The organism is Candidatus Pseudomonas auctus (genome assembly GCF_048654275.1).
Lineage (GTDB): Bacteria > Pseudomonadota > Gammaproteobacteria > Pseudomonadales > Pseudomonadaceae > Aquipseudomonas > Aquipseudomonas pharyngis.
Window position 1 is genome coordinate 55,819 of the sequence record NZ_JBJYZK010000004.1, and the last position, 461,373, is coordinate 517,191.

A 461,373-nucleotide genomic window follows, 5' to 3' on the forward strand; every position below is an offset into this window, starting at 1 on the left:
CATCCAGCTGCGCACACGCTTCAGGATGCAAATGCACCACGCCAATGGACAGTGACAGCAACGGAAACTCCTGTCGTATACCCTGGCGGTTAGGCGCAACAAAACACCCAGCCTCAAGGTGTTCGGGACGATAAAACCGTCGGCATTGGCTCTGGAAATCATCCAGCAACTGGTTAAGTCGTTTGCGCCAATCCTCCGGGCCGAGCACCAACAGAAAATCGTCCCCTCCAATTTGCCCGACAAAGTCGCGAGACGGGTCGACGCGTTCGTTGAGGCATTGCGCCAGACACAGCAGCACCTCATCCCCACGTCCATACCCGTAGATATCGTTAAAGGGTTTGAAACTGTCGATGTCGACATAGCAAATGACCGACTCGCGCCCCTGCTGCAGCAACCTCGTCAAACATTGCTGAATCGGCACATTCCCCGGCAGCAAGGTCAGCGGATTGGCATAGCGGGCCTGCTGGATTTTCAGTTCGGTGATCAGTTTGAGCACGTCAATCACCCGGCCCAGGCCCAGGTAGCTGCCGTTGAGGGTGATGATGAAATCCTCTTCGATGCGTTGGCGGGCGCGGCTGGTGATCAGGCGGCTGACCTGTTGCAGCGACTGGCTCATTTCCACGGCGAGGAAGTCGTCGTTCATCAGGCGGCTGATCGGTTTGCGGGCGAACAGGTCGGTGGCAAAGGGTTTGAGCAGCGCATCGGACAACGAGTGACGATGAACGATGCCGCACGGTTGGCCCTGTTCATCGAGCACCGCCAGCGAGTTGAGGTTGGCCTGGCGGCGGAAAGCCTCCAGTACGGTGGCGGTCGGTGTGTCGCGATTCACGGCGGGTTGATCGTTGAGCAGGGCTCTGAGATCGCTGCCTTCATCGTTCAGCGCCACGGCGCTGCTGTCGTGCTTGGGCATCAAGGCCCGGGCATCGCGCGACGGGTGTTCCTGAGGACGGCCGAGCAGGTAGCCCTGTACCAGATCCACACCCATTTCGGTCAGTACCGCCAGTTCCTCTGGCAACTCGATACCTTCGGCAATCACCTGCGCCCGGGAAGCCTTGGCGATTTGCAGGATTGATCCGACGAACTCGCGTTTCAACGCATCCTGATGAATGCCGTCGATGAAGTGCCGGTCGATCTTCACGTAATCCGGCCGCAGCTCCGACCACAGACGCAGGCTTGAATAACCGGCCCCAAGATCGTCGAGGGCAATCGAAAACCCCATCGCCCGATAGTGATGCAGTGCTGTTTGCAGCAACTGGAAATCATCGATCGGCGTCTGTTCGGTGAGTTCGATCACCACCTGGCTCGGCGGAATACCGAAATCCTGCAGCAGCTGCAGCGTGCGCCCCGGCTGGTGCGCGGCTTCGAGCAGGGATTCGGGAGAGACGTTGAGAAACAGCTTGCCCGGCAACTGCTGTTCGTTGAAGCGACGACAGGCACTCTGACGGCAGGCGATTTCCAGTTCGCTCAAGCGCCCGGCCTGACGGGCCACGGCGAACAGGGCGATGGGCGAGTGCAGCGGGCTGTTGGACGGGCCGCGGGTCAGGGCTTCGTAGCCGAGAATGCGCCGTTCGGAGAGGCAAATGATCGGCTGGAACAGGCTGTGTAATCCGCTTTGAGTCAGGATCGAGCTCAAGGCACTCAGCTGTTCGGTCGTGGTCATGGCAATCTCTGGCGATAAAAAAAGGACTGGGAGCGTTCTCGATGAAGAGAACAGCTCCCAGTCCTTTATTGCACGACAGAATGATGACTGTTTGATGACGATCCGGGGATCGTCAGCATTAAATTGCCATCACCTTACTTCTTTGCGACCTGGTTGCTCAGCTTCAGGTAATCCAGCAGCACTCGCCCGGTCTCGCTCAGGTAGGCGTCGTCTTCCGGTTTGACCTTGTCCGGCTCGGCGGCGGCCAGGGCGTCGTCGTCTTCTTTCTTCAGCTCTTTGAGCGGTTCTTCGCCTTTGGCCTTGCGACGGATGTTTTCCATCGCCAGTTGCTTGGCGTCGATGTCGGCGTGCTGGGCACGGCGTTCGGCTTCATTGAGGCTGACGGTTTTTTCTTCCAGCAGCTTCTGCGCCAGGGCCAGCTTGTCGCGGATGAACACGAACTCCGCATCCTTGGCAGAACGGCTGTCATGCTCGGATTTCAGCTGGGCCAGGTACGGCTTGAACGGATCGCTCGCCGGTTTGATCGCTGCGCGGATGGTGTCCCACGGCATGGCTTCCGGCAGGGCGCTTTCGCCGATTTCCTTGGTGTCGATGATCGACGGGTAATCGATGTCCGGCAGTACGCCCTGATGCTGGGTGCTCTGGCCGGAAACCCGGTAGAACTTGGCCAGGGTCAGTTTCAGTTCGCCGTGGTTCAGCGGCTGGATGGTCTGCACGGTGCCTTTGCCGAAGGTCTGGCCACCGATGATCAGCGCACGGTGATAGTCCTGCATGGCGCCGGCGAAGATCTCCGAAGCCGAGGCGGACAGGCGGTTGACCAGCAGCGCCATCGGGCCTTTGTAGAAGGCGCCCGGGTTTTCATCTTCAAGTACATCGACCCGGCCATCGGCGTTACGCACGAGCACGGTAGGGCCCTTGTCGATGAACAGGCTGGTCAGCTCGGTGGCTTCCTGCAGGGAACCGCCGCCGTTGTTGCGCAGGTCGATGACCACGCCGTCGACTTTCTCTTTCTGCAGTTCGGTCAGCAGCTTCTTGACGTCGCGAGTGGTGCTCTTGTAGTCCGGATCGCCGGCACGGAAGGCCTTGAAGTCGAGGTAGAACGCCGGAATCTCGATCACGCCGAGCTTGTAGTCCTTGCCGTCCTGTTTCAGGTTCAGCACGGACTTCTTCACGGCCTGGTCTTCGAGCTTCACCGCTTCGCGGGTGATCGGCACGATCTTGCTGGTCTGATCGTTCGGCGCATTGCTGGCCGGGATGACTTCCAGACGCACCACGGTGCCTTTCGGGCCACGGATCAGCTTGACCACTTCGTCCAGACGCCAGCCGACCACGTCAACCATCTCTTTGTTGCCCTGGGCAACGCCGATGATCTTGTCGGCCGGAGCAACCTGCTTGGTCTTGTCGGCCGGGCCTGCCGGCACCAGACGCACGACTTTCACCTGGTCGTTGTCGCTCTGCAACACGGCGCCGATGCCCTCGAGGGACAGGCTCATGTTGATGTCGAAGTTCTCCGCGTTATCCGGCGACAGATAGTTGGTGTGCGGATCGTAAGACATGGCGAAGGTGTTGATGTACGCCTGGAAGATGTCTTCGGCGCGGGTCTGGTCCAGACGCGCCAGTTGATTCTTGTAGCGCTTGGTCAGGGTTTCCTGGATCTGCTTCGGCTCTTTGCCGGCGATCTTCTGCCGCAGCACTTCGTCCTTGACGCGTTTGCGCCACAGGTCATCGAGTTCGGCGGTGGACTTGAGCCACGGAGCATCCTTGCGATCGATCAGCAAGGTTTCCCTGGTGGTGAAGTCCATCTTGTCGACGCCTTTGTTCAGCTCGGCAAGGGCGAAGTCCAGACGCGCCTTCACGCGGTCCAGGTAGCGCTTGTAGATGGTGAACCCGGCGTTGAGGTCGCCGCTCTTGAGGAAGTCGTCGAATTGGGTCTTCCACTTGTCGAATTCGGCGATGTCGCTGGCCATGAAATAGCTGCGCGACGGGTCGAGCAGCTTGATGTAGCTGTCGTAGATGATCACCGAGCGCGCATCGTCGAGCGGCGGCTTGCTGTAGTGATGACGCTTGAGCAACTCGACGACGTTCAGACTGGCGATCACTTCGTCGCGATCAGGCTGTAACTTGTCCCAGCTGTTGGCTGCGAATGTGGTGCCCGACACCGGCAACAGACCGATACCGATGAAAAGAGCGAGGGCGGTGCTGGGGAGCAGATGCTTCATGCTGATTCGACGCGGGGACAATTGATAACGCATATTAGGCCGTCTTTGAAGTCGCCGGTACCGCTACGCTCTGTACGATAACTGCTGTTCAGCGTTCGTTCAGACCCCAGGGCCGGTCGCATAATGCAAAAAGCCCGGCGCTACAGCTTCGGGCTCAGTCCAGACTCACTATGGAGGCACTGTGAAGGCATTGCAAGGCGTTGAAGGTCAAGTGGCATGGGTTGATGAACCAAGTCCTACATGCGATGTAGGACAAGTTCGCATCCGGGTGGCGGCAGCGGGCCTCAATCGCGCGGATTTATTACAGAAAGCAGGACTTTATCCACCCCCTCCGGGTGCCAGCCAGGTGCTGGGTCTTGAGTGTTCCGGGGTGATCAGCGAGGTCGGTGCAGGATCGTCCTGGCAGGTCGGTGACCGGGTCTGCGCCTTGCTGGCCGGGGGCGGGATGGCCGAAGAAGTGGTCGTCGACGGACGGCATGTGCTGCCGGTTCCGGAAGGCGTATCGCTGATCGAAGCCGCGGCGTTGCCCGAGGTGTACGCGACCGTCTGGCTGAATGTGTTTCAAATTGCGGCGCTCAAACCGGGTGAGAAAGTTCTTCTGCACGCCGGAGCCAGTGGTATCGGCTCAGCCGCGATTCAACTGTGCAAGGCTTTCGGCAATCCGTGCTGGGTCAGCGTCGGTTCGGCTGAGCGGCTGGTCTATTGCGAGTCGTTGGGTGCCCAGGGCGGGGTGGTGCGCACCGACGACCTGGAAAGCCTGCGGGATTTCGGGCCGTTCGATGTGATCCTGGATCCGGTGGGCGGCAACTATTCGGCTTTGAACCTCAAGCTGATGGCGCAGGACGGACGCTGGGTGCTGATCGGTCTGATGGGCGGCCGCGAGGCAAAACTGGATCTGGCTCAGGTGCTGGCCAAGCGCGTGCAACTGCTGGGTTCGACCCTGCGCAGCCGTGACGATCAGTTCAAGGCCGATCTGTTCAGCGATCTGAGCCAGCACGTGTGGCCGCTGTTTTCCGAAGGACGCCTGAAGCCGCAACTGGCCAAGGCGTTCCCGATCAAGGATGCCGAGGCTGCGTTTGCGGAGCTTGCGAGCAACACCGTAGCAGGGAAGCTGGTGCTGGTGATCGACGAAAGCCTGAGCTGATCATCGATGCTTGTGGGAGCAGGTCTGCTCCCACAAGCCAATCGCCTATTTCCAGAGGTGGATCGGCCAGCCGGACTTCTCGGCCTCTGCAAGCAATACCGGATCCGGATTGACCACATGCGGGTAATCCACTTTCAACAGCAGCGGCAGATCATTGCGTGAGTCGGAATAGAAACTCGCGCCCTCAAGGTTTTCCTCTTCGGCGTCCAGCCATTCCAGCAAACGGGTGATCTTGCCTTCGCGATAGGTCAGGGTGCCCACGGTGTGGCCGCTGTAGACGCCGTGCGCCACTTCCAGCTCGATTGCCAGGACCTCGTCGATGCCCAGCCGCTCGGCGATGGGTTTGACCAGGTGCGTGCCCGAGGCCGAGATCACCAGGATCCGGTCGCCGGCCTTGCGGTGAGCGGCGATGGTCTTGGTGGCGTCGCTGAAGATGATCGGCTCGATGAAGTCTTCAACCCACGGCCCGACCAGATGCTCGACTTCCTCAGGGGTACGTCCGATCATCGGTTCAAGGCTGAAGTCCATGTAGTCTTCCATGCGCAACTTGCCATGGCTGTAGGCGTCCATCAGCTCGTTGTTCCTGCGCATGAACGACTCGGGATCGACCCAGCCCAGGCGCCCCATCTGCTCGCACCAGAGGGTGGCGCAGTCGCCGTGGATCAGGGTGTCGTCCAGATCAAAAATTGCCAGGGCCATCAGTTCAGTTCCCTCTTGGGTGTCAGCAAAGTCATCAGGCTACCTTACACAGGGCGGTGGGATCGATGGAAAGTGACAGGCGCTGACCGTCGGGATGCAGATCCGCCGCCGAGCGGTTGAGCACATCCACCACCAGTTCCACGCCCCGAGCTTCGACGCGATAGCGAATCACGTTGCCCAGCAGGCTGTGGCTGCGGATTTGCGCATCGGGTTCGCCGTTGAGGCTCAGCTCGATGGCCTCCGGGCGAATCGCGATGCGGTGGCTGATCGGCCGCTGCAACAGCTTCGACGCACTCTCGGCATCCAGCAGGTTGTAGTTGCCGATGAAGCCGGCGGCGAACACGTCGACCGGCGCGGTGTAGAGGGTTTCGGCATCGCCGCTTTGTACGATCTTTCCCTGATTCATCAGGAAAATCCGGTCAGACATGGTCAGGGCCTCTTCCTGATCGTGTGTGACGAAAATCGTGGTCAGGCCGAGTTCGCGCTGGATCTGACGGATCTGTTCGCGCAGGTGTTTGCGAATCCGCGCATCGAGGGCCGACAGCGGTTCATCCAGCAGCAACAGGCGCGGACGGGTCACCAGTGAGCGGGCGAGGGCGACCCGCTGGCATTGACCGCCGGACAGCTGATGCGGATAGCGACTGGCGAAATCATTGAGTTCAACCAGCTTCAACACTTCGGCAACCCGTTTTTGGCTGTCGTCGGCATTGACCTTTTGCATGCGCAGGCCGAAGGCGACGTTCTGCTCCACGGTCATGTTGGGGAACAGCGCGTAGCTCTGGAACACCATGCCGATCCCGCGTTTCTGCGGGGTGAGCGGCACGATGTCGACGCCATCGAGCAGAATCTGGCCGCCATCCACCGGCGTCAGCCCGGCGATGCAACGCAGCAGGGTGGATTTGCCGCAGCCGGACGGGCCGAGCAGGGTGACAAATTCGCCCTTCTGGATTTCGCAGTTGATGTCGCTGAACACCGTGGTGCCCGCGTAGTTTTTTTGCAGGTGTTGGACGCTGACATAGCTCATTCGCTTTTGTCCTTGTTCAAGATGTTGGCGACCCAGGTCAGGACCAGCACGAAAAAGAAGTAGGAGATCACCAGCGCACTGGTGAAGTGGCCGCTGCTGTTGCGCATGTTGTTCAGATAAACCTGCAGGGTTTCGTAGCGAGTGCCGACCAGGATGTTGGCGAACACGAACTCACCGAACAGGAACGAGAACGACAGCAGCAACGCGACCATCAGGCCTTTGCGCAGGTTCGGCAGCACTACCAGGAAGGCTGCCTGAAAAGTGCTGGCGCCGAGCAGTTGGGCGGCGTCCATAAGGTCGCGCAGGTTGATCGCTTGCAGGTTGTTGGTGATCGCCCGGTACATGAACGGCAGCGCCACGGTGAAGTAGCAACCGATCAGGATCCACGGCGTGCCGACCATCGCGAACGGCCCGGAACCGTAGAGCTGCAACAGCCCCACCGACGACACCACCGGCGGCACCGCAAAGGGCAGCAGGATCAGGATGTTCATCAGCGCATCGAGTTTCGGGAAGTGGTAATGCACCACGAACAGCAGCGGCAGGATCAGCACCACCGACAGGAACAGCGCGCCGACGCACACCAGCAACGACTGGCCGAAGGCGTGCAGAAAACGCGGATCGCTCCACAGCTGGAGGTACCACTTGAAGGTGAAACCGCTGGGCAGGATGGTGGCCGACCAACTGCTGGCGATCGAATAGATCAGCGTGCCCACCAGCGGCAGCAGCAGGATGGCGAACAACAGATAGACCACGACGCGGTGGTAGACGCCGGCCGGTCCGGATTCAGCGCGAGACATGGTAGCTCCTCTTCAGCAGCAGTTGATGCACGACGGTCACCAGGGTCATCAGCGCCACCAGCACCACGGCCAGGGCACTGGCCAGGTTCGGATCGAGGGAAATGTCGCCGGAGACCATCGCCGCGATCCGGATCGGCAGCACGTTGAAATTGCCGGTGGTCAGCGCGTAAACCGTGGCGTAGGCGCCGAGGGCGTTGGCCAACAGAATCACGAAGGTGCCGAGCAGGGCCGGGGTCAGTACCGGCAGGCCGATGTGGCGCCAGAACTGCCAGCTGTCGGCGCCGAGCAGTGCGGCGGATTCGCGCCAGTCTTCACGCAGTGCGTCGAATGCCGGGTACAGCAGCAAGACGCCGAGGGGAATCTGGAAGTAGGTGTAGAGGATTATCAGCCCGGTTTTCGAATACAGGTTGAAGTCCTCGATGATCCCGGCCTGCTTCAACATGATGGTGATGCTGCCGTTGAAGCCGAGCAGGATGATGAACGCGAAGGCCAGGGGCACGCCGGCAAAGTTGCTGGTCATGTTGGCGAAGGCGTTGACGAAGTTGCGCAGTTTCGAGTCGACCCGGCGCAGAGAATACGCACCCAGCACCGCGATGATGATCCCGAACACACTCGACCAGAAACTGATTTCGAGGCTGTACCGGATCGCCTGCAAATAGAACTTCGAATTGAAGATCTTGCTGAAGTTGGCGAAGCCCCAGCCGAACTCTTCCGATTGCAGGCTGTTGATCATCACCCAGATCAGCGGGGCGATTTCGAACACGATAAAGAACAGCGCGAAAGGCACCAGGCACAGGGCGGCCAACCATTTGCCGCGAGTCATTGAGTTCACTTGAGCAACTCCCGGCACACAGGTTTGTCGTGGGGCACGCCGAGCAGTTCGCAGACGGTGCCGCAGATGTCGGTCTGCTTCGGTGCAGCGTCACTGTTCAGGCTGAACGCATCACCGATCACGAACAGCGGTACCTGGCGCTCTTCCGGCAGCAGGCCGTTGTGCGAGCGGTCGTTGTTCATGCCGTGGTCGGCGGTCACCAGCACCTGGCAACCGGCGTCGAGCCAGCCTTGCAGGTAGTCGGCGAGGATGATGTCGGCGCTGCGTGCGCTGTTGCGGTATTGCGGGGTGTCGAGGCCGTGCTTGTGGCCGGCGTCGTCGATGTTCATCGGGTGGATCAGCAGAAAGTCCGGTGCATGGCGCAGGCGCAGGTTTTCCGCGTCGGCGAACAGGTGCGAATCCGGGTAGTGATCGTTCCAGTAGAAGTGGCCGTGCTGGATCGGTAGCGTCGGGTCATCGGTATGCCGATCCCGTGCCGCCACGAACGGCGAGCGGTTGTAGAGCTCGCTGACCCAGTGGTACGCCGCGGCAGCGGTTTTCAGGCCGGCATCGCGGGCGTAGTGATAGATGCTGCGCTGGTTGGACAGGCGCGAGACGTTGTTGTGGACGATGCCGCTGTCGATCGGCGGCACACCGGTGAGGATGCATTCGTAAAGTGGTCGGGACAAGGCCGGCAGCTCGCACTCCAACTGGTAGAGCGCCGCGCGTCCTGCGCCAACGTAAGCCTGCAGATGCCCCATGGCGTGACGCGCGACCTCGTAGTTGAGGCCGTCGAGCACGACAAGGATGACGGTGTGCTTCATAGGGGCAAAAACTCCGCGAAACAGAAAATTTCAGGTTCAACCCGGATCCCCCTGTGGGAGCGGGCTTGCTCGCGAAAGCGGAGTGTCAGTCGATAATTTTTTGACTGATCCACCGCATTCGCGAGCAAGCCCGCTCCCACATTTGGATCTTCAGCAGATCACAAAAGGGTGATCAGCCGCTTTATTTCATCTCGACGATGACTTCTTCATTCCACTTCTGCGGCAGGGCCTTGGAGGTTTTTTCCCAGGCATCGGCGTCCTTGATCGGCGTGACCTTTTTGTACTGCTCGTTCGGCAGCAGCTTGGCCTTCACGTCTTCCGGCAGTTGCAGGTGCTCGGCGCGGATCGGGCGAGCGTTGCCGCGGGCGAGGTTGGTCTGGCCGGCGTCGCTGAAGATGTATTCGCGGGTCAGCTTGGCGGCGTTCGGGTTCTTCGCGTATTTGTTGATGATGGTGGTGTAGCCGGAAATCACCGAACCATCGGACGGGATCAGCACCACGTAGTCATCCGGGTTGGCCATCTTGGCCTTGTAGCTCAAGCCGTTGAAGTCCCAGACCACGCCGACTTCGATCTCGCCTTTTTCCATGGTGGCGATGGTCGGGTTGGCCATCGACAGGCGCCCCTGCTTGGCGATGTCCGCGAACAGCAGCAGGGCAGGCTGGATGTTTTTCTCGTCGCCGCCGTTGGCCAGTGCGGCGGCGAGTACGCCGTTGGCAGCTTGTGCGGCGGTGCTCACGTCACCGATGGAAACCTTGTATTTGCCGCCCTTGAGGTCAGCCCATTTGGTCGGTACTTCGGAGCCGTGCAGCAGCTTCTTGTTGACGATGAAGGCGATGGTGCCGGTGTAGGCCAGCGCCCAGTTGCCGTCCTTGTCCTTGGCCCAGTCCGGCACCTGGTCCCAAGTGCTCGGCTTGTACGGTTGCACTACGCCCTGCTTGACCGCAATCGGACCGAACGCGGCGCCGACGTCGCCGATGTCGGCGGTGGCGTTGTCTTTTTCGGCGGCGAACTTGGCGATTTCCTGGGCCGAGCTCATGTCGGTGTCAATGTGTTTCAGGCCGTATTTCCTTGCCAGGTCTTCCCAGGTGCCTTTCCAGTTGGCCCAGTCATCGGGCATGCCGACACTGTTGACGGCGCCTTCCGCTTTCGCAGCGGCCTCGAGGGTTTTCAGATCGTCAGCCGCCATGGCGGCGGTGCACATGGCAATGGTCGAGCCTAACAGTGATGCCAGGAAAAACTGTTTCATTCCAAAGCTCCTTGGTCGTGTTCAACGCTGCAATTGCGGTTTGTGTTGGTCTAGGTCAGCAATACCTGAGCCAATTTAAGGGGGCTCGATGACACTTTGATGTCGGCGATGGCGCGCCCAGCCTTTTCTATCTCCGGTATCAGCGAGTGCCCGGTAAGCGTAGACCACCCGCCAAGTCCCGGTGGGCAAGGGACTTGGCCGATGTATTGCAAGTTGTCAGGGCGACCGTTCGGTAGTTTTGTCATCTCTCGGTCATCTGCACTGCCTAGGCTTGCAACACAACCGGACGGCACGATTGCTGTGCGGTTTTGCCCCGAAACAGTGCTGGTCTAGTCCAGATAGGTAACGTTGATGCGCGATGAGGCAACAAAAGCGGTGACAGCGATTGGCCAGATCCTTCAGGAGCAACTCGACCATGGGTTGCTGGCGGCGGGGAGCAAGTTGCCGGCCGAGCGCAAGCTCAGTGAGCTGTTCGGCACGACGCGAATTACGGTACGCGAAGCCTTGTTGCAGCTGGAGGCGCAAGGGCAGATTTATCGCGAGGAGCGGCGTGGCTGGTTCGTGTCGCCACCGCGTCTGGCTTACAACCTGATGCAGCGCAGTCACTTTCACGCGATGGTCAGTGCGCAGGGGCGGGTGCCGTCGACCGAGGTGATTTCGGCGCGGTTGCAGCCGGCTTCAGCGGCGGTCTGTGCGTGGTTGCAGTTGCCGGCGCTGTCGAGCGTGATTCAGATCTGCCGGTCGCGGCGGATCGATGGGCGGCTGGTGTTGTATGTGGAGCATTATCTGAATCCGCAGTTTTTTCCGGGGATTCTGGAGTTTGATCTGAATCAGTCGATTACCGAGCTGTATGCGCGGCATTACGATTTGCACTATGGGCGGGTGCGGTTCGAGATTGTGCCTACGTCTTTATCGGTCGATGCAGCGGCGGCGTTGCGGGTTTCGGTGGGGAGTCCGGGGTTGAGGATTGCTCGGGTTAATTATGATCAGGCCGGGCGGTTGATTGATTGTGATCTGGAGTTTTGGCGGCATGATGCGATTCACGTTGGGGTTGATGTTGTTTGACCTTGGCGGCCGCTGGGCCGACCAGGTTTTGGATTGACTGTGTACATATCCGTTTCTTCGGGTGCTGCCGCTGACGGTTTCGCCCTTACGGCGAGTCACTTTGGCAAACGCCCCAAAGTAACCAAAACGCTGGGCCCCGGCGTTCGGCCCCTCGCTTTGGCTCGGTGTTCCTTCGTTCCGGGATTCATCCGGGGGCATCGCCTACGGTTTGCTTCGCTGCACCTCCTCTCGATGCATGCGGCTTCGCCGCACGGTCGCTGCGCTCCCACCCCCGGATAAATCCCTCCACTCAGCCTTCCGATGGGGCCGGCACGTCAAAAGCGGTACTCGAGCTAACGCTCATTGTGTTGAGTGGTGGAAGGGCATATGTGTTGCTTTTGCTCTCTGTGGGAGCTGGCTTGCCAGCGATGAGGGCTTTGAAGTCGGCCCGATTCTCCGGATCTATTCTTGAGTTTGGCCGCCACCGCCTGCGGTGATCACTTGCACATTCATCCTTGGCGTCGCCAAGTCCAGTCCGGCCTCGTCCAGATGCCGTTTCAGCGACAGGTTGAATGCTCGTGAAACTTCCCATTGTTTGATCGGTGCGGTCTTGAATCTTGCACGCAATATCGCGTTGCCGGATTCAAAGCTTTCCACGCCCTGAAATTCCAGCGGCGACCAGATGTTGCGGCGTTGCAGTGGGTCTGTGCGCATTTTCTGGCCGACGTCGCGCATCAGTTTGATGGCTTCGTCGATGCTCATGTTGAACGGCACGGCCACGCGGAAGATGGCGTAGCCGAATTCGCGGGAGTAGTTTTTGATGCTTTTGATTTCGCTGAACGGGATGGTGTGGACGATGCCGTCGATGTCCCGCAGGCGTACGGTGCGGATGGTCAGGCCTTCGACGGTGCCGAGGTGGCCGCCGACGTCGACGTAGTCGTCGATGGCCAGGGAGTCTTCGATGATGATGAACAGGCCAGTGATCAGGTCGGCCACCAGTGACTGGGCGCCGAAGCCGATCGCCAGACCGATCACGCCGGCACCGGCCAGCAACGGCGTGACGTTCATGCCCATGTTCGCCAGGGCAACGATCAGGGCGATGATGAAGATCGCCACGAACAGCACGTTGCGGATCAGCGGCATCATGGTTTGTGCACGGGCGTTGGCCAGGCCTTTGCGTGAGCGGGTGAGGGCGTGGTGCACGGCGGTGTCGCTGAGGATCCAGATCAGCCAGGCGAAGATCAGCGTGCCGATCAGGCTGAACAGTTTGACGCTGACGTCGTGGCCTTCGCCTTCGGTGAAGCCGATCAGCGACATGCCCCAGACCCGCAGGCCCAGTTCGATGAAGGCCAGCCACACCAGCAAATGGGCGAGGGTGTAGAAGAAGCTTTTCAGGCGCTCGGAATACAGCGCGTGGCGCTTCGGCCCACGTTGAGGCTTGAGGGCATGGCGGCGGACGAGGCCGTTGATCACCATGCACAACACCAGCAGCACGGTGCAGATCAGCGACTGGCGCAGGGCGGTGCTGGTGTCGCCGGCGGAGACGAAGGTGGCGAACAGCGAAATGCCCACCAGCACCAGCGCCGGGACGTACCAGAAGGTGCCGAGGATTTCGATGGTGTCGCTGAGGGCGCGGCGGGTCAGGCGGCGGGACAGTGGCTGGTTGCGGATCAGGTGGGCGATCGGCCGGCGGAAACGCAGGATGAACAGACCGGTCGACAGTGCCGCGAGGACGTTGGCGACGGTGGCGGCGGTGTGGGCCAGGTGCACGCCGAGGCCGGCTATCAGTCGCGGATCGCTCAGGGCTTCCCCGAATGCGGCGAAGCTGCCGATCAGCCACAGCGGGCGGAAGGCCTGGTGGCGCAGGATGTACAGCGCCCGGTGGCGGTGCGGGCCGTCGAGTACGGAAAAGGCAATCACGCAGATGGCCGAGAAGCAGGTGCCGACCACCAGCGCATAGGCCAACACCATCGCCAGGCTTTTGCCCAGCGACGATGGCAGCGCGTAACTCATGTACACGGTGATGACCAGGGCGATCATCCACGGCCCGAGCTTGCGCAGGGCGAAGCGCAGCATGTCGAGGGCTCGGGGATGTTGCGGCAGTTCTTCGGTCAGACCGAAGCGCATGCGTACCCGATGACCAAGCCAGATCAGCGCGGCGGCGAGCAGGCTCCAGACCGCGAGGATCACGGCGAAGGCGAAGATGATCGGCAGCCATTCGCTGGCCGGCAGCATCAGGCCTTTGAGCTCGTCCTTGGCCATGTCGAATTCGGCGGACCAGCGATTGAGCGGGCTGTCGGCACCGGAGAACTGTTTTTCGAAAGTGGCGAGGGTGCCACCGATCAGTCCCAGCACCCCTTCTTCCGGGGTGGCCTGGGCTTTTTTCGTAACGTCGCGCAGTTTTTTCAAGTCAGTCAGCAACTGGGCGCGTTGCTTGTCGTTTTCCAGCGACTTGATGACTTCGTCCAGAGACTGGCCGAGCGGTTCCTGAGCTTCGGGCTGAGCCTTGCCGGAGCCCGTGAGCAATCCCGGCAGACCGGCGGCGTCGGCAGGCGCCGGCGACACCAGGGTCATCAGGCAAACGAGAAAGAGGCAGGGCAGGGCAAAAAGACGAGCAAACACTAGGCGGTCAACCTCGCAAGGGGCGGATCGGGCGAGTGTACGAGCCCGCCAGATTCAATGCGAGCCGGGCGCGGATTTATTCGTTGAGTTTGGCAAGGATCTTGTAGACCACGGTGGCCAGGATCATCAGCATGCCGATCCACATGGCGAACACACCGGCGTTCTTGTCACGGAAGTTGAAACCGATGGCCAGCAGAATCATTCCGCCGAGGATGGGAATGAGCATGGAGTGAAACGCGGACATCGAGATCATGGCGACAGCCTTGTCGAAGGGGATTATTCAAGTCTAGGTGGGTTTTCGATGGACGGTGCTGATGTGTATCAGAATTGAGCCGGTTCTGATCCAGACGTGATGTCGATTGTTCGATTGCCATCGCCAGCAGGCTGGCTCCCACATTTGAAATGCATTCCATTGTGGGAGCCAGCCTGCTGGCGATGCTTTTTCAAGGATTATGGCAACTCGCGACTGGCGTAGAACGCGCTCAGCACTTTGACCAGGTGAGCCAGGTCGTGGCTGCCGCACAGTTCGCGGATCGAGTGCATGGCGAACGTTGGCAGGCCGATGTCGACGGTGCGCACGCCGAGGTGGCTGGCGGTGATCGGGCCGATGGTCGAGCCGCAGCCCATGTCGCTACGCACCACGAAGCTTTGCACCGGCACTTCTTCGGCCATGCACAGATGGCGGAAGAAGCCGGCGGTTTCGCTGTTGGTGGCGTAGCGCTGGTTGCTGTTGACCTTGATCACCGGGCCGGCGTTGAGTTTCGGGCCGTGGTTGGCGTCGTGCTTCTCGGCGTAGTTCGGGTGTACGCCGTGGGCGTTGTCGGCCGAGACCAGCAGGGATTTCTGAATGGTGCGTACGAACTCTTCACCTTCCGGCAGCAGGCGGCGCAGGGTCTGTTCCAGCATCGGGCCGTCGGCGCCGCAGGCCGAGCAGGAACCGACTTCTTCGTGGTCGTTGCACACCAGCACGCAGGTTTCTTCAGTGTCGGCGGTCAGCAGGGCTTGCAGGCCGGCGTAACACGACAGCAGGTTGTCCAGGCGCGCGCCGGCGATGAAGTCGCCATGCAGGCCGATGACCGCAGCACTCTGGGTGTCGTAGAAACTCAGCTCGTAATCCAGCACCACGTCGGCGTTGAGGCCGTGTTCGCGAGCCAGTTGATCGGTGAGCACCGCGCGAAAGTCCACGCGCTCGTCACCGGCGAACTGCGCGAGAATCGGCGGCAGTTCGGTCTGGGCGTTGATCGCCCAGCCCTGATTGGCTTCACGATTGAGGTGGATCGCGAGGTTGGGAATGATCGCGATCGGGGCCTTGAAGTCGATCAGCTGGCTTTCAACCTTGCCGTCGCGGCGGAAGGTGACGCGGCCGGCCAGCGACAGGTCGCGGTCGAACCATGGCGCCAGCAGCGCGCCGCCGTAGACTTCGACGCCGAGCTGCCAGAAGCCCTGGCGCTGCAATTCAGGTTGTGGCTTGACCCGCAGGCACGGGCTGTCGGTGTGGGCGCCGACCAGACGGATGCCGTCGTGCAGCGGCGAATTGCGGCCCATCTTGATCGCGACAATCGAGGAATCGTTACGGGTGACGTAGTAACGACCATTGGCTTCGGTGTGCCAGGTTTCGCGCTCGTCGAGGCGCACATAACCGGCGGCCTCCAGGCGTTGAACAAGGCTGGCGGTGGCGTGGAACGGGGTAGGGGAGGCCTTGAGGAAGTCGATCAGGCCTTGGTTCAACTCTTCGCGCATAAGAAGCTCCAGACAGCAATGGGCGGGAGTTTAACGCATCGGCCTGATGCTTGGGACATGACATGTGCCGCTTGCGTCAACGAGCGGCGGCCACGCGTTTTTTCAGGTAGTTCATGATCACTTTTTCGTCTTCAGGCTTGTCCGGACGGGGTAGCTGTTTTGGCCAGCGACTCTGTTCCAGAAGCTTTTTCTGACGGCTCTCGTCCCAGCGCAGAATCTCCCGCGAGGCGCATTCCCACCACTCATGACGACAGGCGCTGTAGTACGGGTGATCCGGCGCGGCGCTGCCATACAACAGATCCCGACCCACCTTGCGCATGGCGCCGCTCTGGTTGCGCAGTTTCCACTTGATCTTCAGGCGCTGCCAGGCGGACGGAAAGGGTTTGACCCGAGGCACGTCAGCGCACAGGTCCACCAGTCGCTGGCTGAATTTTTCGCCGTGCTGAGCGAAGAAGAATGCCTGCATCGCATGGAAGAAGCGTTTTTCCGCAAAGTAGTGGTAGACGTGTTTGCGCGCTTCCACCACCGACCGTTCACGCATCGCGTAGGACAGGGCGATCTGCTCGATGGTGTGAATCTCGAATCCGTCGGCCGTCCATTCATCGATCAGGCGGATCGATTCCTCGAACAGCGCCGAATCGCGGTCGGTGACACCACACAGGCCGCTGTTGTAGAGCTTGAAACCGTTCTGCGGGCAAACGCTATGGGCTCTGAGGTCGCGAGCGAGCTTCAGGTAATCCGGTCGCTCGAAGACGTCTTTCCAGTCGTATTCGAAGCGATCCATCACCGACTGATTCGCCTCGATATATTGGAACAGGCTGCTCGGGTGGCTGGTGAACAGCGTGTCGGTGTCGACGAACAGGGTTTTCTCGGCCAGTTGCAGACCGGCGGCAATCGCGCAGGCCTTGCGCCGATGGTGATAGCCGTTCTGCCCTTGCCAGCGGGTCAGGGTCGCTTCGTCGAGCAGCACGGTGTCGACCGGCCAGCCTTCGTAATCCTGCGGCCGGTCAGTGAGGATTCTGATCGCCGGGCGCTTGCCGTTTTTGGCCTGGGACAGGGCGGTCAGGATGCTGAACTTGGCTTCGCGCCGGTAGACATCCTGATTGCCGTAAATCAGGTAGAGCAGTTGATGACGGGTCTTCTTGACGGGTGTTGCCAGGGAATCAGTACAACTCATCCGGAACAAAATCCTATAAATCGGGCAGCTGTCGGTCCGACAGTGCTTAAAACGGTGCCGGGCATTCGAAACGCAAGCGTTCGCCGGACTGAGGATGGGTGAAGCTGAGCATGCTCGCGTGCAGGCACAGACGCGGCCAGGCGGCCAGGGCTTGTTCGTGGGCGTAAAGGCCATCACCGAGCAACGGATGACCGATGGACAACATGTGCACCCGCAACTGGTGCGAACGGCCGGTGATCGGTGTCAGTTCGACGCGGCACCAGTCGCCGCAGCGTTCCAGCACACGCCAGAAGGTCAGGGCGTGCTTGCCGTGTTCGTGATCGACCACGTGGCGCGGTTTGGTCGGCGGGTCGTAGCGCAACGGCAGATCGATGCTGCCGCTGTCCAGTTCAGGCTGACCCCAGCAGAGCGCAGTGTAGGCTTTCTCTGTTTCACGATCGTGAAACTGGCGCGACAGTTCGCGGTGGGTGTCGGCGTCGCGGGCCAGCAGAATGATCCCCGAGGTTTCCCAGTCCAGGCGATGGACGATGCGTGCTTCCGGGTAGCCGTTTTCCTGCAGACGGGTGATCAGGCAGTCCTTGTTGTCATCGGCCCGGCCGGGGACGGAGAGCAACAGGGTCGGTTTGTTCACCACCAGAACGGCGGCGTCCTGATGAATGATTTGGACGTTGGACAACGGCATTAAAACAGCCTCGTAACAAATGCCAACGGCGGCTCAGGGCCCCTCCGGTGTCGGAAGGGCCCTGAGCCGCCGTCGTTCCTGCCGGATCGACTCAGCGGTCTGGCAGGGTGATGTTGAGTTCCAGAATCGAGCAGCTGCCCTGGCTCTCCAGTGCCACGTGCACGTCGTCGTTGCCGATGTTGACGTACTTGCGGATCACTTCCACCAGTTCCTTCTGCAAGGATGGCAGGTAGTCAGGGGTGCTGCGCTGGCCGCGTTCATGCGCCACGATGATCTGTAGACGCTCTTTCGCGACCGAGGCGGTACTTGGCTTTTTGTTGGCACGAAAGAAGTCAAAAAGGTTCATTACCTACCTCCAAACAGACGCTCGAAGAATCCCTTCTTCTCGACATTCAGGAACCGGTGTTCTTTTTCCTTGCCCAGCAGGCGATCAACGGTATCGCTGTAGGCCTGGCCGGCGTCGCTTTGATCATCGAGGATCACAGGTACGCCCTGGTTGGAGGCCTTGAGCACGGCCTGGGATTCCGGGATGACGCCCAGCAGGCGTACGGCGAGGATTTCCTTGACGTCTTCGACGCCGAGCATTTCGCCTTTTTCGACGCGCTCCGGGTGGTAGCGGGTGATCAGCAGGTGTTCCTGGATCGGCTCTTCGCCGCGTTCGGCGCGACGGGACTTGCTGGCCAGCAGGCCGAGCATGCGGTCGGAGTCACGTACCGAGGAGACTTCCGGGTTGGTCACGACGATCGCTTCGTCAGCGAAGTACATGGCCAGGTGCGCGCCTTTCTCGATACCCGCCGGGGAGTCGCAGACGACGAAGTCGAATTGTTCCTTGAGCTCCATCAGGACTTTTTCCACGCCTTCGACGGTCAGCGCGTCTTTGTCGCGGGTCTGGCTGGCGGCCAGTACATAGAGGTTTTCCAGGCGCTTGTCTTTGATCAGGGCCTGTTGCAGGTTGGCTTCGCCGTTGACGACGTTGACGAAGTCATACACCACGCGGCGTTCGCAACCCATGATCAGGTCGAGGTTACGCAAGCCCACGTCGAAGTCGACGATCACTGTTTTGTGGCCGCGCAGAGCGAGGCCGGTACCGATAGCGGCGCTGGTGGTGGTCTTACCCACACCACCCTTGCCGGATGTAACCACGAGAATCTTGGCCAAGGTGTTTCACCCCTAAGGAAGAAGGACTGTTCAGCCCCTGAAAAACATCTCTAGAAAACTACTGCAGTCGGACAGCCTTGGCTGGAATTCGGCTTTTGGCCTTTTTCCTACTTCGTTTGAGCCGTTTTCGCTACGTTTTAGAGATGCTTGGAAAATGCGGCAGTATCCGTTAAAGCCGAATGATGTTCAACACGTCGCCCGACAGGCTGACCTGTACGCCCGAACCCCACATCGGATCGCGACGCAGGTCCTCGGAAACCTTGTAATGGCCTGCGATGGAGATCAGTTCAGCGCTCAATTGCTGACAGAAAATCCGCGCCTTGGTGTCGCCCTTGACCCCGGCCAGCGCACGACCGCGCATCGGGCCGTATACATGGATGTTGCCATCGGCGAGAAGTTCCGCCCCCGGGCTGACCGAGGAAACCACCACCAGATCGCCACCTTGCGCATATATCTGTTGGCCACCACGTACTGGCGTGGTGATGACGCGGGTCGGTTTGACGGCCGGCTCCGACGGCTTTTCCGGCTTCTTCGGGGCGACGGGTTCGGCTGCTTCCAGCGGTCGTTCGCGGGCGCCGGACGGCGGCAGCACCGGGATGTCGATGGCGATGGCGGCGGCGATGTCTTCGATGCGGCTGGCGCGGATCGCCAGGGTACGCAGGCCGTGCTGACGGCACACGCGCATCAGGCCCGGCAGGTCGACGGCGCCTTCGCTTGGCGGCAGTTTGTCCAGCGCCAGAACCAGCGGCGCGTTGCTGAAGAAATTCGGTGCCTGGGCGACTTTGGCGGCCAATTGCCGATCGAGGCTGTCCAGGTCGTTGCGGGACAGCTCCAGCACCGTAATGGCGAGCATGCTGCCCTTCAGCTGGAACACGGGATCTTGGTCTTTCGGTTCGGTTTGGCTCATGTGGGCATACAACGGCTTGTCACTAAAAGTGCCGAGACTTATAACGAGAACGCCCGCAGGCCGCAAGCCGGGTCGAACGATGTAGAATGCGCGGCCACTGTATTTACGGAAGCTTTAATGGATCGCCCGCGTTTTCGAAAAGCATTTCTTGCCCCACGCTTCTGGCCGCTCTGGTGCGGCCTCGGGCTGTTGTGGCTGACCGTGCAACTGCCGTATCCGGCGTTGCTGGCCATCGGTCGTTTTCTCGGTGCCCTGATGTATCGCTTCGCCGGCGACCGGCGGCGCATCGCCAAGCGCAATCTGGAACTGTGTTTCCCGGAAAAATCCGCCGCCGAGCGCAAGCGACTGCTCAAGGAAAACTTCGCCTCCACCGGCATCGCCTTCTTTGAAATGGCGATGAGCTGGTGGTGGTCGCGTCAGCGCCTGGCGAAACTGGCCCACGTCGAAGGTCTTGAGCATTTGCAGAAGGCCCAGCGCGAAGGCAAGGGCGTGATTCTGATGGCGGTGCATTTCACCACCCTGGAAATCGGCGCGGCGCTGCTCGGCCAGCAGCACACCATCGACGGCATGTACCGCGAACACAAGAACCCGCTGTTCGACTTCGTCCAGCGTCAGGGCCGCGAGCGGCACAATCTTGATTCGCTGGCGGTGGAACGTGACGACGTGCGCGGCATGCTCAAACTGCTGCGCGCGGGCCGGGCGATCTGGTACGCGCCGGATCAGGATTACGGCGCCAAGCAGAGCATCTTTGTGCCGCTGTTCGGTATTCAGGCCGCAACGGTCACCGCCACCAGCAAGTTCGCCCGGTTGGGCAAGGCACTGGTGGTGCCGTTCACCCAGGAACGTCTGGCGGACGGCAGCGGTTATCGTCTGGTGATCCATCCGCCGCTGGAAGGTTTCCCGGGCGAGACCGAAGAAGAAGATTGCATCCGCATCAATCAGTGGGTCGAAGGCGTGTTGCGTGAGTGCCCCGAGCAATACCTGTGGGCACACCGGCGTTTCAAGAGCCGGCCTCCGGGCGAGCCGAAGCTGTACGCCAAACGCGGTTGATTCGACCCATCCCCACAAGCACCACGGAGCGTTGCGATGAGCCCAGCTGAACCGGTCACAGGTTTGATTCTTTCCGGCGGCGGGGCTCGGGCGGCGTATCAGGTGGGGGTGCTGGCGGCGATTGCCGAATTGTTGCCGCTGGGGGCGGACAATCCGTTTCCGGTGATTGTCGGCACGTCGGCCGGGGCGATCAACGCGGTCAGCCTGGCCAGTGGCGCTACGGATTTTCGCGCCGCCATCGAACGCCTGACGCTGTTCTGGCAAGGCTTTCGCAGCCATCGGGTGTTGCGCAGCGACTGGCCGGGAGTGATCCGTCAGGCCAGTCGTTTCGTCAGTCACAGCCTGCTGGGCATGGGCCGGCAAATGCCGGTGGCGCTGCTCGACAGCTCGCCGCTGCGTCATCTTCTCAACGAAAAACTGCACCTGCCCGGCATCGCCGAGTCCATCGCGCGCAAGCAACTGCACGCGGTGGCGGTGACGGCGTTCGGCTACGAGTCCGGGCAGGCAGTGACCTTCTATCAGGGTGGCGGCACCATCGATTCCTGGCTGCGTCATCGGCGCATCGGTGTGCCGACGCAGTTGTCGGTGGAACACTTGCTGGCCAGTTCGGCGATCCCGTTGCTGTTCGCACCAGTGAAAATCGGCGATGAGTATTTCGGTGATGGCGCGGTGCGGCAATCGGCACCGATCAGTCCGGCGCTGCACCTGGGGGCGAGCCGGGTGCTGGTGGTGGGTGTCAGCGGCAACCCGCGTGGTTTCGATCCGGCGCAACCGCTGGAGCGCGCCTATACCGGGCAGCAGCCGACGCTGGCGCAGATCGGCGGGCACATGCTCAACAGCACCTTCATTGATAGCCTGGAAAGCGATATCGAGCTGCTTCAGCGTCTGAACCAGTTCAGTCATCTGATGCCCGAAGGCACGCCGACCCGCGCTCTGGGTGTGGCGCCGGTGGAAGTGTTGGTGATTTCACCAAGTCAGCCGATCGATGAAATCGCGGCGCGGCATCGTCAGGAATTGCCGGCGGCGTTGCGTCTGTTTCTGCGTGGGCCGGGGGCGACCAAAACGAGCGGGGCAGGGGTGTTGAGTTACTTGCTGTTCGAGGCGGGGTATTGCAGCGAATTGATCGACCTGGGGCGGCGCGATGCCCTGGCCAAGCGCGATGAGCTGTGCCGGTTTCTCGGGATAACCGCGGCGTTCGCTCCCGCTTGAGATTTGTGGTGCCGCCATTCGCGAGCAAGCCCGCTCCCACACTGGTTTTGTGAACGACACAAAACCAGTGTGGGAGCGGGCTTGCTCGCGAAGGCGTCCTTTCAGACGCCACTGACACCAGGATCAGAAGTGGAACTTCACCAGGAAGCTCGTGGTGCTCTGATCGGTCTTGAAGTACTGGCTGTCCTTGATCCCGTACTTGTCCGACCAGTAGTCGTACTCGACACCCACATACAGCTGCTTCTGGCCAATGCTCAGCGCCTTGCCCAGGTCGTATTTGACCTGTGGGTTGAAGTGCAGGTTGGCGTGGTAATCGCCTTTGGAGTTGGAGTCGTTGTCGACCACCCAGTCCATGAAGCCGTCGATCAGGATGTTCGAGTCGCCGACCGGAATCGTGTAGGACCAGACCGGGGTGATCTGCCAGACGTTGTCACCGGCGCGGGAGCCTTCGGTGTGGCGCTGGTAGAAGTTCAGCTGGAAGTAGTCGAAGCCCGGGATCGCCAGGTCAAAGCCTGGACCGATCAGGTACGACTCGGTATCGCCTTCACCGAATTCGTAGGTCATGGCCAGCAGTACGTCGGTGACCGGACCGAAAGCCAGTTTCTGATCGAAGATCTTGCCGAACGACAGACGCGGGCTGATTTCGCCGTAGTAAGTGTTCGAGCCGACACCGCCGTCATCCTTGCCGTTGTAGAAGATCTTGTCGACGAACACGAAGTTGTCGCCGTACTTCCAGGCATCGGCGTGCTCGAAGGTGACGGTCTGCTGAATGCGCGGGTTGACCTGGAAGTCCTTGCCATAGAGGTAGGTCAGGCTGTTGTTCTGCCATTGCAGCAGGCCGTCGGCCATGGCCTGACCCCCTGCCAGCAGCGATCCCGCAAGCATCAGGCTGGTGCACATACGTTTCATTCGGTTGCTCCCAAAGTAGGTGTTCCACGTTTATTTTTTTGAGTCGGCGCTCTGGTGTGGCGCCTTTTTTCGTTGCAGCAAAAAATCATCCATCCGGTCAGCTTTCATGCTGTTAGCAAGAGCTGAGCCAAGGCTTTTCGAAAAGCAAAAAAACGCCCGTCGGCTGCTGAAAAACAGTCGATTGAGCGTGTTTTCGGGATGCCTCGGTACTGACCGAAGCCTGGATAAGTTGGCTTTTCGGTCAGAAATTAAATTCGGGCTTTTTTTTAGACCGAATTCAGGAGGCCGCGGAGAATACTGACTCAACGGCCAGGCCTCAAGTGCCCCGCAACAGAGCACCGACGACAGGTACGGGGCACGGTTGCGGGTCATCTTAGAAGTGCACCTTGACCAGCAGGCTGGCGGTGTTCTGGTTGGTGTCGAAACTGTGGGTGTTTTCGACCCCGTATTTGTTTTTCCAGTAGCTGTATTCGGTGCCGACGTACACCTGCTTTTCACCCCAGCCGAGGGCTTTGCCCAGGTCGTATTTGATCTGCGGGTTGATGTGCAGGTTGGCGTGATAGGTGCCGCGCGAGTTCTGATCGTTGTCGACCACCCAGTCCAGATAGCCGTCGATCAACAGGTCGGAATTGCCCACGGGAATGCTGTAGGACCAGCCGGGGGTGATCTGCCAGACGCCGTCGCCGGGGCGCGGGCCTTCGGTCTGGCGGCGGTAGAAGTTCAGGGTGAAATAGTTGAAGCCCGGCACCTTGAGGTCGAAGCCGGGGCCGATCAGGTAGGCCTCGCTGTCGCCTTCGCCGTACTCGTAGGTCATGGCCAGCAGTACGTCCTTGATCGGGCCGAACTCCAGCTTCCTGTCGAAGATCTTGCCGAACGACAGGCGCGGGCTGAATTCGCCATAGAACGCGTGGGGCCCTTTGTTGCGGTCTTCCTGGCCGTTGTAGAAGATCTTGTCGACGAACAGGAAGTTGTCGCCGTACTTCCACTTGTCGGCGTGCTCGAACGTCACCGTCTGCTGGATCGACGGGTTGATCGCGAAGTTCTTGCCGTACAGGTAGCTCAGGCTGTTGGTCTGCCATAGCAGTAAATCGCCGGCCATGGCTTGCGAGGCGGCCAGCAGGCCGCCGCCCAACAACACGCTGGTTTGAGTCCGGATCATCTGTTGCTCCCTCTTGTTTTTATTGTTTGAGGCAAAGCTGTCGCGAGGGGGCAGGCTTGGGCGAGCCCCCTTTTTTTACTCTTCGGATCAGTGCGGGTGTGCGTGGCAGTCGTTGATCGCGGCGCGTTCGGCGCCGCCGAGGATGTTGAACAGCAGGTTCAGCGTCAGCGCGCTGAGGGTGGCCATGGCGATCCCGCTGTGGGTGATCGGGCTCATCCACAATGGCAGGTGGGCGAAGAATTCCGGACGCACCACCGGGATCAGGCCCATGCCGATGCTCACGGCTACCAGCAATTGGTTGCGCCGGTCGCCGATGTCGGCTTCCTGCAGAATCTTGATGCCGGTGGCCGCGACCATGCCGAACATCGCAATCGCCGCGCCTCCCAGTACCGCTGGTGGAATCGACGCCACCAGGAACGCGGCTTTGGGCAGCAGGCTCAGGACGATCAGCAGACCGCCGGCGACGATGGTCACCGAGCGGCAGCGCACGCCGGTCATCTGCACCAGGCCGATGTTCTGCGCGAAGGAGGAGTGGGTGAAGGTGTTGAAGAATCCGGCGAAGAACGACGCGCCGGCATCACACAGCAGGCCGCGACGCAGCATGCGCGGGCAGACTTCCTGGCCGGTGATCTTGCCCAGCGCCAGAAACATCCCGGTGGACTCGACGAAGATGATCACCACCACCAGACACATCGACAGGATCGGTGCCAGTTCGAATTTCGGCATGCCAAAATGCAGCGGGGTGACGAACTGAACCCACGGCGCGTTGGCCATGCCGCTCAGGTCGACCATGCCGATGGCGCCGCAGAGCACGTAGCCCAGGCACATGCCGATCAGCACGGAAATATTGACCCAGAAACCGCGCATGAAGCGGTGGATCAACAGAATGGTGGCCAGCACCAGTGCGGCGATGGCCAGGTAAATCGGTGAACCGAATTGCGCAGCGGCGGCGCCGCCACCGGCCCAGTTCACGGCCACGGGAAACAGCGACAAACCGATCGAGGTGATGACCGTGCCAGTCACCAGAGGAGGGAAGAAGCGCACGACCCTGGACATGAACGGCGCGATGAGCATGCCGAAGAACCCGGCGGCGATGGTTGCGCCGAAGATTCCCTGCAGACCGATGCCCGGCATGCCGGCCATGGCGACCATGCTGCCGACGGCGGCGAAGCTGGCGCCCATCATCACCGGCATGCGGATGCCCATCGGGCCGATGCCCAAGGACTGCACGATGGTGGCAATGCCGGCGACCAGCAGGTCGGCGTTGATCAGGAAGGCGATTTCTTCACGACTCAGGCCAGCGGCCTGTCCGATGATCAGCGGTACCGCGATGGCGCCGCCGTACATCAGCAGTACATGTTGCAAACCGACCAGGATCAGTTGCAAAAGGGGCAAACGCTGAATGGCGGGTGCGTCGGGGATGCGCGCTTTGGACAGCTCGGACATGCAACACCTCGGATCTTTTTTATTCTTGTGATTGAACAGCTGCCGGGTTGCTCACAGCTGTTTCTTTGCATCAGGTAAACCGCGTTGCGGCTAATCGTTGGCAAGCCAGCTCCCACACAGGCAGTGCAAACCCTGTGGGAGCTGGCTTGCCAGCGATGCTTTTACTGCTTAGTTGGTCTGGGCTCCCTGGGCGATCCATGCACCGATCAGGTCACGTTCCTGCTGGGTCATCTGCGTGATGTTGCCCAGTGGCATGATCTGCGTGGTGATGGCTTGCGCCTGGATCCGTGCCGCGTTCTGGCGGATCTGCTCGGGGGTGTCGAACATCACACCGGCCGGGGCAGCGCTGAACAGCGGGCTGGTCGGTTTGGCCGAGTGGCAGACCGCGCAGCGTTCCTGGATCACCGAGTGCACCTTGTCGAAACCCGGGCCGGCATTGGACGCCTGGGCCGGAGCGGCAGCAGGAGCGGCAGGGGCTGCCGGTTGTGCCGCTTCAGCCGGTTTCGCGCCACCACCCAGCGCCGTTTCCGGCAGTGGCTGGTACTCGATTTTCGCAGGGGCCTTGGCCACGTCCGGCGCGGTCGACATCGGCGCCGGGCCGGTGACGTACGCCAGGCTGATCATGCCCACCGCTGCAACCGGCAGGGTCCAGGCAAACTTGTGGCTGTCGTGACGGGTGTTGAAGTAGTGACGCACCAACACCGCCAGCACGGCGATCCCGGCCAGGATCAGCCAGTTGTACTGGCTGCCGTAGGTGCTCGGGAAGTGGTTGCTGATCATGATGAACAGCACCGGCAGGGTGAAGTAGTTGTTGTGACGCGAACGCAGCAGGCCTTTGGCCGGCAGGGCCGGATCCGGCGTGCGGTTCTCGGCGATCGCGGCCACCAGTGCGCGCTGGGCCGGCATGATGATGCGGAACACGTTGCCGACCATGATGGTGCCGATGATCGCGCCGACGTGCAGGTAGGCACCGCGACCGCTGAATACCTTGCTGAAGCCATACGCCGCGCCGATGATCAGCACGAACAGGATGAAGCCGAGCAGGGCCGGTTTCTTGCCCAGAGGCGAGTCGCAGAGGAAGTCGTAGATGAACCAGCCGGCGATCAGCGAACCGATGCCGATGGCCACGCCTTCAGGGCCGGTCAGGCCGCTGCCGGGTGCCACGAGGTAGAGCACGGGGTTGGAGTAGAACACCACGCACAGCAGCGCGATCCCCGACATCCAGGTGAAGTAGGCTTCCCATTTGAACCAGTGCAGGTTCTCCGGCATCGACGGAGGGGCCAGTTTGTATTTTTCCAGGTGATAGATTCCGCCGCCGTGGATCGCCCACAGATCACCGGCAAGACCGGTTTTCGGGTTGACGCGGTTGAGGTTGTTCTCCAGCCAGACGAAGTAGAACGACGCGCCGATCCAGGCCACGCCAGTGATCATGTGAACCCAGCGCACGCTCAGGTTCAGCCATTCCAACAGATGTGCTTCCACAGTCTTTACCTCTCGCCTGTCACTCTTGTTGTCGAGTGATCAGACCTTCTCTTATTGGTGGGGGGCGAGGATCAAACGCTCATCCTCTTTGAAAAAATGCTCATCGCAGTTATTGCCTGTGCCACTGCGATCAACCACCAGGAAGTCATCCCGCTTTTCGATCGTCAGCACCGGGTGGTGCCAGACGCCGCGATGGTAATTGATGCCCTGCCTGCCGTTGGTGACGAAGGCGCGGACCAAGCCTGATACAGGTACATCGCCAAGTGGCGCGACCACGATCAGAAAGGGGTTGCCGAGCAGCGGGATGAAAGCCTGGCTGCCCAGCGGATGGCGTTCCAGCATGCTGACGGTCAGCGGCATGTCCTGCGCGTCGGCGCGGAAGATGCTGATGATCGCGTTGTCCTCAGGCGTCGCGGTTTCGACCGTCGCCAGTTTGTGGAAGCGCATGGTCGAACCGTTGTTGATCATGAAGTGATCGCTGCCGTCGGTTTCGATCACGTCACCGAAAGGGGCGAAGGCTTCTTTGGTCAGCGGTTCAATCGTCAGTGTGCGCATGCTGTTCTTCTTATCCGAATTCTGTGTTGTTGGTTCTGTTGCTATCGCTGGCAGGCCAGCTCCCACATCTGGAATACATTCCCTTGTGGGAGCCAGCCTGCTGGCGATCGGGTTCAGCGCTTATTTAGCGACCTTGCCCAGTACGCGCAGGCGGCTCACACCACCATCCGGGAACACGTTCAGACGGATGTGGGTGATCGGGCCCAGTGCCTTGATCTGCTCGACGAAGGTGTGTTCGGCGTGCATTTCCAGCTTCTGGCTTGGCAGCAGTTCACGCCAGAACAGCGACTGGGTTTCGATCTGGCTGTCGGTGCCGCCCTTGACGAACGCGCCCTGGATCGAGCAGGTGTCCGGGTAGTTGCCCTTGAAGTGCAGGGTGTCGACGATGATTTTTTCGATCTCGCCCGGGTGGCCCAGCGCGACGATCACCCAGTCATTGCCCGGGGTACGACGACGTGCGGTTTCCCAGCCGTCGCCCATGTTGATGCCACGGCCCGGGTTGAGAATGTTGCTCATGCGGCCGAAGTGTTCGTCGGAGCAGGCGAGGGCGCGGCCACCGTTGAGGGCTGCGGCCAGGTCGACTTGCTCGTTGTCGCCAACAGCGGACCAGTCGCGGAACGGAATGCCGTATACGCGCAGACGGGCCACGCCGCCATCCGGGTAGATGTTGAAGCGCAGGTGGCTGAATGCCTTGTCGTTGCTGATTTCGTGGTAGTGGTGGCTGTTGCCCTGCAACTCGACGGCCGACAGTACTTCAGTCCACTGGGTGTTTTCGTCCGGCTCGCCCGACGCCAGGAAGCAGGCTTCCAGCGAGGCCGATGGCGGGAAGTTGCCGGTGAAGAATGAAGTGTCGATGTCCACGCCTTTGATCGAACCCGGTACGCCCAGGCGGATCACCGCGCTGTCGTAGCCTTCGAAGCGCTTGCGGCGGGACTCCCAGCCGTCCATCCACTTGCCGTTGTCATCGAACACGCCCTCCTTCCACACGGCCGGGGTCGGCTGAAACAGACGATTGGCGTCTGCGAACCAGTCATCGGTGACCGAGATGATTTTGGTGCCCAGACGGGCATCGGCCAGGTTGACGAACTTCTCGAAAGGTACGGCGTAAGCTTTCATTCTTCTTGTCTGCCTTTAAATAAGTGGCTGGGGATGCTTGCAAGGCCCTGGGAAACGCAAGCGTTCTAGAGGTTTCTCGGGCCAGGCTTGCTAGAGAGTCAGTAATCGGAACAGGGCGATCTTGTTGATCTCCGCCAGCGCGCATTTGAACTCGGTGTCGACCGGGTTGTGAATGCGCGTTTCGAACGCCGCGAGGATCTGATGCCGGTTGCTGCCTTTTACCGCCATGATGAAGGGAAACTTGAACTTGGCTTTGTAGGCGTCGTTCAGCTCGGTGAAGCGCTGGAACTCTTCGGCCGTGCATTGGTGAATACCGGCGCCAGCCTGTTCATGGGTGCTGGCTTCGGTCAACTCGCCCTGGACGGCAGCTTTGCCGGCCAGGTCCGGGTGAGCGTTGATCAGTGCCAGCTGACTGGCGTGATCGGCGCTCAACAGGATGTCGCTCATGCGCTGGTGCAGGGTTTCGATCTGGTCGATCGACGCATCCTGGCCCAGGTCAAAGGCCTTCTCGGCCACCCATGGCGAATGTTCGTAGATGTCGGCGAAGGCTTTGACGAAGGCGTCGCGGCTCAGGGTCGACGGCTGCAGGGTTTGAAAGGTGCTCATTTGGCAGCCCCTTGGTACGGGTGGGTTTCGTGCCAGTGACGTGCGATGTCGACGCGGCGGCTGAACCACACCTGTTCATGACTTTTAGCGTATTCGATAAAGCGCTTGAGCGAAGCCAGACGCGCCGGACGGCCGATCAGACGGCAGTGCAGACCGATCGACAGCATCTTCGGCGCTTCGGCGCCTTCGGCATAAAGCACGTCGAACGCATCTTTGAGGTATTCGAAGAAATCGTCGCCCTTGTTGAAACCCTGGACCTGGGTGAAGCGCATGTCGTTGGTGTCCAGGGTGTACGGGATCACCAGGTGCGGCTTGCCGGTCGGGTTGTTCGGTTCCCAGTAGGGCAGGTCGTCGTCGTAGGTGTCGCAGTCGTAGAGGAAACCGCCTTCTTCCATCACCAGACGGCGGGTGTTGGGGCCGGTGCGACCGGTGTACCAGCCCAGCGGGCGCTCGCCGGTGAGTTCGGTGAGGATGCGGATCGCTTCGAGCATGTGCTCGCGTTCCTGCGCCTCGTCCATGTACTGGTAGTCGATCCAGCGGTAGCCGTGGCTGCAGATCTCGTGACCGGCCGCGACCATCGCGCGGATCACATCCGGGTGACGCTGGGCGGCCATGGCCACGGCGAAGATGGTCAGCGGAATGTCGAATTCCTTGAACAGTTTCAGGATCCGCCAGACGCCGGCACGGCTGCCATACTCGTAAAGCGATTCCATGCTCATGTTGCGCGCGCCTTGCAGAGGCTGGGCCGCGACCATTTCCGAGAGGAAGGCTTCCGATTCTTTGTCGCCATGCAGGATGTTGCGCTCGCCACCTTCTTCGTAATTGAGTACGAAGGACAGGGCGATCCGGGCATTGCCCGGCCAGTGTGGGTGAGGAGGGTTACTGCCGTAACCGATCAGGTCGCGTGGGTAGTCAGCGCTCACTGCAGTCTTCCTTCTTATTCGTTGACAGATTGTGTGGCGCCTTGAAGATGGGATGGCAGCTGGCGTCACAGCGATGGGCTGATTGTATACAACTTTATTCTCAATTTGTAAGCCTGAATTTTCGCATTTTTCACCGGCCGTCCTCTTTTGCTGATAACGGTGAGAGCCTGCAAGAAATCTGCCTGATCAGTCAGCTAATGGATCAGAGGTTCAATGAATGCATGGTTCGAGGCCTGAGCAGCGGAAAATCGGCGGAGGCTGGGGGTGGGAGGAAAAATGTCGTTTTTATTGTGTACAATTTTTTTGAAAAGTGTCTTAATCAGTCGCTCGCCGCAGCTTTTCGTGCTCCGAAACGGTGCGGTCTCCTTTCAACTGACTTCGGGAGGCGCGAGGTCTGACTGCTCCACGCAGGCAGGCGCGCAGAATCAATGGGACGTTTGACAACACACGTTTTGGACGCTGCACACGGTTGCCCGGGCAGCTCGATCAAGGTCGAGCTGTACCGCGTTGAAGGTTCGCACCTGGAATTGGTCGCCAGCGCGCTTACCAACAGCGATGGCCGGGTCGATGCGCCGCTGCTGCAAGGCGATGACTACCGTACCGGTGTCTATCAGGTTCAGTTCCACGCCGGCGATTACTACCGCGCCCGTGGCGTCCAGTTGCCGGAGCCGGCATTTCTGGACGTGGTGGTGCTGCGGTTCGGCATCTCTGCCGAACAGGATCACTACCACGTGCCGTTGCTGATCTCGCCTTACAGCTATTCCACCTATCGGGGCAGTTGACCCCCAAGCAGCTGCCCCTGCCGGGAAGCGACTGCGCATATAGCTTCTTTGGTCTTTCGCCCGCTCACACTGCGGGCTTTTTTTTGCGTTTCGAACCACCCCCGGCAGGCAGAGTCACGGCTTCAAAGCCTCGCGTCATTGTCCCTGACGATGAAAACGGTATCCGCGTGGGAGGCGAGTATTTGAGATCCACCCTTGAGCCAGATCAACCGGTTTTGTGCATGTGCCTCTCTGACCACCTGTGCTGCCGGCGGGTCGACCAGATGCTCCAGTCGTGCGTCGAAGTTGTTCGGCTCGAGATTCGTCAGCCGATGAATTTTCCGGCCCCTGACGCGATATAGGCTCAGGCAATACACAAAGTCGTGCATCTTCTGGCGAAGAACCAACGTTGGATATACGGTTGCCCTGCTGGGATCGAAAACTTCGTAGCCATTGTGTCGCAGCACGTACGCCATGAAGCGCTTCAGGTCGACCGCTGACTGCGTCAACATGTAATTTCGCCATTGCGGCCGAAACCTCTCCGGATCGAAGTCCAGTCGTTGCAGGGAGCCGTCCGTATTGGGAGTCGGAAGCTCCAGCGTCAGATCGTTGCTGTGGGCGTTGCTGGACGTATGCAGTATCGGCAGCATCAGCAGTGGATCGGCCAGCTCCGGGCGCAGTGCATCGTTGCCCATGCGCCAGTCATTGAAGGTTTGCCTGAGCCGGGTAAGTCCGCTGCCCGTGGCAATGTCGCCGCCATTGGCGAGGACGAACTGGTGTCTGGCCACGTTGCGGACCGTGGTTTGGGACAGTTGTGGAAACCGATTGGCGACATAGTCCGTCAACGGTTGCTGGAAGGGCGGATTCGGGTCGATTTCCCAGTGAAACGCAGGAGGTACGCGGATCGCGCCACGGGGTTGTTGCATGAAATCTCTTCGCAGAACCCGCTCCAGCAGCGCGAAGTCGTAAATCATGTGCTCCGGGTTCTTGATATATACGATCGGATCTCCGGCATCGGTGCCACGCGGCAGCAATTTGTAATGGATTCCGTCGACGATGATGTCGTCTGGCGATCGGTGATGGAGAGGAGGTTCCCATTGTCGCCACGGGTCAGCCCATTGTCCGGATGTGGCAGCGTCCTGCGGCACTGGCACGCGACTGATGAACAGCGTGGAAGGCGCGTCGTCGGTTTCAGCCCTCGAGCGTACGCGCCATTGAAGTGAGCCTTCTATCTGTTCGAGCCGAGGGCCGGAAGGGTTGATTTCACTCGCAAGCCTGGCCCTGAAACCGTTTTCCGCATCGTTGCCGACCAGCACTGTTCCACCTTCCTGGAGATCGACATAGTGCCTCAGCGCCCCGGCTGATCGAATGCCTGATCGTGGATCGGGATCGGGCAGGCGGGTGAGCAGTCTCGGTGGGAGAAAATACTGGTCGATCGGCATGTGGGGAGCGACAGGGGTGATCAACGTGTCAGCGGGGAGGTCGACGATCTCAAGGACACTGTGTTCGGGATATGTATGAACAAACTCGCGCGGGGCGATGGTGGGTGTTGCGTCGATACCGTGATGAGGGGCTGTCGGGGGTGGACGTGAAATGATCGGAATCGTTGAATCGCGGATCCCGACGTTCGATTCCTGTGATGAGGTTGCAGGTTTGGGGCGTGTTGGACGTTTGGGGCTCATGGGATAGGTACTCGCAGAGTCGATTCATGTCTCTCCGGACGGGAGAGGCTGGATGTTCAATGAATCGACTCGGCGAAATGCGGTAGATATGTCTACGCACCGAATCAGATGTTTCCAGGTGTCAGCCGGTGTGCCGGGGTCAGTGGCTGCTCAGCAACGATGCCGCCCCTGCGCCACCAAACAATCCGGCGCTGATGCGGTTGAACCAGCTCTGGCCCTTGCCGCTGCGCAGGTAACGCGCCGCGCCGTGGGCGCCGAGGCCGTAGGTCAGCTTGCACAACAGATCAAGCACCGTCCAGGTCGCGATCATCACCAGCAGTTGTTGCAGAAATGGCTGCTCGGCATTAAGGAACTGCGGCAGGAAGGCGGCAAAGAACAGGATGTCTTTTGGATTGCTTGCACCCAGTACAAAGGCTCGACCGAACAGCGCGCGAAAGCGTGGAGCCGGCGCTGCATTCGGGACTTCGGCCCCGACCGATGGCTGACGCGATTGCTGCCAGCTCTGCCAGGCGAGGTAGAACAGGTACAGGGCGCCGACGATCTTCAATGCGCTGAACAGCTTTTCCGATGCCAGCAGCAGGGCACCCAGGCCCAGAGCCGAAGCGCTGAGCAGGCAGATCGATGCACTCACGCCACCCAGAAAGGCCGGGTAGGAACGGCGTAGACCGTAATTCAGACTGTTGCTGATCATCAGCAACGACAGTGGCCCCGGAATCAGGATCACCACCAGCGCAGCGCCGCTGAACAGCAGCCAGGTTTCCAGACTCATCATGTGCTCCTTTTTATCGTTATCAAGAATGTGCAAAAGCCCCACCCGGTGAGGTGAGGCTGTTTTTAAGCATGAACCGCGTAGTGCTTACAGGAAGATGAACTTGGCGATGAAGATCGCGCAGAGCACCCACAGGCTGACGGAGATTTCCTTGTATTTACCGGTGCCGGCCTTCAGCGCGACATAGGTAATGAAGCCCAGCGCGATACCGTCGGCGACCGAGAAGGTCAGCGGCATCATGATCGCGGTGACGATCGCCGGAATGCTGTCGGTCGCTTCGTCCCATTCGATGTGCGCCATGCCGCCCATCATCAGCATCGCCACATAAATCAGCGCGCCAGCGGTGGCATAGGCGGGAATCATGCCGGCCAGCGGTGCAAAGAACATCGCGGCTATAAATAGCACACCCACGGTGACGGCGGTAAGACCAGTCCGACCACCAGCGGCCACACCGGCTGCACTTTCCACGTAGCTGGTGACGGGAGGGACACCAACTACCGCGCCGAATACGCTGGAGGCGGAGTCGGCTTTCATGGCGCGGGACAGATTTTCGATGCGCCCGTCAGGGTTCACCAGGTTAGCGCGCTGGGCGACGCCCATCAGGGTGCCGGCGGTGTCGAACATGTGCACGAACAGGAAGGCCAGCACCACGCTGATCATGCTGACGTTGAATACGCCGGCGACATTCATGGCCATGAAGGTTGGCGCCAGGCTTGGCGGCGCGGACATGATGCCCTCGTAGTGCACCAGACCAATTCCCCAACCGGCCAGTGTCACGGTGATGATGCTGATGAGGATTGCGCCGAACACTTTGTGATAGCTGAGGATCGCGATCATCAGGAAGCAGATGGCGGCAAGCAGCGGACCGGGTTCACGCAGCGAGCCGAGCTTGATCAGGGTGGCCGGGCTATCGACGACGATGCCGGCGGTTTTCAGGCCGATCAGCCCGAGGAACAGACCCACGCCGGCGCCCATCGCATAGCGCAGGCTGACCGGAATGCTGTTGAGCAGCCATTCGCGAATCCGCGAAAAGGTCAGAATCATGAACAGCACGCCCGAGACGAACACCGCACCGAGGGCGGTTTCCCAGTTGTAGCCCATGGTGCCGACCACGGTGTAGGTGAAAAACGCGTTGAGACCCATGCCCGGCGCCAGGCCCACCGGCCAGTTGGCGTAGAGGCCCATCAGCAGGCAGCCCAGCGCGGCGGCGATACAGGTGGCGACGAAGGCGGCACCGTGATCGATCCCGGCATCGGCCATGATGTTCGGATTGACGAAGATGATGTAGGCCATGGTGATAAAGGTTGTCAGACCGGCAATCAGCTCGGTCTTCACCGTGGTGCCATGCAAGCTGAGTTTGAAGATGCGCTCAAGCAGGCCAGTGCGTAACGGCGGCGAGAGTTCCAGCGTCGATGCTTCGGATTTGCGGCTTTCCACAGCGAGTACTCCTCAAGAGTTTTATTGTTATTTCCAGGACCGGACCCATGAGGGGTGGCAGCGGTCCTTTGAGGCATACGCGAATTTGTTGACCGTGTAGTCAGGAACTCGCACGCTGTGGATTATGCTTTTGTGTACAAATAAAGCAAATATTGTTTTTGGTTTTGTAGACGAAAAGACTGGTGATCGAGCTATATCACTCGGAGGGGCGATTGGTTCCCAGCGCCAGATTCACCGTCAGCCAGCCGTTGACCGCCGTTTCGCCGGCTTCGGCAAAGACGCGTTCAAGCAATTTCACCTGTTCACGACGCAGCGCCTGCTCAAATTTCGCACCTTCGGCGGTCAGCTCCAGCAGGCGTTTACGTTTATCGGTCTCGGACGCCACGCTGTTCACCAGGTGCATTTCCTGCAATTGCCGCAACGGCATGTTCAGCGCCTGCTTGCTGACGCCGAGCAGCGCGAGCAACTCCTTGACGCTCAGGTTCGGATAGCGAGCTATGAAAAACACAATGCGTTGATGCACTCGGGACAGGCCGCGACGCTCGAGCATTTCGTCGGCCTTGGCGGTGAACGCCTGATAGCCGAAGAAGAAGGCTTCCATGGCCTGTTGTTGGCTGGCGCAGTTTTTAAGGTCAAGCATGTTGACGTTTCCGGGTGAGGTGTCGTAATTTCAGTCAACAAGTTTGACTCATTTTTCCCATGCCTCGCTAGCGGTGACTTCCATGGCTTTTTCCGAACGTGTCTCGCGCCTCAAAAGTTCTCTGATCCGTGAAATCCTCGCTGCGGCTCAGCGCCCGGAGGTCATGTCATTCGCAGGTGGTTTACCGGCCGAAGCCATGTTGCCGAAGGTCGAGTGGGCTGAGATGCCAGTTTCTCTCGGCCAGTACGGCATGAGTGAAGGTGAGCCGGCACTGCGCGAAGCGCTGGCGGCAGAGGCGAGGGCGTTGGGTTTACCGTGTGAGGCGAGTCAGGTGCTGGTAGTCAGTGGTTCCCAGCAGACTCTGGACCTGGCGGCCAAGCTGTACATCGACAAGGGCACCGAAATCCTGCTCGAAGCACCGACCTATCTGGCGGCCTTGCAGATTTTTCAGCTGTTCGGCGCCGATTGCCTGACCGTGCCGCTGGAGGCTGATGGCCCGAACCTCGCACAGTTGCGCCAGCGTCTGGAGCAGCACCGCCCGGCGTTCATCTATTTAATTCCGACCTTTCAGAACCCATCGGCCGTGCGCTACAGCGAAGCCAAGCGCGAAGCCGTTGCGACATTGCTCGACGAATTCGGCGTGACCCTGATCGAAGACGAGCCCTACCGCGAGCTGACCTTCGACGGCGGCAGCGCCCAGCCGATTGCCGGACGCCTGAAAAAGTCCAGCTGGATCTACACCGGCACCGTGTCGAAAACCCTGCTGCCAGGCTTGCGCGTCGGCTACCTGATTGCCAGCCCGGACCTGTTCCCGCACCTGCTCAAACTCAAGCAATCGGCGGATCTGCACACCAATCGCATCGGTCAATGGCAGGCGTTGCAGTGGATCGGCAGTGAGCAGTATCAGCAGCACTTGAGTGAATTGCGCAGCTTCTATCGTCAGCGCCGCGACGCCTTTCAAGCGGCGCTGGAAACCCATTTCGCCGATCTGGCGGACTGGAACACGCCGCAGGGCGGGCTGTTTTTCTGGCTGACCCTGAAGCAACCGCTGGACACCCGCACGTTGCTGAACACCGCGCTGGCCAACGATGTGGCGTTCATGCCCGGCGAACCGTTCTTCCCCGATCCGGATCGCAACCCCGGGCATCTGCGGCTGAACTTCAGTCACATCGATCCGGCTCGACTGGACGAAGGGCTCAAACGCCTGGCAGCGGTGGTGCGCCAGGCACAGGCCGCACAGGCGGCATAAAAAAACCGGCCATCAGGCCGGTTTTTTTTGATTCAGACTGCGGCGAACCGCTGGTTCAGATACTCGATGATGGTGTTGGACTCATACATCCAGGTGGTCTGGCCGTTATCTTCGATGCGCAGGCACGGCACTTTGATCTTGCCGCCCTGTTCCAACAGGGTCTGGCGATCCTGCTCGTTGTTCTTCGCATCCTTCAGGGCCACCGGAACGTTCAGGCGACGCAGGCTGCGGCGGGTTTTCACGCAGAACGGGCAGGCGTGGAACTGATACAGGGTCAGGTTCCTGGCGGCGGCATCAACCTGAGCCTGGGCAGCGGCGGGGCGCTGCTTCTTGCCCGGGCGGGTCAGAAAGTCCACGAAAATGATCAGTTGGCCGAGGCCGACACGAAGCGCTTTGACGAACACGTTACAAGCCTCACAGGGAGATTGAAGAAGGCGCGCAGCTTACCCGATTTTTCACGGACGAAAAAAAACCGGCGATCAACGCCGGTTTTTTCTGTCACGCATTACTTGATCAGGCTGAGAAACTCGCTGCGGGTCGCCGCGTTTTCACGGAACTCACCGAGCATCACCGAAGTGATCATCGACGAATTCTGTTTCTCCACACCGCGCATCATCATGCACATGTGCTTGGCCTCGATCACTACGGCCACGCCCAGCGCGCCGGTGACTTGCTGGACCGCATCGGCGATCTGGCGGCTGAGGTTTTCCTGAATCTGCAGGCGGCGGGCGTACATGTCGACGATCCGCGCGACCTTCGACAGGCCCAGCACTTTGCCGCTCGGGATGTACGCGACGTGGGCCTTGCCGATGAACGGCAGCAGGTGGTGTTCGCACAACGAGTACAGCTCGATGTCCTTGACCAGCACCATTTCGCTGTTGTCGGAGCTGAACAGGGCACCGTTGGTGACCTCTTCGAGCGTCTGTTCATAACCGCGGCAGAGGTACTGCATGGCTTTGGCGGCACGCTTTGGCGTGTCGAGCAGGCCCTCGCGGGAGACGTCCTCGCCCAGTTGGCCGAGAATCGCGGTGTAATTCTGTTCCAGGGACATGAAACTACCTGTGGGGATTTTCGCAAAGGGCAAGGGTACGGTGGCGGACACGACCCTGCAAGTTCGGTGTGACGGGATTATTCGTCGCGGCCTTCCATCATGGTGCGTTTGAGCATCACATACACGGCGCCGGCGCCGCCATGTTTCGCCTGGCACGAGCAGAAACCCAGCACTTGCGCATGCTGGCGCAGCCAGGTGTTGACGTGGCTTTTGATCATCGGACGCTTGCCATCCAGACGCACAGCCTTGCCGTGAGTAACGCGCACGCAGCGGATTTCGAATTTGGTCGCTTCGGCGAGAAACGCCCAGAGGGTTTCGCGGGCTTTTTCTACGCTCATGCCGTGCAGGTCGAGGCTGCCTTCGAACGGGATCTGTCCGATCTTGAGCTTGCGCATCTGGCTTTCCTGCACGCCGTCGCGGGCCCACATCAGCTCGTCTTCGGGACCTACGTCAATCACGAACTGATCGGACAGGCCGTCAACGGTGGTGGTGTCGGTGCGCACGGTGGCGGACTGGCGCAGCTTGGCGATCCGGTCTCGGTCAGCCTTGGGTTTGCCGGTGTCGGCGCGGTCGTGCTTGATCGGCTTGACGCCTTGGATCGCACTTTTGAACAGGGAAAAATCGTCGTCTTGCATGTCAGCCTCCGCGAAGGGCGGCCAGTTTACCCAAACAGACACAAAACGGCCCGGCAAAAAGCCAGGCCGTCGATCAATCGTGTTTTTTCATCAGGTGCGGGGACATGTTCAATTCCCGCGATTGCCGTGCGCGACGCCGGCAACGACGCCACAGGGCCACGCCGAAATACAGGAACAGCAGGCCGACTGCGAGAATGATCGCCGAGCCGAGCGGTGTTGCGTTCAGGTCGCCGAGCGCCGGTGGGCGCCCCAGCAGGCTGGCGGCCCCGGCCATCGCCAGCAGCACGCCGAACGTCGCCAGTATGGCCGCGATCGCCGCGCCGAATCGAAATCGCCAGTTGCTTTGGCCTTTGGGCCGCAAGCGGCGTGCGTCAAATCCATCGGATAACTTCATTCCGACCTTCCTCAATGGGTATCGGCCCTTCGACCGGGAGTTGACCGGGTTGTTCCTGAGGCTAGGGTAATTGAAGCAAATGCGAGGTTTTTGCAGATGAGCGGCGGGCTGAGCCGCTCATTTACGGAAGATCAGATCAGATCCTGGGTCAGGGCGAGAGTAGCGAAGTTGTCAGCCATGATCGCCATTTCCGCTTCCTGCACCTGTTCGGCGCTGAGCACGCGGCCCTTGAATGGCAGATCGCGGGTGGCACAGGCATCTTCGACCAGGGTGCAGCGGAAACCCAGGTTCTTCGCCGCGCGCACGGTGGTGCTGACGCTGGAGTGACTCATGAAACCGCAGACGATCAGGTCCAGCGAGCCGATGGTTTGCAGACGATCGTAGAGTTCGGTGCCGTGAAAGGCGCTCGGCAGCAACTTGCCGATGATGGTTTCATCGCCCTGGGGTTCCAGGCCGGGGATGAACTCGCCGCGCTCGCCCTGCGGGTCGAACAGACCGCCGACGGTGCCGAGGTGGCGCACATGCACGATCGGCCGGCCGGCCGCGCGGGCGGCGGCAACCAGTTGTTTGATGTTCGCGACAGCCGCGTCCATGCCGCTCAGGGCCAGCGGGCCGCTGAGGTACTCTTTCTGGGCATCGATGATGACCACGGTGGCATGGCTCAACGTGGCCGCTGCGTAACCGCGACCGCTGAGTTGAAACATCGTTTTTGGAACGGACATTCTGGGGCTCCTTCGGGTGGGGCTTTTGCGACATTGTCCTCTGGCTGAGCGGTTCTGTGAATCGCTACCATCGTAGACACCGTCGTTGCTGGCCTACAGCCTTGTCAAGTTACACGATCTGTTCAATAGCCGAGGGGAAAATCGGAAGCGTCCTACCGTCGCCCCGGAATCTTTCCTGCGTCGTCGCGGCGCGTTTTGGCTGCTAGAATCGCCAGTCGTTTTTTCTGGAGTTCTGCCCCGTGATCACTTCCCGACTTCGTACCCTGCGCGACCACATTCGTTGGGCCGTCAGCCGCTTTCATGGGGAGGATCTGTTTTTCGGCCATGGCACCGACAATGCCTGGGACGAAGCCCGGCAGCTAGTGCTCGGTGCCTTGCACCTGCCATGGGAAATCGCCGACAGCTATCTGGATTGCGCGCTGGAAGACGACGAGCTGGTCAATCTTCAGCGCCTGCTCAAGCGTCGCATCGAAGAACGCATTCCGACCGCTTACCTGCTGGGCGAAGCCTGGTTCTGCGGCATGTCGTTCATCGTCGATGAGCGCGTGCTGATCCCGCGTTCGCCGATTGGCGAGCTGATCGAAAACCGTTTTGCCCCATGGATCGGTGACGAGCCGGCGCGGATTCTCGACCTGTGCACCGGCTCCGGCTGCATCGGCATCGCCTGCGCCTACGAGTTCCAGAACGCTGAAGTGGTGCTGGCGGACCTGTCGTTCGAAGCGCTGGAAGTGGCGAACCAGAACATCGAGCGTCATGGCGTCGATGAGCGTGTGTTCACCGTGCAGGGCGATGGTTTCGATGGCCTGCCGGGTCAACGTTTCGACCTGATCGTGTCGAACCCGCCCTACGTCGATGCGGAAGATTTCGCCGACATGCCGGACGAATACCAGCACGAGCCGGAACTGGGCCTGGCCTGCGGCGACGACGGTTTGAACCTGGTGCGCCGGATGCTCGCCGAAGCGGCGGATCACCTGACCGAGAAGGGTTTGCTGATTGTCGAGGTGGGCAACAGCCAGGTCCACGTCGAGGCGCTGTACCCGGAAGTCGATTTCGCCTGGCTGGAGTTCCAGCGCGGCGGGCATGGCGTGTTCATGCTGACCGCCGAACAGTGCCGCGCCCATCAGGCACTGTTCGCTTCCCGCGTCTGACCTGAACCGATCGTTCCCACCTCGGTGGGAACGATCATGGTCTTAGCGGTGCGTTGCAATCCAGATCAACAACCCAGCCTGAAACACCGCAAACGCCACCAGACAGGTAATGGTGAAGCGCAACCCGGCATCTTCGCGCTTGAACTTGCTGACCTTGTCTTCCTGCTTCTTCAGCTTCACTTCCTGCTCGGCCAGATTCTGCTCGGCCTGCTGCAACATCTGCGCAGCTTCAAGAATTTCGACGATCTGCAGCTTTTCGCTGTTCCAGTCACCCAGCAGGTCGCCGACCTTCACTTCCTTGACGCTGCCCTTCAAATGCTGGGCATCGGCGTAAACCACATCAAAGCCGTGCACCCGCAAAAAGTGATCGCGGCGCAGGCGAGTGTCCTCGTTCAGCGCGTCCTTGTTGTTCAAGTCCATGCCGTCGACGGTGTAGGTGGGCCAGCGTTTTTTTGCCCAGTTGATGCCCTGGGCAGCCATGAAACGGCCGATGCCACGGTTCATCGGTTCGATCTGCAGACCGCTGTCCGGGCCGAAATGCACGCGTTTGGTCGTGTGATCGACCCACACGTCCAGATGATTCTGTTCTTTGCGCACACGCTGAGCAGGCAACTTGATCGCCATGCGCATCAGGCTGTGTTCTTTGCCGTTGCGCTCGGCGTATCCGAATTCAACGAAGCGCAGCGGCCGTCCGCCGGTATTGCGGTCAGTCTGCAACGGCGCCAGGCGGAGCATCTTGTGGTGCTCGACGTGGACATCCGCCCATGGCAGCTCGACCGCTGGCGGTGCGTCTTTTTCAGCGGTGGTGTCGGGTGAAGTCTGGGTATCAGTCATAACGGCGAGATCCTGTCCAAGCTGCTTGCCGCCAGCCAGTACGCTGGCGACAAAGGCTTATCGGCCGTTTTCTACAGGACTAGAGGGTAAAAAGAGCTCAACGGGTGCGAAGTCCGTCAATAAATTCAAGAACGCGTGTCCCCAGTTCCGCCGCCAGGGGCAAATTCGGATCCTTGTAGGAGGCCAATTGCCGCTTCACGTCATTGGGCACGATGCGCAACACGTGGTTCATGCCTTCGATCAGCGCCAGTTGCGCATCCGGTTTGGCGGCCTTGAGCAATTTCGCATCATCGACCTGGACCTGAATGTCGTTGCTGCCTTGCACGATCAGCGCCGGCATTTGCAGTTGAGTGAAGGCCGCCGCCGGATCCTGACGGAACAGCGAAATCAGATACGGTTGCACACTCGGACGGAAAATCACCTGTAAGGGCGCCGGCACATTGTCGTCGGTGCGCCCGGCCTTGAGGCTGTCGAGCAATTCGTTGCTGCGCAGCATCAAAGGAGGAGGGAGGCTGCGGGCCAGTTGGCGGCGCAGTACCTGATCAATGGGCCGGGCTGTGCCAGAGAGGGAGATCACCGCGGCGGCGTCCACCTTCGGCGCCGCCAGGCTGGCGATCAATGCACCTTCGCTGTGGCCCAGCAAAATCAACGGACCGAAGCGCGGATCGGCTTTCAGTTTCTGCCCCCAGGCTACAGCGTCCGCCACGTAGGCTTCCACCGACAGGTTTCGCTCGTCCGGGGTTGCCGCCAGGCTGGCGGCCACGCCGCGCTTGTCGAAACGCACACTGGCGATGTTGTGTTTGGCCAGCACCCAGGCCAGTCGCTTGAGGCTGTCATTGCGTCCACCGTCGGGGTTGTTTCCGTCACGATCGGTAGGACCCGAGCCAGAAAGGATCAGGACAACCGGCACGGGGTTGTCGGATTTGGGCAGCAACAGCGAGCCGAAAAGTTCGCCGTTGTCAGTCGTCAACGTGACCGGACGTTGCAGGACAGTCGCCTGGACGAAGCCGGTAAACAGGGAAAGGCTCAAGATCAAAACTCGCAGCATCATCACGCCATCATTTGCCAAGGTGCCGGTTGGACTCACCCACACCGCTAAGGTTCGAGGATGAACTACTCGGTTAGCCTGCGTATACTGGCGCGCATCACGAATCTGGGTTCGATTTAACGGAGCGTCCTGCATGTCCGGCAATACCTACGGCAAGCTGTTCACTGTCACCACCGCGGGCGAAAGCCATGGTCCGGCGTTGGTCGCCATTGTCGACGGCTGCCCGCCGGGCCTGGAGATTTCCCTTGAAGACCTGCAACGCGACCTTGACCGTCGCAAGCCGGGCACCAGCCGCCACACCACCCAGCGCCAGGAAGCCGACGAAGTCGAGATCCTCTCCGGGGTGTTCGAGGGCCGCACCACCGGTTGCTCCATCGGTCTGCTGATCCGCAACACCGACCAGAAGTCCAAGGACTACTCGGCGATCAAGGACCTGTTCCGCCCGGCCCACGCCGACTACACCTACCACCACAAATACGGCGAGCGCGATTATCGCGGCGGCGGTCGCAGCTCCGCGCGGGAAACCGCCATGCGCGTCGCGGCCGGCGCCATCGCCAAGAAATACCTGGCCAGCCAGGGCATCGTCATTCGCGGCTACATGAGCCAGCTCGGCCCGATCGAAATTCCGTTCAAGACCTGGGAATCGGTCGAGCAGAACGCCTTCTTCAGCCCGGATCCGGACAAAGTGCCGGAGCTGGAAGCCTACATGGACCAGCTGCGTCGCGATCAGGACTCCGTCGGCGCCAGGATCACCGTGGTTGCCGAAGGCGTGATGCCGGGCCTGGGCGAGCCGATCTTCGACCGTCTCGACGCCGAACTGGCCCATGCGCTGATGAGCATCAACGCGGTCAAAGGCGTGGAAATCGGCGCCGGTTTTGCCTGCGTCGCCCAGCGTGGCACCGAGCACCGCGATGAAATGACTCCGGAAGGTTTCCTCAGCAACAACGCTGGCGGCATCCTTGGCGGGATCTCCTCGGGGCAGCCGATCGTCGCGCATCTGGCGTTGAAGCCCACTTCGAGCATCACCACCCCGGGCCGTTCGATCGACATCGAAGGCAACCCGGTCGATGTCATTACCAAGGGCCGTCACGACCCATGTGTCGGTATCCGCGCCACGCCGATTGCCGAGGCGATGATGGCCATCGTGTTGATGGATCACCTGCTGCGCCACCGTGGCCAGAACGCCGATGTGCGCGTGAGCACCCCGGTGCTGGGTCAGCTTTGATGGGTGATCTCAAAGCCGCCGCGGTCTGACCGTGGCGGCGCTCCCGTACTGGCGGCTGTCCAGTTTCTATCTGTTCTATTTCGCCTTGCTCGGTTCGACGGCGCCGTTTCTGGCGCTGTACTTCGATCATCTCGGATTCAGCGCCGCGCGCATCGGCGAGCTGGTGGCGATCCCGATGCTGATGCGCTGCGTGGCGCCGAACATCTGGGGCTGGCTCGGCGATTACACCGGCAGGCGCCTGGCCATCGTGCGCTTCGGCGCGGTGTGCACGCTGCTGACGTTCTCATTGATTTTCGTCAGCAAGACCTACGCCTGGCTGGCGATGGTCATGGCCTTGCACGCGTTCTTCTGGCACGCGGTGCTGCCGCAGTTCGAAGTCATCACCCTGGCGCATTTGCAGGGCCAGACCTCCCGCTACAGTCAGATTCGCCTCTGGGGCTCGATCGGTTTCATCATCACCGTGGTCGCCCTCGGTCGCCTGTTCGAGTGGCTCAGCCTCGATATCTACCCGGCGGCGCTGGTGTTGATCATGGCCGGCATCGTGCTCAGTAGTTTGTGGGTGCCGAACGCACAACCGCCTCAGGGCAACCGGCCGACGGGCGAAGGCTTTCTCAAGCAACTGCGCAATCCCGGGGTGCTGGCGTTTTACGGTTGCGTGGCGCTTATGCAACTGAGCCACGGGCCGTATTACACGTTTTTGACCCTTCACCTCGAACGTCTGGGCTACAGCCGTGGCGTGATCGGGGTGCTCTGGGCGGTCGGCGTGGTGGCGGAAGTGCTGATGTTCATGGCCATGAGCCGGATCCTCGCGCGTTTTTCCCTGCGGCGGGTGCTGATGGCGAGTTTTCTGCTGGCGGCATTGCGCTGGTTGCTGCTAGGTTCGTTCGCCGAATTCCTGTGGGTCCTGTTGTTTGCCCAGGTGCTGCATGCGGCGACGTTCGGCAGCTTTCATGCCGCTGCCATCGCGTTCGTGCAACGTAGCTTTGGTGCGCGTCAGCAAGGGCAGGGCCAGGCGCTGTATGCAGCGCTGGCCGGCACCGGTGGCGCGCTCGGCGCGTTGTATTCCGGCTACAGCTGGAATGCCCTCGGCGCGACATTGACCTTTAGTATTGCCAGTCTCGCAGCGCTCGCCGCTGCCGTTATCATTGCCATTCGAATGCAAGAGGACAGGCCATGAGCCTTACCCGTGAACAGCTTGCCCAGCAAATTGTCGACGCCGGGCGTTTTCTTTATGGTCGCGGCTGGTCGCCGGCCACCAGCAGCAATTACTCGACGCGCCTGTCACCGAGCGAAGCGCTGCTGACCGTTTCCGGCAAGCACAAGGGCCAGTTGGGCCTGGACGATGTGCTCGCCACCGACCTGTCCGGCAACAGCCTGGAACCCGGCAAAAAACCGTCCGCCGAAACCCTCCTGCACACCCAGCTCTACAACTGGCGCCCGGAGATCGGCGCGGTGCTGCACACCCACTCGGTGAACGCCACGGTGCTGTCGCGCCTGACGCCGCAAGACTTCATCGAGTTCGAAGACTACGAATTGCAAAAAGCCTTCAGCGGCATCTCAACCCACGAATCCCGGGTGCGCGTGCCGATCTTCGACAACGATCAGGACATTGCGCGCCTCGCCGCCAAGGTGCAGCCTTGGCTCGACGCCCATCCCGATTGCGTGGGTTATCTGATTCGCGGCCACGGCCTCTACACCTGGGGCGCGCAGATGAGTGACGCGCTGCGTCAGATCGAGGCCTTTGAATTCCTGTTTGAATGCGAGTTGAAGACCCGCAGCGTCATGAACCGCCAAGGCTGACTTCACCAGAACCAGCCCCTTTGCCTGATGAATGCAGTGCCCGACCGGTCTGAAAGAACCGGACGGCAAGGCCGATACCGAGGAATGCCCCATGAGCAGCCTGTCCGTCTATCACGTTTCCAGCCCCGAAATTCCGAACAAGGTGCTGACCCATTTCGAAGACATCGCCTCGACCCTGGCCGAGCAGGGCGTGCGCTTCGACCGCTGGCAAGCCGCCGCGAAGATCCAGCCGGGCGCCAGCCAGGAAGAAGTGATCGGTGCCTATAAAGAGCAGATCGACAAACTGATGACCGAGCGCGGCTACATCACGGTCGATGTGATCAGCCTCAACAGCGACCACCCGCAAAAAGCCGAATTGCGCGCCAAGTTCCTCGAAGAGCATCGGCATGGCGAAGACGAAGTACGCTTCTTCGTCGCCGGTCGTGGCCTGTTTACCCTGCACATCGATGATTACGTCTACGCCGTGCTGTGCGAGAAGAACGATCTGATTTCGGTGCCGGCCGGCACCAAACACTGGTTTGACATGGGCGAGAACCCGCACTTCGTGGCGATCCGCCTGTTCAACAACCCTGAAGGCTGGGTCGCCAATTTCACCGGCGAAGACATCGCCGGCCGCTTCCCGCGTCTGGAGGACTGAGCCGATGTCGATCAAGGTCATTCTCACCGACATCGAAGGCACCACCAGCGCGGTGAGTTTTGTGTTCGACGTGCTGTTCCCGTATGCGGCGAAACATCTGCCGGACTTCGTTCGCCAGAATGCCCAGCGTGCAGACGTTGCCGAGCAACTGGACGCCGTGCGCCGCGACAGCAACGAACCGCAGGCTGACGTCGAGAGGGTCGTGGACGTTCTGCTGGCGTGGATCGCCGAAGACCGCAAGGCCACGCCGCTGAAAGCGTTGCAGGGCATGGTCTGGGAACAGGGCTATCAGGCCGGGCAGTTGAAAGGCCATGTTTACCCGGACGCCGTTGAAGCGCTCCAGCGCTGGCATCAGGCCGGGTATCAACTGTTTGTTTATTCGTCCGGTTCGATCCAGGCGCAGAAGCTGATTTTCGGCTGCTCGGAAGCAGGGGATCTGACGCCGCTGTTCAGTGGCTACTTCGATACCACGTCGGGCCCCAAGCGCGAAGCGCAGTCGTACAGCAACATCCAGCAGGCCATCGGGGTCGAGCCGCAGGAGATCCTGTTCCTGTCCGACATCGTCCAGGAACTCGACGCCGCCCAGGCCGCCGGCCTGCAAACCTGCGGCCTGGCCCGTGAGGGCGGGGAGTTGGCAGGGCATGTGACCGTCGACAGCTTTACCGGGATTGAGCCGGAAGCGTTCTGAGTTCACCCAATCGACGCGCAAAAAAAACAGGCCGTGAAGCGAAAGCTCCACGGCCTGTCTGTTTATACGGTGTTCGAATTACATCGAGTGATAAGTCGGCAGGGCGAAACGCTGCTGGCTTTGCAACATGCCGATCTGCGGCAGCTCGCTGGCTTGTTCTGCCAGATCACGACGGATCGCGCTGATCGCCCACGACAGTTGGTCACCGGTATGCAACTGCTGATAGGTGAGTGCACGCTTGAACACTTTGCCGTCGGCACTCTTCAGCGTCAGCAGAATCCCGCCATCGGGACGGGGCTGGGTGGTGACGGCGAAGTTGGAGAACAGGGAGGTAAATTTTTCTTGGATCAGGTTCATGTCTTTCAGCTCCGTATGCACTTGAATGGCAAGCATGTATAGGGAGTTGCAGCGATTGTGCCAGTATTTCTGTTTATAAAAATCGTTGTAAATCAGTAAGTTATAAAATCAGTTCGTTTCGTCTGTCGTGCAATCTGCATGAATGGCCATCGTGCATCCTGCATTTTGCGGGATCACTGTCGATCCGATGGAACCAATATCTCCGGCCGGAATCCCGCTGTGCGTTGCAGCGCCGGGCGGATACAAAACATTGCAAAAACCGCGTGTACAGCCCGCGAAGCCCTGACGTATTTTCGGCCTCGACCCTCGCTCGAGAAGCGCCGGTTGCGTCACCCGATTGCCCGACAATAAAAATCCGGCCTGCACGTCAAGGTCGAACGGGAGCTGCCATGCGCCACGCGCCGAGCGACACGATTACCTGGGGCATGATGCTCCGCAAGCTGCCGATGATTGCCAAAGCCATCCCTCGGGTGGTGAAAGGCATGAAGGTGGCCAACGTCACGGATCCGACCCAAACCTGTGGCCTGGGCTGGACATTCGAGCAGGCGACCCTGCGCAATCCCGAGGGCCCCGCGCTGCTGTCGGGCGAGGTAGTGCTGAGTTATTCACAAGTCAACCAGTGGGCCAACCGCATCGCCCACTATCTGAACGGGCAGGGCATCGGTAAAGGCGATGTGGTGGCGGTGTTCATCGAGAACCGCCCGGAACTGCTGGTGACGATTCTGGCCCTGGCCAAGGTCGGCGCCGTCAGTGCGCTGCTCAATACCTCGCAGACCCGCGATACGCTGATCCACAGCATCAATCTGGTGACGCCGGCGGCGATTGTCGTCGGTGAAGAGTTGTTGCCGGCGTTTGCGGCGGTACGCGATCAAGTGTCGATCCCGGCAGCGCGCGCCTGGTTCGTTGCCGATCAGGATACCTTCAGCCATCCGGGCATCGCGCCCGAGGGCTATATCAACCTGATCAGCGCCAGTGCCGACGCCTCGGGCGACAACCCGGCCAGCAGTCGGCAGATTTTTTTCGATGACCCCTGTTTCTATATCTACACCTCCGGCACCACTGGTTTGCCCAAGGCCGGCGTGTTCAAGCACGGACGCTGGATGCGCAGCTCGGCGAGCTTCGGCATGATCGCTCTCGATATGCGCCCGGACGATATCGTCTATTGCACCTTGCCGCTGTACCACGCCACCGGGCTTTGCGTGTGCTGGGGGTCGGCGGTCAATGGCGCCTCGGGTTTCGCCATTCGCCGCAAGTTCAGCGCCCGGCAGTTCTGGAGCGATGTGCGTCGTTACCGCGCAACCACCATCGGTTACGTCGGCGAGTTGTGCCGGTATCTGGTGGACCAGCCGCTCAGCGCCGACGACAGCCGTCACGACGTGCGCAAGATGATCGGCAACGGTCTGCGGCCCGGTGCCTGGGCCGAGTTCAAGACCCGTTTCGGCGTGGATCACATTTGCGAGCTGTACGCGGCCAGCGACGGCAATATTGGCTTCACCAACATCCTCAATTTCGACAACACCATCGGCTTCTCGCTGATGGCCTGGGAGTTGGTGGCCTACGACCAGGACAGCGGCGAGCCGATTCGCGGCGATGACGGATTCATGCGCAAGGTCGGCCGGGGCGAGCGGGGCCTGCTGCTGGCGCGGATCGACGACAAGGCACCGCTGGACGGCTACACCGATCCACAGAAAACCGCCAAGGTCGTGCTGCAGGACGTGTTCGCCAAGGGCGACCGCTTCTTCAACACCGGCGATCTGCTGCGCAACATCGGTTTCGGCCACGCACAGTTTGTCGACCGTCTCGGCGACACCTATCGCTGGAAGGGCGAGAACGTCTCGACCACCGAGGTCGAAAATCTGCTGCTCCAGCATCCGCACATTTCCGAAGCGGTGGCCTATGGCGTGGAAATCCCCAACACCAACGGTCGCGCCGGGATGGCGGCGATTACCCCGGCCGAGTCGCTGGCGACCCTGGATTTCGCCGAATTGCTGGCCTTCGCCCGCCGACGCATGCCGGCCTACGCGGTGCCGCTGTTCCTGCGGGTCAAGGTCAAGATGGAAACCACCGGCACCTTCAAATACCAGAAAACCCGCCTGAAAAACGAAGGTTTCGACCCCGGCCAGACGGGGGATGACCCGATTTATGCCTGGCTGCCGGGGACCGAAACCTACGTGCAGGTGACGGATGAAATTCTTGCCGACATTCGGGCAGGCAAATACCGCTATTGATATTGGCTATCGGCGGACTTGGAAAAAAGGGGATGACAGCTATCGCCGTGCTCGGGAAACTATCGGCTTTCCGATTGACCGAAAGTGGAGTGAACCATGTCTGACCAAAGCCGCCAGATGACCCCCGAGGAAGCCGCCGAATTCACTGAACAGGTGTTCAACAAGGCGCGCGAGGGCGATGCGGTGATGCTCGATCGCCTGATCACTGCCGGTCTGCCGGTGAACCTGACGAACAGCAAAGGCGACACCCTGCTGATGCTCGCCAGTTACTACGGCCACGTGGACGCGGTGCAGGTGCTGCTCAAGCACAAGGCCGATCCGGAACAACGCAATGGCAACGGCCAGAGCCCGATTGCCGGCGCGGCGTTCAAGGGTGATCTGGCCGTGGTCAAGGCCCTGGTCGAGGGCGGGGCGCAGATTGAAGGCGCCTCCTTCGATGGCCGCACGGCGCTGATGATGGCGGCGATGTTCAACCGTGTTGAAATCGTCGACTACTTGATCGACCAGGGCGCCGACCCGAAAGCCAAAGATGCCAATGGCGTCACCGCGTTGGACGCGGCCCGCACCATGGGCGCTGTGGACACCACCGCGCAGCTGGAAAAACTGCTGGGCTGAGGCCGCTGGCCGCAACCCGCTCTGTGGCGAAGGCGAGAATGCGCTATCCTTCGCGCCCTCAAAATTCCCTTCGCCACAGGATCCGCCCCCATGAAAGCCGCACTCGCCGAACTCATCAGCAAAATCAGCTCCGGCTGCATGGGCGAAGACGAGATCCTGAAGGTCGCTGACGAAGCGGCACAGGCCTACGCCGATGCCGACGCTTTTCTGACCGCCAACCCGGACATCAACTACGACGACACTTTCCCGATTCCGCTGGGCGAGTGGGTGGTGGTCGGCAGCCTGCCGGAGACCGTGTTGTTCCAGGCCGACACCTACGCCGAACTGTTCGCGCAGATCGTTGCCTCGTTCGGCCCGGGCGTCGAATTCAACCTCAAGCCCAAGCAACTGGCCAAAACCGAGGCGCTGACCGCGCTCAACCGCATCCAGGTACAGATGAGCAGCCTGAACAAGGAAAACGGCGGTTACACGTTGATGAACTTCAGCCAGTTGCTCGACGACGAGCTGCAAGTGGTGCTGGTCTACGGCAACGATGTGCCGCGCGTACTGGAACTGTGCGCCGAAGTCGGTATCGCCGCCGCGTCGTCGCTGGAAGCCTTGAAGGTCGCCGTTCACGTCTGAGCGCAATAAAAGGGAACCCTGAGCGCGACCGTCTATCCTAAAAGTGCATGCCACTATTCTGGAGCGACACCATGGGTTCCACGTTCAACGGCCTGGTTGGCCTGATCATTCTTGCGCTCGACATCTGGGCGATCATCAATGTGCTGAAAAGCGGCGCCGAGACCGGGATGAAAATCCTCTGGGTACTGCTGATCATCCTCCTGCCGGTGCTGGGCCTGATCATCTGGGCGATTGCCGGGCCGCGGGGCAATGTGCGGATCTGACCGTTCGCACCCTGATCGGGTCGGGCCGATGAACTGAGGTTCGACCTGTCATCTTCGGCAACGTAGAATGCGCGCCTTTCCCGGGCAATCGAACCTGACGATTGGCGCCCGCGCATTCATCGGAGCACTTCACCATGACCGTCACCAAGACCAGCGAATACCTGGAAACCCTCTACGAAGGCTACGGCCAGCGTTTTCGCATGGAAAAACTGCTGCACGAAGTGCGCACCGAACACCAGCACCTGGTGATCTTCCAGAACCCGCGCATGGGCCGGGTGATGGCGCTGGACGGCGTGATCCAGACCACCGAAGCCGATGAATTCATCTACCACGAAATGCTCACCCACGTGCCGATCCTCGCCCACGGCACCGCCAAGCGTGTGCTGATCATCGGCGGCGGCGACGGCGGCATGCTGCGCGAAGTGACCAAACACGCCAGCGTCGAGCACATCACCATGGTCGAGATCGACGGCACCGTGGTCGACATGTGCAAAGAGTTTTTGCCGAACCACTCCAAGGGCGCCTACGACGATCCACGCCTGAATCTGGTGATCGACGACGGCATGCGCTTCGTCGCGACCACCACCGAAAAGTTCGACGTGATCATTTCCGACTCCACCGACCCGATCGGTCCGGGCGAAGTGCTGTTCTCGGAAAACTTCTACCAGGCCTGCCACCGCTGCCTGAACGAGGGCGGTATCCTCGTGACCCAGAACGGCACGCCGTTCATGCAGATCGAAGAAGTGAAAACCACTGCCGGGCGCCTGCGCAGCCTGTTCCCGGACTGGCACTTCTATCAGGCGGCCGTGCCGACCTACATCGGCGGTTCGATGACCTTCGCCTGGGGCTCGACCAACCCGGCCTACCGCAAGCTGAGCCGCGAAGTTCTGCAACAGCGCTTCATCGGCAGCGGCATCGTCACCCGCTACTACAACCCGGAAATCCACATCGGTGCTTTCGCCTTGCCGCAATACGTGCTGCAGGCGGTGAACAAGCCAAGCAACGACTAAAAGCACTGTAAAACCCCTGTGGGAGCGGGCTTGCTCGCGAAGGCGTCTTATCATTCAACGTAGAGTTGACTGGTCGTTCGCTTTCGCGAGCAAGCCCGCTTCTATATGGGATAACTTTTTTTCATGTTCGGCGGATGTAAACCTTTTGAACGATCAATCCTGACAAAAGTCGAGATAGAGGTAAGCCCATTTGCGGGTTTGTTCGAGGAGGCTCCAATGCAAAAGTGGAAAGTCACTTTCGTGGATGATCACGGTGAAATTGTCGATGAAGTCTTCGAGCGTGCGGAATGCCCCAGCGATGATGAGGCCGCACGACTGATCAAGGAACGACTGCTTCCCGTCGCCGCCGAGCTTGACCTGAACGATCTGGAAGGGCGCACCGCCGATGCCGGCGTAAAAAGCCTGAAAACCCAGAACAGCATCGAAATCCGCAGCATCACCCGAATCTGAATCTTCATTTTCTTCATGTACCAGGCCTTGGCAGCGGCTCTATCTTGGGGCTACTCTGCAAGCGAGATCAGCGAACGGATCGCTAAGGTCTGGTCTTGTCAGCTACATGCTTGTTTCCCGCCGGCAACGCGGTTGCCGTAAGCACCCGGGCCCTTTGGGCCAGTGCAGGGAATACGGAAAGTCTATCCATCTATGCGAGGGGGACGATTCATGAGCACAGCCTATCAAGAAGACATCAGCAGCAGCGTGCTGCGCCGCATGAAAGAAGGCGGTTTCGATTTTTCCCGATTCCATCCCATCGAGTTCTACGCCATTTTCCCGGACGAGGAGCGGGCACGCAGGGCGGCAGGCAAATTTCGCGGTGAATCCATCAATGCCCAGGTCAGTGCGCGCGACGACGGCGCCTGGTCTCTGGAATTGAGCAAGGTGATGTACGCAACCTACGACGACATTGGCGATTTCGAGCAGGGCTTCTCGGCGGTGGTCGAGCCCTTGGGCGGCATCATCGAGGGCTGGGGCGTGAAACAGGAGATCCGCAACCGGCATCGTTTGAACTGATCACTCTCGCAACACGTCGAGCTACGGCTGACCTTCGGGTCGGCCGTTGTCGTTTCTACGGCCCGAAAGCGCATGGCAAAACCCTGAAACAAGAAACCGGCGCAAAAAAAAGCCACCTGAAAAGGTGGCTGAAAGGGAAGACCGGAAGGAGAGGAAACCGGTCAGGGTTACGGCCGGGAGGGCTGCCGAGGCAAGCCGGATCAGTGAGGCTGCGTACTTCGTCAGCGACGTTTTTGCAGCGGATGCGCGGATTATCCGCGGTGGCCTGCGGGCAGTGAAATCAACTCTGACTATGCTGGTGATAGGCGACGGGACTGCGTCGCAATGAAGCGGGGGCGATCAGGTTGGAGCATTTGCCGCACAGGAATGGTGCGGTGCATGTGACGTGAATATCCAACCGATTGAAATCAAAGCGTTTATGCCGATGGCACGGGCCTTGCGAAGGCCTGTATGTCCGGAGTGACAAGGAGTACGGCATGATCCGCACCTATTTTGATGAGATGTATGATGCCGGCGGCCAGATCCGCCCGCATTACCGGGAGTTTGCCCGGTGGCTGGCCGAGACACCTGACGAGCTGCTGGCCCAGCGGCGACGCGAGGCCGATCTGCTGTTCCATCGCGCCGGGATCACCTTCACGCTCTACGGGGACGAGCAGGGGACAGAGCGTCTGATTCCCTTCGACACCATTCCGCGCAGCATTCCCGCCAGCGAATGGCGGATTGTCGAGCGCGGCTGCATTCAGCGAGTCAAGGCGTTGAACATGTTCCTCGCCGACCTTTACCACGAGCAGCGCATCATCAAGGCCGGGATCATTCCCGCCGAACAAGTGCTGGCCAACGAGCAATACCAGTTGGCGATGCAGGGGCTGGATCTGCACCGCGATATCTATTCGCACATCTCCGGCGTCGATCTGGTGCGCGACGGCGACGGCACGTATTACGTGCTCGAGGACAACCTGCGCACGCCGAGCGGCGTGAGCTACATGCTCGAAGACCGCAAGATGATGATGCGTCTGTTTCCCGAGCTGTTCGCGGCCCAGCGCATCGCGCCCATCGATCATTACCCGAACCTGCTGCTCGACACCCTGAAAAGCTCGAGCCCGATCGACGACCCGAGCGTCGTGGTGCTGACACCGGGACGCTTCAACAGCGCGTTTTTCGAGCATGCGTTCCTCGCCCGGGAAATGGGCGTGGAGCTGGTAGAAGGCGCGGACCTGTTCGTGCGCGACGACAAGGTCTTCATGCGCACCACCGACGGCCCGAAAGCGGTGGACGTGATCTACCGCCGGCTCGACGACGCGTTCCTCGATCCGCTGGCCTTCCGCCCGGACTCGATGCTCGGCGTGCCGGGACTGCTGTCGTCCTATCGCTCCGGCAACGTGGTGCTGGCCAATGCCATCGGCACCGGCGTGGCGGATGACAAATCGGTGTATCCGTTTGTCACCGAGATGATCCGTTTCTACCTCGACGAAGAACCGATCCTGAAGAACGTGCCGACCTGGCAATGCCGTAACCCGTCCGAGCTTTCCCATGTCCTCGCCAATCTTCCAGATCTGGTGGTCAAGGAAACCCAGGGCTCCGGCGGTTACGGAATGCTCGTGGGGCCGGCGGCGACGACCGCGGAAATCGATGCGTTCCGCGAGCGGATCAAGGCCAAGCCTCACGCCTATATCGCACAACCGACGCTGTCACTGTCGACCTGTCCGACCTTTGTCGAAAACGGCATTGCGCCGCGCCACATCGACCTGCGCCCGTTCGTATTGTCCGGCCGCGAAACCCGGGTCGTGCCCGGCGGTTTGACCCGTGTCGCCCTGCGTGAAGGCTCTCTGGTGGTGAATTCATCCCAGGGCGGCGGAACCAAGGACACCTGGGTGGTCGAGGATTGAAGGAAGCCTGCCATGTTAAGTAGAACTGCCTCGGATCTGTACTGGATGTCGCGTTACCTGGAGCGGGCGGAAAACCTCGCACGGATGCTCGATGTCAGCTATTCGCTGTCGCTGATGCCGCAGGACGGCCGTGGCGACGGTCTGCACGAACTGGCGATGCCGCTGCTGATCACCGGCACGCTGGACGATTACCTGGAACGTCACGGCGAGCTGCACGCCGAGCGCTTGCTGCATTTCTTCGCCCTCGACGCGGCCAATCCCGCGAGCATCTACAGCTGCCTCGGCGCGGCGCGAGCCAGCGCCCACGCGGTGCGCGGGCGAATCACGGCCGACATGTGGGAGAACATCAACGCCACCTGGCTGGAGATTCGCGGGATCGCCAATCAGGGCCTCAGCCGCTACGGCATGAGTCGCTTCTGCGAGTGGATCAAGGAGCGTTCGCACCTGTTCCGTGGTGCGTCCTACGGCACCATCATGCGCAACGACGCGTTTCGTTTCATTCGCCTGGGTACGTTTATCGAACGCGCTGACAACACGTTGCGCCTGCTCGATGCGCGTTACGAAATGGCTGGCGATCAGGCGGAAGCAGTCAGCGACGGCACCGCTCACGCCTATTACCAGTGGAGTGCGCTGTTGCGGGCCTTGTCATCGTTCGAGGCCTATACCGAGATCTATCGCGATGCGCCCGGCGCCCGGCATGTGGCCGAGCTTCTTTTGTTGCGTGCGGATGTGCCGCGCTCGCTGCGGGCCTGCACGGAAGAGATCGACCAGATTCTGGCGCAGTTACCGGGAGCCAACGGCCGTCCCGCCCAACGCCTGGCAGCGGAAATGGACGCGCGTCTGCGCTACACCGGCATTCAAGAAATTCTCGAGGAAGGGCTGCACGCCTGGCTCACCGAATTCATCCCGCTGGTGCGCCAGTTGGGCAACGCCATTCACAGTTCCTACCTGGAGGCCGCATGAGACTTTCCATCAGCCACGAGACCACCTATCACTACGAAGATCAGGTGCGCGCGAGCATCCAGTACCTGCGCCTGACACCCCACGACAGCGAGCGTCAGCACGTGCTGAGCTGGCAGCTTGACCTGCCGCGCCCGGTGCGCGCCCAGCTCGATCCGTTCGGCAACATCCTGCACGTCCTGACCATGGACGAGCCCCACGAAGCGATCATCATCGGCGCCCGGGGGCAGGTTGATATCGACGAATTGCGCGAGGCGGAGCACGAGAGTCAGTCGGCGCTGCCGTTCCTGCGGTTCACCCGGCTGACCGAGGCTGACGAGGCGTTGCGGGCGTTTGCCGAACAATCCTGCAAGCAGCGACGCGACCGCAATGCACTGATCGACCTGATGCACGGTTTGAACCAGCACATGACTTACAAGCCGGGTTCCACTGAAGTCGACACCAGCGCCGCCGAGGCATTCGCCGGGCGGGCGGGTGTTTGCCAGGATCACGCCCACGCGTTTCTGGCCTGCGCGCGCAGTCTCGGGGTGCCGTCACGTTATGTGTCGGGTTATCTGTACAGCGAGGATTGTGAGCATCTCGCCAGTCACGCCTGGGCCGAAGCCTGGATCGATGACGCCTGGTACAGCTTTGACGTGACGAATGAACTGGCGCGGCCGGAGCGGCACCTGAAACTGGCGGTGGGTCTGGATTATCTGGATGCCTGCCCGGTGCGCGGCATGCGCCGGGGCGGCGGGTCAGAGCAGATGCATGCGAAAGTGCTGGTGTCGCCGACACCTGTGATCTCGGTTCAGCAGCAATAACCGCACTACTCCTGTGGGAGCGAGCATGCTCGCGATGGCAATCTTTCAGCCGGCACGTGCATGACTGAGACACCGCATCGCGAGCAGGCTCGCTCCCACAAGGAAGGCATCAAGGCTTAACCTTGCGCCCGGCCATATGCTGCAAATACCCGATCAGCTTCTGCAGATCCGCATCCGGCAACACCTCGGCAGAAAACCCCGGCATCTTCGCCTGCGGCCACTGACGCAGACTCTGAGGATCGCGGATGTAGCGCTTGAGGAAGTCCGCGCCGAAGTACTCGGTCGGGTTGTAGGGAATATTGAGATCCGGCCCGAACTGCGCATCCCCTGCGCCATTCAGGCGATGGCAGGCCAGGCAGTTCTTCTGGAACAGCGCAAACCCCTGATTCACCGGGTCATCGGCCTTCAACGCAGGATCCGGCAACAGGGCAGGGAAGCGCTCGGCCACCGGTGCCATGCGCTTGATGCTCGCCACTTCGAATGGCCATTGTTCCGGGCTGATATTGTCGGCCTGCGGATCGGTCCACACCAGATAAAACGGCCCGGCGCTGTGCTTGCCTTCCGACAGCGGCGGCCAGGGCTGCGCCGGATCCTCGATGGCCAGCCAGGCGCGCGAGCCTTTATTGTTCAGTAGCGGCGCGGCGGACAGCTCGGCGGCGAAACCGTCCAGCGCTACGGCTTGCAGGTGATCGTCCGGTTTGATGCCGGTCAGCAGCGCGGCCATCGGCACGGCGCGATAAGTCATGTCCTTCTTGTAGGACACATCATTCTTGACCGTGAGGGTTTGTACCTGAGGATGCTTGAGCAATTCCTCGGTCTGCCAGGTGCGGCTGTTCGCGCCCAGCTCCAGGTTCAGCTGCGCGGCAGACAGGGGCATGCTCAGCAGCATGGCCCCGAACAGAATGAGCGTTTTCAAGTGATCGCCGTCCGTGTCGTGGAAGTGCGCAAAGGTTGGCACAGCCACGCTGGCCCGGATAGCGGGCCAGTCACATTTTCAGTGGCGATGAACAATACCTGCCGCTTGAATCAGCCGATGACCTTGGTGAGGTTCGGCAGAATCAACAACAGCGTCGTGGCGAAAAGAATGAGCCCTGCTTGCCGTACTTTTGGTTGTTTGAACATGGCTTGACCGCCTTTTTTGTTATTTCCTGATGCCTGCCTGCATATCCATGATGGCAAGCGCTGCACTTCCTGTTGAAGAACGTCTGCCTCGGCAAAACCCGACGACAACAACGTACATCTTCACCTTAGGGCCCGCGTCACGCTTTGCTTAGATCCATTTCGTATGTACTTGCTGCCGGTCGCGATTAAAAAGGCATGAGGCCCATTGCCAGCTTCTTTGCCGCCCGTTTGCTAGACAGCTCGCTCACCTGAACCGGTTAACCAAGCCATGGATGACCGTCCGTCTGAGCGTGCGCGTCAACGTCATTGAGCGCTGTGGTCATTGAATCCGTCGCCTGCGAAGACAACAGTGACAGCACGAATTTCACTCACCGCACAGGTTCGAGGACGTCATGACCCAAGCTTTGATTTTCGACGCGTTACGCACGCCCCGTGGCAAGGGCAAGGCCGACGGTTCGCTGCACAGCGTCAAGCCGGTGAACCTGGTGGCCGGGCTGCTGACCGCTTTGCAGGCACGCACGGCGTTGGACACCAGCCAGGTCGATGACGTGGTGCTTGGCTGTGTTACGCCGATTGGCGATCAGGGCTCGGACATCGCCAAGACCGCCGTGCAGGTGGCCGATTGGGACGTCAGCGTCGCCGGCGTGCAGATCAACCGCTTCTGCGCTTCCGGGCTGGAGGCGGTGAACCTGGGAGCGATGAAAGTGCGCTCCGGGTTCGAAGAGCTGGTGGTGGTCGGCGGCGTCGAATCCATGTCCCGCGTGCCGATGGGCAGCGACGGCGGCGCCTGGGCGCTGGACCCGCAGACCAATCTGCACAGCCACTTCACGCCACAAGGCGTCGGCGCCGACCTGATCGCCACCCTTGAAGGCTTCAGCCGGCAGGACGTCGATACCTACGCGCTGCACTCGCAGCAGAAAGCTGCACGTGCCCGGGCCGACGGTTCGTTCAACAAGTCGTTGGTGCCGGTGCAGGACCAGAACGGCATCATCCTGCTCGATCACGATGAGTTCATTCGCGCCGAGTCGACCCTTGAAGGTCTGGGCAAACTCAAGCCGAGTTTCGAAATGATTGGCCAGATGGGCTTCGACGCCACGGCACTGCGGGTCTACAGCCACGTCGAACGGATCAATCATGTGCACACGCCGGGCAACAGCTCGGGGATCGTCGACGGCGCGGCGCTGATGTTGATCGGTTCCGAGGCCAAGGGACGCGCGTTGGGCCTGCAACCCCGGGCGCGGATTGTCGCCACGGCGGTCACCAGCACCGATCCGACCATCATGCTCACCGGCCCGGCGCCGGCCACTCGCAAGGCACTGGCCAAGGCCGGGCTGCGTGTGGAAGACATCGACCTGTTTGAAGTCAACGAGGCGTTCGCCTCGGTGGTGCTGAAATTCATCAAGGACATGGCCGTCGACCCGGACAAGGTCAACGTCAATGGCGGCTCGATCGCCATGGGCCACCCGCTGGGCGCCACCGGTTGCGCGATCCTCGGCACCTTGCTCGATGAACTGGAAGCCCGACGCCTGCGCTACGGCCTCGCGACGCTGTGCGTCGGCGGCGGCATGGGCATCGCCACCATCATCGAACGCCTCTGACCTCAAGGAAACCTGTCATGACCCAAGCCATTCGTTACGAAAAAGGCCAGGACGGCATCGTTCTCCTGACCATCGACATGCCGGGCCAGAGCGCCAACACCATGAACGCGTTGTACCGCGAGGCCATGGCTGAAAGCGTCGCCCGACTGCTGGCGGAAAAAGATGAGATCGCCGGGGTGATCATCACCTCGGCCAAGAAAACCTTCTTCGCCGGCGGCGACCTGAATGAACTGATCAAGGTCGGCAAGCCCGAAGCCAAGGCCTTCTATGACATGGTGCTGACCCTCAAGGGCCAGTTGCGCACCCTGGAAACCCTCGGCAAACCGGTGGTCGCGGCGATCAACGGCGCGGCGCTCGGCGGCGGCTGGGAAATCTGCCTGGCCTGCCACCACCGGGTGGCACTGGACGATGCGTCGGTGCAGCTCGGTTTGCCGGAAGTGACCCTCGGCCTGTTGCCGGGCGGCGGTGGCGTGGTGCGGATGGTGCGCATGCTGGGCATCGAAAAGGCTTTGCCGTATCTGCTCGAAGGCAAGAAAGTCCGTCCGCAGCAGGCGTTGCAGGCGGGGCTGATTGATGAACTGGCAGCGGATCGCGATGAGCTGCTGGCCAAGGCCCGGGCCTGGATTCTGGCCAATCCTGCGGCGGTGCAGCGTTGGGATGTGAAGGGCTATCAGATTCCCGGCGGCACGCCCTCCAATCCGAAAGTCGCGCAGATGCTGGCGATTGCGCCGTCGATCCTGCGCACCAAAACCCAGGGCACGTTGCCGGCGCCGGAGAAGATTCTGTGCGCGGCGGTGGAAGGTGCGCAGGTGGATTTCGACACGGCGCACCTGATCGAAACCCGCTACTTCACCGAACTGACCACCGGGCAGATCTCGAAAAACCTGATTGGCACCTTCTGGTTCCAGCTCAATGAAATCAATGCTGGCGGTTCGCGTCCGCAGGGTTTTGCGCCTTATGTGACGAAGCGCGTGGGCGTCCTCGGCGCCGGAATGATGGGGGCGGGAATCGCCTACGTCAGCGCTGTGGCCGGGATCGACGTGGTGCTTAAGGACGTCAACCTCGCGGCTGCGGAAAAGGGCAAGGCGCATTCGGCGGCATTGCTGGACAAGAAAGTCGCTCGCGGGCAGATGACTGCGCTGCAGCGTGAAGCGGTGCTGGAGCGCATCCATCCGACTGAAAGCGATGCCGATCTGGCAGGCTGCGATCTGATCATTGAGGCGGTATTCGAGGATCGTGATCTCAAGGCCAACGTCTCGGCAGCAGCACAGCAGGTGGTCGGCGCCGACGCGGTGATTGCTTCCAACACGTCGACCTTGCCAATCACTGGCCTGGCGACCGCAGTGCCGGATCAAGGCAAGTTCATCGGCCTGCACTTCTTCAGCCCGGTGGAAAAGATGCCGCTGGTGGAAATCATCAAAGGCGCGCAAACCAGCGACGAAACCCTCGCACGCGGGTTCGATTTCGTACTGCAAATCAAGAAAACCCCGATTGTCGTCAACGACAGTCGCGGTTTCTTTACTTCTCGAGTATTCGGCACCTTTACCAATGAAGGTATTGCGATGCTGGGTGAGGGCGTCAGTGCGCCGATGATCGAGACCGAAGCCCGCAAGGCCGGGATGCCTGTCGGGCCTCTTGCGATCTCCGACGAAGTTTCCCTCAGCCTGATGAGCCATATCCGTCAGCAAACGGCCAAAGACCTGCAGGCAGAAGGGAAACTGCTGATTGAGCACCCGGCGTTCGCCGTGATTGACTTGCTGCTCAACGAATACAAGCGGCCGGGCAAGGCAGCGGGAGGCGGTTTTTACGAGTACCCCGCAGGTGGGCAAAAACATTTGTGGCCCGAACTGAAGACCCGTTTCGAGAAAGCCGATGGGCAGATTTCGCCGAAGGATGTACGTGATCGGTTGCTGTTCGTGCAGGCCATCGAAACCGTGCGCTGTGTGGAGGAGGGCGTGCTGACTTCGACGGCGGACGCCAATGTCGGCTCGATCTTCGGCATCGGTTTTGCGGCATGGACGGGCGGCGCGTTGCAGTTCATCAATCAATATGGCGTGAAGGACTTCGTCGCGCGGGCGCAGTACCTGGCGGAACAGTACGGCGAGCGTTTCGCACCGCCTGCGCTGCTGCTGGAAAAAGCTGCCAAGGGCGAGTTGTTCTAACGGGGTGGGGACGCATTTCGGGGCTTGCCTTGCCGGGTGGTTTCAAGGCAGGCTCTGGGGTGTGCATTATTCCCATCACGTGTCAGGTATTTTTTATGTCGCTACGCATCTGCATTCTGGAAACCGACATCCTGCGTCCGGAACTGGTCGATGAATATCAGGGTTACGGGCAGATGTTCCAGCGCCTGTTCTCGCAACAGCCGATCGCCGCCGAGTTCACGGTGTACAACGTGATGCAAGGCGATTATCCGAGTGATGACCTGACCTTCGATGCGTATCTGGTTACCGGCAGCAAGGCCGACTCGTTCGGCACCGACCCGTGGATCCAGACCCTCAAGCAATACCTGCTGACCCGCTACGAGCGGGGCGACAAACTGCTCGGCGTGTGCTTCGGCCATCAGCTGCTGGCGCTGTTGCTGGGCGGCAAGAGCGAGCGTGCTACTCAAGGCTGGGGTGTCGGCATTCACAACTACAAACTGGCGGCCAAGGCGCCGTGGATGAGCCCGGTGCGCGAAGAGCTGACGCTGTTGATCAGCCACCAGGATCAGGTCACGGCGTTGCCGGAGAACGCGACGGTGATTGCTTCCAGCGATTTCTGCCCGTTCGCCGCGTACCACATCAACGATCAGGTGCTGTGCTTCCAGGGGCATCCGGAATTCATTCACGACTATTCGCGGGCGCTGCTGGATCTGCGTCAGGAAGCGCTGGGCGAGCAGGTGTACAGCAAGGGTGTGGCCAGCCTTGAGCATCAGCACCACGGCACCACCGTGGCGGAATGGATGATGCGCTTCGTGGCGCACAAGCCGACCGCTGCTTGAACCCAGGCGCCCCCGTGTTTTGCACGGGGGCGTTTTTTCTTATAGCCAGCCGGATTTCTTGAAACTCGCCCACAGGCTCACGCAGCCGACCGTGATAAAGCCCAGCACGCCGAAATAGCCGTAGTGCCAGCTCAGCTCCGGCATGTTCTGGAAGTTCATCCCGTAGATCCCCGCCACTGCCGTGGGGAACGCCAGAATCGCCGCCCACGCGGCGAATTTGCGCTGCACCACGCTCTGGCGTGACGCCTCCAGCAGCACGCCGATTTCGATGGTCTGGCTGGCGATGTCGGCCAGGGTGGTCAGGTCTTCCATCTGCCGCGTGACATGGATCTGCACATCACGGAAGTACGGGCGCATGTTCTTGTCGATGAAGGGGAAGCTCAGCTTCTGCAGCTCCTCGCCGATTTCCACCATCGGCGCCGCGTAACGGCGCAAACGCAAGACGTCTCGGCGCAGGCCATGGAGTTTCTGGATGTCGTGTTCATTGAGCGCACTGCACAGCACGTTGCGTTCCAGCTCATCGATCTCGGCGTGGATCGCTTCGCCCACCGGCTGATAGTTCTCGATCACGAAATCCAGCAGCGCATACAGTACGAAATCTTCCCCGTGTTCCAGCAGCAGCGGCCGTGCCTCACAGCGCTGGCGCACTTGGGCGTAGGACGCCGAATGACCGTTACGCGCGGTGATGATGTAGCCGTTACCAGCGAAGATATGGGTTTCGATGAACTGCAGAATCCCGTGCTCGCGCACCGGCGAGTAGGTGACGATGAACAGCGCGTCGCCAAAGGTTTCCAGCTTCGGCCGGCTGTGTTTTTCCAGAGCGTCTTCGATGGCCAGTTCGTGCAGGTTGAACTGGCGTTGCAGGTTGGACAGTTCCTGGGCACTCGGCTCTTCGAGGCCGATCCAGACGAAGTGGCCGGTCTTGGCGGCCCAGGCCGCGCCTTCGTCGAGGGAAATATTGGTGACTTTCTTACCAGCGCTGTAAACCGCAGCAGCAACAACTCGACCCATGGTGGTGATTCACTTCTTCTTGGCAGATGGCAGGGGAGACATGGCTTCAGCTTAGCCGTGTCGCTGCTTGAGAGTCAGTGAAATCTGCACAGTTCACCGGGCAAAAGAAAACCCGCACAGGGCGGGCTTCTTTTTCATGCGGCTTGCAGCTGCCGGTCCATCGCATCGATGCATTCGCGCATCTGTTCGCGGCACTGGTTGATGAGCATGGGCATGTCATCCATGGTCAGGCCGACGGTAGGAATCGCCGGCAGCGAGCGTATGAGAACTTTCCCGCTGTGCCAGCGGTTCAGACGCATGTGCTTGATGTAGCTACTGACACACACCGGAACGATCGGCACCCCGGCGGCGATGGCCATCTGGAACGCGCCTTTCTTGAATGGCAGCAGTTCTTCACCCAGGTTGCGGGTGCCTTCCGGGAAGACCCAGATCGAGGTGTCTTTGTGCTGCAAGGTGTCGGTGGTGGTCAGCATCGACTGACGCGCCTTGTGCGCGTTCCCACGATCGATCAAGACGTTGCCCGCCAGCCAGAACAGTTGCCCGAACAGTGGCACCCACTTCAGGCTCTTTTTGCCGATGCACACGGTACGGCGCGGCACCACGTTGCCGAACACGAACAGGTCATAGTTGGACTGATGGTTGGCGATGATCACGCAGCTGTCGGGTTTGTTCATCAACGGCCCGACATCGGCTTTCACTCGCAAACGCAAAATGCACATGGCCGGCAGTGCATAGAGACGGGCGCACAGGCGACTGTTGTCCGGATTGAATGGGCGGCACAGCCCGAGGATCACACCGAGGATTCCCGCCAGAATAAAGTGCAGGCCCATCAACAACATACGAAACACGAACAGCATTTTCAGGCCCATCGGGACAAAAGGTGGCGCAGTGTACGGATGTGCACTGTTTTCGGCAATTGCCGCTATAGAGTCCGGAGATGGGCGATGTTTAAGCGCATGTTTCCGACTTGTTGGTCAGAGGCGTCCTAGAGCTGCTGCAGAGTTTTTAACTGGGCGTGTAAGAAAAAGCCCGACACGACGGTCGGGCTTTTCTGAATCGGAATGAGCCGGGTATCAGCCCAGATGCTCCTGATCCTGAATGATCGCGTTGTCCAGGGCTTCCAGTAGCGCCTTGCGTACTTTCAGCTTGGTGTTCTTGTGTGCGGTCATGTTGATTTTCTTCAACTGACGCGCGGCGGCGAGGGCAGCGCCTTGCAGCTCTTCGGCCGCTACAACCTTGTCGAGGAAACCGGCATCCACTGCGCTTTGCGGATCAAACATCTCACCATTGATCACCGAGCGATGGAAGGCCGAGCGACGCAGGCGGTCACGGGCCAGCTCGATACCGGCGTGATGCATGGTCATGCCGATCTGCACCTCGTTCAGACCAATGCTGAACGGACCGTCGACACCGATCCGATAGTCGGCGGACAACAGAATGAACGCGCCCTTGGCCACGGCATGGCCCGGGCAAGCAACAATCACCGGGAACGGGTGCGACAGCAGACGACGGGCCAGGGTCGAACCCGCAGTCACCAGGGACACCGCTTCTTTAGGGCCGGCGGTCATTACTTTCAGGTCATAGCCGCCAGAGAGAATGCCCGGCTGACCGGTGATGATCACAATGGCACGATCCGCCACCGCCTGATCCAGCGCCGCGTTGAAGGCCGCGATCACGTCCGGGGAAATGGCGTTGACCTTGCCGTTGCTCAGGGTCAGGGTCGCGATACCGTCTTCGAGGTGGTAGGCAATCAGGTCGCTCATGGCGCAATTCCTTATAAGAAAGATGGGCAGACGTTACCCACCGTCGCCGGTCAGGTAAAGCACTGTGACTGACCCGCCAGTCACTGTTTACTGGCCGATGCGCTGCAACGCGCCCGGTGCCTGACGCCTGCGCGTCTATATAGAAGGGCCGCGTTTACCCGAGATTGGCCGGATCGCCATGGACTCTCGATGGCGGTCGCGGCTTTTTCGCTTAACCGCATGAAAATTCTGAAAAAAAGTTTGCCATCAGAAAAGCTTTCGACTACATTAGCGCGCCTCGACAGACAGAACATGTTTGAAGAGATACGGTGAAGTGTCCGAGTGGCTTAAGGAGCACGCCTGGAAAGTGTGTATACAGGAAACTGTATCGAGAGTTCGAATCTCTCCTTCACCGCCAAATTCGATGTAAACAAAACCCCTGGTTTCGAAAGAAGCCAGGGGTTTTGTGCATTCTGGTGCCCGGTTTTTCGTCACAGAGATTGCTTCGGCTTCCCTTTGCCAGGGCATTACAATCGCGGTTTTATCCGGTATGTAAAAGGACGACCTCCATGATCATTTCCACCACCCACTCCATCGAAGGCCGGCAGATTACGGCGTATCTGGACATCGTCAGTGCCGAGTCGGTGCAGGGCGTGAATGTGATTCGCGATATGTTCGCGGGCATGCGCGACTTTTTCGGTGGGCGTTCGCAGACGCTGGAGCGGGCATTGAAGGAGGCACGTATCCAGGCGACTGACGAGATCAAGGAACGTGCGCGGGCTTTGCAGGCGGATGCGGTGGTCGGGGTGGATTTCGAGATCAGCATGCCGGCAGGGAAGGGTGGCATGGTGGTGGTGTTTGCGACCGGTACGGCGGTCAAGTTGCGCTGAGGCTAGTGAGCCCATTCAACGGAATGGGCTCTGTGCTGATAATCAGCCCTGCGGTTTGAGCAGGATGGTGCCTTTCGAATCGTAGGTCAGCGGCGTGTCGATCGCGACGAGAGGCGGCGTATCGCCGGGTTGAACTGGCTGAACCGGGTCCGGGTGGTAGATCACGCCAGGCTGCAACGGACTCGGTCCGGTCGGCTGCTTGATGACGATTTCACCCGAAGCGATCTTTTCCTTGAGTTTCTCCGCCCCGGCCTTGCCGGCGGCGATCTGTTCGTCCGTGAGCTTTACAACAGGCAGTGTCGGGAATCCTTTGATTTCCATGTTCTCTCCTTGAGATTCATTGCGTAGGAAAAAGGGCAGCGGCCGGTCGCCGGGAATCTTTAGCCGCGTGAGACCAACGGTTCGTCATTGTGTTTAATTTCCGTGGGCCATTCGTCGGGCTCCGGGTGATCTGAACCACAAGTCCAGGAATGACCGGCTAGTCTCAAAAGCCTTGGAGGTCGATATTTTTTCAGGCAAAAGGGTTTGCCAGTGTCGGCCCGCATTTGAGAAGGGGAGCAAAGATGACTGATCCGTACATCGAAGACGACGGGGCTGAATTTTCATTCAACAATTGCGTGCGCTGCGGCCAGACGGAGTATCAGGCCGGGTTTGGCGAGGATCCGGTGCAGACCGGCAAGATCAAGTCCACGGCACCCAAGGGCCCGAAGGCGAAGTTTCTGCCCAAGGTCACCACCCGCTCCAGGAAGTGAGTCCTGTCCCGCAGAGCCCCGTCATTGAACGGGGTTTTTTATGGCCTGCCTGTTGAGGAAGCGTCCTACTTGGATTGAGGCTTTTGTCCGGTTTTTTCACAAACTTTTCACACCCGCCTGAGTAGGGTGAAGCCATCCGTTAGAAAGCAAGTCTCCAGCCCGTCTCCCCAGCGGGCTTTTTTTTGCCCGTCATTAAACCTTTTCCGTATTCGCTGTCCAATCGGCGCCAAGTGCGCTGCAACGCTGGACATCGCCGCGGCAACAGCATTCAATCTGCGACCTTTTTTATTTCTTTTGTTGAGGTTTTCGTCATGCGTTTAACTCTGCCTGCTTTGGTTCTGGGGCTTCTGGTTGCTCAAGGTGCAATGGCTGGCGATGGTACTGCCGCACTGGGTGGTGGTCTGGGCGGCGCATTGGGTAACGTGGTTGGTCAGAAAATGGGCGGCAGCACCGGTGCAGCGATTGGCGCTGGTGTAGCGGGTGCGGCCGGCAGTGCACTGGCTGCCAAAAAAGGTGCTCGTACCAAAGCAGCCATCGGCGGCGGCGTCGGTGCGGCGGGCGGTTCGGTCATCGGCAACAGCCTGGGTGGCAGAACGGGCGCCACCATCGGTGCTGGCTTGGGCGGCGCAGCCGGTGGTGCGGTGGGCAGCAACCTGTCCAAGGGTCACAAACGTCACTGATTGCCAACGCATGTCTGAAAAGGCCCGGTTTGATGCCGGGCCTTTTCGTTGCTGAACGTTTTTCCCGAATTCGCCTCCAATGCCACATAGCCCCCTCCGCGGGCGAACCGTCCCGATCCGGGACCTGTGAGGTCTGTATGCGATTGACATTATCCGCATTGGTTTTGGGATTACTGGTGGCCCAAGGCGCCATGGCCGCTGGTGATGGCACAGCCGCCGTGGGTGGCGGATTGGGTGGCGCGCTGGGCAACGTGGTTGGCGGCCAACTCGGCGGCAGCACCGGTGCTGCGGTGGGTGCTGGCGTTGGTGGCGCGGCCGGTAGTGCCGTTGGCGCGAACAAACGCAATCGCACGGAAGCCGCCATTGGCGGTGGCCTCGGTGCCGCTGGCGGTTCAGTGATCGGCAACAGCCTCGGCGGCTCCACCGGTTCGACCATCGGCGCAGGCTTGGGCGGCGCGGCGGGTGGCGCGGTCGGCAACAACCTGGGTGACGACGGCGGCAAGTCGCACTCCGGCGGTGGTCATAAGCACAAGTACAAACACAAGAATCGTCATCGTTGAGTGACCGGTTCTACGGAAACCCGGCTTTATGCCGGGTTTTTTGCGCCTGCGCGTCATGCGCTGGAACGATTAGCGGCCATACTTTTCGAACGTTTACACATTTGAGATTAATGAGGTGCGCCATGACCCCCGAAACCGAAGGCAAGGAAGAAAAAGGCCCCAGCGGATTGCCGTTTATCAATGATCCGGGGAATGAAGATCCGGGGTCGTTGATGGATGATGCGACGGTTCCGCTTATGGAGGGTGAGGAAGAGCTTGAGTATGAGGATTTTGATGATGATGAGTGAACGGGCACTCCCTTCATTGAGCTTGGTGCACACCTAAATGAGACTTCAATATTTTCTCCACCAATATTCGCGTCCTGTCCGTTTAGATAGCATCTTGAATGGGTGTGAGGGAGGCGAGTTTGGATTGGTTTTAAGGGCCTGAGTCAACAGGCCCTTTTTTGTGGTGTCGCCTAATCTGCATCTCTCGAGTCAGCCAATATATAAAGATTACTTATGGCTGACATTTTTTTGATTTTTTTCAGCTTTACATATTCTATGAATTCTTTTTCAACAATTTCTTCATCGCAATATTTTTTATGCTTGGATGGTCTATCGCAAGCGAAGTTGTATAGGCGCCAAATATCAAATCCATTGATTTCACCGTTAGGGCCATAGTCAAAGTCTACGGTTTCTTTCGGTAAGTGGATAAAGCATCCTATTCCATGTAATTCATACTTAACGCCTCCAGTGACTGTTCCGCATCGCTCTATTGCCTTTGTATGCCATAGCCTTCGAATATCTCGGGTGCCAAATTCACGCTCAAATACCAAGGTGCCAGACTCCACTGTGGAGATGAAGTCATTTATCAGGATTTCCAAAGCTTCATTTTGATCACTCATCTCCTCCTCCGGTGCTCCAATCTGTCTAAACCTACATTATTTGCTGAGTCTAATACGTCCTCAATGCTTTTTAGAGAGCCGTTGTATGTGTTGAGATCGGTTATGAGTCTAATTGTCACGTTGGTCGCAGTTTGCCGTGCAGCCGCTGCACGATGGTGTCCGTCCAGTATGTATAGGCTGCCGTCATGTTCTATAACGTCAATGGGATATGCTGAGTTGTAACCGTCACGCATTTTATTTTTAAAGTTGTCAACTTTCTTGGTTGAGGTTTTTCCCTCTATTGTATGTACTCGCTTCAAAATTTTTGGATCTATATTTTGAGCAATCTCCGGTAGATTCGGTTCCCCCTGATCAACCTTAACCCCATTACTTTCATCTGGAACCGGACACCCCGGCTTGTTCGGCGGCGGGCAATTGGAGGTCAACCCCAACGGATCCACCCACCCCGTCGGATTCGGCACGTACCGGTACTGATTCAGCCCACCCGCCAGCTTCACCGGATCCGGCGTCAGGTACCGGCCCACTTCCGGGTCGTAATACCGGTGCCGGTTGTAATGCAGCCCGCTTTCGTCATCGAAGTACTGCCCCTGAAAGCGCAGCGGCTGATTCAGGTAATCCTCGGTCGCGAGTTCCAGCGAGGTGACCTTGCCGTAGGCGCTGTATTTGGCGAACCAGACGATCTCGCCGCTGTAATCCGTCAGTTCCTGCGGGGTGCCGAGGTGGTCGAGTTGGTAGTAGAACGGGCAGGCGCGTTTCGGGCCTTTGCCGTCGAGCATCGCCAGCGGGCGGAAGGTGCCGGGTTCGTAGATGAAGCTGCGGTGTTGTTCTTTACTGCTTTCGGCGATCAGGTGGTCGCCTTGCCAGAAAAACTCGGTGGTCTGGCCATTGACGGTCTTGCGGATGCGCCGGCCGAAGGCGTCGTATTGGTAGGTCGCAGTTTTGCCATCCGGGCGGGTCAGGCCGATCAGGCGGTGCTGGCTGTCGTAGCGGTATTCGGTGATCAGTATCTGCGCGCGGCCGCGGCGTTCGCGGATCAGGTTGCCGAAGGCGTCGTAGTCGTAATGGCGGTCGCCCTGGATCAACAGGCGATTGCCTTTGATCTGTGTCGGGCCCGGGCGGTCCTGCAGCAGCAGGTTGCCGGCCGGGTCGTGGGCGAAGGTTTCCGGCAGGTCGTCGCGGGTGTGGCGTACGCTGGCCAGACGGTCGAGGGCGTCGTAGTAATAGCTACGTTGACCGTGACGACTGTCGGCGATAGACGCCAGGTTGCCATTGACCGCGTAACTGTAGTGGCGCAGGTACAGCGCGCGGTCATGTTGATGAACAGAATGAACCCGCAACCGGCCCTGTTCGTCGTAGGCATATTCGCTGAGCAGCAGGCCTTGCTGGCGTTGCTGTTCGCGGCCGTTCTGGTAGATGTGGCGAGTGAGCAAGGCGCCATTGAGGTCGATCGCGGTCAGCGCGCCGCCCTTGGCGTAGTGGTAGTCGAGCTTGCTGTTGTCCGGCAGACGCATGCGAGTGAGCTGGCCGCAGGCGTCGTAGGTGTAACGCAAGGTGCCCCAGCCCTGATGCTCGCGCACCAGCCGGTCCTGCAGGTCGTATTCGAAGGCCAGCGGGTGATCCTGGCCGTCATCCACGCCGACCAGCCGACCGAGGCGGTCATAGCGGTAGCTGACCTCGACCCCGTCCGGCAAGGTCTTGAGCAGCAATCGCCCGGCGCTGTCGCGCTGGTAAGTGGTGACCAGCGTCGAGCCGTCGTCGCCGAACTCGGTCTTTTCCAGCAGGTGGCCGTTGCGGTCGTAGGCATACGCCGTACGCCGGCCATCGAAGCCGGTTTCCTGTCGGATCAGTCCGGTAGGCGTGTAGTCCAGCCGGTACTTTTCGCCCGACTCGTTCTCGATTTCCGTCAGCAGCAGCTGCGCATGGTCGTAGCGGTACTGCAGCCGGGTGCCGTCGGGGTTGATCCGCCGGCTGACCAAATGCAGGTCATCGTCATATTCGTAGCGGGTGATGCGCCCCAGTTCATCGCGTTCGGCGGTGACCTGGCCGTAGGCGCTGTAGGACCAGGCGCGGGTGGCGCCATTCGGCGAGGTGGTCTGGATCAGCCGGCCAACGGCGTCCCAGGCGTGACGGGTGACCCCGCCATGTTCGTCTTGAACCGTCGTCCGCCGCCCCAAGGCATCGTAGGAAAACTTGCGAACCCCGCCGTCCGGCAGACTCTCCTCGACCAACTGGCCCAGGCCGTTCCACACGAACACATGGCGACCACTGTCCGGATAACGGACCGACAGCAACCGCCCCTGCGGGTCGTAGTGGTAATGGGTGACGTGGCCATCCGGGTCGACCGCTTCGGTGATATCACCCTGGGCATTGCGCCGGTACGTCCACACCGCATCGCCACGCGAACGGCTGTGCAGGAAACCGTTGCGGTATTCGTAGGACGTCGGCGCATCGTCCGGCGGAATCAGCGCGATCAGCCGTCCGGCATCGTCGTAGCGGTACTCGGTGACCGCCCCCAGCGCATCCTGCTCGGCGACCAATCGGCCCTGCGCGTCGTAGGCCTTGAGCTGTTCGCCACCATCGGCGGCGACCTGACGCACCAGCCGCGCCGTATCGTCGTGGACGTAGGTTTCTTCAGTGCCGTCGACGTACTGCACCGTGACACTGCCGGCGTCATCCCAGACGTAACGCGTATCCATCTGCGAAAACGACGCCCAGTGCCGCACGCAACGCGCTGCCTTGCCGGCACGCTCCCACTCCCAGAAGAAGCTCGCGCCGCCGGCCAGCTGCCGTTGCAGGATGACGTGCTGGTCGTCGTAGTCGTAACGCTCGCACTCGCCGACCGCGTTGGACGCCTCGATCAATCGATGGCGGGCATCAAAGCGGTAGCTGGCCAGCGTCTGCTCGGTGCGCCAGACCGCATCGCGCCAAACCTGATAATCGACCGCAACCATATGCGCTCGCTCATAGCGCAGCAACAAGGAACGGCCAGCGCCGTTGTCGAGGCGCTCAACGCGATCCAGACGATCCCGCGTAATACGCAACCGGTTACCGTAGGCATCGCTGACAGCCGTCAGACGCCCAACCCGAAAGTGATAAAACCGCGCAGCGTCCCCCGCCAGCGCAACGATCAACTCCTCCGGCTCATCCCCCAAAAAGATCGCCGCCCGCGACAAGCTGTTGTGAATGGCCGGCCGCTCGACATTCGGCAGCGGAAACCGCGTGCGCCGGTTCTCATGGTCGACCCAGACCACCGAAGCGCCATCGACCTCCAGCCGATGCGCCAGCGAATGACTCCAGCCAAACCCCAACCCAACATCGATCTCGGCCGCACTGCTGCGGTACAACCGGCTGAACTCGAATGGCAGCAGCCCATCGAGCACACCATCGGTCAGCGTTAGCAGCTCTTCGCCGGTGACCATCGACACCGGACAGCCATTGGTGCAGGTCAGCGGTGCACAATCGGCGCTGTCACCGTTGGGATTTTTCGCCTGATCCGAAGCGTCATCCCGAGGCTCATGCCGTTCCATTCGTGTCATGCCGTGGGACTTGTCGCGGGCAATGGCCGCCGGATTGGGCACCGTCAGTACCAGCGAATCGGCCGTACGAATTTCCAGCGGAATGGCCGGTGTCGGCCGCAATGGCGCCTGCCGCGCATTGACCATCAAAGGTTTCAAAGCGCTCGCATGGCGGGTCAGGTCAGGCGCCGAGGTCAGCTCTGCCAGCCGCAACGCCGATGCCGCCAGCCATTCCCGCGCACGGGGTGACTTGATCTTGCCCAGTACCTGGGTGCTCAACCGCAGCGGCACACCCATGCCACCCGACACACACATCAACAGAAAACTGACCAGCAGTTCGGCCCGAACCTCAGCCACCACCTCGGCCAGAAATTGCGGCGGCAACATCTTCAGCCAGCTGGTAAAGGCCGCCAGATAAATGAACAGCAACGGCTCATCGCCGAGCATCAGCAGGCCATTGGCGATGGCCTCGCTGGACGCCTCGAGCAAGGCATCCAGTTCAGCGCTGGACAGGTACTGCAGAAGCTTTTCGCTGTTGGCCTGCAAGTCTGCAAGCAGGGCAAACAGCTGCTTCACGTCGTCCCAGACGCCATTCAGGGCGGATTCGAAACCGTGCCAATCAGCCTGTTGCAACTGCCCGTAACGCTCGGTGAAACCGGCGCTGGAAAACGCCGTCCACTGCGGTTGAAACCCTTTCCATTCCTCACGTAACCAGCCTTCCAGACCATCGATGAGGCCTTGATACGAGGCGTATAACGTCCGGATATGCGCAGTGGAAACATCGGGAAAGAAGGTGATGCGATAACGCTGGCCCCGGTCGCAGTCGCTGACCTCGAGAATGCCGCTGGGGCCGATGGTGTAATGCAGCGGTTCGCCGAAAACCGGAACACCGTCGACATCGGAAATGACCGGTTCAAGGATCACCGGCGTGTCGCCGATCGGCACAAACCGTGCGGCTTCGAACATGTGCACCAGCGTCAGGGGGCCGGTGGCGGGGCACATGACCACGGAGGAACTGATGGGTCTGCGGCTGCCAACCGGTGCACTGAGCCGGACATCGTTGCCGACCTTAAACACCTGCTCGACACCCAGCGCGGCGCCCATCCAGAACTGCTCGGCCCAGGCGTCATAGTTGTTGAGACAGAGGCGAAACTCCTGAAACAGCTTTTCGACGTCGGGCTGATCAGGGTTCAGCGCAGCGACCACCAGCAAACCGATGCTGTTGTTCAATTTCAGGAGTGGATCAGGTGGAAGCATTGGCAGTCACTCGCGCGCATCGGGGGAATGGCGCGAAACTTTGCGGGGGATCGAACAGGAAAGAAGTCAGCCGAGTAGGCGATGTCTGTAGGGCGATTCTCTAAATGTACGGGAGGGCGTTCGGCGGACAACCGACATTGCCCGTTGCTCAACCTCGGCTGCGCTCGTTATGCTGCTGAACCCTTTAATCAGATCCGAGCAGCGGCGCTATCCACGCCGCTCGGGATGTCTTTGATAACGGATCCGATGATGAATGCACCGCTGAAGGCGTTTGGCCCGATCAAGGCCGTGATTTTCGACATGGACGGTTTGCTGCTGGACACCGAGGGCATCTACACCGAGGTCACCTCACTGATTGCCGCGCGTTACGGGCGTACCTTCGACTGGAGCATCAAGCAGAACATCATTGGTCGCGGCGCTGGCGATCTGGCGCGCTACGTGGTTGAGGCGCTGGACCTGCCGATCACCGCCGAAGAGTTTCTGGTGATCCGCGAGCCGCTGATGCGCGAGCGCTTTCCCACCGCGCAGGCGATGCCGGGTGCCGAGGAACTGATCCGTCACCTCAAGGCGCACAACATTCCGATTGCGGTCGGTACCAGCTCATCGCGTCAGTCGTTCGGTCAGAAAACCACCTTGCACCGCGACTGGTTCGCGCTGTTCGACTTCATCGTCACCGCTGACGACCCGGAAGTCGGCGCAGCCAAACCGGCACCGGACATCTTCCTTACCGCAGCGCGTCGCCTGGGTGTTGCGCCGGAAGATTGCCTGGTGTTCGAAGATTCGCCATTCGGCGTGACAGCCGCGAAAGCGGCCGGCATGACCGCCATCGCCATTCCGGATGCCGCCATGGCCGATGAAAAATACGCACACGCCGACGGGATTCTTCGTACGTTGAAAGCGTTCACGCCGAGTGCATGCGGATTGCCGGCGCTCGACTGGGCCTGATCAAACCGCCGACATAAAAACGCCGCCCCTCTGTCAAAGGAGGGGCGGCGTTTTTCGTTATCGACTATCTGATCAATCAGGCGCCGAAACCACCGTCGATGGTCAGGCTGGCACCGGTGATGTAACCGGCCTCCGGGCTGGCGAGGTAGGCCACGAAGCTGGCGATTTCCTCGGCTTTACCGTAGCGACCCACCGCCATCAGCGGGATCAGGCTGTCGGCGAACTCGCCATGAGCCGGGTTCATGTCGGTATCGACCGGGCCGGGTTGCACGTTGTTGATGGTGATGCCCCGTGGGCCGAGGTCGCGGGCCAGGCCTTTGGTCAGGCCGACCAGTGCGGATTTGCTCATCGCATACACGCCGCCACCGGCGAAGGGCATGCGGTCGGCGTTGGTGCTGCCGATGTTGATGATGCGCGAGCCTTCGCCCATGTGTTTGGCGGCTTCCTGGCTGGCGATGAACACGCTGCGCACGTTGATTGCCAGGGTCTGGTCGAAGTCTTCCAGTTTGAAGTCTTCCAGCGGCGCGACGGCCAGCACACCGGCGTTGTTGACCAGGATGTCGAGGCGGCCAAAGGTTTCGACAGTGGCGTTCACCGCGTTGCGGATGGCACCTGCGTCGGCGCTGTCAGCCTTGATCGCCAGGGCTTTGCCGCCGGTGGCGGTGATGCTGTTTTGCAGTTCTTCAGCCTTGGCGGCCGAGCTGACGTAGGTAAAGGCAACCGCGGCGCCTTCAGCGGCCAGGCGTTTGACGATGGCGGCACCGATGCCGCGAGAGCCGCCTTGAATCAGAGCGACTTTACCGCTGAGGTGTTGAGTGGTCATGTTCGATCTCCAGAAGTTTCAAGGCAGGCTGCCTTGGTGTGGTGTCGAGTATCTGCCCCTCGCCAATAGGCGGGTAGAGCGTGGTTGCTATAGTCTGTGTAAACCAAAAGTTTAGAGTGGCGGCCATGGAAACCTTCAGCAGTATCGAATGCTTCGTGCGCAGCGCCGAAGTCGGCAGCTTTGCCGAGGCTGCGCGACGCCTTAGCCTGACACCGGCCGCCGTGGGCAAAAGCGTGGCGAAACTGGAAGCGCGCCTCGGCGTGAGGCTGTTCCAGCGTAGCACCCGTCGGTTGACCCTGACGGAAGCGGGGCAATTGTTTCTGAGTGAGGTCAGCGGCAGTCTCACCACCATCCAGAACGCCGTGAACAATCTCGCCAGCGCCGGCGGTCAACCAGCGGGCACGCTGAAAGTCAGCATGGGCACGGTGTTCGGCCGCTTGTACATCGTGCCGTTGCTGGGGGAGTTCCTGAAAAGGTTTCCGGCGATCAACCCGGACTGGCACTTCGATAACCGCCAGGTCGATCTGATCGGCCAAGGATTCGACGCAGCGATTGGCGGTGGTTTCGAGCTGCCCCAAGGCGTGGTCGCCCGCAGGCTGACGCCGGCGCATCGGGTGTTGGTGGCCTCGAAGGATTATCTGGATCGATACGCGCCGATCAGCGAGCCGGACGAGCTCAAGCTGCACGACGGCATCCTGATCCGCTCACCGCAAACCGGTCGCGTGCGCTCCTGGCAGTTGACTCACCGCACGCAACAACACAGCCCACTGACGCTCAAGGCACGAATGACGATGAGTGATTCCGAAGCCGCCTGCGCCACGGCGGCGCAGGGGTTGGGGATTGCGCTGGTGAGCATGCCGTTTGCCGTCGGCTACCTTGAAGCGGGGACTTTGCAGCGGGTCCTGCCGGACTGGTACGTCGACGACGGCAACATCTCCATCTATTACGCCGAACACAAATTGCTGCCGGGCAAGACCCGAGCGTTCGTCGATTTTGTCATCGAGCAGTTTTCAACCCTGGGCCTCGCCGAACGGTTCAACGCGCAAAACGTGCTGGCCAGCCGATGATGGTTTTCGGACGTGGCGTTGCGTAAGTCCGCACCTTGGACGTCGACAGGCCCAGTCGCACCAGCGATTCGGCGATGGTCACGGCTGCCGTGACGCCATCCACCACCGGCACGCCGGTGCGCTGGCGGATCTTCTCGTCGAGCCCGGCCATGCCGCCGCAACCCAGGCAGATCACTTCGGCTTTATCCTGAGTCACCGCCAGTTCCGCCTGATGCACGATCGCTTCCAGCGCCCGTTGCGGCTCGTGTTCCAGCTCCAGCACCGCCAGGCCACTGGCGCGCACCGAGGCGCAGCGATCCCACAGGCCAGACAGTTTCAGCCGATCCTCAATCAACGGCACGGTGCGATCCAGCGTGGTCACCACCGAGTAGGCGTGGCCGAGGTACATCGCGGTGCTGGCCGCCGCGTCGGTGATGTCTACCACCGGCACGTTGAGCAACTCCTGCAAACCTTCGCGACCGTGCTCGCCGTAGCCGGCCTGGATCACCGCGTCGAACGGCTGGTCGTAGGACATCACCCGATCCATCACGGCGATGGCCGCCAGATAACTTTCGAAATTGCCCTCGACTGAATCGGCGCCGAAGTATGGCGTCAGGCCGACAATCTCGGTGCCGGGGGAAGCGACAGCCTGCGCCGAACGAGCGATGGCCTGAGTGATGGATTCGGTGGTGTTGACGTTGACCACGAGAATGCGCATGGGAGGTCCTTATTGCGGTTGGTTCTGCGGCCCCGCGAAGGGCCGCCAAAAGATTCAGTGGCTGACGTTGTCGACGGCGATGGCTTCACCGTCCACGTCGGCGTAGTGCGGCTGGCGTTTGGCGATGATCAGGTAGAGCATTCCGGCAATCCCGGCACCGATCAGCCAAGAGAAGGGCGAGACGCTGTGGAAGCCCGGCACCAATGCCAGAACGATGGCGATCAACGCCGCCGGAATAAACGCCGCAACGGCCCGCAGATTGACCCCGCGGCTGTAGTAATACGCGCCGTTCGGGTGTTCGCTGTACAGCTGCGGCACGTGGATCCGGCCTTTGCGGATCAACCAGTAGTCGACCATGATCACGCCGTACAGCGGGCCGAGCAGGGCGCCGAGGCCGGACAGGAAATACACGATCACCAGCGGGCTGTTGTAGAGGTTCCACGGCAGGATCAGCACGGCAATCGTTGCGCTGATCAGCCCGGCGCGGCGGAAGGTCAGGTATTTCGGCGCCAGGTTGCTGAGCACGAAGGCCGGGGCGACGAAATTGGCCATGATGTTCACCGCCACGGTGACGATCAGGAACGCCAGGCAGCCGAGCACCAGAAAGAACGTGTTGGGAATCGACGCAATGATTTCGGTCGGGCTTTCGATGATCCGCCCGTTGATCTGAAATTGCGCACCGCACAGCAGGACGGTGATCCCGGCGAACACCAGAATATTGACCGGCAGGCCCCAGAAATTTCCGACCTTGATGGTTTTGCGGCACGGTGAAGAGCGAGCGAAATCGCAGAAGTTGAGGATCAGCGTGCCGTAGATCGCCAGCCACAAGGCGCCGCCAGCAAAGATGTTGCGCCACATCTCGCCACCGGTCAGGGGTTCGCGGATCGACCAGGCAATGGTCGCGTTGGCCTGGGTGTACATCCACGCGGCGAGGCAGGCGACGGTCAGCAGAATCACCGGCCCGGCGAAGGCTTCGTAGCGGCGCACCATTTCCATGCCGTAGGCCAGAATCGCCAGTTGCACGAACCAGATCGCCACGAAACACACCCAGCCCAGGCTCGACAGGCCGAGGATCGAGTTGTGATCGTAGTCGGCGAAACCGGGATGGATCGCCGTGAGCAGCACGCGAAACACCACCGACGCCAGGTACGTCTGAATCCCGAACCAGGCGATGGCGATCACCGCCCGGATCAATGCAGGAATCTGCGCCCCATGAATGCCGAAACTGATCCGGCTGATCACCGGAAACGGCACCCCGGTTTTCTGCCCCATATAGCCGGACAGGTTCATGAAGAAATACACTAGTGCTGCACCGATCCCCAGCGACAGCAGAATCTGCCAGCCGCCCAGGCCCAGGGCGTACAGACCGATCGCAAACGAGTAATTGGCGATGTTGTGCACATCGTTGGTCCACAGGGCAAAGATGCTGTATTTACCCCAGCGCCGTCCTTCGACCTTGGTCGGTGCGAGGTCACTATTGTGCAGGCGTGGACTCAATTGCAGCGGTTCGGCGATCCCGTCACCGGGCACGCTGTGGTCGAGGGTTGAAGAGGCGGGCAGATTCAGCGCGATGTTGTTATTGGAGAGACTCGTACGCATTCCGGCAGGCTCCTGATGTCCGGGTCGCGATGACTGTGCATGAGCGCTCGGGCTCGGCAGATCTTCGTCGCGGCGGTGAAACATCACTGGTTTCGGGGCATCTGCAGCCTGTACGGGATAGGGCGCTTCAGGCTTGCGGATCGAAAGTATGGGTTCATGTTCTGCAGTTTTGTATACAAAACATGTATGCACTCAAGCGAGATCTGTGCCAGCCAGCGATCTATGAAAACGGCCGTTGATTTCGAAAAGTTATTGAGGTGCGCTAAGTTGCTGAAATACAGGCGATATAAATTGACCGTTTGAACAGGTATTTATTTTTCAGAAGGGATTTTGGCGGGCGCCGGGAGAAAGTGTTTCTGGAGCTTGATGTAACTTTTCAGGGCGCAGAAACGAAAAGTGCACACATAAATGGCACCGATGGTGACAATCGTGTGTACACATTTTTCAAGACGGGTAGAGAACACTGTCGGAGCTGATTAGCTCCCACAGTGCATCAGGGACCTTATGCCTTGCTGATGATATTCCCGGCATGCAACCCGCATTCTTTCTGGGTCGCTTCTTCCCACCACCAACGGCCTTCGCGCTCGTGCTGGTTCGGCAGGACAGGGCGGGTGCACGGTTCGCAACCGATGCTGATGAAACCGCGTTCATGCAGGCTGTTGTACGGCAGCTCCAGCATGCGGATGTAGCCCCAGATTTCCTCGCTGGTCATCTGCGCCAGCGGGTTGAACTTGTACAGGGTGCGCTCCGGGGTGGAGAACGCTGTATCGATTTCCATCACCGCCACGGCACTGCGGGTGCCTGGGCTCTGGTCGCGGCGCTGGCCGGTGGCCCAGGCTTTGACGCCGGACAACTTGCGGCGCAGCGGCTCGATCTTGCGGATCCCGCAGCATTCGCCGTGACCGTCCTTGTAGAAGCTGAACAGGCCTTTTTCCTTCACGAACGGTTCAAGTTTCGTGTAGTCCGGTGAGACCAGTTCGATGTCGATCTTGTAGTGCTCGCGCACCTGATCGATGAAACGGTAGGTTTCCGGATGCAGGCGGCCGGTGTCGAGACTGAACACCTTGACGTTCTTGTTGAGCTTCCAGGCCATGTCCACCAGCACCACATCCTCGGCGCCGCTGAAAGATATCCACAGGTCATCGCCGAACTCGGCGAACGCGAGTTTGAGGATGTCCTGCGCGGATTTGTTGGCATAGGTCGTGGCGAGTTCCACGACGTCGAACGTTGGGCTCATCAGGGCGGCTTCCTACAGGTCGGTGGCGCTGGGCGCTCTATATGGCGGCGATGGTAACAAAAAGCAACGCGCGCCGGGGCGGCCTCTGCGTTGCGCGCTCCAGGTCGAGCCGCTAGAGTTCGGGCTCGCTCGGCTCAATAAACATTACAAATGGAGTGTCCTGTGGAAATTGCCTGTCTTGATCTTGAAGGGGTGCTGGTACCGGAAATCTGGATCGCCTTCGCCGAAAAAACCGGAATCGAATCGCTCAAGGCCACAACCCGGGACATTCCCGACTACGACGTGCTGATGAAGCAGCGCCTGCGTATCCTCGACGAGCATGGCCTGAAACTTTCGGACATTCAGGAAGTGATCGCCACGCTCAAGCCGCTGGACGGCGCGGTGGAGTTCGTTGACTGGCTGCGCGAGCGTTTCCAGGTGGTGATTCTGTCGGACACCTTCTACGAGTTTTCCCAGCCGCTGATGCGTCAGCTGGGCTTTCCGACCTTGCTCTGCCACCGACTGATTACCGATGGCAGCGGTCGGGTGACGAGCTACCAGTTGCGTCAGAAAGATCCGAAACGTCAGTCGGTCCTGGCCTTCAAGAGCCTGTATTACCGGGTGATTGCGGCGGGGGATTCCTACAACGACACCAGCATGCTCGGCGAAGCGGATGCGGGAATTCTGTTCCACGCGCCGGACAACGTTATTCGGGAGTTTCCGCAGTTTCCGGCGGTGCATACGTTTGCCGAGTTGAAGCAGGAATTCCTCAAAGCCTCGAACCGCGACTTATCCCTTTAGCCACCTGATGATCGTTCCCACGCGGACGGTTCGACGTGGGAACGATCAACGGTTAAAGGTTTTGCAGGGTTTCGAGCAGGACTCTGACCTTGGTGATCGATTCCTGATACTCCGCCTGCCAGTCCGAATCGGCGACGATCCCGCCACCGCCCCAGCAGCACACCTGCCCATCCTTCACCAGCAGACTGCGGATCGCGATAGAGCTGTCCATTTCGCCGCGCACGTCCAGGTACAGCAACGAACCGCAATACAAGCCGCGTCGGGTCGGCTCCAGTTCGTCGATGATCTGCATCGCACGAATCTTCGGTGCGCCGGTGATCGAGCCGCCGGGGAAACTGCCGGCAATCAGGTCCAGGGCGTCGCGATCCGCCGCCAGTTCACCGGTTACGCTGCTGACCAGATGATGCACGTTCGGATAGCTTTCCAGGCTGAACAACTCCGGCACCCGCACGGAGCCGATGCGGCAGGTGCGGCCCAGGTCGTTGCGCAGCAGGTCGACAATCATCAGGTTTTCCGCACGATCCTTGGGGCTGGCCAGCAGTTCGGCGGCGTTCGCCGCGTCCTCGGTCGGGTTCGCGCCACGGGGACGGGTGCCCTTGATCGGGCGGGTTTCCACCTGACGCTGGCTGACTTTGACGAAACGCTCGGGCGACAGGCTCAGCACTGCATTGCCGTCGGGCAGGCTCTGGAACCCGGAAAACGGCGTCGGGCAGGCCTCGCGCAATTTGCAGTAGGCCAGCCATGGATCGCCCTGGCACGGCGCGCGGAAACGCTGGGCGAAATTGACCTGATAGCAGTCGCCGGCCTGGATGTAATGCTGGATGCGTTCGAACGCCTGACGGTATTCATCTGCCGAGAGATCGGCTGCCATTGGGCCGTTCAGCTTGAACGGCGTCAGTTCCGTGCCCACCGGTTGGCTGAATACATCGATCAACCGTTGTTTTTCGCTGGCGCTGACCGAGGGGTGAAACACCAGTTGGCTGGTGGCCGATTGGTGGTCGCTGATCAGTGCCCAGTCGTACAGACCAAAACGCGCATCGGGCAATTGCAGATCATCCCGGGCCTGACTCGGCAGGTTTTCCAGATGCCGGCCGAAGTCGTAGCTCAGGTAACCGATCAGGCCGCCGGCGAAGGGCAATTCGTACCCATCGGGCAATTGCGCGTCGCCCAACCGGGTCAGATTATGCCGCAGACGTTGCAGGAAATCGTCGCCGCGCTCGTCCGGCAAAACCGCCAGCTGTTCCAGCGGCCAGGCGCTGAGCAGGTCATAACGGCCACGGTCGGCACTCGGGCGGCCGCTGTCGAGCAGGACGGCGCCGGGCGCATGGCGGATGGCCGCGAAATAGTCGGCGGGGTTGGCGCGGTAGGGCAGCGGGTGTACGGAACAGGTCAACATGGGCGGGGCAGATCGGCCATCTAGGCGGGGTGGGGATTGTAGTCCTCTCCGATGCCAGATCAAAGTCAAAAGCCTACCCCCTCACCCCAGCCCTCTCCCCCAGGGGGGCGAGGGGGAAAGGGAGCAGATCTCTATGCTTTTCAAAACTTAAGTTCGACTCGGTAATTCAGGTCGATGTAACTCGAATAATCCACACGGTCGGCTCCCTCTCCCTCCGGGCGGTCCGACGTTTCGGGAGGGCTGGGGTGAGGGTGCTTTTTGCTTCTGAGCTTCAGCCCTCGACCGCCGGAATATGCCCAAATAACTCCTGAGCAAACGCCACCCGCTCTTCAACCGATTCAGTCACGCCACGCGCCTTGAGTTCTTCCAGATGCGCTTCCACCGCATGGGTGCGCAACGTCAGCCCGCAATCATTGGCAATCTGGATATTCAGCCCCGGCCGCGCATTCAGCTCCAGAATCAGCGGGCCTTTCTCCTGGTCCAGCACCATGTCCACGCCGATGTACCCCAGGCCACACAGCTCATAGCAACCGGCGGCGAGCTTCATGAAACCGTCCCAGTAGGGCAGTTGCACGCCATCCACCGCGTTGGTGGTGTCCGGGTGTTTGGTGATGATGTTGTTCAGCCAGGTGCCGCGCAAAGTCAGGCCGGTGGCCAGGTCGACACCGACGCCGATGGCGCCCTGGTGCAGGTTGGCCTTGCCGCCGGACTGGCGGGTCGGCAAACGCAGCATCGCCATCACCGGGTAACCCATCAGCACGATGATGCGGATGTCCGGCACGCCTTCGTAGCTGATGCTCTTGAAGATCTGGTCCGGGGTCACCCGATATTCGATCAGCGCCCGGTCGCGGTGCCCGCCCAGCGAATACAGGCCGGTGAGGATGCTGGAGATATGATGCTCCAGCTCTTCGTGGGCAAGGATCTTGCCCGACACCGTGCGATAGCGGCCCTCGAAACGGTCGGCGATGACGATGATGCCGTCACCGCCGGCGCCCTGGGCCGGCTTGATCACGAAGTCGTTGCGCCCGCCGATGATCTCGCCGAGCTTGTCGATTTCCTTTTCCGTGGAAATCACGCCATACAGTTCCGGCACATGAATGCCGGCCTCGATCGCGCGTTCCTTGGTGATGATCTTGTCATCGACGATCGGGTACAGGCTGCGCTTGTTGTACTTGAGCACGTAGTCCGCGTTACGCCGATTGATGCCCATGATGCCCCGGGCTTCCAGGGCCTTCCAGGTCTTCCAGAAACCGAACATCAGGCGTCAGCCTTCTTCAGGAAAGCCTTGAAACGCACCAGTTCAGTCAGGCGATAACCGCGATAGCGACCCATGGCCAGCATGAAGCCCACCAGAATCAGCAGAATCGCCGGGAAGGTGAACACGAAGTACACCAGCTCCGGAACGGTCATGATCAGGTGCGCCAGGGACGCCGCGAACAGCGTGCCGATCGCCACTTTCATGGCATGGCTGGCGCCGCGTTCTTCCCAGGTGATCGACAGGCGTTCGATGGTCATGGTCAGAATCACCATCGGGAACAGCGCCACCGACAGACCGCGCTCCAGACCGAGTTTGTGACTGAACAGGCTGATCGCCGCGATCAGCACCACCACGAACGTCAGCACGACCGACAGGCGCGGCAGCATTTGCAGCTTCAGGTGTTCCAGATACGAGCGCAGTGATAACCCGAGCGCGGTGATCACGGTAAACAGCAGGATGCCGAAGCCCAGTTGCGTCTCGCGGAAGGCCAGGGCGATCAGCACCGGCGTGAACGTGCCGAGGGTCTGCAGGCCGATCAGGTTGCGCAGGATCAGGATCACCAGCACGCCGATCGGAATCATCACCATGATCATGAAGGTTTGCTGGGTTTGCAGCGGCAGGCCGTACAGCGAGTATTCGAGGAAGTTGGCGTCGGTGTTTTCGTCGGTCAGCTTGGCCAGACGAATCGCGTTCATCTCGCTGTTGTTCAGGCTGAAGGTTACGTTGGCTTTCTTGCCGCCGTCGACGGTGATCAGGTTTTCATCACCGCTCCACCACAGCAGGCGGTCAGTCGGCAGGCCTTGCTCGCCGGTTTCCGGGTTGAAGTACAGCCAGTCGGTGCCGTTGAAGCTGCGCAGCCACAGTTCCGGGGTTTGCGGTTGATCGGCGACGAGGCGGATGGTGTGGACTTTCTCCACCGGTACGTGGGCGATGGACAGCAGTAGTTCGACGATCTTGGCTTTGTGCGGTGTCGACGGATCGCCGGCCAGCAGCAGTTTCACGTTGTCGTCGTTGACGTTGTTGACGCGTTTGATCGCCTCGCCAATGAAGGTCTCGACGTCGGCCGAGTGCTGGCGGATCGGCGCGAGCAGTGCTTCGGCGGCGATCTTTTCCGGGCCTTCGATGGCCATGCTGTCGCGGAAGGTCGGGCCTTTGATCTTGGTTTTCTCGGCGGTGTAACGCTTGGTCAGCACAAGACGGTAATAAAGGGTCTGGTTACCCTTGGCCCGGCGTGCCGACCAGGTGACCTTGCGATTGCCGTCGACGCGGTTGACTGCCACCCCGTAGTTGTTGGAGATAAAGCTTTCATTGAGGCTGACGTAATCGCGGCTCAGGGGCGGCACGAACATCTGGATCTTCACCGGATCCTTGGTGCTGGCGACGAACTCGACCTTGGCGTCGATGTTCCACAGGTCGTCGGTGGCGTCTTCGGTCACCGGGATGCCGAGCACGAAAATCTGATAGGCCGTAACCGAAACGCCCAGCAACACCAGGATGGTGATCAGGACTTTCAGGTGGAAGGTTAGAGAACGCATGGAAATTACTCGGCGGTATGAGCGGCGATGGCGCAGGCGGGTTTGCCGGCAGCGTATTTAAGACTGGGATCGACCAGCGCATCGAAGCGTTTCAGCGCCTCGGAGCCGATCAAAAGCGGGTATTGGAACGCACTACGGTCGGTCAGGTTCACTTCGATGCTGCGCATTGCCGAACCCATGCAGATGTCCAGCTCGATCACCGGGCGGGCGGTGTACTTTTTGCCTTCTTCCGGATCGTAGTCGCCGGCGCGGCGCTTGATCTTGCTGACCCGGGCCAGCGGCCGTTCGATCGGGTGGGAATGCGCGGCGTCGATGGCCAGGTAGAAACGTACCCAGGACTCGCCATTGCGTTTGAAGCGTTTGATGTCGCGGGCACTCAGGGAGGCGGTTTTCGCCCCGGTGTCGAGTTTCGCCGCCACTTCCAGGTTGATCCCGTCGAGGGCAGCGTATTCGTTGAGGCCGTACACGGTCTTTTCCCCCGCCGCAGCAAGGCCGGGCAGGCAAAACAGTGCAAAGAATGTGGGGAAGGGCTTGAGTCTCATAAATCCTGGCGAGCAGCGTTCCGTTCTCGGTTCAGGGCCATGGCATCAGGAAATCCCGTCTGCCCATGCGCCTTCGTGTGCCTATCAGCTTTTTATGACAAGCCGTGCAAATGACTCGCAAATGCGGGCGGCATTCTAGCACGGTGGTTTTATGGCGCCAGCGCCGGGGCCGGTCTATAACCCTTGGGGCTGACACGCAGGCTTATTAGACGATTGTCGACAATCTCTATTTATCCTTTGACTGATGCGGGTTGATTCGCTAGTTTTTGCCGCATTGGATTTTAAGGTGTCGACAATATGCTGGATCAACTCGATCCCCCGGTGATCAGCGGCGACGATTCCGAGACGCTCTCGGAAAACGTCTTCCGACGCATCCAGGCGGCCATCGTCAAAGGCGAGATCGCCCCGGGCAGCAAGATCTCCGAGCCGGAACTGGCGCGCACCTACGGCATCAGCCGCGGGCCGCTGCGCGAGGCGATCCATCGTCTGGAAGGCCAGCGCCTGTTGGTGCGCGTACCGCACGTCGGTGCGCGGGTGGTGTCGCTGAGCCACGCCGAATTGCTCGAACTCTACGAAATCCGCGAATCCCTCGAAGGCATGGCCTGCCGTCTGGCGGCCGAACGCATGAGCGTCGAAGAAATCGACGAACTGCGCCGGGTGCTGGAAACCCACGAACGCGATGCAGCGTTCCAGGCCGGCGTCGGCTACTACCAGCAGGAAGGCGATTTCGACTTTCACTACCGGATCATCCAGGGCAGCGGCAACCGCACCCTTACGCAAATGCTCTGCGGCGAGCTCTATCAACTGGTGCGCATGTACCGCATCCAGTTTTCCACCACGCCCAATCGCCCGCGCCAGGCCTTTGCCGAACACCACCGGATTCTCGATGCCATCGCCGACCGTGACGGCGAGCTCGCGGAATTGTTGATGCGCCGTCACATCGGCGCCTCGAAACGCAACATCGCCCGTCATTACCAGGACGGCGCCGACAATAAGACAGCCACTGAACGAGGTGAGTCATGAGTTCCAACAAGAGCACTCCAGGCCAGCGTTTCCGCGATGCGGTCGCCAGCGAACATCCGCTGCAAGTGGTCGGGGCGATCAATGCCAACCACGCGCTGCTGGCCAAGCGCGCCGGTTTCAAGGCGATCTACCTGTCGGGTGGCGGGGTGGCTGCCGGCTCCCTCGGCGTGCCGGATCTGGGCATCACCGGCCTGGATGACGTGCTGACCGACGTGCGCCGCATCACCGACGTCTGCGACCTGCCGCTGCTGGTGGACGTGGACACCGGTTTCGGCGCCTCGGCGTTCAACGTGGCGCGCACCGTCAAGTCGATGATCAAGTTCGGCGCGGCGGCGATTCACATCGAAGACCAGGTCGGCGCCAAGCGCTGCGGTCACCGTCCGAACAAAGAGATCGTGACCCAGCAGGAAATGGTCGACCGCATCAAGGCTGCCGTCGATGCCCGCACCGACGACAGCTTCGTGATCATGGCGCGCACCGACGCGCTGGCCGTTGAAGGCCTGGAATCGGCACTGGATCGCGCCGCCGCGTGCATCGAGGCCGGCGCCGACATGATTTTCCCGGAAGCCATCACGGAACTGGAGATGTACAAACTGTTCGCCAGCCGCGTGAAAGCGCCGATCCTGGCCAACATCACCGAATTCGGCTCGACGCCGCTGTACACCACCGAGCAACTGGCCGGCGCCGACGTGTCGCTGGTGCTGTACCCGCTGTCGGCGTTCCGCGCGATGAACAAGGCCGCGGAAAACGTCTACACCGCGATCCGCCGCGACGGCACTCAGCAGAATGTCATCGACACCATGCAGACTCGCATGGAGCTTTACGATCGTATCGATTACCACACCTTCGAGCAGAAGCTCGACGCGTTGTTTGCGGCGAAGAAGTAAGCCGCAACCGTACTCCCTAATAAATTCAAGATTGGAGACAACAATGGCCGAAGCAAAAGTACTCAGTGGCGCCGGGCTCCGGGGCCAGGTCGCCGGGCAAACCGCACTGTCCACCGTGGGCCAGGCCGGTGCCGGGCTGACCTATCGCGGCTACGACGTGCGCGAACTGGCAGCCGACGCACAATTTGAAGAAGTGGCGTACCTGCTGCTCTACGGAGAACTGCCGACCAAGGCGCAACTCGCCGACTATCAAGGCAAGCTGAGCAAGCTGCGCGACCTGCCGCAAGCACTCAAGGAAGTGCTGGAACGCATCCCCGCCGACGCCCACCCGATGGACGTGATGCGCACCGGCTGCTCGTTCCTGGGCAATATCGAGCCGGAAAAAGACTTCTCCGAGCAACGCGACAAGACCGACCGTCTGCTGGCCGCCTTTCCGGCGATCATGTGCTACTGGTATCGCTTCAGCCACGACGGCAAACGCATCAATTGCGTGACGGACGAGCAGTCCATCGGCGGCCACTTCCTGCACCTGCTGCACGACAAGAAGCCGAGCGAACTGCACGTCAAGGTCATGAACGTTTCGCTGATCCTCTACGCCGAGCACGAATTCAACGCCTCGACCTTCACCGCTCGGGTGTGCGCTTCGACCCTGTCCGATCTGTATTCCTGCATCACGGCGGCCATCGGTTCGCTGCGCGGCCCGCTGCATGGCGGCGCCAACGAAGCGGCGATGGAAATGATCGAGCGCTTCTCGTCGCCGGAAGAGGCGATCAAGGGCACCCTCGGCATGCTGGAGCGTAAGGACAAGATCATGGGCTTCGGCCACGCCATCTATAAGGACAGCGATCCGCGCAACGAGGTGATCAAGGGCTGGTCGAAAAAACTCGCCGACGAAGTGGGCGACAAGGTGTTGTTCGCGGTTTCCGAAGCCATCGACAAGACCATGTGGGAACAGAAAAAACTGTTCCCCAACGCCGACTTCTACCATGCCTCGGCGTACCACTTCATGGGCATACCGACCAAGCTGTTCACCCCGATCTTCGTCTGCTCGCGCCTGACCGGCTGGGCGGCGCACGTATTCGAACAGCGCGCCAACAACCGCATCATCCGTCCAAGCGCCGAGTACACCGGCGTCGAACAGCGCAAGTTCGTGCCAATCGAACAGCGCTGACCGGGGAGGGCGCCGGCACAGGCGCCCCCTCTTTGAAACTACCGTGACCGAGTCCTGACCGATGAACACAGAATTTCGCAAGAACCTGCCCGGCACGCCGCTGGACTTTTTCGACGTCCGCGCGGCTGTCGATGCGATCCAGCCGGGCAGCTACGACACCCTGCCGTACACCTCTCGCGTGCTGGCGGAAAACCTCGTGCGTCGCTGCGACCCGGCCACGCTCACCGATTCCCTGAAACAACTGATCGAGCGCAAACGCGACCTCGACTTCCCGTGGTTTCCGGCCCGCGTGGTGTGCCACGACATTCTCGGCCAGACCGCGCTGGTGGATCTGGCCGGCCTGCGCGACGCGATTGCCCAGCAGGGCGGCGACCCGGCGCAGGTCAACCCGGTGGTGCCGACGCAACTGATCGTCGACCACTCGCTTGCGGTGGAAGCGGGCGGCTTTGACAAGAAGGCCTTCGAGAAGAACCGCGCCATCGAAGACCGGCGCAACGAAGACCGCTTCCACTTCATCAACTGGACCAAGAAGGCCTTCAAGAACGTCGACGTGATCCCGCCGGGCAACGGCATCATGCACCAGATCAACCTGGAGAAAATGTCGCCGGTGATTCAGGTGCGCGACGGCGTGGCATTCCCGGATACCTGCGTCGGCACCGACAGCCACACCCCGCACGTCGATGCGCTGGGCGTGATTGCCATCGGCGTCGGTGGTCTCGAAGCTGAAAGCGTGATGCTCGGCCGCGCATCGTGGATGCGCCTGCCGGAAAGCGTCGGCGTCGAACTGACCGGCAAGCTGCAACCGGGCATCACCGCCACCGACATGGTGCTGGCCCTGACCGAATACCTGCGCAAACAGAAAGTGGTCGGCGCATGGCTGGAGTTCTTCGGCGAAGGTGCTTCGGCACTGACCCTCGGCGACCGCGCGACCATCTCCAACATGGCCCCGGAATACGGCGCCACGGCGGCGATGTTCTACATCGACCAGCAGACCATCGATTACCTGAAACTCACCGGTCGCGAAGACCAGCAAGTGCAGCTGGTCGAGCAATACGCCAAGCAGATCGGCCTGTGGGCCGACAGCCTGAAAGGCGCGCAATACGAGCGCGGCCTGACCTTCGATCTGTCTTCGGTGGTGCGCAACATGGCCGGCCCGAGCAACCCGCACGCTCGCGTGGCGGTGTCGGATCTGGCGGCCAAAGGCATCGCCGGCCAGTGGGAGGACGTGCCGGGGCAAATGCCCGACGGCGCGGTGATCATCGCCGCCATCACCAGTTGCACCAACACCAGCAACCCGCGCAACGTGATCGCCGCCGGCCTGCTGGCGCGCAATGCCAACAAGCTTGGGCTGACCCGCAAGCCGTGGGTCAAGTCGTCGCTGGCACCGGGTTCGAAAACCGTGGCGCTGTACCTCGATGAAGCGGGACTGACCACAGAGCTGGAGCAACTCGGTTTCGGCGTCGTCGCCTTCGCCTGCACCACCTGCAACGGCATGTCCGGCGCGCTGGATCCGGTGATCCAGCAGGAAATCATCGACCGCGATCTGTACGCCACCGCTGTGCTGTCCGGTAACCGTAACTTCGACGGGCGGATTCACCCGTACGCCAAGCAGGCGTTCCTCGCTTCACCGCCGCTGGTGGTGGCCTACGCGATTGCCGGCACCATCCGTTTCGACATCGAAAAAGACGTGCTGGGCGTGGTCGACGGCAAGGAAATCCGCCTGAAAGACATCTGGCCGAGCGACGAAGAAATCGACGCGGTGGTGAAATCCTCGGTCAAGCCCGAGCAGTTTCGTCAGGTCTACATCCCGATGTTCGCCATCCATGAAGACACCGGCCCGAAAGTAACGCCGCTGTACGACTGGCGCGAAATGAGCACCTACATCCGCCGTCCGCCGTACTGGGAAGGCGCGCTGGCCGGGGCGCGGCCGCTCAAGGGCATGCGCCCGCTGGCGGTGCTGCCGGACAACATCACCACCGATCACCTGTCGCCGTCGAACGCGATCATGCTCGACAGCGCCGCCGGCGAATACCTGGCGAAAATGGGGCTGCCGGAAGAGGACTTCAACTCTTACGCGACCCACCGGGGCGACCACTTGACCGCACAGCGCGCGACCTTCGCCAACCCGAAACTGTTCAACGAAATGGTCGTGGAAAACGGCAAGGTCAAGCAGGGTTCGCTGGCTCGTGTCGAGCCGGAGGGCCAAGTGATGCGCATGTGGGAAGCGATCGAAACCTACATGGAACGCAAGCAGCCGCTGATCATCATCGCCGGCGCCGACTACGGCCAGGGTTCGTCCCGCGACTGGGCGGCCAAAGGCGTGCGGCTGGCGGGTGTGGAAGCGATTGCCGCCGAAGGTTTCGAGCGCATTCACCGCACCAACCTGGTGGGCATGGGCGTGTTGCCGCTGGAGTTCAAACCGGGCACCGACCGCAAGACCCTGGGTATCGACGGCAGCGAAACCTACGACGTGATCGGCGAGCGCACGCCGCGTGCCGACCTGACGCTGGTGATCCATCGCAAGAACGGCGAACGCGTTGATGTGCCGGTGACCTGCCGTCTGGATACCGCTGAAGAAGTGTCGATCTACGAGGCCGGCGGCGTGTTGCAGCGCTTTGCCCAGGACTTCCTCGAAGAGTCGGCGGTTGCCGTTTAAACCAAGTAGTGCGAACGCGGGTCGGTTGATCCGCGTTTGCTGATAAGGAGCACCATGGCTCACGCACCGCAAATAAGAATCCCCGCCACCTACATGCGTGGCGGCACCAGCAAAGGCGTGTTTTTCAGCCTCAAGGATCTGCCCGAAGCCGCGCAGATTCCCGGCCCGGCCCGCGATGCGCTGCTGCTGCGGGTCATCGGCAGCCCCGACCCGTACGACAAGCAGATCGACGGCATGGGCGGCGCAACGTCCAGCACCAGCAAAACCGTGATTCTGTCGAAAAGCATCAAGGCCGATCACGACGTCGATTACCTGTTCGGTCAGGTGTCCATCGACAAGCCGTTCGTGGATTGGAGCGGCAACTGCGGCAACCTGTCGGCGGCGGTCGGTTCGTTCGCCATCAGCAATGGTCTGGTGGACGCCAGCCGCATTCCGCACAACGGCGTGGCGGTGGTTCGCGTGTGGCAGGCCAACATCGGTAAAACGATCATTGCCCACGTGCCGATCACCAATGGCGAAGTTCAGGAAACCGGTGATTTCGAACTCGACGGCGTGACCTTTCCGGCCGCCGAAGTTCAGGTCGAATTCATGGATCCGGCGGCGGAAGAAGAGGGCGGCGGTGGCTCGATGTTCCCCACCGGCAACCTGATCGACGAGCTGGAAGTGCCGGGCGTCGGTACGTTCAAGGCGACCATGATCAACGCGGGTATCCCGACGATCTTCGTCAACGCCGAAGACATCGGCTACACCGGCACCGAACTGCAAAGCGCGATCAACAGCGATCCGAAAGCGTTGCAGATGTTCGAGACCATTCGTGCTTATGGCGCGCTGCGCATGGGGCTGATTTCGAATCTGGATGAGGCGGCCAAGCGACAACACACGCCGAAGGTTGCGTTTGTCGCCAAGCCTGCGGATTACGTGGCATCGAGTGGCAAAGCCATTGGCGCCGGGGATGTGGATCTGCTGGTGCGGGCGTTGTCGATGGGCAAGCTGCACCACGCGATGATGGGGACGGCGGCGGTGGCGATTGGCACCGCAGCAGCCATCTCGGGCACTTTGGTGAATCTGGCGGCGGGTGGCGTTGAACGCAATGCGGTGCGGTTCGGGCATCCGTCCGGGACGTTGCGTGTTGGCGCAGAAGCTAGCCTGGAAAATGGTGAGTGGGTCGTGAAGAAGGCGATCATGAGCCGCAGTGCGCGGGTCCTGATGGAAGGTTACGTCCGCGTTCCTGGCGACTCTTTTTAAGATCAAGAGCTCCCTCATCAGAACGCCGCCCAGCCCTCTCCCGGAGGGAGAGGGAGCCGACCGAGGTGTCTTGCGGGATACATCGACCTGAAAAATCGTGGCGATTATGGATTCGGCAAAGCACTTTCAGGTCGGCGTAGCTTTTGAACATCCCCCATTCGGTCCCCTCTCCCCCCGGGAGAGGGCTAGGGTGAGGGCAACAATCCAACTGAAGAAACACCCCAAAGCAGACACCCACGATCTGCTCTAAACAAAAAAACCAACCAGCCCCTGAGGAAGACCCCACCACTCATCATTCCCCACCAGGAGAACCGCAATGAGCGCCAACGTCGACCTGAACAACCGCCCCGACTACGACCGTATCCTGCAGGACATCGCCGATTACGTCCTCACCTGCAAAATCGAATCCACCGAAGCCCTCGACACCGCCCGCAACTGCCTGATGGACACGCTGGGCTGCGGTCTGCTGGCCCTGCGTTTCCCCGAATGCACCAAGCACCTTGGCCCAATCGTCGAAGGCACCGTCGTCCCATTCGGCGCCCGAGTCCCTGGCACCTCCTATCGCCTCGACCCGGTAAAAGCGGCGTGGGACATCGGCTGCATCGTGCGCTGGCTCGATTACAACGACACTTGGCTCGCCGCTGAATGGGGCCATCCGTCGGATAACCTCGGCGGGATTCTCGCGGTGGCCGATCACCTGTCGCAAAAACGTCTGGCCAGCGGTGAAGCGCCGCTCACCGTGCGCGATGTACTCGAAGCCATGATCATGGCCCACGAGATTCAAGGCGTGATCGCCCTGGAAAACTCCTTCAATCGTGTAGGCCTCGATCACGTCATTCTGGTGAAAGTCGCCTCGACTGCCGTGACCGCCAAACTGATGGGCGCCAACCGCGAGCAGCTGTTATCGGCGCTGTCCCACGCGTTTGCCGACGGTCAGGCGTTGCGCACTTACCGCCATGCGCCGAACGCCGGTTCGCGAAAATCCTGGGCGGCGGGGGATGCGTCGAGCCGGGGCGTGCGGCTGGCGGATATCGCGATGCGCGGCGAAATGGGCATTCCCGGCGTCTTGAGTGCCAAGCAGTGGGGCTTTTACGACGTTCTGTTCAGCCACACCAACAACGATCTGGCGCTCAAGCCTGAAGACAAACGCGCCTTCAGCTTCTCCCGGCCGTTCGGCAGTTACGTGATGGAAAACGTGCTGTTCAAGATCAGCTTCCCCGCCGAATTCCACGCGCAAACCGCCTGCGAAGCCGCCGTGACCCTGCATCCGCAGGTGCGCAATCGTCTGCATGAGATCGACCGGATTGTCATCACCACGCATGAGTCGGCGATCCGCATCATTTCCAAGGTCGGGCCGCTGGCCAACGCCGCCGATCGCGATCACTGCCTCCAGTACATGACCGCCGTGCCGCTGGCGTTCGGCAATCTGGTGGCTGAGCAGTACGAGGATGATTTCCACAAGGCCCATCCGATCATCGATGTGCTGCGCGAGAAAATGGTCATCGTCGAGGATCCGCGCTTCACCCGCGAATACCTGGAGGCCGACAAGCGCTCGATCGCCAATGCGGTGCAGGTGTTTTTCAAGGACGGTTCGAGCACGGAAAACGTGGTGGTGGAGTACCCGATCGGCCATCGCCGGCGTCGCGCCGAGGGCATTCCGTTGCTGGAGGACAAATTCAGGGCGAACCTGCTGACACGATTCACCGGGCAGCGAAGCGAGGAGATATTGGCGTTGTGCAAGGACCAGGAGCGGCTTGAGTCGACGCCTGCTAATCGGTTTGTGGATTTGTTTGTTATCTGAGGGACCGCGTTATCGTTCTTCGCGAGCAAGCCCGCTCCCACATTTGACCGTATTCCAATGTGAGAGCGGGCTTGCTCGCGAAGACGGCAGATCAGACACAGAAAATTTATTTGAACCGCCGCTCGACACCTTTCTCCACCAGAATCTTCGCGGAAATTTCTTCCACCGAAAAATGCGTGGAGTTGATGTTCGGGATGTTCTCGCGGCGGAACAGGTTTTCCACCTCGCGCACTTCGAACTCGCACTGGGCGTAACTCGAATAACGGCTGTTGGGCTTGCGTTCGTTGCGGATCGCGGTGAGGCGGTCCGGGTCGATGGTCAGGCCGAACAGCTTGTGCTGGTGGGCGCGCAGGGCGGCCGGCAGTTGCAGGCGTTCCATGTCGTCTTCGGTCAGCGGGTAATTGGCCGCGCGGATGCCGAACTGCATCGCCATGTACAGGCACGTCGGCGTCTTACCACAACGCGACACGCCCACTAGTATCAGGTCGGCCTTGTCGTAATAGTGGGTGCGGGCGCCGTCGTCGTTGTCCAGAGCGAAGTTCACCGCTTCGATGCGCTCCATGTAATTGGAGTTGTGACCGATGGAGTGGGACTTGCCGACGGTGTAGGAAGAATGCTCGGTCAGTTCCTGCTCGAGCGGGGCGAGGAACGTCGAGAAAATGTCGATCATGAAACCATTGGAGGTTGCGAGAATCTCACGGATGTCCTGATTGACGATGGTGTCGAAGATGATCGGCCGGAAACCGTCGGTTTCAGCGGCTTTGTTGATTTGTTGTACCATGGCCCGCGCTTTTTCAACGCTGTCGATGTAGGGGCGCGTGAATTTGCTGAAGGTAATGTTTTCGAACTGCGCCAGAAGGCTTTGACCCAGGGTTTCGGCGGTGATGCCGGTGCCATCGGAGATAAAGAAAGCAGATCGTTTCATTTGCACCTTGGGCCTTAAGCTAATGAGCATTTCTGGATATGATAGGCGCGATTTGCCGGCCGCCATTGGCCCGCATTCTCACTTATTTTCCAGGTCCAGGCCATACAGCCGGCCAACGCTCCCCCGAGCCGCCGGTTTCTGAGCTTTTCCAACACAGTTAGTGGAGAGATCACCTTGGTAGAGTACGTAGTTTCCCTCGATAAGCTCGGCAAACACGATGTTGAGCATGTGGGGGGCAAGAACGCATCCCTGGGCGAGATGATCAGTAACCTGGCCGGTGCCGGTGTTTCGGTCCCCGGCGGCTTCGCCACCACGGCGCAAGCCTATCGCGACTTCCTGGAACTGAGCGGTCTGAACGATCAGATCCACAAGGCCCTCGATGCGCTGGACGTCGATGACGTCAATGCCCTGGCCAAGACCGGCGCCCAGATCCGCCAATGGATCATGGAAGCCGAATTCCCTGAAAAACTGAACACCGAGATCCGCACCGCGTTCGCCGCGTTGTCGGCCGGTAATCCTGACGTGGCCGTGGCCGTGCGTTCCTCCGCCACCGCCGAAGACCTGCCGGACGCTTCGTTCGCCGGTCAGCAGGAAACCTTCCTGAACATCCGGGGCGTGGAAAACGTCATTCGCGCGGCCAAGGAAGTGTTCGCTTCCCTGTTCAACGACCGTGCCATTTCCTACCGCGTGCACCAGGGCTTCGACCACAAGCTGGTCGCCCTGTCGGCTGGCGTGCAGCGCATGGTGCGTTCGGAAACCGGCACCGCCGGCGTGATGTTCACCCTCGATACCGAATCCGGCTTCCGTGACGTGGTGTTCATCACCGGCGCCTACGGTTTGGGCGAAACCGTTGTACAAGGCGCGGTGAACCCGGACGAATTCTATGTCCACAAGGGCACCCTGGAAGCCGGTCGCCCGGCGATCCTGCGGCGCAACCTGGGCAGCAAGGCCATCAAGATGATCTACGGCGACGAGGCCAAGGCCGGTCGTTCCGTGAAAACCGTTGATGTCGACAAGGCCGACCGCGCGCGTTTCTGCCTGACCGACGCTGAAGTCAGCGAGCTGGCCAAGCAGGCGATGATCATCGAGAAGCACTATGGCTGCCCCATGGACATCGAGTGGGCCAAGGACGGTGACGACGGCAAGCTGTACATCGTGCAGGCCCGTCCCGAAACCGTGAAGAGCCGCACCCAGGCCAACGTCATGGAACGTTACCTGCTGAAGGAAACCGGCACCGTGCTGGTGGAAGGTCGTGCCATCGGCCAGCGCATCGGCGCCGGCAAGGTGCGGATCATCAAGGACGTGTCCGAGATGGACAAGGTCCAGCCAGGCGACGTGCTGGTCTCCGACATGACCGACCCGGACTGGGAACCGGTCATGAAGCGCGCCAGCGCCATCGTCACCAACCGTGGCGGCCGTACCTGCCACGCGGCGATCATCGCCCGTGAGCTGGGTATCCCTGCGGTCGTCGGTTGCGGCAACGCCACCCAACTGCTGAAGGACGGCCAGGGCGTGACCGTGTCCTGCGCCGAAGGCGACACCGGTTACATCTTCGAAGGCGAACTGGGTTTCGACATCAAGAAGAACTCCGTCGACGCCATGCCGGAGCTGCCGTTCAAGATCATGATGAACGTCGGCAACCCGGACCGCGCCTTCGACTTCGCGCAGCTGCCGAACGCCGGTGTGGGCCTGGCCCGTCTGGAATTCATCATCAACCGCATGATCGGCGTGCACCCGAAAGCGCTGTTGAACTACGACGGCCTGCCGCAGGACATCAAGGAAAGCGTCGACAAGCGCATCGCCGGTTACGACGATCCGGTCGGCTTCTATGTCGAGAAACTGGTTGAGGGCATCAGCACCCTGGCCGCTGCGTTCGCTCCGAAGAAAGTCATCGTGCGTCTGTCGGACTTCAAGTCCAACGAATACGCCAACCTGATCGGCGGCAAACTCTACGAGCCGGAAGAAGAAAACCCGATGCTGGGCTTCCGTGGCGCTTCGCGTTACATCAGCGAATCGTTCCGTGACTGCTTCGAACTCGAGTGCCGTGCGCTGAAGCGTGTGCGCAACGAGATGGGCCTGACCAACGTCGAAATCATGGTGCCGTTCGTCCGTACCCTCGGCGAAGCCAGCCAGGTGGTGGATCTGCTTGCCGAAAACGGCCTGGCCCGTGGCGACAACGGCCTGCGCGTGATCATGATGTGCGAACTGCCATCCAACGCGATCCTGGCTGAAGAATTCCTCGAATTCTTCGACGGTTTCTCGATCGGCTCCAACGACCTGACCCAGCTGACGCTGGGCCTGGACCGTGACTCCGGGATCATTGCGCACCTGTTCGACGAGCGTAATCCGGCGGTCAAGAAGCTGTTGGCCAACGCGATCGCCGCGTGCAACAAGGCCGGCAAGTACATCGGCATCTGCGGTCAGGGTCCTTCGGACCACCCGGACCTGGCCAAGTGGCTGATGGAGCAGGGCATCGAAAGCGTGTCGCTGAACCCGGACACCGTGCTGGAAACCTGGTTCTTCCTTGCCGAAGGCCAGGCGGCGGAATAAGCCGTGAATGAAGCCCCGGCCCGTTGAACCGGGTCGGGGCTTTAAGATTGAAGTAGGGCGAGCTCTCCGGATGCCGCCCTTTTTTGTGCAAGAGCATTATGCAAAGCAGCAGCAACCTATTTCCTGTCGCCCTGATCAGCGCCGAGCGACGCGGTGATCTGAGCGAAGACGTTTATCGTTTGAAACCGGGCAACAGCCCTGACTGGTCCGTGGAAATCGCGGTGACCCGCCTCGGCTTGGCCGATGAGCCGGCGTCGCGCGGCGTGCCAGTGATCTTGCTGCACGGCAGTTTTTCCAATCGGCGCTTCTGGTTCTCGCCGAAGGGCCTGGGCCTGGGCGCGTATCTGACGCGTCTGGGTTTCGATGTGTGGATCCCGGAAATGCGCGGTCACGGTCTGTCCCAGCGCAACGAGGACTACCGCCGCAACCGCGTCGCCGACTATGCCCGTTACGATCTGCCGGCGATTGCCGCGTTCGTCCGTGAGCAGAGCGGGCAGATTCCGCACTGGATCGGCCACTCGCTGGGTGGCATCACGTTGGCGGCCGCGCTGGGCGGCGAATACCTCGGTGAACCGGCGGTGGCGTCGGCGGCGTTTTTCGGCACGCAGGTCAGCCGCACGTACTGGCCGCTGAAGATTCCGCCGGTGGAGTGGAGTGGGCGCTTCATTCTCAAGCGTTTTGCCCAGTTGTCCGGCTCGCGACTCAAGCGCGGCCCCGAGGACGAGCCGATCGGCCTGGCGCTGGAAAGCATGCGCTGGTACGGACTGTTCGGGCGTTTCGGCGACAAGGACAAGGATTGGTGGGCAGGTCTTGCCGACGTGCAGGTCCCAGTGCTGGCGGTAAGCGCGGCGGGGGATCATCAGGATCCTGCTTGGGCCTGCAGGAAACTGTTCGAACAGATTGGCTCCGAGCACAAGCAGTTCATCAACCTGGGCCGTGAGCAGGGTTTCAACGATCAGTTCGGGCATGTCGAGATGCTGGTCAGCAAAGCGGCACAGGCCGAGGTCTGGCCGCTGGTGGCGCGCTGGCTGGCAGATCAGCACACGCCATTGCTTGGCGAGAAGCCGGATCTGGCGGCAGCGGTCTGAACGCGGCGCCCTGAAAAGGGCATTTCGTTCGCGTCGGCTTGCGGCTAAGATATGACGCATTGGACGGTTCTGGTCATATTTAGTGACTGTTTCGCTATTACGTTTCAGCCTGTGTTCAGGTTCGTTCAGCGACCATGACATGGTCTAAGGTAAACAGCGACCGCCGGAACTCGTTTCAAAAGAGTGCGACATCCTTGATCGTCTTCCTTTTTACAGGAGTTTTTCGATGAACCATTACCTTACGCCTGACCTGTGCGACGCCTATCCGGAGCTGGTTCAGGTGCTGGAACCGATGTTCAGCAATTTCGGCGGCCGTGATTCGTTCGGCGGCGAAATCGTGACCATCAAATGCTTCGAAGACAACTCGCTGGTCAAGGAGCAAGCCGAGCTCAAGGGCAACGGCAAGGTGCTGGTGGTCGATGGTGGTGGTTCCCTGCGCTGCGCACTGCTGGGCGACATGATCGCCGAGAAAGCCGCGAAAAACGGTTGGGAAGGGCTGGTGATCTACGGTTGCATCCGTGATGTGGACGTCATCGCCCAGACCGATCTCGGCGTTCAGGCCCTGGCCAGCCATCCGAAAAAGACTGAAAAACGCGGTCTCGGCGACCTCAACGTGCCGGTGACCTTTGCCGGTGTCACTTTCCATCCCGGCCAGTACATCTATGCGGACAACAATGGCGTGATCATCTCGCCAAGCCCGCTGAAAATGCCTGAATAAATCGCGGTAACCACAGGGGTGAGGATGTTCGAGGAAGAAAACGCGCAATGGGGGCTGGTGCATGCCCTGGTGCTGGACGGTAAAGGCGGTGCGCGTTCGATAGCCCGGACTGATCTCGACGATCTGCAGCTGCAGGCTCATGAAAGCTTGTGGCTGCATTGGGATCGCAGTCACCCGCAGACCCAGACCTGGCTGCGTAAATCCAGTGGGCTCAACGAGTTCACCTGCGATTTGCTGCTGGAAGAAAACACTCGCCCACGCCTGTTGCCGCTGCCGGACTCCGAGCTGCTGCTGTTTTTGCGCGGGGTCAATCTGAACCCGGGTGCCGAGCCGGAGGACATGGTGTCGGTGCGGATCTTTGCCTCGGCCCAGCGGGTGATTTCCCTGCGCTTGCGTCCGTTGCGCGCCACCGATGAGTTGCTGGTGATGCTGGGCGAGGGGAAGGGGCCGAAAACCTCGTCCGAACTGATGCTGTATCTGGCGCAGTTCCTCACCAACAAGGTGCAGGATCTGGTGACTTGCCTCTCCGAAGTGGTCGATGAAGAGGAAGAAAAACTGGATGCCGACGAACGGTATACCCCTGAGCATGGCGCCATTTTGCACATCCGTCGCCGGGCCGCCGGACTGAAGCGTTTTCTGGCACCGCAGCGGGATATTTTCGGACAGCTGACGCGGATAAAACTGCCGTGGTTCGTCGATGACGATGCCGACTACTGGAACGAATTGAACAACAGCCTGACCCGTTATCTCGAAGAGCTCGAATTGACCCGAGAGCGCGTGGGGCTGGTGCTGGAGGCCGAAGACCGGCGCTTGAGCGTGCACATGAATCGCACGATGTATCGCTTCGGGATCATCACCTGCATCTTCTTGCCGATGAGTTTTATTACCGGTCTGTTGGGCATAAACGTCGGCGGAATACCGTTCGCCAGCAGCCCTTATGGCTTCCTGATCGCTTGCCTGACGGTGCTCGCCCTGGCGTTCGGCCAGTGGTGGTTGTTCCGCCGTTTGCGCTGGGTATGAAGATGCACCATGTGACCCGACCAAATTTGCCCGCGTCTTTCACAGACATCACGAGAGGTGCGTATGCACGATCCGTTTGAACAGTCTTTGCGCGACATGCTCAACGCTTCGCCGTCCAGCCGTGACGACGATGCCTGCCTGGGCCGCGTGCTCAAAACCGCCAACCGCCAGGTTGGCGCCGGCGATCTGTTCAGCCTGCTGGGCCGCTGGCTGCCCGCGCTGATGATCGCCCTGAATAACGGCTCGGCCCATGTCGCGCCGGTCTCCCGTCTCCGTAAACCTACCGCTCGCACTGCTGATAAGGCTGATTGAATATGGAACTTGATCTCTGGACTCAGAGCCTCGTCACTGCAATGACTGCGTTGTGGACCAAAGTCGCTAACTTCATTCCTAACCTGTTCGGCGCACTGGTTGTGCTGCTCTTGGGTTTCGTTGTGGCCAAGCTGCTCGATACCTTGCTGTCCAAGTTGCTGGCCAAACTGGGGCTTGATCGCCTGATGGGCGGCACCGGCCTGACCAAATTGATGTCCCGCGCGGGGCTGCAAGTGCCGATCTCCACGTTGATCGGCAAAATCGTTTACTGGTTCGTTCTGCTGATTTTTCTGGTTTCGGCAGCAGAATCCCTTGGACTTGAGCGAGTTTCAGCTACGCTTGACATGCTGGCGCTCTATTTGCCGAAAGTATTCGGTGCCGCGCTGGTGTTGCTGGTGGGTGTCCTGCTTGCACAATTGGCCAATGGCCTGGTTCGCGGGGCGGCAGAAGGCGTAGGCCTGGACTACGCTTCAGGACTTGGGCGAATTGCCCAAGGCCTGGTGATCATCATCAGCATTTCGGTCGCAATCAGTCAGTTGGAGGTCAAGACCGACCTGCTGAACCATGTGATCGTCATCGTATTGATTACCGTTGGTCTGGCGGTTGCGCTGGCCATGGGTTTGGGAAGCCGGGAAATTGCCGGTCAGATTCTTGCGGGAATCTATGTGCGTGAGTTGTATCAGGTTGGGCAACAAGTGCGTATTGGCGAGGTCGAAGGCCAGATCGAAGAGATCGGCACGGTTAAGACCACATTGCTGACCGATGAGGGTGAGCTAGTCTCTCTCTCCAATCGGATCCTGCTGGAACAGCATGTGAGTAGCCGCTAACCCGGCAAACCCTGCTAATGTATGCCGCCGCAAAATGCCAGCTGTCGCTGGCTGCGGTGGACATTGACCTGACTGTCGGCACGACTTGTTTTGAATAAAGCCCAAACGCTATCCACGCGCTACGATCCCCGCGAGCTCTCTGATGAGGAGTTGGTCGCGCGCTCGCATACCGAGCTTTTTCACGTGACGCGCGCCTACGAAGAACTGATGCGGCGTTACCAGCGGACATTATTTAACGTGTGCGCACGATATCTTGGGAACGATCGCGATGCAGACGATGTCTGTCAGGAAGTGATGTTGAAGGTGTTGTATGGCCTGAAGAACTTCGAGGGGAAATCGAAGTTCAAGACATGGCTATACAGCATCACCTACAACGAATGCATCACACAGTATCGGAAGGAACGGCGAAAGCGTCGCTTGATGGACGCACTGAGTCTTGACCCCCTCGAGGAAGCGTCCGAAGAAAAGGCGCCGAAACCCGAGGAGAAGGGCGGACTGGATCGCTGGCTGGTGTATGTGAACCCGATCGACCGGGAAATTCTGGTGCTACGATTTGTCGCAGAGCTGGAGTTTCAGGAGATCGCAGACATCATGCACATGGGTTTGAGTGCGACAAAAATGCGTTACAAACGCGCTCTTGATAAATTGCGTGAGAAATTTGCAGGCATTGCTGAAACTTAGTTCGGCGCAAATATCTCTTACGTGTAGGCAAGTTCTGATAGACTTGCCGCCGAGTTGTCCCCCGGTTTGCGGGACTGCTTCACAATCACCAGATGGGGATTTAACGGATGAAACTGAAAAACACCTTGGGCTTGGCCATTGGTTCTTTGATTGCCGCCACTTCTTTCGGCGCTCTGGCACAAGGCCAAGGCGCAGTTGAAATCGAAGGCTTCGCAAAGAAAGAACAATTCGACAGCGCTCGTAACTTCAAGAACAACGGCAACCTGTTCGGCGGTTCGATCGGTTACTTCCTGACCGACGACGTTGAACTGCGTCTGGGCTACGACGAAGTGCACAACGTGCGTGCCGACGATGGCAAGAACGTCAAGGGCGCCAACACCGCTCTGGACGCTCTGTACCACTTCAACAACCCAGGCGACATGCTGCGTCCATACGTTTCGGCCGGTTTCTCTGACCAGAGCATCGACCAGAACGGTTCGAACGGTCGTAACCGTTCCACCTTCGCCAACCTGGGCGCTGGTGCCAAGCTGTACTTCACCGACAACTTCTACGCCCGTGCTGGCGTTGAAGCTCAGTACAACATCGACCAGGGCGACACCGAGTGGGCTCCTAGCGTCGGTATCGGTGTGAACTTCGGTGGCGGCTCCAAGCCAGCTGCTGCTCCAGTTCCAGCACCAGCTGAAGTCTGCTCCGACAGCGACAACGACGGCGTTTGCGACAACGTTGACAAGTGCCCGGACACCCCAGCCAACGTAACTGTTGACGCTGATGGCTGCCCTGCAGTTGCTGAAGTTGTTCGTGTTGAGCTGGACGTGAAGTTCGACTTCGACAAGTCGGTTGTTAAGCCAAACAGCTACGGCGACATCAAAAACCTGGCTGACTTCATGAAGCAGTACCCATCCACCACCACTACTGTTGAAGGTCACACTGACTCCGTCGGTCCTGACGCTTACAACCAGAAACTGTCCGAGCGTCGTGCAAACGCCGTTAAGCAAGTTCTGACCAACCAGTACGGTGTTGAATCGTCCCGCGTTCAGTCGATCGGCTACGGCGAATCCCGCCCAGTTGCTGACAACAAAACTGAAGCTGGCCGCGCTGTTAACCGTCGCGTAGAAGCGCAGGTTGAAGCTCAAGCTAAGTAATTAGCTGCCGCTACGAGAAAAGCCCGGCTTAGGCCGGGCTTTTCTTTGCCTGCGATTTGGTGAAACCGGGGATTGTCAGGCCAATCGGTCGGCTGCCCAGCCAATCGAATCCATCTGGGTCGCAGCCGCTGCGACGGCGCCTATGACCAGAATCGCAGGACTCCTGAGCTGGAAACCAAGTGCATCGTCCTCCATCCCTGTTAGATCACTGCGGCATTCGCGTTGTTCTGGCAACGAGGCATTCTCGATCATCGCCACTGGTGTATCCGCCGCCATACCGCCCGCCAGCAGTTGCTCGCGAATCTCGCCGAGCTTCGCCACCCCCATGTAAATCACCAGCGTCGTGCCGCCCTGCGCCAAGGCCCGCCAGTTCAACTGGCTGTCGTCCTGAGTGTGGGCCGTGACCAGCGTCACACCCCGGGCCACGCCGCGCAACGTCAGCGGGATATCACACTGGGTCGCGCCGGCCAGTCCGGCGGTGATGCCATTGACCAGTCCCACCTCGACCCCGCGCTCACGCAACCACTGCGCTTCCTCACCCCCGCGCCCGAAAATGCACGGATCGCCGCCCTTGAGCCGCACCACGCATTTGCCCTGACGGGCGTAACGCAACATCAGCCGATGGATGAACGCCTGAGGCGTCGAACGACAGCCGCCGCGTTTACCGACGGCAATGATCCGCGCAGCAGGGCAGTGTTCAAGTACCGCCTCATTGACCAGATCGTCGATCAGCACCACCTCGGCTTCGCGCAAGGCCCGCACCGCTTTGAGCGTCAGCAATTCAGGATCACCGGGACCCGCGCCCACCAGCCAGACTTTCGCGTTCATGGTGTTTTCCTCTTCAGATAACGGCGACCGGACGCACTTCGGCGGCCAGCAAGCGCTTGATTTCCGGGACGCAGGAACCGCATTGCGTGCCGCACCCCAATGTATTTTTCAAACCCTGCAGATCCAGACCTTCACGGATACCGGCGCAGACCGCGCTGTGGCTGACGTTCTTGCAGTTGCACAGGGTCTTGTCAGCCACAACCTGCGCGCCGGCATTGCCCGGCGGCGCACTCATCGGTGCCAGCAGCCAGCGCCGCAGTTGTTCGTCGGCGCGGCCCTCGAGCCACAGACCTTGCAACCAGTGCTGGGCGAGGGTTTCACCGGCAAGGCGGATCGCGGTGATTCGCCCGTTTTCGATGCGTACCCGTTTGCCAATGGCGCGGCGAGGATCGTCATAAGCCAGTACCGGCCCCTCGATCAGAGCCAGGCACTGGTCGATTTCACGCAGCAATTGCGGTTCTGGCGCCACGACGCTGGCTGCGCGTATCAGCAGCGCAGGCCGTTCACGTCCGACAAGGCTGAGACTTGCGTAGGAAAACGCCTCGCAGAGCGGTCGAAGCGCCTCGAAATGCCGTTGAACATCGCCCTCGATCAGTGCGAACAGTTGCCATGGCAAGTCCACCGTTTCCAGCCGCACACTGCTGTGCTTGAGTTCCGGTTGTTTCGACAAAGGATCGAAGGCGGGTAGGGTCAGGCTGTTCACACCGCCCTTGAGGAAACGATCGCCCCAGTGCATCGGCAGGAACGCCTGGCCCGGACGCACGCTGTCATCGCTGGCGACCGCCACGATCACTGAGCCCCGACGACTTTTCAGATTCACCAGATCCCCAGGCTGCAAGCGGTGACGGCGCAATTCGTCCGGATGCAGACTCAACACTGCTTCGCTGACATGACCGAATAACTGCGCCGCCGTGCCGGTGCGGCTCATACCGTGCCATTGATCACGCAGGCGGCCAGTGATCAGGGTCAGTGGAAAGCGCGCGTCGCGTTGTTCTTTGGCGGCGCGATAGGGATCGGCAACGAACTGTGCGCGCCCGTTCGGCGTAGGAAAGATACCGTCGCCATACAGCCGGGCTGTACCTTGGCGGGCGCCAGCGGGGAAGGGCCATTGCTGTGGCCCCAGCTCATCAATCAACCGATGGCTGATCCCGGACAAATCCAGATCGCGGCCACGGGTCAGTTGTTTGTACTCGTCAAACAGCTGCGCCGGTTGTTCGAACGCAAACAGCCCCGGCTGCTGCGGGCGCAGACGCTTCTCCAGGCGTTGTGCGAAATCTACGGTGATCGCCCAGTCCGGTCGTGCTTCACCCGGTGCGGCAATGGCCTGGCGGACGTGGGAAATCCGCCGTTCGGAGTTGGTCACCGAACCTTCCTTCTCGCCCCAACTGGCCGCCGGCAGCAGTAGATCGGCAAACGCTGCGGTTTCGGTGGTGCGAAACGCCTCCTGCAACACCACGAACGGACAGGCTTCCAGCGCGGCGCGGACGGCGTTCTGGTCCGGCATCGATTGCGCGGGGTTGGTGCAGGCAATCCACAACGCCTTGATCTTGCCGCTGCGCACTTGTTCAAACAGTTCGATGGCGCTGAGACCGGTATTTTCCGGCAGCTTATCCACACCCCAATACGCCGCGACTTCTGCGCGGTGCTCTGGATTGGCGACTTCACGATGGCCTGGCAACAGGTTGGAAAGGCTGCCGGTTTCGCGCCCGCCCATGGCATTCGGCTGACCGGTCAGGGAGAAAGGTCCTGCACCCGGCCGGCCGATTTGCCCGGTGGCCAGGTGCAGATTGATCAGCGCGCTGTTTTTCGCGCTACCGGCGGTAGACTGGTTCAGGCCCATGCACCACAGCGACAGAAAGCTTGGTGATGTGCCGATCCATTCGGCGCATTGCTGCAACTGCTCGACACTGATCCCGCACAGTTGCGACACCATCGCCGGGGTGTAATCGCGTACCAGACTTTTCAGCTCGGCGAGGCCCTCGGTGTGAGACTGGATGAAGTCGCGGTCGATCCAGTCTTCCCACAACAGCAGATGCAAAATCCCATGGAACAACGCGACATCGGTGCCCGGCAGAATCGCCAGGTGCAGGTCCGCCAGATCACAGGTGTCGGTGCGCCGTGGATCAATAACGACGACTTTCATTTGCGGACGGCGGGATTTTGCCTCTTCGAGACGGCGAAAAAGTACCGGATGGGCGTAGGCCATGTTACTGCCGACGATCACCACGCAATCGCTCAACTCCAGGTCTTCATAGCTGCACGGCGGTGCGTCGGCGCCGAGGCTGCGCTTGTAGCCGACCACCGCCGAAGACATGCACAGCCGTGAGTTGCTGTCGATGTTGTTGGTGCCGACCAGCGCCCGCGCCAGTTTGTTGAAGGCGTAGTAGTCCTCGGTCAGCAACTGCCCGGAGATATAGAACGCCACGCTGTCCGGGCCGTGTTCGGCGATGGTTTCGGCGAAGACCTGGGTGGCGTGATCCAGTGCGGTGTCCCAGTCGCAACGGCTGCGCGCCAGGCCTTTGCCCAAGCGCAGTTCCGGGTACAACGCCCGTGCCGCCAAGTCGCCGGTCAGGTGCAGGGTCGAGCCTTTGCTGCACAGTTTGCCGAAGTTGGCCGGATGCGCCGGATCACCGCTGACGCCGAGGATGCGCTCGCCGTCATGCTCGATCAGCACGCCGCAGCCGACCCCGCAATAACAGCAGGTCGAGGCGGTCGTCTGGCGGTTCATCAGACGGCGTCCCGCAGGGCCAGTTGCACGCGGCCGTTTTCCACTCGGGCCGGGTGATGGTGCGCGCAGCCGACGTCCGGGGCCTGGGCTTCGCCGGATTGCAGGTCGATCTGCCAGTTGTGCAGCGGGCAGGCGACACGTTTGCCGTAGATCAGTCCTTGGGACAACGGGCCGCCCTTGTGCGGACAGCGGTCATCGAGTGCGAAAACTTCGTCGTCGCTTGTACGAAAGATCGCAATGTCACCTTTGGGCCCGGCGATGATCCGCGAACCGAGGGCGTTGATCTCTTCCAGGGCACAGATATCGAGCCAGTTCATGCCGGCACCTCCAGGTTTTTCACAGGGATCACGTCGAATTCTTTCTTCAGTTGCGGCTGGGCGAGGCGCTCTTTCCACGGATCCTGTTCGAACGACAGGGAGAATTGCAGGCGTTCGTTCAGGGCCTTGCGGCGTTCGGGATCTTCCAGCACGGCCTTCTTGATGTGCTCCATGCCGACCCGTTGCAGGTAGTGCACGGTGCGTTCGAGGTAGAAGGCTTCTTCGCGGTACAGCTGCAGGAACGCGCCGTTGTACTCGCGCACTTCCTCGGCGGTCTTGAGCTTGACGAAGAACTCGGCGACTTCGGTCTTGATCCCGCCGTTGCCGCCGATGTACATCTCCCAGCCGGAATCGACGCCGATGATGCCTACGTCCTTGATCCCCGCTTCCGAACAGTTGCGTGGGCATCCGGAGACCGCCAGCTTCACTTTGTGCGGCGACCACATGTTGAACAGGTCATGTTCGAGGTCGATGCCCAACTGGGTCGAATTCTGCGTGCCGAAGCGGCAGAACTCGCTGCCGACGCAGGTTTTCACGGTGCGGATCGATTTGCCGTAGGCGTGGCCGGACGGCATGTCGAGGTCTTTCCACACACCGGGCAGATCCTGCTTTTTGATCCCCAGCAGGTCGATGCGCTGGCCGCCGGTGACCTTGACCATTGGCACCTGGTATTTGTCCGCCACGTCGGCGATCCGCCGCAGTTCCGACGGGTTGGTCACGCCGCCCCACATTCGTGGCACCACCGAATAAGTGCCGTCCTTCTGGATGTTGGCGTGGGCCCGCTCGTTGATCAGGCGCGACTGCGGATCGTCCTTGGCTTCGCCGGGCCAGGTGGAAATCAGGTAGTAGTTGAGGGCCGGGCGGCAGGTGGCGCAGCCGTTCGGGGTGCGCCAGTTGAGGTAGCTCATGGTGCCGGCGATGGTCAGCAGGTGCTGCTCGCGAATGGCCTGGCGGATCTGGCCGTGGTTGAGGTCGCTGCAACCGCAGATGGCTTTTTCGCTTTTCGGTTTGACGTCCGCCGCGCCGCCGACGGTGTTGATCAGGATCTGCTCGACCAGCCCGGCGCAGGAGCCACAAGAGCTGGCAGCCTTGGTGTGTTTCTTCACTTCGTCGACGCTGAACAGCCCGTGTTCCTGAATCGCCTTGACGATGGTGCCCTTGCACACGCCGTTGCAGCCGCAGACTTCGGCGTTGTCGGCCATGCTCATGGCTTTGTCCTGGCCCTGATGTCCTACGTCACCGAGGGCGTTTTCACCAAACATCAAGTGATCGCGGATCTCGCCGATGGCGTGATTCTCACGAATCTGCCGGAAATACCAACCGCCATCTGCCGTATCGCCGTACAGACAGGCGCCGACCAGCACGTCATCCTTGATCACCAGTTTTTTGTACACGCCGCCGATCGGGTCGGAGAGGGTGATGGTTTCGGTGCCTTCGCCGCCCATGAAGTCGCCGGCGGAAAACAGGTCGATGCCGGTGACTTTCAATTTGGTCGACGTCACCGAGCCCTGATAACGGGCGAAACCCAATTGGGCCAGGTGGTTGGCGCAGACCTTGGCCTGCTCGAACAACGGCGCCACCAGGCCGTAGGCGATGCCACGATGGTTGGCGCACTCACCGATGGCATAGATGCGCGGGTCGTAGGTTTGCAGGGTGTCGTTGACCAAAATCCCGCGATTGCACGGGATGCCGGCCTTTTCCGCGAGTTCGGTGTTGGGGCGAATGCCGGCGGCCATGACCACCAGATCGGCAGGAATGATGTCGCCGTTCTTGAATTGCACCGAGCCGACGCGACCGTTGCCGGCGTCGTGCAGGGCCTGGGTCTGTTCGCACAGGCGAAAGTGCAGGCCACGGGCCTCGAGGGCGGTTTGCAGGAGCTGGCCGCTGGTCTTGTCCAGTTGCCGCTCCAGCAGCCATTCACCGAGGTGCACCACGGTGACGTGCATGCCGCGCAGCATCAGGCCGTTGGCGGCTTCGAGGCCGAGCAGGCCGCCGCCGATCACCACGGCGTGCTTGTGGGTTTTTGCGGTGTCGATCATCGCCTGGGTGTCGGCGATGTCGCGGTAACCGATCACGCCCTGCAAGGTGTTGCCGGGGATCGGCAGGATGAACGGGGTCGAGCCGGTGGCGATCAGCAGGCGATCGTATTCGGCCTCGGTGCCGTCCTCGGCGATCACCCGGCGTTTGACTCGGTCGATCTCCACCACTTTGCGGTTAAGCAGCAGTTTGATGCCGTTTTCCAGGTACCAGTCGAGGTCGTTGAGCACGATCTCTTCGAAGGTCTGTTCGCCGGCCAGCACCGGCGACAACAGGATGCGGTTGTAGTTGGTGTGCGGTTCGGCGCCGAAGACCGTGATGTCGTACAGCTCGTTGCTCAGCTTGAGCAGTTCTTCCAGGGTGCGGACCCCGGCCATGCCATTGCCGATCATCACCAGTTTGAGTTTTTTCATCAGGTTCTCCGGGAGCATCGGGCTTGCCTCTTGTGGGCAGTCAGGCCTTGCTCGACAAAAATGGCGCAAACAAAAAAGGCGTCCCGCCAGTTACCTAGCGAGGACGCCTTTGTCCTTGTCCCGTTCTCTCGGGAAGCCTGGCCTTCGTCGTTGAAGGTCGGGCTTTATGTCAGTTGAAAACGTTAATGCAGTGGTTGTGCCAAGTCGCGCTGAGCCGCGAATTCACTGGGGTAATGCTGGAATTGGCCAGGTGTTCATTGTGTTTTTTGCACTGAATGGAAGCGGCACGCCCGTTAATGGAGCGCCGCATCAGCCATGAAACAACAGAAACAGCAGCACCAGATTGCCCAGCAGTGCCAGCAACGCCAATGTTCGCCAGACCTTCAGCGGCTCCCGTTCCAGCAAGGGGCGAGGGCGTACATTCAGGCTGCGGCGCTCACCTTGTTCCAGCGTCAGCAGCCATTCCTCGGCGGTTTCATACCGTTGCAGCGGGTCGGCCGAGACCCCGCGCTCCAGACACTGCGCCAGCCACTCCGGCAGATCCGGGCGATAGCGACCGGCACTCACCGGCACCCCGAAACGCGGGCGCTGGAACGCTTCGATCTCACCGTAGGGAAAATGCCCGGTGAGCAAGAAATACAGAGTCACGCCCACCGCATACAGATCCTGTTGTGCGCCGGGTGCGGCGCCCTGAAAGGCTTCCGGTGCGATGTAGCTCGGGGTTCCGGGCAAGGTCGACGGTGCGTCCTGCGACAGACCGGGGCAATACGCCAGACCGAAATCCAGCAGCCGCAACTCGCCGTCATCCCCCAGATGCAGGTTTTCCGGTTTGATGTCGCGGTGCAGGATCTGCCGTCGATGCAGCAGGCCGACGGCCCGCAGCAGGCTCTCGGCCAAATCCTGCCACTGGGCCAGTGGCAGCGGGCCGCTTTGTTCGAACAACTGCGCCAGGGTGGTTCCCGAATATTCACGCATCACGTAGTACAAATGCTGACGCTGACCGGCGCTATGGACTTCAGGGAAATGCCGCCCGGCGACGCGTTTGAGAAACCATTCCTCCGCCAGCAAGGCCTGGCCGGCCTGGGCATCGTCTGCCAGTGGTGCAGGCAAGGTCTTCAACAGCCACGCCTGACCCTGACCATCGAGCACGCGATACAGCAGCGATTGCTGGCTCTGACTTATAACCTCTTGAACCCGCCAGCCTTCAAAGGCCTGAGCCGGTTTCAGCGGTGGGGGCAGGGGCCATTGCTGCAAATGAATCAACGCATCGCCAAGGCTGGCCTCGCCGACCGCATCCACCCGCACCAACAGCGCACTGGCATTGTCCTGACTGCCGGCCAGATGTGCAGCGTTGACCAGCGTTTGCGCGGCACTGTGCAGGTCCGGTTGATCGCGCAGAATCCCGGCGATGGCGGTATCGCCAAGCGCGGCCCACACGCCGTCACTGAGCAGCACGAAACATTCGCCGTCACGCAGTTCGCCGTCGAGAAAGTCCAGCACCAGATGCTGATCCAGCCCCAGTGCGCGCTTGAGCACATGCTGCATGCCCGGTTGATCCCAGACGTGATCCTCGCTGATTCGCTGCAAGGTTTCGGCGTGCCAGCGATAAACCCGGCAATCGCCGACGTGCGCCAGGGTAAAGCGCCGGCCGCGCATGACCAGCACACTGACCGTGGTGAGCAGCGGCTGACCGCCACCATTGGCCTGCAACCAGCGGTTTTGTGCGAGCAGCAGACGATCGAGGGCCTGGGCCACGCTCCAGGTTTCCGGGGTGGCGTAGTAGTCCAGCGCCAGCGCCTGCAAGGTCGAACGCGCGGCAAGACCACCATCGGCGCACTGGCTGACGCCGTCGGCGATGGCGAACAGGAAACCCTTGCTGGCGGCCAGCGCCGGGGCCGGGGTCACCAGGCGCAAGGCGTCCTGGTTTTCCGCGCGGGGACCGGTGGCGCTGGCTTCGGCAAAGCTCAGTTGCAGAGCCATTCGGGCCTCAGACCCGGGCAGCGGTCACGGCCGCCGAACCCCAGGTGGTTCTCCAGCGACGTTTGACCCCATGCAGGCCGAACCACGCCAGCACGCCAAGGCTGGCGAACAACCACAGCGCCAGTTGATAGCTGCCGGTGCTCTGTTTGATCGCGCCCATGCCTGCCGCCAGGGCAAAGCCGCCGATGCCGCCGGCCATGCCGATCAGCCCGGTCATCACGCCGATTTCACGCCGAAAGCGCTGTGGCACCAGTTGGAACACCGCGCCATTACCCGCGCCGAGACCGAGCATGGTGCAGACGAACAGGGCCAGCGCCGCGTAGGAACTCGGCAGGTTGAAGCCGACCGCCGCGATGCAGACTACGGCCACTGTGTACATCGCCAGCAGGGTGCGAATTCCGCCGAACCGGTCCGCCAGCGCGCCACCCAGCGGTCGCATCAGGCTGCCGCCGAACACGCAGGCGGCGGTGTAGTAACCGGCGGTCACCGGGCTGAGGCCGTATTGATCGTTGAAGTAGCCGGGCAGGGCGCTGGCCAGGCCGATGAAGCCGCCGAAGGTGACGCTGTAGAAAAACATGAACCACCAGCTGTCGCGGTCGCCCAGGGCCTTGAAGTAGTCGGCCATGGATTTGGCTTTTGGCCGCTCCGGGGCGTTTTTTGCCAGCCAGGCGAACAGCACCAGGGTCAGGAGCAGCGGAATCAGGGCGAACCCGAACACATTGCTCCAGCCAAACGCCGCCGCCAGCACCGGGGCGATCAGCGCCGCGAACACGGTCCCGGAATTGCCGGCCCCGGCGATGCCCATCGCCTTGCCCTGATGCTCCGGCGGATACCACTGCGAGGCCAGCGGCAGGGCCACGGCGAACGAAGCGCCGGCCATGCCGAGGAACAGGCCGAGCAGCAGAGCCTGTTCGTAACTGTGGATGCCGAGTTTCCAGGCACCGAACAATGCGCAGATCACGATCACCTGGCCGATCAGCCCGGCAGTCTTGGGTGACAGGCGATCGGCAAGCATGCCCATCGCAAAGCGCAGCACCGCGCCGGCCAGAATCGGCGTGGCCACCACGAGGCCGCGCTGTTGAGTGGTCAGGTGCAGGTCGCCAGCAATCTGCACCGCCAGCGGGCCGAGCAGGTACCAGACCATGAAGCTCAGGTCGAAATACAGGAAGGCCGCGAACAGGGTCGGGGTGTGGCCGGATTTCCAGAAGCTTTTATTCATCGCGCACCTCAGCTGTTAAGAATCTCGAGAAGGAGTCACAAGCCAGCAAGTGGAGCGCCGCCACGGCCGCACCACCGGCCCCGGGCTGTTGGGCCAAAACGCAAAAACGCCGCTACCCGGATCGCCGAAAGGGGCGAAGAAGGTGAGCGACGTCTTTGTCGTAGGTGGGGCAACCGCCGTTGGTTACCTGTAGGGATTACTTAGCGAGATTTGTGCCAAGTCAAAATCAAAAGCCCCTCACCCTAACCCTCTCCCGGAGGGAGAGGGAACTGATCGGGGGATATTCGAGAGATACGCCGACGTGAGCGATCGGCTTTGAATCCATAATCGACTGGGTTTTTCAGGTCGATGTATGACGCAAGACACTGCGGTCGGTTCCCTCTCCCTCCGGGAGAGGGCTAGGGTGAGGGCGCTTTTGATTTTTCGCTGCAAAAGTAGCGCAGAATTTCAGCCAAGCAGCTCGCTCATCGCAATGATCTGCTCCGCCACCTGAATCAGTTTCTGCTGGCGGCTCATGGCCTGGCGGCGCATCAGGGTGTAGGCCTCTTCTTCGTTGCAGTCCTTCATTTTCATCAACAGGCCCTTGGCCAGTTCGATGCGTTTGCGCTCGGCCAGTTGCTGGTCGCGGGCCTGTAGCTGGGCGCGCAAGGCCTGGTCGCTCTCGAAGCGGGCCATGGCCACGTCGAGAATCGGCTGCAGGCGTTGTGCGTGAATGCCCTCGACGATGTAGGCACTGACCCCGGACTTGATCGCCTGACGCATCACGCCGGGATCATGCTCGTCGGTGAACATCACGATCGGCCGGGGCTGGTCGCGGCTGACCAGCACCACTTGCTCCATCACATCGCGGCTCGGTGACTCGGTATCGATCAGGATCACGTCCGGACGCACCGTTTCGACGCGCGCCGGCAGGTCGATGGTCAGGCCCGACTCGTCGATCACTTCGAAACCGGCCTCGGTCAACGCGGCTTTCAGGCGCCCGACTTTTTTCGCGGTGTCGTTGATCAGCAGAATGCGCAGCATGTTCGCGGTCTCCTGTCAGCGCTGGGCGAGAAGGGGGGCGCTGTCGCTCAGCGCGTGGAGCTTGAAGCTTCGGGCGTAGGCTGCCGGTTCGCTACCGTCCCAGATTTTGCCGTCGATCAACTGGCTGCTGCGCATGTCCTTGCCCCAGGCCGCAACGCCCACAGCAGTCGCTGCGTCGCGATAGATCTCCAGTTGCTGCACCTGACGGGCGACGGCGAGGTAGTCGGGGTCATCGCGCAGCAAGCCCCAACGGCGAAACTGGGTCATGAACCACATGCCGTCCGACAGGTACGGCAGGTTCACCGCGCCGTCGCCGTGAAAGCGCAGGGCGTGCGGGTCTTGCCAGCGATTGCCGAGGCCATCGTCGTAGTCGCCGAGAAAGCGCGGTTCGATGCAGGAGACCGGGGCGTCGAGGTACTCGGCGGCGCTGAGAAGTTGCGCGGTGCTGCGGCGGTTTTCCGGGCTCTCTTCTATGAAACGGCTGGCTTCCAGGATCGCCATCACCAAGGCCCGCGCGGTGTTGGGGTATTGCTCGACGAAGGCGCGGGTGCAGCCGAGGACTTTTTCCGGGTGATCGGGCCAGATGGTCTGGCTGGTGGCCAGCGTGAAGCCGAGATTCTGCTGCACGGCGCTGGCCGCCCAGGGCTCGCCGACGCATAAACCATCGATGCGACCGGCCTGAAGGTGCGCGACCATTTGCGGCGGCGGCACCACCACGCTGTCGACATCCTGCAACGGATGAATGCCCTGGCTCGCCAGCCAGTAATACAGCCACATGGCATGGGTGCCGGTCGGGAAGGTCTGGGCGAAGGTCAGTTTTGCGCGGGTTTGGTGCACATGATGGTGCAGCGCTTCAGGACCGGTCACGCCCAGGCCCTGCAAACCGTGGGACAGGTTGAGGCTCTGGCCGTTCTGGTTCAGACCCATCAACACCGCCATGTCGGTTGACGCGACGCCGCCGATGCCCAGATGCACCGCGTAAATCAGGCCGTAAAGGCTGTGGGCGGCATCGAGTTCGCCGCTGACCAGATTGTCCCGCAGGTTGGCCCAGGAACTCTGGCGCTTGAGATTCAGGGTCAGGCCGTAAGGCTGGGCAAAGCCCTGAGTGGCGGCGACCACCAGCGAGGCGCAGTCGCTCAGGGCCATGAAGCCCAGGTTGATCGCGCTTTTTTCCGGGGCATCGCTGCCGTTGACCCAGGCCAGCGGCCCGGCGGAGGTTTGAGTCATGAAAGCCACCCTCAAAAAAAACGTCGTCCCAGGCTTTGCCCGCGCAAAACCGAGAGACGACGCCATTGTCCTTGCCTGCACGCCACCATTGGCCTGCCGGCTGATGCCGTGGAAGGTGCAAGGCATATGCCATGCGCACGGATTTACGCGTGCGCCTCGCGCGGCGGGGGGATGCCCGGCTATAATCGCCGCCTCTTTTCGCCGCCCGAGTCATAGCCGCCCATGTACACCCTGGCCCGTCAGCTGTTGTTCAAACTTTCCCCGGAAACCTCCCACGATCTGTCGCTGGATCTGATCGGCGCGGGCGGGCGTTTGGGCCTCAACAGCTTGCTGTGCAAGGCGCCGGCGTCGCTGCCGGTGAATGTCATGGGCCTGACGTTCCCGAACCCTGTGGGTCTGGCGGCCGGTCTGGACAAGAACGGCGCGGCCATCGACGGCTTCGCCCAGCTGGGTTTCGGGTTTGTCGAAATCGGCACCGTGACCCCGCGTCCGCAGCCGGGCAACCCGAAACCACGGATTTTCCGTCTGCCGGAAGCCGAGGCGATCATCAACCGCATGGGATTCAACAACCTCGGTGTGGATAACCTGCTGGCGCGGGTGGCGGCGGCCAAATACAAGGGCGTGCTGGGGATCAACATCGGCAAGAACTTCGACACCCCGGTCGAGCGCGCAGTAGACGACTACCTGATCTGCCTGGACAAGGTCTACGCTCACGCCAGTTACGTCACGGTCAACGTCAGCTCGCCGAACACCCCGGGCCTGCGCAGCCTGCAATTCGGTGATTCGCTCAAGCAATTGCTGGCGGACCTGGCCACGCGTCGCGCCGAACTGGCCCTGCGCCACGGCAAGCATGTACCGCTGGCGATCAAGATCGCGCCGGACATGACCGACGAAGAAACCGCGCAAGTCGCCCAGGCACTGATCGAAACCGGGATGGACGCGGTGATCGCCACCAACACCACCCTCAGCCGCGTGGGCGTCGAAGGCATGGAACACGGGGACGAGGCGGGCGGTCTGTCCGGCGCGCCGGTTCGCGAGAAGAGCACCCATACCGTGAAAGTGCTGGCGTCCGAGCTGGGCGGCAAGCTTCCGATCATCGCGGCGGGCGGCATCACCGAAGGCAAGCATGCGGCCGAGAAGATCGCGGCCGGCGCGAGCCTGGTGCAGATCTACTCCGGCTTCATCTATAAGGGCCCGGCGCTGATCCGCGAGTCCGTGGATGCGATCGCCGCCAAGCGCTGATCCTTTGTGAGAGCGCGCCATCGCGAGCAAGCTCGCTGCCATAAATAATGCGGCGGGCATAAAAAAGGGCTCCTCGAAGGAGCCCCTGGGCCGTAGCCCGCCGTCCGGGAAGGACGTGCATGGTGATCAGGTTGTTACGAAATCAGATTGTCGTGTCGGAATAAGTGCCCTGTGTCAGCCGACGGCGTGAAGTTCGTTGAGTCTGTGGATTCCCGCAGTGCCGGTCATACCGTCCCAGTTGTCGCCGCGTCCTTCTCGCCAGCCGTTGATCCAGGCTTGACGTACCGACGGTAGAGTAAATGGGCAAAGCTCACGGGATTTACCACCAACGCCATATTGATATCCGCGCAAAAATGCTCTTTCCAACGGATCACGCTTAAGTCTTCTCATAGGGTGTTTCCCTCACTTGTTGACTGTTTTTGTCGCGTCGACCTCAATTGAGGTCTGGCAGAAAAACTCTGCCGTTGGCGGCTCGCTGCCGGCGTGGCGAGCCAAGGTGTTGACGCCGTTGCGACGTCAACCTGTGTTCAGTTCTAACCAATGAGTCACATCGATGGAATGACCGTTTTGTCATAAGGACGTAACGAAAAAGATGCTATGGCCATAAGTAACCGCGTATTTATCCAGCGTCCATTGGCCAAACCCCGGTATGATCGGCCCCGCGCTGGATGATAAGGTTAATCCTTTAGTGAGAATGACCCACGTTTACGCTGGGCTACTATTCGACGAAGGGTTGCTTTGAGTCATTTTGTTGCTTCAACTTTTTTATCTGTCCCGGCATCTAAGCTCCTTTAACCCGAGCAGCGGGGATGGAACGGCACACCTTCGTGCCACGCGGGCGCTCTTGTAGAAAAGCGCCTGATTGAAAACCGGATCGGCAATGCGTTGCCGGTTCATCAGCCAAAGGCTCTGGAAAAACCATGTCCGACCGTTTCGAACTCTTCCTCACTTGCCCCAAAGGCCTTGAAGGCCTGCTCATCGAGGAAGCCGTCGGGCTTGGCCTTGAAGAGGCCCGCGAACACACCTCCGCCGTGCGTGGCATGGCGACCATGGAAGCCGCTTATCGCCTGTGCCTCTGGTCGCGTCTGGCCAACCGGGTGCTACTTGTCCTTAAGCGCTTCCCGATGAAAAACGCCGAAGACCTGTACCACGGCGTACTCGACGTCGACTGGCAGGATCACATGCTGGCCGACGGCACACTGGCCGTGGAATTCAGCGGCCACGGGTCGGGCATCGACAACACCCACTTTGGCGCCCTGAAGGTCAAGGACGCCATCGTCGACAAACTGCGCACCCCGCAGGGCGACCGCCCAAGCATCGACAAGCTCAACCCGGACCTGCGCATTCACCTGCGCCTGGATCGCGGCGAAGCGATTCTGTCCCTCGACCTTTCCGGCCACAGCCTGCACCAGCGCGGCTATCGCTTGCAGCAGGGCGCCGCGCCGCTGAAGGAAAACCTCGCAGCCGCCATCCTGATCCGTTCCGGCTGGCCGCGCATTGCCGCCGAAGGTGGCGCGCTGGCTGACCCGATGTGCGGTGTCGGTACGTTCCTGGTCGAAGCCGGCATGATCGCCGCCGATATGGCGCCGAACCTGCGTCGCGAACAGTGGGGCTTTACCGCCTGGCTCGGTCACGTGCCGGCGCTGTGGAAAAAACTGCATGAAGAAGCGGTCGAGCGCGCCGCTGCCGGTCTGGCCAAGCCGCCGCTGTGGATTCGTGGTTATGAAGCCGACCCCCGGCTGATTCAGCCGGGCCGCAACAACGTCGAACGCGCCGGCCTGAGCGAGTGGATCAAGATCTATCAGGGCGAAGTCGCGACGTTCGAACCGCGTCCGGACCAGAACCAGAAAGGTCTGGTCATCTGCAACCCGCCGTACGGCGAGCGTCTGGGTGATGAAGCCAGCCTGTTGTACCTCTACCAGAACCTCGGCGAGCGTCTGCGTCAGGCCTGCCTGAACTGGGAAGCGGCGGTGTTCACCGGCGCGCCGGACCTGGGCAAGCGCATGGGCATCCGCAGCCACAAACAGTATTCGTTCTGGAACGGCGCGCTGCCGTGCAAGCTGCTGTTGATCAAAGTCCTGCCGGATCAGTTCGTCACCGGCGAGCGCCGCACCCCGGAACAGCGTCAGGCCGAGCGTGAGCAAGCCGCTTACGACCAGACGCCGAACGAGCCGCAAGAGCGCAAGTTCAACAAGAACGGCAACCCGATCAAACCGACGCCCGCCCCGGCGCCAGTGATCGAGCAACCGCGCCTGAGCGAAGGCGGGCAGATGTTTGCCAACCGCCTGCAGAAGAACCTCAAGGCCATGGGCAAGTGGGTCAAGCGGGAAGGCATCGACTGCTACCGCGTCTACGATGCGGACATGCCGGAATACGCCATGGCCATCGACCTGTACCACGACTGGGTGCACGTTCAGGAATATGCCGCGCCGAAGTCGATCGACCCGGAAAAGGCCTCGATCCGCATGTTCGATGCGCTGGCGGCCATCCCGCAGGCGCTGAACATCGACAAGAGCCGCGTGGTGGTCAAGCGCCGCGAGCGTCAGAGCGGCACCAAGCAGTACGAGCGTCAGGCGGCTCAGGGCAAGTTCAATGAAGTGACCGAAGGCGGCGTCAAGTTGCTGGTCAACCTCACCGACTACCTCGACACCGGGCTGTTCCTCGATCACCGCCCAATGCGCATGCGGATCCAGAAAGAGGCGGCCGGCAAGCGCTTCCTCAACCTGTTCTGCTACACCGCGACCGCCAGCGTGCACGCAGCCAAGGGCGGCGCGCGCAGCACCACCAGTGTCGACCTGTCGAAAACCTACCTCGACTGGGCGCGCCGCAACCTGTCGCTCAACGGTTTCTCCGACAAGAACCGTCTGGAGCAGGGCGATGTGATGGCGTGGCTTGAGAACTGCCGTGAAGAGTACGACCTGATCTTCATCGATCCGCCGACCTTCTCCAACTCCAAGCGCATGGAAGGCATCTTCGACGTGCAGCGTGATCAGGTGCAGTTGATCGACCTGGCCATGGCGCGTCTGGCAGCGGGCGGGGTGTTGTATTTCTCCAACAACTTCCGCAAGTTCCAGCTCGAAGACAACCTGGCCGAGCGTTACGCGGTCGAGGAAATCACCGCCAGCACCATCGACCCGGATTTCGCCCGCAACGGCAAGATCCACCGCGCCTGGAAAATCACGGCTCGTTGACGCTCTGCAACATTGGATCCACAGAGCCTTGATTTTTAAAGGCTCTTGGATCCGTTCAGAACTAGCCAAATTAGTGGCTAATAGCTATAATTCACACACGGCCGATGGGGTTTTTCCCGCAGATGCTGACGTAGTGAGTGGCTTTTATGTCGTTGCACCCCGTGCGCCCGAAGATATTGGGTTTTATCAGCGAAGAAGTCTCGGCCTGGCTGGTCGCGGTGCTGGTATTGCTCGCCGGCGGGATTCTCACGGGGCTGCTCGCCTGGGGCACCCTCAATCAATTTCATAGCCAGCTGCGCCAGCGCTTTCAACTGCTGGCCAACGAGCGCTACAGCCGCATCGAAGAACGTTTTCAGGATCAGGAGCAACGCCTCGACGGGCTGCGCCGGTTCTTCGCCAACTCCGAATCGGTGTCCCGCGCCGAATTCGACGGCTACACCCACCCTTTATTACTGCGTACCCAGGCCTACTCGTTTGCCCTGCGGGTGAGGGGTGCCGAGCGTGCAGCTTTCGAACAGCGGACGCGAGATGAAGGCCTGAGCACCTTCAGCGTGCGCGAACTCAATGCGCGTGGCGAACTGCAACTGGCCTCGGCCCGCGATGAATACGTAGTGGTGTTGTTCAGCCAGACCCAGAGCCGGCTTGGCGCGCCGCTGGGTTACGACTTGCTGGCCCAGCCATTGCGCCGCTCGACCCTTGAACGTGCCGACCAGCTACGCGGTTTGGCGGTGTCGCAGCCGATGCATCTGGTCGGTATCGAGCCGGCTTACGCACGCGGCGTCTTGTTGGTGGCACCGCTGCTGCGCAAAGGGGAGTCCAGATCATATGGCTATGTGATGGCTGTCATCAGCATGCGTCAGCTGCTGGCAGACGGCTTGCCGGATGCACTTCATGACTATCTGTCGGTGCGCATCCTCGATCTGTCCACCAACGATCAGCATGAAGTGTTGTTCGAGTCGACCAATGAACCGGTGCCGAGCGATCTGTCGGCTACGCGGTTGGTGCGCATGGCCGATCACGACTATCAGGTGGATATTCTGCCCAGCGAAGCGTTCATGCAGGCCAACCATTCGGCGGTGGGCAGCGTGGTGGTGCTGGGCGGATTGCTCAGCCTGCTGTTGAGCGCGCTGCTTTATGTACTGGTCAGTCAGCGCCAGCGCGCGTTGCGCATGGTCGAGTTGCGTACTCAAGAACTGCATGAACGCGAACAGGAACTGCGCGGCACCCACGGCCAGTTGCGCGGGGTACTCAACGCGGCGACCCAAGTGGCAATCATCGCCACCGACCTGCGCGGCGTGATCAACACGTTCAACCCCGGTGCCGAGCAGATGCTCGGTTATCACAGCAACGAAGTGGTCGGCCACATGACCCTGGAAAACCTGCACTTTCCCCGGGAGCTGGTGGCTCGCGCGGCGGAGCTCAGCGCCCGCTATGGCAAAACCATTCCGACCTGCCAGGCGATGCTGGTGGAGGGTGGCGAAGTCGGCGGGCACGAGGCGCGCGAGTGGACGCTGGTGCGCAAGGACGGCAGCCACATTCCAGTGAACATGCTGGCCACACCGGTGCTGGACGAGCAGGGGCTGTGGGTCGGGCACTTGGCGATCTGCATCGACATCACCGAGCGCAAGCGCGTGCACGAAGCGCTGGCCGCACGGGACGTGCTGTTGAAAAAGCTCAGCGCCCACGTGCCCGGCGGGATCTATCAATTCAAGATGGAGTTCGACGGGCGCTTCAGCGTGATTTACGCCAGCGACGGCATCCGCGAAATCTACGAGCTGGAGCCGGATGTGCTGCTGCTCAACGCCGAAGCGATCTTCACCCGCATCCACCCGCAGGATGTCAGCCGCGTGCGCAAGTCGATCCGCGCTTCGGCGGACAATCTCAGCCCGTGGCGCGAGGAATACCGCGTGCAATTACCCGGGCGCGGCCTGCGCTGGGTTCGCGGCGAGGCGACGCCGGAGGAATTGCCGGGCGGCGGCGTGCTCTGGCACGGCTATATTTCGGATATTTCCGACCTGAAACGGGTGGAAGAAGAATTGCGCGCGCTGTCGGTGACCGATTCCCTGACCGGCATTCACAACCGGCGCTATTTCCAGGAGCGCCTGACCACCGAGATGGCGCGGGTCGAGCGTGGCGGTGGCGAGTTGTCAGTGATCATGCTCGACATCGACCACTTCAAACGGATCAACGATCAGTACGGTCACGCGGTGGGCGACCGCGTGTTGCAAGCGGTCTGCGAGCGCATCGGTCACCGGCTGCGGCGTACCGACGTGTTCTGCCGGTTGGGCGGCGAAGAGTTCATGGTGCTGTGCCCGGACATCGATGGTGATCACGCCCACATGCTGGCCGAGGAGTTATGGCACAGCCTGCGCAGTGCGCCGATCGACGTGGTGGGGGTGGTGACGGCCAGTTTCGGGATTGCCAGCTGGCGACCGGGGGAGGGCGCGGATGCGCTGTTGCTGCGGGCGGATTCGGGGGTGTATGCGGCGAAGCAGGGTGGGCGGGATCGGGTTGAGCGGCAGATGAACTGAGCCATTCGAATGATCGTTCCCACGCTCTGCGTGGGAACGCCTCTAGGGACGCAGAGCGTCACGGGCTGTATTCCCACGCGGACGGTTCGACGCCTCGACGTGGGAACAATCATTTACAGGGTTATAGAACCGAAGCGGTCTGCGGCGTCCGCGGCTGTTTATAGAGATCCAGCAGCACCTGATCCAGCACCGACGACGCGCCGAACGGGGCCTTGTCGTTGAGGATCGCCACCACCGCCCAAGTGTTGCCGTTGACGTCGCGGCTGAAGCCGGCGATTGCCCGTACGGTGTTCAGGGTGCCGGTCTTGACGTGGGCTTCGCCGCGCATCGCGGTGGTCTTCAGGCGTTTGCGCATGGTGCCGTCGGTGCCGGCAATCGGCAGCGAGCTGATGTACTCGGCGGCGTAAGGGCTGTGCCAGGCCGCTTGCAGCATGTTGGCCATTTCCCGAGCGCTGACCCGCTCGGAGCGCGACAGACCTGAACCGTTTTCCATCACCAGATGCGGCGCGGTGATGCCTTTCTTCGCCAGCCACTGACGGACCACACGTTGCGCGGCTTTGGCGTCATCGCCGTCGGCGTCGTTGCGGAATTTCTGGCCCAGGCTCAGGAACAGTTGCTGAGCCATGGTGTTGTTACTGTATTTGTTGATGTCACGGATGATTTCCGCCAGATCCGGCGAGAACGCACGGGCCAGTACTTTGGCGCTGCTCGGGGTCGGGGCCAGACGATCCTGGCCCTGGATGCTGCCACCCAGTTCCTTCCAGATCGCCCGCACGGCGCCGGCGGTATAGGTCGCGTGGTCGAGCAGCGACAGATAAGTCTGCGAGCTGCAGCCTTCGCCCAACTGGCCGGCCACGGTTACGGTCACGCTGCCATCGGCCTGCGGCACCGGGTTGTAGCGCACGCCGCCGGTGCATTGTTTGGAGTTGAGCGCTTTGACGGTGTTTTCGATGTTGATGCTGGCAATCGGCGGCTCGACCGAGATCAATACCCGGCCGTTGTCATTGCGAGCCACGAAACGCAGGGCCTTGAGGTTGACCAGCAGCGAATCCGGCTTGACCAGGAACGGCTTGTTCTCGTCGTTGCCGTCATCGTTGAATTCCGGCAGTTGCGGCTGCACGAAGAAGCTGCGATCGAGCACCAGATCACCGGTGACCTGGGTCACGCCGTTGGCACGCAGGTCGCGCATCAGCAGCCAGAGTTTTTCCATGTTCAGCTTCGGATCGCCACCACCTTTGAGGTAGAGGTTGCCGTTGAGGATCCCGCCGTTCAGGTCGCCGTCGGTGTAGAACTCGGTTTTCCACTGATGGTTGGGGCCGAGCATTTCCAGTGCCGCGTAAGTGGTGACCAGCTTCATGGTCGAAGCCGGGTTGACCGACACGTCGGCGTTGTACACGGTCGGCGTGCCCGGACCGTCCAGCGGCACCATCACCAGCGACAGGGCGGTGGGCTGCAGCTTGCTGGCCTTGAGGGCTTTTTCGACGTTGGGGGTCAGGGCGGTGTTGATGGTGGCAGCGGAGACGGGCAAGGCCAGCGGCAGAAGAAGACCGGCCAGGAGCAGAGGACGCAACGATTTGATCATATGAAATAAAACCCTACAGCCGAGGGGAAAAAAGACGAGGACATGGATGAAAAGGTCCTCAGTGGTCATGAAAGTGTCGGCATTATGCCCCAAGCTGTTACAGCTTGTGCCTTTCGCAAGGGCGCCAATTCGTTATTTTTTTACAGGCGGTCGCACGCACGTCCCAGAGAGTCGGGCAATCGCCGGCTTAAACTGGTAAAGTGCCGGCCGTTATTACTTAAGAGGATTGTTCCAATGGCGACTAACCGTTCCCAGCGTCTGCGCAAAAAACTGTGCGTCGATGAATTTCAAGAGCTGGGTTTCGAACTGAACCTGGGCTTCAAAGAAGACCTGTCCGAAGAAGCCATTGACGCTTTCCTCGAAGCATTCATCAAAGAAGCCATGGAAGCCAACGGTCTGGGCTATGTCGGCGGCGACGACTTCGGTCTGGTTTGCCTGCAGAAGCGTGGTTCGGTCACCGAAGAGCAGCGCGCTGCTGTTGAAGCTTGGCTGAAAACCCGCTCCGAGCTGACTTCTACTGAAATCAGCCCGCTGCTGGACGTCTGGTATCCGGAAAAGCCGATCAACGCGGCCAAGTGATACTGAAAAAAACGGCGACCTGAGGGTCGCCGTTTTTTTATGCCTGCTTTTTATTCAGGCCTTGCGCCAGTTGAGGATCAGCAAGGTCAGCACCCCCGCGACAATCCCCCAGAACGCCGAACCGATGGAAAACAGCGTCAGCCCCGACGCCGTGACCATGAACGTGATCAGCGCCGCTTCCCGTTCCTTCACCTCGGTCATGGCGATGCTCAAGCCGTTGATGATCGAACCGAACAGCGCCAGTGCGGCAATCGACAGCACCAGTTCCTTCGGCAGCGCGGCAAACAGCGCTGCCAGCGTGGCGCCGAACACTCCGGCAATCCCGTAGAAAATCCCGCACCACACCGCAGCGGTGTAGCGTTTGTTGCGATCTTCATGGGCATGCGGCCCGGTGCAGATCGCCGCGCTGATGGCCGCCAGATTGATGCCGTGGGAACCAAACGGAGCCAGTAGCAACGACGCGATGCCGGTGGCGGTGATCAGCGGCGAGGCCGGGACGTTGTAACCATCGGCCCGCAGCACGGCGATGCCGGGCATGTTTTGCGAGGTCATCGCTACGACAAACAGCGGAATGCCGATGCTGATGGTCGCCGCGAGGGAAAAGTGCGGCGTGGTCCAGACCGGTGTCGCCACTTCCAGATGAAAGCCGCTGAAGTCCAGTAACCCCATGAAGCCCGACAGCGCGGTGCCGATCAGCAGCGCGGCGAGCACCGCATAACGCGGCGACAGGCGTTTGACGATGAGATACGTGAAGAACATCCCCAGCACCAGGCCGGTGCGGTGCTGTGCGGCGACGAAGATTTCACTGCCGATCTTGAACAGGATCCCCGCCAGCAGCGCGGCGGCGAGGGAGGCCGGGATCTTTTTCACCAGCCGTTCGAAGCTGCCGGTCAGGCCGCAGATCGTCACCAGTACCGCGCAGGTGATGTAGGCGCCGATGGCTTCGCCGTAGGTGACGCCGCCGAGGCTGGTGATCAACAGCGCCGCGCCGGGCGTTGACCAGGCGATGGTGATCGGCGTGCGATAGCGCAGGGACAGACCGATCGAACACACCGCCATGCCGATGGAGATCGCCCAGATCCACGAGGAAATCTGCCCGCTGGTCAGGCCCGCCGCCTGCCCGGCCTGGAACATCAGCACCAGCGAACTGGTGTAGCCGGTCATCATCGCGATGAACCCGGCGACGATGGCGGAGGGCGATGTGTCCGCCAGCGGGCGCAGTCGGGTGTGGGTAATTTCGTTCATGACAGCGGCATTCCTTGTTCAAGCCACGGATTTCGGGTTTAAGCCTAAACTCAAACGTAACGGAGCGTTGCAATACAGCCGAAGTCGCAAACAGCCGTACAGTCGTGTTGCCACCTTCCATTGTGTACAATCGCGCTGTTTTTTACGCGATACTTGCCAGCGACCCACTGTGCCGTATTACAGTCACGGTCAATTCGCCGCCGTTCTTCCCGACTCGAGTGCCCATGAACGAACAGTTGCAACCCCTCAAGAAACAACCGCGAGCAGGCAAAGCCGGCCGCAGCGGAACCCAGGACGATATTGTCTATGCGCATATCTTCGAGGCCATCCTCGAACAGCGCCTGGCGCCCGGCACAAAGTTGAGCGAAGAAGCGCTGGGGGAAATTTTCGGGGTCAGCCGCACCATCATTCGCCGCGCGCTCTCGCGTCTGGCCCATGAAGGCGTGGTGCTGTTGCGGCCGAACCGTGGCGCAGTCGTCGCCAGCCCGAGCGTTGAAGAAGCGCGTCAGGTGTTCCTCGCCCGACGTCTGGTGGAGCGCGCGATCACCGAGCTGGCGGTTCAGCACGCCACCGCCGAGCAGATCGCCGAACTGCGCCAGATGGTCAACGACGAACGCGACAGCTTCTCCCGTGGCGATCGCGGCGCCGGCATCCGTCTCTCCGGCGAATTCCACCTGAAACTGGCGGAAGCGGCGAAGAACGCGCCATTGATCAGCTTCCAGCGCAGCCTGGTTTCGCAAACGTCGCTGATCATTGCCCAGTATGAAAGCGGCAACCGCTCGCACTGCTCCTACGACGAGCACACCCAGTTGATCGACGCCATCGAAGCGCGCAATGGCGAGCTGGCGGTGGATCTGATGATGCATCACATGGATCACATCGACAGCAAGCTCAACCTCGACGAGGAAAGCGCGTCCGACGATCTGCATGCAGTGTTCTCGCACCTGTTGCAGACCAAGAAGCCGGGGCGGCCGGCGGTCAAGCTCTGACCGGCACCCTGTCGCGGCATTCGCGAGCAAGCCCGCTCCCACATTTGAAATGTATTCCTCCTGTGGGAGCGGGCTTGCTCGCGAAGATGTCCTGACAGGCAATAAAAATCCCCCGGAGCTGAACGCTCTCGGGGGATTTTTTTGCCTTGGGGAAAACTCAGCGCTGGTGTACCAGCGCACCCGCCGCATAGGTCTGGGCCACGGTGCGGTCATCGCCCAGGGTCATCAGTACGAACAGCGTCTCGGCAATATTGTTGGCCTGCTTCAGGCGGTAGCTCAGCAGCGGCGTAGCGTTGTAGTCCAGCACCAGGAAGTCGGCGTCGGAGCCCGGTTGCAGGTTGCCGATCCTGTCTTCCAGACGCAGCGCCCGCGCTCCGCCGAGGGTGGCGAGGTACAGCGACTTGAACGGGCTCAGGCGCGCACCTTGCAGCTGCATCACCTTGTAGGCTTCGTTCAGGGTTTGCAGCAGCGAGAAACTGGTGCCGCCGCCGACGTCAGTACCGAGGCCGACGTTCAGCTTGTGCTTCTCGGCCATCGGCAGGTTGAACAGGCCGCTGCCGAGGAAGAAGTTCGAGGTCGGGCAGAACGCGACCGCCGAACCGGTCTGCGCCAGGCGCGCGCATTCGTCATCGCACAGGTGCACGCCATGGGCGAACACCGAACGCTCGCCGAGCAATTGATAGTGGTCGTAGACGTCCAGATAGCCCTTGCGCTCCGGGAACAGCTCCTTGACCCACTCGACTTCCTTGAGGTTTTCGCTGATGTGGGTCTGCATGTACAGATCCGGGTATTCACTGAGCAGCTGCCCAGCGAGGGTCAGCTGTTCCGGGGTGCTGGTCGGGGCGAAGCGCGGGGTTACGGCGTAATGCAGACGACCCTTGCCGTGCCAGCGCTCGATCAGCGCCTTGCTGTCGACGTAGCTCGATTCCGGGGTGTCGGTCAGGTAGTCCGGCGCGTTGCGGTCCATCATCACCTTGCCGGCGATCATCCGCAGGTCCAGCTTCTCGGCCGCTTCGAAGAACGAGTTCACCGATTGCGGGTGCACGCTGCCGAACACCAGCGCGGTGGTGGTGCCGTTGCGCAACAGTTCCTTGATGAAAATATCCGCCACTTCATCGGCGTGGGCCTTGTCGGCGAACTGGCTTTCGCACGGGAAGGTGTAGGTGTTCAGCCAGTCCAGCAGTTGCTCGCCATAGGCGCCGACCATGCCGGTCTGCGGCAGGTGGATGTGGGTGTCGATGAAGCCCGGGGTGATCAGCGCATCCTTGTGATGGGTGATCTCGATGTCCGCCGGCAGCGTCGGCAGCAGTTCACTGGCGTGGCCGAGGGCGCTGATCTTGCCGTCATCGACCACCAGCAGGCCGTCCTCGAAATACTCGTAGGAGGCTTCGATGCCGACCTCGGCGGGGTCGGCGATGCTGTGCAGGATGGCGGCGCGGTAGGCTTTGCGAGTCAGAGGCATGAGGGTTCTCTAATCAGTTTGAGGCTTTGAGTGTGGCGGCCTGACTGCGGCGCGAAACCGGCAGCAGTTTGGCAATCGGTTCGGCACTGGCGGTGTGCTGGCCGAAATTGGCGTTATAGGTGGCGATGATTTCGCCGGCGATGGAGATGGCGATTTCCACAGGCAACTTGCCTTTGACTTCGCCGATGCCCATCGGGCAGCGCATGCGTTGCACGACGCTGGCGTCGAAGCCACGGTCACGCAGGCGGTGTTCGAACTTGGCGCGTTTGGTCTTCGAGCCGATCAGGCCGAACCAGGTGAAGTCGTTGCGCTTGAGGATCGCGGCGGTGAGCTCCAGATCCAGCTGATGATTGTGGGTCATGACGATGCAGTAGCTGCCGGCTGGCAGGTCGTCGATTTCATCCACCGGTTCCTCGGCGACGATTTTGCGCACGCCGTGGGGAATCTGTTCGGGAAATTCCTCTTCCCGGGAATCGATCCAGCGCACCCGGCAGGGCAGGCTGGCGAGCAGCGGCACCAGCGCGCGACCGACATGGCCGGCGCCGAACACGGCGATCTGCGCCTGCACCTGGCCCATTGGCTCGAACAACAGCACTGTCGCGCCGCCGCAGCACTGGCCGAGGCTGGCACCGAGACTGAAGCGCTCCAGATGGGTGTCCTGCCTGCCGCTGGCGAGCATCTCGCGGGCGATCTGCATGGCTTTGTATTCCAGGTGCCCGCCACCAATGGTGTCGAAGGTCTGGCGGGCGCTGACGACCATCTTCGAGCCGGCATTGCGCGGCGTCGAGCCGAGTTCTTCGATGATCGTCACCAGAACGCAGGGTTCGCCCTGGTTCTGCAGGTCGGCGAGGGCGTCGATCCAGTTGTACATGTTCACCTCGACATCTGTCGTTGTCTGTTCGGGCCTCTTCGCGAGCAAGCTCGCTCCCACAAGGGAATGCATTCCAAATGTGGGAGCGAGCCTGCTCGCGAAGGCCGCACCTCGGTCCTAGAGCGGAGCCAGCTCGGTTTCAGCTTCGACGGCTTTCACCGCCTTGAGCTGGCGCATCTGCTCGCAGCCCCACAACACCCGCTCCGGGGTCGCCGGTGCGTCGATCTTCGGTTGATGCTTGTAGTCGCCGAGGCTGGCCACCGCGTCCTTGATCGCGCACCACGCGGCGATGCCGAGCATGAACGGCGGTTCACCCACAGCCTTGGAGTGGAACACCGTGTCTTCCGGGTTCTTGCGGTTTTCCACCAGCTTCACCCGCAGGTCCAGCGGCATGTCCGCCACGGCCGGGATCTTGTAACTGGCCGGGCCGTTGGTCATCAGCTTGCCCTTGTTGTTCCACACCAGTTCTTCCATGGTCAGCCAGCCCATGCCCTGGACGAAGCCGCCCTCGACCTGGCCGATGTCGATGGCCGGGTTCAGCGAGGCGCCGACGTCGTGGAGGATGTCGGTGCGCAGCATCTTGTACTCACCGGTCAGGGTGTCGACGATCACTTCGCAGCACGCCGCGCCGAAGGCGAAGTAGTAGAACGGCCGGCCACGGGCCTGGCTGCGGTCGTAGTAGATTTTCGGGGTCTTGTAGAACCCGGTGCTCGACAGCGACACCTGATTGAAATACGCCAGCTGGATCAGCGCTTCGAAGGTCAGGATGTGGTCACGCACCCGTACGTGGCCGTTATGGAATTCCACGTCTTCTTCGCTGACCTTGTAGTGCCGCGCGGCGAATTCGACCAGACGCCGCTTGATTGTCTCGGCAGCGTTCTGCGCCGCTTTGCCGTTCAGGTCGGCGCCACTGGATGCCGCGGTCGGCGAGGTGTTCGGCACTTTGTCGGTGTTGGTCGCGGTGATCTGCACGCGGTCCATTTCCACCTGGAACACTTCGGCCACGACCTGCGCGACTTTGGTGTTCAGGCCCTGGCCCATTTCCGTGCCGCCGTGGTTCAGGTGGATGCTGCCGTCGGTGTAGACGTGTACCAAGGCGCCTGCCTGGTTGAGGAAGCTGGCAGTGAAGGAAATGCCGAATTTCACCGGGGTCAGCGCCAGGCCTTTTTTCAGGATCGGGCTGTTGGCGTTGTAGCGACGGATCGCTTCGCGGCGCTCGGCGTACTGGCTGCTTTCTTCCAGCTCGGCGGTCATCTCTTCGAGCATGTTGTGCTCGACGGTCTGGTAGTAATGGGTGACGTTGCGCTCGGTCTTGCCGTAGTAGTTGGCCTTGCGCACGGCCAGCGGATCGAGGTTCAAATGACGGGCGATGGCGTCCATCACTTCTTCGATCGCGACCATCCCTTGCGGGCCGCCGAAACCACGGTACGCGGTGTTCGACGCGGTGTTGGTCTTGCAGCGGTGACCGTTGATGGTCGCATCGCCCAGGTAATACGAGTTGTCCGAATGGAACATCGCCCGGTCGACAATCGAGGCCGACAGGTCAGGCGAGCAGCCGCAGTTACCGGCCAGATCCATCGCGATGCCGTGCAGGCGCCCGGTGCTGTCGAAGCCGACGTCGTACTCGACGTAGAACGGGTGACGCTTGCCGGTCATCAGCATGTCTTCGACACGCGGCAGGCGCATCTTGGTCGGCTGACCGGTGAGGTGCGCGATCACTGCGCACAGGCAGGCCGGGCTCGCGGCCTGGGTTTCCTTGCCGCCGAAACCACCGCCCATGCGGCGCATGTCGACCACGATCTTGTTCATCGAAACGTCGAGAACTTCGGCCACCAGTTTCTGCACTTCGGTGGGGTTCTGCGTCGAGCAGTAAACGATCATGCCGCCGTCTTCAGTCGGCATCACCGAGGAGATCTGGGTCTCCAGATAGAAGTGTTCCTGGCCGCCGATGTGCAGTGTGCCTTGAATGCGATGTTCGGCCGTGGCCAGCGCCGTGGTCGAATCGCCGCGCTGATGGGTGTGGCTGTCGAGCACGAAGTGGCGTTTGCGCAGGGCTTCGACCACGTCCAGCACCGGCTCCAGATCTTCGTATTCGATGATTGCGGCCATGGCGGCCTTGCGTGCGGTTTCCAGATCCTTGGCGGCCACGGCCAGCACTGGTTGACCGACGAACTGCACGTCATCGATGGCCAGCAGCGGATCACCCGGCAGCAGCGGGCCGATGTCTTTCAGGCCCGGCACGTCTTCGTGGGTAATGGCGATGCGCACGCCTTCGAAGGCGTAGCAGGGCTGGGTGTCGATGCTGATGATTTTCGCGTGGGCGCGATCCGACAGCCGTGCGTAAACGTGCAACTGGTTGGGGAATTCCAGACGGTCATCGATGTATTGCGCTTCACCGGACACATGCTTGGCGGCGCTGTCGTGCTTGACGCTGCGGCCGACGCCGGTGGTCAGGTCCTTGGCGAACAATTCAGCCAGTTCAGCTTGAGTTTTCTCTACGCCGTGATGGTTAGACATAAGCGGTCACCCGAGTCTCGATGTGCGGTGTTTGCAGTTCGATGAAGTATTTGCGCAGCAGGTTCTGCGCGCTGAGCAGGCGGTATTCCTTGCTGGCGCGGAAGTCCGAGAGCGGGGTGAAATCCTCGCCCAGCGCGGTGCAGGCACGTTCGACGACGGCATTGTTGAACGGCTGACCGAGCAGCACGGCTTCGCAATGAGCGGCGCGTTTCGGGATCGCGGCCATGCCACCGAAGGCGACGCGGGCGTCGGTGATCACGCCGTTCTCGACCCGCAGATTGAAGGCGGCGCAGACGGCAGAAATGTCATCGTCCAGACGCTTGGAGACTTTGTAGGCGCGGAAACGCTGCTCGGCCGTGGCGCGTGGGACGATGATCTTTTCGATGAACTCGCTTTCCTGGCGCGCGGTAACCCGGTAATCGATGAAGTAATCTTCAAGTGCCAGCGTGCGGCGGGTCTCACCCTTGCACAGCACGATCTGCGCGCCGAGGGCGATCAGCAGAGGCGGTGAGTCACCAATCGGCGAGGCGTTGCCGATGTTGCCGCCCAAAGTGCCCTGGTTGCGGATCTGCAGGGAGGCGAAGCGGTGCAGCAGTTCGCCGAAGTCGGGGTACTCGGCGTTCAACGCTTCGTAGCAGTCGGAGAGGGCGGTGGCGGCGCCGATTTCGATGCGATCCTCGAAGTGCTCGATGCGCTTCATTTCGGCGACGTTGCCGACGTAGATCATCACCGGCAGCGTGCGGTGGAACTGAGTGACTTCCAGCGCCAGATCGGTGCCGCCGGCCAGCAGGCGGGCCTGTGGATAAGCGTCGTAGAGATCGGCCAGATCGGCCACGGTCAGCGGCACCAGGCAGCGTTTGTCGCCGCTGTTGAGTTCGCCGATCGACGTCGGGGCAATGGCTTTGAGGCGGGAGATGGTTTCCGCTTCGCGGGCGTCGAACTGGTCCGGTTGCTTGCCGCAGCAGGATTGTTCGGCGGCGGCCAGGATCGGCCGGTAGCCGGTGCAGCGGCAGAGGTTGCCGGCCAGCGCTTCGTGGGCCTTGGCCTGATCCGGTGCATCGCTGTTCTTTTGCAGGGCGAACAGCGACATCACGAAACCGGGGGTGCAGAAACCGCACTGCGAACCGTGGCACTCGACCATGGCTTTCTGCACGCTGTGCAGTTCGCCCTTGTGCTTGAGGTCTTCGACGCTGATCAATTGCTTGCCGTGCAGCGACGAAACGAACGTCAGGCACGAGTTGAGGCTGCGATAGCGAATGTGCTCGCGGCCATCGTCATCCGTCTGCAACTCGCCGACCACCACCGTACAGGCGCCGCAGTCACCGCTGGCGCAGCCTTCTTTGGTGCCGGATTTGCCCACGTGTTCGCGCAGGTAGTTGAGCACAGTCAGGTTCGGGTCCAGGGCGTGCTCGCTACGGAGTTCCTGGTTAAGTAAAAACTGGATCACGGAAGGCCTCGCAGACTCATTATTGTTGTTGAGCGACTTGAGCCGAATTTAGCAGGTCTGACTTTTCGGTCAATGGTTTTCTGACTTAAAGGTCAGGAAAAACCGTTTTGTCGCTCAACCTCGTGTCTCTTCAGTATTGACCCTCATTGGATCAAGCGCTTTTTTGCGGGATTCGTGCCAAAAACCGCTGTGCGGGCACTCCGCCATGACCGCGCATTGCGCTACACTGCGCCGCTTGTGCAGATCGAAGAGTTTGAAGGACAACCATGACGTTCAAGGCGCCGGACAGCCTCGCCGAGCAAATCGCTCACCACCTCGCCGAACGGATCATTCGCGGCGAAATGAAGCCGGGAGAGCGCATCCAGGAACAGAAGGTCACGCTGGCGCTGAACGTCAGCCGCGGTTCGGTCCGCGAAGCCTTGCTGATCCTCGAGCGCCGTCACCTGATCGCGATCCTGCCGCGCCGCGGTGCCCACGTCACCGAACTGACGGCGCACAAGGTGCAGAGCCTGTGCACGCTGATGAGCGAGCTGTACATCCTGCTCGGCAACGCAGTGGCCTATGGCTGGCAGACCCAGGCCGACATGGCGCCGTTCGTGCAGATCCAGCAGCGCCTGACCGCCAGCTACGAGCGTCAGGACATCCGCACCTTCGTCGACGACAGCTTCAACGTCATGCGCGCCGCGTATCCCTTCGCCAACAACCCGTACCTGCAAGAAACGGTCGAGAACCTGCAACCGGCCATGAGCCGTGCGTACTTCCTCGCGCTGGAGCAGCGCAAGGCCGAGATGAGCGAGTTCCTCGACCTGTTCGAACGCCTGCTCGCCGCCGTCCTCGCCCGTGACCTGCCGCAGATCCGCATCGTGCTGACGGCTTACGCCCAGCGCAGCTGCGATCTGGTGGTGTCCGCCCTGACGGTTGCCTGACCTTGCGGCTCAAGTGCATCAAGCTGGCGGGGTTCAAATCCTTCGTCGACCCGACCACGGTGAACTTCCCCAGCAACATGGCGGCGGTCGTCGGGCCGAACGGTTGCGGCAAGTCGAACATCATCGACGCCGTGCGCTGGGTGATGGGCGAGAGCTCGGCCAAGAACCTGCGCGGCGAGTCGATGACCGACGTCATCTTCAATGGCTCGACCAGCCGCAAACCGGTGAGCCAGGCGAGCATCGAGCTGGTGTTCGACAACTCCGACGGCACGCTGCTGGGCGAGTGGGCGGCCTACGCGGAAATTTCGATCCGCCGCAAAGTGACCCGCGACAGCCAGACGACTTATTACCTCAACGGCGCCAAATGCCGTCGTCGCGACATCACCGACATTTTCCTCGGCACCGGCCTCGGCCCGCGCAGTTACTCGATCATCGAGCAGGGGATGATCTCCAAGCTGATCGAGTCCAAACCGGAAGACCTGCGTAACTTCATCGAAGAAGCCGCCGGCATCTCCAAGTACAAGGAGCGCCGACGCGAGACCGAAAACCGCATCCGTCGCACCCACGAAAACCTGGCCCGTCTGACCGACCTGCGCGAAGAGCTCGAGCGCCAGCTCGAACGCCTGCACCGTCAGGCCGAGGCCGCCAAGAAGTATCAGGAATACAAGGCTGAAGAGCGCCAGCTCAAGGCCCAACTGTCGGCCCTGCGCTGGCAGGATCTGAACGATCAGGTCAGCCAGCGTGAATCGATCATCGGCAGCCAGGAAATCAGCTTCGAAGCGCTGGTTGCCGAGCAGCGCAACGCCGACGCCGCCATTGAACGCCTGCGCGACGGTCACCATGACCTGTCCGAGCGCTTCAATCTGGTGCAGGGGCGCTTCTATTCGGTCGGCGGCGACATCGCCCGGGTCGAGCAGAGCATCCAGCACGGTCAGCAACGCTTGCGCCAATTGCAGGACGATCTGAAAGAAGCCGAGCGCGCACGCCTCGAAACCGAATCGCACCTGGGCCACGACCGCACCTTGCTGCTGACCCTTGGCGAAGAGCTCGATCAACTGACCCCCGAGCAGGAAATCACCAACGCTGCCGCTGAAGAAGCCGCCGCTGCGCTGGAAGATTCCGAAACCGTGATGCACGGCTGGCAGGAGCAGTGGGACGCCTTCAACCTGACTGCCGCCGAACCCCGTCGTCAGGCCGAAGTGCAGCAGTCGCGCATCCAGCAGCTGGAAACCAGCATGGAGCGTCTGGCCGATCGGCAAAAGCGTCTGGGCGAAGAGCGCGCGCTGCTGTCGGCCGATCCGGAAGACGCGGCGATCATGGAGCTCAGCGAACAGCTCGCCGAGTCCGAAGCCACCCTTGAAGATTTGCAGACCAGCGAAGAAGCCCAGGTCGAAAAACTTGAGCAACTGCGGCAGGAACTGCAGCAGGCGCTGACCGCGCAGCAACAGGCGCAGGGCGATTTGCAGCGCCTCAATGGTCGCCTTGCGTCACTCGAAGCCTTGCAGCAGGCCGCGCTCGATCCGGGCACCGGCACCGCCGAATGGCTGAAAGAACACAACCTCGCCGAACGCCCGCGTCTGGCCGAAGGCCTGAAGGTCGAGGCCGGTTGGGAGCTGGCGGTGGAAACCGTGCTCGGCGCCGACCTGCAAGCGGTGCTGGTGGATGATTTCGACGGCTTCGATCTGTCCGGTTTTGCCCAAGGCGATTTGCGTTTGCTCAGCCCCGGCAATGACGGCGTGCGCGTGGCCGGCAGCCTGCTGGACAAGGTCGAGGCGCAGGTTGATCTGTCGCCGTGGCTCGCTCAGGTCAAGCCGGTCGACAGCCTTGAACAGGCGCTGGCTCTGCGTGGCCAACTGACTGCCGGGCAGAGCCTGATCAGCCGCGACGGTTACTGGGTCGGCCGGCATTTCCTGCGGGTGCGCCGCGCCAGCGAAGCCGAAAGCGGCATGCTTGCGCGCGGTCAGGAAATCGAATCGCTGCATGCGGAACGCGAAGAGCGTGAAGCCACGGTCGAGGCCATGGAAACCCGTCTGCAAACCCTGCGCGCGCAACAGCGTCAGCAGGAAAACGGTCGCGAACATCTGCGTCGTTTGCTGCAAGACGAAGCCCGTCAGCAAGGCGAGTTGAAAGCCCAGTTGTCCGCCGGCAAAGCCAAGGCCGAGCAGTTGAACCTGCGTCGCACCCGCCTCGATGAAGAACTGGTAGAGCTCGCTGAACAGCGCGAACTGGAACACGAAAACATCGGCGAAGCGCGGATCCAGTTGCAGGACGCCCTCGACGCCATGGCCCTCGACACCGAGCAGCGCGAATTGCTGCTGGCCCAGCGCGACAGTCTGCGCGAACGTCTGGATCGGGTGCGTCAGGAAGCCCGTCAGCACAAGGACCACGCGCATCAATTGGCCGTGCGCCTCGGCTCGTTGCGGGCCCAGCATGATTCGACTCGCCAGGCCCTTGAGCGTCTGGAAATGCAGGCCGAGCGTCTCACCGAAAAACGTGAACAGCTCAGCCTGAATCTGGAGGAGGGCGAGGCGCCGCTGGAAGAGTTGCGCCTCAAACTCGAAGAATTGCTCGACAAGCGCATGAGCGTCGACGACGAACTCAAGACCGCCCAGATCGCTCTGGAAGACGCTGACCGCGAACTGCGCGACGCGGAAAAACGCCGGACCCAGGCCGAGCAGCAATCGCAATTGATCCGTGGCCAGCTCGAACAGCAACGCATGGAATGGCAGGCCCTGACCGTGCGCCGCAAGGCTCTGCAGGATCAACTGCTGGAAGACGGCTACGATCTGCACGGCGTGCTCAATACTCTGACTGCCGAGGCCAGCGAGAAGGCTGCCGAAGAAGAACTTGAACGCATCGCCGCGCGCATTCAGCGCCTGGGCGCGATCAACCTCGCGGCGATCGACGAATACCAGCAACAATCCGAGCGTAAACGTTATCTGGACGCCCAGGACGCCGATCTGGTCGAAGCACTGGAGACCCTGGAAAACGTCATCCGCAAGATCGACAAGGAAACCCGTAACCGTTTCAAAGATACCTTTGATCAGATCAATGGCGGTTTACAGGCACTTTTTCCAAAAGTTTTCGGTGGCGGGCGGGCGTATTTGGAACTGACGGGCGAAGATCTACTCGATACAGGGGTGACGATCATGGCGCAGCCGCCCGGGAAGAAGAACAGCACCATCCATTTGCTCTCCGGCGGCGAGAAAGCCCTGACGGCACTGGCACTGGTTTTTGCGATCTTCAAATTGAATCCGGCGCCGTTCTGCATGCTCGATGAAGTTGACGCACCACTGGATGACGCTAACGTTGGACGCTACGCACGATTGGTCAAAGAGATGTCGCAGACCGTGCAGTTCATCTATATCACCCACAACAAGATCGCCATGGAAATGGCTGACCAGTTGATGGGGGTGACGATGCACGAGCCGGGTTGTTCGCGACTGGTAGCCGTGGATGTCGAGGAGGCGATGGCGATGGTGGATGCCTGAGCCGGCGCTGTCGGAAAGGGTATCTGTAGTCTGTAGGACATATTTACCGGCTTCGACTTGCTGGCCAATCGACATAATCGCGCAAGCCAATGAGACAGACGGTGTAAAGTTGTCTTTGGTCGTGCTAGTTTAATGTCAATTTTTCGTATACGTGGGCAAAACGCCTGTCAGAACATAGAGTTGGCGCCACGTTTTAAAGCGGTTTGCACAGTGTAAACCCCTTATTTTTCAGCATTTTTTATAGAGGCACGGGATTACATGGAAATCGGTCTGCGCGAGTGGCTGATCGTCATCGGCATCATTGTGATAGCCGGTATTCTTTTCGATGGCTGGCGCCGTATGCGCGGCGGCAAGGGAAAACTGAAATTCCGTCTTGACCGAAGTCTGTCCAACCTGCCGGACGAGGACACCAGCGCCGAACTGCTGGGCCCGGCCCGCGTGCTGGATACCCATAAAGAGCCACAACTGGACGAACACGATCTGCCATCGGTGAGCATGCCGGCCCGCGAAGCACGCGAGCCTCGCGAATCCGGTTCCAAGCGCGGCAAGCGTGGCAGCAACGGTCCGGCCCAGGGGGACCTGAACCTCGATCTGGATCTGGACGGCGGCCCGAGCTTCAGCAGCCGCGATGATGATTTTGTCGAATCTGCCGCCAAGTCGTCGCCTGCCGTTGCCGATAAAGATCAGCCGCAAGCCGAAGAAGTGCTGGTGATCAGCGTGATCTGCCGCGACCCGGCCGGCTTCAAGGGCCCGGCACTGCTGCAGAACATTCTGGAAAGCGGTCTGCGTTTCGGCGAGATGGATATCTTCCACCGTCACGAAAGCATGGCCGGCAACGGTGAAGTGCTGTTCTCCATGGCCAACGCGGTCAAGCCGGGCATCTTCGATCTGGACGACATCGACCATTTCAGCACCCCGGCGGTGAGCTTCTTCCTCGGCCTGCCAGGCCCGCGTCATCCGAAGCAGGCCTTCGACGTGATGGTCGCGGCAGCCCGCAAGCTGTCCCAGGAACTGAACGGCGAATTGAAAGATGACCAGCGCAGCGTCCTGACCGCGCAGACCATCGAGCACTACCGTCAGCGCATCGTTGAATTCGAACGTCGCGCCCTGACCCAGAAGCGTTGATTGAAAAGGTTGCCTCGTCATAAAGAGGCAATCGGCAAAATAGATTGAGCAGCCTCGGCTGCTCTTTTGCTTTATGAGAGAACACCCATGACTGCCGCCAAAGACCGCATTCTAAAGCTGCGCGCTGAACTCGATCAGCACAACTACCGTTACCACGTCCTCGATGAGCCGAGCATTCCGGATGCCGAGTACGACCGGTTGTTCCACGAGCTCAAGGCGCTGGAAGCGGCCAACCCGGAACTGATCACCAGCGATTCGCCGACCCAGCGCGTCGGCAGCGTGGCGCTGACCGCGTTCACCCAGGTGCGTCACGAAGTGCCGATGCTCAGCCTCGGCAACGCCTTCGAAGAAACCGACATGCGCGAGTTCGACCGTCGGGTGACCGAGGGTCTGGACCTGCCGGCCGGCGATCTATTTGGCGGTGGCGCGGCGGTGGAATACAGCTGCGAACCGAAACTCGATGGCTTGGCGGTCAGTCTGCTGTATCAGGACGGCGTGCTGGTGCGCGGTGCCACGCGCGGCGACGGCACCACCGGCGAAGACATCAGCGTCAACGTGCGCACGGTGCGCAACATCCCCCTGAAACTGCACGGCACGGGCTGGCCGGCGACCCTTGAAGTGCGCGGCGAAGTGTTCATGTCCAAGGCCGGTTTCGAACGCCTCAACGCTTCGCAACTGGAAGTCGGCGGCAAAACCTTCGCCAACCCGCGCAACGCCGCCGCCGGCAGCCTGCGTCAGCTGGATTCGAAGATCACCGCCAACCGCCCGCTGGAATTCTGCTGCTACGGCATCGGTCAGGTCTCTCACGATATTTCCGACACCCACATCGGCAACCTCAAGCAACTGCAAGCCTGGGGCATGCCGATCAGCCACGAATTGAAACTGGCCAAGGGCATTGGCGAATGCCTGGATTACTACCGCGATATAGGCGAACGCCGCAACTCGCTGGCCTATGAAATCGATGGCGTGGTGTTCAAGGTCAACAGCATTGCCGATCAGCGCGAACTGGGCTTCCGCGCCCGCGAACCTCGTTGGGCCATCGCCCACAAATTTCCGGCCATGGAAGAACTCACCGAACTGCTCGACGTGGAATTCCAGGTCGGCCGCACCGGTGCCGTCACACCCGTGGCGCGGTTAAAACCGGTCAAGGTTGCCGGCGTCACCGTGGCCAATGCCACGCTGCACAACATGGATGAAGTGGCCCGGCTGGGCTTGATGATCGGCGACACGGTGATCATTCGCCGCGCCGGTGACGTGATCCCGCAAGTGGTGCAGGTCGTCACCGAGCGTCGTCCCGAAGATGCGCGGCCGGTGCAGATTCCCGAGAGCTGCCCGGTCTGCGGCTCCCACGTCGAGCGCACGCAACTGGTCAAGCGCAGCAAGGGTAAGGAAACCATCAGCGAAGGCGCGGTGTATCGCTGCGTCGGCCGACTGGCGTGCGGTGCGCAACTCAAGCAGGCGATCATTCACTTCGTCTCCCGTCGCGCGATGGACATCGAAGGTCTTGGCGACAAGAGCGTCGAGCAGTTGGTGGACGAAGGTCTGGTCAGTTCGCCGGCCGATCTTTACGCCCTGAAGTTCGATGACATCGTCGACCTGGAAGGCTTCGCCGAGGTGTCGAGCAACAAGTTGCTGGCTGCGATTGAAGACAGCAAGAAGCCGGGGCTGGCGCGGTTCATCTATGCGCTGGGCATCCCGGATGTCGGCGAAGAGACGGCCAAGGTGCTGGCGCGTTCGCTGGGGTCGCTGGAGCGTGTTCAGCAAGCCTTGCCGCAAGTGCTGACTTACCTGCCGGACATCGGTCTGGAAGTGGCGCACGAGATTCACAGCTTCTTCGAAGATGCGCACAACCGGCAGGTGATCACCGAGCTGCTGGGCCACGGTTTGCAGATTCAGGATCAGGGCGAGCTGGGTGCCGAGTTTGCTGCGAGCACCACGCTGGGCGGCTTCCTCGACAAGCTGCACATTCCTTCGGTGGGGCCGGGCGGGGCGCAGAAGCTGGCTGACAAGTTCGAAACGCTGGAAGGGGTGATGACCGCTGACTGGTTGGACATGCGCCAGGCATTGCCGGAGAAGCAGGCCAATTCGGTACGCGAGTTTTTTGCCTTGCCCGAGCATCGTCAACTGGCTGAAGACGCCGAAAAGCAACTGCGCGATTTCGGCATGCACTGGCAAAGCGAAAAGAAAGTCGTCGAAGGCCTGCCGCTGGCCGGCGAAACCTGGGTGCTGACCGGCAAGGTCGAGTTGATGAGCCGCGACATCGCCAAGGAACACCTGGAAAGCCTCGGCGCCAAGGTTGCCGGCTCCGTGTCGGCCAAGACCCATTGCGTGGTCGCCGGACCGGGTGCGGGGTCGAAACTGACCAAGGCCAACGAACTGGGAGTGAGGGTCATGGATGAGGAGGCGTTTATTGCGTTCCTGAAAGGACACGGTATTTCCGCCTGACGCAACGCGCGGGAACGATCAGCTCGCGGGAATGATCTAGTCTTGGCAAGCCCAAGGGAGAGATCGCCATGTACCGCTTTTTCGAGCAGCTCAGTTCTCGCATCGTCGCGCCGTTCATGGGCGAATCCTCGCGCAACAGCAAAGTCTGGCCGTGTCGCTGCGGCCAGTCGCTGTTCTTTCGCAACAGCCAGTGCCTGGCCTGTAACGCGGCGCTGGGTTATCAACCGGAACACAGTCGACTGACCTCGTTGCAGCCGGGGCCGCAAAAGGGCACCTGGACGCTGGACGTCGATCCCGACGCCGGGCTGTTCCGGCGCTGCGCCAATCTCGACACCCCGGCGGCCTGTAACTGGCTGCTGCCCGCCAATGATCACGACACCCTCTGCGCGGCCTGCGCTCTGAATCGCACCATCCCCGACCTGTCCGTCCCGGAAAACCCCGAACGCTGGCGCAAGGTGGAAATCGCCAAGCGGCGACTGGTCGCGCAACTGATCAGCCTTGGACTGCCGGTCGTCCCGAAAACCGTCGACGAAGCCACCGGCCTGGCCTTCGATTTCATCGGCGTCGATCTGCAAGGCAATGCACCCATGACCGGCCACGCCAACGGCCTGATCACCCTCGACATCGAAGAAGCCGACGACGCCCACCGCGAACGGGTCCGGGCGCAGATGCACGAACCCTATCGCACGTTGCTCGGGCACTTTCGCCACGAGGTCGGGCATTACTATTGGGATCGCCTGATCGACAACGGCCCGTGGCTCGGTTCATTCCGCAACCTGTTCGGCGACGAGCGCGCCAGTTATGCCGAGGCGCTTGAACGGCATTATCAACAGGGCGCGCCGGCGGACTGGTCGCAGCACTACGTCAGTGCCTACGCCACCATGCATCCGTGGGAAGACTGGGCGGAAACCTGGGCGCATTACCTGCATATGATGGACGCGGTGGACACGGCGCTGGGTTTCGGCATGAGTGCCCGGGAGATGGATCTGGATTACCAGCCGTTTCCGTCGAGCACGCTGTACGACCCCGAGCATCCCGGCGGCGCGGCATTCCTGTCGTTCGTCAACGCGTGGATCGAACTGGCCGGCATGCTCAACGAACTGTCGCGCAGCATGGGCCAGCCGGATTTCTATCCGTTCGTGCTGCCGCCAGCGGCGATTGCCAAGCTGCACTTCATTCATCTGGTGATCCAGCAAGAGGGCGGCCGCGCGGACGAGGTGCTTCAGGCGCAATAGCAAGTGCTTGAAGCCCTTCATATTTTTAATCTGCAACCAGCGGTTGTAACTTCGTCTCAGATAGGTACAATGGCGCGGCTCGCCGACAGGCGAGTGTCGTTATGGTGACCCTATCGGTCCCCCCGCAACGATTACCCGTGAACCTGGTCAGAGCCGGAAGGCAGCAGCCACAGCGGGAACATTGTGTGCCGGGGTGTGGCTGGTAGGGTTACCACCTTAACGAACATCGAACGAATCAACACCGAACTGCATGGGTTTCGCCCACTGCGGTTTTTTTATGCCTGCGATTTGGCGTTTCGTACCCGAACCTCTTGCTCGCGAGGGCGCCGACACGGGGTAATCATTTGCTCTTCAATCCCGCATACTCGCAGCCACCGAAATAAATGAAGAGTCTGGCCAGGATCGACCCAGCAAGGTCTGCGCCCTGGCCGCGAGGTTTTATGCTCCCGGAACATTCCGATCTATCCAGCCCCGTGTTCTTGCCCGTCACGGATGAAACCTGCGCGAACCTGTTGCAGGCGAGTGGCGCCAAAGCCCTCGAAAGCCTGACCGATCCCGAATTGGCGGCAGTGCTGGTCATCCAGAATCTGGTGCAGACGAAAGAGCAGGATCTCGGCGCCGTGGCGGCAGAGAAAATTCTGGCAAAGCTCTTGTCCTGGGCTGCTGAAACTCGGCAATCAACCACGGCGAGCCTGCTGTCGGAAGCGCAGCGACTGTTCGACCCGCGCAAACTGTATTTCGGCCTGAAGGTCCTGAATCCTCTGAACCTGCGTTTTCTGTCGGCCGAAGAAGTATCCGCACGCGACTACTTGTTGCCCGACGGCCAGTGGGACTTCGAATACAAGGTGCGGCGCCATCGCAGCCATGACCCGTTCAGCCAGCCGATCGTGACGCCCCGACAGCGCGAGCGCTGGTTGAGCCCGGCACAGGACAAACTGGTCAGAACCTTCCGCGCCAATCTGGACGAAGACCTGCACGTTCAAGGCTACGCAGGAATCGGCAAAAGCCATCTGCTGGTGGCGTTGCTGGAGCACCTGCGCCCGGAAAAGACTCTGTTGCTGGCGCGCACCCCGGCCAAGCTCGAAGTTCTTCGTCAGCGCATGGTGGGGCCGAGCGAGAAGAAGGCTGGCAAGACCTTCCTGGCGTTTGCCCAGTCGCTGATGCTCGGGCGCAGGCCTCAGGCTGAAGGGGCGACTCGGATCCTCAGTCGCCAGGCGCTGGCGCAGGAACTGAATATCTTCGGCTTTCGCCACCACGACGGACCGGCAACCCTTGAACTCTGCCTCAAGGTGATCGAGCGCTACTGCCGCTTCCGCGATCACACCTTTTCGGCGAAGCATCTGCCGCATTTCAACCAGCCGCTCTCCAGCGTCGACGCTCAGGTGTTGCTGGAGTATTCGAGCCGGGTGTGGGGCTATCTCGAACTCAACCCGGCGTGGGGCAGCCAGACTGGCTTCGAAGCGCTGCTGATGATCAAGCGGGCCTGCATTGCTGGTTGCGTGGTGCCGGCGCGCTACACGCATGTGCTGATCGACGAGAGCCAGGATATTCCCGGCTCGCTGTTGCAGATCATCGAACGTGGCCGCCAAGTGCTGATCACCCTCGGCGACGAGTACCAGCAGGCCAGCGGCGTGCCGGTCAAACGGCACCGTGAGGTTCGCCAGAGCGATATCAGCTATTCCGTGCGTTCGGGTCGCAACGTCGAGCGGCTGGTCAATCCGCTGATCGCCCGGCACTCGCAGAAGGGCAAGATACCGTTCGAAGGCGCCAGTGATGCTGATGTCCTGATCAAGGAATATCCGGAAGGTTTTGTGCCGCCCGAAGGCTGCGTGGTGCTGACGGCATCGCCGTGGGACACGATGATCTGGGCCATCCACCTGCACGACGCCAACTGCAAGTTCAGATTCCCGGACAAGCGCACCCAGGATGAACTCAAGCATTTCATGGCCACCGCCATCGAACTGTTCAAACCTGATTTCTACCGCTCCGAATTCAGCGAAAACGGCGTGCATCCGTATTTCAGCGACCTGCCCGACTGGCAGGCCGTGTGCGACGCCAACCGGTTCGACGAGTCGTTTCTGCGGGTCAAGGCCAAGCTGGAAAACGGTTTCATGATTGCCGACCTGACACGCCTGAACCGAATGATCGACAACGCCGGCAACGGCTGCCTGCTGATGCTGGCGGAAGAGGCGGGTGGCATGGAGTTCGACAAGGTGCTACTGACACCGGGGCTGCTGACCAATGAGAAATTCAAGGACGCCTACGCGTTCGATCAGCGGATCTGCGCCGTGTACATCGCCATCTCCCGGGCCAGGCTGAAGCTTTACGTGCCGTACGATGTGGTTGCGTGGGTCGAGTATCACGAGTACCAGCGGTTTCGTGATACGGCGGGGCATTGAGGGTCTGGCTTACGGTTCGCCGCCCGCGCTGCCGGTATACAACCGAATGATGTCATCAATCTCCCCCGACATTTTCATCCGCAGCAACGTCCTCAATATCTGCTGCACCGGCACGTTCGGATCGTTGCGTACATAGCAACCGACCTTCTGTTCCTGCAACACCGCCACCGCTTGCAGTTGTTGCCCTGGCAGCAGGCGCTGGTTGAACCAGTCCAGGGTCCACTGATTGCTCACGGCGTAGCGGTAGCGGCCGGCCAGCAGTTTGTCGAGCACCTGCTCCTGATTGCGCGCGTCTTCGCGCCAGAGTCGATCGGCGTCGAATATCGGTTGTAGCGTGGGGTAGCTGTAGCCGAGGACGGTGCCGATCGACTGGCGGGGCAGGTGGGCCGGATCGGCGTTGGGCGGCTGGTCCTGACGGCTGATCAGCAGGTCGCGCTGGAAGAACAGCGGCAGACTCCAGATGTAGTCCCCGGACAGGTTCGGCAGCCAGGATTGTGCGGCATAGCAGCGCACGTCGACTTCGCCGTGTTCCATGGCGTTCTGCACCCGGGCGCGGGGCAGGACGTGAAATTGCGCCGGCACGCCGACCTGGGTCGCCAGGCTGAGCATCATGTCGTAGAGGATGCCCTGGGTCGGGCGGCCGCGTTCGATCTGCACCATCGGCATCGCCCAGCTGTCGGCAACGGCGAAGCGTAGCGGCGGTTGCGACGCCATCGCGCTCAGGCTGATTCCCAGTATTGCCCCCACGGCCCACCGCATAAACGCTCCGGTAATTCCCGATCCCGAACCGATAAAAGCCCCTGCCCATGCAGCTTAGCCAGAATAGACGAGCACACCGGATGCAATTTTGCCCTTGCTCCGCTAGCATTAGCCGCTTCTGCTTCCTTTGCCGCGACGGTTTTCGATGAGTTATCAGGTTCTTGCACGTAAATGGCGTCCGCGCTCGTTCCGCGAAATGGTCGGCCAGACCCATGTGCTCAAGGCTCTGATCAATGCCTTGGACAGCCAGCGCCTGCACCACGCCTACCTCTTCACGGGTACGCGGGGCGTCGGCAAGACCACGATTGCGCGGATCATCGCCAAATGCCTGAACTGTGAAACAGGTATCACTTCAAGCCCGTGTGGCGAGTGTTCGGTGTGCCGTGAGATCGATGAAGGCCGTTTCGTCGACCTGATCGAGATCGACGCCGCGAGCCGGACCAAGGTCGAGGACACCCGCGAGCTGCTCGACAACGTGCAGTACGCCCCGAGCCGCGGGCGCTTCAAGGTCTACCTGATCGACGAAGTGCACATGCTCTCCAGCCATTCCTTCAATGCGCTGCTGAAAACCCTCGAAGAGCCGCCGCCCTACGTCAAGTTCATCCTGGCGACCACTGACCCGCAGAAACTTCCGGCAACGATTTTGTCGCGATGCCTGCAGTTCTCCCTGAAGAACATGACGCCTGAGCGGGTGGTCGAGCATCTCACCCACGTTCTGGGCGCCGAAAACGTCCCGTTCGAAGATGACGCCCTGTGGCTGCTCGGCCGCGCGGCGGACGGTTCGATGCGTGACGCCATGAGCCTGACCGACCAGGCCATCGCCTTCGGTGAAGGCAAAGTGTTGGCCGCCGATGTGCGGGCGATGCTCGGTACGCTGGATCACGGTCAGGTCTACGACGTGTTGCACGCGCTGATTGAAGGCGACGCCAAGGCGTTGCTCGAAGCCGTGCGCCATCTGGCCGAACAGGGGCCGGACTGGAACGGCGTGCTCTCGGAAATTCTCAATGTGCTGCACCGTGTCGCCATCGCCCAGGCCTTGCCGGAAGGTGTCGACAACGGTCATGGCGACCGTGACCGGGTGCTGGCACTGGCCCAGGCGTTGCCGGCTGAAGACGTGCAGTTCTATTACCAGATGGGCCTGATCGGCCGCCGCGACTTGCCGCTGGCGCCGGACCCGCGAGGCGGCTTCGAAATGGTCCTGCTGCGGATGCTGGCCTTCCGGCCGGCGGACACGGCAGACGCCCCGAGGCAACCGCTAAAGCCAGTGGGGATCAGCCAGGCCACAGTTGATTCCGCAAACTCAGTGGCTGCCGCGCCGAAACCTGCGCCGGTAGTTGCTGCGGCTGTTGCACCCACACCCGCGCCAGCACCGGTGGTTACGCCTGCTCCCGAGCCTGCACCGGTTGCCCAGGTGATTGCGCCGGAACCCGTTCCTGAGCCAGAGCCAGAGCCAGAGCCAGAGCCGGTTGCCGTTGAGGAAGTTGTCGATCTGCCGTGGAATGACCCGGTAGAACCGGCGCCTGTGCAGCAGCCAGCGGTGGAGCCCGTTCTGGAAACCACCGCCGAACAACCCGATTTGCCGCCAATGCCACTGCCGACCCCGGACAGCGTCGTGCCGGACGCCCCGGAGTGGGCCGCCGCGCCGATCCCCGAGCCGTCAGTAGCCGACGTCGATGCCGCCACACCGGGCATGGACATGGACGACGAGCCGCCGCTGGACGAGGACTACATCGAGCCGGACATGGATTCGGCCTACAGTTACCTCGACGATCTGGCCAGCGAACACGCCGCAGAACCGACTCCCGAACCCGAGCCGGAACCTGCCGCCGCGCCGGCCACCGGTCTGGCCCTGCAATGGCTGGAGCTGTTCCCGCAACTGCCGATTTCCGGCATGACCGGCAGCATCGCCGCCAACTGCACGCTGATCGCGGTCGATGGCGACAACTGGCTGATGCACCTGGACCCGGCCCACAGCGCCTTGTTCAACGCCACCCAGCAGCGTCGCCTGAACGATGCGCTGAACCAGTTCCACGGACGCACGCTGACCCTGACCATCGAGCTGATCAAGCCCGAACAGGAAACCCCGGCCCAGGCCGCGTCCCGGCGCCGTGCCAACCGTCAGCGCGAGGCTGAAGAATCGATCCACGGCGATCCGTTCATCCAGCAGATGGTCCAGCAGTTCGGCGCGGTCGTGCGACACGATACTATTGAACCTGTCGACGCCCTGATCAGTCAGGGCTAATAACTGAGGGCGTCCGGCCTGTATGGCCGGGCGCTGTTTTGATACAAGTACTTTTGAGGTGATTCCCATGATGAAAGGTGGCATGGCCGGCCTGATGAAGCAGGCGCAGCAGATGCAGGAAAAAATGGCCAAGATGCAGGAAGAACTGGCCAACGCCGAAGTCACCGGCAAAGCCGGTGGCGATCTGGTCACCGTGGTGATGACCGGTCGTCATGACGTGAAAAAAGTCAGCATCGACCCGAGCGTACTGCCGGGCCTGGACGAAGACGACCGTGAAGTGGTCGAGGATCTGGTGGCCGCAGCCGTCAACGCCGCTGTGCGTCAGATCGAAGCCAACAGCCAGGCGAAAATGGGCAGCATGACCGCTGGCATGAACCTGCCGGCCGGTATGAAACTGCCGTTCTGATTCGCCATCCGGCGACAGATGAGCTACACAAAATGCCAGGCAGTGCGCCTGGCATTTTTGTTTCTGGCCGGTAGAGATGTGTTGGCTGTAATGACGCCTTCGCGAGCAAGCCCGCTCTCACATGGGATTGCATTTCAAATGTGGGAGCGGGCTTGCTCGCGAAAGCGTCAACACGATTTGCCGGAATAAACATCGAACACCCCACCGCCCCAAGGGTCTGCTTCCTATACCCCCGAATTCATCATTCAAAGGAGACGCTGACATGTCCGACCCTCTGACCCTCAATCAACGCTTCGTGCTGGCCTCGCGTCCGGTGGGCGCGCCGACGCCCGAGAATTTCCGTCTGGAGCGCGAGGCGCTGCCGGACCTTGAGGACGGCCAGGTGTTGCTCAAGACCCTGTACCTGTCGCTCGATCCCTACATGCGCGGACGCATGAGTGACGCGCCGTCCTACGCGGCGCCGGTACAAATCGGCGAAGTGATGACCGGTGGCGCTGTCAGCCGGGTCGAGCAGTCGCGTCATCCGAAATTCCACCCTGGCGATCTGGTCGTCGGTGCCACCGGTTGGCAAAGCCACAGCATCAGCGATGGCCGCAACATCATCCCGATTCCGTCGGGCCTGCCGAGCCCGTCGATGGCGCTTGGCGTGCTGGGCATGCCGGGCATGACCGCCTACATGGGATTGATGGACATCGGGCAGCCTAAAGAAGGGGAGACCCTGGTGGTCGCCGCCGCTTCCGGCGCAGTGGGCTCGGTGGTCGGCCAGGTTGCGAAGATCAAAGGTCTGCGCGCCGTCGGCGTGGCTGGTGGTGCCGAGAAGTGCAAATACGTGGTCGAGGAACTGGGCTTCGACGCCTGTATCGATCACAAGGCGCCGGATTTCGCCGAACAACTGGCCAAGGCCTGCCCCAATGGCATCGACATCTATTATGAAAACGTCGGCGGTCACGTCTTCGATGCCGTCGTGCCGCTCCTCAATCCCAAGGCGCGGGTCCCGTTGTGTGGCCTGATTGCTGGCTACAACGCTTCGGAAGCGCCGAAAGGCCCGGATCGCCTGCCCATGTTGCAACGCACCTTGCTGACCAAACGCGTACGGATTCAGGGTTTCATCGTGTTCGACGACTACGGTGACCGTCAGCCGGAATTTATCAGCGCGATGGTGCCGTGGGTGCGCGAGGGCAAGGTGAAATTCCGCGAGGACGTGGTCGAGGGCCTGGAGCAGGCGCCTGAGGCGTTTATCGGGCTGCTGGAGGGGCGCAACTTCGGCAAACTGGTGGTGAAGGTCGCCCAGGACTGAGGATTTGACGCTGGCCGGAGGCGCGGGTATAAACCGCGTCTCGTTGTTTTGTCGGACTTTTTCCCCATGAGCTTCAGCCCTTTGATTCGCCAACTGATCGACGCCCTGCGAACCTTGCCGGGCGTGGGTCAGAAAACTGCCCAGCGTATGGCGTTGCAGTTGCTCGAACGTGACCGCAGCGGCGGTACGCGCCTGGCCCAGGCCTTGAGCCAGGCCATGGAAGGGGTCGGACACTGCCGCCAGTGCCGCACGCTGACCGAAGACGATCTGTGCCCGCAATGCGCCGACACCCGCCGCGACGACACGCTGCTGTGCGTGGTGGAAGGGCCGATGGATGTCTACGCGGTCGAGCAGACCGGATTTCGCGGGCGCTATTTCGTGCTCAAGGGGCACCTGTCGCCGCTGGACGGCCTGGGCCCGGAAGCCATCGGCATTCCGCAATTGATGGCGCGGATCGAAGAGGCGGGCACCTTCACCGAAGTCATCCTCGCCACCAACCCGACCGTGGAAGGCGAAGCGACGGCACACTACATCGCCCAGTTGCTGCAGAACAAAGGCTTGATCGCCTCGCGCATCGCTCACGGCGTGCCGCTGGGCGGCGAACTGGAGCTGGTGGACGGCGGCACGCTGGCTCACTCGTTTGCCGGGCGCAAGCCGATTTCCCTCTGAGCCACACAATCCTGTTGAAAACCAAGCAAGCGCTCGGTTAAGTTCGGCGAACCCTTCCATGGAGTTCGCCGATGCCCGCCTTCCAGGAATACTTCGACCCCAACCACCAAATGGTCCGCGACAGCGTCAGACGTTTCGTCAAGCGCGAGATCCTGCCGGACATCGATGCGTGGGAAGAAGCCGAAAGCTTTCCCCGTGAGCTGTACCTGAAGGCCGGTGCGGCCGGCATTCTCGGCATCGGTTACCCCGAAGCGCTGGGCGGCAGTCACGAAGGTGATCTGTTCGCCAAGATCGCCGCCAGCGAAGAACTGATGCGTTGCGGTTCCGGCGGGCTGGTGGCGGGGCTCGGCTCGCTCGACATCGGATTGCCGCCGATCGTCAAATGGGCCCGGCCCGAAGTGCGTAACCGCGTCGTCCCCCAAGTACTCAGCGGCGAGAAAATCAGCGCCTTGGCTGTCACCGAGCCGGGTGGCGGTTCCGATGTCGCCAACCTGCAGACCCGCGCCGTACGCGATGGTGATCATTACCGGGTCAGCGGCAGCAAAACCTTTATCACCAGTGGCGTACGCGCTGACTACTACACCGTCGCGGTGCGCACCGGTGCGCCCGGTTTCGGCGGCATCAGCCTGCTGCTGATCGAGAAGGGTACGCCGGGTTTCACCGTCGGCCGGCCGCTGAAGAAAATGGGCTGGTGGGCGTCGGACACGGCTGAATTGTTCTTCGATGATTGCCGGGTGCCCGTAGGAAACCTGATTGGCGCGGAGAACATGGGCTTTGCCTGCATCATGGGCAACTTCCAGAGCGAACGTCTGGCGCTGGCGCTGATGGCCAACATGACCGCGCAATTGGCGCTGGAAGAAAGCCTGAAGTGGGCGAAGGAACGTGAAGCGTTCGGCAAACCCATCGGCAAGTTCCAGGTGATCAAGCACCGCCTCGCGGAAATGGCCACAGCGCTGGAAGTCTCGCGGGAGTTCACCTACCGGCAGGCGGCGAAGATGGCGGCAGGGCAGAGCGTGATCAAGGAGATTTCCATGGCCAAGAACTTTGCCACGGACACTTCGGACCGGATTACCAATGAGGCGGTGCAGATTCTTGGCGGGCTGGGTTATATGCGCGAAAGTCTGGTGGAGCGGCTGTATCGGGATAACCGGATTCTGTCGATTGGCGGCGGGACGCGGGAAGTGATGAACGAGATCATCAGCAAACAGATGGGACTTTAGATTTTGCAGTGAGGCTGCCGGCCCATTCGCGAGCAAGCCCGCTCCCACATTCGACCATGTTCCATCCGGGGAATGCGGTCGAATGTGGGAGCGGGCTTGCTCGCGAAGGCGTAATGGCAGGCGCCGCTTATTTATCAGTCAACGCAAACTGCGTCAGGCAGAACGTCGGAATCCCCATGTCCTCCAGACGCTGCGAACCACCCAGTTCCGGCAGATCGATGATCGCCGCCGCTTCATGAACGCGGGCGCCCATGCGGCGGATCAGGTTGGCCGCTGCGATCAGCGTGCCGCCGGTGGCGATCAGGTCATCGAACATCACCACCGAGTCGCCTTCGCACAGGCTGTCGGCGTGCACTTCCAGAAACGCTTCGCCGTATTCGGTCGCGTAACCTTCGGCCAGCACGTCCGCCGGCAGCTTGCCCTGCTTGCGGAACAACACCAGCGGCTTGTTCAACTGATAGGCCAGTACCGAACCGATCAGGAAACCACGCGCATCCATCGCACCGATGTGGGTGAAGTCGGCTTCGACATAGCGGTGGGCGAAGCTGTCCATCACCAGGCGCAGGGCCTTGGGCGACTGGAACAGCGGGGTGATGTCGCGAAAGATCACACCCGGTTTCGGGAAGTCGATCACGGGGCGGATCAGGGATTTGATGTCGAAGGAGTCGAAGACCATCGTCGAGGTGTCCTGGCAGGGCTGCAAACGGCGCAGTATACCCGCGGCTGAAACGATTCGCTCGGCCGCGGGTCGAGATCAGACTTCGAGCGAGCCGCCGGCCAGGGCGCAGAGCTGGATCGGGTCGAGGATGTGGATTTCCTTGCCCTCGGCGGCGATCAGTTCGTTCTGCTGGAAGCGGGTGAAGACCCGGGACACGGTTTCCACCGCCAGCCCCAGATAGTTGCCGATTTCATTGCGCGACATGCTCAGGCGGAACTGGTTGGCCGAGAAGCCGCGAGCGCGGAAACGCGCCGACAGGTTGACCAGGAACGTGGCGATGCGCTCGTCGGCAGTTTTCTTCGACAGCAGCAACATCATCTGTTGGTCGTCGCGGATTTCCCGGCTCATCACGCGCATCAGCTGACGGCGTAGCTGCGGCAGTTGCAGGGCCAGTTCATCGAGGCGTTCGAAGGGGATCTCGCAGACCGAAGTGGTTTCCAGTGCCTGAGCGGACACCGGGTGTTTCTCGGTGTCCATGCCGGACAGGCCGACCAGCTCGCTCGGCAGGTGGAAACCGGTCAGTTGCTCTTCGCCGGTATCGCTCAGGCTAAAGGTCTTCAGAGCGCCGGAGCGTACTGCATAAACGGAATCGAAGGTGTCGCCCTGGCGGAACAGGAACTCACCCTTTTTCAACGGGCGACCCCGTTTAACGATTTCGTCCAGCGCTTCCATGTCTTCCAGATTCAGCGAAAGTGGCAGGCAGAGAGGGGCCAGGCTGCAATCCTTGCAATTAGCCTGGTTGTGAGCGCGCAGTTTAACTGGCTCGGACATTTCTTAAATCCTTGTGGGAAAACACACATAAGGCGTAAGGGTAACCCACTGGAAGACATTCAGGCCAGCCTGTGGCGAGATTGCCCCACCGGCAAAACGCCGCAGGGATGACGGCCGATAAACGTGTCTCGGACGGCGTGCAAGGCACCGTTTCGATGACCGCTATGGATACGCAGCCCCCTGCGTTGTTGACGAAAAGTCAGATCACCCGGGAAAAGCGCTGGCGATTCTGCTGTTCCAGATACGCATCGAACACCATGCACACCGAACGCACCAGCAGTCGTCCGGCCGGCAGCACGGTGATGCGTTCGCGATCCAGTTCGATCAACCCGTCCTGCGCCATGCCCTGCAATTGTGGCCAGAGCGCGCCGAAGTAACCCTGAAAATCGATGTTGAAACTGCGCTCGATCTCGGCGAAGTCCAGGCTGAAATTGCAGATCAGTTGCTGAATCACCGCGCGGCGCAGGCGGTCGTCAGCGTTGCACACCAGGCCTCTGCTGGTGGCGAGTTGCGCGCCGGCGAGGGTGTTCTGGTAGTGATTGAGGTCGCTGCTGTTCTGGCAGTACAGGTCGCCGATCTGGCTGATGGCCGACACGCCTAGCCCGATCAGGTCGCAGTGACCGTGGGTGGTGTAGCCCTGGAAATTGCGTTGCAGGGTCGATTCTTCCTGAGCAATCGCCAGTTCATCGTCGGGCAGGGCGAAGTGGTCCATGCCGATGTAGCGATAGCCGGCGGCGGTCAGTTGTTCGATGGTGCGTTGCAGCATTTCCAGTTTCTGCGCCGGGCTCGGCAGTTCGTTGCCGTTGATCCGCCGCTGCGGCATGAAGCGTTCCGGCAGGTGCGCGTAGTTGAACACCGAGAGCCGGTCCGGTTGCAGGCTGATGACTTCCTCGACGGTGCGGGCGAAGTTGTCCGGGGTCTGCTTGGGCAGGCCGTAGATCAAATCGATGTTGATCGAGCGAAATTGCAAGGTGCGCGCCGCGTCGATCACCGCGCGGGTTTCCTCCAGGCTTTGCAGGCGATTGACCGCCCGTTGTACCGCCGGGTCGAGATCCTGCAGGCCGATACTGACCCGGTTGAAGCCCAGTTCCCGCAGCAGGCCCATGGTCGACCAGTCGGCTTCGCGCGGGTCGATTTCGATGCCGTAGTCGCCGGAATCATCGTCCAGCAGATTGAAATGCTTGCGCAGGTGCGCCATCAACTGGCGCAGTTCGTCGTGGCTGAGAAAGGTCGGCGTGCCGCCGCCAAAGTGCAGTTGCTCGACTTTCTGCGCCGGGTCGAGGTGGCAGGCGATCAGCTGGATTTCCTGCTCGAGCCGTTGCAGATACGGCAGCGCGCGGCCGCGATCTTTGGTGATGACCTTGTTGCAGGCGCAGTAGTAGCAAATGTTCGCGCAGAACGGCACGTGTACGTACAGCGACAGCGGGCGCAGGGCCTTGCGGCTGTCGCGCAGGGCGTGGAACAGGTCGAAGGTGCCGACCTGACTGTGAAATTGCACGGCCGTCGGGTACGAGGTGTAGCGCGGCCCCGCCAGGTCGTAGCGGCGGATCAAATCGGTGTCCCAACGAATGGCGTCGAGCATGCGGGCATTCCCCCGGATAGGCTGGCAGTGTGCCGAGTCTAGGGGAGGGCGCGAAAAGGCATCTTGATTTGCATCAACGGCATCAACGGCATCAGTGGCCCATCAGCCAGTGCTGGTGCGGCCCTGGCAGGGTCCAGATACCGAACAGGATCACCAGCAGACCGCCGGCCATGCGCACGCTGCGTTTGCGCAACAGCGCCGTGACCCGCTCGGCCGCGAGGCCGGTGGCCAGCAATACCGGCCAGGTGCCGAGCCCGAAGGCGAGCATCAGCAACGCGCTGTAGAGTGCATTGCCCTGACTGGCCGACCACAGCAACGTGCTGTAAACCAGCCCGCACGGCAGCCAGCCCCACAGCGCGCCTAGCAGCAAGGCCCGCGGCAGGCTCGACACCGGCAGCAGACGATTGGCGACGGGTTGAATGTAACGCCACAGTCCGCGCCCAAGGCTTTCGATACGGGTCAGGCCGCTCCACCAACCGGCCAGGTACAAGCCCATGGCGATCAGCAGCAAACCGGCGAGCACGCGCATGAACAGCGCGGCAGGACTGTTGGCCACGGCCCATCCGGCCAGTCCGATCAGTAATCCCGCCGTGGCATAACTGAAAATCCGCCCGAGGTTATAGGCCAGCAGCAATCGAAAACGTCGGCTGCGTTGTTCCTTGGGAATCGCCAGGGTCAGTGCGCCCATCAAGCCTCCGCACATGCCCAGGCAATGGCCGCCGCCGAGCAGGCCGAGGATCAACGCAGACACCAGCAGCGGCGCCAGTTCAAGCATGGGGTGGCGCCTTGTCGTCCGCTTTTGTAGGGTTGGCTTCGTCCACCGCAGCGGTGTGGTTCGGGTCCTGATCGTCGAACAGGATGCTGTGGGCCGGGCCATCGAGGTCGTCGTATTGGCCGCTGTCCACCGCCCAGAAGAAGATGTAGACGGCGATGGCCACGATCAGCAGCGCGGCCGGAATCATCACGTAAAGAGCTGGCATCTGTACTCCATGCCCGCGCGGCTCAGGCCGGCAGCGGGCGGGTTTCTGACGTGGCGCTGACGGCCGGCGCACTCGGCAGGCGAGTCAGGCGCAGGGCGTTGAGCACCACGGTCAGCGAACTGATCGACATGCCGACGGCGGCCCACACCGGAGTGATCCAGCCGAGGGCGGCGAACGGCAACATAAGGCCATTGTACAGCGCGGCCCACAACAGGTTCTCGATGATCACCCGGCGTGTGCGGCGCGCCAGCGTGAAGGCTTGTACCAAGGCGTCGAGGCGATTGGACAGCAGCACCGCGTCGGCACTGGTTTTCGCCAGATCGGTGGCCGAGCCCATGGCCACGCTGATGTCCGCAGCGGCCAGCACCGGCACGTCGTTGACCCCATCGCCGAGCATCAATACCTTGCGGCCGTCCTTGTGCAGTTGTTGCAGCACTTGCAGCTTGTCGTCCGGACGCAGACCGCCCCGGGCCTCGTCGATGCCCAGTTCGGCGGCAACACTGGCGACCATCGGCGAACTGTCGCCCGACAGCAGCAGCGTGCGCCAGCCGCGTGCCTTGCACGCCGCGAGCAGGGCGGGGGCGTCGTCGCGCAGGCGGTCGTCGAGGGCGAACCAGGCCAGCGGCCCCTGATGGTCACCGAGCAGCAGCCATTGCCCCGGCTCTTTCGGCATCGACGGCACCGGCGCGCCGCTGAGATCACAGACAAAATCCGCCTGACCGATGCGCAAACGCTGTTCGCCAACCAGCCCTTCAAGCCCCAGGCCCGGCGTGCTGTGGACATCTTCGGCGGCCAGTGGCGCGCGACCGAAGGCGCGGGCGATCGGGTGTTCGGAACGGTTTTCCAGAGCGGCGGCCAGACTCAGGCATTGATCGCTGTCGAGGGCGCCGAGCGGTCGAATCGAGCGCAGTACCAGTCGGCCTTCTGTGAGGGTGCCGGTCTTGTCGAAGATCACCGTGTCGATCTGGTTCAGACCTTCCAGCACATGACCGCGCGTCAGCAGCAGGCCGAGTTTGTGCAGGGTGCCGGTGGCGGCGGTCAGCGCGGTCGGCGTTGCCAGAGACAGGGCGCACGGGCAAGTGGCGACCAGCATCGCGAGGACGATCCAGAAGGCGCGCGAAGAATCCAGTTCCCACCACAACAGGCCGATGGCGGCCGCCGCGATCAGCGACAGCAACAGGAACCATTGCGCGGCGCGGTCGGCGATTTCCGCCAGCCGTGGTTTTTCCGCCTGGGCGCGATCCAGCAGGCGGACGATCGCCGACAGCCGCGTGTCCTGACCCAACGCCTGCACCTCGACGGTCAGCACACCTTCCACGTTCAGCGTGCCGGCGGTGACGGCATCGCCCTTGGTGCGCGGTTGTGGCAGGTATTCGCCGGTCAGCACCGACTCGTCGATGCTCGACTGGCCATCGAGGATCTTGCCGTCCGCCGGCAGCACCGAACCGGGCTGCACCAGCACCCGGTCACCGAGGCACAGTTCGCTGAGCAGGATCCGCTCGCTCTGGCCGGCATCGTCGAGGCGCAGGCACGAGGCCGGCAGCAAATTGACCAGTTGCGCGGTGGCAGCGGCGGTGCGCTCGCGGGCGCGACGTTCAAGGTAGCGCCCGGCGAGCAGGAACAGCGCGAACATGCCCACCGCGTCGAAATACAGCTCGCCGACCCCGGTGATCGAAGTCCAGATCCCGGCAACATACGCCGCGCCGATCGCCAGTGAGACCGAAACGTCCATGGTCAGATGACGGGTGCGCAGATCGCGCATGGCGCCTTTGAAAAACGGCGCGCAGCTGTAGAACACGATCGGCGTGGTGAGGAACAGAGCGACCCAGCGCAGGATGGTGTGCAACTCCGGGCTGAGGTCAATGTTGAATTCCGGCCAGGTCGCCATGGTTGCCATCATTGCCTGAAACCACAGCAGCCCGGCGACCCCGAGTTGACGCAGGGCGAGGCGGTTTTCACTGGCCAGTTGTTCGCTGGCGCGGTCGGCCTGATACGGGTGCGCGGCATAGCCGATGTGGCGCAGTTCGCCGAGGATCTGGCTCAGCGGCAATTGTCCGTCGGCCCAACGTACGTGGAGGCGATGGTTGGACAGGTTCAGCCGCGCCTCGGCCACAGCGGGCAGGGTGCGCAGGTGTTTCTCGATCAGCCAGCCGCACGCGGCGCAGCTGATGCCTTCCATCAGCAGCGTGGTTTCGGCCAGTTCGCCTTCGTGGCGCACGAAGGGTTGCTGCACGTCGGCGCGGTCGTACAGCTCAAGCTCATCGACCAGTTGCACCGGCAGCGCTTCGGGGTTGGCCGAAGCTTCGCTGCGATGCTGGTAATAGCTTTCCAGCCCGCCGGCGACGATGGCTTCGGCCACGGCCTGGCAGCCGGGGCAGCAGAACTCGCGGGACTCCCCGAGCACGACGGCGGTGAAGCGGCTGCCGGACGGGACGGGCAGGGCGCAGTGGTAGCAGGGGAGTGGAGTGGTCATGGCATTGTCGAGGGAATAAACCCCTGGAATCGAGTGGTCCGCTTGCCCTCACCCCAGCCCTCTCCCGGAGGGAGAGGGGGCCGATCGGTGGTGGCCGGATTAATGGGTTCAGTCAGCGACATCGTCACTGGCATACATGGCGCGTGCAAGCGTCCGAGATCAGTTCCCTCTCCAGGGGGAGAGGGCCAGGGTGAGGGGGCACTTGCAGTGCTGCTTAATTCTTCAGGTCTTCTGCACCCTGCAACGGCTCATCACCCAGCAACAGATCCTTGTCATGGTTGACCAGCTCTTCCTCGAACATCCGCCACACGTGATCGTCCTGAGTACCCAGCAACTCCACAAAACGCCGGCCTTCGATCTTGTCGCTCAACTGGCCGATGTAGCGGCCCTGTTCAGTCTCGCTGCGGGCGAGGACGATCTTGCGATCCTTCTCCGGCTGGGTCGGCGAGATCAGGTTCAGTTCCAGGGTTTTCGGCTGGCTGTCGCCGCTCAGGCGCAGGTCGACTTCGCCGGTGACGTCATCCAGGTGCACGGCGGCGCGCATCTTCAGGGTCTGCGCCAGCAATTCACGGTCCAGCGAACGGTTGATGCCTTTGCCGGCCTCGTAGTAGTTGTCGTTGACCAGGTTATCCGGGTTGTTCACCGCGATGGTCACCATGGACAGCGTCAGGGTCACCGAACAGGCCAGAATCCCGATGATGATCCATGGCCAAAGGTGCTTGTACCAGGGACTTGCGGCGTTTGCTGCGGGCATGTTCAGTTCTCTCAACGATTTTGTGGGCCGATGAATCGGCTCTTGGCTTCTACGTGGACGCTGTCGTCATCGGCGTCCTTGAGGATAAATTTCACCTCGTTGGTGCTCGATGGCAATTGTTCAGGCGCGCTCGACAGCTCGACCGGCATGCTGAAGATTTCCCCGGCCGGCACCTTGATCTCGCGTTTGCCTTGCAGGCGCAGATCCGGCAAACCGGCGGCTTCCAGCACGTAAGTGTGGTCGCGCTGATCCTTGTTCATGATCTTCAGGCTGTAGACGTTTTCGATCCGGCCTTCGGCGTTTTCGCGGTACAGCACGCGGTCCTTGCTGACGTCGAAACCCACCAGCGAACGCATGAAGAAGGCCGTCACCAACAGGCTGATCATCGCCAGCAGCACCACGGCATAACCGATCAGGCGTGGCCGCAGTTTATGGGTTTTCTGCCCGGACAAGTTGTGTTCGGTGGTGTAGCTGATCAGCCCGCGCGGGTAATCCATCTTGTCCATGATGCTGTCGCAGGCGTCGATGCACGCGGCGCAACCGATGCATTCGATCTGCAGGCCGTCGCGGATGTCGATGCCGGTCGGGCAGACCTGGACGCACATGGTGCAGTCGATGCAGTCGCCCAGGCCCTGAGCCTTGTAGTCGATGCCTTTCTTGCGCGGACCACGGCTTTCACCGCGACGCGGGTCGTAGGAAACGATCAGCGTGTCCTTGTCGAACATCACGCTCTGGAAGCGTGCATACGGACACATGTAGATGCACACCTGCTCACGCAGCCAGCCGGCATTGCCGTAGGTGGCGAGGGTGAAGAAACCGACCCAGAAATACGACCAGCCATCGGCTTGCCCTGTGAAGAATTCGATTACCAGTTCGCGGATCGGCGAGAAGTAACCGACGAAGGTCATGCCGGTGACGAAACCGATCAGCAGCCACAGCGCGTGCTTGGCGAATTTACGCAGGAACTTGTTGGCGCTCATTGGCGCCTTGTCGAGCTTGATGCGCTGGTTGCGGTCGCCTTCGGTGACCTTCTCGCACCACATGAAAATCCATGTCCAGACGCTTTGCGGACAGGTGTAACCACACCAGACCCGGCCGGCATACACGGTGATGAAAAACAGACCGAAGGCGGCAATGATCAACAGCCCGGAAAGCAGAATGAAATCCTGCGGCCAGAAGGTGGCACCGAAAATGAAGAACTTGCGCTCCGGCAGGTTCCACCACACGGCCTGGTGGCCGCCCCAGTTCAACCACACCGTACCGAAATACAGCAGGAACAGCGCCGCGCCGCCCATCATCCGCAGATTGCGGAACAGGCCGGTGAAAGCACGGGTGTAGATTTTTTCTCGAGAGGCGTAAAGGTCGACGCTGTTGTTTGCGTTCTTGCTGGGTGGCGTGACGTCGTGTACCGGAATCTGGTTGCTCATCATTGCATCCCACGGCAGTGGAAAAATGCCTCGGTCGATGCGTGCCGGCCGGGGTCAAAAAGGGGTGTTGCGGTGGCGCAATGATACGCCTGTACTACCGACGAACGGGTGCGACCTTTGGTCGCGTTGGGGAAAAATCATGAATGGTGTAGCGAATGTAACAAAGCATGATGCAGATCAATTGACTATAGACGATCCTTGGTCCCGTTCTCCCGAACGAGCCCCCGGAATGCGCTGACATGCCTGTCTGGAGCGGCATCAAACCAGTTTTCCACCTCCGAGACTGTCCAGCCCGTTGCCTTTACTCTTCTCGGCGCGTTCGACTGTTTTTGTTTTGTCGCTGGCAGGGGCTTCGGTAGGTGTGGTTTGAATTTCCGAATAGGCGTAAAGGAAATCGTCACGGGGTTGAACGCAGTCGTGATCAGATTCTCGCATTGGTTTTCTTCCTTGAGGTCAATGTGTCGAACGACAAGCTACAGGGCACCTCATTAAGCGTCCATCGAGCATTCGTCTCAAATCATGAAGGTGCCGGAATGCAAAACGGCCCCGCCAATTCTCATTGGCGGGGCCGCTTTGTTTGCTTCAGGCGTTGGCCTTACTGGGCCTCGGCTTCCGCTGGTTTTTCACCGTGGGACAGGCTGTAAACGTAAGCCGCCAGCAGGTGAACCTTGTCGTTGCCTTGCAGTTGTTCCTGGGCAGGCATCTGGCCCTGACGGCCGTAACGGATGGTCTGCTGCAGTTGGGCGAAGCTCGAACCGTAGATGAACGCGGCCGGGTGGGTCAGATCGGGTGCGCCCATGGCTGGCGTACCTTTACCCGCCGGGCCGTGGCAGGCCACGCAGTTGGCGGCGAACAGTTTCTGGCCATTGGCCGGATCTGCCTTGGTGCCTTCCGGCAGCTTGCGGCCATCCAGATTGGTCAGCACGAACGCAGCCACGTCGGCCACGCCTTGCTCACCGATCACTTCAGCCCAGGCCGGCATCACCGCGTGACGACCGCCCATGATGGTGGTCTTGATGGTTTCCGGCTCGCCGCCCCAGCGCCAGTCGGCGTCGGTCAGGTTGGGGAAACCATAAGCGCCCTTGGCGTCGGAGCCGTGGCAGACCGAGCAGTTGGAGGCGAACAGACGGCCACCCATCTTCAGGGCTTGCGGATCCTTCGCTACTTCTTCGATCGGCATGGCGGCGAACTTGGCGAAGATCGGACCGAACTTGGCGTCCGAACGGGCCATTTCCTTTTCCCACTCGTGAACGCCGGTCCAGCCGGTCTGGCCGTTGGCGAACGCGGTCTGCTTCTCGGTATCGAGGTAGTTGTAACCCGGCAGCAGACCTTTCCAGTTGCCCAGGCCCGGGTACAGCACCAGATAACCCAACGCAAACACGATGGTGCCCACGAACAGCATGAACCACCATTTCGGCAGCGGGTTGTCGTACTCCTCGATCCCGTCGAAGGAGTGGCCGACCGTCTCGTCGGTCTGTTCGGTGCGCTGGCCCTTGCGGGTCGACAACAACAGCCAGGTCAGGGAAAAGATCGTACCGAGACTGAGGACTGTGACGTACAGACTCCAGAATGTAGTCATTCTTTGTTACTCCTAGAAGCTTGCTCGACGTGCTTGATGGCTTCGGGATCATCCGCGAAGGGCAGCAAGGTCGCGTCTTCAAACTCCGACTTGCGCTTGGGGCTGAACACCCACAACGCCAGGCCGATGAAGGCAACCATCACGACAACGGTGCCCAGGCCTCGAATCATCCCGATATCCATCAGAATCACCGTTTGCTTTTGATGATGGTGCCCAGGCCTTGCAGATAGGCCACCAGCGCGTCCATTTCGGTTTTGCCCTTCACGGCATCTCTTGCACCGGCGATGTCTTCGTCGGTGTAAGGGACGCCGAGCGTGCGCAACACTTCCATTTTCTTGGCCGTGTCTTTGCCATCGAGCTTGTTTTCTACGAGGAACGGGTAGGCCGGCATTTTCGACTCGGGGACGACGTTGCGCGGGTTGTACAAGTGCGCACGCTGCCAGTCATCGGAGTAACGACCGCCGACGCGGGCCAGGTCCGGGCCGGTACGTTTGGAACCCCACAGGAACGGGTGATCCCAGACGCTTTCACCGGCGACCGAGTAGTGGCCATAGCGTTCGGTTTCGGCACGGAACGGACGGATCATCTGCGAGTGGCAGCCGACACAGCCGTTGGCGATGTAAACGTCGCGGCCTTCCAGTTCAAGGGCGGTGCGCGGCTTCATGCCTTCGACCGGCTTGTTGGTGACGTCCTGGAAAAACAGCGGAACGATTTGGGTCAGGCCACCGACGCTGACGGCGATGACCATGAAGAAGGCCAGCAGACCAATATTCTTCTCGACAGCTTCATGCTTCATCAGTGAGCTCCAACTACGGCGATCTTGGCGGCGGCTTCGGCTTCAGCCGGGTTCGAGGCGCGAACGGTGCGCCATACGTTGTACGCCATCAGCAGCATGCCGCTGGCGAAGAACGCACCGCCCAGGGCACGGACGATGAAGCCGGGGTGGCTGGCCTGCAGCGCTTCGACGAACGAGTAGGTGAGGGTGCCGTCGTCGTTGATTGCACGCCACATCAGGCCTTGAGTGATGCCGTTGACCCACATCGAAGCGATGTACAGCACGGTACCGATGGTCGCGAGCCAGAAGTGCGCGTTGATCAGGCCGGTGCTGTGCATCTGCGCGCGGCCGAACAGTTTCGGGATCATGTGGTAGATCGCGCCGATCGAGATCATCGCTACCCAGCCGAGAGCGCCGGCGTGTACGTGGCCGATGGTCCAGTCGGTGTAGTGCGAGAGCGAGTTGACGGTCTTGATCGCCATCATCGGACCTTCGAAGGTCGACATGCCGTAGAACGCCAGCGATACCACCAGGAAACGCAGGATCGGGTCGGTACGCAGCTTATGCCAGGCGCCCGACAGGGTCATCATGCCGTTGATCATGCCGCCCCAGCTTGGCGCGAGCAGGATGATCGACATCGCCATGCCCAGCGATTGTGCCCAGTCCGGCAGAGCGGTGTAGTGCAGGTGGTGCGGACCGGCCCAGATGTACAGAGTGATCAGCGCCCAGAAGTGCACGATCGACAGACGATAGGAATAGATCGGACGTTCGGCCTGTTTCGGCACGAAGTAGTACATCATCCCCAGGAAACCGGTGGTCAGGAAGAAGCCCACGGCGTTGTGGCCGTACCACCACTGGATCATCGCGTCGGTGGCGCCCGAGTAGGCCGAGTAGGACTTGAACAGGCTGACCGGCAGCGACATGTGGTTGACGATGTGCAGCATCGCGGTCACCACGATGAACGCACCGTAGAACCAGTTACCGACATAGATGTGCTTGGTCTTGCGCTTGGTGATGGTGCCGAAGAACACCAGTCCGTAGGAAATCCAGACAATGGCCAGCAAAATGGCGATCGGCCATTCCAGTTCCGCGTATTCCTTGGTGGTGGTGTAACCCAGCGGCAAGGTAATGATCGCGCCGACGATCACCGCTTGCCATCCCCAGAAGGTGAAGGCCGCGAGGCTGTCGGAAATCAGTCGCGTCTGGCAGGTTCGCTGCACGACATAGTAGGAAGTGGCAAACAGTGCACAACCACCGAAGGCGAAAATCACCAGGTTTGTGTGCAACGGGCGCAGGCGTCCAAAGCTCGTCCACGGCAGACCGAAGTTCAACTCCGGCCAGACCAGTTGCGAGGCGATGAAGACACCGAGCCCCATGCCAAGGATCCCCCAGACCACCGTCATGATGGCGAACTGGCGGACTACCTTATAGTTATAAGCAGTCGGACTGATTGCTGTGCTCATTCTAAGGTTCCACGGTTTGGGTGTTTTATTAGGATTAAAATCGGCCGCAAGTATGTAGAAAGCAGGGGGTCAATGCAACGCGCCATGACCTGGGTCAATGCTTTCCAACGCTGATTCTGCGGCCTTTCCATGCGCCGCGTAAGGACAAAATTGCCCTCGGGCAAAATGTCGCAGCGGACGAAAAAAGCGAGGGGTCCCGGTCGGATGTAACGGGGTGTGTTCGAACGCTCGGTTCGGGTGACGGACGGTAATGGGCACGACAGCCGGTATCTACCGGCCTTTGCGGCCATATCAGTCAGCCGATTCGTTCAACGCCTCGCTCGGGGTCGACCTGGAACCGGCACGGGCCAGTCCACATCGAGCAAGCGTAGACCCGAATCCGGGTAACCGAAAGGAGAGGGGGTGAAGGGGTGCGACAATGCGTCGCAAAGGGGCTGGAAACTGCCGCACTGGAAACGTGCGGCAGTCTTGTGCGCAATGATTACTTTTTATTGTCCTCGGTAATCAGTTTTTCTGTATTCAATCCATTGCTCAGGCTGTACACATAAGCGGCCAGTAATTGCACTTTATCGTTGCCCAGCAGCTCGTTCTGAGCTGGCATGTGGCCTTGACGGCCATGGCGGATGGTTTGCTCGAGTTGGGTCAGGCTGGTGCCATAGATGAAACCGGCCGGATGCGTCAGGTTCGGCGCGCCCATGGCTTCGGTGCCCTGGCCGTTTGCCCCGTGACAGGCGGTGCAGGTTGTGCTGAACGCCTGCTGACCCGCTTGGAGATCAGCCTTGTTATCCGCCGGCAGTGGCAGCCCCGCCAGTTCATGACGCACATAGGCAGCGACGTTTTTCACCCCTGCCTCGCCCAGCACTTCACCCCACGCCGGCATCGCCGCCATCCGGCCACCCATGATGGTCGTCTTGATGGTGTCGGCGCTGCCGCCCCAACGCCAGTCCTTGTCGGCGAGGTTAGGGAAACCGAACGCGCCTTTGGCGTCCGAGCCGTGGCACACCGAGCAGTTGGAGGCGAACAGACGGCCACCCATTTTCAGCGCCTGCGGATCCTTCGCCACTTCTTCCACAGGCATCGCGGCGAATTTGGCGAAGATCGGCCCGAACCTGGCGTCAGCCTTGCTCATTTCCTTTTCCCACTCGTGAACGCCGGTCCAGCCGTCCTCGTAGCCAGGCAGGATGCCTTTCCAGTTGCCCAGGCCCGGATAAAGAATCAGATAGCCCACGGAAAACACCAGCGTGCCGGAGAACAGCATGAACCACCACTGCGGCAGCGGGTTGTCGTACTCCTCGATGCCGTCGAAGCTGTGGCCCATGGTCTGGTCGACGCTGCCCTTGGTTTCGCCCCGACGGGTGCCGACCAGCAGCCAGGTCAGGCCGATCAGGCTGCCGATGGTCAGTACGCAGATCCACGTACTCCAGAAGGTGGTCATGGCCGGGTACTCCTTGTTTCATTAGCTTGGGTAGTGTCGGGTTGCGGCTCGTCGGCAAACGGCAGCAGGCGCGCTTCGGCGAATTCCGGCGTGCGCTTGCGGTTGAACACCCAGAGGGTCAGGCCGACGAAGGCCACGAACACCACGACCGTGCCGAGGCCGCGAATCAGCCCCGCGCTCATTTCAATGACCATGGCTCACCTCTTGCTCTTGATCGCAGTGCCGAGCACTTGCAGGTAGGAGACGAGGGCGTCCATTTCGGTCTTGCCCTTGAGGCTGGCCACCGCGCCGCTGATGTCGTCGTCGGTGTACGGCACGCCGAGGGTGCGCATGGTCTTGAGCTTGGTTTCGGTGTGACTGCTGTCGACCGCTTGTGTGACCAGCCACGGATAGGCCGGCATTTTCGATTCCGGTACGACGTTGCGCGGGTTGTACAAATGCGCGCGGTGCCAGTCATCCGAGTAGCGCGCGCCGACCCGGGCGAGGTCCGGACCGGTACGTTTCGAGCCCCACAGAAATGGGTGATCCCACACGCTTTCTCCGGCCACCGAGTAGTGCCCGTAGCGTTCGGTTTCGGCGCGGAACGGCCGGATCATCTGCGAGTGGCAACCGACGCAGCCTTCGCGGATGTAGATGTCGCGACCTTCCAGCTGCAGCGCGGTGTAGGGCTTCATGCCTTCCACCGGTTTGTTGGTCACGTCCTGGAAGAACAGCGGGACGATCTGGGTCAGGCCGCCGATGCTCACGGCGAACACCATCAGCAACATCAGCAGGCCGACGTTCTTTTCAATCGTTTCGTGTTTCATGGCGGACTCCTCAGGCCATCTGCGCGGCAGCAACGACGTCAGCAGGCTGCGAGGCCCGCACGGTGCGCCAGGTGTTGTAAGCCATCAGGAACATGCCGCTGAGGAAGATCGCCCCGCCAATCAGCCGCACGACGAAGCCTGGGTGGCTGGCCACCAGGGTTTCGACGAAGGAGTAGGTCAGCGTGCCGTCCTCGTTCACCGCACGCCACATCAGGCCTTGTGCAATGCCGTTGACCCACATCGAAGCGATGTAGAGCACGGTGCCGATGGTTGCGAGCCAGAAGTGCGCGTTGATCAGGCCGATGCTGTGCATCTGCTCTTTGCCGAAGACTTTCGGGATCATGTGGTACAGCGCGCCGATGGAAATCATCGCCACCCAGCCGAGTGCGCCGGCGTGTACGTGGCCGATGGTCCAGTCGGTGTAGTGGGAGAGGGCGTTGACGGTTTTGATCGCCATCATCGGACCTTCGAAGGTCGACATGCCGTAGAACGCCAGCGACACCACCAGGAAGCGCAGGATCGGGTCGCTGCGCAACTTATGCCAGGCGCCCGAGAGGGTCATCATGCCGTTGATCATGCCGCCCCAGCTCGGCGCCAGCAGTACCAGCGACATCACCATGCCCAGCGACTGCGCCCAGTCCGGCAGCGCGGTGTAGTGCAAGTGGTGCGGACCGGCCCAGATGTACAGGGTGATCAGCGCCCAGAAGTGCACGATCGACAGGCGATACGAATACACCGGACGTTCGGCCTGTTTCGGCACGAAGTAGTACATCATCCCGAGGAAACCGGCGGTGAGGAAAAAGCCTACGGCGTTGTGGCCGTACCACCATTGCACCATCGCGTCAGTCGCACCGGCATACACCGAGTAGGATTTGGTGAAACTCACCGGCAACTCAAGATTGTTGACGATGTGCAGAATCGCCACAGTGATGATGAACGCGCCGAAGAACCAGTTGCCCACATAAATGTGCTTGGTCTTGCGCTGCATGATCGTGCCGAAGAACACGATGGCGTAGGCGACCCAGACGATGGTGATCAGAATGTCGATCGGCCATTCCAGCTCGGCGTATTCCTTGGAACTGGTGTAACCCAGTGGCAGGCTGATAGCCGCCAATAGAATCACAAGCTGCCAGCCCCAGAAGCAGAAGGCGGCGATTTTCGGCGCAAACAATTGCGTCTGGCAGGTGCGCTGTACCGAGTAGAACGAACTGGCGAACAAGGCACAGCCGCCGAACGCGAAGATCACCGCGTTGGTGTGCAGCGGGCGCAGGCGTCCGAAGCTGGTCCACGGCAGGTTGAAGTTGAGTTCGGGCCAGACCAATTGAGCCGCGAGAAAAACCCCGAGCCCCATGCCGACGATGCCCCACACCACCGTCATAATGGCGAATTGGCGGACCACCTTGTAGTTGTAGGCGGTACTGATAGAAGTGTTCATGGTTCCCCATCCACGGTTCAGCCGAAGTGAGCGCCAACAGCGCGTCCTTCGTCTGGAGTTATAGGCAGACTAAAAGCGAGGCAAGCATGGACAAACAGCACAAGGCCAGTATTGACGGGGATCAATGGGCGCAGTGCCTGCGGGATCGTGGGTGGCTTTGGGATGCGGCCAGTGGTGAGGCTTCGGCGACGCTCATTCTCGCCCATGGTGCGGGGGCGCCGATGGACAGTGAGTGGATGACGGATGTGGCTGGGCGCCTTGCTGGGCTGGGTGTGAACGTGTTGCGGTTTGAGTTTCCTTATATGGCGCAGCGGCGGGTTGATGGCGGCAAACGTCCGCCGAATCCGGCGCCGAAGTTGCTGGAGTGCTGGCGTGAGGTGTATGGCCTGGTGCGACTTCATGTCGCTGGTCCGCTCGCGATTGGCGGGAAGTCCATGGGTGGGCGGATGGCGAGTTTGCTGGCTGATGAGCTTGGCGCTGATGCTTTGGTTTGTCTGGGTTATCCGTTTTATGCGGTTGGGAAGCCGGAGAAGCCACGGGTCGAACATCTGGCTTCTTTGCAGACTCGGACGTTGATTGTTCAGGGGGAGCGGGATGCGCTTGGCAATCGGGACGCTGTTGAAGGGTATTCCTTATCGCCGAGTATTGAAGTGTTTTGGCTGGCTGCGGGGGATCATGATTTGAAGCCGCTCAAGGTTTCCGGGTTTACGCATGAGCAGCATTTGGCTGCCGCCGCGCAGAAGGTGGCCGGGTTTCTTCGTTGAGGCTATTTTTGGGGGCATATCCGTTGCTGCGGTTATGGCTGCTTAGGGTTCCGCCCTTACGGCGGGTCACTTTTGGCAAACGCCCCAAAAGTAACCAAAAGGTCTTGCTCCTACGTTCGGCCCGCTCGCTGGGGCTCGGGGTTCCTTCGCTCCGGGATTCATCCGGGGGGCATCGCCTACGGTTTGCTTCGCTGCACCTCCTCTCGATGTGTTTGGCTTCGCCAAACGGTCGCTGCGCTCCCACCCCCGGATAAATCCCTCCACTCAGCCTTCCGACGTCGCCCGAAGATCAAAAGCGGTACTCGAGCTAACGCTCATCGTTTTGAGTGGTTAGAAGCGGAGGTGAGCTGCTTTCGTTTTCTGTGTGCCAGCCTGCTGGCGATGGCGGCCTACGAGCCGACCAATCTCTTGCAGACTGCATGTAATACCTGTGGGAGCTGGCTTGCCAGCGATGGCGGCCTGACAGCCGACCAGTTTTTGAAGGGTGCATCCGATCCGATGTGGGAGCGGGCTTGGTCCGGGCGGCGATCCGACGAAAGCGGTCTGCCAGAGCACAGCAAAGGAACAGTCAAACATCCGGCTTTTTGGCGCATAAACGTAATTTTGCAAGCACGTTTAAAGTACACGAACCGTTACGCCATAAGGGCTACAACACCTTGCGTCGTTGCCTACGCCTACGCCAGAATCCGCCGGCTTACGCGGTTCGGAAAGGGCTATATCGTTTCCCTGTCACTGAAAAAACAGTGATCGGGTTTGGTAGCCCGCTTCGAAACCGTCGTATGGCGTCACCATATGCAGTCCCATATTTGGGGCTCAGATTTTATGGTGGGCATGCGCGGGGCTCCTTTGTGAGCGCCGGGTTTCCCGTTTCGACCGGTCTACCAACCCGCGTATGGCCACCACCCTTCGTTTGGTAGCGAGGGTGATGGCTCCTAAACATTCGAAACTGGAGTTACGTCTATGTTCAAAGCCACACCCAACCCGCCAGAAACCGATTCAATCCCCTATGACGCCGCACTGGAAGCCGAAAACATAAAATCGGCAACCGAGCGGGCGATCAATCATTACCTCGATCCTGGCGCACAGAAGACCTCCAAGCCATCGCGCAAGCCCGGCAAGATCTATCTGGTCAATCCCACAATGGATGACGAAACGCTGCTGGTCGAAGCGTGCGAAACCCTGTCGTCGGCCAGTGACATGGCCCGGGATCTTGGCAACACCGTCGATCCGTCGCAGCGCAAGGCGATGCAGATTCTGCAGCAGGTCATCATGCTGAGTGAGCTGCTGGTCAATCGTGTGCTGGATAACCATCACGTCTCGCGGTAGTTGCCGCCTCGGTGAGGGGCTTGTCCCCTCGCTGCCTGGCAGCCGTCTATAAAAATCCTCAAGCGACTCTTTCCGGAGTTTCAGCTGATGTCCAAGACCGTCATTCCCCCGTTAGAAGATCCGGTGTCCCCGTACGAATTTCCCGATTCAAGAAAACTCCACGACGCGGCCGAACGCGCCCTCGACTATTACCTGACCCCAGCAGCCCGGATCATGGCCACGCCCTACACCCCAAACGACATGTTCATGGTCAACCCGCAAACCGACACGGAGTCCTTGCTGGCCAACGCCTGCGAATCCCTCGCGTCAGCCACGGTCATGCTCGGTGACTTTGCCGGCCTGCTGGAAGGGCCGAACCGCAAGACCCTGTTGGGCATTGCGCAAGTGGTGATGTTGGGCGAGTTGGCGGTGAATCAGGCGTTGGATAACCTCGTGCCGAAGGAGTAAACGGCACAAAAAACCGGAAGCGTTTGGCTTCCGGTTTTTTTATCGATATCGAAAGGTCACAGCCTGCCAGTGATCACAAATTTATCGAATGCTTTTTGCCCATCACGCGCCGCTCGCTGCACATCAAGGAATGTCAGTTCTTCTCGGACTTCCTTTCTCACAGGTTTGTCGGTCCTGATCATCGGATTCTGCGTAGGTGATGTATTCATGCTGGCTAGCCCGTGTGAATAGGTTTGAACGACAAAGTAGAGCCGGGCTTCATTGCGTGCCAGTCAGTTGGGTCTGATTCAGTTGTAGGCACTGTACGCGCTTTTTGAATGAGATTTTCGCCGGCCGGCGGGGCCTCTTCGCGGGCAAGCCCGCTCCCACAATGGATGGTGGTGTTACGAGGTTTTGTGGCCAATGCGAAACCCTGTGGGAGTGGGCTTGCCCACGAATAGGGCGGTTCTGGCCACATCCATTTCAGACAGATAATAAAAACCCCGGAAGCTTTCGCTGTCCGGGGTTTCTTTATTGCCAGAACAATCAGCGGTTAAACCGCTCCACCAACGAGTACTGCGTATTGGCCGTCTTGGTCAGCTCTTCACTCAGCAACGCTGAGTTATGCGCCTGTTCCGACGTCTGGTCCGCCAACTCCGAAATATTGCTGATGTTGCGGCTGATTTCTTCAGCCACGGCACTTTGCTCTTCGGTCGCGGCGGCGATCTGGGTGGTCATGTCGGTGATGTTGGCCACGGCTTCGCTGATGCCGACCAGGGCCTGGTCTGCTTCCAGTACCCGCGCCACACCTTCTTCCGCCTGGCGATGGCCGGCTTCCATGGTTTGTACGGCGCTGGACGCAGTCTGTTGCAACTTGGCGATCAGGGCGTGGATCTGGCCGGTGGATTCGCTGGTGCGTTGTGCCAGTTGGCGGACTTCGTCGGCAACCACGGCAAAACCACGGCCCATCTCGCCGGCACGCGCGGCTTCGATCGCGGCGTTGAGTGCGAGCAGGTTGGTCTGGTCGGCGATGCCTTTGATCACGTCGACCACGCCGCCGATTTCGTCGCTGTCCTTGGCCAGTTGGGTGACGGTCAGGCCGGTTTCACCCACGACTAAGGACAGGCGCTGGATGGCTTCGCGGGTTTCGCCGGCGATGTCGCGGCCGCGGCCGGTCAGGCGATTGGCTTCCTGGGTGGCGTCGGCGGTGCGCTGGACGTGGCTCGCCACTTCCTGGGTGGTGGCGGCCATCTGGTTGACGGCGGTGGCGACCTGTTCGGTTTCCACGCGCTGACGTTCCAGACCGCTGGAGCTGTTGTGCGCCAGGGCGTCGGATTGCTTGGCCTGATCGGTCAGGTGCTCGGCGGTGTCCTGTAGACGAGTCAGGCAGGTTTTCAGGCGCGCTTCCTGGCTGAGGATCGACATTTCCAGACGCGCCTGGGCGCCACGGCTGTCGGTGTACATCTGCGCGATCAACGGGTCGGAGGTGGTCTGCTCGGCCAGACGCAGCAGGCGCTTGAGCCCGCGTTGTTGCCATTGCAGGCCCAGCAGGCCCAGCGGCACCGACAGACCGGCGGCGAGGGCGAAGCCCCACTGCGAGTTGAGGGTGGCGCCGATCATGAAGCTCAACTGGCTGACCAGAATGAATGGCAGCCAGTCCTGCACAATCGGCAGCCATTTGTCGCTCGAAGGAATCGCCGACTTGCCCTGGTTGATGCGTTGGTAGAGCGCTTCGGCACGGCGGATCTGTTCGGCGGTGGGTTTGACCCGCACCGACTCGTAACCGACCACCTGACTGCCATCGAACACCGGCGTTACATAGGCGTTCACCCAGTAATGATCACCGGTCTTGCAGCGATTCTTGACAATGCCCATCCATGGCAAGCCTTGTTTCAGTGTGCCCCACATGTGCGAAAACACCGCCGCCGGGACGTCGGGGTGACGAACCAGGTTGTGCGGCGCACGGATCAGTTCCTCACGCGAAAACCCGCTGATTTCGACGAAAGCGTCGTTGCAGTAGGTGATCACGCCCTTGGCGTCGGTTGTGGAAATCAACCGTTGCTGAGCCGGGAAAGTCCGTTCGCGTTGTGTAATGGGCTGGTTGTTACGCATGGTTTTTCAATCCGCAAGGCTTTGAAAGGTTGTCGGCGGTATCGGTCATTTATTGAAATTTTTTTTCATTTATAAGTACGGCGTCGCAAAACGGCCCTTGCTTCAACCCGCGAGCATCGGATAGGTGAACAGGCCGAAATGCAGCAGGTTCAGGCCAAAGTGCGTGGCAATCGCCGCACCGAGCCCGCCAAAACGGTAGGCCAGACCATAGCCGACACCTGCCAGGCTCGCCAGCAACACCCATTGCCAACCGGCGCCCACATGCACCAGACCGAACAGCAGGGACGCCAGCAGCAGCGCGAGGTTTTCGCCGTAGGGCAGGTGTTTGAAACGCCGGCTGAGGCCGCCCTGTATATAGCCGCGAAACAGCGCTTCTTCGACCAGCGTCACCAGCAGCAGATTGTTCAGCACCCACAGCCAGGCCTGATCCGGCCATTTCGGCGCCCAGGTGATCATGCCCAGCAACACCGCGCCGCCCAATGCGAGGATTACGCTCAGCGTCAGTGCCAGCGCTGTGGCGTAGACGGTCAGGCGCAACGAACGTCGCGCGACGATCCACGGGCAGACCAATAGCAGCCAGAAGCCAATCAGCGGTTTGTCGAGATTCAGGTACATCGAGAACGGCACGGCGTTGTCGGTGAAGCGCTGCGGCTCGATGGCCCGGCCGTTGTAGAAACCCGGCAGCCAGTGCAGGGCCAGCGCCAGAGCCAGCACGATAAACAGGCCATGGCCGAGATAACGCCCGACCGGCACGGTTTGCTGGCGCACGGCGTAACCGGCGAAAACCAGCAGTGCAATGGAGATAAGCGCCAGCCAGCCGAGCTGGCCGAAACTCAGCGCCAATCCGTAACCAAGGCTGAGAAGCCCGAGATAGAGCCATGGCAGAGCTGTCATGGAAAGTCCTTGTGCACGATTTGTGGACAGGCTTTCTACACGGGTGGGGACGAGGGGACAAGTGAAGGTGTGGGGGAAATCAGGGACAGCGCCAATCCGTGGTGAAGGAGGGCAAGTAACCCATGTGGGAGCGAGCCTGCTCGCGATGGCGGTGGGTCAGTTGCACAAAAATTAACTGACATGCCTTCATCGCGAGCAGGCTCGCTCCCACATGGCTTTGTGTTTGGCTGAGGGATCAGCGCAGGTTCAATTTTGCCGCCGCGCGCTCGGTGATTTCAGTGCGCAGTTTCAGCGAAGGCGCTGCACGCTTGCGGGCTTCTTCAACAACAGCACTCGGTGCGGTTTCTGGGCTGCCCGAATCAAACGGCGGCGCCGGCGCATATTCCAGCTGCAACTGCACCAGTTGCGCCGTATCGACACCGACCAGCTCTTGCGCCAAGGTCAGGGCAAAATCGATCCCCGCCGTAATGCCACCCCCGGTAAACAGATTGCCGTCACGCACCACCCGATCCTTCACCGGGATCGCGCCCAGCGTCGGCAGCAGATCGTGATAAGCCCAGTGCGTGGTCGCCCGTTTACCCTGCAACAGACCCGCCGCCCCAAGTACCAGCGAACCCGTACACACCGACGTCACGTAACGCGCCTGCGCCGCTTGCGCCCTGATGAACGCCAGCGTCTGCTCATCCTCCATCAACGGCCCGACACCGGCGCCGCCAGGCACGCAGATCACATCCAGAGCCGGGCAATCCTCGAAGGTGGTGGTCGGTTTCAGCACCAGCCCGGTGCTGGCGGTGACCGGCACCAGATCTTTCCAGACCAGATGCACCTGGACGTCCGGCAATGAGGCCAGCACGTCGTACGGGCCGGTCAGGTCGAGTTGCTGCACCTGGGGAAACAACAGAAAACCGATCTGCAACGCCATGATTCTTCTCCGTGAAAAGGGGTGGACGGCTTCACTGTAGGCGCGTAGGTTTTGGCGCATACGCCAATCAGCCCACGAATTACGCCAAATGCCGAAAACCATCCACGTCCTCGCGTTCGCCAATGTGCAATTGCTCGATGTCACCGGGCCGTTGCAGGTCTTCGCCTCGGCCAACGATATCGCCCGCCAGCAGGGTTTGCCTGCGCCGTACGCGCCAACGGTGATTGCCAGCGGTGGCGGGGCGGTGAACTCGTCTGCCGGGTTGGCGATGCTGGCCGAGCCGCTGCCGAAGCAGCCCAGCGATACGCTGATTATCGCCGGCGGCTGGGGCGTTTATGCCGCTGCCGAAGACACTGAGTTAGTGAGTTGGGTGCGTGAACACGCCAATGGATGCCGGCGCGTGGCTTCGGTTTGTACGGGAGCATTCCTGCTGGCGGCCAGCGGCTGGCTCGACGGTCGTCGGGTCGTCACCCACTGGACTCGCTGCGAACAACTGGCGCAACAGCACCCGCGTTTGCAGGTCGAGCCAAATCCAATCTTCATCAATGACGGCCCGGTCTGGACCTCGGCGGGCGTCACCGCCGGCATCGACCTGGCGCTGGCCATGGTCGAAGACGACCTCGGCCGCGACATGGCTCTGGACGTTGCCCGGCAACTGGTGGTGTTCCTCAAGCGCCCGGGCGGGCAGTCGCAATTCAGCGTGACGCTGTCGCTGCAAAAACAGGGCAACCGCTTCGATGATCTGCACGCGTGGATCGCCGAACACCTGACCTGCGACTTGGGCATCCCGACCCTCGCGGAACAGGCCGGCATGAGCGAACGCAGCTTCGTGCGCCACTACCGCGCCGACACCGGCCAGACCCCGGCCCGGGCCATCGAACTGATCCGCGTCGAAACCGCCCGTCGTTTGTTGAGCGATACCGGGTTGCCGATCAAACGGGTCGCGGCGAATTGTGGATTTGGCAGTGAAGAGACATTGCGTCGCAGTTTTCTGCGGGCCATGGGTGTGACGCCGCAGGCGTATCGGGAGCGGTTTTCGGTCAGTGCTGCAGCAGATCCAGTAATGCCTTGAGCGTCTCGCCCGGCGCTTCCTCGGGAATGTTATGCCCGACACCCGCCAGCACCCGCCGTTCATAAGGCCCGGTGAAGTGATGGACGTCTTCATCCTCCGTCGGCGCCGGGCCAACGCCATCATCGGCACCGCACAGCGAAATCGTCGGAACGCCGATCGCCGGTTGTTTCTCCAGCGCCTGCTCCATCCCTTCCAGCGCCGGATCGCCCGGCGCATACATGAAGCGATGGCGATAAGAGTGAATCACCACCTCGACGAAGTCCGGGTTATCGAACGCCGACGCACTCAGCGGATAACGCTCGGCGTTCCGCGTCCAAGTCGGTGACCACAACTGCCAGAGCAGCCCGCACAGTTCCCGACGATTCTGCGTCAGCCCTACAACGCCACGGGGCGTGTGGAAGTAATACTGATACCAGAGGCGATGCTCGCTCTGCGGATCCAGCGGCTGGACCGAATTCGGAATGTCTTGCAGGTTGTAGCCGTCGCCCGTCACCAAACCGCGCACACGCTCGGGAAACAGCGCCGCCACAATGCACGCCGCCCGACCGCCCCAGTCGTAACCACACAATGTCGCTTGCTCGATTCCCAGCGCATCCATCAACTCCAGCAGATCCTGCGCCAGCGCCGCTTGCTGGCCGGAACGCAGCGTGTCCGGGTTGTTGAAACGGGTCGGGCCGTAACCGCGCAGGTAGGGCACGATCACCCGATAACCCTGGGCGGCGAGCGGCGGGGCGATTTCGTCGTAGGCGCGGGGGGAGTAGGGAAAACCGTGGAGGAGGATGACCGGCGTGCCGTTTTCCGGGCCGTGATGTTCATAGCCGATGGTCAGGCTTGGGGTTTGGCTGAATCGGATTTCGGCACGGGTCATGGAACGTCTCCTTACACCTCGGCTTCCGCCACCTGATTGAAATACTTGCTCCGATCCGGCGTAAACGTCACCACCATTTTCGTCCGCGAGCAGGTCATGACCCGTTCGGCAGCCAGATCAATATCCAGATCTTCCCCACGCAAACCCTGCCACTGGGCGAGGTATTTCAGCGATCCGTACTTTTCGTTTTTCTTCAGGCTGCGGCTCACGCCGCCTTTCCAGCCGAGTACCGGTAATTCGTCGGCACGACAGCGTTGGGCGAGGTCGGGGAAGCGGGTGGCGCGCTGGCGACCGATTTCCCAGCATTTGATCAGGCCCTTGTCGGTGGCTTCCCACAGTTCGTCGCGCTTCAGGCCGGTGCGCAGAGGGGTATCGATCTGGCGATGGATGCGTTGGCTCATTCTGGTTCCTTGAATCGGGTTTTTATTGGACAGCTCCGCTGTGCCCGTTGCAGTGGATGGTAGGGGGGGATGTAACAGCTGGCAACAAGGTATTTCGGGGTGTAAGTGCGAGTTGCGGGCCAAGCGTTACACGGGGTTGGCAGGTTGTTGTAGGCCGTGCCATCAACAAGTTGTATCGAAAGGAATCGATTGTGTGGGCCAGCCCTTCAACTACAAGGCTCGGGGGTGTTTGCCGCTCGTAGGTAGCCTTCCTACAAGCGGCGATTGGAGTTGAGATCTTTCTTACAGGCTCTGGCGAAGATGGATGACTACGGCTGCCAGTAATTCTTCTCCCCACTCAACTTGCGATCGAGAAAACTCGCCGCGCTGATCAGCGCCAGATGGGTCAACGCCTGGGGCGTGTTGCCCAGATGCCGGCCGCGGTTGTCGAATTCCTCGGCGTACAACCCCAGCGGATTGGCGTAGCGCAGCAGTTGCTCGAATTCCAGGTGGGCCTTTTCCACTTGCCCGGCGCGGGCCAGGCATTCGACGTACCAGAACGAGCACGCGGCGAAGGCGCCTTCAGTGCCGGACAAGCCATCAATGCCCGCATCCTCGTTGCGATAGCGATAAACCATGCCGTCGCGCACCAGATGTTTCTCGATGGCTTCCAGCGTCGCCAGCCATTTCGGATCCTTGGCGCTGACGAAGCGCACCAACGGCATCAGCAACATCGAGCCATCCAGCGCTGTACCGCCCTGGTATTGCACGAAATGCCCGCGCTCTTCGTTCCAGAAGTTGTCCCAGATGTCGGCATGGATCGCCTGACGGGTCTGGTCCCAGCGGGCGAAGGGTGCCGGCAGCGAGCGTTTCGAGGCCAGGCGGATCGCCCGGTCCAGCGCCACCCAGCACATCAGTCGCGAGTGCAGGAAGTGATGTTGCTCACCGCGCATTTCCCAGATGCCCACATCCTTGGTCTGCCAGGTCTCACAGACCTGATCGACCACTTCCGTCACGTGTTGCCAGCCTTCGTGGGAAATCGCGTCGCCGTACTTGTTGACCAGATAAACGGCGTCCATCAGTTCGCCAAAGATATCCAGTTGAATCTGGTCGTACGCGCCATTGCCGATGCGCACCGGTTTCGCGCCGCCGTGTCCGGCCAAATGCGTGAGTTCGGTTTCCGGCAGTTCCTGGCGGCCGTCGATGGCGTAGAGGATGTTCAGCTTCATCGATGACTGGCCGCAGCAGTCGCTGACCCGCCCGCGAAGCCAGCGCATGTAGGCGTTGGCTTCATCGACAAACCCCAGGCGCATGAAGGCGTAAACAGTGAACGAGGCGTCGCGGATCCAGGTGTAGCGATAGTCCCAGTTGCGTTCGCCGCCGGGTGTTTCCGGCAGGCCGAAAGTGGCGGCAGCGAGGATTGCGCCGTGCTGGCGTGAGGTCAGCAGCTTCAGGGCCAGGGCCGAGCGGTTGACCATTTCCCGCCAGCGACCGCGATAGTTGGACTGGCCGATCCAGTCGCGCCAGAACTTCAGCGTGCGTTCGATGCACAGTTGGGCGGCGCCTTCGGCGAAGCGCGGATCGTCGCTGGCGCCGAGCATGAACGCCGCCGTCTGATCCTGCTTGAGGGTGAATTGCCCGACCGCTGCTTCCTGATCGACGCTCAAGGCTTGATCCGAGGCCAGCCGTAGTGTCGGCTGCCCGCTGGCGCTGAACAGCACATCCTGTTTATCGATGACGGCGCGGGTCTCAGCGCGGGCGTAGTCATGCCGTACCGCGCAGCGCAGGTGAAACGTCGCCTGCCCGCTGACCACCCGCACCCGGCGCATCAATAGCGGCAAGGCATCGTCGTTGTCGCCAATCGGCAGCAGATCGGTGATTTCCACCACGGCGTGATCGCTGAGCCAGCGGGTTTGCAGGACGTTGGTGTCCGGCAGGTAGATCTGCTCGCGCCGGGCATCGGGCAGGTCCGGCGCAAGCTGGAAAATCCCCGCGTCGGGGGTATCGAGCAGCGAACAGAAGATCGACGGGCTGTCGAACGCCGGCCAGCAGAAAAAATCCACGCTGCCCTTGTCATTGACCAGCGCGGCGCTGCGCAGGTCGCCAATGATGCCGTGGGCGTCGATGGGGCTTTGTCGTTCGGATTGATGCTCAGCCATTGCCACGGAACTCCGGATAGAGGCTCATGCCGCCGTCGATGAACAGGATGGTGCCGACGATGTAGTCGGAGGCATCGGAGGCGAGAAACACCACCGCGTTGGCCACGTCCTCGACATCGCCGATGCGACCGTAGGGGATGAGTTTGAGCAGGTCCTGCACGGCGTCGCCCTCGGTGGCGTCTTTATTGATGGCCGTGCGAATCGCCCCCGGCGCGATGCCGTTGATGCGGATGCGCTGGTGGCTGACTTCCTGGGCCAGGGTCTGCATCAACTGATCGACGCCGCCCTTGGATGCCGCGTAATTGACGTGCCCGGCCCAAGGGATGCGCTGGTGCACCGAACTCATGTGGATGATCTTGCCGGCAGCCCGGGAGACGCCTTCGCGCACGCCCTGGCGGTTGAAGATCCGCAGCGCGGCACGGGCGCAGAGGAACTGGCCGGTGAGGTTGACGCCGATCACCGCGTTCCAGTCGGCCAGCGACATATCCACAGCCGCCGCGTCTTTTTGCAGGCCGGAGTTGGCCACCAGAATGTCCAGCGTTCCAAAGGCGTCGAGGGTCTGCTGGAACAGCCGCTCAACGTCTTCCTCCTTCGAAACGTCGGCGCCGATGGCGATGGCCTGGCCACCGTCGGCAATGATTTGCCGGGCCAGCGCTTCGGCGGGCTCGGCCTGACGGTTGTAGTTGATGACCACGGCAGCGCCGGCGGCGGCCAGGGCTTTGGCGGTACCGTGGCCGATGCCGGAACTGGCGCCGGTGACCAGTGCCACCTGACGGGCGAGGGAAATCTGCATGCAGGGTCGCGCCTTGGGTTGAGGGCTTACTTAGCTGACTGATGGGCGGCGGCGAGAGTTCATCCGCGTACATGAAATCATCGACAGCTTTATGCTGCAGCGATTGGCCCTGCACGCCACAGGGACTTCACACTCCACCAACAATTCCTCGCTTCCCCGCCCGTCAGGCTTTGTGGCAACTTGGCCGCCCCTGATGAGGCTGCATCCGATGGCAAACCCTTACCGCGAGTTGTTCAACGCCCCCGGCGCCCGGGCCTTTGTGATGGCCGCGATGATCGCGCGCATGCCGATTTCCATGACCGGTATCGGTGTGATCACCATGCTCTCGCAATTGACCGGCGGCTACGCATTGGCGGGTGGGGTGGCGGCGACGTTTGCGCTGGCCACGGCGTTTTGCGCGCCGCAGGTGTCACGGTTGGTGGACCGTTTCGGCCAGGGGCGGGTGCTGCCGGTGGCGGCGCTGATCGGCGGGGGCGCGCTGTTGATGTTGCTATTGTGTACCCGTTTGCAGGCGCCGACCTGGACGCTGTTTGTCTGCGCAGCATTGGCCGGTTGCATGCCGAGCATGTCGGCGATGGCGCGGGCGCGCTGGACCGAAATCTATCGCGGCCAGCCGCAATTGCAGACCGCGTATGCGCTGGAGTCGGTGCTCGACGAAGTCTGCTTCATCGTCGGCCCGCCGTTGTCGGTGGGCTTGTGCGTCGGCGTGTTCCCTGAGGCCGGGCCGCTGGCGGCGTTGTTGATGCTGGCGATTGGCGTGACGGCGTTTGTGGCCCAGCGCAGCACCGAGCCGCCGGTGCATCCGCACGAATCCCAGCATCAAGGTTCGATCATTCGTTCGACCGACGTGCAATGGCTGCTGGCGTTGATGCTGGCCATGGGCGTGATTGTCGGCGTCGTGGATGTGGTCAGCGTCGCGTTCGCCCAGCAGCAGGGGCAGCCGGCGGCGGCCAGCATCGTGCTCTCGGTGTATGCCATCGGTTCCTGTCTGGCCGGTATCGCCTTCGGTGCGATGCGCTCGAAACTGCCGTTGCCCAGGTTGTTTCTGTATGGCGGGATCGCGACGGCGGTGACCACTTTGCCGTTGTTGCTGGCGAACAACATTTTCGGGTTGGCTGTCGCGGTGTTCATCGCCGGGCTGTTCTTCTCGCCGACCCTGATCGTGGCGATGGCTTTGATCGAGCGCATCGTGCCGCCGGCCAAACTCACCGAAGGCCTGACCTGGCTGGTGACCGGTTTGAGCATCGGCGTGGCCATCGGCGCCGCCGGTTCCGGCGCACTGGTGGATGCGTTCGGTGCGCGCAGCGGCTTCTGGCTGGCGATTGCCGCCGGGGCGGTGGTGCTGGGCTCGGCGGTGCAGAGTTTCCGCCACTTGAAATGACTGGATAGACGCGCGCGGGCTAATTTCTGCAGGGCCGCCTTCGTTCTTTTATACAGACAACTTTTCGAGGTAAGCCGGGTGACTCAGCTGACATTGCTGTGCCTTCCTTATTCGGGCGCCAGTGCCATGGTCTACAGCCGCTGGCGCCGCAAATTGCCGCAGTGGCTGACGCTGCAGCCGGTAGAGCTACCGGGTCGCGGCGCACGTTTTGGCGAAGCGCTGCAAACCGACATGCGGGCGCTGGCCCGTCAGTTGGCCAGCGAACTGCAAACGACCCTGCGTGCGCCTTATGCCATTTTCGGCCACAGCCTCGGCGCGCTGCTGGCCTGCGAACTGGCCCATGCCTTGCGCGCTCTGGGGTTGCCGGAGCCGGTTGCGCTGTTCGCCTCCGGCACGGCGGCGCCGACGCTGCGCAGTGAATATGACCGCGGCTTTGCCGAACCGAAGAGCGATGCCGAACTGATCGAGCAGTTACGCACCTTGAATGGCACCAGCGAGGAAATTCTCGCCAATGCCGAATTGATGAGCCTGACCCTGCCGGTGCTGCGTGCCGACTTTCTGTTGTGCGGACGTTTTCAGCCGATCCAGCGTCCGCTGCTCAAATGCCCGGTGCATGTGCTGGGTGGTACGACCGACCGCGCGACCACCGAGCAATTGATCGGCTGGAGCAAGGAAACCCTCGGCAGTTTCTCCGTGGACATGCTTGCTGGCGGTCATTTCTTCATCCATGAACACGAGGCCAAGGTGCTGAAGGTCATCAAGGATCAGCTCGACGTACACCATCGCCGGCACTCAATACCCGCCATTGCCTGAGCAACGGTAAACCCTGTGTGAGCGAGCTGATCGCGCCCACAGGGTTTCCTGCCCGTCTGAAAATTCCCGCCTGCTTCCCTCCTGATAGTTCTTCTCATTCGCTAATTTTTCCGATGTGCATTCGTTTTATAGGGACGACGTGCCTTTGTGCTTCCTGCCTACTGATCCGGATGCTAAGAAATGAATGCTGAAGACTCCTTGAAACTTGCTCGCCGGTTTATCGGGTTGCCCCTGGAAAAGCGCCAGATGTTCCTCGCGGCCCTGCAAAAGGAGGGCGTGGATTTCGCCCGTTTCCCGATTCCCGCCGGGATCGAGGCCGACGATCGCCAGGCGTTGTCTTACGCGCAGCAACGGATGTGGTTTCTCTGGCAACTGGATCCGCACAGCGGCGCCTACAACTTGCCGGGCGCGGTACGCCTGACCGGGCGGCTGAATCTGTCAGCGCTGGAGCAGGCCTTTGCTGCGCTGGTGGCGCGACATGAAACCTTGCGCACGGTGTTCCAGCGCCAGGCGGATGACAGCCTGCTGCAAGTGCCGGCCCCGGCGACCTTGAACATCCATCATGAAGATTTCACTGCGCTGCCGGCCACCGAACGCGAGGAAGCGGTAGTTCGTGCCGCCGAGCAGCAATCGGTGTTGCCGTTCGATCTGGCGGTCGGGCCGTTGCTGCGAGTCACCTTGCTCAAGCTCGCCGAGCAGGAGCACGTCTTGCTGCTGACCCTGCACCACATCGTTTCCGATGGCTGGTCGATGAACGTGCTGATCGACGAATTCATCCGTTGCTACGACGCCTTTGACGCCGGCCAGTCGCCGGCGCTGGCGGCCCTGCCGGTTCAGTACAGCGATTACGCCCTGTGGCAGCGTCGCTGGCTGGAGGCCGGCGAGCAGGCACGGCAACTGGAGTACTGGCAGGCGCAGTTGGGTGACGAGCATCCCGTGCTGGAACTGCCGCTGGACCATTCGCGTCCGGCCATGCCGAGCTATCGCGGCACACGCTATGAGTTTGCCGTCGACGGCCAGTTGGCCGACCAGTTGCGCGCCACCGCGCAACAGCATCAGGTCACGTTGTTCATGTTGTTGCTTGGCGCGTTCAATGCGCTGCTGCACCGTTACACCGGGCAGACCGATATCCGTGTCGGCGTGCCGATTGCCAACCGCAATCGCGCCGAGATCGAAGGTCTGATCGGTTTCTTCGTCAACACCCAGGTGCTGCGCACAAAAGTCGATGGCCAGACGCGCGTCGATGCGTTGCTGCAGGCGGTCAAAGAGACGGCGCTCGGCGCCCAGGCGCATCAGGATCTGCCGTTCGAGCAACTGGTCGAAGCACTGAAACTGGAGCGCAGCCTCAGTCACACGCCGCTGTTCCAGGTGATGTACAACCACCAGCCGCAGGTGGCCGATATCGCCGCCCTGGGCACAGCCTCGGGCCTGGTGCTCGAAAGCCTCGACTGGCAAAGCCGCACCACTCAGTTTGACTTGACACTCGACACCTACGAGAAGGGCGGCAAGCTGCACGCCGCACTGACTTACGCCAGCGACCTGTTCGACGCGCCGACCATCGAACGCATGGCGCGCCACTGGTTGCGTCTGCTCAAGGCCATGGTCGCTGATCCTGCGCAACGCATTGGCGAGCTGCCGTTGCTGGACGCGGATGAGCAGCACACGCTGGTGCATGCGTGGAACGGTGCAACAGCGGTTTATCCCACCGAGCAACCCATTCATCAATTGATCGAAGCCCAGGTGACCCGCACCCCGGATGCACCGGCGCTGGTGTTCGGCGAACAAACCCTGAGCTACGCGCAACTCGACGCGCGGGCCAACCAACTGGCCCATCTGCTGCGTGAGCAAGGCGTGCGGGCCGACAGCCTGGTGGGGATCTGTGTCGAGCGTTCGCTGGAAATGGTCATTGGCCTTTTGGCGATTCTCAAGGCCGGCGGCGCCTATGTGCCGCTGGATCCGGAGTACCCGCAAGAGCGCCTGGCCTACATGATCGAGGACAGCGGCATTACCTTGCTGCTGACCCAGAGCGCATTGCTGGCGTCGCTGCCAACGGCCGGAGTAAACGTCATTACGCTCGATCAGGAAGCCGACTGGCTGGATCGCTACAGCGAAGGCCGTGTCGAGGCGGTCATCGATCCGCAGAACCTTGCGTACGTGATTTACACCTCCGGCTCCACCGGTAAACCGAAAGGCGCCGGCAACAGTCATGCGGCGCTGGTCAACCGTTTGTGCTGGATGCAGGAGGCTTACCGGCTCGATGCCAGCGATTCGGTGCTGCAGAAGACACCGTTCAGTTTTGACGTGTCGGTCTGGGAGTTTTTCTGGCCGCTGCTGACCGGCGCCCGACTGGTCGTGGCAGCGCCGGGCGCGCACCGCGATCCATCGCTGTTGATCGAGACCATCAACCACTACGGCATCAGCACGCTGCACTTTGTGCCCTCGATGTTGCAGGCGTTCATTCATGAGCCGGGCGTCGAGGCCTGTGTCGGTCTTAAGCGCATTGTCTGCAGCGGCGAGGCGCTGCCGCTGGACGCGCAACTGCAGGTGTTTGCCAAGCTGCCGAACGCCGGGCTCTATAACCTGTATGGCCCGACCGAAGCGGCCATCGACGTCACCCACTGGACCTGTGTCGACGAAGGTGCCGACAGCGTGCCGATCGGACGGCCGATCGCCAACCTGCGCACCCATGTGCTCGACGCCGAACTGATGCCGGTGCCGAGCGGCGTGGCGGGTGAGCTGTATCTGGGCGGAGCAGGGTTGGCGCGCAGTTATCACCAGCGCCCGGCGCTGACCGCCGAGCGTTTTGTCCCGTGCCCGTTCCACGAAGGTGCGCGTCTGTACCGCACCGGTGACCGGGTACGCCAACGTGCCGACGGCGTCATCGAATACCTCGGGCGTCTCGATCATCAGGTCAAGCTGCGTGGCTTGCGTATCGAGCTGGGTGAAATCGAAACCCGCCTGATGCAGCATCCGCTGGTGCGTGAAGCCGTGGTGCTGGTGCAGGGCGGTAAACATCTGGTCGGCTATCTGGTGCTGGAAACTGCTCAGGCAGACGAACAATGGCAACAGGACGTCAAGGCGTGGCTGCTCGGCAGCCTGCCGGAATTCATGGTGCCGACCTATCTGATGACGCTGGCCAAATTGCCGGTCACCGCCAACGGCAAGCTCGATCGCAAAGCCTTGCCGCAGCCGGATGCCGCGCCGCAGCAAGCTTTTGTCGCGCCGCAGGATGCCATGCAAAAAGCCCTTGCGGCGATCTGGGAAGACGTCCTCGGTTTGCAACGCGTGGGTCTGGAGGACAACTTTTTCGAGCTGGGCGGCGATTCGATCATTTCGATTCAAGTGGTCAGCCGCGCGCGGCAGGCCGGGGTCCGTATCAGCCCGCGCGATCTGTTCCAGTATCAGACTGTGCGCAGTCTGGCGCTGGTCGCGATCTTCGACAGCCACAGTTCGGTGGATCAGGCACCGGCCACGGGCGAGGCCTTGTTGGGGCCGATCCAGCAGCAGTTCTTCAGCCGGGTGATGCCTCGGCGTGAACATTGGAACCAGTCCCTGTTGCTGACCCCGCGCGAGGCGCTGAATGCGCAGTGGCTCGATGCCGCATTGACCCATGTGATCAATCATCACGATGCCTTGCGCCTGCGTTTTGTCGAGGGCGCCGAAGGCTGGCAGCAAGCGTACGCCGCACAGGTCGAACGCGCTGATCTGTGGCTGCGCACGGCCGAGACGACCGAGCAACTGACCGCCCATTGCGACGATGCCCAGCGCAGTCTTGATCTGGCCAACGGGCCGTTGTTGCGCGCCGTGTTGGTGACCATGGCCGATGGCAGTCAGCGCCTGTCGCTGATCCTCCATCACCTGGTGGTGGACGGCGTGTCGTGGCGCGTGTTGCTGGAAGATCTGCAACAAGCCTACGAACAGCTGGCGGCGGGCGGTGGCGTGCAATTGCCGGCCAAAACCAGCGCGTTCCAGAGCTGGACGGCGCGCCTGAGCACCGAGGCTTCGCGCTTCGACGATCAACTGGCTTACTGGAAAGCCCAGCACCACGACGCACGGGATCTGCCGTGCGAGCGCCCTGAAGGCAGCCTGCAAAACCGCTTCGGGGAAAAGATCGAATGGCGTCTGGACGCCGAGCGCACGCGCCAATTGCTGCAACAGGCGCCGGCGGCGTATCGCACGCAGGTCAACGATCTGCTGCTGACGGCACTGGCGCGCACCATCAGTGGCTGGAGCGGTCAGCCGGGCACCTTGATTCAACTCGAAGGCCATGGCCGTGAAGACCTGTTCGACGACATCGACCTGACGCGCAGCATCGGCTGGTTCACCAGCCTGTTCGCCGTCAATCTGGTGGCGAGCGAGGATCTCGACGGTTCGATCAAGGCGATCAAAGAACAACTGCGTGCGGTGCCGGACAAAGGTCTGGGTTACGGCGTGCTGCGTTATCTGGCAGCGCCGTCGGTGCGTGAAGAGCTGGCGTTGCTGCCGCCGCCGCGCATCACCTTCAACTATCTGGGGCAATTCGACCGGCAGTTCGATGAGCAGGCGTTGCTGGTGCCATCCACCGAGTCCGGCGGTGTCGCCCAGGATTCACAGGCGCCGCTGGATAACTGGTTGACGATCGAAGGCCAGGTCTATGGCGGCGAATTGAGTCTGAGTTGGGGCTTCAGTTCGCAGATGTTCGACAGTGCCACCGTGCAAAGGCTGGCTGATCGCTACGCCGCCGAACTGACGGCACTGATCGAGCACTGCTGCACCCTCGACACCGCGCAAGCGACGCCATCGGACTTCCCGTTGGCACGCCTCAGCCAGGCGCAACTGGATGCGTTGCCGGTCGCCGCCGCTGTCATCGAAGATGTCTATCCGCTGTCGCCGATGCAGCAGGGCATGTTGTTCCACACCTTGTACGAACCGCAGGCCGAGGCCTATATCAGCCAGATGCGTCTGGACATCCAGGGCCTTGATCCGCAGCGTTTTGCCAGTGCCTGGCAAGCGGCGCTGGCGCGTCATGATGTGCTGCGCAGCAGCTTCCACTGGCAAGGCCTGGACAGCGCCCATCAGGTGATCAGCCGCGAGGTGCAACTGCCGCTGCAGATACTGGACAACACTGACACCGATGCGCTGGCCGAGACCGAGCGGGCGCAGGGTTTCGAACTCGACTGCGCGCCGTTGCTGCGCCTGAAACTGGTGCGCGCCGGCGCCGATCATTGGCACTTGATCTACACCAGCCATCACATCCTGATGGACGGCTGGAGTAATGCGCAGTTGCTCGGCGAGGTGATTTCCCACTACGCCGCCGGGCGCCCACTGCCGGCGCCGGTCGGGCATTACCGCGATTACATGGGTTGGTTGCAGCAGCAATCGGCAGGCGCCGGCAAGGCGTTCTGGAATGCTGCGCTGGCCCCGTTGCAGGCGCCGACGCTGCTTGCCGACACTCTGCGTCCACCCGTGGGCGGCCACGGCACAGACGAACATCGCGAGGTGCTCGACGAAGCCGCAACACGGCGTCTGGGCGAGTTCGCCCGTCAGCAGAAAGTCACCCTCAACACGTTGTTGCAAGCGGCCTGGAGCCTGCTGCTGCAACGCTACACCGGTCAGGACTGCGTAGCGTTCGGCGCCACAGTGGCCGGTCGTTCGGCTCCGCTGCCGGGCATCGAGCAGCAACTGGGGCTGTTCATCAACACCCTGCCGCTGGTGTGCAATCCGCGCCCGGATCATCGCGTCGGCCAGTGGCTGGCTGATCTGCAGGCGCAGAACCTGGCCCTGCGTGAGTTCGAGCATGTGCCGCTGTACGACATTCAGGGTTGGGCAGGGCATCAGGGCTCGGCGCTGTTCGACAGCCTGCTGGTGTTCGAAAACTTCCCGGTCGCCGAGGCGCTGAAACAAGGTGCTCCGGCCGGGTTGACCTTCGGCAACCTGCACAACCACGAACGCACCCACTATCCGCTGACGCTGGGTATCGAACTCGGTGCCACGCTGAGTCTGGAGATGAGCTACGACGCTGCACGATTCAGCGCCGCCCAGGTGCACAGGCTCTGCGCCAACCTGCGCCACTTGCTTGAGCAACTGATCAGCAATGCCACAGGCTGCCTGGGCAACCTGACGCTGCTCGATGACGCCACCACGCGCGCCATGCTCGCCCACTGTCAGCCGCCAGCGTTGCAGTTGCAGCATGCAGGTCTGGTGCACGAACGCATTGCCGCGCAGGCCAAAGCCACACCGCAGGCGCTGGCCGTGCAGTGCGGTGAACAGCGCCTGAGCTATGACGAACTGAACCGCCAGGCGAATCGCCTCGCCCACCGTTTGCTGGCCAGCGGTGCGGCGCCGGGCAAGCGTGTCGGCCTGGCGCTGCGTCGTGGCCCGCAAATGATCGTCAGCCTGCTGGCAGTGCTGAAGACGGGCGCCGCGTACGTGCCGCTTGATGCCAACTACCCGGCCCAGCGTCTGGCCTACATGATCGAAGACAGCCGTGTCGATCTGCTGCTCGATGAATCCGCTCTCCTGCAAGACGTGCCGCTTGCGGCTGACCTGGAGTATTTGCACCTGGGCGACATCATCCAGACGCTGGGCGCTTATCCGGACAGCGATCCGCTGAATCACGCCACGGCCGATGACCTGGCCTACGTGATCTACACCTCGGGCTCCACCGGTCAGCCAAAAGGCGTGGCGATTGCTCACGCGGCGCTGCGCGAGTTCTGCCAGACCGGTGCCGAGTATTCGGCGCTCACGGCCGATGATCGCGTGCTGCAGTTTGCGACCTTCAGCTTCGACGGTTTTGTCGAGCAGTGTTACCCGCCGCTGTGTGTCGGCGCGGCGCTGATCATGCGCGGCGACGAACTCTGGGACGTCGTGCAACTGGCGGACGAGATCGTCGACCATGGCGTGACTCTGGCGGACTTGCCGGCGGCCTACTGGTTCTTGCTGGCGCGTGAATGCGCGGGCGGCAACATCACCGGTCTGGGCGCGTTGCGTCAGGTGCATGTCGGCGGCGAAGCCATGTCGGTCGAAGGGCTGCGTCTGTGGCACGAAGCAGGACTGAGCCACGTGCGCTTGCTCAACACCTACGGGCCGACCGAGGCGACGGTGGTGTCGAGCGTTCACGACTGCCGCTTGAGTGATGCCAGCGACAGCTTCGGCATTCCGATTGGCCGGGCCATTGCTGGCCGCGCGTTGTACGTGCTCGACAGCGCCGGGCAATTGCTGCCTGCCGGTGGCGTCGGCGAGTTGTGCATTGGCGCGAGTGCCTGTCTGGCGCAGCAGTATTTCGATCGTCCGGCCCTCACCGCCGAACGTTTCCTGCCAGACCCGTTTGCCACCGAGCCGGGGGCGCGGCTGTATCGCAGTGGCGACCTGGCGCGTTACAACGAAAACGCTGATCTGGAGTACGCCGGGCGTATCGACCACCAGGTGAAGATCCGTGGCTTGCGCATTGAAATGGGTGAAATCGAAGCCTGCCTGCAAGCACAGGAGGGCGTGCGCGCCGCTGCGGTGATCGCTCAGGATTTCCCGGGTGGCGCGCAACTGGTGGCTTATGTGGTGCCCGAGACAGGAACCGAACCTGCGACCGCGCAGGCGCAGTGGCTGGACTCGCTCAAGGCTTCGCTGCAACAGCTGCTGCCTGATTACATGGTGCCGGCGCACCTGCTGTCGCTGGACGCGTTGCCGTTGAACAACAATGGCAAACTTGATCGTACCGCGCTGCCGAAAGTCGAACTGAGCCAGGACCTGAGCGTTTATGCGGCGCCGCAGACCTTGCTGCAAGTGCAATTGGCGCAGATCTGGGAAGCCGTGCTGGAGTCCGGCACCGTGGGGCTCAACGATCACTTCTTCGAGCGAGGCGGTCACTCGCTGCTGGCCACCCAGGTGATTTCCCGGGTCCGCCAGACGCTCAAACTCGATGTGCCGATGCGCACCCTGTTCGAGCAGCCGACGCTGCAAGCCTTTGCCGCCGCCTGCGCCACCCTGCAACACAGCGAAAGCGTGCCGATGATGGCGCTGCAGCGCGGTGCTGCACTGGCGTTGTCTTATGCCCAGGAACGGCAGTGGTTCCTCTGGCAGCTGGAGCCGGACAGTGCCGCTTACCACGTGCCCAGTGCGCTGCGCTTGCGCGGTGCTCTGGACATCACCGCGTTGCAGAACAGCTTCAATCAATTGGTGGCGCGTCACGAGCCGTTGCGCACCACGTTCCGTCAGGACGACGAGCGCACTGTGCAGGTGATTCATGCGCAAGGCCAATTGACGATTGAACAGCACAGTCTCGACGCCGAGGACAATCTTTCGAGCTGGGTACAGGCGCAGATTCGTCAGCCGTTCGATCTGCTGAACGGGCCGCTGCTGCGCGTCAGCCTGTTGCGCTTGGCGGCGGATGATCACGTGCTGGTGATCACTCAGCACCACATTGTTTCTGACGGCTGGTCGATGCAAGTGATGGTGCGCGAACTGATGGCGATGTATGCCGCAGAACGCGCCGGAAAACCGCTCGAACTCGCCGCGCTGCCGCTGCAATACGCCGATTTCGCGCAGTGGCAACGGCAGTGGATGGAGGCGGGCGAGCGGCAGCGTCAACTCGATTATTGGGTGGGCCAGCTTGGCGGCGAACAACCGGTGCTGGAGTTGCCGCTGGACCATTCGCGTCCGGCAGTGCAGAGCTACCGTGGCGCGCGGCTGGAGGCGCCATTGGAATCTGCATTGAGCGCGCAGTTGCAGGCGCTTGCCGGACGTGAGGGGGTGACGATGTTCATGCTCTTGCTGGCCTCGTTTCAGACCCTGCTGCACCGCTACAGCGGTCAGGACGATATCCGCGTCGGCGTGCCGATTGCCAACCGCAACCGCGCCGAAACCGAGGGCCTGATCGGCTTCTTCGTCAACACCCAGGTGATGCGCGCACAGTTTGCCGGCGACCTGAGTTTCCGTGATCTGCTGGCGCAGACCCGGCAGGCTGCAATGGGCGCCCAGGCGCATCAGGATCTGCCGTTCGAGCAATTGGTGGAAGCACTGGCGCCGGAGCGCAGCCTCAGCCACAGCCCGTTGTTCCAGGTGCTGTTCAACCATCAGCGTGACGCCGCGCCGGTCACCGATGTGGCGGATCTGCGCATCGAAGGCCTGCCGTGGGACAGCGCCACCGCACAGTTCGACTTGACCCTGGACACCACGGAAACCGCCGCCGGGCTGATGGTCAGCCTGACCTACGCCAGCGACTTGTTTGAAGCGGCAACCATCGCGCGCCTGTTCGAACACTGGCAGGCATTGTTGCGGGCGATTGTCGCAGCGCCGCAGCAATCGGTCGCTGCGTTGCCGATGCTCGCCGCGCAAGAACGCCAACGGATTCTCGAAGACTGGAACGCTACCGCCACCGAGTACCCGTTACACCTGAGCGTGCAGCAGCTGATCGAGGCACAGGTCCTGCGCACCCCGGACGCCGCAGCGCTGAAGTTCGCCGATGAATGCCTGAGCTACGCGCAGCTCAATGCCCGCGCCAACCGGTTGGCACACAAGCTGATGGCGCTGGGTGTCGGACCTGAAAGCCTGGTCGGCATCGCTGCCGAACGGTCGATGGAAATGGTCGTCGGTCTGTTGGCCGTGCTCAAGGCCGGAGGCGCCTACGTGCCGCTCGACCCGGAATACCCGCAGGATCGCCTGGCCTACATGATCGAAGACAGCGGCGTGCAGCTGTTGCTGACCCAGGCGCATCTGCTCGATGCCTTGCCATTGAACGGGCAGGTGCAAACCCTGTTGCTTGAAGCATCGCTGGAGGGCTTCGCCAGCCACAATCCGGACGTGGCGGTCACCGGTGAAAACCTCGCCTATGTGATTTACACCTCAGGCTCCACCGGCAAACCGAAAGGTGCCGGCAACCGTCATGTCGCCCTGACCAACCGTCTGTGCTGGATGCAACAGGCCTATGAGATCGGCGCGGGCGACAGCGTGCTGCAGAAGACGCCGTTCAGCTTTGACGTTTCGGTGTGGGAGTTCTTCTGGCCACTGATGACCGGCGCACGGCTGGTCGTCGCAGCGCCGGGCGATCACCGCGATCCAGCCAAACTGGTGGCGTTGATCAAGCGCGAACACATCACCACGCTGCACTTTGTGCCGTCGATGTTGCAGGCCTTCCTGCAGGACGCCGACGTTGCCACGTGCACCAGCCTGCAACGCATCGTGTGCAGCGGCGAAGCGCTGCCGGCGGACGCGCAACAGCAAGTCTTCGCCAAACTGCCAACGGCCGGGCTTTATAACCTTTACGGCCCGACGGAAGCCGCCATCGACGTCACGCACTGGACGTGTGTAGAGGAGGGCCGCGACAGCGTGCCGATCGGACAGCCGATTGCCAACCTCGGCTGCTACATCCTTGACGATAACCTCGAACCGGTGCCGACCGGTGTGCTCGGCGAGTTGTACCTGGCGGGTGTCGGTCTGGCGCGGGGCTACCATCAGCGTCCGGCGCTGACCGCCGAACGTTTTGCCGTCAGCCCCTATGGCGATGGCGAGCGGATCTACCGCACCGGTGACCTGGCGCGTTACCGCGCCGACGGCGTGATCGAATACGCCGGCCGGATCGACCATCAGGTCAAGCTGCGCGGCTTGCGTATCGAGCTCGGTGAAATCGAAGCGCGTCTGCTGGAGCATGGCAACGTCCGTGAAGCGGCGGTGCTGGTGATCGACGGCAAGCTGCTGACCGCTTACGTGGTGTTGAACGAAGAAAGCGCGGATTGGCGCGACACTCTGAGGCGGCATCTGCAAGCCGGACTGCCGGAGTACATGGTGCCCAATCAGTGGCTGAATCTTGCGCAGATGCCGTTGAGCCCCAACGGCAAGCTGGATCGCAAGGCGCTGCCGAAGCCTGAATCGGGGGCGGGCAAGGCCGAATACATCGCGCCGCGCAATGCGCTGGAGCAACGCATCGCTGCGGTGTGGGCCGATGTACTGAAGCTGCCGCGAGTCGGGCTGGGCGATAACTTCTTTGAACTGGGTGGCGATTCGATCATTTCGATTCAGGTGGTGGCCCGTGCCCGTCAGGCCGGCATCCGCTTTACCCCCAAAGACTTGTTCCAGTACCAGACCGTCCAGGCACTGGCGGGTGTGGCGACGCTGGGCGATGGCGCGGGGCAGATCGATCAGGGCCCGGTCGGCGGCGCTACGCCGCTTTTGCCGTTCCAGCAGTGGTTCTTCGCGACGGACATTGCCGAGCGTCACCACTGGAACCAGTCGGTGATGCTCAAGCCGGCCATCAGCATCGAGGCCGATGCACTTGAGCAAGCCTTGCAAGTGTTGGTCGAGCATCACGATGCCTTGCGCCTGTCGTTCACTGAAACGAGCGACGGCTGGACCGCGAATCACCATGCAACAACCGTCAGACACGAGCTGTTGATGCAGGCTTCGGTCAGCGATGAACAACAATTGCAGGACGCCTGCCTGGCAGCGCAGCGCAGCTTCGACCTGGCGCAAGGCCCGCTGTTGCGTGGCTTGCTGGTGACTGTGGGCGATGGTTCGCAACGCTTGCTGCTGGCGGTGCACCACCTGGTGGTGGACGGTGTGTCCTGGCGCATTCTGCTGGAAGATCTACAAAGCGCTTATCAGCAGCGCATCGACGGCAAGCCCCTGGTTCTGCCGGCCAAGACCAGCGCCTTCAAGCATTGGGCAGAACGTTTGCAACAGCACGCGCCACGACTCGCGGGTGAACTCGAGCTGTGGCGTACGCAACTGGCCGATGCGCCGGTCGACCTGCCGTGCATCAATCCGCAGGCCAGTCTGCAAAACCGCGATGCGCACACCGTACAGACGCGCCTCGATCAAGCGTTGACCCGACAACTGCTGCAACAGGCGCCGGCGGCGTATCGCACTCAGGTCAATGACTTGCTGATGACCGCGCTGGCCCGAGTCATCTGCCGCTGGACGGGGCAGGCCTCGACCTTGATTCAGCTGGAAGGACACGGTCGTGAAGACCTGTTCGACGACCTTGACCTGAGTCGCAGCGTCGGCTGGTTCACCAGCCTGTTCCCGGTGCGCCTGACCCCGACTGCGTCGGTCGACGGTTCGATCAAGCAGATCAAGGAACAGTTGCGGGCGATTCCCGGCAAGGGCCTGGGCTTCGGTGTGCTGCGTTACTTCGGTGATGAAGCGACCCGCCGTGAGCTGGCGGCGCTGCCGACACCGCGCATCACGTTCAACTACCTCGGACAATTCGACCGCCAGTTCGATGACGGCGCGCTGTTCGCCCCGGCCCGCGAAAAGGCCGGGGACGAACAGAGCCCGTTGGCGCCACTGGGCAACTGGCTGGAACTCAATGGTCAGGTTTACGCGGGCGAGTTGAGTCTGGGCTGGACGTTCAGCCGCGAGATGTTCGATGAAGCCACCATTCAGCGTCTGGCCGATGAGTACGCGATCGAACTGGCGGCGCTGATCGAGCATTGCTGCGCTGCACAGAACGCCGGCGTCACGCCGTCGGACTTCCCGTTGGCGCCGCTCGACCAGCAACAGCTCGATGCCTTGCCGGACGCCGGTGCCGAGGTCGAAGACATCTACCCGCTGTCGCCGATGCAACAGGGCATGTTGTTCCACAGCCTGTACGAACAGGGTTCGGGGGATTACATCAACCAGATGCGCGTCAGCGTCGAAGGCCTCGATCCCGAGCGTCTGCGTCAGGCCTGGCAGGGCGCGGTCGATCGCCATGCGATTCTGCGTACGCGTTTCGTGTGGATCTCCGAGCAGGAGCAGCCGCTGCAAATCGTCCAGCGTCAGGCCGAATTGCCGTTCAGCCTGCATGACTGGCGAGGTCGCGCTGACCTGACGGGGGCGCTCGACGTGCTGGCACAGGAGCAACTGCAACAAGGCTTCGACCTGTTGCAGGCACCCCTGCTGCGTCTGGTGCTGGTCCGCACTGACGATGACCGCTTTGAGATGATCTACACCAGCCATCACATTCTCATGGACGGCTGGAGCAACTCGCAGTTGCTCGGCGAAGTGATGCAGCGCTACGCCGGTGAAACCCCGGCCGCGCCGGTGGGCCGTTATGGCGATTACATTGGCTGGCTGCAGCGTCAGGACGGTCAGGCCAGCGAGCGATTCTGGACTGAGCGTCTGGCCGACCTGGATGAGCCGACCCACCTGGCCCGCAGCTGCCTCGATACGCTGGCGACCGCCGGGCAGAGCGGTTACGACCAGCAGACCCGTTGGCTGGACCGTGAGCGGACTCAACGTCTGGGGGCGTTCGCCCGTCAGCACAAGGTCACCCTCAATACCGTGGTGCAGGCCGCCTGGTTGTTGCTGTTGCAGCGTTACACCGGGCAACCGACCGTGGCGTTCGGCGCTACGGTCGCCGGGCGTCCGGCCGAGCTGCCAGGTGTCGAGCAACAGATCGGTTTGTTCATCAACACCTTGCCGGTGATCGCCACCCCGCGTGTCGAGCAATCCCTCGGTGAGTGGCTGCAAACGGTGCAGGCGCTGAACCTGGCCATGCGCGAATTCGAATACACGCCACTGGCGGACATTCAGCGCTGGTCCGGGCAACGCGGCGAAGGCTTGTTCGACAGCCTGCTGGTGTTCGAGAACTACCCGGTGTCGGAGGCGTTGAACAACGGTGCGCCGCAAGGCTTGCGTTTCGACCAGGCACGCAGCCAGGAACAGACCAACCTGCCGTTGACGGTGCTGGTGGACCTGAGCGACAGCCTGTCGTTGCAATTGGCCTATGCCCGGCAGCATTTCAGCGCTGCGCAGATCGAGCAGATCGCCAGCCACTTGCAGCACCTGTTGCAGCAAATGGCCGACTCGCCCGCGCAACGTCTGCTGGCCGATCTGAGCCTGTTCGATGCCGCACAACAACAGGCGACGCTGCACGACTGGAACCGTGCGCCAGCCACCTTTGCCCAAACCCGCACCCTGTCACAGCTGATCGAAGCACAGGTGCGTCGCGCACCGCAGGCGATTGCCGTGAGTCTGGGCGAGGAGCAATTGAGCTACGGCGAACTCAACGCCCGTGCCAACCGTCTGGCTCATGCCCTGATCGCGCGGGGTGTCGGTGCCGATGTGCTGGTGGGTCTGGCTGCCGAGCGATCCATCGAAATGATCGTCGGCCTGGTCGCCATCCTCAAGGCTGGCGGGGCTTACCTGCCGCTGGATCCGCAGTACCCGGCCGAACGTCTGCAGTACATGATCGAGGACAGCGGCATTGCCCTGCTGCTGATGCAGCCGGGTGTGCTCGATCACCTGGAGGTTGCCGAGAGCGTTGAAACCCTGCTGTTGGGTGATGACAGCCGCTGGCAGGATCAGTTGGCAACCGACCCGCAGGTCTGGGCCGACAGCGCCAGCCTCGCTTACGTGATCTACACCTCGGGCTCCACCGGCAAACCGAAAGGTACGCTGCTGGCTCACGACAACGTGCTGCGCCTGTTCGAGGCAACAGAGCCTTGGTTCAGCTTCGGTGCCGAGGATCGCTGGACGCTGTTCCACTCCTACGCATTTGACTTCTCGGTCTGGGAAATCTTCGGCGCACTGCTGCATGGCGGGCGCCTGGTGATCGTGCCGCACAGCGTCAGCCGCTCGCCGCAGGAGTTCCATGCGCTGCTGTGCCGTGAGCGCATCACCGTGCTCAACCAGACGCCTTCGGCATTCAAGCAACTGATGCAGGTCGCTTGCGACGCGCCCCAGGATCCGCAACTGTCGTTGCGTTACGTGGTGTTTGGCGGTGAAGCGCTGGAAGTACGCAGCCTGCGCCCATGGTTCGAACGCTTCGGCGATACCGCGCCACAGCTGATCAACATGTACGGCATCACCGAAACCACGGTTCATGTGACTTACCGTCCGTTGACCCTGGCCGATCTCGAACAGGACGCCGGCAGCCCGCTGGGCGAGCCGATCCCGGACCTGGGCTGGTACGTGCTCGACGCCGACCTGAAACCGGTGGCCAAGGGCTGCATCGGCGAGTTGCACGTCAGCGGCGCCGGGCTGGCACGCGGTTATCTCAAGCGTGCCGACCTCAGCGCCTTGCGTTTCGTGCCCAACCCGTTCGGGGGCGACGGTGCGCGGCTGTATCGCACCGGTGACCTGGCGCGCTATCGCGCCGATGGCCGGATCGAGTACGCCGGGCGCATCGACCATCAGGTGAAGATCCGTGGTTTCCGGATCGAGCTGGGTGAAATCGAGGCGCAACTGTTGGCACTGCCGCAAATCCGTCAGGCCGTGGTGCTGGATCAGCCAGGCGCCGGCGGCGTGCAGCTGGTGGCGTATCTGGTGGCCGATCAGTCGGTCGAACTCGACCAACAGGGCCAGTGGCGTGAGCTCCTGCGCCAGGCGCTCAAGCACAATCTGCCGGATTACATGGTGCCGGCGCACCTGTTGCTGCTCGACAGCCTGCCGCTGACCGCCAACGGCAAGCTTGACCGCAAGGCCCTGCCACAACCGGACGCCAGCCTGCTGCAAAACAGCTATGTGGCGCCCGAAAGTGAACTGCAACAGCAGATCGCCGGGGTCTGGGCCGACGTCTTGAAACTGGAGCGGGTCGGCCTGACAGACAACTTCTTCGAACTCGGTGGCCATTCCTTGCTGGCCACCCAGGTGGCCCTGCGTCTGCGCGAGTTGCTGGGCTTCGACGTGCCGTTGGCCAGCCTGTTCGCCAGTGCCGATCTGGCGGCTTTCAGCGACGCCGTACAAGCTCTGCAACCCGATTTGCAGCCCGTTCATGATGTTTTGGCTAAATCCTTGGAGGCTCTCAATCGTTTATCAGCAGATGAACTTGAAAAACTGATTTCCTGAGAGGACCACGGCATGCAGCAGTTGATTGAATCGGTAGGCGCGCTTTCTCCCGAGAAACGCAAGGCGCTGGCGATTCTACTGGGCAAACAGGGCATTAACCTTTATGGCATCGCGCCGATTTTTCGGCGCACCGAAGGTGAACCGCTGCTTTTGTCTTATGCCCAGGAGCGGCAGTGGTTTCTCTGGCAGATGGAGCCGGACAGCGCGGCGTACCACATTCCCACGGCGTTGCGCTTGCACGGTGCCCTGGACATGGCGGTACTGCAGCGCAGTTTCGATACGCTGATCGAGCGTCACGAAAGTCTGCGCACCGGGTTTGCCCGAGGTGATCAGGACAAGGCCATTCAGCTGATCAAGGCGCCGTTTGCCTTGCAGATCGAGGTTCGCGAGCTGGAGGGCGAAGTCGATGAGCCGCGTTTGCGCGCGGCCATCGAGGCCGAAATTGCCCGCCCGTTCGATCTCGAACAGGACACCTTGCTGCGCGTCTGCCTGCTGCGGCTGGCACCGGACGATCACGTTCTGGTGATGGTGCAACATCACATCATTTCCGATGGCTGGTCGATGCAAGTGATGGTCGGCGAACTGATCGAGCTCTATGCCGGGTTCAGTCAGGGCGCACCGGCCACGCTGGCACCGTTGCCGATCCAGTACGCCGATTTCGCCCAGTGGCAACGCAGCTGGATGGACGCCGGTGAGCGCGAACGGCAATTGAGCTATTGGGTCGAGCATCTGGGTTCGGATCCGGGCGTGCTGGAACTGCCGGCCGATCACCCACGCCCGCTGGTGCAAAGCTATCGCGGTGCACGTCTGGATATGCAGCTGGACGCCGCGTTGAGCAAAGGCCTGCAAGATCTTGCGCGTCGTGAAGGCGTGACGATGTTCATGCTGTTGCTGGCAGCGTTCCAGACCTTGCTGCATCGCTACAGCGGTCAGGACGACATTCGCATCGGCGTGCCGATTGCCAACCGCAACCGTGCGGAAACCGAAGGGCTGATCGGCTTTTTCGTCAACACCCAGGTCTTGCGTGCCACCCTCGACAGCAGCATGACGTTCAGCGCCTTGCTGGCCCAGGCCAGGCAATCGGCGCTGGGCGCCCAGGCGCATCAGGATCTGCCGTTCGAGCAATTGGTCGAAGCCCTGGCGCCGGAGCGCAGCCTGAGCCGCAGCCCGTTGTTCCAGGTGATGTTCAACCACCAGAGTGGCGCGCGGCAGGCCAGGCAGGCCATGCAACTGCCGGGGCTTGCCGTTGAAAGTGTGAACTGGGACAGCCTCACGGCGCAGTTCGACCTGACCCTGGAAACCCATGAATCGCCGGAAGGCGTGTGGGCCTCGCTGATCTATGCCACGGACCTGTTTGAAGCGGCGTCCATCGAGCGTATGGGCAGGCATTTGCAGACGTTGCTCAAGGCTATCGTCAGCGATGCGCAACAACGTGTCGGCGAGTTGCCATTGCTCGATGCCCGTGAGCGGCAGGTATTGCTGCACGACTGGAACCCCGTGGACGCACCGTTTGCCAGCGATCTGTGCATTCATCAGTTGATCGCTCGTCAGGCGATTCGGACCCCGGATGCGCGGGCGGTGACCTTTGCCGAGCGGCATCTGACCTATGCTCAGCTTGAAGCACGGGCCAACCCGTTGGCGCATGCCTTGATCGAGCGAGGCGTCGGCCCGGAGGTGCGCGTCGGTGTGGCGATGCAGCGCTCGGAGCATCTGCTGGTCGCGCTGCTGGCCGTGCTCAAGGCCGGGGGCGTGTACGTGCCGCTCGACCCGGATTACCCGGCCGATCGCGTCGCCTACATGCTCGAAGACAGCCGTGCGCTGTGCCTGCTGACCGAACGGGAGGTCGCCGCCAGTCTGGCGATTGCGGCGGACACCGACGTGCTGCTGATGGACAACGCCGCCGATGATTTCGCCGCGTACCCGGCGCATGCACCGCAAACGCGGGTGTCGGCCGACAACCTTGCGTATGTGATTTACACCTCCGGTTCGACCGGCAAACCGAAAGGCGTGGCGATTGCCCATCGCAACGTACTGGCGCTGATCGACTGGTCGCAATCGGTGTACAGCCGCGATGATATTCAAGGCGTGCTGGCCTCGACGTCGGTGTGTTTCGACCTGTCGGTGTGGGAGCTGTTTGTCACACTGGCCAACGGCGGTTCGTTGATCATCGCCCGTAATGCCCTGGAGTTGCCGCAGTTGCCGGCCCGCGATCAGGTGCGTCTGATCAACACCGTACCGTCGGCGATTGCCGCCCTGCAACGCAGCGGCGAGATCCCGCCGAGCGTGCGCATCATCAATCTGGCCGGCGAGCCGCTCAAGCAGTCGCTGGTCGACACCTTGTATGCGCAACCGACGGTCGAACACGTTTTCGACCTGTACGGCCCGTCGGAAGACACCACCTATTCGACCTGGACACGGCGCACGGCCGGTGGCCAGCCAAGCATCGGCCGGCCGCTGAAACACACCGCCAGCTATGTCCTTGATGGCGAGCTGCAACCGGTGCCGCAAGGCGTCGCCGCCGAACTTTATCTGGCCGGTGCCGGCATCACCCGCGGTTATCTGGCACGGCCGGCGTTGACCGCAGAAAAGTATCTGCCGAACCCGTTCGGCGCTCCGGGCGAGCGTTTCTACCGCACCGGTGACCTGACGCGTTATCAGGCTGACGGCAACCTGCAATACGTCGGGCGTATCGACCATCAGGTCAAGGTGCGTGGTTTTCGCATCGAGCTGGGCGAGATCGAAGCGCGTCTGCTGCAACAAGACACGGTGCGCGAACTGGCGGTGCTGGCGCAGGAAGGCGCGAGCGGTCAGCAATTGGTCGCCTACATCGTGCCGAGCGCTGCGCTGGGTAACGCCGAAGAACGAGCGCGGCTGCGTGAAGTGCTCAAGGCCGGCCTGCGCGAGCACCTGCCGGAATACATGGTGCCGGCGCACCTGCTGTTCCTTGAACAACTGCCGCTGACGCCCAACGGCAAGCTCGATCGCAAGGCTTTGCCCAAACCTGACGCAGCGCTCGAGCAGTACACCTATCTGGCGCCGGGCAACGACAACGAACGGCAGTTGTGCGAGATCTGGCAAGCCGTGCTCGGGCTGGAGCAGGTAGGCGTCACGGATAACTTCTTTACCCTTGGCGGCGACTCGATCATCTCCATCCAGGTGGTCAGCCGTGCACGTCAGGCCGGCCTGCGCATCACCCCCAAGGATCTGTTCCAGTACCAGACTGTGCAAGGTCTGGCCCGGGTCGCTCAGCGGGGTGAAGCGGCGTTCAGCATCGAGCAGGGCGCTGTCACCGGCAGCACGCCGTTGCTGCCGTTCCAGCAACGATTCTTCGAACTGGCGATTCCCGAGCGGCAGCGCTGGAACCAGTCGTTGCTGCTGAAACCTTCCCAGGCCATTGACGCCAGTGTCCTCGAGCAGGCCTTGCAGGCGCTGGTTGCGCATCACGATGCCTTGCGCCTGAGCTTCAGCGAAGGCGCTGAAGGCTGGACGGCCATGCACCGCGCGCCGGATAACCGGCCGTTGCTGCAACAGGCGAGCGTGCAGCACACCGACGAAATCGAAGCGGTGTGCGACGCCGCGCAAGGCAGCCTCGATCTGCAAGACGGCCCGTTGTTGCGCGCCGTGCTGTTGAATGTGGCTGACGGCAGCCAGCGCTTGTTGCTGGCGATCCACCACCTGGTGGTCGACGGTGTGTCCTGGCGCGTGTTGCTGGAAGATTTGCAGAATGCCTGCGAGCAGGCGCAAAGCGGCCAGGGGATCAAGCTCGCGGCCAAGACCAGCCCGTTCAAGGACTGGGCGCAACGTCTGCAAACATTCGCCACCGGCGAGCTGCACAACGAACTGACGTGGTGGGCCGGACAGTTGGGCGAGGCGCCCGCCGATCTTCCCTGCGACAACCCCGCGGCGAGCCTGCAAAACCGTCACGCGGTGAGCGTGGAAACCCGCCTGAATGCGGATCAGACCCGCCAACTGTTGCAGCAGGCGCCCGCCGCCTATCGCACGCAGATCAACGATGTGCTGCTGACAGCACTGGCGCGGGTGATCAGCCGCTGGACCGGTCAGGCCTCGACCCTGATCCAACTCGAAGGTCATGGCCGTGAAGAACTGTTCGACGACATCGACCTGAGCCGCACCGTTGGCTGGTTCACCAGCCTGTTCCCGGTGCGTCTGACCCCGGCCGTGGGCCTGGCCGACTCGCTCAAGTCAGTCAAGGAACAGCTGCGTGGCGTACCGAACAAGGGCCTGGGTTTTGGTGCCCTGCGTTACCTGGGCGATGAACACGCGCGGCAGACGCTCGCCGCGCAGCCGGTCCCGCGCATTACCTTCAACTACCTGGGCCAGTTCGACAGCCAGTTCGACGAGGCCGCGCTGTTTGTGCCTGCCAGTGAAAGCACCGGCCGCGAACAGAGTTCGCTGGCACCGCTGGCGAACTGGCTGGACATCAACGGCAAGGTCTATGGTGGTGAGCTCAACCTCAGCTGGTCGTTCAGCCACGAAATGTTCAATCAGGCGACGATCCAGCGTCTGGCTGACGACTATGCGCAAGAACTCAATGCGCTGATCGCCCATTGCTGTGAAGCGCACAACCGCGGTGTGACGCCGTCGGACTTCCCGCTGGCTGAGCTGACTCAGGCGCAGCTCGATGCGCTGATCACGGATCCGCAAGCGGTGGACAACGTTTATCCGCTGTCGCCGATGCAGCAGGGCATGCTCTTCCACACCCTGTACGAACAAGGTTCGGGGGATTACATCAACCAGATGCGGGTGTCGGTGGAAGGGCTTGATGTCGAGCGTTTCCGTCAGGCCTGGCAAGCGGCGCTGGAGTCCCATGACATTCTGCGCACGCGGTTTGTCTGGGGAGGGGAGCAGGCCCAGCCGCTTCAGATCGTCGAACGCTCGGCGACGCTGCCGTTTACCGTTCACGACTGGCGCGGCCAGCCGGGCGAAGCGCTGGATGCGCTGGCCGAGGCCGAGCGCAACCGTCCGTTCGATCTAAACGAGGTGCCGTTGTTGCGCCTGGTGGTGGTGCGTACCGCGCAAGACCGTCACGAACTGCTCTACACCAGTCACCACATTTTGCTGGACGGCTGGAGCAACTCGCAGTTGCTCGGTGAAGTGCTGCAGCGCTATGCCGGGCAAGTGCCTGCAGCGCCCATTGGCCGCTACAGCGATTACATCGCCTGGCTGCAGCGTCAGGACAGTCGCCTCAGCGAGCAATTCTGGCTTGAGCGTCTGGCTCAATTCGATGAGCCAACCCGTCTGGCCCAGGGTTTGGCGGATCGTTCGGCGAACGCCGATGGCGGTACCGGACACTATCAGCAGTGGATCGACGCCACTGGCACGTTGCGCTTGAGTGAGTTTGCCCGTCAGCAAAAAGTCACCCTTAACACCCTGGTGCAGGCGGCGTGGCTGTTGCTGTTGCAACGTTACACCGGGCAACCGACCGTGGCCTTCGGCGCCACTGTGTCGGGACGTCCGGCCAACCTGCCGGGGGTCGAGCAGCAGGTCGGCCTGTTCATCAACACCTTGCCGGTGATTGCCCGTCCGGAACCGCAACTGACGGTCAGCCAGTGGCTGCAAACCGTGCAGGAACTCAACATCGCCCTGCGTGATTTCGAACACACGCCACTGGCAGATATCCAGCGCTGGTCGGGGCAGGGCAGCGACGGCCTGTTCGATAACCTGTTGGTGTTCGAGAACTACCCGATCTCCGAAGCGCTGGAGCAAGGCTCGTCGCTGGGCCTGAAGTTCGGCGCGGTCGACACCCGTGAACAAACCAATTTCCCGCTGACGGTCGGGGTCAACCTCGGCGAAACCCTCTCGGTGCATTACAGCTTTGCCGCCGCCCGTTTCAGCCCGGACTCCATTGTGCGTTTGCACGCGCAACTGGCCTCGCTGCTGGAGCAGTTCGTACAGTCGGCGAATGCGCGTCTCGGCGCGTTGACCCTGCTCAGCGGTGAAGAGCAGCGTCGATTGCAGGAAAACAATCGTGCGCAACCGTGCACGGATCCGTTGCTGGTGCATCAGCGCATCGCGGTGATTGCGGCGCAGCAGGCGCAACAGGAAGCCGTGCGTTGTGGCGATCAGGCGTTGACCTTCGCCGAGCTTGAAAGCCACGCCAATCGCCTCGCGCATGTGCTGATCAATGAAGGCGTCGGGCCGGAAGTGCGCGTCGGCGTAGCCCTGCCGCGCAGCCCATCGATGCTGGTGGCCTTGCTCGCGGTGCTCAAGGCCGGCGGCGCCTATGTGCCGCTGGATGCCAGTTATCCGCGCGAGCGCCTGGCCTATCTGATCGAAGACTCGGGCATCGCGCTGTTGCTCAGCGATTCGCAACTGCGTCCTCGGTTGCCACTGAGCGCCGGAGTGCGTGCCCTGGATCTGGACACGTTGTCGACTGCCGAATGGCCAGACGTTGCGCCGCAGGTCGAGGTACACGCGCAAAACCTGGCTTACGTGATTTACACCTCGGGTTCCACCGGCCAGCCCAAGGGTGTGTGCGTGGAGCACGGACCGCTGGCGATGCATTGCCAGGCCATCGGCCAGCGCTATGAAATGACCCCGGACGATTGCGAGCTGCACTTCATGTCGTTCGCGTTCGACGGCGCTCATGAACGCTGGTTGACCCCGCTGACCCATGGCTCGCGGCTGTTGCTGCGCGATGACAGTCTGTGGAGCCCGGAGCAGACCTACACCGCCATGCAACAACACGGCGTGACGGTGGCGGCGTTCCCGCCGGTGTACTTGCAGCAATTGGCCGGGCACGCCGAACAGGTCGGCCAGCCGCCCGCTGTGCGGATCTACTGTTTCGGCGGCGATGCCGTGCCCAACGACAGTTTCGAGCGGGCGCGTGCGGCGCTGGCGCCGCAGTACATCATCAACGGTTACGGGCCGACCGAAACCGTGGTCACCCCATTGATCTGGAAGGCCGGGCGGCATGACGCATGCGGCGCAGCCTATGCACCGATCGGCACGCGGATCGGCGACCGCAGCACCTGTGTGCTCAGCGCTGACCTCAATGCGTTGCCCCAGGGCGTGATGGGCGAGCTGTATCTGGGCGGCACCGGGCTGGCCCGGGGTTATCTGGATCGTCCGGCGCTGACCGCTGAGCGCTTTGTACCCGATCCATTCGGGGCGCCGGGCAGTCGTCTGTACCGCAGCGGTGACCTGGTGCGTGAGCGCGCCGATGGCGTGTTCGACTATCAGGGCCGCGTCGATAACCAGGTGAAAATCCGTGGTTTCCGCATCGAACTGGGCGAAATCGAAGCGCGTCTGCTGGAACTGAGCAGCGTGCGCGAAGCCGTGGTGCTGGCGCATGCCGGGCCAAGCGGCAAGCAACTGGTGGCCTATCTGGTCCCGACACAATCGGTGGCAGACGCACATCTGGCTGAATGGCGCGACAGCGTGCGCAACGCTCTCAAGGAGAGTCTGCCAACGCACATGGTGCCGGCGCACTTGATGGTGCTGGCGCACCTGCCGCTGACCCCGAACGGCAAACTGGACCGCAAGGCGCTGCCTGCACCGGACGCCAGTCTGCTGCAGAACAGCTACGTGGCGCCGCGCAATGAAATGGAGCAACGTATCGCCACGATCTGGGCCGATGCGCTGCGCCTTGAGCAGGTCAGCGCCACGGACAATTTCTTCGAGCTGGGCGGCGATTCGATCATCTCGATTCAAGTAGTCGGCCGTGCGCGGCAGGCCGGTATCCAGTTCACGCCCAAGGATCTGTTCCAGCACCAGACCGTGCAGGCACTGGCGGCGGTAGCACAGTCGGGCGGCACGGTGTTGAGCATCGACCAGGGGCCGGTCAGCGGTGCGACGCCGTTGTTGCCGTCCCAGCAATGGTTCTTCGCCAGCGAGATCCCCGAGCGGCATCACTGGAACCAGTCGTTGCTGCTCAAACCGGCGATGACGCTGCACGCCGAGACCGTTGCGCAGGTGCTCCAGGCACTGGTTGCGCATCACGATGCCTTGCGCCTGTCGTTCATTGAAACGACTGACGGCTGTACAGCCACTCACCGCCCGATCGAGCCTGTGCAAGCACTGCTCTGGCAGCGCACGCTGACGGAATCGGCTGCAATCGAAGTGCTCTGTCAGCAGGCCCAGGGCAGTCTCGATCTGCACGACGGTCCGCTGCTGCGCGGCGTGCTGTTCGATCTGCCGGATCAGACTCAGCGCTTGTTGCTGGTGGTGCATCACCTGGTGGTCGACGGTGTTTCCTGGCGGATCCTGCTGGAAGATCTGCAAACCGCATTCAGCCAGATCCAGGCCGGACGCGAGGTCGCGTTGCCGGCCAAGACCAGCGCCTTCAAAGCCTGGGCCGAGCGCCTGCAGGCGCACACCGTCAGTCTCGATGACCAACAGGCCTTCTGGCGTGGGCATTTGCAGGGGGCGACCGCCACGTTACCCTGCGAGCGCCCGGACGGCAGCCTGGAAAACCGCTACGCGCAAAGTGTGCAGACGCGCCTTGCCCCTGAACTGACCAGACAACTGTTGCAACAGGCCCCGGCGGCTTATCGCACGCAGGTCAACGACTTGCTGCTGACCGCACTGGCCCGGGTCATCAGTCGCTGGAACGGACAGGCCTCAGCCCTTATTCAACTGGAAGGACATGGTCGTGAAGACCTGTTCGACGACATCGATCTAAGCCGCACCGTTGGCTGGTTCACCAGCGTGTTCCCGGTGCACCTGACCCCGGCCAGCGGTTTCGCTGATTCGATCAAGCAGATCAAGGAGCAGCTGCGTGCGATTCCCGACAAGGGCATCGGTTTTGGCGCCTTGCGTTATCTGGGCGATGCCTCGGCGCGTGAGGCTCTGGCAGAACTGCCCACGCCGAAAATCACCTTCAATTACCTCGGCCAGTTCGATAGCCAGTTCGACGAAGCCGCGCTGTTCCTGCCGGCCGGCGAAAGTGCCGGCAGTGACCTCAGCGATCGCGCCCCACTGGGTAACTGGCTGTCGGTCAATGGTCAGGTGTATGGCGGTGAACTGAGCCTGTCGTGGAGCTTCAGCGAGCAGATGTTCGACACCGCGACCGTGCAGGCAGTGGCCGATGAATACGGGCGTGAACTGACCGCGCTGATCGAACACTGCGTGACCCCGGGCAACCACGGCCTGACGCCGTCGGACTTCCCGCTGGCAGCGCTGGACCAGACGCGTCTGGACGGTTTGCCGGTGCCGGTCGCGGACATCGAAGACATCTATCCGTTGTCGCCGATGCAGCAGGGCATGTTGTTCCATACCTTGTCCGATGACGGCGACGATCTCTACGTCAACCAGCTCAACCTGACGGTGGAAGGCCTCGATATCGAGCGCTTCCGTGCCGCGTGGGAATGCGTGGTGGAGCGCCACGAAATTCTGCGCACGTCGTTCCATTGGCAAGACAGCCAGGCGTCACCGGTGCAGGTCGTCCACCGTCAGGGCATTGTTGACCTGCAAGCACTGGACACGCCGATGGATGAGGCGCAACTCGCCGAGTTTGCCCGTCAGCAGCGGGTTCAGGGCTTTGCGCTGGACCGCATGCCGTTGCAACGCACGCGCCTGATTCGGCTGGATGCCGACAAGTACCAGTTGATCTGGACCAGCCATCACATCCTGATGGACGGCTGGAGCAGTTCGCAGTTGTTCGGCGAGGTACTGCAGCACTACGCCACCGGCCAGGTCGAAGGCGAAAGCGGTCGGTATCGCGACTTTATCGCGTGGTTGCAGCAACAGGATTCGGCGCAGCTCGAGCAATTCTGGCGCGGCCACTTGCAGACGCTGGTCGAACCCACCGCGTTGAGCCAGGCGATGCACCCGCGTCACGAATCCGCCGAGCACGGCCACCAGGCGTTGTACACCCGTTGGGATGCGCAGCAGACCGCCTTGTTGCAGCAGCATTGCCGGGCTCAGGGCATCACCGCCAACACGTTGATTCAAGGCGCATGGTTGCTGCTGTTGCAGCGCTACACCGGTCAGCACAGCGTGGCGTTTGGTGCCACCGTGGCCGGGCGCCCGGAGGGATTGCCGAATGCCGGCAGCATGCTGGGGCTGTTCATCAACACCTTGCCGGTGATCCAGACCCTCGATCCGGCGCAACCGCTGAATGCCTGGCTGAGCAATCTGCAGGCCTATAACCTCGATCTGCGTGAACATGCTCACGCACCACTGGCGGACATTCAGCGCTGGTCGGGGCAGGGCGGGCAAGCCTTGTTCGACAGCATCATCGTGTTCGAGAACTACCCGATCGACCAGCGTCTGGAACAGGCACCGGGCGGCCTGCGTTTCGGCACCTCGGCCAGCCATGACGTGACCAACTTCCCGATGGACCTGGCCGTGCATCTTGGCGAAGAGTTCTCCATCGAGTACCTGTTCCTGCGTGATCGGTTCAGTGTCGAAGCGGTCGAGCGGATCCGCCAGACCATGGAAGTGCTGCTGCACAGCATGATGCAGCAGCCGACGGAGCGACTGGGCAACCTGCAGCGTCTGGCCGCGCCACAATGGCAGGCCTTGCAGCAGTGGGGCGCAGAACCGGCGGCGGTACACAACCGTGAGCTGTTGCCGGCGATGATTGCTGCGCAACGACCTGAGGCCATTGCCGCCGAATGTGGTGACGAGCAGTTGAGCTATGCGCAACTCGAGCACCGGTCCAACCAGCTGGCGCATCATTTGATCGCGGCGGGTGCCGGTCCGGAAGTCCTGATCGGTGTCGCTCTGGAACGTTCGCTCGACATGCTGGTGGCCTTGCTCGCCGTGTTCAAAAGCGGCGCTGCCTACGTGCCGCTGGACATCGACTATCCAGCCGATCGCCTGGCCTTCATGATTGAAGACTCCGGCATGCGTCAGATGATCAGCCGTGGCGCCGCCAGCCAGCGTTTGCCGCTGCCGGCGAATTTGCCATTGCTTGATCTGGATCTTTTCGATGGCAGTCAGTACCCGAACACGGCGCCGCGGGTGCAGACCTGTGATGACAGCCTCGCCTATCTGATCTACACCTCGGGTTCCACCGGTTTGCCCAAAGGTGTGGCGGTAACCCACGGACCGCTGAGCATGCATTGCCAGGCAATCCGCGAGTTGTACGAAATGGACGCCAGCACGCGCGAATTGCACTTCATGTCGTTCGCTTTCGACGGCGCCCATGAACGCTGGCTGACCACCCTGGCCTTTGGCGGCACGCTGGTGCTGCGCGATCATGAACTGTGGACACCGGAGCAGACCAGTCACGCCTTGCTCAACCTTTCGATCGATATCGCCTGCTTCCCGCCGGCCTACCTCAAACAGGTGGCCGAGTACGTCGAGGCCAGCGGCATGGCCGTGCCGAAGGTGCGCATTTATTGCCTGGGGGGTGACGCGGTGCCGGAGCAGACCCTGGCGCAGGTGCGCCGCGTGTTGCAGCCGCAGTTCATCACCAACGGTTACGGCCCGACCGAAACCGTGGTCACGCCGATGCTCTGGAAAGCGCCGAATGATGAGGCCTGTGCGGCTGCCTATGCGCCGATCGGGCGAGTGGTCGGTCAACGCTCGCTGTGGGTTCTGGACGACGATCTCAATCCGCTGCCACAAGACTTGTCCGGCCAGTTGTATATCGGAGGCTACGGGGTTGCCCGTGGTTACCATGGCCGTGCGGCGATCACCGCCGAGCGCTTCGTGCCGGATCCATTCGGCGCGCCGGGCAGTCGTCTGTACCGCAGCGGTGACCTGGTGCGCCTGCGCCATGACGGCATCCTCGATTACGTCGGCCGCGCCGACCATCAAGTGAAGATTCGTGGTTTCCGCATCGAGCTGGGTGAAATCGAAGCCTGCCTGCGCGCTCAGGAAGGTGTCACCGACGCTGTGGTCATCGCCCGTGACGGCGTCTCCGGCAAGCAGTTGATCGGCTATGTGGTCAGCAGCGACGACAACGTCGGGGATCGTCTGAAGACCCTGTTGCGCGCACAGTTGCCCGAATACATGGTGCCGCTGCAGATCATGGCTCTGGCGCGCCTGCCGATTTCGCCGAATGGCAAACTGGATCGCAAGGCGCTGCCGCAGCCCGAGTTTTGCGCCGATCAATATCAGGCGCCGCGCAACGCGCAGGAAACCTGGCTGGCCGATATCTGGGCCGACGTGCTGCAAGTGGAGCAGGTTGGCATCAGCGACAACTTCTTCGAGTTGGGCGGTGATTCGATTCTCAGCCTGCAGGTGATTTCCCGGGCGCGGAACCATCCGCAACTGAAACTGGACATCAAGCTGCGTGACCTCATGCGCTTCCAGACCATTGGCAACCTGTTCGACCAGCAAGCAGTCACCCGCTCGAGCCAGGCTGGCGACAGTAGCCACGTAGCACAGGCGGGGGCGTTTGGATTGTTGCCGATCCAGGAGTGGTTCTTCGCCGAGGGCATGAGCGAACCGCATCATTTCAACCAGGCAATGATGCTGCGTTCGCGCCAGGCGCTGGATGCCCCGGCGCTGGAGCAGACGCTGCGGTTGATGCTGGCCCAGCATGATTCATTGCGGCTGCGTTTCTATCAGGATCAGGGCCGCTGGTTGCAGCACTATCAAACGTTGCAGGACAGCCTGCGCAGCGCCGAGCACAAGCCGTTGCTGTGGCAGCGTGAGATCAGCGACATCGAGCAACTCGACGCACTGGTCAACGAAGCCCAGCGCAGCCTCAACCTGCTCGACGGGCCACTGATGCGCGGTCTGCTGGTGAATCTGCCGGACGGCGAGGTGCGCCTGCTGCTGGTGGTGCATCACCTGGTGATCGATGCGGTGTCGTGGCGGGTGTTCCTGCAAGACTTGCAACTGGCCTACGAGGCGTTCAGTCAGGGTCGCGAGCCGCAACTGGCGCAGCGCACCAGCAGCTATCGCGCCTGGGCCGATGGCCTGGCGGCGCAGGTGCCGGCACTGGTCGAGCAAGAGCTGGATTACTGGCTCGGACAGCTGGATCAGCCGGGCCAGGATCTGCCGTGTGACAACCCGCGCGGCAAGAACCTGGTGCGTTTTCGCGAAGAAACGTTCATGGGCCTCGACGCCACCCGCACCGGGCAACTGCTCAAACAGGCGCCAGCGGTATACGGCACGCAGATCAACGACCTGCTGCTGACCGCGCTCGGTCGTGTGCTGTGTCGCTGGAGCGAGGCCGAGTCGGTGCTGGTGCAACTGGAAGGGCACGGTCGTGAGGATCTGGTCGACGGGCTGGACCTGAGCCGCACCCTCGGCTGGTTCACCACCATGTTCCCGGTGCGGCTGGCGCCGTTGGCGGAGCAGGATTTCGGCGCATCGATCCTGGCGGTACGCGAGCAGTTGGCGGCGGTGCCGCAGAAAGGCGTCGGCTACGGCGCGCTGCGTTACATGGCCGATGCGTCGGTGCAACAGCGTCTGGCGGCGTTGCCACAGGCGCGGCTGACCTTCAACTACCTGGGGCAGTTCGACCAGACCTTTGACGAGCAGGCGATGCTGATGCCGGCGGACGAGCACATCGGCGACGTCTATAGCCTGGATGCCAACCTCGGCAACTGGCTGGAAATCGTCGGTCAGGTGTTCGACGGCAAACTGTCGATGCGTTGCATGTACAGCACCCGTCGCTTCCGCCCTGGCACCATCGAGACCTTGATGCAGCAGTATCAGGCCGAGCTGGAAGCGTTGGTCGACCATTGCCTGCAACAGTCGGCGCGTTGAGCCGGTCTTTAACTTTTTGAGAGGGCCGGTGCGCATTGTGTGCATCGGCCCGGGATGTGGTGCATGTCATTGAATTCGGAAGTAGCGGCGTTTCTTGATCTGGTCGAAGACAGTCAGAACGGCGCGTTTCACCAAGGGACACCTGAGCAGGCCCGTGAGGCGTTCGAGCGGTCCTCACAACAGATGCGCTGGGACGTGCCGGATGTCGAAGTGAGTGAGGTGCGACATCTTGCCCGCGACGGCGCTGAGCTGACCCTGCGGCTGTACCGTCCGTTGCACAGGGGTGTTGTCCTGCCGGTGCTGCTGTTTTTGCACGGCGGTGGTTTTGTGGTCGGCAGCCTCGATTCCCACGACGGTATTTGCCGTGAATTCTGCGCGCGCACGCCGTGTGCAGTGCTGTCGGTCGGCTACCGCCGCGCGCCGGAACACAAATTCCCGGTGGCGTTGCACGATTGTGCCGATGCACTGGATTGGCTGCGCGAACAGGCCGGCGAATTCGATCTCGACCTGTCGCGCCTGGTGTTTGGCGGCGACAGCGTCGGCGCCACGCTGGCGACCGTGCTGGCGCTTGAGGCGCGCGCGCCCGGCGCGCTGAAACCGTGCCTGCAATTGCTGTGCTACCCGGTAACCGACGCCTCGCAGCGCCGTGAATCGATGGACCTGCTCGGCGAAGGTTATCTGCTGGAAAGCGATACCCTGGAATGGTTCTACCAACACTACGCCCGCCGCCTCGAGGATCGCCGCGACTGGCGTTTCTCGCCACTGCTGAGCACCGACCTTGCCGGCGCCGCACCGGCCTACGTCGCCCTGGCAGGCTTCGACCCGCTGGTGGACGAAGGCCGCGCCTACGCCGAACGTCTGGCCAGCGCCGGAGGATTGCTTGAATGCCGAGAGTTCAGTGGCCACGTGCATGACTTCCTGCGCATGCGCATGGTCACGCAAGAGGTGGAGGCGATCTATCAGGAACTGGTGAGCGTGCTGCGCACCGTGATGTATTCGGAAACGGTCTGATCCGACTTGGCCTGATGTGCGCGTCCACACACCAGGCCATCAACACCCGACTCTGTGGGAACGAGCTTGCTCGCGAAGAGGGCGCGTTTCAGGAACTGACTATTCCGGTTTGAAACCTGGTTTTCCGTTGGCGGCCCGCCATTCCTTGATGGCTTTTAATGCACCAGCGGGGCTGTCTTCGACCCCCTCGGCAGGGTAGTACAAAATATCCGAGCCGCTCGGGTGTTCCGAAATTTTCACTATGTTGTCCACTATCGCGTCGTGCTCTCTCTCGGATGAGTAGTCTCCTTCAACCAAGCGGTTTATGAGGGCGATAAACTCTGACTCTGTATATTCTTCAAACCTGGATTTAAATTTCATTGTTTGGTCCTCCTCTGCTTGGCGTGGATTTTTATGTGTTGGCGCGGTGTCAACAGTCGGAGATTGTCTGCATCGTAAACCATGCCACCTTCACCGATAGGCACAACATGATGTATCTCTATTTTTACCCTTCTCCCTACATGTTCTGCTTGGGGGGCACGTGGTGAAAGCCCCTTTTTGATATCGAGTTGATTAAAGTATGGAAACTCATGCATTAATTGTTCATTACTTTCCACTGCCTTCCAAAACGCCCGCCTAAACGCTTTAAAACTGGAAAATTCCTGTCCCCTCAGCGTATCCGCAATCTGCGCGGGTATCGGCGCACCTTCCGGGGTTGACGCGGCCCCCAGCCAATTCCCCGATATCACTTGCCCATTCCCCGAAGCGACTCCCGGATCCTGACGACGATCCCTGAACATCGTGAAGGTCGGCGGGATGCCGGACTCGATCGGGAATACGGTGATGAAGCCACCGAAGTCGTACTGGTCCAGTTCGGGAAAGGGGTCGATTCGCCCGCCTTGCGGGGTGACCGTTGCACCTTCGTAGATCGGCAGATCGGTGTCGGCGAACGGCAAATCCGTCGAAGGATTCAGCGGTTGTACCAAAGGTGTCCAGGTCAGGGTGGGACCCTTGGCCTCGGCGTCGCTGGAGATGTACGCATTTTTTCCTGCATCAAAACGGGCCAGTCTTACCGGCACGTTGGCCGGTACTGTGACGCCGTCCGTACCGACGACAACAATCTCCGCGCGGTTGCCGATCGTCCTGGAACCGAGCCTCACCGGCAGGTCGACGTCTTTGCCGCTGGCCGCCCGTTCGTACAGGTCGACAGCGTTCAGATCGGGAGCGAGTTCCGAGAGCGGAACACTGGCCGAATAAAGATCGCCATTGCCCAGCCTGGATGGCATCAGCAGTGCTGCGAAACCGACCAGAACGGGCGCCGCTGCGGCGCTCACGACAGAAACGGCGGTGCGCAAAGCGGTTCTGAGCGCCAGTGAGGTGGCCTGGCTGGTGGCGATGTGGCCGAGCGTGGCGCTAAACGTTGAGTCAAACGCAGCCAGTGAACCAACGTTGGCAAATGTCGGGTTTTGCCAGCGGGCGTCGCTCTCGGCTTGCCATTGTTCATGCAGGCGTTTTTGTTGCGCGGCCAATCTGGCCCTGGCCCGGCGCGCTTGCTGCTGCTTTTTCCTTTTGGCCTTCCTCTGCGCCTGACGCTGCTCCTTCAAGCGCTGTGCTTCCTGTTCTCTTTGAACCCGCGCCTGTTCAGCCTCTGCCAGTTCACGTTGGCGACGAGCCTCTTCGGCCAATGCATGTTGACGCTGCTGCTCGGCGGCGATAAGGGCCCGTTCGGCAGCCACGCGCTGAGCCTCTGCCTGTTCACGCTGGCGACGTGCTGCATCTGCCAACGCCTGCTGACGCTGCTGTTCAGCGGCGATTCTGGCGCGCTCGGCGGCCTGACGCGCCGCTTCGGCGGCAGCGGCTTGTGCCTGTTCGTTGGCCTGCACGGTGGCCAGCCAGTTGTGCACATTGGCTTGTTGTTGATGAAGAACGTTGAGGGTCTGAGCCAGCAATCTGGCTTCGAGCGCTGCTCGATAGGACAGTTTCCACAGGTTCATTCCCGGGCCGTTGGGGCTGAGAATCGGGTCGATGATCTGTGCGCGGGAGAGGAACTGGGAAACCGTTTTGTCGGTAGGATCGCTGCCGTAGAAACCGTGGGACAAATGGGTCTGGTGTTGCAGTTGTTGGTTTTTTCGCTGAATCACGGTGTTGCGTACACCCAGCTCGCGGACCAACGATGCAGCCGGTGGTAGCGGGTGGGTCGAGATTTCCTGTCGTGCGGCTGCCAGATCCGTTTCGATGGTCTGCGGAATCTGTGCTGTCTTGCCTTGATATTCCGCCTCCAGCGGGCCGGTAAAGTTTTGCAGTACTTGCTGATATTGGCCGGTGCTTCGCGGAGGGCCGAATCGGCCGCTGTTGGGAATCGTGGTGCCGGTCGAGGGGTTTATTCGCATGCCTGGAGGTGCTTTCCCGATTGTGTGGACGGCCTCGGTCAATTCGAACGACGATGGTTTTTGCATATTCATATCCTTTTGAATGTGCATTGTTTTTCGATAAGTAACGGGTGAGCAGTCAATTGCTTCCTGCCGATCAAAGTTACAACGAAGTGCTCAGGGAAATATCCGAGTCTTCTGTAGGCGCTGACAGGAGATAAGGCGGAAGTTTTCGCCGAAAAGAGGGTTTTGGTGGATGCTTCTTTTATGTAATCGGACGTTTCCTATGCAACGAAAGGAAATACCTTTCAAGCCGCATGTTTTGTAGTGCCGTTAAACCTTCATCCATAAAAAAAGCGCCCCGGTCTGGCCGGGGCGCTTTTTGTGTGGCAGCGGTTAAATCAGAACGTGTACTTGAAGCCGGTCATGATGTTGCGCGGTGCGCCGTACATGCCGTGGTCGCCGGCGTAGCTGAGGTATTCGCGGTCGAATACGTTGTTCAGGTTGACCGAGGCGCTGAGGTTTTTGCTGATGTCGTAGCGCGCCAGCAGGTTGGTGACGGCGTAGCTGCCTTGCTGGAAGGTATGCAGGTCGGCACCGGTCTTGCTCTGCCAGTTCACACCGCCGCCAACGGTGACTTTGTCCAGGATGCCCGGCAGGCGATAGCTGGTGAAGGTCTTGAGGCTGTGACGGGGCAGGGTGGTGACGATGCGCTGGTCATCGGCATCGGTGCTGACTGCGTAGGCGTAACCGGCAGACGCTTGCCAGCCTTCGGCCAGTTCGCCATCAAGGGTGAACTCAGCACCTTTGGTGGTGGTGCCTTGTTCGGATTTGTAGGTGTTGCCGCCCGGGGTGTCGATCCAGATCGCCAGGTTGTCCTGCTCGATCTTGAACAGCGCGAAGCTGGAGTTCAGCTTGCCATCGAAGTGGCTGCCCTTGACGCCGACTTCGTAGCCGGTGCCTTCCATCGGGTCCAGAGGCTTGTTGTTGATGTCGCGTACCCAGGACGATTGCGGGTTGAAGATCTTGGTGTAGCTGGCATACAGCGACCAGGTGTCGTTGACGTCGTAGACCACACCCGCGTAAGGAATGTAGACACCGGTTTCCGATTCCTTGGTCTTGGTTTCTGCACCGCCGTACGGCTTGTCTTCGATGTCGCGATGCCAGTCGACCACGCGGCTGCCGAGCAGGATGCTCAGGTCATCGGTGGCACGCAGGCGGGTGGCCAGGTACGCGGCGTATTGAGTTTCATCGACGGTGGATTTGCCGGTGACGTTGAATTCGGGTTTGACCGAGTCGCCGTTCCAGTTCAGCAGGTTGTCGATGGCGCCGGCAGGGGAGCCGGAGTAGTCGTATTTCCAGCTGCCGTAGTTCGGCACGTTTTCGTTGTATTGCGACAGGGTCACACCGGCGATCAACTCATGCTCGCGACCCAGCAGGCCGAACGGGCCGGTCAGGTAGGCGTCGATGTTGTTCTGGCGCGGGGTACCGGAGAAGCGCACCGGCAGTTGGGTCGTGCCGCTGCCGTCCGGGTTCAGGCCACCGTTGACGTAGTTGAAGACCTCGTCGAATTTGTTCTCGGAGTGAGTGAATTCAACCTTGCCGCTCCAGCCATTGCCGAACTGCTGTTCGATCGAGGTGAAGAAGCTGGTTTGTTCGTGATCGTTATACGACCAGGTCTGCGCCGAGTTCAGCGAACGGCTGAGGTTGGTGCGCGAACCGTCGGTGAAGCGGGTCGGCAGGCCCGAACGCATTGGCGAATCGACGTCGGTGCGCTGGTAGCTGAAACCCATGGTCAGCAGCGTGTCTTCGCTCAGGTCGAATTCAGTGATGCCGTACATCAGCTGCGAATCTTGCTTGTAGCGGTCGATCCAGGACTGTTCGGTCTTGAAGTCGCCGACCAGTCGGCCACGGATGTTGCCGGTTTCGGTCAGCGGCCCGGAGACATCGAAACCGGTGCCGTAGCGATCCCAGTTGCCGGCTTCAGCGGTGACGCTGGCCTGAGCTTCGGCAGTCGGACGCTTGCGGATCAGGTTGATGGTGGCCGAAGGGCTGCCCAGGCCGCTGATCAAACCGGTGGCGCCACGCACCACTTCCACACGGTCGTACATCGCCATGCTCTGGGTGTAGTTGTCCATGCGCTTGACGGTCGGCACGCCGTCGATTTCGAAGTTCTGGATCTCGAAACCACGGGAGAAGTAACCGTCGGACTCTGCGCCCTGGCCGTCACGCAGCACAATGATGCCCGGTGTGGCGTCGAGGGTGTCGCTGAGGTTGGTCAGACGCTGGTCGTCGAGGCGCTGACGGGTCATGACGGTCAGTGACTGTGGGGTTTCCTTGGGTGTCAGGTTCAGGCGCGTCGAGCTGCTGGACGAGTACGTGGTGTACAGCCCGGAGCCTTCAGTGGTCGACCCCGGCGCCTTGCCGGAAATCGATACCGCGCCCAGCTCCAGTGCGTTTCCCGCGCCTGCACCGGTGGCCGGCACCAGCGAAACGGAGTTGCCGGTCAGTTGATAGGTCATGCCGCTCCCCAGCAGCAAGTTGTCCAGTGCCTGTTTCGGCTCCAGGTGCCCGGATACCGCGTTCGAGTTCAGGCCAGCCAGGGATTCCGGGCTGTAGAGAATCTGCAGATTGGCTTGTTGCCCCAGCTGTTGCAGTGCTCGGGACAGCGGTTGCGCAGGGATGTTGACGTCGACCGGCGTCGCTTGAACCTGGGTGCTGCCCAACAGCATCAGCGTCAGCAGAGCACCTGACAGCATTGCGCCACGCGGATTGCGGCGGGAGATGGCCTCGGCCAGAGGGGTGCGGGACAACTTTAAGGCTTGCATTTGCTCGGGATGCTCCTGAAGTGCGAGTGCAGTTTTATTAGTTAATGATAATTAGACGCAACACTGCGTAAAAACCGGAAAAATCCCGCGAACCGCGAAAGTCTCTGCTATCGCGCGAAGGCGGGATCAGCTCATCCCTGAGCGGTTGGCGTATCAGGCCGGGTTGAGCGCGGTTTTGACTTTGCCGGCATCCATGCGCACCAACTGGTCGGCGACATCGAAATAACGGTCATCGTGGGAGATCACGATGATGGTCTTGCCCAGGCGTTTGAGATCGGGCAGCAGCTCGGTGTAGAAGATCCGGCGGAAGGTCGGGTCCTGATCCGCGGCCCATTCGTCGAACACCAGCACCGGGCGCTCCTCCAGCCACGCATTGACCAGCGCCAGACGCTTGCGCTGGCCGGTGGACAGGTCGGTGGTGGTGAAGCTGCCGTCCTGCACGCTGACCTTGTGGGCGATTTCCAGGCGTTGCAGGTATTTGTTGGCGTCGTCGGGAATGTGCGTATCGCCTTGCACCACGTCATCGAACAGGTAGTAGTCGGCAAACACCGTGGTGAACAACTGGCGGTAATCGTCGCGGGTGAGGGCAGTCACGCATTCGCCGTTGAGACGGATTTCTCCTTGTTGTGGCGGATACAGGCCCAGTAGCAGTTTGATCAGGGTGGTCTTGCCGCAGCCGTTTTCGCCGACGATGAATACGATGTCGCCTTGTTCGATCTTCAGGTTCACCGGCCCCAGCGTGAACGGCTTGGCCTCGCCCACGGCCGGGAAGGCGTAGCGCACGTCCTTGAGTTCCAGGCTCTGCACCGGCTCGGCTTTCTTGCCCTGATCGCTGAGCAACAGATGCGGCTCGGGCGAGGAGAACTGCGCCGACAGTTCAGCGATGCGGCGGAAGGCAATCTGCGCGCGGCTGACCACCGGCAACGTGCCGACCAGGTGTTCCAGCGGACCTTTCATGTACAGCAGCACCAGGACGAAACCGCTCATCACGGTTTTATCAGCGCTGGGCCAGAACGATTGCAGGGCCAGCGCCAGACCGATGACCACAAAGAACAGCATCGAGCCGAAACTCTTGGCAATCACGAACGTGTTGATCGATTTGATCTGGGTCTTGCAGATGAAATCGGCCGTGCCCTTGATGCCACTATTGAACATACGCTGGCGGCGCGGGCGGTGTATGCGCAGTTCCTTGGCGCCTTCGGCAATCGCGTTGTAGTGCTTTTGCAGTTCGTCTTCAGCGTCACGGGCGGCGAAGAAACCCTTGATCCCGCGACCTTGGGCGAAGTACTGGATGCCAGTGCCGATCAGGATCGCCACGACCATGATCAGGAACATTGGCCACGACAGCATCGCCAGGTACCCCATGCAACCGAGGGTCACGGTCAGCGAGATGGCCAGTGGCGCGAAGGCGAAGGCGAAGTCGCTGATGGTGTCGACGTCGTGGGTCAGCACCGGAATCAGGCGATGGCTGCGATAGCGTTCAATCTGTTCGATCGGTGCCGACAGCACTTTCTCGCCCAGCTGTTTGCGCAGGGTGGCGATGATGTGCTGGCCGACATAGTTGGTGCCGATGTCCGAGCAGATCGAGCTGAGCAGCGCCAGCACGCACAGGCCACCGAACAGCGCGACCACGCCTTGGGTCAGGCCGGATTCGGAGTGCAGCGCGTTATTGATGGTGGCCAGCAGGACCGTAACACTCAGGCCACCGACCATCCCCAGAATGACCGACAGTGCGACGACGAGCCGAAAAGGTTTGAGTAGGGTGAACAATTCATGAATTGCACCGCGCGTAGGCTGGGTCATGACAGGACAGTTCCTTGGGTCGTAAGGCAGATACCCTGTAGAACGTCTGATCCGGAGCTTAATTTAGACGGTCGCCGACTGGCGGCGACCGTGGGGAGAGCAGAAGCGTTACTGCGGATTACAACTCACGCACGACACGGAAACCGATCCAGTCGCCGCGGGTCTTCGGATCGATGTCGTTGCGGTTGCCTGAACGAGAGAATACCGGCGCTTCCCCCCAGTCATTGCCACGAATGCGCAGGGTGTCGCAGTTGGGTTCAAGCCACGCGCTGCCATCGGTTGGCGCACCCTTATAGTCCGGGTGATAGCAGTCTTCGACCCATTCATAGACATTGCCGTGCATGTCGTACAGGCCAAAGGCGTTGGCCGGGTAGCTGCCCACCGGCGAGCTGAAGCTGTAACCGTCCGCCGGGCCGTAGGTGTTGGCGTGTTTGGCGATGCTATAGCCTTTGCCCTCGTCGAACGGGAAGGGAAAAGGGCCTTTGGATCCTGCCCGGGCACCGTATTCGCGCTGGGCTTCACTGAGCATGCTGTACTTCTGCCCGGTTTTTTTCGACAGCCAGGCGACGTAGTTCTTGATGTCCTGGAAATCCATGCACACCGCCGGCTGACGCGGGGTTTGCGGATAGCGCGGTTTGCTGGCGATGCACTCGCGACCGGGGCGCGTGTCGCCGTTGGCGATCACTGCACCGCTCTGGCGAATGTAGCTGTCCCATTCACCGGCGGTGATCTGGAAGCGGCTCATGGCGAAGGGTTTGGCGAAGGTTACTTCATGCATCGGGCCTTCGTCAGGTTCGCGGCCCACTTCATCCTCAGGCGTGCCCATGGTAAAGGTGCCGGCCGGGAGTACGACCATTTCCGGGCAGTCTTTGCAGTCCTTGAATACCTTACCCGCGGCGGGCGGTGTCGCGGCCTGTGCGGCAGTCGGCAGCAGACCGGTCATGAGGGCGGCGAGGGCCAGTGCCTTGAGCGCGTTGGCGCCGTGGGCAGGGGGCAACAGATCACGTTTCATGAGTCATCTCGTTTAAAGGAAAGCGGGGTGTCAGAGCTGTTTGTCGAGTACGGCCATGAAACGCTCGATGTCGTTTTCGCTGTTCAGCAGGCCGGGGGCGATGCGGATCACCGGGCCGACGTCGCGCTCCACCGCGTCACACACCACGCGGTTTTGCATGAGCTGGGCGGCGACTTGTTCGCAGTCGCGATCCTTGATCCGGAAGAAGGTAAAACCGGCAGACAAATCGGCGCTGCGGGGTGTTACCAGTTCAATCGAGCGGTGTTCCAGCAAGCGGTTCTTGGCGTAGGTGTTGAGTTCGTGAATGCGCGTTTGCACCTCGCGTTTGCCCAGCGCCAAATGCAGCTTGAACGCTTCGTCCAGTGCCCAGCGGTGTTCGAAACTGTGATACCCGCCGGGGGTCATGATGGTCGAGAACGTGGTGGCCTCGGAAAAGGTCGGGATGGTCGGGGTGACGTCCTTGAGTTCACTGGAACGTGCGCAAATGATCCCGGTACCGCGGGGGCCGAACATCCACTTGTGGGTGCCGGCGATAAAGAAGTCGCAATGCATGTCGGGGAAGTCGAGGTCATCGACACCGAAACCATGCACGCCGTCGACGACGTACAGGATGCGATCCTTTTCCTCGCGCTGGCGATTGTGCTGATCCACCAGTTTGCCGATCTCGCCGATCGGCAGTTTCACGCCGCTGCCCGATTGCACCCAGGTCATGCCCAATACGCGTGTTTCGCGGCGAATGCCTTTGTCGATGTTGCTCAGCACTTCGTCGACGGACACTTTGGCGCTGCTGTCGAACAACTTCAGTTTGCGCACCTTTACGCCATCTTTCTGTTGGCGATAACCCAAGGTGTAATTTGTCGAGTAATGTTCGTGTTCGGTGGTGAGGATTTCCTGATCGGCGCGTACATGAATGCCGCCATAGATCAGCGCCAGACCTTCGGTGGTGCTGCCGGTGAGAGCAATCTGCTCGGGCTTGGCCTTGAGGTAGCGACCGGCCCATTCGCGCACGGCTTGCTCGCGCTTTTCGCTTTCACCCAGATCCCAATCCATCGCACGTCCGGGGTTGCGGTCGAGGGTTGCGCGGTAACGCTCGATGGCTTCGCGCACCGGGCGCGGATGGGAGGTCACGAGGAAGTTGGCGAAATGCAGGTAATCCGGGTCCTGATCGAACAGCTGGCGCAATTGCGCCCATTTGTTTCCGGCGGGCGGTTGTGGATTGGCGGCGCCGGCCGGCAGGTTGACGGCAGCGCCCAAGGGCAGGCCGGCGGCAAGGATGCCGGCCTGTTTGAGGAAAGAACGACGGTTGGTCATGAGATCAGATCGCTTGTTCGAAGAGGTGTCAGCGGTTGACCACAGGCCTGGAGGATTTTTGTACCTGTTCCCAGACCCGCAAGAAGTTGCCGCCCCACAATTTGGCGATGTCGGCCTCGCTGTAGCCACGCGAGATCAGCTCGGCGGTTACGTTGCGCGCTTCGCTGACGTCCTTCCAGCCATCCAGGCCGCCGCCATCGTTGAAGTCGGAACTGATGCCGACATGGTCGATGCCGATTTTCTTCACGGCGTAATCAATGGCGTCACCGAAGTCCTTGAGGTTGGCCTTGGGTTCTTCGTCGACGATTGAATAGAGCTGGCCGGCGTACTCGCCAAAGCGTTGTTCCGGCCACACAGTGATGATCGGGTCGCCAGGCATCAAGGCCATTTCCAGGCCCTGCAGCGGCTGCAGATCAAACTTCGCACGCAACGCGTTGAGCTTGTCCTGGGTGGCCTGGCTCAACGGGCGCAGGTAAGTCGGGAAACCGACAATCTGCACGACGCCGCCGCTGTTCTTGATCAGTTGCATTTCCTGGTCGCTGATATTGCGCGGGATATCCACCAGCGCCCGGGGAGCCGAATGGGAGGCCACGATCGGTGCGCGGCTCAGCTGTGCGACTTGTTCCAGGGCCTTGGTCGACATCTGCGAGACGTCGATGATCACGCCCAGATCGTTGAGCCGATGCACGGCCTGTTTGCCAATGTCCGACAGACCGCCAAGCGCATCGCGGGTGTCATTGAAAAACGGCAGGGGGCGCGAAGAGTCGGCCCAGTCGTTGTTGCCCACGTAACTGAAGCCGAACATTCGCATGCCCCGTGCGGCCCACTTGTCCAGGGCGTTGAGATCGTTGCCCAGTGGATAGGCGTTGAGCATGCTGATGAAAATCGCAAACTTGCCTTCGCCATGCAGGCGGCGGAAATCGTCCGGGGTGTAGGCGATGGCGACCTGATTGGGGAAATCGCGGACCAGGGTGCTGATGATCTTGTAGCGGGTTTCCTGTTCGAAGCGGGCCTCTTCTACAAAACCGGCGGTGGGACGGTGTGGCGCGTTGGCGCCGTTCCAGATTTCCGGCCAGCCGAAGATCGTCAGGGCGGCACCGGACAGGCGCCCGCGGGCGGTTTTCACCAGATCGAACTGGCCGCTGCCATCCTTGTCGGCTTCGTTGCCGGCTGTGCCGAAATCCAGCGGCACGGTGATGTGGCTATCGAACGAAATGATCCGATCCTGCAACTCATCGGCTTGCTGCATGACTTTGACCGGGTAGCCGGGATTGTCCTTGAACCAGTGTTCCCAGACCGCAAAGCCTGCGGCAGCGCTGATCGCCAGGGCCAGCGGCAGGCCAATGTAAAGAGCCTTTTTCGAACGTGGTGTTGTCATTGCCATCTCAGTCAGGTTCGCCGTCGAGTTGCGGGCGCAGGGGCCTTCGCTATTTGGGTGGAACGACTGGGCAGCCGGGTAATTTAGGCCTGGCTGAAAAGAACGCAGCCCGATTCAGGCACTGCCGAAGGCTGCGAACTTTTCGGGGCGCCATAAATTTACCTCTGCAACAAACGTTCTAGCTTGGATAAAGCCTGCTTCATGGCTGACACAGGTAGGGCAATGAAGATTTCTCGACGATGGTTCATGGCGGGCCTGGCACTGACCGGCGCCGCTGTGCCAGCAGCGTATTTTGGGCATCGTGAATGGACGAAGCCGGATCCGACGATCACCCCGGGTGAGGCGTCGTTCGACATCGCGGATGTTGCCGGGCAACGCCTGGCGGATGCGCTGCGCGGTATCTGGCAGATTCGTTTCGAGGGCCATGACGCCGGTATCGCGGGTTTGCCCAGGGACGGTCTGGAAGTGTTTCTCGATGTGGCCCACAAAGGGCGCGGCGTTATCGGCTTTCTCGACACGGCCGAGCGTTTGCGCTCGCCTCAGGCGCCGCGCTACCGCATTCTCGCGGACCTCGCCGATGTCAAAGCCTCGCAGTTGAGCTGGCGTCTGGTCAGCGCATCGGCGGCCGACGGTGCACCGGACTACGAATTCAACATGGCGCTGGATGAAGTCTGGGGCGGCTTCGGCAACGCCGGCAGCGGCAGCCTCAGCGGGCGCGTCCTCAGACTGGATCGGCCGTTGATGCTGCCGGCGCAGGACAATCGTTTTATTGCCGTAAAACGCATGTTCCCCGAGGCACGCGAGCGGGCCGGGTTGAACCCGACGCTGCTGGCCTGGCTGATCTCCCCCGAGCACCGCCTGTTCCACCAACTCTGGCACGCCAGCCGCGACAAGTGGCACACCTTGAGCGAGGAAAAACGCGGCGCCCTGCGCGGTATCGGCTGGCAGCCTGGCCCGCGTGGCAAGGAGCGCGACGCCCGTGGCCCGCGCAAGGATCGCAATGGCTCGGGTATCGATTTCTTCTTCATGCACCGGCACATGCTGGGCACGGCGCGATCAATGCAGGATCTGCCGTCGTGGCAGCATTTTCCCCTGCCGCAGCCGGAATTGATCCGCGATCGCCAGGGTTTTGCCGATTATTTCGACAATCACGACGGCACTTCGCTGCCGCCGACCTGGCTGGCCGAGGACGATGACGAATACTCGCAATGGGTCAGCGACATCAAGACGGCCGAGACTTATCACAGTAATTTCCTGGTGTGGGAATCGCGCTACCGTGACCCGCGCTACCTGGCCAAACTGACCTTGGGGCAGTTCGGCTCGGAGGTTGAGCTGGGGCTGCACGACTGGCTGCACATGCGCTGGGCGTCTGTGCCGCGCGATCCCTCCAACGGTCACCCGGTGCCGTTTGCGCGTGATCCGGCCGATTTTTCCGCGCGTTGGTACGCCGCTGAAAACGATTTCCTGGGCGATCCGTTCTCCTCTCATGTGAGCCCGGTGTTCTGGGCGTTCCATGGCTGGATCGATGATCGTCTGGAAGACTGGTTCCGCGCGCACGAGCGCTTTCATCCGGGCGAAGTCAGTCGCTTGCAGGTCAATGGCGTGCCGTGGTTTGCACCGGGACGCTGGGTGGAAGTCGCCGACCCATGGCTTGGGCCGAGCACCCACGGCTGCAGCACGGTACCGGGCCTGCAGCCAGGCAAGTCAGTGGAGATGGATCCGGAAACCATGAAGCTGGCCCTGCGCATCACCTTCAGCGATGACGAGAAAGTGTTGTCGTCGTTGTTGCGCAAGGTGCCGCAGCGTCCGTGGTATGCGCGTCATCTGAAGCCCAGACAGACTCCGGTCTGAGACGGTATTCACTGCCATCGCCAGCAGGCTTGCCCCCCCCCCCCACCCATTCAGCTGCACCGATGAATGTGGTGGGGCCCGGCCTGCTGGCGATTGCACTTGCAGGTCAGCGCGATGCCAGTACCTGCCAGCCGCCGCCTAATGCCTTGTACAAGGCAATGCTTGCCTGCATTCGTGACAATCTCAACTGCACATTCAAATCCTGCGCGGCATAGAGCGTGCGTTGGGTTTCCAGTACCGTCAGCAAATCCTCTGCGCCGGCCTGGTAGCGACTCTGGGCGATGTCGAACGCCGTTTGCGCTTGCCGCAGCTCCTCGCTTTGCCATTGCCGTTGCTCGTCGAGGCGGCGAATGCTGTTCAAGGCTTTTTCGACATCGGCGAAGCCATTGATGATCGCGCCGCGATAGTTCTGCAGCAGTTCTTCCTGGCGCGCAGTGGCTTTGTCGCGCTCTGCGCCGAGACGACCGTTATTGAAGATCGGCCCGATCAATCCGGCGGTCAGGTTGTAGAAGGGGTTGCGCAGAACGTCGCGGAACTGGTCGGCCCCGGAGCCGATATCGGCACTGAGGCTGACAGTCGGCAGCATGGCAGCGCGGGCAACCTTGACGTCGGCCTCGGCGGCGGCCAGTTGCGCTTCGGCGCGCGCGATGTCCGGGCGGCGATTGAGCAGATCGCTTGGCACGCCAGTGGCGATTTCCGGCCAATGCAGTTGATCGAACGATTCCCGGTTCAGCACGAGAGCCTGAACCGGGCGACCCAGAAGGGCTGCGAGGCTGATCGAAGCGTCCCGGGCCTGTTGTTGCACCAGCGGCAATTGCCGTTGCTGGGCCGCTACCAGGCTTTTCTGCTGAGCCAGTTCCAGGGCGGTGGCTGAGCCTGAGTCAAAACGTGTCTGCACCAGTTTCAAAACGCTTTGCGCGTTGGCCAGATTGAGCTCGGCAATGCGGCTCTGCTCGCGCAGCGACAAGGTTTGCGCATAGGTGTCGGCGACACTGCCGAACAAGGTCAGCTCCACCGTGGCACGATCGAACTCGCTGGCCTGCAAGGCGAATTGCGCACTGTCGCGAGAGGCTTGTTTGCCACCCCAAAAGTCGATTTCGTAACTGGCATTCAGATTGGCGTCGAAGTAATCCACGGCCTTGTTACTGCTGTCGGCATCCAGTTGGCTGTAGCCCTTGCCGCGTAACAGTTTCTGCCGATTGGCATTGAGCGTGGCCTGCACTTCAGGCAATTGTGAGCCGCCGGCGATCACGGTGCCGGCCTGGGCCTGGCGTACCCGAGCCATGGCGGCGGCGAGGTCGAAACTGCCAGTGCGAGCCTGTTCGATCAGGCGATCGAGCTCTTGGCTGCCGAACTGCGTCCACCATTGCGGGTTGTTGCGGGCAGTGCTGTCAGCCTGCGCTGACTGCCATGCGGCGGGAGGCTGCAAGCCGCTGTCCGGACGCTGAAGGGGATTGGCGCAGGCGCTGAGAATCAGGCACACGGTCAACAAACTGAAGCGCGGTTTCATAGATCGATCATTCACTGGTAAGGGCCGTGACCGGGTCGAGCCGGGCAGCTTTGCGGGCCGGCATGAAGCCGAAGACAACACCGGTGATCAGGGCGCAGCCAAAAGCGCCGAGCACTGCCAGCAGCGAGAAGGCGACGGCGATGTCACTGAGGATCAGCACGCCACCGACGATCAACGCCAGGGCAATACCGGCGATCCCGCCGACCACCGAGAGCATCACCGCTTCGGTGAGGAACTGACGCAGGATGTCGCGCTGGCGAGCGCCGGTGGCCATGCGAATACCGATCTCGCGGGTACGTTCGCGCACCGTCATGAGCATGATGTTCATCACGCCGATACCGCCGACCAGCAGCGAAATCGCCGCAATCGATCCGAGCATCAGCGACAGGGTATTTTGCGTGCGCGCTTCGGCCTGGATCATGGCGGCGTTGTTGGTCAGTTCGAAATCCTTTTTGCCGTTATGCAGGCGCAGCATCATGCGCTCGATTGCCTGTTCGGTTTCCTTGACCTTGCGTGCATCGGCGGCAGCGATGGCGACGTACTCCGGGTTATACGTGCCAAACAGGCGCGTGCTGGCGGCGGAGTAGGGAATGGCGATGCGGTCGTCACTGTCTGAATCGCCGGAACTGGAGCCTTTTTCGGCGAGAACCCCGACCACTTGAAAGGGCACGTTTTCAATCAGGATGTACTGCCCGATGGGATTGGCGACGTCCTTGAGCAACTTGCTTCGGACTTTGTGGCCGATGACGGCAACCGCAGCGCCACTGGCTTCGTCGGCGGCGGTGAAGTAAGCCCCTTCAACCACCGGCCAATTGAAAATCTTCGGGAAATTGGTGTCGTTGCCGCCCACGTAACTGTTGTGATCGAGATTGCCGTAACGCACCACGGCTTCGGCGCCGTTGACGGGCATGATCTGCTTGATCAGCGGCAGGGTGGCGAGCACTGCGAGGTCGTCGAGGGTGATGATGCCCTGCGGTGCACGTGGGTGCGGAGGGACGCCACCCAGGTAAATGATGTTCGAACCGAAAGCGCCCATCTGCGCCATGACCTGACGTTTGCTGCCTTCGCCCACTGCGAGCATGACCACCACCGAGGCTACGCCGATGATGATCCCGAGCAGGGTCAGCGCCGTGCGAAAGCGGTTGATCCACATCACTCGCCAGGCGGCATGCAGAGCGTCCACCAGCTCGCCTTTCCAGGCACCGGAGGCTTGCGCACCTTCGCTCAGGCGCTTGCGCAGATCGACGGCTTGCAGGGCGCCGGGGTTGGCCGTGGCCTGGGCTTCGGGGTCGTCCCGGGCGCTGTCGCTGATGATCAGGCCGTCGCGGATCTCGATGATGCGCTTGGCCCGCGCTGCGACTTCGCGGTCGTGGGTGATCAGGATGACCACGTGGCCCTGGCTCGCCAGCTCGTCGAGCAACGCCATGACTTCCTTGCCGCTGTGGCTGTCGAGGGCGCCGGTGGGTTCGTCGGCCAGGATGATGTGGCCGCCGTTCATCAATGCCCGGGCGATCGACACCCGCTGCTGCTGGCCTCCCGACAACTGATGTGGACGGTTGCCGGTGCGCGAGGCCAGGCCGAGGCGATCGAGCAGGGCGGCCGCGCGGGCGTGGCGTTCGGCGGCGGGTGTGCCGGCGTAGATTGCCGGCATCTCGACATTCTCCTGGGCCGAGCCGGACGGAATCAGGTGATACCCCTGAAACACGAAACCGAAGGCTTCACGCCGTAGCCAGGCCAGTTCGTCGGTGTCGAGGCCGGCGACGTTTTCCCCGGCAAAACGGTATTCGCCAGAGGTGGGTCGGTCGAGGCAGCCGAGAATGTTCATCAGCGTCGATTTGCCGGAGCCGGAAGCGCCGACAATCGCCACGAACTCACCGGCGTGGATCGACAGGTCGATCCCGCGCAGCACATGCACTTCGGGGGCGTCGCCACCGCCGTAGGATTTGCGGATGTTCTGCAGGTCGATCAGGGGCGTCTGCATTCAGCCTCCGCTGCCGTCGGCCGGGCCGATCAACAGGTGATCGCCCTCGTTCAAACCTTCCAGCACCTGGACTTTCAAGCGATCGCTGATGCCGGTGTGTACTTCGCGGGACTGGATGTCGCCATTGGCGGCGATCACCTGCGCGGTCTGCCGGTTTGTCGTGGCAGTGCCTTGCAGGGCGGCAACCGGTGCGGTGAGAACGTCTTTTGCCTGACTGGCGACGAAGAATACCTGGGTGGTCATTTCCGCCATCAGTGCGTTGTCGGCGTTGTCGACATCCAGCAGCACGGTGTAGAGCACCACGCGGGCGCTGCCGCTTTTGCTGGAACTGACAGGGCTGCCGCCGCCCTGGCTGGTCTGGTCCAGCGGCTTGGGCGGCACCGGCAGGATTTGCCGCACGGTGCTGCTCCAGCGCCGCTGGCCGCCGCTGAGGGTGGTGAAGTAGGCGGTCATGCCCGGTTTGACGTGGCCGATGTCGGCTTCGGAAACCTCCGCCCACACGGTCATTGGCGACAGCTTGGCGATGCGCAGGATCAGCGGTGTCTGTTGTTGTGCGTTAAGGGTCTGGCCTTCGCGGGCATCGAGGGCCACCACGGTGCCGGCCATCGGCGCATAAATGCGGGTGTAGCCGAGTTCCGCCTGATCGCTGCGCAGGCTGGCTTCGGCCTGACGGATCTGGGCCTGGAACATGTCGATGCGTGCCTGGGTGGCTTTCAGTTCGGCGCGGGCGGTCTGCACGTCTTCTTCGCGTGTGGCGCCGCCAGCGGCGAGATGCTGCTGGCGCTGGTATTTCTGCTGCGCGAGTTCGTGCTGGGCTTTCTGTTCCTGTAATTGGGCCTTGAGGTTTTCGATGGAAAAACGCCCGGCGTCGAGTTTGGCTTTCTGGGTCGACGGATCGATTTCCACCAGCAGCTGACCTTCCTTGACCACGTCGCCGACCTCTACATGGATCTTGCGGATCTGCCCCGACGCCTGGGCGCCGACGTCCACATAACGCCGTGGTTGCAGGGTGCCCAGTGCGGTAACGCTGCTTTCAATATCGCCGCGGGTCACTTGTACGGTGGCGAACCTGTCCCGCCCGGGAGGCAGGATCTGCCAGGCGGCGTAGGCGATAACGGGGATCAAGCAAAGGACTACGAGCAGGGCGCGTCGGGCGGGGCGGGGACGTTTCATGCAGGGTTCCGGCCAGTGGAAATCGGCCCGTCGTTCAGAGGAGTGCGCGGGGTCAGGCACCGTTGAACGCTGCCGCAGGGCGCGACAGACACGGGGAGCTGTCCTGTAAACGAAGAAAGCGGAACGGAATTTAAGTGGCGACACAGGTTGTTACAGCAATCTGAAGGTATAGCCGGCCACTATTTGTCGGGCAACGACAAACACTACTTTAAATCTATATGAGAATTACTATAAATTACGCACCTCAAGTTGCCACTATCTTGCTACTGCCTCGGGCGGCTCGGCAGAACAGTGTGCTCAAGGACAAAACCCGCACTCGAGCGGCCGGGAGTCATGTTGGAAAACTACTATCGTGAGCTGGTGTGTTTCCTGAACGCCAGGCTCGGCAACCGACAGGTGGCCGAAGATGTGGTGCATGACGCTTATGTACGGGTCCTGGAGCGTTCCAGCGATACGCCGATCGAACAGCCCCGGGCCTTCCTTTATCGCACCGCGCTGAACCTGGTGATCGACGACCATCGGCGCAATGCCCTGCGTCAGGTCGAATCGCTGGAAGTGCTCGACAGCGAAGAGCGCTATTTCACCCCGTCCCCCCACAGCACCCTCGATCATTGCCAGCGTCTGGACATGTTGCAGCGTGCGCTGGCCGAGCTTTCGCCGCTGTGCCGCGAGAGTTTTTTATTGCGCAAGATCGAAGGCCTGTCGCACCCCGAGATCGCCGAGCACCTTGGTATTTCCAAGGCCCTGGTGGAAAAGCACATCGTCAACGCCATGAAACATTGCCGCCTGCGAATCAAACAATGGGATGCCCATTGAGCCGTCGCCGTTAAATTTTATTTCACTGTCCTCGTTCCTACTCAACAGACGATCTGCTGTCCTGCTCCGGGCCGGCCGGTCACCCAAGCTCTTCCTCCGCGCTGTTCGGGGGTTCATCCAGAGGACACTGGAAATGACACAGGCAATTGCATCGCCCATCGTTCACGACCTGATCGGCGTCGGTTTCGGCCCTTCGAACCTGGCGCTGGCCATCGCTCTGCAAGAGCGCGGCGCGACCCAGGGCGAGCTGGATGTGCTGTTCCTCGATAAACAACCCAACTACAGCTGGCACGGCAACACCCTGTCGACCCAGAGCGAGTTGCAGATTTCCTTCCTCAAGGATCTGGTGACCCTGCGCAATCCGACCAGCCCGTACTCGTTCGTCAACTACCTCAAGCACCACGGCCGTCTGGTGGACTTCATCAACCTCGGCACCTTCTATCCGTGCCGCATGGAGTACAACGACTATCTGCGCTGGGTGGCCGCGCAGTTCACTGAGCAGAGCCGCTACGGCGAAGAAGTGCTGACCATCGAGCCGGTGCTGCACAACCATCAGGTCGAAGCGCTGCGGGTCATTTCCCGTGGTACGGACGGCCAGCAGTTGGTGCGCACCGCACGTTCGGTGGTGGTCAGCGCCGGTGGCACTCCACGCATTCCCGAGGCGTTCAAGGCGCTGAAGGGTGACGCTCGGGTTTTCCATCACTCGCAATACCTGGCCGAGATGGCCAAGCAGCCGTGCATCAACAACCAGCCGATGAGCATCGCAATCATCGGTGGCGGCCAGAGTGCGGCGGAAGCCTTCATCGACCTGAACGATTCGTTCCCGTCGGTGCAGGTGGACATGATCCTGCGTGGCTCGGCCCTGAAGCCGGCGGACGACAGCCCGTTCGTCAACGAAGTGTTCTCGCCGGAGTTCACTGACCTGATCTTCCAGCAGAACAGCAGCGAGCGTGAGCGTCTGGTCAACGAGTACCACAACACCAACTACTCGGTGGTCGACATCGACCTGATCGAGCGTATCTACGGCATCTTCTATCGCCAGAAAGTCTCCGGCGTCGCACGTCATGCGTTCCGCACCCTGACCACGGTCGAGAAAGCCACCGCCACCGAACGCGGTATCGAACTGACCGTGCGCAACAACGCCACCGGCGAAGTCACCGTGCGTGCCTACGACGCGGTTGTGCTGGCCACCGGTTACGAGCGTCAGATGCATCGCAAACTGCTGGCGCCGCTGGAGGAGTACCTGGGCGACTTCGAGGTCGATCGCAATTACAAGCTGATCACCGACGAGCGCTGCAAGGCCGGTCTGTACATGCAGGGCTTCTGCCAGGCCAGCCACGGTCTGAGCGATACGCTGTTGTCGATCCTGCCGATCCGCGCGGACGAGATTGCCGGCTCGCTGTATGAGCATGGCAAGAACCGCGGGCACAGCCGTTCGGTGATGGATCTGTTGTTGGCGACTGCCAGCTAAACCTGCGGCGTTTGCCAAATCGTCTTCGCGGGCAAGCCCGCTCCCACAGTGGATCTCTGCTGACCACAAAATCTGTGTTCAATGAAGATCCCCTGTGGGAGCGGGCTTGCTCGCGAAGAGGCCTTCAAGTAAACCGCAAAAACTCAATCCTGAACCCTTCCTGAACACCCGCCACATTCCCCGACACACTTCCTTTTGCGGGTTTACTCTCCTGAAATCGGGGCGTAAGCTTCGCGCGTTTTCATCAATAGCGGAGACCCACAGTGGGTACTTGTTCGAGTGACAGTTGTCGGCCGGTCCTTGTAACCGGCGGATTCTCGGCAAGATAACGCGCATTCCTTTGTGCCGTTGTCTCGCCGAACAGCGAGCAGCGGCATCCCGATCATGACCGGTCCCGGTCATGTCCCGACGTCCTTCTCATCGACACTGAAAAGCCTGTGAAGTCGACTTCATCGTCGTCATTACAGACCTATCGACACGCCTGTCTTTTCTGACCGGCGCGCCACGCCTTGCCGTGCCGGTTTTCCGGTGCCCAGGACGAGGACGTACCTGCTCGACGGTTTCCCGGCTGACCATAGGGGCAACAGCCATGAAACTTACGCTCAAGGAATTTTTCGCAGGCTTCCTGCGGACCCGTCACATCGCCCGGCACTTCCGTCGCCTGGCCTTGCTGGAAACCCTCAGCGACACCACGGTCAGCCGTGAAGTGCCGCCCACCCTGGCCAATACACTGGTGGACGCCGCCCATTGCGACAGCGGCGTGCTGTTGTCGAACCTCGGCACCCACACCGATGGCCTCACTGATTTCGAAGTCGATGTACTGCGTGCGCAGCACGGCCTCAACGAAGTCGAACACGAGCAACCGCTGCCGTGGTGGACCCATCTGTGGCATTGCTACAAAAACCCGTTCAACCTGCTGCTGACCCTGTTGGCGGTGATCTCGTGGCTGACCGAAGACCTCAAGGCCGCCATCGTGATTTTCTCGATGGTGGTGCTGTCGACGCTGCTGCGCTTCTGGCAGGAAAGCAAATCCAACCAGGCCGCCGACGCGCTCAAGGCGATGGTCAGCAACACCGCCACCGTGCTGCGCCGGGATGCGCCGCGCGCTGAACTGCCGATTAAGCAACTGGTGCCCGGCGATCTGATCGTGCTCTCGGCCGGTGACATGATTCCTGCCGATTGCCGGGTGCTCAGCGCCAAGGACCTGTTCGTCAGTCAGGCGGCGATGACCGGTGAATCGATGCCGGTGGAAAAATTCCCGCGTCAGGCCGATCGCGACACGCGCAATCCGCTGGAGCTCGACAACATCCTGTTCATGGGTACCAACGTGGTGTCCGGGACGGCGGTGGCGGTGATTCTCACCACCGGCAACAGCACCTATTTCGGTGCGCTGGCGCAGCGGGTCGGGGCGACGGATCGTGCGGTGACTTCGTTCCAGCAAGGGGTGAACAAAGTCAGTTGGCTGTTGATCCGCTTCATGTTCGTCATGGCGCCGCTGGTGTTGTTCATCAACGGTTTCACCAAGGGCGACTGGACCGAAGCGCTGCTGTTCGCGCTGTCGATCGCCGTGGGCCTGACCCCGGAAATGCTGCCGATGATCGTCACCTCGACCCTGGCCAAGGGCGCGGTGTTCCTGTCGCGCAAGAAAGTCATCGTCAAACGCCTGGATGCGATCCAGAACTTCGGCGCCATGGACGTGCTGTGCACCGACAAGACCGGCACCCTGACCCAGGACAGGATCTTCCTGGCGCGCAATGTCGACGTCTGGGGCGAAGACTCCGACGACGTGCTGGAAATGGCTTACCTCAACAGCTACTACCAGACCGGGCTGAAAAACCTGCTGGATGTGGCGGTGCTGGAGCACGTGGAAATCCACCGTGAGCTGAAGGTCGGTACGGCCTTTCGCAAGGTCGATGAAATCCCGTTCGACTTCAACCGCCGGCGCATGTCGGTGGTGGTCGAAGGGCGCGGCCAGCCGCATCAACTGATCTGTAAAGGCGCAGTGGAAGAAGTATTGGCGGTGTGCAGCCGGGTGCGTCACGGTGAAGTCGACGAAGCCTTGAGCGATGAATTGCTGGCGAAAATTCGTCAGGTCACCGCAGCATTCAACGCTGAAGGCTTGCGTGTGGTCGCGGTGGCGGCACGGTCGATGCCGCAGGGGCGCGACACCTACAGCCTGAGCGACGAGCAGGAACTGACGCTGATCGGTTACGTGGCGTTTCTCGATCCGCCGAAGGAAAGCACCGCCCCGGCACTCAAGGCCCTGGCCGAGCACGGCGTGGCCGTGAAAGTGCTGACCGGCGACAACGAACTGGTGACCGCCAAGATCTGCCGCGAAGTGGGCCTGGCCCAGCAAGGCCTGTTGATGGGCAACGACATCGAACGCATGAGCGACGCCGATCTGGCCGTGGCGGTAGAAACCACCAACGTGTTCGCCAAACTGACGCCGTCGCACAAGGAACGCATCGTGCGCATCCTCAAGGGCAACGGCCACGTGGTCGGGTTCATGGGTGACGGCATCAACGACGCACCGGCGCTGCGCACCGCAGACATCGGGATTTCCGTGGACAGCGCGGTGGACATCGCCAAGGAAGCGGCCGACATCATCCTGCTGGAAAAGAGCCTGATGGTGCTGGAGGAGGGCGTGCTGGAAGGGCGTCGGACCTTCGCCAACATGCTCAAGTACATCAAGATGACCGCCAGCTCGAACTTCGGCAACGTGTTCTCGGTGCTGGTCGCCAGTGCGTTCATTCCGTTCCTGCCGATGCTGCCGATGCACCTGCTGGTGCAGAACCTGCTGTATGACATTTCGCAGATCGCGATCCCGTTCGACAACGTCGACGACGAGATGCTGAAGCAGCCACAACGCTGGCAGCCAGGGGACGTCGGGCGCTTCATGCTGTTCTTCGGCCCGATCAGTTCGATCTTCGACATCACAACGTTCGCCTTGATGTGGTACGTGTTCGATGCCAACACCCCGGATCACCAGACCCTGTTCCAGTCCGGCTGGTTCGTGGTGGGGCTGCTGACCCAGACGCTGATCGTGCACATGATCCGCACGCCGAAGATTCCGTTCCTGCAAAGCCGCGCGGCGATGCCGCTGCTGGTGATGACCGCAATCATCATGGCCGTGGGCATCTTCCTGCCGATGGGGCCGCTGGCGCACTACTTCAAATTGCAGGCGCTGCCGTCGATGTACTTCGTGTTTCTGCCGGTGATCCTGCTGGCGTACATGGCGCTGACCCAGGCCGTCAAAGGCTTCTACATCCGCCGGTTCGGCTGGCAGTAACAGGCAAGATTCCCCCCTTGTGGGAGCAAGGGGGGCGGTTTCAAGGAGTTCGACATGCAAGCGATCAACAATCTCAACCTCACCTCATTGCTCGACACTTTGGTCAGCCTCAGCGCGGCGTTCATTCTCGGCGGCCTGATCGGCTTCGAACGCCAGTACCGGCAGCGCACGGCGGGCTTGCGCACCAACGTGCTGGTGGCGGTCGGCGCGGCAATTTTCGTCGACATGGCCAACCGTCTCGCCGGGGCCGAAGGCGCGGTGCGAGTGGTTGCCTACGTGGTTTCCGGCATCGGTTTTCTCGGTGCCGGGGTGATCATGCGCGAAGAGGGCAACGTGCGTGGGCTCAACACCGCCGCCACGCTCTGGACCTCGGCGGCGGTTGGTGCCTGCGCCGGTGCCGACCTGCTGGCCGAAGCGGTGCTGGGCACCTTGTTTGTGCTGGCCGCCAATACCTTGTTGCGGCCGATCGTCAACAACATCAACCGTCAGCCGCTGGACGTGGTCTCGGCGGAAGTCACCAACATTGTTTATGTCATCGCTCGGCGTTCGCAGCAGAAAGCCGTTTTCGCCTTGCTCGAGGCCGAGCTGGAACGCAGCAATTACCCGGCCAGCGATGTCGATGTACATGCCTTCGGTGCCGATGAAATCGAGATCGAAGCGACGCTGGCCACCACCTCGGTGGACGGTGATGAACTGGATGCGCTGGTGGCGCGAATCTCGACGTCGACGCTGGTGGTGCAGGCGTTCTGGAGTCCGAGCACCACGGAGTAACTTTTTCAATCCCGATGAGTGACCGTGTTTTTCGGAAAAGTCCTACAGAGTGTATCCCGATGCTTGGGTAGTCTTGCCGCCACTTGAAGCGACTACCCGGACTTCCACATTGACCGACAAAACCCTGCGCATCCTGATCGCCGACTTGCAGCATTTTCATCGGATGAAGATCGAGCGCCTGTTCAATGGCCTTGATTATTACCGCATTGCACCGGTGCAAAGTCTTGCCGAACTGTTGACCCTGGTCGATTACGGCTGTCAGCCGTTCGATGTCCTGGTGGTTAATGCCGAACTGGCGAGCGGGATCGCGGATCTGCCCGGTGTTCTGTTCGATCACCCACAAGTCCGACGGGCCCTGGTCTATGGTGAGCCGGCGGATTCCACAGGTGTTCCCGGGCATTTTGGGGCAAAGGTCATCACCAGCCCTGCAGCGCTGCCTTCATTCGACGAAATCGAACAGCTGATGACCTCGGTCGAGGCATCGCTTGGGCGGTCATCGCGTGCGCTATCACAGATCGGTCTGGCGCGCACCTGTCAGATCTGACAGGTGCTTCATCGTAAAGTCTGTGCAACAGTTGTAGCGCAGCTACCAATAGTCCCGTTCATGCAAGATCGGTGGCTTCATCACTATGTAATCGCACCGGGAGTGGTCATGGGTCGAGTATTGCTTGCCGAAGATCACCCGGTGGTCGTCTCTGCCATCCGTATGCTGTTGCATGGGTTGGGCTATAAGCAGATTCACGTGGTGTCGAGCGGCGTCGACGTCGTGCCGATGATTCGTGAACATGCGCCGGATCTGATGATTCTCGACCTGAACCTTGCAGGTATGGGCGGGCTGGATGTATTGGAGCGTATCAGGACTATCGGGCTGGTTTGCAAAGTCGTGATTTTTACCTCGGCTCCCCAGGACAGTTTCCTGATGCGCTGCCGGCGTGCCGGAGCGATGGCCTTCGTGGAAAAGTCTGCCGACCTGAAACAGCTCGAGAATGCGATCAAGGCTGTGCGTTCGGGCTACACTTTTTTTCCTGAAATGCACGGTGTCAGTTCAGGACAACTCGATGCACTGAGTGATGAGCGGCAGTTGATTGATCGGCTGTCCGACCGCGAACTGCATATTCTGGTGCAACTGGCTCACGGCAAGTCCAACAAGCTCATCGCCTTGGAAATGAACCTGAGTCACAAAACCGTCAGCACCTACAAGACCCGATTGATGCTCAAACTGGGAATAACGTCCTCAGTGACGTTGCGAGAGCTGGTCGTGCGCAACGATCTGTTCTGAGAGGCTTTCCATGATGAGACCGTTGCGGTTGGTGTTTCTGTTGGCACTTTTGTTTGCAGGCACAGTTCAGGCGGCGACGAGTGCGCAAAGACTGGAAATCGTTTCCCGCACCCGCCTGGAAGGCGTGCAGGTTCGCCTTGATGATCAGGATAAACAGTGGCTGAGCGCGCATCCGGTATTGCGCATCGGTGCCTCCTGGCCGGATTACCCGCCCTTTGAACTGACCCGCAAGCGCCATGAGCTGGAAGGCCTCACCGCCGATTACGCCGATGCGATTGCACAGGTACTCAATCTCGCCGTTGAAGTCTGGTGCTATCCCGACCGCGCAAGTGCGATGGCCGCGCTCAAGGCCGGTGATCTGGATTTGCTGGGCACGTCGAACAACTTCGAGATCGCCGACCCCGAACTGATGCTGTCCCGTGCCTACGCCGAAGATCAGCCGATGTGGGTGACCCGGCTCGACGAACCGTTGCCCGACGATCTGGCCGGCAAGCGAATCGCCATGGTGGACGACTACCTGCCAGCCTCGACCATCGAGCAGGCTTACCCGCAAGCCTCCCTGCAGCGTTATCGCTCGATTCTCGATGCCCTCGGCGCGGTGGCGTTCGGTCGGGATGCGCTCTACCTTGGCGACTTCATCAGCGCCAGCTATCTGATCAACACTCATTTTTATAACGACCTGCAACTGGCGGGCCCCTCGGGCCTTGACGCCAACCCGTTCGGCTTCGCCCTGACCCGCAGCAACACGCGGTTGAAACGTCTGGTCGACAAGGCCCTGCTGGCGATTCCCATGGAACAGCGCCTCGCGATGGAGCTGCGCTGGAGTGCCGGGCGCGCCGACAGGGCAGCACAGTCGCGGGTAAGTCTGAGCGACAGCGAGCAACAATGGCTGGATCAGCATCCGGTGGTGCGAGTCGGTGCTATCGACGATTTTGCGCCGCTGGCATTCTTTGATGCCGATGGCCGGTTCAGCGGCCTGACTGCACAACTGCTCAACCTGATCAGTCAGCGCAGTGGCCTGACATTCGAGGTGGTGCGCGGTCAGTCTCTGGATCGTCAGGTCGAGCAGCTCAGGAGCGGGGAGCTGGATCTGTTGCCGGTGCTGACACCGAGCCGCGAGCGTGAACTTGAAATGCGGTTCACCCGGTCGTACGCCAACAGCCCCTTCGTCTTGATCACCGATTCGAAGGCACAGGCGCCGCGCAGTCTCGAGGAGATGGCGGGTAAACGACTGGCGCTCTATCGCGGTAATCCGCTGCGCGAATATCTGTTGGAGCACGTGCCGCAGATCAACCTGATCGAGTTGCCGAGTCCGGCGGACGGTACGCGGGCGCTGCTTGATGGTCGGGCTGATGCGACATTGAGCTCGTTGCTGGTGGCGCGTTATCAGATCGATCACCAGTACCGTGAGCGCTTGCGGATTGTCTCCACGCTGGGTGATCAACCGGCCCGGATTGCCATGGCCACGGCGCCCGATGCCCCGCAACTGCAATCGATTCTGAACAAGGCGCTGCTGGCCATTGCCCCCCAGGAAATTGATGGTCTGGTCGCGCGCTGGAGTCGTAACGTGGTGCTGCAGGACAGCTATTGGCAGCGTCATAGAGAGCAAATCCTGCGCGGCTTTGCCATTGCTGCCGGGTTGCTGTTGCTGGCGTTGGGCTGGATCGCCTTTCAGCGTCGGCAGATCCGTCAGCGTCAACGATGGTTAAGACAGTTGCAGGAGGCCAAGGAGGCGGCCGATGAAGCCAATCGTGCCAAGAGCACGTTTCTGGCGACCATGAGTCATGAAATCCGCACACCGATGAATGCCCTGATCGGCATGCTTGAACTGGCCCTCAAGCGTGCCGATGAAGGCGTGACCGATCGCCAGGCGATCGAGGTGGCGTCCAGTGCCGGGCAGCAATTGCTGGCATTGATCGGCGATATTCTCGACATCGCGCGCATTGAGGCTGGGCATTTGTCGCTGGTTCCCGAACGGGTCAATCTGCGCGAGGTGGTGCAGTCGGTGTGTCGGATTTTCGAAGGCCTGGCCCGGCAGAAGCAATTGTTGTGGCATGTGGAGCTGGATGAACGCAGCAACGTCGAGGTGATGATCGATGCCCTGCGTTTCAAACAAGTGCTGTCGAATCTGTTGAGCAATGCCATCAAGTTCACCGATGACGGCGAGGTGAGCCTGCGCTTGCGCGTATTCGGCGAACAGGACGGGCTGATTGAAGTGGGTGTAGCCATTGAAGACAGTGGCCGGGGAATCAGCGCCGAGGATCAGCAACGCTTGTTCAGCCCGTTTGTGCAGGTCGGCGATCATCAGACTGCGGCGCAGGGCGGTTCTGGCCTGGGGTTGGTGATCAGCCGCAACCTGTGCCGGATGATGGGTGGTGATTTGTGGATGACCAGCGAGCCGGGCAGGGGCACTCAGGTCATGCTTCGACTGGAACTGCCAGTGCTGCAGCCGCTGGTGCAGGAGGCTGCACCGGCACCCGTGGCGACGGCGGTCAAGTCGCTGAACGTGCTGGTGGTGGATGACCATCCCGTGAATCGCCTGTTGTTGTGCCGACAGTTGAGTGAACTCGGCCATCGCCCCGTTGAAACCGATGGTGGTGGGAGCGGGCTGGCGCTGTGGCGCGGGCACTCCTTCGATGCATTGATCACTGACTGCAACATGCCGGGGCTCAACGGTTACGAGCTGGCGCGCGCGGTGCGTCAGGAAGAGGCCGCGACGGGCAGGGCGCCCTGTCTGATCCTTGGATTTACCGCCAATGCGCAAATGGAAGAAAAGCAGCGATGCCGGGCAGCCGGGATGGACGACTGTCTGTTCAAACCGGTTCTGCTGCGCGAATTGAGCCAGGCCCTGATGGCCGCAACATCCGAAGGCGCGCAGATCGAAAGCGTGGACGATCCGGTAGAGGCCGAGTTCGATCTGAGCGCGCTGTTGCAACTGGCAGGCGCGGACAACTCGCTGATCGGGCAATTGCGTGAGGAGGTGCTGAGCAGTCTGCGCATTGACCTGAAGCGTCTGGATGAGTCAGGCCGCAAAAATGACCGCGCCGATTTGCGTGATCTGGCGCATCACGTCACGGGCGGGGCGCACATGATCGGTGCCGAGCGTGTGGTCTCGGCGTGTCGGGTGCTCGAACAAGCCTGCCGGGCCGATCAGCCCGAAGCGGCATTGATGGCCGCCATCGATTCGCTGCGCGAGGCCATGCACGACCTCGCGCAGCAGCTTCAAGCCTGATCGATCAGTCCCACTGCGGCGCGATGCCTTTGGGGCTGGTCAGGCGATGGCCGCGCTCCAGTGTGGCGATCAGCGCCATGTCGGCGTCGCTCAGGGTCAGCGCCGTGGCACCGAGGTTGCCTTGCAGGTTGGCGCGTTTGGTCGACGACGGAATCACCGCGTAACCCGATTGCATCGCCCACGCCAGCGTAACCTGCGCCGGGGTGGCATGCAGGCGCTCGGCGATCTGCACGATCAGCGGATCCTTCAGCACTTCGCCGTAGGCGAGGGTCATGTACGACGTGATCTGGATGCCCTGACTCTGCGCGAACTCGACGACCTTGCGGTTTTGCAGGTATGGGTGCAGTTCAATCTGGTTGGTGGCGATATTTTCCGCACCGACCGCAGCAATCGCCTGTTTCATCAGGTCGATGGTGAAGTTGGACACGCCGATCTGCCGGGTCAGGCCCAGGCGTTTGGCTTCCAGCAGCGCGCGCATGAATTCCTCCACCGGCACCTGATCTTCCGGCGACGGCCAGTGGATCAGCGTCAGGTCAAGGTAGTCGGTCTGCAGCTTTTGCAGGCTTTCCTTGAGGCTTTCGATCAGACGATCCCCGGCGAAGTTGGCGATCCAGATCTTGCTGGTGATGAACAGCTCTTCACGGGCAATGCCGCTGGCAGCGATGGCTGCGCCAACGTCGGCCTCGTTTTCGTAGATCTGTGCGGTGTCGATGACTCGGTAACCAAGTTCAAGGGCAGTGCTCACCGAATCGATGACCACCTGGCCTTGCAGGCGAAACGTACCAAGACCGAAAGCGGGAACAGACATGCAGGACTCCAGGATTGCAATGGGAATGGGCAAGAGTATCCGCGTCTGATTCCCCGGGAAAAACCGCTGTCGGGACAAAGTACTGTTGACTGAAAGTCACGAATCACCGCAATCGGTATCGTTCCACCGGTAGAACGATGAGGACGGTTTTGGCTGACTAGTACTAAATACGTGGCGAATTTATGATCGGCCCATGATCAACCCAATTGCGGAGTCCACCATGAAAAATCTTATCGGTCTCTACACCAGCCCTCGCGGCCACTGGGTCGGCGATGGGTTTCCGGTGCGCACCCTGTTTTCCTACGACAACCTGGGCCAGCACATCAGCCCGTTCCTGCTGTTGGATCACGCCGGGCCTGCGCATTTCACCCCGACTACTGAACGCCGCGGCGTGGGGCAGCATCCGCACCGTGGCTTCGAAACCGTGACCATCGTTTACGAAGGCGAAGTGCAGCACCGCGACTCAACCGGCAGTGGCGGCACCATCGGCCCGGGCGATGTGCAGTGGATGACGGCGGCTTCCGGCATCCTGCATGAGGAATTCCACTCGGAAAACTTCGCCAAAACCGGCGGCAATCTGGAAATGGTGCAGCTGTGGGTGAATCTGCCGGCGAAGGACAAAATGGCCGCGCCGGGTTACCAGACCATTCTGGACAGTGATATTCCGCAAATCGCGCTCAAGGACGGTGCCGGCAGCCTGCGGCTGATCGCCGGTGAATTCGACGGCCACAAAGGTCCATCCCGCACGTTCACGCCTATCGACGTGTGGGATCTGCGACTGAACACTGGCAAGTTGCTCTCGCTGGATCTGCACGAAGGCCGCAACACGGCGCTGGTGGTGTTGAAGGGTTCGGTTCAGATCAACGGTGGGGAGTCGATGCGCGAAGGCCAGTTGGCGCTGTTCGAGCGTGATGGCGATCGCATCACCCTTGAAGCCAGCGCGGACTCGGTGGTGCTGCTGCTCAGCGGCGAGCCGATCGACGAGCCGATTGTCGGCCACGGCCCGTTCGTGATGAACACCGAGCAGCAAATCCACCAGGCTTTCGCCGACTTCCAGTCCGGCCGCTTCGGCCAGATGCACGGCTGAAAATCCTGGCAGGCGCCACGTGCGCCTGCCGGTTTTTTTTGAGCGCGTGCAGTGGCGCTCATCCCGCCAAATCAATTCCTCCTACACTGAGCCCAATCTGTGCGATCTTCTCGCGACTGGCCCCTGTCGGAGTTGTTTGATGCTGTCTCTGCTCACCGATCATCCGTTGTTTTGTGCCCTGATCCTGATCCTGGTCGATCTCGGTCTGTGGCGCCTGATCAGCGCCCACGGCAGCGCGTGGAAACTGTTGGTGCGGGTGCTGATTTTTGCCCTGTTCAGCATCCTGCTGTTCAACGAAGGGCTCAACCCGATGGAGCCTGCGCCGTGGGCCGACAATGTACCGTTGCACCTGGCGGCGACCGGGTTGCAGATCGGCTGGTGGCTGTTCGGCGCGCGCACCCTGACGGTGCTGATTGGCGCGGTGATGATGCAGCGGGTCGGGCACACCGGGCGGCTGTTGCAGGATCTGCTCGGTGCGGTGATTTTCCTGATCGCCATTATCGCGGCACTGGCCTATGTGCTGGATCTGCCGGTCAAGGGCGTGCTGGCAACCTCCGGGGCGCTGGCGATCATCGTCGGTCTGGCGTTGCAGAGCACCTTGAGCGACGTGTTTTCCGGGATCGTGCTCAACACCACGAAGCCTTATCAACTGGATGACTGGATTTCCATCGACGGCACCGAAGGTCGGGTCACCGACATCGACTGGCGCGCCACGCGCCTGCAAACCAGTCAGGGCAGCATGGCGGTGATTCCCAACTCGCTGGCGGCCAAGGCCAAGATCATCAACTTCAGCCGGCCGAGCAATATGTTCGGGGTGGCCGTCAGCGTGCAGGTCAGCCCCCATGCGCGGCCCAGTTCGGTGATCGAGGCCCTGGAGCGGGCGATGCAGGGCTGTCGCCAATTGCTGGAGAGTCCCGCGCCGAGCGTCGCACTGAAGAACTCCAACAGCGCCGGCGCCGAATATGAAATCAGCGGGTTCGTCGCCTCGATGAGCGAAAAGCGCGTGGTGCGCAATCAACTGTTCGACCTGGCGTTCCGGCACTTGCAAGCGTCCGGGGTCAATCTGCTATCGAGCGATGAGCCCGGCGTGGCGAGCAATCTTTCGCGGCCACGGGCGTTGCTCGACAGCTCGCCGATTTTCTCCACCCTGCGTCAGGAAGAGAAAGAAACCTTCAGCCAGAACATGACCCTGCAAACTTTCCGGGCCGGCGAGATGATCCTCGCGGGCGGCGAGGTCAGCGATCACCTGTTCATCATCGAATCCGGCGTGGTCTCGGTGACGCTCAAGCGCCATGGCACGCCGTTCGAGTCTGGACGGATGGGGCCGGGTGAGGTGATCGGCGAGGCGGGGATTCTGTCCGATACGTCGTTGCCGGCCGACTTCTCCGCCAAGACCTTCTGCGCGCTGTACCGCATCGAGAAGTCTTATCTCAAGCCGTGCCTGGACGCTCGTCACGACATCAACGACGCGATGCAGGCGCTGCTCGATTTCCGCCTGCACAAGGCGCAATCCCTGACGGAAGAAACGCCGGTGCTGGCGCCGAAAAAAGGGTTCCTGCAATGGCTGCGCAATCGCGTCTGAGCCTTCAGCGCAGGCCGTAATCCGCCAGTTTGCGTTCCAGTTTCAGGCGCACCTGCGGCCATTCGTCATCGATGATGCTGAAGCGCACCGAGTTGCGCTTGCGGCCGTCCGGCATGATGCGTTCGTGGCGGACGATGCCTTCCTGTTGCGCGCCGAGCCGCAGGATCGCGTTGCGCGACTTCTGGTTGTTCTCGTCGGTGGTGAACTGCACCCGCACGCAGTCGAGCACCTCGAACGCGTGGCGCAGCATCAGGTACTTGGCCTCGGTGTTGACGAAGGTCTTCTGAAAACGTGCCGAAATCCAGCTGCTGCCGATCTCCAGCTTGCGGTTGAGCGGGTCGATTTTCCAGAACCGGGTCGAGCCGATCACCTCGCCGGTTTCCTTCAACACGATGACAAACGGCATGACCGTGCCTGCCTCACGGCCGTCGAGGGCCTTCTTCAGGTAAGCGTCGACGGTGGTGGCCGACGGCACCACGGTGACCGTGAGGTTCCACAGTTCACCGTCGGCGGCAGCGCGGAGCAGGGCATCGGCGTCGGTGTATTGGAGCGGGCGCAGGATGATGCCCTGGCCTTGCAGCGTGGTTTGCATGTGGGGATTCTCGGCGATCGGGCAAGGGCTTATTACGCCGTACGGGAAGGATCCGACGCAACCGTCGCGGTGGGCGGATGTCACAGTTTTTATCGGTCAATGGCGGGAGTCCGGACGATGAAAAAAATGCGCATTGCCACGTTCAACGTCAACGGCCTGCGGGCCCGACTGCCGAACCTGCTGGAATGGCTCAAGCGCGAGCAGCCGGACATCGCCTGTTTGCAGGAGCTGAAACTGGTGGACAGCGCGTTTCCCGCCGCCGATCTGGAGGCTGCGGGTTATGGCGCCATCTGGCACGGCCAGGCGTCATGGAACGGCGTGGCGATTCTTGCCCGCGATGCGCAACCGCTGGAGAGCCGGCGCGGTTTGCCCGGCGATCCCGACGATAAACACAGCCGCTACCTCGAAGCGGCGGTGCACGGGGTGTTGGTGGGATGCCTGTACCTGCCCAATGGCAATCCGCAACCGGGGCCGAAGTTCGACTACAAACTGGCCTGGTTCGAGCGCCTGATCAAATACGCCAAGGATCTGCAAAGCAGCGATCACCCGGTGGTGCTGGCCGGCGATTACAACGTGGTGCCCACCGATCTGGATATCTACAACACCCGTTCGTGGCTCAAGGATGCGTTGTTGCAACCGGAGAGCCGCGAGTGCTATCAGCGTCTGCTGGATCAGGGCTGGACCGATTCGTTGCGGCATCTGTATCCCGAGGATCGGCTCTATACGTTCTGGGATTACTTCCGCCAGCACTGGCAGAAGAACTCCGGGCTGCGGATCGACCATCTGCTGCTCAATCCGACGCTGAGCCCTTATCTGCACGAGGCCGGTGTGGATGCCTGGGTGCGTAATGAACCGCATGCCAGTGATCACGCACCAACGTGGATTCGTATCGATTCGCGTAAAAGACGCTAGCCGGTGATTGGTTAATTCAATTGTCGATTCGAGGCCCGGATCCCGTATACATGGCGACCATCGGCGGAACGATCCGCGCCCCCATGCAAAAGGACCCAGCCATGAGCGAGCCACGCCTGACGAATCTGAAACAGTATCTGCAACGCCTGGGATTCGATGTGCCCCCGACACCGACCCTTGAAACCCTGCGCCTGTTGCAACTACGCCATACCGGCGCCTTTGCTTTCGAAAACCTGTCGACGCTCAGTGGCGAGCCCGTCCTGATCGATCTGCCGTCCATCGAACGCAAAGTCTTTAATGACGCCCGTGGCGGTTACTGCTACGAGCTGAACAACCTGTTTCTGGCCTTGCTGCTGGAGCTCGGGTTCGATGCGCGGGGGATCAGCGGGCGCGTGGTCATGAATCAGCCCGAGGGCAGCTGGGCGGCGCGCACTCATCGCTTGAGCCTGGTGACCATTGACGACGTGCGCTACATCACCGACGTCGGCTTCGGCGGCATGGTGCCGACCGCGCCGCTGGTGCTGGATACCGAAGCCGAGCAATCCACCCCGCACGAACCGTATCGCATCGAAGTGCAGGCCGATGGCTACATGCTGCGGGCCAAGGTTGCTGGCGAATGGCGGCCGATGTACCTGTTCGACCTGCAGCGCCAGGAAGACATCGATTACACCCTCGGCAACTGGTACGTCTCGACCCACCCGGACTCACCATTCGCCCAGCGCCTGATGGTGGCGCGTACCGGCGACGGCTGGCGGCGTACGCTGAACAACGGCAGTTTCGCCATTCACCGCATCGGCGCCGAGAGCGAGCGGCGCGAAGTGACAGATGTTGATGAACTGATCGAATTGCTGGAACGGGAATTTGGCCTGAACTTGCCGCACCAGCCCGGTGCACGAGAGGCTCTGGCGCGCTTGATTCAGCCAGTTTGAACGCTACGGTTTGACGTCCGGTTCCAGCACCCGCCGGATCTCGTTCACGGCCGCCGACAGTTTTTTCTCAAGGCTCTTGAGGTCGGTGGCGGTGATGCCTTGCTTGAATTGCCCGCTTGAATGTTCGAGTTCATCGGTTGCGCCACGGCTGTTAAGCAATGCGTGGCGCAGGGTGTTGTTGATCACCGTCTGATACCCAAACCCTTCATCTTCGGCGACCGTACGTGCCGCTTCGATGACCGCATCATCAAGCATGATGGTGATGCGCGTTTTGCCCTTGGTGGGCGCCAATGCGCCGCGTTTGCCCTGAGAGAAGTCGTACTCGTCTTTCATCGGTCAGCCTCCAGAAAATATTCGCGACGTTCACTCGGTGTAGCGAAACGTGCGGAAATGATTCGAACGAAATTCGGTTCGCGGTAACTGTACGCAACAACCAACAAACGTCCTTTGCCGTCGTTGCCGAGTGTGATCCAGCGTTGCTCGTCATGGTCGTTGTCTTCAATGGTCAGTGCTCGGTCGTCGTAGAAGACCGGTTCGGCCTCGGCGAGGCTGATCCCTCTGTGCTTGAGTTTGTTGGCAGCATTCTTGCTTTTGTCGAACTGAATCTTGAATGACTTAATTATGCATACTTTATATGTATAAAAAAGAGTGCGGCCGCGCCGTCGGTCGCCGTGAATACTTCAGCCTAGGCGGATAAAACGTGGACTCGATTAGGGATGGGTTGCCGGATTTGTGGGGGGATGAAAGCAGCGGGATAGAAGGTTGGGTGGCTAGCTAACCATTATGTGACTGACAAGTTGTATACAAGTCTATGGACATTTGTCCTGACTCTTGCATACAGTGTGTGCATAACAAAAACCAGGGAACTCCCCCACCATGAAAACGCCCCATGTTTCACACCAACGGCCCGAGGACGAGAATCTCGGGGTCGGCGCGAATATGGCTTACGGCCTGCAACACGTTCTGACCATGTATGGCGGTATCGTCGCGGTGCCACTGATCATCGGTCAGGCCGCCGGGCTTTCGCCGGCGGACATCGGTCTGTTGATTGCTGCTTCATTGTTTGCGGGGGGGCTGGCCACGTTGCTGCAAACCCTGGGTTTACCGTTTTTCGGCTGTCAGTTGCCGCTGGTGCAGGGCGTGTCGTTCTCTGGCGTTGCCACCATGGTGGCGATTGTCAGCAGTGGCGGGGAGGGCGGCTTCCAGTCGGTGCTCGGCGCGGTTATAGCCGCGTCGTTGATTGGTTTGCTGATCACCCCGGTGTTCTCGCGAATCACCAAGTTCTTCCCGCCGCTGGTAACCGGCATTGTGATCACCACCATCGGCCTGACGCTGATGCCGGTGGCCGCACGCTGGGCCATGGGCGGCAACAGCCACGCGCCTGACTTCGGCAGCATGCAGAACATCGGTCTGGCGGCGGTCACGCTGGTGTTGGTGTTGCTGCTGAGCAAGGTCGGCAGCTCCACCATCTCGCGTCTGTCGATCCTGTTGGCCATGGTGATCGGCACGGTGCTGGCGGTGTTCCTCGGCATGGCGGACTTCTCCAGCGTCACCCAGGGCCCGATGTTCGGCTTCCCGACGCCGTTCCATTTCGGCATGCCGACCTTCCACTTCGCTGCGATCCTGTCGATGTGCATCGTGGTCATGGTGACCCTGGTGGAAACCTCGGCGGACATTCTGGCGGTCGGTGAAATCATCGGCACCAAGGTCGACTCCAAGCGTCTGGGCAACGGCCTGCGGGCGGACATGCTATCGAGCATGTTTGCGCCGATCTTCGGCTCGTTCACCCAAAGTGCCTTCGCCCAGAACGTCGGGCTGGTGGCGGTGACCGGGATCAAGAGCCGCTATGTGGTGGCGACCGGCGGTATCTTCCTGGTGATCCTCGGTCTGCTGCCGTTCATGGGCCGGGTCATCGCAGCCGTGCCGACGTCGGTACTCGGCGGCGCCGGTATCGTGCTGTTCGGCACCGTGGCGGCAAGCGGTATCCGCACGCTGTCCAAGGTCGATTACCGCAACAACGTCAACCTGATCATCGTCGCCACCTCGATCGGCTTCGGCATGATCCCGATTGCCGCGCCGAACTTCTACGATCACTTCCCGAGCTGGTTCGCGACCATTTTCCATTCGGGCATCAGCTCGTCGGCAATCATGGCGATCCTGCTGAACCTGGCATTCAACCACTTCACGGCGGGTAACTCGGATCAGCAGTCGGTGTTCGCGGCAGCAGAAGAGCGGACCCTGCGTTATCGCGATCTGGCAGCGCTGCGTGAAGGCGACTACTTCAGCGACGGCAAGCTGCATGACTGCGACGGCAACGAAGTACCGGTGATCGATCCGGATTCGGATCACGGTCATGGCGTACCGAAGGCACATGCCAAGAGCAGCGAGCACGTCTGACCGTTGTGGTTGAATGAAAAGGGCCGATCAGCTGGAAAAATGATCGGCCCTTTTTCTATGTCGCCGTTTTTTTCAGCGCCCACTAAAAAGCCCCTGAATCTTTCGATTCAGGGGCTCTGTATTTGGCTCCACAACCTGGACTCGAACCAGGGACCCAGTGATTAACAGTCACTTGCTCTACCAACTGAGCTATTGCGGAATTGGTGCGTATGTTACTGATTTAAAAAGACTAGTCAAGCGCGAGATATAAATTTGTTGGAAAGGTCAGGACGGGTGGCGGTTTATCGGCGATTGGCGGTTACCAGAACTCCACCAGAGGTCTACCATGGCCGCCCGGAAGTGGTCACACGCGCTGCCGGCCATTCGCCGAAAAGGTACGCGTCATGAATAGTCCCATCCTTACCCATCATCCTGTCGAGGTGTTCGCATGAGCACCGCGCAAATCAGCCTGCCCAAAGGCGTTGGCCCACATGCCGAAAAGCTTTTCGACGCGATCACTCAGGCCGGTACGGCTGAAGAGCTGAACCGCGCAGGCGGCAAGGCCGAAGGTTTTGTCCTCGGCCTGGAAAGCACCAAGGCCATCAAGAGCCAGATCGCCGAATCGCTCTACGTCGTTTATGACGATGCGGCGACTCAGCGTGCAGCGGAACTGGCTTAACCGCCGAACGTGAAGGTGCCGAGCATCAGTTTGGCGTACAGCATCGTCGCACCCAGTTGCACCAGCCACAGCGCCAGCCCGCCGAGAAACACCCCGGCCGCGACTTGCAGCACCAGGTTGTTGCCGCGTTTGGCCGGGGCGCGGGGGATGAAGTCATCCAGATCGTCGCGGTCGGCGCGCAGGTCATCGTTTTTCATGTCGTCTCTCTGAAATATCGTTTGGGTGCAGTCTAGAGGGTGTAGCGGTTTTTCTTCAGACAAATAAAAAACGGGAAGCCCGAAGGCTTCCCGTTTTCAGTGCGGCGCCGGATCAGATGACCTGAACGATGGCGTCCGTCACGGCTTCGATGTTGCTCTGGTTCAGCGCAGCGACGCAGATGCGGCCGGTGTCCAGGGCGTAGATGCCGAACTCGTTGCGCAGGCGATGAACCTGTTCGGTGGTCAGGCCGGAGTAGGAGAACATGCCGCGCTGACGACCGACGAAGCTGAAGTCACGCTGCGGGGCTTTCTTGGCCAGCAGAGCAACCATCTGCTCGCGCATGCCGCGAATGCGCAGGCGCATTTCAGCCAGTTCGGCTTCCCACTGGGCGCGCAGTTCCGGGCTGTTCAATACCGCAGCAACGATGCTTGCACCGTGGGTCGGCGGGTTGGAGTAGTTGGTGCGGATCACGCGTTTGACTTGCGACAGTACGCGCGCGCTTTCTTCTTTCGATTCGCTGATGATCGACAGCGCACCGACGCGCTCGCCGTACAGCGAGAACGACTTGGAGAACGAGCTCGATACGAAGAAGGTCAGGCCGGATTCGGCAAACAGACGCACGGCAGCGGCGTCTTCGGCGATGCCGTCACCGAAACCCTGGTAAGCCATGTCGAGGAACGGCACGTGACCTTTGGCCTTGACCGTTTCCAGCACGTTGTTCCAGTCCGCCGGGCTCAGGTCGACGCCGGTCGGGTTGTGGCAGCAGGCGTGCAGCACGACGATCGAGCCATTCGGCAGGGCGTTGAGGTCTTCGAGCAGGCCGGCACGGTTCACGTCGTGGGTGGCGGCGTCGTAGTAGCGGTAGTTCTGCACCGGGAAACCGGCGGTTTCGAACAGCGCGCGGTGGTTTTCCCAGCTCGGGTCGCTGATCGCCACAACGGCATTTGGCAGCAGTTGCTTGAGGAAGTCGGCGCCGATTTTCAGTGCGCCGGTCCCGCCGACGGCCTGGGTGGTGACAACGCGGCCAGCCGCCAGCAGTGGCGAATCATTGCCGAACAGCAGCTTTTGCACGGCCTGGTCGTAGGCCGCGATGCCGTCGATCGGCAGGTAGCCACGGGAGGCATGCTGAGCGGCGCGAATGGTTTCGGCTTCGATAACGGCGCGCAGGAGTGGAATTCGCCCCTCTTCGTTGCAGTACACACCCACCCCGAGGTTGACCTTATTGGTCCGGGTATCGGCGTTGAATGCTTCGTTGAGGCCCAGGATTGGATCGCGGGGTGCCATTTCGACAGCGGAGAACAGGCTCATTTTTACGGCAGCTCTATTGGAGAGTGGAGGGACGTGTGGCGCTCCAGCCGAATGCACTAGAGCGGTGCACAAACGGGGAGCTAGTATAGAGGCCATCATCGATCAATGGCGACAGGCGAATCGGCTTTTAAGGTAAGTTTTTCCGATTATTTCTCGACCGTTAGTCGAATGCATCTGTCGGAGACTTTACCGGATGTAGGACGTTTGCCTTGAAAGGCGAGGCAATCGGCTCCACATTCAGCACAATCTTCGTTTTTTCTTGCGCGACATCGGTCGTTTGCGGTCATTCTCGTGGTGCTGCGGTTTGCCAGCAGCGTCGCGATTCCAGAGGTGTTTATGTCTGAATTCCAGCTCGTCACCCGTTTCGACCCCGCCGGCGATCAACCCGAAGCCATTCGCCTGATGGTCGAAGGCATCGAAGCCGGGCTGTCGCACCAGACGCTGCTCGGGGTGACCGGGTCGGGCAAGACCTTCAGCATCGCCAACGTCATCGCCCAGGTGCAGCGCCCGACCCTGGTGTTGGCGCCGAACAAGACGCTGGCCGCGCAGTTGTACGGCGAGTTCAAGTCGTTCTTTCCGAACAACGCCGTCGAGTACTTCGTTTCCTACTACGACTACTACCAGCCCGAAGCCTATGTGCCGTCGTCCGACACCTTTATCGAGAAGGATGCGTCGATCAACGACCACATCGAGCAGATGCGCCTGTCAGCGACCAAGGCGTTGCTGGAGCGCAAGGACGCGATCATCGTCACCACGGTCTCGTGCATCTACGGTCTGGGCAGTCCGGAAACCTATTTGAAAATGGTCTTGCACGTCGATCGCGGCGACAAGCTCGACCAGCGTGCGCTGGTGCGGCGGCTGGCCGACCTGCAATACACCCGCAACGACATGGATTTCGCCCGTGCGACCTTCCGGGTGCGTGGCGATGTGATCGACATCTACCCGGCGGAATCCGACCTCGAAGCGATCCGCATCGAGTTGTTCGATGATGAGGTGGAAAGCATTTCCGCGTTCGATCCGCTGACTGGCGAAGTCATTCGCAAGCTGCCGCGCTTCACCTTCTATCCGAAAAGCCACTACGTGACGCCTCGGGAAACCCTGCTCGACGCCATCGAAGGGATCAAGGTCGAGTTGCAGGAGCGCCTGGAATACCTGCGCAACAACAACAAACTGGTGGAAGCCCAGCGCCTGGAGCAGCGCACCCGATTCGACCTGGAGATGATCCTCGAACTCGGTTATTGCAACGGCATCGAAAACTACTCGCGCTATCTGTCGGGTCGTCCGGCCGGTGCGGCGCCGCCGACGCTCTACGATTACCTGCCGGCCGACGCCTTGCTGGTGATCGACGAATCCCACGTCAGCGTGCCGCAGGTCGGCGCGATGTATAAGGGCGACCGCTCGCGTAAAGAGACCCTGGTGGAATACGGCTTCCGCCTGCCATCGGCGCTGGACAACCGGCCGATGCGCTTCGACGAGTGGGAAGGGGTCAGCCCGCAGACGATTTTCGTCTCGGCCACGCCCGGCAACTACGAAGCCGAACACGCCGGCCGGGTGATCGAACAGGTTGTGCGCCCGACCGGTCTGGTCGACCCGCAGGTTGAAGTGCGCCCGGCGCTGACCCAGGTCGACGATCTGCTCTCGGAAATCACCAAGCGCGTCGCGGTAGAGGAGCGAGTGCTGGTCACCACGCTGACCAAGCGCATGGCCGAAGATCTGACCGATTACCTGGCCGATCACGGCGTGCGCGTGCGTTATCTGCACTCGGACATCGACACCGTCGAGCGGGTGGAAATCATCCGCGACCTGCGTCTGGGTACTTTTGATGTGCTGGTGGGGATCAACCTGCTGCGTGAAGGTCTGGACATGCCGGAAGTGTCGCTGGTGGCGATTCTCGACGCGGACAAGGAAGGTTTCCTGCGTTCCGAGCGGTCGCTGATCCAGACCATCGGCCGGGCGGCGCGTAACCTCAATGGCCGGGCGATTCTCTACGCGGATCGCATCACCGGTTCGATGGAGCGGGCCATCGGCGAAACCGAGCGTCGTCGCGAAAAGCAGATCGCCTTCAACCTGGCCAACGGCATCACGCCGAAGGGCGTGTTCAAGGACGTCGCCGACATCATGGAAGGCGCCACCGTGCCCGGTTCGCGCAGCAAGAAGCGCAAAGGCATGGCCAAGGCCGCCGAAGAAAACGCCAAGTACGAAGCCGAACTGCGCTCACCGAGCGAGATCACCAAGCGCATCCGTCAACTGGAAGAGAAGATGTACCAGTTGGCCCGCGACCTGGAATTCGAAGCAGCGGCGCAGATGCGCGACGAAATCGCCAAGCTGCGTGAGCGGCTGTTGGCCGTTTAACGGATCGTTCCCACGCTCTGCGTGGGAATGCAGCCCTGGACGCTCTGCGTCCGCTCAAGGTTAATGTGCCTCGCCGGCCTTCAGTCCGGCGGGCAATTTCTTGGTCAGCAAAATCGCCAACATGCTGATCCCCAGCGCAATCCCGACAAAATGAAACGCATCGTTGTAGGCCATGATCAGCGCCTGCTGATGCACGATCTCGCTCAACTTGCCCAGCGCCGCCGTGTCACTGCCGAACCGATCAGTCATCGACGCCAGGCGTTCGGCCACCTGCGGATTGGTCGGCACCACCGCTTCACGCAGGTAATCGAAGTAGGTCTTGGTGCGCGCATCCAGCAGGGTGGCGAGCAGAGCGATGCCGATGGCGCCGCCGAGGTTGCGCAAAATGTTGAACAGGCTCGATGCCGAGCCCGCGTCCTGCGGCAGGATGTACGCCGTGGCGATCAGCGAAATGGTCACCATGATCAGCGGCTGGCCCAGTGCGCGGATGATCTGGATCTGGTTGAACTGCGGCCCGGCGAAATCCGGGTTGAGCACGCCGGAGGAAAAACTCGCCAGCCCGAACAGGCCGAAACCGATCGTGCACAGCCATTTCGGCGAGACGAATTTCATCAGTTTCGGCACCAGCGGAATCAGAAACAGCTGCGGCACGCCCATCCACATGATCACTTCGCCGATCTGCAGGGCGTTGTAGTTCTGGATCTGCGCCAGATACAGCGGCAGCAGATAGATCGAACCGTACAGCCCAACGCCCATGCCGAGGCTGGAAATACTCGACAGCCCGAAATTGCGGTTGCGCAGGATGCCCAGGTTGATCAGCGGATTGGGCTTGGAAATCTGCACGATCACAAAGGTGATCAGGCTCAGCAGGGCGATGCTGCCCAGCGTCACGATCAGGCTCGATTCCAGCCAGTCCTTGCGATGGCCTTCCTCAAGGAAAACCTGCAGGCAACCAAGCCCGATACCCAGGGTGAGAATGCCGGTGTAATCGGTGCTTTTCAGCAGCTCCCAATGCGCTTCTTTTTTCTCCAGGCCGTACATCAGCCCGGCGATCATGATCAGGCCCGGCGGGATGTTGATATAGAAGATGTATTCCCAGCCCCAGTTCTCCGTGAGCCAGCCGCCGAGGGTCGGTCCGATGGATGGGGCGAAGGTAGCGGTCATGGCGAACATCGCCATGCCTTTGGCCCGGTGGTGTTCGGGGAGTTTGATCAGGGTCAGGGTGAAGGCCAGCGGGATCAGCGCGCCACCGGTGAAGCCCTGCATGGCGCGAAACACGATCATGCTCTCCAGGCTCCAGGCCATTGAGCACAGCAGCGACGAAATCAGAAACCCCAGCGACACCCACACCGCCAGCCGCCGTGCCGACAGCAACTGCACCAGCCAGGCGGTCAGCGGGATCATGATGATTTCCGCCACCAGATAAGACGTCGAAATCCACGAGCCTTCTTCAAGCGTCGCCGACAGGGCGCCCTGAATATCCTTGAGCGAGGAGTTGGTGATCTGGATGTCGAGCACCGCCATGAAGGCGCCGAGCATCACGCTCATCACCGCAATCCAGTCCCGCCGGGTCGGTTCGCCGACCGGGCGGATCAGCGAATCACCGGCCATTGTCGGCGGTGTCTTTGATATTCACGGTGGCGGTGACGGACATGCCCGGACGGATCTTGCCGTGCAGCGGGTTATCGGCCTTGAAGGTCAGCTTGACCGGAATCCGCTGCACGACCTTGGTGAAGTTGCCGGTGGCGTTGTCCGGCGGCAACAGGCTGAACTGCGCGCCGGAGGCGGCGAACAGGCTTTCGACTCGGGCTTCGATCGGAGTGTCGCTGTAGGCGTCGAAGGTCAGTTCGGCTTTTTGTCCGGGTTGCATGTGGCCGATCTGGGTTTCCTTGAAATTGGCCTGCACCCAAATGTCTTCGTCCGGAACGATTGAAAGCAGATAGGCGCCGGCCTGCACCACCTGACCATTGCGCGCGGCACGCTGGCCGATCAGGCCGCTGATCGGTGCGTGGATTTCGCTGCGGGTCAGGTTCAGTTCGGCTTGGGCGAGGTCGGCGCGGGCGTTGGCGATCTGCGCATCGAGGCGTTTGATCTCGGCGGTCAGCGCGTTGACCTGCTGGCGCTGGCTCTGGGCATCGGCCTGGGCCTTGGCCACTTGCGAGCGGGCGATATGAGCGTCGGCGGAGAGGGTGGTGACCCGCTCCTCGGAGACGTAGCCGGGTTTACGCAGGGTTTCTGCCCGCGACAAATCCATCTGCGAGCGCCCGAGGGTGGCTTGCGTGGTTGCCACTTGCGCATCGCTGGCGGCGATCAGGCTCGATTGCTGAGTCAATTTGCTCTGGGCCTGCAGGCGTTCGGCTTCGCGGGTGGCGAGGGCGGCATTGGCGCGATCGACGGCGAGACGGAAATCATTCGGTTCGAGACGAATCAGCAACTGGCCTTTTTCCACATGCTGGTTGTCCTGCACCAGCACTTCCTCAATGCGTGCGCTCAACTGGCTCGACACGCGGGTGATTTCACCCTGGACATAGGCGTTGTCGGTGCTTTCATAAAAGCGTCCCTTGAAAAACCAATGGGCGAAAAAGCCCCCGGCAATCAGCAGGACCAGCAACAGGAAAATGAACAGGCGACGCTTGAGTTGGGCAGGCATGGGCAAACTGTAGTCGAGGAATTGTAAGGAAAGTTATCAGCAGGCGAATCTGGCACACAGCCGATGAGCGGTAAATGCCGTCTGTTGATATTCGGCCATTCACCACGGCCAACGGGCGTTCCAGACGCAACCTTGGCTTAAATGCCCTGCCCGCTGGAGCGGGGCGGGTGTCGCCTGTTACCATTCGCCGCTTGATCGTTCTTTGCTTTTCATTCTTTTCGAGACATGCCATGACCACCGTCCGCACTCGCATCGCGCCATCGCCTACCGGGGATCCCCACGTAGGTACCGCTTACATCGCACTGTTCAACTACTGCTTTGCCAAGCAGCACGGCGGTGAGTTCATCCTGCGGATCGAAGACACCGATCAGTTGCGTTCGACCCGCGAGTCCGAACAGCAGATCTTCGACGCCCTGCGCTGGCTGGGTATCGACTGGAGCGAAGGCCCGGACGTCGGCGGCCCGCACGGTCCTTACCGTCAGAGCGAGCGCGGCGATATCTACCAGAAGTACTGCCAGCAGCTGGTCGACATGGGCCACGCCTTCCCGTGCTTCTGCACCGCTGAAGAGCTGGACCAGATGCGCGCCGAGCAAATGGCTCGCGGCGAAACCCCGCGTTACGACGGCCGCGCGCTGCTGCTGTCCAAGGAAGAAGTCGCCCGTCGCCTGGCTGCCGGCGAGCCGCACGTGATCCGCATGAAGGTGCCGAGCGAAGGCGTCTGCGTGGTGCCGGACATGCTGCGTGGGGATGTCGAGATCCCGTGGGATCGCATGGACATGCAAGTGCTGATGAAGACCGACGGCCTGCCGACGTACTTCCTGGCCAACGTGGTCGACGATCACCTGATGGGTATCACCCATGTGCTGCGTGGCGAAGAATGGCTGCCGTCGGCGCCGAAACTGATCCTGCTTTACGAGTATTTCGGCTGGGAACAACCGGAACTGTGCTACATGCCGCTGCTGCGTAACCCGGACAAGAGCAAGCTGTCCAAGCGCAAGAACCCGACTTCGGTGACGTTCTACGAGCGCATGGGCTTCATGCCTGAGGCGATGCTCAACTACCTGGGCCGCATGGGCTGGTCGATGCCGGACGAGCGCGAGAAGTTCTCGCTGCAGGAAATGGTCGACAACTTCGACCTCAAGCGCGTGTCGCTGGGCGGGCCGATTTTCGACATCGAGAAACTGTCGTGGCTCAACGGCCAGTGGCTGCGTGATCTGCCGGTGGAAGAGTTCGCCGCTCGCGTACAGAAGTGGGCGTTCAATTCCGAATACATGATGAAGATCGCGCCGCACGTTCAGGGCCGCGTCGAAACCTTCAGCCAGGTTGCACCGCTGGCCGGATTCTTCTTCGCCGGTGGCGTGAACCCGGATGCCAAGCTGTTCGAATCGAAAAAGCTGTCGGGCGATCAGGTTCGTCAACTGATGCAGTTGATCCTGTGGAAGCTTGAGAGCCTGCGTCAGTGGGAGAAGGACAGCATCACCGCGACGATTCAGGCGGTGGTTGAATCCCTCGAGCTGAAGCTGCGTGACGCGATGCCGCTGATGTTTGCCGCGATCACCGGGCAGGCGAGTTCGGTGTCGGTGCTCGATGCGATGGAAATCCTTGGGCCGGACCTGACCCGTTTCCGTCTGCGCCAGGCGATTGACCTGCTGGGCGGCGTGTCGAAGAAAGAAAACAAAGAGTGGGAAAAACTGTTGGGCGCCATCGCCTGATTGCGTTTGACTCTGCAGGACGCGCCGCAGGCCGGGATCTTTTGATCCCGGCCTGCGGCGTTTTCTCCTGAATTCACGGGGGGAGGGTGGTAAGTGATTGTTATGCCGACAAAAAATTTTGAAATTTTTCAAAAATAAGTTTGACAGCCTTTCGATACGCCCTTAAGATTCGCCCCGTCCTCAGCGATGACATCAACGATGAGGGGCTATAGCTCAGCTGGGAGAGCGCTTGCATGGCATGCAAGAGGTCGACGGTTCGATCCCGTCTAGCTCCACCAATTTACACTTCGAAGCCTGGCCACACCGGCTTCGAAGCGATCAACACTCAGCGTTGATCAGTTGTATAGAAGGGTTTGCGTCCCCTTCGTCTAGTGGCCTAGGACACCGCCCTTTCACGGCGGTAACAGGGGTTCGAGTCCCCTAGGGGACGCCAGTTTTACAGAAGCGATTTTGCAAGATGTCGCTCCGCCGAGAGGCGAAAAATCCGGGGCTATAGCTCAGCTGGGAGAGCGCCTGCATGGCATGCAGGAGGTCAGCGGTTCGATCCCGCTTAGCTCCACCAATTTACAGTTCAAGGTCTGGCCACACCGGCCTTGAATCGATCAGTACTCAGCGCTGATCAGTTGTACAGAAGGTTTGTGTCCCCTTCGTCTAGTGGCCTAGGACACCGCCCTTTCACGGCGGTAACAGGGGTTCGAGTCCCCTAGGGGACGCCACGATTACCCGCTCTGCGGGATTTTATAAGGGTCATTCAATTATTGAATGGCCCTTTTGTTTGTCTGGCGTTTGGCCAAATCCTCTTTTTCCTTAACACTGTGCTTCAGACCAGCGGTCACGCGTGTGACTTGCGGAATATTATTATGAGAATAATATTGCTATCGTAATATTCGGAGGCGACGATGAACGACAAGAAAGCTCAAACCCGCGAACGCATTCTCAAGGCCGCCAGTGCTGCACTGATCCAGCGCGGTCCGGCTGAACCGAGCGTGGGCGAAGTGATGGGTGCGGCCGGCCTGACCGTCGGCGGCTTCTATGCCCACTTCGAAAGCAAGGACGCCATGATGCTTGAGGCGTTCAAGCAATTGCTCGGTCGCCGTCGCGACCTGATTGCCGACATGGATAGCGAGCTGACCGGTGAAGAGCGCCGCGCCCTGGTAGCCGCGTTCTATCTGTCGCGCAAGCATCGCGATTCCAGCGATTCGGCCTGCCCGATTCCGGCCTCCATTGGTGAGCTGGGCCGTCTGCCGGAGGCCTTTCGGATCGCGTTGAACGAACACTTGGAATTGATGATTGCGCAGTTGGCCGCAGCGCCGGAAGACACCGACAAAGCGTTGGCCGACGTGGCCTTGATGGTGGGTGGCCTGGCGCTCGCGAGGGCGTTGGGGCCTGGGGATTTATCCGATCGATTGCTGCGCGCCGCCAAGTCGGCGGTGCGTTGACCTGAAGGCTACAAGCCCGGGGAGAGAGCGATGAGCACGTTGAAGTGGGTTCGCGGCGTTAATGGCACCTTGGGCTGGTTCGCACCGAAACTGGTGGCGAGCAAAATGCGGTTGGCGTTCATGACGCCGCGCGTGAATAAACCGAGGGACTGGGAATTGCCGCTGCTGGCGAAATCCGAACGCATCACCTTGCGCTTCGGTCTTTCGGCCCTGCGCTGGGGGCAAGGCCCGACTGTTTTGCTGATGCACGGCTGGGAAGGGCGGCCCACCCAGTTTGCCGCGTTGATCACTGCGCTGGTTGAAGCGGGTTACACCGTTGTCGCGCTTGATGGCCCGGCCCACGGTCGCTCGCCGGGGCGTGAAGCCAACGTGGTGCTGTTCGCTCGGGCGATGCTTGAAGCCGCTGCCGAATTGCCCCCGTTGCAGGCTGTCATCGGTCACTCCATGGGCGGCGCCAGCGCCATGCTGGCGGTGCAATTAGGATTACGCACCGAAACCCTCGTGAGCATAGCCGCTCCGGCGCGAATTCTTGGTGTTTTGCGCGGATTTGCCCGTTACGTCGGTATGCCACCCAGAGCTCGTTCCGCGTTCATTCGTGAGGTTGAACAGGATGTCGGTATGCGCGCCGCCACCCTCGATGTCGCCCACTATCAACTGGATATGCCAGGCCTGATCGTGCATGCCGAGGACGACACGTTCGTTTCTGTCAAGGAATCCCAATTGATCCACGAATCCTGGTTCGACAGTCGCCTGCTGCGCCTGGAAGCCGGCGGCCATCAGCGCGTGCTGGCCGACCCCCGAGTGATTGATGGCGTGTTATCACTGCTGGCCGGGCGCAGCCTTCAGGCGCGGCAATCGGCGTAGTCATCCGTTACACTGCCCCGGTTGAATCATCTGACCGGGAGTAGGGCATGGGCTGGGATCGGGCAACGCCATTTACCATTGATCTGCAAGTGGGCGCCGAGGACATCGACGGGCTGGGCCACGCCAACAACGCGGTCTACGTGACCTGGCTCGAGCGTTGTGCCTGGCGCCACTCGCAGCGCCTGGGCCTGGATCTGGTCGAGTACCGGCGTCTGGATCGGGCGATGGCCGTGGTGCGACACGAAATCGATTACCTGGCCGCCGCCTACGAAGGCGATGAGCTGCAACTGGCGACCTGGATCGTCGATTGGGATCAGCGCCTGAAAATGACCCGTCACTTCCAGCTGATCCGCCCCAGCGACAACGCCACGCTGCTGCGCGCCCAGACCACCTTCGTCTGCATCGAGCTGTCCACCGGCAGGCCCAAGCGCATGCCCGCCGAGTTCATCGAAGGCTACGGCCCGGCCATACAGACGGCAGACATGGGTTTAACCCGCGAAACCCAGTAAACTGCCGCACGTTTTTCCTTGAGTGTGTGTTTCCCATGCAAATTGCTCTGGCGCCGATGGAAGGGTTGGTCGATGACATCCTGCGCGATGTCCTGACCCGTGTCGGCGGTATTGACTGGTGCGTGACCGAGTTCATTCGGGTCAACGACCAGTTGCTGACCCCGGCCTATTTCCACAAGTTCGGCCCTGAACTGCTCAACGGTGCCCGCACCGCTTCCGGCGTGCCACTGCGCGTGCAGTTGCTGGGTTCCGATCCGGTGTGCCTGGCGGAAAACGCGGCACTGGCCTGCGAGCTGGGCTCCGAAGTGATAGACCTGAACTTCGGTTGCCCGGCCAAGACCGTCAACAAATCCCGCGGCGGTGCGGTACTGCTCAAGGAGCCGGAGTTGCTCAACCGGATCGTCGAGCACGTGCGTCGCGCCGTGCCCGCACACATTCCCGTCACCGCCAAGATGCGCCTGGGGTTCGACAGCCCGGACGGCGCGCTGGTGTGCGCCACGGCGCTGGCCGAGGGCGGCGCCGAGCACATCGTGGTTCACGCCCGCACCAAGGTCGACGGCTATAAGCCGCCGGCGCATTGGGAGTGGATCCCGCGCGTGCAGGACGTGGTCAAGGTGCCGGTGTTTGCCAACGGCGATATCTGGAGCGTCGAAGACTGGCGCCGCTGCCGGGAAATCAGCGGCGTCGAAGACATCATGCTCGGTCGTGGTCTGGTGTCGCGCCCGGATCTGGCCCGTCAGATCGCCGCCGCCCGTGCTGGCGAGGAAGTCGTCGAGATGACCTGGACCGAACTGATGCCACTGATCCAGGACTTCTGGCTGCAAGCCAAAGCGCAAATGACCGCGCGCCAGTCGCCGGGCCGTTTGAAGCAGTGGCTGGCCATGCTGACCCGCAATTACCCTGAGGCCGTTGAGCTGTTTACCGTGCTTCGGCGTGAAACTGAGCCGGATCAGGTCTCGCGTTTACTGGGTTTGCCGGTCGCCGAAGCGGCCTGAAAAAAATCTGTAAATACGCTCTTGAAAACAAAACGCAGGTCCCTATCTAAGGGTTACGCGATGCCGAATTCGGGTCGCGGAGACAAAAAAACTTGCTGATTGTTTTCAGGAGATTTGAATCATGAGTACTGCATTTTCCCTCGCTCCACTGTTCCGTTCCTCGGTGGGTTTCGACCGTTTCAACGACCTGTTCGAAACCGCCCTGCGCAACGAGCCAGGCAGCACCTATCCGCCTTACAACGTGGAAAAACACGGTGACGATCAATACCGCATCGTCGTGGCGGCGGCCGGTTTCCAGGAAGAGGACCTGGAACTGCAAGTCGAAAAGGGCGTGCTGACCATCAGTGGCGGCAAGCGTGATGCCAACGAAGGCGTCACGTTCCTGCACCAGGGCATTGCCCAGCGTGCATTCAAGCTGTCCTTCCGCCTGGCCGATCACATCGAGATCAAGGCTGCCGGTCTGAGCAACGGTCTGTTGAGCATCGACCTGTTGCGCGTGATTCCGGAAGAGGCGAAAGCCAAGCGCATCCCGATCAACGGAGCGCAGCCGGCACTGCAACACTGAGTCACTTGCAGAAACAAATCGTCTGAACGGGCGATAAGCCGCTGAATGAAGGCCCCGATACGTCGGGGCCTTTTTTATGTGCGCAAGAAACGGCTGTTCGACTTTGCCCCCAGCGACGGTTTCTCTACAATCCGCCGCAGTTTGCCGACCTCATCCTAATCGGTCGGCCTGGAGCCTTTTTTCATGGACGATATTCAACAGCGCTGGCTGTGCGCCCTTTCTGCGCCAATGGCAGCGCTCAACACCGGCGCCGGGTACGACGACCCCGCTTTCTGCGACGACCGCTACATCGATCTGAAAGACAGCTGGGGTATCGATGACCGGCGGCAATTGTTCGACATGCTCCAATGGATGACGGACGACGGACATGCCAAGCACCTGAGTGGAGCCTACTCGGCATGGCAACGTTGTCTGCCGAGTGAATGGCAACGCCTGCTCGAAGGGCTGAGCCCTCGCGAGCGTGTTCTGCATGAGTTTGCCAGTCGCACTTTCGGCGGTTGTGGTCCCGGGGGAATTTTGTCCTGGGACTACGGGCGGATGGGATTTCTCCTGCGTTGCGCGGTGCGCAATCAGTGGATTGATCTGGCCGAAAGCAACTGGCTGCACAGTCGTTTGGCCGTCAGGGCGCAGTTTCACTACGGTAACTGGATGTCCTACTTCAATGGCTTTGTTGTGGGTCGCAGCTTTTGGTGCTGCCTGAACACAAGCGATGACGAGTTGGCCTGGGAGCTGGAACGGCAGGGTGACAGTGCTCATAACCTGCGGATCACCCGCGGCCTCGCCCGGAACATCCCGCATTTTCTGGCCGACCTGCCCTGGCACATGGAGATTGATCTGCTGCCCCGCCCTGCATCGCTCAAGGAGTTCGACTGGTCATGAGTTGCTGGATTCGACTGGGCATCGAGCCCACCTCCGACGAAACCCGGATTCGTGATGCCTACCGCGCACGTTTGCCGTCGCATCATCCGGAAACCGATCCGGAAGGTTTTCAGGCGCTGCGCATGGCCTACGAAAATGCCTTGCGCCTGGCGCGTGAAGACGAGCAAGAAGTGCTCGAGGAAGAAACTGAAGAGTCAGAGCAGGAGGTTGTCGAGATCCCGCAGGCGTTCGCGGATTTCTGCGAATTGCTTGACGATCCCGCGCGGCGGTTCAATGTCGCGGCATGGCAGGAATTTGTCGGGGCGCTTGATGAGCTGTCGCTGGAGCAGCTTGATGAACTCAGTTGGGGGCTCTACCACCGGATGGCCGACGCCGGTCCGCTGTCCTACCGCTGCGCGAATCTGTTGGCCAAGCGTATGGCGTGGCATCAGCAGTTACTGGATCTGGAGTTCAACGACGCGCATCGGGTGGAAGCCTTTTTGCAGCGAATCGAAACGCCTGACCCGTTCGATACCGATCTGATGAGCGCCTGGTCAGTGGCTGCGCAGACCGAATCACTTTGGTACGCCCGCAGCCTCGACTTTATTTTCACCCAGCGTCCCCTCCATGAGTTTGCCGACTTCGCCAGCCAGCACACGTGTCTGCCGTTGCCGGATGATGCTGCGTTCATGAAGCGTTTGCTGGTGCAGTTCACCCAGGCGGGCATCGGTGCGCCGATATTTTTGCAGTGCTGTATCGAAAAACAGCTGGAAGCACCGGATGACGTGGACTGGCTCTACCTGTTGGCGTGTCAGAGCAGTCTGCTGGGGCGGGACGATCAGGCATTGCCTTGCTGGATCCGACTGTGGAACGAGTTCCGCCATCCGATGGCCGAAAGTCGTCTGCTGGAATTGTGCGCCAAGCGGCAACCGACTTTTCTGCCCCTGCTGATTCAGGCGTTCGATTGTCTGGACGAGTTTTCTGACTGGCCTGCGGATCTCGGGGATGACGCGCAGGTATACGGCAGTCCGTCACAACGCCCCGAGACGCTGAACCGTTGGTTGGGTGTCGGGCGGTTGAAGCTTGATAGCCTGGCGCAGAGCTTTGTCGATTGGCGCATGACAGGCGATGAGCTCCCGTTGCTTGCCCAACTGCTGGGTGAGAATGCCGACAGCCGGCTGCTGCAACTGTACCGGCATGCCTGGGCGCTGCATCGCGGTGATGCGGTCTTGCTGCAGCGGATTCTGGATCAGCCGCTCCCGGTCGATGCGCTCGAATGCCTGGTGTTGAGCGGGTTCAAAGTTCAGGCCGGACAACATCTGCGCTGGTTGGAGAATGCGCCGATTGCGCAGGCTATGAGCGTATTCAGCGAAGCGGATTCAATATCGCAGCAATTGCCGCAGGCACTGACAACAGGCGAGCTGCACAAGGTCTGTCGCCTGTGGCTGCGTCGATTGCGGCCCTACAGTGACACCGCCCTGGAGCGCATCGCTGAAGCGTTCAAATTGGGCGCCGTCAAAGACGACTGTGACTTATCCGAACTCGATCTGCTTCTTCAATTGAGCCGTCGCGGGATAGGGTTGCCGCCGGCCGGGCTGGGCGAGGCTGCCTGGGAGTGGCACGCTCAAACCGTGTTTTTGCTGGCGTTGCTGGACCAGCCGGAGCGCTGGCTGCCAATGATCGATGGGCAGTGCCTGGAGCGTCTGCCGTTCAGTCCGGCTCATCCTTTGAGCCGACTGCAGCCACTGTTGCGGCGGTTGCAACGCGAGCAAGGCAATTGCGACGGTTTACTGGGCTGGCTGCAAGGCAACGATCCGGTGCACGGCTTGTTGGTGCAGCAATTGTTCAGCGTGCAGCAGGCGCTCGACAGCGCCCGATTGCCTGCCAACACCCTGCTTTACACCTGCATCGAAAGCGACCGCGCTGCGTGTGGCGATGATCTGTTGGGTTTGTTGATGTTCTGGAGCGTGCTCTATCACGACCCGAGCCTGAGCGCCGAGCAGCATCGTGCCTTGCTGCAATCCATCGCAGCAGTCAGTTGCGAGGACGACTGGTTCGAAGGGTTTCGTGACGGCTTGATCAAGGGCGAGCCGATGTGGCCGCCGCGCAAGGTGTTGACGGATTTTGGGGTCGACAAACTGTTGGCGTACGAGGCCCTCGATTCGCTCAAGGCCATGGTTCGCTATGGCGCTGCCGGAGTGCCGAAAACGCGAGTGCTGCGCCAATTGCAGCAGGGCAAGGATGACGTGCAGAACAGTATCGGCTTGCGCCTGGCGCTGTGTGCCTTGCTGTCCTGGTCGGAGCGTTTGATGCTGGCCAAAAGTGATATTCAGCCGGTGCCGGCATTGGCGATCTGGCGCCTGGGGTCGCGGCTGGGGCGCGAGGCTTTTATCGCTCAGGTCCTGGGGTGCGTGGTGATTACGCCGGTGGCAGGATTGATCAGCGGCACCACATTCTTTGGCATTCTGATCCTGTTACTGGGTGTTCTGCTGTTATTCGGCGCCACTCTGCGTCGTTTGCATGATATGGGACGAGGCCTGCCCACATTGCTGATATTCATGGCCTTGTCGCCGATCTTGCCGTTCCTGCCGCTGCTGCTGTTCGGCTTTCCCGGTGACAAGTTGCCCAACCGATATGGCGTGCCACCGGACAGCGGCGCTGGCGAGATGCTGTCCGGTGGTTTGCAGGCTGCTCTGCGGCGGCTCAACGGTTAGAGGCGCAGTTGGTCCAGCGCCTTGTTGAGCTCTGAGCGGTGGCTGGCGATTTCTGCCGGCTGCTGTCCGCCGAGTACCGTGGTGAAGTTGTGCAGCCACTCTGCAATGTGTTCGCGCTGCGTGCCCAGACTCTGCATCCATGCCCGCTCCAGGCGGGCCAGTAGTGTGCGGTTGGGTAATGCGTCGCGCGGATGGACCTTCAGCGTTGACAGTCGGTTATGGCTGTCTCTGCGCGCTTGTTCATCCAGCCCGGTGGGGCTGCGATCGATGCTGTGGCTGTGGCGTTCGCCGGTCTCTAGCAGCGTGACATCGACTTCGAGCAGACCGTTGATGTCGTAACTGAAGCGTACGTCCAGCTCCTGAATGTTATCGGTGGGCGTCAAGGTGACATCGAAAGCGTCAATGAGGATGTTGTCACGTACCCACGGCCGCTCACCCTGATAAACGGCAATGCGCAGCAGCTCCTGTCGGGGATGGGTTGTGTGGTAGCGCTCTACCCGTGACGTCGGGATGATGGTGTTGCGTTCGATGATCGGCGAAAAGGCGCCGTCGATGCCTTTGCCACGCATGGTTGCGATGCCCAGTGTATACGGGCAGACATCGGTCAGAATCAGTTCTTCGATCGCGCCATCGCGCGCCTTGCAGGCCGCTTGCGTGGCCGCACCCAGTGCAACGAGGGTGTCGGGATCAAGATGCCGGTATGGCAGGCGTCCGAACAGTGTGGCGACCAACTGTTGTACCGCAGGCATCCGCGTCGCCCCACCGACCAGCACCAGACTGTCGAGATCCCGTGGTTTCAGGCGCGCATCGCGCAGGGCCTGTTCGATCGGCGCGCGCAATCGTGCCAGCAGCGGTTCCCAGATCTTCACGGCAGCGGCTTCGTCCAGCGACCATTCGTGCAGTTTGTCGGCATGGTGCCAGCTCAAAGATTGAGGGCCTTCGCCGAGTTTGCATTTGAGTTGTTCCAGGGCATCGCCCAGGCTGGCCATGCCTTGCGGATCAATCATCGACGGAGTCAGTCGCCAGTTTTTCAGACAGGCATTCAGCAGTGCAGCGGTAAAGTCCTCCCCACCCAAAAAGTTGTCACCGGTGGACGCATGCACTTCAATCAGCGGCAACGCATATTCCAGCACAGTGACATCGAACGTCCCGCCGCCCAGATCGAAGATCAGCGTGCGTTCGAATTTCTGCTCGTGCAGCCCATACGCCATCGCGGCGGCGGTCGGCTCGTTGATCAGTCGGGAAACCTTCAGGCCTGCCAGTTCGGCGGCAAACAGGGTGCGTTTGCGTTGTTCGTCACTGAAATACGCCGGCACGGAAATCACCGCTTCAGCCACCGGGTGGCCGAGAAAGGCTTCGGCGTCCTGCTTGAGTGAGCCCAGCACCAGTGCCGATAACTCTTCGGGGCTGAAGGTTTTGGTGCCGAGTTCGATCTGCCGGTCGCTGCCCATGAATCGCTTGAACGCGGCGGCTGTTCGTTCCGGGTGGGTCGTCAGGCGTGCGCGTGCGGCTTTGCCGACCAAAATGGTCTCATCTTCATCGAGGCTGACCACCGACGGGGTCAGTACCTCGCCGAGGGCGTTGGGGATCAATCGGGCCTGACCGTACTGCCAGACGGCGATCAAACTGTTGGTGGTGCCAAGGTCAATGCCCAGCAGGGCCGGGCGGGGGAGGGATGCATCCTGCATGATCGATCTCGAAACAGCGCGAAAAAAACGCGACCCTACAGGTTGCCGCCAACCCTGGCAATTACCGGCCAGGGGTCAATGCTCGGGGTAGTAACCGCAGATGTCCGTCATTCCAGCAATCCCTTCAACCCCTCCAGCGGCAATGGTCGGCTGTGCAGATAGCCCTGATACAAATGGCAGCCCAACCCTTGCAGGAAGGCCAGCTGTTCCGGGGTTTCCACGCCTTCGGCGATCACTTCCAGTTCCAGGCTGCGGGCCATGGCGACGATGGCGCGGATGATTTCGGCGTCGTTGGGGTCGGTGGTGGCGTCGCGGATGAACGACTGGTCGATCTTCAGCGTGTCCACCGGCAATCGTTTCAGGTATGTCAGCGATGAATAGCCGGTGCCGAAATCGTCCATGGCAAAACTCACGCCGAGTTTTTTCAGGCGGCGCATTTTGCTGATGGTGTCTTCCAGGTTCTGAATGACGATGCCTTCGGTGATTTCCAGTTTCAACAGCGAGCAGGGCAGGCCGTGGCTGCTCATGCTGTGCTCGATGCGCTCGACGAAGTCGTTCTGGCGGAACTGCCGGGGGCTGATGTTCACACACAGGCTGAAGGCCAGAGGATCGATCAGCTTTTCGGCGATCAATTGTTTGAAGGCTTCGCACGCCTCGTCGAGGATCCAGGTGCCGACCTCCAGAATCAACCCGCTGTCCTCCAGCACCTTGATGAATTCGGTAGGCGATTGCGCGCCGAGTTCCGGGTGATTCCAGCGCACCAGGGCTTCGGCGCCGATGATGCGGTTGTCCTGGGCGTCGATCTGCGGTTGGTAATGCACGTCGAATTCCCCCCGGGCCAGCGCCAGACGCAGGTCGGTCTCCATGCGCAGCCGTTCGCTGGCCGCTTTCTGCATGGTGTTGTGATACATCTGCGTGGTGTTGCGCCCGGAATCCTTGGCGCGGTATAGCGCGATATCGGCGCGTTTGAGCAGATCGGTCGGGGTCGAGCCGTGATCGGGAATCAGCGCCACGCCGATGCTCGGCGTCACTTGCAGACGCTGGCCGTCGAGGAACATCGGCTCCGACAGCAACTCGCGAATGGTGTCGGCCAACTCGCGCACCTGAGCGCTGACTTCGTTGCGCGTGCCCTCCAGGCCACTGAGCAGCACCACGAATTCATCGCCACCGAGCCGCGCCACGGTGTCTTCCATGCGCACGCTGGCTTCAAGCCGTGCGGTGATGATTTTCAGCACCGTGTCGCCGACCGGGTGACCCAGCGAGTCGTTGATGTGCTTGAAGTGATCCAGATCGAGAAACAGCAGCGCACCGCGCAGGTTGTGACGCTTGAGCAGGGCGATCTGCTGGCTCAGGCGATCCATCAGCAGCGCGCGGTTGGGCAGGTTGGTCAGCGGGTCGTGATAGGCCAGATGGCGGATCTGCGCTTCGGCGTTCTTCAGCAGGCTGACGTCCCGGGCGGTGAGCAGCAGGCAGGCGGTTTCGTTGAGAGTGATCGGCTCGACCGAGACTTCCACCGTCAGGATCTCGCCGCGCTTGTTGCGCCCGAGCATTTCCTGATGGTGCACGCGGCCCTTGATCTGTAGCTCGGCCAGCAGTGCCGAACGCTGTTTTTCCTCGGCCCAGATACCGACCTGATACACGGTTTTGCCCACCACTTCGTCGGCGCGATAGCCGGTGAGGCGGCAGAAGCCGTCGTTGACCTCCAGATAGCGCCCGGTGTCGCGCTCGGTGATGGTGATCGCGTCGGGACTGGAGTGAAACGCCTTGGCGAATTTCTCTTCGCTGGCTTTGAGCGCCGCTTCCGAGCGCTGTTGCTGGGTGATGTCGCGCAGCGTGGTGACGATGCACGGCTGGTTACCGACGCTGATCTGGCGGCTGGAAATTACGCAGGTCAGCGACTGGCCGTCCTTGTGCTGGACGATGATCGCGACGTTGCTCAGGCCCTGTTCGCGGATCACCCGTTCGATGCGTTGCAGGCTTTTCGCCGAGGCGTCCCACAGGCCGATTTCTTCGGCGGTGTGGCCAATCACATCGCTGGCACTCCAGCCGAAGGTCTGGGAAAAGCTGGAGTTGATCTCGATGAATTCCCCGGTTTCCTGGCGCGTGACGCAGATCGGGTCGGGGCTGACCTGGAACAGCGTGGCGAATTTCTCTTCCGAAGCCACCAACCGTTGTTCGCGCTCGACCTGATCGGTGATGTCCAGCAGGGTGCCGGCCATCCGCAGCGGTACGCCGTTGTCGTCGCGATAGAGGCGGGCGCGGCTTTCCAGATAACGCGAGCTGCCGTCCGGCAGTTGCACGCGGTAAGTCAGCTGATAATTGCCCGCCGGGCCTTCGCGCAGGCTGCGATAGGCATCGCGCATGCTGTCGCGCTCTTCGCCGGGGACGCCTTCGAAGAATTCTTCGAACGATTCATGGAACGGTTTCGGCTCCAGGCCGTGCAATTGCGCCGCCCGGGCCGAGCCGTAGAGCATGCCGCTGGGAATGTGCCAGTCCCAAGTGCCGAGTTGCGCCGAATCCAGCGCCAGGTCGAGGCGTTCCTGGCTGTCTTTCAGGGCATGTTCGGCGGCTTTGCGCTCGGTGGTGTCGAGAAAGGTGCTGAGCAGGTAAGGCTGGCCTTCAAGTTCAACCTTTTGCGCGCTGAGGATGCCGTCGTGGATCTGGCCGTTGCTGGCGCGGAACTGCACCTCCATGCTGACCAACTCGCCCTTGGCCTTGGTCTTCTTGACCAGTTCCGCCCGTTGTTCGGGATGCACCCACAGCCCCAGCTCCAGGGTGGTGCGACCGATGGCGCTTTGTACCGGCCAGCCGAACAGGCTTTCGAAATACTGGTTGGCCTCGCTGATCAGGCCGTCTTCCTGGCGGGTCAGCAGCACCATGTTCGGGCACAGATGAAACAGTGTGGCAAAACGTTTCTCCGAACTGCTGAGCGCCTGTTCCCGTTGCCGCTGGTGGGTGATTTCGCGGATCACCCCGATCATTCGGGGTCGACCGTGTTTGTCGGGGAGCAGGCTGCCGTTGATCTCCAGCCAGTGCAGGCTGCCGTCGGGCCAGCGGATGCGGTGGTGCATTGCCTGCTCCAGCGGTGCGCCGGCAATCACCGCGTGGAAGGCGCGGATGGTTTTCGCCCGGTCTTCCGGCGGCAGCAGATCGAGGTATTCCAGGTCTTCGGGCAGCGGTTGCCGAGGATCAAAGCCGAACAAGGCCTGAGTGCCCCGCGACCAGCTGATCTGCCCGCGCTCGATGTCCCAGTACCAGGCGCCGAGCCGGGCACCGTTGAGTGCCGCGAGCAATTGCGGCGCGCTCTCCCAGCTCTGCTCGGATCGCCGTGGATCAATGGCCTGAATACGCGGCATCGGCGGAATACGGTTAACAGATTTCGGCATTGTTAAGGGGCCTTGAGCTGATTTGGGCGTTTGGCACAGGGGCGGCAGCTCTATAGGAGTAGCACAAGTTAGCCGAGAGTCCCTGGCAGATCGATTTGAGCGTCCAGCAGGGCCATAAACGCCCGTGCAGCATTCGACAGCGTCCTTTCAGTGTGCAGGATATAGCCTAGCTGGCGACTGAGCTGTATGCCCGGTAAAGGTATGCGCGCCACCTGTTCATCGAGCATGGTGCGCGGCAAAACGCTCCAGGCCAGGCCGATCGACACCATCATCTTGATGGTTTCCAGGTAGTTGGTGCTCATGGCGATGTTCGGCGTCAGGCCCTGAGCCTCGAACAGCCGCTGCACAATATGGTGGGTAAAAGTGTTGCCGCCGGGGAAAACCGCCGGATGACCGGCAATGTCCGCCAATGTGACGGCGCCGTTGCTGATCAATGAATGTTCCGGGGCCACCACGAAATCCAGCGGGTCATCCCAGACTGGCGTGGCCTTGACCAGCGTATGCGGCTCAGGCGCCAGGGTGATGACTGCCAGTTCTGCCCGGCCGTGGAGAATTTCCTCGTAGGCCACTTCCGAATCGAGGAACTGAATATCCAGCGCCACCTGTGGGTAGCGGCGAGTGTATTCCCTCAATAAGGGCGGCAGACGGTGCAGGCCGATGTGGTGACTGGTGGCCAGGGTCAGGCGGCCGGTGACTTCGCCGGTCAGGTTGGTCAGGGCGCGGCGCGTGTCGTCCAGCACGTTGAGAATCTGATAAGCCCTTGGCAGCAGGGCCCGGCCGGCCTCGGTCAGGCCCACTTCACGACCGAGGCGGTCGAACAGCCGCACATTCAATTGCTGCTCCAATCCGGCGATGCGTTTGCTGATGGCCGGTTGTGTCAGGTGCAGCCGTTCGCCGGCACCGGAGAAGCTTCCAGTCTCGGCAATCGCGATAAAAGCATTGAGGTTGGCCAGGTCCATGTTCGTATTCCAGTTGGTTATCCAAAGCATAAAAAATATGAATTTGAGTTATTTAATCTAACCCCATAGGATCGGCCTCACAAGCCAAAGGGTTATTGATAAGCCCAGGGCATAGAAACAAGCTGATGAGGAACCGTCTGATGGCCGGCAAAACGCTCTACGACAAGCTCTGGGATTCGCATTTGGTCAAGCAGCGCGACGATGGCTCGGCGCTGATCTATATCGATCGTCACATCATCCACGAAGTGACCTCGCCGCAAGCCTTCGAAGGCCTGCGTCTGGCCGGGCGCAAGCCGTGGCGCATCGATGCCAACATCGCCACCCCGGACCACAACGTACCGACCACCCCGGAGCGCAAGGGCGGCATCGAAGCCATTGCCGACCAGGTCTCGCGTTTGCAGGTTCAGACCCTCGACGACAACTGCGATGAATACGGCATCGTCGAATTCAAGATGAACGACGTGCGCCAGGGCATCGTTCACGTGATCAGCCCGGAGCAGGGCGCGACCTTGCCGGGCATGACCGTGGTCTGCGGCGACTCGCACACCTCGACCCACGGCGCGTTCGGCGCCCTGGCTCACGGGATCGGCACTTCCGAAGTCGAGCACGTGCTCGCCACCCAGTGCCTGGTCGCCAAGAAAATGAAGAACATGCTGGTGCGCGTCGAAGGCCAGTTGCCGTTCGGCGTGACCGCCAAGGACATCGTCCTCGCGGTAATCGGCAAGATCGGCACCGCCGGCGGTAACGGCCATGCCATCGAATTCGCCGGTAGCGCGATCCGCGATCTGTCCATCGAAGGCCGCATGACCATCTGCAACATGTCCATCGAAGCCGGCGCCCGCGTGGGTCTGGTGGCGGCGGACCAGAAGACTGTGGATTACGTCAAGGGTCGTCCGTTCGCACCGAAAGGCGCCGAGTGGGATTTGGCTGTCGAGTCCTGGAAAGACCTGGTGTCCGACGCCGACGCGCATTTCGACACCGTGGTCGAGCTCGACGCCACGCAGATCAAGCCGCAAGTCAGCTGGGGCACATCGCCGGAAATGGTGCTGGCCGTTGATCAGAAAGTGCCGGACCCGGCTAAAGAGATGGATCTGGTCAAACGCGACTCTATCGTCCGTGCATTGAAATACATGGGTTTGACCGCCAATCAGGCAATCACTGACATCCAGCTCGACCGCGTATTCATCGGTTCCTGCACCAACTCGCGGATCGAAGACTTGCGCGCTGCAGCGGTCATCGCCAAGGGCCGCAAGGTCGCCTCGACCATCAAGCAGGCCATCGTGGTGCCGGGCTCGGGTCTGGTGAAGGCCCAGGCCGAGGCCGAAGGTCTGGACAAGATCTTCCTTGAAGCCGGTTTCGAATGGCGCGAGCCGGGTTGCTCGATGTGCCTGGCGATGAACCCGGACCGTCTGGAGTCCGGCGAGCATTGCGCCTCGACCTCCAACCGTAACTTCGAAGGCCGTCAGGGCGCCGGTGGCCGTACCCACCTCGTCAGCCCGGCCATGGCCGCTGCGGCGGCGGTGAACGGTCGTTTCATCGACGTTCGTGAATTGATCTAAAGGAGCGCAGCATGAAAGCTTTTACCCAGCACACTGGTCTCGTCGCGCCTCTGGATCGTGCCAACGTAGACACCGATCAGATCATTCCGAAGCAGTTTCTGAAGTCGATCAAGCGCACCGGTTTCGGCCCGAACCTGTTCGACGAATGGCGTTACCTCGATGTGGGTCAGCCGTATCAGGACAACTCCAAACGTCCGTTGAACAAAGAATTCGTGCTCAACGCCGAGCGCTATCAAGGCGCTAGTGTGTTGCTGGCCCGCGAAAACTTCGGTTGCGGTTCCAGCCGTGAGCACGCGCCGTGGGCGCTGGAAGAATACGGTTTCCGCAGCATCATCGCGCCGAGCTATGCCGACATCTTCTTCAACAACAGCTTCAAGAACGGTTTGCTGCCGATCATCCTGAGCGACGCCGAAGTCGACGAGCTGTTCAAGCAGGTCGAAGCCGCGCCGGGCTATCAGTTGCAGATCGATCTGCACGAGCAGACCGTCACCAGCCCGAACGGTAAGGTCTACCGCTTCGAGATCGACGCTTTCCGCAAACACTGCCTGCTCAACGGCCTGGACGACATCGGCCTGACCCTGCAGGACGGCGATGCGATTGCCGCGTTTGAAGCCAAGCATCGCGCGAGCCAGCCGTGGTTGTTCCGCGACGCGTGAGATTGATGTAGTCAGGGCTGACCCCATCGCGGGCAAGCCCGCTCCCACAGGTTTTGTGAACGCTGCATTTACTGTGGGAGCTGGCTTGCCAGCGATGAGGCCGGCATAGGCAGCGCAAGACTTGACCCAGAAAAGGACGTACCCATGACCAGCACCGCCCACAGTCAGGTTGTACAAAAGCAATTCGGTGAACAGGCCGCCGCCTACCTGAGCAGCGCCGTTCACGCTCAAGGCACTGAATTTGCGCTGCTGCAGGCTGAGTTGGCGGGGCAGGGCGAGGCGCGGGTGCTGGACCTGGGTTGCGGCGCCGGGCACGTGAGTTTTCACGTCGCCCCGTTGGTGAAGGAAGTGGTGGCCTACGACCTGTCGCAACAGATGCTCGACGTGGTTGCCGCCGCGGCCGTTGATCGCGGCTTGAGCAATGTGTCCACGGTCAACGGCGCCGCCGAGCACCTGCCGTTCGCCGATGGCGAATTCGACTTCGTGTTCAGCCGCTATTCGGCGCACCATTGGAGCGATCTCGGTGTGGCCTTGCGCGAAGTGCGCCGGGTGCTGAAACCGGGTGGCGTGGCGGCGTTCATCGATGTGCTGTCGCCGGGCAGTCCGCTGTTCGACACCTATTTGCAGAGCGTCGAAGTGCTGCGCGACACCAGCCATGTGCGCGATTATTCGGCCGGTGAGTGGTTGCGCCAGGTCAGCGAGGCCGGTTTGCACACCCGCAGCACTACGCGTCAGCGCCTGCGTCTGGAGTACAACAGCTGGGTCGAGCGCATGCGCACACCCGAAGTGATGCGCGCCGCGATCCGCCAGTTGCAGCAGTCGATGGGCAACGAAGTGCGCGAATATTTTGAGATTGAGGCCGATGGTTCGTTCAGTACAGATGTACTGGTGCTCTGGGCCGAAAAGTAAGTTTCGAACGACAAGCATTTTTCCCGGCGCGCCCGTCGACGGCGCACCGACTGAAGACACGAGGAAAGCATGAGCAAGCAGATTCTGATTCTCCCAGGCGACGGTATTGGTCCGGAAATCATGGCCGAAGCGGTCAAGGTGCTGGAGTTGGCCAACGACAAGTACAGCCTGGGCTTCGAGCTGAGCCATGACGTGATCGGTGGCGCCGCCATCGACAAGCACGGCGTGCCGCTGGCCGACGAAACCCTCGATCGCGCCCGTGCCGCCGACGCGGTGCTGCTGGGCGCCGTCGGCGGCCCGAAATGGGACACCATCGAGCGTGATATCCGCCCTGAGCGCGGTCTGCTGAAAATCCGTGCGCAACTGGGCCTGTTCGGCAACCTGCGCCCGGCGATCCTGTACCCGCAACTGGCCGAGGCTTCGAGCTTGAAGCCGGAAATCGTTGCCGGCCTGGATATCCTGATCGTCCGTGAGCTGACCGGCGGCATCTACTTCGGCGCACCGCGCGGCACCCGCACCCTGGAAAACGGCGAGCGCCAGTCCTACGACACCCTGCCGTACAGCGAGAGCGAAATCCGCCGCATCGCCCGCGTCGGTTTCGACATGGCCCGCGTGCGTGGCAAGAAGCTGTGCTCGGTGGACAAGGCCAACGTGCTGGCGTCCAGCCAACTGTGGCGTGAAGTGGTCGAGCAGGTGGCCAAGGATTACCCGGACGTTGAACTGAGCCACATGTACGTCGACAACGCCGCCATGCAACTGGTGCGTGCACCGAAGCAGTTCGACGTGATCGTCACCGACAACATGTTCGGCGACATCCTGTCCGATGAAGCGTCGATGCTCACCGGCTCCATCGGCATGCTGCCGTCGGCCTCGCTGGACGCCAACAACAAGGGCATGTACGAGCCTTGCCACGGCTCGGCACCGGACATCGCCGGCAAAGGCATTGCCAACCCGCTGGCGACCATCCTGTCGGTGTCGATGATGCTGCGTTACAGCTTCAACCTGCACGAAGCCGCCGACGCCATCGAGAAAGCGGTCAGCGTGGTGCTGGATCAGGGTCTGCGCACCGGCGACATCTTTTCGACCGGTTGCACTAAAGTCGGTACGCAGGAAATGGGTGACGCAGTAGTCGCCGCGCTGCGGAATCTGTAATCTCTCGGGCCCGCTGCGAAATTCAATACAAAGCAGCGGCCCACTTTTCAAGAAGGTGTAGTTGCGATGAAACGTGTAGGTCTGATCGGTTGGCGCGGCATGGTCGGTTCCGTGCTCATGCAGCGGATGCTGGAAGAGCAGGATTTCGATCTTATCGAGCCGGTGTTTTTCACCACTTCCAATGTCGGTGGCCAAGGCCCGTCCGTGGGCAAGGACATTGCTCCGCTCAAGGACGCTTACAGCATTGAAGAGCTGAAAACCCTCGACGTGATCCTGACCTGCCAGGGCGGCGACTACACCAGCGAAGTATTCCCGAAGCTGCGCGAAGCCGGCTGGCAGGGTTACTGGATCGACGCGGCCTCGAGCCTGCGGATGAACGACGACGCCGTTATCATCCTCGATCCGGTCAACCGCAAGGTCATCGACCAGCAGCTCGACGCAGGCACCAAGAACTACATCGGCGGCAACTGCACCGTCAGCCTGATGCTGATGGGCCTGGGTGGTCTGTTCGAGGCCGGTCTGGTCGAGTGGATGAGCGCCATGACCTATCAGGCGGCGTCTGGTGCCGGTGCACAGAACATGCGTGAACTGATCAAGCAGATGGGCGCGACCCACGCCGCTGTCGCCGATCAACTGGCCGATCCTGCCAGCGCGATCCTCGACATCGACCGCCGTGTGGCCGAAGCCATGCGCAGCGACGCATACCCGACCGAAAACTTCGGCGTACCGCTGGCCGGCAGCCTGATCCCGTGGATCGACAAGGAACTGCCGAACGGCCAGAGCCGCGAAGAGTGGAAGGCCCAGGCCGAGACCAACAAGATCCTCGGTCGCTTCAAGAGCCCGATCCCGGTCGACGGCATCTGCGTGCGCATCGGCGCCATGCGTTGCCACAGCCAGGCGCTGACCATCAAGCTGAACAAGGACGTGCCGATCGCCGACATCGAAGGGCTGATCAGCCAGCACAACCCTTGGGTCAAGCTGGTGCCGAACAACCGTGAAATCAGCATGCAGGAGCTGAGCCCGACGAAAGTCACCGGCACCCTGAACGTACCGGTCGGTCGTCTGCGCAAGCTGAACATGGGTTCGCAGTTCGTCGGTGCCTTCACCGTCGGCGACCAACTGCTGTGGGGCGCGGCCGAACCGCTGCGTCGCATGCTGCGGATCCTGCTTGAGCGTTGATCGCTTGATGCAATGAAAGAACCCGCGCCTTGCAAGAGGCGCGGGTTTTTTTGTACCTGTTGATCGTTCCCATGCTCTGCGTGGGAATGCAGCCATGGACGCTCCGCGTCCGCTATTCGCGGCGGGCGCGAATTGCCTGCGTGCGACTCACCCGGTAAAGTGCCGCTCCCCCCGTTTCGCCAGAGGTAGCAACATGACCCAGACCCTTGATATTGCCGTGATCGGCGCCACCGGTACTGTCGGCGAAACCCTTGTGCAGATTCTCGAAGAACGCGACTTCCCGGTCGGCACGCTGCACCTGTTGGCCAGCAGCGAATCCGCCGGCAGCTCAGTGCTGTTTCGCAACAAGAACGTGCGCGTGCGTGAAGTCGACGAGTTCGATTTCAGCAAGGTCAAACTGGCGTTCTTCGCCGCCGGCCCGGCCATCACCCTGAGTTACGCCGCCCGCGCTCACGCGGCGGGTTGCTCGCTGGTCGATCTGTCCGGCGCCTTGCCGGCGGATCAGGCGCCGCAAGTGGTGCCGGAAGCCAATGCCGATGTGCTGGCCGGTTTGAAAGTACCGTTCCAGGTCAGCAGTCCAAGCCCGTCGGCCACTACTTTGGCCGTGGTGTTGGCGCCGCTGCTCGATCTGATCGAACTGCAATACGTGCATGTCACCGCCAATCTGGCGGTTTCCGCCCAGGGCCGCGAAGCCGTGACCGAGCTGGCGCGCCAGACCGCCGAGCTGCTGAACATGCGTCCGCTGGAGCCGACATTCTTCGACCGGCAGATGGCTTTCAACCTGCTGGCCCAGGTCGGCACACCGGATGCGCAAGGTCATACGCTGCTGGAAAAACGCCTGGTGCGCGAGCTGCGTCAGGTGCTGACCAAGCCTTTATTAAAGATTTCCGCAACTTGTGTTCAAGCCCCGGTGTTTTTTGGCGATAGCTTTAGCGTGACCTTGCAGTCAGCGAGCGCGGTCGACCTGGAAAAGGTTAACGCCGCGCTTGAAGAGGCCGAGGGCATCGAGCTGGTCGAAGCCGGTGATTATCCGACCGCCGTCGGTGACGCGGTGGGGCAGGACGTGGTCTGCGTCGGGCGGGTACGTGCCGGTGTCGACGAACCGTCGGAACTTAATCTGTGGCTGACGTCAGATAACGTACGCAAAGGTGCGGCCCTCAACGCCGTGCAGGTCGCCGAGTTGTTGATAAAAGACCTGCTGTAAAAGATACTTGGCAACAATTTGTCGACTGATTCTAGCCGGGCGCTATGCTTGGCCGGAGCAGTTGGCAACGTGTCACCCTCCGGGACTTTCCGGGGCATCAAAGAAATGATCGCGCGCGGCATGCTGTCGTCGTCGCGCGCAATGCCTTACGGCAGCGACTATCAACATCTTCTCGCTGGCCGAGGAACGTTCAAACAAAGGAAGAGGCTATGGTTCAAGTTCGCAAACTGGTGTTAGCAATAGCGGCCGCCTCGGCGCTGTCCTCCGGTATGGCGCATGCCCTCGGGCTCGGGGAGCTGACCCTGAAGTCGACCCTGAACCAGCCGCTGGTAGCGGAAATCGAGCTGCTCGATGTCAAGGATCTGACCGCTGCCGAAGTGGTGCCGAGCCTGGCCTCGCCGGAAGATTTCGCCAAGGCCGGCGTCGATCGCCAGGCCTTCCTCAATGATCTGACGTTCACCCCGGTGCTCAACGCCAGCGGCAAAAGTGTGCTGCGCGTTACCTCGAGCAAACCGCTGTCGGAACCGATGGTGAAATTCCTCGTGCAGGTAATGTGGCCGAACGGTCGCCTGCTGCGTGACTACAGCGTGCTGCTGGATCCGTCGAAGTTTTCGCCGCAGACCGCCGATGCCGCCGCTCAACCCGCGCCAGCGCAAACCATTACCGCACCGACCACCGGCGCCACCCATTCGACCCACACCACCACGCCGCGCGACACCCTGTGGGAAATCGCCGCGAAGGCGCGCACCGGCGGTTCGGTGCAGCAGACCATGCTGGCGATCCAGGCCTTGAACCCGGACGCGTTCATCGGCGGCAACATCAACCGCCTGAAAACCGGTCAGGTGCTGCGTCTGCCGGACCAAGTGCAAAGCACCGCACTGCCGCAGTCCAAAGCGATTGCCGAAGTGGCCGCGCAGAACGAAGCCTGGCGTCAGGGCCGTCGTTATGTGGCCAAGCCGGGCACCGGTCAGCAGCAACTCGATGCGACCAATCGTGGCCGCGCCAATACCGGCGCTGCGCAAAACGCCAAGGACAACCTGAGCCTGGTGTCCGCCGAAAGCGCCAAGGCGCGTGGCAAGGGTCCGGCCGGCGACGCCAAGGCCCTGAGCAACAAACTGGCGGTGACCCAGGAGAGTCTCGACACCACCCGCCGTGACAACGAAGAGCTGAAAAGCCGCATGGCCGATCTGCAAAGCCAGCTGGACAAGCTGCAACGCCTGATCGAGCTGAAGAACAATCAACTGGCGAAGATGCAGGCCGAAGGTTCGGGTGCTGCTCCCGCGACCGCCGCCACTGCGCCAGTGGTGCCGGCGATCACCGCGGAACTGGCGGCCACGCCGCCGGCCACTCCGGCAGAGGCTGCTCCGGGCGCACCTGCGCCTGAAGCCGCCGCTCCGGCACCAGTCGAGCCGGTTGTCGAGCCTGTGGTTGAAACCACGCCGGCCGCCGATGACGAGAAAACCTTCAACGAACTGCTGACCAATCCGATCCTGCTGGGTCTGGTCGGTGGCGGTGCGGTGGTTCTGCTGCTCCTGCTGTTGCTGCTGGCCCGCCGCCGCAAGGCGCAGCAGGAAGCCGAAAAACACCTGCGCATGGCCCGTGCCCTGGAGGAGCAATCCTTCTCCCAGGATCTCGATCTGCCTGAAAGCAGCTTCGAAGGTCTGGAAGTGCCAGCCGCCAGCGTCAAGCTGAACCCAGCCCCAGCCCCAGCCCCAGCCGCTGCTGCTGTAGTGGCGCCAGTCGTGATGGCCGAGCCGATCGCCGCGCCGCTGGTGGCGCCGGCCGCCGAGCGTTCCGACGACGTGCTGGACAAGGCGCAGTCGCACATCGACGGCGGTCGTCTGAATCAAGCCGCCGCGTTGCTGGAGGAGGGCGTGAGCCTGGAGCCGCAGCGCAGCGATCTGCGTCTGAAACTGATGGAAGTCTACGGTCGTCAGGGTGATCGCGATGCGTTCGTCGGTCAGGAGCGCCAACTGGTCGCCAATGGCGACAACTTCGCCAAGGTCGAAGAGCTGAAAAGCCGCTTCCCGGCCATGGCGGTCGTCGCGGCCAGCGGTCTGGCGGCTGCGGCCATGGCTGCCGAGCTGGACGCGGAATACGTCAAGGAGCTGTTGCTCGACGAGCCTGAAGCGCCTGCCGCGGCAGATGCTGAACTGGACAGCGCTTTCGACCTGAGCCTCGACGATCTCGACAACATCACGCCGGTTGAGCCTGTGGCTGCTGTCGAGCCGGAAGCGCCGGTCGAACTCGACGAATTTCCATCGGACGACGATCTGAGCTTCGAGTCGGTGCTGCAACAGCAGACCGACATCAAGGAAAACCTCGACGACCTGTCGGATTTCGACCTGGATATGGATCTCGGTGCCGACCCTGCGCCTACGCCGGTCGAGCTGGCAGACGATGATTTCCTGCTGGATCTGGACGAAGGAGTGAAGGATCTGCCGCTGGTCGAAACTCCAACCGTGGCCGACGTGCCGCAGGACGATCTGGAGCTGCCAGCCGATTTCGACCTGTCCCTGGCTGACGAAATGGACGCGGCGCCAGCCGAGCCGGATGCGTTCGCCGCCGAACTGGACGACGTCAACGCCGAGCTGGATCGCTTGTCGGGCAGCATCAACGAGCCAAGCTTCACCGAAGCCGATGCGGCGCTGGGTGATGATCTGGGGGAGGATGACTTCGACTTCCTGTCCGGTACTGACGAAGCCGCGACCAAGCTCGATCTGGCTCAGGCCTATATCGACATGGGCGACAACGACGGTGCGCGCGACATCCTCAATGAGGTCATCAGTGAGGGCAACGACAAGCAGAAAAGCGAAGCGAGCGAAATGCTGTCGCATCTGGCCTAAGTCGGCATTCAGCGGTAAACAAAACGGCAGCCCATGAGGCTGCCGTTTTTGTTTGGGTCTGGTTTCCCCGTCCCGCCGCCTTATAATGCCCGCCTTTGTAGATCAGCAGGCTGTACCGACTTGGCAAACATAGATAACCCGGCCGCCGAAATGGCACCCGAAGGCTTTTTCCGCGTCGCGCTGGGCGTTGAATACAAGGGCTCGCGCTACAGCGGCTGGCAGCGCCAGTCCACCGGTGTGCTCACCGTGCAGGAAACCCTGGAAAAAGCCCTGTCGAAGGTCGCCGACTCGCCGATTTCACTGCAATGTGCCGGGCGCACCGACGCCGGTGTGCATGCCTGCGGGCAGGTGGTGCATTTCGACACCCAGGTCGACCGTTCGCTGAAAGCCTGGGTCATGGGCGCCAACATCAATCTGCCCCACGACATCAGCGTCAGTTGGGCGAAGGTCATGCCGGCGCATTTCCATGCGCGATTCAAGGCGATTGCCCGGCGCTATCGCTACGTGATCTACAACGATCAGATCCGCCCGGCGCATCTCAACGAAGAAATCACCTGGAATCACCGTCCGCTGGACGTCGAGCGCATGGCCGAGGCCGCGCAGTACCTGATCGGTACTCATGATTTCAGTGCCTTCCGTGCCGGCCAGTGCCAGGCCAAGTCGCCGATCAAGAAGATGCATCACCTGCGCGTGACCCGTCACGGCAAAATGATCGTTCTGGACATCCGCGCCAACGCGTTCCTGCATCACATGGTGCGCAACATCGCCGGTGTGCTGATGACTATCGGTGCCGGCGAGCGGCCGGTGGAGTGGATGAAAGAAGTGCTGGAGAGCCGCGAGCGGCGTTCCGGCGGAGTCACGGCGCATCCGTTCGGCCTGTATCTGGTGCAGGTCGAGTACCACGACGAGTTCCCGTTGCCCGAGCGTTTCATCGGGCCACATTTCCTTACGGGTTTCGCGGAACTTGACGGCTGACGCCCTCGAACGCATTTGTTACCATCCGGGACTTTCTCGGATTTGCCTTGGGGTTTTTATCGACATGTCAGCCGTTCGCAGCAAGATTTGCGGGATTACCCGCATAGAAGATGCGTTGGCAGCCGTCGAGGCCGGGGCCGATGCCATCGGTTTTGTGTTCTACGCTAAAAGTCCCCGGGCCGTGACCGTGCAGCAGGCGCGGGCGATCATCGCTGCATTGCCGCCGTTCGTGACCACGGTCGGGCTGTTCGTCAATGCCAGCCGTTGCGAGCTCGGGGAAATCCTCGATGCCGTGCCGCTGGATCTGTTGCAGTTCCACGGCGACGAAACCGCCGCCGAGTGTGAAGGCTGGCACCGGCCTTACATCAAGGCCTTGCGGGTCAAGGCGGGCGATGATATTGCCGCCGCCTGCGATGCCTACCCGAGCGCCAGTGGCGTGCTGCTCGACACTTATGTCGAAGGCGTGCCCGGCGGAACCGGCGAGGCGTTCGACTGGTCACTGATTCCGCAGGGTTTGAGCAAGCCGTTGATTCTGGCCGGCGGCCTGACGCCGGAGAACGTCGCCGATGCGGTCGCCCGGGTGCGGCCGTATGCCGTGGATGTCAGCGGCGGGGTAGAGGCGAGCAAGGGCATCAAGGATCACGCAAAGATTCGTGCATTCATCAACGCCGTACGCTGATGTGACGGCTGGCAGACTGCCGCCGTCCACAGCTCTGTAGAAAAGAGGCTGAGGGTCTTTTCGGGGTGTACGCAGGTCAGTTCCGCTGACCCGGCAGCCCGGCCGATCATCGCCACACATGAATTTAGCTGAAGGGCATACGCGGGGCCGCGAACCAGAGCGTTCGGGCCGCCGGTACTGGAGAAAGAAAGCATGAGCAACTGGTTGGTAGACAAGCTGATCCCTTCGATCATGCGTTCCGAGGTCAAGAAGAGCTCGGTCCCTGAAGGTCTGTGGCACAAATGCCCGTCCTGCGAGGCTGTGCTGTATCGTCCGGAGCTGGAAAAGACCCTGGACGTTTGCCCTAAATGCAACCACCACATGCGCATCGGCGCACGGGCGCGCATCGACATCTTCCTGGACGCCGAAGGCCGTGCCGAACTGGGTGCTGACCTGGAGCCGGTTGACCGTCTGAAATTCCGTGACGGCAAGAAGTACAAGGACCGTCTGGTCGCTGCCCAGAAGCAGACCGGCGAGAAAGACGCACTGGTTTCCATGAGCGGCACCCTGCTGGGCATGCCGGTCGTGGTTTCGGCGTTCGAATTCAGCTTCATGGGCGGTTCCATGGGCGCCATCGTCGGTGAGCGCTTCGTGCGCGCCGCCAACTACGCGCTGGAAAACCGTTGCCCGATGGTTTGTTTCTCCGCTTCCGGTGGCGCGCGCATGCAGGAGGCCCTGATCTCTCTGATGCAGATGGCCAAGACTTCGGCCGTGCTGGCGCGCCTGCGCGAAGAAGGCATTCCGTTCATCTCTGTGCTGACCGATCCGGTCTACGGCGGCGTTTCCGCCAGTCTGGCGATGCTGGGCGACGTGATCGTCGGCGAGCCAAAAGCCCTGATCGGCTTCGCCGGCCCGCGCGTGATCGAGCAGACCGTGCGTGAAAAACTGCCGGAAGGCTTCCAGCGCAGCGAGTTCCTGCTGGAGCACGGCGCCATCGATTTGATCATCGACCGTCGCGAACTGCGCCCGCGTCTGGGTAACCTGCTGGCGCAACTGACCGGCAAGCCGACGCCTAAATTCGTTGCTGCGCCGATCGAGCCGATCGTCGTTCCGCCGGTGCCTGCCAACGTATGACCGAGCGCACCCTTGGCGAGTGGCTCGCCTACCTTGAACAGTTGCATCCATCGGCCATCGACATGGGGCTGGAGCGTTCGCAACAGGTAGCGTCCCGCATGGGACTGGGCCAGCCGGCGCCACGGGTGATTACGGTCACCGGCACCAACGGCAAGGGTTCGACCTGCGCTTTCGTGGCTTCCTTGCTGCGGGCGCAGGGCCTGAACGTCGGTGTCTACAATTCTCCGCACCTGCTGCGTTACAACGAGCGGGTGCAGCTCAATGGCGTCGAAGCCACTGATGCGCAGCTGTGCGAAGCCTTCGCGGCGGTCGAAGCGGGGCGCGGCGACACTTCCCTGACTTACTTCGAAATGGGCACCCTGGCGGCGTTCTGGCTGTTTCAACGGGCCGGGCTCGATGCGGTGGTGCTGGAAGTCGGGCTGGGCGGGCGTCTTGACACGGTCAACGTGGTCGATGCCGATATCGCGCTGGTCACCAGCATTGGTGTCGATCATGCCGACTATCTGGGCAATACCCGTGAATCCGTGGCCTTCGAGAAGGCCGGGATTTTCCGCCAGGGCAAACCTGCGCTGTGCGGCGATCTGAATCCTCCACAACCCTTGCTGGACAAGGCGCGCGAGCTTGCTTGCCCGTTCTTCCTGCGCGGGCGGGATTTCGACCTGGGTATCACGGATCAGTTCTGGCAGTGGCGTGGCACCGATGCTGACGGTCAGGTCGTCGAGCTGCGTGATTTGCCGCTGCTTGATCTGCCGATGGAGAACGCCGCGTTGGCGTTGCAGGCTTATCTGCTGCTCGGTTTGCCGTGGGATGCCGGGCAGATTGTTGCGGCGCTGCAGGCAACTCGCGTGGTCGGTCGCCTCGATCGTCGCTCCTTCGAATGGAACGGCAAACGTCTGAACCTGTTGCTGGACGTTGGCCACAACCCGCATGCGGCGGAGTATCTGGCCCGGCGTCTGGCTGCGCGTCCACCGGTCGGCAAGCGTCTGGCGGTGTTCGGCCTGCTGGCGGACAAGGATCTGGACGGTGTTATCGGTGAGTTGAATGCCAGCGTCCAGCACTGGGCGGTGGCGCCACTGGATTCGCCACGTGCGCGTCCGGTGGATGAATTGAATCAGGCATTGCAGAACCTTGGCGCCTCGGTCACGTCTTATGACAGCGTGGCGGCCGCTCTGGAAGGGCAGTGTGCAGTGGCCACCAGCGACGACGAGATCTTGCTGTTCGGATCATTTTATTGTGTCGCCGAGGCCCTCGAATGGCTGTCTCGGCGCTCCACGGAGGAAGCGGCAAATGGCTTTGCTGGATAAAGCGTACAAGCAGCGCATGGTCGGTGCCCTGGTGCTGGTGGCGCTGGCGGTGATTTTCCTGCCGATGCTGTTTTCCCGTCAGGATGAACAGCGTCAGGTGACCGTCGAGGCGCCGGCTGCGCCGCAAGCGCCCGCCGTGGCGCAGATCCAGATGGAAACCGTGGCGGTGCCTGAGCCTCAGGTTCTGCCGCAAGAGCCAGTGCCAAGCGATGACGAAGTCGCCGAGCAGGCTGTGCCAACGGCGCCGATTGCTTCCGCCGCACCAGCTCCGGCTCCGGCGCCGGTAGCCAAACCGGTTGCGCCGGCTCCCGCTCCCGTGGCCAAGCCAACCACGGCTCCGGCGCAGCCGATCGCTGCGCTGTCTGCCAAACCGGATACCACTCAAAGCCGCGTCGATGCCAATGGCCTGTCGGTGAGCTGGTCAGTGCAACTGGCCAGCCTGTCGAGCCGTGCCAGCGCCGAAAGCCTGCAGAAAGCCCTGCGCAGCCAGGGTTACAACGCTTACATCCGTTCGGCCGATGGCAAGAACCGGGTGTTCGTCGGCCCGCTGATCGAGCGCGCCGAAGCCGATCGTCTGCGCGATCTGTTGAGCCGCCAGCAGAACCTCAAGGGGTTTGTGGTGCGCTTCCAGCCTGAACGCGGCTGATATCTATCACTTCGATAGAAATGCACTGAAAATCGCAGCTTACCGACAGCCATGCGCTCTGCTAAAATGCGCCGCCTTATCCGTCTGTAGGCTGCACTGTGCCATTTACCTGGGTTGACTGGGCGATCGTTGCAATCATCGCCATCTCCGCTTTGATCAGTTTGAGCCGCGGCTTCGTCAAAGAAGCATTGTCGCTGGTGACCTGGATCATCGCAGGAGCTGTTGCCTGGATGTTCGGTGGCTCACTGTCCGAGTACCTCGCCGGATACATCGAAACACCGTCGGCTCGCGTGATCGCGGGCTGTGCCATCATGTTTGTCGCCACACTGATCGTGGGCGCAATGATCAATTATCTTATCGGCGAGTTGGTTCGCGTCACCGGGTTGTCCGGAACCGATCGATTCCTCGGCATGGCCTTCGGCGCTGCGCGTGGCGTGTTGCTGGTGGTCGTGGCGGTCGGGCTGTTGAGCCTGGGGCCGGTACAGCAGGACGGGTGGTGGAAAGAATCACAGCTCGTGCCAAAGTTTCTATTGGTCGCAGACTGGTCCAAGAACCTGATTCTCGGGTGGAGCAGTCAGTGGCTTGCCAGCGGAATCAGCGTACCCGCTGATATTCCGTTCAAGGAGCAGCTCTTGCCGTCGGCCAAAACGCCTCAGTGAGTGTTGTTCAGTTCAGATCCATTAAGTAGGGGTTGCGTCGCATGTGTGGCATCGTCGGTATCGTCGGTAAGTCGAACGTCAATCAGGCGCTGTATGACGCGCTAACCGTGCTCCAGCACCGCGGCCAGGACGCTGCCGGTATCGTGACCAGCCATGATGGCCGGTTGTTCTTGCGCAAGGACAATGGCCTGGTGCGTGACGTGTTTCAACAGCGTCACATGCAGCGCCTGGTCGGCCACATGGGTATCGGCCACGTCCGTTACCCGACTGCCGGCAGCTCGACGTCGGCCGAGGCTCAGCCGTTCTACGTCAACTCGCCGTACGGCATCACCCTGGCGCACAACGGTAACCTGACCAACGTTGAACAGTTGGCCAAAGAGATCTACGAATCCGATCTGCGTCACGTCAACACCAGCTCCGACTCGGAAGTGCTGCTCAACGTGTTCGCTCACGAGCTGGCCCAGCGCGGCAAGCTGCAACCGACCGAAGAAGATGTGTTTGCCGCCGTGACCGACGTGCATAACCGTTGCGTCGGTGGTTACGCCGTTGTGGCGATGGTGACCGGTTACGGCATCGTTGGTTTCCGCGACCCGCACGGCATCCGCCCGATCGTGTTCGGCCAGCGTCACACCGACGAAGGCGTCGAGTACATGATCGCTTCCGAAAGCGTTTCGCTGGACGTGCTCGGTTTCACCCTGATTCGCGACCTGGCGCCGGGCGAAGCGGTCTACATCACTGAAGACGGCAAGCTGCACACCCGTCAGTGTGCGACCAACCCATCCCTGACCCCGTGCATCTTCGAACACGTCTATCTGGCGCGTCCGGATTCGATCATCGACGGCGTGTCGGTCTACAAGGCCCGTCTGCGCATGGGTGAGAAGCTGGCCGAGAAGATCCTGCGCGAGCGTCCAGAGCACGACATCGACGTGGTCATCCCGATTCCGGACACCAGCCGCACTGCCGCGCTGGAGCTGGCCAACCATCTGGGCGTGAAGTTCCGCGAAGGCTTCGTCAAGAACCGTTACATCGGTCGCACCTTCATCATGCCCGGCCAGGCCGCGCGCAAGAAATCGGTACGTCAGAAGCTCAACGCCATCGAGCTGGAATTCCGCGGCAAGAACGTGATGCTGGTCGACGACTCGATCGTACGTGGCACTACCTGCAAGCAGATCATCCAGATGGCCCGCGAAGCCGGCGCGAAAAACGTCTACTTCTGCTCGGCGGCTCCGGCTGTTCGCTTCCCGAACGTGTACGGCATCGACATGCCAAGCGCTCACGAGCTGATCGCGCACAACCGTTCGACCCAGGACGTGGCTGATCTCATCGGTGCTGACTGGCTGATCTATCAGGACCTGCCTGACTTGATCGAAGCGGTCGGCGGCGGCAAGATCAAGATCGAAAACTTCGATTGCGCAGTGTTTGACGGCAAGTACGTCACCGGCGACGTCGACGAGGCTTACCTGAACAAGATCGAACAGGCACGCAACGATGCCTCGAAGGTCAAGACCCAGGCGGTCAGTGCGATCATCGATCTGTACAACAACTGAGTTTCAACCGGCCCTTAGGGGCCGGTTTTGTATCTGGCAAAAGACTTTTATTTATCGAGAACAGGGCAAGGAGTGACAGCATGAGTCAGGAATGGGATGCCGGTCGGCTGGACAGCGACCTCGAAGGCGTAGCGTTCGATACCCTGGCCGTACGTGCCGGTCAGCACCGTACGCCGGAAGGCGAGCACGGTGATCCGATGTTCTTCACTTCCAGCTACGTGTTCCGTACCGCCGCCGATGCGGCTGCGCGGTTTGCCGGGGAAGTGCCGGGCAACGTCTACTCGCGTTACACCAACCCGACCGTTCGCGCCTTCGAAGAGCGCATCGCCGCGCTGGAAAGCGCCGAGCAGGCGGTGGCTACGGCGACGGGCATGGCCGCGATCATGGCAGTGGTGATGAGCCTGTGCAGTGCCGGCGATCATGTGCTGGTGTCGCGCAGCGTGTTCGGTTCGACCATCAGTCTGTTCGAGAAGTACTTCAAGCGTTTTGGCGTGGAAGTCGATTACGTGCCGCTGGCCGATCTGTCGGCCTGGGACGCAGCGATCAAGTCCAACACCAAATTGCTGTTCGTCGAGTCGCCGTCCAATCCGTTGGCTGAGCTGGTGGATATCACCGCGCTGTCGGAAATCGCGCACGCCAAGGGCGCGATGCTGGTAGTCGACAACTGCTTCTGCACGCCTGCCTTGCAGCAGCCGCTGAAGCTGGGCGCAGACATCGTTGTGCATTCGGCCACCAAGTTCATCGATGGCCAGGGCCGTTGCATGGGCGGTGTGGTTGCCGGTCGCAGCGAACAGATGAAAGAAATCGTCGGTTTCCTGCGTACCGCCGGGCCGACCCTGAGCCCGTTCAACGCCTGGATCTTCCTCAAGGGTCTGGAAACCCTGAACCTGCGGATGAAGGCGCACTGCGCCAACGCCCAGCAACTGGCCGAATGGCTGGAGCAGCAGGACGGCATCGAGAAGGTGCATTACGCCGGTCTCAAGAGCCATCCGCAGCACGAGCTGGCTCAGCGTCAGCAGAAAGGCTTCGGCGCGGTGGTGAGCTTTGAGGTAAAGGGCGGAAAAGAGGGCGCCTGGCGCTTCATCGATGCGACCCGTTTGATCTCGATCACCGCCAATCTGGGTGACAGCAAAACCACCATCACCCACCCGAGCACTACGTCCCACGGCCGTCTGGCGCCGCAGGAGCGCGAGGCTGCCGGCATTCGTGACAGCCTGATCCGCATCGCGGTCGGTCTGGAAGACGTGGCTGACTTGCAAGCCGATCTGTCGCGCGGTCTGGCGGCGTTGTGATCGAGTTGTCTACGCCGAAGATCGGCACCCATGGCCGCGTTGCATTGGTCACGGGTGCCGCGCGGGGGATCGGTCTGGGCATCGCAGCGTGGCTGATCAGCGAAGGCTGGCAGGTGGTATTGACCGACCTTGATCGTGTCCGTGGTTCGAAAGTGGCGAAGGTGCTGGGCGAGAACGCCTGGTTCATCGCCATGGACGTCGCGGACGAAAGTCAGGTGGCGTTGGGTGTCGCTGAGGTGTTGGGGCAGTTTGGTCGTCTGGATGCGCTGGTGTGCAACGCTGCCGTGGCCGATCCGCACAACATCACGCTGGAAAGTCTCGATCTGGCTTACTGGAATCGGGTGTTGGCGGTGAACCTCGGTGGGCCGATGTTGCTGGCCAAGCACTGCGCGCCGTATCTGCGTGCGCACAACGGGGCGATCGTCAATCTGGCCTCGACCCGTGCGGCGCAGTCGGAACCTGATACGGAAGCCTATGCGGCGAGCAAGGGCGGTTTGCTGGCGTTGACTCACGCACTGGCGATCAGCCTTGGGCCGGAGATTCGCGTCAATGCGGTCAGTCCGGGCTGGATCGATGCGCGGGATCCATCCGCCCGGCGCGCGGAACCGCTGACCGATACCGATCATGCCCAGCATCCTGCGGGCAGGGTAGGGACGGTCGAGGATGTGGCAGCGATGGTGGCGTGGTTGCTGTCGAAGAATGCAGGGTTTGTGACGGGGCAGGAATTCGTGGTCGATGGCGGCATGACCAAGAAGATGATTTATACGGAATGAAGCAATTTCGTCTTTTTTAGAAAAACTTCAATCCTGCTATTGACTTAGGTTCGCTACCTGCGTAAATTTCGCGGCCTCGGAGATGCAAACGGGTGATTAGCTCAGCTGGGAGAGCGTCTGCCTTACAAGCAGAATGTCGGCGGTTCGATCCCGTCATCACCCACCACTCCCGAGATACTTGCGTAAGCAAGAGCGTAGGCTGAAAGTGCCTGCACCGACGCGCAGCGGTAGTTCAGTCGGTTAGAATACCGGCCTGTCACGCCGGGGGTCGCGGGTTCGAGTCCCGTCCGCTGCGCCATATTTAACGATTCAGACACTGTCTGGTTCGCGATTGAAAAGCACCGAAGCTTTCAGTCAAACGAGTTACTTGAGCGTCAGCTCAAAGCGATACGCAGCGGTAGTTCAGTCGGTTAGAATACCGGCCTGTCACGCCGGGGGTCGCGGGTTCGAGTCCCGTCCGCTGCGCCATATCTGTTTCAAGGACCACTGAACGCCTTGAAACACCGAACGCAACCTCTGGTTGATTCGGAATCGATAGCAAAGACCCTGGTCGAAAGACCGGGGTTTTTTGTGTCTGAAATTTGACCTCTCCCAAATTCCTCCGTTGTAGCCGGCGACGAACCCTGGCCGTGGCTCGTTCGATGCTGCCGGGCAATCTACCTGCGTCTCCAAGTCGCTGCGATGCAATGCCGCATTGATTTTTTGATTCTTTAGTCAATTTTTTGTAACTGGTTGTTTGCTGCGAGCTCAGAAACCTATAAAGTTAACCTTTCGGTCAGCTTTGCACTGTCATCACGCCCTTTGCTTCGTCAAAAAGGGCTTCTGCAAGACTCGAGATTCCCAGTAGATAACCAGAAGGGCGGATCCATAACCGCCCAGAGGATGATCCATGTCCAACCGTGAAATATCCCGGCGCTCGTTCCTTCAGGGCGGGCTGGTGGCGGGTGTGAGCGTTACGCTCACGCCGCTCAGCAGTCAGGCGCTCGGTGCCTTGATGGAAAACAGCGTCACCGTGCCGTCCGAGCAGTGGCTCGGCAACAACGGCAAGGCGCGCCAGCGTAACGATGCCTTGTCCAAGGTCTGCGGCAGCAAAGTGTTTGCCCGCGACATCCGTTCCAAGGACATGCCGGGCTGGCCCCAGCAGCAAGGCCACGCCATGTTGCTGAAAACCATCAAGGCTGACCGTATCTACGAAGGCTATGACCTGTCGTGGCTCGGCGCCGATCTGCAGCCTGATCGTATCGTTACCGCCGCCGACCTGGACAAGGACGGCATCGTGTTCCCGGAAGAGCACGCGCCGGATCCGCTGCTGCCGGAAGGCAAGGTGCCGATGTTCATCGGCCACCCGGTTGCGATCCTGATCTGGAACGACTTCGAGCGTTTCCGCCAGGCCAAGAACAAACTCAAATTCAATGACAAAGCGATTCGTTACGGCGCAAAAGTGCCGTTCTACGAAGGCGATCCCTATGGCAGTTTCCGCTATGTGCGCGTCGGTGGCCCGACGTCGGCAGACGAAGACGAATTCGCTAGCCTCAAGGACTCGATCCTGTTCCCGATGCTGAAGAACCGTCGTCCGGTGTGGAATTCCCAACCGAACCTGCACGGCAACCTGACCGAACGCGGCCTGTTCTATGCCGATCGCATGAAGAAAGAGATCGACACCCCGCCGGACAACTGGCTGGTGTTTGACGAACGTTACAAGACCCCGTCGATCGAACCGGCCGCGATGGAACCGGACAACGGCAACGGCTGGTACGACCCGGCGACCAAGACCCTGCATTTCGTCGTCGCTACCCAATGCCCGCTGGAAACCGCCACCGAGACCGCGAAGATGATCGGGCCGTCGCGTTTCGGCCTGGCCAACCTGAACATGCACCCGGGTTACACCGTCGGTTACGGCTCCAAGGACCACAATATTTTCGTCTACTACGCAGCTTTGGCGGCGTTGTACGGCGCAGGTGTGCCGATTCGCCTGGCCAACGACCGCTACGAGCAGTTCCAGAGCGGCATCAAGCGCCACCCGTTCGACATCCGCTACCAGTTGGCAGTGGACAAGACCGATCACAGCTTCAAGATTTTCCGTGCCGAGATGAGCGTCGACGGTGGCGGCCGGATCAACTACAGCCCGTCGGTAGCGGCCGTTGGCGCTACGGCGGCGCAGTCGATCTACTATATGCCGCAGAACGACCTTCAGGTCACCGCTTACCATTCCCGCGCCGTTGAAGCAGGTTCGATGCGCGGCTACGGCACGCTGCAGAGCATGGCCTCCACCGAGATGATGGTCGACGAAATCGCCGATCGCCTTGGTGTCGATGCCATCGATCTGCGCCGCAAAAATGCGCTGCGCTCGGGGATGAAAAACACCCAGGGCGCGATCCCGGCCGGTGCGTTGCGCCTGCACGAGATTCTCGACAAGGCTTCGCTGCACGAAGTCTGGAAAAACCGCGACGCGATCAAGAAGCAGCGCGAAGCGGCGGATCCGGACAACTGGTATGGCGTGGGTTTCGCCATTTGCCAGAAAGACTTCGGCACCGGTTCCGAAGCACCGATGGCCAGCATCGAGTTCACCGCTGACGGCCGCATTTCCCTGCGTCACATCGGCATCGAGATCGGTACCGGCATGTCCACCTCGCAAGCCTTGGTAGTGGCTGATTTCCTCGGCAGCGCGGCTCACGACGTGAAGACCGGCGAAACCGAGTGGGATGAAATGCAGCTGGTCACCGCCGGCAACCCTTACATCATGAGCCAGGCCGAACAGGACAACTTCCTGCGCAACCCGCGCTGGGTCGGCAAGCTGGCATCGGCCTCGTCCGCGACCAACTCCGCCTACTACTTCAGTCACGCCACCCGTGAAGCGGCGCGCGTGCTGTTTAACCACGGTCTTTGGCCGGCGGCGCTGGAGATCTGGCGTCAGGGTCCGTACGGCGGCCAGGCCAACCCTTACGTGGTGCGTCGCGAAGATGCGCATTGGGTCGACGGCAAACTCACCGCCAACGGCATGCAGCCACTGACCTTCGAAGAGCTGGCCAAGCGTGCGCACGAGCGCGGTCTGGTCACTGGCGCCACGGTTCACGGTTTCAACCGCTGGAGCTGGGCCGAGGCCGAATACAGCATCGATGGCGTGCGCGAGCGTCTGCCGCTCGACGGTCTGGCGGTGAAGTACGGCGACGGCGCCCCGAAAGCGAAAAAGGCGCAGATGACCAGCGCCGGCTTCCATCTGCTGGATCGGCAGAACATCGCCTATCCGGTGGTTCAACTGAACAACGCCGCCGTGACCTACTACAGTCCGGTCGCAACGCTGGTCGAGTTGAAGGTCAACAAAGGTTCGGCGGAAGTCGAAGTGCTCAACCATCACTCGTGGCTGGAGTGCGGCCGGGTGCTGGTCGAAGAACTGGTTCGTGGTCAGCTCGAAGGCGGGATCGCCATGGGCATCGGTCACGCCTTGATGGAAGAGATGCCGCTGTACGAAGGCGGGCCGGGGGAGGGGGACTGGAACTTCAACCGTTATCGCCTGCCGATGGCGCGCCATGTGGCGGTGTGGAAGCAGACGTCGGAAATCCTGCCGCCGCTGTCCCCAAGCGACCCGTCCAAAGGCATCGCCGAAGTGGTGATGATTCCGGTGGTCGGTGCCATCGGTAACGCCGTGGCCCACGCCATCGGTAAACGTGTTCGCGATCTGCCAATCACTGCTGCGCGCATCAAGGAGGCCCTCAATGGCTAACCGTCCGCTTCAACTGACCCTCAACGGTCAATCCGTCGGCCCGGTGGACATCCCTGATGACCTGCCGATGATCGACTACCTGCACGAATACAAGAACCTCACCGGTTCGCGCCTGGGCTGCGGCCAGGGCATCTGCCACGCCTGCGTGGTGATCGTCGACAACCCGGATGGCACCAGCGAAGAAGTGCGCACCTGCATCACCGGCGCGCATTATTTCGAGGGCAAGAAAGTCCGCACCATCGAAGGCCACGCCAAGCGTGACGAGCAAGGCCAGGTCACCGAGCTGAACCCGATCCAGCAGCGGTTCGTCGACGAATTCGCTTTCCAGTGCAGCTACTGCGCACCGGGCTTCGTCAACGCCGCGACCGTGCTGGTGGAGAAGCTGCAGCGCCAGCCAATCGTCAAAAGCAAACTGGAGCAAGTCATCGAGGACAGCCTCGGCCATCACGTCTGCCGTTGCACCGGGTACGTGCGTTACTACAACGCCACCCGCAACGTGCTGACCGATCTCGGCCTGGTCAAGGAGGGTTAAGCATGAAGCAATTACTGACCCGCCTGACCCTGGCGGTCGGGCTGGCTGCGCCTGTGTTGGCGGCGCATGCGGATGAACAGGTCAAGCGCGGTGAATACCTTGCCCGCGCCGCTGACTGCATGGCGTGCCACACGGCGCCCGGCGGCGCGCCGTTTGCCGGCGGCCTGCCGATCGTGTCGCCGTTCGGCACGATCTACGGTACCAACATCACGCCGAGCAAGGAGCACGGCATCGGTCTCTACACCGATGAAGAGTTCTTCGCCGCGCTCACCGAAGGCAAGCGGCGTGACGGCGCCAACCTGTACCCGGCGATGCCGTACACCTCGTATCACTTGATGCCGCGTGCGGATTCGGATGCGATTCACGCGTATCTGAAAACCGTCGAGCCGATCGAGCGCGCCGCGCCGGTGACCAGTCTGAGCTTCCCGTTCAACGTGCGTCCGGGCTTGATTGGCTGGAACATGATGTACGGCAAAGCCTTGAAGCTGGAGCCTGCCGAAGGCAAAAGCGACGCCTGGAAACGCGGCCAGTATATGGTCGAAGTGCTCGGCCATTGCGGCGAATGCCATACGCCACGCGGCCTGCCGGGCGCGATGCAGTTGGATAAGCGCCTGACCGGCGGCATCCTTAACGGCTATCTGGCGCCGAGCCTGCTGGCAACCGACTTGGCGGCACGCGGCTGGAACCATCAGGACCTGAGCACGTTCCTCAAGCACGGCATGAGCGCCCAGGGCACGATGTTCAACGAGATGTTCCCGGTGTTCCACAACAGCACTCAGGGCCTGAATGATCCGGATCTGGCGGCGATGGCGACTTTCCTGCTGGGCGACAAGCCTCCGGCGGCGAAAGAGCTGACCGAAGTGCCGGTGGAAAAACTCAGTGCCAGCGCTCAGCGCGGCCGTCAGGAATACTTGAACGTCTGCGCCGGTTGTCACGCGGCCGGTGGCGAGGGCAAGCCGCACATCGCGGTGGCCATGCGCGGCAACACCACGCTGCGTCTGGACGACCCGCGCAACCTGTTGCGCGTGATCGAGGATGGCATCGGCGAACAGAAATTCGCCGGGTTCGAACACATGCAGCCGATGCCGGGTTTTGCCGACAAGCTCAGTGCCGAACAACTGACCGATCTGCTGAACTACCTGCGTCAGGGTTGGGGTGGTCAGTCGGCCGAGCTGGCGGTTGGTGATGTGCAGAAGCTGCAGGCTGATGCGCCTTCCGTTGAGCACAAGGCGCACTGATCATGCAGCATCTCGATCTGCAAGTGGTTCGACGGGCGTTGGAGTGGTCGACGGCGGGGCAACGCATCTGGCTCTGCACCGTGCTGACCACCTACGGCTCGGCACCTCGCGCGCCAGGTTCGCTGCTGGCGGTGAACGACGGCGGGCAGTGGATCGGGTCGCTGTCCGGTGGTTGCGTCGAGGAAGACTTTCTCGAGCGCGTCGCCGAAGGTGCGTTTCTCGATGCGATCAACGTCGTGCGTTATGGCGAAGGTGACGATCCGCGTTCGCGGGTCAGCCTGCCATGCGGCGGCATTCTCGATGTGCTGGTAGAGAAATTTGACGCCGGCTGCGAGGTGCGGGCGCACCTGCGTGAGCTCGAATCGGCGTTGCTCGGGCAGCGCCGGGTGATTCGCGAAGTCGATCTGACTACTGGTGCGCGTAGCCTGTTTACCGATCACGAGCAGGGCGCGCGAATCGAGCGTGAAATCGACCGGGTACGGATCCGCATCGGGGCTGCTCAGCGCTTGCTGCTGGCGGGGTATTCCAGCGTGGCGCAGGCCTGTGCGGAGTTCGCGGTTGGTCTCGGCTTCGAAGTGATTCTCTGCGATCCGCGCGATGAAGTGCTGGAAGGCGTGGTGCTCAATGGCGTGGAGATCCGCCGGCAATTGCCGTCGGTGTTCATCGCCGATGGCGGTTGTCACCGTGATACGGCGGTGGTGGCGTTGACCCACGATCCGCGCATCGACGATCTGGCGATGATGGAAGCTGTGCGCACCGAGGCGTTTTACATCGGCGTGATGGGTTCGTTGCAGACTTCACAAAAGCGCTTCGAGCGTTTGCGCCGGATTGGCGGGCTGGGGGAGAGCGAGCTGGCGCGAATTCATGCGCCGATCGGCCTCAACCTGGGCAGCAAGACGCCGGCGGAAATTGCTCTGGCGGTGCTCGCGGATATCCTGCGGATTCGCAGCGGGATTGCGCGGGATCAGTTGTGATTGGAGCTGGATGTAAAAGGGGCCGCTTTTCAGCGGCCCCTTTTTTTGCGCATCAGAAACCGAGCTTGTCGCGCAGTCCGTAGTACCACGCGCCCAATGCGGCAAGCGGTGTGCGCAGCAGTTGCCCGCCGGGGAAAGGGTAGTGCGGCAGATCAGCAAAGGCATCGAAACGCTCGGCTTGTCCGCGCAGTGCCTCGGCCAATACCTTGCCGGCCAGGTGCGTGTAGGTCACGCCGTGGCCACTACAGCCCTGGGAGTAATAGATGTTGTCGCCCAGGCGTCCGACCTGAGGCAGGCGCGACAGGGTCAGCAGGAAATTGCCGGTCCAGGCGTAGTCGATCTTCACGTCCTTGAGCTGCGGGAAGGCCTTGAGCATTTTCGGGCGGATGATCGCTTCGATGTTTGCCGGATCCCGCGCGCCATACACCACACCGCCGCCGAAGATCAGGCGCTTGTCGCCGGTAAGGCGGTAGTAGTCGAGCAGGTAATTGCAGTCTTCGACGCAGTAGTCCTGCGGCAGCAGGGATTTCGCCAGATCATCGCCCAGTGGTGCGGTGGTGATGACCTGAGTGCCGCACGGCATCGATTTGGCCGCCAGCTCCGGCACCAGATTGCCGAGGTAGGCGTTGCCGGCGACGATGATGAATTTGGCTCTGACCTTGCCTTGCGGTGTATGTACGACCGGGTTGGCACCGCGTTCGATGCGCACGGCCGGCGACTGTTCGTAAATGGTGCCGCCCAGGGATTCAACGGCAGCGGCTTCACCAAGGGCCAGGTTGAGCGGGTGGATGTGGCCGCCGCTCATGTCGAGCATGCCGCCGACGTATTGATCGCAAGCCACCACTTCGCGAATGCGGCGTTGATCGAGCAGTTCCAATTGGGTATGACCGAAGCGTTCCCACAAGCGTTTCTGCGATTCCAGGTGGCCCATCTGCTTGGCGGTGAGGGCGGCGAATACGCCGCCGTCCTTGAGGTCGCACTGGATGTTGTATTTGCTGACACGCTCACGAATGATCCGGCCGCCTTCGAAGGCCATCTGCCCGAGCAGTTGCGCCTGTTTCGGGCCGACGCTGCGTTCGATCACGTCAATGTCACGGCTGTAGCTGTTGACGATTTGCCCGCCATTGCGCCCCGAGGCGCCGAAGCCGATCTTGGCGGCTTCCAGCACGGTCACGCGAAAACCGTTCTCCAGCAGGAATAGCGCCGAGGAAAGTCCCGTATAACCAGCGCCGATCACACAGACATCCGTCTCCACGTCATCCTGCAGGGCAGGACGTGGTGGTGCGGCGTTGGCCGATGCCGCGTAGTAAGACTCTGGGTAAGGGGTGTTCGCCATCCTGCAGCCTCTGTTTAATATATTTTACGAGTGCAGCGATCCTACCCCAGTTGAAAAACCTCCGCCAGCCACCGGGAAATCTTCTTGCGGCGGGTCGAAATTAAATATTTTGCATATTCATAGGGTTAGGTGAAAAAAAGGTGTTGACACCCCTCCGGAATTCCGTAGAATGCCGCCTCACAGCAGGCACGTAGCTCAGTTGGTTAGAGCACCACCTTGACATGGTGGGGGTCGTTGGTTCGAGTCCAATCGCGCCTACCAAACAAAATCCGCTCTGCTGGGCGGTCTGGAAGGGCTCACCGAAAGGTGGGCCCTTTTTTGTTGTCTGCGATTTTCAGAACCTTTGCAAATTTCCGTTTGGTCGACCGCAGCTACACTTCGGCACATTTGCAGGGGTGTATTCATGAGTCGCCAATTCAGGCGCGCCAGTTCAGGCGATATCGAAAGCCTGTTGAAGATTGATCCTGTCGCTGAAACAGATAGCCGCCGTCGAGCGTGCATCGCGAGGGCTGTTGGGGCGCAGGAGTGCTGGGTTGCCTGCGAGACTGACAATCCTGGCGTTCTTCTCGGCTACGGCTGTTTGGATCGAAGTTTTTTCGGTGAGTGGTTCATATCCCTCGTGGTCGTCTCCAGTGCGAGCAGGCGTTCCGGCGTGGGTCGGCAAATCGTGAGTGGTCTGGAGCATCACGCTGTTGCAGGCAAGATCTTCACGTCGACCAATACGTCCAACTTGCCGATGCGGCAGCTGCTGACAAATCTTGGATATCAGCATAGCGGAACGGTGCAGAACCTTGACCCGGGGGATCCCGAACTCATTTTTGTAAAATTCTTGAGCCATGCGCGTATTGACTGCGATGGATTTTGATCCATTCGTCGCCGACTTTCGTGAGCGACCTTTTAAATAGTGTGGATATTTAATGGGTTACGGATTTTATTAACCATTTGGTTATCAAAAATACGTTGTTACAAGACGAATAAATCAGTAATATCCGCCCCGCGTTCACCACCACGGTTTATGCATTTTTAAATCCCAAGCTTCCATCAGCTGCTTGGGATTTTTTTTGCCCGCGATTTGCCTTTCCCGCGCCTCTGCCAGTCTCTCGTCTCGCCCGCTTCCGTTTTTCCGGGAGGGGTGACAGGCAAGTCCTCATTTTTTCGACTACTACTGTCAGGCTGATTTCGCCTCTGCCGGACAGGAGTTCATCAATGCTGGTTCACTGGTTTCTTGCAGCGATTCATCTATTGGCATTTGCCATGGGCTTCTGGGCGGTGTTGACGCGTGGGACGGCCTTCAGTCGCCTGGCGTCCGGCTCGGGTGAGGTCGGGCGCGTATTGCTTGCCGACAATGTCTGGGGGCTCTCGGCGCTGGTGCTGCTCATCTCCGGCGGCATGCGCGCCTTTGCCGGTTATGAGAAGGGAACCGACTACTACCTGCATCAGCCGCTGTTCCATCTGAAGATGACGTTGTTTGTGCTGATTCTGCTTCTGGAACTGGTGCCGATGATCACCCTGATCAAGTGGCGCATGGCCAAGGCACGCGGTGCTGTCCCTGACACAGGACGTGCGAAGGTATTCGCGCGGATCAGTCATGCTGAAGCGCTTCTATTGATATTGATGGTCGTGGCGGCCACGGGAATGGCGCGTGGCGTTACATTCGGCTAGGCCGGCGCGATTCCCATTCGCTATTCGGAAATATCCGACAGCCAACCCTTTGAATGACAGTTAGTATCGGTCGCGAGAAGGGTGAGGCGGGAAGGGGCGTGGCACGCGCCGTCACCAGGGAGGTGGGGGAATGGCAATACGGCGCTTGAATCTTTAGCCAGTCATTGCGCGCAGGCAAACGAACTGGCTACTGACTGCGGTAGGGCTCAGGGCGTTTGTGGCTTGTCCGGAGCGGTCAGGCCAGCCTGGATCCGCTGATAGATTTCTTCCCGGTGCACTGCAACGTTCTTCGGAGCATTGATGCCGATTCGAACTTGCTGGCCGCTGACGCCGAGAATGGTAATCGTGATGTCATCACCAATGTTTATGCTTTCACCGACTTTGCGGGTGAGTATCAGCATGGTCTTCTCCTTGATTGCTTTGTAGGGCACCTGATTCAGACAGTGCAGAGGTCGGTGGTACGTATAGATTAGTGCGAAGTCTTAAAGTCTGGGTGCCTCTTTCTGACGCGCAGCAGCGGCATTAATTCCCAGCGCGTAACTATACAGGGGCTGTCAGCATCAATCTCGTCCTTTTGTGCCCATTTTGCGGGGCTCCGAAAGTATTCTCGAATGTTAAGATCGCCGCTTTGAAAAATCAGAGGGAAGCGTTGTGCGCAAATTGGTCTGGGTAGTCGCGGCACTGGCATTGGCAGGATGTGGCGAAGGCAAGAGTGTGGATGCGCAAAAAGCGAAACCGGCGGTGGTAGCGGCGCCTGTTGCGGTGGGGCCGCAGTGGGATCTGGAAGTGCGCGGTGAAACTCCCCAAGCCGTAAGCGACCTCAGCGGCTGGCTGATCGAGCATGCCTTTGTGGCCAGCGTCATCAAGGACGCCAGCGGCAAGACCCGGATCCTGCTTGGCCCTTTCAATTCGAAGGCTGACGCCGAGGCACGGCAGGCGGATGTGAACGCCGCGCTGATCAAGGCGAAGAAGCAGAACATCGAAACACTGGTGATCGAGCGCACGGTCGCTCAATAAGCGATCCATTCGGCGGAGCTGACTAAAGGGTGTCCCCCGTGATTCGTTTTTAAAGCAATCACTGAAGATACCCAGAAGGAGCTCCGCATGGCCTCCGCCAATCCTTACAAGTTGTTCGACGTTGTTTTGCGTCACAAGCATCAACTGAGCCCGCATTTGATGCGGATCACCCTCGCAAGCTCGGCGGTCACCGAGATGGCTGCGTGGGCGCCGGATCAGCGAGTGAAGCTGTTTTTCCCTGCAGCAGATGGCTCACCCGCCAGGCTTTCTCAGGGGGAGGGGTGGTACGCCCGTTTCCGCTCGATGCTGGTTGATCGTCGCCCGGCGATGCGCACCTACACCATCCGCCACTTGCGTGCCGAAGCAGGCGAAGTGGATATCGATTTCGTACTGCACGGCGAGACCGGTCCTGCCTCCCGTTGGGCCTTGCGAGCACAGCCTGGCGAGTCGATGCAGATTCTCGCCCCCGACAGCCGATTCACGGCACAAGAGGCGGGGGGATTTGAATGGAAACCTCCGCAAACGCTCAAGCAACTTCTGCTGGTCGCCGATTCCACAGCGTTGCCGGCCGCCATGGGGATTCTGGAAGAACTGGCGACACTGGCTGAACCGCCGCAGACCCAGGCGTTTTTTGAGGTCGACAGTCGTGAAGACATGTTGGCGGTTCCTGACTGGCCCGGGCTTTCGGTGCAATGGCTGATCCGCGATCAGGCAGCTGCCGGTACGTTGATGGTGGAAGCCGTGCGGCAGGCGACGTTGCCTGTTGATGCATCGGCGGTTGGGCAGGCGGTCGAGCTGGCGGATGTCGACATCGAAGAAGAGATTCTTTGGGAGATCGCCGAAACGGCCAGCGAGGGATTCTATGGCTGGATCGCTGGAGAATCCGCCGCTGTCATGAGTCTGCGCAAATACCTGATCAAGGAGCGTGGCATACCTCGCGAATCACTCAATCTGATGGGCTACTGGCGCTACAACAAGTCCGGCGGTTGAGCACAAAAAAGGCCTTGAGTTTGTCGCTCAAGGCCTTTTCTTTTGATCAGGATATCAACCGCAGGCTTTCAGGTTCACCGGGCCGACAAATTCATTGCCGCGTCCCATCACGCACGCCACGCTCTGATTACGCTGGCGCTCCCAGTCTTGCACCGGGTAAGTCTTGTCCCAGGCTTCGTACAGTTGCCGATCCTGCTTCGACAAGCGCAAGCCGTATTGTTTGCTCATGTAAAAGTAGGTGCGGGCGATCATGCCGCGAATCGAAGGGCGGGGCATGACCTTCTTCGCCTTGAAGTCGACCTGAGTCAGGCATGAGCCGTACTGACCCTTTTCGACCGGCAACCAACCGTAACTGAAATTGCTGCGGTCGCCATTCACCTCGCCGATGCTCGGCACCAGGTTGTGCAGGTCGGCTTCGGCTTTCTGATAGCTCGGGTCATAGCGGGTGCAATTCTTGCGACCGCCTTCCTGCCAGCATTGACGTTGATGGCCGAACTGCCACGCGGGAACGATGTGCTCCCATTCGATGCGGGATGCACGTTTGGCGTTCTTGCGTGGGACATAGCCGCAGGCGGCCAGATCGACCTTGTTGCCAGTGTATTTGCACCCGCAATAAAACTCGGTGGATTGTGGGGCGTACAGTTTCCAGGCGACCTTCTTGGCCTCGGTGAACGTACGCGGCGCACCGGCTTGCGCGCCAATGGATATGAACAGCAGCAGCACAGCAGCAAAACGCAGAATCATTGAATCAATCTTCCTTCGGCACAACCCAGAAAATCTGTACGCCACCATCGTCGCGGTAGGCGAGGGTGACGTTGTCGTTCTCGTCGATCTCTTCCAGCAAGCGCTCCCATTCATCCGCCGGCTCGTCTGGAAGTCGGAAGATCAGCGCGGCTTTGGCTTTTTGTGCGGTGGGGGAGTTGATGATTTTTTGAACGCGCATGCCCATGCGTTCGTAAGCGTCAGGAGCATCAGGGGAAGTGGCCACGAGGTTATCCTTATTAAGCTGTACGTGCATACAGTATTTAACTGTAGGCATTTTCGCAACTGCTTAAAATTCAAGAAAATCCTCTGACAGCGGTTTTCCGGTTTTGGTGTCGCGCAGGTGTAATTTTTCTTTGGCGGAGGCGGGAGCTTCACCCTCCGTCAGGTTGACGAAGGGTGAAACCAGTGCCCGATCAGGAATGGATCGGTCGAAGGCAGATCAGTATTCCCAGAACATCCGTTGCAGCTCTTTGCTGTCGTTAGTCTTGGTCAAGGCAACCATGGCCAGGATGCGGGCTTTCTGTGGGTTCAGGTCGTGAGCAACCACCCAGTCGTATTTGTCGTCAGGTTGCTCGGCGTTGCGCAGAACGAAACCACCGGCATTGACGTGAGACGAGCGAATGATCTGCACACCGTCCTTGCGCAGTGCTTGCAAGGTCGGAACCACGCGGGAGGAAACCGAGCCGTTGCCGGTACCGGCATGGATGATCGCCTTGGCGCCGGACTGGGCGAGGGCCTTGTAGGCTGTGTCGCTGACATTGCCGTAGGAATAGGCGATTTCTACGTCAGGAAGGCTCTTGATGTTTTTGATATCGAATTCCGAATCCATGGTGTGGCGCTTGGCTGGCAGGCGGAACCAGTAGGATTTGCCTTCAACTACCATGCCGAGCGGACCCCAGGCGCTTTTGAACGCTTCGGTCTTGATGTTAATCATCTTGCTGACATCGCGACCCGACTGGATTTCATCGTTCAGGGTCACCAATACGCCTTTGCCGCGAGCTTCTTTGCTACTGGCGACGGCCACGGCGTTGTACAGGTTCAGCATGCCGTCCGCCGACATGGCGGTGCCCGGGCGCATGGAGCCGACGACGATGATCGGCTTGTCGGTTTTTTCCACCAGGTTCAGGAAGTAAGCGGTCTCTTCCAGGGTGTCGGTGCCGTGGGTGATGACGATGCCATCGACGTCTTTGCTGTCGGCCAGTTCGGAAACGCGACGACCCAGTTGCAGGAGGTTTTCGTTGGTGATGCTTTCCGACGCGATTTGCATGACCTGTTCGCCACGCACATTGGCCAGCTTGCTCAGTTCGGGAATGCCGGCGATCAATTGTTCGACGCCTACCTTCGCGGCTTGATAGGTCGCGCTGTTGGCCGCGCTGGCGCCCGCGCCGGCAATGGTGCCGCCGGTGGCCAGTACCACTACATTGGCCAGCTTGGCCTGAGTTTCGGCTTCTTTTGCCTGGAGGGCGGTTGGCAGGAGCAGGAGGAGGGCCAAAGCGCCCGGAACGAAATTCTTCAAAGCAGATGTCATTATTTTTCTCTCTAGTAGTGAGACGGTGCTGATGCAGGTTCATCTAGATGCGCCCCGGGCCGATCTGAATGCCAGGGGTGCAGGGAGGGAGCAGGATCTGTACCAGTCGTACTGTGCTTGAGAGAAATGTTTAACCTCATGATTTAAATCAAGATTTATTCGATGATTGGTTTTGATCCTCCCTCGCTCATCCGGGTTTCCGAACGCGGGCTGTTTTCTCGTTCGGCTCACCGAAAAGGACTACGAGCTCCGTCCGCAGGGTGAGCTGGCCGGTTTTCGGATCTGTGCTAAAGAAAACGGCGCACTGGCCGATGCGCCTTGATAGGGATCCAATTTTTCAGGAGTTCAAATGTCATTGACTATCGGTTTGCCAAACCCCGGCGCGGTTACCATCGGCGGAAAAACAGCCGCTACGATCAATGCCCTGAGCGAGGCCAACGAGCAAGCGGCGGCCGAAGCGCTGGGCAAAGACGCTGGCGATACGAAGCAAGTCAGAACCGGTGGCGGCCCAGTGCAGGAGGAGGCGCCGGCCGAAAGCGGTGGCAATCAAAGCATCACGATCAAGATACTGCTCAAGCGCATGAAGGAGTTGCAGCAGCAATTGCAGGAGCAGCAACAGCAATTGGCCGCGGCGCAGGCGGCCAGCTATCCGACCGAAGAAGCTAAGACGACAGTCGTCATGTCGATCCAGGGGCAGATTGCAGACACCAACGCTGCACTCATGGAAGTGGCCGGCAATCTGGTTCGTGAGATGGCCAAGGGGTCTGGCAGCGGCGGTGTGATCAACACGACCGCCTAGGAGAAGGGGGTGGTGACGGTGATTCGCCCTACAAAAAATGCAGATTTTCAGTCGTTGACAAATGTCGGCAGGATTCGCATAGTTCGGTCTACGCAAACGTTTGCGCGGTCTTCGCGGTGAATTGATTTCGTCGTGGGGTGCAGCGAGCTTACGCCAGCGCAAGCGTTGCTCACAATAATCATAAGATCGGAGTGAACCCATGAAGCTGCCATTCGCTGGACGTCTTCTTGCTGTCGCCATGCTGGCTGCCGCATCCGCCGCACTGCCTGTCTCTTCGGCTTTCGCCGAGTCCCCTGAAAAACCCAAAGTCGCCCTGGTCATGAAATCTCTGGCCAACGAATTCTTCCTGACCATGGAAGACGGCGCCAAGGCCTACCAGAAAGAACATTCCGCCGATTTCGACCTGATCTCCAACGGCATCAAGGACGAAACCGATACGGCGGGGCAGACGCGCATCGTCGAGCAGATGATTCTGGCGAAGGTCAACGCGCTGGTTATCGCACCGTCTGATTCCAAAGCGATGGTGCCGGTGATCAAGAAGGCCGTCGATGCCGGTATCACCGTGATCAACATCGATAACCAGCTCGATCCGGCTGTGATCAAAAGCAAGAACATCAGCGTTCCGTTCGTAGGCCCGGACAACCGCAAAGGTGCGCGTCTGGTGGGTGAGTACCTGGCCAAGCAACTGAAGGCCGGTGACGAAGTCGGCATCATTGAAGGTGTCTCCACGACGACCAACGCCCAGCAGCGTACTGCAGGCTTCAAGGATGCGATGGAGGCTGCGCAGATCAAGGTTGTTTCCCTGCAGTCCGGCGATTGGGAAATCGACAAGGGCAACAAGGTGGCCGCTTCGATTCTCAGCGAGTACCCGGACGTCAAGGCGCTGCTGGCCGGCAACGACAGCATGGCTGTAGGCGCCGTTTCCGCCGTGCGCGCTGCCGGCAAGGCCGGTCAGGTGCAGGTTGTCGGTTACGACAATATCAATGCCATCAAGCCCATGCTGAAGGACGGTCGCGTTCTGGCGACTGCCGACCAGTACGCCGCGAAGCAAGCGGTGTTCGGCATCGAGACCGCGCTGAAAATCATCAAGGGCGAGAAAGTCGACAGTGGTGCAAATGGCGTGATCGAAACGCCTGTCGAGCTGGTCACCAAGTAAGTCCTTTGGCGACACAATGGCGCTCGCTCGTCCGTCCGGGCGAGCGCATGGAGATTTTTATGTCAGTTTCCGCTCCGATCGCTGTCCTCTCGGTCAGCGGTATCGGCAAGACCTATGCGCAACCGGTACTGACCGGCATCGATCTGACGTTGATGCGCGGTGAAGTGCTGGCACTGACCGGTGAGAACGGTGCAGGTAAAAGCACCCTGTCGAAGATCATCGGTGGCCTGGTCACCCCTACCACCGGCCAGATGCAGTTCCAGGGCAAGGATTATCGCCCTGGCAGTCGCACGCAGGCTGAAGAACTGGGCGTGCGCATGGTCATGCAAGAGCTCAATCTGCTGCCGACGCTTTCGGTGGCGGAGAACCTTTTTCTCGACAACCTGCCGAGCAATGGTGGCTGGATCAGTCGCAAGCAACTGCGTAAAGCCGCTATCGAAGCCATGGCTCAAGTCGGCCTCGACGCCATCGACCCGGACACACTGGTCGGCGAGCTTGGGATCGGTCACCAGCAAATGGTCGAAATCGCCCGTAACCTGATCGGCGATTGCCACGTGCTGATCCTTGATGAACCGACCGCGATGCTGACCGCGCGCGAAGTCGAGATGCTGTTCGAGCAGATCACCCGGTTGCAGGCGCGTGGCGTCTCGATCATCTACATCTCCCACCGCCTCGAAGAACTGGCCAGGGTCGCTCAGCGCATTGCTGTGTTGCGTGACGGCAACCTGGTTTGCGTCGAGCCGATGGCCAATTACAACAGTGAGCAACTGGTTACCCTGATGGTTGGTCGCGAGCTGGGCGAGCATATCGATCTTGGGGCTCGCAATATCGGCCCGCCGGCCCTGACGGTCAAAGGCCTGACCCGCTCCGACAAGGTTCGCGACGTTTCCTTTGAGGTTCGCGCCGGCGAGATTTTTGGCATTTCGGGGCTGATCGGGGCTGGGCGCACCGAACTTTTGCGGTTGATCTTCGGCGCCGACGTCGCGGACAGCGGCACGGTGGCACTGGGTTCGCCAGCGAAAACGGTGAGCATTCGCTCGCCTGTCGATGCGGTGCGCAATGGCATCGCCTTGATCACCGAGGATCGCAAGGGCGAAGGTCTGCTGCTGAGCCAATCGATCAGCGCCAACATTGCCCTGGGCAACATGCCGGAGATTTCCAGCGGCGGGTTCGTCAACAACGGCGATGAAACGAAGCTCGCGCAGCGGCAGATCGACGCCATGCGCATCCGCAGTTCCAGCCCGACGCAACTGGTGTCCGAGCTGTCCGGCGGTAACCAGCAAAAGGTGGTGATCGGTCGCTGGCTCGAGCGCGACTGTTCGGTGCTGCTGTTCGACGAGCCGACTCGCGGTATCGATGTCGGCGCCAAGTTCGATATCTATGCCTTGCTCGGCGAACTGACCCGTCAGGGCAAAGCGCTGGTCGTGGTGTCCAGCGACTTGCGTGAGCTGATGCTGATCTGCGACCGCATCGGTGTGTTGTCGGCAGGGCGTCTGATCGACACCTTCGAGCGCGACAGCTGGACCCAGGATGACTTGCTTGCCGCCGCATTCGCCGGCTACCAGAAACGTGATGCGTTGCTCAACGAAGCAGCGCCTAGGGATCTCCCATGAAAACTGCATCTTCCGCCGGCAAATCCAGTGGCAATTTCTACGGCCTCGGCACTTACCTGGGCCTGGCCGGCGCGTTGTTGGCAATGATTGCGCTGTTCTCGGTCATGAGCAGCCATTTCCTTTCGTACAACACCTTCAGCACCCTGGCCAACCAGATTCCCGACCTGATGGTTCTGGCGGTGGGCATGACGTTCGTGCTGATCATCGGCGGGATCGACCTGTCGGTAGGCTCGGTACTGGCACTCGCGGCCTCCACTGTCAGCGTGGCGATTCTTGGCTGGGGCTGGAGCGTGTTGCCGGCTGCCTTGTTGGGTATGGCTGTCGCGGCGTTGGCCGGCACGGTTACCGGCTCGATTACCGTGGCGTGGCGAATTCCGTCATTTATCGTGTCGCTCGGTGTGCTCGAGATGGCCCGCGGCCTGGCCTATCAGATGACCGGTTCGCGCACGGCTTACATCGGTGACTCCTTTGCGTGGCTGTCGAACCCGATCGCCTTTGGCATTTCACCCTCGTTCATCATTGCCTTGCTGGTCATTTTCGTTGCCCAGGCCGTTCTGACCCGTACCGTGTTCGGTCGCTATCTGATCGGCATTGGCACCAACGAGGAAGCGGTGCGTCTGGCGGGGATCAATCCAAAACCCTACAAGATCCTGGTGTTCAGTCTGATGGGCCTGCTCGCCGGTATTGCGGCGCTGTTCCAGATTTCCCGGCTGGAAGCGGCCGACCCGAACGCCGGTTCTGGCCTTGAGCTGCAAGTCATCGCTGCGGTGGTGATCGGCGGTACCAGCCTGATGGGTGGGCGTGGTTCGGTGATCAGTACCTTTTTCGGCGTGTTGATCATCTCCGTGCTGGCGGCCGGCCTGGCGCAGATTGGCGCGACCGAACCGACCAAGCGCATCATCACCGGTGCGGTGATCGTGATCGCCGTGGTGCTTGACACCTATCGCAGTCAACGCGCAAGTCGACGGGGCTGATAAATGGCAACGATCAAGGATGTGGCGGCACTTGCAGGAATTTCCTACACGACCGTGTCCCACGTAGTAAACAAGACCCGACCGGTGAGCGAAGAGGTGCGACTCAAGGTCGAGGCGGCGATCAAGAGTCTCGACTATGTGCCGAGCGCCGTGGCCCGATCACTGAAAGCGAAAACCACCGCCACCATCGGTTTGCTGGTGCCCAATAGCCTCAACCCGTACTTCGCCGAACTGGCGCGAGGGATCGAGGATTACTGCGAGCGTAACGGTTACTGCGTAATTCTCTGCAACTCCGACGACAACCCGGACAAGCAGCGCAGCTACCTGCGAGTGCTGCTCGAAAAGCGCATCGACGGCTTGATCGTCGCGTCTGCGGGTGGCGACAGCGGTCTGGCACAAGGACTGGCTGGCGTGAAGACGCCGATGGTGATCGTCGACCGTGGACTCGAAGGCGTGGACGCCGACCTGGTGCGCATCGATCACGAATATGGCGCGTACCTTGCGACGCGGCATCTGCTTGAGCTCGGTCATCGCGATATCGCCACGATCGGTGGTCCGGCCAGTACCAGTGTTGCGCAAATGCGTCAGGCCGGTTTTTGTCGCGCGCTGAAAGAGGCCGGTGTTGAGGTGTCCCCGTCGCGCATGCTGGAAAGCGACTTCACCAGCACTGGCGGTTACAACGCGGCTTCAGTCCTCCTTGAGCGCAAGCCGCCGAGCGCGATCTTTGCCGGTAACGACATGATCGGCATTGGTGTGCTGCGAGCCGCGGCCGAGCGCAACGTGCGCGTGCCTGCCGAACTGTCGGTGATCGGTTTCGACGATATCCAGATGAGCCGTTACGTGTATCCCGCGCTGACGACTGTGGGCCAGTCGATCCTGCAACTGGGCGAGATGGCTGCGGAAGTTTTGTTGCGAAGAATTGCCACCCCGGGTCTGGCGACGGATCAGCGGATCGTGACCCCGAGTATTGTCCTGCGCGAATCGACTGCACCGCTGTCCGGCGTGTTCACCGAATACCGCTGAAACGAATTGAAGAGTAGTGATGTATGTCCGCAAATGTAGTGGTAATAGGCAGCCTGAACATGGACCTGGTCACCCGGGCGCCGCGCTTGCCCCGGGGCGGTGAGACGCTGATCGGTCATTCCTTCGCTACCGTGTCCGGTGGCAAGGGCGCCAATCAGGCCGTAGCTGCCGCGCGACTGGGTGCACAGGTGTCGATGGTCGGCTGTGTCGGCAACGATGACTATGGTGTGCAATTGCGCGACGCGTTGCTGGCCGAGCAGATCGATTGTCAGGCGGTCAGCGTGGTCGAGGATTCCAGTGGTGTGGCGCTGATCGTGGTCGATGACAACAGTCAAAACGCGATTGTCATCGTGGCCGGTGCCAATGGCTCGATGACCCCGGCGGTTATCGACCGGTTTGACAGCGTGCTGCAGGCTGCCGACGTGATCATTTGCCAGCTGGAAATCCCCGATGCCACGGTAGGCCACGCGCTGAAGCGCGGACGTGAACTGGGCAAGACGGTCATCCTTAACCCGGCGCCGGCCAGTCGCCCGCTGCCAACGGACTGGTTTGCTGCAATCGATTACCTTATTCCCAACGAGAGCGAGGCCGCCGCCCTCAGCGGTTTGCCGGTGGACTCATTGGAGACCGCTGAAAAAGCAGCGGCGCACCTGATGTCACTGGGCGCCGGCAAGGTCATCATCACGCTTGGTGCTCAAGGCTCATTGTTCGCCAACAGCACGGGTTACCAGTATTTTTCTGCCCCCAAAGTGAAGGCTGTCGATACCACCGCCGCCGGGGACACCTTTGTCGGCGGATTTGCGGCTGCGCTGGCGGCCGGCAAAACCGAGGACGAGGCCATTCGTTTCGGGCAAGTCGCTGCAGCCCTGTCGGTCACCCGGGCAGGTGCCCAGCCCTCCATTCCTACCACCTCCGACGTACAGGCATTCAAACCCGTATGAAAAAGACTCCTCTGCTGAATGTCGCCCTGTCGCGGCTGATTGCTTCCCTTGGGCACGGCGACATGGTCGTGATCGGCGATGCCGGCCTGCCGGTACCGCCGGGTGTCGAGTTGATCGACCTGGCGTTGACGCACGGCGTGCCGGATTTCGTCAGCACCCTGAAAGTCGTGCTCAGCGAGATGCAGGTGGAAAGCCACGCACTGGCCAAGGAGATTTTCGACAAGCAACCGACTGCGCTGCCCACGCTGGACGAGCTGAATGACGAAGGCTCGCTGGGGCGGCGTGACCTGCTCAGTCACGAGCAGTTCAAGGTACTCAGCCGACAGGCACGAGCGATTGTTCGCACGGGCGAATGCCAGCCGTACTGCAACATCGTGCTGGTAGCCGGGGTTACGTTCTAACAGGGTTCGACCCTATTGATTTCATCTGCACAAGGAATGCGCCATGCACCGCTATGCTCAAAAAATGCACCAATTGATTCGGAGTCTGCTGCTTTTGTCCGTGATAACCGCGACCGGCGCCCAGGCGGCGGAAAAGATCGACCTGATCATCGACACCGACCCCGGCGCCGACGACGTGGTCGCCCTGTTGTTTGCTCTGGCCTCCCCGGAGGAGCTGAACATTCACGCGTTGACCACCGTGGCGGGAAACGTGCGTCTGGACAAGACTTCGCGCAATGCGCGATTGGCCCGTGAGTGGGCAGGGCGGGAAGAGATTCCGGTGTACGCCGGCGCGCCAAAACCGTTGATGCGCACGCCGATCTACGCCGAAAACATCCATGGCAAGGAAGGCCTGTCGGGTGTCACCGTGCACGAACCGAAAAAAGGCCTGGCCGAGGGCAATGCGGTCAACTACCTGATCGACACCCTGAAAAAAGCCAAGCCGCACAGCATCACTATTGCGATGCTCGGCCCGCAGACCAACCTGGCCCTGGCGCTGATCCAGGAGCCGGAGATTGTTCAGGGAATCAAGGAAGTAGTGATCATGGGGGGCGCCCACTTCAATGGCGGCAATATCACGCCAGTGGCCGAGTTCAATCTGTACGCCGACCCGCAAGCCGCGGAGGTGGTGCTCAAAAGCGGCGTGAAACTGACTTACCTGCCGCTGGACGTGACCCACAAGATCCTGACCAGCGATGCGCGCCTGAAGCAGATTGCGGCGCTGAACAACAATGCGAGCAAGATTGTTGGCGACATCCTCAACGAGTACATCAAAGGGGATATGGAGCACTACGGCATTCCGGGTGGCCCGGTGCATGACGCCACTGTCGTGGCTTACCTGCTCAAGCCTGAGCTGTTCACGGGGCGTTCGGTGAATGTGGTGGTCGACAGCCGTGAAGGCCCGACCTTCGGCCAGACCATTGTCGACTGGTATGACGGCCTCAAGGCGCCGAAGAACGCCTTCTGGGTGGAGAACGGCGATGCTCAGGGTTTCTTCGATCTGCTGACCGAGCGGCTGAAACGTCTGAAGTAAGGCATGCGCCCGCAGGTGCCAGCTTGCGGGCTTTTACTCCCTCTCGGTGTCCGATGTCCCTTTGAAGTCATCGGGATACTTCTCGAACAGTTGGGCGATGAAGCTTTGTGCGCCTTGCGTCCCCAGTGTCTTCACCAGCAGGTCGATGCTGATCAATGCCAATTCCTCCGGACTACCCGGGCTGTAGGAACTATGCCCTTGTCGCCAAGTGGCCTTAATGTCGGCGGTAATGCTTACGGTGGTCATGGCAAGGCTCGGTCGCGGGATCGGAGTTCTGAGTTAACCACTAAGTCGAGCGTTTGGCACTGCGACTTAGGCATGAGCGCGGGGCTGTGCGACACTTGGTCGTTCCGCAAAAAACAAGGATTGAGCTGTGCAGATCGATTTGAATAGCCTCGACGGCCTGACCCTTGATGCTGTCCGCCGGTTGCTGGCGTCGGCCAGTGATGACGAACATACCCAACTGCGCGTGACCAAGGGCGGTATTGCCTATATCTCTTCGGGTGTCACTGGCGGTCAAGACATCGATGGCCTGCTGTTTCGCTTGGAGACTTGGGCAAAAGGCTCGGGGTATGTGGGAAATGTCGCGGCCAGCGACGAAGTCTGGGTCATGCAGATTTTCAATGCGCTCAAAGACAATTGGCCGAATCCGCCTTACGACTACATTGATGTCTATTGAGCGTTATTAATATTCAGTGACGTTTTACGGGGTGAGATTTCAGGCGTTGCTCAGGCACACTCGGCGTTTTTCCGACCGTGGGGCAGGGGGATGGCTCTCACCGTGAAACCAAACGCCTTATTGGCGGTCGCACGATCTCTGCTCAAATTGAAATAAGGAGGCTTCATGCCTTGGAAGTTCGCGTCACTGGGTGCACTGATGGCCGTTGCTGTGTTGGCGGGTTGCAGCACAACCTCCAGTGAGTCGCAGAAGGATCCCGTGACGACTGAGGCCGGCCTTGGTCGTTGTGAGGCGTCAGCAGCGGAGTTCGCTCTCGGCAAGAAAGCTTCGCCGGAGCTGTTGGAGCAGGCACGCAAAAAAGCCGGTGCGCAGAATGCCCGGTTCCTCAAGCCCAATGACATGATTACTTTGGAGTACCGCTCTGATCGCCTCAACCTGAATACCGATCAGAACCTGGTGGTCACCCGCGTCAACTGCGGCTGAGCCTTCGGGCTTTCGTATCGCCCATAAAAAACCCCGTCACATGGACGGGGTTTTTTTAGTGCGCCGGGAAATTACTCTGGGCGAACTTGTGCAGCTTGCATACCCTTTTGGCCTTTCTCAGCCACGAAGGAGACGGTCTGGCCTTCTTTCAGGCTTTTGAAACCGTCAGTTTCGATAGCTTTGAAGTGTACGAACAGGTCGTCACCGCCACCTTGAGGAGTGATGAAGCCGAAGCCTTTTTCATCGTTGAACCATTTAACGGTGCCGGTTTGGCGATTAGACATGGTGTATCTCCAAGAAACATATATTTTCAGTAGTACTGTGCTGCTCAGGCCAACTGGGCACACCGGGGTATCATAGTCGAAATGTTCGCTTTGGTAGCCCCCCGGACGTGCTGTTTGCCAATCAGTCGTGTTTTCTTTACTGCCTGTTTCGGCTGGAGGCCCCGGTTTAAAAGGCTTTTCGCGAAAAGTAAAGACAATAAAAAAACCTGTAAAACCTGCATAAATCGTACGAAAAGGCCTGAATCAGATGCCTTTCAGCTGGGCTGGGGGCAGTGAAAAGGCCTGTTTCATCATTTTTTCGCCGGGACGTTGGCCTTGCATTTGGCAATTTGCCCCAGAGCTTTTTGTTGCAGCTCAGGCGTGGCCTTGTTGTCCATCAATGCCTGAATGTCGCTGGCCGGATAAGACTTGATGGCATCGGCACCGCACGCGCAGTGGGATTTTGCGGCAGCGGCACCGATTTGCGGAGTGGCCGCCTGGGTGCACTGAGCCATGTATTTCTCACGCTCGCCCTTTGGCCAGTCGGCGTGGGCGCTCAGCGGCAGCAGCAAAACGAGGGGGGCGACTGCAGCAAGCAGGGTATTAAGACGCATGCGAGGATGCTCCTTGTGGGTCAATGTCTTGTTATCTGAGGGCTCAAAGGCCGATCAAGTTCAGCACTCTGGCATAAAACAGACGATTTGCCTCTCGGTAAAAACCAGAGTGCATCGGCGACCGTTCATCTGTGCTAGCATGCCTGGCTCGGGCGTTCGCAGGCTCCGGATGACCTTCAGTCCCGGTTGCGGCCGTGCACGAATTTTCTGATTTGAATCCCAGTCACTCTGGTTCGGTTTTCCGGTTGGCCGCAAGGCTCCTGCCGCTGTAAGGCAGGCGTTCGTCATTGAATGGCCTGGATCGGATCTTGTACTGGCTCATCCCAACCCACGTGACCTTTGGTAGGGGTCACCACTAGGAGAGGAGGCGCCATGCCAACTATTACTCTTCCCGACGGCAGTCAACGTTCATTCGATCACCCGGTTTCCGTAGCCGAGGTCGCCGCATCCATCGGTGCAGGTCTGGCCAAGGCCACCCTGGCCGGCAAGGTGAACGGCAAGCTGGTTGACGCTAGCGACATCATCGACAGCGACGCAACGCTGCAAATCATCACGCCAAAGGATGAAGAGGGGCTGGAGATCATTCGCCACTCTTGCGCCCACCTGGTCGGCCATGCGGTCAAGCAGTTGTACCCGACTGCAAAAATGGTCATCGGGCCGGTCATTGATGAAGGTTTCTATTACGACATCGCCTTCGAGCGTCCTTTTACTCCGGACGACATGGCGGCCATCGAACAGCGCATGCAGCAGCTGATCGATACCGAATATGACGTCATCAAGAAAGTCACTCCACGTGCCGAAGTGATCGAAGTGTTCAAGGCCCGTGGCGAAGACTACAAGCTGCGCCTGGTCGAAGACATGCCGAACGAGCAGGCAATGGGCCTGTACTATCACGAAGAATACGTCGACATGTGCCGCGGTCCGCACGTGCCGAACACTCGCTTCCTGAAATCCTTCAAGCTGACCAAGCTGTCCGGCGCCTACTGGCGCGGTGATGCCAAGAACGAGCAATTGCAGCGCGTGTACGGCACCGCATGGGCTGACAAGAAGCAGTTGGCGGCTTACATCCAGCGTATCGAAGAAGCTGAAAAGCGCGATCACCGCAAGATCGGCAAGCGCCTGGGCCTGTTCCACACTCAGGAAGAAGCGCCGGGCATGGTGTTCTGGCACCCGAATGGCTGGACGTTGTACCAGGTACTCGAGCAGTACATGCGCAAGGTGCAGCGCGACAACGGCTATCTTGAAATCAAGACGCCGCAAGTCGTTGATCGTAGCCTGTGGGAAAAGTCCGGGCACTGGGCCAACTACGCCGACAACATGTTCACTACCGAGTCGGAAAGCCGCGACTACGCCATCAAACCGATGAACTGTCCGTGCCACGTGCAGGTGTTCAATCAGGGCCTGAAGAGCTACCGCGAGTTGCCGATGCGCTTGGCCGAATTCGGTGCCTGCCACCGTAACGAGCCATCGGGTGCGCTGCACGGCATCATGCGTGTGCGTGCGTTCACTCAGGACGACGCCCACATTTTCTGCACCGAAGAGCAGATGCAGGCTGAGTCCGCTGCGTTCATCAAGCTGACCATGGATGTTTACCGCGACTTCGGCTTTACCGACGTCGAGATGAAGCTGTCCACTCGTCCGGAAAAGCGCGTTGGTTCCGACGAGCTGTGGGATCGCGCCGAAGCGGCCCTGGCCGCAGCCCTTGATAGCGCTGGTCTGCCGTACGATCTGCAGCCGGGTGAGGGCGCATTCTATGGTCCGAAAATCGAATTCTCGCTGAAAGATTGCCTCGGCCGCGTGTGGCAGTGTGGTACCTTGCAGCTCGATTTCAACCTGCCTGTGCGTCTGGGAGCCGAATACGTCTCCGAAGACAACAGCCGCAAGCATCCGGTGATGTTGCACCGTGCGATCCTCGGTTCGTTCGAGCGTTTCGTCGGGATTCTGATCGAGCACTACGAAGGTGCATTCCCTGCGTGGCTGGCGCCAACCCAGGCAGTGATCATGAATATCACTGATAAACAGGCAGATTTCGTCGCTCAGGTCGAAAAAACTCTCAACGAAAGCGGGTTTCGTGCCAAGTCCGACTTGAGAAATGAAAAGATCGGCTTTAAAATCCGCGAGCATACTTTGCTCAAGGTTCCATATCTCTTGGTTATTGGGGATAAGGAAGTCGAGATGCAGACTGTCGCTGTGCGTACTCGTGAAGGTGCTGACCTGGGCTCGATGCCCGTCGCCCAGTTCGCTGAGTTTCTCGCGCAAGCGGTTTCCCGGCGTGGTCGCCCAGATTCGGAGTAATTATTATTAAGCGTGAAATGAGACAAGATAAACGAGCTGCACCGAAAGCCCCGATCAACGAGAATATCTCGGCACGCGAGGTTCGGTTAATTGGCGCTGATGGCGAGCAGATTGGCATCGTCTCGATTGATGAAGCGCTTCGTATTGCTGAAGAAGCCAAGCTTGATCTGGTAGAAATCTCTGCCGACGCAGTCCCACCGGTTTGCCGGGTGATGGACTACGGCAAATCGATCTTCGAAAAGAAGAAGCAGATTGCTGCGGCGAAGAAGAACCAGAAGCAGATTCAGGTAAAAGAAATCAAGTTTCGTCCAGGGACGGAGGAAGGGGATTACCAGGTAAAACTGCGCAACCTGGTACGTTTCCTGAGTGACGGGGACAGGGCCAAGGTATCCTTGCGATTCCGCGGCCGTGAGATGGCCCACCAGGAGCTGGGGATGGAACTCCTCAAGCGGGTTGAACAAGACCTGCTCGAGTACGGTTCGGTCGAACAGCATCCTAAGATGGAAGGACGCCAGCTGATCATGGTCATCGCCCCGAAAAAGAAGAAGTAATCAACAGGGCACGGCAGGCCTTCTGATTATGTTTATCAACTGAATGCGGAGTATCCGAACATGCCAAAGATGAAAACCAAAAGTGGTGCTGCTAAGCGGTTTCTGAAAACTGCTAACGGTATCAAGCACAAGCACGCTTTCAAGAGCCACATCCTGACCAAAATGTCGACCAAGCGTAAGCGTCAACTGCGCGGTAGCAGCTTGCTGCATCCGTCTGACGTGGCAAAAGTCGAGCGCATGCTGCGCCTTCGTTAATTTTTGGATCAAGAATAGAGGAAGTAACTCATGGCTCGTGTAAAGCGTGGCGTCATTGCCCGTAAACGTCACAAAAAAATTCTGAAACTTGCTAAAGGCTACTACGGCGCACGCTCCCGCGTATTCCGTGTTGCCAAGCAAGCGGTAATCAAGGCAGGCCAATACGCCTACCGTGACCGTCGTCAGAAAAAACGTCAGTTCCGCGCTCTGTGGATCGCTCGTATCAACGCTGGTGCTCGTGTTAACGGTCTGTCTTACAGCCGTTTCATCGCTGGCCTGAAAAAAGCGTCCATCGAGATCGACCGTAAGGTTCTGGCTGATCTGGCAGTGAACGAAAAAGCGGCGTTTGCTGCGATTGTCGAGAAAGCTAAAGCCACCTTGGCTTAAGTACCCCCGACAGTCACCCGGCCTCACCTCTGTGGGGCCAGGTGTTAAACGTCATAAATAGGGGAAGAGCCTTCAAGCTCTTCCCCTATTTTGTATCTGGAGTCTGTACATGGAAAACCTGGATGCGCTGGTCTCTCAAGCACTAGAGGCTGTGCAAAGCGCTGAAGATATCAATGCCCTGGAGCAAATCCGGGTTCAATACCTTGGCAAAAAAGGTGAATTGACTCAGGTGATGAAGACCCTGGGGAATTTGCCGGCAGAAGAGCGTCCGCAGGTCGGCGCCCTGATCAACGTTGCCAAGGAACGTGTCACAGGCGTTCTCAATGCGCGCATGGCTTTGTTTGAGGAAGCCGAACTGGCTGCCAAACTGTCTGCCGAATCCATTGACGTGACCCTGCCGGGCCGCGGTCAGACCTCCGGTGGTCTGCATCCGGTAACCCGGACTCTGGAACGTATCGAACAGTTCTTCACCCATATCGGCTACGGCATCGCCGAAGGCCCTGAGGTCGAAGACGACTATCACAACTTCGAGGCGCTCAACATCCCAGGCCACCACCCGGCCCGGTCGATGCATGACACCTTCTATTTCAACGCCAACATGTTGCTGCGCACCCATACCTCGCCGGTACAGGTCCGCACCATGGAATCGAAAAAACCGCCGATCCGCATCGTCTGTCCAGGTCGTGTGTACCGCAGCGACTCCGATATCACCCACTCGCCGATGTTCCACCAGGTCGAAGGCCTGCTGGTCGATCGCGATATCAACTTCGCCGATCTCAAAGGCACGATTGAAGAGTTCCTGCGGGTGTTCTTCGAGAAAGAACTGGCCGTGCGTTTCCGTCCTTCGTATTTCCCGTTCACCGAGCCTTCCGCCGAAGTCGACATGGAGTGCGTGATGTGCAGCGGTAAAGGCTGCCGCGTCTGCAAGCAGACTGGCTGGCTGGAGGTGATGGGCTGCGGCATGGTTCACCCGAACGTGTTGCGCATGTCCGGGATCGATCCGGAAGAGTTCTCGGGCTTTGCCTTCGGCATGGGCGTTGAGCGTCTGGCCATGCTGCGTTACGGCGTGAACGACTTGCGTCTGTTCTTCGACAACGACTTGCGGTTCCTCGCGCAATTTCGCTAGTCGTAACGAATTCTTAGGAGAGCAGGATGAAATTCAGTGAACAATGGCTGCGTGGCTGGGTCAGCCCGCAGGTAGATCGCGACGCGCTGGTTGCCCGTCTGTCGATGGCCGGTCTTGAGGTCGATAGCGTTACGCCGGCCGCCGGTGTTTTCAGTGGCGTGGTGGTGGGCGAGGTGCTGAGCACCGAGCAGCATCCCGATGCCGACAAATTGCGCGTATGCCAGGTCAGCAATGGCGCGGAAACTTTCCAGGTCGTGTGCGGTGCGCCAAACGTGCGTCCGGGCCTGAAGATTCCGTTCGCGATGATCGGTGCTGAGCTGCCGGGCGACTTCAAGATCAAGAAGGCCAAGCTTCGCGGCGTCGAGTCCAACGGCATGCTGTGTTCGCAAGCCGAACTTCAGATCGGCGAAGGCAATGACGGTCTGATGGAGCTGCCGGCTGATGCGCCGGTGGGCGAAGATTTCCGTGTTTTTCTGGACCTGGAAGACGCCAGCATCGAAGTCGATCTGACTCCGAACCGTGGCGACTGCCTGTCTCTGGCCGGTCTGGCTCGTGAAGTCGGCGCGCTGTACGACGCTCCGGTCACTCGCCCGGTGGTGATGACCGTTCCGGCGGTGCACGACGAAGTGCGCTCGGTAGAGGTCCTGGCACCTGCCGCGTGCCCGCGTTATCTGGGTCGTGTCATTCGCAACGTTGACCTGTCCAAGCCGACGCCGCTGTGGATGGTTGAGCGTCTGCGTCGCGCTGAAGTGCGCAGCATCGATGCCGCAGTCGACATCACCAACTACGTAATGCTCGAGCTGGGTCAGCCGCTGCACGCCTTCGATCTCGCCGAAATCAATGGCGGCATCCGGGTGCGCATGGCGGAAGAGGGTGAGAAGCTCGTGCTGCTCGACGGTCAGGAAGTCAGCCTGCGCAGCGATACGCTGGTGATCGCCGACCACACTCGCGCTCTGGCGATTGCCGGCGTGATGGGTGGCGAGCACAGCGGCGTATCCGCGACCACTCGCGACGTGTTCCTTGAGAGTGCGTTCTTCGACCAGATCGCGGTGGCGGGCAAGGCTCGTTCCTACGGTCTGCACACCGACGCTTCGCATCGCTACGAGCGTGGTGTTGACTGGCAACTGGCCCGTGAAGCCATGGAGCGCGCCACTGGCCTGCTGCTGGACATCACCGGTGGCGAAGCCGGCCCGATCATCGAGACCGTCAGCGAGCAGCACTTGCCGTCGATCGCGCCGATCACCCTGCGTGCTCAGCGCATCACCCAGATGCTGGGCATGGAAATGGATTCGGCCGAAGTCGAGCGTCTGCTCAACGCTTTGGGTCTGAAAGTTTCCGCCGACGGAGCAGGTCAATGGCGCATAGAAGTGCCAAGCCATCGCTTCGATATCAGTCTGGAAGTCGATCTGATCGAAGAGCTGGCACGTCTGTACGGTTACAACCGCCTGCCGGTTCGTTACCCGCAAGCTCGTCTGGCGCCACTGGCCAAGGCCGAAGCGCGCAGCGATCTGCCGGAACTGCGTCGTCTGCTGGTCGCTCGTGGTTACCAGGAAGCGATCACTTACAGTTTCATCGATCCGAAGCAGTTCGAGTTGTTCAACCCAGGCGTCGAGCCGTTGCTGTTGGCGAACCCGATCTCCAATGACATGGCTGCCATGCGTTCGTCGCTGTGGCCGGGTCTGGTCAAGGCGCTGCAGCACAACCTCAATCGTCAGCAGGATCGTGTCCGTCTGTTCGAGAGCGGTCTGCGCTTTGTCGGTCAGCTGGAAGGTCTGAAGCAAGAGCCGATGATCGCCGGTGTGGTATGCGGCAGCCGTCTGCCGGAAGGCTGGGCGCAAGGTCGCGATACCGTCGACTTCTTCGACGTCAAGGCTGACGTAGAAGCGGTGCTGGGTTTTGCCGGTGCGCTGGATCAGTTCACTTTTGCACCGGGCAAGCACCCTGCGCTGCATCCGGGCCAGACTGCACGCATCGAGCGGGAAGGGCGTGAAGTCGGCTTTATCGGCGCGATTCACCCTGAGTTGTCGAAATCCCTGGGTCTCGACCGTCCGGTCTTCGTCTTCGAGCTGGTTCTGGCTGACGTCGCTACGGGTAAAATGCCGAAATTCCACGAGTTGTCGCGCTTTCCTGAAGTTCGTCGTGACCTGGCACTGATTGCGCACAAAGACGTTGCAGCCTCGGCTGTACTGGACGTAATCCGTGAAAATGCAGGTGAATGGCTGACAGACCTCAGGCTATTTGACGTGTATCAGGGTAAAGGCATTGATCCTGATAGAAAAAGCCTTGCAGTCGGCTTGACCTGGCAGCATCCATCGCGCACTCTTAATGACGATGAGGTGAATTCGACGACGCAAAATATCCTCACCTCGCTCGAACAAAGGTTGAACGCCACGTTAAGGAAGTGACGTATGGGGGCTTTGACGAAAGCTGAGATGGCGGAACGTCTGTATGAAGAGCTGGGCCTGAACAAGCGGGAAGCCAAGGAATTGGTTGAACTGTTTTTCGAGGAAATCAGGCACGCTCTTGAAGACAACGAGCAGGTCAAATTGTCGGGTTTCGGCAATTTCGACCTTCGGGACAAACGCCAGCGGCCTGGCCGCAACCCGAAAACGGGGGAAGAAATCCCGATCACGGCTCGCCGTGTGGTCACCTTTCGTCCAGGGCAGAAGTTGAAGGCCCGAGTTGAGGCTTATGCTGGAACCAAGTCATAACGACGAACTACCCGTCATCCCGGGCAAACGCTACTTCACCATCGGTGAAGTCAGCGAGCTGTGTGCGGTAAAGCCACACGTGCTGCGCTATTGGGAGCAGGAGTTTCCTCAGCTCAACCCCGTCAAACGCCGCGGAAACCGCCGGTATTATCAGCGCCAGGACGTGCTGATGATCCGGCAGATCCGCGCGCTCCTTTACGATCAGGGGTTCACCATCGGCGGCGCACGTCTGCGTCTGTCCGGCGATGAAGCCAAAGACGACACCACCCAATACAAGCAAATGATCCGCCAGATGATCGCCGAGCTCGAAGACGTTCTGGTGGTTCTCAAGAAATAATTTCCTGCTTTTAAATACTTCCAGTTTTCAAAAGCTTGCGATATATTCTTGAGCGTTCTTCGAGATGGAGAACGAGTTTCACGCCTAGTCGGGGCGTAGCGCAGTCCGGTAGCGCACTAGCATGGGGTGCTAGGGGTCGAGTGTTCGAATCACTCCGTCCCGACCATATAATTCAATGACTTAGCCCAACTTTAACGAGTTGGGCTTTTTCATGCGTAGGGACTTTTGCGGGGGGGGGGGCATCCCGTTTTTCTCCTCAACATATAATTCAAAGGGTTGCGAGACTTTAACTCGCGACCCTTTTTTATGTTTGGTCGTTTTTACCCTTAAAAAACGACTGGCTTTGGGTGGAATCTTCAGCGGGCACTAAGGTCAGAGTTCGTCCATGTTCCAAGCCGGTAAGGCGTCCGTTTTGTCATGCATGGCTGTCGGCGGTCATCTGGGAATGAGCGGGTAGCAGCTCAATAACGTCGCAGAAGAGTTTCCGCTGCTTCCAGTCATTGCGATCGCCAATCACATACAAACGGCGCTTGGCCCGGGTGGCGGCGACGTTGAGCAGGTTAGGCTTGGAAACTGCCCATTCGCGAGCGCCGCCGTTTTCACTGCTCCCACCCAGGACTAGGATGATCACTGCAGCCTCCTTACCTTGCATGGTGTGAATCGTACCGCGCACGATCTTGGCATCTAATCGATCCTTGAGCTGGTTGCGCACGTCCTGAAAGGGCGTGATTACTGCGATGCTATCAAGCGGAACACCGTAGCTATCAAGCAAGGCCAGCAGGCGTTCGAGCGCCTTGCCTTCATTGTCGACCCAATTGCCAGAGGAGCGGCCACTCGCGTGTACCCAGCCGGTGAGTAGGCGGGCAGGAGTTTCTTTGGCGGGTGAGGGCGCGATGGTGCCATAGACCATGGCTCCGTCATAGGCAATGCGATTAGCCAGGTCGAACATCGGTTTGTCACAGCGACGATGCACCACCAGCGGCAGGCCGACCCAGTGTTTCTTGTCCTTGGGACCCGCCATGCGACCCCAAGTGGTGGCCTGGTCGGCCAAGGTTTGGGCTGATTGGCGATTGGGTAGCCAGTGTGTGTCGACTTGATAGCGGGTACGCATGTGTTCGAGCACGGCATCAGATACGGTGACGATCGGCTCCAATTGCAGCGGATCACCGACCAGTACAGCCCGGCGTGCACGCCATAGGGCACCCACTGCAGCCTGGGGTGTAGCCTGACCGGCTTCGTCCACCAGTAGCCAGCCAATCTCTCCGCAGCCAAGGCTACCGAAGGAGCGGGCGAACGAGGCGAAGGTACTGCTGAGCACCGGCACTACCATGAATAGCGAGGCCCATGCTGAACGTGTCACGGCCTTGGATACCCCCCGATAACGACTGCCGGTGAGCGTGCTGGTGATGAAGTCCAGGTTGGCGCGTAAGCGCGAGGCTTCGATCTGGAAGAAGACGCGGTGTAACTTGAGCGCTTCGATGAATACCTTCGCCCGTGCCTGACGCCAGCCTTCGACTAACCATGGTTCGAGCAGCTCGATCTCGCTGCCTCTGCCGATCTGACCTTGTTCGAGCCAGACCTGCAGGTGCTTGGCCTTGCCAGCCTGGGCAATGCTGCGAGCCTTGTCGATCTGCAGGGCGGCGTGGAGCACGGCTTCATTGATCTCCTGTTCGTCCTTGGCCAATTGTTGATTGAGTTCAGTGAGCCGGCCAACTAGTCGCTGCACTTGGCGTTGGGCACTGTCGAAGGCGTCCTTGGCCAAGGTGCGAGTGCTATCAAGCACTCGTTGCCGAGTTGCCCACGTGCGATGAGTACCCCAGAGGCTCAATAGGTTGGCGAGAAAACCCGGCTTTTTTGCAAGGTGTGCTTCAAAAGCCTGGAGTTCGCGTTGCAGTTGCTCGCGAGCGGGCGTGAGCAGCAGCATTTCCAGCGTAGCTTGTTCGTCATCGAGACTGCTGCGCTGGGTCAGGCGGACTTGGCGCTCCTTTTCCTTTTGATGTACTCGGGCTTTGGCGCTGATCACCGCCTGAATCCGTTCCAGAATGTCGCTGACTTGAGCGTGTATCGCTTGTTCGGCGTTCTTGGCGTCCTGATATTGCTTTACGGCGGCGCGCCAGAAATTGGTTTTTTCGGCGGACGAGAGCAACTTCATTTGTGGGACTTGCTCGGACAACCATTCGCGCATGCCCTTGGGAGCTGGCTTGTCTTCCGCGTTGTCCGCTACGGACGCGTCGGGCGTTGGATTGCCGTTGGGGAGATCCTCGTCCAAGGTGTCGTAGTCGAGGGCATCTGGTTGGGAGAGTGTGGATTCGTCCTCGGTCTTCTTCGGTTTGGGTGGACGCTTGCCATAGAAGAAGCGATCGACGAACTGGGTGCGTTTGGCTTTGCTGCCCAATGCCGCGGAGATCATTGCCCAAGCTGGTTTGCCGCTGGTGAGTTCGCCCAGTTCGCTGAAGTATTCGGCATCGGGCAGCCAGGATGGGTCAACCTTATCCTGCTGGGGCAGCTCGAGAGTTACGTTCTCCACGGCACCATTGTTGGAGGAGGCTACCACCATCTCGAAGCCGAACAGGCGAGGGTTGAGTTGATAGGCAAAGCGCTCGCGTCCGCCATCGTTGGCGGATTCGCGACCATCCTGGATGAAGGCGTCCGAGGCCCTGCTCAACGAGGCCAATACGTCGGCTCGTTGTGTCACCACCGCCGCGATTAGGTCGCGGAGTAGGGTGGTCTTCCCGGTACCTGGCGGACCGTTGACGCCCATTATGCCGGTATTGTTGCTGAGGTTTTGGAGCAGACTGTTGACTGCCAATTGTTGGGAGTGCACCAACCCCAGATGCCTTTCGGCAGGCCAGCAGCCGGTCGCATAACGCGAGGGGGCGAGGCGATCAATCAGAGCCATATCTGCTTCGGGCTTGTCGAGGTGCAGGCGCTGGGTGGTGTCGTGATGACTCAGGTAGCGGGCCAACGGCTCGCTGGTTTCACCACGGGTCAGGGCATCAGCCGTGTCGGCCAAATCGCTTAGCAGGAAGCTGTTGAGTGGATCGTCTTCTTGTTCGGGTTTGTTCGGGTCGATCGGTGCTGAGCGGAAGCGATGTTTGCGCGGCTCGTCTGCGAAAAACTCGTCGAGTCCCAAAGTCTGACGAATATGGTTTGTCAGGTGCGACAGGTCTGCGGCGTTGACCACGCCACTGAGCAGGCTTTTAGCCTCTTCGCGGAGGGAGTCCTGGGTCTCTTCGAAGCCGCGTGTCCAGTCTTTCTTGTTGATGGCACAGCCGACGAACCATGCCTCGCTGGATAGCACCAAGCTATCGACCAGCATTATGCCTTGATCGTTGAACTTGAGCGCATACAAGGCGGCGAGCCTTTGTTGTGGCTCCTTGTAGCCTTGGTCGGCGCCGTAAAGAGTCTCTAGCTGACGAGAAACATTCAGGTTGTTGTAGAGGTGTGCGTAGAGCGTGTGACTCCATAAGCGTTTGTTCGGCAGGCGCTGCTGGCTCAGAGGATTGGCTGGCATCCACGGCAGGATTTGGGCCGAGGTGGGTATGTCTTGGAAAAACGGCTGGTAGTCGCTGTCGCGCTTCTTCAGCTTTGGGACTGCCTGAGGTTGCAGCAGTTCGACGGCATGCCAGTAACGCACGATATTTTGCGAATTCATTTACTACGTCCTTGAAAAGCGCGGGGGCTTGGATTCCTGACAGGGAAGGATATCAGGCATGTTGCTTCGCTTCCTGGCGCCGGGCGCGGTTGTCTTGACTCGGTTTGGCATCGTTCAAGTGCAGGCCAGCCGCATTAGTTTAATATTGATCCTCCCAATGCGGTCATCGCTTGACTTGGCCAGCAAAAGCATGACTTTCTCCACAGGCCTTTATCGGAAGCGCCGATACCTGCTTGCTTGGCTTTTACTGGCGAAAAAGGCGGGAGAAGCGTCATACGAAAAAGCCGATCGAAGAGATCGGCTTTTTTACGCCTGCGAAAACCGCTGAGTCGGCTAAATCGTTCAGGGCTTCTTTTCTTCCATCCTATCCTTTGAGCCGCTGGATGTTTGCGCATCCTTATCTGTCTCATGGGACTCTGCACCGGAGTTCGACCCCGAGGCTTCTTCACCCTTTTTGTCGGCCTTGTCTTCCTTGGATTCGGTGCCTCCCTGATTGACCCCGGGAATACCCGTAGGCGGAACGGTGCTTCCCGCCATCGACAGCGGTGTGGTGGCAGATAAAAGACTTCCAAGCATGAGGGCTGCAATGGTTCTGTTCATCGTCGGGCTTCCGCGTCAGGTGGATAGACGTTGGAAGTTCTGACGCGGGGTAAAGTGCCGGTCAACTGACGGGCGGGTACCGTATCGCGATGCGGCGCAGTTTATCTCAACGGTACAGATAATTACGGCCATGCTTCACTGCTCTCGCAACTGGCTCCACTCAATACCGAACCGTCCGAGGTACTTCCTCAATCGGTCCGCATCGTTGGGCTGCGCCTTGGCCTGTCGCGACACACCGAACAGTCGCCTGCCGGCATCCGACAAGCTGTCTGCCTGTCTGCAAACCTCGAGCACCGCCTTCAATTGCAGCCGATCGAACAGGTCCAGCGTCTGCGCATCGCCCGGCAGATCATTCGTCATACCGGCCGGTTGCGCCAGGCCCCACGCATACCGCAGCCGATCAATTTCCTCCTCGACCTGCGCTTCATCGATTCGCCCGCTGTCGGCCAGCGTCGCCATGCGCGTGATCGAGGCCGAAAGCTCGCGGAAATTGCCCAGCCACGCAGCTTCCCGTGAGCTGGCGAAACTCAAGTAGCGCCGTCGAGCTTCAAGGTTGAAGCGCGCCAGTTGGCCGTGTTCGCGCGCGTGGCGTTCAAGCTCGAAATCGATGTTGGGTTCGATGTCTTCGCGGCGACCCGCCAGGCCCGGCAGGTCGAACGTCCAGAGGTTGATCCGTGCGTAGAGATCTTCCCTGAACAGACCTTCGGCGACGCGACTGCGTAGGTCGCGGTGGGTGCCGGCGATGATCAGGAAGTCGCTGTCGACCTCCTTGTCCGAGCCCAGCGGGAAGAAGCGCTTCTCTTCGATGGCCTTGAGCAGCATCGCTTGTTCATCTGCCCCCAGTTCGCCGATCTCGTCGAGAAACAACATGCCGCCGTCAGCCGCTCGCAGCAGACCATCGCGGGCGTTTTGCGCGCCGGTAAAGGCGCCTTTGACGTGGCCGAACAGCGCGGACATTGCCCCATCGCCACGCAGGGTAGCGCAGTTCACTTCAACGAAACGCCCCTGCATTTGATGGCGACTGCGTTTGAGCTCGTAGATACGTCGGGCGAGAAAGGACTTGCCGGCGCCGGTCGGGCCGATCAGCAGCATCGGCGCTTTCGAGCGCACGGCCACGCGTTCGATCTGCTCGATGGAACGGTTGAACGCGGTGTTGCGGGTGGCGATGCCGGACTTGAGAAATTCCAGGCCTTCCAGACGTTTGTGAGTGAAGCGTGAGGCGATTCGGTCGTAGCGCGACAGATCCAGGTCGATCAGGGCGTGGGTGCCGGTGGCTGGTTCTTCTTCGCTCTGGCGGCGGGCGGGGGAGGTCTGGATCAGGCGCGCGGGCAGGTAGCGCGCCTCGGTCAGCAAGAACCAGCAGATCTGCGCGACGTGGGTCCCCGTGGTGATGTGCACCAGATAGTCCTCACGCTCGGTATCGAAGGTGTACTCGGAGGTGAAGTCGTGAAGTGCGCCGTAGACCTCCTCGAAATCCCAGGGGTTGCGCAACGCCATCGGGTGCAGGCGCACTTCCGTGCCCGGCGACACCTGACGGATGTCCTCGCGAATGCGTTCGGCCAGGCTCGCGTCCCGGGCGTCCGTGCCGTGTATCAGTTCCAGGCGATGGATCAATACGTCCGGTTGCTGACACAGGCTCACGCTAGGTCGCCAATGGTTCCAGCGATTGGCGCCTTTGCCTACGCGATCGAGGGTGGCGCCGATGAAACCGATGGCGACGGTGCGCTTGCTGGACATTGATTATCCTGAAAGATAAATGACGATAGCCAATGATAGTCTTCGAGGGCGTTATCTGTCGTGACGAAAATTCAGGAATGCTCGTTCTTAAAATAAAACTCTTTAAAATCAAATAGATAAAAATAATTCACGAACGTTTTCAAAAACTGGCACAGCGGCTGCAATACCTCTCGCAACGAACAGGACAACACAGCGAGACGCCACGATGGCCAACTTCAACCTCTTCAATACGCAATCGAAAACCCTGCCGGCGTGCGACACCTTGAATGCTTCCGGAGCTGCGGCTTATGCCTATACGCCCAAGCATCAACTGGCACAGTTGGCAGTCACCGGTTGCCTGAATTCCACCTTTTACGCATCCGCACAAAGTCAGTTGGATCAGGTGTTGAAGCTGGTGGCGGAACTGGACAGCCGCTTCGTGGCGAATGCCGCTCTCTACGCCCGTCAAAAGGGTCATATGAAAGACATGCCGGCGTTGTTGCTGGCGGCGCTGACGGCTCAGCGTTCGGCTTTGGTGCCAGAGGTGTTCGGGCAGGTCGTGGACAGCGGCAAGATGCTGCGCAACTTCGTGCAGATCCTGCGCAGTGGCGCCACCGGTCGCCGCTCCCTCGGCTCCCAACCCAAGCGTCTGGTGCAGAACTGGCTGAACAGTGCAACCGAGCGACAGTTGTTGCAGGCATCGATCGGCAATCAGCCTTCGCTGGCGGATGTGGTGAAGATGGTTCACCCAAAACCGTCCGAGGCCTGGCGCGAAGCGTTTTTTGCCTGGGTGATCGGTAAACCGGTGGATGCACAGGCGTTGCCCGCACTGACTCGCGATTTGCTGGCCTTTCGCAGCGGTGCGAGTGATCAAGTGCCTGAAGTGCCGTTTCAATTGCTCGGTAACGAAACCTTGAGTAAGGAACAATGGGCAGCTCAGGCGCGGAACATGGGCTGGCAGGGCCTGCGCATCAACCTCAATACGCTGGCGCGCCACGGCGCTTTTGAAGTACCGGGTTGCACCGAATACGTGGCCGCGCGGTTGGCGGATCTTGAAGCGGTCGCTAAAGCGCGGGTGTATCCGTACCAGTTGCTGGCGGCGTACCGGATGGTTGGCGATGAAGTGCCGGCGCTGATTCGTGAGGCTTTGCAGGATGCGCTGGAGCTGTCGTTGACCAATGTGCCGAAGCTTCAGGGTGCGGTGGTAATTTGCCCGGATGTTTCCGGCTCGATGGGGAGTCCGCTGACCGGTTACCGTCAGGGTGCGACCACGGCGGTGCGCTGCATCGATGTGGCGGCGTTGATCGCGGCGGCGGTGTTGCGCAAACAACCGACGGCGCGGGTGATGCCGTTCGAATGGAAGGTGTTGGATATCACCCTCAACCCGCGCGACAGTGTGATCAGCAATGCTGAAAAGCTTGCGGGCATTTTCGGCGGCGGAACCTGCTGCTCGGCGCCGTTGAAGAAACTGGCGGACAGCAAGGCCAGGGTCGATACGCTGATCATGGTGTCGGACAACGAATCCTGGATCGATGCGCGACGCCAGGGCGCCAGCGAGACGATGCTGCAATGGGAACGGATAAAGCGGATCAACCCTCAGGCACGCCTGATTTGCATTGACCTGCAACCGGGTTGGGCGACACCGGCAGCGGATCGTGAAGATATCTTGAATGTCGGCGGTTTCAGTGACGCGGTGTTTGATGTGATCGAGCAGTTCACTGCCGGCCGGTACGGACCGCAGCACTGGGTCGAAGCGATTGAAAGCATGGGATGAGGCGATGAGCCGCCCAATGAATTGATTTGTCACGGGCACTGAATGCCGGTGGGACTACATCCAAGACGTCTCACCAAACCCTTGTCAGTGCTCGTGACGGCACGAATGCCGATGGCTGTACATCTGAGGCCGGCTAACCCCGGTGCGCGGCAACGCGCAACAGTCATCAACCTTTGTCGTGCCACCTTTTTTGAATCTGCCGGCGAACGCCGGTGGAACTACCTGAAGAATCGAGATGATGAAAGAACACACTTACCAACTGCTGGAAGTCGCCAACGGCAAGCCGATCAAGCTCTGGACCGAAGGCGTCCCGGTGGAAAGCGAAGCGCGCGAGCAGTTGATGAACACGGCGAAGATGCCCTTCATCTTCAAACATCTGGCGGTCATGCCGGACGTCCATCTGGGCAAGGGCTCGACCATCGGCAGCGTGATTCCCACGGTCGGCGCGATCATCCCGGCAGCGGTCGGGGTGGACATCGGTTGCGGCATGATTGCCGCGCGAACTTCGCTGACGGCGGCCGATCTGCCGGACAACCTGCACGGGCTGCGCAGTGCCATCGAACAAGCGGTGCCCCATGGCCGCAGTTCGACCCGGTCGCGCCGTGACAAAGGCGCCTGGGACGAGATTCCGCAACAGGCCGATCAGGCCTGGGCGTCGCTGAATCCACGGTTCAAGGCGATCACCGACAAGTACCCGAAACTGGCCAACACCAACAACCGCGGGCACCTCGGAACATTGGGCAGCGGTAACCACTTCATCGAAGTGTGCCTGGATGAGGCCAACCGGGTCTGGTTCATGTTGCACAGCGGCTCGCGCGGTGTCGGCAACGCCATCGGCAACCTGTTCATCCAGATGGCCCAGGCGGATATGCGTCAGCACATCGCCAACCTGCCGGATCGTGACCTGGCGTACTTCGAAGAAGGCAGCCGGCATTTTGATGACTACGTGGAAGCCGTGGGCTGGGCCCAGGATTTCGCCAAGCAGAACCGTGCGCTGATGATGCAAGCGGTGATTCAGGCCACGCGGCAGATCATCCGCAAGCCATTCGACGTCGCGCTGGAAGCGGTGAACTGCCACCACAACTACGTGCAGAAAGAGCGGCATTTCGGCGAGGACATTCTGGTCACCCGCAAAGGCGCGGTGTCGGCGAAAAAGGGCGAGTTGGGGATCATTCCCGGTTCGATGGGCGCCAAGAGTTTCATCGTGCGCGGGCTGGGTAACGAGGAATCGTTTTGCTCCTGCAGCCACGGTGCCGGTCGGACCATGAGCCGTACCAAGGCCAAAAACACCTTTACCGTCGAAGATCAGATCCGTGCCACCGCGCACGTTGAATGCCGCAAGGACGCTGCGGTGATCGATGAAATTCCGATGGCCTACAAGGACATCGACAAAGTCATGCACGCCCAGCGTGAGCTGGTTGAGGTGTTGCATACCCTGCGTCAGGTGGTGTGCGTCAAGGGATAACGCGTGCCGCAAGGCACGCCGGAACAAGGATTAAAGGACATGAAATTCGAAGAACGTCACCCGCTGTGCAGCGCCATGCGCGCCCGGGTGCTGGAAGAACTGGCGCGCATAGAACGCGAACGCAATGTCACGGTGCTGTATGCCTGCGAATCGGGCAGCCGGGCCTGGGGTTTTGCCTCGCCGGACAGTGATTACGATGTGCGCTTCGTTTATGTGGAGAAACCAGAGTGGTTCGTCCAGGTCGATACGCCAAGTGATGTGATCGAGCGGCCGCTGGATGACGAGCTGGATGTCAGTGGCTGGGAGCTGCGCAAAACCCTCGGGCTGTTGCGCAAATCCAACCCGACCTTGCTCGAATGGCTCGACTCACCGCTGGTTTATCGCAGCGAGACTGCAGCGGTTTCTCAGCTGCGGGCACTGGCCGAGGCGTTCTACAGCCCGCCAGCCGCGCGCAATCATTACCTGTCGATGGCGAAGAAGACCTTCCGTGGTTATCTGCAGGGCGAAAGCGTGCGGTTTAAGAAGTATTTCTACGTCCTGCGGCCGTTGTTGGCGGTGCGCTGGATCGATCAGGGGTGGGGTCGGCCGCCGATGACGTTCAGCGATCTGCTGAGCACCGTCGATGACCGGGCATTGCTCGATGAGGTCGATGAGCTGCTCGCGCTCAAGCGCAATGCCGACGAGAGCGCTTACGGTCCTCGTCGTCCGGCGCTGCATGCGTTCATCGAGGCGGAGCTCGAGCGCGCGGTGCCGGCATTGCCCAGAACCCGGGAGGATTCGCGGCAGCTCGATCGATACCTGCGGGAAACCGTTGGTTTGTACGCATAAGGAAAAAAATGAAACAGGACGTTATTGAACTGGACGGCGCCATCGGCGGTGGGCAGGTGTTGCGCAGTGCGTTGAGTCTGTCGATGGTGACGGGCCAGGCGTTTCGAATAGAGCGGATACGGGCCCGGCGCAGTCGTCCCGGCCTGTTACGCCAGCACCTGACCGCCGTGATGGCGGCGGCGCAGGTCTGCGGTGCGAAGGTCCAGGGGGCTGAACTGGGCTCGCAGACATTGAGCTTCGAGCCAGGGCCGATCCGTGGCGGCGATTATCGCCTTGCCATTGGCACCGCCGGCAGTTGCACCCTGGTGTTGCAAACCTTGCTGCCCGCCTTGTTACTGGCGCCGCAAGCCAGCCGCGTGCGGATCAGCGGCGGCACGCATAATCCGCTGGCACCACCGACCGATTTTCTCAGCCGCAGCTGGCTACCGTTGCTGCGACGCATGGGCGCGGAGGTTGAACTGACGTTGCTGCGGCACGGGTTTGTACCGGCGGGTGGCGGTGAAATCGACGTCAGGGTGCAACCATCGAAACTGTCAGCACTGCACTTGTGTGAGCGCGGCTTGCCGCTCTCGCGACAGGCGTTCGCGCTGACGGCCGGGCTGGCGCCAAGTGTCGGTGTACGCGAGCTCGACCGGGTGGCGCGTCGACTGAACATGGCTTCAACAGAATTGAACGCCGTCATCCTTGATCCGGCCTGTGGACCGGGCAACGTGTTGCTGCTGGAGTATGCGTTTGAACACGTCACCGAGGTTTTCAGCGCTTTCGGTCAAGCCTCACTGCGTTCAGAGAAGGTGGCGGACGCCGCGATCGATCAAGCGACCGATTGGTTGCACAGCGGTGCGGCGGTAGCGGAGCATCTGGCTGATCAACTGCTGTTGCCGATGGTGCTGGCCGGAGGTGGATCGTTTACCACGCCCAGGATGACCGAGCATTTGCACAGCAACATCTCGGTGATCGAGCGGTTTGTACCGATCCACATCCAGTGCCAGGAAGAAGGCGCAGACCGGTTGAAGGTTGAAGTTCGCGCTCGGGAGCAATAGGCGGCAAATTGCTGGCCCCCGAAAGCATTCAGTCCCGGCAAACTCGCCTTTTTTCAAAAGGTTAGGTGGGCTATATGCGGACGATTGTCATCACCGTAGCAACGCTTTCCCTCGCTCTGTTCGCGTTGGAGGCCCAGGCCAGGGAACTGAGCAAGAGCCATCGTTTTGCGTGTGCCTGGGGCTCGGACATCGCGGCCGGCGCGCAACAATCGAAGTTGTCAGGGATTTCCCTGTATGGCGCGCGCAAGCGCTTGCAGGCACGCAAGTTTCAGCAACCGTGGATGCGCATGACCGCCATGGGCATCACCGAGCAGACCTACGACAGCGCGTCGCGGCTCAAGCCGGCGGCCGTCAAGCAGACCTACTACGAACAGTGCGTTCGGCACGAGCTGGCCCAGCGTTGAATGAAAAAGCCCGACCTGAAGAGGTCGGGCTTTTTCATGTCCGCTGCAATGACAGCGTCACTTGTCACTTTCGCAATTGACCATCCACGACACGCCAAAACGATCCACCAACATGCCAAAACGTGCGGCCCAAAAGGTGGCTTCCAATGGCATGTCGACGCGACCGTCCCTGGCCAAGGCGTTAAACACCCGTTCGGCCTCGGCGATGCTGTCGACATTCAGGGAAATCGAGCAACCGCTCATGCCTTGGGTCGGGCGATCGGGGGTGGTGTCCGAAGCCATGAGCATCTGATCGCCGACTTTCAGGCAGGTGTGGATGATCAGGTTGTGGTGCTCTTTCGGTACATGTTCGGCGGCTGGGGTTTCGCCGAAGGTCATCATCGCTTCGAGCTTGCCTTGCAGGCATTGCTCGTAAAACGTGAAGGCTGCGCGGCAGTCGCCGTTGAAGATCAGGTACGGGTTGATTTTCATGGTGGAGCTCCCGAATAGGCAGTGGAACGCCGCGCGGCCGGGTGTGCCGAAGCAGCGTCATGGATTGACTCCATCCAGCAAAGCGTTAGATCGCCGGATTTCCAGCCGATGCTGCAAGAATTTCCTTTCGGGGTGACCGATGGTCTGCGGGGGAGGGACGTCAGGAATCGCGCGGATTCTTTTGCACCGCAGCGCCTGCCACCCGAGCGGCAGGTCGGGTTTGCATCAGCGCATCGATCGCCTTGCGATAGTTCTGTCCGCCGAGCGCCATGCTGTTGTTGTGGGTTGCGCCGGGCACCAGCAGCAGGCGTTTCGGCTGCCGGGCGGCGGCGAACAGCTGTTCGCTGAAGCGTGACGGCACGAAGGCGTCGGCCAGACCGTGCACCACCAGCAAGGGCATGTGGATCTCGGCGATCTTGTCGATGGAGTCGAATTTCTGCGACAACAGCCAGCGTACCGGAAGGGAGGTGTTGGCCACGGCTGCCGCAACATCCGCCAGGGAGGTAAACGTGGATTCGATGACCAGCCCGCGCACCGGCAGTGGGGTGTGATTTCTGGCGGCATCGCGACCGAGTTCGGCAGCCAGGTCGATGGCGACCGCGCCCCCCAGCGAATGCCCGTAGATCAGGCGTTTGTTCGGATCGGGCTGCAGCAGTTGGAAGCGTTCCCAGGCCACCCGCGCATCTTCGTAAACCGTGCTTTCCGACGGCAGGTCGCCGTGGCTCTGGCCGAAGCCGCGATAGTCGATGGCCAGTACCGAATAACCTGCCGCGCGCAATTGCTCGATACGAAACAGTTGCCCGGTGAGGTTCCAGCGCACGCCGTGCAGATAGAGGATGGCCGGTGCATCGGCACGCTCCGCCGGCCACCACCAGGCGTGAATGTTCTGCCCGGCCTTGAAGCTTTTCGGTTGCAGGTCGAGTTCCTGCACGCTGCCGGGCAATCCGTGATACCAGCCGGCGGTGCCCGGTTCGATGCGAAACAGCAGCTTGCGCTCGGTGTGTTCCAGCACGGCACAACTCGCCGGCACGCCGATGATCAGGGCGGCCATGCAGGCGAACGCCAGACGGCGGCGTCGAAGTCGGGTCATGAAGGCAAGGAACATTAAACGTTTCACCAAGGCGCGGACAAAGAACGCTTTTTACCAGATGCCTTGACCCGCGCGTGACATTTTCGACCACCGCACGCCTGCAACGATTACAAAATGCTGCAACGGCTCAGTCGATCTTCAGCACGATCTTGCCGATGTGGTCGCCCGCTTCCATGTGCGCATGGGCCAGGGCTGCGTCGGCGAGCGGGTAGACCTTGTCGATGATCGGCAGGCAACGCCCGGCAGCCAGCGCCGGCCAGACGTGTTCGCGCAATTGATCGGTGATGGCGGCTTTTTCCGCCGAGGTACGGGCACGCAGGAGGGAACCGGTGACCACCGCACGCTTGCCGAGGATGGCCAGCAGATCGATGTCGTTGGCCCGCGCGCCACCGAGAAAGCCGATCATTACCAACCGCCCATCCATTCCCAAGGCGCTGATGTTCCCGTTGAGGTACGAGCCGCCCATGATGTCGAGGATCACATTGACGCCTTGGCCGGCGGTTTTTTCGGCGATGACCGCGGCGAACTCCTGTTCCCGGTAGTTGATCGCGTCGCCGCCCAGATTGCGGATTGCTGCACATTTGTCGGCGCTGCCAGCGGTGGCAAAGGCTTCGATGCCAAACTCGCGACACAGCATCAATGCGGTGGTGCCGATGCCGCTGGTGCCGCCGTGGATCAAGGCGCGCTGACCTCGGCTGGCGCCGCCGAGGCCGAACAAGTTGGCCCATACGGTGAAAAAGGTTTCCGGAATGGCCGCTGCCTGGATCCAGTCCAGCCCATCGGGGATCGGCAAGACCTGGCCCGCCGGAACCGCGCAGTATTCGGCGTAACCGCCGCCATTGGTCAGCGCACACACCCGGTCACCGACCGCGAATGTGCTGACACCGCCGCCGATCGCCACGACCTCGCCGGCCACTTCAAGGCCCGGAATCGGGTTCATGCCGGGCTTCATCGGGTATTTGCCGGCGCGTTGCAGGGCGTCCGGGCGATTGACGCCGGCGGCGTGCACGCGGATCAGCACTTCGCCTTCTGCGACGACCGGCAGCGGCACGCGTCGGGATTGCAGAACCTCGGGCCCACCCGGTTCGGTGATTTCGATTCGGGTCATTTCAGTGGGCAACGTCATTTTCGATTCCTCTTGAAAAAGTGATCAGTAGATGGGAACGCAGTCAGGGCGCAATGATTCCCGTCATTCGGCGCAGCAGCGTTGTTCGACGGAGGAGGGCAGCAATTTCATGGCGTGCTCAAGTATCAGCGCGATCACGATGGCAGCGCCGGCAATCACGAAGAGCAGCGCATGTTGTCCGCCCGTGGCGTTGAACAGCGCCGAATAGGCGAAGCCCGCCAGTGCCTGAAACGTGGCGAACGACACCGTGGCCCGGCTCCACGCCACCTGTTGGCGATGGTGATCCGGCACCAGCTCATGCACCCGGGCCAGTGCCAGCGGCACAATGCCCGGCGGAAATGAACCAAGGATCACCGCCAGCAGCGCCAACGCCAGGAACGAATGCGAAACCGCCAGCAAACCCAGGGTGATCGCCTGCACCACCAGCACCAGACGAATGCCGGTCCGCGCGCCGAGATGATCAGTGAGAAAGCCATAACTCACCGGGCCGACGATGGCACCCAGACCGTACATGACCCAGATCAGCGCGCCGACGTGCGCCCCGGCACCCAGACCCCGGGCGACGTAATCCACCAGGAAGACCATGGCCGGTACCAGCCCGGCGGCCATGAATGCGTATTGGGCAAACAGCAGATAAACAGCAGGCGGTGTCGGCTCGACCGGTTCCACCTGAGCCGTTGCGGTGGTTGCGTGGGTCAGCTCCGAAGGCCAGCCGAACCAGCTCAATGCCGTCAGTGCCAGCGACAAAGCGCCCAATCCCAGCCAGGTCGCCTGCAGGCCCAGCCCCAACAGCAACGGAACAATCGTCCCCGAGCCGGCGATGCCCAGACCGATGCCGAGGAAAATCGCCCCACTGGCCAGGCCCTTGCGTGCGGCGGGTACATGGGGCAGTACGGTCGCGGCTACCAGCACCATGATCGCGCCGCCGGCAATTCCCGACAGCAGGCGCCAGCCGAAATACCAGCTCACCGACACGGGGTACGCACAGGCAAAAAACGCCACGGTCACCGCCAGCATCATCAGGCGCAGAGCGTTTCTCTGGGTGAGCCGGCGTGCCAGCGGTCGGCCGAGGAGGGCGCCGATCAGGTAACCGACCAGGTTGGCCGCACCCAGATAGACCACATCATGGGCGGAAAACCATTGGGCCTGAATCAGCGAAGGGATCAGCGGCGTGTAGGCGAAACGCGCCAGACCGATGCTGACCAGGCTGGCGCAGAGGCCGGCGAAGATCGCCAGCCAGACACTTGTGTCCGGACGTTCGGGCGAAGCAGTTGAAGTGTGCATGACGGCAATCCTTTGAAAGGTTTATGGCGCCCAGCATATCGGCTATCGTTGCTGCGTTAATGCAGCGAGTTTGCGTGATAGTGATGCGTTTATGCATCAATGGGGAACGCTATGAACTGGGATGATGCAAGGGTGTTTCTAGCGGTCTGCCGCGAGTCGACATTGCGCGGCGCCGCGCGTGTACTGGGCGTGGATCAGGCGACGGTCGGGCGCCGCATCACGGCACTGGAAAAGTCGCTGGGCGCGACCTTGTTCCTGCGCACCTCCGAGGGCTATGCACTGACGGCCGTCGGCGAAGCCGCGCTCAAGTCGGTGGAAAAAATGGAGTATTCGGCGCTGGAGCTGGAGCGGCGTATCCAGGGCCTGGACGATCGTCTGACCGGTAGCGTGCGGGTCAGCACCACCGATTCGCTGGCCATCGATTTTCTGATCCCGGCCATCGCGCAGTTGCACGAGCAGCATCCGGACGTGCGCGTGCAACTGGACGCCTCCACGCAAATCCTCAGCCTGGCTAAACGTGAGGCGGACATCGCTGTGCGCAACACCCGTCCGGACAATCCGGACCTGATCGCCCGGCGCATCGCGCGTTGGCCGGTGGGATTGTTTGCCTCGCAGGCCTATGTCGACAGCCATGGCGTGCCGGCGCCGGGCAGTGCGTTCGAGGGCCATGATCTGGTGGTGTACCAGCCGTATCTGCAGGGCAACAAGGATCTGACCCTCGTGTCGGAGCCCATGACTCGCGGGCGGATCGTCGCCGGTCTTAGCTCCAGCCTGTTGGTACGCCGCTCGATTGCCGCCGGGTTGGGGGTAGGAGAAATCCCGGTCTACATGGGCGAGCGTGATGGTCTGGTCAGGTTGTGGCCGGAGCGCACGCGTCCGTTGCCTTATGAAGTGTGGCTGGTGACCCATGCGGATTTACGCCACACCGCGCGGGTCAGAGCGGTGATCGAACATATTGTCGAAGCGTTTGTGCTGGAAAACGAATAGTTGTTCTGCGAAAAAAAACGGCCTTCATTGAAGGCCGTTTTCTGTGAGCGTTGAAACCGCTGCCTCATGGCATTTCCGGCAGTTCCTGCGGGCGCAGGTCAAACACCAGGACCTCGGCATCCTGGCCATTGCTCAGGGTCAGCGCCTGTTCTTCACGAACCCGCACGCCGTCGCCTTCCTTCAACGGCACGCCGTTCAGTTCAACGCTGCCGCGAGCAACGTGCACATAGGCGTAGCGGTTGGCGGGCAGTGCGAGTGTCGCACTCTCCTGGCCATCGAACAGTCCGGCATACACCCGCGCATCCTGGCGCACTTTCAGCGAGCCGTGGCTGCCTTCGGGCGAAATGATCAGTTGCAGGCGACCGCGTTTTTTCTGTTCGCTGAAGTGTTCTTGCTGGTAGCGCGGTTTGGCGCCGCTGACATCCGGCACGATCCAGATCTGCAGGAAGTGCACAGGCTTGCTCGCCGAGTGGTTGAACTCGCTGTGAGCCACGCCGCTGCCGGCGCTCATCAGTTGCACATCGCCGGGGCGGATCACCGAACCGGTGCCGAGGGTGTCCTTGTGTTCCAGAGCGCCTTCGAGCACATAGGAGAAAATCTCCATGTCACGGTGCGGGTGCTGGCCGAAGCCCTTGCCGGCGGCGACGCGGTCATCGTTGATCACCAGCAGGTCGGAGAAACCCTGTTCACGCGGGTCACGGTAGCTGGCGAAGGAAAAGGTGTGGAACGACTTCAACCAGCCATGATTGGCCAGACCACGGTCGGAAGCTTTACGAAGGGTCAGCATGATGAAATCTCCTTTCAGGACGTTGATTCGTCCGAGTGAGGAGAAGGTTACTGGTTACCCTGCGATGCAATAAGTAGATGAAAACTGAAATACTGTCCTGTTCTGGTTGACAGTTGTGTGCACTGGATCACGCATTCTTTTCCAACGTTTTCACCGTATCTGGCCATAATGCGCAGACTTATGACTTTGCTTGGATTTTGGTGATGCCCACATGAAGACCGTGGCAATGGTGCTGTTTCCGGATTTTCTGCTGCTCGACATGGCTGGGCCGCTGGAAGTCTTTTCGGTTGCCAACCGCTACCTGAAACCGCAAGACCACTATCACCTGACCACCCTGGGCACCGAGCGCGCGCCGTTGCGTGCGTCCAACGGTGTTCTCGTGCACACCGATCGGCATATCGACGACGCCGATGAGCGCTATGACTTGCTGCTGGTGCCGGGCGGCCCCGGCGCCTACAACGAAAAACACCCACCGTTGCTCGCCTGGCTGCAAGGCGCGGTCACGCGCGCCGGGCAATATGGCTCGATCTGTACCGGCGCCTTCGTGCTGGGCCATGCCGGACTGCTCGACGGCTATCGTGTGACTACCCACTGGAATTACACCGAACGCTTGATCAAGGGCTTTCCGAAGGCAAACGTCGCGACCGACCAGATTTTTATTGAGGATCGCAACCTGATCACCTCCGGGGGCGTCACGGCCGGGATCGATATGGCGTTGGCGGTGGTCGCCCGCGATCATGGCAAAAAGATTGCCCAGGACGTGGCCAAAGTGCTGCTAGTGGTGATGAAACGTCAGGGCGGGCAAGCGCAGTTCAGCCCGTTGATGGCAGCGGTGGCGCCCCAGGAAACGCCGATTACCCGGGTGCAGAATCATGTGCTGGAACACCTGGAGGAAGCTTTCACCGTCGAGCGCATGGCAGGGCTTGCGAACATGAGTGCACGGCATTTTGCCCGGGTGTTCGCTCGCGAGGTCAACATGACGCCCATGGAATTCCTGCAAAGCGCGCGCATCGATTGCGCGCGAAATCTGCTGGAAACCAGCGATCTGCCGCTGAAAACCGTGGCCTACAAAAGCGGTTTCGGCAGCGTGCGGCACATGCGGTTTCTGTTCGGCGAAAAGCTCGGGCTGACCCCCACGCAGTATCGCGAACAGTTCAGCTAGAGCGGTTCTGTCCGTTCCGGGCATCCGGATGTCCGTGCTGGACCCCGCGTGGTGGTTGTACCGTCATCGAGGCCTGCGAAGATAACGGACATGAACAGCCTCGACGAATTGAACTCGGCGTCGGTCCTGCGTTTCGGGCCGTACGCGTTCCATTTGCGCCAACGGCTGATCCTCGAAGGGGATCGGCAATTGCGCATGGGCGGGCGTGCGCTGGACATTCTGCAAGTGCTGGTCGAGCGCGCCGGCCAGGTGGTCAGCAAAGAGCAATTGATCGCGCTGGTGTGGCCGACCTCGGTGGTCGAGGAGATCAACCTGCGGGTGCACATCGCCGCGCTGCGCCGGGCCCTTGGCGACGGCGAAAAAGGCCAGCGCTACATCGTCAATGTGCCGCAACGCGGGTACAGCTTCGTGGCACCGGTGCAGGGCGACAGCGCCGCCCACGTGGTGTTCGAAAACCTGCAAGCGCCCCAACACAATTTGCCCGCACGACTGACGCCGGTCACCGGGCGCGATTCACTGGTCGGCGGTCTGGTGCGGCAACTGCCGCTGTCCCGGCTCATGACGGTGACGGGGCCTGCCGGTGTCGGCAAAAGCAGCGTGGCACTGCGCGCAGCGGAGCTGTTGCTGCAACATTTTCGCGACGGTGTGTGGCAGGTGGATCTGTCGCTGGTCGGCGATGACATCCCGCTCCTCGATCACCTGCTCAAAACCCTCGACACTGATTTCCCCACATTGGCGGCGCGCCACGCCTTGCTGGTGCTGGACAATTGCGAACACCTGCACGCAGCCTGCCGGAACCTGTTGCAAATATTGCTCGACGCTGCGCCCCGTCTGTCGATTCTTGCCACCAGCCGAGAACCGTTGAACCTGGGTCTGGAAGTCCTCCAGCCACTGTCGCCCCTGACCCTTCCCAAAGCCTCGGCGCTCAACAGTGTCGATGAAGTCATGGGTTATTCGGCGGTGCAGCTGTTTGTCAGTCGCGCCCGCGCGCGTCAACACGGCTTCAGTCTGCGTGGACAGGATCTGGAAACGGTGCGCGATATCTGTCGGCGGCTCGATGGTCTGCCGCTGGCGATCGAACTGGCAGCGGCACAGATCGATGCCTTGGCGCTGGTCGGCCTTCAGACGCAACTGGATCAAGGCCTGCAAGTCCTGAGTCACGGTCGCCGCACCGCCGTGCCACGCCATCAGTCGATGAAAGCCGCGCTGGACTGGAGCTATCAGCGCTTGAGCGAGCAGGAACAACGCGTGCTGCAACGCTTGTCGGTGTTCAAGATGGCCTTCACTCTCGACGCCGCCATCGGCGTGATCAGTTGCGCGCAACTGCCACCCTCGACGCTGGTGGCCGTGGTTGAGCAGTTGGCGGTCAAATCGTTACTGACATCGGACCGATCCAGCGGAACGCTGCGCTATCGAATGCTCAACACCACGCGCCGCTATGCCCGCGAACAGCTGGAGCAGGGCGGCGAACTGAGTGATGTCGAGCGTCGGCACGCGCGCTACCTGGGCCGCACCCGGCCGGCCTCAAGCGGCCGACTGAGCGCGCAGTTCGTCGAGCAGTAGACGTACCTTGCGCAAGTCCGGGGTGGCATAACCTTCGGTAAAGCGCTGATAGATCGGTGTCAGCAATTGGAGCGCCTCGCGATAGCGCGACTGGTGCTGCCACAACCGAGCCAGCGACGTTGCGCTGCGCAATTCCCAGGCCAGCGCGCCTTGTGTCCGCGCAATCTCGAGCGATTGCTGCAAGGCGCTTTCGACCGTGTGATGACAGGGCGATTCAGCCGCCAGCAATCGCTCGGCCCGGGCCCGCAAGATCTCCGCAGTACTCCAGCCAGCCGCACCACTTTGTGCTCGTTCGAGCAACGCATCATCAACGAAACCCGGATCCAGCGTGACCATGATTTCCCTGACCAGACCGCTGTCGGCCGGCGGGATGGCGGCGGCTTTGTCAGCATCGATCACCTGCGCGTAGTGCCGCGCCCAGGTGTAGAACAGCAGCACCGAATGCTTCTGCGCCTGTTCGAGCAGCAGTTGCAGCAACGCGCGGGCGTTCTGAACGTCGCCGTTGTAATGGGCGATCAGGCACGAGGCGAGTGCCAGGGTGTAGCAGATCGAGGTGCCGTGGTTGATCTGCACCGCGATGTCCAGTGCCTGCTGCGCCGTGCGCCAGGCCTGCTCGGGAAAACCTTGCAACCACAACACCCGGGCGAGGACGGTCAGCGAGGCGACGCTCTGGTCGTATTGCACGCCGAAACCGTGAGTGAAACGGTTGAGATGGCCACTGTGGGCCATGCGTTGAATGACCTGTTCGGCATGGATTCGCGCCTGATGCTGATCGCCGGCGTAATGCAGCGCGAGCACCCGCAAGCGGTGGGTACTCAGGGACAGCTGCGCATCGCCGTGCACCCCGAGACTTTCAAACTGCTCGCTCTGCTCCAGCGCCATCTGGTAATGCCCGCAACTGAGATTGACCGCCATGTGCCCCGACACCGCGCGCAACTGGCCGGCCATGTCGTCGTGCCGTTGCGCCAATTGGCGAGCGCTGACGAAGGCTTCGATGGTTTCCGGGGTGCCGCCCCAGGTGTGATAGCAGGCGCTGCCGAGGGCCAGTTTCAAGGCGATTTCGAGTCGCGGGCAGGGCTCGTCGGATGACGCCAGCAACGCCAGTGCCCGGCGCACATGAACGCCGTACTCCTTGAGCAGGGACAGTTCCTGCCACAACGGTGCCGAGGTCGCCGTCAGGCTTACGCCGAGCGCGCGCGAGCCTTGGTCATTCAGCGTCCACTCAAGCGCCGCGCGCAGGTCTTCAAGGCCTCGGGCGTAACGCTCGATCCAGACGTCGGTCGCCGTGTTCTCCCAATCGGCCTGAGCCTGATGCATCAGCGCCAGGCTGCGTTCGGCATGGCGCTCGCGGGTTTCGCCGAGTTCGGCGGCCTGGTCGAGTTTTTCCAGCGCATAGCGGCGAGTCGTGTCGAGCAGGCGATAGAACACCTCTTCATCGCCGACTTCGACGTTGAGCAGCGACTTGGCGACCAGTTGCGTGATCGAGGCAAACACTTCGTTCGATTCGATGTGCTGACCGACGATAACCGCCGCCGCAGACTCCAGCGTGAATGCGCCACGGAACACGCCGAGTCGGCGCAGACCGGTCTGTTCGCAGGCATTGAGCAGATTGAAGCTCCAGTCCAGCGTAGCGCGCAGGGTTTCATGCCGACCGAGGCGAGTCTGGTTGCCAGCCGGCAAACGCCCCTGGAGCTGACTCAGCAAACCCTCCAGCCCAAGGCCTGCGACTTGTGCGGCTGCCAGTTCCAGTGCCAGCGGGATGCCGTCCAGCCGCCGACAGATTTCGATGATCAAGGGCAGGTCGGCTTTGCCCGGCTCAAAGTGTTCATGAGCCGCCATTGCCCGTTCGACGAACAGTTGCAGCGCAGAAAACCCCATCGCCTGATCGCGGTCGAGCACCGCAATCGGTGGCGGACAATCGAGGGATTCCAGACGTTGCACATACTCGCCTTCGGCACGCAGACTTTCGCGGCTGGTGGACAGAATATGTACCTGCGGCGCGCCACGCAGAATGCTTTCACTGAGCAGCGCGACGGCGTCGATCAAGTGCTCGCAGTTATCGATCACCAGCAGCATCTGCCGCTCGCGCAGGCTGTTGATCAGGCACGCCATCGGCTCGCTGTCATGCAGCGAAAAGTCCAGCAGGGCGGCGAGGTGCGAGCAGATCGAGCGGGGATCGTTGAGCGGTGCCAGATCCAGCAGCCGAATACCGTCGCGATAACGGCCGATCAACTGTTCGGCGACACGCAGGGCCACGGTGGTCTTGCCGATGCCGCCGGGGCCGACCAGGGTGATGCAGCGCTGGCGCGGCAGTTGCGTCATCAGGCTGTCGACCACCGACTGGCGCCCGATCATCCGCGTGCGCCGCAATGGCAGGTTATGTCGACCGAGGTGGGCGGCGGGGCGTTGTTCGATGGATTGCAGCACGACCGGCGCGACGAAACTGTAGCCACGCTGCGCCACGGTGACGATGTAGCGCTGCCCGGCCTGACCGTCACCGAGCGCCTTGCGCAGTGCGGCCATGTGCACCCGCAGGTTGATGTCTTCCACCACGCTGTCCGGCCAGACCCCGGCGATCAACTGCTGCTTGCTCACCACCTCGCCGGCGTTGGCCAGCAGGATCAGCAGAATGTCCATGGCGCGGCGGCCCAGGCGCAAAGGCTGGTCGCCTTCAAGCACCAGCCGCTGGCCGGGGTGGATCCGATAGGGGCCGAAACCGATGGCCTGATTCGGGGAAAGACTCAACCGCTCACTCCTTCGACGTTTTTTATGATCCTGGTCCGCCTCGGTGAAGAGTCCGTGACGGGCAGGGCGGATGGCGACTTGAGGGGCACGCAAGCCGTCTGATCCGCAGTATCCGGGCATATTCCTCAGGATTTGGCGCCAGCGCAACTTACGCGCAAGGCTTGGGCCTTCGCATCGCTCGGCATTCAGTACCGTCACCACTGTATTCAAGGGCCGGAACCCGTGGCGGTTTGCCCGACAGCCGGGAAAAATTAACAACGATTAACTCGTCCGCGCCCGCTTCAGAGCCAAAACTCCGGGGCAAAGGAATGCATACGTCCGGAGGACGCTGCGATGAGCAAGGTAGTGGTGGTCTATCACAGTGGCTACGGGCACACCCGCGTCATTGCGCAGGCAGTGGCCCAAGGTGTGGAACGCCATTTGGGCAGCACCTGCCTGTTGCTGGCCGTGGAAGACGTGGAAGCCCACTGGGATGACCTGCACCGCGCCGACGCCATCATTTTCGGCGCGCCGACCTACATGGGCAGCGCGTCGGCGGCGTTCAAGCAATTCATGGAGGCCACGGCCTCGTTCTATCTCGCCCGGCCATGGCGCGACAAACTCGCGGCAGGCTTCACCAATTCCGGCAGCCTGTGCGGCGACAAGCTCAATACCCTGCTGCAAATGGCAGTGTTTGCGGCCCAGCACTCGATGATCTGGGTCGGGCTCGATCTGCTGCCGGCCCGTGCGTGCGATGGTGTGTTCGACGGCCAGTTGAATCGCCTCGGCAGCTCCCTCGGTGCGATGTCCCAATCCAGTGTCGAACAACCGCCCGAGCAGGCCCCCCCGCTGGAAGATCAACAAACCGCCGCGCACCTGGGCGAGCGGGTGGCGCGACTGGCGCAGCGGATGGCTCGCGGATGAAACCGCTTCAGCGGTTTTTCATGACCTGACAACGCCACGCAAACGGATTGATCCCCTCGCTGCGGGTGAAGATATGGCAGAAGTGCGCCTGATCGCAGAAGCCGCATTCCAGGCTGATCTGCGTGAGGCTGTGGTTGGTCTGCTGGATCAACAGCTTGGCACGGGCAATGCGCTGGGTACGGATCCAGTCTTGCGGCGAGTACCCGGTGCTGCACTTGAACGCCCGGGAAAAATGACTGCGTGACAGTGAGCAGGCGCTGGCCAGCTCGGTGACTTCAAGGCTGTCGCCGAGGCGTTCGAGGATCAGTTGTTTCACCAGCCGCTCGCGCTGCGGGCTGAGGCCGCCGGTGCTGGTCTTGCGGGGTTCGCTGGCAGGGGCGCGGGCGACGGTTTGCTGTAAGTGAGCCATGGCCTAGGTCCGTGTCGGGGGGGAACGCACGGTCAGCGCTTTCCCTCAGGTCAAAAAAACAACGCTGCGCAGAGGGATTCATTGTTTGGTGAAGGGCGAGTGCTGACGAGTTAAACGTTGTTAATTCCGCTGTCGGCTGCAACTCAGCACACCGTTGCAAGTCGCCATGACGGGAACCGGGCAGGATGGCGAAGATTGGGGGCGGGCCATAAGGGGCCGCAGAATCGGGCTCGGGCGAGAGGATGCATATGAAAGGTTTGTTCAACGGCGTAATCGGCATGGCGGTGGTCGGTGTGATGTCCAGCGCCATGGCGCAGGCACCGCAGGTCGGCACGCAGGCGCCGGGTTATTTCCGGCTGGCGCTGGGCGATTACGAGGTGACGGCGCTGTTCGACGGCTACAACGATTTGTCGCCGAAGCTGTTGCAGGGCATGAGTCAGAGCCAGATTCGCGCGCTGCTGGCCCGTCGCTCGATTGAAACGCCGGGCGTGCAGACTGCGTTCAATGCGTTCCTGGTCAATACCGGCAAACAACTGATTCTGGTGGATACCGGCGCGGGCCAGTGCATCGGCGCCACTGCCGGCCAGCTCTCGGCGAACATGCAGGCAGCGGGTTACAAGCCTGAGCAGGTCGACGCGATTCTGCTGACGCACCTGCACCTGGATCACGTCTGTGGGCTGGTCGACGGCCAGCAACAACCGATTTTCGCCAATGCCACGGTCTACGCCGCCAAGGCCGAAGCCGATTACTGGCTCGATCCGCAGGCCGAGGCCAAGGCGCCGGCCGGTGCCCGGGAGTTCTTCAAGATCGCCCAGGACTCCACTGCGCCTTACGTGGCGGCCGGGCGCTTCAAGACGTTCGCAGAGGGCCAGTCGCCTTTGCCGGGTGTGGTCGAAGCGACACTGGAAGCCGGGCACACGCCGGGTAGTACCACCTACCGTTTCACTTCGCAGAACCAGAGCATCGTGTTCATGGGCGACCTGGTGCACAACCTGGCGGTGCAGTTTGATCATCCTGACGTGTCGATCCGCTTCGACGTCAACGGTCAGCAAGCGATCAAGAGTCGTAACGCCGTGTTCAGTGCAGCGGCGGCCAGCAAGACCTGGGTCACGGCTGCGCACTTGCCGTTCCCGGGCATCGGCCACATCACGGCAGTCGACAAGCACTTCCAGTGGGTACCGGTTGAATACGGCCCCTACAAACGCGCGGCCAAAGTGCCGCTGATCGAGTAAAGTGCGCAGCTCCCACGTCAGGCTCAAACAAGGAAAACGTGCCCCATGAACCGTAACGATCTGCGTCGCGTCGACATGAACCTGCTGGTGATTTTCGAAGCGCTGATGTTCGAAAAGAACCTGACCCGCGTCGCCGAAAAACTGTTCATGGGCCAACCTGCGGTGAGCGCGGCGCTGGGCCGCTTGCGCGATCTGTTCGATGATCCGCTGTTGCTGCGCAATGGTCGGGGCATGGAGCCGACGGCGCGGGCGCTGGCGATTCTCCAGGAACTGCAACCGGCGATGGACGTGATTTCCGGCGCGGTCAGCCGGGCCAAGGAATTCGATCCGGCGACCAGTTGTGACGTGTTTCGCATCGGCTTGTCGGACGATGCCGAATTCGGTCTGTTCCCGCCGCTGCTGCGCCAGTTGCAGGAAGAAGCGCCGGGGATTGTCGTGGTGGTTCGTCGCGCCAATTACCTGCTGATGCCGGGGTTGCTGGCATCGGGAGAAATTTCTGTCGGCGTGAGTTACACCACCGATCTGCCGGCCAACGCCAAGCGCAAGAAACTGCGCGACATTCCCTGCAAGGTCCTGCGTGGCGACAATCGTCCGGGCCCGCTGACTCTCGACGAATACTGCGAGCGGCCTCATGCGATGGTGTCGTTCTCCGGAGACCTGAGCGGCAACATCGACATGGACCTGGCCAAGGTCGGTCGCAGCCGCCGGGTGGTGCTCGGTGTGCCGCAGTTCAGCGGCTTGCGCGCGCTGCTGGCCGGCACCGAGATGATCGCCACCGTGCCGGATTACGCGGCGTGTGCATTGGTCGAAGGGTGTGCGTTGCGGGCTGAAGATCCGCCGTTTCCGATTGATGCGGCGCAACTGTCGATGGCGTGGAGCGGGGTGCATGACAACGATCCGGCGGAGAAATGGCTGCGTTCGCGGATCAGTCAGTTCATGTCGGTGACGCTGGATATTCCGGCGGTTTAGCGCGGTGTTGAAAGGTGTTTAGCGTTACTTCCGGTAAGCCACAACGCCTTGCGCCTTTGCCTACGTGTACGCCAGAATCCGCCGGCTTGTGCGCCTTGGGGGCGGATTCTATTGTTTGGCGGTCGCTGAAAAACAGCGATCGGGTTTAGCAGCCCGGATCTACTCTAGACGCACAATGCCGTTCGTTCGTGATCAGGCTCACGCCTGTCCGTTCACGTTATGGCGGCTTTGCGTGGGGCACTTCGGTGCGCCGGGTTCTAGAGTCCTGGTCTGCTAACCCGCGTACGGCCGCCACCTCTTTCGTTTAGCAGCGAAGCGTAGCGCCTCCACTACTCTAGAGGCTTTATCCATGATCAAACCCACGCCAAACCCGCCTGAAACCGACCCCACCTCGTCCTACGAAACACTCGACTCCAAGAAATTCCACGAAGCCGCCGAGCGCGCCCTCGATCACTATCTCAATCCGCTGCTCCCCCGCGAACCGCTGCTCAAACCCAACACCCGCTACCTCATCGCCCCCGGTATCGACAGCGAAGAACTGCTGGCCGACGCCTGCGAAACCCTGACCTCGGCCAAGGTCATGGCCAATGACTTCGCCGGGTTGGTGGACGGCCCGCAGCGGCATGTGCTGTTGGGGATTGCGCAGTTGATCATGCTGGGTGAACTGGCGGTGAATCGGGTGCTGGATAATCTGGAAGTGAAGGCTGAGACGTCCGCTGCGGCCTGATCGCCTGCTCACCTGATCGTTCCCATGCGCTGCGTGGGAATGCAGCCTGTGCCAACTTGCGGAGGGAGGGGCGGTCTGCCAACATCTATCGATTCCCTGTTTACCGCTCGTCTAAATCCCTCCTGTACCTGTCAGATCTGACAGTAGCCAAATTACCCGTTTGATCGCTCAATCACTCCACCGTCCATATCTTTCGGCAGGAGTTCCCGTCATGCTCGTCCAACCCAAAAAAGACACCGGCACCCTCGCCTTGCTCGACCCAGACATCCCCGGCGCCAAGCAGCTGCCGAGCGGAGAATGGGCCATCAACCGCGCCGCCGCACTGCTCAACTCTCCCACTCTGGGTCTCAAGGTGCAGATCCCGGTCTGGTCGAACAAAGATCTGGCCGACAAGGTCGAGCTGCTGCTCAACAACCTCCCGGTCGACCATCAAACCGTTACTCAGGATGCCGAAAAGACCCAGCGCACCACCCTGTTCGTCGCACCGGGTCGTTTTCAGAGCGGCACGTGGGATCTGGCCTATCGGGTGACGCGCTTCAGCCAGGCGCCAGAACTTTTTACGCCACCGCTCAAACTCTTGGTCAAACTGGAAATCCCCGCCGGCCAGGACACCGATCCCGGGCAGGGTCACTCCAACCTGCACATGGAGTTCAGGCCGTCGGAAATTGTCCAGGACGGTGTCGACAAGGACACCGCCGAAAAAGGCGTGGACGTTCTGGTCGTGGCCAAACCCGGCAGCGGCTCGAACCTGCCTTACCCCGACATCGCCGTGGGCGACGTGAGCTGGGTAAGCTGGGGCGGCAAAAAGGTGCCGTCGGATCCGGTCACCCAGGAGCAGATCGACGACCCGCTGAACAACCCTATCGAGGTCCACATCAGCAAGGACGTCATCCTTGCAGCCAGCGACTCAGGGAGCGAAGGGCTGGCGGTGTCGTTCTTCGTCAGAGACTTTGCAGACAACGACTCCGAGGACTGGTGCAAGGAAACGCGCATCGTCGTCGACACCGGCAACTCGCGGCTGGATGCGCCGATTCTTGAGCAGGCCGACGGGAACGAACTCGACGTCGATCAGTTGGATAAAGAGCCATTGTTGCTCCAGGTCTATGCAGCATCGTCCGTTGACTACAACCAGGGCGACACCATCATCATGCACATGCAGGGCACCACCCTCGACGGCGAAAGCATCCAGGTCGATGCCCGCCAGACCATCAACAAAACACCACCGCTGGTGGTCGAGGTGCTGATGGACAACGACGGTGCCCGGGCATTGGCAAAAACCCAGGGGGTGTTTTTCTTCGACCTGGAACGGGACGGCAGCATTATTCAGCGCTCCAGAGGCCGCTTCATCAATATCATCGGCGAGCCCAAACGCCTGGCAGCGCCCAAAGTCGAAAGTGAGGTGGGAGGAGCGCTGAATCCAGACTTGCCGAACGTGATCGTCCGCATCCCCTACGATCCGCTGATCACCCCGGACAACGCCATTGAAATTCACTGGAGCATTGCCCTTGCGGATGGCACCGTTTTCGAGCCCGAGCTGGACTGGATCTCTCCGACCCAACAGGAGGCCGATGACCCCGAGGGCTTCATCGTCCCCATTTCAGGCCCCAAGTACCTGAAACCCGGCGAAGGCGGCACCCTGGTGGTGTCGTACGACGTGCTCAGCGAAGGCGAGAACGACGAGATCGTGCGCAGGCCTTCTCCGCCAGCCTCGCCGTTGAACATCGGCGAGCCGTGGCTTGAGCTGGTTCCGGCCATCCTGCTCGGTGAAAAGGACGGTACGTTTGAACCCGAGGATTTGCCCAACGGCATCAGCAAAGTCACCTGCCCCAACCCCGTGAACAATCCGACCCTGCCCAAGGATGTGGTGCACTGGCAATTGTATGATGCCCAGGACAAGTTGCTGTTCAAGGACGACAAGACCCTCAACTCAATGAGTGCCGGCAAAGACGTGACATTCCTGCTCGATGCGGCGTTTGTACAGCAGCATTTTGAAGCCCATCGCGGTGAACAGTTGAGGGTCCGCTATCACATCGTTCGGAATGCGACGGGCAAGCCCAGTTATTCGAATCCGTTGGAGTTCAGTGTTGGCGTGAAACTCGACCTGAAGCCCCCGAAGATCAAGGAGGCCCCCGATGACACTCGCCTGGACCCGATCGCTGCCAAGGACGAGTTGACCGCCGTCGTGGACTACGTCGTCATGGCGCTCGATGATGAAATCATTGTCACCTGGAGCGGAGCTGCGGAGACGCCGCCAGGCGGTTCACACACCGCGCCCAAAAAAACCGTCACCGTGCTCGGTCCGCAGGAGATTCCACTGGCCAACAGTGTGGTGGCCTTCAACCTGAACAAGTCGGTGAGCGTGAGCTACACGGTCAAGCGCGGCAGGCAGGACCCGCAACCGTCAGAGATTCGTTCGCTGACGGTGCTGGCGATCAACCACCAGGATGACCGTCTGCCGATGCCGACCATCGACGGCGCCCCGGATGACATCCTGGATGTGCATGCGCTGCCGAACGGCGCGCGCACCCGCATCCCGCGCTGGCCGCTGATCGCTCTGGGCCAGAAGCTTTGGCTGGTTTACGAGGGCATCAACGCGGTCGACGGCAGCCGTTACACGAAAAGAACCTACGATGCCACACCACTGCCAGCGGATGGCTTGCCCAACGGCATGCTCCCACACGCCCCTGTGGCAGATCTGCAGAATCTGCGTCACGGATCGACCCTGAGCATCCACTTTGATGTCACCTTCGACGGCAGCACCGAGCACGCCCGCGTGGTGAACTTCCCGGTGCGCACCTACACCATCAAAGCCATCGAGGACAGCAAACCGGCGATCACCTCGGTCAAGGGCTCGCCCAGCGGGGACGAGATTCCGCCGGACGGACTCACCGTGGAAACGGCCGTGACCCTGACGGGCACGGCCAGCAAGGGTCAGAAAGTGCAGATTCTGGATGGCAACACCGATAAAGGCGAAGCAACCGCAGACCCTGTCACCGGGATCTGGAGCAAAACGGTCTCCGGTCTGGGCATAACACTGCACAGCTTCACGGCCAAGGCGTTGTATGGTTCGGGGCAGGTCTCGGATCCGCGGACCTTCACCGTGACCGCTGCCACTGCGCCAACCATCACCTCGGCTAAAGGCTCACCCAGCGGAAACGACATTCCTCCCGGCGGGACCACCTTGGAAACGGCGGTTACTCTGTCGGGCGTTGCCGCCAAAGGTCAGAAGGTCGATGTGCTGCTGGGCAGCGTGTCCCAAGGTCAGCCCGTGGCCGATCCGGGCACCGGCATCTGGACCCTGCTGGTGACCGGCCTGTTGCCCGGGCCACACCGTTTTACCGCCAAGGCCCGGTACGGGAACAACCCGGTGTCCGACGAACGGGCCTTATACGTATATGGTTTGGTCGCAAGCATCCCTGTCGGCCCTCTTATGCGAGACTTCGCACTCAGTCCAGACGGCAGCTATGTGTACGCCTGTCATAGCAGTGAGGGTGCGATCTCGATCATCGATGCACTCAATCTGCGTGTCATCAAGAAAATTCAGGAGCCCAGAGCAAGTCCGTGGTCTATTGCTGTCAGCCGTGATGGCGCGCGCGTTGTGACCGTCAATCGAAACCCTACGTCTCTTTCGATAATCGATCCTAGGATTCAAGAGATCACCCGCTACATAACGCTTCAAGGGTTTGAGGGCAATGATATTGACCTCTCCTTGGACGGAAATCGCGCTTATGTAGCGCTTTCCGCGGTTACTTACGAAGGTGGCGTCGCGATCGTGGATCTAGTCAATCAGACAACCAACTACGTCAGACTCACGAGCGGACGGGCTGAAAGACTCGCACTGACTCCCGATGGGGCCCGTGCCTTTATCAATAACGCCGATGGCGGCGGTCATACTGTCTTCAACACCCAAAGCAACACAGTTATCAAAATACTGACACTTGAGCAGGGGGGCGGCAGAGGGAAGGTCGCCGTGACCCCCAACGGCGCTTATGCACTTGTGTGTACATTCGGCGGTGACGTGGCGCTCATTGACACTGTGAGTCTGACCGTGAGGGGAAGCATTCGTGTCGGAAAATTCGGGCTTGACTCGGGACACATCGCTGTTCGTTCGGACAGCACTCGTGCGTTCGTGACGCACGACCAAGCGGTCTCGATCATCGATATATCAGCTCTGAGAGTGCTGCACACTATCTACTTCGACGGCATGACCTCCGCCATTGCGCTCAGCAACGACGGGAATCGTCTTTACGTCGGCAACGACACCAAAAGAACGATCATGGTAGTGGACGTGGGATCGTACTAGTAAAGCAAAAATGGGCCTTTACCGCGCCGATGCATCGACTTCGCGACATGTAGCTATGAGTCCGAAGGCGAAGCCTTGCGTCCGATCATTACTCAAGTGTGCGCTTCGTGCCGATCACCGACCTGACTCATCCGATCCGCCTGTTCGTCGGCCCCGAACTGATCACCCAGCCCGGCGGCGGCCCGCTGGTGGTCCGCTACGAGATCCGCGACACGGTCAACAACTGGTCGCTGTATTCGCTCTCGGCGCAGACCGACCTGGAGGACGCGGACAACGCCTTCCTCGCCCCGCAGGTGCTCGATGCCCTGGGCGACGAAGACCTGGCCGAGAAAAGGGGACGCATTTATTTAACACCCCCCAACCCTGAAAACTCGCGCTTCCATTCAACCGGGAGCGCGGGTTTTGTCATTTCGATTCAAGCCAACGTGCTTGTTGAAGTGTGTTTAAGGTTATGTCCGCAAAGCCACGCAACCTTGCGCCTTTGCCTACGCATCCGCCAGAATCCGCCGGCTTGTGCGCCTTGGGGGCGGGTTCTATTGTTTGCCGGTCGCTGACGAATCAGCGATCGGGTTTCGCAGCCCGGATTAATCAAGGCGCCCATCGCGTCATTTCCGTTCAGCAGTGGTTGCTGGTCGCGTAATGGCGGTTGTGCGCGGGATACCTTCGGGTATGCCGGGTTCCTTGATTCCCGGTCTGCGAACCCGCGTACAGCTGCCACCTCCCTTCGTTTCGCAGCGAACCGTGGCAGCTCCATCAATCAGGGAGTTTTACCATGATCAAACCAACACCCAATCCACCCGAAACCGACCCCACCTCGCCCTACGAAACCCTCGATTCCAAGAAATTCCACGAAGCCGCCGAGCGCGCCCTCGATCACTACCTCAATCCGCTGCTCCCCCGAAAACCGCTGCTCAAACCCAACACCCGCTACCTCATCGCCCCCGGTATCGACAGCGAAGAACTGCTGGCCGATGCCTGCGAAACCCTGACCTCGGCCAAGGTCATGGCTAATGACTTCGCCGGGCTGGTGGACGGCCCGCAGCGGCATGTGCTGTTGGGGATTGCGCAGTTGATCATGCTGGGTGAACTGGCGGTGAATCGGGTGCTGGATAATCTGGAGTTGAAGACTGAGGCGCCGCTGTAATCTGCTCAGTTCCACTGATCGTTCCCACGCAGAGCGTGGGAACGACCGAAGGTGCTCTCAAAAAAGAGAGCACACCCATCCAATTTCCCCCCGATCAATCGTTGCACCATGGCCTGCAATGATTGATCAAGGGTGGGGCCATGAACGCTGTACAACGCAATGACCAGGCGCAAGATCTCGGCCTGCTGTTCCTGCGGGTCGCCGGCGGACTGTTTCTGCTGTTCGTCCACGGCTTGCCCAAGCTGCTGGACTTCACCGCGCAGCTGCAACTGATCGAAGACCCGTTCCACCTCGGTGCCCACCTCACTTTGATTCTGGCGATCTTCGCCGAAGTCCTCTGTCCGCTGCTGATCGTCGCCGGGGTGCTGGCGCGTCTGGCGTGCTTGCCTATTCTCTTTGTGCTGCTGGTGGCGCTGCTGCTTGTGCATCCGCAATGGAGTGTGGCCGAAGGGCAGTTCGGCTGGTTGCTGTTGATCCTCTTCACCACTGTTCTGATCGCCGGGCCCGGACGGCTGGCGCTCAATGTTCGTTTGCCCGGAGTACTCCGTTATGCCTGATGCCCAGACCCTGAAAAAACCGGGACCCGAAGAAACCGTGACGCTGATCGTCAAGCACCGGGTCAAGGCCGGTTTTGAGCAGCCTTACGAAGCCTGGCTGCGCAACATCGTCAGCGTGGCGGGGCGCGAAGAAGGGCACTTGGGCGTGGACGTGATGCGCAGCCAGCAGGGCGGGCTCGCACTGTTCACCTGCGTGCTGCGTTATTGCTCGACCGAGGCGATGCAGCGCTGGCTGGACTCACCGCAGCGTCAGAAACTGATCGACGAAGCCGCTCCGATGCTCGCCGACGGCGACCAGATCGAAGTCAATGCGGCCAACGAATTCTGGTTCACGCCGCTGGCCGAGGCCGGCTCACCGCCACCGCGCTGGAAGCAGGCTGTAGTGACGCTGCTGGTGATCCTGCCGCACACCTTGCTGGTGCCGCTGATCTGGGGGCCGCTGCTGCAACTCAATGCCTTTCTCTCCAACTACGTGGTCGCCACGTTCCTGATCACCCTGACCATCGTGGTGTCGGTGGTCTACGTGTTCATGCCGCCGGTGACCCGTCTGTTCGCGCCGTGGCTGGAAGCCGGACAGTCACACAAACACCTCGAATCCAATGCCAACCCGCCGCGCTGAAGCGCTGGGTCCGGGCTCCGTTTCACTTATCTCGAAGGAACTGCGATGAACGCCGATCTGATTCTGTTCAATGGCCAATTTCATACGGTAGACCGCGAAAAACCCCTCGCCAGTGCCGTGGCGATCAAGGACGGTCGTTTCGTCGCCGTCGGTAACGATGCCGAGGCGATGGCCCTCAAGGGCGCCGGCACTCAAGTGGTCGACCTCAAGGGCCGCTGCGTGATTCCCGGCCTCAACGACTCGCACCTGCACCTGATCCGTGGCGGTCTGAACTACAACCTCGAACTGCGCTGGGAAGGCGTGCCGTCGCTGGCCGATGCGCTGCGCATGCTCAAGGATCAGGCCGACCGCACGCCGACCCCGCAATGGGTGCGCGTGGTCGGCGGCTGGAACGAATTCCAGTTCGCCGAAAAACGCATGCCGACCCTCGAAGAAATCAACCAGGCCGCGCCGGACACCCCGGTGTTCATCCTGCACTTGTATGACCGTGCGTTGCTCAACCGCGCTGCGTTGCGCGTTGCCGGTTACACCCGCGACACGCCGAACCCGCCGGGCGGCGAGATCGTGCGCGATGCCAACGGCAACCCGACCGGCATGCTGGTGGCGCGGCCGAACGCGATGATTCTGTACTCGACGCTGGCCAAGGGGCCGAAGCTGCCGCTGGAGTATCAGGTCAACTCGACCCGCCAATTCATGCGCGAACTCAATCGCCTCGGCCTGACCAGCGCCATTGATGCCGGCGGCGGTTTCCAGAACTACCCGGACGATTATCAGGTGATCGAACAACTGGCCAAAGACGACCAGCTGACCGTGCGCATCGCCTACAACCTGTTCACCCAGAAGCCGAAAGAAGAGCTGACCGACTTCCAGAACTGGACCGGCAGCGTCAAGTTGCATCAGGGCGATGACTTCCTGCGCCACAACGGCGCCGGGGAAATGCTGGTGTTCTCGGCAGCCGACTTCGAAGACTTCCTCGAACCGCGCCCGGACCTGCCGCAGACCATGGAACAGGAATTGGAGCCGGTGGTGCGCCACCTGGTCGAACAGCGTTGGCCGTTCCGTCTGCACGCCACCTACAACGAATCGATCAGCCGCATGCTGGATGTGTTCGAGAAGGTCAACCGCGACATTCCGTTCAACGGTCTGCCGTGGTTCTTCGACCACGCCGAAACCATCACCCCGCAGAACATCGAGCGGGTGAGGGCACTGGGCGGCGGCATCGCGATTCAGGATCGTATGGCGTTCCAGGGCGAATACTTCGTTGACCGTTACGGCAAACAAGCCGCCGAAGCCACCCCACCGATCAAACGCATGCTCGCCGAAGGCGTACCGGTCGGCGCGGGCACCGATGCCACCCGGGTGTCGAGCTACAACCCGTGGACTTCGCTGTACTGGATGGTCAGCGGTCGCACCGTTGGCGGTCTGGCGCTGTACGAAGAAGGGTTGCCACGCAGCACCGCGCTGGAACTGTTCACCCATGGCAGCGCCTGGTTCTCGTCCGAGCAGGGCAAGAAAGGCCAGATCAAGGTCGGGCAACTGGCGGACCTGGCAGCGCTGAGCGCGGACTTCTTCAGTGTCGAAGAAGAAGCGATCAAGTGGATCGAGTCGGTCATGACGGTGGTTGGCGGCAAGATCGTGTACGCCGCCGGCGACTTCGAAGACCTCGGCCCACGTTCGCTGCCGGTGCTGCCGGACTGGTCGCCGGTGGTGAAAGTCCCGGGCCACTGGCGCCCGAATTCGCCATTGCAGGCCCAGGTGCACCAGTGCAGCGGCCCGTGCGCAGTGCATACCCACAGCCATGAAAAAGCGCGGATGTCGAATGCGCCGGTCAGCGATTTCGCCGGTTTCTGGGGCGCGTTCGGCTGCTCCTGCTTCGCGTTCTGATCCTTTTGAAAAAGCGCCGCTCTGTGTGAGCGGCGCTCCCCGCAACAACCATCCATCGAGGAGTTTCACATGAGCAACGTTCCTTACAGCCGCCTGAACAAAGACGATGCCGTTGTACTGTTGGTCGACCACCAGACCGGTCTGATCTCGCTGGTACAGGATTTCTCGCCGAACGAGTTCAAGAACAACGTGCTGGCACTGGGCGACATCGCCAAGTTCTTCAACCTGCCAACCATCCTCACCACCAGCTTCGATTCCGGCCCGAACGGCCCGATCGTGCCTGAGCTGAAAGAGCAATTCCCGGACGCACCGTTCATTGCCCGCCCTGGCCAGATCAACGCCTGGGACAACGAAGACTTCGTCAAGGCGATCAAGGCTACTGGCCGCAAGCAACTGATCATCGCCGGTGTGGTGACTGACGTGTGCGTGGCGTTCCCGACCCTGTCGGCCATCGCTGAAGGTTTTGAAGTGTTTGTGGTGACTGACGCTTCCGGCACTTTCAACACCACCGTGCAGCAGGCTGCCTGGGCGCGCATGTCGGCGGCGGGTGCGCACCTGCTGAACTGGTTCGCTGTGGCTTGTGAGCTGCAAGTCGACTGGCGCAATGACATGGAAGGCCTGGCGAATCTGCTGTCGCAGCGTCTGCCTAACTATCGCAACCTGATCAACAGCTACACCAAGTTCACTGCCCAGTGATTGGTTGAAAAAAAATGCCCGCTGAAGAGCGGGCATTTTTTTTGCGGTGTTGGTGAGTGTGTATTTTCACTTCGAAAACCAACCCTCACCCCAGCCCTCTCCCGGAGGAAGAGGGGGCCAACCGAGGTGTTCTTTCGAGGTACATCGACCTGAAAAATCGAGTGGAACTCAGGACCTGAACTTCATGGAGATCGGCTCCCTTTCCCCCTCGCCCCCCTGGGGGAGAGGGCTGGGGTGAGGGGGTAGATCTTGAAGGTGGCAACGATTCTGAACCCGCAAACATCACCGCTTCTGCAACCACCCCAAAAACCCACCCTTGCGAACCGGCACAGGCTTGGCCATCAACGCCAGCCGACTGTTTTGCTGCCGCACCGCCTGCAACTTGTTCAACGCCCGACCCACTTCACTGCGCTGCTCCATGCACTGGCGGGTCAGGTTCTTGTCGAGACGATAAATGATCGAAGAGGTCAGCGCGGTAAACGTCGCCTGCGAAGGCGTATCCGCCAGAATGCTCTGCTCACCCATGACCTCGCTCGGCCCCATGCGCCCGGCCTCGGTGAAGGCGTTGCCGTCCGGCACGCTGGCGCTGACCACGCCGGTGGCGATGACGAACAGGCTGTCCGGGACTTCCTCCAGATTGAGCACTACCTGCCCGGCGCTGTACTGCTGCGCGACCATCGATTCGGCGAGGCGATCGCGTTCCTCATGGCTCAGCGAGCGGAAGATCTTCACTTCATCGAGCAAGGCGCGGGCGCGGGTCGAAGGTTCGATCACGCCATCCGGGTGCCGCGAGATGCCGGCGGCTTCGAGGTGGCGGTGGGCGAGGTCGAACAATTGATTGCGCACGTCGCTTTTCTTGCCCAGTTCGGCGATGAAACCGCTGGCCACGTATTCCGACATTTCTTCGCCGGCCTCTTTCAGTACGGCTTTCGGCGCAGGCGACAGCAACAGACTGCTGCTGCCTTGCAGCGTGCGGTCGAGGGCGTCGAGCACCCGGCGCGGGCGAATGTGGTTCGGCACCTTGATGCTGATCGACACGCCGTGCAGGTTGTTCGGCCGGCTGAGGTTGACGATCTTGGCCTTGGCCGCCACCGAGTTCGGCACCACGGCCAGAGTGCCGCTGCTGGACAGCAGGTGCGTGGCGCGCCAGTTGATGTCGAGCACCTTGCCCTCGACGCCGTCGATGACCACCAGATCATCCACCTGATACGGCTTGGTGGTGTTGAGCACGATGCCGGAAAACACATCGGCCAAGGTGCTTTGCAGCGCCAGACCGATGACGATCGCCACCACGCCCGAGGTCGCGAGCAGGCCTTTGACCGGCAGATCCAGCACATAACCGGCCGCCGCGACGATGGCCGCCAGAAACACCAGCGCCCCGATCACGTCCTGCAGCAACCGGCCGCTGTGACCGATGCGGCGCATCAGGATCAGACCGATGACTTCGGTCAGCACCCGCGCGGCGTACAGCCACCAGAGAATCCCCAGCGCCGTCGCCCCGAGTTGCGCCACCGGGTCATCGGCAAACAATGGTGCCTGCAACGGGCTGACGCCGGCGTTGATGGCCAGCGCGCTGAATGCCAGAAACAGCACCAGCCGCACACCGACCCGCGGGGCACGGTGTTTGAACGGCGCCAGATGCCAGAGCAAGGCGTCGAGCGCCAGCAGCAGGGCGCTCCAGGACAGCAGATGGGCAGAAAAAAGGCTCATGAGTCGAACTCCGGCGGGCACAAAAGAAAACGCCACACCCGAAGGTGTGGCGAGGGGTTGCACTCAGTTCAGATGGGTCTTGAGTTCCGCCGCGGCCTGGCGCACGGCGGCCTTCACCTCAGGGATTCCATTCAGCGGGTTGAGCAGGCCGAAGTCGTGAATCATCCCGTTGTAGCGCACCGAGGTCACCGGCACACCGGCCGCGTCGAGGTGGCGGGCGTAGCCTTCGCCTTCGTCACGCAGCACGTCGAACTCGGCGGTCTGTACCAGTGCGGCGGGCAGGCCCTTGAGCTGTTCGGCGCTGGCGTTGAGCGGCGAGGCATGGATCTGCGCACGCTCGGCCGGGTTGGTGGTGTAGTTGTCCCAGAACCACTGCATCATGCCCTTGGTCAGGAAATGGCCCTCGGCGAACTGCTGGTACGAGCCGTTATCGAACCCGGCGTTGGTCACCGGCCACATCAGCAACTGGAAGCGCAGGGCCGGGGTTTTCTGCTCCTTGGCCATCAACGCCACGACCGCTGCCATGTTGCCACCGACGCTGTTACCGGCCACCGCCAGACGCTTGCCGTCGACACCGATGTCCTTGCCGTGCTCGGCCACCCATTTCGTCGCGGCGTAAGCCTGATTGATCGCGGTCGGATACTGCGCTTCCGGCGACGGCGTGTAATCGACGTACACCGCGACCGCGCCAGAACCCACCACCAGATCACGAATCAGGCGTTGGTGCGTCGGGAAGTCGCCCAGCACCCAGCCGCCACCGTGGAAGAACATGAACACCGGCAACTCGCCTTTGACCTTGGCCGGACGCACCACTTTCAGATTGATGGTCTGGCCGTCGACCTTGATTGTTTTGTCGCTGACTTCAACGCCGGACAGGTCAACCTTCACCGAAGCCTGGGCGCCGGTCAGCACCGCGCGGGCGTCTTTCGGGCTCAATTGCTCGAGTGGCTTGCCACCGCCGGCGGCGAGGGCGTCGAGGAAGGCCTGGGTGGTGTGTTCGACGCCAGTGCTTTCGGCGGCGAAGGCGTTGCCGATGGACAGGGCGAGGAGGGAAGCGGCGAGGGTTTTCTTGATGTTCATGTGCAATTCCTTTTTAAGTCGTTTGAGTTTTTGTATGCCTTGGGATCGGGCTGCTGTGGCGCTGGGCTTCAGGCCTCAGCAACACCGTGAGCACAGATTAATGAGGTGCCGGAAAGTGAAAAAGCGGCTATAAAGCGTTTAACTGTCAACCAGAGAGTGACAATGAACCCGTTCGAAGACATGCGTATTTTTTGCCAGGTCATGGACTCCGGCAGCTTCACGGCGGCGGCCGATCAGTTGGGCCTGTCCAAGCAGTTCGTCAGCCGTCGCCTGATGCAACTGGAAGAGCGCCTCGGCGTACGATTGCTCAACCGTTCGACCCGGCGTCTGGACGTGACGCCGCTGGGTCAGAGCTATTACGAATCGGCGCTGCGCTTGCTCGGCGAAGTGGAATCGGTGGAGCAGGGCATTGCCGGGCAGACTGCCGAGCCGCGCGGGGCGATTCGCGTGAGTGCGCCGCTGTCGTTTGCGCTGGCGCATCTGGGCTGTTTGCTGCCGCCGTTTCTGCAGCGTTATCGCGAGGTCACGGTGGAAGTGGACCTGAGTGACCGGCCGGTGGATCTGCTGGGCGAAGGTTACGACCTGGCGCTGCGCATCGGTGTGCTGGAGGACTCGACCCTGATCGCCCGACGCATCGCGTCAATCGAGCGGGTGTACTGCGCCAGTCCTGGGTATCTGGCCGAGCGCGGTACGCCGGTCAAACCGGAAGATCTGCTTGGCCACGACTGCCTGCCTTACGGTCACGGGCGTTCGGTGCAGTGGCGGTTCAACGCGGGGCAGGGCAAGCCGCTGCTGGTGAATGTCACCGGGCGGATGCGCGTCAACAACGGTGAGTTGCTGCGGGATGCGGCGGTGGCGGGGATGGGGATTACTTATCTGCCGACGTTCATCGTTGGCGCGGCGTTGAAGGATGGGCGGCTGGTGCCGGTGCTGGACGAGTTTCGGCCGGAACCGCTGACTCTGTCGGCGGTGTACCCGCAGCATCGCCAGGCGTCGCGGCCGGTGCAGGCGTTGATCGAGTTTTTGCGCGAGCGGCTGGATCAGACAAAAGGCGTTTTGTAGGCGCTACAAAACATTGTGGGAGCGGGCTTGCTCGCGAAAGCGGTGGGTCAGTCAATACAGGAGTGACGGACCTGACGTTTTCGCGAGCAAGCCCGCTCCCACAGGGGTAGGGCATTTCAAAGTGATTTAGTTGGCGCGCTTGTCATCGCCAGGCTCGCCGCCGACATGCACACCGCGATCATCGCCCGGTTGGCCGGCTGCATGCAGGCCATGGTCATCACCGATTTCACCGGCGCGATGTACGCCATGGTCGTCGCCGATTTCACCAGCGCGGTGTACGCCGTGGTCATCGCCGATTTCACCGGCGCGATGCACACCGTGGTCATCTCCGATCTCTCCGGACCGATGCACACCATGGTCGTCGCCGGGTTCAGAATGCGTGCCGCTGCGACCGGATGACGCCGTGTTGCCGGAATGGCCCGAGCCGTGGTCACTGCCGCTGTGGCCACTGTTGCCACCGCCGCCACTGCCACTGTTGCCGCCACTGCCGCTGCCGCCGTGACCCCCACCATTGCCTCCGTTGCCGCCTCCATTACCGCCACCACCGCCACCGCTGCCGCCGCCTCCTCCATTACCGCCACCACCGCCTCCGCTACCGCCCCCTCCATTACCGCCGCCACCCCCACCGTTTCCACCGCCGCCGCCCCCGCCGCTTCCTCCACCACCACTTCCCCCATCCTTGGCCTGAACACTCGACACCCCGGACAGGCTGTCCGGAATCAATACGGTAGACGCCGACAGGACTGCGCCGATGGCCATTGCGAGCACGAGCTTTTGAATGTGCATATCGTTCTCCGTCTTTGTTGTCTTGGTTGGGAACGTGGATGTGGCTTGTTGCGTGTGATCCGACCCGTTCCCGAGGTCAGTGGATACTCGAAGCCAGTTCGAAGATCGGGATGTACATCAGGATCACGATCACCCCGATCAACAGGCCGATGAAGGTCATGAGCAGTGGTTCAAACAGCCTCACGAACCACTCGATCCAGCGGCTGATTTCCTCGTCGTAGAAATCGGCGCTGCGTTCCATCATTTGCCCCAGGTTGCCGGACTGCTCGCCAGCGCGTAGCAGGCGCAGGGACACGGGCGTCACCAGATGATTGAGCTCCAGCGCAGTGGACAACGACTGCCCCTCGCGCACCCGCTCGCAGGCCTGATCCAGGCGTGCCCGGGAGGCTACGGTGAGCAGGCCGCGCACCATGCCCATGGCCGTCACCAGCGGAATCCCGCCTTGCAGCAGAATCCCCAGCGACCGGTAAAACCGCGCCAGCTCATACATGAAAATCCGCTGGTGCACGGCGGGCAGTTTCTCCACCAGCCGATCCAGCCCACGGCGAAACGCCGGTTGTTTCTGCAGCACGGCGAGGGCGATGACGATCGTCGCCAACAGGCCGAAAAACTCGCCCTGATGGGCGTGTAGAAACATGCCGCTGCTCATCAGGATCTGCGACAGCCACGGCAGGTTCGAGCCCAGCCCTTCGAACACCAGGCTGAAGCGCGGCACCACGTAGCCCATCAAAAACAGCACCACACCACCGCCGACCACCAGCAACAGCAGCGGGTAGATCGAAGCGCTGACGATCTTCTGCCGCACCTCGTCCATGCGCTGGCGATAGCTCACGTAACGGCCCAGCGCATCGCCGACCGCGCCAGTTTTCTCGCTGGACTGTACCAGCGCCACGTACAAGGGCGGGAACACCGCTGACAACTGGCCCAACGCCTGGGAGAACGATTTGCCCTCGTAAAGCAGCCGCACCAGCTCACTCAAGGTTTTGCGGGCGGCGGGGGCGGTTTCTTTTTCGGCCAGGCTTTCCAGCGCATCGATCAGCGGCAGGCCGGCGTTGAGCAAGGTGGTCAGTTCCTGGCTGAACAGCACCAGGTTGAAGGTCTCACGCTTGCTCAGGCGCAACGAACGCCAGTGGCGCTCGGCATGCAGGCTGACCACGCGCAAGCCCTGATCCTCGGCGATACGCCGTGCTTCGCTCTGGCCGGGCGCCTCGACGCTCAGCGACACCACCCCGGCCTTGCCCACTGCTTTGAGTTGAAATCGCATGCCGTGTGCTCCGCTTATTGCCAGTTGGTGACTTCGGCGTTTTCGCCTTCGCCGCCGGGCTGGCCGTCCTTGCCCATCGAGAGCAGGTCGTACTCGCTGTTTTCGCCGGGATAGCGGTAGGTGTAGTTACGGCCCCACGGATCCTGCGGCAGTTTTTTCTGCAAGTACGGGCCGGTCCATTTGGCTTCGTCGCTCGGTGCGGTCACCAGCGCCTGCAAGCCCTGTTCGGTGGACGGGTAATGGCCGACCTCCAGCCGATACAGATCCAGCGCCTTGCTCAGGCCTTCGATCTGCGCCTTGGCGACCTTCACTTCGGAACGCCCCAGCTGGGCGAAATATTTGGGCGCGACGATCCCGGCCAACAGGCCGAGCACCACCAGCACCACGAGCAATTCGAGCAGGGTGAAACCGCGTTGGGCACGCGGACGAAAATGCAGCTTCATGATGACCTCCCGTGAGTGGCAGCCGTGTCGCCGAAAGGGCTTATGCAATTGCCATGCTCAGCCACCGATAAATTCGGCGGTCGGGCTGAAGCCCTTGTATTACGGGCTTTTCAAGAGTCGGCACAGTGCTTGCGTACGGCTGATCAACGACGGGTCAGTGGGGCATTTCCCCCAATTTTTCGGGGCCTGTCAGGGGAGGCCCAATGATCCATTCATTCACTGCAGGACTGCTCGGCTGCGTGCTGTCGGTCGGTGCCGCGCAAGCCGATGTCTTCGTTTCCATGGACGCCAAGGGCAGCTACGTGCTGTCGAACGTCCACCGTCCCGGACGCACTTACGAGCGGGTGATTCGCGAGTCCGATGCGCCCCTGGTCAGCCTTGACCGGCAACCGCAATTGATCGCCAACCAGCCCTACGCGGAGCTGGTGTCAGCGGCGGCCAGCGCCAATCACCTGCCCGAAGCCTTGCTGCACGCGGTGATCAAGTCCGAATCCAACTACAACCCCGGCGCCACCTCGCCCAAGGGCGCCGGCGGACTGATGCAATTGATGCCCGACACCGCCCGCGAGCTGGGGGTGAAAGACGTCTACGACCCCAAGGCCAACATCCAGGGCGGGGCCAAATACCTCAAGCGCCTGATGACCCTGTTCGACAACGACATCGCCCTGGCCGTGGCGGCTTACAACGCCGGGCCTGACGCGGTGCTCAGCCGCGGCCGGGTGATTCCGCCGTTCGCCGAAACCCAGCGCTATGTCCCGAGCGTGCTGCGTCAGTACCGGCGCTTGCAGGGGCTGGCGGTGGATGCGCCGTTGTAAAGCCTTTTTTTTGTAAATCCAGCCCCGGCTTTCCCCACTTTCGGGGCAAACCCAAGGGGCCCGGAAAAGTGGGGAAACGGGTGGGGAATATCCCCCGCATTCTCAAGTGACCTGTGTAACTGATTGAGATGGAAGGTAATTTTTTGTGGCATGCGGATTGCTCTCAGGGCTTTAACGAGAATCGTTCCCTGTGAGCACCCACTACGAGGTTTCCGATCATGGTTGGCATTCACCACGCTCCGCCCCTGTTGAACTGGCTGCTGTTGCTGGTCTCGATGCTCAGCGTCGAACTGGCCAGCGCCGCCGTGCGCTGCGAGCGCAATCTGGTGGCCAATGTGGTCGCCTTCGATCAACCGCTGATGTTCAACCGCCTCGGTGCGCAAAATGCCAACGGCATGATGTACGCCCTGCGCCGCGATGTGGTCGATGAGCACGATGTCTCGCTGGCCTATGGCGGCAGCGCGGTGCCGGGCAAGGTCTCGCTGCGTGCGGACAAGCGTCCACGGCCGTTGGTGCTGCGGGTCGCCGCCGGTGATTGCCTGACGATCAACCTGCAGAACCTGCTCGATTATCAGGCCAACCCGAACAAGCACTTCGAAGGGCCTGAAGGCGAGGAGGGCACCGTGAACCCCGGTGGCGCCGATGCCTTCAAGGTCGACGAGCAGGTCGCCGACCGCCATGTCGGCTTCCAGGTCAACGGCCTGCAAGCGGTGAACAGTATCGATGACATTTCCTCCTACACCGGGCGTAACGCCAACACCCTGGTGCCGCCGGGCGCGAGCCGTTCGTACGTGCTGTACGCCGAGCGCGAAGGGGCGTTTGCCGTCAGCAGCCGTGGCGCGACATTCGGTGGGGAAGGCGCGGCCGGCAACACTGCCAATGGCCTGTTCGGTCAGGTCGTGGTGGTGCCGAAGTCGGGACGCACCTATCGCAACACCCTCACCGAAGAAGAAATGCGTCTGGCCACCACTGGCCGCACACCGGCCGGTCACCCCATCGTCGATTACCAGGCCCGCTACCCGCAGCGCGAACCGTGGCTGCGTGAAGGCAAGGCCGGCACGCCGATCATCAGCATGGTCGACGGCAACGAAATCATCTCCAGCGAAAGCGACGCCATCGTCATGGGCAGCAACGCCGATGGCAGTTTCGCGCCCAGCACCTATCCGCTGGAATCGGTGGGCAAACGCAACCCGGCGATCCCCAACCGCCTCGAGCCGTTTCGCGATTTCGCTTCGCAGTTCCAGGACGAAACCGCCGCCACCCAGGCATTCCCCGCTTACTGGGCCGACCCGGTCATGGCCCATGTGCTGGAGCCGACCCGCGACTCGTTCATGATCAACTACGGTTCCGGCGGCATGGGTGCCGAAGTGGTCGCCAACCGCCTAGGCGTGGGGCCGATGCACGACTGCCTGTCGTGCGCCTACGAAGAATTCTTCCTCAGCTCGCACACCGTCGGTGACGTGGCGATGCTGGTGGACGTGCCGGCCAACACCGGGCTCGAGAACATCGCCCCCGGCCAGACACCGAGCGCCGATCAGGTTGGCGTCAAGGCCACCATGGCCCTGTATCCGTCGGAGCCGTCGAACGTCAACCACAGCTACATCGGTGACTTCGTCAAATTCCGCAACACCCACAATGGTCACGAGCAGCACATTTTCCACCTGCACGGCCATCAGTGGCTGTTCAACCCCAATGACGACAACTCCGATTACGTCGATGCCCAAGGCATCGGTCCGGGCGCCGGCTATACCTACGAAATTGCCAACGGCGGCTCCGGCAACCGCAACCGGGTGGCCGGCGATGCGATCTATCACTGCCACTTCTACCCGCACTTCGCCCAGGGCATGTGGTCGATGTGGCGGGTGCACGATGTGTTCGAGGAAGGGACCCGGCTGGAAGTCTCGCAACAGGGCGCCGATGGTTATCACAGCGAACCTTACGCCCTGCGCAGCGGCAAACCCGCCGCCGGTGCCCGCGCCTTGCCGGATGGCGAGATCATCGCCGGCACGCCGATTCCTGCCGTGGTGCCGCTGCCCGGCAAAGCCATGGCCCCGATGCCGGGCAAAGTGGTGGTGGTGCCGAAAATCGGCGAAACCCTGGTCGCCGGCAACGATGACGACGATGAGGAAGAAGAGGGCGATGACGACGGCGAACACCACGGCGGTAACGGTGGTTCGCAAGCCATCGGTTCCCTGGCACTGGTCGATCGCAGCGAAGCCAACCGCAACGCCGACGGCAGCCTGAAAAACCCAGGCTATCCGTTCTGGATCGGCGGCATGGAAAGTTCGGTAGGTCAGCGTCCGCCAACCCCACCGCTGGACATGCTCGACGCCGCCACCGCGCAATCGTTGAAAGCCAGCGGCAAAGCGCTGTGGGCCAACCTCGATCCGAATCAGTCCGGCGGCTGGGACGGCGGCTTGCAGCGTCACACCCTCGACGGGGTGTCGGCCGGAGGCGAGGCGCACACCGTGACCACCTCGCTGGACTTCTCCAAGGAAGTCACCCGCGCCAAACCGATTTACCTGCCCGAAGAGGGCACCGAAGTGGAACAGGCCGCGATGGCGTTCCACGCGAAAAAGGATCACCCAAGCTTTGCCTTGCTGCCCGGCAACCAGATCGTGGCCAAGGCCTTCCGCACCAACGGCGCCTTGCCGATGGCCGGCGCGCCGTACTACGAACCGTGCATGGACGACCGGCAAAAGCGCCTGACCAGCAGCGCCGGCAGCGGTGAATTCGCCAGTGGCGATCGGCTGGACGGTATGTCCTTTGTCGGCGCCTCGACCTTCACCGCCGACCGGCCACGGATCTACAAGGCCGCCAACATTCAGTTCGACGCGGTGTACAACAAGGTCGGCTATCACTTCCCGCAAGCCCGGATTCTGGCGCTGTGGGAAGACGCCTGGCCGGTGATCACCAAGCAGCGTCCGCCAGAGCCGCTGGTGATGCGCATGAACACCTTCGACTGCGTGCAATACCAGCAAACCAACCTGGTGCCCGCCACCTACGAGATGGACGACTATCAGGTGCGCACGCCGACCGACGTGATCGGCCAGCACATTCACTTGCCGAAGTGGGACCTGACGGCCGCCGACGGCTCCTCCAACGGCTGGAACTACGAGGACGGCGTGCTCTCGCCGGGTGCGGTTCAGGAACGCATTCACGCGATCCGCGAATTCAATCAGTGCGAGGGCAGCGACCCGCGCGACGGCACCCAGGCGTGCCCGAAAGCCAAAGCGCATCCGTTCTTCGGCCAGTTCGGGCGCAGTGACTGGATGGGCGCGCGCACAGCCATGCAACGCTGGTTCGTCGACCCGGTGGTCAACGCCAAGGGCGTGGATCGCGGGCTGGGCACCATCTTCACCCACGACCACCTCGGCCCATCGACTCACCAGCAGATCGGGCTGTATGCCACGGTGCTGGCGGAGCCGGCCGGTTCCACCTGGTTCCACGCCGAAACCGGCGAGCCTCTGTACAGCGGCGCGCGCCAGGACGGCGGGCCGACCTCGTGGCAGGCGGTGATCAACACCGGCGACCTCGACGGCGACGGCAAGAACGACAGCTTCCGTGAGTTCTTCCTCGAATACAGCGACTTCCAGCATGCCTATGAAGCCGGTGTGTACGTGGGCGCCGGCCCCAACGGCGTGCCCAATCCGCAAGCCTTCCCGGCGACCGCTGACAGCTTCCGCTACGCGATCAATCCGCCGGTGCGCAACAACGCCAGCACCCTGCTCGAAGGCGTGCTGGAAGTGCAGGGCGGTCAGGTGCCGGGTTGCCCGAGCCGGCCTTGCCCGCAAGCGATCTCCGTGGATGATCCGGGCATGTTCGTCGTCAACTATCGCAACGAGCCGCTGGCCCTGCGGGTCTACGACCCGAACAAGGTCGGCCCGGACGGCAAGCGCGGCATGCAGGCCGACGGCCTCGGCGGCGATCTGGCCTATGCCATGCAAAGCCGTACCGACCGGGCGATCCCGGCGATGAATCTGGCGCCGAACCTGGTGACGGCCGCCACCGGCCCGACTGGCGGCACCACCCTGTTCCCGCCGCACATCAACAAGGGCGGCAGCGAGCCGGGCGACCCGTTCACCCCGATGCTGCGTACCTACACCGGCGACAACGTGCGCCTGCGGGTGCATGCCGGCGGCCACGAGGAAGAGCACAACGTCACCCTGCACGGCGTGAAATGGCTGCAGAGCGGTTCCGGTTTCGGCAACAGCTCCAACTCTGGCTGGCGCGCCTCGCAGATGATCGGCATCTCCGAACAGATGGGCTTCATCGCACCGGTGTCGATGCTGTCCAGCTCTGCGGCGACCACCGGTGACTATCTGTACTCGATGGACGCTTCGATCGAAGGCTACTGGAGCGGGATCTGGGGCGTGATGCGCAACTACACGGCCAAACGCAATGACCTGTTCGCCATCCCCAACAACCCGAGTCCGGCGGGCATGCGCAACACCGTGGCGTTCGAAGGCAGCTGCCCACGGATCAGCGCCAACCCCAACGGCATCGGCACCCGGCCGACGGTGCAGCGCAACTATGAAGTGGTGGCGGCGCTGGCCAACGACATCCTCGGCAACTCGCTGGGCCTGAGCATCGGCGATTCGGCCGGGCTTGGTCAGCATGTCGGCGGGCCGCTGAATCCGGCGGGCGGCACCCTGGTGCTGAACTCGCGCACGGTGAGCATCCCGCAGGTCACGGTGACCGATCCGGAGGACGGCGAGACCATCACCATCGGTGGCCAGAGCGGGCCGCTGCATGATCCGACGGCGATCCTGTATGTGCGCAAAACCGACCTCGATCCGGTCAGCGGCAAGCTCAAACCCGGCATTCCGGTCGAACCGCTGGTGCTGCGCGCAGCGGCCGGGGACTGCATCAATATCACCCTGGAGAACCGTCTGCCGAGCGTGATGCCCGACCTGACCCAGACCGCCGTGATGCAGGGCATCGTCAAGCGCGATCGCAACAGCGGCCTGGGCTCGACCACCTTCAGCAACAACCTGATGCGGCCGTCCAGCCACGTGGGGCTGCACGCCCAACTGCTGGCCTACGACATCACCAAATCCGACGGCACCAACGTCGGCGCCAACCCGGTCCAGACCGTCCCGCCCCGGGTGGGCAGCAGCGGCGCCTACCCGACCCGTACCTATCAGTACTACGCCGGGCACCTGGAGCGTGAAGGCAAACCGGTCACTCAACTGGGGCGCAGTGTCGACAACATCAACGCCACGGCCGTGGAGTTCGGTGGCCTGAACTTCACCCCGGCGGACGTGATCAAGCAACCGCAAAAAGGTCTGGGTGGGGCGATGAGCATCCTGCCGATCGGCGCGACCTGGGTCGACGATGCGCGCAAGGTCAACGCCACGGTCACCGCACCGGGGCAGACGACTTACCGCGACTTCGCGATGGTCTGGCACAAGGCGCTGAACACTCGCTGGGCCAATGGCCGGCCGGTCGAAGGCATCGCGGCCGAGGGCTTCGGTGTGCCGACCGATCCGCAGGACAACTCGAGCATGGCGATCAACTACAAGACCGAACCGCTGTGGTATCGCTTCGGTCTCGCCCCGGATGCGCCGTTCGGTCATGCCGATGGCGCGGGTTACGGCGACATGACCAACGCACACATGGCCTACAGCAATGCGCTGGTGGGGGGCGATCCGCAGACGCCGGTGCTGTACGCCAAACCGGGTCAGCCGTTGCGTACGCACATTCTGATGCCGAGCGGCGGCAGTCGCGGCACGACGTTCCAGCTCGACGGACACGTCTGGTCGCTCAACCCGTTCCAGGCCGAGAAGAGCGACACCGGCGGCTACCCAATGGGCACGCCGGGCGTGGGTTCGGTGCGCTTCGGTTACAACCCGATGTCGATGTACATCGGCGCTCACGAAAGCATCCTGCCGGCGGCGCACTTCAGCTTCATGATCCCGAGCGCCGGGGGCAGCAACGCGATACCGGGGGACTATCTGTTCCGCGATTACGCCGCCTATGGCAACACCTCGGGGCTGTGGGGATTGCTGCGGGTGACCAATGAGCCGGAGCCGGCGCCGCCTGCTCAGTAGGTGCCAATGCGCGACCTGTGGGAACCGGTGAACCCGCTCCCACAGGTGGGGAAAGGTTTGTAGGGGAGAGATGTATGAACAGGATCATCAACATCATCGGCGTCTGCCTGCTGGCGATGGCCGGCGCGCTGCTCACGCTGAGCGAGATTGCCCTGGCGCAAACCGGCGCCGGGCAGGTGCTGACCCGCGACGGCGTGTCGATCGCCTTCGATCTGAAGCCGCTGGCCAGCGACGGTCAGTTGCGTGAGGGCGAGTTCGCCGACGTGCAGTTTCGCGTCACCGACGGTGCGTCCGGCCAGCCGTTGTCCGGTGTGGCGCCGGGGGCGTGGATCGATCCGCAAGCCGTCGCCGCCGACCAGGCCCAGGGCCGTGACCAGAGCTGCAAGTCGCGGGTCGGTACGTTCCTCAAATCCAACATCGGCGCGCGGCCGCTGCTCGACCTCAACAGCTATTTCCTGCTGGTGATGAACCGCGATGCCAGCGTTTCGGTGGTCGATCCGTCAGTGTCGGTCGGCGGCATTACCAGTACTTTGGCGCGGATCGAACTCAAGCAATCGCCGATGGACTGGGTCACGCCCAAGGACAATAAAAAGGTCTTCGTGTCGATGCCGACGGCGGGGGAAGTGGCGGTGATCGACAGCGAGCAATTCAAGGTGATCGACTCGGTGGCCGCCGGCAGCCAACCGGTGCGGGTCGCCCTGCAACCGGACGAGCGCCTGCTGTGGGTCGGCAACAACGCGAGCAAGGCTGAAGAATCCGGCGTAACGGTGATCGACACCCAAAGCCTCAAACCGCTGAAACACCTGGCGACCGGTCGCGGCCACCACGAAATCACGTTCAGCAAGGACAGCCGTTTCGCCTTCGTCAGCAACCGCGACGACGGCACCCTCAGCGTTATCGACATCGCCAGCCTGAGCCTGGTGCAACAGGTCAAGACCGGCTCCAGCCCGTTGTCGGTGGCCTACTCGCCGCTGTCCGGCGCGGTGTACGTGGCCGATGGCAAGGACGGCACCGTCACGGTGATCGACAGCAACAGCCGCGCCGTCCGCCGGGTGATCAAGCTGCAACAGGGCCTCGGCCCGATGGGCTTCAGCGCCGACGGCCGGTTTGGCGTGGTGCTGAACACGGTGGAAAACCGCGCCACGGTGATCGACGCGGCCAACGATTCGGCGATCCATGATCTGGAAGTCTCGGCCGAACCCTATCAAGTGGTGTTCACTCAGGCCTACGCCTACGTGCGCGGACTGGCCTCGCCGAAAGTCACCATGATCAACCTGTCTTCGCTGGGCGAAGGGCGTCAGCCGATTACCCAGGGTTTCGAGGCCGGGCCGCAGCCGCCACGGCTGGCCGGGGACCTGCCGCTGGCGTCGAGCCTCGCGGTATCGCGCGATGACAACGCGGTGTTCGTGGTCAACCCGGTGGACAACACCACCTATTTCTACGCCGAAGGCATGAATGCGCCGATGTCCGGTTACCCCAATCGGGGGCAGATCGCGCGCGCTGCGCTGGTGATCGACCGCAGCCTGCGCGAAGTCTCGCCGGGGCTCTATAGCGCCCGGGTCAAGCTGCCGGCGGCGGGGCGCTTCGACGTGGCGTTCCTGCTCAATCAGCCGAACATCATTCATTGCTTCAGCGCCCAGGTGGCGTCCGACGGCGCGCCGGAAAAACACCTGGGCGCGGCAAAAGTCGAGTTCCTGCTGGACAAGACCGCCGTGGCCCTCAACGACCCGTACGTGGTGCGCTTTCGCATCGTCCAGGGCAAACAAAAAATCCAGCGCAGCGGCGTGACCGACGTGCAGTTGCGCTACTTCCTCGCCCCGACTTCCCGGCCCCGTGAAGTGGCCGCGCTGGAAGTCGCCGACGGCGTGTACGAAGCGCCGGTGACCCTCGACCGCAGCGGCGCCTGGTACCTGCATGTGCGCGCGGCCTCGCTGGGCGCCGGTTTCGACGACAAGACCTTTGCCAGTGTCCGGGTGCTGCCCGGCCAGACTCAGTGACGAGGAAACGACCATGAACCGATTTGCATCCCGTGGCCTGCTGACCCTGTGCCTGTTGGCCGTCGGTATCCAGCAGGCCAGCGCCCACTCGGCGGACGAGCATGCCGGGCACACGGCACCGGCCGCCAACAGCCAGGAGCACGCCCAGGTCAAATTCGCCGACGTGCCGCTGCTCGACCAGAACGGCAAAACCGTGCACCTGGAGCAGGATCTGGTGCACAACAAGATCGTGGTCATGAGTTTCATCTACACCAGTTGCACGACGGTGTGCCCGGTGGTCTCGTCGATCATGGGCAAGGTACAGAAACAGCTCGGTGCCCGGGTCGGCACCGAAGTGCAACTGGTGTCGATCAGCATCGACCCGCAGCGCGACGACCCGAAACGTCTGCAGGATTACGCCCGCACCTTCCAGAAAGGCCCGGGCTGGAGCTGGCTCACCGGTTCGCCGCAATCGATCACCGCCACCCTCAAGGGCCTCGGCAGTTTCAGCGGCGACTTCAAGAATCATCAGCCGCTGATCCTCGTCGGTGACGGCAACAGCCGCCACTGGACGCGCTATTACGGCTTCACCGACCCGGCATTGCTGGCCAAAGAAGTCGAGAAACTCAGCGGCCTGCGCACCCACGCCAAACACACCGCGATTGCCATGGAGCAACAACCATGAGAACCCTGGACTGGCTCACCCTGACGGTGTGTTTCTGGATTTTCAGCGCTATGGCCCTGGCTCACGAAGGCCACGAACAACCTGCACCGGCAACGACAACGACCAGCGCTGCGCCCGCACCGGCCAAAGGCACCCACGACGCGAAAACCTGGTTCACCGACACGCCGCTGCTGGATCAGAACGGCGACGTCCAGCGTTTCTACAGCGATGCGCTGCACAACCGCGTGGTGCTGCTCAACGTGATCTTCACCAGTTGCAATGACGCCTGCCCGCTGATCACCCGCAAGCTCAAGGAAGTCCGCGAGCTGCTGGGCGACAAGGCCGACGGCATCACCTTCATTTCCCTTACCAGTGATCCGCTGCGCGACACGCCGGCGGTGCTCAAGGCTTACACCTTGAAGCAGGGCGCCGATGACCCTCACTGGCTTTTCCTTACCGGCGACAAGGCGCAGATGGACCTGGTGCTGGGCCGCATCGGCCAGATCGTGCCGACGCCCGAGCAGCACTCGACCCAGTTGATCGTCGGCGATGTGGCCAACAAACGCTGGAGCAAAATCCGTCCCGACGCCCCGGCCGCCGCCATTGCCCAGCGCTTGCAACTGCTGACAATGCCTGTGGCCGGCCGCTGAGTCCGCGCCATGAACCTCGGCCGCGTCCTCGCCCTGATCCTGCTCGCTGGCGTCAGCCTCGGCGCGGCCGCGTTGCCGCTGACCGATGAAGAAAGCGCCGGCAAGCGCCTGTACCGCGAAGGCCTGTCCGCCAGCGGCGAGCCGATCATGGCGCGGGTCGGCGCGGCGGATGTGTTGCTGCCGGCCACCAGCCTGCCGTGTGCCAACTGCCACGGTGCCGACGGCCTCGGCCGGCCCGAGGGAGGGGTGCGTCCGCCGGAACTCAACTGGTCGCGGCTGACCAGCATTCATGGCCAGCAACAGATCAACGGCCGCAACTATCCGGCCTACACCGACAGCAGTCTGGCGCGGGTGATCCAGCAGGGCCGCGATCCCGGCAACAATCGCCTCGACCCGAGCATGCCGCGCTTCCTGCTGTCGATGAAGGATCAGCGCAACCTCACCGCTTACCTCAAGCGTCTGGCCGATGACCGCGATCCGGGGCTCGATGACCAGACCTTGCACCTGGGCACCTTGCTGCCCAGCCACGGGCCGCTGGCCGAGGAGGGCGCCACCATCGCGGCGGTGCTCAACGGCAGTGTGGCGCGGATCAATCAGGCCGGTGGCATTCACGGCCGGCAGTTGCGCCTGACCGTGGCCGATCCCGGCCCGGATCGCGCCAGTGCCGAACAGGCCCTGCAACGGCTGATCGAGGAAGAGCAAGTTTTCGCCCTGATCGCGCCGTTGGCCCCGGCGCTGGACAGCGAACTGGCGCCGCGCCTTGAGCAGTCCGGCGTGCCGCTGATCGGGGCCCTGTCGTTGCTCGGCCCGGTGCAGGCCAGCCCGCAGATTTTCGAACCGCTGCCGGGCCTGCGTGAGCAACTGATCGCACTGGCCGACTACGCCACCGCCAGTCTGCGAGTACTGCAAGGGCCGACGCTGATTGCCTATCCCGACGACCCGGCCCAGATGCTGGCGGCGCAGACCCTCGGTCGCTATCTGCAGGAGCACGGCTGGGAAAAAGTCCATCTGCAGGCCTACGACCCGGCGGCGGACAGCTTGCCGCTGGGCTCACGCTCGGTGTTCTACCTGGGCAACGGCGGTGGTTTCAGCCGGCTGGCGGCCGGGTTGCAGAATGCCGGGCAGGTGCCATACCTGTTTGCCGCATCCAGCCAGGTGGCGGGGGATCTGCTGCAAGTGCCGGAGGGTTTTTCCCGGCGGGTGTTTCTGGCGTATCCGTTCGTGCCCAGCGACTGGACCCAGGCCGGGCGCATGGCCCTGACGCTGTTGCGCGAGCATCAAGGCCTCGGCGCCCAGCACGCGGTGCTGCAAGTCGGCGCCTACGCCTCGATGCTGTTGTTCAGCGAAGGCATGAAGCAGGCCGGCCGCGACGCCAGCCGCGAAAAACTGGTGGCGGCGCTTGAAGGCCTGCACGACTTCGACACCGGCCTGACCCCGCGCCTGAGCTTCGGCCCCGGCCGACGATTGGGCCTGAGCGGGGCGCACGTGGTCACCGTTGACTTGCCCGACCAGCGTTTTTTTCTGGTCGCTCCCTACAAACCGATTATTGCCACGCCCTGACCGGAGGCCCTGATCATGAAGCTCAAAACCCTGTGTTGGCTGCTGACAGGCTGGTTGTCGGTGGGAATGGCGAACAATGAACCGGTGGCCGCCCGGGTCAACGGCGAGGCGATTTCCGAGTTTCGCCTGGAACGTTTTTTCGCCGAGTACCTGGAGGATCACGGCCGCGCCGTGGCGAGCATCCGCAACCCCAAGGCCTATAAACAACTGCGTCAGGCCGCGCTGGACACGCTGATCGACAAGGAATTGCTCTGGCAGGAATCGCGCAAGCGCGGGGTGAAGATCGATGAGCAAACGGTGCGCGATCAGGTCGAACGGACTCGTACCGCCATCGGTGGCACCGACAAATTCCTCCAGCGTTTGCAGGACGCCGGTTTCGACGAGGCTTCGTTCACCAAGTACACCCACCGTGAACTGGCGGCGCAGCGGATGTTTGCCGAGCTGACCAAAGTCCAGGCCCCGGACGAGCAAACGGTGCGGGCGTTTTTTGAGGAACACCGCGCTGAAATGGGCGCGCCGGAGCAGGTGCAGGCCCGGCACATTCTGATCAAGGTTGCCGGTGATGCCGATGCCGCCACGGTTGAAGCGGCGCGACTACGCTTGATGCAGATGCGTGCGGCTATCGCAGGGGGGCAAACCTTTGCTAGCGTCGCGCAATCGGGATCGGAAGATGTCACCGCCAGCCAGGGCGGGGACCTGGGATATTTCGCCCGTGGGCAGATGGTGCCGGCGTTTGAAACGGCGGCGTTTGCCCTCAAGCCTGGCGAACTCAGCGAAGCGGTGCGCACGCCGTTCGGCTGGCATTTGATTTTTGTCGAGAACCACAGGGAGGCGGCCGATGTCCCAGAGGAGCAAGGGCTGGAAACAGTCAGGGCGTACCTCGCCCGACAGCAACAGACCCAGGCTCGTCGTCAGGTGCTCGCGCAGTTACGGGCAGAGAACAGGATCGAACGAATTGACGACGACTGAAGGTTCCCCCCCAATAGTGGGGAATGGCTTCGATGCCCATTCAGGTGCTTCCCCGTTTCTGGGGAACGGGGTACCGGGACGAGCGGGCATTTCCATTCAATTCAAGGACATGAAGACAAAAAATTACCGGCATTCAGCCTGGCATGAAGTGTGCGTTACCTCTTGTGAGGCGCACTCCAGCAGGTTCGGGTCATTGAATTTCAATTGCCGGCACTTGAGGTTTCAGGGAGTCCACCTTGGTTAACAAAGTACTGGTTGTCGAAGACGAACAGCTGCTTGCACAGAACCTTCAGGATTATCTGTCGGCGCAAGGGCTGGAAGTCCGGATTGCACATGACGGCGCAGAGGGAATCGGCTTGGCCGAGACTTTCGCCCCCGACGTGCTGGTGTTCGATTACCGCTTGCCCGATATGGAAGGGTTCGAGGTGCTCGACGCGGTCCGCCAGAACAGGACGTGTCATTTCGTACTGATAACGGGTCACCCGACCGCTGAAGTCTGTGAGCGGGCGCGGCAACTGGGGGTCAGTCACATCCTGTTCAAACCATTTCCACTGGCGGAACTGGCCCGAGCTGTCTGCGACCTTCTGGGGATCCAGCGCGAAGCGAAACCCGGTGCGAGCCCATCCGAAGGCTTTGTCGAACGACGCCAGAGCAGGACCGAGAGCTTCCCGTTGCAGTTGTACGATGGCAGTTGGGTGCTGGCGGACCGCCGACGAAACAGGTCGGAGGTCATGGCACCGGACGACGATCAAATGCTCACCGGGGAGTAATGGCGCGATAGACGTTCCGGCACTCGCCGAATTCGCCTCCCGCGCCGTCAGGGCCTCAAGCCCCGGGTGTTGGAGAGCAAGCCATGGATCGTCTGTCCGTTGTCGTCGAACCGCTGTCGGTCAATCCTCCGCTGGAGGCCCAGACCCCGCCACGCTTTTCCAGTGAGCAACTGGCCCAGGCCCGGGCACGGGCCAGCACTTCCGGGGAACGGGTGCTCGATGCGCTGGCCGTGCTCTGTGAGCTGGCGCCGATGCCGTTCATTGCCAGCCTCGGCGCCACCCTGCATTACCCGGTGCTCGACACCGACACGCTGTTTCTGGCGACCCCGGTGTTCGACCGGGTCACCCTCGCGCAATGCCTCAAACGTGAATTCATCTTGCTGCGCCATAACGACGAAGTCATCGGCGTGTTCGCCGACCCCTTCGACACGTCGCGCCTGGCCTGGATCGACGAATGCCTGCACGGCGCGCCGCTGTACCTGGTGCACGCCGACGACCTCAAGGCCTATCTGGCCCGCCACGAAGAAAGCTTCCACGCGGTCGAATCGCTCAATGCCCAGGCTGACGCCGGCAGCGAGACCGACACCCTGCAAAGCCTGTCGCTGACCAGCATCAGCGAAGACTCGAGCGTGGTGGTGAAACTGGTCAACTCGACCCTCTACGACGCGCTGAAAATGCACGCCAGCGACATCCACCTCGGCACCACCGGCCAGGGGCTGGTGATCAAGTACCGGATCGACGGCGTGCTGAACAACATCGGCAAGATCCAGGGCAGCGAGTTCGCCGAACAGGTGATCTCGCGGGTCAAGGTCATGGCCGAACTGGACATCGGCGAAAAACGCGTGCCCCAGGACGGTCGCTTCAAGATCGGCATCAGCGGCCGGCAGATCGACTTCCGCGTTTCGATCATGCCCAGCATCTTCGGTGAAGACGCGGTGCTGCGGGTGCTGGACAAACAGGACCTGGCCGACAAGGTCTGCGGCGTGCAACTGCAAGCGCTGGGCTTTGAAGACGAAACCCTGCGCCAACTGCGTCGCCTCGCCGCCGAACCCTACGGCATGGTGCTGGTGACCGGCCCCACCGGCAGCGGCAAGACCACCACGCTGTACGCGATGATCACCGAGATCAACCACGGCGTGGACAAGATCATCACCATCGAAGACCCGGTGGAATATCAGCTGCCCGGCGTGCTGCAAATCCCGGTCAACGAGAAAAAAGGCCTGACCTTCGCCCGTGGCCTGCGCTCGATCCTGCGTCACGACCCGGACAAGATCATGGTCGGCGAGATCCGCGACCCGGACACCGCGCAGATCGCCGTGCAATCGGCGCTCACCGGTCACCTGGTGTTCACCACCATTCACGCCAACAACGTGTTTGATGTGATCGGCCGTTTTACCCAAATGGAAATCGACCCCTACAGCCTGGTCTCGGCGCTCAACGCGATTCTCGCCCAGCGCCTGATCCGGCTGGTGTGCAGCAGCTGCAGCACGCCGGTCAACCCGAGCGATGAAGAACTGCGCGCTTCGGGCCTCGATCCACAGAAAGTCGATCACTACCACTTCGTCCACGGCAAGGGCTGCGGCCATTGCCGGGGCAGCGGCTATCGCGGACGCACGGCGATTGCCGAGCTGCTGCACCTGGACGACGAACTGCGGCAGATGATCGTCGAGCGCCAACCCATCACCCAGATCAAAGCCCTGGCCTGCGCCCGTGGTTTGCGCCTGTTGCGCGAATCGGCGCTGGAGCTGGTGGAGCACGGTCGGACCACGCTGGAGGAGATCAATCGTGTCACTTTTATCGCGTGATCAATTTATCGCCGTGCTCGGCGCCAGCGGTGTCGGCCTCGGCCAGCGCCGGGGCAGCGACACCCGGTGGCTGGGCAGCGTCGGCTACATCGACGAAGGCTTTCAGAGCTACGCGGTTGCGCTGGACACCCTCGACCGTCTGCTCGGCGAACACACCCGTGCCGGTGCCGAGCTGAGCGTGGTGATCTCCGGCCACTTCAGCCGCTTCTGCCTGGTCCCATGGAGCGAGCAGATCAGCAGCCCTGACGAACTGCGCGGCTTCGCCCAACTGTGCTTCGAAGACCTGTTCGGCGCACCGACCCAACCGTGGAGCCTGGTGCTGTCGGCTGAGCCTGCCGGGCATGACCGGATCGCCAGTGCCTTGCCGCAGGATTTGCTGGAACGCCTGCGCACGCTGGTAAGCGGTCGCGGCCTGCGTCTGCGTTCGGTGCAGCCGTACCTGATGACCGCGTTCAACCGCTTCGACAAAAGCCTCGACGCCGGCGACTTCCTGTTCATCGTCGCCGAGCCGCAACGCAGCGTGTTGCTGCTGGCAAGGGAAGGGCGCTGGTCGTCGGTGCGTTCGGTGGGCGGCAGCGACAGCGACGCGGCACTCAGCGCGTTGATCGGTCGCGAACGGCAACTGCAAGCCTCCACCAGCGAACGCGCCTTCAACGTTTATCTGCATGCCCCGGCGCGCCTCGATGCGCAACCGAATGTGGCGGGGGTGCACCTGCGCACCCTCGAAGACGACTCGATGACCGTGCGTGACGCCTTGTACGTCATGTCCCGGGCGGTGGCCTGACATGCGTGCCTTGAACCTCGACTTCCAGCCACGTCCGCGTTCCGGCCCGTTGGGCTGGAGCCTGCTCGGCGGCGGTGTGTTGCTTGCGCTGGTGTGCTTCGGCGTGCAGCAGCACCTCGACGAGCAGGCCGAGCAGCAGCAAGGTCACTTGCAACACACCCAGCGTCAGCTCACCGGCGACAGCGGCAGCAAGACAACGCTGAGCCCGGCGGAAACCCGCGAGCAGGCGCAGAACCTCGCCGAAATGCGCAAGGTCTCGCAGCAACTGCGCCGGCCCTGGGAACGCCTGTTCGCCATGCTCGAAGCCATGCCGCGCGACGACATCGCCTTGCTGACCCTGACCCCGGATGCCCGCAAGGGCCAGGTGCGGATCAGCGCCGAAGCGCGGGATCTGCAAGCGATGCTGGATTTCCACAAACGGCTGGAGGCCAGTGACGAGCTGTCCGACGTGTCGCTGCTGAGCCACGAAATCGTCGTCAAATCGCCGGAGCAACCGGTGCAATTCAACCTGTCGGCGACCTGGGAGATAGGCGATGCGAATCCCTAGACTGATCGTTCACGAATACCTGCAAGGCCTCGGCGTTCCGGGCCTCGCCGGTCTGGCGCTGCTGCTGGTCACGCTGGCCTGGGCACTCGGCGGTTTGCTGCCGGGCTGGCAATCGCTGCAACAACTCAGCCAGCAAACCCGGGAAGCCACCGAATACCTGGCCAAGGTCGAGGACGGCAGCATCGCGCCGCCGGTGGTGCCGCAACGTCAGCTCGATGATTTTCGTAACAAGCTGCCGGCCCAACCGCAAGCCACCGTCGCCATCGATCGCATCTACGCCCTGGCCGCGCAGGAACACATCACCCTGGCGCGCGGCGAATACGCCCTCGGCGTCGATCCCAAGACCCATCTGGCGCGCTACCAGATCCTGTTGCCGGTGCGCGGCAGCTACCCGCAACTGCGCCGCTTCCTGCACGCCTTGCTCGGCCAGTTGCCGGCGGTGGTGGTGGAAGACGTCGAGTTTCAACGCAAGAAGATTGCCGACACCGACCTCAGCGGCCGGATCCGTATGACCCTCTATCTGTCGAGGTCGTGATGGACAGCAAACGCATAAGCGGCTGGTTGGCGTTCTTCGGCGTGGCGGCGGCGCTGGCCTGGTTGCCGGAATATTTCTCGCCAAGCGACGAAGCGGATTCGACCGAAGTCGCCGTGGCCAGCCCGACAAAATCCACCGCCCGTGGCGCCTTGCCCGCCAGCAGCGCCAAGGCGAATGCGGCGCCGATCAAGGACCTGAGCCCGGCCGGCGACCTGTTTGCGAGCAAATCCTGGAAGGCCGCGCCGACCCTGGCGACGGTCACCGAACAAGCGATCAACCCGACCCCGGTGGTGCAAGCCCCGAGCCTGCCACCGGTGCCGTTTCAGTTCGTCGGCAGGCTGCATGACCGCAGCGACCTGCAGGTGTTCTTGCAGGACGGCGAGAAAATCTACGTCGTGCGCAGCGGGGATGTGATCGACGACACCTGGAAGATTGCGGCGATTTCCGATGTGGAACTGAGCCTGGTCTACCTGCCTTTGCATTTGTCGCAGACCTTGTCTGTGGGGAGTACGCAATGAACAGATCCCGTTTGCTGATGAGCCTCGGCCTGTGTGCCGGGCTGGCCGCGTGCAGTTCCGCGCAGGTCGCCAACCAGGAGGCTTCCGACCTGATCGAGCAGGGCCAGTACGAGGCGGGCCTGGCCCGGATCGAGGAAGGCTTGCGGGAAAATCCGCGCGACACCGAGCTGCACCTGCTGCTCAACAGCGGCCGGGCCAAGGCGATCACCGCGCTGCTGACCTCCGGCGACACCGACCGCGCCCGCCGCGATTTCGCCTCGGCCCGCACCGCCTACAGCCGGGTGCTGACCATCGAGCCGAACAACCGCCGCGCCCAGGATGCCCTGCGCCAGCTCGACTACCTGCGCAGCATGGACGAGAAACTTGAGCTGGCCCGTGGCGACCTGCGCCGGGGAGACATCTACGGCGCCGACCGTCAGGTCAAACAGATCCTTGAACTCGACCCGAAAAACGACGGCGCGCTGGAGCTGCAAGGCAACATTCGTCTGGTGCAGAGCCGCAACGTGGTCCAGTACCCGCAACTGCGCACCCGGCTCGATCGCCCGGTGACCCTGGAATTTCGCGACGCCAACCTCAAGACCATTTTCGAAGTGCTGTCGCAGGTCGCCGGCCTCAATTTCATCTTCGACAAGGACCTGCGTCCGGACATGAAAGCCACGATCTTCGTGCGTGACGTGCGCATCGAAGACGCCGTGCAACTGCTGCTGCAACAGAACCAGCTGCACCAGAAAGTGGTGAACGAAAACACCTTGCTGATCTTTCCGGACTCGCCGCAGAAGCTGAAGGATTATCAAGAGCTGGTGATGCGCACCTTCTACCTGACCAGCATCGACGCCAACACCGCGCTGAACATGATCAAGACCATGCTCAAGACCCGTGACGTGTTCGTCGACGAACGCCTGAACACCCTGACCATGCGCGACACCGAAGACGCCGTGCGCATGGCCGAGAAGCTGCTGCAATCGCAAGACCAGTCCAACCCCGAAGTGGTGCTGGAAGTGGAAGTGATGGAAGTTGCCACCCAGCGCATTCTCGACTTGGGTCTGCAATGGCCGAACACTTTCGGTGTGATCAACAGCGACGGCACAGGGGTGTCCGTTCTCGATCAACTCAAGGGCATCAACTCCAGCCGGATTTCGATCTCGCCGTCGCCGCAAGCCAAGATCAATGCCCAGGACAACGACATCAACACCCTGGCCAGCCCGGTGATCCGCGTCAGCAACCGCGAACAGGCGCGCATCCACATCGGTCAGCGCGTGCCGATCATCAGCGCCACCTCGGTGCCGTCGACTCAGGGCCCGGTGATCACCGAAAGCGTCACCTACCTCGACGTCGGTCTGAAGCTCGAAGTGCAACCGACCGTGCACCTGAACAACGAAGTAGCAATCAAGATCGCCCTGGAAGTGAGTAACGCCACGCCGCTGGAGCCGACCCGCCAAGGGACGATCCCGGTGCAGGTCGACACCCGCAACGCCCAGACTTCGCTGCGTCTGCATGACGGCGAAACCCAGATCCTCGCCGGCCTGATGCGCAACGACCACGGCGCCACCGGCAACAAGATTCCGGGCCTCGGCGACATTCCGGGTCTGGGTCGGTTGTTCGGCAGCAACAAGGACACCATCGGCAAATCGGAACTGGTGCTCTCGATCACCCCACGGATCGTGCGCAACCTGCCGTACCAGAGCCCGTCGGACATGGAATTCCCCACCGGCACCGAAACCAGCATGCACATCCAGGCGCCGGATCGCTCGCAAAGCTACTCGATGCCAGCGCCTGCCGCGCAGCCTCGTGCAGTCGGTGAAGCGGCCGTGGCCACCACCCGTGTAACCGTCGAGAAGCCTTGATCATGAACGCCTCCCAGCGCGGTTTTACCTTGATCGAAGTCGTGGTGACGCTGGCCCTGATCGGCCTGCTGGCCGGCATGGCCGCGCCGCTGACCGAGACCCTGGTACGGCGTGGCAAAGAGCAGGAACTGCGCACCGCGCTGTATCAGATTCGCGATGGCATCGACGCCTACAAGCGTGCCTTCGATGCCGGCTACATCGAGAAATCCCTGAACAGCAGCGGCTATCCGCCGAACCTGAAAGTGCTGGTCGAAGGCGTGCGCGACGTGCGCAGTGCCAAGGGTGCGAAGTTCTACTTTCTGCGCCGGATACCGCGGGATCCGCTGGTGCCGGCTAAACGTGACGACAACGGCGGTTGGGGCCTGCGGGCCTACAACAGTTCGGCCCAGAACCCGCGCGATGGCGAAGACGTGTTCGACGTCTACTCCCTTGCCAGGGGCCGTGGCCTCAACGGCATCGCGTATCGCGAGTGGTGATTCTCATGCGCCGGGAAAAGGGTTTTACCTTGCTCGAGCTGATGGTGGTGATGGCGATCATCGCGACCCTGATGACCATCGCCTTGCCGCGCTACTTCAACAGCCTCGAGGCCTCCAAAGAGACCACGTTGCACCAGAGCCTGTCGGCCATGCGCGAGGCGCTGGATCACTACTACGGCGACACCGGGCGCTATCCCGATTCCATCGAGCAACTGGTGGAGATGCGTTACCTGCGCAACGCGCCGCTGGACCCGATCACCGAGCGCAATGACCAATGGGTGTTGATCGCACCGCCGGACGGTGTGGCGGGCGGCGTCGCCGACATCAAGAGCGGAGCTACCGGGAGGGCGCGTGATGGCAGCCAGTATTCCGAGTGGTAAGCACGTGGAGCAGGGTGGGTTCACCTACCTGGGCGTGCTGTTCCTGATCGTGATCATGGGCATGGGCCTGGCCAGTGCCGGCGAGTTGTGGTCGACCGCGTCGCGCCGCGATCGCGAGAAACAACTGCTGTGGGTCGGCACCCAGTACGCCCAGGCACTGCGCAGCTACTACCGCAGTTCGCCGGGCCTGGCGCAGTACCCGAAAGAGCTGGTCGACCTGCTGCAGGACGAACGTTTTCCGGACGCCCGCCACCACCTGCGTCAGCTCTATCCGGACCCGATCGGCGGCGGCGAATGGGCACTGCAACGGGGTTTCGACGGGCGTATCACCGGCATCAACAGTGCCTCCACCGAGGTGCCGTTGAAGCAGGCGGACTTCCCGTCGCAGTGGTCGGATTTCGAAGGCATGCAGCGTTATTCGGACTGGCAGTTCGTGGCCGAGAAAGCTTTTCTCGACGGCACCAACGGCCCGGCGAAGGGCCAGTCGGCATTGCCACAGGCGTTGCAGCCATGAGCCGCCGCGTGTGGTGCGCGTTGATCCTCGCGGCCGTGGCGTCTTTCGCCAGCGCCAGCGAAGAAGACGAAATGATGGGCTTCATCGTCGACGACACGATCTCGCACATCGGCCACGACTTTTACTACTCGTTCAGCGAACGCCTGCGCGACACCAGCCGGATGGATTTCAACCTGGTGGTGCGCGAGCGCCCCGACGCGCGCTGGGGGAGCCTGGTGACCGTCGAATATCAACAACGCCTGGTGTATCGGCGCTTCCTGCCGCCGAACACCGTGGAACTGAAGGACGAGGCCTACGCGGCCGCCGACTCGGTTCGACTGGAGGTCGTCCGGCGCAAGCTGGAAGCCTTGTTGCAGGACACCACCGACCTTGAGAAGGACGAACTATGAACACGACAACGTTCTCACGGCGCAGCGGATTCTGGATCTCGGGGTTGTTGATCGGGCTTGCCAGCGCCGCTGCCGTCCAGGCCACCGAACTGGTCTACACGCCGGTCAACCCGTCGTTCGGCGGCAACCCGCTCAACGGCACCTGGCTGCTCAACAACGCCCAGGCGCAAAACGACCACGACGATCCGGATCTCAAGAAGCGCTCGACGGTGGCCGGCACTTCGGCACTTGAACGCTTCACCAGTCAATTGCAGTCGCGGCTGCTGGGGCAACTGCTGGACAACATCTCCACCGGCAACACGGGGAGCCTGTCCACCGACGCTTTTATCGTCAACGTCGTTGATGACTCGGGGGCACTCACGATCGAGGTGACCGACCGGGCGAGCGGCGAAGTTTCCGAAATTCAGGTGAACGGCCTCAACCCATGACGGGATGACGGTTCCGGGGAGCGATGGACATGAAAAAAATAATTGCGCTAGGGCTGATGTTGGCAGCATTACAAGGGTGCAGTCTGCGCGAGCCGATGCCGGCCGAGCAGGACACCGATACCCCGACCCTGACCCCCAGGGCCTCGACCTACTACGACTTGCTGAAAATGCCGCGACCCAAAGGCCGGCTGATGGCGGTGGTGTACGGCTTCCGTGACCAGACCGGGCAGTACAAACCGACGCCGGCCAGCTCCTTTTCCACCAGCGTCACCCAGGGCGCGGCGTCGATGTTGATGGACGCCATGCAGGCCAGCGGCTGGTTTGTGGTGCTTGAGCGGGAAGGGCTGCAGAACCTGCTGACTGAACGCAAGATCATTCGCGCCTCGCAGAAAAAGCCAAATACGCCGGTGAACATCCAGGGTGAGCTGCCACCGTTGCAGGCGGCGAACATGATGCTCGAGGGCGGGATCATCGCTTACGACACCAACGTGCGTAGCGGTGGGGAAGGGGCGCGGTATCTGGGGATCGATCTGTCCCGTGAGTATCGGGTCGATCAGGTCACCGTCAACTTGCGCGCGGTGGATGTTCGCAGCGGGCAGGTGTTGGCGAATGTGATGACCAGCAAGACGATTTATTCGGTGGCGCGCAGTGCGGGGATTTTCAAGTTTATCGAGTTCAAGAAGTTGCTTGAGGCTGAGGTCGGGTATACGACCAATGAGCCGGCGCAGTTGTGTGTGTTGTCGGCGATTGAGGCGGCGGTGGGGCATATGGTGGCGCAGGGGATTGAGCGGCGGTTGTGGCAGGTGGCGGGGGATGCTTCTACGCCTTCGCAGGATGATGTTTTGAATCGGTACCTGACTCAGAACAAGATTGATCCGGATGCGGAGTGAACGTGGCGGCCTTTGGGCCGACCAGGTTCTGGCTGATGTATCCGGTTCAAATTGTGGGAGCCAGACAGCTGGCAATGGCTATTTTTCAGACGCGGGCGTTATTGCGAATGTACCCGGAACCGTGTGGGAGCTGGCTTGCCAGCGATGGTGTCCGGTCAGTCGATGGGGGGGGCTTTCTGGCTGGGTACATATCCATTTCTGCGGTAACGGCTGCTTAGGGTTTCGCCCTGACGGCGAGTCACCTTTTCCAAACGCCGAAAAGGTAACCCAAAAGGCTTTACCCTGACGTACGGCCCTCGCTGTGGCTCGGGTTCCTTCGCTCCGGGATTGATCCGGGGGCATCGCCTACGGTTTGCTTCGCTGCACCTCCTCTCGATGCATGCGGCTGCGCCGCACGGTCGCTGCGCTCCCACCCCCGGATCAATCCCTCCACTCAGCCTTCCGACGGGCCTTGCGATCAAAAGCGGTACTTGAGCTAACGCTCATCGTCTGGTTTGGTGAGCGCGCAAGGCTGTGTAGATGGGTTTGGTTTTGATTTTTTTGTTTTGAAAGCTTGAGTTCAGCTCGATGGTTCAGGTCGATGTAACTCGAATGAACAACTCGATCGGCGCCCTCTCCCTCCGGGAGAGGGCTGGGGTTAGGGCCAGCGTCCTAAAGTCTGTTTAAAAACGTGTCTGAATACACCGAACCTTCCCACAAGGTTTTCAGGTTGTCCGTCGGAAGCGCGGGCTCTAGCCTGTTTCGGTCGCTGCCAATTCAGCGATCGGGATTGGAAACCCCGACTAGAACCGAGCGCACAAGCGCTTTTCATAACGTATGCTTGCGCACCTTGAAAAGTGTGCACTCCGTTATGGCGGCTGTGCGCGGGAGACCTTCGGGTCAACCGGGTTCTCCGTTCCCCGGGTTTCCAGCCTGCGTACAGCTGCCACCCCTTCGTTCGGAAACCGAATGGGCCAGCTTCATTTCAGGATCGGAGACTCACCATGTTCAAACCAACACCCAACCCACCCGAAACCCAAGCCAACCCCGAAACCGACCCAACCTCCCCATACACCTCCGCCCACTCCAGAAAACTCCACGAAGCCGCCGAACGCGCCCTCGATCATTACCTCTGCCCCGGCGCCCACATCATGGGCAGCGTCAACGAACCCGCCCCGATGTACCTCGCCAACCCGGCCTACAACACCGAATCCCTGCTCGCCAACGCCAGCGAATCCCTGGGCTCGGCCAGCGAAATGCTCAACAACTTCGCCGCCACCCTCGACCCCGCCCATCGCAAGACCGCGCTGGGCATCGCGCAGATCCTCATGCTGGGTGAACTGGCCGTGAATCAAGCCTTGGATCACGTCGAGTTGAAAGTCTAATCAGCTCAGTATTCATAAATTGGCTGGTAATATTTTGCCTCCGAAGAAAAATCGCGCCTTCGAAGGAGGGCGCGATCTAAAGTCGGGCAGATTTTTTATTTATACAAGAAAACGCCCTGTTGGCATGGTTTCTCATTTCGAGCCTTTGTTTGTCCGAGTCGGGATTGTTCAGACTTTGCTGGGGCTCAATTCGGGGTTGCCTAATACAATAGCTTGATATTGCTCGGATCCGGGGGCGTAGCGCTGATCATATCGATTTTATCGTATGTAATAACTTCGTTTGCACCGCTTTTGTCTGTTGGCCTTTTAATTGTTGCGGAGTTTTGGTCTACCGAGACTAACTCTTCGTATCGATTAGTAGAGCCTGTAGGGAAGTCAAATTTCCCTGCAAGGTACACCTTGTTCCCCACCCCAATGCCGTTCAGTTTTTTTTGTGCTGAAGTGCTATCCATGGTGTCGATTCCAATCTGGAGGATGAGGACATACGGTAAATTTTTTAATGTTCAATGGAACCTGTCATAAATGACAGTGCATTAGAACTCTTCGAAATAAAGAATTGCTATCTGTTATGGTTTCATCACCTACGGTGACTTCTCTTTGGAAAGCGACGGGATGCCGGGTCTTTGCAAGACTGCTCCCGGCATCGCGCAGATTGTCATATTGGGTGAGTCGGCAGTGAATCAGGCGCTGGATCACATCGAGACTGAAATCTAAGCGTCCTTGCCACAGTTGATTAGGGCTACATAGAAAGAGCCGCGACTCCTTGAAAGGATCGCGGTTTTTTTATGAGACAGACTTGGAGCTATTGATCAGCTTCGTGTTTTCGACGTTTGGTTTGAAGCAGCGCATGTATCTCCGCCATCACCTCTTCATGCGGAACACTCGGCCGTGGATCATCAATTGAAGCTTTTATCTTGGCGCGGAACCAGAGGTCGTAGCGTGCGGCCCCTGGGTTATTTGCAAACTCTGAAGTAGGTGGGTAGTAGTGAAAGTACAAGGGGCCTCCGATTAATCGCCTGATAGCCAAAACGGAAGGCACAATGCGCTCACCGCAGGCTACGTTAATAGGTCCAAAGCCTAAACGTCACACGTCCGACGGCCAACCTGCAAAAGCAGTCAGACAATTCCGCTATTCTTTGCGAAATTTCGCAACTGTTTCACAACAAACTAAACGCACAAAAAGCCGCGATCCCCTTCTTCAAAGAACCGCGGTTTCTTAACACCCAACCCTTACTGCTGCAAAACCGTCGCCTGGTTAGCCGACCCAAACTGCTGAATCGTCGCGGTCTGCGTCATCCCGCTCTGATCCACGTTCGCAATGTTCCCGGTCCCGCCCTGGGTTACATACGCCACGTTCATGGTGTCCGCCTGTTTGACGGTGATCATGTTGTCGCTGCCATACAGCTGCGCGGTGTAGGCCTGGTTGCCGGTGCCGGATTGATCGAATTCGGCGCTGTTGCCCGAGCCGTTCGACGAGCCCTGAACCAGGTTGGTGGTGCCGCGCTGGTCGGCGATGAGGATGTTGTCGCTGCCGTTCTGATCGAAGTACAGCTCGTTGTAGGAATCAGCCTGGCTGACCGTGGTCTTGTTGCCGGTGCCGGTCTGGTGGGTGGTCATGACCTGGCCGATGCCGTCCTGTTTGAAGCTGGCGATGTTGCCGTTGCCGGCCTGGGTGACGGTGGCGCGCTGGCTGCTGCCGAATTGGCCACCCAGTTGCGGGCCTTTCCAGTTGCTGGCGTAGACCTTGTTGTCGTTGCCTACCGAGGTGGCGTTGAGGGTGTGGCTGTCGCCGTTCTGGTAGGTGAAATGCACGTTGCCGTTGCCGACCTGGTAGAGCGCCAGGGTCGAGTTGACCGATTCGAACTGGTCGGCATAGATGGCGTTGGTGTTGCCGACCTGGGTGACGGCGGCGGTGTTGTTTTCGCCGAAGCTTTGGTCGACCACGGTTTCGTTGCTGTCGCCGTACTGGTTGACGGTGGCCTGGCTGGCCAGTTGCGAGTCTTGCCAGATTTCGGTGCCGTTGAGGTTGCCGAACTGGTTGATGGTGATGTTGCCGCCGGTGCCGTTGCGCTGGTCGCCATAGGCGTAGTTGTTTTCGCCGGCCTGGTTGATGCCGATCTGGCCGCCGTTATGCAGCACCTGTTCGGCGGTGCCGTAGTTGGCGGTGCCGTACTGGGTGATCACCGAGCTGTTGCCGGTGCCTTCGTACAGTTGCTCGATGTTGGCTTCGTTGCTGTCGCCGAACTGGAAGGTCTTGCCTTCGCTGCCGTTCTGCGAGTCTTGATAGACGAACGAGAAGTTGCCGGTGCCTTGCTGTTGTTGCAGGGCCTGGTTGCCGGCGCCGAAGCCGAGAGACTGGCTGGCGTGGGCGGTGTTGAAGGCACCGGTCTGTTGTTGGGTGATGGTGCTGTTGTCTTCGAAAAGCTGTTCGGCGTAACCGGCGTTGTAGTCGCCGACCGCGTCCTGGGTGATGACGCTGGTGGCGGTGTCCTGCACGGCGGCGGCGTTGTTGCCCTGGCCCAGTTGGGTCTGGGTGGCGGTGCTGAACGGCGCCTGGGTCTGCTTCACATCAGCGATGTTGGCCGTACCGAACTGGCTCTGGGTGGAAAGGCTGTCGTCGGCCATGGCCTGGGCACTGATCATGACCAGGATGGCGGCGGTGAGGGGCGTCAGTTTGAACATGATGAACTCTCCGATGATTGCAGTGCTTAGCGATATTGCTTGACCGAAACGCTCATGCCGTTGCCCGACTGGGTCACGGCGCTTTGCAGCCCCGTGCCGGCCTGCTCGATGCTGGCGTCGTTGTTGTTGCCGTTTTGCGAAATCTGCGCACGGTTGTGGCTGCCGGTTTGCGTGATGGACGCGGCGTTGCCGGAACCGTTTTGCGTAATCAGTGCCATCAGGTCGCTGCCTTGTTGCAGGATGTACGCCTCCTGATTGCTGCCCGACTGCACGATCTTGCCCAGCAGCGACTGACCGTTCTGTGAAAGCAGGGCGAGGTTGACCTGGCCGTTCTGGTCGATCAGGGCTTGCTGGCCCACGGGGGGGGGCAGTTCGCCGAGATCGGCGCTGTTGGGCGCCAGGTCGTCGTTTTCCATCAGGTCGTCGGCGCGCACGCCCGCACTGACGCACAGGGCGAGCAGGCAAAGCAGGGCGGCGGTCGGCGTGTTCATGGCAAATATCCTGTGGGGCATTAACCGTTGAGCGTTGCCCCGCCTGCCCGAAAACAGGCGGGGCGTGGTTTACAACGTGTTCACCGAGATGGTGCGAACGGTGCCCTGGGACGAGCGGATGGTGGCGGTCGGGTTGGCCGAAGGCACCACGGTCGTGTTGTTCAGCGTCAGCCGCCAGCGTCCGGTTACCGGTACCGTGGTGGTGCCCAGCGTTACCAGCCCGGTCGGGGTGGTGACCTGCACGGTGATTGTGTTGCCGGTGGTCACCGACGAGGTGCCGGCGAAGTCCCAGTTGAAGCGGCCGCCGGAACGGGCCTGCACGGTCGAAGTGGTGATCGTGAAGGTTTCCGCTGCTGGCCGTGGCGACACTTGCACCGTGACCGTTGCCGGCGTCGACTGGGCGTTGAAGCTGTCCCGGGCGATGTAGGTGAAGGTCGTGGTGAAGGCCGTGGTCACGGTGGCCGGTGGGGTGTAGGTGATCACCGTGCCGTCGGTGCTGACCGTGCCGCGTCCTGCCGGCGGTTGGGTCAGGCTGGCGACGCCCAGCGGCGTGTTGCCTTCCGGATCGGTGTCGTTGGCCAGGACGTTGATCGGGATCGCGACACCCAGCGTGGCGACGCTGTCAGCGACGGCGGTCGGTGGCCGGTTAGGCGCGACGGTCACCGTCACGGTCGCCGGGTTGGCCGAGGCCAGGCCTTTGCTGTCTTGCGCCTTGTAGGTGAAGGTCGTGGTCAACGGTGTCGTCACCACGGCTGGCGGGGTGTAGACCACCGAGGTGGTGCCGCTCAGCGCGACGGTGCCTTGGCCGGCGGCCGGTTGAGTCAGCGCGGTGATGGTCAGCGGCACGTTGTTGTCCGGGTCGCTGTCGTTGGTCAGCAGGCTGAGGGTGATCGGCACGCCGAAGCTGGTGCTGCCGGTGTCGGCGTTGGCCAGCGGCGCCTGGTTCTCACCGGTGTCCGGTGCTGCACCGACCACCACAACTGGCTCGGTGTCGCTGCCGCCGGCGGCGGATTTCACCGTGACGGTGGCTGGAGGCTGAGTCAGGTCGGCGACGGTGATTTTTTGCAGCGTGCCGGTTTTCGACAGGCGTCCGTAGCCTTGGGCAACCATGTCCGGCACCGCGACTTCATCGGTCGAGGTGGCTTCGATCAGCAGGCTGTGGTTGGCCCAGCTGTAGCGGGCGGTCTGGATTTTCACCACGTCGGTGAGCTTGGCCGAAACGGCGGTCGGACGGGTGGTGCCGGCCGGGTTGGTCGCGGTCACGACCACCACCGACGGCAGGGTGCCGTTGCCCAGGCGCTGGCCGAAGAACAGCCCGTTGTTGTCACCCAGCAGACTGGTCTGGCACGGCGTCGGCGGTGGGCCGGGCAGCAGCGCCACGGTTTCGCGGAAGCACAGGGTCGAGCTGCTGTCAGCCTTGGCGAACACCTCGGCACGCACACCGGCCGAGGTACGGCGATAGGTGGCGCGGTCGATGGCGACTTGGGTTTGCTGACGATTGTCGAGGACCTTGCCGGCGACGGTGAACAGGTTGGTCTGAATCGAGCCTGCGCCCGACGGACCATCGATCCGCAGGAAGTTGGTGTTGAACGGGCTGCCGGTGACCGCTTCGGTGAGATTCGGGTCGCCGACGAAGGTTTCGACGCCGCCGGTGTCCGGGTTCACTTCGGTGTACGGGCCGTTGATGCTGCGCAGGAACGGGCCGAGAGCGCCGTTGAGCGCACCGCTGAAGTCGCCCGGCGCGCCAATGCCGATGTCTCTGGTGATGTTGATCGCCCGCCGGCCCGGTGTGGTGACGTTGACGGTTTCAACGCCGTACGGGTGGGTGATGGTGTAGGTGCCGGCCACCGGGACGTTCACCCGGATGCGGATTCGCGCGAAGCTTTGCTGATCGCCATCGACCGGATTTTCCGAGGCGAACGCCGCTTCGATGCCTGCGACGTAGGCGTCCACACCGAAACCGGCACCGTTGTTGGGGATCGCGGTTTCAGCCAGGAACCAGAAAGCTTCCGGTGGCCAGTTGTCGGGGAACACCATCGGCAGGCTGTCATCGAACACGCCAGGTTCCGGCAGCAGGGTGCACATGTACGCCGGCGGGGTGCTGGCCGGCACCCGGGAACTGGCGGCGCGCGACTGGCAAAGCTCCATCGACAGCTGATTGTTGTCCTGGTACCACATCGGGAATTTCCCGGTGGCGAAGGTGTAAGGGCCGGGATCGACGGCGGCCAGTTGCGCGAACGCACTGCCGGTCAGCGAGATTGTCAGCCCGAGCGCGTTGAGCGCGAAGCGTGGCCACTTGTTCATGATGCCTCCTGATGCGGATCTGGGCATGTGAGCGTTCATTGCACGATGACCACTTCTTCGGTATCGCTGCCGCCGTTGGACGACGTCACCCGAACCTTGGCCGGTGGAATCGGCGTGATCCCGGTGGCCAGGGTTTTCACCGCGCCATCACCGCCCAGCGCACCGATGGTGGCGCCGGTGCCGGAGGTGGCGGTGAGCACCGGTGGCGAGGTTTCGTCACTGGTCGAGGCCACCACGGTCAATTGCCCGGAAGTGAGGCTGTACTCGGCGCGCTGGATCACCACCAGGTCGGTCAGGTTCATGGGCAGGGTGGTCGGCGAACTGGTGGCGATCGCCAGGTGGTTGTCGGCGGTAACCTGCAGCACGGCCGGCAAGGTCGGGTTGACCGCCGATTGCGCGTACCAGCTGCCGGTGCTGTCGGCTTCTGTCATGTTCACCACGGGCGTGCTGCTGGTGATGGCGGCGGTGCCCGGCGCGGGCGGGGCTTTGACGAACACGTCTTGTTGGGCCACTGGTGCGCTTTCGCCGGGCTTGCGCGAGTAGGTGCTGCGCTCGGTGATCAGAGGCGTTGGCCGCACCACCGTCGACAACTTGCCGGACACGGCGAAGGTCGTGCTGCGCAGGTCAATGCCGCCCGGGCCTTCGATGCGTACGTAGTTGGTGTTGAACGGGCTGCCGGTCACGGCTTCGTTGAGGTTCGGATCGCCAACAAACTGTTCGGCCGCGCCGGTCAGCGGATTGGTCTCGGTGTACGGCCCGTTGACGCTGCGCAGGAACGGCCCGATGTCACCCTTGAGCGCGCCGTCGTAGGTTTGCGGGGTACCGATGCCGATGTCGCGGGTCATGTTGATGGCGCGCCGGCCGGGGGTATCGACGGTGAACACATCGACGCCGTACGGGTGAGTGATGACGTAGGTGCCGGCGGTGGGCACGTCGACCCGGATGCGGATTCGGGCGAAGCTGACCTGATCGCCTTCCACCGGTTCTTCGGCGGCGAACGCGGCTTCGATGGCGCTGACGTAAGTCAGGTCGATCCCGCGTGCTGCATCGACGACGGTGGTTTCGCCGGTGAACCAGAACGCTTCATCGGGGAAGTTGGTGGGGAACACGATCGGCTGCGCGTCATCGAACACGCCGGGGGTCGGCAGCAGCGAGCACATGTACGACGGCGCACCGGGTGTGCTCGGTACGCGGGAGCTGAGTGCTTTGGACAGGCACAGATCCAGGGTGCGACCGTGGCTGTCCTGATACCAGCTGGCGAAACCGCCATTGGCCGGTGTGTAGGGACCCGGATCGACGGCGAACAGAGCGGCCTGGGCAATGCCCTGGGCCAAGGCGCTCACGACCAGGACGGTCGCGGTTTTGGACAGTAAAGGGTGCATGAGTTAATCCCTCTATCGAAGTACCTGCCCCGTGGGGTTGGGTCAGTTGCTGAGGGCTTTACAACTTCCATACCAACGACCGGCCAACCGGCGGCAAAGGCCCGTGGCGCAAGGGTTCGAGGCTCGTCGTGGGGGAAAAGGACGCACGCCCGGATAGGGCGACTGTCCCCAGGATTGGGGATTGTGGGGGCATGAACGCCTGGCGGTTTTTCCCTGACCGGGAAATCGGCTGAGTGTGGGGCCGTTCACCCCCCGCATCCGGGCAAACACCCAACCGTGGGCTATAACCCTATAGGGACGTTTCGGGAAGTCGCCGCCATGAACATGCAGTCACAATCGCTACCGGTCGAGGAGGGCAGCCAGCGGCTGAACTCGCGCAAGCAGCCGTTCAACCTGTTGCGCTGGTTTTCATTGATCAGCATGGCGGTGATCGGCACCGTGGCCGTGGCGCTCGGGGCGGTGTCGACACGGTTCGTGATCGAAGAAAGCGTGCAGCGCGATGCCCTGCTGACCGCGCAGTTCATTCAGGCGATTGCGTCGGCGGAAGTGCGCCACGTCTCGATCCCCAATATCCGCACCATGGGGGAATTGCTCGACCCTCGTCAGGACAACGATTTTCCCGATGTCGACCCGCAGGCTCGAGCCAGCGCCAGAGGTGAGTTTCTTGATCACATCGAGCATTTGCCGGATGTGATCCTCGCCAACATTTATGCGCCGGACCGTACCGTGATCTGGTCGACCAACCCGGCGCTGATCAACACCCGGATTCATGCCGACGAAGACCTCGACCGGGCCTTCGATGAAAAAATCCCGGTCTCGGCCAGCTATCACGACGTCGACAAGGCCCGTGAAGAACAAAAGTTCGTGGTACCGCCGGAATACATCTTCATCGAAAACTACATCCCGCTGTTCGACGCCGAGGGCAAGAACGTCACGGCGATGGTTGAAATCTATAAAGAGCCCAAGGACCTGATCGCCCGCATGGAGCGTGGGCTGACGCTGATCTGGCTGGCCACCGCGCTGGGCGGCGGGCTGATTTACCTGGGGCTGTACTGGATCGTGCGGCGGGCGGCGATTCTGCTGGCGGCCCAGCAAAAACAACTGATCGCCAACGAAACCTTTGTCGCGCTGGGCGAGATGTCTTCGGCGGTGGCTCACAGCCTGCGCAATCCGCTGGCGACCATCCGCTCCAGCGCCGAACTGGCGCTGGAGTTCGACGCCGGCCCGGCGCAAAAGAACATCAAGGACATCATCGGCCAGGTCGACCGCATGTCGAAGTGGGTGCGCGAACTGCTGCAATCGTTGCGACCGCTCAATGACGACCCGGAACCGGTGAACCTGGTGGCGGCGCTGCACGACAGCCTGACGGCGTTCGAGCAGCAGATCGCCAGGGCCGGCGTGCAGGTGGTGTTTCAACCTCAGCAGACGCCGATGGTGTTGAGCCAGCCGGTACAACTCACGCAAATCCTCAACAGCCTGCTGGCCAATGCGCTGGAGGCGATGGACAAGGGCGGCACGCTGACCATCACCCTCGAACCGAGCGACAGCCGTGGCGTGAGCGTCATGCTCAGCGACACCGGCAAAGGCATGAACGAGGAACAGCGCAGCATGGCGTTCCGGCCGTTCTTCACCACCAAACAGGGCGGCCTCGGCGTGGGGCTGGTGCTGGTCAAACGGATCATGGAGCGCTTCGGCGGCGGCGTGAGCCTGGACAGCCGCGAAGGCGAGGGCACCACCGTTCGTCTGGCGTTTCAGCTCATTCAGTAAATTGGGGTGAACTTTCCCCCAGCAGTGGGTGTCAGGCCCCGGTCACCGGGGAGTGGGGAATACAACAGCGCGCCCAAGTCCCTGTTACAACTGGAAATGATTTTTTGGCGAGGTAATTGCAAAACACCATCACCCCTTCCTTAGATGAGGCGGCTGGTGATGGACAGAACAACGCATGACCCCAAAAAACTTTTCCTGTTGACGCCACTGAGCGTCTTCCTGATGTTGGCCCTCGGCCAGATGACCGGGGTTCGAGCGAGCCCGATCGACGACGAGAATCAGCCGGAAGCGTCCGACCCGTCGGCCTATTACGACGAGCCCGCAGACCGCGCCGGCGCCCTCAACGCCATCCTGACGATGCCCGAGGCTAACGAAGACTCCTTCGATCTGCCCGACGGGGTCAAAGGCACGCGGGACACGACGCGCACGGAAAACATCCTGCCGCCCACCGTCCAGACCAGTTTCAATTACCCCACCAACGGCAAGCCGAGCCCGCTGTACGGTGCCCAGCCGTTCACTCAGCAACTGGTGCTGTTCGAAGAGTTCGGCCCGGAAAAACTCGACCCGACCACACCGGCCGCGCCGTTGAGTTTTCCGCCAGCCGCCATTGGCCCGGCGCCGGCGCAAGACCCGAACAACATCGCCCGCAGCGCGCCTCCCGGCACGGCGCTGGATGCGTTTTTGCGTCAACCGGGGCTCACGCCATTTCCGAGTCAGTTCGCCAACGTGGTTGACCGCAACCCGTGGCAGGCGCAGATCGAACTGTTCCTCAATCGTCACATCGGTTCCTCCGCCGAAGGCCGGCCACCGGGAAAAGGCTGGGCTCATCAGCGCTGGAACGAGTTCTACCCGCAAGTCGCCTACAAGACCGTGCAGACCGGCGCGCGTCTGAACGGTGGCCTGCGTGACAGTCGGCAGATGCACGGTTATGCGGTGGGCGAGTTCGGCCCCGGCGGTCTGTACCACAACGTCGCAGGCGTGCCGGCGACGGATGGCACGGCCAAGGGTGTCGACCCACGGTTCCACCCGGCGATGCCGGTGCAGGACCACAACTCGGTGTGGACTTTCGACGGCACGCTGCCGCCGAAACTGTTGATGGTGCGCTACGGCCAACCGGTGCTGATGCGGCACTACAACGGTTTGCCGATTGATCCTTCCGCCAACCGCGGTTTCGGTCTGCACACCATCACCACCCATGAGCACAACGGCCACGCGCCAGCGGAAAGCGACGGTTATGCCAACGCGTTCTTCTTCCCCGGCCAGTTTTACGACTATCGCTGGCCGATCCAGCTCGCCGGTTACGACAGCATCAACACCAAGGCTGAAGATCCACGCGCCGCATTCCCCTGCGCACCGGGGGAAACCCTGTGGGTCAACGACCTGCAGCCTGCGAAAAAGACCTGCGACCACGGCACCATCAAGATTCGTGGCGACTGGCGCGAAACCATGAGCACTCACTGGTTCCACGACCACATGCTCGATTTCACCGCGCAGAACGTCTACAAGGGCAACGCGGCGATGATGAACTACTACAGCGCCCTGGACCGTGGCAACGAATCGGTGAACGACGGCGTCAACCTGCGTTTCCCCAGCGGCAGCGCCTTGCCGTGGGGCAACCGCGACTACGACGTCAACCTGGTGTTCGCCGACAAGGCCTGGGATCAGCAGGGCCAGTTGTGGTTCAACCCGTTCAACACCGATGGCTTCATCGGCGATCAGGTGCTGGTCAACTGGCAATGGAAACCGACCCTCGACGTGCGGGCGCGCAGTTATCGCTTCCGCATTCTCAACGGTTCGGTGTCACGCTACTTCAAGCTCGCTCTGGTGCGTGAAGTCAAAGGCACCGGCGGCGAATTCCAGGGACCGAGAAACTCCGGTGTGTCCTACAGCCGCGTGCCGTTCCACATGATCGCCAACGACGGCAACATCATGGAACACAGCGTGCCGTTCGACGGCTCGATGGACCTGGATGCCGACGGCGACAAGCAGAACCACAACGCGATTCTGCCGACCCAGGGCATCGCCGAGCGGTTCGATATCATCGTCAACTTCGCGAAAAGCGGCATCAAGCTCGGTGACAAGCTGTTCTTCGTCAACCTGCAAGCCCAGGACGACGGCAAGGGCCCGAAAGAAGTGATCCCGCTGGCCGACGTGCTTTCGGAGAAATACCTGGCGGTCATCAAGCAGACCAGCAAAGGCCCGCAATGGGACCGGGGCGACCCGGTAGTGGGCAAGGTCCTGCAACTCAACGTCAAGGCTTATACCGGCCAGGATCTGTCGATGAACCCGGCGGCCTACGAGCCGGCCAAACCGGGCAAGGCCGAAGGCATGGTGATGATCCCGCTGAAGATCCACCGCGACAACGCTGCCGACAAGGCCTTGCTGGCCAAGGCCTTGCACCGGACCTTCATCTTCGGCCGCTCCGACGGCACCGATGAAGCGCCGTGGACGATCAAGACCGATGGCGGTTTCGGCTTCCATATGGACCCGCGCCGGTTGAATGCGTCGACCAAGCTGGCCAGCGGCCCGACCGACGCCGGAGTCAGCGGCATCGGCACCCTGGAAGTGTGGAACATCAAGGCCGGCGGCACGGGCTGGAGCCATCCGGTACACGTGCACTTCGAGGAGGGGATCATCCTCAGCCGTGGCGGCAAGGCCCCGCCTGAGTGGGAAAAATGGGCGCGCAAGGACGTCTATCGGATCGGCTCCGAAGCCGACGGGCTGGACAGCGTCGAAATGGCGATCAACTTTCGCGAGTTCGCCGGGACTTACATGGAGCACTGTCACAACACCCAGCATGAGGACAACTCGATGCTGCTGCGTTGGGACCTCGAGAAACCCGGGCAATTGCAGTTGATGCCGACACCGCTGCCGAGCTGGGATGGCGTGCGCTACGTCAACTCCGCCGCGCTGCCAACCTTCCGCACTGGCGACGGCTTCGGCCCGCAAGTGACCGTGAAACCATGAGCCGGGAGGGAGCCGACATGACCCAGCCAACGCCGCGCTCCCGCGCCCTGGGCATGCACCTGATTCTGGTGCTGGTCACCTGCCTGCTCGGCAGTCAGGTGCTCATCGCCCATCAGGCACAGCCCGACGGCGCCAGTGAATCCGCCACCCCGTGGGGTGGCGATTATTTCCCCAACACCCTGCTGACCGACCAGGACGGTCGGCAGGTGCGCTTTTTCGATGATCTGATCAAAGACAAGGTGGTGGTGATCAACTTCATCTTCACCTCGTGCAGCGACTCCTGCCCGCTGGAAACCGCGCGCCTGCGCCAGGTGCAGAAACTGCTGGGGGACCGGGTCGGGAAAGACATCTTTTTCTACTCGATCACCATCGATCCGCTGAGCGACACCCCCGAGGTGCTCAAGGCCTATGCGCAACGCTTCAAGGTCGGCCCCGGCTGGAAATTCCTCACCGGCGAGTTCGAAGACGTCACCGAGCTGCGCAAGAAGCTCGGGCTGTTCATCGAAGGCGTCGACAACGGCCGGACCAAGGATCACAACCTGAGCCTGATCGTCGGTAACCAGAGCACCGGGCGCTGGATGAAAGCCTCGCCGTTCGAGAACCCGTGGATCCTCGCCGACCAGCTCGCCAACACCTTGCAGAACTGGAAACAGGCCAGCAGCGAAGAAAGCTATGCCGATGCTCCGCAGATTCGTCCGCCGAGCAATGGCGAAGAGCTGTTCCGCACCCGCTGCGCTTCGTGTCACAGCCTCGGCCCGCAGGACGGCGAAGGCATCGGCATGCGCAACATCGGCCCGGACCTGATCGGCGTGACCCGTCAGCGTGACGCGGTCTGGCTCAATCGCTGGATCCGCGAACCGGATCGCGTACTGGCGGAGAAAGACCCGATCGCACTGCAACTGTTCGAGCAATACGAGCGCATCCCGATGCCCAATCTGCGCCTGGACGAGGCCTCGGCGCAGTCGATCATCGACTTTCTGAGTGCCGAAACCGAGCGTCAGCATCCGTCCGTGCAGCCCTTGGCCGACGGGGCCTTGACGCCAGTAAAACCGGCTTCTGCCAGCGAAACGGTGAGTCGTATGCAGTAGCGGCTAAATAGCATCATTGAACCGTGTGTCACGGTCATTGCCACCTACACTCATTCGAGAGGGCGGCTGTAACCGGCTCGATACCAGAACGCCAGGGCATCCCCATGCAACGACTGGAAGAACAGAAAACATCGGCACCGAACCTCGCGCTGGCGGCCATCAAGAGCTGGGGCGGGCAGTTCAATCTGCTGCGCTGGTTTTCGCTGGCGAGTTTTTTCATCATCGCGGCCGTGGCGCTGGGGCTGGGCTACATCTCCACGCGTTTCGTGGTCACCGAAAGCGTGGAGCGTGACGCGCTGCTCACCGCGCAATTCGTGCAGGCCATCGGCGATGCGGAAATGCGCCACGCCAACATCACGCCGCAGCGGACCATGGGCGAGATGCTCGACCCGCGCCAGGATCACAGCTATCCCGACGTTGATCTGCTGGCTCATGCAATGGCCCGTGCCGAGTTTCTCGATCATGTCGAACACCTGCCCGACGTTTTGCTGGCCACGGTGTATGCCCTGGACCGCACAATCATCTGGTCGACCAATCCTGAGCTGATCAACGTCAGGATCGAAGATGACGACGAACTGGACGAGTCTTTCGAAATGAAAGTGCCGGTGTCCTCCAGCTATCACAAGATCGACGATGAAAAACCCGAGCAGCGGCTGTCCCGCGAACCCAAATACCTGTTCATCGAAAACTACATCCCGATGTTCAACGCCGACAAAAGCAAAGTCATCGCCATGGTCGAGATCTACAAGGAACCGGCGGATCTGGTGGACCGCATCGACCGTGGATTCGCCTCGATCTGGGCCGCGACCATCCTCGGCGGTGCGGTGATTTACCTCGGGTTGTTCTGGATCGTGCGGCGCGCCTCGAGCCTGTTGCAGAGCCAGCAGCAGCAACTGATCAGCAATGAAACCTTTGTCGCTCTGGGCGAGATGTCTTCGGCGGTGGCCCACAGCCTGCGCAACCCGCTGGCGACCATTCGTTCCAGTGCCGAGCTGGCCCAGGAAATCGCCAGCCCGGGGGCACAGCGCAACATCGGCGACATCATCAGCCAGGTTGACCGCATGTCGCGCTGGGTTCGCGAACTGCTGGTGTCGTTGCGCCCGATGAGTGACGACGGCGAGGCGGTGGACCTGCTGGCGGCGGTCGAGGACACCCTGGGGGCGTTTGACGCGCTGATCCGGCGCAATGGCGTCGAAGTGCGATTCACGCCACAGAATTGCCCGCCGGTCGTCAGCCAAAAGGTGCTGCTCACGCAAATACTCAATAGCCTGTTTGCCAACGCCCTGGAAGCGATGCCCAGAGGCGGCGTACTCAGTGTCGAGATTGAAACGGCGCAGTCCGGTCAGGTGCGCATGACCCTGAGCGATACCGGCAAAGGCATGAGCGCGCAGCAGCAACAACAGGTGTTCAAACCGTTTTTCACCACCAAGCAGGGCGGCCTCGGGGTCGGCCTGGCGCTGGTCAAGCGAATCATGGAGCGGTTTCAGGGTTCGGTCGTGCTGACAAGCCGCGAGCAGGAAGGAACCCGCGTCAGTCTCAACTTTAGAGTGGCATCGGGAGGGGAATATGGAACACAGCATTCTGCTGGTCGAGGATGACGAACTGTTGGCCGAAAATATTCAGACCTACCTGGAGCGCAAAGACTTCGAGGTGACGGTCTGCCACTCGGCCGAGGACGCGCTGGGGCAACTGGAAAGCTTCATGCCGGACATCGTCCTGACCGACAACTCGCTGCCGGGCATGAGCGGTCACGATCTGATCCAGAAGCTGCGCATCAGCGCGCCGGACCTGAAAGTGATCATGATGACCGGCTACGGCAACGTCGAAGACGCGGTGGTCGCAATGAAGGAGGGCGCCTTTCATTACGTCACCAAACCGGTTGCGCTGCCGGAACTCAAACTGCTGCTGGACAAGGCCCTGGCCACTGAGCGGATGGAGCGCACGCTGTCGTTCTACCAGGAGCGCGAGGCGCAGAAATCCGGGGTGCAGGCGCTGATCGGCGAGTCAGCGCCGATGCTGCATCTGAAGAACACCATCGCTCAGTTGCTCGACGCCGAGCGGCGCATGGCCAACGGCGATCTGCCGCCGGTGCTGGTGGAGGGCGAAACCGGTACCGGCAAGGAGTTGGTGGCCCGCGCGCTGCATTTCGACGGCGCGCGCAGCAAAGGCCCGTTCATTGAATTCAACTGCGCGTCGATTCCGGCCAACCTGGTGGAATCGGAATTGTTCGGCCACGAGAAAGGCGCGTTCACCGATGCCAAGGACCGCCGGGTCGGGCTGGTGGAAGCCGCTGATGGCGGCACGCTGTTTCTCGATGAAATCGGTGAAATGGATCTGGTGCTCCAGGCCAAGCTGCTGAAGCTGCTGGAGGATCGCACCATTCGCCGGGTCGGCTCGGTGAAGGAGCGCAAGGTGAACCTGCGGGTGATCAGCGCCACCAATTGCAACCTTGAACAGATGGTTCAGCAGGGCAAGTTCCGCCGTGATCTGTTTTTCCGGCTGCGGATCATTTCGATCAAGGTCCCGCGCTTGTACGCCCGTGGCGAAGACATCCTGCTGCTGGCCCGGCACTTTCTTGCCAGCCACGGCAAACGCTATGGCAAACCGAACCTGCATTTCAGCGACCAGGCCGAAGAGCTGCTGCTCAGTTACACCTGGCCGGGCAACGTGCGCGAACTGCGCAACATGCTCGAACAGACCGTGCTGCTGGCGCCAAACGACACCATCGCCGCGCATCAACTGAACGTGTGCATGAGCCTGTGCGATGAGCTGCCACCGCAACATCAGCACGAGGTGCAGCACCCGCACTTCGAACCGCGCCCGGCGAGCAACACCGAATCGATGAACCTGCCGGAAGTCGAGCGCGACATGGTGCGCAAGATGCTCGACAAGACCGACTGGAACGTCACCAAATCGGCGCGCCTGTTGGGCCTGAGCCGCGACATGCTGCGCTACCGCATCGAAAAGCTCGGCCTCGCGCGGCCGGACAAGCGTCAGTGGTAAACGGCGGTGTTGCGTGGATTCGGCGGGCTCAGGCATTCGAGCACGCACGTCGGGTCGAGCACTTCGTCGTTGACGTAAATGCCGCGTTCGGCATCGTAGGTGCGGATGAATACCCGCACCGTCGCATCGGCTACGGTCGGCAACTGCGAGTCATGGAACACATGGCGATCCGGGATGACGATGAAATCCTGTGGCGGCGTGTCATCGAACGGCCGGGGCGGCTGGGCCGACAGCGACGGTGGAGCAGGGTGGGCAAAGGGCTGGTCCGCCCCGTAGTAGTTGAAGTTGCTGTCCAGCGCCTGTGCCTGGGTGGCGGCGAGCAGACAGGCGGACAACAGCAGTCGATTGAACATTCCCATGGCAGCACCTGTGGAAGCGGATTTCCCCAAGGCTATTAACTATAGCTGCCCATCGAAGCAGGCGTTGTTGCAGGCGTCGGCGGCTTACAAGTTCGCAACAACCTGTTGCGTGCGGCTGAACTAGACTCGGGCCGCTCAATTGTGAGCATCCCCCGGAGTGCGCCATGGAAGTGCCAAACAATAAAAACGCCGTCGAGAGCAATCGTCAGGCGTGGAATGATTCCGCCCGTCATCATCAGGACTCGCCCGATTGGCAGGCCTTGCTGACCGAGGTTACGCAGGCGGATTTTTCCTGCCTCGACGACACCCTGCGCGGTTTGCTCGAGCAGGTCGGTGTCGATGGCAAAGACGTCGTGCAACCGGGTTGCAACAACGGCCGCGAAAGCCTGTCACTGTTCGCCCTCGGCGCACGGAGCGTGGTCGGTATCGATCAGTCGAGCGCGTTTCTCGAACAGGCCCGCGAACTGAACAAGCGTTCGCCGCACAACGCCGAATTCATCGAAGCCGATATTCATCATTTGCCTGAATCGCTGTGCGGCCGTTTTGACGTTGCACTGATCACCATCGGCGTCCTCAACTGGATGCCCGACATCGGCGAATTCTTCCGCCACGTCGCCTCGACCCTCAAACCGGGCGGACAACTGGTGATCTACGAAACCCACCCGTTCCTGGAAATGGTCGACCCCGAGGCCGAAGACCCGTTTCGTCTTGCCAGCTCGTATTTCCGCGAAGAACCGTTCGTGCAGGAGGAGCCGATCGTCTACGTCGGCAAGGTCGAACAGCCGGCGGCGAAGTCTTACTGGTTCGCGCACACACTGGGCGCGATCTTCACCGCCGCCCTCGAGGCCGGCCTGAACATCACGCACTTCAAGGAATACCCGCACTCGAACCGGGAAGAAGTGTATGACCAGTACCAGAACCGCGAGGCGCAGATGCCGATGTGTTTTACGTGGGTGGGGGTGAAGCGCTGAGGCAGCTACAAGAGGGGAAGGCGAGAGGCGCTGTCTCTTTTTCGGTGAGTCGGATACGGGCTTGCGTCACGTATCCGATTGCTCGAAACAACTCTTCGTCGTCACCTTCTGCCAGTACCTGAGAGAGGTACTCACGGATGGCATTCAGATCAACCAGCAGTGCCGTCATTTCAAAATCGGATGTGTTTTGTTCCATCGGTTTGTCTCTGCGTTTCTGCATGAATGTATTCATTCACATGATTGCGAGCAGCCAGATGGAGCCGAAACTGAATGTCGCTGGTTCCTGTACGAGCGTAGGAAGATTCTGCGGCGCCGTCCCGGCCGCCGCAGGTTAAACCCGTCAAGCCTGCGCAGCCGCCGTCACCACCGGCCGTCCCGGCTTGCGCAGCGGATCGAGGCGTGAGCCCTCATAGCGCGTTTCGCGGAAGAAGCGCCATTTGCCGAACAGGCAATAGACGTGGGTGACGCGGCCCTGTTCGTGGTAGCCCATGCGGATGTGCAGTTTCAGCGCGGGAATGTTGTGGGTTTCGCAGACGTCCACCACCTTGTTGCAACCCTGGGCGGCCATGGCTTCCCAGAGGGCGACCTGCACGTCCACCGACAGGCTGCTGCCGAAGTAGGCGCGAATCATTTCACCGCCGAACTCGAAGAACTCGCCGGGTTTGACCGGGAAGGTGCAGCCGTAATAGTGGCGGTCGTGGTAGTCACGAGTGCTGCCCCAGATAAATCCGACCGCGTGGCCGTCGGCATCCAGGTACATGTGCCCGGTGTGGCCCTCGTTGGCCAGCTCGGCCATGGTCTGCACCCGGTCACCGAAGTGTTTGGCGAACGCGCCGGCATTCTGTGCGGTGATGTCGACCTTGCGCAGGCCGTCGTAGGGGCGCAGCTTGTGCGGCGGTACCGGGCTGACCAGGTCGCGCTCCATCCACAACAGCTCCCAATGGAAGAACACGTAGCGTTTCCACAACGTGCCGAAAGTACGGCCCAGGCCTTTTTGCTTGATACGTTCACGCAGCTTTTCAATGACGCTCATGATGCCCTCCGAGGCCGGAGCCCGGGTGTTGTGGATGACGCTGTTGTGGGTATAGATCAAGCCGGCAAGTTCATGTCAAAGCGCCAGCTTTGAAAATATTGCAAGTTGTGTAACGGTTCAGATCGCTTCGGCACCCCGCAAAAAATCCTTGTTCAGATCGGCATAGGAAACCCGTGGAACCCCCGTCAGCCGCTGCTCTAGCAAGCGGCTCAGGGACTCTTCGGGTGGCAGATAGGCGTCACCGAAATCCGCCCCGAGCTGGTTCGGATGGGCGACGATTTCCAGCACGCCGTCGGTCGGCGCGGGGGCGTTGCGCAGGTCCACCGGGGTGCAGACGTAATCGGCCGTGGCCCCGGCCAGACCTTGCAACCGACGGTTGAGCAAACCCTTGAACACGCGTTTGGGCAGGCTGAGGTTTTGCCCCAGGTTGCGCGCCAGGCGCACGGGCACACCTTGATGGGCGGCGAAGCGCGCGACGATCTCGCCGATCGGCCAGATGTTGTGCACGTGCTGATGCGAATCGAGGTGGCTGGGACGCACGCCGTGATCGACGCAGCGCTGCCACTGCGCCTGCAATTCTTCCTGCACCGCCTCGCGATCTTCCCGGCCCAGCCACAGGCTGTGGCGAGGCAGGTTGAGGTCGAACACGCCGTGGCTGTCGCAGAAGGTGCGGCGCTCGACAATGGCCCGGCTCAAGGGACGGCCGTAGGTCAGGTTGAAATGCAGGCCGATCCGGCCCTCCAGCAGCGGCAGCCGGGCCATGGCGCAGGCCGCTTCGAACGCCGGCATGTTGGCCATGGCGGTGGCGGAACTGATGACCCCGGCCTGGAACGCACCGAGGATCACCGCGTTTTCGTTCGGGCTCAGGCCGAAATCGTCAGCGTTGACTATGACTTGGCGAGGCATGTTCGCCCTCCTTGCCGGGGTTGATCACAGGTGTCGCAATGGCAGCCGCTTTGGCCGCCGCACGCTTCGCCCGCCATTGTTGCAACGCAGGTTTGAGCCGGTGCCAGGCGCGCAGCCCGAGCCCCAGCAACAGGCCGCTCGGGCGCCACGAGTAGAAACTCCAGCGCCAGTGCTCCAGTTGCCCGGTCATGCGTTCGTGCAGTTGATGGCTGGAATTTTCCAGGCTGACCCGCGAGGCATCGATCCAGCGCCAGTTGTCGTCCAGCCCCCAGCGAATCCATTCCTCCAGCAACACCCGGCCGCTGCCCAGATCGGCGTATTGCGGCAGGAAGGCGAGGTTGTAATCGTAGAGTCGACCTTGTTCGAACAGGCCGAGCCGATAGCTGATGCAGCGTCCGTCCAGTTCCAGCATCACCACGCGCACCCGATCCGAAGCGGCGAGGGCGGTGAAGGCGTTTTCCATGTAGCGGCGGCTGCGGTCGCTGGCAAAGATTCCGACGCCTTCGTCACCTTTCCAACTGACCGCTTCGACTTCGCTGATGGCCTGCAACAACGGGCCCATGCTGGTCGCGTCGGGCGTGATTCGTCGGACTTCGGCGCCGCACGCGGCAATCCGCTTGCGCGCCCGGCGCAGTTTGTAGCGCGGATCGCCCGAGACTTCCTGGCGGTCAGCCTCGCTGATCAGGTGCACCGGCACCCGGCAGCTCAAGCGACGTTCGCCGGTGGAGCTGTGGGCCATCCATTCGGTGAGCACGCTTTCGGCGCCGACCGGCTCGGCAATTTCGTTGAGTTGCAGCAGGGCGTGGGGCACTCGCTGGCGAATCAGCCGCAGCGCCTGGCGCATGTCTTCGGCGTTCAGCAGTGATAACAGCGCCAGGCGATCGGCCAGGGGATAACCCAGGTGATGCACCACCCGAAAAGGCAATCCGAAAAACCGCTCACGGCTCGCCACCAGCGGCAGGCACAGGCGCAACTCGTCCGCTTCCCAACCCAGCAATACGTGCAGCTGCTCATGCGTGTCGAGCGCCTGCTCTGCCGCACACAGCCAGTCGAGGCTGTTGAACGGCGTGTGGTCCGTCACCCGCAGGCGCAGCGCTTCATAGGCCGCCGCCGGGAAGTCGGGTGCGTACAACGAAGTGCGCCATTCGAATCGCGCCATAGGTTCAGGTCACCGTTGCTGTGACAGGTGGACGGGAAGGTTTGCGCAGCGCTTCCAGGCGCGAGCCGCTGTAGCGGGTTTCGCGGTAGAAGCGCCAGCGGCCGAACAGTTTGTAGATGTTCATGATCCGGCCCTGTTCGGTATAGCCCATGCGCAGGTGCAGCTTGAGCGCCCGGATGTTGTGGAATTCGCAGACGTCGACCACCTTGTCGCAGCCCTGGGCGGCCATGGCTTTCCAAAGTTCCAGTTGCAGATCCACCGACAGCTCTGTGCCCCAATACGAGCGGGTCAGTTCGCCGCCGAACTCGAAGAACTCGCCGGCTTTCACCGGAAACAGGCAGCCGTAGTAGTGACGGTCGAAGTAGTCCCGGGCGCTGCCCCAGATGAACGCCACCGCATGGCCCTGATCGTCCAGGTGCATGTGCCCGGTGTGATGTTCCCGGGCCAGTTCCGCCATGGTGCCGACGCGGTCGCCGAAGTGGCGGGCGAAGGCGCTGACGTTGCCCGGGGTGATTTTCACCACCCGCAGCGGCGGGTAAGGCTTGAGGCTGTGGGGCGGCACCGGACTGACCAGGTCGCGCTCCATCCACAGCAGTTCCTGATGAGAAAAGACGTAGTGTTTCCAGACCTTTTTCACGGTGGCAGTGAGTCCTTTCTGCCGTAGGTTTTCAGTCAGTTTGCGCAGCATGTTCATGGTCGTTGCTCCTGATGGCGAGTCATCGCGCGGCCAGGGGCCAGCGCGGCCGGACATCAACGGGGCGGTCATGAGGCGCTCCAGCTCAGGGCAAACAGGGTCTGTCCCGGCAGTTCGAAGCGCACGCGGCCGTCCTGGCAGCGAAATGGTGCGTCGCGGCTGCGGTTGTCGGCGCCGAAGTAGCGCAGCGCGCCGTTGTTCAACGGGCATTTGGCGCCCGCCAGGTCGACACGCTGCAAACGCGTGCCCTTGTTCACACCAAGCAAGCCGCGCTGATCATCGCCGGCCATCGCCAGCACATCGACTTCGAACGCGTCGTTCTCCAGCCACAGCACGTTGTGCAGCCAGTGCTGCTGGATGAACTGCTGGGCCAGGCCCACCGGTTTCAACTCGAAGCGGTCATCGCCCAGCACCCGCAACATGCCTTTGGGGTATTGCGGCTCATCGGCGGCCTGGAACCAGTTGAGCATGGTCAGCAAACCGTCCTGAGACGCGTTGATCACCACCGAAGCCCACCACAGCGAGGTGAAGTGGGTTTCCTGATCGTAGGGGCTCAGGCTCGAGCCGCTGGACAGGTTGGTCTGGTCCAGCAACAAGGCCTTGCGCGGCTGGCCCTTGGCATCGAGGCCAACCAGATCCGCCGCGCGGCGCACGCTGTCGCGGTACACGCGGGTGGCGAGCAGGTCGCGAATCATCCATTCGTGCCAGGCCAGCGCATCGACCTGATCGGCGGATTCACCGAGCAGGCGCCGGGCCCAGTCGATGCCACGCTTGTTCGCCGCGTTATCGGCGAACGGTCCGTTGATCAGCCGTGAACTGGCCGGCATCGCGATGCGCACGCCGGCCCTGGCATTGGCCGGATCGCTGCGCACCTGCCGGGCCATGCTGGTGAAGATCGAACGGTATTGCTCGTAGCTCGAATAATTCAGGTTGGGCTCGTCGGCGAACCCGATGTAGTGCGTGCCTTTGCCGCCCAGCGCCCGGGTGCTGGCGAGCCAGGCGTCGAGGCCGTTGTTGCTTTGCACGTCGGCGCGCAGATCGGCCTGACGCTGACTGCCGGCGAGCAAGGTGATGTCCTGACGAATGCCGAACCGGTCCTGATAGACCTGGCGAAACGCATCTTCAAAGTGCGGGTTTCTTGCCGTCACGTCGACGAACGTGTAGTAACTGGCGGCCGTCGGTTTCAGTGCATCGAGCACCGGATGACTGGCGGGCGGCGGCATCACGTAGGGCAGGGCGATGCCCAGGTCCGGGGTGCGGCCGAGGACTTTGTCGTGCAGGGTCAGGCGCGTCTGGCCGTCGTCTTCTCGCAGCGGTTTGAGCTGTTGCGGGGTCTGAGCGAACAGATTGGCCGTGCCGTCGAGCCAGAATGCTGCTTTGCCGCTGCCTTGCAGACGCAGGCGCCAGACCTGCTCGCGCTGACTGACGGGCAGCGCGAGCTGATCGAACTGCCAATAGGCGCGATAGGGTTTCAGCGCCAATGTCAGAGGCTGTCCATCGCCGACCCGCTGCGCTTGCAGGGCGCTGACCCCGCCGTGAAACTTGCCCGCCAATATCGCGTGCTCACCGGCGGCGACCTTGAAATACAGCTCATCGCCGTTACGGGTTTCCGCACTGAAATGCACCTTGGCCGGGGCGAACAGCGCCACGGTGTTTTCGTCGTGCTCGACCCGGTAACTGCGGAAGCTGTAGCCGGGGATCTCCAGCTGATAACTCGCGGCGCCCGGCGCCAACGGCCAGCTCTGGCTGCCACGGGTTTCACTGGCCTTGATGAAGCGCTCGCCCTGCAATTGGCCCCGGCCGTCGAGCAGGTAAATATGCTCTTCGTTGGCCTCCGCCTGCCACGCCGGCGCCCAGCGCACGGTCACCGTGTCGGGGCGATCCGCTTGCAGGTACAGACTGCCGTCGCGAATGTCGCCCCAACGCATAGACGCCGCGAAGGCGTCCAGCGACAGGCCGAGACCGAGCAGCAGGGCCAGGCCTTTCATGCTGCCTTCCGACGCTGCAACATCAGCCACATCGGTGTGAGGTCGCTGGGCAGAATGATCAGGGTTTGCCAGAACGCCACGCCGCTCAGCCGGCAGTACAACACCAGCATCGCCACGGTCACCGCCAGATAGGCAATCGATGACGCCGCCGCCGCGCCGACGATGCCGTAGGCCGGAATCAGCAGCAGATTCAGCGCAAGGTTGAGCAGCGCGCCAAGCCCCATCATCAGCGACACCGTGCCGGGGCGGTTCTTGCCGATCAGGTCCAGGCGCAGGATGCTCGCGTAGCACAGGCCCAGCAGCCCCGGCAGCAAGGCCAGCAGCGCCGGATACGCCGGTTGGTAGGCGACGCCGAACAGGGTGACGATCAGCCATTCGCCGATCACGGCCATGGTCAGGCAGGCGCCGAGCATCACCGTGGCGGTCAGGCGCAGCGCAAGCGGGGTGACCTTGTCCATGCCTTCGTCCTGTTGCAGCAGGCGTTTCATCAGCGGCGTGGTCACCGCTTCCGGAACGATCAACAGCAATTCGGCGGCGGCGCTGGCCATCGCGTAATGCCCGAGGGCGGTGCTGCCGAGCAGGGCGCCGATGAACAGGTAATCGGAACGCAGGATCACTTGCTGGAACAGCAGATCCGGGTGGCTGCGGGCACTGAAGCGCAGCAGTTCGTTCTGGCTGGCGCGATCCCATTGCAGCTGCAACGGCTGCGCGCGTTTGAGCCACAGCCAGCCGACCAGCACTACTAGGCTGATGCCGGCCAGCCAACTGATCAGCGCCGCTTCCAGGGCCGCTTCTTTCCACATCCAGAACAGCGCGAGAAACAGCAACAGCGGCGCCAGGGATTCCACCAGCCGCAAGGCATTGAACGCGACCACGCCGCCGGACGCATTGTGCAAGGTCAGCAGGCCGCTTTTGAGCACGGTCAACGGCACCGCCAGCAGCAACAGCCACGCCAGCAGACCGAGCTGCATCGTCACGTCCAGTTCACTGCCGAACTCGCGCACCAGCGCCACCACCAGCAAGGTCAGCAGACCCGCCAGCAAACAACCGAACACCAACACTTGAGCCAGTAGCAAACCCATCGGCCGCTGCTTGGCGGCCTGATAACCGACCGCCGAATTCAACCCGCCGCTGGTGGCGGCGCTGATCAGATCGGGCAGGGTGCTGAGCAGGGCGAACAGGCCCCGTTCGCTGGGCCCGAGGATTCGCGCCAGCAGCACATTCCTCAGCAGGCGCAGGGCGATCATCGCCAGTTTGGTGCCCATGCTCAGCGCCAGATGCTTGAGGTAACTGCTTCGACTCATGGTCGCGCCCCGCGATAGATCCGCCACGACAGCAGTTGCGGATTGCGCGCGGTGCGCTGGCTGACGCCGAAGCGTGGCAGGTTCAGCGGATCACCGGTGCCGCGATAGAGGCCGCTGCCGGTACCGAGGGCGAACGGGTAATCGTGATTGGCGATCTGTTCGCGCACCCGCTCATCGTTGTCGCCGTTGGGGTAGCAATACACCGGCAGCGGCCGGTTGCAGCCATTGAGCAGGGCATCGCGGCTGCGGCTGATTTCTTCGCCCAGGCGCACATCGTCAAGGCCGGTGAGGATGGCGTGACTGGCGCCGTGGGGGCCGAAACGCACCAGCCCCGACGCTTCCATCGCCCGCACCTGATGCCAGTCCAGCGCTTGTGGCAACGACTCCTGCGGACACTCGTCGGTCAGGCGTTCGAGTCTCTTCGGATCGAGCGCCTTGAGGCTTTGCAGATAATGCAACAGGGTCAGACTGCGGCGATTCACATCAATGTCATCCAGCAGCACCGGCACGGGATGGTGGATCGACTGCAAATATTCGATCAGGTGCATGCGCGGCTTTTCGCCGTGGCTGCCCCACAGGGTTTCGCCGATGCTTTCCCACCAGAAGCGCTGACGGCTGCCGATGAAATCGGTGGAGAGAAAAATGCTCGCCGGCACCTGATGTTTCTGCAGCAGCGGGAAGGCGTTGGCGGCGTTGTCGCGCCAGCCGTCGTCGAAGGTCAATGCCACTTGCGGACGCTCGGTGCGCAAGGCATTGGGTTGCAGGATCTCCATCAGCGGCACGCAATCGAAATGCTTGCGCAGCCACACCAGCAAGTGTTCGAAGGCCTTGGGCCCGACGCACAGTTCGTTGCGGTGCGGCAGGTCGGCGGCGCGGTCGTTGGACAGCACCCGGTGGAGCATCAGGATCACGCCGGCGCCGTGCAGCTGGTTGCGCCCCACGGACGAGTTGAGATAGAGCCAGCCGCTGGTGCGTTTAATCAGTTGCTTGATCGCCATGGCTCGATCCCTCTCAACGGTTTTGGTCAGGGTTCCATTGGGCATAACGCTGGCCGCGCAGGAACTGCCACAGGCCGATGCTCATGCCCGCCAGTGTCACCAGCAGGAACGCCGCAAGGCGGAACGGCTTGGGCAGGCGGTGTTGCGAATCCAGCAGGCCGGCAATCGCGATGGCATAGCCGACCACTTGCGCGATCAGGCTCAGGCGATAGAAACCGTGCTCTTGCCACAGCCAGAAATTGCTCAGCAGCAGCGGCAGCAACAGAATCGGCGCCAGGCGCCGGATCAACTTGTGGCTGATCAACGCAATCGAATACAGCCCATGCTTGAACGGATTGAGCAGCTCGCTGCGTTGCGCCAGGCTTTGCAGGCCGCCGACGGTGACCCGCTGGCGCCGGCGGAATTGCTTGTCGGCTTCGTCCACGCCGTGGTCGATCACCTGAGCTTCGGGCACGTAGACGATGCGTTTGAATTTCACTGGCGCACAGGTGCTGATGAAGAAGTCGTCGTTGACCTCGGCCGGCACGTTCTCGAACAGTTCGCGGCGCAGGGCGAGCAGGGCGCCGTCGGCGGAGACCATGCAGCCGGTACGGTTCTCGACCCTGCGCAGCCAGCCTTCGTAGTGCCGATAAAGGCTGTCGCCGATGCTCAAACCGCCGCCGGTGACCGGAATCACCATGTGCCCGGCGCAGGCGCCGACCTGCGGATCGCTCAGCGGCGCCAGCAGGTAGCCGAGGGTTTCCCGCGACCATTGGTTGTCGGCGTCGGTGAATACCAGAATGTCGCCCGTAGCCAGCGCCGCGCCGGCATTCAGCGTGGCGGCCTTGCCCTGGCGGGGCAGGTCGAGCACGGTGATTCGCGGGTCGACGACCTTGTGTGCAAAAGCCACGGTGTCGTCAGTGGAACCGTCGCTGGCCAGAATGATTTGCAGGGTCGCCGGCTGATAATCCTGGGACAGCAGCGAGCGCAGCTTGTGTTCGATGTGCCGCGCCTCGTTGTGGGCGGCGATCACGATGCTGACGTTCAGCGGCGGAGCCGGGCTGTGGCGCCACGCCGGAAACAGCGGCGCCAGCAGCGTCAGCAGCAGCGGGTAGCCGACATAGGCGTAGGCCGGCAGCAGCAGGCACATCCAGAAAATGAATTCAGCCACGGGCAGGCCTCCTGGCGTTCCAATGACACAGACTGAGAATGAACGCGGCGCCCGCCAGGTGCAGGCGCAGCCAGTGCAGACCCCACAGTTGCAGGGTCAGGCAGACGTTGTGGTGCTTGGCGCTCTGGCGCACGCTGAGCACCAGCCCCGGCACCAGCGTCAGCATCACCATGATCGCGGCGTGATGGGGAAAGCCGTCGAGCAGCGCGGAGATCGCCAGGAAATCGAGAATCCAGACCAGGATCGACAGCATCGGAAACCGCAACAGGCGCAGGCTGAAACCATGGCTGCGCAGCAGTTGCAGGTGACTGCCCTGGCGCCACAGTTCCTTGCCCATCCACTCGCGCCAGTTCATTTCGTAACCCCAGTGCAGCGCGACGTTCTCATTGATCGACAGCAGTCGGGCGCCGTGCTCGCGCAGGCGCAGGGTGAATTCCTTGTCTTCGCCGGTGCGCAGGGTTTCGTTGAAACCACCGACCTTGTCGAACCAGCGCCGGCGCATCAACAGGTTGGCACTGGGCAGCCAGTCGACGACGTGACTGGTGTGGGTGCTCGGGCGCAAGGTCCGGCGCTGCCAGGCAGTGGCGTACCACGGCGCGGCGGCGGGGGTATGCAGGTCGAGACCGAAGACATCGGCCTGGCCACTGGCTTCGATGTCGAACAATGGGCGCAGCCAGTCTTCCGGCATTTCGATGTCGGCATCGATGAACGCCAGCCATTCCCCGGTGGCGATGGCGGTGCCACGATTGCGCAACGCGCCGATCAGCAGGCCTGGCATCACCAGTACGTGGGCTCCGAACTGCCGGGCGATCTGCGGCCCTTCGTCGCTCGAACCATTGTCGACGACGATCAGTTCACACTCGGCATCCGCCGCGTGCGCCGCTTTTTGCGCGGCCAGCAAGGTGCGACCGATGTGTCGGGCCTCGTTGTACATCGGAATGACGATACTGATCCGGCTCATGCCCTGCTCTCCGTCAGCGGTGCCTGCTCGGCTTTGAGGCGCAAGACGCTGGTCATGGCGAGCATGATCCACACGTATTTCTGATTCGGCGCGCTGAGGAACATCAGGAACAGCGTCAGCGACAGAAAACTCACCCCCAGATGGGTCATCAGATCCGCCTGTTGCCAGTCACGTCGCAACATCCACGCCTTGCGCGCGCGCGCCAGGTTGTACAGACCCAGCGCGAGCATGCCGACGAACATCAGGCCGGCAGGAACCCCCAGCTCACTGAAGATTTCCAGGTAGGTGTTATGCGCCCGGCGATACAGGTCGCCGATCTTGCGGTTGGCGGAAAACGCCTTGGCGTAGCCGGTGGTGGCGTAGTGCAGCGGAAAGGTGCCGGGGCCGGAACCGAGCAGCGGGTTCTCGCGGATCATCTGGCCACCGACCACGATGTACGAGGCACGGCGACCGAGGGATTCGTCGTTGTGGCCCTTGGCGCCGGCGCTCAACACGCTGAGGGACTGGATGCGCGCGATGTAACCGGCGGGCATCGCGTAGATTGCCAGCGGAATCACGATCGCCGCACCGAGCATGGCAAACCCCAGATGACGCGGGCGAATCCGCGCCAGTTGCGCGCGGTAGTGCCAGCAACCGATCACCAGACTCAAGGCCAGCACCACCAGCCCGGAGCGCGATTCGGTCTTGGTCATGCCGCCGAGCAACAGCAGGCAGCAACCGCCCCAGAACAGGCGATGCAACAGGTTCGGGCTGCGGATGACAAGCAATAGTCCCAGCGGAATGGCGAAGGCGATGAGCAGGGCGAAAGCGTTGGGGTCTTCGAGCAGGCCGGCGGCGCGGCCCTGATCCTGGAATTTGCTGGAGAACATGGCCATGGCGCAGGTCGTGCTGACGGCCAGGGTCACCAGTCGGGCGAACAGGTCGAGGTTCAGCTCGCGGCCGATCAGCAGGGTGATGACAAACAGAATCAGGCCGACGCTGATTTCCCGCAGATGACCGAGCGACATGCCCATGTCATCGGTGTTGAGCAGGCTCAGAAAGTACAGAACCATGAAGGCGATCAGGAAGCGCCAGATATTGCTGCGCAGGCGATCCGAGGGAATCTGGTGCATCGCCAGTTGCAGCATCAGGATCACCGCCAGCGAAGCGCCGATCAGCTTGCTGCCCGACAGTGAACTGTCCTTGAAGAAACCCTCGAACGGCACCAGGGCGGCGATACCGAGCAGGCCCCAGGTCGGTTTGCGGTACAGCACTGCGAATCCGACCAGGCCGATGACTGCGCCTGGCGCCAGATAGGGCCAGGGACTGGCCAGCAGAGCGATGCAGGCCAGCCCCAGCAGACTGACGATCGAGAGCGGGAAAATCATGCGCGTGCCTCCCGTGCCGTGCGGATGTACAGCTGCGACCAGCGTTCGGCCAGGGCCTTGAGGTCGTAGCGGTCCTGTTGCGTGCGTTTTGCGTTGTCGCGCAGTTGCCGCGCGAGGCCAGGCTCGGACAGCAACGTGTCGAGCTGGCGGGCGAGGGCGGCGCTGTCGGTGGGGGCCGCAAGCAAACCGTTGTGGCGATGCTCCAGCACGTCGGGAATCCCGCCGACGCCGAACGCCACCACCGGCACCCCGGCCTGCATCGCTTCCAGCAGAATCATCGGCGTGCCTTCGGTGCGCGAGCTGATCACCAGCGCATCGAGTTGTTGCCACCAGGGGCGCATGTCGGTCTGGTAACCCGGCAGGCGGATGCGCTGCTGCAATCCGGCGGCGTCGATCCTTGCCTGCAAGTCTTCGCGTTCCGGGCCGTCGCCGAGCATCACCGCGTCGAGTTGCGGGTGCTGGTGACACAGCGGGATCAGCGCGTCGAGAAACAGATCCGGGCCTTTCTCACTGCTCAAGCGCCCGACGTAACCGGCGAGCCAGCGTGGTCCTGGGGCATCGCAAGGCAGGGCGGCCGCTGCCGGCAATCCGTTGGGGATCACCTGCAATTTTTCCGCGCGTACGCTGGCCTGACGGTGCAACACCGCGATGCTTTCGGCGACACACACCACCCGATCCACCGACGCCGTGCGGCATAGTTGCAGGCTCAGCCAGGTGTAGAACTTCTGCTTGCGGCTGCGCGGGGTGAAGCCGTGTTGGGTAATGACCAGCGGCAGGCGCAACAGCGTGGCGCCGACCCAACCGAACAACAGCCCTTTGAAATTGTGAGTGTTGATCAACGGACGTTCACTGCGCCGCTGACGCAAGTGCCGCAGCAGGGCACCCAGCCCCGCGCAGCCTTGCGCATCAACGCCAGCCTCGCGAAAGCGCGCGATCAGTTCCGGCGGCGCATCGAGGAACAGCACCTGGTGCTGCCCCGGCGTCGCCAGGCAATGATCGAGCAACATCCGCTCGGCACCATAGAACCCGCCGCTGCTGAGCAAATGCATGATCGGCAGCGCGGTGTTCTGGGTAGGGGACGTGTTCAATTGCGCACCCAGTGCACGAAGCTCGGCACGGTCCAGTTCTTGTGCGGGTTGCTCGGCTGCGCGTTCTGGTCGTTGATCACCAGCAGCACCGGCAGGCCCAGCTCGTGGCTGATTTGCGCCGGGTGTTTGAAGCGGTGATCGAAGAACTCACGCACGTAGACCAGTGCAATCGCCAGCAGCAAACCGGTGAACAGTCCGAACGGAATGATCAGCATCGGCTTGGGGAACGCCGGTTCGGTCGGTTCGAACGGCGGGCTCAACACCCGGGCGTTGGACAGGTCATCGCTCAGCGAACGGGTGGTGCTGCTTTCGGCAAAACGCTGGGCGTAGGTCGAGAACGCGGCGTGCAGGGCATCGATCTCGGTATCCATTTGCCGCAGCTTGCTCTGGGTTTGCTGCAGCTCGTGGATACGGTTCTTGAACTCGGCGATGCGCGCGGTTTTCTGATCGATCACCTGCTGGACCACCGCCAGATCGTTGGTGCGCTCCTGGATGCGGTTGCTCACCACCTTGAGGAACTGCTGGCGAGTGCGGGCAATCTGCTCGCGGGTCAGCAGCATCGGCTCGCTGCCCGGCTGGAAAACCGCCAGATCGTTCATGTAGCGGCTGACCTGGGTGGTCAGTTGCTCGCCCATCTGTTTGATTTCCCGATCCTCGAACGCCACGTTGTCGACGGTGGTAGTGAAGGTGTAGGGGAAGGTGTAGTCGTTGAGTTTGCTGTTACTGGCGGCGGCCAGCGCGGTCTTCAGGTACTCGAGCCAGCGCTGGCTTTGCAGCAGGCGGTCGCGATACAGGTTCAGCGCCTGCTCTTCGGTGTTGATCGCGTTGAGGCGGAAGGTGATTTCCTCCTTCGGATCCGACGCGCCGACACTTTCCAGCAACGCCTGGCGATTGCCTTCCAGTCCATCGAGGCGCACCTGATACAGGTGTTTCTTGGTTTCGTAGAACGATTGCGGCAGGTCGATCGATTGCAGCGCCTGGCGGCTCACCAGATAGTTCTGCAACAGGGCAGAGACGAAGGTCGTGCCTTGATGCGGATCGGGGAAGCTGTAGATGATCGAGATCACGTTGGAACCAGGCAGGGTCTCGATTTTCAGGCTGTCTATCGCATCCTGGGTCAGCGCATCGAGCGCGGTGTCGCGCACCGGATCGGTCTCAAGCCCCAGGGTGTTGCGCACGGGGTTGATCACGTACTGGCGCAGCGGCGAACTGATGTAGCGCTTGAACGGCTCGCTCACCAATTTGCTGAACATGCCCGGTGAAGGCGTGTATTCGCCCTTGTCGCGCAACTCGCTGATGGTCTGACGGATCAGCGCCGGCGAACGCAGGATGTTGCTCTCGGTTTCCATGTCCGCCAGCGACGGCGGGATGAAGGTGGCGTTGTCCACGGTCAGCGACGTGGTGGCGTCGCCCTGTGAAAGTTTTTTCGACTGCACGATCACCTGAGCGGTGATATCGAAGGTCTGCTTGAGCAGCAGCGGCAGCACCAGCGCGATCACTGCAAAGATCAGGAAGACCCGTTTCACCAGTTGCTTGTTGGCGAAGAAGATCCTGAAGAACTCATGCAGGTAATTTTCCTTTGGATTCATGATCGGTCACCTGAGAGTCAGTTGTTGTTGCTGTCTTTGTTGTCGACGCGGTAGCCGAAGCTGAAGCCCACACCCTGGAACAGCACCACGTCGGCCAGCTGCCGGGCGAGTTCGCCGGCGCTGGCCAGTTTGGTTTTCGGCACGTACAGCATGTCATCCGGTTGCAGGTAGGCGATTTGCGGCGCCTCGCCCGACAACGCTTTCTCGACGTCGTACCGCACCGCCTGCACCTGATTGCCGTTGCGCCGCATGATCACCACCGAGTCGAGCCGCGCCTTGACGTTGGTGCCGCGGGCCAGGGTCAGTGCCTCAAGCACCGACACCGGCCGACGGATCGGGTAGGAACCCGGCTGGCCGACTTCACCCAGCACATAGATTTCGTTGCCGGCGGTGGACTTGAGCAGCACGTCCACGGTCATGCGGCCCGGCAGTTGCGCGTACTTTTTGTTGAGGAAGGCTTCGAGCTGGTTGACGGTCATGCCTTGCAGCGGCACCGCGCCGATTTCCGGGAAGCTCGCGTAGCCGTCGGTGCCGACAGTGATCTCGCGGCTCATGCCGGTGGCCGGGTGGTTGAGGGCGCTTTTCAGGTTCTGCTCGTTGGTCAGCGGGCTGATGATCTGCACCGTCAACTGATTGCGGTTGGGCTGGAACAGCTGTTTGCGTTGATAGGCGCGCTGGATTTCCTGGCGCGCTTCTTCGCTGGTCAGCCCGGCGATTTTCACCGAGGTGTTGGCGCCCGGCAGTTCGATGGTGCCGTCCGGCAGCACCAACTGGTTGCCATTGAGCTGGCTGGCAGCAGTGAAGTTAAGGCCGATCTGGTCCCCCGACTGCACGCGATAAGCGTCCGAGCCGCTGGTGCTGATGTGGAAGATCACGTCCAGCACATCCTGCGGGCGCAGGGTCTGCTCGACCTTCGGCATGTCGGTGGCCTGGGCGTTGGCCGGGGTAGCGGTGAGAATATTCACCGGCATGTTCTGGGTTTCGGAGGTGCTCGAGCAGCCTGCAAGCGGCAGCATCAGCAGCACAAGAATCCTGGCGTTCATGGCGTCATCCTTTGCGGTTGCTTACAGGTTTTTGTAGAGCCATTTAGGCATGTAGTACTTGCGTCGGTTGAACACGCTGCCGACCACTTTCGCCCCGGCCTGGGTCAAGCGCTGGACCGCCGCCTGGGCAACTTCCCAGCGAGTGTCTTCGGCGCGTACCACGAACACCACGCCGTCGACCTGGGTGCTGATGACCAGCGTGTCGGCCGCCGAATACACCGCGTCGCCGTCGATCACTACAAAGCGGTACTGGCTGCCCAGTTGATCGAGCAACGGGCTCAGACGCTCGGCGGTCAGGTGCTCCAGGGTGCGGATCGGCCGGCCGTTGGGCAGCACATGGAATGGCAGGCTCGACACCTGCACCACGCAGTCCTGCAACAGCGGCGGGTTGTCCGGGTTGAACAACAGGTCGCGCAGGCCGCGCTCCTTGCTCAGGTTCAGTTGCTGGGTCAGGTTGCTCGCCGACTGGCTGGCGTCGACGTACAACACCTGGCCGCTGCTCATCTGCGCCAGTTGACTGGCCATGGCCAGGGCGCTGGTGGTGGTGCCGGCGCCGGGGTTGGCGGCGGTCAGGAACAGGATCCGCAGATCCAGGTCCAGCACGGTCGAGGTCAGGTTCGACTCGCTGGGGCTGGCGATGCTCAGGCTTTTGTTGGTTGAACCGTCCATTAGCTTGCTCCGTGGCCGCTGAATACTTTGAAGGGGGTTTTCAACAGAATCTTCAGATCAAGCAGTAGGCTCTGCTCGGCGATATAGCTGAGGTCCAACTCAACGCGCTGGTCGAAGTCGATATTGCTGCGTCCGGAGATCTGCCACAGGCCGGTCATGCCGGGGTAGATCGCCAGACGCGCGAGGTGACTGTCCTTGTAGCGGTAGGTGTTGAACGAGGTCGGGCGAGGGCCGACCAGGCGCATGTCGCCGGTCACTACGTTGATCAGGTTGGGCAGTTCGTCGAGGCTGGTGCGCCGCAGGAAGCCGCCAATCCCGGTGATGCGCGGGTCCTGGTCGATCTTGAAGTCGATGGCGTCGGCACCGTGCTTGTTCAGGTGGCGCAGCGACTCTTTGAGCTCTTCGGCGTTGGCGACCATGGTCCGGAACTTGTACATGCCGAATTTGCGGCCGCGATAGCCGGTGCGTTTCTGCACGAACATTACCGGGCCTTTGCTGGTGAACTTGATGGCCAGCGCCAGACCGATCAGCAGCGGCGAAATCATCAGCAGAATCATCAGGGCGCCGAGACAGGCCACCACCCGATTGGTGCGCGACAGTTGCCACGGCCGGCCACCTTCACGACCGGTCATCCAGCCCTGGCCCTGGCGGTGGATCGCCGCATCGAGGCGCATTCGCTGTTCCGGATCCATGCGTTTGTCACGCACCAGTTGTTGGATCGGTATACCTTTCTCAAGTCCAGTCATGGAGTCCTCCGCTGATGTTCAGCCGCGAACGGCGCGTGGGCGATAGGCAGTGGGGTAGTAATCGCGGAACCAGGCGACAAACCGCCCCAGTCCCTCATCCAGCTCTATCCGGGGCTGAAACCCGGTGGCCTGGGCCAGGTCGCTGGCCTCGGCGCAGGTATTGAGTACGTCGCCCGGCTGCAGCGGCAGCAGCTCGACCACGGCTTTCTGGCCGAGGTGTTTTTCCAGCAGGGCGAGGTAGGTTTTCAGCGCCACCGGGTGCTGGCCGCCGATGTTGAACAAGCGCCACGGGGCCATGCTGCTGGCTGGATCGGGTTGTTCGCGGTCCCACTCGGGATTGGCCCGGGGCGCCCGCTCGATCAGGCGTGCGATGCTTTCGATGATGTCATCGATGTAGGTGAAATCGCGCTGATGCTCGCCGTAGTTGAACAGCTTCAGTGGCGAGCCTTCGCTGATGGCCTTGGCGAACTGGATCGGCGACATGTCCGGCCGGCCCCACGGCCCGTAGACCGTGAAAAAGCGCAGCCCGGTGCAAGCGATGCCGAACAGATGGCTGTAGCTGTGGGCCATCAATTCATTGGCTTTCTTGGTCGCGGCGTACAGCGACAGCGGGTGATTGACGCCGTCCTGCACCGAATATGGTGTGCGCTGGTTGGCGCCGTACACCGAACTGGACGAGGCGTAGATAAGGTGCTCGACCGGGTACTGGCGGCAGCACTCCAGGATGTTGAGGAAACCATCGAGGTTGCTGTGCAGATAGGCCCGTGGATTTTCCAGCGAATAGCGCACCCCGGCCTGCGCCGCGAGGTGCACCACCACTTGTGGTCGTTCACTGCTGAACAGTGCTTGCAGCGCCGACGCGTCGGCCAGATCAATCGTGGCAAGTTGGAAATCTCCAATCTGCTTGCGCACCCAGTCCACCCGATCGTGCTTGAGTTGGGGATCGTAGTAGCCGTTGAAATTGTCCAGGCCGATCACCTGATGCCCGTCGCGCACCAGCCGCAGCACGCAATGAGCACCAATGAACCCGGCCGCACCGGTGACGAGGATTTTCATGGCCGCAACCCGTCGGGCGCGATGTGGCGCAGACCGATGCCGCTGTAGTGCAGGCCGGCGGCTGCGACTTGTTCCGGGTTGTAGAGGTTGCGTCCGTCGATGATGACTTTGGAACGCAGCTTGCTGGCCAGCAGCTCGAAATCCACCACGCGGAAATTCTTCCACTCGGTGCAGATCACCAGTGCGTCGGCATCCTCGAGGGTGTCGTCGCGGGTGGCGCACAGGTGCAGGTCATTGCGGTAACCGTAAATACGCCGGCACTCGGACATCGCTTCCGGATCGTAGGCCTGCACGCTGGCGCCTTCGGCCCACAGCGCTTCCATCAGATAACGACTCGGGGCTTCGCGCATGTCATCGGTGTTCGGCTTGAACGCCAGGCCCCAGATCGCGATGGACTTGCCGGCCAGGCCTTGAGGGAATTGCGCCCTGAGTTTGCTGAACAGAATGTGCCGTTGCGCGTCATTGACGTCGGTGACGCTGCGCAGCAGTTTCAATGGCATGCCGTTGTGTTCGGCGGTGTGCAGCAGGGCGCGCAGGTCCTTGGGAAAGCACGAGCCACCGAAGCCGCAGCCCGGGTAGATGAAGTGATAGCCGATGCGCGGGTCGGAGCCGATGCCCTTGCGCACCGCTTCGATGTCGGCGCCGAGCAGTTCGGTGAGGTTGGCCAGCTCGTTCATGAAGCTGATGCGGGTGGCGAGCATCGCGTTGGCCGCGTACTTGGTCAGCTCGGCGCTGCGGTTGTCCATGAACATCAGTTTTTCGTGGTTGCGGCAGAACGGCGCGTACAGCTCGCTCATCTGCTCGCGGGCCTGTTCGTCGCGGGTGCCGACGATGATCCGGTCCGGCCGCATGCAGTCGGCGAGGGCGCTGCCTTCCTTGAGAAATTCCGGGTTGGACACCACTCGCACCGCCAGACCATTTTTGCCGCGCCGCTGCAGTTCTTCTTCAGCGGTGTGCAGCACCTGATCGGCCGTGCCGACCGGCACCGTGGATTTGATGATCAACGTGCGATCGTCTTCCATGAAGCTTGCGATCTGCCGCGCCACGTTGAGCACATGGCTGAGGTCGGCGGAGCCGTCTTCATCGGCCGGCGTACCCACGGCGATGAAGATCAATGCGGCATGTTCCACTGCATCGCTGGCCTGGGTGCTGAATAACAAACGCCCGGCCTTGATGTTTTCTTCCAAAGTTGCCGAAAGACCCGGTTCGCTAATAGGCGGTACCGCCTGTTGCAGTTGTTTAATCTTGTTCGGGTCAATATCGACGCACAATACGCGATGTCCGACATCGGCAAGTGCGGCTGCTTGTATCAGGCCAACATAGCCCGTACCAAATACGCTCACGTCCATATTGGCGTGCCTCGTAAGACGGTGATGGAAGATTGAAAATGGAACTGTCAAAAGGGGTATAGCGCAGCGTGGGAAAAGCGTGTCAGCAAAATGACATGTTGCAAGGGTATAACACCCCCATTTTTGGGGGCGAAAGGCCATCAAGTGCTTGCTGTAGCTGGATTTGTCCCGTTCTTGACGTGTTCGAAGAAAACGATAAACGGTCGTAGGCCACGTATTTCAAGGGTTTTAACGACTTGGGTGTGTCAGATTTGAGTCAATGTTTTTTTGACGCTTTTTGATTATGTCCGACATTTCTTGCGCTTTAATGGCCCGGTGCTAGTGTCAGATTTTGACCGACAAACCCTTGACAACCTCTCGTCGGACGCACTCCGGAATTGCCATGTTTCGATATCTGAAAGAACTGCTTTTAATTATTTATCTATTGCTTTATTCCGAATATTACCTTGACCGTTTAAATGCGATGGGTATCGGTCTGGCAGTACTTCTTTTTGGCGCGATGTTTTTGACGCTGACTTTCGCATTAATACTGACAGCCTATATACGTCAGACTTTCATTCGGCATTTGTTCGCATTAACCCTGTTTGTTTCGGCGGTGTTCTTCGACGTTTACACGAGGGTCACCGCCGATTACCTGACCTATAGCAGTTTTGTCTCATTGGTGTACTCCGGCGGCTTCATCCAGGAAGCGGCGTATCAGTACCGGGGGGCGATCATCCACGGTCTGCTCAACGGGTTGCTGCTGTTGTTCGGGATCGGTCTCAAGCCCCGGCACACGATCCCGGTGCCCAACGCCTTGCGGATCGCTGCGCCGTTGTGCGGTGTGTTGCTGCTCAGCGCCGTACTGTTCGTGCGCGCCGGGGAGGGCGCGCGCGGGTTGCCGATCATGTACACGCCGCTGGCCTATCTGAACCTGTTCGGCTACGAAGCGCTGCACAACACCGTCGGTCCGCGTGAGCCGGTGACCCTGGCGCGCAATGGCCCGGCGGTCGGCCACGATATCGTGCTGATCATCGACGAGAGCATTTCCGGCAATTACCTGGATATCAACGCGCCGTTCGGCGTGCACAGCAACCTCAAGCAGGCCCGTCCCGGCGTCGAGATCTTCAATTACGGCTACGCGGCGTCCATCGCCAATTGCAGCGCCGACACCAACATCACCCTGCGCTACGGTGGCACCCGCGCCGACTACATGCGGATCAACAGCACGCTGCCGTCGATCTGGCAGTACGCGAAAAAGGCCGGCCTGCGCACGGTCTACATCGACGCTCAGCGCACCGGCGGCAACCTGCAGAACCTGATGAACGATGCCGAGAAAAAGGACATCGACGAATTCGTGCAATTCGACCAGACCAGCGTGCGCGACCGCGACATGGCTGCCGCCGCCAAGCTGATCGAACTGCTCAACGACGGTAAACCGCAGCTGGTGCTGATCAACAAGGTCGGCGCGCATTTCCCGGTACACGACAAATACCCGGACGCCTTCATGGCCTACCGCCCGACCTTGCCCCGCGGGCAGTTCACGGAAGTGGCCGACACCGGTGAACGCACCGGCTTCAACGGCCAGCCGGATGACTGGGTGCTGTATCGCAACGCCTACAAAAACACGGTGCTGTGGAATGTCGGCGAGTTTTTTTCGCGGGTGTTTGCCCAGGCCAATCTGAACAACGCGCTGCTGATCTACACCTCCGACCACGGGCAGGATTTGCACGAACGCGGCAATCCCGGGCTCAACACTCACTGCGGCGGCGACCCGGTGGAGGAAGAAGGGCTGGTGCCGCTGGTAGTGATTCAGGGCGATCAATTGCAGACACTCGACTGGTCGGCGCAACTGGCGGCGAACAAGGATCGCTCCAGTCACTACAACATCTTCCCGACCCTGTTGCAGTTGATGGGCTACGACCTGCCGGGAATCGAAGCGGTGTACGGCAAACCGCTGAGTGTGGCGACGGCGGACGAATTCACTTTCAACTACCGCTTCAACGCGCGGCTGGGGGCCAAACCCGAGTGGAAACACATCGATCTGAACAGCATCGTGACGCCGGGTGAAGCGCCGACGAGTGTGGCGGTGGGTCAGTGATTTATTGGCTGTCTTGGCTGGCCTCATCGCGAGCAGGCTCGCTCCCACATTTGGAAGGCGGTTCCCTGTGGGAGCGAGCCTGCTCGCGATGAGGGCGGATCAAACACAGCAGAGTTCAGATCCATTCCTTGTATCCGCTATCCTTGGCCGACACGGATCGATCGGATGGCGGCATGCTCCAGGTTCAAAACGTCTTCAAAAGCTACCTCACCCCGCAAGGCCCGTTGCCGGTGCTGCAAGGCATCGACCTGGCGCTCAGGCCCGGCAGCAGTCTGGCACTGATGGGCGAGTCGGGCAGCGGCAAGAGCACGCTGCTGCACCTGATCGCCGGGCTCGACAAGGTCGACAGCGGCAGCATCAGCAGCGGTGAACATCGGCTGGACCGCATGAACGAGGCGCAACTGGCCAACTGGCGGCGCACCGAAATCGGTCTGGTGTTCCAGCAGTACAACCTGATCGGCAGCCTGCGGATCGAGGACAACCTGGCGTTTCAGGCGCGGCTCGCCGGGCGGCATGACCCGCGCTGGCAGCATCATCTGGTGCAGCGTCTGGGGCTGGGCGAATTGCTCAAGCGCTATCCCGAACAACTCTCCGGCGGCCAGCAACAGCGGGTCGCGCTCGGTCGGGCGCTGGCGGCGCAGCCGAAACTGCTGCTGGCCGACGAGCCCACCGGCAGCCTCGACGAAGCCACCAGCGACGAAGTGCTGCGACTGTTGCTGGAATTGCTCGACGACACACCCACCACCTTGCTGATGGTCACCCACAGTCAGCGCGTGGCGGCGCGGCTGGCGGAGCGCGTAGTGCTGTCCAGCGGTCGGTTGACGTGAAGGTTTTCCGCCACGCGTTGATGGCACTGCTCAGTCACTGGCGGCGCCATCCGGTGCAGTTTTTCAGCGTGCTGACCGGGTTGTGGCTGGCCACCAGTCTGTTGACCGGGGTCGAAGCGCTCAACAGTCAGGCGCGAGACAGTTACGCTCGGGCCAGCCAAATGATCGGCGGCGAACCCCAGGCCAGCCTCAGCACGCCGAACGGCGCGACCTTTCCGCAACAATGGTTCGTCGACCTGCGGCGCCTGGGCTGGCCGGTGTCGCCGGTGCTGCAGGGGCGCCTGATGCTCAAGGGCCACGAAAACCAGCGCCTGCAGTTGATGGGCATCGAACCGGTGTCTTTACCCGGTGACAGCGCGGTGGCCGGGCAGGCGATGCCGATTGAACGCGTCGTCGAATTCTTCACCCCCCCGGGCAGCACCTGGATTTCTCCCGAGACCTTGCGTGCGCTGAACCTCGCCGAGGGCGCGACCCCAACCACCGAATCCGGCCAGACATTGCCGCCGCTGCGAGCGCAAACCGACATGGCCCCCGGCGTGCTGTTGGTGGACATCGGCGTCGCTCAGCGCGTGCTCGAACAACCCGAGCAACTGTCGCGTCTGCTGCTGCCGAAGGATTTTCATACCGAGGTGCCGGCCGCGTTCAAAGGCCAGTTGCAGCTCAAGAGCAGTGGCGAGGAAAACAACCTTGCGCGATTGACCGAAAGCTTCCATCTCAACCTCGATGCGCTCGGGTTTCTCTCGTTCATTGTCGGTTTGTTCATCGTCCACGCGGCCATCGGTCTGGCGCTGGAACAACGCCGGGGATTGCTGCGCACCTTGAGGGCCTGCGGGGTCAGTGCGCGGATGCTGATCGCTTGCCTGATCGTCGAACTCGGAGCACTGGCGTTGATCGGCGGGCTGTTCGGCGTGGTCAGCGGTTATTGGCTGGCGAGCGTGCTGTTGCCGGACGTCGCCGCCAGCCTGCGCGGTCTGTACGGCGCGGAAGTGGCGGGGCAGTTGCGTCTGAGTCCGTGGTGGTGGTTCAGCGGCATCGGTTTGAGCCTGCTCGGCGCGTTGCTGGCCGGGGCTAACAGTCTGCTGCGGGCGGCGCGTCTGCCGTTATTGGCGGTGGCGGATCCGCAGGCCTGGCATCAGCAACATGCGCGCTGGTTGCGGCGTCAGGGTTGGGTGGCCGGCGTGTGTGCGTCGATTGCCTTGGCGGCGCTGGTGTGGGGCAACAGTCTCGCCAGCGGTTTTGTGTTGATGGCGGGGCTGTTGCTCGGCGCCGCGCTGGCGTTGCCGGTGTTGCTCAGTGCGCTGCTCAACGGTTTGCTCGGGCGCAGCCGTTCGGTGCTCGGGCAGTGGTTTCTCGCCGACTGCCGCCAGCAATTGCCGGCGCTGAGCCTGGCGTTGATGGCGTTGCTGCTGGCGATGGCGGCGAACATCGGCGCCGGCAGCATGACCGCCGGTTTCCGCCAGACCTTCAACGACTGGCTCGAACAACGGCTCACCGCCGAGCTCTACCTGAACCCGAGCAACCCGGCGCAGGCGCGAGAGCTGTCCACCTGGCTCAAACAGCAACCGAGCGTCACCGCGATCATGCCCAACTGGCAGGTTTCGGTGACGCTGCAAGGCTGGCCGGCGGACGTGTTCGGCATCATTGATCATCCGCACTATCGCCAGCACTGGCCGCTGCTCGAATCTCGGGGTGATGACCCGTGGGCGGCGCTGGCCAAGGACGATGCAGTGATGCTCAGCGAACAACTGGCGCGTCGCTTGAAAGTGACGCCGGGCGATCACCTGACGATCCCCACGCCGGGCGGGTCATGGTCGCCGCGTATCGTCGGGATCTACGCCGACTACGGCAATCCGAAGGGCCATGTGCTGGTCAACAGCAATCACCTGTTGCGCGGTTGGCCGCAGCTGACGCCGAACCGCTTCAACCTGCGCATCGACCCGCCGAACATCCCGGCGCTGCTCACGGCCTTGCAGGCGCGCTTCCAGCTCGATGACAGCCGGATCGTCGATCAGGCGCGACTCAAGGGCTGGTCGGTGCAAGTCTTCGAACGCACCTTTGCCGCGACCGCCGCGCTGAACAGCCTGACATTGGCCGTCGCCGGCGTGGCGCTGTTCATCAGCCTGCTGACCCAGAGCCAGAGCCGCCTCGGCCAGCTCGCACCGTTGTGGGCGCTGGGTGTGACGCGGCGGCAATTGATGCTGCTCAACCTCGGGCAAACGTGGCTGTTGGCGCTGCTGACGCTGGTGCTGGCCTTGCCGTTGGGCATCGGTCTGGCGTGGTGTCTGGACGCGGTGATCAACGTGCAGGCCTTTGGCTGGCGTCTGCCGCTGCGGGTGTTTCCATGGCAGTTGCTGCAACTGATGGGGCTGGCGCTGCTGGCGACCTTGCTGGCCTCGGCGTGGCCGCTGTATTCGCTGTACCGCACGCAACCGGCGGACTTGCTGAGGACGTTTGCTCATGAGGACTAGGTTTGCGCTGGTGTTTTTGGCGTTGTTGCTCGGTGGTTGCGACAACCCCACAGCGGAGCAGAAGGGTTTCGCCGGCATGGGCGCTCAGGCACAGGCGTTTACACCGGTGGTGCCGGGGCGGGTGTTCAGCTTCCCGGCGGATCACGGCGCCCATGACGGCTTTCGCATCGAATGGTGGTACGTGACGGCCAATCTCAAGGATGCGCAGGGCAACGATTTCGGCGTGCAGTGGACGTTATTCCGCAGCGCCCTGAACGCCTCGCCGCAGCAACCGGGCTGGGCCAACCAGACAATTTGGCTCGGGCACGCGGCAGTGACCTCGGCCAGCGTCCACCACGCCGCCGAGCGTTATGCCCGTGGCGGTGTCGGGCAGGCCGGGGTGCGTGCGCCGCCGTTCGAGGCGTGGATCGATGACTGGCGTTTCGTCAGTCAGGCGAGCGATCCGCTGGCCGACCTGCAACTCAGCGCCCGGGACAAGAACTTCAGCTACCAGCTGCGCCTGACCTCCAGCCGCCCGCTGGTGCTGCAGGGCGACAAGGGTTTCAGCCAGAAATCCGAACAGGGCCAGGCGTCGTATTACTACAGCCAGCCGTTTTTCCAGGCCAGCGGCACCCTGCAGATCGACGGTCAGACCTACACCGTCAACGGCCCGGCCTGGCTCGATCGCGAATGGAGCAGCCAGCCGCTGACCGCCAATCAGACGGGCTGGGACTGGTTCTCCCTGCATCTGGACGGTGGCGAACACGTCATGCTCTACCGCATGCGCCAGAAGGAAGGGGCGCCGTACCTGACCGGCACGTGGATTGCCGCCGATGGCCAGACCGAAATCCTGCACGCCGAGCAGATCAAGCTGACCCCGCAAGGCACTGCGAAGGTCGCCGGCCGTTCGATGCCGGTGCGTTGGTCGATTGAGATCCCGACGAGGAATCTGCAGATCACCCTCGATGCAATCAACCCCGACGCCTGGATGAACCTGCGCATTCCGTATTGGGAAGGGCCGGTGCGCCTGAGCGGCAATCGGGGCGGGCAGGGCTATCTGGAAATGACCGGGTACTGATTCCGCGCACCGTGCCTGCGAAGGAATCGATTGGAACTCTGTCCAGGATGCCCCCTCTACCGAGGAACATGGCCGAGGATCCGATCCATGAGCGAGGAACTGAAATCTCCAGACCTGACGACCTGGCAGCAAATGTTTGACGATCAGACGTACTGGCAACAATCCCCGGATGCCTATTACTTCGATCTGCAGCGCATCGCTGACGATTTGCTCGGCCAAGGTGCCATCGATCTTGAGCAGTGGCAGATTCTCAGAGCCAAGGCCGATGACCTGCACAAGGACTCGCCCGCCATGAACGTCGTGCGGGAACTCGACGACCCCGAAGCCTGAGGAGGCCTGGAATGAACACTGTCCCTGATAACGAGCACCCCGACGAACCTCGTCCGCCGGGTGAAACCGAGCGCGACAACGACGCACTGCGTCCCACCGATCCCAAACAGCGGCAGAGCTCCGGGAAAGGCACCGCCAGTGGCGAGTCCACCGCGCAGGACACTGCGCAACGATCGCGGAACAAACCCTGAAGGGCGTCTATGCTCAGTGGCACATCCGTCGCTGACCACGTCGGCGATGGGTGCTGCCATCCATCACAGGGAATGTACCGCTTATGAAGCTCCAAGCACTGACGCACGCCATAGCACTTGCCACCGTCCTTTCTACGGCCAGCCTTTCGGCGATGGCCGCCGATATCCCGCTGTCGGCCGCTGTCGAGGCCGACCGGGTCACCACCAAAGTGCTGGCGGTTGACCCGGCCAATCATCAAGTGGTCCTGGAAGGCGCGGAAGGTCGCCAGGTGCACATTCAGCTCAGCGACAAGGCGAAAAACCTCGGTAATTTGAAAGTGGGCGATCTGGTCCAGATCGAGGTGACACGTTCGGTCGCCGCTTATCTGGACACCGACGTGGATAAAGGTCTGCCAGGCTCTACCGAGCGCACGGGTGAACTGCGCAACGCCGTGGGCAGCAGCAACCCCGGTGGCGAGGCCTTCCGCCAAGTTCAGGTGCAACTGAAAATCACCAAAATTGATTTGGCGACAAACCAGGTGACCCTGGAAAACCCGTCGGGCCAGTCGAAAACCCTCAACGTCGAAAAGCCTGAGATTCAGGCCAAACTGAAAGATTTGAAAGTCGGGCAAAGCGTCGTGGTCACTTACACCGATGTATTAAAAGTGACCAGTCAGCATGAAAGTTGAGTATTGACTCTACAGAATGGCTGTTCTTGTACAAGTAATTGTATGAGAACAGTCATATGAAGTATTCGAGGTGGTGATGTCAGAAAGTTTGTCGGGAAATATCGACGAATATTTTCTTTAACTTTTCAGTACATAAATTTCATGTTGAAGCAGGACGACATATCCGCCAATTTCCATTAAAATCCTTCGCGTTCGCCCAGTGTCAGGGCTCTTTACCGGTGCATGGATTGCCAGGCCATTACACTGGGCGAACACCTCCTCGGAGTGGAGGCCAAAGAATTCAGATGCAAAAAGGGCGACTTTGAAGTCGCCCTTTTTTATTGTCTTACGATTTGGCGGGTCGCATGCCCTGTTGTAACTGAAGGCGCTTGAGCGTTTCCTGATACATGGTGGTGCGGCGGTGCTGTTTGCCGTATCCACCGATCGCGGCCACGGTGCCGGCCTGGATGTGATCCAGGTAGCGGAAGATCGTCCGCGGCGAGAGGCATTTGATGCCGTAGCCAAGGCTGCTTAAACGATCCTGCAGCGTGTATCCCGGGACCCGGTCGTCCATCGAAAAATGCAGCCCGTGAGCCTTGATCAACCGAGCGTTCCACAAGGTGCAGAAGCTTTTCAGGTGAGTTTCCCGGTAGGGTTTTGGATCTCGGGACGGCAACCCGAAATGCTGTTTTGCCCGTCGGAAATAGTGTTTGAAATAACGCGAAGACAAACGCCAGGTGTCTCTAAGGACGCCTCGATCCAATTGTTCGACGCAACCGACCGCCGCCGTATCCAAAGATTGCATGCACTCATTCATCATCATCGAAAAGACAGTACTGTCAAAAACGAAAGTGTCGGTGTGCAGCAAAAACAGGTAATCGGTTTCAACTTTCGCAAGTGCCAGATCAAGTGCCTTGCCATGAGCAATATGCCCCGCTTCCTTGCCGGGAGAAGGGCGCTCGATCAAGTTGATCCAGTCCAGAGAGCGCAAGTAAATCAGGCTTTCATCGGCGGAATCGTTGTCCACCACCCACACCGGAATTTGATGATCCTTGACGTATTGCTGGAGAAACTCCAGGCACATCCGGGTTATTTCCGGCGTCTTGTAATTGACCAATACAAGACTGAAGGCGGGCAGTTGTTTAGAGGTGGAATCGATCGCACTCATGGTCCGGGCTCACTTCAAGTTGAAGGGTTCTGCTGACGGCAATCAGCACACAGAACCGCTGCTTTGTGGCCCGGATGGTAGGGACGCAACCTTAGTTGAAGCTTAATTTTCGAGCGCCCGGGTGGGGCGACTTGTTACGGCTTGCGACACCGGCGAGGCGCTTGGCGATCAAGCGCGGTTCCACGGTAAGATGCGCCGCCCTTTCAAGCTCAAGGAAGACAACGGCCCGCGCCGTTCGCCAAGGATGAAACCACTTTCCCTCTACCACCCGGCCTTTTACTGGCTGCGCGTGTGGCAAAAAAGACTGTTCCGCCACATTGCCTGGCACTGCTCGAGCAAACGCTACGCGCGGCCTGCCACGACGTCCGAGCGCTTGCCTTACCGCTACCTCAAACACACCTCAAAACTGATCCGCAAACTCGGCGACTCCGACCTCGCGCTGCAACACAACAAAGTCATCAACCTCAAACTCGCCGTCGCCGCCATCGACGGCGTCACCATCGCCCCCGGCGAATATTTCTCCTTCTGCCGCCTCGTCGGCCGCCCGACCCGCCAACGCGGCTACGTCGAAGGCATGGAACTCTCATTCGGCGAAGCCCGCACCGGCATCGGCGGCGGCATCTGCCAACTCAGCAACCTCATCCACTGGATGGCCATTCACTCACCCCTGATCGTCATCGAACGCGCCAACCACAGCTTCGACCCCTTCCCGGACGACGGCCGCGTCCTGCCATTCGGCTCAGGCGCGGCAATCTTCTACAACTACATCGACCTGGTACTGCACAACCCGACGGATCGCAGCTTTCAGCTGAAGTTGAAGGTCGGGGAGACGCAGTTGGAGGGGGAATTGTTGTGTGATCGGGAGCGGGCTTATCGGTATCACGTGTTTGAAGTGGGGCATCGGTTTGTGCGGGAGGGGGAGTGGGTGTATCGGGAGAATGAAATTTGGCGGGAGGTGAGGGAAAAGGGGCAGGTGGGGGCGTTGGTGGAGAGGGAGCGGTTGTATGGGAATCGGGTGGTGGTTAAGTATGAGGTGGGGGAGCAAGTCATCGAAATGCAGCAGTAGGTTGTGTTTTTTGCCTTAGGGTTTTGAGCCTGTGACGGAAAAACGCAATTACGGGTTTCGGTAGGGATACGTTTCGCCGCATAGGTGAAACGTATCGTCCAGATAATAAACTGTGGAAATCGAGTTTATTACTAGTTCGAGTTCTCCCTTTGATGGGAATAGCAAATAGAACAGTTCAAAGAATAAGTAGTCCTTGATGAGGATTACCGCTACGTCTGGATGGTTTTTTATTAAGGTTGAAAATGGCGGGTAATTGCAGTCTCGTAATGCCGGGATGTCGGTGTAGCCTTGTTTGTTATCGTCTTGTATGCATTCGGCGATGAATGCATTTGTCAGCTCGTGGAATTGCTCGGGCAGTTCGTGAGTTTTTATTGATAAAGTATATTTTTTGGTATTTTTGGAGAGCGGTTCACCGAAGCCAAGGCTGCGGTAGGTTACAGAGGTTGGGTCAATGATGTTGTTTTCTGATTTGAAGATCATGATTTTTTAATCGCGGGAGGAAACGAAGGGGATGCTGTATGTACGCAATCGTGGTCGTCTACATAAGTTAAGAAGCTAAGGGCTGTATTGGTTATCCAGAATGGAAAGCCAGTCGTTTCTGAAAGCAATATTTTCAAATCGGAAGATGACTGAAGCGTCCAAGCATGGATTTGGTTGTCGAGGACGATTAATGTTGGTTTTTCAGAAGGGTATAGGAGATCGACTTTTTTCCAAAAGTCTGGGTCGTGTTGTTTTGTTACGGATTTTAGATTGAGGGGATCAAGGTTTTTTGTGTTTAAGTAAAAGAAGCAGGTTTTTATGTTTGAGATTGTTTTCTCTAATTCATTGTCTTTGAGTTGCTGGTTTTTTAGATGGTTTGTTTCGAGTGCTGATGTGATTTCTTTTTTTAAGTAACTCATTGAGGTATTCCTGTTGTTTTTTGGAGCGTGAATAGAAGTGAGCCTATTCCCTTTTGTGGAAGTATTTTAATTATTGATTGTAGATTCGATAGCCAGCGCCAAAGTTGCTAGTGGTGTGAGTGTTGCTATATGTGGGGTCGAATAGGCCAGTGAGAGGTGGTTGAGTAGGTTTTTCTCTTGAATTTAGTTTTTCTAAAGATTTTTGAAGCTCGGGGTAGCTTTCTATGTATGTGCAGTCTGATGAATTAAATTTAAGTGTTATAGTGCTGGGTGAAATGAATGCGAAGTTAATTAAAAGATCCGGGTTCGAAAAGAGTCTTCCGCTGATGTCGTAGATCTTGTCTCCGGTGTTCAATTTTTGGCCGTAGCGTTCGTGGGTCAAATATCCGTGGTCTTGGTTTAATAGTCGTAGTAATTTTTCGTAGCCTTTTATTGAATCAAAGGAAATACTGGCTTGTCTTATTATAAGGAAGCAGTCTTCGGTCATGTTCTCCAAAATGATTGAATTCTGCCTGTTGATCGAATCGATGACTGGCTCGTCGATTAAGTTAAGTACAAAGTTTGATAGCTTAAGGTGAAATTTTTCCCGAGGGCGTTCGATGGGGGGGATGTTGATATAGCTTATGATCCCGCCTGCGTTATCGGAGTCGATCGCGCCAAAGCACTCTGTGATATCAATTGAGAAAATCATTGCGCTCTCCAGCGAGAACTGAATACACCTATAAGATGTTGGATGTAGATGTTTTTAATCTTCTTCATTCCATTCCGCATGGGTCTCAATGGCTATTTTTAGCCATGCGCTAAAGTCAGGATGTTCTCCGTGAAGCTCCCATCCCTCTGAAGCATATGCATGTATTATTAGCACTTTTGGATTGCCGGATAAATCATCTCCGTCAAAGCAAGCAATATCATCATTCGCATTTAATTTAGCGAAAGGAACTAGCGTGCGGTTTGGGTAAAGGTTTTTTAGCGTGTTGTGCCAGTAATTTATTTTTCCCTCTTGATATATTAGTAACCACCAAGGCTCAATGTCCGGTTCAGGTTCCGTAGTCGCGAATTCTATGAATGTACTAGGGAAGTTGAAGTTTTTCAGGTGTTCAATGTTGAGAAAAATTTTCATCTTGTTTGTTCAAAAAAGGGGGTAGATTGCCCCTTTGATTCTGTTTTTTAGTTAAGACCATTCTATGGAAAGGTGGTCTGGCCGATCAATGGGTACTATTGCTAATGTGCCGCTTGATGATTGAACATGGATGCTGCTGTTGTGAATGATGATTTTTTCAAATGGATTGGTTCCGCTCAATACGATCAGCCAGACTAGTTCGCCGGTGTCTTTTTTGGAAAGTGCAATGAAGCCATCGTTCCCGGAGGCTAGGCATTCGCCGCAAGTAAAAGAATTGTTATTAGACCCTTCTGCTGTATAAATGGTCGATAGGCCCTTGCATGTATCAGTGTGGTTTAGCAAGAAATCATTTGCCGGAATCCATATTTTTTTTGTTAATTTTTCTTCTTTTGCTGAGTGCTCGAAGAAGCAATAGAATCCATTATTGAACGTAATTGAGTTTTGTCGAGGGTATATTTCTTCAAGCCAATGTTCTTGAATTTTATTTTTGTCGGTGGTGAACATTTTTGCTTGCCAATTCGTTTATCTTTGGTTGGGCTTTCAAGCCTGTTTAGCTGAAAGGGGATAGATTTATTCTCTTCAGTAAAAAATAAATCTACGCCCTTTGTTTTGTACTTTTGATAGCCCGTTTTAGCTTTTTAGTGGTTATTCTAGATAATAGTTAAATTTTTCTTCCCATCCGAAATTCCCATCCTGTTGCTTTGTGCGTTCAAAAATATTTATTATTTTATTGTACGAATCTCCCATGTTTTTTTGAGAGTATTCAGAATTTTTCCATATTAAATCTACGGGGCGTTCCACGTCGGTGTTGAGTAGGTCCCATAAAGCGTTGAGATTGTTTCCATAAAAATCTGTCACCGCAAAAGCAATGGCTATTTTTTTATGAAACTCTTGCTCTGATGAAATATTTAAGCCATCAAGCACAATTATCATTTTTAAAGCTCACTTCCAGGTTCCAATAGAGCTGGCGGTGTTGTAGTGGTCGCTAGTTATATAAAGAAGTCCATCGTCTGAATAAAGTAGTCTTGTTCCTGGTTGGTTGCTACGAGACTATTGTTAAGGTCTACATCAGTTTCATACCAAGTTCGACCAGGGGCTGAAGACGAAAAATAAATCTGTCCCCTTCTTTAATCTGCCCCCGTTTTGATATTTATTCGTCCCCTTTGGTTTTTTGGTTATTCTGGGGCGTTCAAGTAAGCGGATGGGCCGCAAAGTAGCGGGTGTTTAGTAGTGAATTCAATTAATGAATTCTCACTGTATGCACTTACTCTGAATTTTTGTTCGTTGGATGTGATTTTGATTGTCATTTTTTCATGAGTGGGGATGTTTTTTATTAATAGGTCTTCGATGTTGCTGCAGTTTAAACCTATGCGGCAGGTGTTGAATCCAGATTGCTTCCATTTGGCTGGCGGTGCATCTGGGTAATCTGGAATATCAAATTCCATTATGATAATTGGTCTGCTGTTGTCAATGTTTATGGAGAACAGCTCTATCTCCCCAATTGGGATGGGTGAGGTGAATACCTTGTTAAAAAAAGTGCTTCCGTCTAATTCGTTCCAGGAATTCATTTTTTTTTCCTTGAAATAATAGTGGTCTTTTGCACCAGGAACCTTGCCTGTTCTCGTATTTTCAATTTGAAAAGGGGACAGATTTATTTTTCGCTGAAGAGAATAAATCTGTCTCCTTTGGATTTGTCCCCTTTGGATTTTTTCGCTACTAAATCTAGATCCGGGAATCGACTAAAAATTCTCAATGTCTATGTTGCAGCCATTGTTTTTCAGTCTTTGAATTTCTTGCTCAAAAGAATACTTGGATGATTTTTCGTTTTTTTTGTCATACACTTTTCTCAAGTGTCGGAAGAGTTTGCCAATATTGTTTTTTGTCTTGTCGTCAAGGCTAGCAATAAGGTCGTAATCATCCATTGATAGAATGTGTAATTTATTCTTCAGAACGTAGTATGCGGTAATGTTCGAAAGCAGGCCCGCCGCATCTTCGTAGTTCTCTTTCAAGTATTTAGCATAATCTTCAAATATTTTTGTCAAAAGACTCTGCGCGGCTTTTTGATTTTTCAATACGCTGCACATTTCCTGCCAGTTGCTGACATACAGGTGGTCACCCCAATCGGAGCCTCTAGCAAAATAAATTCCTTCTCCTTTGAAGAATTCAGAAATTTCATGCTGGTCTAAGGCAGTTTCAAATGTAGTTTTCATTGAAGCTTTTCCCAATCGTCGAAATTTTTCAACAGCGTTCCAATGTCGCTGTTGTGGGTGACATTCTCAGAGCCGATCAGAGCGGCTTCTTTTGTACCGCTTTTCGTTGCACCACCAGGAACCCATTCGTTAGGGTAGGCGCCATTTTCCTTACCATTAGGCATCTCATATTTAAAACGAGGGTCATCCGGCTTTATTTTAACAATATAGATGCCTTCACCTTCGAGAGTCTTTGCACCAAGGTTCAGCTCTTTATTCAGAACTCGCGAGTCGTTACCTGCAGCTCGATATTTGGCAACGACTTCTTCCATCTCAGAATGAAAAGGGGACAGATTTATTTTCTTTAGCGAAAAATAAATCTGTCCCCTTTAGTTCATGTGGGCTGTGTCCTTGCTTTTCTGGTGTGTGTTCGCAACTATCACCGTAGACCAAGGCCAGCCCTTCTTCATTTTTTGCTTTCAGCTCAATCGGTTAGCTGTTAAGTAAGTGTCATTCAGATCTTTCCCCTTTAGTCTGGCTTGTTATGATGTTTTGTATTTTTTCAAGCATTCAAGAAGGACCGACATGAAGTGGCGCTTATCAATGGGCTCTTCAGAGAAGTACGTAGTGATTTCGGAAAATACGCGATTAAATTTTTCATTTTTATTTAAAAAGAATGTCAGTGTGTCGATGTACCATTGCTGCTCGCTTATGATGCGTTTTGTAAACTCAGGCTTGATGAGGGTGTTAAATAGGTGTGTTAACTCATCATCATTATTTATGTCAGTTTTTGCAATTAGGTTTTCTATCGTTTCATCTTGATCGCTATTTATGTCGAAAGGGAATAGTAGCGATGGGATTATGTCGAGTGTCGGTTCTAGTTTCATTTTTCATATTTCGGAAATGATGTTTTAGGTAGGCCGTTATCGTCGAGAATTGTCACGGCTTTTGTTTGTTGTTTGTATTTTGTTCCGCCCTTTTTGAAGCCTTCTCCGATGGTTCCGCCCATGCTCATAGGACGCTCAGCTAACGCTTTATTGCCGGTGTTTTTGTATATGCGCATCTCGCGTTTAATAGCTGTAAGTTGTGCTTTGTGGCTGGTGTATCGTGTTGAGTTCGGAGTTATCGGCTTTCCATTTCCGTAGGTTTCAATTACGCCGGTGGTTGAGTGAAAAGGGGACAGATTTATTTTCTTTAGCGAAAAATAAATCTGTCCCCTTTAGTTTAATGCATGTTGGAAATTTTTTGATTGGTGGATGAGGTTGTAATATTGATGTGGGTCATTGGTAAAGTGGTATTTGTAGATGGCATGTAATGAAATCCATTTTCTTAGTGAATGGTTTTTGGACTCTAGCTCTTGCGCAATGTTGTTATGGCCTGTTCCGTCGAATCCGTTCCATACACTTCTTGGGATACATTTATGTGCTGTCATTTTTGCCCCTCGAACGTATTCTGAAAAGGGGTGGATTTATTTTCTTTAACGAATAAAAAATCTGCTCCCTTTGATTTGGTTCTATTTAAATTTGCACGCTGCTGGCTTTTTTTAGAAGGTTTTCAAGTTCAGGATAGGATTCGAGTTCTTCGTGGTTTAGGGAGTTAATAATGGCTTGTATTTTCTTTGCGTATTTATTCTCGATTGGGGGTTCACTCCAATCCAGTTCTGAGGCAGAGACTATTAATATTTTGGTAAATGGAGAGTCCAAAAGTTTCTTTAGGATTTCAATTGCCTGAGTGGAGCGATTCTCTCCAAGTGCCGCAGCACTTCGCTCCTGCCAATACTCTTCCCTAGATAGGATCGTGTCATTAAGCCGGTTCCAGTCTTCAGCGCTGAACTTTCCTAGAACTCCTTTGGCTACCTGCTCTGTAATGTATTCATTCCAGTTAGAGTCCTCGCTTTGTCCCAGTCAGTAGTTGTATTCATCGAAGGCCTTGCTATCCATGATTGTGACTAAGTTTTAATAGTAGGCGACATATGGGGGTGAATAGGGGGTAGATTGATTTCTATTTTTTTTAGCGAAAAACCGGTCTCCTTTAATTTATGCTTCAAGCATAAAGTCTTCGATTTTCTTAATGTATTCCATCTTGTCCTTTGTTCTGAATTCCCCTAGGAATATTTCAGAGTTTTTTAGAGGTTTCCCTTTGTTGTCATACTTGATTGTTAGGAAATCAACTACAAACTCCCCCGATGGATCTCCTTCCGGTTCAACTCTGGAGTCAAAGCAGTGTCCCGTAGCTCGTCGAACTCCACCTAGTAAAACTGAACTGCTAAACCACTCTGCAGTTTCAGGGGCGAGGTCAACCTCGAAAAGGTTGTTGATTGTGATTGTCCATCCACTAGGTACTCGTAGGGGTTGGAGTTCGTATTCAAGCTTGGTTTTCATGTTATTTGGTTTTCCCCATATATTTTTGAACTTGCTCTGGAGAGGCTGGGAAACTGTGTATTACAGGCTCTCCTGCTTTTGTTAGTTCGATTCTTACCCAGTTGGTGAGCTCGCCGTTGTTGTAACCCACTGGGGTTTCCGATCGATAGAACATATATCTTGATCCTCCGTGATCGAATACGTTTCCATCGCGTACTGCAGCATATGCAGCTTGTTTTTCAAATCCACTAACGTTATTTGCAATATCTGGTAAATAAGATGCTTCGGGCTTTCCGTCTCTGGTTCCTTTGCCAAGACTCATTGATCGAGCTTGCTCTGCGGATTGAGCATTTGTATGTTTTGTTGCATGCCGGCCGTCAGGGCGTTTAGCGTCATATATGTCAGACCTTAACTCTTTTCGAGTCTGATAGTCAGTGGTGTCAACTTTTTTTGGGCAGACGTTGCTGTTCAACCCTAGCGGATCCACCCACCCCGTAGGGTTAGGCACGTACTGGTAGCTATTCAACCCACCCGCAAGCTTGATCGGATCCTGCGTCAAAAAACGCCCAGTCCCCGGATTGTAGTAGCGATGACGGTTGTAGTGTAGGCCCGTCTCTGCGTCGAAATACTGACCCTGGAACCGCAAAGGGTTGTCGATTTCGCTGACATCCAGCGCAGCTAGGTTGCCGTACGCACGGTACTTCGCGGACCACATGATCTCGCCACTGTAATCAGTGAGTTCCTGTGGTGTGCCCAGATGATCGAGCTGGTAGTAGAACGGCGTTGCCTTACGCGGGCCTTCGCCGTCGAGCATCGCCAGCGGTCGGAAGCTGCCGGGTTCGTAGATGTAGGTGCGATAGCGGTTGTCGCCGCTTTCGGCGATCAGGCGTTCGCCTTGCCACAAGAATTCGGTGGTATGGCCATCGACAGTTTTCTCGATGCGGCGACCGAAGGCGTCGTATTTATAGGATGCAGTGCTGCCACCCGGCAGGCTGACACCGACCAGGCGATGTTGGCAGTCGTAGCGGTATTCGGTGACGAGCTTCTGCCCGGCGCCACGGCGTTCGCGGATCAGGTTGCCATACGCGTCGTAGTCGTAGTGGCGGTCGCCCTGCATCATCAGGCGATTGCCTTTGACGTTGGCGAGGTTGGCTGTGCCTTCGTTGTTCTGGCCGAGCAGGTTGCCGGCCGGGTCGTGGGCGAAGGTTTCCGGTGTCGCGCCACGTACGCTGGTCAAGCGGTCCAGCGGGTCGTAGTGGTAGCTGCGGTTGCCCTTGCGGCTGTCGTCGATACCGGCGAGGTTGCCGTTGGCGTCGTAGTTATAGCGACGCTGGAACAGGTTTTTTTCACGCTGGCTGACGCTGTGCGCTTGCAGGCGACCTTGTTCGTCGTACTGGTATTGGCTTAGCAACAAGCCTTGCTGGCGCTGCTGTTCGCGACCGGCGCTGAATTGGTGGCTGGTCAGGCGTGAGCCGTTGAGGTCGATGCTGCTCAGACGTCCGCCGGACAAGTGGCGGTAGTCGAGTGTGCTGCCGTCGGGGAGGCGGCAGTGACTAAGTTGTCCGACGCTGTCGTATTCGTAACGTGTGGTGCCCCAACCCTGGTGTTCGGTGATCAGGCGATCCTGCACGTCGTATTCGTAGGCCAGCGGCCAGTGACCGTCGTCGACATTCACCAAACGGCCCAGGGCATCGTAGCTGTAGTGAATCTCTTCGCCATCGGCGAGGGTTTTCACCAGCAGCCGCCCGGCAGCATCACGCTGATATTCGGTGATCAGTTCGCTGCCGTCATCGCCGAATTCGGTTTTCTTCAGCAACTGGCCGTTGAGGTCGTATTCGTACGCGGTGCGGCGGCCGTCGAAACCGGTTTCCTGCTGGATCAGACCGTTGGCGTAGTAGTCGAGCTTGTAATGCTCGCCGCGCTCGTTTTCGATTTCAGTGAGTAGCAGGCCGGCGTTGTCGTAGCGGTAGCGCAACTGGCTGCCGTCGGGATTGATGCGGCGGCTGACCAGATGCAGGTTATCGGCGTATTCGTATCGGGTGATGCGGCCGAGCTCATCGCGCTCGGCGGTGACGCGTCCGTACGGGTTGTAGGTGAAGGTACGGCTGGCGCCGCCGGGGAGGGTGACCTGAGTCAGGCGGTCGACGGCGTCCCATTGGTAATGGGTGATGGCGCCGAATTCGTCCTGGCGGGTGATCTGCCGTCCAAGTGCATCGTAGCGATACTTACGCTGACCACCGTCCGGAAGACGTTCCTCCAGCAATTGACCGAGATTGTTCCAGCCCAGTTGATGGCGACTGCCATCAGGGTGATGAATTTCCAGCAGCCGGCCCTGGCCGTCGTAGTTGTAGCGGGTTTTGTTGCCCTGCGGGTCGATTTGCTGGGTGATGTCGCCTTGTTGATTGCGGTCGTACTGCCAACGGGCCTTGCCACGTTTGACTTCAATCAGTTGCCCATCGAAGTAGTTGTAGAGGGTTGGTTCCTCTTCCGGAGGGATGACAGCCATCAATCGTCCGGCATCGCTGTATTGATACTCGGTGATGGCCCCCATTGGATCTTTTACAGCAACCAGACGTCCCTGATCGTCATAGGCATTTTGCGTTTCAGCACCATCGGCAGCGGTTTCACTGATCAGCCGTGCATTTTCGTCATGCACGTAAACCTGTTCACTGCCATCGGCGTTGTGAACCGTAACCGTGCCTTTGTCATCCCACTCGTAGCGAGCTTCCAGTTGCGAATAGTTGGCCCAATGACGTACGCAACGGGAAAGTTTGCCTTCACGCTCCCATTCCCAGAAAAAACTGGCGCCACCGGCCAGTTGTCGCTCGAGAATGACGTGCTGATCGTTGTAGCGGTAATGCTCGGTTTCCCCTGCGGCATTGGATGCCGAGACCAATTGGTTGCGAGCGTTATAGCGGTAGGTGACAAGGTTCTGAATGGTCAGCCAAGGATCCTGACGCTCACCGCGCTCGTCATACTCAGAACGCTGCTGTTGCTGATCAACGGCAACGATATGGCGATCGTCGTAGCGCAACAGTAACGCGCGGCCCGCACCGTTATCGATGCGCTGGATCCGCCCCACCAGGTCATAGCTGATATGCACCTTATTTCCGTACGAGTCACTGACCGTCGTCAGACGGTCTGCGCGGAAGTGATAAAAGCGTGGTTTTGCTCCTGCTTGGGTGAGGATCAGTTCACCCGGCGCGCTGCCCAAATAAATCGCCGCCTGAGCCAGACTGTTGGTAATGGCTGGACGTTGTTCGGTCGGCATCGGGAAGCGGGTCTGACGGTTTTCGTTATCAGTCCACAACACGCCTTCATCGTTGATTTGCAGGCGATGGGATAGGGAGTGGCTCCAGCCATGGCCGAGACGCCCGTCGATTTCAACCGCGCTGCTGCGATAGAGACGTGTCCATTCAATGGGTAGCAGCCCACCCAATACGCCGTCAGTGAGCGTCAGCAATTCCTCGCCGGTAACCATCGATACCGGTTCACCGTTAGTGCAGGTCTTATCGGCGCACTGAGCAGGTTGATCCGCTGGGTTTTTGGACTGGTCGGGCGCGTTGTCTACTTTTTCCTGTTGTTGAGCGCGGGTGCTGTTTTCCTTCTTGCCGCGTGCATGAATCTGCGCATCCGTCTCTACAGCACCTCCGGAAACGGGTGGTTTTTTCTTTGGTGGTGTGGCGGTCTCTGCGGGTTTTGGAGGCGCAATTTCTACGCTCGCCTTTCTCGCCTGGTTCAGTGGCGAATTGCCGTTGAGCATCAACGGTTTCGCCGTATCGGCGTGTGCTGTCGCATTCTTCTTGCTGATCTTCATCAGCATCGACGTGAAGTCTTCAATCAGTGTCATGACCTTGCCGCTGTTCCTTGCAGCATTAAGGCCCTTGGTGCCAATACGGACGGCCAAACCGATCCCGCCCGTCAAAACAATACCGATCAGGATGTTCAGCAGTACTTCCGTAGTCAGTTCTGCCAGCACTTCAGTGCAGGTCTGCGGAGGCAGCATTTTGACCCACGCTACGATAGCTGCGACGTAGATCCACATAAGTGGCTCGTCACTGGCGATCAGCAGGGCTGTTTGAATGGCTTCTTTTGAAGCGTTATAGATCTTCTTTATCTGTTCTTCGGTGAAGAATTTTTTGAGTTTTTCGTAGTTTTCCCGAGGGTGTGCAACCAGGTCGTAGAGACTTTTGATGTCCCCCCACAGCCCCATGATCGCCTTGAGGAACCCCTTCCACGCCGACTCCAATTGCTGCAATGCCCGTCCAGCCATGGATGCATTGGTATGCGCTTGCCAAAGTGGCAGAAAGTCGGTGGTCCACTGTGTTTGCAGCCAGCCGCTAAGGTCCCCGATTACGCCTTGATAGGAGTTGAACAGGCTATCGATCTGAGCCTTGGTGGGATTCGGGAAAAAAGTGATTTCATATTGCTGATGCGGTTTGAGGCCAGTGACCTCCAGAATCCCGCTTGGACCGATTTTGACGTTGATCGGTTGACCGACTTCGTTCTTTCCGTAGAGCTTGCCATTCTCCACTGGCACCAGTCGCACCGGCGTATTGCCGATAGGTACAAAACGCGCAGACTCAAAACTATGTACAAGTTTGAGTTTGCCGTTGGCAGGGCAGTTGGCATAAAGGGTATTTTCCTTTTTGCTGTCTTTGTCCGCCGTACCGACTTCGTCACCGACCTTGAACTGTTGCTCTGCGTCCAGAATGCCGCCGTACCAGGCTTCGGCATGCTCGCGATAATCCTTCAGGCACTTCTTGAAGTCGCTGATGATGGCCTGAGCATCAGGCTGTTTTGCATTGAGATTGGCAACAATCTCACCCATCAAAATGCTCATACAGCCACCTCACTTTCCAGATGGGCCTTCAGTAGGCCGGTAAAATTTTCTTCCGTGAGTGGCGTGCGTTTTACGAAGCGCGCCACTTTCTTTTGCAGGTTCGATTCAGGGAACGAGAAGTACAGGTCGGCATGTTCGTCCAGCAGCCACTGCATCATGTTGCCGATTACGGTCGACGGATTTTCGGCCATCAAGCTGTCCAGCAGGTCTTTCGGCACCTCCCACCACGGCCAATCCTTCGCCTTCGGCACCACCCTCGGCCCGACTTCCAGACTCCGCCCATTAATCAGATACCGCTCAAACACCGGCAACACTTCCCCAGCCGTCTCACCCAACCCCTCAAGAATTGGATAGATATGCCGCCCATCCCAGAACCGGAAAAACACTTCGGTCCCGTCCGGCATCTTCACTTGGGTCAAACTGCGCAGATGTTCGAAAACTTCGTTGGGTTCCGAGCGGGAGACCGCCAGCCAGCCCCAGTCGAGGGCGTCGGTTTCGGTGATCCAGGGCAGGAAGGCCGAGTTGGCCTTGAGTTCGGCGACGTATGGCATCACCGGTTGCCAGGTGGAGTAGGGTGTTCCACCCCAGACAGGAATGGCCTGCACGGACGGTTCGCTCTGATACAAGGCCTTGAGCGCTTCGGCATCACTGGCGGCGCTGACGATCAGATACAGACGTTCGTCTTTTTGCAGCGGCTGTTGTGCCAGCCAGTCTTTGGGTGTCAGTCGATTAGATGGCACAGGCACCTGCCTTGCATTTTTCGCACTCTTCGCAGAACGGCGCATTACGTTTGAGGGTGTTGATTTGCGCCGGGGTCAGCACGGCACCAGCCTTGTCGGCATCCGCCTGTTTCAGCACGCCCGGCATCAACGGGGCGGCACCCGTGCCGCTGCCTGGTCCGCCGCCGGAGTTGATGTTGATCGCCGGCCCGCTCATGGTCACGCCGCCGCCATCGATCTTGATGAAGCTGCCACCGCCGACCAGCGTCAGCTCAGCCCCAGCCTCCAGCACCACTTTCATGCCGCTGCTCAGGTGAATTTCCTGCCCCGCGTCGATGAATTGCCCGGTGCCGATCTTGATGTGCTGGTTCACGCCCACGGTCAGGTGGTCGTTGGCCCGTGCTTCGACTTTGCGGTCTTCGTAGACGGTGTGGTGTTCTTCGGCCTTGAATTCCGTGTAGCTGTTTTTTTCCACGACGTCGTGGCGTTCGTTGCCGACGCGGATTTTCTGGTCGTGTTCGATGTTCTCGTCCCAGTCGCGCTGGGCGTGCAGGAAGATCTGTTCCTGGCCTTTCTTGTCTTCGATGCGCAGTTCGTTGAAGCCGCCGCCACCCATCGAGCTCAGGGTCTTGAAGGTGGTGCGGGTCTTGTTCGCCGGCAGGGCGTAGGGGACGGTGTTTTCCTTGTGGTACAGGCAGCCGCTGATCAGCGGCTGGTCGGGGTCGCCCTCGAGGAATGTCACCAGCACTTCCATGCCGATGCGCGGGATGGCGATGCCGCCGTACTGGGCGCCGGCCCAGGCGCTGGAGACACGCAGCCAGCAGCTGGTCTTGTCGTCGGCCTGGCCGTCGCGGTCCCAGTGGAACTGGACTTTCACGCGGCCGTATTCGTCGCAGTGGATTTCTTCGCCTTTCGGGCCGGTAACCACGGCGCTCTGGCTGCCGAGGATGCGCGGTTTCGGGTGGCGTAGGGGCGGGCGGTTCGGCACGTCCCACGGGGTGGCCTGAAAGCGGTTGCGGTAGCCCTGATGGAAATCGTCTTTCAGCGCGGTGGTGTCGCTGGTGACCGACTCTTCCAGCACTTGCGGCTGCTTGCCTTCGTGGTGGACTTCGGTGAGCAGCCACAGGTCATTCCATTTGGCTTTCGGGTGTTCTTTCAGCGCGAGGAAATGACCGCTGACCAGCAGCGGCTGGTCGCTCTTGCCTTCGGCGAGCTGGAAGTCGCTGCGATGGCGTTCGAGGGCGCGTTTGGCCAGGTGCTTGCCGCGCTCGCGGTCGACGAAACGGCCCGGGTAATCGTAGTCCTCGAGGTCGGGCAGGGCGTCGCCGCGGTTTTCGCTTTCCAGCGTCAGGCGCGGTTTTTCGAAGTCGTAGTCGCGGCGGGTGGTGCGGCTGGTGCGGGTTTCCAGGCGCAGGTCGAAGCGTTTGATCACCGGGTTGCTGGCGACCATGCCGGAGTCCTGCTGATAGGCCACCGGCGCCAGTTTCTTGAACACCGTCTGGTCATCGCCGAACACCAGTTTGTGGCCCGTGGCGCTGTGCTGGAAGTGGTAGTGAATGCCTTCTTCTTCGCACAGGCGCTGGATGAAATGCAGGTCCGATTCGTCGTACTGCACGCAGTAGATCCGATCGGGGTAGATCGAACCGGTCTGGAACGCGTAGGCGTTGCCCTGGATGCCGTGTTCTTCGAGGACCTTGCCGATGATCTTCGGCACGCTGAGGTTCTGGAAGATCCGCTGGTTGATCCGGTGGGCGAGGTACGCCAGTTGCGGGCGCAGGGTCACGGAGTAGCGCGTCAGGCGCTTGCCGGAATCGCCTTGCGCGGCGCGGTAGATCAGGCCGTGGATGCCGCTGCCGTCGGGCGACAGCTGCAGGAAGGCCGGTTTGTGCAGCAGGGTTTCGAGGTCCAGCGACGGCTGCTCACTGACCAGCTCCACCTCGAACACAAAAGGCTGGCTGATGGCTTCCCGGCCGGTGAGGGTAAACACCTGGAAATCGGCGGAAAGACCTTCGATGGTCAGGGCAAAGTGGGTTTCATTGGCCGGCGCGAACATCCCTTGTTCCTCGTGCTGTACAGCGGCGTTCGTCGACCGTTAACGATCGACGCACGCGAAATTCTGGAGGGGCGTAAACAACATCGACCAGCAGAGCTGGCCGATGCTTGTAACGATCAGCCGTAATTAAACGACTGGAGCACGCCAGTCATCGGAACCCGAAGTACCGGATACTTCGTGGGTCCAGGTGATTTTGCGGTAGGTGAACTGCACTTCTTCCAGGTGGGTGAAGTGGGCGTTCGATGGATCCTGGCAGTTGTGCATCTTGTTGTTGATGGCGACGATGATCGCGTCTTCCAGTTTGGTGGTGTAGTAGTGCTCTTGGGTGCCTTGAGCCGAAGTGCGGTACCACTGGATAACGATTTCGCTCATGCGCTCGCCGGAGGTCAGAGCGGCTTGCAGCAGTGGCGAAGCCTTGTCGTAGACCTTGGTGATGATCACTGGCTTGTGAACGCGCTGACCGGTTGGCTGACCGGATTGCGGGTCACGCGGGATGATCACGTCGTGGCTGAAAGCCTGAACCATAACCTGGTCTTCGTGGCCTTCCTGGTAGGTGTTGCCAACGGAGTCGGCGGTGAAGGCGCCGGCAGTGATCAGGCCTTGTTTTTCGCCGGTAACCGACATGTACGCTGGTGTTGCCATGGGATGCTCTCCTTGCGGATAAAGTTAGGGTGCCCGGGAGGCGAAATCGCCCGGTGGGTGCCTGACTGTTATCAAGGAGCGTGCCAGCTTTTGCCACATCCCCGGGAGCCGGGGACTTCACCGCTCTGCATCGCGGGTTTGAGCGTTTTTTGATCAGCCAGGTAGCTCAAAGTGCGCAAGAAGTTGCGCAGTACTGCGCAACTTCTTGCGCACTTGGCTGGAGGCCTTGAAACACATGGCCTCCAGCGGAATCGGTGAGCATTTTTACGAAACGAGTGCGCAACTTCTTGCGCAGTATGGCCAATCGCCGCTTTTCACGCGGATCGGGCAATTGCAGTGAGGCATTCCTCAATCGAACGTTGCTGGGTTTCGGCATACAGGCCCAACTCATCAATGGTCGAACGCCCCAGGGCCAACTCGAACGCCTGTCGATTGGAATGCTCGCCATAGTGTGTCTGCGCCGCGTCCCCCAGGTTCGACTGAAAAATCCCTGCCGCACTGACTGGCAGGAAATCTTCGTACACCAGCGGTTCGGCTTTCACATAGCCGTCGCGTAATAACCCTTGCAGCGAAGCATCAGCGGGACGACTCGCCGCCAGCCCTTTGTCTGTCAGGAAATACCGGAAATACGCCAATTCCTGCTCACGCATGCCCTCGAGACTGTCAGGGAATTCGCTGAAGTGCCGGGCCATCAGCGCGTTGTAGCGTGAGGCGTTGGCTTCGTTGGGGAAATCGCCCAGTTCATCGCGTGCCGCGTTCAGCAGCCGGTCGTACAACGCACGGCCCTTGGGGGTCAGCGCCGCGCCACGTTGTTCGATTTCGCCGAAGCGGGCGCTGTGGCTGCCGCGGGTTTGCGTCTGGTCGGTGAAGGCGATCGGCTCGTCCAGCGCCTTGAAACTGGTCTGACGCAACAGGATCGGATGCTGCCGACGCGGCGGGCCTTCGATCACCGCTTTGGGCGTGATGCCGTGCAGCGGCATCTGCGCCTGGACGATGTCGATGTCCAGCGTGCGCGGGGTCAGGTGGTTGATGTGCGGGCCCTTGAACGCGACGACATCGGCGATCAGGCGATGCTGGGCGCTGAGCGTCTGGTATTGCGCGGCGGTGACGGTGGCGCTGTGGTGCCAGCGAAAAGTCTCCAGCGCTTGCAGGACAAACTCCCCGGCCTCGGAATCATTCAGGCCGCCAGCAGATTCAGCCTGTTCGATCAGCCTTAACGCCGAAGGCGTAAAGATCGAACGCTTATCCAGCACCGATTCAGCAAAGGCCCGCAGCTCAGGATCTTCAATCAACTCCAGTCGCAACAACGAAGTGAACACCCGGAACGGGCTGACCTGCAGCGCATCTTCATGCACCGCCCGGAACGCCGTGGAATGCACCGGCACCCCGGCAGGGGTGAGGTCGTAATAGCCCACCGGTTGCATGCCCATCACTGCGAACAAACGGGCGAGGGTGGCGAGTTCAGTGGCGGTGCCGACGCGGATGGCGCCGTGGCGCTCCATGTCCAGCCGTTCGATTTCGCCGGTGCTGTGCAGTTGACTGGCGACTTGCGGCTCGCGTGCCAGCACGTCGCGGTTGGTCTGTTCCACCAATTCCATCAACGCGCCGTACAGCGGCACTTCTTCGCGGTACATGTCGGACATCGCTTTGGAGAAGCGTTGGCGGATCAGGTCGGGGTTGACGAAAGGCTGCACGGTCATGAAAAAAATTCCTGGCACGGTCACGTAAAGGATGTCGGAAAAGATCGCAGCCTTCGCCGACGCGGGCAAACGAAGAATCCTACGAACTTCATTCTGCCAACGACTGACCGTTTACCTGTCCTGGCGCGAGTTTTCCCCCAGAAACTCCCGATACAGACGTGCCGTGTTCGACGGCTGTTCGACCATCGGCATATGGCCGACGCCGTCCCAGACATCGACCCGCAGATTGCTGATGCCTTTGCTCCACACCGGCACGCTGCTGACGTCGATCAGCCGGTCCTTGCGGCCCCAGAGCAACAGTGCCGGGCATTTGATGTCCGGCAGTTTCGGTTCCATCGGCGGGCTGGCGCGAAAATCCCGAAAGATCTCTTCCAGTTCGTCGCGGCATTGTTCATAGCGCTGGGCGATCGCGTCGAGCACCAGGCCGGGCACCCACGGTGGCGAGGCCATGGTCATCGCATAGAAGCGTCGGAATTCTTCCCGGGAATTGATCAGAAACGGATTGTGCCCACGGGCCAGGTGGCGCTCCATGTCGCTGGGCTCGGGCGCAGTGACGCCCGCCGGGTCAATTAGCGCCACCGAAGCAATGCGATCCGGGTAGGTCGCCGCCAGCCACGCGGCGATGTAGCCGCCCATGGAGTTGCCGATCACATGGACTTTCTCGACCCCGCAGACATCGAGCAACTGGATCATGCGCTTGGCCTGCACCGGAATGTCGTAGCCACCGCCGGCCTTGAAGCCGGTTTCGCCGTGGCCGGCCAGGTCCGGGATGATTACCCGGTACTGCCCGACAAAGTGCCGGGCGAAGCGCAGCCACAGGTTTTTTTCAGCGCTGTAGCCGTGCAGCATCAAAATGCTGCTCGACGCTTCATAAGGCCCGCCTTGCCAGGTCGACACGGTCATTTCGGCAATCGGCACTTCAATCTTGTGCAACCGGTACAGCCTGGCCTCCAGGGCCGCGCTCAGATCGTAGAGCCAGTGGCCGACCGCCGGGTAACTCAACCAGCTCCAGGCCACGAAAACCGCGAGGGCGACAAACAGCAAAAGCATCGTGGGTCTTCCTTGTTCAAGACAGAATGTGGTCGGCCGGTTTCAGCGCCCGGGTCAACCGGTGGTAGCTGAAACTGAAGCCGGGGAACATCGCGATCACATGACCGCTTTTGCTTTGATACCAACTGTGGCAGCCGCCGGTTTTCCAGACCGTGCGCTCCATCTCCCGGTGAATCATCTGAGTGTAGGTACGTTCTGCTTCGGGGCGAACCTCGATGCTGCGCAGACCATTGGCCTGCAAGGTGCGGATGCAGTCGAGGATGTAGTTCATCTGCGATTCGATGATGAACAGCGCCGAGGTGTGGCCGATGCCGGTGTTCGGCCCGGTGACGATAAACAGGTTGGGAAAGTCCGGCAGGCTGGTGCCGAGGTAGGCGCGCGGGTACTGCGCCCAGACATCGCGCAGTTGCACGGCGTTTTTTCCGCTGACCGGGTAGGAAATCACGCCGTCGGTGGCGTCGTAACCGGTCGACCAGACGATCAGATCGACGTCGATGTGCTGGCCGTCCGTGGTGAGGATGCCGGTTTCGTCTAGGCTGGCGATGCCTTGCTCGCGGCTGTGCAACGTGACGTTGGGCCGGGTCAGTGCCGGGTAGTAGGTGCTGGAGAGCAGCACCCGTTTGCAGCCGATGGTGAAGTCCGGTGTCAGTTTTTTCCGCAACTCGGGGTCAGTCACCTGGCGCTTGAGAAACTTCAGGGCCTGGCTCTGCACCATGTGAATCGCCGGTTTCGAATATTTGAAGGCGATAACCCGGGTTTCGAACTGCCAGTAGATCATCCAGCGCAGCAGCTTGTAGGCCGGTTTCAGACCCAGCAGCCAGCGCTGGAATCGCCCGAACGTACGATCGGCACGGGGCAGCACCCAATGCGCTGTGCGCTGAAACACATGCAATTGGGCGACCTTCGGTGCAATGGCCGGAATCACCTGAGCCGCACTGGCACCGCTGCCGACAATCGCCACGTGTTTACCGTGATAGTCGTAGCTGTGATCCCAATTGTTTGTATGAAAGGTCTTGCCCTGAAAGCGATCCTGGCCGGGAAAGTGTGGGATAACCGGCTGGCTCAGCGGCCCGGTGGCATTGATCAGGAACTGCGCATAAAAAGTGCCTTTGGTGCCGGTGTGTACGGCCCAGCGTTTTTCTGCGTCGTCCCATTCGACGCGCTCGACGTTGGCCTGCAGTTCCACTCGGTCGCGCAGGCCAAACCGCTCGACCACATGGTCGGTGTAGCGGTGCAGTTCCGCCTGTTCGGCGAACATCTGCGTCCAGCGGTAAGGCGCAAACGACAGGGAATACAGCGGCGACGGCACATCCACCGCCGCGCCGGGGTAGGTGTTCTGGCACCAGGTGCCGCCGAAGAAGTCGCGGCGCTCCAGCAAGCGAAAGTCGTCGATACCGGCCTTGAGCAGGTTGACCGCCGCGCACTGGCCGCCAAAACCGCTGCCGATGATCAACACTTGATAGGTCTGCATGGGCCTCCTTCTTAGAGTCTTTTTTCCATTTTCTTCCTTTCATGTATAGCCAATCATTTGCTCGCCGTGTGGTGCTGATGACGGGGTATTCGGCCCGCTGGCCGGTGATGGCTATTTGACGTTGCCCTGATAGACTCCCAATACATCGGGTCTGCGGTCTGCGCAGTGCCGTCGAGTGGTCGAGGCCCCTATGGGAAGAACGGGAGGAAAGGGACTTTCACTGGCCAGGAGGCTCTATACATCGCGAATCCTCGGGCTGGTTCTGGGGCTTTTGTGCGTGAGCGTCGCGATGTATCCACTCGATCCGCCGGCCTGGGTCTGGGCGGTGATGCTGTTCAACGGCCTGGTCTGGCCGCACCTCGCGTATCAATGGGCGCGCCGGGCGAAGGTTCCGTACCACGCCGAACACCGTAATTTGTTGATCGACGCCTTTCTCGGTGGCTTCTGGGTCGCCGCCATGCACTTCAATCCCTTGCCCAGTGCCACGACCATTTCGATGATGGCGATGAACAACGTCGCCATCGGCGGCCTGCGTTTTCTGCTGGCCGGCGCGGCGGCGCAGTTGCTTGGCGTCGGCGTCGGGCTGGTGGTATTTGCCCCCGCGTTCGTCCCGATGACCACGTCGGCACAGCTCTTTGCCTGTCTTCCTTTGTTGATGCTGTATCCGCTGGCGCTGGGCTGGATCTGCTTTCGCCAGGCCTACACCCTCGGCTTGCATAAACGCGAATTGCTGGCACTGAGCCGCACCGACAGCCTCACCGGTCTGCTCAATCACGGCGCCTGGAAGGATCAACTGGAAGTCGAGTTTCAACGCTGCAAACGCCAGCAGAGCGGTGCGGCGATTGCGCTGATCGACATCGACCATTTCAAGGCGATCAACGACACCTACGGCCATGTGGCCGGCGATATCGTCCTGCGCCAGCTGAGCAAGATGCTCAAGCAGAACCTGCGCATGGCCGATGTGGCGGGGCGCTACGGCGGTGACGAATTTTGCGTGATCCTGCCGGACTTGCCGCTGTTCAATGCGGTGCAGGCGATGGAAGCCTTGCGTGAGCGTTTTTCCTTTCTGGTGTACGAACAGAACCCGGCGCTGAAAGTCAGCCTGAGCATCGGTCTGGCGGCACTCGATCCGGCCCAAGGCGACGCGACACGCTGGCTCGATGACGCCGACCAGGCGCTGTACGAAGCCAAGGCCGGCGGGCGTAACCGGGTGATTTGCTGCAGCGACGACAAGCCGCGGCGCGAGGTATTCGATTCGGTTTGAACGGATCGGGTGTCGCATCCGGGATGGAGCCTTGGGGCGATGTCAGGTACGGTTCAGTACCCGACACGAAACAAGGATTGATTCATGACGTTCAATTTCCGTCGTTCTCTGCTGGCCGGTCTGTCCCTCACTTTTGCAGCCTCCGGTGTCTTTGCCGAACCGCACAAACAAGTGCTGGCCGATGCCGAGCAATACAAACCCGAAGCCCTGAAGTTGCTCGAGCGCCTGGTCAATATCGACTCCGGTTCAGGGTATGAGCCGGGGCTCAAGCAAGTCAGCGACATCGCCATCGACGAGCTGAAAAAGCTCGGCGCCACCATCGAGCTGGTGCCCAATACGCCGGAAAAAACCAACCACGTGCTCGCCACGCTCAAAGGCACCGGCAAGGCGAAAATCCTGCTGATGGCGCATATGGACACGGTGTTCAAGGAAGGCTCCGCCGCCGAGCGACCGTTTCACATCAAGGACGGCCGCGCCTACGGGCCGGGCGTGATGGACGACAAGGGCGGGATCGTCGCCGGCATCTACGCGCTGAAAATTCTGAAGAACCTCGACTTCAAGGACTACGCGCAAATCACCTTCCTGCTCGATGCCAGCGAAGAAACCGGCTCGGACGTCGCCACCGACCTGATCAAGAAAACCGCCAAACTCCACGACGTCACCCTCAATCTCGAGCCGGGCCGTCCGGCCGATGGTCTGGTGGTGTGGCGCAAGGGCAGCGCCACCGCGCTGGTCGAGGTCAAGGGCAAGGCCGCCCACGCCGGCGTCGCGCCGGAACTGGGGCGCAACGCGGCGATGGAGGCGGCGCATCAGATCCTGCAACTGGGCAAGCTCGGCGACGAGGCCAAGAAAACCACCATCAACTTCACCGTGCTCAAGGCTGGCGACCGCACCAACGTGATCCCGGATCAGGCCACGGCCAAGGCTGACGTGCGGGCGGCGGTGCCGGAAGAGTTCGACCGGATCGAAAAGGATCTGGCGCGGGTGTCCCAGGACAAGCTGATCCCTGAGACCGAAGTGAAGACTTCATTGCAACGCGGCTTGCCACCGATGCCGCAGACGGCGGAGTCGGATCGGTTGATGGCGATGGCGCAAGGGATTTACGGTGAAATCGGCCGCAAGTTGACCGAAGAAGGCAGCGGCGGGGCGGCGGATGCCAGTTTGTCGGCCGGGGTGGGGACACCGACGCTGGACGGGTTCGGGATTGTCGGCGGCAACATTCATACGCCGGAGGAATACGCGGAGGTGGAGAGCGTGGCGCCGCGGATTTATCTGTTGTCGCGGATGATTATGGAGTTGGCGAAACGGTAACGGCAGGCAGCGGTATCGCGGCGGGCGCCATGCGAGTGGACTCGTGATGGCGTCGGGCCGCTCTGCCTCTTTGTAGCGTGGTGCGAGGTTACTCTTTGACGCTCATGTATTCCTTGGCCCAGAGGATGTATTCCTCAGGCTGGGTGTAGGTGTGGGTCAGTTCGGTGGCGCTCAGGTCGGAAGCCTGGGTGAAGATCTGGCGTTGTTCGCGCAGGCTGTCGTAGGTCGCCTTGATCGCTGCGAAGTAGGCACCGTGGCCGTCGATGGTCACGCGCACACCCAGTTCGGCCAGGCGTTTGTCGTCGCGCAGCGCCGGGTTGCCGTAGGTCACCAGCATCAGCGGGACGGTCAGGTGTTCGGCGATTTGCTCGAGCTGGTCGAAGTCCTGGATACCCACCATGCAGATACCGTCGGCACCGGCGGCCTGGTACTGCTTGGTGCGGCTGATGATTTCCTGGTTCGGCAGGATGCCGGCGTTGGTCCGGGCGATGATTGCCATTTCCGAGTCGACCCGGGCTTCCAGTGCCGCGCGGATCTTGCCGACGCCTTCGGCGACGGTGATCAGGTCGGTGGATTTGCGGCCGAATTGTGCTGGCAGCAGGGTGTCTTCGATGGTCAGCGCGGCGACGCCGGCGCGTTCCAGTTCAACGATGGTGCGCATCACGTTGAGGGCGTTGCCGTAGCCGTGGTCGGCGTCGGCGATCACCGGCAATTGGGCGACGCGGCCGATGCGCGTGGCCTGCTCAGCGAATTCGCTGAGAGTGATCAGGGCAAAGTCCGGAGCGCCCAGCACCTGCAACGAGGCGACCGAGCCGCCGAGAATCCCTACTTCAAAACCCAGGTCAGCGGCGATGCGGGCGGACATCGGATCGAACACCGAGGCGGTGTGATAGCAGGTGTCGGAAGCCAGCAGCTGACGGAAGTTACGGCGCAAATCTTGATGAGAAAGCCTGGTCATACGAGTTCCACCAATACAAAGGAATGGAAAGGCTTGAGCAAAGGTGTCAACGCCGAAGGTGAAAAGGCTATCACGCCAATGGGTCAAGGATCATGACGAATTAACGAGGAAGTTAACCAGGAAAAACCTGTTCAGGCGCTTTCTCTACAGGAATCTGCGCTCAGGCCGCCACCGCCTGCTGCTGTCGATTGGGCAACGGCACTGCCCGCACCGAGTTGCCCGGCTGCAATTGCAGGCGTTTGGCGGTCAGGCGGTCGATCACCAGACTGCTGCCGACCCGGCGTCCCGCCGCCACGGTGATGCGGCAGTTTTCCAGGCGCCGGTTGTGGATCAGCCACAGGGGCGCCTGATCGTCCGGCGTGCCGATGCTCAGGGTCAGTTCCAGGCTGTCGCGCACCGTGCGGATGCTGCGGATCGGCGCCTCGATGACCGGGCCGCCGTCAAATATGTCGATATAGCCTTTATGGGCAAAACCCTCGGCCTGGAGGATTTTCAGCGCCGGCTCGGTGTTGGGGTGGGCCTGGCCGATCACGGCCTGGGCCTGTTCGGTTAGCAGGCAGGTGTACAGCGGCTGGCGCGGCATCAGTTCGGCGATGAAGGCCTTGTTGCCGAGCCCGGACAAGTGGTCGGCGTGGCTGAAGTCCATCTGGAAGAAGTGCCGGCCCAGACTGTCCCAGAACGGCGAACAGCCTTGCTCGTCGGCACTGCCGCGCAGTTCGGCGATCATTTTTTCGCCGAACAGGTGCGGGAATTCGGCAACAAACAGCAAACGCCCCAGCGATAGCAGACGTCCATTGCTGCCGTGGCGCTGGTCGTGGCGCAGGAACAGCGAGCACAGTTCCGATTGGCCGGTCAGTTCATTGTTGAGGAACAGCGTCGGAATCTGCCGCTGAATACCCAGGTCCGGCGCCGAGCTGACGGTCAACCCGACGCGATAGTTGTACCACGGCTCACGCAGGCCGACGGCCCCGGCCAGGGCGCTGACGCCGACCACGCGCTGTTCGTCGTCTTCAAGCACGAACAGGTAATCGGCATCGGCCCGCTCGACCTGCTCGGCGAACGCCCGTTGTGCCCAGCGCACCCGGTGGGCCAGGCGATCTTCGTTGGCGGGCAGGGTGGTGAACCCCGGGCCGGCCTGTTGCACCAGCGTCATCAACGCTGGCAGGTCGCTGACTTGAACCGGACGGACAATCATGCTGCAACTCCTTTTGCGCGCCTGCTCGGGCACTGTCGTTGGGTAGGGGCGCGATTCACAGGGCGATCAACCGGATCGTGCCGCCAGCGCGGACGTTGAGCGCCGCGCACAGGGCCGGGTCAAGCGCCAGGGGCTGACCGGGCTGGTAATCCAGCTCGGCGACCACCGCCCGAAAGCCATGCAGCGCCTCATTGCTCACCAGATAGCGACCGCGGGCATCAATCAGGGATTGCTCCTGAACTGTGGCGGTCTGGCTCTGCGCGATCGAACGGATGTTGGCGGTGCGTGCATACAAGGTCGGGCCGGCATCGAACAGGTCGATGTAGCTGTTGGTTTCAAAACCTTCGCGCTCGAGGATGTCGAAGGCTTCCTGGCCGTCCGGGTGGATGCGGCCGATGCAGTCCTGCGCCGCTTGCGGCAGCATTGGCACGTAGATCGGGTATTGCGGCATCAGCTCGGCGAGAAACGTACGGCTCTGCAAGCCGCACAGGCGTTCGGCCTCGACGTAGGGCAGGTCGAAGAAATGTTTGCCCAGCGCATCCCAGAACGGTGAATGCCCTTGCTCGTCGCTGTAACCGACGATTTCGGTGATCACCGATTCGGCAAAACGCGGCGTGTGGGCGGCGATGAACAGCAGGCGGGCCCGCGACAGCAATTCGGAAAACGGCGTGCGCACCAGCGCCGCGTCGATGTGAAAACCGCGCAGCAGCGTATGCCCGCTCAGGTCGTGACACAGCGACAGCGCCGGCACGCCGTGCTCGATATTCAGCTCCCGCGAGGCACTGGTGAAGTGGCGGTTGCGCAGGCTGTAGAACGGCTCGTTGAAACCTGCGGTGGCGAGAATTTCCGAACAGCCGACCAGTCGATGGCTGTCGATGTCTTCCAGCACGAAGAAGTAGTTCTCCGGGCCCTGAGCGGCCGCATCGCTGTCGAACGAGGCGCAGGACGCGGCGATTTTTTCGCCCAGGCGTTCGCTGTCGTCCGGCAGGGATGTGACGCCTACCAGGCTGTCGCGCGCCAATTGTTGCAATTGAGGCAGGTCGTTTGGCTCGACTGGACGTAAGACCAGCATGGATGCACTCCTGTATCAAAAGGTTCGGCCCATTCGCCGAACCTGACTATCACTGTCGGTTTCCACGCGTTAAAGCGGCGGTCGCCTGATTTGTTGTCAGACGCCGCTCTTTTTCTTGTCAGCCATTGCTTGGGTCAGGCAGCGCGGTACTGGCGCCGAGCTTGTTCAGGAAGAACAGGTACACCAGACCCAGTGCGATCCAGATCAGGCCGAGTTTCTGGGCATCGACGCCCATGTTGTACATGATGGCCGCGACGATGATGAAGCCGATCACCGGGCAGATCAGGTGACGGATCACCTGGCCGGATTTCTGCCGGCGCCAGTAGTAATTGATCACGGTCAGGTGCAGCAGCATGAAGCCGCTCAGGGCGCCGAAGTTGACCAGTGAAGTCAGGGTGTCCACCGAATTGATGAACAGGTAACAGATCACCAGCGACAGCACGGCCACCAGATAAATGCTCAGGTAGGGCGTGTTGTGTTTCGGGTGCACCTTGGCCAGCACTTTCGGCAGCTTGCCGTCGCGGGCCATGCCGAACAGCAGGCGCGAGACTGCCGCTTGCGAAGTGATCGCCACCGCCACGCCCCAGGCCAGGGCCGTGGCCACACCGGTCAAGGTTGCGAGCCAGCTGCCAGCGGCGATTTCGGCGATTTCATAGAACGCAGTGTCGGCGGACTTGAAGCCCATGCCCGCTGCCAGATCGGTAGCGATCCAAGTTTGCGCGACGAAAATCACACCCATCACCACCAGGGTGATCAGCGCCGCTTTGCCGACGCTGCGGCCCGGATCGCCCTTGATCTCTTCGGCGAGGGTGGAGATCGCATCGAAGCCGAGGAACGACAGCACCGCAATCGACACCGCTTGCATCAGCAGGGCGAAATTGAAGGTTTCCGGGTGATACAGCGGCGCCAGGGTCAATTGGCCGTTGCCGCCACCGTTGTGCAGGGCATTCCAGGCGTAGAACAGGAAGATCCCCAGCACCACCAGTTGCGCCAGCAGGAACACAATGTTCATGCGGGCAGTGAAGGTGATGCCACGCAGGTTGACGAAGGTCGCGCTGACCAGAAAGGCCAGAATGAAACCGACTTTCGGGATGTCCGGGTAGAGGTGGTTGAGCGCCATCGCCGCGTAGACGTAAAGCAGCGGCGGAATCAGCAGGTAATCGAGCAGCATCAGCCAGCCGGCGATGAAACCGACGTGTTGATTCAGGCCCCGTTGCGCGTAGGAATACACCGATCCGGCAATCGGAAAGGCTCGGGCCATGCTGCCGTAGCTGAGCGCGGTGAAGACCATCGCCACCATGCCGATGATGTACGCCAGAGGCACCATCCCCGGTGCCTCGGCGTTGACGTAGCCATACACGCCGAACGGGGCGATGGGGATCATGAAGATCATCCCGTACACCACCAGATCGGTCAGTGTCAGGCTACGTTTCAACTCCTGTTTGTAGCCGAACTCTTCTATTTCCATGAAGCGCAACTCCTTGTCAGCCAATCGGTCGTTTTAGTTGTTATATCGGTCCGTCGTTTACAGCATCAGCAGTGGTTACAACATTTTTTACAGCAGTGGTGCCAGATAATTCGCCCAGCGAGAAACCGCTTCCGGGCTGCGCAGAAGGTCGTTGCGCACTTCGATCAACACCGAATCGAGGCCCCGGGCATCGCCATGCACCGGCACGGTCATGTCGCCCAGCGGGTCGATCCTATACGGCTGGTTGCCGGCGACTTTCAGCGGATGTCGCTCCAGACCGTCGAGCATCCGTTGGGCATAGGCCCGGGCCTGACCGAACAGCACGCCGACTTCCAGCTCCCGCGGCTGGCCGTAATACACCGGGGTGAAACTGTGAATCCCTACCACCCGCACCGGTCGACCTTCGGCCAGACGTGCATCGATCAGTTGTTGCAGGCGCGCGTGAAACGGCTTGAACAGGCACTGGCGACGGTATTCGCGGGTGGCCTCGTCGAGCTCGCGGTTGCCCGGCACCTGGTAGATCTCGCTCTGCGCCGGGATGCTGTCGGGCGCATGCCGGGGGCGATTGAGGTCGATCAGCAGGCGCGAATAGTTGGCGCTCAACAGCGTGGCCCCCAATTGCTCCGACAGTTGCTCGGCCAGCGCCAGGGCGCCGATGTCCCAGGCAATGTGTTCGCGCGCCGCCGTATCAGCCAGGCCCAGATTGTTCAGGGCCTCGGGGATGTAGCGGCTGGCGTGTTCGCACACCAGAATCAGCGGGTGCGTCGAATCTTCACGGCTCAGGTTGTAGACCGGTCGGGTGTACAACCCAAGCTCAACGGATTCAGTACAGGCGTGCATAGTGCTCACAAAGATCAGCGGGCGAGAGCTGTTCCGTCAGCGCCAGTTCCTCGGTTTTAAGGGCGAAAAAAGTATCGAGCAACGCGCTTGGCAGCGCTTCGACCAGCGCTTCACTGCGACGCAGGCAATCCAGTGCCTGGGCCAGGGAGGCGGGCAGGGCAACGATGCCCCGGGCCTTGCGTTGTTCGTCGTTGAGTGAATCGGGGATTTCATCGGTGATCGCGTTCAGCGCCAGACGCTGCTCGATGCCCAGGCGTCCGGCGATCAGCAGCGCAGCCATTGCCAGATGCGGTGAGGCGGTGGCGTCCATGGCGCGGAATTCCAGGTTGTATTGCTTCGCCACAGGTTTGTCGCCCAGGCTCACGGTCGGGCAGATGCGCAGCGCCGCTTCGCGATTCTGCTGGCCGAGGCAGGCGTAGGACGCGCTCCAGTGGTGCGGCTGCAAGCGTTCATAGGACACCGGCGTCGGTGCAGTGAACGCGCACAGTGCCGGCAAGTAATGCAGCACACCCGCCGCCCAATGCTGGCCGAGGGTCGACAGGCCATTGCTGGTGCCGGCGTCGTAGAACATCGGCTGACCGGCCAGATCGAGCAGGCTGACGTGCAGGTGCACGCCATTGCACACCGCGTCGGCAGCGGTCTTCGGCGCAAAGCTCAGATCCAGGCCCATCTGCCGGGCGATTTCGCGGGTGATCTCGCGCACGTTGACCGCGCGATCGGCTGCCGCCACGCCGAGGGTCGGGCGGCAGGTGATTTCGTATTGGTGCTTGCCGTATTCGGGCAGGAACATTTCCGGCTCGACGCCACCGGCGCGCAACGCGCTGAGCAGCCAGCCGCCGAATTCGGCGCCCTGGCGCTGGGCTTCGAGCGAGAACGCCAGATGTTCGGCAAACCCGGCGTGCAGGTTGAATTCGTGTTCGAACGCGGCGTTGATCTGCAGGCCAAGCTCATCGCGGTAGCGCTCGACCT

At 60.8% G+C, this 461,373-nt stretch carries 383 protein-coding genes, 11 tRNA genes, 1 other RNA gene and 2 pseudogenes (2 of these 397 cut by a window edge); 207 read left to right on the forward strand and 190 right to left on the reverse strand.

The window, feature by feature from the left end:
- Positions 1 to 1,660 carry the 5' portion of a bifunctional diguanylate cyclase/phosphodiesterase gene (locus ACKUG4_RS09325; RefSeq protein WP_445433874.1) on the reverse strand. It extends 131 nt beyond the left edge of the window, so 1,660 of the gene's 1,791 nt are visible here — the first part of the coding sequence; it begins with the start codon at positions 1,658 to 1,660; its stop codon lies beyond the left edge, outside the window.
- Positions 1,661 to 1,794: 134 nt separating this feature from the next.
- Complete coding sequence (locus tag ACKUG4_RS09330) at positions 1,795 to 3,879, reverse strand: carboxy terminal-processing peptidase (RefSeq protein ID WP_166742345.1); 2,085 nt, start codon at positions 3,877 to 3,879, stop codon at positions 1,795 to 1,797.
- A 181-nt stretch (positions 3,880 to 4,060) separates the two neighbouring features.
- On the opposite strand from ACKUG4_RS09330, the gene ACKUG4_RS09335 reads away from it, so the two are divergent.
- Complete coding sequence (locus ACKUG4_RS09335) at positions 4,061 to 5,023, forward strand: zinc-binding dehydrogenase (protein WP_445433875.1); 963 nt, start codon at positions 4,061 to 4,063, stop codon at positions 5,021 to 5,023.
- A 45-nt stretch (positions 5,024 to 5,068) separates the two neighbouring features.
- Here ACKUG4_RS09335 and ACKUG4_RS09340 read toward each other — a convergent pair whose 3' ends face one another.
- From ACKUG4_RS09340 to ACKUG4_RS09365, 6 genes are all read right to left on the reverse strand, one after another.
- Complete coding sequence (locus tag ACKUG4_RS09340) at positions 5,069 to 5,722, reverse strand: HAD family hydrolase (RefSeq protein ID WP_085613511.1); 654 nt, start codon at positions 5,720 to 5,722, stop codon at positions 5,069 to 5,071.
- A gap of 34 nt (positions 5,723 to 5,756) precedes the next feature.
- Positions 5,757 to 6,746 carry an ABC transporter ATP-binding protein gene (locus ACKUG4_RS09345; RefSeq protein WP_445433876.1) on the reverse strand — a complete coding sequence of 330 codons (990 nt, stop codon included), beginning with the start codon at positions 6,744 to 6,746 and terminating at the stop codon, positions 5,757 to 5,759.
- On the reverse strand, positions 6,743 to 7,543 hold the full coding sequence (locus tag ACKUG4_RS09350) for an ABC transporter permease (protein WP_039769862.1): 801 nt from the start codon (positions 7,541 to 7,543) through the stop codon (positions 6,743 to 6,745). Before ACKUG4_RS09350 ends, ACKUG4_RS09345 begins: the two co-directional genes overlap by 4 nt.
- Positions 7,530 to 8,366, reverse strand: coding sequence for an ABC transporter permease (locus tag ACKUG4_RS09355; RefSeq protein ID WP_172829520.1), 837 nt, complete (start codon positions 8,364 to 8,366; stop codon positions 7,530 to 7,532). The genes ACKUG4_RS09350 and ACKUG4_RS09355 overlap by 14 nt, the downstream gene beginning before the upstream one ends.
- A 5-nt stretch (positions 8,367 to 8,371) precedes the next feature.
- A complete protein-coding gene (locus tag ACKUG4_RS09360) occupies positions 8,372 to 9,178 on the reverse strand; it encodes an alkaline phosphatase family protein (protein ID WP_085649359.1) in 807 nt (268 codons plus the stop codon).
- A gap of 181 nt (positions 9,179 to 9,359) precedes the next feature.
- Positions 9,360 to 10,424 carry an ABC transporter substrate-binding protein gene (locus ACKUG4_RS09365; protein ID WP_039769868.1) on the reverse strand — a complete coding sequence of 355 codons (1,065 nt, stop codon included), beginning with the start codon at positions 10,422 to 10,424 and terminating at the stop codon, positions 9,360 to 9,362.
- A gap of 351 nt (positions 10,425 to 10,775) precedes the next feature.
- Here ACKUG4_RS09365 and ACKUG4_RS09370 point away from each other — a divergent pair, with 351 nt between their 5' ends.
- Entirely contained in the window at positions 10,776 to 11,489 is a 714-nt protein-coding gene (locus ACKUG4_RS09370; protein ID WP_085701120.1) for a UTRA domain-containing protein, read from the forward strand.
- A gap of 441 nt (positions 11,490 to 11,930) precedes the next feature.
- Here the strand turns inward: ACKUG4_RS09370 and ACKUG4_RS09375 are convergent, their stop codons facing one another.
- The 8 genes from ACKUG4_RS09375 to minC all read right to left on the reverse strand — a co-directional run bounded on the left by ACKUG4_RS09375 (position 11,931) and on the right by minC (position 19,754).
- Positions 11,931 to 14,090, reverse strand: a complete 2,160-nt coding sequence (locus tag ACKUG4_RS09375) for a mechanosensitive ion channel family protein (RefSeq protein ID WP_445433877.1) — start codon at positions 14,088 to 14,090, stop codon at positions 11,931 to 11,933.
- Between the two features lie 76 nt (positions 14,091 to 14,166).
- A complete protein-coding gene (locus ACKUG4_RS09380) occupies positions 14,167 to 14,343 on the reverse strand; it encodes a hypothetical protein (protein ID WP_165369545.1) in 177 nt (58 codons plus the stop codon).
- Positions 14,344 to 14,540: 197 nt separating this feature from the next.
- Complete coding sequence (locus tag ACKUG4_RS09385; protein ID WP_085649360.1) at positions 14,541 to 15,830, reverse strand: M18 family aminopeptidase; 1,290 nt, start codon at positions 15,828 to 15,830, stop codon at positions 14,541 to 14,543.
- 76 nt (positions 15,831 to 15,906) lie between these two features.
- Positions 15,907 to 17,007: a hypothetical protein gene (locus tag ACKUG4_RS09390; protein WP_445433878.1), complete on the reverse strand. Its 1,101-nt coding sequence runs from the start codon at positions 17,005 to 17,007 to the stop codon at positions 15,907 to 15,909.
- A gap of 46 nt (positions 17,008 to 17,053) precedes the next feature.
- Complete coding sequence (locus ACKUG4_RS09395) at positions 17,054 to 17,689, reverse strand: RluA family pseudouridine synthase (protein WP_039769876.1); 636 nt, start codon at positions 17,687 to 17,689, stop codon at positions 17,054 to 17,056.
- A gap of 91 nt (positions 17,690 to 17,780) precedes the next feature.
- On the reverse strand, positions 17,781 to 18,035 hold the full coding sequence (gene minE, locus ACKUG4_RS09400; protein ID WP_007960071.1) for a cell division topological specificity factor MinE: 255 nt from the start codon (positions 18,033 to 18,035) through the stop codon (positions 17,781 to 17,783).
- Entirely contained in the window at positions 18,035 to 18,847 is an 813-nt protein-coding gene (minD, locus tag ACKUG4_RS09405; RefSeq protein WP_039769880.1) for a septum site-determining protein MinD, read from the reverse strand. The genes minE and minD overlap by 1 nt, the downstream gene beginning before the upstream one ends.
- A gap of 169 nt (positions 18,848 to 19,016) precedes the next feature.
- Positions 19,017 to 19,754, reverse strand: a complete 738-nt coding sequence (minC, locus tag ACKUG4_RS09410) for a septum site-determining protein MinC (protein WP_039769884.1) — start codon at positions 19,752 to 19,754, stop codon at positions 19,017 to 19,019.
- Positions 19,755 to 19,871: 117 nt separating this feature from the next.
- On the opposite strand from minC, the gene ACKUG4_RS09415 reads away from it, so the two are divergent.
- Positions 19,872 to 20,804: a lipid A biosynthesis lauroyl acyltransferase gene (locus tag ACKUG4_RS09415; protein WP_064594584.1), complete on the forward strand. Its 933-nt coding sequence runs from the start codon at positions 19,872 to 19,874 to the stop codon at positions 20,802 to 20,804.
- A 36-nt stretch (positions 20,805 to 20,840) separates the two neighbouring features.
- Entirely contained in the window at positions 20,841 to 22,013 is a 1,173-nt protein-coding gene (locus tag ACKUG4_RS09420; RefSeq protein WP_445433879.1) for a patatin-like phospholipase family protein, read from the forward strand.
- Positions 22,014 to 22,136: 123 nt separating this feature from the next.
- On the opposite strand, the gene ACKUG4_RS09425 is transcribed toward ACKUG4_RS09420, so the two are convergent.
- From ACKUG4_RS09425 to puuE, 9 genes are all read right to left on the reverse strand, one after another.
- The gene (locus tag ACKUG4_RS09425) at positions 22,137 to 22,922 is read right to left on the reverse strand and encodes an outer membrane protein OmpK (RefSeq protein WP_445433880.1); all 786 of its coding nucleotides are present in this window, start codon (positions 22,920 to 22,922) and stop codon (positions 22,137 to 22,139) included.
- Positions 22,923 to 22,952: 30 nt separating this feature from the next.
- Positions 22,953 to 23,294, reverse strand: a complete 342-nt coding sequence (locus ACKUG4_RS09430; protein ID WP_129973340.1) for a hypothetical protein — start codon at positions 23,292 to 23,294, stop codon at positions 22,953 to 22,955.
- Position 23,295: 1 nt separating this feature from the next.
- Positions 23,296 to 24,081: an outer membrane protein OmpK gene (locus tag ACKUG4_RS09435; protein WP_445433881.1), complete on the reverse strand. Its 786-nt coding sequence runs from the start codon at positions 24,079 to 24,081 to the stop codon at positions 23,296 to 23,298.
- 87 nt (positions 24,082 to 24,168) lie between these two features.
- Positions 24,169 to 25,527: a nucleobase:cation symporter-2 family protein gene (locus ACKUG4_RS09440; protein WP_039769891.1), complete on the reverse strand. Its 1,359-nt coding sequence runs from the start codon at positions 25,525 to 25,527 to the stop codon at positions 24,169 to 24,171.
- 168 nt (positions 25,528 to 25,695) lie between these two features.
- Positions 25,696 to 27,009 carry a urate hydroxylase PuuD gene (locus ACKUG4_RS09445; protein ID WP_039769892.1) on the reverse strand — a complete coding sequence of 438 codons (1,314 nt, stop codon included), beginning with the start codon at positions 27,007 to 27,009 and terminating at the stop codon, positions 25,696 to 25,698.
- A gap of 51 nt (positions 27,010 to 27,060) precedes the next feature.
- On the reverse strand, positions 27,061 to 27,564 hold the full coding sequence (locus ACKUG4_RS09450) for an ureidoglycolate lyase (protein ID WP_027613342.1): 504 nt from the start codon (positions 27,562 to 27,564) through the stop codon (positions 27,061 to 27,063).
- Positions 27,565 to 27,684: 120 nt separating this feature from the next.
- Positions 27,685 to 28,680, reverse strand: coding sequence for an allantoicase (gene alc, locus ACKUG4_RS09455; protein ID WP_007960036.1), 996 nt, complete (start codon positions 28,678 to 28,680; stop codon positions 27,685 to 27,687).
- Positions 28,681 to 28,770: 90 nt separating this feature from the next.
- Positions 28,771 to 29,286, reverse strand: coding sequence for a 2-oxo-4-hydroxy-4-carboxy-5-ureidoimidazoline decarboxylase (gene uraD, locus ACKUG4_RS09460; RefSeq protein WP_064594598.1), 516 nt, complete (start codon positions 29,284 to 29,286; stop codon positions 28,771 to 28,773).
- Positions 29,283 to 30,209 (reverse strand): allantoinase PuuE, encoded by a 927-nt coding sequence (gene puuE, locus ACKUG4_RS09465; protein ID WP_064594599.1) that lies wholly within the window; start codon positions 30,207 to 30,209, stop codon positions 29,283 to 29,285. The genes uraD and puuE overlap by 4 nt, the downstream gene beginning before the upstream one ends.
- Positions 30,210 to 30,637: 428 nt before the next feature.
- Here puuE and uraH point away from each other — a divergent pair, with 428 nt between their 5' ends.
- Positions 30,638 to 30,991 carry a hydroxyisourate hydrolase gene (uraH, locus tag ACKUG4_RS09470; RefSeq protein ID WP_011333195.1) on the forward strand — a complete coding sequence of 118 codons (354 nt, stop codon included), beginning with the start codon at positions 30,638 to 30,640 and terminating at the stop codon, positions 30,989 to 30,991.
- 122 nt (positions 30,992 to 31,113) lie between these two features.
- Here the strand turns inward: uraH and ACKUG4_RS09475 are convergent, their stop codons facing one another.
- The 4 genes from ACKUG4_RS09475 to ACKUG4_RS09490 all read right to left on the reverse strand — a co-directional run bounded on the left by ACKUG4_RS09475 (position 31,114) and on the right by ACKUG4_RS09490 (position 35,498).
- On the reverse strand, positions 31,114 to 32,652 hold the full coding sequence (locus ACKUG4_RS09475; RefSeq protein ID WP_236190987.1) for a hypothetical protein: 1,539 nt from the start codon (positions 32,650 to 32,652) through the stop codon (positions 31,114 to 31,116).
- Positions 32,653 to 32,791: 139 nt separating this feature from the next.
- Entirely contained in the window at positions 32,792 to 33,421 is a 630-nt protein-coding gene (locus ACKUG4_RS09480; protein ID WP_085649368.1) for a LysE family translocator, read from the reverse strand.
- An 87-nt stretch (positions 33,422 to 33,508) separates the two neighbouring features.
- A complete protein-coding gene (locus ACKUG4_RS09485; protein ID WP_064594610.1) occupies positions 33,509 to 34,858 on the reverse strand; it encodes an NCS2 family permease in 1,350 nt (449 codons plus the stop codon).
- 196 nt (positions 34,859 to 35,054) lie between these two features.
- A complete protein-coding gene (locus tag ACKUG4_RS09490; RefSeq protein WP_445433882.1) occupies positions 35,055 to 35,498 on the reverse strand; it encodes a MarR family winged helix-turn-helix transcriptional regulator in 444 nt (147 codons plus the stop codon).
- Between the two features lie 82 nt (positions 35,499 to 35,580).
- Between ACKUG4_RS09490 and ACKUG4_RS09495 the strand changes: the two genes are divergently transcribed.
- Positions 35,581 to 36,747: an aminotransferase-like domain-containing protein gene (locus tag ACKUG4_RS09495; RefSeq protein WP_236190985.1), complete on the forward strand. Its 1,167-nt coding sequence runs from the start codon at positions 35,581 to 35,583 to the stop codon at positions 36,745 to 36,747.
- A gap of 32 nt (positions 36,748 to 36,779) precedes the next feature.
- Here ACKUG4_RS09495 and ACKUG4_RS09500 read toward each other — a convergent pair whose 3' ends face one another.
- The 5 genes from ACKUG4_RS09500 to ACKUG4_RS09520 all read right to left on the reverse strand — a co-directional run bounded on the left by ACKUG4_RS09500 (position 36,780) and on the right by ACKUG4_RS09520 (position 39,549).
- Positions 36,780 to 37,151: a glutaredoxin family protein gene (locus tag ACKUG4_RS09500; protein WP_445433883.1), complete on the reverse strand. Its 372-nt coding sequence runs from the start codon at positions 37,149 to 37,151 to the stop codon at positions 36,780 to 36,782.
- A gap of 101 nt (positions 37,152 to 37,252) precedes the next feature.
- Positions 37,253 to 37,798: a GTP cyclohydrolase I FolE gene (gene folE, locus ACKUG4_RS09505; RefSeq protein WP_003204506.1), complete on the reverse strand. Its 546-nt coding sequence runs from the start codon at positions 37,796 to 37,798 to the stop codon at positions 37,253 to 37,255.
- Between the two features lie 77 nt (positions 37,799 to 37,875).
- Entirely contained in the window at positions 37,876 to 38,433 is a 558-nt protein-coding gene (locus tag ACKUG4_RS09510) for a Smr/MutS family protein (RefSeq protein ID WP_039769915.1), read from the reverse strand.
- Between the two features lie 73 nt (positions 38,434 to 38,506).
- Positions 38,507 to 38,827: a hypothetical protein gene (locus ACKUG4_RS09515; RefSeq protein WP_007960009.1), complete on the reverse strand. Its 321-nt coding sequence runs from the start codon at positions 38,825 to 38,827 to the stop codon at positions 38,507 to 38,509.
- 131 nt (positions 38,828 to 38,958) lie between these two features.
- A complete protein-coding gene (locus ACKUG4_RS09520; protein ID WP_011333204.1) occupies positions 38,959 to 39,549 on the reverse strand; it encodes a cysteine hydrolase family protein in 591 nt (196 codons plus the stop codon).
- A gap of 239 nt (positions 39,550 to 39,788) precedes the next feature.
- Here ACKUG4_RS09520 and prmB point away from each other — a divergent pair, with 239 nt between their 5' ends.
- Positions 39,789 to 40,697 carry a 50S ribosomal protein L3 N(5)-glutamine methyltransferase gene (prmB, locus tag ACKUG4_RS09525; RefSeq protein ID WP_064594620.1) on the forward strand — a complete coding sequence of 303 codons (909 nt, stop codon included), beginning with the start codon at positions 39,789 to 39,791 and terminating at the stop codon, positions 40,695 to 40,697.
- Positions 40,698 to 40,739: 42 nt separating this feature from the next.
- Here prmB and ACKUG4_RS09530 read toward each other — a convergent pair whose 3' ends face one another.
- Both ACKUG4_RS09530 and ACKUG4_RS09535 read right to left on the reverse strand, forming a co-directional pair.
- A complete protein-coding gene (locus ACKUG4_RS09530; RefSeq protein ID WP_085649374.1) occupies positions 40,740 to 41,531 on the reverse strand; it encodes a hypothetical protein in 792 nt (263 codons plus the stop codon).
- Between the two features lie 97 nt (positions 41,532 to 41,628).
- A complete protein-coding gene (locus ACKUG4_RS09535; RefSeq protein ID WP_445434028.1) occupies positions 41,629 to 42,582 on the reverse strand; it encodes an alpha/beta hydrolase in 954 nt (317 codons plus the stop codon).
- A gap of 130 nt (positions 42,583 to 42,712) precedes the next feature.
- Here ACKUG4_RS09535 and aroC point away from each other — a divergent pair, with 130 nt between their 5' ends.
- The 5 genes from aroC (at position 42,713) to mtnC (ending at position 46,929) form a co-directional block, all read left to right on the forward strand.
- On the forward strand, positions 42,713 to 43,804 hold the full coding sequence (gene aroC, locus ACKUG4_RS09540) for a chorismate synthase (protein WP_085613490.1): 1,092 nt from the start codon (positions 42,713 to 42,715) through the stop codon (positions 43,802 to 43,804).
- 31 nt (positions 43,805 to 43,835) lie between these two features.
- Positions 43,836 to 44,981, forward strand: a complete 1,146-nt coding sequence (locus tag ACKUG4_RS09545) for an MFS transporter (RefSeq protein WP_445433884.1) — start codon at positions 43,836 to 43,838, stop codon at positions 44,979 to 44,981.
- Complete coding sequence (locus tag ACKUG4_RS09550; RefSeq protein WP_085666676.1) at positions 44,978 to 45,604, forward strand: methylthioribulose 1-phosphate dehydratase; 627 nt, start codon at positions 44,978 to 44,980, stop codon at positions 45,602 to 45,604. Before ACKUG4_RS09545 ends, ACKUG4_RS09550 begins: the two co-directional genes overlap by 4 nt.
- A gap of 91 nt (positions 45,605 to 45,695) precedes the next feature.
- Entirely contained in the window at positions 45,696 to 46,241 is a 546-nt protein-coding gene (locus ACKUG4_RS09555; RefSeq protein WP_039770173.1) for a 1,2-dihydroxy-3-keto-5-methylthiopentene dioxygenase, read from the forward strand.
- A gap of 4 nt (positions 46,242 to 46,245) precedes the next feature.
- Positions 46,246 to 46,929 carry an acireductone synthase gene (gene mtnC, locus ACKUG4_RS09560; RefSeq protein ID WP_064594630.1) on the forward strand — a complete coding sequence of 228 codons (684 nt, stop codon included), beginning with the start codon at positions 46,246 to 46,248 and terminating at the stop codon, positions 46,927 to 46,929.
- Between the two features lie 78 nt (positions 46,930 to 47,007).
- Here the strand turns inward: mtnC and ACKUG4_RS09565 are convergent, their stop codons facing one another.
- Positions 47,008 to 47,286, reverse strand: a complete 279-nt coding sequence (locus tag ACKUG4_RS09565; RefSeq protein ID WP_039769924.1) for a DUF3509 domain-containing protein — start codon at positions 47,284 to 47,286, stop codon at positions 47,008 to 47,010.
- A gap of 389 nt (positions 47,287 to 47,675) precedes the next feature.
- Here ACKUG4_RS09565 and ACKUG4_RS09570 point away from each other — a divergent pair, with 389 nt between their 5' ends.
- The 10 genes from ACKUG4_RS09570 (at position 47,676) to ACKUG4_RS09615 (ending at position 56,680) form a co-directional block, all read left to right on the forward strand.
- Entirely contained in the window at positions 47,676 to 49,514 is a 1,839-nt protein-coding gene (locus tag ACKUG4_RS09570) for a long-chain-acyl-CoA synthetase (protein ID WP_445433885.1), read from the forward strand.
- A 96-nt stretch (positions 49,515 to 49,610) separates the two neighbouring features.
- A complete protein-coding gene (locus ACKUG4_RS09575; RefSeq protein ID WP_039769928.1) occupies positions 49,611 to 50,129 on the forward strand; it encodes an ankyrin repeat domain-containing protein in 519 nt (172 codons plus the stop codon).
- A 90-nt stretch (positions 50,130 to 50,219) separates the two neighbouring features.
- On the forward strand, positions 50,220 to 50,750 hold the full coding sequence (locus tag ACKUG4_RS09580; protein ID WP_085649378.1) for a hypothetical protein: 531 nt from the start codon (positions 50,220 to 50,222) through the stop codon (positions 50,748 to 50,750).
- A gap of 71 nt (positions 50,751 to 50,821) precedes the next feature.
- Positions 50,822 to 51,013: a PLDc N-terminal domain-containing protein gene (locus ACKUG4_RS09585; RefSeq protein WP_007959984.1), complete on the forward strand. Its 192-nt coding sequence runs from the start codon at positions 50,822 to 50,824 to the stop codon at positions 51,011 to 51,013.
- A 134-nt stretch (positions 51,014 to 51,147) separates the two neighbouring features.
- A complete protein-coding gene (gene speE / locus ACKUG4_RS09590; protein ID WP_007959983.1) occupies positions 51,148 to 52,023 on the forward strand; it encodes a polyamine aminopropyltransferase in 876 nt (291 codons plus the stop codon).
- 216 nt (positions 52,024 to 52,239) lie between these two features.
- Entirely contained in the window at positions 52,240 to 52,473 is a 234-nt protein-coding gene (locus tag ACKUG4_RS09595; RefSeq protein WP_236189485.1) for a hypothetical protein, read from the forward strand.
- Positions 52,474 to 52,683: 210 nt separating this feature from the next.
- Complete coding sequence (locus ACKUG4_RS09600) at positions 52,684 to 53,031, forward strand: ribonuclease E inhibitor RraB (protein ID WP_007959978.1); 348 nt, start codon at positions 52,684 to 52,686, stop codon at positions 53,029 to 53,031.
- A gap of 476 nt (positions 53,032 to 53,507) precedes the next feature.
- Complete coding sequence (locus ACKUG4_RS09605) at positions 53,508 to 54,917, forward strand: circularly permuted type 2 ATP-grasp protein (protein ID WP_039769936.1); 1,410 nt, start codon at positions 53,508 to 53,510, stop codon at positions 54,915 to 54,917.
- Between the two features lie 12 nt (positions 54,918 to 54,929).
- Positions 54,930 to 55,880, forward strand: coding sequence for an alpha-E domain-containing protein (locus tag ACKUG4_RS09610; RefSeq protein WP_007959974.1), 951 nt, complete (start codon positions 54,930 to 54,932; stop codon positions 55,878 to 55,880).
- Positions 55,877 to 56,680: a transglutaminase family protein gene (locus ACKUG4_RS09615; RefSeq protein WP_064594642.1), complete on the forward strand. Its 804-nt coding sequence runs from the start codon at positions 55,877 to 55,879 to the stop codon at positions 56,678 to 56,680. The genes ACKUG4_RS09610 and ACKUG4_RS09615 overlap by 4 nt, the downstream gene beginning before the upstream one ends.
- 109 nt (positions 56,681 to 56,789) lie before the next feature.
- On the opposite strand, the gene ACKUG4_RS09620 is transcribed toward ACKUG4_RS09615, so the two are convergent.
- Entirely contained in the window at positions 56,790 to 57,569 is a 780-nt protein-coding gene (locus ACKUG4_RS09620) for a c-type cytochrome (protein ID WP_445434029.1), read from the reverse strand.
- 137 nt (positions 57,570 to 57,706) lie between these two features.
- Positions 57,707 to 57,910, reverse strand: a complete 204-nt coding sequence (locus ACKUG4_RS09625) for a hypothetical protein (RefSeq protein ID WP_143491825.1) — start codon at positions 57,908 to 57,910, stop codon at positions 57,707 to 57,709.
- Positions 57,911 to 58,194: 284 nt separating this feature from the next.
- Here ACKUG4_RS09625 and ACKUG4_RS09630 point away from each other — a divergent pair, with 284 nt between their 5' ends.
- The 3 genes from ACKUG4_RS09630 (at position 58,195) to ACKUG4_RS09640 (ending at position 62,380) form a co-directional block, all read left to right on the forward strand.
- Positions 58,195 to 59,400 carry an acetyl-CoA C-acetyltransferase gene (locus ACKUG4_RS09630; protein ID WP_064594644.1) on the forward strand — a complete coding sequence of 402 codons (1,206 nt, stop codon included), beginning with the start codon at positions 58,195 to 58,197 and terminating at the stop codon, positions 59,398 to 59,400.
- Between the two features lie 17 nt (positions 59,401 to 59,417).
- The gene (locus ACKUG4_RS09635) at positions 59,418 to 61,562 is read left to right on the forward strand and encodes a 3-hydroxyacyl-CoA dehydrogenase NAD-binding domain-containing protein (RefSeq protein WP_445433886.1); all 2,145 of its coding nucleotides are present in this window, start codon (positions 59,418 to 59,420) and stop codon (positions 61,560 to 61,562) included.
- Positions 61,563 to 61,657: 95 nt separating this feature from the next.
- Positions 61,658 to 62,380: an amidotransferase gene (locus tag ACKUG4_RS09640; protein WP_007959955.1), complete on the forward strand. Its 723-nt coding sequence runs from the start codon at positions 61,658 to 61,660 to the stop codon at positions 62,378 to 62,380.
- Positions 62,381 to 62,419: 39 nt separating this feature from the next.
- Here ACKUG4_RS09640 and ACKUG4_RS09645 read toward each other — a convergent pair whose 3' ends face one another.
- From ACKUG4_RS09645 to ACKUG4_RS09655, 3 genes are all read right to left on the reverse strand, one after another.
- Positions 62,420 to 63,391, reverse strand: coding sequence for a magnesium and cobalt transport protein CorA (locus ACKUG4_RS09645; protein WP_064594647.1), 972 nt, complete (start codon positions 63,389 to 63,391; stop codon positions 62,420 to 62,422).
- A gap of 134 nt (positions 63,392 to 63,525) precedes the next feature.
- Entirely contained in the window at positions 63,526 to 64,248 is a 723-nt protein-coding gene (locus ACKUG4_RS09650) for a 1-acylglycerol-3-phosphate O-acyltransferase (protein WP_064600727.1), read from the reverse strand.
- A 216-nt stretch (positions 64,249 to 64,464) separates the two neighbouring features.
- Positions 64,465 to 65,154 (reverse strand): crotonase/enoyl-CoA hydratase family protein, encoded by a 690-nt coding sequence (locus ACKUG4_RS09655; protein ID WP_064594649.1) that lies wholly within the window; start codon positions 65,152 to 65,154, stop codon positions 64,465 to 64,467.
- A 307-nt stretch (positions 65,155 to 65,461) separates the two neighbouring features.
- On the opposite strand from ACKUG4_RS09655, the gene ACKUG4_RS09660 reads away from it, so the two are divergent.
- Together ACKUG4_RS09660 and ACKUG4_RS09665 are read left to right on the forward strand one after the other, a co-directional pair.
- Positions 65,462 to 65,551 (forward strand) — tRNA-Ser (locus ACKUG4_RS09660).
- Positions 65,552 to 65,702: 151 nt separating this feature from the next.
- Positions 65,703 to 66,023 (forward strand): YbjQ family protein, encoded by a 321-nt coding sequence (locus ACKUG4_RS09665; RefSeq protein WP_039769949.1) that lies wholly within the window; start codon positions 65,703 to 65,705, stop codon positions 66,021 to 66,023.
- Between the two features lie 42 nt (positions 66,024 to 66,065).
- On the opposite strand, the gene ACKUG4_RS09670 is transcribed toward ACKUG4_RS09665, so the two are convergent.
- Complete coding sequence (locus ACKUG4_RS09670; RefSeq protein ID WP_064594653.1) at positions 66,066 to 66,344, reverse strand: hypothetical protein; 279 nt, start codon at positions 66,342 to 66,344, stop codon at positions 66,066 to 66,068.
- Between the two features lie 242 nt (positions 66,345 to 66,586).
- Between ACKUG4_RS09670 and ACKUG4_RS09675 the strand changes: the two genes are divergently transcribed.
- From ACKUG4_RS09675 to ACKUG4_RS09690, 4 genes are all read left to right on the forward strand, one after another.
- Positions 66,587 to 66,775: a hypothetical protein gene (locus tag ACKUG4_RS09675; RefSeq protein WP_039769953.1), complete on the forward strand. Its 189-nt coding sequence runs from the start codon at positions 66,587 to 66,589 to the stop codon at positions 66,773 to 66,775.
- Positions 66,776 to 67,086: 311 nt separating this feature from the next.
- Positions 67,087 to 67,455, forward strand: a complete 369-nt coding sequence (locus ACKUG4_RS09680) for a glycine zipper domain-containing protein (protein WP_007952176.1) — start codon at positions 67,087 to 67,089, stop codon at positions 67,453 to 67,455.
- Between the two features lie 137 nt (positions 67,456 to 67,592).
- On the forward strand, positions 67,593 to 68,015 hold the full coding sequence (locus tag ACKUG4_RS09685; protein WP_039769957.1) for a glycine zipper domain-containing protein: 423 nt from the start codon (positions 67,593 to 67,595) through the stop codon (positions 68,013 to 68,015).
- A gap of 122 nt (positions 68,016 to 68,137) precedes the next feature.
- Positions 68,138 to 68,302, forward strand: a complete 165-nt coding sequence (locus tag ACKUG4_RS09690; RefSeq protein WP_169429543.1) for a hypothetical protein — start codon at positions 68,138 to 68,140, stop codon at positions 68,300 to 68,302.
- A 170-nt stretch (positions 68,303 to 68,472) separates the two neighbouring features.
- On the opposite strand, the gene ACKUG4_RS09695 is transcribed toward ACKUG4_RS09690, so the two are convergent.
- Positions 68,473 to 68,901: a DUF6896 domain-containing protein gene (locus tag ACKUG4_RS09695; protein ID WP_236189477.1), complete on the reverse strand. Its 429-nt coding sequence runs from the start codon at positions 68,899 to 68,901 to the stop codon at positions 68,473 to 68,475.
- On the reverse strand, positions 68,898 to 73,673 hold the full coding sequence (locus tag ACKUG4_RS09700) for an RHS repeat-associated core domain-containing protein (protein WP_445433887.1): 4,776 nt from the start codon (positions 73,671 to 73,673) through the stop codon (positions 68,898 to 68,900). Before ACKUG4_RS09700 ends, ACKUG4_RS09695 begins: the two co-directional genes overlap by 4 nt.
- Positions 73,674 to 73,922: 249 nt before the next feature.
- Here ACKUG4_RS09700 and ACKUG4_RS09705 point away from each other — a divergent pair, with 249 nt between their 5' ends.
- The gene (locus ACKUG4_RS09705) at positions 73,923 to 74,618 is read left to right on the forward strand and encodes an HAD-IA family hydrolase (protein WP_039769963.1); all 696 of its coding nucleotides are present in this window, start codon (positions 73,923 to 73,925) and stop codon (positions 74,616 to 74,618) included.
- A 76-nt stretch (positions 74,619 to 74,694) separates the two neighbouring features.
- Here ACKUG4_RS09705 and ACKUG4_RS09710 read toward each other — a convergent pair whose 3' ends face one another.
- The gene (locus tag ACKUG4_RS09710) at positions 74,695 to 75,441 is read right to left on the reverse strand and encodes a 3-oxoacyl-ACP reductase family protein (protein ID WP_085613269.1); all 747 of its coding nucleotides are present in this window, start codon (positions 75,439 to 75,441) and stop codon (positions 74,695 to 74,697) included.
- Between the two features lie 125 nt (positions 75,442 to 75,566).
- On the opposite strand from ACKUG4_RS09710, the gene ACKUG4_RS09715 reads away from it, so the two are divergent.
- Positions 75,567 to 76,508 carry a LysR family transcriptional regulator gene (locus ACKUG4_RS09715; RefSeq protein ID WP_064600729.1) on the forward strand — a complete coding sequence of 314 codons (942 nt, stop codon included), beginning with the start codon at positions 75,567 to 75,569 and terminating at the stop codon, positions 76,506 to 76,508.
- On the opposite strand, the gene ACKUG4_RS09720 is transcribed toward ACKUG4_RS09715, so the two are convergent.
- The 3 genes from ACKUG4_RS09720 to ACKUG4_RS09730 form a co-directional block, all read right to left on the reverse strand.
- Positions 76,477 to 77,205 (reverse strand): aspartate/glutamate racemase family protein, encoded by a 729-nt coding sequence (locus ACKUG4_RS09720; RefSeq protein WP_039769968.1) that lies wholly within the window; start codon positions 77,203 to 77,205, stop codon positions 76,477 to 76,479. The genes ACKUG4_RS09715 and ACKUG4_RS09720 overlap by 32 nt on opposite strands.
- Positions 77,206 to 77,259: 54 nt before the next feature.
- Positions 77,260 to 78,804 (reverse strand): NCS1 family nucleobase:cation symporter-1, encoded by a 1,545-nt coding sequence (locus tag ACKUG4_RS09725; RefSeq protein WP_064594659.1) that lies wholly within the window; start codon positions 78,802 to 78,804, stop codon positions 77,260 to 77,262.
- 502 nt (positions 78,805 to 79,306) lie between these two features.
- Positions 79,307 to 80,041, reverse strand: a complete 735-nt coding sequence (locus tag ACKUG4_RS09730) for a phosphoadenylyl-sulfate reductase (protein ID WP_007960132.1) — start codon at positions 80,039 to 80,041, stop codon at positions 79,307 to 79,309.
- A gap of 162 nt (positions 80,042 to 80,203) precedes the next feature.
- On the opposite strand from ACKUG4_RS09730, the gene thrH reads away from it, so the two are divergent.
- Positions 80,204 to 80,821, forward strand: coding sequence for a bifunctional phosphoserine phosphatase/homoserine phosphotransferase ThrH (thrH, locus tag ACKUG4_RS09735; protein ID WP_445433888.1), 618 nt, complete (start codon positions 80,204 to 80,206; stop codon positions 80,819 to 80,821).
- Between the two features lie 52 nt (positions 80,822 to 80,873).
- Here thrH and pabB read toward each other — a convergent pair whose 3' ends face one another.
- The 4 genes from pabB to rloA form a co-directional block, all read right to left on the reverse strand.
- Complete coding sequence (gene pabB / locus ACKUG4_RS09740) at positions 80,874 to 82,217, reverse strand: aminodeoxychorismate synthase component I (RefSeq protein ID WP_445433889.1); 1,344 nt, start codon at positions 82,215 to 82,217, stop codon at positions 80,874 to 80,876.
- A 271-nt stretch (positions 82,218 to 82,488) separates the two neighbouring features.
- On the reverse strand, positions 82,489 to 83,475 hold the full coding sequence (locus tag ACKUG4_RS09745; protein WP_039769976.1) for an alpha-L-glutamate ligase-like protein: 987 nt from the start codon (positions 83,473 to 83,475) through the stop codon (positions 82,489 to 82,491).
- Positions 83,475 to 85,010: an osmotic stress tolerance membrane protein RloB gene (gene rloB / locus ACKUG4_RS09750; RefSeq protein WP_007951967.1), complete on the reverse strand. Its 1,536-nt coding sequence runs from the start codon at positions 85,008 to 85,010 to the stop codon at positions 83,475 to 83,477. Before rloB ends, ACKUG4_RS09745 begins: the two co-directional genes overlap by 1 nt.
- 5 nt (positions 85,011 to 85,015) lie before the next feature.
- A complete protein-coding gene (rloA, locus tag ACKUG4_RS09755) occupies positions 85,016 to 85,552 on the reverse strand; it encodes a retropepsin-like aspartic peptidase RloA (protein WP_011333239.1) in 537 nt (178 codons plus the stop codon).
- Positions 85,553 to 85,852: 300 nt separating this feature from the next.
- Between rloA and ACKUG4_RS09760 the strand changes: the two genes are divergently transcribed.
- From ACKUG4_RS09760 to prpD, 6 genes are all read left to right on the forward strand, one after another.
- Positions 85,853 to 86,575 (forward strand): GntR family transcriptional regulator, encoded by a 723-nt coding sequence (locus tag ACKUG4_RS09760; protein ID WP_169432611.1) that lies wholly within the window; start codon positions 85,853 to 85,855, stop codon positions 86,573 to 86,575.
- A complete protein-coding gene (gene prpB / locus ACKUG4_RS09765) occupies positions 86,572 to 87,462 on the forward strand; it encodes a methylisocitrate lyase (protein ID WP_007951973.1) in 891 nt (296 codons plus the stop codon). Before ACKUG4_RS09760 ends, prpB begins: the two co-directional genes overlap by 4 nt.
- A 43-nt stretch (positions 87,463 to 87,505) precedes the next feature.
- Positions 87,506 to 88,633, forward strand: a complete 1,128-nt coding sequence (gene prpC / locus ACKUG4_RS09770; protein ID WP_445433890.1) for a bifunctional 2-methylcitrate synthase/citrate synthase — start codon at positions 87,506 to 87,508, stop codon at positions 88,631 to 88,633.
- Positions 88,634 to 88,694: 61 nt separating this feature from the next.
- A complete protein-coding gene (gene acnD, locus ACKUG4_RS09775; protein WP_445433891.1) occupies positions 88,695 to 91,289 on the forward strand; it encodes a Fe/S-dependent 2-methylisocitrate dehydratase AcnD in 2,595 nt (864 codons plus the stop codon).
- A 54-nt stretch (positions 91,290 to 91,343) separates the two neighbouring features.
- Positions 91,344 to 92,534 (forward strand): 2-methylaconitate cis-trans isomerase PrpF, encoded by a 1,191-nt coding sequence (gene prpF / locus ACKUG4_RS09780; protein ID WP_074687618.1) that lies wholly within the window; start codon positions 91,344 to 91,346, stop codon positions 92,532 to 92,534.
- Between the two features lie 316 nt (positions 92,535 to 92,850).
- Complete coding sequence (gene prpD, locus ACKUG4_RS09785; RefSeq protein ID WP_445433892.1) at positions 92,851 to 94,335, forward strand: 2-methylcitrate dehydratase; 1,485 nt, start codon at positions 92,851 to 92,853, stop codon at positions 94,333 to 94,335.
- Positions 94,336 to 94,441: 106 nt separating this feature from the next.
- Here the strand turns inward: prpD and ppsR are convergent, their stop codons facing one another.
- Positions 94,442 to 95,260 carry a posphoenolpyruvate synthetase regulatory kinase/phosphorylase PpsR gene (gene ppsR, locus ACKUG4_RS09790; RefSeq protein WP_007951980.1) on the reverse strand — a complete coding sequence of 273 codons (819 nt, stop codon included), beginning with the start codon at positions 95,258 to 95,260 and terminating at the stop codon, positions 94,442 to 94,444.
- A 174-nt stretch (positions 95,261 to 95,434) separates the two neighbouring features.
- Here ppsR and ppsA point away from each other — a divergent pair, with 174 nt between their 5' ends.
- The 8 genes from ppsA (at position 95,435) to ACKUG4_RS09830 (ending at position 103,598) form a co-directional block, all read left to right on the forward strand.
- Positions 95,435 to 97,810, forward strand: coding sequence for a phosphoenolpyruvate synthase (ppsA, locus tag ACKUG4_RS09795; RefSeq protein ID WP_085613278.1), 2,376 nt, complete (start codon positions 95,435 to 95,437; stop codon positions 97,808 to 97,810).
- A 98-nt stretch (positions 97,811 to 97,908) separates the two neighbouring features.
- Entirely contained in the window at positions 97,909 to 98,898 is a 990-nt protein-coding gene (locus ACKUG4_RS09800; RefSeq protein WP_085649399.1) for an alpha/beta fold hydrolase, read from the forward strand.
- A 226-nt stretch (positions 98,899 to 99,124) separates the two neighbouring features.
- On the forward strand, positions 99,125 to 99,616 hold the full coding sequence (gene rraA / locus ACKUG4_RS09805; protein ID WP_011333248.1) for a ribonuclease E activity regulator RraA: 492 nt from the start codon (positions 99,125 to 99,127) through the stop codon (positions 99,614 to 99,616).
- A 24-nt stretch (positions 99,617 to 99,640) separates the two neighbouring features.
- Positions 99,641 to 100,636 carry a divalent cation transporter CmaX gene (gene cmaX, locus ACKUG4_RS09810; RefSeq protein WP_085613279.1) on the forward strand — a complete coding sequence of 332 codons (996 nt, stop codon included), beginning with the start codon at positions 99,641 to 99,643 and terminating at the stop codon, positions 100,634 to 100,636.
- A gap of 63 nt (positions 100,637 to 100,699) precedes the next feature.
- Positions 100,700 to 100,948: a hypothetical protein gene (locus tag ACKUG4_RS09815; protein ID WP_007951986.1), complete on the forward strand. Its 249-nt coding sequence runs from the start codon at positions 100,700 to 100,702 to the stop codon at positions 100,946 to 100,948.
- A gap of 2 nt (positions 100,949 to 100,950) precedes the next feature.
- Positions 100,951 to 101,775, forward strand: coding sequence for a mechanosensitive ion channel family protein (locus ACKUG4_RS09820; protein WP_007951987.1), 825 nt, complete (start codon positions 100,951 to 100,953; stop codon positions 101,773 to 101,775).
- A 90-nt stretch (positions 101,776 to 101,865) separates the two neighbouring features.
- Positions 101,866 to 102,456: an RNA polymerase sigma factor SigX gene (gene sigX / locus ACKUG4_RS09825; RefSeq protein ID WP_011333251.1), complete on the forward strand. Its 591-nt coding sequence runs from the start codon at positions 101,866 to 101,868 to the stop codon at positions 102,454 to 102,456.
- A 107-nt stretch (positions 102,457 to 102,563) separates the two neighbouring features.
- Entirely contained in the window at positions 102,564 to 103,598 is a 1,035-nt protein-coding gene (locus tag ACKUG4_RS09830) for an OmpA family protein (RefSeq protein ID WP_011333252.1), read from the forward strand.
- A gap of 75 nt (positions 103,599 to 103,673) precedes the next feature.
- Here the strand turns inward: ACKUG4_RS09830 and cobA are convergent, their stop codons facing one another.
- From cobA to ACKUG4_RS09870, 8 genes are all read right to left on the reverse strand, one after another.
- Positions 103,674 to 104,426, reverse strand: coding sequence for a uroporphyrinogen-III C-methyltransferase (cobA, locus tag ACKUG4_RS09835; protein WP_445433893.1), 753 nt, complete (start codon positions 104,424 to 104,426; stop codon positions 103,674 to 103,676).
- A 13-nt stretch (positions 104,427 to 104,439) separates the two neighbouring features.
- A complete protein-coding gene (locus ACKUG4_RS09840; RefSeq protein ID WP_445433894.1) occupies positions 104,440 to 107,154 on the reverse strand; it encodes a nitrate reductase in 2,715 nt (904 codons plus the stop codon).
- Complete coding sequence (nirD, locus tag ACKUG4_RS09845) at positions 107,154 to 107,471, reverse strand: nitrite reductase small subunit NirD (RefSeq protein WP_007951992.1); 318 nt, start codon at positions 107,469 to 107,471, stop codon at positions 107,154 to 107,156. Before nirD ends, ACKUG4_RS09840 begins: the two co-directional genes overlap by 1 nt.
- A complete protein-coding gene (gene nirB, locus ACKUG4_RS09850; protein WP_445433895.1) occupies positions 107,468 to 109,921 on the reverse strand; it encodes a nitrite reductase large subunit NirB in 2,454 nt (817 codons plus the stop codon). The genes nirD and nirB overlap by 4 nt, the downstream gene beginning before the upstream one ends.
- 309 nt (positions 109,922 to 110,230) lie before the next feature.
- Positions 110,231 to 111,901 (reverse strand): bifunctional protein-serine/threonine kinase/phosphatase, encoded by a 1,671-nt coding sequence (locus tag ACKUG4_RS09855; RefSeq protein ID WP_445433896.1) that lies wholly within the window; start codon positions 111,899 to 111,901, stop codon positions 110,231 to 110,233.
- Between the two features lie 7 nt (positions 111,902 to 111,908).
- Positions 111,909 to 113,120, reverse strand: a complete 1,212-nt coding sequence (locus tag ACKUG4_RS09860) for a nitrate/nitrite transporter (RefSeq protein ID WP_064594690.1) — start codon at positions 113,118 to 113,120, stop codon at positions 111,909 to 111,911.
- A gap of 447 nt (positions 113,121 to 113,567) precedes the next feature.
- Complete coding sequence (locus ACKUG4_RS09865) at positions 113,568 to 114,143, reverse strand: ANTAR domain-containing response regulator (protein ID WP_007916390.1); 576 nt, start codon at positions 114,141 to 114,143, stop codon at positions 113,568 to 113,570.
- A 15-nt stretch (positions 114,144 to 114,158) separates the two neighbouring features.
- The gene (locus ACKUG4_RS09870; RefSeq protein ID WP_445433897.1) at positions 114,159 to 115,370 is read right to left on the reverse strand and encodes a CmpA/NrtA family ABC transporter substrate-binding protein; all 1,212 of its coding nucleotides are present in this window, start codon (positions 115,368 to 115,370) and stop codon (positions 114,159 to 114,161) included.
- A gap of 222 nt (positions 115,371 to 115,592) precedes the next feature.
- Between ACKUG4_RS09870 and ACKUG4_RS09875 the strand changes: the two genes are divergently transcribed.
- Entirely contained in the window at positions 115,593 to 116,612 is a 1,020-nt protein-coding gene (locus ACKUG4_RS09875) for a quinone-dependent dihydroorotate dehydrogenase (RefSeq protein WP_445433898.1), read from the forward strand.
- 174 nt (positions 116,613 to 116,786) lie between these two features.
- On the opposite strand, the gene rmf is transcribed toward ACKUG4_RS09875, so the two are convergent.
- Entirely contained in the window at positions 116,787 to 117,002 is a 216-nt protein-coding gene (gene rmf / locus ACKUG4_RS09880; protein WP_003223300.1) for a BatR family protein, read from the reverse strand.
- A gap of 530 nt (positions 117,003 to 117,532) precedes the next feature.
- On the opposite strand from rmf, the gene rlmKL reads away from it, so the two are divergent.
- Together rlmKL and ACKUG4_RS09890 are read left to right on the forward strand one after the other, a co-directional pair.
- Positions 117,533 to 119,803: a bifunctional 23S rRNA (guanine(2069)-N(7))-methyltransferase RlmK/23S rRNA (guanine(2445)-N(2))-methyltransferase RlmL gene (gene rlmKL / locus ACKUG4_RS09885; RefSeq protein ID WP_445433899.1), complete on the forward strand. Its 2,271-nt coding sequence runs from the start codon at positions 117,533 to 117,535 to the stop codon at positions 119,801 to 119,803.
- Positions 119,804 to 119,949: 146 nt separating this feature from the next.
- Complete coding sequence (locus ACKUG4_RS09890; protein ID WP_445433900.1) at positions 119,950 to 122,334, forward strand: sensor domain-containing diguanylate cyclase; 2,385 nt, start codon at positions 119,950 to 119,952, stop codon at positions 122,332 to 122,334.
- A gap of 121 nt (positions 122,335 to 122,455) precedes the next feature.
- On the opposite strand, the gene dacB is transcribed toward ACKUG4_RS09890, so the two are convergent.
- Positions 122,456 to 123,916, reverse strand: a complete 1,461-nt coding sequence (gene dacB, locus ACKUG4_RS09895; RefSeq protein WP_445433901.1) for a D-alanyl-D-alanine carboxypeptidase/D-alanyl-D-alanine endopeptidase — start codon at positions 123,914 to 123,916, stop codon at positions 122,456 to 122,458.
- 234 nt (positions 123,917 to 124,150) lie between these two features.
- On the opposite strand from dacB, the gene ACKUG4_RS09900 reads away from it, so the two are divergent.
- Positions 124,151 to 124,495 carry a YggL family protein gene (locus ACKUG4_RS09900; RefSeq protein WP_039770011.1) on the forward strand — a complete coding sequence of 115 codons (345 nt, stop codon included), beginning with the start codon at positions 124,151 to 124,153 and terminating at the stop codon, positions 124,493 to 124,495.
- A 54-nt stretch (positions 124,496 to 124,549) separates the two neighbouring features.
- On the opposite strand, the gene ACKUG4_RS09905 is transcribed toward ACKUG4_RS09900, so the two are convergent.
- Positions 124,550 to 125,740, reverse strand: coding sequence for a benzoate/H(+) symporter BenE family transporter (locus tag ACKUG4_RS09905; protein ID WP_039770013.1), 1,191 nt, complete (start codon positions 125,738 to 125,740; stop codon positions 124,550 to 124,552).
- Positions 125,741 to 125,964: 224 nt separating this feature from the next.
- On the opposite strand from ACKUG4_RS09905, the gene ACKUG4_RS09910 reads away from it, so the two are divergent.
- Positions 125,965 to 126,729 carry a GntR family transcriptional regulator gene (locus ACKUG4_RS09910; RefSeq protein ID WP_007952027.1) on the forward strand — a complete coding sequence of 255 codons (765 nt, stop codon included), beginning with the start codon at positions 125,965 to 125,967 and terminating at the stop codon, positions 126,727 to 126,729.
- 157 nt (positions 126,730 to 126,886) lie between these two features.
- Here the strand turns inward: ACKUG4_RS09910 and guaD are convergent, their stop codons facing one another.
- The 4 genes from guaD to xdhA all read right to left on the reverse strand — a co-directional run bounded on the left by guaD (position 126,887) and on the right by xdhA (position 133,026).
- Positions 126,887 to 128,191, reverse strand: a complete 1,305-nt coding sequence (gene guaD, locus ACKUG4_RS09915; protein ID WP_127797412.1) for a guanine deaminase — start codon at positions 128,189 to 128,191, stop codon at positions 126,887 to 126,889.
- 13 nt (positions 128,192 to 128,204) lie between these two features.
- Positions 128,205 to 129,062 carry a xanthine dehydrogenase accessory protein XdhC gene (gene xdhC, locus ACKUG4_RS09920; protein ID WP_039770016.1) on the reverse strand — a complete coding sequence of 286 codons (858 nt, stop codon included), beginning with the start codon at positions 129,060 to 129,062 and terminating at the stop codon, positions 128,205 to 128,207.
- A gap of 117 nt (positions 129,063 to 129,179) precedes the next feature.
- Positions 129,180 to 131,579, reverse strand: a complete 2,400-nt coding sequence (xdhB, locus tag ACKUG4_RS09925) for a xanthine dehydrogenase molybdopterin binding subunit (RefSeq protein WP_236189452.1) — start codon at positions 131,577 to 131,579, stop codon at positions 129,180 to 129,182.
- On the reverse strand, positions 131,572 to 133,026 hold the full coding sequence (gene xdhA, locus ACKUG4_RS09930) for a xanthine dehydrogenase small subunit (RefSeq protein ID WP_085609029.1): 1,455 nt from the start codon (positions 133,024 to 133,026) through the stop codon (positions 131,572 to 131,574). The genes xdhB and xdhA overlap by 8 nt, the downstream gene beginning before the upstream one ends.
- A 266-nt stretch (positions 133,027 to 133,292) precedes the next feature.
- On the opposite strand from xdhA, the gene ACKUG4_RS09935 reads away from it, so the two are divergent.
- From ACKUG4_RS09935 to ACKUG4_RS09965, 7 genes are all read left to right on the forward strand, one after another.
- Complete coding sequence (locus ACKUG4_RS09935; RefSeq protein ID WP_445433902.1) at positions 133,293 to 133,952, forward strand: GntR family transcriptional regulator; 660 nt, start codon at positions 133,293 to 133,295, stop codon at positions 133,950 to 133,952.
- Positions 133,953 to 133,954: 2 nt separating this feature from the next.
- Entirely contained in the window at positions 133,955 to 137,443 is a 3,489-nt protein-coding gene (gene smc / locus ACKUG4_RS09940; RefSeq protein WP_445433903.1) for a chromosome segregation protein SMC, read from the forward strand.
- A 258-nt stretch (positions 137,444 to 137,701) separates the two neighbouring features.
- Positions 137,702 to 138,568 carry a cell division protein ZipA gene (zipA, locus tag ACKUG4_RS09945; protein ID WP_085613290.1) on the forward strand — a complete coding sequence of 289 codons (867 nt, stop codon included), beginning with the start codon at positions 137,702 to 137,704 and terminating at the stop codon, positions 138,566 to 138,568.
- 87 nt (positions 138,569 to 138,655) lie between these two features.
- Positions 138,656 to 141,013 (forward strand): NAD-dependent DNA ligase LigA, encoded by a 2,358-nt coding sequence (gene ligA, locus ACKUG4_RS09950; RefSeq protein ID WP_445433904.1) that lies wholly within the window; start codon positions 138,656 to 138,658, stop codon positions 141,011 to 141,013.
- Between the two features lie 68 nt (positions 141,014 to 141,081).
- Positions 141,082 to 142,248 carry a zinc-binding metallopeptidase family protein gene (locus tag ACKUG4_RS09955; protein ID WP_445433905.1) on the forward strand — a complete coding sequence of 389 codons (1,167 nt, stop codon included), beginning with the start codon at positions 141,082 to 141,084 and terminating at the stop codon, positions 142,246 to 142,248.
- Between the two features lie 111 nt (positions 142,249 to 142,359).
- Positions 142,360 to 142,456: signal recognition particle sRNA small type (gene ffs, locus ACKUG4_RS09960), an RNA gene on the forward strand.
- A gap of 232 nt (positions 142,457 to 142,688) precedes the next feature.
- The gene (locus tag ACKUG4_RS09965) at positions 142,689 to 144,647 is read left to right on the forward strand and encodes a hypothetical protein (RefSeq protein WP_445433906.1); all 1,959 of its coding nucleotides are present in this window, start codon (positions 142,689 to 142,691) and stop codon (positions 144,645 to 144,647) included.
- Between the two features lie 9 nt (positions 144,648 to 144,656).
- Here ACKUG4_RS09965 and ACKUG4_RS09970 read toward each other — a convergent pair whose 3' ends face one another.
- Positions 144,657 to 145,406: a substrate-binding periplasmic protein gene (locus ACKUG4_RS09970; RefSeq protein WP_445433907.1), complete on the reverse strand. Its 750-nt coding sequence runs from the start codon at positions 145,404 to 145,406 to the stop codon at positions 144,657 to 144,659.
- Positions 145,407 to 145,551: 145 nt separating this feature from the next.
- Between ACKUG4_RS09970 and dnaX the strand changes: the two genes are divergently transcribed.
- The 5 genes from dnaX to ACKUG4_RS09995 all read left to right on the forward strand — a co-directional run bounded on the left by dnaX (position 145,552) and on the right by ACKUG4_RS09995 (position 151,240).
- Complete coding sequence (gene dnaX, locus ACKUG4_RS09975; RefSeq protein WP_445433908.1) at positions 145,552 to 147,648, forward strand: DNA polymerase III subunit gamma/tau; 2,097 nt, start codon at positions 145,552 to 145,554, stop codon at positions 147,646 to 147,648.
- A gap of 67 nt (positions 147,649 to 147,715) precedes the next feature.
- Positions 147,716 to 148,054, forward strand: a complete 339-nt coding sequence (locus tag ACKUG4_RS09980) for a YbaB/EbfC family nucleoid-associated protein (RefSeq protein ID WP_007951650.1) — start codon at positions 147,716 to 147,718, stop codon at positions 148,052 to 148,054.
- Positions 148,055 to 148,316: 262 nt separating this feature from the next.
- Positions 148,317 to 149,351, forward strand: coding sequence for an NADPH-dependent curcumin/dihydrocurcumin reductase (gene curA, locus ACKUG4_RS09985; protein WP_285412307.1), 1,035 nt, complete (start codon positions 148,317 to 148,319; stop codon positions 149,349 to 149,351).
- Positions 149,352 to 149,417: 66 nt separating this feature from the next.
- Complete coding sequence (gene recR, locus ACKUG4_RS09990; protein ID WP_007951652.1) at positions 149,418 to 150,020, forward strand: recombination mediator RecR; 603 nt, start codon at positions 149,418 to 149,420, stop codon at positions 150,018 to 150,020.
- Between the two features lie 71 nt (positions 150,021 to 150,091).
- Positions 150,092 to 151,240 carry an acyl-CoA dehydrogenase family protein gene (locus ACKUG4_RS09995; RefSeq protein ID WP_445433909.1) on the forward strand — a complete coding sequence of 383 codons (1,149 nt, stop codon included), beginning with the start codon at positions 150,092 to 150,094 and terminating at the stop codon, positions 151,238 to 151,240.
- 127 nt (positions 151,241 to 151,367) lie between these two features.
- Here the strand turns inward: ACKUG4_RS09995 and ACKUG4_RS10000 are convergent, their stop codons facing one another.
- The 17 genes from ACKUG4_RS10000 to ccoN (ACKUG4_RS10080) all read right to left on the reverse strand — a co-directional run bounded on the left by ACKUG4_RS10000 (position 151,368) and on the right by ccoN (ACKUG4_RS10080) (position 167,438).
- On the reverse strand, positions 151,368 to 151,916 hold the full coding sequence (locus ACKUG4_RS10000) for an adenine phosphoribosyltransferase (RefSeq protein WP_003223345.1): 549 nt from the start codon (positions 151,914 to 151,916) through the stop codon (positions 151,368 to 151,370).
- Positions 151,917 to 151,994: 78 nt separating this feature from the next.
- Positions 151,995 to 152,729 (reverse strand): fumarate/nitrate reduction transcriptional regulator Fnr, encoded by a 735-nt coding sequence (fnr, locus tag ACKUG4_RS10005; protein ID WP_039770035.1) that lies wholly within the window; start codon positions 152,727 to 152,729, stop codon positions 151,995 to 151,997.
- Between the two features lie 199 nt (positions 152,730 to 152,928).
- Entirely contained in the window at positions 152,929 to 154,311 is a 1,383-nt protein-coding gene (hemN, locus tag ACKUG4_RS10010; protein ID WP_011333280.1) for an oxygen-independent coproporphyrinogen III oxidase, read from the reverse strand.
- Positions 154,312 to 154,402: 91 nt separating this feature from the next.
- Positions 154,403 to 155,086 carry a sulfite exporter TauE/SafE family protein gene (locus tag ACKUG4_RS10015; RefSeq protein WP_445433910.1) on the reverse strand — a complete coding sequence of 228 codons (684 nt, stop codon included), beginning with the start codon at positions 155,084 to 155,086 and terminating at the stop codon, positions 154,403 to 154,405.
- Positions 155,079 to 155,291, reverse strand: a complete 213-nt coding sequence (gene ccoS, locus ACKUG4_RS10020; RefSeq protein ID WP_064594725.1) for a cbb3-type cytochrome oxidase assembly protein CcoS — start codon at positions 155,289 to 155,291, stop codon at positions 155,079 to 155,081. The genes ACKUG4_RS10015 and ccoS overlap by 8 nt, the downstream gene beginning before the upstream one ends.
- Before the next feature lie 22 nt (positions 155,292 to 155,313).
- Entirely contained in the window at positions 155,314 to 157,764 is a 2,451-nt protein-coding gene (locus tag ACKUG4_RS10025; RefSeq protein WP_445433911.1) for a heavy metal translocating P-type ATPase, read from the reverse strand.
- Between the two features lie 214 nt (positions 157,765 to 157,978).
- Complete coding sequence (locus tag ACKUG4_RS10030) at positions 157,979 to 158,518, reverse strand: FixH family protein (RefSeq protein WP_443526600.1); 540 nt, start codon at positions 158,516 to 158,518, stop codon at positions 157,979 to 157,981.
- An 11-nt stretch (positions 158,519 to 158,529) separates the two neighbouring features.
- A complete protein-coding gene (gene ccoG / locus ACKUG4_RS10035; RefSeq protein ID WP_039770041.1) occupies positions 158,530 to 159,945 on the reverse strand; it encodes a cytochrome c oxidase accessory protein CcoG in 1,416 nt (471 codons plus the stop codon).
- A gap of 258 nt (positions 159,946 to 160,203) precedes the next feature.
- Positions 160,204 to 160,380 (reverse strand): hypothetical protein, encoded by a 177-nt coding sequence (locus ACKUG4_RS10040; protein WP_156669314.1) that lies wholly within the window; start codon positions 160,378 to 160,380, stop codon positions 160,204 to 160,206.
- Positions 160,381 to 160,540: 160 nt separating this feature from the next.
- The gene (ccoP, locus tag ACKUG4_RS10045) at positions 160,541 to 161,524 is read right to left on the reverse strand and encodes a cytochrome-c oxidase, cbb3-type subunit III (protein WP_102717707.1); all 984 of its coding nucleotides are present in this window, start codon (positions 161,522 to 161,524) and stop codon (positions 160,541 to 160,543) included.
- On the reverse strand, positions 161,521 to 161,706 hold the full coding sequence (locus ACKUG4_RS10050) for a CcoQ/FixQ family Cbb3-type cytochrome c oxidase assembly chaperone (protein WP_003175465.1): 186 nt from the start codon (positions 161,704 to 161,706) through the stop codon (positions 161,521 to 161,523). Before ACKUG4_RS10050 ends, ccoP (ACKUG4_RS10045) begins: the two co-directional genes overlap by 4 nt.
- A gap of 5 nt (positions 161,707 to 161,711) precedes the next feature.
- Entirely contained in the window at positions 161,712 to 162,320 is a 609-nt protein-coding gene (ccoO, locus tag ACKUG4_RS10055) for a cytochrome-c oxidase, cbb3-type subunit II (protein WP_011333287.1), read from the reverse strand.
- Entirely contained in the window at positions 162,320 to 163,762 is a 1,443-nt protein-coding gene (gene ccoN / locus ACKUG4_RS10060; RefSeq protein ID WP_039770049.1) for a cytochrome-c oxidase, cbb3-type subunit I, read from the reverse strand. Before ccoN (ACKUG4_RS10060) ends, ccoO (ACKUG4_RS10055) begins: the two co-directional genes overlap by 1 nt.
- Before the next feature lie 481 nt (positions 163,763 to 164,243).
- Complete coding sequence (gene ccoP, locus ACKUG4_RS10065; protein ID WP_445433912.1) at positions 164,244 to 165,197, reverse strand: cytochrome-c oxidase, cbb3-type subunit III; 954 nt, start codon at positions 165,195 to 165,197, stop codon at positions 164,244 to 164,246.
- Positions 165,194 to 165,391, reverse strand: a complete 198-nt coding sequence (locus tag ACKUG4_RS10070; RefSeq protein WP_102717705.1) for a cbb3-type cytochrome oxidase subunit 3 — start codon at positions 165,389 to 165,391, stop codon at positions 165,194 to 165,196. Before ACKUG4_RS10070 ends, ccoP (ACKUG4_RS10065) begins: the two co-directional genes overlap by 4 nt.
- Before the next feature lie 3 nt (positions 165,392 to 165,394).
- Positions 165,395 to 166,003, reverse strand: coding sequence for a cytochrome-c oxidase, cbb3-type subunit II (gene ccoO / locus ACKUG4_RS10075; protein WP_003223389.1), 609 nt, complete (start codon positions 166,001 to 166,003; stop codon positions 165,395 to 165,397).
- Between the two features lie 10 nt (positions 166,004 to 166,013).
- Positions 166,014 to 167,438 carry a cytochrome-c oxidase, cbb3-type subunit I gene (gene ccoN / locus ACKUG4_RS10080; protein ID WP_011333291.1) on the reverse strand — a complete coding sequence of 475 codons (1,425 nt, stop codon included), beginning with the start codon at positions 167,436 to 167,438 and terminating at the stop codon, positions 166,014 to 166,016.
- A gap of 86 nt (positions 167,439 to 167,524) precedes the next feature.
- On the opposite strand from ccoN (ACKUG4_RS10080), the gene ACKUG4_RS10085 reads away from it, so the two are divergent.
- The 3 genes from ACKUG4_RS10085 to ACKUG4_RS10095 all read left to right on the forward strand — a co-directional run bounded on the left by ACKUG4_RS10085 (position 167,525) and on the right by ACKUG4_RS10095 (position 169,975).
- Entirely contained in the window at positions 167,525 to 168,202 is a 678-nt protein-coding gene (locus ACKUG4_RS10085) for an alpha/beta family hydrolase (protein WP_445433913.1), read from the forward strand.
- 960 nt (positions 168,203 to 169,162) lie between these two features.
- Entirely contained in the window at positions 169,163 to 169,528 is a 366-nt protein-coding gene (locus tag ACKUG4_RS10090) for a DUF6124 family protein (protein ID WP_445433914.1), read from the forward strand.
- Positions 169,529 to 169,615: 87 nt separating this feature from the next.
- A complete protein-coding gene (locus ACKUG4_RS10095; RefSeq protein WP_007956335.1) occupies positions 169,616 to 169,975 on the forward strand; it encodes a DUF6124 family protein in 360 nt (119 codons plus the stop codon).
- 525 nt (positions 169,976 to 170,500) lie between these two features.
- On the opposite strand, the gene aer is transcribed toward ACKUG4_RS10095, so the two are convergent.
- From aer to inhA, 3 genes are all read right to left on the reverse strand, one after another.
- Positions 170,501 to 172,066, reverse strand: a complete 1,566-nt coding sequence (gene aer / locus ACKUG4_RS10100; RefSeq protein ID WP_445433915.1) for a methyl-accepting chemotaxis protein Aer — start codon at positions 172,064 to 172,066, stop codon at positions 170,501 to 170,503.
- Positions 172,067 to 172,168: 102 nt separating this feature from the next.
- Complete coding sequence (locus ACKUG4_RS10105; protein ID WP_085609004.1) at positions 172,169 to 172,960, reverse strand: CPBP family intramembrane glutamic endopeptidase; 792 nt, start codon at positions 172,958 to 172,960, stop codon at positions 172,169 to 172,171.
- Positions 172,961 to 173,195: 235 nt separating this feature from the next.
- On the reverse strand, positions 173,196 to 173,882 hold the full coding sequence (inhA, locus tag ACKUG4_RS10110) for an isonitrile hydratase (RefSeq protein ID WP_445433916.1): 687 nt from the start codon (positions 173,880 to 173,882) through the stop codon (positions 173,196 to 173,198).
- 88 nt (positions 173,883 to 173,970) lie between these two features.
- On the opposite strand from inhA, the gene ACKUG4_RS10115 reads away from it, so the two are divergent.
- Positions 173,971 to 174,954, forward strand: coding sequence for a GlxA family transcriptional regulator (locus tag ACKUG4_RS10115; protein WP_445433917.1), 984 nt, complete (start codon positions 173,971 to 173,973; stop codon positions 174,952 to 174,954).
- Here ACKUG4_RS10115 and ACKUG4_RS10120 read toward each other — a convergent pair.
- From ACKUG4_RS10120 to ACKUG4_RS10135, 4 genes are all read right to left on the reverse strand, one after another.
- Positions 174,923 to 175,822: an alpha/beta fold hydrolase gene (locus ACKUG4_RS10120; protein ID WP_445433918.1), complete on the reverse strand. Its 900-nt coding sequence runs from the start codon at positions 175,820 to 175,822 to the stop codon at positions 174,923 to 174,925. The genes ACKUG4_RS10115 and ACKUG4_RS10120 overlap by 32 nt on opposite strands.
- 11 nt (positions 175,823 to 175,833) lie before the next feature.
- A complete protein-coding gene (locus ACKUG4_RS10125; protein ID WP_445433919.1) occupies positions 175,834 to 176,223 on the reverse strand; it encodes a hypothetical protein in 390 nt (129 codons plus the stop codon).
- A gap of 308 nt (positions 176,224 to 176,531) precedes the next feature.
- Complete coding sequence (locus ACKUG4_RS10130; protein WP_445433920.1) at positions 176,532 to 178,361, reverse strand: glycoside hydrolase family 15 protein; 1,830 nt, start codon at positions 178,359 to 178,361, stop codon at positions 176,532 to 176,534.
- Positions 178,354 to 179,154, reverse strand: a complete 801-nt coding sequence (locus tag ACKUG4_RS10135) for a glucose 1-dehydrogenase (RefSeq protein WP_445433921.1) — start codon at positions 179,152 to 179,154, stop codon at positions 178,354 to 178,356. The genes ACKUG4_RS10130 and ACKUG4_RS10135 overlap by 8 nt, the downstream gene beginning before the upstream one ends.
- 208 nt (positions 179,155 to 179,362) lie before the next feature.
- On the opposite strand from ACKUG4_RS10135, the gene ACKUG4_RS10140 reads away from it, so the two are divergent.
- From ACKUG4_RS10140 to ACKUG4_RS10160, 5 genes are all read left to right on the forward strand, one after another.
- The gene (locus ACKUG4_RS10140; RefSeq protein ID WP_221399123.1) at positions 179,363 to 180,535 is read left to right on the forward strand and encodes an MFS transporter; all 1,173 of its coding nucleotides are present in this window, start codon (positions 179,363 to 179,365) and stop codon (positions 180,533 to 180,535) included.
- 78 nt (positions 180,536 to 180,613) lie between these two features.
- Positions 180,614 to 181,348, forward strand: a complete 735-nt coding sequence (locus ACKUG4_RS10145) for a thioesterase II family protein (RefSeq protein ID WP_085612877.1) — start codon at positions 180,614 to 180,616, stop codon at positions 181,346 to 181,348.
- Between the two features lie 180 nt (positions 181,349 to 181,528).
- The gene (locus ACKUG4_RS10150; protein WP_445433922.1) at positions 181,529 to 197,089 is read left to right on the forward strand and encodes a non-ribosomal peptide synthetase; all 15,561 of its coding nucleotides are present in this window, start codon (positions 181,529 to 181,531) and stop codon (positions 197,087 to 197,089) included.
- A gap of 12 nt (positions 197,090 to 197,101) precedes the next feature.
- Positions 197,102 to 210,724, forward strand: coding sequence for a non-ribosomal peptide synthase/polyketide synthase (locus ACKUG4_RS10155; protein ID WP_445433923.1), 13,623 nt, complete (start codon positions 197,102 to 197,104; stop codon positions 210,722 to 210,724).
- A gap of 63 nt (positions 210,725 to 210,787) precedes the next feature.
- Positions 210,788 to 211,735 carry an alpha/beta hydrolase gene (locus ACKUG4_RS10160; protein ID WP_445433924.1) on the forward strand — a complete coding sequence of 316 codons (948 nt, stop codon included), beginning with the start codon at positions 210,788 to 210,790 and terminating at the stop codon, positions 211,733 to 211,735.
- Positions 211,736 to 211,834: 99 nt separating this feature from the next.
- Here ACKUG4_RS10160 and ACKUG4_RS10165 read toward each other — a convergent pair whose 3' ends face one another.
- The 7 genes from ACKUG4_RS10165 to pvdM form a co-directional block, all read right to left on the reverse strand.
- Entirely contained in the window at positions 211,835 to 212,095 is a 261-nt protein-coding gene (locus ACKUG4_RS10165; RefSeq protein ID WP_085612870.1) for a bacteriocin immunity protein, read from the reverse strand.
- Positions 212,092 to 214,194, reverse strand: a complete 2,103-nt coding sequence (locus ACKUG4_RS10170; protein WP_445433925.1) for a pyocin-S2/colicin E7-DNase domain-containing protein — start codon at positions 214,192 to 214,194, stop codon at positions 212,092 to 212,094. The genes ACKUG4_RS10165 and ACKUG4_RS10170 overlap by 4 nt, the downstream gene beginning before the upstream one ends.
- Positions 214,195 to 214,484: 290 nt before the next feature.
- On the reverse strand, positions 214,485 to 216,911 hold the full coding sequence (locus ACKUG4_RS10175; protein WP_085649014.1) for a TonB-dependent siderophore receptor: 2,427 nt from the start codon (positions 216,909 to 216,911) through the stop codon (positions 214,485 to 214,487).
- A 153-nt stretch (positions 216,912 to 217,064) separates the two neighbouring features.
- Positions 217,065 to 218,714, reverse strand: coding sequence for a cyclic peptide export ABC transporter (locus ACKUG4_RS10180; RefSeq protein ID WP_064594771.1), 1,650 nt, complete (start codon positions 218,712 to 218,714; stop codon positions 217,065 to 217,067).
- Between the two features lie 118 nt (positions 218,715 to 218,832).
- Entirely contained in the window at positions 218,833 to 219,726 is an 894-nt protein-coding gene (gene pvdO, locus ACKUG4_RS10185; protein ID WP_064594772.1) for a dihydropyoverdine dehydrogenase, read from the reverse strand.
- 30 nt (positions 219,727 to 219,756) lie between these two features.
- Positions 219,757 to 221,037, reverse strand: coding sequence for a pyoverdine-tailoring periplasmic protein PvdN (pvdN, locus tag ACKUG4_RS10190; RefSeq protein WP_085612865.1), 1,281 nt, complete (start codon positions 221,035 to 221,037; stop codon positions 219,757 to 219,759).
- A gap of 28 nt (positions 221,038 to 221,065) precedes the next feature.
- Positions 221,066 to 222,415, reverse strand: coding sequence for a pyoverdine-tailoring dipeptidase-like protein PvdM (gene pvdM, locus ACKUG4_RS10195; RefSeq protein WP_064594775.1), 1,350 nt, complete (start codon positions 222,413 to 222,415; stop codon positions 221,066 to 221,068).
- 222 nt (positions 222,416 to 222,637) lie between these two features.
- Between pvdM and pvdP the strand changes: the two genes are divergently transcribed.
- On the forward strand, positions 222,638 to 224,266 hold the full coding sequence (pvdP, locus tag ACKUG4_RS10200) for a pyoverdine maturation tyrosinase PvdP (protein WP_236189406.1): 1,629 nt from the start codon (positions 222,638 to 222,640) through the stop codon (positions 224,264 to 224,266).
- Positions 224,267 to 224,372: 106 nt separating this feature from the next.
- Here pvdP and ACKUG4_RS10205 read toward each other — a convergent pair whose 3' ends face one another.
- From ACKUG4_RS10205 to ACKUG4_RS10215, 3 genes are read right to left on the reverse strand one after another with little or no spacing between them, the layout of a single operon-like run.
- The gene (locus ACKUG4_RS10205) at positions 224,373 to 225,776 is read right to left on the reverse strand and encodes an efflux transporter outer membrane subunit (RefSeq protein ID WP_445433926.1); all 1,404 of its coding nucleotides are present in this window, start codon (positions 225,774 to 225,776) and stop codon (positions 224,373 to 224,375) included.
- 7 nt (positions 225,777 to 225,783) lie between these two features.
- Positions 225,784 to 227,757, reverse strand: coding sequence for a MacB family efflux pump subunit (locus tag ACKUG4_RS10210; protein ID WP_445433927.1), 1,974 nt, complete (start codon positions 227,755 to 227,757; stop codon positions 225,784 to 225,786).
- Positions 227,758 to 228,930, reverse strand: coding sequence for an efflux RND transporter periplasmic adaptor subunit (locus ACKUG4_RS10215; RefSeq protein ID WP_445433928.1), 1,173 nt, complete (start codon positions 228,928 to 228,930; stop codon positions 227,758 to 227,760).
- A 333-nt stretch (positions 228,931 to 229,263) separates the two neighbouring features.
- Here ACKUG4_RS10215 and ACKUG4_RS10220 point away from each other — a divergent pair, with 333 nt between their 5' ends.
- The 7 genes from ACKUG4_RS10220 to ACKUG4_RS10250 all read left to right on the forward strand — a co-directional run bounded on the left by ACKUG4_RS10220 (position 229,264) and on the right by ACKUG4_RS10250 (position 239,788).
- Positions 229,264 to 229,746, forward strand: coding sequence for a sigma-70 family RNA polymerase sigma factor (locus ACKUG4_RS10220; protein WP_445433929.1), 483 nt, complete (start codon positions 229,264 to 229,266; stop codon positions 229,744 to 229,746).
- Between the two features lie 133 nt (positions 229,747 to 229,879).
- Complete coding sequence (locus ACKUG4_RS10225) at positions 229,880 to 231,217, forward strand: lysine N(6)-hydroxylase/L-ornithine N(5)-oxygenase family protein (RefSeq protein WP_064594788.1); 1,338 nt, start codon at positions 229,880 to 229,882, stop codon at positions 231,215 to 231,217.
- Positions 231,218 to 231,806: 589 nt separating this feature from the next.
- Positions 231,807 to 234,506 carry a magnesium-translocating P-type ATPase gene (mgtA, locus tag ACKUG4_RS10230; RefSeq protein ID WP_445433930.1) on the forward strand — a complete coding sequence of 900 codons (2,700 nt, stop codon included), beginning with the start codon at positions 231,807 to 231,809 and terminating at the stop codon, positions 234,504 to 234,506.
- A gap of 54 nt (positions 234,507 to 234,560) precedes the next feature.
- Entirely contained in the window at positions 234,561 to 235,277 is a 717-nt protein-coding gene (locus ACKUG4_RS10235) for an MgtC/SapB family protein (RefSeq protein ID WP_074687672.1), read from the forward strand.
- Positions 235,278 to 235,386: 109 nt separating this feature from the next.
- Positions 235,387 to 235,821 carry a chemotaxis protein CheY gene (locus ACKUG4_RS10240; protein WP_085649008.1) on the forward strand — a complete coding sequence of 145 codons (435 nt, stop codon included), beginning with the start codon at positions 235,387 to 235,389 and terminating at the stop codon, positions 235,819 to 235,821.
- A 108-nt stretch (positions 235,822 to 235,929) separates the two neighbouring features.
- Positions 235,930 to 236,556: a response regulator gene (locus tag ACKUG4_RS10245; protein ID WP_445434030.1), complete on the forward strand. Its 627-nt coding sequence runs from the start codon at positions 235,930 to 235,932 to the stop codon at positions 236,554 to 236,556.
- A 10-nt stretch (positions 236,557 to 236,566) separates the two neighbouring features.
- Positions 236,567 to 239,788, forward strand: coding sequence for an ATP-binding protein (locus ACKUG4_RS10250; protein ID WP_445433931.1), 3,222 nt, complete (start codon positions 236,567 to 236,569; stop codon positions 239,786 to 239,788).
- A gap of 4 nt (positions 239,789 to 239,792) precedes the next feature.
- On the opposite strand, the gene dkgB is transcribed toward ACKUG4_RS10250, so the two are convergent.
- Entirely contained in the window at positions 239,793 to 240,596 is an 804-nt protein-coding gene (dkgB, locus tag ACKUG4_RS10255) for a 2,5-didehydrogluconate reductase DkgB (RefSeq protein ID WP_445433932.1), read from the reverse strand.
- 220 nt (positions 240,597 to 240,816) lie between these two features.
- On the opposite strand from dkgB, the gene ACKUG4_RS10260 reads away from it, so the two are divergent.
- Positions 240,817 to 241,683 carry a pirin family protein gene (locus ACKUG4_RS10260; RefSeq protein ID WP_445433933.1) on the forward strand — a complete coding sequence of 289 codons (867 nt, stop codon included), beginning with the start codon at positions 240,817 to 240,819 and terminating at the stop codon, positions 241,681 to 241,683.
- Between the two features lie 139 nt (positions 241,684 to 241,822).
- Positions 241,823 to 243,265 (forward strand): mechanosensitive ion channel domain-containing protein, encoded by a 1,443-nt coding sequence (locus ACKUG4_RS10265; RefSeq protein WP_440816815.1) that lies wholly within the window; start codon positions 241,823 to 241,825, stop codon positions 243,263 to 243,265.
- Positions 243,266 to 243,269: 4 nt separating this feature from the next.
- Here the strand turns inward: ACKUG4_RS10265 and ACKUG4_RS10270 are convergent, their stop codons facing one another.
- Entirely contained in the window at positions 243,270 to 243,857 is a 588-nt protein-coding gene (locus tag ACKUG4_RS10270) for a GNAT family N-acetyltransferase (protein WP_445433934.1), read from the reverse strand.
- Positions 243,858 to 243,974: 117 nt separating this feature from the next.
- Between ACKUG4_RS10270 and ACKUG4_RS10275 the strand changes: the two genes are divergently transcribed.
- Together ACKUG4_RS10275 and ACKUG4_RS10280 are read left to right on the forward strand one after the other, a co-directional pair.
- Positions 243,975 to 244,769 (forward strand): exodeoxyribonuclease III, encoded by a 795-nt coding sequence (locus ACKUG4_RS10275; RefSeq protein ID WP_445433935.1) that lies wholly within the window; start codon positions 243,975 to 243,977, stop codon positions 244,767 to 244,769.
- Between the two features lie 101 nt (positions 244,770 to 244,870).
- Entirely contained in the window at positions 244,871 to 245,698 is an 828-nt protein-coding gene (locus ACKUG4_RS10280) for an arylamine N-acetyltransferase family protein (RefSeq protein WP_085649002.1), read from the forward strand.
- A gap of 3 nt (positions 245,699 to 245,701) precedes the next feature.
- Here ACKUG4_RS10280 and ACKUG4_RS10285 read toward each other — a convergent pair whose 3' ends face one another.
- On the reverse strand, positions 245,702 to 246,031 hold the full coding sequence (locus tag ACKUG4_RS10285) for a BrnA antitoxin family protein (RefSeq protein WP_445433936.1): 330 nt from the start codon (positions 246,029 to 246,031) through the stop codon (positions 245,702 to 245,704).
- A complete protein-coding gene (locus ACKUG4_RS10290) occupies positions 246,028 to 246,318 on the reverse strand; it encodes a BrnT family toxin (RefSeq protein ID WP_445434031.1) in 291 nt (96 codons plus the stop codon). The genes ACKUG4_RS10285 and ACKUG4_RS10290 overlap by 4 nt, the downstream gene beginning before the upstream one ends.
- A 256-nt stretch (positions 246,319 to 246,574) precedes the next feature.
- Here ACKUG4_RS10290 and ACKUG4_RS10295 point away from each other — a divergent pair, with 256 nt between their 5' ends.
- Positions 246,575 to 248,095 (forward strand): nucleobase:cation symporter-2 family protein, encoded by a 1,521-nt coding sequence (locus ACKUG4_RS10295; protein WP_163974505.1) that lies wholly within the window; start codon positions 246,575 to 246,577, stop codon positions 248,093 to 248,095.
- 123 nt (positions 248,096 to 248,218) lie between these two features.
- Here ACKUG4_RS10295 and ACKUG4_RS10300 read toward each other — a convergent pair.
- A tRNA-Asn gene (locus ACKUG4_RS10300) sits at positions 248,219 to 248,294 on the reverse strand.
- Positions 248,295 to 248,522: 228 nt separating this feature from the next.
- Here ACKUG4_RS10300 and ACKUG4_RS10305 point away from each other — a divergent pair.
- Complete coding sequence (locus ACKUG4_RS10305) at positions 248,523 to 248,753, forward strand: hypothetical protein (protein ID WP_064594806.1); 231 nt, start codon at positions 248,523 to 248,525, stop codon at positions 248,751 to 248,753.
- Here the strand turns inward: ACKUG4_RS10305 and ACKUG4_RS10310 are convergent.
- Together ACKUG4_RS10310 and ACKUG4_RS10315 are read right to left on the reverse strand one after the other, a co-directional pair.
- Positions 248,750 to 248,950, reverse strand: a complete 201-nt coding sequence (locus ACKUG4_RS10310) for a hypothetical protein (protein ID WP_007956421.1) — start codon at positions 248,948 to 248,950, stop codon at positions 248,750 to 248,752. The genes ACKUG4_RS10305 and ACKUG4_RS10310 overlap by 4 nt on opposite strands.
- Positions 248,951 to 249,062: 112 nt before the next feature.
- Complete coding sequence (locus ACKUG4_RS10315) at positions 249,063 to 250,259, reverse strand: amino acid aminotransferase (protein WP_064594808.1); 1,197 nt, start codon at positions 250,257 to 250,259, stop codon at positions 249,063 to 249,065.
- A gap of 336 nt (positions 250,260 to 250,595) precedes the next feature.
- On the opposite strand from ACKUG4_RS10315, the gene uvrB reads away from it, so the two are divergent.
- Positions 250,596 to 252,611, forward strand: a complete 2,016-nt coding sequence (gene uvrB / locus ACKUG4_RS10320; protein ID WP_445433937.1) for an excinuclease ABC subunit UvrB — start codon at positions 250,596 to 250,598, stop codon at positions 252,609 to 252,611.
- Positions 252,612 to 252,671: 60 nt separating this feature from the next.
- Here uvrB and ACKUG4_RS10325 read toward each other — a convergent pair whose 3' ends face one another.
- Together ACKUG4_RS10325 and ACKUG4_RS10330 are read right to left on the reverse strand one after the other, a co-directional pair.
- Entirely contained in the window at positions 252,672 to 254,222 is a 1,551-nt protein-coding gene (locus ACKUG4_RS10325) for an MDR family MFS transporter (RefSeq protein WP_007956426.1), read from the reverse strand.
- Positions 254,212 to 255,261 (reverse strand): HlyD family secretion protein, encoded by a 1,050-nt coding sequence (locus tag ACKUG4_RS10330; RefSeq protein WP_445433938.1) that lies wholly within the window; start codon positions 255,259 to 255,261, stop codon positions 254,212 to 254,214. The genes ACKUG4_RS10325 and ACKUG4_RS10330 overlap by 11 nt, the downstream gene beginning before the upstream one ends.
- A gap of 230 nt (positions 255,262 to 255,491) precedes the next feature.
- Between ACKUG4_RS10330 and gltX the strand changes: the two genes are divergently transcribed.
- The 12 genes from gltX (at position 255,492) to ACKUG4_RS10390 (ending at position 264,917) form a co-directional block, all read left to right on the forward strand.
- Positions 255,492 to 256,973, forward strand: a complete 1,482-nt coding sequence (gltX, locus tag ACKUG4_RS10335; protein ID WP_007956429.1) for a glutamate--tRNA ligase — start codon at positions 255,492 to 255,494, stop codon at positions 256,971 to 256,973.
- A 202-nt stretch (positions 256,974 to 257,175) separates the two neighbouring features.
- Positions 257,176 to 257,251: transfer RNA gene (locus ACKUG4_RS10340), tRNA-Ala, on the forward strand.
- A 79-nt stretch (positions 257,252 to 257,330) separates the two neighbouring features.
- Positions 257,331 to 257,406: transfer RNA gene (locus tag ACKUG4_RS10345), tRNA-Glu, on the forward strand.
- Between the two features lie 53 nt (positions 257,407 to 257,459).
- A tRNA-Ala gene (locus tag ACKUG4_RS10350) sits at positions 257,460 to 257,535 on the forward strand.
- Positions 257,536 to 257,613: 78 nt separating this feature from the next.
- Positions 257,614 to 257,689: transfer RNA gene (locus ACKUG4_RS10355), tRNA-Glu, on the forward strand.
- Between the two features lie 183 nt (positions 257,690 to 257,872).
- Entirely contained in the window at positions 257,873 to 258,412 is a 540-nt protein-coding gene (locus ACKUG4_RS10360) for a TetR/AcrR family transcriptional regulator (RefSeq protein WP_039770145.1), read from the forward strand.
- Between the two features lie 30 nt (positions 258,413 to 258,442).
- A complete protein-coding gene (locus ACKUG4_RS10365; RefSeq protein WP_039770146.1) occupies positions 258,443 to 259,276 on the forward strand; it encodes an alpha/beta fold hydrolase in 834 nt (277 codons plus the stop codon).
- A gap of 47 nt (positions 259,277 to 259,323) precedes the next feature.
- Positions 259,324 to 259,785: an acyl-CoA thioesterase gene (locus ACKUG4_RS10370; RefSeq protein WP_011333342.1), complete on the forward strand. Its 462-nt coding sequence runs from the start codon at positions 259,324 to 259,326 to the stop codon at positions 259,783 to 259,785.
- Positions 259,786 to 259,820: 35 nt separating this feature from the next.
- Positions 259,821 to 260,780: a tRNA dihydrouridine synthase gene (locus tag ACKUG4_RS10375; protein WP_085648997.1), complete on the forward strand. Its 960-nt coding sequence runs from the start codon at positions 259,821 to 259,823 to the stop codon at positions 260,778 to 260,780.
- A 121-nt stretch (positions 260,781 to 260,901) separates the two neighbouring features.
- The gene (locus ACKUG4_RS10380) at positions 260,902 to 261,345 is read left to right on the forward strand and encodes an Hsp20 family protein (protein ID WP_011333344.1); all 444 of its coding nucleotides are present in this window, start codon (positions 260,902 to 260,904) and stop codon (positions 261,343 to 261,345) included.
- A 183-nt stretch (positions 261,346 to 261,528) separates the two neighbouring features.
- Positions 261,529 to 262,224 (forward strand): DUF1266 domain-containing protein, encoded by a 696-nt coding sequence (locus tag ACKUG4_RS10385; protein ID WP_085648996.1) that lies wholly within the window; start codon positions 261,529 to 261,531, stop codon positions 262,222 to 262,224.
- Positions 262,221 to 264,917: a DUF805 domain-containing protein gene (locus tag ACKUG4_RS10390; protein WP_445433939.1), complete on the forward strand. Its 2,697-nt coding sequence runs from the start codon at positions 262,221 to 262,223 to the stop codon at positions 264,915 to 264,917. The genes ACKUG4_RS10385 and ACKUG4_RS10390 overlap by 4 nt, the downstream gene beginning before the upstream one ends.
- Here the strand turns inward: ACKUG4_RS10390 and ACKUG4_RS10395 are convergent.
- The 3 genes from ACKUG4_RS10395 to ACKUG4_RS10405 form a co-directional block, all read right to left on the reverse strand.
- Positions 264,914 to 266,605, reverse strand: a complete 1,692-nt coding sequence (locus ACKUG4_RS10395) for an Hsp70 family protein (protein ID WP_445433940.1) — start codon at positions 266,603 to 266,605, stop codon at positions 264,914 to 264,916. The two genes, ACKUG4_RS10390 and ACKUG4_RS10395, sit on opposite strands and share 4 nt — an antisense overlap.
- Positions 266,606 to 266,712: 107 nt before the next feature.
- The gene (locus ACKUG4_RS10400; protein WP_445433941.1) at positions 266,713 to 269,991 is read right to left on the reverse strand and encodes a PAS domain S-box protein; all 3,279 of its coding nucleotides are present in this window, start codon (positions 269,989 to 269,991) and stop codon (positions 266,713 to 266,715) included.
- A 68-nt stretch (positions 269,992 to 270,059) separates the two neighbouring features.
- Positions 270,060 to 270,950 carry a LysR family transcriptional regulator gene (locus tag ACKUG4_RS10405; protein WP_007956444.1) on the reverse strand — a complete coding sequence of 297 codons (891 nt, stop codon included), beginning with the start codon at positions 270,948 to 270,950 and terminating at the stop codon, positions 270,060 to 270,062.
- A 140-nt stretch (positions 270,951 to 271,090) separates the two neighbouring features.
- Between ACKUG4_RS10405 and leuC the strand changes: the two genes are divergently transcribed.
- From leuC to ACKUG4_RS10520, 23 genes are all read left to right on the forward strand, one after another.
- Entirely contained in the window at positions 271,091 to 272,509 is a 1,419-nt protein-coding gene (gene leuC, locus ACKUG4_RS10410; protein WP_221399142.1) for a 3-isopropylmalate dehydratase large subunit, read from the forward strand.
- A gap of 11 nt (positions 272,510 to 272,520) precedes the next feature.
- Positions 272,521 to 273,165: a 3-isopropylmalate dehydratase small subunit gene (gene leuD, locus ACKUG4_RS10415; RefSeq protein ID WP_007956446.1), complete on the forward strand. Its 645-nt coding sequence runs from the start codon at positions 272,521 to 272,523 to the stop codon at positions 273,163 to 273,165.
- Between the two features lie 144 nt (positions 273,166 to 273,309).
- The gene (locus tag ACKUG4_RS10420; RefSeq protein WP_085689290.1) at positions 273,310 to 274,074 is read left to right on the forward strand and encodes a class I SAM-dependent methyltransferase; all 765 of its coding nucleotides are present in this window, start codon (positions 273,310 to 273,312) and stop codon (positions 274,072 to 274,074) included.
- Between the two features lie 69 nt (positions 274,075 to 274,143).
- Positions 274,144 to 275,226 carry a 3-isopropylmalate dehydrogenase gene (leuB, locus tag ACKUG4_RS10425; RefSeq protein ID WP_039770158.1) on the forward strand — a complete coding sequence of 361 codons (1,083 nt, stop codon included), beginning with the start codon at positions 274,144 to 274,146 and terminating at the stop codon, positions 275,224 to 275,226.
- 66 nt (positions 275,227 to 275,292) lie between these two features.
- On the forward strand, positions 275,293 to 276,405 hold the full coding sequence (gene asd, locus ACKUG4_RS10430) for an aspartate-semialdehyde dehydrogenase (RefSeq protein WP_011333354.1): 1,113 nt from the start codon (positions 275,293 to 275,295) through the stop codon (positions 276,403 to 276,405).
- A 193-nt stretch (positions 276,406 to 276,598) separates the two neighbouring features.
- The gene (locus ACKUG4_RS10435; protein ID WP_445433942.1) at positions 276,599 to 277,609 is read left to right on the forward strand and encodes an aspartate-semialdehyde dehydrogenase; all 1,011 of its coding nucleotides are present in this window, start codon (positions 276,599 to 276,601) and stop codon (positions 277,607 to 277,609) included.
- A 209-nt stretch (positions 277,610 to 277,818) separates the two neighbouring features.
- Positions 277,819 to 280,455, forward strand: a complete 2,637-nt coding sequence (locus ACKUG4_RS10440) for a motility hub landmark protein FimV (protein ID WP_445433943.1) — start codon at positions 277,819 to 277,821, stop codon at positions 280,453 to 280,455.
- Between the two features lie 150 nt (positions 280,456 to 280,605).
- Positions 280,606 to 281,430, forward strand: a complete 825-nt coding sequence (truA, locus tag ACKUG4_RS10445) for a tRNA pseudouridine(38-40) synthase TruA (RefSeq protein WP_039771597.1) — start codon at positions 280,606 to 280,608, stop codon at positions 281,428 to 281,430.
- Positions 281,431 to 281,494: 64 nt separating this feature from the next.
- Positions 281,495 to 282,109 carry a phosphoribosylanthranilate isomerase gene (locus ACKUG4_RS10450; protein WP_039771595.1) on the forward strand — a complete coding sequence of 205 codons (615 nt, stop codon included), beginning with the start codon at positions 281,495 to 281,497 and terminating at the stop codon, positions 282,107 to 282,109.
- 192 nt (positions 282,110 to 282,301) lie between these two features.
- A complete protein-coding gene (gene accD / locus ACKUG4_RS10455; RefSeq protein ID WP_064378840.1) occupies positions 282,302 to 283,222 on the forward strand; it encodes an acetyl-CoA carboxylase, carboxyltransferase subunit beta in 921 nt (306 codons plus the stop codon).
- Entirely contained in the window at positions 283,219 to 284,526 is a 1,308-nt protein-coding gene (folC, locus tag ACKUG4_RS10460) for a bifunctional tetrahydrofolate synthase/dihydrofolate synthase (protein ID WP_236189381.1), read from the forward strand. Before accD ends, folC begins: the two co-directional genes overlap by 4 nt.
- A complete protein-coding gene (locus tag ACKUG4_RS10465) occupies positions 284,510 to 285,172 on the forward strand; it encodes an SPOR domain-containing protein (RefSeq protein ID WP_445433944.1) in 663 nt (220 codons plus the stop codon). Before folC ends, ACKUG4_RS10465 begins: the two co-directional genes overlap by 17 nt.
- 98 nt (positions 285,173 to 285,270) lie before the next feature.
- Positions 285,271 to 285,831: a CvpA family protein gene (locus ACKUG4_RS10470; RefSeq protein ID WP_039771589.1), complete on the forward strand. Its 561-nt coding sequence runs from the start codon at positions 285,271 to 285,273 to the stop codon at positions 285,829 to 285,831.
- 41 nt (positions 285,832 to 285,872) lie between these two features.
- On the forward strand, positions 285,873 to 287,378 hold the full coding sequence (gene purF, locus ACKUG4_RS10475) for an amidophosphoribosyltransferase (RefSeq protein WP_007956466.1): 1,506 nt from the start codon (positions 285,873 to 285,875) through the stop codon (positions 287,376 to 287,378).
- Between the two features lie 80 nt (positions 287,379 to 287,458).
- Positions 287,459 to 288,670 (forward strand): O-succinylhomoserine sulfhydrylase, encoded by a 1,212-nt coding sequence (locus ACKUG4_RS10480; RefSeq protein WP_064594841.1) that lies wholly within the window; start codon positions 287,459 to 287,461, stop codon positions 288,668 to 288,670.
- Positions 288,667 to 289,443: an SDR family oxidoreductase gene (locus tag ACKUG4_RS10485; RefSeq protein ID WP_041475192.1), complete on the forward strand. Its 777-nt coding sequence runs from the start codon at positions 288,667 to 288,669 to the stop codon at positions 289,441 to 289,443. Before ACKUG4_RS10480 ends, ACKUG4_RS10485 begins: the two co-directional genes overlap by 4 nt.
- A gap of 90 nt (positions 289,444 to 289,533) precedes the next feature.
- Positions 289,534 to 289,609: transfer RNA gene (locus tag ACKUG4_RS10490), tRNA-Val, on the forward strand.
- Positions 289,610 to 289,664: 55 nt separating this feature from the next.
- Positions 289,665 to 289,741, forward strand: a tRNA-Asp gene (locus ACKUG4_RS10495).
- Between the two features lie 93 nt (positions 289,742 to 289,834).
- Positions 289,835 to 289,911: transfer RNA gene (locus tag ACKUG4_RS10500), tRNA-Asp, on the forward strand.
- 421 nt (positions 289,912 to 290,332) lie between these two features.
- Positions 290,333 to 293,164, forward strand: a complete 2,832-nt coding sequence (locus ACKUG4_RS10505; RefSeq protein ID WP_445433945.1) for a xanthine dehydrogenase family protein molybdopterin-binding subunit — start codon at positions 290,333 to 290,335, stop codon at positions 293,162 to 293,164.
- Positions 293,157 to 293,696, forward strand: a complete 540-nt coding sequence (locus tag ACKUG4_RS10510; RefSeq protein WP_007956473.1) for a (2Fe-2S)-binding protein — start codon at positions 293,157 to 293,159, stop codon at positions 293,694 to 293,696. The genes ACKUG4_RS10505 and ACKUG4_RS10510 overlap by 8 nt, the downstream gene beginning before the upstream one ends.
- 2 nt (positions 293,697 to 293,698) lie before the next feature.
- Positions 293,699 to 294,934 carry a c-type cytochrome gene (locus tag ACKUG4_RS10515; protein WP_445433946.1) on the forward strand — a complete coding sequence of 412 codons (1,236 nt, stop codon included), beginning with the start codon at positions 293,699 to 293,701 and terminating at the stop codon, positions 294,932 to 294,934.
- A 2-nt stretch (positions 294,935 to 294,936) separates the two neighbouring features.
- On the forward strand, positions 294,937 to 295,908 hold the full coding sequence (locus ACKUG4_RS10520) for an XdhC family protein (RefSeq protein WP_445433947.1): 972 nt from the start codon (positions 294,937 to 294,939) through the stop codon (positions 295,906 to 295,908).
- Positions 295,909 to 295,960: 52 nt separating this feature from the next.
- On the opposite strand, the gene ACKUG4_RS10525 is transcribed toward ACKUG4_RS10520, so the two are convergent.
- Entirely contained in the window at positions 295,961 to 297,244 is a 1,284-nt protein-coding gene (locus tag ACKUG4_RS10525; RefSeq protein WP_445433948.1) for an NAD(P)/FAD-dependent oxidoreductase, read from the reverse strand.
- A 184-nt stretch (positions 297,245 to 297,428) separates the two neighbouring features.
- Between ACKUG4_RS10525 and ACKUG4_RS10530 the strand changes: the two genes are divergently transcribed.
- The 3 genes from ACKUG4_RS10530 to ACKUG4_RS10540 all read left to right on the forward strand — a co-directional run bounded on the left by ACKUG4_RS10530 (position 297,429) and on the right by ACKUG4_RS10540 (position 298,906).
- Positions 297,429 to 297,505: transfer RNA gene (locus ACKUG4_RS10530), tRNA-Val, on the forward strand.
- A 142-nt stretch (positions 297,506 to 297,647) separates the two neighbouring features.
- Positions 297,648 to 298,109 carry a GNAT family N-acetyltransferase gene (locus tag ACKUG4_RS10535; protein WP_445433949.1) on the forward strand — a complete coding sequence of 154 codons (462 nt, stop codon included), beginning with the start codon at positions 297,648 to 297,650 and terminating at the stop codon, positions 298,107 to 298,109.
- Positions 298,110 to 298,450: 341 nt separating this feature from the next.
- Positions 298,451 to 298,906, forward strand: a complete 456-nt coding sequence (locus tag ACKUG4_RS10540) for a DUF2214 family protein (protein ID WP_445433950.1) — start codon at positions 298,451 to 298,453, stop codon at positions 298,904 to 298,906.
- 206 nt (positions 298,907 to 299,112) lie between these two features.
- On the opposite strand, the gene csrA is transcribed toward ACKUG4_RS10540, so the two are convergent.
- Positions 299,113 to 299,307, reverse strand: coding sequence for a carbon storage regulator CsrA (gene csrA, locus ACKUG4_RS10545; RefSeq protein ID WP_003179932.1), 195 nt, complete (start codon positions 299,305 to 299,307; stop codon positions 299,113 to 299,115).
- 250 nt (positions 299,308 to 299,557) lie between these two features.
- On the opposite strand from csrA, the gene ACKUG4_RS10550 reads away from it, so the two are divergent.
- Both ACKUG4_RS10550 and ACKUG4_RS10555 read left to right on the forward strand, forming a co-directional pair.
- Positions 299,558 to 299,923: an SPOR domain-containing protein gene (locus ACKUG4_RS10550; protein WP_085612801.1), complete on the forward strand. Its 366-nt coding sequence runs from the start codon at positions 299,558 to 299,560 to the stop codon at positions 299,921 to 299,923.
- 87 nt (positions 299,924 to 300,010) lie between these two features.
- Complete coding sequence (locus tag ACKUG4_RS10555) at positions 300,011 to 300,913, forward strand: siderophore-interacting protein (protein WP_445433951.1); 903 nt, start codon at positions 300,011 to 300,013, stop codon at positions 300,911 to 300,913.
- 54 nt (positions 300,914 to 300,967) lie between these two features.
- Here ACKUG4_RS10555 and ACKUG4_RS10560 read toward each other — a convergent pair whose 3' ends face one another.
- The 3 genes from ACKUG4_RS10560 to ACKUG4_RS10570 form a co-directional block, all read right to left on the reverse strand.
- Complete coding sequence (locus ACKUG4_RS10560) at positions 300,968 to 301,657, reverse strand: endonuclease (protein WP_064594862.1); 690 nt, start codon at positions 301,655 to 301,657, stop codon at positions 300,968 to 300,970.
- Positions 301,658 to 301,661: 4 nt separating this feature from the next.
- Entirely contained in the window at positions 301,662 to 301,931 is a 270-nt protein-coding gene (locus ACKUG4_RS10565; RefSeq protein ID WP_371855269.1) for a DUF1654 domain-containing protein, read from the reverse strand.
- Positions 301,932 to 302,117: 186 nt separating this feature from the next.
- Positions 302,118 to 303,206: an asparaginase gene (locus tag ACKUG4_RS10570; RefSeq protein WP_064594866.1), complete on the reverse strand. Its 1,089-nt coding sequence runs from the start codon at positions 303,204 to 303,206 to the stop codon at positions 302,118 to 302,120.
- Between the two features lie 349 nt (positions 303,207 to 303,555).
- On the opposite strand from ACKUG4_RS10570, the gene ACKUG4_RS10575 reads away from it, so the two are divergent.
- From ACKUG4_RS10575 to ACKUG4_RS10610, 8 genes are all read left to right on the forward strand, one after another.
- Positions 303,556 to 304,005: a hypothetical protein gene (locus ACKUG4_RS10575; RefSeq protein WP_064594868.1), complete on the forward strand. Its 450-nt coding sequence runs from the start codon at positions 303,556 to 303,558 to the stop codon at positions 304,003 to 304,005.
- Between the two features lie 199 nt (positions 304,006 to 304,204).
- Positions 304,205 to 305,161, forward strand: a complete 957-nt coding sequence (locus ACKUG4_RS10580; RefSeq protein ID WP_007956008.1) for a sugar ABC transporter substrate-binding protein — start codon at positions 304,205 to 304,207, stop codon at positions 305,159 to 305,161.
- Positions 305,162 to 305,220: 59 nt separating this feature from the next.
- A complete protein-coding gene (locus tag ACKUG4_RS10585; RefSeq protein WP_445433952.1) occupies positions 305,221 to 306,774 on the forward strand; it encodes a sugar ABC transporter ATP-binding protein in 1,554 nt (517 codons plus the stop codon).
- Positions 306,771 to 307,748 (forward strand): ABC transporter permease, encoded by a 978-nt coding sequence (locus tag ACKUG4_RS10590; RefSeq protein WP_064594871.1) that lies wholly within the window; start codon positions 306,771 to 306,773, stop codon positions 307,746 to 307,748. The genes ACKUG4_RS10585 and ACKUG4_RS10590 overlap by 4 nt, the downstream gene beginning before the upstream one ends.
- A 3-nt stretch (positions 307,749 to 307,751) precedes the next feature.
- Positions 307,752 to 308,771 carry a LacI family DNA-binding transcriptional regulator gene (locus tag ACKUG4_RS10595; RefSeq protein ID WP_236189366.1) on the forward strand — a complete coding sequence of 340 codons (1,020 nt, stop codon included), beginning with the start codon at positions 307,752 to 307,754 and terminating at the stop codon, positions 308,769 to 308,771.
- A gap of 23 nt (positions 308,772 to 308,794) precedes the next feature.
- Positions 308,795 to 309,712, forward strand: a complete 918-nt coding sequence (rbsK, locus tag ACKUG4_RS10600; protein ID WP_445433953.1) for a ribokinase — start codon at positions 308,795 to 308,797, stop codon at positions 309,710 to 309,712.
- A complete protein-coding gene (gene rbsD / locus ACKUG4_RS10605) occupies positions 309,709 to 310,113 on the forward strand; it encodes a D-ribose pyranase (RefSeq protein ID WP_039771558.1) in 405 nt (134 codons plus the stop codon). Before rbsK ends, rbsD begins: the two co-directional genes overlap by 4 nt.
- Positions 310,114 to 310,156: 43 nt before the next feature.
- Entirely contained in the window at positions 310,157 to 311,185 is a 1,029-nt protein-coding gene (locus tag ACKUG4_RS10610) for a nucleoside hydrolase (RefSeq protein WP_445433954.1), read from the forward strand.
- 33 nt (positions 311,186 to 311,218) lie between these two features.
- Here the strand turns inward: ACKUG4_RS10610 and ACKUG4_RS10615 are convergent, their stop codons facing one another.
- Positions 311,219 to 311,431, reverse strand: a complete 213-nt coding sequence (locus ACKUG4_RS10615) for a hypothetical protein (protein ID WP_445433955.1) — start codon at positions 311,429 to 311,431, stop codon at positions 311,219 to 311,221.
- Between the two features lie 127 nt (positions 311,432 to 311,558).
- Between ACKUG4_RS10615 and ACKUG4_RS10620 the strand changes: the two genes are divergently transcribed.
- A complete protein-coding gene (locus ACKUG4_RS10620; RefSeq protein WP_445433956.1) occupies positions 311,559 to 311,864 on the forward strand; it encodes a hypothetical protein in 306 nt (101 codons plus the stop codon).
- Positions 311,865 to 312,029: 165 nt separating this feature from the next.
- On the forward strand, positions 312,030 to 312,347 hold the full coding sequence (locus ACKUG4_RS10625; protein WP_064594885.1) for an I78 family peptidase inhibitor: 318 nt from the start codon (positions 312,030 to 312,032) through the stop codon (positions 312,345 to 312,347).
- 71 nt (positions 312,348 to 312,418) lie between these two features.
- Here the strand turns inward: ACKUG4_RS10625 and ACKUG4_RS10630 are convergent, their stop codons facing one another.
- Together ACKUG4_RS10630 and ACKUG4_RS10635 are read right to left on the reverse strand one after the other, a co-directional pair.
- Positions 312,419 to 312,631: a cold-shock protein gene (locus ACKUG4_RS10630; RefSeq protein ID WP_007956027.1), complete on the reverse strand. Its 213-nt coding sequence runs from the start codon at positions 312,629 to 312,631 to the stop codon at positions 312,419 to 312,421.
- Positions 312,632 to 312,921: 290 nt separating this feature from the next.
- On the reverse strand, positions 312,922 to 313,224 hold the full coding sequence (locus ACKUG4_RS10635; RefSeq protein ID WP_064594887.1) for a hypothetical protein: 303 nt from the start codon (positions 313,222 to 313,224) through the stop codon (positions 312,922 to 312,924).
- Between the two features lie 372 nt (positions 313,225 to 313,596).
- Between ACKUG4_RS10635 and thrS the strand changes: the two genes are divergently transcribed.
- From thrS to ACKUG4_RS10680, 9 genes are all read left to right on the forward strand, one after another.
- Positions 313,597 to 315,519 (forward strand): threonine--tRNA ligase, encoded by a 1,923-nt coding sequence (gene thrS / locus ACKUG4_RS10640; RefSeq protein WP_039771550.1) that lies wholly within the window; start codon positions 313,597 to 313,599, stop codon positions 315,517 to 315,519.
- Positions 315,519 to 316,070, forward strand: a complete 552-nt coding sequence (gene infC, locus ACKUG4_RS10645; RefSeq protein ID WP_169432615.1) for a translation initiation factor IF-3 — start codon at positions 315,519 to 315,521, stop codon at positions 316,068 to 316,070. Before thrS ends, infC begins: the two co-directional genes overlap by 1 nt.
- A gap of 60 nt (positions 316,071 to 316,130) precedes the next feature.
- Positions 316,131 to 316,325: a 50S ribosomal protein L35 gene (rpmI, locus tag ACKUG4_RS10650; RefSeq protein WP_002553160.1), complete on the forward strand. Its 195-nt coding sequence runs from the start codon at positions 316,131 to 316,133 to the stop codon at positions 316,323 to 316,325.
- 30 nt (positions 316,326 to 316,355) lie between these two features.
- Positions 316,356 to 316,712 carry a 50S ribosomal protein L20 gene (gene rplT, locus ACKUG4_RS10655; RefSeq protein ID WP_002553161.1) on the forward strand — a complete coding sequence of 119 codons (357 nt, stop codon included), beginning with the start codon at positions 316,356 to 316,358 and terminating at the stop codon, positions 316,710 to 316,712.
- A gap of 109 nt (positions 316,713 to 316,821) precedes the next feature.
- Complete coding sequence (pheS, locus tag ACKUG4_RS10660; RefSeq protein ID WP_011333387.1) at positions 316,822 to 317,838, forward strand: phenylalanine--tRNA ligase subunit alpha; 1,017 nt, start codon at positions 316,822 to 316,824, stop codon at positions 317,836 to 317,838.
- A gap of 26 nt (positions 317,839 to 317,864) precedes the next feature.
- On the forward strand, positions 317,865 to 320,243 hold the full coding sequence (gene pheT / locus ACKUG4_RS10665) for a phenylalanine--tRNA ligase subunit beta (protein WP_445433957.1): 2,379 nt from the start codon (positions 317,865 to 317,867) through the stop codon (positions 320,241 to 320,243).
- A gap of 3 nt (positions 320,244 to 320,246) precedes the next feature.
- Complete coding sequence (gene ihfA / locus ACKUG4_RS10670) at positions 320,247 to 320,549, forward strand: integration host factor subunit alpha (RefSeq protein ID WP_002553164.1); 303 nt, start codon at positions 320,247 to 320,249, stop codon at positions 320,547 to 320,549.
- On the forward strand, positions 320,530 to 320,886 hold the full coding sequence (locus ACKUG4_RS10675) for a MerR family transcriptional regulator (protein WP_003179985.1): 357 nt from the start codon (positions 320,530 to 320,532) through the stop codon (positions 320,884 to 320,886). Before ihfA ends, ACKUG4_RS10675 begins: the two co-directional genes overlap by 20 nt.
- Positions 320,887 to 320,975: 89 nt before the next feature.
- Positions 320,976 to 321,052 (forward strand) — tRNA-Pro (locus ACKUG4_RS10680).
- 249 nt (positions 321,053 to 321,301) lie between these two features.
- On the opposite strand, the gene ACKUG4_RS10685 is transcribed toward ACKUG4_RS10680, so the two are convergent.
- A complete protein-coding gene (locus tag ACKUG4_RS10685; protein ID WP_445433958.1) occupies positions 321,302 to 324,541 on the reverse strand; it encodes a DEAD/DEAH box helicase in 3,240 nt (1,079 codons plus the stop codon).
- 58 nt (positions 324,542 to 324,599) lie between these two features.
- On the opposite strand from ACKUG4_RS10685, the gene ACKUG4_RS10690 reads away from it, so the two are divergent.
- Complete coding sequence (locus tag ACKUG4_RS10690; RefSeq protein WP_064595080.1) at positions 324,600 to 324,869, forward strand: hypothetical protein; 270 nt, start codon at positions 324,600 to 324,602, stop codon at positions 324,867 to 324,869.
- A gap of 14 nt (positions 324,870 to 324,883) precedes the next feature.
- Here ACKUG4_RS10690 and ACKUG4_RS10695 read toward each other — a convergent pair whose 3' ends face one another.
- Both ACKUG4_RS10695 and rtcR read right to left on the reverse strand, forming a co-directional pair.
- Positions 324,884 to 325,141, reverse strand: a complete 258-nt coding sequence (locus ACKUG4_RS10695) for a hypothetical protein (RefSeq protein ID WP_445433959.1) — start codon at positions 325,139 to 325,141, stop codon at positions 324,884 to 324,886.
- 135 nt (positions 325,142 to 325,276) lie between these two features.
- Complete coding sequence (gene rtcR, locus ACKUG4_RS10700; RefSeq protein ID WP_445433960.1) at positions 325,277 to 326,878, reverse strand: RNA repair transcriptional activator RtcR; 1,602 nt, start codon at positions 326,876 to 326,878, stop codon at positions 325,277 to 325,279.
- A gap of 205 nt (positions 326,879 to 327,083) precedes the next feature.
- On the opposite strand from rtcR, the gene ACKUG4_RS10705 reads away from it, so the two are divergent.
- The 5 genes from ACKUG4_RS10705 (at position 327,084) to ACKUG4_RS10725 (ending at position 332,368) form a co-directional block, all read left to right on the forward strand.
- Positions 327,084 to 328,631 (forward strand): RNA-binding protein, encoded by a 1,548-nt coding sequence (locus tag ACKUG4_RS10705; protein ID WP_445433961.1) that lies wholly within the window; start codon positions 327,084 to 327,086, stop codon positions 328,629 to 328,631.
- 238 nt (positions 328,632 to 328,869) lie between these two features.
- Positions 328,870 to 330,096 (forward strand): RtcB family protein, encoded by a 1,227-nt coding sequence (locus ACKUG4_RS10710; protein WP_445433962.1) that lies wholly within the window; start codon positions 328,870 to 328,872, stop codon positions 330,094 to 330,096.
- Positions 330,097 to 330,135: 39 nt separating this feature from the next.
- Positions 330,136 to 330,924, forward strand: coding sequence for a nucleotidyltransferase domain-containing protein (locus tag ACKUG4_RS10715; protein ID WP_445433963.1), 789 nt, complete (start codon positions 330,136 to 330,138; stop codon positions 330,922 to 330,924).
- A gap of 8 nt (positions 330,925 to 330,932) precedes the next feature.
- Positions 330,933 to 331,964 carry an RNA 3'-terminal phosphate cyclase gene (gene rtcA, locus ACKUG4_RS10720; RefSeq protein ID WP_445433964.1) on the forward strand — a complete coding sequence of 344 codons (1,032 nt, stop codon included), beginning with the start codon at positions 330,933 to 330,935 and terminating at the stop codon, positions 331,962 to 331,964.
- Positions 331,965 to 332,038: 74 nt separating this feature from the next.
- Complete coding sequence (locus ACKUG4_RS10725) at positions 332,039 to 332,368, forward strand: hypothetical protein (protein WP_039771542.1); 330 nt, start codon at positions 332,039 to 332,041, stop codon at positions 332,366 to 332,368.
- 57 nt (positions 332,369 to 332,425) lie between these two features.
- Here ACKUG4_RS10725 and ACKUG4_RS10730 read toward each other — a convergent pair whose 3' ends face one another.
- The 4 genes from ACKUG4_RS10730 to ACKUG4_RS10745 all read right to left on the reverse strand — a co-directional run bounded on the left by ACKUG4_RS10730 (position 332,426) and on the right by ACKUG4_RS10745 (position 336,339).
- Positions 332,426 to 332,839, reverse strand: a complete 414-nt coding sequence (locus ACKUG4_RS10730; RefSeq protein WP_074687707.1) for a VOC family protein — start codon at positions 332,837 to 332,839, stop codon at positions 332,426 to 332,428.
- A 160-nt stretch (positions 332,840 to 332,999) separates the two neighbouring features.
- Positions 333,000 to 333,944 (reverse strand): alpha/beta hydrolase, encoded by a 945-nt coding sequence (locus ACKUG4_RS10735; RefSeq protein ID WP_039771538.1) that lies wholly within the window; start codon positions 333,942 to 333,944, stop codon positions 333,000 to 333,002.
- A gap of 112 nt (positions 333,945 to 334,056) precedes the next feature.
- Entirely contained in the window at positions 334,057 to 335,055 is a 999-nt protein-coding gene (locus tag ACKUG4_RS10740) for an NAD(P)H-quinone oxidoreductase (protein WP_445433965.1), read from the reverse strand.
- Between the two features lie 63 nt (positions 335,056 to 335,118).
- Positions 335,119 to 336,339 (reverse strand): YbfB/YjiJ family MFS transporter, encoded by a 1,221-nt coding sequence (locus ACKUG4_RS10745; protein WP_445433966.1) that lies wholly within the window; start codon positions 336,337 to 336,339, stop codon positions 335,119 to 335,121.
- Between the two features lie 111 nt (positions 336,340 to 336,450).
- On the opposite strand from ACKUG4_RS10745, the gene ACKUG4_RS10750 reads away from it, so the two are divergent.
- Entirely contained in the window at positions 336,451 to 337,326 is an 876-nt protein-coding gene (locus ACKUG4_RS10750) for a LysR family transcriptional regulator (RefSeq protein WP_064595100.1), read from the forward strand.
- A 64-nt stretch (positions 337,327 to 337,390) separates the two neighbouring features.
- On the opposite strand, the gene ACKUG4_RS10755 is transcribed toward ACKUG4_RS10750, so the two are convergent.
- On the reverse strand, positions 337,391 to 338,113 hold the full coding sequence (locus ACKUG4_RS10755; RefSeq protein ID WP_445433967.1) for a pirin family protein: 723 nt from the start codon (positions 338,111 to 338,113) through the stop codon (positions 337,391 to 337,393).
- Positions 338,114 to 338,324: 211 nt separating this feature from the next.
- Here ACKUG4_RS10755 and ACKUG4_RS10760 point away from each other — a divergent pair, with 211 nt between their 5' ends.
- Together ACKUG4_RS10760 and ACKUG4_RS10765 are read left to right on the forward strand one after the other, a co-directional pair.
- The gene (locus ACKUG4_RS10760) at positions 338,325 to 339,275 is read left to right on the forward strand and encodes a GlxA family transcriptional regulator (RefSeq protein WP_085612780.1); all 951 of its coding nucleotides are present in this window, start codon (positions 338,325 to 338,327) and stop codon (positions 339,273 to 339,275) included.
- Positions 339,276 to 339,365: 90 nt separating this feature from the next.
- Positions 339,366 to 340,838 (forward strand): ATP-binding protein, encoded by a 1,473-nt coding sequence (locus ACKUG4_RS10765; RefSeq protein ID WP_445433968.1) that lies wholly within the window; start codon positions 339,366 to 339,368, stop codon positions 340,836 to 340,838.
- Here the strand turns inward: ACKUG4_RS10765 and ACKUG4_RS10770 are convergent.
- On the reverse strand, positions 340,800 to 343,583 hold the full coding sequence (locus tag ACKUG4_RS10770; RefSeq protein ID WP_445433969.1) for an ATP-binding protein: 2,784 nt from the start codon (positions 343,581 to 343,583) through the stop codon (positions 340,800 to 340,802). The genes ACKUG4_RS10765 and ACKUG4_RS10770 overlap by 39 nt on opposite strands.
- Positions 343,584 to 343,916: 333 nt before the next feature.
- Between ACKUG4_RS10770 and ACKUG4_RS10775 the strand changes: the two genes are divergently transcribed.
- Positions 343,917 to 344,486 carry a flavodoxin family protein gene (locus ACKUG4_RS10775; RefSeq protein ID WP_445433970.1) on the forward strand — a complete coding sequence of 190 codons (570 nt, stop codon included), beginning with the start codon at positions 343,917 to 343,919 and terminating at the stop codon, positions 344,484 to 344,486.
- Positions 344,487 to 344,493: 7 nt separating this feature from the next.
- Here ACKUG4_RS10775 and ACKUG4_RS10780 read toward each other — a convergent pair whose 3' ends face one another.
- Positions 344,494 to 344,895 (reverse strand): helix-turn-helix domain-containing protein, encoded by a 402-nt coding sequence (locus tag ACKUG4_RS10780; RefSeq protein WP_064595111.1) that lies wholly within the window; start codon positions 344,893 to 344,895, stop codon positions 344,494 to 344,496.
- Between the two features lie 248 nt (positions 344,896 to 345,143).
- Here ACKUG4_RS10780 and ACKUG4_RS10785 point away from each other — a divergent pair, with 248 nt between their 5' ends.
- From ACKUG4_RS10785 to ycaC, 10 genes are all read left to right on the forward strand, one after another.
- On the forward strand, positions 345,144 to 346,127 hold the full coding sequence (locus ACKUG4_RS10785) for an MBL fold metallo-hydrolase (RefSeq protein ID WP_064595113.1): 984 nt from the start codon (positions 345,144 to 345,146) through the stop codon (positions 346,125 to 346,127).
- Between the two features lie 45 nt (positions 346,128 to 346,172).
- Positions 346,173 to 347,096, forward strand: a complete 924-nt coding sequence (locus tag ACKUG4_RS10790; protein ID WP_011333412.1) for a LysR family transcriptional regulator — start codon at positions 346,173 to 346,175, stop codon at positions 347,094 to 347,096.
- 349 nt (positions 347,097 to 347,445) lie between these two features.
- A complete protein-coding gene (locus tag ACKUG4_RS10795; RefSeq protein WP_445433971.1) occupies positions 347,446 to 347,823 on the forward strand; it encodes a DUF6124 family protein in 378 nt (125 codons plus the stop codon).
- Positions 347,824 to 348,034: 211 nt separating this feature from the next.
- A complete protein-coding gene (locus ACKUG4_RS10800; RefSeq protein ID WP_445433972.1) occupies positions 348,035 to 352,126 on the forward strand; it encodes a hypothetical protein in 4,092 nt (1,363 codons plus the stop codon).
- Positions 352,127 to 352,233: 107 nt separating this feature from the next.
- Positions 352,234 to 352,680, forward strand: coding sequence for a hypothetical protein (locus ACKUG4_RS10805; protein WP_156669319.1), 447 nt, complete (start codon positions 352,234 to 352,236; stop codon positions 352,678 to 352,680).
- A 218-nt stretch (positions 352,681 to 352,898) separates the two neighbouring features.
- Entirely contained in the window at positions 352,899 to 353,270 is a 372-nt protein-coding gene (locus ACKUG4_RS10810) for a DUF6124 family protein (protein WP_445433973.1), read from the forward strand.
- A gap of 140 nt (positions 353,271 to 353,410) precedes the next feature.
- Positions 353,411 to 353,827, forward strand: a complete 417-nt coding sequence (locus ACKUG4_RS10815) for a DoxX family protein (protein ID WP_074687718.1) — start codon at positions 353,411 to 353,413, stop codon at positions 353,825 to 353,827.
- Positions 353,820 to 354,446 (forward strand): antibiotic biosynthesis monooxygenase, encoded by a 627-nt coding sequence (locus tag ACKUG4_RS10820; RefSeq protein ID WP_445433974.1) that lies wholly within the window; start codon positions 353,820 to 353,822, stop codon positions 354,444 to 354,446. The genes ACKUG4_RS10815 and ACKUG4_RS10820 overlap by 8 nt, the downstream gene beginning before the upstream one ends.
- A 45-nt stretch (positions 354,447 to 354,491) precedes the next feature.
- Positions 354,492 to 356,330 carry an amidohydrolase gene (locus tag ACKUG4_RS10825; protein ID WP_011333416.1) on the forward strand — a complete coding sequence of 613 codons (1,839 nt, stop codon included), beginning with the start codon at positions 354,492 to 354,494 and terminating at the stop codon, positions 356,328 to 356,330.
- A 69-nt stretch (positions 356,331 to 356,399) separates the two neighbouring features.
- The gene (ycaC, locus tag ACKUG4_RS10830; RefSeq protein WP_039771508.1) at positions 356,400 to 357,026 is read left to right on the forward strand and encodes an isochorismate family cysteine hydrolase YcaC; all 627 of its coding nucleotides are present in this window, start codon (positions 356,400 to 356,402) and stop codon (positions 357,024 to 357,026) included.
- A gap of 282 nt (positions 357,027 to 357,308) precedes the next feature.
- On the opposite strand, the gene ACKUG4_RS10835 is transcribed toward ycaC, so the two are convergent.
- Both ACKUG4_RS10835 and ACKUG4_RS10840 read right to left on the reverse strand, forming a co-directional pair.
- Positions 357,309 to 358,736 (reverse strand): mechanosensitive ion channel domain-containing protein, encoded by a 1,428-nt coding sequence (locus ACKUG4_RS10835; protein ID WP_445433975.1) that lies wholly within the window; start codon positions 358,734 to 358,736, stop codon positions 357,309 to 357,311.
- Between the two features lie 63 nt (positions 358,737 to 358,799).
- A complete protein-coding gene (locus ACKUG4_RS10840; RefSeq protein ID WP_445433976.1) occupies positions 358,800 to 359,816 on the reverse strand; it encodes an alpha/beta hydrolase in 1,017 nt (338 codons plus the stop codon).
- Between the two features lie 162 nt (positions 359,817 to 359,978).
- On the opposite strand from ACKUG4_RS10840, the gene ACKUG4_RS10845 reads away from it, so the two are divergent.
- The gene (locus ACKUG4_RS10845) at positions 359,979 to 360,878 is read left to right on the forward strand and encodes a LysR family transcriptional regulator (protein ID WP_064595133.1); all 900 of its coding nucleotides are present in this window, start codon (positions 359,979 to 359,981) and stop codon (positions 360,876 to 360,878) included.
- Between the two features lie 126 nt (positions 360,879 to 361,004).
- On the opposite strand, the gene ACKUG4_RS10850 is transcribed toward ACKUG4_RS10845, so the two are convergent.
- The 3 genes from ACKUG4_RS10850 to gspG all read right to left on the reverse strand — a co-directional run bounded on the left by ACKUG4_RS10850 (position 361,005) and on the right by gspG (position 363,371).
- Entirely contained in the window at positions 361,005 to 361,664 is a 660-nt protein-coding gene (locus ACKUG4_RS10850) for a hypothetical protein (protein ID WP_082934385.1), read from the reverse strand.
- Positions 361,665 to 361,740: 76 nt separating this feature from the next.
- Entirely contained in the window at positions 361,741 to 362,928 is a 1,188-nt protein-coding gene (locus ACKUG4_RS10855) for a type II secretion system F family protein (RefSeq protein ID WP_064595139.1), read from the reverse strand.
- A 14-nt stretch (positions 362,929 to 362,942) separates the two neighbouring features.
- Entirely contained in the window at positions 362,943 to 363,371 is a 429-nt protein-coding gene (gene gspG, locus ACKUG4_RS10860; RefSeq protein WP_007956107.1) for a type II secretion system major pseudopilin GspG, read from the reverse strand.
- A gap of 203 nt (positions 363,372 to 363,574) precedes the next feature.
- Between gspG and ACKUG4_RS10865 the strand changes: the two genes are divergently transcribed.
- The 22 genes and pseudogenes from ACKUG4_RS10865 to ACKUG4_RS10970 form a co-directional block, all read left to right on the forward strand.
- Entirely contained in the window at positions 363,575 to 364,186 is a 612-nt protein-coding gene (locus tag ACKUG4_RS10865) for a lytic transglycosylase domain-containing protein (protein WP_074687725.1), read from the forward strand.
- A 218-nt stretch (positions 364,187 to 364,404) separates the two neighbouring features.
- Positions 364,405 to 370,239, forward strand: a complete 5,835-nt coding sequence (gene mnxG, locus ACKUG4_RS10870) for a manganese-oxidizing multicopper oxidase MnxG (RefSeq protein WP_445433977.1) — start codon at positions 364,405 to 364,407, stop codon at positions 370,237 to 370,239.
- Between the two features lie 74 nt (positions 370,240 to 370,313).
- Entirely contained in the window at positions 370,314 to 372,236 is a 1,923-nt protein-coding gene (locus tag ACKUG4_RS10875; protein ID WP_445433978.1) for a YncE family protein, read from the forward strand.
- A gap of 13 nt (positions 372,237 to 372,249) precedes the next feature.
- Positions 372,250 to 372,900: an SCO family protein gene (locus tag ACKUG4_RS10880; protein ID WP_064595146.1), complete on the forward strand. Its 651-nt coding sequence runs from the start codon at positions 372,250 to 372,252 to the stop codon at positions 372,898 to 372,900.
- The gene (locus ACKUG4_RS10885) at positions 372,897 to 373,529 is read left to right on the forward strand and encodes an SCO family protein (RefSeq protein WP_064595148.1); all 633 of its coding nucleotides are present in this window, start codon (positions 372,897 to 372,899) and stop codon (positions 373,527 to 373,529) included. The genes ACKUG4_RS10880 and ACKUG4_RS10885 overlap by 4 nt, the downstream gene beginning before the upstream one ends.
- A 9-nt stretch (positions 373,530 to 373,538) precedes the next feature.
- Positions 373,539 to 375,089, forward strand: coding sequence for an ABC transporter substrate-binding protein (locus ACKUG4_RS10890; RefSeq protein ID WP_064595150.1), 1,551 nt, complete (start codon positions 373,539 to 373,541; stop codon positions 375,087 to 375,089).
- Between the two features lie 15 nt (positions 375,090 to 375,104).
- The gene (locus ACKUG4_RS10895) at positions 375,105 to 376,058 is read left to right on the forward strand and encodes a peptidylprolyl isomerase (protein ID WP_445433979.1); all 954 of its coding nucleotides are present in this window, start codon (positions 375,105 to 375,107) and stop codon (positions 376,056 to 376,058) included.
- Positions 376,059 to 376,294: 236 nt separating this feature from the next.
- Positions 376,295 to 376,828, forward strand: a complete 534-nt coding sequence (locus tag ACKUG4_RS10900; protein ID WP_039769033.1) for a response regulator — start codon at positions 376,295 to 376,297, stop codon at positions 376,826 to 376,828.
- Positions 376,829 to 376,911: 83 nt separating this feature from the next.
- Positions 376,912 to 378,633 (forward strand): GspE/PulE family protein, encoded by a 1,722-nt coding sequence (locus ACKUG4_RS10905; RefSeq protein ID WP_039769035.1) that lies wholly within the window; start codon positions 376,912 to 376,914, stop codon positions 378,631 to 378,633.
- Entirely contained in the window at positions 378,614 to 379,417 is an 804-nt protein-coding gene (locus tag ACKUG4_RS10910; RefSeq protein WP_445433980.1) for a hypothetical protein, read from the forward strand. The genes ACKUG4_RS10905 and ACKUG4_RS10910 overlap by 20 nt, the downstream gene beginning before the upstream one ends.
- Before the next feature lies 1 nt (position 379,418).
- Positions 379,419 to 379,964 carry a PilN domain-containing protein gene (locus ACKUG4_RS10915; RefSeq protein WP_085648787.1) on the forward strand — a complete coding sequence of 182 codons (546 nt, stop codon included), beginning with the start codon at positions 379,419 to 379,421 and terminating at the stop codon, positions 379,962 to 379,964.
- Positions 379,951 to 380,499 (forward strand): GspMb/PilO family protein, encoded by a 549-nt coding sequence (locus tag ACKUG4_RS10920; RefSeq protein ID WP_074687733.1) that lies wholly within the window; start codon positions 379,951 to 379,953, stop codon positions 380,497 to 380,499. The genes ACKUG4_RS10915 and ACKUG4_RS10920 overlap by 14 nt, the downstream gene beginning before the upstream one ends.
- The gene (locus ACKUG4_RS10925) at positions 380,499 to 381,017 is read left to right on the forward strand and encodes a hypothetical protein (protein ID WP_085648788.1); all 519 of its coding nucleotides are present in this window, start codon (positions 380,499 to 380,501) and stop codon (positions 381,015 to 381,017) included. The genes ACKUG4_RS10920 and ACKUG4_RS10925 overlap by 1 nt, the downstream gene beginning before the upstream one ends.
- Positions 381,014 to 382,861 (forward strand): secretin GspD/PilQ domain-containing protein, encoded by a 1,848-nt coding sequence (locus ACKUG4_RS10930; protein ID WP_443524949.1) that lies wholly within the window; start codon positions 381,014 to 381,016, stop codon positions 382,859 to 382,861. Before ACKUG4_RS10925 ends, ACKUG4_RS10930 begins: the two co-directional genes overlap by 4 nt.
- 2 nt (positions 382,862 to 382,863) lie before the next feature.
- A complete protein-coding gene (locus ACKUG4_RS10935; RefSeq protein WP_064378909.1) occupies positions 382,864 to 383,337 on the forward strand; it encodes a type II secretion system protein in 474 nt (157 codons plus the stop codon).
- Positions 383,338 to 383,342: 5 nt separating this feature from the next.
- A complete protein-coding gene (locus ACKUG4_RS10940) occupies positions 383,343 to 383,717 on the forward strand; it encodes a type II secretion system protein (protein WP_011333435.1) in 375 nt (124 codons plus the stop codon).
- Positions 383,692 to 384,231, forward strand: coding sequence for a type II secretion system protein (locus ACKUG4_RS10945; protein ID WP_064595165.1), 540 nt, complete (start codon positions 383,692 to 383,694; stop codon positions 384,229 to 384,231). The genes ACKUG4_RS10940 and ACKUG4_RS10945 overlap by 26 nt, the downstream gene beginning before the upstream one ends.
- The gene (gene csgE / locus ACKUG4_RS10950) at positions 384,228 to 384,620 is read left to right on the forward strand and encodes a curli production assembly/transport protein CsgE (protein WP_445433981.1); all 393 of its coding nucleotides are present in this window, start codon (positions 384,228 to 384,230) and stop codon (positions 384,618 to 384,620) included. The genes ACKUG4_RS10945 and csgE overlap by 4 nt, the downstream gene beginning before the upstream one ends.
- Positions 384,617 to 385,048 carry a curli assembly protein CsgF gene (locus ACKUG4_RS10955; RefSeq protein ID WP_007956141.1) on the forward strand — a complete coding sequence of 144 codons (432 nt, stop codon included), beginning with the start codon at positions 384,617 to 384,619 and terminating at the stop codon, positions 385,046 to 385,048. Before csgE ends, ACKUG4_RS10955 begins: the two co-directional genes overlap by 4 nt.
- Positions 385,049 to 385,077: 29 nt before the next feature.
- Positions 385,078 to 385,938, forward strand: coding sequence for a CsgG/HfaB family protein (locus ACKUG4_RS10960; protein ID WP_064378912.1), 861 nt, complete (start codon positions 385,078 to 385,080; stop codon positions 385,936 to 385,938).
- 983 nt (positions 385,939 to 386,921) lie between these two features.
- Entirely contained in the window at positions 386,922 to 387,302 is a 381-nt protein-coding gene (locus ACKUG4_RS10965) for a DUF6124 family protein (protein ID WP_064595171.1), read from the forward strand.
- Between the two features lie 627 nt (positions 387,303 to 387,929).
- Positions 387,930 to 388,016, forward strand: a pseudogene (locus ACKUG4_RS10970) (DUF6124 family protein); the annotation flags it as partial.
- An 88-nt stretch (positions 388,017 to 388,104) separates the two neighbouring features.
- Here the strand turns inward: ACKUG4_RS10970 and relB are convergent.
- The 5 genes from relB to ACKUG4_RS10995 all read right to left on the reverse strand — a co-directional run bounded on the left by relB (position 388,105) and on the right by ACKUG4_RS10995 (position 394,161).
- Positions 388,105 to 388,299 carry a type II toxin-antitoxin system RelB family antitoxin gene (gene relB, locus ACKUG4_RS10975; protein WP_082934387.1) on the reverse strand — a complete coding sequence of 65 codons (195 nt, stop codon included), beginning with the start codon at positions 388,297 to 388,299 and terminating at the stop codon, positions 388,105 to 388,107.
- A 233-nt stretch (positions 388,300 to 388,532) separates the two neighbouring features.
- Positions 388,533 to 389,984, reverse strand: a complete 1,452-nt coding sequence (locus tag ACKUG4_RS10980) for a curlin (RefSeq protein ID WP_445433982.1) — start codon at positions 389,982 to 389,984, stop codon at positions 388,533 to 388,535.
- 26 nt (positions 389,985 to 390,010) lie between these two features.
- Complete coding sequence (locus ACKUG4_RS10985) at positions 390,011 to 390,475, reverse strand: curlin (protein ID WP_007956150.1); 465 nt, start codon at positions 390,473 to 390,475, stop codon at positions 390,011 to 390,013.
- Positions 390,476 to 390,544: 69 nt separating this feature from the next.
- Entirely contained in the window at positions 390,545 to 392,779 is a 2,235-nt protein-coding gene (locus tag ACKUG4_RS10990; RefSeq protein ID WP_445433983.1) for an Ig-like domain-containing protein, read from the reverse strand.
- Positions 392,780 to 392,814: 35 nt separating this feature from the next.
- On the reverse strand, positions 392,815 to 394,161 hold the full coding sequence (locus ACKUG4_RS10995; protein ID WP_064595181.1) for a hypothetical protein: 1,347 nt from the start codon (positions 394,159 to 394,161) through the stop codon (positions 392,815 to 392,817).
- A gap of 318 nt (positions 394,162 to 394,479) precedes the next feature.
- On the opposite strand from ACKUG4_RS10995, the gene ACKUG4_RS11000 reads away from it, so the two are divergent.
- From ACKUG4_RS11000 to ACKUG4_RS11020, 5 genes are all read left to right on the forward strand, one after another.
- Positions 394,480 to 395,928: a sensor histidine kinase gene (locus ACKUG4_RS11000; protein ID WP_085648798.1), complete on the forward strand. Its 1,449-nt coding sequence runs from the start codon at positions 394,480 to 394,482 to the stop codon at positions 395,926 to 395,928.
- Between the two features lie 159 nt (positions 395,929 to 396,087).
- The gene (locus ACKUG4_RS11005; protein WP_445433984.1) at positions 396,088 to 398,895 is read left to right on the forward strand and encodes a multicopper oxidase domain-containing protein; all 2,808 of its coding nucleotides are present in this window, start codon (positions 396,088 to 396,090) and stop codon (positions 398,893 to 398,895) included.
- A 17-nt stretch (positions 398,896 to 398,912) separates the two neighbouring features.
- Positions 398,913 to 399,983: an SCO family protein gene (locus ACKUG4_RS11010; protein ID WP_445433985.1), complete on the forward strand. Its 1,071-nt coding sequence runs from the start codon at positions 398,913 to 398,915 to the stop codon at positions 399,981 to 399,983.
- Positions 399,984 to 400,087: 104 nt separating this feature from the next.
- Complete coding sequence (locus tag ACKUG4_RS11015; RefSeq protein ID WP_210710356.1) at positions 400,088 to 401,581, forward strand: sensor histidine kinase; 1,494 nt, start codon at positions 400,088 to 400,090, stop codon at positions 401,579 to 401,581.
- Entirely contained in the window at positions 401,550 to 402,986 is a 1,437-nt protein-coding gene (locus tag ACKUG4_RS11020) for a sigma-54-dependent transcriptional regulator (RefSeq protein ID WP_064595188.1), read from the forward strand. The genes ACKUG4_RS11015 and ACKUG4_RS11020 overlap by 32 nt, the downstream gene beginning before the upstream one ends.
- Here ACKUG4_RS11020 and ACKUG4_RS11025 read toward each other — a convergent pair.
- A complete protein-coding gene (locus tag ACKUG4_RS11025) occupies positions 402,977 to 403,345 on the reverse strand; it encodes a hypothetical protein (protein WP_445433986.1) in 369 nt (122 codons plus the stop codon). The genes ACKUG4_RS11020 and ACKUG4_RS11025 overlap by 10 nt on opposite strands.
- 164 nt (positions 403,346 to 403,509) lie before the next feature.
- Here ACKUG4_RS11025 and ACKUG4_RS11030 point away from each other — a divergent pair, with 164 nt between their 5' ends.
- Positions 403,510 to 404,316, forward strand: a complete 807-nt coding sequence (locus ACKUG4_RS11030; protein WP_445433987.1) for a class I SAM-dependent methyltransferase — start codon at positions 403,510 to 403,512, stop codon at positions 404,314 to 404,316.
- Positions 404,317 to 404,371: 55 nt separating this feature from the next.
- Here ACKUG4_RS11030 and ACKUG4_RS11035 read toward each other — a convergent pair.
- From ACKUG4_RS11035 to ACKUG4_RS11120, 18 genes and pseudogenes are all read right to left on the reverse strand, one after another.
- Positions 404,372 to 404,512: pseudogene (locus ACKUG4_RS11035) on the reverse strand (addiction module antidote protein); the annotation flags it as partial.
- A gap of 144 nt (positions 404,513 to 404,656) precedes the next feature.
- Positions 404,657 to 405,349: a GNAT family N-acetyltransferase gene (locus tag ACKUG4_RS11040; protein WP_064595193.1), complete on the reverse strand. Its 693-nt coding sequence runs from the start codon at positions 405,347 to 405,349 to the stop codon at positions 404,657 to 404,659.
- A gap of 117 nt (positions 405,350 to 405,466) precedes the next feature.
- Positions 405,467 to 406,255, reverse strand: a complete 789-nt coding sequence (locus ACKUG4_RS11045) for a ChbG/HpnK family deacetylase (RefSeq protein ID WP_445433988.1) — start codon at positions 406,253 to 406,255, stop codon at positions 405,467 to 405,469.
- A complete protein-coding gene (locus ACKUG4_RS11050) occupies positions 406,227 to 407,414 on the reverse strand; it encodes a GNAT family N-acetyltransferase (RefSeq protein ID WP_445433989.1) in 1,188 nt (395 codons plus the stop codon). Before ACKUG4_RS11050 ends, ACKUG4_RS11045 begins: the two co-directional genes overlap by 29 nt.
- Before the next feature lie 4 nt (positions 407,415 to 407,418).
- Complete coding sequence (locus ACKUG4_RS11055; protein WP_445433990.1) at positions 407,419 to 408,108, reverse strand: GNAT family N-acetyltransferase; 690 nt, start codon at positions 408,106 to 408,108, stop codon at positions 407,419 to 407,421.
- Positions 408,109 to 408,176: 68 nt separating this feature from the next.
- Entirely contained in the window at positions 408,177 to 410,096 is a 1,920-nt protein-coding gene (locus ACKUG4_RS11060; RefSeq protein WP_445433991.1) for a hypothetical protein, read from the reverse strand.
- Complete coding sequence (locus tag ACKUG4_RS11065; protein WP_445433992.1) at positions 410,093 to 411,400, reverse strand: lipopolysaccharide biosynthesis protein; 1,308 nt, start codon at positions 411,398 to 411,400, stop codon at positions 410,093 to 410,095. Before ACKUG4_RS11065 ends, ACKUG4_RS11060 begins: the two co-directional genes overlap by 4 nt.
- Complete coding sequence (locus ACKUG4_RS11070) at positions 411,397 to 412,398, reverse strand: polysaccharide deacetylase family protein (protein ID WP_445433993.1); 1,002 nt, start codon at positions 412,396 to 412,398, stop codon at positions 411,397 to 411,399. Before ACKUG4_RS11070 ends, ACKUG4_RS11065 begins: the two co-directional genes overlap by 4 nt.
- A 13-nt stretch (positions 412,399 to 412,411) precedes the next feature.
- Positions 412,412 to 413,548 (reverse strand): glycosyltransferase, encoded by a 1,137-nt coding sequence (locus ACKUG4_RS11075; RefSeq protein WP_445433994.1) that lies wholly within the window; start codon positions 413,546 to 413,548, stop codon positions 412,412 to 412,414.
- The gene (locus ACKUG4_RS11080; RefSeq protein WP_445433995.1) at positions 413,541 to 414,509 is read right to left on the reverse strand and encodes a glycosyltransferase; all 969 of its coding nucleotides are present in this window, start codon (positions 414,507 to 414,509) and stop codon (positions 413,541 to 413,543) included. The genes ACKUG4_RS11075 and ACKUG4_RS11080 overlap by 8 nt, the downstream gene beginning before the upstream one ends.
- Complete coding sequence (locus tag ACKUG4_RS11085) at positions 414,506 to 415,876, reverse strand: O-antigen ligase family protein (protein ID WP_445433996.1); 1,371 nt, start codon at positions 415,874 to 415,876, stop codon at positions 414,506 to 414,508. The genes ACKUG4_RS11080 and ACKUG4_RS11085 overlap by 4 nt, the downstream gene beginning before the upstream one ends.
- A complete protein-coding gene (locus ACKUG4_RS11090; RefSeq protein ID WP_373874495.1) occupies positions 415,873 to 416,925 on the reverse strand; it encodes a glycosyltransferase family 4 protein in 1,053 nt (350 codons plus the stop codon). Before ACKUG4_RS11090 ends, ACKUG4_RS11085 begins: the two co-directional genes overlap by 4 nt.
- A gap of 35 nt (positions 416,926 to 416,960) precedes the next feature.
- Positions 416,961 to 418,553 (reverse strand): GumC family protein, encoded by a 1,593-nt coding sequence (locus tag ACKUG4_RS11095; protein WP_085648813.1) that lies wholly within the window; start codon positions 418,551 to 418,553, stop codon positions 416,961 to 416,963.
- A gap of 17 nt (positions 418,554 to 418,570) precedes the next feature.
- Positions 418,571 to 419,596, reverse strand: a complete 1,026-nt coding sequence (locus ACKUG4_RS11100) for a polysaccharide biosynthesis/export family protein (RefSeq protein WP_064378938.1) — start codon at positions 419,594 to 419,596, stop codon at positions 418,571 to 418,573.
- Positions 419,597 to 419,617: 21 nt separating this feature from the next.
- The gene (locus ACKUG4_RS11105) at positions 419,618 to 420,265 is read right to left on the reverse strand and encodes a CpsD/CapB family tyrosine-protein kinase (protein ID WP_039767764.1); all 648 of its coding nucleotides are present in this window, start codon (positions 420,263 to 420,265) and stop codon (positions 419,618 to 419,620) included.
- Positions 420,265 to 421,011, reverse strand: a complete 747-nt coding sequence (locus tag ACKUG4_RS11110; protein WP_039767766.1) for a sugar transferase — start codon at positions 421,009 to 421,011, stop codon at positions 420,265 to 420,267. The genes ACKUG4_RS11105 and ACKUG4_RS11110 overlap by 1 nt, the downstream gene beginning before the upstream one ends.
- A gap of 18 nt (positions 421,012 to 421,029) precedes the next feature.
- Positions 421,030 to 422,067 carry an NAD-dependent epimerase gene (locus ACKUG4_RS11115; RefSeq protein WP_445433997.1) on the reverse strand — a complete coding sequence of 346 codons (1,038 nt, stop codon included), beginning with the start codon at positions 422,065 to 422,067 and terminating at the stop codon, positions 421,030 to 421,032.
- Entirely contained in the window at positions 422,064 to 423,416 is a 1,353-nt protein-coding gene (locus tag ACKUG4_RS11120) for a UDP-glucose dehydrogenase family protein (protein WP_445433998.1), read from the reverse strand. The genes ACKUG4_RS11115 and ACKUG4_RS11120 overlap by 4 nt, the downstream gene beginning before the upstream one ends.
- Positions 423,417 to 423,798: 382 nt before the next feature.
- Between ACKUG4_RS11120 and ACKUG4_RS11125 the strand changes: the two genes are divergently transcribed.
- The 7 genes from ACKUG4_RS11125 (at position 423,799) to ACKUG4_RS11155 (ending at position 431,037) form a co-directional block, all read left to right on the forward strand.
- On the forward strand, positions 423,799 to 425,496 hold the full coding sequence (locus ACKUG4_RS11125; protein ID WP_064595237.1) for a sulfatase-like hydrolase/transferase: 1,698 nt from the start codon (positions 423,799 to 423,801) through the stop codon (positions 425,494 to 425,496).
- A gap of 173 nt (positions 425,497 to 425,669) precedes the next feature.
- On the forward strand, positions 425,670 to 426,323 hold the full coding sequence (locus tag ACKUG4_RS11130; protein ID WP_085748430.1) for an ABC transporter ATP-binding protein: 654 nt from the start codon (positions 425,670 to 425,672) through the stop codon (positions 426,321 to 426,323).
- Entirely contained in the window at positions 426,320 to 428,791 is a 2,472-nt protein-coding gene (locus tag ACKUG4_RS11135; protein WP_445433999.1) for an FtsX-like permease family protein, read from the forward strand. Before ACKUG4_RS11130 ends, ACKUG4_RS11135 begins: the two co-directional genes overlap by 4 nt.
- Positions 428,781 to 429,848, forward strand: coding sequence for a lipocalin-like domain-containing protein (locus tag ACKUG4_RS11140; protein WP_445434000.1), 1,068 nt, complete (start codon positions 428,781 to 428,783; stop codon positions 429,846 to 429,848). Before ACKUG4_RS11135 ends, ACKUG4_RS11140 begins: the two co-directional genes overlap by 11 nt.
- Positions 429,849 to 429,935: 87 nt before the next feature.
- On the forward strand, positions 429,936 to 430,178 hold the full coding sequence (locus ACKUG4_RS11145) for a hypothetical protein (RefSeq protein WP_445434001.1): 243 nt from the start codon (positions 429,936 to 429,938) through the stop codon (positions 430,176 to 430,178).
- An 11-nt stretch (positions 430,179 to 430,189) separates the two neighbouring features.
- Positions 430,190 to 430,369 carry a hypothetical protein gene (locus ACKUG4_RS11150; RefSeq protein ID WP_039767781.1) on the forward strand — a complete coding sequence of 60 codons (180 nt, stop codon included), beginning with the start codon at positions 430,190 to 430,192 and terminating at the stop codon, positions 430,367 to 430,369.
- An 83-nt stretch (positions 430,370 to 430,452) separates the two neighbouring features.
- A complete protein-coding gene (locus ACKUG4_RS11155) occupies positions 430,453 to 431,037 on the forward strand; it encodes a hypothetical protein (RefSeq protein ID WP_039767783.1) in 585 nt (194 codons plus the stop codon).
- A gap of 325 nt (positions 431,038 to 431,362) precedes the next feature.
- Here the strand turns inward: ACKUG4_RS11155 and ACKUG4_RS11160 are convergent, their stop codons facing one another.
- Entirely contained in the window at positions 431,363 to 432,184 is an 822-nt protein-coding gene (locus tag ACKUG4_RS11160; protein WP_440816223.1) for a glycosyltransferase family 2 protein, read from the reverse strand.
- A 244-nt stretch (positions 432,185 to 432,428) separates the two neighbouring features.
- On the opposite strand from ACKUG4_RS11160, the gene ACKUG4_RS11165 reads away from it, so the two are divergent.
- Positions 432,429 to 433,250, forward strand: coding sequence for a VanW family protein (locus tag ACKUG4_RS11165; RefSeq protein ID WP_445434032.1), 822 nt, complete (start codon positions 432,429 to 432,431; stop codon positions 433,248 to 433,250).
- Between the two features lie 48 nt (positions 433,251 to 433,298).
- Here ACKUG4_RS11165 and ACKUG4_RS11170 read toward each other — a convergent pair whose 3' ends face one another.
- The 20 genes from ACKUG4_RS11170 to ACKUG4_RS11265 all read right to left on the reverse strand — a co-directional run bounded on the left by ACKUG4_RS11170 (position 433,299) and on the right by ACKUG4_RS11265 (position 452,296).
- Positions 433,299 to 433,730: a hypothetical protein gene (locus ACKUG4_RS11170; protein ID WP_445434002.1), complete on the reverse strand. Its 432-nt coding sequence runs from the start codon at positions 433,728 to 433,730 to the stop codon at positions 433,299 to 433,301.
- The gene (locus ACKUG4_RS11175; protein WP_143492995.1) at positions 433,727 to 434,149 is read right to left on the reverse strand and encodes a hypothetical protein; all 423 of its coding nucleotides are present in this window, start codon (positions 434,147 to 434,149) and stop codon (positions 433,727 to 433,729) included. Before ACKUG4_RS11175 ends, ACKUG4_RS11170 begins: the two co-directional genes overlap by 4 nt.
- 70 nt (positions 434,150 to 434,219) lie before the next feature.
- Positions 434,220 to 434,840, reverse strand: a complete 621-nt coding sequence (locus ACKUG4_RS11180) for a hypothetical protein (RefSeq protein ID WP_445434003.1) — start codon at positions 434,838 to 434,840, stop codon at positions 434,220 to 434,222.
- A gap of 54 nt (positions 434,841 to 434,894) precedes the next feature.
- Positions 434,895 to 435,269 carry a hypothetical protein gene (locus ACKUG4_RS11185; protein WP_445434004.1) on the reverse strand — a complete coding sequence of 125 codons (375 nt, stop codon included), beginning with the start codon at positions 435,267 to 435,269 and terminating at the stop codon, positions 434,895 to 434,897.
- Between the two features lie 51 nt (positions 435,270 to 435,320).
- Positions 435,321 to 435,773 carry a hypothetical protein gene (locus tag ACKUG4_RS11190; protein WP_445434005.1) on the reverse strand — a complete coding sequence of 151 codons (453 nt, stop codon included), beginning with the start codon at positions 435,771 to 435,773 and terminating at the stop codon, positions 435,321 to 435,323.
- A gap of 141 nt (positions 435,774 to 435,914) precedes the next feature.
- Positions 435,915 to 436,202 (reverse strand): barstar family protein, encoded by a 288-nt coding sequence (locus ACKUG4_RS11195; protein WP_445434006.1) that lies wholly within the window; start codon positions 436,200 to 436,202, stop codon positions 435,915 to 435,917.
- A 242-nt stretch (positions 436,203 to 436,444) separates the two neighbouring features.
- Positions 436,445 to 436,837 (reverse strand): Imm50 family immunity protein, encoded by a 393-nt coding sequence (locus ACKUG4_RS11200; RefSeq protein ID WP_445434007.1) that lies wholly within the window; start codon positions 436,835 to 436,837, stop codon positions 436,445 to 436,447.
- Between the two features lie 171 nt (positions 436,838 to 437,008).
- Positions 437,009 to 437,479, reverse strand: coding sequence for a hypothetical protein (locus tag ACKUG4_RS11205; RefSeq protein ID WP_192564293.1), 471 nt, complete (start codon positions 437,477 to 437,479; stop codon positions 437,009 to 437,011).
- Positions 437,476 to 437,790, reverse strand: coding sequence for a hypothetical protein (locus ACKUG4_RS11210; protein WP_445434008.1), 315 nt, complete (start codon positions 437,788 to 437,790; stop codon positions 437,476 to 437,478). Before ACKUG4_RS11210 ends, ACKUG4_RS11205 begins: the two co-directional genes overlap by 4 nt.
- Before the next feature lie 210 nt (positions 437,791 to 438,000).
- Positions 438,001 to 438,345, reverse strand: coding sequence for a hypothetical protein (locus ACKUG4_RS11215; protein WP_192564295.1), 345 nt, complete (start codon positions 438,343 to 438,345; stop codon positions 438,001 to 438,003).
- Positions 438,342 to 438,521, reverse strand: coding sequence for a hypothetical protein (locus ACKUG4_RS11220; protein ID WP_445434009.1), 180 nt, complete (start codon positions 438,519 to 438,521; stop codon positions 438,342 to 438,344). The genes ACKUG4_RS11215 and ACKUG4_RS11220 overlap by 4 nt, the downstream gene beginning before the upstream one ends.
- A gap of 454 nt (positions 438,522 to 438,975) precedes the next feature.
- The gene (locus ACKUG4_RS11225) at positions 438,976 to 439,362 is read right to left on the reverse strand and encodes a HEAT repeat domain-containing protein (RefSeq protein WP_445434033.1); all 387 of its coding nucleotides are present in this window, start codon (positions 439,360 to 439,362) and stop codon (positions 438,976 to 438,978) included.
- A gap of 132 nt (positions 439,363 to 439,494) precedes the next feature.
- Positions 439,495 to 439,839: a hypothetical protein gene (locus ACKUG4_RS11230; protein ID WP_236195300.1), complete on the reverse strand. Its 345-nt coding sequence runs from the start codon at positions 439,837 to 439,839 to the stop codon at positions 439,495 to 439,497.
- A 1-nt stretch (position 439,840) separates the two neighbouring features.
- Positions 439,841 to 444,661, reverse strand: coding sequence for an RHS repeat-associated core domain-containing protein (locus ACKUG4_RS11235; RefSeq protein ID WP_445434010.1), 4,821 nt, complete (start codon positions 444,659 to 444,661; stop codon positions 439,841 to 439,843).
- Positions 444,658 to 445,401: a DUF4123 domain-containing protein gene (locus ACKUG4_RS11240; RefSeq protein WP_445434034.1), complete on the reverse strand. Its 744-nt coding sequence runs from the start codon at positions 445,399 to 445,401 to the stop codon at positions 444,658 to 444,660. Before ACKUG4_RS11240 ends, ACKUG4_RS11235 begins: the two co-directional genes overlap by 4 nt.
- The gene (locus ACKUG4_RS11245) at positions 445,391 to 447,433 is read right to left on the reverse strand and encodes a type VI secretion system Vgr family protein (protein WP_445434011.1); all 2,043 of its coding nucleotides are present in this window, start codon (positions 447,431 to 447,433) and stop codon (positions 445,391 to 445,393) included. Before ACKUG4_RS11245 ends, ACKUG4_RS11240 begins: the two co-directional genes overlap by 11 nt.
- Positions 447,434 to 447,559: 126 nt before the next feature.
- Positions 447,560 to 448,075: an Hcp family type VI secretion system effector gene (locus ACKUG4_RS11250; RefSeq protein WP_039767797.1), complete on the reverse strand. Its 516-nt coding sequence runs from the start codon at positions 448,073 to 448,075 to the stop codon at positions 447,560 to 447,562.
- Positions 448,076 to 448,389: 314 nt separating this feature from the next.
- On the reverse strand, positions 448,390 to 449,775 hold the full coding sequence (gene hglS / locus ACKUG4_RS11255; protein WP_445434012.1) for a 2-oxoadipate dioxygenase/decarboxylase HglS: 1,386 nt from the start codon (positions 449,773 to 449,775) through the stop codon (positions 448,390 to 448,392).
- Positions 449,776 to 449,886: 111 nt separating this feature from the next.
- Positions 449,887 to 450,825, reverse strand: a complete 939-nt coding sequence (locus ACKUG4_RS11260) for an alpha/beta fold hydrolase (protein ID WP_039767801.1) — start codon at positions 450,823 to 450,825, stop codon at positions 449,887 to 449,889.
- A 16-nt stretch (positions 450,826 to 450,841) separates the two neighbouring features.
- Entirely contained in the window at positions 450,842 to 452,296 is a 1,455-nt protein-coding gene (locus ACKUG4_RS11265) for a flavin-containing monooxygenase (protein ID WP_445434013.1), read from the reverse strand.
- 190 nt (positions 452,297 to 452,486) lie between these two features.
- On the opposite strand from ACKUG4_RS11265, the gene ACKUG4_RS11270 reads away from it, so the two are divergent.
- Both ACKUG4_RS11270 and ACKUG4_RS11275 read left to right on the forward strand, forming a co-directional pair.
- The gene (locus ACKUG4_RS11270) at positions 452,487 to 453,560 is read left to right on the forward strand and encodes a diguanylate cyclase (RefSeq protein ID WP_085648830.1); all 1,074 of its coding nucleotides are present in this window, start codon (positions 452,487 to 452,489) and stop codon (positions 453,558 to 453,560) included.
- 84 nt (positions 453,561 to 453,644) lie between these two features.
- On the forward strand, positions 453,645 to 454,871 hold the full coding sequence (locus ACKUG4_RS11275; protein ID WP_445434014.1) for a M20/M25/M40 family metallo-hydrolase: 1,227 nt from the start codon (positions 453,645 to 453,647) through the stop codon (positions 454,869 to 454,871).
- Positions 454,872 to 454,959: 88 nt separating this feature from the next.
- On the opposite strand, the gene ACKUG4_RS11280 is transcribed toward ACKUG4_RS11275, so the two are convergent.
- From ACKUG4_RS11280 to ACKUG4_RS11305, 6 genes are all read right to left on the reverse strand, one after another.
- The gene (locus ACKUG4_RS11280) at positions 454,960 to 455,829 is read right to left on the reverse strand and encodes an oxaloacetate decarboxylase (RefSeq protein WP_007956238.1); all 870 of its coding nucleotides are present in this window, start codon (positions 455,827 to 455,829) and stop codon (positions 454,960 to 454,962) included.
- Positions 455,830 to 455,989: 160 nt separating this feature from the next.
- Positions 455,990 to 457,024, reverse strand: a complete 1,035-nt coding sequence (gene aruG / locus ACKUG4_RS11285; protein WP_064595277.1) for an arginine N-succinyltransferase subunit beta — start codon at positions 457,022 to 457,024, stop codon at positions 455,990 to 455,992.
- A 55-nt stretch (positions 457,025 to 457,079) separates the two neighbouring features.
- Positions 457,080 to 458,096: an arginine N-succinyltransferase gene (gene astA, locus ACKUG4_RS11290; protein ID WP_445434015.1), complete on the reverse strand. Its 1,017-nt coding sequence runs from the start codon at positions 458,094 to 458,096 to the stop codon at positions 457,080 to 457,082.
- A gap of 118 nt (positions 458,097 to 458,214) precedes the next feature.
- Entirely contained in the window at positions 458,215 to 459,564 is a 1,350-nt protein-coding gene (locus ACKUG4_RS11295; protein WP_011333496.1) for an APC family permease, read from the reverse strand.
- Between the two features lie 87 nt (positions 459,565 to 459,651).
- Complete coding sequence (locus tag ACKUG4_RS11300; RefSeq protein ID WP_445434016.1) at positions 459,652 to 460,404, reverse strand: N-formylglutamate amidohydrolase; 753 nt, start codon at positions 460,402 to 460,404, stop codon at positions 459,652 to 459,654.
- A protein-coding gene (locus tag ACKUG4_RS11305) for a type I glutamate--ammonia ligase (protein ID WP_445434017.1) crosses the window boundary here: on the reverse strand, positions 460,388 to 461,373 show its 3' portion. The gene runs 346 nt beyond the window's last position; only the last 986 of its 1,332 coding nucleotides appear in the window; its start codon lies off the right edge, out of view; it ends in the stop codon at positions 460,388 to 460,390. Before ACKUG4_RS11305 ends, ACKUG4_RS11300 begins: the two co-directional genes overlap by 17 nt.

What these genes read in the sequence shown, in the direction of transcription:
- ACKUG4_RS09330 (WP_166742345.1), bottom strand. Translation starts at nt 3,879, where the DNA reads ATGAAGCATCTGCTCCCCAGCACCGCCCTCGCTCTTTTCATCGGTATC.
- ACKUG4_RS09340 (WP_085613511.1), bottom strand. Translation starts at nt 5,722, where the DNA reads ATGGCCCTGGCAATTTTTGATCTGGACGACACCCTGATCCACGGCGAC.
- ACKUG4_RS09345 (WP_445433876.1), bottom strand. Translation starts at nt 6,746, where the DNA reads ATGAGCTATGTCAGCGTCCAACACCTGCAAAAAAACTACGCGGGCACC.
- ACKUG4_RS09350 (WP_039769862.1), bottom strand. Translation starts at nt 7,543, where the DNA reads ATGTCTCGCGCTGAATCCGGACCGGCCGGCGTCTACCACCGCGTCGTG.
- ACKUG4_RS09355 (WP_172829520.1), bottom strand. Translation starts at nt 8,366, where the DNA reads ATGACTCGCGGCAAATGGTTGGCCGCCCTGTGCCTGGTGCCTTTCGCG.
- ACKUG4_RS09360 (WP_085649359.1), bottom strand. Translation starts at nt 9,178, where the DNA reads ATGAAGCACACCGTCATCCTTGTCGTGCTCGACGGCCTCAACTACGAG.
- ACKUG4_RS09365 (WP_039769868.1), bottom strand. Translation starts at nt 10,424, where the DNA reads ATGAAACAGTTTTTCCTGGCATCACTGTTAGGCTCGACCATTGCCATG.
- ACKUG4_RS09370 (WP_085701120.1), top strand. Translation starts at nt 10,776, where the DNA reads ATGCGCGATGAGGCAACAAAAGCGGTGACAGCGATTGGCCAGATCCTT.
- ACKUG4_RS09380 (WP_165369545.1), bottom strand. Translation starts at nt 14,343, where the DNA reads ATGATCTCGATGTCCGCGTTTCACTCCATGCTCATTCCCATCCTCGGC.
- ACKUG4_RS09385 (WP_085649360.1), bottom strand. Translation starts at nt 15,830, where the DNA reads ATGCGCGAAGAGTTGAACCAAGGCCTGATCGACTTCCTCAAGGCCTCC.
- ACKUG4_RS09390 (WP_445433878.1), bottom strand. Translation starts at nt 17,007, where the DNA reads ATGAGTTGTACTGATTCCCTGGCAACACCCGTCAAGAAGACCCGTCAT.
- ACKUG4_RS09395 (WP_039769876.1), bottom strand. Translation starts at nt 17,689, where the DNA reads ATGCCGTTGTCCAACGTCCAAATCATTCATCAGGACGCCGCCGTTCTG.
- minE (WP_007960071.1), bottom strand. Translation starts at nt 18,035, where the DNA reads ATGAACCTTTTTGACTTCTTTCGTGCCAACAAAAAGCCAAGTACCGCC.
- minC (WP_039769884.1), bottom strand. Translation starts at nt 19,754, where the DNA reads ATGAGCCAAACCGAACCGAAAGACCAAGATCCCGTGTTCCAGCTGAAG.
- ACKUG4_RS09415 (WP_064594584.1), top strand. Translation starts at nt 19,872, where the DNA reads ATGGATCGCCCGCGTTTTCGAAAAGCATTTCTTGCCCCACGCTTCTGG.
- ACKUG4_RS09420 (WP_445433879.1), top strand. Translation starts at nt 20,841, where the DNA reads ATGAGCCCAGCTGAACCGGTCACAGGTTTGATTCTTTCCGGCGGCGGG.
- ACKUG4_RS09425 (WP_445433880.1), bottom strand. Translation starts at nt 22,922, where the DNA reads ATGAAACGTATGTGCACCAGCCTGATGCTTGCGGGATCGCTGCTGGCA.
- ACKUG4_RS09430 (WP_129973340.1), bottom strand. Translation starts at nt 23,294, where the DNA reads ATGACCCGCAACCGTGCCCCGTACCTGTCGTCGGTGCTCTGTTGCGGG.
- ACKUG4_RS09435 (WP_445433881.1), bottom strand. Translation starts at nt 24,081, where the DNA reads ATGATCCGGACTCAAACCAGCGTGTTGTTGGGCGGCGGCCTGCTGGCC.
- ACKUG4_RS09440 (WP_039769891.1), bottom strand. Translation starts at nt 25,527, where the DNA reads ATGTCCGAGCTGTCCAAAGCGCGCATCCCCGACGCACCCGCCATTCAG.
- ACKUG4_RS09450 (WP_027613342.1), bottom strand. Translation starts at nt 27,564, where the DNA reads ATGCGCACACTGACGATTGAACCGCTGACCAAAGAAGCCTTCGCCCCT.
- alc (WP_007960036.1), bottom strand. Translation starts at nt 28,680, where the DNA reads ATGAAAGCTTACGCCGTACCTTTCGAGAAGTTCGTCAACCTGGCCGAT.
- uraD (WP_064594598.1), bottom strand. Translation starts at nt 29,286, where the DNA reads ATGAGCACCTTTCAAACCCTGCAGCCGTCGACCCTGAGCCGCGACGCC.
- uraH (WP_011333195.1), top strand. Translation starts at nt 30,638, where the DNA reads ATGGGACGTTTGACAACACACGTTTTGGACGCTGCACACGGTTGCCCG.
- ACKUG4_RS09475 (WP_236190987.1), bottom strand. Translation starts at nt 32,652, where the DNA reads ATGAGCCCCAAACGTCCAACACGCCCCAAACCTGCAACCTCATCACAG.
- ACKUG4_RS09480 (WP_085649368.1), bottom strand. Translation starts at nt 33,421, where the DNA reads ATGAGTCTGGAAACCTGGCTGCTGTTCAGCGGCGCTGCGCTGGTGGTG.
- ACKUG4_RS09490 (WP_445433882.1), bottom strand. Translation starts at nt 35,498, where the DNA reads ATGCTTGACCTTAAAAACTGCGCCAGCCAACAACAGGCCATGGAAGCC.
- ACKUG4_RS09495 (WP_236190985.1), top strand. Translation starts at nt 35,581, where the DNA reads ATGGCTTTTTCCGAACGTGTCTCGCGCCTCAAAAGTTCTCTGATCCGT.
- folE (WP_003204506.1), bottom strand. Translation starts at nt 37,798, where the DNA reads ATGTCCCTGGAACAGAATTACACCGCGATTCTCGGCCAACTGGGCGAG.
- ACKUG4_RS09510 (WP_039769915.1), bottom strand. Translation starts at nt 38,433, where the DNA reads ATGCAAGACGACGATTTTTCCCTGTTCAAAAGTGCGATCCAAGGCGTC.
- ACKUG4_RS09515 (WP_007960009.1), bottom strand. Translation starts at nt 38,827, where the DNA reads ATGAAGTTATCCGATGGATTTGACGCACGCCGCTTGCGGCCCAAAGGC.
- ACKUG4_RS09520 (WP_011333204.1), bottom strand. Translation starts at nt 39,549, where the DNA reads ATGTCCGTTCCAAAAACGATGTTTCAACTCAGCGGTCGCGGTTACGCA.
- ACKUG4_RS09530 (WP_085649374.1), bottom strand. Translation starts at nt 41,531, where the DNA reads ATGACTGATACCCAGACTTCACCCGACACCACCGCTGAAAAAGACGCA.
- ACKUG4_RS09535 (WP_445434028.1), bottom strand. Translation starts at nt 42,582, where the DNA reads ATGATGCTGCGAGTTTTGATCTTGAGCCTTTCCCTGTTTACCGGCTTC.
- aroC (WP_085613490.1), top strand. Translation starts at nt 42,713, where the DNA reads ATGTCCGGCAATACCTACGGCAAGCTGTTCACTGTCACCACCGCGGGC.
- ACKUG4_RS09550 (WP_085666676.1), top strand. Translation starts at nt 44,978, where the DNA reads ATGAGCCTTACCCGTGAACAGCTTGCCCAGCAAATTGTCGACGCCGGG.
- ACKUG4_RS09555 (WP_039770173.1), top strand. Translation starts at nt 45,696, where the DNA reads ATGAGCAGCCTGTCCGTCTATCACGTTTCCAGCCCCGAAATTCCGAAC.
- mtnC (WP_064594630.1), top strand. Translation starts at nt 46,246, where the DNA reads ATGTCGATCAAGGTCATTCTCACCGACATCGAAGGCACCACCAGCGCG.
- ACKUG4_RS09565 (WP_039769924.1), bottom strand. Translation starts at nt 47,286, where the DNA reads ATGAACCTGATCCAAGAAAAATTTACCTCCCTGTTCTCCAACTTCGCC.
- ACKUG4_RS09570 (WP_445433885.1), top strand. Translation starts at nt 47,676, where the DNA reads ATGCGCCACGCGCCGAGCGACACGATTACCTGGGGCATGATGCTCCGC.
- ACKUG4_RS09575 (WP_039769928.1), top strand. Translation starts at nt 49,611, where the DNA reads ATGTCTGACCAAAGCCGCCAGATGACCCCCGAGGAAGCCGCCGAATTC.
- ACKUG4_RS09580 (WP_085649378.1), top strand. Translation starts at nt 50,220, where the DNA reads ATGAAAGCCGCACTCGCCGAACTCATCAGCAAAATCAGCTCCGGCTGC.
- ACKUG4_RS09585 (WP_007959984.1), top strand. Translation starts at nt 50,822, where the DNA reads ATGGGTTCCACGTTCAACGGCCTGGTTGGCCTGATCATTCTTGCGCTC.
- speE (WP_007959983.1), top strand. Translation starts at nt 51,148, where the DNA reads ATGACCGTCACCAAGACCAGCGAATACCTGGAAACCCTCTACGAAGGC.
- ACKUG4_RS09595 (WP_236189485.1), top strand. Translation starts at nt 52,240, where the DNA reads ATGCAAAAGTGGAAAGTCACTTTCGTGGATGATCACGGTGAAATTGTC.
- ACKUG4_RS09600 (WP_007959978.1), top strand. Translation starts at nt 52,684, where the DNA reads ATGAGCACAGCCTATCAAGAAGACATCAGCAGCAGCGTGCTGCGCCGC.
- ACKUG4_RS09605 (WP_039769936.1), top strand. Translation starts at nt 53,508, where the DNA reads ATGATCCGCACCTATTTTGATGAGATGTATGATGCCGGCGGCCAGATC.
- ACKUG4_RS09610 (WP_007959974.1), top strand. Translation starts at nt 54,930, where the DNA reads ATGTTAAGTAGAACTGCCTCGGATCTGTACTGGATGTCGCGTTACCTG.
- ACKUG4_RS09615 (WP_064594642.1), top strand. Translation starts at nt 55,877, where the DNA reads ATGAGACTTTCCATCAGCCACGAGACCACCTATCACTACGAAGATCAG.
- ACKUG4_RS09620 (WP_445434029.1), bottom strand. Translation starts at nt 57,569, where the DNA reads ATGCTGCTGAGCATGCCCCTGTCTGCCGCGCAGCTGAACCTGGAGCTG.
- ACKUG4_RS09630 (WP_064594644.1), top strand. Translation starts at nt 58,195, where the DNA reads ATGACCCAAGCTTTGATTTTCGACGCGTTACGCACGCCCCGTGGCAAG.
- ACKUG4_RS09635 (WP_445433886.1), top strand. Translation starts at nt 59,418, where the DNA reads ATGACCCAAGCCATTCGTTACGAAAAAGGCCAGGACGGCATCGTTCTC.
- ACKUG4_RS09640 (WP_007959955.1), top strand. Translation starts at nt 61,658, where the DNA reads ATGTCGCTACGCATCTGCATTCTGGAAACCGACATCCTGCGTCCGGAA.
- ACKUG4_RS09645 (WP_064594647.1), bottom strand. Translation starts at nt 63,391, where the DNA reads ATGGGTCGAGTTGTTGCTGCTGCGGTTTACAGCGCTGGTAAGAAAGTC.
- ACKUG4_RS09650 (WP_064600727.1), bottom strand. Translation starts at nt 64,248, where the DNA reads ATGCTGTTCGTGTTTCGTATGTTGTTGATGGGCCTGCACTTTATTCTG.
- ACKUG4_RS09655 (WP_064594649.1), bottom strand. Translation starts at nt 65,154, where the DNA reads ATGAGCGACCTGATTGCCTACCACCTCGAAGACGGTATCGCGACCCTG.
- ACKUG4_RS09665 (WP_039769949.1), top strand. Translation starts at nt 65,703, where the DNA reads ATGATCATTTCCACCACCCACTCCATCGAAGGCCGGCAGATTACGGCG.
- ACKUG4_RS09670 (WP_064594653.1), bottom strand. Translation starts at nt 66,344, where the DNA reads ATGGAAATCAAAGGATTCCCGACACTGCCTGTTGTAAAGCTCACGGAC.
- ACKUG4_RS09675 (WP_039769953.1), top strand. Translation starts at nt 66,587, where the DNA reads ATGACTGATCCGTACATCGAAGACGACGGGGCTGAATTTTCATTCAAC.
- ACKUG4_RS09680 (WP_007952176.1), top strand. Translation starts at nt 67,087, where the DNA reads ATGCGTTTAACTCTGCCTGCTTTGGTTCTGGGGCTTCTGGTTGCTCAA.
- ACKUG4_RS09685 (WP_039769957.1), top strand. Translation starts at nt 67,593, where the DNA reads ATGCGATTGACATTATCCGCATTGGTTTTGGGATTACTGGTGGCCCAA.
- ACKUG4_RS09690 (WP_169429543.1), top strand. Translation starts at nt 68,138, where the DNA reads ATGACCCCCGAAACCGAAGGCAAGGAAGAAAAAGGCCCCAGCGGATTG.
- ACKUG4_RS09695 (WP_236189477.1), bottom strand. Translation starts at nt 68,901, where the DNA reads ATGAGTGATCAAAATGAAGCTTTGGAAATCCTGATAAATGACTTCATC.
- ACKUG4_RS09700 (WP_445433887.1), bottom strand. Translation starts at nt 73,673, where the DNA reads ATGCTTCCACCTGATCCACTCCTGAAATTGAACAACAGCATCGGTTTG.
- ACKUG4_RS09705 (WP_039769963.1), top strand. Translation starts at nt 73,923, where the DNA reads ATGAATGCACCGCTGAAGGCGTTTGGCCCGATCAAGGCCGTGATTTTC.
- ACKUG4_RS09710 (WP_085613269.1), bottom strand. Translation starts at nt 75,441, where the DNA reads ATGACCACTCAACACCTCAGCGGTAAAGTCGCTCTGATTCAAGGCGGC.
- ACKUG4_RS09715 (WP_064600729.1), top strand. Translation starts at nt 75,567, where the DNA reads ATGGAAACCTTCAGCAGTATCGAATGCTTCGTGCGCAGCGCCGAAGTC.
- ACKUG4_RS09720 (WP_039769968.1), bottom strand. Translation starts at nt 77,205, where the DNA reads ATGCGCATTCTCGTGGTCAACGTCAACACCACCGAATCCATCACTCAG.
- ACKUG4_RS09725 (WP_064594659.1), bottom strand. Translation starts at nt 78,804, where the DNA reads ATGCGTACGAGTCTCTCCAATAACAACATCGCGCTGAATCTGCCCGCC.
- ACKUG4_RS09730 (WP_007960132.1), bottom strand. Translation starts at nt 80,041, where the DNA reads ATGAGCCCAACGTTCGACGTCGTGGAACTCGCCACGACCTATGCCAAC.
- pabB (WP_445433889.1), bottom strand. Translation starts at nt 82,217, where the DNA reads ATGTTGACCTGTTCCGTACACCCGCTGCCCTACCGCGCCAACCCCGCC.
- ACKUG4_RS09745 (WP_039769976.1), bottom strand. Translation starts at nt 83,475, where the DNA reads ATGTTCGGTTTCTGGAAGACCTGGAAGGCCCTGGAAGCCCGGGGCATC.
- rloB (WP_007951967.1), bottom strand. Translation starts at nt 85,010, where the DNA reads ATGCGTTCTCTAACCTTCCACCTGAAAGTCCTGATCACCATCCTGGTG.
- rloA (WP_011333239.1), bottom strand. Translation starts at nt 85,552, where the DNA reads ATGAGACTCAAGCCCTTCCCCACATTCTTTGCACTGTTTTGCCTGCCC.
- prpB (WP_007951973.1), top strand. Translation starts at nt 86,572, where the DNA reads ATGAGTTCCAACAAGAGCACTCCAGGCCAGCGTTTCCGCGATGCGGTC.
- prpC (WP_445433890.1), top strand. Translation starts at nt 87,506, where the DNA reads ATGGCCGAAGCAAAAGTACTCAGTGGCGCCGGGCTCCGGGGCCAGGTC.
- acnD (WP_445433891.1), top strand. Translation starts at nt 88,695, where the DNA reads ATGAACACAGAATTTCGCAAGAACCTGCCCGGCACGCCGCTGGACTTT.
- prpF (WP_074687618.1), top strand. Translation starts at nt 91,344, where the DNA reads ATGGCTCACGCACCGCAAATAAGAATCCCCGCCACCTACATGCGTGGC.
- prpD (WP_445433892.1), top strand. Translation starts at nt 92,851, where the DNA reads ATGAGCGCCAACGTCGACCTGAACAACCGCCCCGACTACGACCGTATC.
- ppsR (WP_007951980.1), bottom strand. Translation starts at nt 95,260, where the DNA reads ATGAAACGATCTGCTTTCTTTATCTCCGATGGCACCGGCATCACCGCC.
- ACKUG4_RS09800 (WP_085649399.1), top strand. Translation starts at nt 97,909, where the DNA reads ATGCAAAGCAGCAGCAACCTATTTCCTGTCGCCCTGATCAGCGCCGAG.
- rraA (WP_011333248.1), top strand. Translation starts at nt 99,125, where the DNA reads ATGAACCATTACCTTACGCCTGACCTGTGCGACGCCTATCCGGAGCTG.
- cmaX (WP_085613279.1), top strand. Translation starts at nt 99,641, where the DNA reads ATGTTCGAGGAAGAAAACGCGCAATGGGGGCTGGTGCATGCCCTGGTG.
- ACKUG4_RS09815 (WP_007951986.1), top strand. Translation starts at nt 100,700, where the DNA reads ATGCACGATCCGTTTGAACAGTCTTTGCGCGACATGCTCAACGCTTCG.
- ACKUG4_RS09820 (WP_007951987.1), top strand. Translation starts at nt 100,951, where the DNA reads ATGGAACTTGATCTCTGGACTCAGAGCCTCGTCACTGCAATGACTGCG.
- ACKUG4_RS09830 (WP_011333252.1), top strand. Translation starts at nt 102,564, where the DNA reads ATGAAACTGAAAAACACCTTGGGCTTGGCCATTGGTTCTTTGATTGCC.
- cobA (WP_445433893.1), bottom strand. Translation starts at nt 104,426, where the DNA reads ATGAACGCGAAAGTCTGGCTGGTGGGCGCGGGTCCCGGTGATCCTGAA.
- ACKUG4_RS09840 (WP_445433894.1), bottom strand. Translation starts at nt 107,154, where the DNA reads ATGAACCGCCAGACGACCGCCTCGACCTGCTGTTATTGCGGGGTCGGC.
- nirD (WP_007951992.1), bottom strand. Translation starts at nt 107,471, where the DNA reads ATGAACTGGCTCGATATCTGTGCCCTGGAAGAGATCAACGCCCTCGGT.
- nirB (WP_445433895.1), bottom strand. Translation starts at nt 109,921, where the DNA reads ATGAAAAAACTCAAACTGGTGATGATCGGCAATGGCATGGCCGGGGTC.
- ACKUG4_RS09855 (WP_445433896.1), bottom strand. Translation starts at nt 111,901, where the DNA reads ATGGCTCTGCAACTGAGCTTTGCCGAAGCCAGCGCCACCGGTCCCCGC.
- ACKUG4_RS09860 (WP_064594690.1), bottom strand. Translation starts at nt 113,120, where the DNA reads ATGAATAAAAGCTTCTGGAAATCCGGCCACACCCCGACCCTGTTCGCG.
- ACKUG4_RS09865 (WP_007916390.1), bottom strand. Translation starts at nt 114,143, where the DNA reads ATGCTGCGCATTCTGCTGATCAACGACACCGCGAAAAAAGTCGGGCGC.
- ACKUG4_RS09870 (WP_445433897.1), bottom strand. Translation starts at nt 115,370, where the DNA reads ATGACTCAAACCTCCGCCGGGCCGCTGGCCTGGGTCAACGGCAGCGAT.
- ACKUG4_RS09875 (WP_445433898.1), top strand. Translation starts at nt 115,593, where the DNA reads ATGTACACCCTGGCCCGTCAGCTGTTGTTCAAACTTTCCCCGGAAACC.
- rmf (WP_003223300.1), bottom strand. Translation starts at nt 117,002, where the DNA reads ATGAGAAGACTTAAGCGTGATCCGTTGGAAAGAGCATTTTTGCGCGGA.
- rlmKL (WP_445433899.1), top strand. Translation starts at nt 117,533, where the DNA reads ATGTCCGACCGTTTCGAACTCTTCCTCACTTGCCCCAAAGGCCTTGAA.
- ACKUG4_RS09890 (WP_445433900.1), top strand. Translation starts at nt 119,950, where the DNA reads ATGTCGTTGCACCCCGTGCGCCCGAAGATATTGGGTTTTATCAGCGAA.
- dacB (WP_445433901.1), bottom strand. Translation starts at nt 123,916, where the DNA reads ATGATCAAATCGTTGCGTCCTCTGCTCCTGGCCGGTCTTCTTCTGCCG.
- ACKUG4_RS09900 (WP_039770011.1), top strand. Translation starts at nt 124,151, where the DNA reads ATGGCGACTAACCGTTCCCAGCGTCTGCGCAAAAAACTGTGCGTCGAT.
- ACKUG4_RS09905 (WP_039770013.1), bottom strand. Translation starts at nt 125,740, where the DNA reads ATGAACGAAATTACCCACACCCGACTGCGCCCGCTGGCGGACACATCG.
- ACKUG4_RS09910 (WP_007952027.1), top strand. Translation starts at nt 125,965, where the DNA reads ATGAACGAACAGTTGCAACCCCTCAAGAAACAACCGCGAGCAGGCAAA.
- guaD (WP_127797412.1), bottom strand. Translation starts at nt 128,191, where the DNA reads ATGCCTCTGACTCGCAAAGCCTACCGCGCCGCCATCCTGCACAGCATC.
- xdhC (WP_039770016.1), bottom strand. Translation starts at nt 129,062, where the DNA reads ATGTACAACTGGATCGACGCCCTCGCCGACCTGCAGAACCAGGGCGAA.
- xdhB (WP_236189452.1), bottom strand. Translation starts at nt 131,579, where the DNA reads ATGTCTAACCATCACGGCGTAGAGAAAACTCAAGCTGAACTGGCTGAA.
- ACKUG4_RS09935 (WP_445433902.1), top strand. Translation starts at nt 133,293, where the DNA reads ATGACGTTCAAGGCGCCGGACAGCCTCGCCGAGCAAATCGCTCACCAC.
- zipA (WP_085613290.1), top strand. Translation starts at nt 137,702, where the DNA reads ATGGAAATCGGTCTGCGCGAGTGGCTGATCGTCATCGGCATCATTGTG.
- ligA (WP_445433904.1), top strand. Translation starts at nt 138,656, where the DNA reads ATGACTGCCGCCAAAGACCGCATTCTAAAGCTGCGCGCTGAACTCGAT.
- ACKUG4_RS09955 (WP_445433905.1), top strand. Translation starts at nt 141,082, where the DNA reads ATGTACCGCTTTTTCGAGCAGCTCAGTTCTCGCATCGTCGCGCCGTTC.
- ACKUG4_RS09965 (WP_445433906.1), top strand. Translation starts at nt 142,689, where the DNA reads ATGCTCCCGGAACATTCCGATCTATCCAGCCCCGTGTTCTTGCCCGTC.
- ACKUG4_RS09970 (WP_445433907.1), bottom strand. Translation starts at nt 145,406, where the DNA reads ATGCGGTGGGCCGTGGGGGCAATACTGGGAATCAGCCTGAGCGCGATG.
- dnaX (WP_445433908.1), top strand. Translation starts at nt 145,552, where the DNA reads ATGAGTTATCAGGTTCTTGCACGTAAATGGCGTCCGCGCTCGTTCCGC.
- ACKUG4_RS09980 (WP_007951650.1), top strand. Translation starts at nt 147,716, where the DNA reads ATGATGAAAGGTGGCATGGCCGGCCTGATGAAGCAGGCGCAGCAGATG.
- curA (WP_285412307.1), top strand. Translation starts at nt 148,317, where the DNA reads ATGTCCGACCCTCTGACCCTCAATCAACGCTTCGTGCTGGCCTCGCGT.
- recR (WP_007951652.1), top strand. Translation starts at nt 149,418, where the DNA reads ATGAGCTTCAGCCCTTTGATTCGCCAACTGATCGACGCCCTGCGAACC.
- ACKUG4_RS09995 (WP_445433909.1), top strand. Translation starts at nt 150,092, where the DNA reads ATGCCCGCCTTCCAGGAATACTTCGACCCCAACCACCAAATGGTCCGC.
- ACKUG4_RS10000 (WP_003223345.1), bottom strand. Translation starts at nt 151,916, where the DNA reads ATGGTCTTCGACTCCTTCGACATCAAATCCCTGATCCGCCCCGTGATC.
- fnr (WP_039770035.1), bottom strand. Translation starts at nt 152,729, where the DNA reads ATGTCCGAGCCAGTTAAACTGCGCGCTCACAACCAGGCTAATTGCAAG.
- hemN (WP_011333280.1), bottom strand. Translation starts at nt 154,311, where the DNA reads ATGCTCGACGCCATTCGTTGGGACACCGATTTGATCCGCCGCTACGAC.
- ACKUG4_RS10015 (WP_445433910.1), bottom strand. Translation starts at nt 155,086, where the DNA reads ATGCTTGAACTGGCGCCGCTGCTGGTGTCTGCGTTGATCCTCGGCCTG.
- ccoS (WP_064594725.1), bottom strand. Translation starts at nt 155,291, where the DNA reads ATGCCAGCTCTTTACGTGATGATTCCGGCCGCGCTGCTGATCGTGGCC.
- ACKUG4_RS10025 (WP_445433911.1), bottom strand. Translation starts at nt 157,764, where the DNA reads ATGACCACTCCACTCCCCTGCTACCACTGCGCCCTGCCCGTCCCGTCC.
- ACKUG4_RS10030 (WP_443526600.1), bottom strand. Translation starts at nt 158,518, where the DNA reads ATGCCCGCAGCAAACGCCGCAAGTCCCTGGTACAAGCACCTTTGGCCA.
- ccoG (WP_039770041.1), bottom strand. Translation starts at nt 159,945, where the DNA reads ATGAGCAACCAGATTCCGGTACACGACGTCACGCCACCCAGCAAGAAC.
- ACKUG4_RS10040 (WP_156669314.1), bottom strand. Translation starts at nt 160,380, where the DNA reads ATGCGAGAATCTGATCACGACTGCGTTCAACCCCGTGACGATTTCCTT.
- ccoP (WP_102717707.1), bottom strand. Translation starts at nt 161,524, where the DNA reads ATGACTACATTCTGGAGTCTGTACGTCACAGTCCTCAGTCTCGGTACG.
- ACKUG4_RS10050 (WP_003175465.1), bottom strand. Translation starts at nt 161,706, where the DNA reads ATGGATATCGGGATGATTCGAGGCCTGGGCACCGTTGTCGTGATGGTT.
- ccoO (WP_011333287.1), bottom strand. Translation starts at nt 162,320, where the DNA reads ATGAAGCATGAAGCTGTCGAGAAGAATATTGGTCTGCTGGCCTTCTTC.
- ccoN (WP_039770049.1), bottom strand. Translation starts at nt 163,762, where the DNA reads ATGAGCACAGCAATCAGTCCGACTGCTTATAACTATAAGGTAGTCCGC.
- ccoP (WP_445433912.1), bottom strand. Translation starts at nt 165,197, where the DNA reads ATGACCACCTTCTGGAGTACGTGGATCTGCGTACTGACCATCGGCAGC.
- ACKUG4_RS10070 (WP_102717705.1), bottom strand. Translation starts at nt 165,391, where the DNA reads ATGGTCATTGAAATGAGCGCGGGGCTGATTCGCGGCCTCGGCACGGTC.
- ccoO (WP_003223389.1), bottom strand. Translation starts at nt 166,003, where the DNA reads ATGAAACACGAAACGATTGAAAAGAACGTCGGCCTGCTGATGTTGCTG.
- ccoN (WP_011333291.1), bottom strand. Translation starts at nt 167,438, where the DNA reads ATGAACACTTCTATCAGTACCGCCTACAACTACAAGGTGGTCCGCCAA.
- ACKUG4_RS10085 (WP_445433913.1), top strand. Translation starts at nt 167,525, where the DNA reads ATGGACAAACAGCACAAGGCCAGTATTGACGGGGATCAATGGGCGCAG.
- ACKUG4_RS10090 (WP_445433914.1), top strand. Translation starts at nt 169,163, where the DNA reads ATGTTCAAAGCCACACCCAACCCGCCAGAAACCGATTCAATCCCCTAT.
- ACKUG4_RS10095 (WP_007956335.1), top strand. Translation starts at nt 169,616, where the DNA reads ATGTCCAAGACCGTCATTCCCCCGTTAGAAGATCCGGTGTCCCCGTAC.
- aer (WP_445433915.1), bottom strand. Translation starts at nt 172,066, where the DNA reads ATGCGTAACAACCAGCCCATTACACAACGCGAACGGACTTTCCCGGCT.
- ACKUG4_RS10105 (WP_085609004.1), bottom strand. Translation starts at nt 172,960, where the DNA reads ATGACAGCTCTGCCATGGCTCTATCTCGGGCTTCTCAGCCTTGGTTAC.
- inhA (WP_445433916.1), bottom strand. Translation starts at nt 173,882, where the DNA reads ATGGCGTTGCAGATCGGTTTTCTGTTGTTTCCCCAGGTGCAGCAACTC.
- ACKUG4_RS10115 (WP_445433917.1), top strand. Translation starts at nt 173,971, where the DNA reads ATGCCGAAAACCATCCACGTCCTCGCGTTCGCCAATGTGCAATTGCTC.
- ACKUG4_RS10120 (WP_445433918.1), bottom strand. Translation starts at nt 175,822, where the DNA reads ATGACCCGTGCCGAAATCCGATTCAGCCAAACCCCAAGCCTGACCATC.
- ACKUG4_RS10125 (WP_445433919.1), bottom strand. Translation starts at nt 176,223, where the DNA reads ATGAGCCAACGCATCCATCGCCAGATCGATACCCCTCTGCGCACCGGC.
- ACKUG4_RS10130 (WP_445433920.1), bottom strand. Translation starts at nt 178,361, where the DNA reads ATGGCTGAGCATCAATCCGAACGACAAAGCCCCATCGACGCCCACGGC.
- ACKUG4_RS10135 (WP_445433921.1), bottom strand. Translation starts at nt 179,154, where the DNA reads ATGCAGATTTCCCTCGCCCGTCAGGTGGCACTGGTCACCGGCGCCAGT.
- ACKUG4_RS10140 (WP_221399123.1), top strand. Translation starts at nt 179,363, where the DNA reads ATGGCAAACCCTTACCGCGAGTTGTTCAACGCCCCCGGCGCCCGGGCC.
- ACKUG4_RS10150 (WP_445433922.1), top strand. Translation starts at nt 181,529, where the DNA reads ATGAATGCTGAAGACTCCTTGAAACTTGCTCGCCGGTTTATCGGGTTG.
- ACKUG4_RS10155 (WP_445433923.1), top strand. Translation starts at nt 197,102, where the DNA reads ATGCAGCAGTTGATTGAATCGGTAGGCGCGCTTTCTCCCGAGAAACGC.
- ACKUG4_RS10160 (WP_445433924.1), top strand. Translation starts at nt 210,788, where the DNA reads ATGTCATTGAATTCGGAAGTAGCGGCGTTTCTTGATCTGGTCGAAGAC.
- ACKUG4_RS10165 (WP_085612870.1), bottom strand. Translation starts at nt 212,095, where the DNA reads ATGAAATTTAAATCCAGGTTTGAAGAATATACAGAGTCAGAGTTTATC.
- ACKUG4_RS10170 (WP_445433925.1), bottom strand. Translation starts at nt 214,194, where the DNA reads ATGCACATTCAAAAGGATATGAATATGCAAAAACCATCGTCGTTCGAA.
- ACKUG4_RS10175 (WP_085649014.1), bottom strand. Translation starts at nt 216,911, where the DNA reads ATGCAAGCCTTAAAGTTGTCCCGCACCCCTCTGGCCGAGGCCATCTCC.
- ACKUG4_RS10180 (WP_064594771.1), bottom strand. Translation starts at nt 218,714, where the DNA reads ATGACCCAGCCTACGCGCGGTGCAATTCATGAATTGTTCACCCTACTC.
- pvdO (WP_064594772.1), bottom strand. Translation starts at nt 219,726, where the DNA reads ATGAAACGTGATCTGTTGCCCCCTGCCCACGGCGCCAACGCGCTCAAG.
- pvdN (WP_085612865.1), bottom strand. Translation starts at nt 221,037, where the DNA reads ATGACCAACCGTCGTTCTTTCCTCAAACAGGCCGGCATCCTTGCCGCC.
- pvdM (WP_064594775.1), bottom strand. Translation starts at nt 222,415, where the DNA reads ATGACAACACCACGTTCGAAAAAGGCTCTTTACATTGGCCTGCCGCTG.
- pvdP (WP_236189406.1), top strand. Translation starts at nt 222,638, where the DNA reads ATGAAGATTTCTCGACGATGGTTCATGGCGGGCCTGGCACTGACCGGC.
- ACKUG4_RS10205 (WP_445433926.1), bottom strand. Translation starts at nt 225,776, where the DNA reads ATGAAACCGCGCTTCAGTTTGTTGACCGTGTGCCTGATTCTCAGCGCC.
- ACKUG4_RS10210 (WP_445433927.1), bottom strand. Translation starts at nt 227,757, where the DNA reads ATGCAGACGCCCCTGATCGACCTGCAGAACATCCGCAAATCCTACGGC.
- ACKUG4_RS10215 (WP_445433928.1), bottom strand. Translation starts at nt 228,930, where the DNA reads ATGAAACGTCCCCGCCCCGCCCGACGCGCCCTGCTCGTAGTCCTTTGC.
- ACKUG4_RS10220 (WP_445433929.1), top strand. Translation starts at nt 229,264, where the DNA reads ATGTTGGAAAACTACTATCGTGAGCTGGTGTGTTTCCTGAACGCCAGG.
- ACKUG4_RS10225 (WP_064594788.1), top strand. Translation starts at nt 229,880, where the DNA reads ATGACACAGGCAATTGCATCGCCCATCGTTCACGACCTGATCGGCGTC.
- mgtA (WP_445433930.1), top strand. Translation starts at nt 231,807, where the DNA reads ATGAAACTTACGCTCAAGGAATTTTTCGCAGGCTTCCTGCGGACCCGT.
- ACKUG4_RS10235 (WP_074687672.1), top strand. Translation starts at nt 234,561, where the DNA reads ATGCAAGCGATCAACAATCTCAACCTCACCTCATTGCTCGACACTTTG.
- ACKUG4_RS10245 (WP_445434030.1), top strand. Translation starts at nt 235,930, where the DNA reads ATGGGTCGAGTATTGCTTGCCGAAGATCACCCGGTGGTCGTCTCTGCC.
- ACKUG4_RS10250 (WP_445433931.1), top strand. Translation starts at nt 236,567, where the DNA reads ATGATGAGACCGTTGCGGTTGGTGTTTCTGTTGGCACTTTTGTTTGCA.
- dkgB (WP_445433932.1), bottom strand. Translation starts at nt 240,596, where the DNA reads ATGTCTGTTCCCGCTTTCGGTCTTGGTACGTTTCGCCTGCAAGGCCAG.
- ACKUG4_RS10260 (WP_445433933.1), top strand. Translation starts at nt 240,817, where the DNA reads ATGAAAAATCTTATCGGTCTCTACACCAGCCCTCGCGGCCACTGGGTC.
- ACKUG4_RS10265 (WP_440816815.1), top strand. Translation starts at nt 241,823, where the DNA reads ATGCTGTCTCTGCTCACCGATCATCCGTTGTTTTGTGCCCTGATCCTG.
- ACKUG4_RS10270 (WP_445433934.1), bottom strand. Translation starts at nt 243,857, where the DNA reads ATGCAAACCACGCTGCAAGGCCAGGGCATCATCCTGCGCCCGCTCCAA.
- ACKUG4_RS10275 (WP_445433935.1), top strand. Translation starts at nt 243,975, where the DNA reads ATGAAAAAAATGCGCATTGCCACGTTCAACGTCAACGGCCTGCGGGCC.
- ACKUG4_RS10280 (WP_085649002.1), top strand. Translation starts at nt 244,871, where the DNA reads ATGAGCGAGCCACGCCTGACGAATCTGAAACAGTATCTGCAACGCCTG.
- ACKUG4_RS10285 (WP_445433936.1), bottom strand. Translation starts at nt 246,031, where the DNA reads ATGAAAGACGAGTACGACTTCTCTCAGGGCAAACGCGGCGCATTGGCG.
- ACKUG4_RS10295 (WP_163974505.1), top strand. Translation starts at nt 246,575, where the DNA reads ATGAAAACGCCCCATGTTTCACACCAACGGCCCGAGGACGAGAATCTC.
- ACKUG4_RS10305 (WP_064594806.1), top strand. Translation starts at nt 248,523, where the DNA reads ATGAGCACCGCGCAAATCAGCCTGCCCAAAGGCGTTGGCCCACATGCC.
- ACKUG4_RS10310 (WP_007956421.1), bottom strand. Translation starts at nt 248,950, where the DNA reads ATGAAAAACGATGACCTGCGCGCCGACCGCGACGATCTGGATGACTTC.
- ACKUG4_RS10315 (WP_064594808.1), bottom strand. Translation starts at nt 250,259, where the DNA reads ATGAGCCTGTTCTCCGCTGTCGAAATGGCACCCCGCGATCCAATCCTG.
- uvrB (WP_445433937.1), top strand. Translation starts at nt 250,596, where the DNA reads ATGTCTGAATTCCAGCTCGTCACCCGTTTCGACCCCGCCGGCGATCAA.
- ACKUG4_RS10325 (WP_007956426.1), bottom strand. Translation starts at nt 254,222, where the DNA reads ATGGCCGGTGATTCGCTGATCCGCCCGGTCGGCGAACCGACCCGGCGG.
- ACKUG4_RS10330 (WP_445433938.1), bottom strand. Translation starts at nt 255,261, where the DNA reads ATGCCTGCCCAACTCAAGCGTCGCCTGTTCATTTTCCTGTTGCTGGTC.
- gltX (WP_007956429.1), top strand. Translation starts at nt 255,492, where the DNA reads ATGACCACCGTCCGCACTCGCATCGCGCCATCGCCTACCGGGGATCCC.
- ACKUG4_RS10360 (WP_039770145.1), top strand. Translation starts at nt 257,873, where the DNA reads ATGAACGACAAGAAAGCTCAAACCCGCGAACGCATTCTCAAGGCCGCC.
- ACKUG4_RS10365 (WP_039770146.1), top strand. Translation starts at nt 258,443, where the DNA reads ATGAGCACGTTGAAGTGGGTTCGCGGCGTTAATGGCACCTTGGGCTGG.
- ACKUG4_RS10370 (WP_011333342.1), top strand. Translation starts at nt 259,324, where the DNA reads ATGGGCTGGGATCGGGCAACGCCATTTACCATTGATCTGCAAGTGGGC.
- ACKUG4_RS10375 (WP_085648997.1), top strand. Translation starts at nt 259,821, where the DNA reads ATGCAAATTGCTCTGGCGCCGATGGAAGGGTTGGTCGATGACATCCTG.
- ACKUG4_RS10380 (WP_011333344.1), top strand. Translation starts at nt 260,902, where the DNA reads ATGAGTACTGCATTTTCCCTCGCTCCACTGTTCCGTTCCTCGGTGGGT.
- ACKUG4_RS10385 (WP_085648996.1), top strand. Translation starts at nt 261,529, where the DNA reads ATGGACGATATTCAACAGCGCTGGCTGTGCGCCCTTTCTGCGCCAATG.
- ACKUG4_RS10390 (WP_445433939.1), top strand. Translation starts at nt 262,221, where the DNA reads ATGAGTTGCTGGATTCGACTGGGCATCGAGCCCACCTCCGACGAAACC.
- ACKUG4_RS10395 (WP_445433940.1), bottom strand. Translation starts at nt 266,605, where the DNA reads ATGCAGGATGCATCCCTCCCCCGCCCGGCCCTGCTGGGCATTGACCTT.
- ACKUG4_RS10400 (WP_445433941.1), bottom strand. Translation starts at nt 269,991, where the DNA reads ATGCCGAAATCTGTTAACCGTATTCCGCCGATGCCGCGTATTCAGGCC.
- ACKUG4_RS10405 (WP_007956444.1), bottom strand. Translation starts at nt 270,950, where the DNA reads ATGGACCTGGCCAACCTCAATGCTTTTATCGCGATTGCCGAGACTGGA.
- leuC (WP_221399142.1), top strand. Translation starts at nt 271,091, where the DNA reads ATGGCCGGCAAAACGCTCTACGACAAGCTCTGGGATTCGCATTTGGTC.
- leuD (WP_007956446.1), top strand. Translation starts at nt 272,521, where the DNA reads ATGAAAGCTTTTACCCAGCACACTGGTCTCGTCGCGCCTCTGGATCGT.
- ACKUG4_RS10420 (WP_085689290.1), top strand. Translation starts at nt 273,310, where the DNA reads ATGACCAGCACCGCCCACAGTCAGGTTGTACAAAAGCAATTCGGTGAA.
- leuB (WP_039770158.1), top strand. Translation starts at nt 274,144, where the DNA reads ATGAGCAAGCAGATTCTGATTCTCCCAGGCGACGGTATTGGTCCGGAA.
- asd (WP_011333354.1), top strand. Translation starts at nt 275,293, where the DNA reads ATGAAACGTGTAGGTCTGATCGGTTGGCGCGGCATGGTCGGTTCCGTG.
- ACKUG4_RS10435 (WP_445433942.1), top strand. Translation starts at nt 276,599, where the DNA reads ATGACCCAGACCCTTGATATTGCCGTGATCGGCGCCACCGGTACTGTC.
- ACKUG4_RS10440 (WP_445433943.1), top strand. Translation starts at nt 277,819, where the DNA reads ATGGTTCAAGTTCGCAAACTGGTGTTAGCAATAGCGGCCGCCTCGGCG.
- truA (WP_039771597.1), top strand. Translation starts at nt 280,606, where the DNA reads ATGGCACCCGAAGGCTTTTTCCGCGTCGCGCTGGGCGTTGAATACAAG.
- ACKUG4_RS10450 (WP_039771595.1), top strand. Translation starts at nt 281,495, where the DNA reads ATGTCAGCCGTTCGCAGCAAGATTTGCGGGATTACCCGCATAGAAGAT.
- accD (WP_064378840.1), top strand. Translation starts at nt 282,302, where the DNA reads ATGAGCAACTGGTTGGTAGACAAGCTGATCCCTTCGATCATGCGTTCC.
- folC (WP_236189381.1), top strand. Translation starts at nt 283,219, where the DNA reads ATGACCGAGCGCACCCTTGGCGAGTGGCTCGCCTACCTTGAACAGTTG.
- ACKUG4_RS10465 (WP_445433944.1), top strand. Translation starts at nt 284,510, where the DNA reads ATGGCTTTGCTGGATAAAGCGTACAAGCAGCGCATGGTCGGTGCCCTG.
- purF (WP_007956466.1), top strand. Translation starts at nt 285,873, where the DNA reads ATGTGTGGCATCGTCGGTATCGTCGGTAAGTCGAACGTCAATCAGGCG.
- ACKUG4_RS10480 (WP_064594841.1), top strand. Translation starts at nt 287,459, where the DNA reads ATGAGTCAGGAATGGGATGCCGGTCGGCTGGACAGCGACCTCGAAGGC.
- ACKUG4_RS10505 (WP_445433945.1), top strand. Translation starts at nt 290,333, where the DNA reads ATGTCCAACCGTGAAATATCCCGGCGCTCGTTCCTTCAGGGCGGGCTG.
- ACKUG4_RS10510 (WP_007956473.1), top strand. Translation starts at nt 293,157, where the DNA reads ATGGCTAACCGTCCGCTTCAACTGACCCTCAACGGTCAATCCGTCGGC.
- ACKUG4_RS10515 (WP_445433946.1), top strand. Translation starts at nt 293,699, where the DNA reads ATGAAGCAATTACTGACCCGCCTGACCCTGGCGGTCGGGCTGGCTGCG.
- ACKUG4_RS10520 (WP_445433947.1), top strand. Translation starts at nt 294,937, where the DNA reads ATGCAGCATCTCGATCTGCAAGTGGTTCGACGGGCGTTGGAGTGGTCG.
- ACKUG4_RS10525 (WP_445433948.1), bottom strand. Translation starts at nt 297,244, where the DNA reads ATGGCGAACACCCCTTACCCAGAGTCTTACTACGCGGCATCGGCCAAC.
- ACKUG4_RS10535 (WP_445433949.1), top strand. Translation starts at nt 297,648, where the DNA reads ATGAGTCGCCAATTCAGGCGCGCCAGTTCAGGCGATATCGAAAGCCTG.
- ACKUG4_RS10540 (WP_445433950.1), top strand. Translation starts at nt 298,451, where the DNA reads ATGCTGGTTCACTGGTTTCTTGCAGCGATTCATCTATTGGCATTTGCC.
- csrA (WP_003179932.1), bottom strand. Translation starts at nt 299,307, where the DNA reads ATGCTGATACTCACCCGCAAAGTCGGTGAAAGCATAAACATTGGTGAT.
- ACKUG4_RS10555 (WP_445433951.1), top strand. Translation starts at nt 300,011, where the DNA reads ATGGCCTCCGCCAATCCTTACAAGTTGTTCGACGTTGTTTTGCGTCAC.
- ACKUG4_RS10560 (WP_064594862.1), bottom strand. Translation starts at nt 301,657, where the DNA reads ATGATTCTGCGTTTTGCTGCTGTGCTGCTGCTGTTCATATCCATTGGC.
- ACKUG4_RS10565 (WP_371855269.1), bottom strand. Translation starts at nt 301,931, where the DNA reads ATGCACGTACAGCTTAATAAGGATAACCTCGTGGCCACTTCCCCTGAT.
- ACKUG4_RS10570 (WP_064594866.1), bottom strand. Translation starts at nt 303,206, where the DNA reads ATGACATCTGCTTTGAAGAATTTCGTTCCGGGCGCTTTGGCCCTCCTC.
- ACKUG4_RS10575 (WP_064594868.1), top strand. Translation starts at nt 303,556, where the DNA reads ATGTCATTGACTATCGGTTTGCCAAACCCCGGCGCGGTTACCATCGGC.
- ACKUG4_RS10580 (WP_007956008.1), top strand. Translation starts at nt 304,205, where the DNA reads ATGAAGCTGCCATTCGCTGGACGTCTTCTTGCTGTCGCCATGCTGGCT.
- ACKUG4_RS10585 (WP_445433952.1), top strand. Translation starts at nt 305,221, where the DNA reads ATGTCAGTTTCCGCTCCGATCGCTGTCCTCTCGGTCAGCGGTATCGGC.
- ACKUG4_RS10590 (WP_064594871.1), top strand. Translation starts at nt 306,771, where the DNA reads ATGAAAACTGCATCTTCCGCCGGCAAATCCAGTGGCAATTTCTACGGC.
- ACKUG4_RS10595 (WP_236189366.1), top strand. Translation starts at nt 307,752, where the DNA reads ATGGCAACGATCAAGGATGTGGCGGCACTTGCAGGAATTTCCTACACG.
- rbsK (WP_445433953.1), top strand. Translation starts at nt 308,795, where the DNA reads ATGTCCGCAAATGTAGTGGTAATAGGCAGCCTGAACATGGACCTGGTC.
- rbsD (WP_039771558.1), top strand. Translation starts at nt 309,709, where the DNA reads ATGAAAAAGACTCCTCTGCTGAATGTCGCCCTGTCGCGGCTGATTGCT.
- ACKUG4_RS10610 (WP_445433954.1), top strand. Translation starts at nt 310,157, where the DNA reads ATGCACCGCTATGCTCAAAAAATGCACCAATTGATTCGGAGTCTGCTG.
- ACKUG4_RS10615 (WP_445433955.1), bottom strand. Translation starts at nt 311,431, where the DNA reads ATGACCACCGTAAGCATTACCGCCGACATTAAGGCCACTTGGCGACAA.
- ACKUG4_RS10625 (WP_064594885.1), top strand. Translation starts at nt 312,030, where the DNA reads ATGCCTTGGAAGTTCGCGTCACTGGGTGCACTGATGGCCGTTGCTGTG.
- ACKUG4_RS10630 (WP_007956027.1), bottom strand. Translation starts at nt 312,631, where the DNA reads ATGTCTAATCGCCAAACCGGCACCGTTAAATGGTTCAACGATGAAAAA.
- ACKUG4_RS10635 (WP_064594887.1), bottom strand. Translation starts at nt 313,224, where the DNA reads ATGCGTCTTAATACCCTGCTTGCTGCAGTCGCCCCCCTCGTTTTGCTG.
- thrS (WP_039771550.1), top strand. Translation starts at nt 313,597, where the DNA reads ATGCCAACTATTACTCTTCCCGACGGCAGTCAACGTTCATTCGATCAC.
- rpmI (WP_002553160.1), top strand. Translation starts at nt 316,131, where the DNA reads ATGCCAAAGATGAAAACCAAAAGTGGTGCTGCTAAGCGGTTTCTGAAA.
- rplT (WP_002553161.1), top strand. Translation starts at nt 316,356, where the DNA reads ATGGCTCGTGTAAAGCGTGGCGTCATTGCCCGTAAACGTCACAAAAAA.
- pheS (WP_011333387.1), top strand. Translation starts at nt 316,822, where the DNA reads ATGGAAAACCTGGATGCGCTGGTCTCTCAAGCACTAGAGGCTGTGCAA.
- pheT (WP_445433957.1), top strand. Translation starts at nt 317,865, where the DNA reads ATGAAATTCAGTGAACAATGGCTGCGTGGCTGGGTCAGCCCGCAGGTA.
- ihfA (WP_002553164.1), top strand. Translation starts at nt 320,247, where the DNA reads ATGGGGGCTTTGACGAAAGCTGAGATGGCGGAACGTCTGTATGAAGAG.
- ACKUG4_RS10675 (WP_003179985.1), top strand. Translation starts at nt 320,530, where the DNA reads ATGCTGGAACCAAGTCATAACGACGAACTACCCGTCATCCCGGGCAAA.
- ACKUG4_RS10685 (WP_445433958.1), bottom strand. Translation starts at nt 324,541, where the DNA reads ATGAATTCGCAAAATATCGTGCGTTACTGGCATGCCGTCGAACTGCTG.
- ACKUG4_RS10690 (WP_064595080.1), top strand. Translation starts at nt 324,600, where the DNA reads ATGTTGCTTCGCTTCCTGGCGCCGGGCGCGGTTGTCTTGACTCGGTTT.
- ACKUG4_RS10695 (WP_445433959.1), bottom strand. Translation starts at nt 325,141, where the DNA reads ATGAACAGAACCATTGCAGCCCTCATGCTTGGAAGTCTTTTATCTGCC.
- rtcR (WP_445433960.1), bottom strand. Translation starts at nt 326,878, where the DNA reads ATGTCCAGCAAGCGCACCGTCGCCATCGGTTTCATCGGCGCCACCCTC.
- ACKUG4_RS10705 (WP_445433961.1), top strand. Translation starts at nt 327,084, where the DNA reads ATGGCCAACTTCAACCTCTTCAATACGCAATCGAAAACCCTGCCGGCG.
- ACKUG4_RS10710 (WP_445433962.1), top strand. Translation starts at nt 328,870, where the DNA reads ATGAAAGAACACACTTACCAACTGCTGGAAGTCGCCAACGGCAAGCCG.
- ACKUG4_RS10715 (WP_445433963.1), top strand. Translation starts at nt 330,136, where the DNA reads ATGAAATTCGAAGAACGTCACCCGCTGTGCAGCGCCATGCGCGCCCGG.
- rtcA (WP_445433964.1), top strand. Translation starts at nt 330,933, where the DNA reads ATGAAACAGGACGTTATTGAACTGGACGGCGCCATCGGCGGTGGGCAG.
- ACKUG4_RS10725 (WP_039771542.1), top strand. Translation starts at nt 332,039, where the DNA reads ATGCGGACGATTGTCATCACCGTAGCAACGCTTTCCCTCGCTCTGTTC.
- ACKUG4_RS10730 (WP_074687707.1), bottom strand. Translation starts at nt 332,839, where the DNA reads ATGAAAATCAACCCGTACCTGATCTTCAACGGCGACTGCCGCGCAGCC.
- ACKUG4_RS10735 (WP_039771538.1), bottom strand. Translation starts at nt 333,944, where the DNA reads ATGTTCCTTGCCTTCATGACCCGACTTCGACGCCGCCGTCTGGCGTTC.
- ACKUG4_RS10740 (WP_445433965.1), bottom strand. Translation starts at nt 335,055, where the DNA reads ATGACGTTGCCCACTGAAATGACCCGAATCGAAATCACCGAACCGGGT.
- ACKUG4_RS10745 (WP_445433966.1), bottom strand. Translation starts at nt 336,339, where the DNA reads ATGCACACTTCAACTGCTTCGCCCGAACGTCCGGACACAAGTGTCTGG.
- ACKUG4_RS10750 (WP_064595100.1), top strand. Translation starts at nt 336,451, where the DNA reads ATGAACTGGGATGATGCAAGGGTGTTTCTAGCGGTCTGCCGCGAGTCG.
- ACKUG4_RS10755 (WP_445433967.1), bottom strand. Translation starts at nt 338,113, where the DNA reads ATGCTGACCCTTCGTAAAGCTTCCGACCGTGGTCTGGCCAATCATGGC.
- ACKUG4_RS10760 (WP_085612780.1), top strand. Translation starts at nt 338,325, where the DNA reads ATGAAGACCGTGGCAATGGTGCTGTTTCCGGATTTTCTGCTGCTCGAC.
- ACKUG4_RS10765 (WP_445433968.1), top strand. Translation starts at nt 339,366, where the DNA reads ATGAACAGCCTCGACGAATTGAACTCGGCGTCGGTCCTGCGTTTCGGG.
- ACKUG4_RS10775 (WP_445433970.1), top strand. Translation starts at nt 343,917, where the DNA reads ATGAGCAAGGTAGTGGTGGTCTATCACAGTGGCTACGGGCACACCCGC.
- ACKUG4_RS10780 (WP_064595111.1), bottom strand. Translation starts at nt 344,895, where the DNA reads ATGGCTCACTTACAGCAAACCGTCGCCCGCGCCCCTGCCAGCGAACCC.
- ACKUG4_RS10785 (WP_064595113.1), top strand. Translation starts at nt 345,144, where the DNA reads ATGAAAGGTTTGTTCAACGGCGTAATCGGCATGGCGGTGGTCGGTGTG.
- ACKUG4_RS10790 (WP_011333412.1), top strand. Translation starts at nt 346,173, where the DNA reads ATGAACCGTAACGATCTGCGTCGCGTCGACATGAACCTGCTGGTGATT.
- ACKUG4_RS10795 (WP_445433971.1), top strand. Translation starts at nt 347,446, where the DNA reads ATGATCAAACCCACGCCAAACCCGCCTGAAACCGACCCCACCTCGTCC.
- ACKUG4_RS10800 (WP_445433972.1), top strand. Translation starts at nt 348,035, where the DNA reads ATGCTCGTCCAACCCAAAAAAGACACCGGCACCCTCGCCTTGCTCGAC.
- ACKUG4_RS10810 (WP_445433973.1), top strand. Translation starts at nt 352,899, where the DNA reads ATGATCAAACCAACACCCAATCCACCCGAAACCGACCCCACCTCGCCC.
- ACKUG4_RS10815 (WP_074687718.1), top strand. Translation starts at nt 353,411, where the DNA reads ATGAACGCTGTACAACGCAATGACCAGGCGCAAGATCTCGGCCTGCTG.
- ACKUG4_RS10820 (WP_445433974.1), top strand. Translation starts at nt 353,820, where the DNA reads ATGCCTGATGCCCAGACCCTGAAAAAACCGGGACCCGAAGAAACCGTG.
- ACKUG4_RS10825 (WP_011333416.1), top strand. Translation starts at nt 354,492, where the DNA reads ATGAACGCCGATCTGATTCTGTTCAATGGCCAATTTCATACGGTAGAC.
- ycaC (WP_039771508.1), top strand. Translation starts at nt 356,400, where the DNA reads ATGAGCAACGTTCCTTACAGCCGCCTGAACAAAGACGATGCCGTTGTA.
- ACKUG4_RS10835 (WP_445433975.1), bottom strand. Translation starts at nt 358,736, where the DNA reads ATGAGCCTTTTTTCTGCCCATCTGCTGTCCTGGAGCGCCCTGCTGCTG.
- ACKUG4_RS10840 (WP_445433976.1), bottom strand. Translation starts at nt 359,816, where the DNA reads ATGAACATCAAGAAAACCCTCGCCGCTTCCCTCCTCGCCCTGTCCATC.
- ACKUG4_RS10845 (WP_064595133.1), top strand. Translation starts at nt 359,979, where the DNA reads ATGAACCCGTTCGAAGACATGCGTATTTTTTGCCAGGTCATGGACTCC.
- ACKUG4_RS10850 (WP_082934385.1), bottom strand. Translation starts at nt 361,664, where the DNA reads ATGCACATTCAAAAGCTCGTGCTCGCAATGGCCATCGGCGCAGTCCTG.
- ACKUG4_RS10855 (WP_064595139.1), bottom strand. Translation starts at nt 362,928, where the DNA reads ATGCGATTTCAACTCAAAGCAGTGGGCAAGGCCGGGGTGGTGTCGCTG.
- gspG (WP_007956107.1), bottom strand. Translation starts at nt 363,371, where the DNA reads ATGAAGCTGCATTTTCGTCCGCGTGCCCAACGCGGTTTCACCCTGCTC.
- ACKUG4_RS10865 (WP_074687725.1), top strand. Translation starts at nt 363,575, where the DNA reads ATGATCCATTCATTCACTGCAGGACTGCTCGGCTGCGTGCTGTCGGTC.
- mnxG (WP_445433977.1), top strand. Translation starts at nt 364,405, where the DNA reads ATGGTTGGCATTCACCACGCTCCGCCCCTGTTGAACTGGCTGCTGTTG.
- ACKUG4_RS10875 (WP_445433978.1), top strand. Translation starts at nt 370,314, where the DNA reads ATGAACAGGATCATCAACATCATCGGCGTCTGCCTGCTGGCGATGGCC.
- ACKUG4_RS10880 (WP_064595146.1), top strand. Translation starts at nt 372,250, where the DNA reads ATGAACCGATTTGCATCCCGTGGCCTGCTGACCCTGTGCCTGTTGGCC.
- ACKUG4_RS10885 (WP_064595148.1), top strand. Translation starts at nt 372,897, where the DNA reads ATGAGAACCCTGGACTGGCTCACCCTGACGGTGTGTTTCTGGATTTTC.
- ACKUG4_RS10890 (WP_064595150.1), top strand. Translation starts at nt 373,539, where the DNA reads ATGAACCTCGGCCGCGTCCTCGCCCTGATCCTGCTCGCTGGCGTCAGC.
- ACKUG4_RS10895 (WP_445433979.1), top strand. Translation starts at nt 375,105, where the DNA reads ATGAAGCTCAAAACCCTGTGTTGGCTGCTGACAGGCTGGTTGTCGGTG.
- ACKUG4_RS10905 (WP_039769035.1), top strand. Translation starts at nt 376,912, where the DNA reads ATGGATCGTCTGTCCGTTGTCGTCGAACCGCTGTCGGTCAATCCTCCG.
- ACKUG4_RS10915 (WP_085648787.1), top strand. Translation starts at nt 379,419, where the DNA reads ATGCGTGCCTTGAACCTCGACTTCCAGCCACGTCCGCGTTCCGGCCCG.
- ACKUG4_RS10920 (WP_074687733.1), top strand. Translation starts at nt 379,951, where the DNA reads ATGCGAATCCCTAGACTGATCGTTCACGAATACCTGCAAGGCCTCGGC.
- ACKUG4_RS10925 (WP_085648788.1), top strand. Translation starts at nt 380,499, where the DNA reads ATGGACAGCAAACGCATAAGCGGCTGGTTGGCGTTCTTCGGCGTGGCG.
- ACKUG4_RS10930 (WP_443524949.1), top strand. Translation starts at nt 381,014, where the DNA reads ATGAACAGATCCCGTTTGCTGATGAGCCTCGGCCTGTGTGCCGGGCTG.
- ACKUG4_RS10935 (WP_064378909.1), top strand. Translation starts at nt 382,864, where the DNA reads ATGAACGCCTCCCAGCGCGGTTTTACCTTGATCGAAGTCGTGGTGACG.
- ACKUG4_RS10940 (WP_011333435.1), top strand. Translation starts at nt 383,343, where the DNA reads ATGCGCCGGGAAAAGGGTTTTACCTTGCTCGAGCTGATGGTGGTGATG.
- ACKUG4_RS10945 (WP_064595165.1), top strand. Translation starts at nt 383,692, where the DNA reads ATGGCAGCCAGTATTCCGAGTGGTAAGCACGTGGAGCAGGGTGGGTTC.
- csgE (WP_445433981.1), top strand. Translation starts at nt 384,228, where the DNA reads ATGAGCCGCCGCGTGTGGTGCGCGTTGATCCTCGCGGCCGTGGCGTCT.
- ACKUG4_RS10955 (WP_007956141.1), top strand. Translation starts at nt 384,617, where the DNA reads ATGAACACGACAACGTTCTCACGGCGCAGCGGATTCTGGATCTCGGGG.
- ACKUG4_RS10960 (WP_064378912.1), top strand. Translation starts at nt 385,078, where the DNA reads ATGAAAAAAATAATTGCGCTAGGGCTGATGTTGGCAGCATTACAAGGG.
- ACKUG4_RS10965 (WP_064595171.1), top strand. Translation starts at nt 386,922, where the DNA reads ATGTTCAAACCAACACCCAACCCACCCGAAACCCAAGCCAACCCCGAA.
- ACKUG4_RS10980 (WP_445433982.1), bottom strand. Translation starts at nt 389,984, where the DNA reads ATGTTCAAACTGACGCCCCTCACCGCCGCCATCCTGGTCATGATCAGT.
- ACKUG4_RS10985 (WP_007956150.1), bottom strand. Translation starts at nt 390,475, where the DNA reads ATGAACACGCCGACCGCCGCCCTGCTTTGCCTGCTCGCCCTGTGCGTC.
- ACKUG4_RS10990 (WP_445433983.1), bottom strand. Translation starts at nt 392,779, where the DNA reads ATGAACAAGTGGCCACGCTTCGCGCTCAACGCGCTCGGGCTGACAATC.
- ACKUG4_RS10995 (WP_064595181.1), bottom strand. Translation starts at nt 394,161, where the DNA reads ATGCACCCTTTACTGTCCAAAACCGCGACCGTCCTGGTCGTGAGCGCC.
- ACKUG4_RS11000 (WP_085648798.1), top strand. Translation starts at nt 394,480, where the DNA reads ATGAACATGCAGTCACAATCGCTACCGGTCGAGGAGGGCAGCCAGCGG.
- ACKUG4_RS11005 (WP_445433984.1), top strand. Translation starts at nt 396,088, where the DNA reads ATGGACAGAACAACGCATGACCCCAAAAAACTTTTCCTGTTGACGCCA.
- ACKUG4_RS11010 (WP_445433985.1), top strand. Translation starts at nt 398,913, where the DNA reads ATGACCCAGCCAACGCCGCGCTCCCGCGCCCTGGGCATGCACCTGATT.
- ACKUG4_RS11015 (WP_210710356.1), top strand. Translation starts at nt 400,088, where the DNA reads ATGCAACGACTGGAAGAACAGAAAACATCGGCACCGAACCTCGCGCTG.
- ACKUG4_RS11020 (WP_064595188.1), top strand. Translation starts at nt 401,550, where the DNA reads ATGGAACACAGCATTCTGCTGGTCGAGGATGACGAACTGTTGGCCGAA.
- ACKUG4_RS11025 (WP_445433986.1), bottom strand. Translation starts at nt 403,345, where the DNA reads ATGGGAATGTTCAATCGACTGCTGTTGTCCGCCTGTCTGCTCGCCGCC.
- ACKUG4_RS11030 (WP_445433987.1), top strand. Translation starts at nt 403,510, where the DNA reads ATGGAAGTGCCAAACAATAAAAACGCCGTCGAGAGCAATCGTCAGGCG.
- ACKUG4_RS11040 (WP_064595193.1), bottom strand. Translation starts at nt 405,349, where the DNA reads ATGAGCGTCATTGAAAAGCTGCGTGAACGTATCAAGCAAAAAGGCCTG.
- ACKUG4_RS11045 (WP_445433988.1), bottom strand. Translation starts at nt 406,255, where the DNA reads ATGCCTCGCCAAGTCATAGTCAACGCTGACGATTTCGGCCTGAGCCCG.
- ACKUG4_RS11050 (WP_445433989.1), bottom strand. Translation starts at nt 407,414, where the DNA reads ATGGCGCGATTCGAATGGCGCACTTCGTTGTACGCACCCGACTTCCCG.
- ACKUG4_RS11055 (WP_445433990.1), bottom strand. Translation starts at nt 408,108, where the DNA reads ATGAACATGCTGCGCAAACTGACTGAAAACCTACGGCAGAAAGGACTC.
- ACKUG4_RS11060 (WP_445433991.1), bottom strand. Translation starts at nt 410,096, where the DNA reads ATGAAAGGCCTGGCCCTGCTGCTCGGTCTCGGCCTGTCGCTGGACGCC.
- ACKUG4_RS11065 (WP_445433992.1), bottom strand. Translation starts at nt 411,400, where the DNA reads ATGAGTCGAAGCAGTTACCTCAAGCATCTGGCGCTGAGCATGGGCACC.
- ACKUG4_RS11070 (WP_445433993.1), bottom strand. Translation starts at nt 412,398, where the DNA reads ATGGCGATCAAGCAACTGATTAAACGCACCAGCGGCTGGCTCTATCTC.
- ACKUG4_RS11080 (WP_445433995.1), bottom strand. Translation starts at nt 414,509, where the DNA reads ATGAGCCGGATCAGTATCGTCATTCCGATGTACAACGAGGCCCGACAC.
- ACKUG4_RS11085 (WP_445433996.1), bottom strand. Translation starts at nt 415,876, where the DNA reads ATGATTTTCCCGCTCTCGATCGTCAGTCTGCTGGGGCTGGCCTGCATC.
- ACKUG4_RS11090 (WP_373874495.1), bottom strand. Translation starts at nt 416,925, where the DNA reads ATGCATTTGCTCAGCAGCGGCGGGTTCTATGGTGCCGAGCGGATGTTG.
- ACKUG4_RS11095 (WP_085648813.1), bottom strand. Translation starts at nt 418,553, where the DNA reads ATGAATCCAAAGGAAAATTACCTGCATGAGTTCTTCAGGATCTTCTTC.
- ACKUG4_RS11100 (WP_064378938.1), bottom strand. Translation starts at nt 419,596, where the DNA reads ATGAACGCCAGGATTCTTGTGCTGCTGATGCTGCCGCTTGCAGGCTGC.
- ACKUG4_RS11105 (WP_039767764.1), bottom strand. Translation starts at nt 420,265, where the DNA reads ATGGACGGTTCAACCAACAAAAGCCTGAGCATCGCCAGCCCCAGCGAG.
- ACKUG4_RS11110 (WP_039767766.1), bottom strand. Translation starts at nt 421,011, where the DNA reads ATGACTGGACTTGAGAAAGGTATACCGATCCAACAACTGGTGCGTGAC.
- ACKUG4_RS11115 (WP_445433997.1), bottom strand. Translation starts at nt 422,067, where the DNA reads ATGAAAATCCTCGTCACCGGTGCGGCCGGGTTCATTGGTGCTCATTGC.
- ACKUG4_RS11120 (WP_445433998.1), bottom strand. Translation starts at nt 423,416, where the DNA reads ATGGACGTGAGCGTATTTGGTACGGGCTATGTTGGCCTGATACAAGCA.
- ACKUG4_RS11125 (WP_064595237.1), top strand. Translation starts at nt 423,799, where the DNA reads ATGTTTCGATATCTGAAAGAACTGCTTTTAATTATTTATCTATTGCTT.
- ACKUG4_RS11130 (WP_085748430.1), top strand. Translation starts at nt 425,670, where the DNA reads ATGCTCCAGGTTCAAAACGTCTTCAAAAGCTACCTCACCCCGCAAGGC.
- ACKUG4_RS11140 (WP_445434000.1), top strand. Translation starts at nt 428,781, where the DNA reads ATGAGGACTAGGTTTGCGCTGGTGTTTTTGGCGTTGTTGCTCGGTGGT.
- ACKUG4_RS11145 (WP_445434001.1), top strand. Translation starts at nt 429,936, where the DNA reads ATGAGCGAGGAACTGAAATCTCCAGACCTGACGACCTGGCAGCAAATG.
- ACKUG4_RS11150 (WP_039767781.1), top strand. Translation starts at nt 430,190, where the DNA reads ATGAACACTGTCCCTGATAACGAGCACCCCGACGAACCTCGTCCGCCG.
- ACKUG4_RS11155 (WP_039767783.1), top strand. Translation starts at nt 430,453, where the DNA reads ATGAAGCTCCAAGCACTGACGCACGCCATAGCACTTGCCACCGTCCTT.
- ACKUG4_RS11160 (WP_440816223.1), bottom strand. Translation starts at nt 432,184, where the DNA reads ATGAGTGCGATCGATTCCACCTCTAAACAACTGCCCGCCTTCAGTCTT.
- ACKUG4_RS11165 (WP_445434032.1), top strand. Translation starts at nt 432,429, where the DNA reads ATGAAACCACTTTCCCTCTACCACCCGGCCTTTTACTGGCTGCGCGTG.
- ACKUG4_RS11170 (WP_445434002.1), bottom strand. Translation starts at nt 433,730, where the DNA reads ATGATCTTCAAATCAGAAAACAACATCATTGACCCAACCTCTGTAACC.
- ACKUG4_RS11175 (WP_143492995.1), bottom strand. Translation starts at nt 434,149, where the DNA reads ATGAGTTACTTAAAAAAAGAAATCACATCAGCACTCGAAACAAACCAT.
- ACKUG4_RS11180 (WP_445434003.1), bottom strand. Translation starts at nt 434,840, where the DNA reads ATGATTTTCTCAATTGATATCACAGAGTGCTTTGGCGCGATCGACTCC.
- ACKUG4_RS11185 (WP_445434004.1), bottom strand. Translation starts at nt 435,269, where the DNA reads ATGAAAATTTTTCTCAACATTGAACACCTGAAAAACTTCAACTTCCCT.
- ACKUG4_RS11190 (WP_445434005.1), bottom strand. Translation starts at nt 435,773, where the DNA reads ATGTTCACCACCGACAAAAATAAAATTCAAGAACATTGGCTTGAAGAA.
- ACKUG4_RS11195 (WP_445434006.1), bottom strand. Translation starts at nt 436,202, where the DNA reads ATGATAATTGTGCTTGATGGCTTAAATATTTCATCAGAGCAAGAGTTT.
- ACKUG4_RS11200 (WP_445434007.1), bottom strand. Translation starts at nt 436,837, where the DNA reads ATGAATTCCTGGAACGAATTAGACGGAAGCACTTTTTTTAACAAGGTA.
- ACKUG4_RS11205 (WP_192564293.1), bottom strand. Translation starts at nt 437,479, where the DNA reads ATGAAAACTACATTTGAAACTGCCTTAGACCAGCATGAAATTTCTGAA.
- ACKUG4_RS11210 (WP_445434008.1), bottom strand. Translation starts at nt 437,790, where the DNA reads ATGGAAGAAGTCGTTGCCAAATATCGAGCTGCAGGTAACGACTCGCGA.
- ACKUG4_RS11215 (WP_192564295.1), bottom strand. Translation starts at nt 438,345, where the DNA reads ATGAAACTAGAACCGACACTCGACATAATCCCATCGCTACTATTCCCT.
- ACKUG4_RS11220 (WP_445434009.1), bottom strand. Translation starts at nt 438,521, where the DNA reads ATGCGCATATACAAAAACACCGGCAATAAAGCGTTAGCTGAGCGTCCT.
- ACKUG4_RS11230 (WP_236195300.1), bottom strand. Translation starts at nt 439,839, where the DNA reads ATGAAAACCAAGCTTGAATACGAACTCCAACCCCTACGAGTACCTAGT.
- ACKUG4_RS11235 (WP_445434010.1), bottom strand. Translation starts at nt 444,661, where the DNA reads ATGAGCATTTTGATGGGTGAGATTGTTGCCAATCTCAATGCAAAACAG.
- ACKUG4_RS11245 (WP_445434011.1), bottom strand. Translation starts at nt 447,433, where the DNA reads ATGTTCGCGCCGGCCAATGAAACCCACTTTGCCCTGACCATCGAAGGT.
- ACKUG4_RS11250 (WP_039767797.1), bottom strand. Translation starts at nt 448,075, where the DNA reads ATGGCAACACCAGCGTACATGTCGGTTACCGGCGAAAAACAAGGCCTG.
- hglS (WP_445434012.1), bottom strand. Translation starts at nt 449,775, where the DNA reads ATGACCGTGCAGCCTTTCGTCAACCCCGACCTGATCCGCCAACGCTTC.
- ACKUG4_RS11260 (WP_039767801.1), bottom strand. Translation starts at nt 450,825, where the DNA reads ATGCTTTTGCTGTTTGTCGCCCTCGCGGTTTTCGTGGCCTGGAGCTGG.
- ACKUG4_RS11265 (WP_445434013.1), bottom strand. Translation starts at nt 452,296, where the DNA reads ATGCAGACCTATCAAGTGTTGATCATCGGCAGCGGTTTTGGCGGCCAG.
- ACKUG4_RS11270 (WP_085648830.1), top strand. Translation starts at nt 452,487, where the DNA reads ATGGGAAGAACGGGAGGAAAGGGACTTTCACTGGCCAGGAGGCTCTAT.
- ACKUG4_RS11275 (WP_445434014.1), top strand. Translation starts at nt 453,645, where the DNA reads ATGACGTTCAATTTCCGTCGTTCTCTGCTGGCCGGTCTGTCCCTCACT.
- ACKUG4_RS11280 (WP_007956238.1), bottom strand. Translation starts at nt 455,829, where the DNA reads ATGACCAGGCTTTCTCATCAAGATTTGCGCCGTAACTTCCGTCAGCTG.
- aruG (WP_064595277.1), bottom strand. Translation starts at nt 457,024, where the DNA reads ATGATTGTCCGTCCGGTTCAAGTCAGCGACCTGCCAGCGTTGATGACG.
- astA (WP_445434015.1), bottom strand. Translation starts at nt 458,096, where the DNA reads ATGCTGGTCTTACGTCCAGTCGAGCCAAACGACCTGCCTCAATTGCAA.
- ACKUG4_RS11295 (WP_011333496.1), bottom strand. Translation starts at nt 459,564, where the DNA reads ATGGAAATAGAAGAGTTCGGCTACAAACAGGAGTTGAAACGTAGCCTG.
- ACKUG4_RS11300 (WP_445434016.1), bottom strand. Translation starts at nt 460,404, where the DNA reads ATGCACGCCTGTACTGAATCCGTTGAGCTTGGGTTGTACACCCGACCG.